Here is a 461,373-nt window from a genome sequence, read left to right as displayed (position 1 = left end):
CGGGTGTGCTCTGTACCCCGACTTCGCCGCCCAGCAACATCGCGAAGCGTTTGCACAGCGACAACCCGAGCCCGGTGCCACGCAGGCGTTTTTGCAGTGGGGAGTCGACTTGCGAGAAGTCTTCGAATAATGCGCCATGCAGTTCGTGAGCGATACCGATTCCGCTGTCGCTGACGGCGAAACGTACGTAGTCGCGGTTTTCCAGTTGCGCCGAGACCCGGATCTCTCCACGGGTGGTGAACTTCAACGAATTGGCAATGAAATTGCGCAGGATCTGCGCGAGCTTCTTGTCGTCGGTGTACAGGCGGGGCAGGCCCACAGGCTCCTCGAAGATCAGGTCAACGGCGGTGGTATCGACAATCGGGCGAAACATGCCACGCAGGGCGGCGAACAGGTCCAACATATCGAACCAAGCCGGTGAAATGGTGATGCGCCCGGCTTCGATCTTCGCCAGGTCGAGCAGGTCATCGACCATGTCGCTCAGCTCTCGCGCGGCGTTACTGACGAAGGCCACCTGCTTGTGCTGCTCGCTGCTCAAGGGCCCGTCGAGCTCATCGGTCAGCAGGCTGGCGATGCTCAGGATCGACCCCAGTGGCGTGCGAAACTCATGGCTCATGTAGGACAGGAAGCGGCTTTTGAGGTCCGAGGCCTGGCGCAGCTGTTCGGCCTGGGTATCGAGTTCTGCGTACAGCGCCAGGACGCCCTGGTTGGTTTCATCCAGCTCGGCGCGCAGGGCAACGGCTTCACCCTGCAAGCGCTCGATCAGTGCAGCTTGTTCGTCGATTTGACTCATGGGCGTTTCAGCCATGGGCTGCCTCCAGGGCTATGACCAGTACGGTGACATCGTCTCGTCCACGACAGAAATCGCGGTGCAGGATGGCGGCAATCACGGCAGGATGGCGGTGCACCAGGCCGGGGTAGTCCGCAAGGTTCCAGCGCGACTGCAGGCCATCGCTGTACATGATCAGCAGTTGTCCGCTCACCTGAGCATAGTCAAAGGGCTGCGCCTTTCGAAACTGCCCGCCGACGATGCCGGGATGGGAGGCCAGGCCGCGGGATTGACCCGGTGCGACCAGGCAGGCGCCGATATTGCCGATGCCGACGAATTTCAATGCATCGCTGCCAGCGTCGAACTGGGCAATGGCTACCGCACCGCCACGGGTGCCCATCATGGCTTGATGAATGTCATCCAGCACCCGCAGCGGCGAGTCGAATGGCAGCATTGCGTAGGCTTTCTCGCCAGCACGGGCGGCGCGTTCGGCTTCTTCACCATGCCCCAAACCATCGATCACCAGGGCACTGATGCGCGGTCCGTCAAATGCCAGGTGCCAGGTATCACCGCAAGCGGGATCCTGGTGCAACGAATGCTGGCTGATACCGATGCGTCGGTCCGCGGCCTTGTCCGTTCGGGGATACAACCGTGTGAGCAGCACGGCACCCCGTGAATCGGCATAGACATCGAACACTTCAGCCTGCCGTGACACAGTACCCAAGCCGATGCCCTGGGTGCCGCCGGTGGAAAAACCGTCGGCCAGGCAGGCGTGCAAATCGAAGCCCTGTGCGCGGTCGATGGCGAGCATCTCGATACCGGCGCCGCTGGCACGGGGAATGACCCTGAGGTGCAATTCGCCACGGCTGGCGTGCTTGAGAATGTTGCTGGCAAGCTCGGTAGCGACCAGCGCTACCCGCCCCGCATCCGTGGCGTCGAAGCCGTGTTCCTGCGCGAGATTCTGTGCGGTGCGTCGTGCGTGGCCGATCTGGCTGTTGTCCTCGATGACCAGCACTTGGGTCATCGAGCCGCCGATGTTCATGTCCATCGGGTAATCGTTACGCGAGTACCCTTTCCCGGCGCAGTATCGAGTTCGAATTCATTGACCAGCCGCTTGGCACCGGTCAGGCCCAGGCCCAGGCCGGAACCTGAGGTCCAGCCATCGGTCATTGCCAGTTTGACGTCGGGGATTCCCGGCCCCTCGTCACGGAATACCAGCCGCAGGCCGGTACGCGGGCTTTCATCGAGGATTTGCCAGTCCATGTCGCCTCCACCGCCGTACACCATGGTGTTGCGCGCCAGCTCGCTGACCGCGGTCACCAGCTTGGTCAGGTCGATCAGGCGCATGCCGCAATCCTGGGCGAGTTTGCGCGCCAGTTGCCGAGCCAGGACGACGTCCTGCTCGATGTGAATCGGATGAGTGCCGCTGCTGCGCACAGTCATTGGTTGCGTACTCGTTCGTGAAGCAGTTTCATCCCGCGCTCGACATTCAGCGCGGTACTGACACCAGGCAGGTTCAGTCCAAGCTCCACCAGGGTAATGGCCACGGCTGGCTGCATGCCGACCAGCACGGTCTCGGCATCCATGATTTTCGACAGCCCGGAGATGGTCCCGATCATCCGGCCAATGAATGAGTCCACCATGTCCAGGGCGGAGATATCGATCAGCACGCCGCGCGCGGACGTCTTGCTGATGCGTTCGGACAGGTCGTCTTGCAGCGTCAGCGCCAGCTGGTCATGCATGTCCACCTGGATGGTCACCAGCAGGAAGCCACCCATTTGCAGTATCGGAATGCGCTCCATGGGCTCAGTCCGCCTTGTTGACGGAGAGTCCCAGCCGGGTCAGGGCCAGTTTCAGGGCATCAGCCAGGTTGGCCTTGGTCACCACGCCTTGCAGGTCCAGCCCCAGGTGCACGATGGTCTGGGCAATCTGTGGGCGAACGCCGCTGATGATGCAGTCGGCTCCCATCAGGCGAATCGCGGTGACGGTCTTGAGCAAGTGCTGGGCGACCAGGGTGTCGACAGTCGGCACGCCGGTGATATCGATGATGGCGATTTCCGAACCGGTGTCGACGATCCGCTGCAGCAGCGATTCCATCACCACTTGGGTACGTTGCGAGTCCAGCGTGCCGATCATCGGCAGGGCCAGGACGCCGTCCCAGAGCTTGACCACCGGGGTCGACAACTCCAGCAGTTCTTCCTGTTGCCGCTTGATCACGGCTTCGCGGGACTTCTGGAACGTGCGAATGGTGTGCATGCCCAGGGCGTCGAGCAATTCGGAGATTTCCCAGAGTTGCTCGGCCAACAAAGCCGGGCTGTCCTGGTAATGATTCTGCAGCAGGGCAAAAAGCGGACCCTTGAGCGAGAAGATGAAGCTGGCGGTCTGGTGCGAATCCTGGCCGAGCAGCGCACGGCTATGGGAGAGCTTGTCGAGAAACTGGCGAATTTCATCCCAGCCGACTGTTGCGATGTTCTGGTCATTGCCGTTTTGCAGACCCGAAATCACCAGTTGCAGGAATTCCGCTGTCTGCTGTTGCAGATCCTTCTCTTTGAGGTTACGCGTGGCGCCACTGGCCTCCAGGCTATTTTTCCATTCGGCGAGCAGTTGTGCCTGGTTGTTCTTCATCGCATCGAGAGTGCTGGTTTGCAGTGCCGCCATGGAACGTGTCTCCTTGAGTGTTGCGCCCGATTCCCAGAAAAAATGAACGACGCAAAAGCAATGACATTTAGCGAATGAAATAGTTGTGCGCGTTCGACAGCAATTTTCATTCGCTTATACATGCACTGTAGGAGCTGGCGCAGCCTGCGATCTTTTTTTTTGCATCGACACCGCTGGCGATGAGGCCTGGCGCAAATAAAAAGACCGCATCGACCGATGCGGTCTTTTTATTTGATCAGGGCTATTTGTCTGGATGGGCAGCCTGAAGTTTTTTCGCCATATCCAGGTGTTTTTCCAGCCCCGGCAACATTTTTTGTGCAAAACCCTTGAGTTCCGTTGCGCCTTTGGTCCTGTCGTCGGTCACGGTGTTGGCTTGTTTCTTAAATAACTCGATGGTGTCTTCATGCGCCTTGACCTGGTTGTTGGCATAGGCCGAATCAAAAGACTCGTCACGCATATCGAGGATCTTTTCCTTGGCCTGCTTCACCATTGTCGTGTTGTCCGGCACTTCAATGTCATTCTTTTTCGCAATGGCCACCAGCTCATCGTTGGCCTTGGAATGGTCGGTGATCATCATATTGGCGAAGGCTTTGACATCGGCTGACTGGCTTTTTTCCAGGGCCAACCGACTGGTTTCGATTTCGGCGATGCCGCCCGCGGCGGCCTTGTCGACAAAGTCATTATCGGTTGCCGCGAAGGCCGCGCCCATGCTGGTGCTCAAGGCGACGGCCAAGGTGAGATGGCGCAGGTTAAATCCTTCCATTGGTTCTTCTCCACACAGTTTTCATGGGTGATCGAATTGATCGTTATAGTGTGGAGGTCGCGGAGGGGGCGAAGGTTTTATCGCATTTGCGACAGGACGACGAACGGGCACCGCTGGTCTGACAGATGGTCGACAGAACAGGTCAACCAAGGCCATTCTGATAGTTGGCGAACGCAATCAATCGCGTTTGCTACCGATTAACAAACGGAGGTGTTCCATGCCGGTGCCCCACGACCTTTTTCAGGATTTGCATTGCACGAAGGAAGAAATCCAGCAGAAACGCACCAAGGACCCGTTACTGGATTCACTGATCAACAAATACTCGCTGGCGGATGCCGAAGTGGTAAAGGCAGAGGAAGCCAAATCCAGTGATGATGCAGTGACGAGGCTCAAGGCGAAGCGTTTGGAGGTCAAGGACAAGATCGTCAAACAGCTCCAGTCGTCCTCCTGATGCATGTGGTGAGCCACCGACGGTCGGTGGCTGAATAATTGGAACGGCGATATTAACCGGCACCTCGAATGTTCAAAGCCCGATGACGTGGCTACAGGCGAGGTGCCCCATGGCTGATCCAAGATTTCCCAGCGAAGAACAAGGGGGCTACGACCCCATTCCGACCCATCCCGAACCCCTGAGCCCCGGTCGCACTGCCGGCAACCCGGAGGATGAACCGGGCATTGATGAATTGCCGAATAACGAGGGTGCCATCCCCATGGATCAGGATGACGGCACCGACATCGATCGGGAACGGGTGCGTGAAGAAACTGATAATGCGGTGCGCGATGGCGAATCCGATCCGCGGTAGTCAAATTCACGACAAACCCTGTGGGAGCGAGCCTGCTCGCGAAGAGGGCCTGACAGTCGACATCGATGTTGTATGCGCTGCAGTCTTCGCGAGCAGGCTCGCTCCCACCGGTTTAGCCTTTTATTGCAGCGCCGTACTCAGCGGCAATCGCACCAGGTTTTTCGCTCTCAACGAGCCAAAATACAACCAGTCCCCGTACTCGCGCGCGGTGGTTATCGGCGAATAATTGCCGCTACTGCCATCCTGCAGGTTGGCGATCACCTTGCCATCAAGGTCAAGGCCCAACACAAAGGCGCGTTTTTCCACCGGCTTGGGCAGGACAGTCATTGCCCGGGCGATCATCTTGCGCACAAATGGGTATGGCGCAGTTTTGTCGAGCAAGGCGTTGCGTGGCGTATACAGCGCCACCCAGAAACGGTCGCGGCCGTTGAAGGCCAGGTTGTCGGGCAATCCCGGCAGGTTGTCGATGAACAGGTCATGGGTGCCGGCTTTCGACCCGCTCAACCAGTAGCGGCTAATGCGATACGCGCCGGTTTCGTTGACCAGCACGAAGGCATCGTCCGGACCCAGGGTGACGCCATTGGCAAACTCAAGCTTGTCCAGCAGCATCGTGGTCTTGCCGGTCTGGAAGTCATATCGCAGCAAGCGTCCGTCGCCGCCATGTTCGATGATTGCATCAAGGTCCTCGCCGTAGCCGAACCGGCGGGAGGCGTCGCTGAAGTAGGCATAGTGCCCGGGTTTATCGATGACCACGTCGTCGGTGAACCCCAACGGCACACCGTCGGCGCTGGTGGTCAAGGCCACCAGGCGACCCTGGGCGTCCAGTGACAGCAAGCCTTTGACGGCGTCGGCGATTACCAGCAACCCATTGGGGTGGCGGGCCAACCCCAGGGGCCGGCCGCCGGTATCGGTCAACACCTTGGTGTCCTGGCCGTCCAGGCTGGTGCGAATGACCCGGCCATCATGCAACCCGGTGATCAGTGCATTATTTTCCAGGAGCAGCGCTTCGGGGCCATCGATGTCCGCGGCGCCGACGCGTACCACGCCCTTGAGGCGCTGGTTGTCCGCGTACGGGCCGCTGCTGAGGGACGGCGCGGCTTCTGGGCTCCAGGCTACGGGCTGCACTTTGGTCGGCATCAATAGCAGGAAAGCGCCGAGGGCGATGATCAGCAGCAGTAACCCATGGTGAAACCTTATCGGTCGGCTCACGCACGGACTCCTGACAGGGCCAGGTATTTTTGCGCGGTGTCGCGAAGCGCTTGCATGGACGCCGCCGATTCGCGATCGATCCGCCGCTTGAGCAGCAATTGGTTGGCCATTCGCATCGCCAGGCCACTGAACCGGTATTCCAGCGTGCGCACGAACCGCGTGCCACTACCTTCGGCCGCGCATTCGTAAGTCAGCAGCAACGACAGGCCATTATCGCCATGGGCCCGGGCAATCCAGCGGCGTCCAGGCAGATACTCATCGACTACCCAACTCAAGTGCCCGTCACGCCCACCGGCGCGGATGTCCTCCTCGAACCGCGCGCCAGCATGCAAAGGCCCCTTCGGGCCGTTGATCCGCAGGGACGATGGATGCCACTGCGGCCAACGGGTCACCGTGCTGGCATAGGCGAGCACGGCAACGGGATTACCGGCGATGTCGATCTGATGCTGCATGCGGGTCATGGGCGTTCTCTTGAGGTCCTCGATGGCCGGTTCCGGTTCCGGCTCCCAGTAGAGGGTGCCGAACAGGTAATCCATCAACGGAAAAACGATGTTGAAATTACGTTGCTGCATCATCTCGCGACGGTGATGCAATTCATGCAGGCGACGCATCTGGCGGATCCACGGCAGGCGCGTAATCCGGTTGTGCGGCGGCAGGTGTTCACACGCATGGAACACTTCATAGATCAGGTACCCCAGGACCAGGCAGCCGCCCACCAGCCCGGCGACGTTGACGTCCAAGGGCTTGAGCAGCCACCACAGGGGCAGGGCGATCAGCAGCGTGTGCAACACGATCAGCCAGGCCGGGAACAGGATGACGCGCCAGTCGCGAGCGTTGTCATACGTCATTTTGCCGGGGGCGAAAAAGCTGTGGTGGTCGCCGGCATGTCGGGCATAGAACATCCGCGCGAAGTTTTTTTTGTGATGGCCAAGGTGACGATGCACCATGTACACAATGAAACTGAACAACCACAGGGACACCGGCACCGCCAGCCATTCAAGGGGCTGTACCTGGTGCACGGTGCTCCAGAAAACACCGATCGCCACCAGGCCGAACATCAGCACGAAGGTGCCATGCAGCCAAGGGTTATAGCGGGGATGGATGTCACAACGGTAACGGGCGCGAAATGCTTCGGTGGTCTGCCTCACTGCAATCACCTGTCGTTATTGTTATCTCCAGCAGATTAGTCGATCCCGCGGTTTTGGTTGGTAGCTGCCCCTGTATTTTTGCTGGCGTGTCCACGATCCCATTGTGGGAGCCAGCCTGCTGGCGATGAGCGCCCGGACAACGCGATCATCCAGACAGGGCGCGTTATCATTGACATCCATCGCCAGCAGGCTGGCTTCCACAGGAGATTGGGGGGTATTTGCAAAAGTCAGGGCGCAATCAGCTCAGCGGGTTCCAGCGTTGTGACCAGTCGTCATCGCTGCTGATCACCTCGCGCAGCAGATCGAAAGCTCGCTGTAGAGCTGCCGAATCGCGGTCGCGTGAGTACACCAGGTAGGTCGGATAGCTGAACTCCGGGGCCTTGGGCACGGGCTCGAGCATGCCGTTTTCCAGGTAGCTCTGGACCACCCGCGTGCGGAAGTAGCCGCTACCGCCGTGTTCGAGGATGTACTGCAAACCCAGCGGGCCAAGATTGAAACTGAGCGCCGCCTTGGCTCTTTCCGGCAGGGCGGCATCGTGCTGGCGCCTGAAGTGCTGGCCCCAGTCGATGTACACGTAGGGTTCGGGGCGTTCGGGGTGGCGCACGAGGATGAGTTTTTCTTCGAGGATCTGTTCGACTTGCAGGCGTGGCCAGTATTCGGGCTGATAAACCAGCGCTGCATCGAGCACCCCAAGCTCCAGTTGGCGCAGCAGGTTTTCGCCGTCGCGGATTTCCATGCGCAGCGCATGGCCGGGAATCCTGTCGCGCAATACGCCGGCCCAGCTGAGCATCAACGGGTTGCACAGGCTGACCTCGCCACCGATGTGCAGCACGTCGTGGAACCCCTCGGGCAAGGGCAAATCCCGGCGTGCGGCTTCCCAGGTTTCCACCAGTTGATTGGCATAGATCACGAAAGCCTCGCCATTGGGCGTCAGGCGGGCACCGGCACGGTTGCGCACGAACAGCGTGCTGCCCAGGTGACTTTCCAGCTTCTGTACCCGCGCGGTAATCGCGGTCTGGGTGACGTGGAGTTTCTCGGCGGCCGCGGCAAGGCTGCCGTGGCGGACGATTTCCAGGAAGGTGCGGGCGAGATCGATGTCCATGGGGCGGCCGGTGCGGGAGATGTTCGCATTGTAGGGCCTTAAATCAAAAGATCGCAGCCTGCGGCAACTCCTACAGAGAACGCGTTCCCCTGTGAGCTGCCGAAGGCTGCGATCTTTTCAACTTAAAACGCGAAGCACGAACAGCCAAACGCCCCCCAGAACCCGCGAAAGTCACTCACTGGAGCATTCGATAAACGCGCCCGTTCGTGACTGTGCGCATGCACCGCGCAAGCCCCGACGCATTGATGAACCTGAGTCGTCAGCGGTGCCGATGGCTTCCAGTGGCCGGGCACCTTCGCCACGGGCGACCACTCCGGCACCACGGGGATGGGCGGGGGGCCGAGTTTTTCGAACTCGTTACTGGCGTAGACAACCTTGCCATCGACAAGGGTCAGCACCGATTCGATACCCTTGATGTCTTCGGTTTCCATGTGGAAATAGTCGGCCGACAGCGCGATCAGGTCAGCCAGTTGCCCAACCTTGATCTGGCCCTTCTTGCCTTGCTCGGACGAAAACCAGGCGCTGCCGTGGGTAAATAGCTCCAGCGCGGTGTCACGGCTCAAGCCTTGTGGATACAGCGCCAGGCCGCCGACAGTACGACCGCTGACCAGCCAGTACAGTGAAGTCCACGGGTTGTAGCTCGACACCCGCGTCGCATCCGTGCCCGCGCCTACCGGTACGCCCTCGGCCAGCATGCGTGCAATGGGCGGGGTGTGCTCGGCAGCCTTGGCGCCATAGCGGTCGACGAAGTACTCACCCTGGAAGGCCATGCGATCCTGGATGGCGATGCCGCCGCCCAGTGCTTTGACCCGCTCGATGTTCTGTGGGGTGATGGTTTCGGCATGGTCGAAAAACCACGGCAAGCCGTCGAACGGAACGTCGCGGTTGACCTTCTCGAATACATCGAGCATGCGGCTGATGGATTCGTTGTAGGTGGCATGCAGGCGAAACGGCCAGCGTTGTTCCACCAGGTGGCGTACCACCGGTTCCAGGTCTTGCTCCATGGAAGCGGGCAGGTCCGGGCGCGGTTCAAGAAAATCTTCGAAGTCCGCCGCCGAGAACACCAGCATTTCCCCGGCACCGTTGTGCCGCAGGAAATCGTCGCCCTGGCCGTAGCGCGAGGTGCTGGTCCAGTTCTTGAAATCGGTCAGCTCTTCCTTGGGTTTCTGGGTGAACAGGTTGTAGGCGATGCGCACGGTCAGTTGCTGATCCTTGGCCAGTTGCTGGATGACCTGATAGTCGTCCGGGTAGTTCTGATAGCCACCGCCGGCGTCGATCGCGCTGGTGACACCCAGGCGATTGAGTTCGCGCATGAATTGCCGGGTGGAGTTGACCTGATACTCCAGCGGCAGTTTCGGCCCCTTGGCCAGGGTTGAATACAGAATCATGGCGTTGGGCCGGGCGATCAACATACCGGTGGGGTCGCCGTTGGCATCGCGCTGGATTTCACCGCCCGGCGGGTTCGGCGTATCGCGGGTATAGCCCACCACTTTCAGCGCGGCGCGATTGAGCAGCGCACGGTCGTACAAGTGCAGGACGAACACCGGTGTGTCGGGCGCGGCCTTGTTCAGTTCGTCGAGCGTGGGCAGGCGCTTTTCGGCGAACTGGAATTCGTTCCAGCCACCGACCACCCGTACCCACTGCGGCGTGGGTGTGCGGTCGGCCTGATCCTTGAGCATGCGCAGGGCATCGACCAGCGACGGCACGCCTTCCCAGCGCAGCTCAAGGTTGTAGTTGAGTCCGCCCCGGATCAAGTGCAGGTGCGAGTCATTGAGGCCCGGAATCACCGTACGCCCGTGCAAATCGATGACTTGCGTGCCAGGGCCTTGCAGGGCCATGGCCTGGGCGTCGCTGCCAACCACCACGAAGCGCCCGTCCTTGATTGCGACGGCACTGGCCTGGGGTTTCTTGCGATCGACGGTGTGCAGGCGTCCGTTGTAGAGAATGAGGTCGGCGGGGGTGTCTGGCATGGTTTTACTCCCTGCGAACAGCGGGCTGATCCAGGCACCGAGGGCGCCTGCGGACAGGCCTTGGAGTACATGGCGGCGGTTGACGCCGTTGTGATCCTCAGGTGGGCTCATGTCAGTGCTCCGCGCAACGTGAGTTGAGGGTAAACGCTTACGGCAGCCGCATGCGGCCAGATGGAATATAGACGGCAAATCCGCAGGTAGCCGTTTTCAGGCGCGCAAAACGACGAATCCCGCCACAAGGGGCGGGATTCGTTTGCAGCCAGGGACGCTTGCGCAAGTCGCAAGCGGCTCGCTTAGGCCGGGAACAGCTCGGACAGTTTCATCGCCAGCATCATGTCGCCTTCAGCGCGCAGCTTGCCGCCCATGAACGCTTGCATGCCGTCGGTTTCGCCGCTGACGATGCCTTGCAGGGTTTCGCCGTCCATCACCAGGGTCACCTGGGCGTCCGGGTTTTCGCCTTCCAGCAATTCACAGGTGCTGTCCTTGACGACCAGCGAAAAGTTCTTGGTGTCGTCGATGCGGAAACCGAAGACCAGGTCCAGACCGGCAGCAGCGGCTGGGTTGAACTTGGCTTTCATTGCTTGTACGGCATCAGCTACGGAGGTCATGGTTTGATCCTTTTTTTGGTAATAAGAGCTGGGTGATTACAGCCAGGGTCACAATAGTCCGGACTCAGCGAAACGTGATGAGTTCCGGGGCCTTCAACAGCTGCAGGTGTGCATGACTGTTGAAGGAAGCCAGGGCCACTTCGCGACCACGGAATTTCAGGTGGTTGAGCGAGGTGTTAACGATTTGCCAGTTCAATTCAAAAGCCTGTTTGGCAGGCATTTGCGTAATGAGGTGGAGCAGGGCGGTGATGGTGCCGCCAGAGGTGAATACGGCGATTTTCTGGGTGTTGTCGGCTTGTTCGAGGATACGCTGCAAGCCGGCCTGCACGCGTTCGACAAAGCCCAGCCAACTTTCCAGGCCCGGCGTGTCGTAGGTGCCGGTGAGCCAGCGTTCGATGATCAGGGCAAAGATACGCTGGAACTCGCCACGGTTCTGTGCGGCGTTGCGCAGGATGTCCAGCGCTTGCGGCTCGTCCGCCAGCATGGCAGGCAACAGCGCGCGGATCACCGCGTCGGCGTCGAATTCATTGAACGCGCTATCGGTCTCCAGGATCGGCACCGGCAGGCCCACCGCGGCGTATTGTTCAAGCGCGCTATTGGCCGTATGTTGCTGGCGGCGCAGGTCGCCCGACAGGCACCGATCGAAGCTGATCCCGAGTTCGGCCAGGTGCCGACCGAGGATTTCTGCCTGGCGGATACCGGTGGGCGACAGGACGTCATAGTCGTCTGCACCAAAGGAGGCCTGGCCATGTCGAATCAAATAGATACTGCCCACGTCCGCGTCATCCCGGTACGTTGAAGGTTTGGCGAGGTTATGGGGATGACGGTGAGCTGTCAATGAAAAAACATACGCTTGTTTGAAATGCTCGTTACAGGCCTGTTGCCAGAGGTTTCACGGCTGGTAGCAGGAGCGGCGCATGGGTATGCTGGTGGTATCCCGCGCGCTTGCATGCCGCGCAACGTTTAAGGAGTCCCCGTGGAGTTTTTGTCCGAGTACGCCGTTTTCCTGGCCAAGACCGTGACCCTGGTGATCGCCATCCTGGTGGTGCTGGCCAGCTTTGCGGCCTTGCGCAGCAAAGGTCGACGTAAATCAGCCGGCCAGTTGCAAGTCAGCAAACTCAATGATTTCTACAAAGGGTTGCGCGAACGCCTGGAGCAAACCTTGCTCGACAAGGACCAGCTCAAGGCCTTGCGCAAGACCCAGGCCAAGACCGAGAAAAAACAGAAGAAACAACCCGACGCCAAGCCCCGGGTATTCGTGCTGGACTTCAACGGCGACATCAAGGCCTCCGCCACTGAAAGCCTGCGACACGAAATCACCGCGCTGCTGACCCTGGCAACGCCCAAGGACGAAGTGGTACTGCGCCTGGAAAGCGGTGGCGGCATGGTCCACAGCTATGGCCTGGCCTCCTCGCAACTGGCGCGCATCCGTGATGCTGGCGTGCCGCTGACGGTGTGCATCGACAAGGTCGCGGCCAGCGGCGGCTACATGATGGCCTGCATCGGCGAGAAGATCATCAGCGCGCCGTTTGCCATCCTGGGCTCGATTGGCGTGGTGGCACAGTTGCCCAACGTCAATCGCCTGCTGAAGAAACACGACATCGATTTCGAAGTCCTGACCGCCGGTGAATACAAGCGAACCTTGACCGTGTTTGGCGAGAATACCGAGAAGGGCCGGGAAAAATTCCAGGAAGACCTGGACATCACCCATCAGTTGTTCAAGAACTTCGTTGCCCGCTATCGCCCGCAACTGGCTATCGACGAAGTGGCTACCGGTGAAATCTGGCTCGGTATTGCCGCGCTGGACAAGCAACTGGTCGATGAACTCAAGACCAGCGACGAATACCTCGCCGAACGGGCGAAAAAATCGGAGCTTTACCACTTGCACTACGCCGAACGCAAAAGCCTGCCGGAACGAATTGGCATCGCGGCCAGCGGTTCGGTTGATCGCGTGTTGTTGAGTTGGTGGAGCCGGTTGACCCAGCAACGCTTCTGGTAACGTTCAACGCCTTTAAACCAATGAAACCGTGGTAATCGCCACGGTTTCATTTTTTTTGGCCTTCAGAACGCTTTCCGTCCCCAAGCAGCGAAATTTCCTATCGCCACTGTCAATCGCTCCCGCTTTTTTGGGGGAGTGGGTCGAGTAGGGTGGTGGTCCTGAAATGACTGCAACGGAATGCACCATGAATGAACTATCTCAAGATGATGCCGGCACATCCCCGGTGTCGTCCCTGCAACTGCGCGATGAACTGAAAAATGTCGTGGACATCGCGCTGCCGCAATCCCCCAGCCAGTTTGGCGAGCGCTTGATCAAGGATAAGTGGGGGGCGGACGTCGACCCGCAGACGACCTTGCTGGTGACGCTTGATTACCATTACCAAGGTCACCCTGCTCAGGACGGTATCGAGCAGGGACAAGTGGCGAGCTCGCAATCATTGCTGCAAGCGCTTCTGGCCAATGACCAGATCGTTGGTGATGGACGTTTTGCTGAAACGGCCTTCGGTCTATACACACCACCGGACATCGGGCCTTGCGTGCGGATTGTCGAGCACGTCGATGAATTCGCCAATCATGGCAGCGGCAATCATCAGACGTACGAAGGCATTTATCGCCCAACGGTTCCACAAACCTATGGCCCGCTGACCCAGATCGACTTGAGGCCGGCGGATTTCAAGCGATGGGTATGGGAACTGGACCTGCGGGAACGCTATAAAACCTATCTTGATCACGCCTGGCCGTCGGACCACGTGCTCGCGGCTGCCAATCCTTACCCCTTGAGAACGTCGACCAAAGCGGCATTCGTCATGACGGCGTGGTTGCAGCGTCAGGAACAGCGCTTGAGCGAAAAGGGCCTTGCCCTGGCGATGCAGGCAGCCGGTTTGCCAGCGGATCAGTCCTGGGAAACCCTGGCGATCGAACAGCTGCAAGCACCCACCCGGATGCCGCTGAAAGTCACGGCGAGCCGTCTGAAGCTTTATCGTTACACCGCGACCGACATTTGGATGTTTCGCGAGGCAGCCAGTGATCGGGTGCTGATGTACCTCCCGGGTAATTCCTCGCCGCTGCATGAGTTCACCGATGTTTCGCAGTTGCACCAATGGGTGGTGAAACAGGGCAACGCCAACGACACGAAACAGGCCTTGGTGTCTCACTTCAGTGAGGTTGATCGCCAGGATGGCACTTTCCATGCGGGCGTGCTGACCGCGCTGGACGGCATGGCGTTGTACCCGAAAGTGCATCGGCTGACCAACAATGCCGGCTTCTTCAACAACGATGGTTATTGGGATCCGGCCGATTACATCGGCTTTGACGATCAGCCTCCCGCCACCGATCCGTTCGCACAGCTTGTGCTGGGGATGAAGCAGGCTGCGCGGGACAGTGCCGCCACCATTCGTGACGACGCACAGGTCAATCGCGACAACCTGAGTGCCGTGGTCGAACCGATTGTCCAATGGGTCAACCAGTTTGGTCCGCTGGCGGTATTTGTACCCGGCGGCGAGGGGGTGTTGGCCCTTGCAGGACTCATCGACGCCGGTTATGGCCTGGATCAGGCCATCAACGGAGATACACCCGACAAGCGTTCGCAAGGTATCACCCGCACGGTATTCGGCGTGCTCAATGCGCTGCCGCTGATTGCAGAGGCGGGGTCGATCAGCCACGAAGGGGCTGGGGAGACGGGCGTGGCCAAGGCACTGGAAGGCAGTGGCGCACCGTCGAAACCTTCTGAGGCGGCGTCGGAATTGTCATTGCCGGCGCGTACCGAGCTCCTGCGTGGCGTGGGTGTCCCAGCAGGTACATTCAGTGACGAAGTGCTGGCACAGATTGGCAGGGTCAGCGCAATCGACGATGACATGCTGCGCCTGATGCAGGCAGGGCGTGCGCCGACTCCGTTACTGGCCGATACCATCGCGCGCTTCAGGATCGATCAGGAAGTAGCAGGGCTGGCTGACTCACCTGCCGCACGTGCCGAGTTGTTCAATCATCGCTATCAGGCACTGCAAAAGACAGAGAACGAATGGGTGCGGTTGTTTCAACGGCAATATCCCGATTTACCCAAAGGCGCCGTGGAACAGATGCTTGATCGTTACGGCGTCGATCTCAAGGCATTGCCGGATATTTCCGAAGCGAAACGGTTGTTCAGCCAGTTGGACAGCAAGGCTCGCCAATACCAGCAACATGTACGTCTCAATCGTGCCTATGAAGGTCTGTATCTGCGCTCGATCGTCAATGGCGAGTCGGATAGCCTGGCCTTGCACTCATTGAAGAACGTGCCTGGTTGGCCTGCGGGAATACGAATTGAAGTCCGCGAAGGTTCTATCGGTGGTCGACTCCTCGATCGTAGTGGTCCACTGGATACTGCCGATTTGCGAACAGTGATCAAGTCCGGCGAACGCTATCTTCACAATGACTTGTCCATTCAGCCGGCCATGGCGCCAGATTTATATGAGGCTGTTGTCGAGATTCTGTCCGCGGACGAGTGTTCAGCATTGGGGCTGACGTCCAAAAGCCCAGCGGCTCAATTGAGGCTCAAGGTCAACGACCGGCTGTTATCCCGTTCAGAATTGGCGCTTGGCCTTGCCAGAATGGACTCGAAGCTTTCCTTCGAGCCGCAGGGCTTAAGAGGGGGAGCATTTCCGGATACTGTTCAAAATGCCGAGTTGATTCATCATGCGATGAGATTGCAGCTTAAGGAGATCTACCCGGAATTTTCCAATGAAGACGCTGATTTAATGTTGCAGCGGCTTGGTAGCGATTGCCAGGCTCATATCGACAGCACAAAACTGCAACTGCAGCAGCTGCATGTGGACATGGATACGTGGTTTCTTCAGGTCTCGGTTGATGTCTACGATACGGATATCCCTTTCTTGCGAGCCGAGGATCCTGAGGCTGAGGGAATGACAGTCCGGGAAATCACATTACATAATTTCGATTTACTGCAAACTACGATGTCGAGCGAGCTCACAATCAGGCAGGAACTGGCTGATGAATTGGTTGCAATCTTTCAAAAGCGCGATCCTCACGAAAGTAGCCACTATTCAGGGAGTCATGACCAAGGTTTCAGCATGAACATGCGTAATGAAGACTTTCATCGATTACCAGCGCTCAATGTGCGATTCAATGATGTCGTCGAATTGGATCTTCAACACTTTCACTTGATTGAAAGGGAAACGCTTAACGGGTACATCGAGCGCTTTCCCAACTTACGGGTGTTGAACCTGCAAGATACCGACCTGCGATTACTCTCCCTTGATGGCCAAATGGAGAGCGTTTTGCCCCCGGTGATTCCTCAGTTGCAGCACCTCACTTCTCTGAACTTGCAGTCCACTCAACTGACGTTTAGTGAAAATACGGCAGGGCAACTGAGTCAGTTGGTGAACCTGCAATCGCTGGATCTGAGCGACAATCCATTGGGCATCCCTCCGATCGTGTTGGGAATGAACCAGTTGCGAACTCTTAATTTGAGCAATACCCGCATTACGAGCTGCCCGATCGGGATCGGGGATCAGCCATACCTGACAAGCCTGGATCTAAGCGAGAACCAGATTCGGCGTGTCCCGCAGGCAGTGCTAAATCAAGCGATCGCCCCGGACAGGGTGTTGCTGTGGAATAACCCGTTGACCGATGAGGACACATTGCAAAGGCTGGTCACCCATCGTCAGCAAACGGGCATCAACCTGTGGTTGAATGCGCCAGGTCCTGAGTATGCGGGTCCTGCGGCCTGGCTGACCGGTATGGAGGCGGGGCAGCAAGGTCCAAGGCTTCAGGTCTGGAATAGTGTGGCGCTCAAGACTCGCGGCAGGAGGCTGCTAGGGACCATGAGTACATTGACCCTGACTCCGGATTTCGTAGTCAATTATCCGGAACTTCAGGCAAGGGTATGGCAGTTGCTATCGCAAGCGGATGCTTCAGATGAATTGTGGGGGCGATTGACCCTCAATCCTCCGATGCCGGAAGGCGCCTTCAATAACCCGTTCGCGGTATTCACCGTATTGGAAAACCGTGCAAGGCTCCATGCGAACTGGGTGGCGATGGGAGAGCCGTTTCCGGTCGGTGAAGATTAACCATGGCAGGAGCTAACTTGTTCATGAAGGTGTGTACTTGCCACCGATTTACAGCAAAGGGAGTAAAGTTGCGGTCAGGAAGCAAACATATTCTGTACTTATTATAATGTTGTCTGGTTATAAAATTTGTTTAGACTCTCTAGTATATTAACAGCAGCAAGGAAGTTGCATCATGAGTAAAAGTAAGTACCGAGGCGATCCACGGGAGCTTGCCATTTTTGAAAGGCTACTGCCGCAAAGTGGTATGTTTCTGGTCGACGAAAGACTCGGTAAGGATTCATCGGTTATCTATCGTTCGAGAAACAATGAAATTGAAGCGGCCTGTATCAAGCGCCATCGACCCAGCCAGTCAAAGCCGGACTTCAGCGTGTACATAGAAGGTGACTACTGGGGAAATATGAATGGGAAGTTGTTTGAGGATGTGCCCGCACTGGCGTACGCACTCAAAAAAAGGGGCCTGACGCAAGTCGAGTTCTGAGTTATCTGCTGATGCAAAAAAAGCCCTGACTCCGTATGGAGCCAGGGCTTTTTATTTTGTTCAACGGCGACGGAACAACGGCAGCGGTTCGTCGGTGGCAGCCTGGTAGGTTACCGAGAAGTCCTTGAGACCTTCCAGGGCTTCGTACGGGTCTTTGTCGGCGCGAATCGCGAACGCATCGAAACCGCAGCGATGCAGGTAGAACAACTGGTCGCGCAGCACGTCGCCAATGGCTCGCAGTTCGCCTTTGAAACCGTAACGGTCACGCAGCAAACGGGCGTTGGAGTAGTTGCGGCCATCGGTGAAGGCCGGGAAGTTCAGGGCAATGACCTGGAATTGCGCCACGTCTTCACCGATTTCCTCGGCTTCTTCATCGGCATCGAGCCAGATGCCCAAGCCACCGTCGCGGGCCAGGAGCATACGGCTGTGTTCGCGCCACAGCTGCAACGGAACGATGTAGTCGTCGCAATTAGTGATCTCATCGATGCTGAAATCCTTGGGCAGCAAGTGCCAGGTTTCGTCGACGACTTCGTTGTTCTTAATGATTCGCTGCATAGACGCGCTCCTTGAAGAGGTCGATGCCAATACGCTGGTAGGTGTCGATGAAGCGTTCGTCTTCGGTACGTTGTTCGATGTACACGTCGATCAGCTTCTCGATCACGTCAGGCATGGCTTCCTGGGCAAAGGACGGGCCGAGGATCTTGCCCAGGCTGGCGTCGCGGCTGGCGCTGCCACCGAGGGAAACCTGATAGAACTCTTCGCCTTTCTTGTCCACCCCGAGGATGCCGATGTGGCCGACGTGGTGGTGGCCACAGGCGTTCATGCAACCGGAGATGTTCAGGTCCAGTTCGCCGATGTCGAACAGGTAGTCCAGGTCGTCGAAACGGCGCTGGATCGATTCGGCGATCGGGATCGACTTGGCGTTGGCCAGGGAGCAGAAATCGCCACCCGGGCAGCAGATGATGTCGGTCAGCAGGCCGATGTTCGGCGTGGCGAAACCTTTCTCGCGCAACTCGCCCCACAGGGTGAACAGCTTGTCCTGCTCGACATCGGCCAGGATGATGTTCTGCTCGTGGGAAGTACGCAATTGACCGAAGCTGTAACGGTCGGCCAGGTCGGCCACGGCGTCGAGCTGCTTGTCGGTGATGTCGCCCGGTGCAACGCCGGTCGGCTTCAGAGAAAGGGTCACGGCCACGTAGCCTGGCTTCTTGTGCGCCAGGGTATTGCGCGCGCGCCAGCGAGCGAAGCCTGGGTGTTGCTGGTCGAGTTCGGCCAGGGCGGCGGACTGGTCGTCCAGCGCCTTGTAGTCCGGGTCGACGAAGTGTTTGGCGACGCGATGCACTTCGGCTTCGGTCAGCGTGGTCTGGCCACCGCGCAGGTGTTCCATTTCCGCGTCGACTTTCTGGGCGAAGACTTCAGGCGTCAGCGCCTTGACCAGGATCTTGATGCGCGCCTTGTACTTGTTGTCACGACGACCATAGCGGTTGTAGACCCGCAGGATGGCGTCGAGGTAACTCAACAGGTCTTGCCATGGCAGGAATTCATTGATGAACGAGCCAACCACCGGAGTACGGCCCAGGCCACCGCCGACCAGCACCCGGAAGCCCAGCTCGCCAGCGGCGTTGTGCACCGGCTCCAGGCCGATGTCATGGACTTCGATGGCGGCACGGTCGGAGGTCGACCCGTTGACGGCGATCTTGAACTTGCGCGGCAGGTAGGCGAATTCCGGGTGGAAGGTGGTCCACTGGCGGACGATTTCGCACCACGGACGCGGATCGATCAGCTCGTCGGCAGCGACACCGGCGAACTGGTCGGTGGTGACGTTGCGCAGGCAGTTGCCGCTGGTCTGGATCGCGTGCATCTGCACGGTGGCCAGTTCAGCCAGGATGTCCGGGATGTCTTCCACGGCCGGCCAGTTGAACTGGACGTTCTGCCGGGTACTGATGTGGGCGTAGCCCTTGTCGTAGTCGCGGGCAATCTTGGCCATCATTCGCACCTGGCGCGACGTCAGCTGGCCGTAAGGCACGGCCACCCGCAACATCGGCGCGAAGCGCTGGATATACAGGCCATTTTGCAGGCGCAGGGGGCGGAATTCTTCTTCGCTCAGCTCGCCTGCCAGATAGCGTCGGGTCTGATCACGGAACTGCTTGACGCGGTCCTCGATGATCCGCTGATCGTATTCGTCGTATACGTACATATAAGTCCTGTTCTCAGGCTTGGGTCGCTCGGATACAGCTGCGTTTTTTGCTTGCCGCAGTCCAAGAGCCTCTGCAATTCTGCGCGCACGGCCGCGCACTCCTTAGGGAGCCGGGGCAAGATACCAGTTTGTAGTTATGCGCAAAAGTGATGTTTGAGTATATGTAAAGAACCAAAAGGACTAATGAGAATCGTTGTTGCAATGTCCCTGTTTGTGGTGCGGGGAATCGTCGTCTTTACTGTGATCGAGTCTTTCTGCAATCACCGATAAAACCGACAAGAGGCGATGCAATGAGCAACCCAACCAAAGCACGGAAAAGCGACAGTTCGGTCGATGCCTGGGCAATTCTGTTCCTGATCATCCTGGTCGTCGGCACTGCGGTATTCTGGGTCAGTCACCAATAAACCAACCCGTCCGGGTCTCTGCCGACGCTTGTCGGTTCGCTGGCTGTCATGCGCGGCGAATTTTCCGGAGGCCCGGGACGATCAATAGCGAAGTTTTCTACGCCGTTCGACATCCGTTCAGGTCGCAACGCTGATGGCTCATGCCCCGGCTAAAAGCAGCACCAACTGCACGATGCCGTACAGTGTCATTGCGAATACTGCCGTGAACAAGATCCCCAGGATCACAAAATGGCTGGGTTTGCCGTGAGTGAAGTCCCGCGCCCGGTTTTTCCCGCTCTGCACCCCGAACGCCGCCGCCATGACGCTGTGGAGCATCTGCCAAAACGTGGGTGGCTTGTTATCGACTGGATCGTCCATAAATCCCTCTTCAGCAAGGTGTGAGATCTCAGCATAGCCAAACAAACTGCCCGTTTCCCCCCATAAATATGTACCGCCATGCCGCCGGATGGCCGTGGTGTCCTGATGCGCTCTCAATCGAGCATCAGGAGCGACATCATGCCGGACCCTTCCATACCCGCTGAACCGGGATTTCACGTTCCGTTTATCAAGAGCCGCCTTCCCGACTGGACGCGTCACCTGGTCACCCCCCATCTCCAGGCCATGACACAGGCACGCAATCCAGCCCAGCGATTCATCAAGGCGTACCCTGAGCTGTATGCCAAGGCATCCCAGGCATTGCGCCAGGCCTTGCTCGACAGTCAGGCACAGAGCAGCGCTTCCAGCCAGGCGCTGGCCACGACTCTCAAGGATTTCAAGGGCATCACCGAGTTCGCCAAGCCATTGCTGACGGATGCATTGCAGAAAAAATTCGGTCAGGCGCCGGATGTCGTCAACACGGCGCTGTTTCATATGCGTTCGCCCAACCTGGCCGAAGAGCAGTCATTGTTGCAAGCGGCGCTGCGAAACTTCGAAGAAAATGAGCCTTTCGACGGCATTGCCCTGCAGGAGACCAGCGCGCTGGCGCCGGTGGGGGCACTGGAGCAGCATCTTTACGACGAACGCACCCAGTATCCGTTTGCGAAGGTGCGCTACAGCCTCCGTGACAAGTTGTCGATCAAGCCCGCGGCGTTCGCCAGCCTGTGCCGGGAACTGGACGTGGGCAAGCAGTATCAGGACCATCTGACGGCGGTGTTCGATGCGCCCGACAAGGCTGCGACGGTACGCCAGCAGACGATTGCGGCCGACAAGCAACGGATGCGCGTGCAGGCGCATATCGCCCTGATGAGGTCGGACATTGACACCGCAGACCATGCCACGGTGTTGGCGATGCTCGACGGTACCTCGCAGGAACGACTCGATGGCGAGTCAGTCCTCCACAGTCGGGTGGAGGTGTTTGGCTCTAAATTGAATGACGTGCTGATTATTGGCGCTGCATCGCGCAAAGTCAGAGAGACCCTGCAAAATCCCTGGCTCTTTCTTCTGCCGTTCACACCCGAACTGGCCAAACTGGTGCCTGATTCACGAGTCATCGTCTACATTCCAGGCGATCCCATCAGCCCCCTCAAGGCGTATGCCTCTGGCCGCGAGTTTGCCCGTGACCTGGCGATCAAGCTGCGTTCCGTCAGTTACCAGCGGTTCTTTGCCGGCTTTGTCGCGCAAGATGAGGCCGGTCGTTTTTTCCACCGGCTCAAGCGCCAGCTCAAGGTCCAGAAATGGGACCCGGCTCCGGTTTATCCCGGCCCACCCTATGCGCCGGGCGCATTCCTCAATGGCATGTATGTCGAGGTGTGGAACGAGAATGTCGACTTGGGCATGGATGAAAGCTTCATTGATGGCGAAGTGTTCGCAGCCCGTTATGAGTTTCATCTGGCCAGAATGAAGTCCAATGCCAGGCTGTTGGCCATACCCACCGCCGAGGTCGACCACGAAGCCTGGATGATGCGACTCCAACACTATGCCGAATGGGGGTTGAGCGTCTTGAACGTGGCAGCCTTTTTCGTGCCGGGACTGGGTGAGGTCATGCTCGCCGTCACCGCCGTGCAACTGACCTACGAGGTTTACCAGGGGGTGGAGGCGTGGAAAGAGGGGGACGCCGAGGAGGCCTGGAGCCATCTCACGTCAGTGGCGCAAAACGTAGCCTTCATGGCCGTGTTGGGCGCGGTAGCCAGCAAGGCGCCACCGATCATCAACTCGCGGTTTGTCAGCAGGATGACCAGGATCACCACGCCTTTTGGTGAGCCGCGCTTGTGGAGTCCCGACCTGGCCCCCTACAAGAGCAGTGTGTCTGTGGAGGGGCTCGAGCCGAATGCATTGGGGCAGTACAAGGTCGGGGACAAGACCTGTATTCGATACGAGGGGAATGTCTACGAAAAGAGCTTCGACCCGGCGCTGAAAAAATGGCGGATCCAGCACCCCAGCGATCCCCAGGCCTATCAACCGATCTTGCGGCATAACCAGCTCGGCGCCTGGCAGCACACGCTTGAAAGGCCGCTGGAGTGGGACCGCCCAACGTTGTTGCGCAGAATCGGGCCGCAGATGGACGTTTTTTCGGATGCGCAGTTACAGCAAATTGCCGAGGCCAGCGGGGTCAGCGATGATGCGTTGCGCCAGATGCACATCGATCTCCAGCCACCGCCGCCGCAATTGGCCGAGACCATCAGATCGTTCAAGGCTGATCAACAAGTGCAGCAGTTGATTGATCAGATCCGCAACGGCGGTGACCTGGGCAGTGCTGGCGAGGCTGTCGTACCGCTGGCTGTTGGGCTGCCGGACTGGCCCGTCGAGGAGGTCCTGGAAGTCTTCGAGGGACCGGAACCCCGGGGGGCGTCGCAGCGCTTCGGTTCAGCGTCGGCAAGCAACAATGTAAAGCCCACGATCAAGATCACTCGAGCCGAAGTGCAGGCCGGAAAATTGCCGGAACGTATATTAGGGGCGCTTGACGAGCCACAAATCACCCGGTTACTCGGCGCACGCAGCGCACAACAAGACGCGAACCGCGTGCAGATGTTCAGGGACAGCCTGGCCAACCGCGCCCTGGATAGCAAAAAGTCCCTGGTCGACCGACTGCTCGCTGGCCAGCAGACGACGAATACCGATATTCAACGACTGCAGCGCAGTTTCCCTACGTTGTCGCCGGAGGGTGCGCGACAGGTGCTGGGCAATGCCAGTGCCGCCGAGCTGGCCCAATTGCGCAGCAGCACAAAAATACCCTTGCGCCAGGCGCAAGAAATTCGTGTCCATTTACAGCAGGGCGCTCTCAACCGGGCGCTCTGCGGTTTGCATCTGGAGAGCATGGCGTCTGTGGCCAGCGATCGCCTGGCGTTGCACAGCCTGGAGCAATGGCCCGGTTGGTCGATGGATATGCGCGTGGAGCTGCGTTCCGGCTCGATCAAGGGCCTATTGCTGGACAGCGTTGGCAGCGACAGTGCGACGTTTCGCAATTACCTGGTCAAGGGCGATGGCTATTTTCGCGCATACGACGCCCAAGGCAGGCCTCTCAACAACATCCCCGCCCATGGCCGCAATCTCTATGAATCGCTGCTGGAGTTCTTGCCCAACGCGACAAAGGCAACCCTGGAAGGTCATCAGGGCCAGGCCTTGCAAAGAAAACTGGCGAACCATGCCAGCACTCATCGCAACGACATGGCGCTAATCTTGAAACAGCGCCCGTTGAATGGCCCCGGGCCATCGCTGCGTTTGCCCAATGGCCGCCTGGGTTACCTGGCCAGTGGTCGTGGTGTCGGCTTTCATGAAGCTGCATTGGTCTCCAGGGTCCGCGACCTTTACCCGAACATCTCCGATGCGCAAGCCAGCCAGTTCGTCAGAAACCGCCTGAGCGCGGGGGACACCGACCAGCAAGTGTTCAATCTGTTGAACAACCGTCAGCGGGAATTCGACGCATTGGAAACCGCATTGAACAACTGGGTCGACGCTGTCGTGCCGGCCCCTGCTGGTGGGCAGTCACGCCGGGTGATCGCCGATCGGCTGATCCATTGCTGGCGCTATGGTCTTTACCGAGAGTTTGAGCCCGCTTTCCATCTGAATTTAAGCGGTGCTGACACGTTGCCGGAGTGGAAAGCCGATTTCTCCCATGTGCGTAGTGTGCAACTGGACACTGGGCAGCTAATCGGTAACTCGGGCAATGAACTGCTTCAGCGGTTTCCAAAGATCAAAAAGCTGGATCTCTCCGTGGAAGTGCGGGATATGGCGGCTCTGGCGGAAAAACTGCCTGAATTGACAGAGATTACCGAGCTCGCCGTTGATGGCGCATCGCAGACCTATACGCCGCAGTTGGTGCAGGCGCTACAGGGAAGACGCAGCTGGAGCAGCTGTCGCTCAAGGGCGATATCGGTGTAATGGACTTCGGCACGCTGACGAATCTGCGGTCCTTGAGGTTGGCGGGGAATTTGACCGAGTGGCCGACCGGGGTGTCGGGCCTGAACAGGCTGGAAACCCTCGATCTACAGCGAATGCCGATCAAATCGCTGCCTGACGAGTTGTTCAGTGGGCGGGAGTCGATATGGCGTTGCCTGCAGCTGGATTGGGCGGCCCTGGAACCGCAAGCTTTCTTGAAGGCCTTTGAGTATGTGCATGAAAACCCGGCGCATCTGGTCAACGAGCCACAAATGATTGCCCAGTACTGTGCAGGACGTTTGTCGAAGCTGGCACCCAATGATTACACCTTTGCATCAGACGCAATGGCGCGTTTCAGTCGCGACGGGCTATCGGGACGGGCATTGCTGGAAAAGGTTGATGCACTGCACGAGCAGCATCTGGCTTTGACTCAGTCATTGGACGCCTGGAAGGGCAGGGTTGTGCGGGTCGATGGCCGGCAAATGGAGATCGCGCACCGTGAGCTGATCGCTGAAAGAATTGGCGAGTCCGCTCGCAAGGGGCTGCGTGCACGGTACTTCCCCGCTGAGCCTGTAGCGGGTCCGTCGTGGTGGCAAGGTGATGCAGCGAATGAAGTGTTGGACCTGACGGGGTTTGGCCCGCTGGGCGATTTACCCGTGCTCGGCGATTCGGCCTTTCCCCATGTGCGCAGTTTGATCCTCAGTGGCAGCGGACTTTCGACCGTGCAGGTCAATGAGTTTCTGAGTGGATTTGCGCAACTGCGTTCCCTCAATCTCAGCTCCAACCAACTGACCGGGCTGCCGCAGGCCATTGATGCGCTCGGAGAGCTCAGCGAGTTGAACCTCTCATTCAATCAGATAAGGATCACGGCGTCAGCGCAAGCGCAGTTGAACCGCTTGCCTCACTTGAAAACGCTGAACCTGGCGTACAACCGACTCGACGCGCTTGAGGTCGGTTCGATGACCGGCCTGCAGAGCCTGGACCTGAGTCATACCCATCTGCGTAACTGGCCCGAGGGCGTGTTGTCATTGCCCAACCTGCGCCGTCTGGCCCTGAATCACAGTGGCATTACCGACATCCCTGCCGCAGCCTTGACCGGGCATGATCAGCTGTTGGCGGGAACCTCGCTGCAAGGTTGCCGGCTGAGCCCGCAAGCAGTGACCGCGGTGCGGGCATATGCGCAACGCACGTCATCCCTTAACCCGATGGCGATTGCGCCAGTGCACCTGTCGGCCGGACGAACCGGAGGCGATCCGGAATTCTTTCCGGATGAAGTATCGGAGCACCCGGACTTTTTATTGCCTTTGCATCTGGAGCCCGGCGAAGGTGATTTGCCCCGGACCGCAGCCTCCAGACTGCAGCGCCTTGATCCTCAGCTGGGGGATACGCAAGCCGTTGAACGGATCGACGCATGGCTTGCCCAGGGGATGACTGCCCTGGAAATTGAAGCCCGGCTGGTCGAGTGGCAGCAACAGCAGACGCAATTGATCAAGCATTTGAATGACTGGATCGATGTTCCGGCCGTTCGCAGTCGCCAGGGTTGGGTCAGCGCGGTAGACCGCCGCCGGGCGGCTGACCAGCTTCTGGAGTGCTGGCGAGCCACCTTGCGAGATGTTCCCGCGGCCGAGGGAGCACCGACCGATGCTGTGCTTGATTTCACCGGCCTGATCATCGGCGACTTGCCGGCCTTGCCGGTCACGTTCGAGCAGATCGGTGCATTGGACCTTAGCGGTGTCGGGCTCACGGAAAGTTCGGACGCGTTCCTGCATTCGTTTCCGCGGTTGCGTAGCCTGACGCTCAATCGCAACGGCCTGGGCACTTTGCCCGAGGCTGTGGGGCAATGTGAACACCTCACCCGGTTGAGCGCCACGTATAACGATCTGCGTGCCAGTGATGAGTTGTCGCGCCAGTTGCGCTCGCTGAGGCATCTGCAATGGCTGGACTTGAGCGAGAACCGCATTGCCAGCTTTGCTGTCACCGGTCTTGAGCAGTTGCAAGGGCTGAATCTGAGCAACAACAATCTTTGGGAATGGCCCCAGGGCGTATTGGATGCGCCGGCGCTGACGACCCTCAACCTGAGTCGCAACCAGATAGAGGTAATTCCTCCCGCTGCCTTGCTGCCTGAGCACGCTACCTTGATGGCCGGCACCAACATGACCGACAACGTCGATCTGGAACTGGAGGACATGTTACGACTGCAGCAGTACATGGAGGAAACGGGCATTGGCTTGGGGTTTACCTCGCAAGAGATTGAACGACTGCTCGAAGGCTACGGGCCTGAATCGGGCGACAGTTTCGAGAGCTCTGATGAGGAGGTTCATCCCGACCATGAGACGCCGCAAGTACAAAAGGCGCGGTGGTTTGCCGGCGTGGCGGCAGACTCGGAAAAACACCAGATGTGGAGTGCCTTGATGGAGCAGGACACCACCCAGGACTTTGCATACATTCTCTCGCAACTCCAGCATGCCCGGGACTTTGTCTCCGATCGCGTGGACCTCACGCAGCGCGTCTGGCGTGTCCTTGAAGCCGCTTATGGCGATCAAGCGCTGGGCGAACGGTTAATGGTCCTGTCGAAGGCACTACGGAGTCGCGCGACCTGTGGTGACGGTCGGATACTGTTGTTCAACGAGCTGGAAATCGAGGTCTATGAGTTCAATGCCTTGAAGGCCATTGCCCCGGAACACAAAGGTCGCGAGCTGTTGAAACTGTCGAGAAACCTGTTCCGCCTGGCGCAGGTCGAGGAGATTGCCAAAACCCGTATCCAGCTCAGGCCCGCTATCGATCCTGCCGAGATTCGCCTGGCCTTTCGAATCGGCCTGGCTCAGCGTCTTGAATTGCCCAGCCAGCCCAAAGGCATGGTGTACGAGAGCTTGGCGCAAGTGACGCCAGCGGATCTTGAGGAAGCGTACGCAATGATCCTCGCCAAGGAAAAGACGCCGGTGTTCATCGAGCAACTGACCGCGCGTAAATACTGGCGAGACTATCTGGAGGAGAAATACCCTGAGGAGATTACCAGGGTGCAACAGGGTTTCCAGGACAAGGTCAGTGAGCTGGAGGATAAATATCCGGAGCTCAATACGGCCTACCTGCAGGAGGTGGACGCCCTGGATACCGTCAATAAAGCCAACCGCCTGCAACTGCTGACCACACTCAGCGAACGTGAGGTAGCCGAGTTGGGCGCACAGGCCTGATCTTCAGCCGGCAAAGCTCTGGAGTCAGCACAGGTCTGCCTCCAGAGCCCAAGGCTCGGATCAATCAGTTGTCATACCCAAGGTTGGGCGCCAGCCAGCGTTCGGTGACGCTCAATTCCTGACCTTTGCGCGACGTGTAGCTCTGCACCTGGTCCTTGTCGATCTTGCCCACGGCAAAATACTGCGCCTGCGGATGCGCGAAGTACCAACCGCTGACAGCCGCCGCCGGGAACATCGCATAGTGCTCGGTGAGGAACACGCCGCTGCGGCCGGCGCGCATTTCACTGGCCTCAGGGTCGAGCAGGGCGAACAGGGTGCTTTTCTCGGTGTGATCCGGGCACGCCGGGTAGCCCGGGGCAGGGCGGATGCCGCTGTATTGCTCCTTGATCAACGCCTCGTTGTCGAGCGTCTCGTCCTTGGCGTAACCCCAATAGTCTTTACGCACCTGTTGGTGCAGCCACTCGGCGCAAGCCTCGGCCAGGCGGTCGGCGAGGGCCTTGACCATGATCGAATTGTAATCGTCGCCAGCGTCCTGGTAAGCCTTGGCCACCTCTTCGGCACCGATGCCGGCGGTGGTGATGAAACCGCCCACGTAGTCGGTGACTTCGCTGTCCTTGGGTGCGACAAAATCAGCTAAGGAGAAATTCGGCTTGCCGTCGGTCTTGATGATCTGTTGGCGCAAGTGATGCAGCTTGGCCAGGGGCTTGCCGTCATCGCCGTAAAGTTCGATGTCGTCGTCGCGTACCTGGTTGGCCGGCCAGAAGCCGAACACCGCTCGGGCGCTGATCAGCTTCTCGTCGATCAGTTTGGCAAGCATTTCCTGGGCATCGGCATACAACGCCGTAGCGGCTTCACCGACCACTTCATCCTGGAGGATGCGCGGGAACTTGCCGGCCAGGTCCCAGGAAATGAAGAACGGCGTCCAGTCGATGTATTCGGCCAGGACTTTCAGGTCGATGTTGTCCAACACCTTGGCGCCGGTAAAGGTCGGCTTGACCGGCGTGTAGGTGCTCCAGTCGAACTGAGGTTTCTTGGCGATCGCAGCCGCGTAGCTCAGGCGTTCGGTACGGGCGCTGCGGTTGGCGGTGCGCTCGCGCACTTCGATGTATTCCTCGCGGGTTCTCTCGACGAAGCCGGCCTTCAGTTCCTTGGACAGCAACTGGGTCGCCACGCCGACAGCGCGAGAGGCGTCGGTGACATACACCACCGCATCGTTGCTGTACTTGGGTTCGATCTTCACCGCCGTGTGCGCCTTGGACGTGGTGGCGCCACCGATCATCAACGGCAGGTGGAAATCCTGGCGCTGCATCTCGCGGGCCACATGGACCATTTCATCCAGCGATGGCGTGATCAGGCCGGACAGGCCGATGATGTCGCACTTCTGCTCCTTGGCGACCTGCAGGATCTTCTCCGCCGGTACCATCACGCCTAGGTCGACGATGTCGTAGCCGTTACAGCCCAGCACCACGCCGACGATGTTCTTACCGATGTCGTGCACGTCACCCTTCACGGTGGCCATGAGGATCTTGCCCTTGGCTTCCGGCTTGTCGCCTTTTTCAAGTTCGATGAACGGGATCAGGTGCGCCACGGCTTGTTTCATCACCCGGGCGGATTTCACCACTTGCGGCAGGAACATCTTGCCGGCACCGAACAGGTCGCCGACGATGTTCATGCCGGACATCAGCGGCCCTTCGATCACTTCGATCGGGCGGGCAAAGGACTGGCGCGACTCTTCGGTGTCTTCGACGATGTGCGTGGTGATGCCCTTGACCAGCGCATGCTCCAGGCGCTTGTTGACGTCCCAGTTGCGCCACTCTTCGGTCTCGGCTTCCTTGACGCTGCCATCGCCCTTGTACTTGTCGGCGATGGCGAGCAGGGCGTCGGTGCCTTCAGGGGTGCGGTTGAGGATCACGTCTTCAACGGCGTCGCGCAGCTCGACAGGGATCTGGTCGTAGATTTCCAGCTGGCCGGCGTTGACGATGCCCATGGTCAGGCCCGCGCGGATCGCGTACAGCAGGAACACCGAGTGGATCGCCTCGCGCACCGGGTTGTTGCCGCGGAACGAGAACGACACGTTGGACACGCCGCCCGACGTCAGCGCATAGGGCAGTTCGTCGCGGATGTAGGCACAGGCGTTGATGAAGTCCACGGCATAGTTGTTGTGTTCTTCGATGCCGGTGGCCACGGCAAAGATGTTCGGGTCGAAGATGATGTCTTCCGGCGGGAAGCCGACGTCATTGACCAGAATGTCGTAGGAGCGTTTGCAGATCTCTTTCTTGCGCGCTTCGGTGTCGGCCTGGCCGGCTTCGTCGAAGGCCATCACTACCACGGCGGCGCCGTAGCGCTTGCACAGCTTGGCGTGGTGGATGAACTGCTCGACGCCTTCTTTCATGCTGATCGAGTTGACGATACCCTTGCCCTGGATGCACTTGAGACCGGCTTCGATCACTTCCCACTTGGAGGAGTCGATCATGATCGGTACGCGGGAGATGTCCGGTTCACCGGCAATCAGATTGAGGAAGGTCACCATGGCCTTCTTCGAATCAAGCATCCCTTCGTCCATGTTGATATCGATCACCTGGGCGCCGGCCTCAACCTGCTGCAGGGCGACTTCCAGGGCTTCGGTGTAGTTGTCTTCACGGATCAGGCGGGCAAACTTGGCCGAGCCGGTGATGTTGGTGCGCTCGCCGACGTTGACGAACAGCGAATTGCGATCGATGGTGAACGGCTCCAGGCCCGAGAGACGGCAGGCCTTGGGGATTTCCGGAATCTGGCGTGGCGCATAGCCAGCCACGGCCTTGGCGATGGCTTCGATGTGGCCCGGGGTGGTGCCGCAGCAGCCGCCGACGATGTTGAGGAAGCCGCTTTGGGCGAATTCCTCGATGACCTTGGCGGTTTGCGCCGGCAGTTCGTCGTACTCGCCGAACTCGTTGGGCAGGCCGGCGTTCGGGTGCGCGGAAACGTGGGTGCCTGCCTTGTTCGACAGCTCTTCGAGGTACGGGCGCAGTTCGCTGGCGCCCAGGGCGCAGTTCAGGCCGACCGAGATCGGCTTGGCGTGGGCCACGGAGTTCCAGAACGCTTCGGTGGTCTGCCCGGACAGGGTGCGGCCGGAGGCGTCGGTGATGGTGCCGGAAATCATGATCGGCAATTCGATGCCCAGTTCTTCGAATACGCCCTGTACGGCAAAGATCGCGGCCTTGGCGTTGAGGGTGTCGAAGATGGTTTCGATCAGGATCAGGTCGGCGCCGCCCTCGATCAGGCCTTTGGTGGCCTCGGTGTAGTTTTCCACCAGTTCATCGAATGTCACGTTGCGGTAGCCCGGGTTGTTCACGTCCGGCGACAAGGAACAGGTGCGGCTGGTCGGGCCGAGTACGCCGGCAACGAAACGCGGCTTGTCCGGGTTCTCAGCGGTTTTGGCATCGGCGACCTTGCGCGCCAGGCGAGCGCCTTCTACGTTCAATTCGTAGGCCAGTTCCTCCATGCCGTAATCGGCCATGGAAATCCGGGTGGCGTTGAAGGTATTGGTTTCCAGGATATCGGCACCGGCATCCAGATAGGCTTTCTCGATGCCACCAATCACGTCCGGGCGCGTCAGCACCAACAGGTCGTTGTTGCCTTTGACATCGCTCGGCCAGTCGGCGAAACGTTTGCCACGGTAATCCTGCTCTTCGAGCTTGTAGCTCTGGATCATCGTACCCATGCCGCCATCGAGAATCAGGATGCGCTCTTTGAGGGCGTGCTTGAGGGCTTGGAGGCGAACGCTGCGATCGGACATTGGGACTACTCGGAAAGACCATGACGAAGGGCCGGGATGATAGCAAACCTGTGCGCTTTTAGAGCATGTCCGGGTTTTTCATGAATATCGCTCATGTTGGTGTGGCGTCCAGCCCGGTAGAATCGCGGCGTTTTCTAAAGGATCGGGACCAGGGACATGTCGTATCGCGTCGTCATCGCCAGTGTGTTGATGTTTTTGAGCTGGGGCGCGTCCGCGCAAAGTCCCGCGATTTCCCCTGCAATCTCCTACACCCGCGATGTACAGCCAATCTTTACCGAAAAGTGCGTGGCCTGCCATGCCTGCAACGACGCCCCCTGTCAGCTCAATCTGGGCAGCGGCGAAGGTGCGGCACGTGGCGCGACGAAAGTTCCAGTGTATGACGGTGAACGAAGCCAGGCTGTGGCGCCGAGCCGACTGTTCTATGACGCGTTCGGCAAGCGGGCCTGGGAGCAAAAAGGCTTCCAGTCGGTGCTCGACGCCCAGGGCGATCAGGCGGCATTGATGGCGCGCATGCTTGAACTGGGTCATACCAATCGCCTGCAACCCAATGCCAAATTGCCCGAGGACATCGTCCTGGGCCTCAATCGCAACAATATGTGCGCCTCGCCTGGCGAGTTCGACGGTTATGCCAGCGCGCATCCCAAGGAGGGCATGCCCTTGGCGGTCACCGGCCTGACCGATCAGCAATACCAGACGCTGCAACGCTGGCTGGCCTCGGGTGCGCCGATCGATGAACAGGCCCTGGTGCCCAGCGCGAAGGAAGCGTTGCAAGTGGTGCAGTGGGAGAACCTGCTCAACGCACCGGGCGCGCGACAGAGTCTGGTGGGGCGCTGGTTGTTCGAGCACTGGTTTCTCGCGCACCTCTATTTCAAGGACGGCGAGCCGGGGCATTTCTTCCAATGGGTGCGATCTCGCACGCCGACTGGCCAGCCCATCGACCTGATCAACACCCGTCGGCCGAACGACGACCCCGGCACTCAGGTGTATTACCGCTTGCGGCCGGTGCAGGGCGTGATCGTGCACAAGACGCACATCACTTATCCGTTGAGCGCGGCGAAGCTGGCCCGGGTCAAAAGCCTGTTTTACAACGGCAATTGGCAGGTCAACGCCTTGCCGGGCTACGGCCCGGAACGCCGGGCCAATCCGTTTACCACCTTCGAAGCGATCCCGGCCCAGGCGCGTTATCAATTCATGCTCGATAACGCCGAGTATTTTGTGCGCACCTTTATTCGCGGCCCTGTCTGCCGTGGGCAAATCGCGACCGATGTGATCCGCGACAACTTCTGGGCGTTGTTCCAGGCACCGGAACACGACCTCTACATCATCGACCCGAACTACCGCGGCCAGGCGACGCCGTTGCTGGCGATGCCGGGGCAGAACGACGACGTTGGCAGTGTCCTGAGCCTGTGGCACGACTACCGCGACAAGCGTAACGAATACGAAGCCCTGCGCCGGGACAGCTATGCCGATCTGCCGGCGCCGAGCTGGTCGAGCCTGTGGGCGGGCAACGACAACGCACTGCTGAGCATTTTCCGCCATTTCGACAGCGCCGCGGTGACCAAGGGCCTGATCGGCGATGTACCGCAGACGATGTGGTTGTTCGACTTCCCGCTGCTGGAGCGTACCTACTACCAGTTGGCGGTGAATTTCGACGTGTTCGGCAATGTTTCCCACCAGGCCCAGACGCGCTTGTATTTCGACCTGATCCGCAATGGCGCCGAGCAGAATTTCCTGCGCCTGATGCCGGCCGACTCCCGGGAGGGCTACCTCGACGATTGGTACCAGAACAGCGGGAAATTCAAGATGTGGCTGGACTATGAGGCCATCGATGACGACACGCCGACCGCACTGAAGCTCGATGAGAAGGACCCCAAGCGCGACTTCGCCATGCAGCTGCTGGCACGCTACGGCGAGCTGAACGCCACCCCTGATCCGATCAACCGCTGCGACGGCGCGTATTGCTCGCGGCCGAACATCGACCCGGCGCTGCAGGCCACCGAGCAGGCGTTGAGTCGCCTGGCCTCACGTCCGGCGGCAGGCCTGCGGGTCATCGATCAACTGCCGGAAGCGACCATGCTGCGCGTCGAAACGGCGAGTGGGCAGCGAGTGGTCTATAGCCTGCTGCGCAACCGGGCGCACAGCAACGTGGCGTTCCTGCTGGGTGAGTCGCTACGGTTTCAACCGGGGCTGGATACGCTCACCATTTTCCCGGGCGTACTCAGCAGTTACCCGAACTTCATGTTCAATATTGCCGCCGATCAGGTGCCTGAGTTCGTCGATGCGATGGAAAACGCCAAGGATGCCGAGCGCTTCGAGAAAATCGTCGAGCGCTGGGGAGTCCGCCGCAGTCATCCGCAGTTCTGGCAGTACTTCCATGACCTGAGCCGCTATATCCACGAAACCGAGCCGGTGGAAGAGGGCGTGCTGGACATGAATCGCTACGAGAACCTGTAATCACGCTTAACACCCGTAGGAGCTGCCGCAGGCTGCGATCTTTTGATCTTGAAAACCAGAATCAAAAGATCGCAGCCTGCGGCAGCTCCTACAGGGGGATTGTCGGAATCTTTCCCGACAAAAATACTAGGACTTTGTCCGGCGCGATGATTGGCGTAAACTGCGCCCAAGCCTGCGAGGAGTTTCCATGACCGCTATTACCATCACCGACGCCGCCCACGATTACCTGGCTGATCTGCTCTCCAAGCAGAACACCCCGGGTATCGGCATCCGCGTCTTCATCACCCAGCCTGGCACCCAGTACGCCGAAACCTGCATTGCGTACTGCAAGCCGGGCGAAGAAAAACCCGAAGACACCGCGCTGGGGCTGAAAAGCTTCACCGCTTACATCGACCATTTCAGCGAAGCGTTCCTGGACGATGCCGTTGTCGACTATGCCACCGACCGCATGGGCGGCCAGTTGACCATCAAGGCGCCAAACGCCAAAGTGCCGATGGTCAACGCCGACAGCCCGGTCAACGAGCGCATCAACTACTACCTGCAAACCGAGATCAATCCTGGGTTGGCCAGCCACGGCGGCCAGGTCAGCCTGATCGACGTGGTCGAAGACGGCATTGCCGTCCTGCAATTCGGCGGCGGTTGCCAAGGCTGCGGCCAGGCTGACGTGACCTTGAAGGAAGGCATTGAGCGCACCTTGCTCGAGCGTATTCCCGAGCTCAAGGGCGTGCGCGACGTGACCGACCACACGCAGAAAGAAAACGCCTACTACTAAGGTGTTCGCTGCAAAATGAAAAAACGGCGCCCATCGTGAGCGCCGATCGTTCCCACGCTCTGCGTGGGAATGCCTCATCGGACGCTCCGCGTTCGGCTTTAGAGGGGACGCAGAGCGTCCCGGGCTGCATTCCCACGCAGAGCGTGGGAACGATCATCATGGCCTGTAGAGATGCGCATGCCCCGCACGATACAGCGACGACTCGCTGAACTGCTCACTGCCCAGCACCCGACCCACAAGAATCAGCGCCGTGCGCCGAAACCCCTTGGCTTCCACCTTGTCGGCAATGTCCTCAAGCGTCCCCACCACCCAGTCCTGATCCGGCCAGGTCGCCCGGTGAATCACCGCAATTGGGCAGTCTGCGCCGTAATGCGGCCGCAGTTCGGCCAGGATTTTCTGCAGGTGTTTGACCCCCAAATGAATCGCCATGGTCGCCCCGTGTTGCGCCAGGCTGCCCAGTTCCTCGCCCGCGGGCATCTCGGTCTTGTCGGCGTAGCGTGTCAGGATCACGCTCTGCGAAACGTCCGGCAAGGTCAGTTCCGCGCCCAGAAGCGCAGCGCAGGCGGCCGTGGCGGTCACGCCGGGGACTATTTCAAAAGGGATGCCGAGTTCTCGCAGGTGGCGTATCTGCTCGCCTATTGCGCCGTACAGGCTCGGGTCACCGGAATGCACGCGCGCCACGTCCTGGCCATTGGCATGGGCCGTCTTGATCAGTTCGATGATCTGTTCCAGGTGCAGTTCGGCGCTGTTGACCACCTGTTCGGCGCAGTGCCCTTCCAACACGGCGGCGGGCACCAGCGAGCCGGCATAGATGATCACCGGGCAACTGCGAATCAACCGCTGGCCTTTGACGGTGATCAGTTCGGGATCGCCGGGACCTGCGCCAATGAAGTAGACCGTCATTAAGAATTCCTGTTGAAAAGGGACGCTGGGCAAGGCTTCAGATGAAGAATGCTCATGATCGAATGCGCAGATTATCGGGAATTTTACGCGGCGCCAGCCAATGCGAGGGTAGCCTGGGCATATTTTTGGCGTGGGATCAGCAATGTAGCCGGGCCGTTGGCCAGTTGCTCGGCCAGTGCCAGGGCGGCACTTTCCGCTACGCCATAGCACCCGGTGCGTTCAAAGGCGATGTCCGAATGATGGCTCAGTCGGGGTTGATAGCTCGCCAGTTGTTCACTGCTGAAATACATCATCTGTAACCCAAGCTGTTCGGCCAGTTCGTTCAGCGCCGGTTCGTTGCGCTTCAAGTCGATGCTGGCCAGGGCCTTGATCCGATGCAGTTCGATCTGGTGCGCCTGCAGTGCCTGGTCAAGCAGTGCCCGCAACGTGCTGACGGGGCAGCCACGCTGGCAGCCCAGGCCGACCACCAGGGTCGGCGCTGCGCTGAGGCCTGTCATGCGGGGTATTGACCATCGCTTTTGCGGCGGAACAACCAGGCACTGATCAGGCCCAGGGCCAGCCAGAACGCCATGTTGGTCAGCTGCGAAGCGATCTTGAACTGAGTTTCCAGTGCCTCTGGAGCGAGCATCGAGTGCACTTGCGGTTGCGGAGCGCCAATCACATGAGGCACCGCAAGGATCGCCACGCCAAGGACTTTCATCAGCCAGTGACGGCTGAACACGATCAGGGCGATACCGACAGCGGTGGAGGCGGCGGTGCCGATCCACCAGAGTTGGCGTTGCGCCAGATCGGCAGCCGCGGTGCCCGGCAACTCAGGTGGCAGGCCAAGCGTCGGCGCCAGCACAAATGTCGCGTAGCCAGCCAAGCCCCAGAGCAGGCCCTGGGAGGTTTTGGTCGGCGCGCGCAGGGTGTAGAGACCAGCGAGCATCAGGGCGAAACCAACCGCCACTACCAGGTTACCGCCAGTGGTCGACAGCACACGCTGCCAGCCGTCTTCCGGTTCCCAGGCTTCGGCATCGTGGGTATGTGCGGCTACACCAGCGGCGTGTTCATGAACTTCAACCGCTGCTGGTCCTGATTGTTCGTAGGTTTCGGCCTGCAAAATCAGCGGTGAAACCCACAAGCTTTGCAGCAGGGTCAGCAGCAGGGCGGCCAGCAACCCGGTGAAACCTGCGGTTTGCGCAATACGCTTGATCATGTCGACAGGTCTCAATGGCACGGGAACGCGGAACTGTGGCGCGTATCGTGTGCGGCGTTGTGCACTGCTTCGATGTGCGAGAAACCGGCGAAATACACCAGGCTGGCGCCGAGGATTGACGCAAAAAACGCCGCGGTCAGGCGTTGGGACAGGGTAGTGGTGCTGCTGGCGGCATTGCTGTGGCCGGTGCTGCTGATAATCGACATGGCGCTTCCCTCTGTTCGGTCAGCGGGGAATAAGAGCGCAAGCAGAACTCCGCACGACCGAGCGCGCAGAAGTCCGAACAGCGCCCGCCCACCGCGGGTTTGTTGATTGAAGTGATGGTGATGGTCACTTTGTGTTGCGGGCCGGTCTCCGGGCTCACGAGGGGCGCAGGCGTTAGCCTGAACCTTCCAGCGTCACCTTCCCATGCCGCATTGGCACAGTGGATCTGACGCTTCACTCGCTTACCGTTGCGGGGGCAGCACCGGACTGACATGGCCTGAAGTAAAGCACATGATTCACCGGTTTCCCGTTTCACCCTGTGAAGGGCACCCGTAACAAGATGCGTAGGAGAGCATGGGCGGGGGGCGGGCGTCAATTGGCAAGGGTTCTCACTTGAACATCGAGTTGTTCCCTTCGAGCAAGCCCGCTCCCACATTTGACCGAGTTCCTTCAGGGCAGACCCTCAAGTGTGGGAGCGGGCTTGCTCGCGAAGGGCGCACCGCAGGAATCATGTGAACATTGACCCGCCCCGATACCATGCGTAGCCTTGCGCTTTCGAGGTTCTTCGGCGTTTGTCGAAGCTAAGAAGGGAACGCGGTCAATGCCGCGGCTGCCCCCGCAACTGTGAACGGTTCAGTTTCTGCCATGCCACTGCATGCGCCAGCCATGGCGCGCGCGGGAAGGCGCAGCAACCGCCAGTCCAACGACTGGCCAGCCGTCAGCCAGGAGACCTGCCTCGATACAGATTCTCACTACAACCGGGCGGGGTGATCCGGTGGCGAACGCTTCCTGCGCGCGTGTGCGTTGCCGGTTCTCGTCCCGTATGCCCGCCACCTTGCCAAAGGGCATCCGATGAAAACACTGGCCAAACTCCCCGTCACCATCGTCACCGGCTTCCTCGGCTCGGGCAAAACCACCTTGCTGCGGCACATGCTCGACAACGCCCAAGGCCGCCGCATCGCGGTGATCGTCAACGAGTTCGGCGAGCTGGGCATTGACGGCGAAATCCTCAAGCAGTGCTCTATCGGTTGCACCGAAGAAGAGGCCAACGGCCGTGTCTACGAACTGGCCAACGGCTGCCTGTGCTGCACCGTACAGGAAGAGTTCTTCCCGGTGATGCGCGAACTGGTGGCCCGTCGTGGCGACCTAGACCACATCCTGATCGAAACGTCCGGCCTGGCCCTGCCAAAACCTTTGGTCCAGGCCTTCCAGTGGCCGGAAATTCGCAGTGCCTGCACCGTAGACGCGGTGATCACCGTGGTCGATAGCCCGGCCGTCGCGGCTGGCACGTTCGCCGCGTTCCCGGATCAAGTCGACGCCATGCGCAAACTCGACCCGAACCTGGATCACGAATCGCCTTTGCACGAGCTGTTCGCCGACCAGTTGGCCAGCGCCGACCTGGTGATCCTCAACAAGGCCGACCTGATCAGCCCTGAAGACCTGGCACGGGTACGCCTGGAAGTCGCCGAGGAACTGCCACCAGCGGTGAAAGTCATCGAAGCCAGTAGCGGGCGCCTGCCGCTGGACGTGTTGATCGGCCTCGGTGCCGGGTCCGAAGAACACATCGACAGCCGTCACAGCCATCACGATCACCACCATGAAGGCGAAGACGATCACGACCACGATGCCTTCGATTCAATCTCCATCGAACTGCCGGCATCTGACGAAAGCCTGCTGATGGATGCACTGACCCAACTGGTGGTGCAGCACGGCATCCTGCGCGTCAAAGGTTTCGCCGCGGTCCCGAACAAACCGATGCGCCTGCTGATCCAGGGCGTGGGCACCCGATTCGACAAGCATTTCGACCGCCAGTGGAGCGCTGAAGAAGCACGCACCACCCGTCTGGTGTTGATTGGCCAGGCGCTGGACGCCACAACGCTCGAAGCGCAATTGCGCGCCGCGCTCAGCGTGTAACCCATGCACCTGCTCAGGACCCAGCCCGGCGGATTCGTGTCGGACGACAACATTGCCGACCTAGGGCAAACCCCCGCCGAGCTGGTTATCCTGTGCAGCGGCGACTCCAGCCTGGCGTTGCTTGCCGAAGCGGCGCAGCAGTTGCCCGACGACTACCCAAGCGTGCGCCTGGCCAACCCGATGCAGGTGCAGAACCATGCATCAGTTGATCTGTATGTCGACGAAGTCCTGCGCCACGCCAAGGTCATCCTGATTTCGCTGCACGGCGGCATTGCCTATTGGCGCTATGGCGTCGAGCGGTTGGTGGAGTTGTCGCAGCGGGGTGTACAGCTGATCCTGGTGCCGGGCGATGATCGACCGGACCCGGAGCTCAGTGATCTGAGTACCGTGGGTGCCGGAGATCGCGACCGGCTGTGGCAATTCCTGCGTCAGGGTGGCATGGGCAATGCCCTCGACTTTTTCCGTTGCCTGGCCAATCGTTGGCTCGATCGCGACTACGTCTGGGCCGAGCCGCACACCTTGCCGCGTACGGCGATTTACCACCCACAAAAAAGCCCTGCGGCGCTGAACGACTGGCGGGCCCAGTGGCAGAGCGGTCAGCCACTGGCGGCGGTGCTGTTCTATCGCTCGCATTTGCAAGCCGCGAATACCGCTTTCATTGATGTTTTCTGTCAGCGCTTGCAGGCGGCGGGGCTTAATCCGTTGCCAATTGCGCTGGCCAGCCTGAAAGAGCCTGGCTGCCTTGCCGTGGTCGAGGACTGGCTGGATGAAGTCGAGGCGGGGGTGATTCTCAATACCACCGGTTTCGCCCAATCCAGTCCGGAGGCACCGCACTTGCGGCCATTTCGCCGCAATATCCCGGTGATCCAGGCCATTTGCGCCCAAGACAATGAACCGGGTTGGCGAGCCAGCGAACAAGGCCTCGGCCCCCGCGATCTGGCGATGCACATTGCGCTGCCGGAAATGGACGGGCGCATCATCAGTCGGCCGATCAGCTTCAAGGACCTGGCCTGGCGCAGCGAGCGCAGTCAGTCCGACGTGGTCTGCTATCGCGCTCAGCCAGAACGCATGGACTTTGTCGCGCAACTGGCGCGGCGCTGGATCGATCTGGCGCGGTTGCCCAATGGCGAAAAACGCATAGCGCTGATTCTGGCAAATTACCCGACCCGTGATGGTCGGATAGGCAACGGCGTCGGGCTCGATACACCGGCTGCGGCTTTGAATATCCTGCGTGCGCTGCATAAAGAAGGCTATCCGCTGCCAGCCGATCTGCCTGCCAGCGGCACCGCGTTGATCCAGCAATTGTTGGGCGGTGTCAGCAACGACCTCGAAACCCTCGATCAACGCCCGTGCCAGCAAAGCCTGGCCATGGACGATTACCTGCTGATGTTCAACGCGTTGCCGCAAGTCAATCGCCAGGCCGTGCTGGAGCGCTGGGGCGAGCCCGACAGTGATCCGATGTGTCGTGGCGGGCGGATGATGATCGCCGGGTTGCGCTTTGGCCTGACCTTCGTTGGCATCCAACCGGCGCGGGGTTACCAGGTCGATCCAAGTGCGGTGTATCACGACCCGGACCTGGTGCCGCCCCATGGCTACCTGGCGTTCTATTTCTGGTTGCGCAATACCTACGGCGCCCACGGCGTGATCCATGTGGGCAAGCACGGCAACCTGGAATGGCTGCCGGGCAAGGGCGTAGGGTTGTCGGAGCACTGCTGGCCGGATGCGCTGCTCGGGCCGTTGCCGAACATCTATCCGTTCATCGTCAACGACCCGGGTGAAGGCGCCCAGGCCAAGCGCCGCACGCAAGCGGTGATCATCGACCACCTGATGCCGCCACTGACCCGCGCCGAGACCTACGGCCCGCTGCGTAATCTCGAGTTGCTGGCCGACGAATACTACGAAGCGCAATTGCTCGATCCACGGCGAGCGCGGGAACTGCAGCGCGACATCCTGCAATTGGTCCGGGACACCCACATCGACCGCGAGCTGCAACTGGACGATCAGCTCGATAGCGATGCCGATGCGGCGATCTGGCTGCCGCGCCTGGACACTTACCTGTGCGACTTGAAAGAGTCGCAGATCCGCGATGGCTTGCATGTTTTTGGCGAGTCACCGGCCGGAAGGCTGCGCATCGATACGTTGCTGGCGCTGCTGCGCATTCCCCGGGGCGATGGCCGTGGCGCGCAATCGAGTGTGCTGCGGGCCTTGGCCAAGGCGTTCGCGCTGGGCTTCGACCCACTGGATTGCGCGCTGGCCGAGCCGTGGAGCGGACCGCGTCCCGGCGAATTATTGTCGGTCAGCGGTGAACCCTGGCGCACCACGGGCGATACCCGCGAACGCCTCGAACTGTTCGCCGCACAGCTTATTTCACAGGTGTTGAATGCCCCCTGTGAGAACCTCCCAAAGGAGGCTTGCTGGACTGAAGTGAACGCTATCCTCGAGCATTTGGGCGAAGTGGTAGCACCCAGGCTGGATGCCTGTGGCCCCGCAGAAATGCGTGGCCTACTCGACGCCCTCGGCGGCCGGTTCGTCCCGGCAGGCCCCAGTGGCGCGCCGAGTCGCGGTCGCCTGGACGTGCTGCCCACCGGGCGCAACTTCTATTCGGTGGACGTACGCAACCTGCCCACCACCACCGCGTGGCGCATCGGTTTCCAGTCCGCCAACCTGATTCTCGAACGTCACCTGCAAGACCATGGTGATCATTTGCGTCAGCTCGGCCTGTCGGTCTGGGGCACTGCGACCATGCGCACCGGCGGCGACGATATCGCCCAGGCCATGGCGTTGATGGGCGTGCGACCGGTTTGGGCCACCGGCAGTCAACGGGTGGACGACTTTGAAATTCTGCCGCTGAGCCTGCTTGATCGTCCGCGGGTGGACGTGACCTTGCGTGTATCGGGTTTCTTCCGCGATGCCTTCGCCAACCTGATCCGCCTGTTCGATGCGGCCGTGCAAGCGGTCGCCGCGCTCGATGAGCCGGATGACTTGAATCCGCTGGCAGCCAAGGTGCGCGCCGAGCGTGAAGCGCTGTTGCAATCGGGACTGGATGAAGACGCGGCACGGCGGCAGGCCGGCTGGCGCATTTTCGGTGCCAAGCCTGGTGCGTATGGCGCAGGCGTGCAGGGCGCCATCGATGGTCGCCTGTGGCAAAGCCGCGAGGACCTGGCCGAGGTTTACCTGAATTGGGGTGGCTACGCGTACGGCGGGTCTGATGAAGGTACGGTGGCCCGTGAGCAGTTTTCCCAGCGCCTGAGCCAGGTACAGGCGGTGCTGCAAAACCAGGATAACCGCGAGCACGACCTGCTCGATTCCAATGATTACTACCAATTCCAGGGTGGCATGCTGGCTGCCGTGGAAAGCCTGAGTGGCGAGGCGGCGGCCAGTTATCACGGCGATCACAGCCAGCCGGACCTGCCGAAGATCCGCACCCTGAAGGAAGAACTGAACCGGGTGATCCGCTCCCGGGCGGCCAATCCAAAGTGGATCGACGGGGTCAAGCGGCACGGCTACAAAGGCGCATTCGAAATGGCCGCGACGGTGGACAATCTGTTCGCCTTCGACGCCACCACGCGGTTGATCGACGATCACCAGTACGCGTTGCTGGCCGATGCCTATCTACTTGACCCGGGCACTCGGGATTTCGTACGCGAGCATAACCCCCATGCCTTGCGCGACATGACCGAGCGTTTGCTCGAAGCGCAACAGCGGGGGATGTGGAAAGAACCGGGTTCGTATCGCGAGGCCTTGGAAAATTTGCTGCTGGATATAGAAGAAGACAGCTAGTGCAATACCCCTGTGGGAGCGAGCCTGCTCGCGAAGAGGCCAGCACAATCAACATTATCGTTGACTGACAAACCGCTTTCGCGAGCAGGCTCGCTCCCACAGGGGAACGTGTATTGACCCCGACCATGACTGAGTACTGATAATGACCGACACCCCCCATTTCCCGCTTTCCGCCGTGGTCGGCGCCGACGATTTGAAACTCGCGCTGTATCTGACCGCCATCGACCCGAAAATCGGTGGTGTGCTGATCGAAGGCCCGCGTGGCATGGCCAAGTCGACCCTGGCCCGTGGTCTTGCGGACCTGCTGGCCAGCGGTCAATTCGTCACCTTGCCCCTGGGGGCAACTGAAGAGCGCCTGGTCGGCACCCTCGACCTCGACGCGGCCCTGAGTGAAGGTCGGGCGCAATTTTCCCCCGGCGTGCTGGCCAAGGCTGACGGCGGCGTGCTCTATGTCGATGAAGTGAATCTGCTGCCGGATCACCTCGTCGATCTGCTGCTCGATGTGGCGGCCAGCGGCACTAATCTGGTTGAACGTGATGGTATTTCCCATCGGCATTCGGCGAAGTTCGTGCTAATCGGCACCATGAACCCGGAAGAGGGCGAGTTGCGCCCGCAACTGCTCGATCGTTTTGGCTTGAACGTCGCCCTCAGTGGCCACACCGCACCGACCGAACGCGGACAAATCATTCGTCGACGCCTCGATTTCGACAGTGATCCACAACAGTTCTGCGCCGAATGGGAGAGCCAGCAGCAGTCGTTGCGTGAGCGTTGCCAAACAGCGCGCAGTGCATTGGCGAACATTCCCCTTGACGACGAAGCGTTGGCGCAGATCACCGAGCGTTGCTTTGCCGCCGGTGTCGATGGCTTGCGCGCCGACCTGGTCTGGTTGCGCGCGGCGCGTGCCCATGCTGCCTGGCGCGGTGCAACAGCCATTGGCGAAGAGGATATCGACGCGGTCGCCGAATTTGCCTTGCGCCATCGTCGTCGCGAGCACACGCCATCGGCACCACAATCCAACAATTCCCCATCCAGCCAACAGCCCAACCCGAGCGAAGGCCAGGGCCAATGGGGCGAGATGCCCGCTCAAGTGTTGCCGGTCGGCGCGCGGCGAGAGGTGCCGAGCTGGCCAAAAAAGCCCTAGGCATTCGCCCTCGATCGGACGTGGGGGCGAATGCCAGACCTCGTGCAGGACGCCTCGATCACGGTAAACAGGGTAAACGTCACGCGTCCCATGGCGGCTCGATCAATTGGCCAGGCACGTTACTCAACGGAAGGCCACGCCAGCGCCAGGATGTCTTGTTCCAGCAGCGCACGCGCGCGGCGCATGAGCTGTGGCTGGTGATTGTCGACGCGTCGGCTTCGACCCGCCGCCACCAGGCATTGAGTGATGCCAAGGGCCTGTTGGCGCAATTGTTCGACGATGCCTACCGCCAGCGCGCGCGCCTGGCATTACTGACGGCCAGCGGTGCAGCGCCGAAGTGGCAGGTGCAGGGACTGAAGGCATCCAGCGGTTTGCGCCATTGGCTCGACGGACTTGGTGCGGGCGGCGGTACGCCGTTGCTGGCGGCGCTGGGTGATGCGGCACTGTGGCTTGCCGCGCGGCAAAAGCGCTTGCCGGCCGAACAGCAGCGCTTGCTGGTGATAACCGATGGCCGTTTGAAAGAGTGGCCGTCGTTGCCCGCACTCGAGTGTCCGGGGCTGGTGATCGACATCGAACGCGGGCCGATTCGCCTTGGGCGCAGCAAGGTGTTGGCGGCGCAGTTGCAAACCGGATATCGGCATATCGACGAGCTTGTTCTGGGGTAGGTGCTGTGTCGCCCTTATGGGCCTCATCGCGGGCAAGCCCGCTCCCACAGGTGAAATCTGTGCCTCACCGGGATCATGTGGGAGCGAGCCTGCTCGCGAAGGCGGCTGTACATTCAAAGATGAAATCGCCAGGTACGCGTCATTCAAGCGCCAGGGCAGTGCGGGGCGCTGGAATCGGATTGCGCATCAGTGTCCCGACCACCAGTGCGCCCAGCAACCCCGCCAGGCCCGCGACCCAAAGCAACAAACTGAACCCACCCACGAACGCCTGTCGCGCCAGTGGCTCGACCAGCGGCCGCGCAACTTCCGGCAACAGACTCAGGGCCGCCGGCATGTCACCGGCCACCACCCGCGAGGCGACACCCTGGCTGTGTTCGAGCCATTGCCCGCCCTGTGCCGCCAGATGGTCGTGCAGCAGCCGTTCGCTGTGTCCCGACAGCAATGCGCCATACACACCGATCGCCAGCATCACCGCGCTGAAGCGCATGGTCGTACTCATGCCCGAGGCCATGCCGGTACGCTCCCGAGGCACACAGGCCATGATGTTTTTTTGCGTATCGCCGTTGAGCAGCCCGGCGCCGGCACCCGTGACTGCAATCGCCAGGGCGAAGGGCAGGTATCCGCCGCTGTTGACCGCCCAGGCGCTGAGCAAATTACCGCTGCCCACCAGGGTGAGTCCGATGGCCATCATGTTCGCCGGCGTCACGCGTCCCGCCAGGCGTGCACCGATGCGCGGGAAAATCAGCATGGTCACGGCAAACGGCAGCATGCCCAACCCTGCGCTGATGGCGGTAAAACCCAGGCCGTTCTGCAAGTAGAACGGCAGCATCGTCATCATCACCTGGGCGCACGCAGCATAGGAAAACATGCCGAGCAACGCGCCGATGAAACGCGGATGACGGAACAGTTGCAGGTCGATCATCGGCCGCTGTTGCACACGCTCGATCACCACGAACAAGCCGAGCAACAGGGCGCCACCCACCAGGCGGGCGTAAGTGACGGGGTTGTTCCAGCCGATGCGGTTGGCTTCGATCAGGCCCCAGATCAGGCACAGCAAACTGGCGCTGAAGGCCAGGCTGCCCCACGGATCGAGACGCGCGGCCTGGGCGTCGCGAGACTCCGGCACCGCGCGCCAGACCATGAGCATCAGGAACAGGCCGATCGGCAGGTTGAGGTAGAAAATCCAGCGCCAACCCACGTACTCGGTGATCAACCCGCCCAGGGTCGGCGCAGCCGTCATGGCCACGCCCATGCAACCGCCCCAGAACGCCCAGGCCTTGGCGCGTTCGGCTTCATCGTGGAAGGTATGGCCGATGGAAGCGAGTGCCGAGGTCAACAGCAGCGCCGCGCCGACGCCCTTGATCGCGCGCGCGATGTCGAGAAACAGCGCGTTCGGTGCGGCGCCGCAGCCGATCGAGGCCAGAATGAAGATGCCCAGCCCCCACATCAGGGTTTTTTGCCGGCCAAAACGGTCTGCCAAGCTGCCCGCGGGCAACAGCAACGCGGCGAAGGCCAGCATGTAGGCACTGACCACCCACTCAATGTCAGCGAAATTCGCCCCCAGATCCCGAGCGATGCTGGGCAAGGTAACGGCCACGATGTTGGTGTCCAGCACGATCAACGAGCACACTGCCGACGCGGTTAACAAGGTCAGGCGTGGGCTCACCTGGGGTTTGACGGACATGGCAGGGGTTCTCTACTGTGAAGTTCCGTGCAGCTTATCGCCGGCTGGCGACGCCTTTGTTAGGCGCGCAGCGTCACTTCATTACCTTTGAGCTAACGCACCGATGGATATTCGCCACTTTCGCTACTTCCTGGCTGTCGCCCGGCATCGCAACTTCACCCGCGCCGCCGAGCAGTTGGGCATCGCGCCGCCCACCTTGACCCGGCAAATCCAGGACATGGAAGCGGAGCTGGGCGCACGCCTGTTTCTGCGCCAGGTGCGGGACGTCAGCCTGACCGAGGCCGGGGCGGCGCTGGTGATCGAAGCTGAGGCCACAGTGCGCCAGTTCGAATCGGCGCAGCGCAACGCACAGCGTGCCGGGCGTGGTGATATCGGTCACATCGAACTGGGTTATGTCGCGTCGGCGGTGTATTCGGGGTTGCTGCAAAAGCAGGTGCAGGGTTTTGCAAGCCAGTACCCGGATGTCAGCCTCAATGTGCGGGAAAGTCCAATGGCGAGCCTGCCGAACATGATCCTTGAGGGACGGTTCGATCTGGGCTACATCCGTTGCCCGTTGACGTTGCCCGAGGGTGTCGAGAGTGTGCGCCTCAGTGATGAGGGCTTTGTTTTGGCACTGTCGGTGGACTCATGGCTGAATCGCTTGCCGGTCATCAACTCGGCGCATTTGCACAACGAAAACTTCATTCTTCCCGAGCAAGTCGTCGGTACGTTGCAAGTTGCCTCCCAGGGCGCGTTCGTGCCGAAACTGGGGGCGCAACCGGGTGGGTTGGTGGCAGTGATCGCCTTGGTTTCCCTGGGTCAGGGCGTGGCGGTGGTACCAGAGTCGGTGGTCGGCCATGTCAGTTTACCGAATGTGGTCTATAGCCAGATCAACGACTGCAACGCGTCGTCGTGGCTGGCGTTGATTCATCGCCGGTTCGAGAAATCCCCGGTGGTTGTGCGGTACATCGAACGTGTGAAGAACCGTTGAAAGCATCACGAGCAAGCGTGTTCCTGCAGTCAGCGGCGGCAATTCCCAGACCTGCTACAGATCTTGAAATGATTTCGGGCTGTAGGAATTGTCCATATCGACTGTACGATTCAAGTCCTTTTTCCTTTTCAGGACTTGCATGAACGCCCTTACGGAGCCCCCCAGTTATCCTTTCCCCTCGCGCCAACGCGCGGTCTTGCTGCACGCGAAACATCCGGTCTTCTGGCACCCCGATCTCCCTGTCATTGCATTTACCCGGCCTCTGCGCCGCGCCTTGCCGTGCCTGGCATTCTGAATTCACTGAATAGATCGAGACATTTACATGGAATGGTTAGCTGACCCCACCGCGTGGCTGGGCTTGTTGACGTTGATTGTGCTGGAGCTGGTACTGGGTATCGACAACCTGGTGTTCATTGCGATTTTGGCGGACAAATTGCCGCCGGAGCAGCGCGATCGCGCGCGTATCATCGGCCTGTCCCTGGCGTTGTTGATGCGCCTGGGCCTGCTGGCGAGTATTTCCTGGTTGGTGACCCTGACCCAGCCGCTGTTCGAGGTGTTCGACAAAAGCTTCTCGGGTCGAGACCTGATCATGCTGTTTGGTGGTGTGTTCCTGTTGTTCAAGGCGACCATGGAGCTGCACGAACGGCTCGAAGGCCATGTCGGCGAGCGCACTTCCAATACGGCTTACGCGTTGTTCTGGCCCATCGTGGCGCAGATCGTGGTGCTTGACGCGGTGTTCTCCCTTGACGCAGTGATTACCGCGGTGGGCATGGTCGATGAATTATCGGTGATGATGATCGCCGTGATCATTTCCATCGGCCTGATGATCGTCGCCAGCAAGCCGTTGACTCGCTTCGTCAACGCGCACCCTACGGTGATCATGCTGTGCCTGGGCTTTTTGATGATGATCGGTTTTGCCTTGACCGCCGAAGGCCTGGGCTTCCACATTCCCAAGGGCTATCTGTACGCGGCCATCGGCTTCTCGATCCTGATCGAGGTGTTCAACCAGATCGCCCGGTCGCGACGCAAACGCTCGATGCAGGGCCTGCGACCGATGCGTGAACGCACTGCGCACGCGGTAATGCGCATGCTCGGCGGGCGCAAATTGGCGGTGGAAGAAGTCGGTGAAGAAATCGCCGACATGCTCGACGACGGCGAAGGGCAGAGCGAAGAACTGTTCGACCGTCGTGAGCGGGTGATGATCAGCGGGGTATTGCAACTGGCCGAGCGGCCTATCCGCGGCTTGATGACCGTGCGTGCCGACGTCGATTACATCGACCTGTCCGACGACCCGCAGACCATTCGCACGCGTTTGATGCATTCGTCCTACTCGCGCCTGCCGCTGATTCGCGACGGCGCGGTGGATGAACCGCTGGGCTTCGTGCACAAGAAGGAACTGTTGAAGGATTTCCTGGCCGGCAACCAGCCTGATCTTGCCCACCTGGCGCGCCAGGCCGTCAACCTGCTGGACAGCTACTCGATCCTCAATGCCCTGGAGCAAATGCGCAAGGCCTCGACCCACATCGCGTTTGTGGTCAACGAATTCGGTGACTTCGTCGGCGTGCTGACCATGACCGACATCCTCGAGTCGATTGCCGGTGAGCTGCCCGACGCCAGCGAAATCGAAGGCCCGGACGTGATCGAGGAGAAGGACGGATTCGTGGTCAGTGGCGCGTTGAACCTGGCGCGTGTGCGTCAACGCACCGGATTCGCGGCACAACCGACCGAAGACTATCAAACCCTGGCCGGTCTGGTGGTGAGCCTGCTGGATCGACTGCCGATGATCGGTGACAGCCACGACTGGGACGGCTGGCGATTGACCGTCATGTCGGTAGAAGAGCGGCGGGTAACGCGGGTGTTCCTGGCGCGCACGTGTAATTGATTTTACCGCCAGCCTGAGGGCGCCTCGCGAGCAGGGAATCGCATCCCGACAGGGAGCGGACCTGCTCGCGAAGCGGCGTGCAGGGATTTTCTGATTTAGAACACTTTTCAATCTCCCCCTACTATTTCCTTCACGACCTGTGGCACACTTTCTGCCGCTTATTCCGCTATTGCAAACCGTATTCCGGTATAGCGGAATTAATTGGCCTTCGAGGTCTCGCAGAAGATCTCTGATCCTTCGGTTTTCAGTTCAGGAGAAACACCCATGAGCATTACTCGTTACGGCACCGGCAGCACCGCGGCGGGTGACCAGCCGCGTCCTTTTGCCCGCGCCGTTGAAGCCGATGGCTGGCTGCACGTCTCCGGGCAGGTGCCGGCGGTGGAGGGCGAGATCATTGTTGGCGGCATCGTCGAGCAGACGCACCAGACCATGAAGAACCTGGTCGCGATTCTCCAAGAGGCAGGTTATGGCCTGGAAGATGTGGTGCGTGTCGGCGTATGGCTGGAAGATCCGCGGGATTTCACCAGTTTCAACAAGGTCTTCTCCGAGTACTTCAAGCCTGAACACGCACCGGCCCGGGCCTGTGTGCAGGCGAACATGATGGTCGACTGCAAGGTCGAGATCGACTGCATCGCGTACAAGAAAAAGGCCTGAACTTGACACTGATCGTTCCCAGAGTGGGAACGATCAAAACCCCCCCGGCGAATTTGATTGGGAACCACTGACATGAGCGAAGACACCATCAAGCGCCGGGCACGCGGTCTGGACCGGGCGTTCGATATCCTCGATTTCCTCAAGGAGATCGGCCAGCCCCTGCGCCCGAACGACATCGCCAACGGCATCGGCAGTCCGAAATCCACGGTCTATGAGCTGGTGGCCTCGTTGCTGGAACGGCGCATCCTGGAACCGGTGGGCAAGGACGGTCACGTCTATCTCGGCCGCCAGCTGTACTTCCTTGGCCAAGCGCACCTGCGCCATTTTGACCTGACCCGCGAAGCCGATCGTGCCCTGCAGGACATCGTCAGCCAGACTCACGAAACGGCGCAGATGTGCTTGCTCAACGGGCGCAAATACACCGTGGCGTTGATGAAGGAGGGCCAGCGGCATTTTCGCATTTCCTCGGACATCGGCGAAAACGCGCCCATTCCCTGGACAGCGTCCGGACGCCTGTTGCTGGCGCACCTGAGTGACGAGGAAATCGTCGACCTGATCGACCACGACGACTTCATCCTGCCCAACGGCGAACGATTGCCGCTGGAACAGTTTCTCAAGGAAATCCGCCAAGCTGGCATCGACGGCTTTTTCTCCTTCGACAGCGTGGCCGACACCTTTACCCATTGCTTCGCCGCCCCGGTCAAAGGCCCTGATGGCGTGGCCATTGCCACCCTGTGCATCGTCGCTCCGCGGGCCGATGCCAAGACCCATTACAGCGATTACCGCCGGGTGCTGATCGATAGCGCCAACAACCTGGCTCGTCGCATCAACGATTAACAGCGGCTGCCCGCGGCCGCGACTGTGAGGAGTTCGACCATGTCTTCTGCCAAGAATATTGCCGCCGTTGAAAAGGGCTTTGCCCACACTGGCGCCCACCTGGTGCGTGACGTCAGCCTGCCCGCGCTGGTGCTGCATCGCGATGCGCTTGAACACAACATCCGTTGGATGCAGGCCTTTGTCAGCGACAGCGGCGCCGAGCTTGCGCCCCACGGCAAGACCAGCATGACCCCGGCGCTGTTCCGCCGGCAACTGGACGCCGGTGCCTGGGGCATTACCCTGGCGAGCGCCACGCAAACCCGCGCGGCCTATGCCCACGGCGTGCGCCGGGTGTTGATGGCCAACCAGTTGGTCGGCACCCCGAACATGGCGTTGATAGCCGATCTTCTGGCTGATCCGGGCTTCGACTTCTATTGCATGGTCGATCACCCGGACAACGTCGCCGACCTCGGCGCCTATTTCGCTTCACGGGGTGTGCGCCTGAACGTGATGATTGAGTACGGCGTGGTCGGCGGTCGTTGCGGTTGCCGCAGCGAACAGCAAGTGCTGGACCTGGCCAAGGCCATCGCCGCACAACCGGCCTTGGCGCTGACCGGGATCGAAGGGTACGAAGGGGTGATCCACGGCGATCACGCGGTGAGTGGCATCCGTGCATTCGCCGGCTCCCTGGTACGTCTGGCCGTGCAGTTGCAGGACAGCGGCGCCTTCGCGATTGCCAAGCCGATCATCACCGCTTCAGGTTCGGCCTGGTATGACTTGATCGCCGAAGAGTTCGAGGCGCAGAACGCTGGTGGGCGTTTCCTCAGCGTCTTGCGCCCCGGCAGCTATGTGGCGCACGACCATGGTATCTACAAGGAAGCGCAATGCTGCGTGCTCGACCGTCGCAGTGATCTGCATGAGGGCTTGCGTGCGGCGCTGGAGGTCTGGGCACATGTGCAGTCGTTGCCGGAGCCAGGCTTTGCAGTGATTGCCCTGGGCAAGCGTGACGTGGCTTATGACGCTGGCCTGCCGGTGCCGTTGCTGCGCTACCGGGCCGGTGTCATTCCGGCCAAGGGCGATGATGTGAGCGCTTGCAAGGTGACCGCCGTGATGGACCAGCACGCCTTCATGACCGTGCCGCCGGGGGTTGATTTGCGGGTGGGCGACATCATTTCGTTCGGCACTTCGCACCCGTGCCTGACGTTCGACAAGTGGCGCGTGGGTTGCCTGGTGGATGAGCAATTGAACGTTATCGAGACCATGGAAACCTGTTTCTAACCGGTTTGAGACCGCGGCGTGGCCTTCGCGAGCAGGCTCGCTCCCACAAGGGGAATGCATTCCAATGTGGGAGCGAGCCTGCTCGCGAAGGGGCCCTGACAGACAGCATCGCAATACCGGAGACCCCACACCCATGAACACCTTCAACACCCTGGGCCCCCACACCCCGCGCATCGCCCTGATCGGCGAATGCATGATCGAATTGCAACACCGCGCCGATGGCAGCCTGCAACAAAGCTTCGGCGGCGATACCTTGAACACGGCGGTCTACCTGTCCCGCGAACTGGGCACGGCGGGTTCGGTGGATTACGTCACGGCCCTGGGCGATGACAGTTTCAGCGATGCCATGTGCCAGAGCTGGGCTGCCGAAAACATTGGCCTGAGCAAGGTCCAGCGCTTGCCCGGTCGCTTACCGGGGCTGTATTGCATCCAGACTGACGCCGCCGGCGAGCGACGTTTTCTCTATTGGCGCAATGAAGCAGCGGTGCGCGATTGCTTCACCACCCCGGCCGCCGCGCCGATCCTGGCTGCGCTGCCGGATTACGACGTGTTGTACTTTAGCGGCATCACCCTCGCGGTATTGGGCGAGGGGCGGGAAAAATTGCTGGAAATCTTGATCGAGGCCCGCCAGCGCAATGCGCGGATCGTCTTCGACAACAACTACCGACCGCGTTTGTGGGCCTCGGTGGAGGAAGCGCGAGTGGCGTACCGCAAGGTGTTGCCCTATGTCGACCTGGCTCTGCTGACCGTCGATGACGAACAGGCGCTGTTCCATTTCGCCGATTGCCAGGCGGTGTTTGCAGCATACGAGCAGATCGGCACGCCTGAAGTGGTGCTCAAGCGCGGCGCCGAAGCCTGCCTGATTCGTTGTGGCGGCGAGTCATTCGAAGTGCCGGCGCAGAAAGTCGAGCGGGTGGTGGATACCACGGCGGCCGGGGATTCGTTCAGTGCGGCGTACCTGGCTGCGCGCCTCAAGGGCGCGAGCCCGGTCGAGGCGGCTGAGGCGGGGCATCGGTTGGCGGGTCGGGTGATTCAGGCGCCAGGGGCACTCATCCCCTTGGTTTGAACAAGAACTCTGTGTAGGAGCTGCCGCAGGCTGCGATCTTTTGATTTTGCTTTTAAAAACAAGATCAAAAGATCGCAGCCTGCGGCAGCTCCTACAGGTGGAGATCAATCCCGGTAAAACACCTGCACCAGGTGATACCCGAACTTGCTCTTGATCGGCCCATGCACCACCCGCAGCGGTTTCTTGAAGATCACCGCATCGATTGCACCGACCATCTGGCCCGGACGCACTTCACCCAGGTCGCCGCCGCGTTTGCCGGACGGGCAGGTGGAGTACTTCTTGGCCAGCACATCGAAGGCTTCGCCCTTGGCGATACGTTGCTTGAGTTGCTCGGCTTCTTCCGAGGTTTTCACCAGGATATGGCGGGCTTGAGCTTTCATGGGGCAGATACCTTGTTGCGGTCGTGACAGCCAGGGGGCGCGATTATGCCCCAACTCACTGCGGTTGACCGATCATCGTGCGAATCTTGTTGGCCAGCAGATCGATGGAAAACGGCTTGGCCACCATGTCCATGCCTTCTTCGAGAAAGCCCTGGCGTTCGGCGGCGTTTTGCGCGTAACCGGTCATGAACAGCACTTTCAGTTGCGGGCGATGCTGGCGCGCGATTTCCGCCAGTTGTCGCCCATTCATCCCGGGCAGCCCGACGTCGGTGACCAGCAGGTCGACGCGCAAGTCGGATTCGAGCAAGGGCAGGGCGGTCTTCGCGTCTTCGGCTTCATAGGCGTGATAACCCAACTCCTTGAGCAGATCGGTCACCAGCATGCGCACCGCCGGATCGTCTTCCACCAGCACCACCGTTTCGCCGGCAATCGCCGACGGTGCTTCGCTGATCACGGGCGACAGCACATCCTGTGGCTCGTTGCCTCGTAGTCGCGGCAAGTACAGGCGCACGCTGGTGCCCTGGCCCGGCAGGCTGGACAGGGTCACATGGCCGCCGGACTGCTGGGCGAAGCCGTAGATCATCGACAACCCCAGCCCGGTGCCCTGGCCGATGGGCTTGGTAGTGAAGAACGGGTCGAAGGCCTTGGCCAATACCTTGGGGGTCATGCCGGTGCCGTTGTCAGTGACGGCGATCATCAGGTAATCCCCGGCCTTGACCGGTTCCAGCGTGGTGATATCGCTGCCGTCGAGATAGACGTTGGCGGTTTCGATGCACAACTGGCCACCCTCGGGCATGGCGTCGCGGGCGTTGATCACCAGGTTGAGCAGGGCGTTTTCCAGTTGACTGACGTCGGTGCTGACCGGCCAGGCACCTTCGGTCAGCAGCAGCTTGAGTTCGATGTGGTCGCCTTTGGTGCGGCTGAGCAAGTCTTCCAGGGAGTGGATCAGGTCGTTGGCGTTCAGCGTCTTGCGATCCAGCGACTGACGCCTGGAGAACGCCAGCAGTCGATGGGTGAGGGCGGCGGCGCGGTTGGCCGAGGAAACCGCGGCCTCGGAGAAACGGTTGATTTCGGCGGCGCGGCCGTCGGCAATGTAGCGCTGCATCAAGTCCAGGCTGCCGATGATGCCAGTGAGCATGTTGTTGAAGTCATGGGCAATGCCGCCGGTGAGCTGGCCGAGCGCTTCCATCTTCTGCGCATGCCGCAGGGCTTCTTCGGCGCGCTCGCGTTCGAACATCTCGCTGAGCAGTTTTTCATTGGCCTCGGCCAATTGCCGGGTGCGCGCGCTCACCCGTTCCTCGAGGGTTTCGTTGAGGTTGCGCAGGGCTTCTTCGGTCTGTTTACGCTCGGTTTCGTCGATGACGAAGATATAGAAACCATTCACCGCGCCATCCGGGCCGTGACGCGGCAGGTAATTCATGAGTGCCTGGCGGATGCTACCGTCGCGGTGCGCCGTGCCGATGCTGAAGCAACACGCCTTGCCGCTCAGGGCCTGGGCAATGTGCTCGGCGCGCAACGCGTAGGCCTCATCGCCCAGCACTTCGCGAATGGTTCGGCCATAGAGTTCCTGGGGCGTCAAGCCATACCAGTCCAGGTAGGCGGCGTTGTTCAGGCGAAAGCGTTCCTCGCGGTCGACGTAGCTGATCAGGATCGGCATGGCATTGATGATCAACTGCAGCTCGGTCTGACTCTGGCGCAAGGCGTGCTCGGTGTTTTTGCGATCGGTCAGGTCAAGGGCGGCGCCGAGGAAACGGATCGGCCGTCCATGGTGATCCTTGTAGCAGCGTCCGCGGGCAAACACCCAGCGCAACTGGCCATCGGGTTGCAGCAGGCGGTACTCCTCGGCGTACTCGGTGCCGTGAGTGATGCAGTGCTTGATGCTGCGGGCGATCAGGGTGCGGTCTTCGGGGTGGACGCCATGCAGGTATTCGCTGATCGGCAACTGGCCAGACAGGGCCGGTTCGACGCCGTGCAATTGGGCGAAGTGGGCGTCGGCGATGAAGCGGTCCTCACTGATGTCCCAGTCCCAAGTGCCAACCGCGTCGGTGGCGGCGAGGGCCAGTTGCAGGCGTTCTTCGGTGTCTTGCTGGGCCTTGAGGCTCGCGGCGGAGCGTTGCTCCAGTTCGATGGCGATGCGCCGGCGCTCGTTGGTTTCGATGGCGGTGACCAGGATTCCGGCAACCTGGGCATTTTCGTCGCGGATGGGGCTGTAGGTCAGGTCAAGCCAGAAGTCGGAATCTGTACCGTCGCGCTGCAGGGTGAAGCGCTGTTCGCTGTAGGTTCGCACCTGGCCTTGTAGGACCGCGCTGTAAATTGGGTCAGTAAAGTCCTTTAATTCGGGCCAGATCAGGTGGGTTGGCTGTCCGAAAGCGTGCGGATGCTTGCTGCCGGCCAGCAGCGCGAAGCCGTCGTTGTAGATCTGCGTCAGTTGCGGCCCCCAGAGCAACAGCATCGGCATTGGCGAATGAATCACGATGTCCACGGCGGTTCGCAGGCTCTGTGGCCAGGTGCCAGCAGCGCCCAGGGGGCTGTTCGCCCAGTCGAGTCTGGCAATCAAGGCTTGGGCATCGCTGCCGGTGGGTGATGCGTTCATCAAGATGTCCTGCACAAAAGTCGGTGTGGCGGCGTCAACTATCCTTGCAGGGCAGTAGACGCTGGATGACCTGCTTCAGGTCATTTTTTAACATTGAATGCTTCGTAGGTGCTTTTTGCCATGGAAATCGACGCGTTGTTAAGACGCTTGGCCAGCCAGGATGGCTCCGATCTTTACCTGTCCACGGGGGCGCCTGCGAGTGCGCGGTTCAACGGTGTGCTCACCGCCCTGGCCCACCAACCGATCAAGCCGGGAGCAATCGCGACGATTGCGGCGTCCATCATGGACGCCGAACAGCGCCTTGAGTTCGATCGGGAACTGGAAATGAACCTGGCGATCTCCCTGGCGGGGATTGGACGCTTTCGAGTGAACATTTTCAAACAGCGTAACGATGTGTCAATGGTCGTGCGCAACGTCAAGCTCGACATTCCACGCTTTGAAGACCTCAAGCTGCCGCAGGTGTTGCTTGAAACGGTGATGCTCAAACAAGGGCTGATGCTATTCGTCGGCGCCACTGACTCGGGCAAGTCTACGTCGCTGGCAGCGTTGATCGACTACCGCAATCGCCACGCCAGCGGTCACATCGTCAGCATCGAAGACCCGATCGAGTACATCCACCGGCACCAGCGATCGATCATCAGCCAGCGCGAGGTCGGTGTCGACACCCGCAGTTTTCATGCCGCGTTGAAAAACACCCTGCGCCAGGCGCCGGACGTGGTGCTGATCGGCGAGATCCGTGACCGCGAAACCATGGAGCATGCCCTGGCGTTTGCCGATTCCGGGCATCTGGTGATCTCCACGTTGCATGCCCATAACGCCAGTCAGGCGCTTGACCGCATTATCAATTTTTTTCCCGAAGAGCGTCGGGGGCAACTGCTCAACGACCTGGGTAACAACCTCAAGGCGTTTGTGTCGCAGCGCCTGGTACATAGCGTTGATGGCCAGCGGCGTGCTGCGGTAGAGGTGATGCTGGGCACGCCAACCATTGGCGACCTGATCCGGCGTAACCAGTTTTCCGAGCTGAAAGGGGTGATGGAGAAGTCGGCGGAGATGGGGATGCAGACGTTTGACGGGGCGTTGTTCGAGTTGGTCGCAGCAGGTGTGGTCGACGAGGATGAAGCGTTGAAGCATGCAGATTCGGCGAACAATTTACGCTTGCGACTGAAGTTGCATGCCACCACAGCGCCAGGTTCTGCGCCATCGTCAGGCGACTGGGACTTGATGGATTGACCCATACCCCTGTAGGAGCGAGCATGCTCGCGATGGTCGTTAACGATAACGCTGGAAGCCTGATACCCCGCGGCGCTCTCAGGTTCATCGCGAGCATGCTCGCTCCTACAGGGGGCGGTGCTCAGTCCTGGAGTTCGGGGCGATCGCGGAATTGCTCGAGCGCCTCGGGATTGGCCAGCGCATCGGTGTTTTTCACCTTCTGCCCATGCACCACATTACGCACCGCCAATTCGACGATTTTGCCGCTGATGGTGCGGGGAATGTCGGTCACCGCGACAATCTTCGCCGGCACATGACGTGGCGTGGTGTTGGCGCGAATGACCTGGCGGATCTGCTGCTGCAGCGCGTCATCCAGTTCCACGCCCTCGCGCAAGCGCACGAACAGCACCACCCGCACGTCGTCCTGCCATTGCTGACCGATGGCGACGCTGTCGAGCACCTGCGGGACTTTCTCCACTTGCCGATAGATTTCCGCCGTGCCGATGCGCACGCCACCGGGATTGAGCACCGCGTCGGAGCGCCCATGGATCATCATCGCGCCGTGGGGCAGTTGTTCGGCGTAGTCGCCCTGGGCCCAGACACCGGGAAATTGACTGAAGTAGGAGGCCTTGAGCTTTTCGCCATTTGGGTCGTTCCACAGGCCGATCGGCATCGCCGGGAAGTGCCGCGTACACACCAGTTCGCCCTTTTCGCCGATGACCGCCCGGCCCTCGTCGTTCCACACTTCCACGGCCATGCCCAGGCTCTTGCCCTGTATTTCGCCACGGCGCACCGGCTGCCAGGGGTTGCCGTTGACAAAACACGAGACGATGTCGGTGCCACCCGACATCGAGGCCAGGCACAGGTCGGCCTTGAAATCGCGATAGACATAGTCGTAGCTCTGCGGCGACAGCGCAGAGCCGGTGCAGAGCAAGGTCTTGAGGCTGCCCAGGTCATGGCTTTGCCCAGGCTTCACGCCGCTGCTTTGCAGAGTGGCGAGGTACTTGGGGCTGGTGCCGAATACGGTGATGCGCTCGTCGTCGATCAGGTCGATCAAGCGTTCGGCATTCGGATGGAATGGCGACCCATCGTACAGCACCACGGCACTGCCTACCGCAAGGGCCGAGACCAGCCAGTTCCACATCATCCAGCCGCAGGTGGTGTAGTAGAACAAGCGATCGCCCGGGCCGAGGTCGCAGTGCAGGCCGTGTTCCTTGACGTGTTGCAGCAGTACGCCGCCGGTGCTGTGGATGATGCACTTGGGCACGCCGGTGGTGCCGCTGGAGTAGAGGATGTACAGCGGATGGTCGAAGGGCACGGCGACGAAATCAGGATTGCCACCCGGGTCATAGAAATCATCCCAGAGCGTCACATTGGCCTGGGTACGGAAATCTTCGATGCGTGTTCCGGGGAGTGCGTAAGGCACGATCACCAGTTGCTGCAATGACGGCAGGCGTTCGAGGATTTCGTTGACCTTGGCGCGCTGGTCGATCTCCTTGCCGGCATAACGATAGCCAGCGCAGGTGACCAGCACTTTCGGTTCGATCTGGCCGAAGCGGTCGATCACCCCTTGGGTGCCGAAGTCGGGCGACGAACAGGACCAGATTGCCCCCAGGCTGGTGGTGGCGAGCATGGCCACCAGGGTTTGCCAGGTGTTGGGCATGCAGGCCGCCACCCGGTCGCCAAGGCCGACACCGGCCGCAATCAAGCCCTTCTGAAAGCCTGCGACATGCTCCGCCAATTCGGCCCAGGTCAAGTGTTCGCGCTGGCCGTTTTCAGCCACGGCCACGACGGCTACGGCATCGTCGCGTCGACTGAGCAGGTGTTCAGCGAAATTCAGGGTGGCGCCGGGGAACCACTGGGCGCTGGGCATTTGTCGGCCTTCCAGTAGCACCGCGTCGGGTTGCTCATGGAAGCGGATGTCGAAGAAGTCGACGATGGCCTGCCAGAAATCCGGGCGCTGGTCGATCGACCATTGATGCAGGGCGGGGTAGTCGTCGATGTGCAGGTGGTGCCGTTGATTGACGAAGCGCCGAAAGGCCTCCATGCGAGTCTTGCCGATGCGTTCGGCGGTGGGTTGCCATAGTACTTCGGACATGATTTGCCTCTTATTGTCGTCAGATCGTTCCCACGCGCCGCGAAGGGGTGCCTCAGCGGACGCTCCGCGTTCGGCTCTTGGGACGCAGAGCGTCCCGGGCTGCATTCCCACGCAGAGCGTGGGAGCGATCAATCTGTGGTTACTGCGCCAACCACCCACCATCGATATTCCACGCCGCGCCACGTACCTGGGTGCCAGCCTCGCTGCACAGGAACAGCACCAGTTCACCCAGTTGCGGCGGTGTTACGAACTCCAGCGACGGCTGTTTCTCGGCCAGCAGGTCATGCTGCGCCTGCTGTGGGTCGATGCCCTTGGCGGCGCGATCGTCTATCTGCTTTTGCACCAGTGGTGTCAGCACCCAGCCCGGGCAAATCGCGTTGCAGGTGATGTTGCTGGTGGCCGTTTCCAGGGCGACCACTTTGGTCAGGCCGATCACGCCATGCTTGGCGGCGACATAAGCGGCTTTGCCCGTCGAACCCACCAGGCCATGCACCGAGGCGATGTTGATCACTCGGCCCCAGCCCTTGGCGCGCATGCCCGGCAGGCTCAGGCGGGTGCTGTGAAACACCGATGACAGGTTGATGGCGATGATCGAGTCCCAGCGTTCCACCGGAAACTCGTCTACCGGCGCCACATGCTGGATGCCGGCGTTGTTGACCAGAATATCGACGCCGCCGAATTCGCGCTCGGCGTAGGCGATCATGTCGGCGATCTGCGCCGGGTCGCTGACGTCGGCGGGATGATGGCCAACCTTGCCGCCGAACTGTTCAACCTCGGCAATCACTTTGGATGCATCGCCAAATCCGTTGAGGATCAGATTGGCGCCAGCCTTGGCCAGGCTCAGGGCAATGCCCAGGCCAATGCCGCTGGTGGAACCGGTAACCAGTGCGGTCTTGCCTGAAAGAGTCGTCATCAATGCCTCACACAATGCCAGTGGCGTAGAAAGTGCCGATCACTACGAAAACCGCCAGGGTCTTGATCAGCGTAATACAGAAAATGTCTTTGTAGGCTTCGCGGTGGGTCAGGCCAGTCACCGCCAGCAAGGTAATCACCGCGCCGTTGTGTGGCAGCGTGTCCATGCCGCCGCTGGCCATCGCCGCCACCCGGTGCAGGACTTCCAGCGGGATGTTGGCGGCATGGGCCGCTGCGATGAAGTCATTGGCCATGGCCGCCAGCGCAATGCTCATGCCGCCGGACGCCGAGCCCGTGATGCCCGCCAGCAGGGTCACGGTGATCGCTTCGTTGACCAGCGGGTCAGGGATGCTTTTGAGCCAGTCGGCCAGGACCAGAAAGCCTGGCAGCGATGCTATTACCGCACCAAAACCGTATTCAGACGCTGTGTTCATTGCTGCCAGTAATGAACCGCTGACTGCACTTCTGCTGCCTTCGGCCAACTTGCCGCGAATCGCCTGGAAGCCGAACACCAGCACCACGATGATGCCGACCAGCAGTGCAGCCTGAACGGCCCAGATCGCCGTTAGCTTGGCGATTTCGGTGGTCACCGGCGCAGCCATGCCCGGCAGCGCGAGACTGTGGGTCTTGCCGTACCACTGTGGAATCCACTGGGTAAACAGCAGGTTCATGATGCCCACGGCCAGCAGCGGCGACAGGGCGATCCACGGATTGGGGAGTTTGATGTCGGCAGCGGTTTCCGGCTCATTGCGCAGGTCGGTGCCGTAGCCTTCGCCGCTAAGCTGAGCCTTGTTACGCTGGCGCTGCAGAAACAGCATGCCGGCGCAGACCACGAAGATCGACCCGATCAAACCCAGCCATGGCGCGGCCCAGGCGGTGGTGTTGAAGAAGGTGCTGGGGATAATGTTCTGGATTTGCGGGGTGCCGGGCAGGGCGTCCATGGTGAATGAAAAGGCGCCGAGGGCGATGGTCGCCGGGATCAGGCGTTTGGGAATGTTGCTCTGGCGGAACATTTCCGCGGCAAACGGATAGACCGCGAACACCACCACGAACAGCGAGACGCCGCCGTACGTCAGCAGGGCGCAGACCAGCACGATCACGAGCATCGCCTGGCGGGTGCCGAGCAAGCGAATCGCCGCCGCGACGATCGAGCGCGAGAAGCCGGACAACTCGATGAGTTTGCCGAACACCGCGCCGAGCAGGAATACCGGGAAATACAGTTTGATGAAACCGACCATTTTTTCCATGAACACCCCGGTGAAGGCGGGGGCGACGGCGGAAGGATCGGTGAGCAGGACGGCGCCGAGGGCGGCAATCGGGGCAAATAGGATAACGCTGTAGCCACGGTAAGCAGCCAGCATCAGCAGCGTGAGGGCTGCCAAGGCAATGATCACACTCATGGTGTGTCTCCTGGATTGTTATTTTTGTATGGGTGAAACGTTGTAGGAGACGGCTTTAGCGAGTTTCGTGCCATGTGGGTAAGTTGTTGAAATATAAGGATATAATTTTGTGCGAAGTGGCGATTAAGTGCTTGCTGTCTCTATTTGGAGACTTTTTGTGCCTGAAAAGATCGCAGCCTGCGGCAGCTCCTACAGGGAAACGCTGGAAACCCATGTAGGAGCTGCCGCAGGCTGCGATCTTTTGATCTGAAAATTACATCTACAAATAGAGATTTATGTCTCTCTATTGAGACTCCGCAATCCCCAACGCCACCATCTTCTTGTACAAGGTCGACCTTCCCAGCCCTAACCGCGCCGCCGCCTCGATCACCTTGCCCCCGCATTGCGCCAGGGCCGCTTCAATCAATTGCCGGTCAAAGCGCTCGCGCGCCGCACTGAACGTCTCATGCTCCTGCGGTTCGATGGCCAACGGCGCCACGCGCTGAACTGGCGTAAAAGTCCCGATCGCCGCGCGGATATCCGCCTCCGTCAGGCGCAGGTCGTCGCTGAGCAATGCCGCCCGCTCCAGCACGTTGCGCAGTTCGCGAATGTTGCCCGGCCAGGCGTGTTGGCCCAGGAGCGCCAGCGCATCGCTGTTCAGTTCGTGCTGGCTGCGCAGTTCTTCAAGGATCGCTTCGCTCAGGGCAGGCAGGTCGTCGAGCCGCTCGCGTAGCGGTGGCACCTGGATCGGCAGGACGTTGAGGCGGTAGTAGAGGTCGGCGCGAAACTCGCCACGCTTGATCGCCGCTTCCAGGTCGGTCGAAGTCGCGGCGATCACTCGCACATCGCTCTGGATCACCTCGTTGGAACCGACCGGTTCGAATTCCTTTTCCTGCAACACCCGCAGCAGTTTGCTTTGCAGCGGCAACGGCATGTCGCCGATTTCATCGAGAAACAGCGTGCCGCCCTGGGCGATCTGCAGTTTGCCGGCGCGGCCTTTGCGGTCGGCGCCGGTATAGGCGCCAGGCGCAGTGCCGAAGAATTCGGCTTCGAGCAGTGCTTCGGGGATCGCCGCACTGTTGATGCTGACGAACGCCTTGTGGGCTCGCGGCGATGCATTATGGATCGCCTGTGCCAGCAATTCCTTGCCGGTGCCGGTCTCGCCGAGCAGCAACACCGGCGAGTCGGTGCTGGCGCTGCGCCGGGCGCGGCGCTTGACTTCCAGGCTGGCGGCGCTGGTGCCGATGAAGTGGGCGAAGTTGTAGCGGGTCTGTCGCGCCCGCAGCAGCGAACGCGTGGAAGCAAGCTCTTGCTGCATGCTCATGTAGCGCTTGAGCATCGGCGACAGGCTGCGCAATTCGTCGAACAAGGCGAAGCCGATGGCACCGATCACCTCGCCGGCATCGTCATGAATCGGCAGGCGCATGACCACCAGCGGTTCCTTGGGGGTGTCCTGCATGTCGAGCAGAATCGGTCGACCGGTGCGCACCACCTCGCGCAACAGGCTGCCGGGGATGACGCTTTCGCAGGCCTTGCCAATGGCGTCTTCAGCCGATGGCAGGCCGAAACGCTTGGCATAGCGTTCGTTCATCCAGACGATGTTGGCGTCGCTGTCGACGATCACCGTGCCTTCACTTGACTGCTCGATGATCTCGAACAGCGAGCGAATCGCCAGCAGGCGCACGCGCTGGTAGTCCTTGAGGCTTTCGGTGGTGTTCATGAGGGCTGATCCTGATTGTGTGTTGCCTGTGTCGGCCCCTTCGCGAGCAGGCTCGCTCCCACACTTGGTCTGTGTGTTTCACAAATACCCTGTGGGAGCGAGCCTGCTCGCGAAGGCCGCGACGCGGTCTGGCCGGATTATGCCTGCCCCACATGCGCCGCCGCCAACAGCTCTTTGGTGTAGGGGTGCTGCGGTGAATCGAACACGTCGTGGCTGGCGCCGCGTTCGACCACCTTGCCGTCCTTGATCACGATCATGTCGTGGGCCAGGGCGCGCACCACCGCCAGGTCATGGCTGATGAATAGGTAGGTCAGCCCGTGCTTTTCCTGAAGTTGACGCAGCAGGGCGACCACCTGCTTTTGCACGGTGCGATCCAGCGCCGAGGTGGGCTCGTCCAACAGGATCAGCGCGGGTTTGAGCACCAGCGCCCGGGCGATGGCGATGCGCTGGCGCTGACCGCCGGAGAACTCGTGGGGGTAGCGATGCCGGCTTTGTGGGTCCAGCCCGACTTCCTGCAGCGCCCGGATCACCTCGGCGTTGCATTGTTCGGTGCTCAACTGGCTATGCACTTCCAGGCCTTCGCTGATGATCTGTGCCACGGACATGCGCGGGCTGAGACTGCCAAACGGATCCTGGAATACCACCTGCATTTCCTTGCGCCATGGCCGCAACTGCTTCTGCGTCAGGCCATCGAGCGCCTGGCCCTGGAAGTGAATAGCGCCTTCGGAGTCCAGCAGGCGCAGGATCGCCTGGCCGAGGGTGGACTTGCCGGAGCCCGACTCGCCGACGATGCCCAGGGTCTTGCCGCGCTGGATGCTCAGGCTGATGCCGTCCACGGCCTTGAGGTAAGTCTTGCGTTGGAACAGTCCGCCACCAACGGCAAATTGCACCCGCAGGTCGTGCACTTCCAGGACTTTTTCGCGTTCGTCCCGGGGCAGGGCTTCGCCTTCGGGCTCGGCGTTGAGCAACAGGCAGCTGTAAGGGTGTTTCGGTGCGGTGAACATCGTCTCGCAGTTGGCTTGCTCGACAATTTCCCCGGCTTTCATCACGCAGACGCGCTGGGCAATGCTGCGCACCAGATTGAGATCGTGGCTGATCAGCAACAGCGACATGCCCAGTCGCTGTTGCAGCGACTTGAGTAGCAACAGGATCTTGCGCTGCACTGTCACGTCCAGCGCCGTGGTCGGCTCATCGGCGATCAGCAATTCCGGTTCGCAGGCCAGGGCCATGGCAATCATCACCCGCTGGCGCTGGCCACCGGATAGCTGATGGGGGTAAGACTTGAGCCGCTCCTGGGGTTTCTGGATGCCCACCAGGTGCAACAACTCGAGGATCCGTGCTTGCGCCGCCTTGCCGGCCAGGCCCTTGTGCACCAGCAAGGTTTCGCCGATCTGCTTCTCGATGCTGTGCAACGGGTTCAGGGAGGTCATCGGCTCCTGGAAGATCATCGCGATGCGATTGCCCCGCAGTTCGCGCAATTTGCGCGTATCGGCGCCCACCAGTTCCTGGCCACGATAGCGGATGCTGCCGGTGGTCTCGGTGCCGCATTCGGGCAGCAACTGCAGGATCGAGTGCGCCGTCACCGACTTGCCCGAACCCGACTCTCCCACCAGTGCCAGGCATTCGCCGGGGCGGATGTCCAGGCACAGGTCGCGCACCACCGTCTGGCCGTTGAAGGCGACGCTGAGGTCACGGATTTCGATCAGGTTGGTCATGTCAACAGTCCGCTTCACGAACGAGGGTCAAAGGCGTCGCGCAAGGCTTCGCCGATGAACACCAGTAGAGAAAGAATCAACGCCAGGGTGAAAAACGCCGTCAGCCCCAGCCACGGTGCCTGCAGGTTCTGTTTGCCCTGACCGATGAGCTCGCCCAGGGAGGCGCTGCCGGCCGGCATGCCGAAACCGAGGAAATCCAGCGCGGTGAGGGTCGAGATGGCCCCGGTCAGGATGAACGGCAGGTAGCTCAAGGTCGCGTTCATGGCGTTGGGCAAAATGTGTCGCACGATCACCTTGCGGTCACTCAAGCCCAGGGCTCGGGCGGCCTTGACGTATTCCAGGTTGCGCCCGCGCAGGAATTCGGCACGCACCACGTCCACCAGGGCCAGCCAGGAAAACAGCGCCATGATTCCCAGCAACCACCAGAAATTTGGCTCGACGAACCCCGAGAGGATGATCAGCAGGTACAGCACCGGCAGCCCTGACCAGACCTCCAGCAGCCGCTGGCCGAGCAAGTCGACCCAGCCACCGTAATAGCCTTGCAGGGCACCTGCGGCAATGCCGATCAGCGCGCTGACGAAGGTCAGCATCAAGGCGAACAGGATCGATACCCGCGCGCCGAAAATCACCCGCGCCAACACGTCCCGCGCCTGATCGTCAGTGCCCAGCCAATTGACCCCTGAAGGCGGGCTCGGGGCCGGTTTGTTCAGGTCGTAGTTGGGCGTGTCGTCGCTGAAGGGGATCGGCGGAAACAGCAACCAGCCACCGTCCTTCTTGATCAGGTCCTGAACATATTCGCTGCGGTAATCGGCCTGGAACGGCAGTTGTCCGCCGAATTGCTGCTCGGTATAGCGCTTGAACACCGGGAAATACAACGAACCCTGGTAGCTGACGACCAGCGGTTTGTCATTGGCGATCAGCTCGCCACCCAGGGTCAGCAGGAACAGCCCGACGAACAACCACAGCGACCACCAGCCGCGGCGGTTTTTCTTGAAACGCTCGAAGCGGCGTCGGCCTAATGGCGAAAGCTGCAGCATCAGGCGTTCCTCGCAGCGAAGTCGATCCGTGGATCGACCAGGGTGTAGCACAGGTCACCGACGAGTTTTATCAGCAGGCCGAACAGCGTGAAGATGAACAGTGAACCGAACACTACCGGGTAGTCCCGTGACACGGCCGCCTCGTAGCTCATGCGCCCCAGGCCGTCGAGGGAGAAGATCACTTCGATCAACAGGGAGCCGGCAAAAAACACGCTGATGAAGGCCTGGGGAATTCCCGATACCACCAGCAGCATGGCGTTGCGGAACACGTGACCGTACAGCACTCGGCGTTCGCTCAAACCTTTGGCGCGGGCGGTGACCACGTACTGGCGGGTGATTTCGTTGAGGAACGAGTTCTTCGTCAGGATGGTGAGGGTCGCGAAACCGCCGATCACCAATGCGGTCACCGGCAGTACCAGGTGCCAGAAGTAATCGACGACCTTGCCCAGGGTCGACAGCGATTCGAAATTGTCCGAGACCAACCCGCGTACCGGGAACCAGTTCAACGAGGTGCCACCGGCGAACACCACGATCAGGAACATGGCGAACAGGAAGGCCGGCATGGCATAGCCGATGATGATCGCGGTACTGCTCCAGACATCGAAATGACTGCCGTGGTGCACGGCCTTGCGAATCCCCAGGGGAATCGACACCAGGTAGGTGATCAACGTCGCCCAGAGCCCGAGGGAGATGGTGACCGGCATTTTTTCCAGGATCAGGTCAGTGACGGTGGCACCGCGAAAGAAGCTCTTGCCGAAATCCAGGCGCGCGTAACTGGTGAGCATCAGCCACAGGCGTTGCGGTGCCGGTTTGTCGAAACCGTATTGTTTTTCGATGTCCTTGATCAGCTGCGGGTCGAGACCGCGGCTGGCCCGGGAATGGCCCATGGTTTCGCTCGAACCACCACCGACACTGGCTCCGCCGATGCCCTGCAAATGCGCAATGGCCTGTTCCACAGGGCCACCTGGCGCGGCCTGGACGATGACGAAGTTGACCAGGAGAATGATCACCAGTGTCGGGATGATCAGCAGCAGGCGTCGCACGATATAAGCCCACATCAATGCGGTCCTCCGGGTCTGCCACGACGGATGCGCTCGGCGGTCATCTGCTGGTTGGTCAGCGGTGTGGTGCTCATTTCCCACCAGCTCTCGATGGCTTCGTCATTGCTCGCCTGCACGTTCGGTATACCGAAGCGATTCCACCACACGGTGGAGCTGCCCGGCGGGTAATAATTGGGAATCCAGTAATAGTTCCATTGCAGCACCCGGTCGAGCGCATGGGCATAGTGCAACATGTCGGCCTTGGTGCTGGCGCGTAGCAGGCCGTTGATCAGCGTATCCACCGCCGGGTTCTGCAAGGCCATGTAGTTGTTGGCGCCGGGATCAAGGGCCGACGCCGAGCCGAAGTAGTTGAGCAGTTCGCCGCCGGGAGAGGTGGTGACCGGATAGCCGGTGACAATCATGTCGTAGTCACGGCTCATCAGGCGGTTGACGTACTGGGACGAATCGATGCGGCGGATGTTCATGTCGATGCCGATCTGTTTCAGGGTGCGCTTGTAGGGCAGGAGCAAACGGTCCATGCCGTTCTGGCTGACCAGGAAGGTGAAACTCAGTGGCTCGCCGTCGGCGTTCACCAGTTGATCACCCTGGGGTTTCCACCCGGCCTGTTCGAGCAGGCCCAGGGCTTGCAATTGCTTGTCGCGAATCACGCCGCTGCCATCGGTTTTCGGTGGTTCGAACACTTGGCTGAAGACTTCATCGGGGATCTGTCCGCGCAAGGGTTCCAGAATCGCCAGCTCACCGGCATCAGGCAGCTGCCGGGCCGCCAGTTCGGTATTGGAAAAGTAGCTCTTCTGGCGGATGTACAGGTTGCGCATCATCTGCCGGTTGCTCCATTCGAAGTCCCAGAGCATCGCCAGTGCCTGGCGCACCCGGCGGTCCTGGAACATCGGCTTTTGCAGATTGAACACGAAACCCTGGGCCGATTGCGGCGCTTCGGTGGCCAGGTGGGCCTTTTGCAGGCGACCGTCGCTCAGGGCCGGGCTGTCGTAGCCGATGGAGTAGCCGGTGGCGGAAAACTCGCGGTTGTAGTCGTAGGCGCCGCCGCGCAATACCTGGCGCGCGACATCGGTATCGCCGAAGTACTCGATGCTGAAGCGATCGAAATTGTACAGCCCACGGCTGACCGGCAAATCCTTGCCCCACCAGTCGGGGTTGCGCTCGAAGGTGATGCTGCGCCCCGAATCGACCTTGCCGACCTTGTACGGTCCGCTGCCCAATGGCGGCTCGTAACCGCCGCCATTGGCAAAGTCACGGTTCTTCCACCAGTGCTCGGGAAACACCGGCAAGGTGGCGATGTCCAGCGGCAGGGTGCGGTTTTCGTTGTTCTTGAAATCGAAGCGCACGGTCAATGGCGACTCGACTTCCACGCCCTTGACGTCGGCGAACTGCGTGCGATAGCGCAGGCTGCCCTGGGTCATCAGCAGATCGAAGGTGTAGCGCACGTCCTGGGCGGTGATTGGCGTGCCATCGGCAAACTGCGCCTTGGGGTTGAGGTAGAAGCGCAGGGACAGGCCATCGTCGGAGCGCTCCATCTGCTGCGCCACCAGACCGTACACCGTGTAAGGCTCATCCAGCGAGCGCTGCGCCAGGGGAGAGTAGAGCAGGCCATCGATCTGCGTCACGCCGATGCCCTTGTCTATATAAGGCAGGACGTGATCGAAATGCCCGATCTCGATCGCGGAACGGCGCATCGTCCCGCCCTTGGGGGCTTGCGGGTTGGTGTAGGCAAAATGACTGAAGCCGGCAGGGTACTTGGCGGGTTCGCCATATACGGTCAACGCATGTTGAGGTGCGGCATTCACACCGGCGGCGCCCAAGAGCAGGGCCACGGCAGTGAACAATAAAGTCGGGAAAGCCAGTCGCATTGTCAGCCTTAGAGCCGGGTGGTCGTTAACCACAATTTGTACGCTAGCGGCGCGTCCCTCGCCAGCCGAATTACGTATCTGAAACACGACGGCCCACCAGAAGGCGGGCCGTTGCACAGCCAATCCAGGGTGTTATCAGTCCTGGCGGCTGGTCACTTCCAGCAGGTGATAGCCGAACTGGGTCTTGACCGGGCCTTGCACCACGTTGATCGGTGCGCTGAAGACCACGGTGTCGAATTCCTTGACCATCTGGCCTGGACCGAACGAGCCCAGGTCGCCGCCCTGGCGGCTGGAAGGGCACGTGGAATTGGCTTTGGCGACTTCAGCGAAGTCTGCGCCCGCCTCGATTTGGGCCTTCAGTTCGTTGCACTTGGCTTCGCTGGCAACAAGGATGTGACGGGCAGTGGCTTTGGCCATGGGAAAACTCTCCATTCAATGTACGGTAAAATGCTGAGCCTACCGGATTCAGTGGGGTATTTCTCCTCAAAGTTCCGTTGCCAGCGCTCTGGATGGCAGGTTTGGTTTAAAGTCCGGCTTTTTCCAGGCGCTCGGCGTGCTGTACGTAAAGATCGATCGGGTCGATGCGCCTTTCATTATGACCACCGGCCTGGTGAAGGGTGCCCAGATGGTCCAGCGGATAGTCGGAGCGGATGATGGTGCCCAGGTGCGAGCTGTAGCGCCCGACCATGCCATCGTTCTGCAAGGGCTCGGTGGTGAAATAACGTGACAGCGCCCGCAGCAGGCCGTGGGACGGGTCCAGTGTTTCCAGTTCGGCATCCCGCCGCTTTCCCTGCACGACGCCACTCCAGGAATAGTAGCGGACACCATTGACCTGTTCGCGGCCCTTGCCGCCCCAAGACGGCGGCAAGCCTTGCGGGTACTTCCGGTTGAATGCGCCCACGCCCTGCGTGGTCAAGGCATCCAGCGCGGCGATGGCATTTTGCGGCAGCCGGCGCTTGCCGCTGAGCAACGACATGAGGTCGGCGAACAAGGTGACAACGATTTCGGCTACCGTTTCCGGCAAGTGGCCTGGCGTCAATGCCTTGCGCAGCAAATCGGCCAGTTCGGACCCATGGTTCGGTCCACTGACGGACGTTACCGAGGCCACCTGGCCTGGCGCTGTCGCGGCGGCATAGCGGGCGGCCAACGCGCCTTGGCTGTGACCGATCAGATTGACCTTGTGGGCGCCGGTGCCCTCCAGTACCCGATGGATCTGCGCCAGAAGCTGTTCGCCGCGAACTTCGTTGCTGTGGGTGGCGGACACAAACGGGACGAACACACTTGCCCCGGCGTTCCGCAGGGCCTGCTTGACATCGTGGAAGAGGTCCACGCTGGCAATTCGCTCAAAGCCGAAAAGCCCGTGCACCAACAGGATTGGATAATGAGTCTTTGCATTCCGTTGCATGTTCATTCCTTTTTCCAGGGTTCGAGAAAGTGATTTCCGACCTCACTTTAAAGACTCCAATGCCGGCGCGATGCATGAAATAGCCGCGGTGGCCTGGGGAAAACGGCATAGGCACGGTACGAATGCGCGGAGGTGGAGGTGGCTTCCTGGACTGCCCTGTGGCGCATTGATACCTCGACTGTAGGAGCGAGCATGCTCGCGAAAAACCCGAGAGCACCGCGGGGTGTCAGGCTCCCCGCGTCATCGTTGACCTCCATCGTCGGAACGCCGCCCGGAGCGTGCTCGCTCCTAAAGGAGTTAACGGGGTGCCTGCGAGCAACAGCAAAGCGAGGCGGCCTTAAAGCCGACCTGATTTTTACGGGTGTACCTGGATCCCCTGCTCGCGAAGGCGGCAGCACATTGATCGTTTGATCGTTCCCACGCTCTGCGTGGGAATGCCGCCAGGGACGCTCTGCGTTCCACCGACGACGCGTTAATTGAGCCGTGCGCAACGATGATGCGCGGCGTCTCTCCGGCATGGCCATCGTGGTTAATGGGGCGCTCGCGATCAACAGCAAAGCGAGGCGGCCTTAAAGCCGACCCGACTGTTACGGGTGAACCTGAATCCCCTGTCGCTGATCGTTCCCTCGCTCTGCGTGGGAATGCCGCCAGGGACGCTCCGCGTTCCGCTGACAACGCGTTAATTGAGCCGTGCGCGACGGTGATGCGGGGCGTCACAAGACGCCCTGTGTGAAATTGGTTGTCGGGGTACATATCCATTGCTGCGGTTACGGCCACTTATGGTTTCGCTTTTACAGCGACTCCCTTTTTCAAACGCCAAAAAGGAAGCAAAAGGCTTTGCCCCACCACTCGGTGCCTCGCTAAGGCTCGGCATGCCCTCTCTCCGGCATTGCTCCGTGGGTCGCCGCGATGGGCCGTCCCTGGCCCAGCGCGGCTAAACCGGCGTCCTGCCGGTTTCCCCACTGCGCAATGCCTGCGTTCGGCCATCGTGGTTAATGGGGCGCCCGCGATCAAAAGCAAAGCGAGGCGGCCTTATAGCCGACCTGACTTTTTCGGGCGCACCTGGATCCCCTGTAGGAGCCAGCCTGCTGGCGATGGACGTCAACGATAACGCGCACTGTCTGGATGAGCGCGTCGCCCGGAAGTCCATCGCGAGCATGCTCGCTCCTACAGGCGTTATCCCTGTGCCCGCAGCCGCTGCGCCGCCTGGCGCAACAGCTGTTCTGTCGCGCTCCAGCCCAGGCAGCCGTCGGTGACCGAAACACCGTACTTCAGCGACGGCCCCAGCGGTTGGCAGCCCTCGAACAAATGACTTTCGATCATCATGCCGATCAGCGAGCGATCACCCTGCAGGCGTTGTTCCAGTACATCGTTGAACACGGCAGGTTGGCGCAGTGGGTCTTTACTGCTGTTGGCGTGGCTGCAGTCGACCATGACCCGGGCCGGGATCTTCAGGCGGGTCAAGTCGGCGTGCACGCGGGCGATGCTGGCGCGATCGTAGTTCGGGCCGTGATGACCGCCGCGCAGCACCAGGTGGGTGTCTGCATTGCCCGGAGTCTGGATGATCGCGGGATGACCCTGGCTGTCGACACCGAAATGGCGATGTGGATGGGCGGCCGAGCGCATGGCGTCACAGGCCACGCCGACACCGCCGTCGGTGCCGTTCTTGAAGCCTACCGGCATGCCCAGGCCGCTGGCCATCTCCCGATGGATCTGCGATTCGGTGGTGCGAGCGCCAATGGCCACCCAGCTCAGCAGGTCATCGAAGTAGCCGGCGGCCATCGGTTGCAACAGTTCAGTGGCCACCGGCAAGCCGAGCATGAGCATTTCACGCATCAGTTCGCGGGACAGGGTCAGACCGCCGGCCATGTCATCGCTGCCATCGAGGTGCGGGTCGTAGGCCAGGCCTTTCCAGCCGACCGTGGTGCGAGGTTTTTCGACGTAGGCGCGCATCACCAGGAGCATTTGGTCGCTGACGTCGGCGGCCAGGCGGGCCAGGTTCTCGGCATATTCGAGCGCTGATTTCGGGTCGTGGATCGAGCAGGGGCCCACGATGACCAACAGGCGCGAGTCTTTCCCGTCGAGGATCGCGCGAACCGCCTGGCGGTGAGCGGCGACTTGGAGGGCGAGGGTGTTGCTCAGTGGCAATTGCTGTTTGAGTTGCAACGAGCTTGGCAGGCGCAGGGTCAGCGCTTCGTTGGCAGGGTTGAGGGTCGACAGTGGCAGAGCAGAGACGGACGAGTTCATGTTCAGGCTTCCTGGGCGGCGGCGGGTTGTTCCCGCGCGCTCGGCCCTACTGGGGTGTTCGACAATTGGCCGGATTGGCTGCGTGTGTGTGCTTGCCACCTGTGGGTGACCGATCGGAGGCGGCAGGCTGTCCCGAGCGGAGGGTGGTAAATCGCCAGGCGCTAAAACTGTCGTGACGGTAATAAGTGGCGTAGTTCATTTCGTGAATCCTCTTGATGGCGGTGTGTCGCTAAATAAGTGGCGGGCCCAAAAAACAAAACCCCCGGTCGGGAGGCCGACCGGGGGTTGAAAATTCTCTGGTGGCGACCCGTTTGAAGTGGGCGCCGTGTGGGTATCAGGCGCGCCAGTGGCTAAACCAATACCCAAAATAAAAGCTTGCCGGAGCGCACGCGTCGTTCACCCGGGCAGACGCAACCGAGCGCGGGGCGCTGGCGGTACGAAGCGGTGGGTGGGCATTGAACATGGTCGATCTCCGATGAGTGCACCGAGCTTACTAGAGGCCGGTGCGAGGTTTCAATCAGAAAATGCTATCGATCATCAAAGGCGATTTCTATCGCTTGAGTGCCCGTGCGCTTGTGGCACACACTCCCTGTTTTTGAAAACAACCCACCCTCCCAGGATCGAGCATGACGCCATTACCTGATGTTCGCCGCGGCTTGCCGGATCTCGACTGGCGCCGGGCAATGGACTGCGACCTCGATTTCGCCCGGGACCTGACGTGCGTCAACATGCTGCGCTATTACATCCAGCACGATCTGGTGTGGCTGGACGAAGCGTTCGATGTCGCCTGGGCCGGGCGTGACAATCGGGTAATGGTGCACGGCGAACGTCAATTGGGGTTCGTCAGTCTCAGTCGGGATGCCAGGGCGCTTTACATCCGCGAACTGCATGTTGGCCAGGCGTTTCGAGGGCAGGGGGTCGGTTCCTGGGTAATCGATCAAGTAGTGGCACTGGCGTGCCGGGAGGGGCGCCAGTGCTTGCGCCTGACCGTTTTTGAAAATAATCCGGCGCGGGCCTTATACGAACGCAAGGGCTTTAAGGTGGTGGGCAAAGACGAGTGTTTCCTGCGCATGGAGCGTGAAGTCTGCTTTGCGACATGCTGAAACACGCTGCCGACAAGCCCTGCAAGACGAATGGAAACTTTTTATATAGCGCTTGGCGCTAGGTCTGCCAGTTGCTTTTTGCTAAGGTGGCGGGCATTCCAAATAAGATCATATCGCGAGGTGTCTGCTTGATTAGGGTGCTAGTAGTCGATGACCATGATCTCGTTCGCACAGGCATTACGCGAATGCTGGCTGACATCGATGGCCTGCAAGTAGTCGGCCAGGCAGAGTCCGGGGAAGAGTCCCTGCTCAAGGCGCGTGAGTTGAAACCCGATGTGGTCTTGATGGACGTCAAGATGCCGGGCATCGGCGGTCTTGAAGCCACTCGCAAATTGTTGCGCAGCCATCCCGACATCAAGGTCGTTGCGGTGACCGTGTGCGAGGAAGACCCGTTTCCCACGCGGCTGTTGCAAGCCGGGGCGGCGGGCTACCTGACCAAGGGCGCCGGGCTGCCGGAAATGGTCCAGGCCATCCGCCTGGTGTTTGCCGGGCAGCGCTACATCAGCCCGCAAATTGCCCAGCAACTGGCGATCAAGTCTTTCCAGCCGACCAACGACTCGCCCTTTGATGCCCTGTCGGAGCGGGAAATCCAGATCGCCTTGATGATCGTCGGCTGCCAGAAAGTCCAGATCATTTCCGACAAGTTGTGCCTGTCCCCGAAAACCGTGAACACCTACCGATACCGCATTTTCGAAAAGCTTTCGATCAGCAGCGATGTCGAGTTGACGCTGTTGGCGGTGCGACACGGCATGGTTGATGCCAGCCTCTGAAAATGACTGAAACCTTCGATCCAAGCGCGTTCCTGTCAACGGTCAGCGGGCGCCCCGGTGTCTATCGCATGTTCGACAGCGATGCGCGCCTGCTCTATGTCGGCAAGGCCAAGAACCTCAAGAATCGCTTGTCGAGCTACTTTCGCAAAACCGGCCTGGCGCCCAAGACCGCTGCGCTGGTTGCGCGTATCGCCCAGGTCGAAACGACTATCACGGCCAATGAAACCGAGGCCTTGCTGCTCGAGCAGACGCTGATCAAGGAGTGGCGTCCGCCGTACAACATCCTGCTGCGCGACGACAAATCCTACCCTTATGTCTTTCTCTCCGATGGCCAGTTTCCGCGCTTGAGCATCCACCGCGGGGCGAAGAAGGCCAAGGGCAAATATTTTGGCCCCTATCCGAGCGCCGGTGCGATTCGCGAAAGCCTGAGCCTGTTGCAAAAGACCTTTTTCGTTCGCCAGTGCGAAGACAGCTATTACAAGAACCGCACGCGGCCTTGTCTGCAATACCAGATCAAGCGCTGCAAGGCGCCTTGTGTCGGCCTGGTCGACCCACAGGTATATGCCGAAGACGTGCGACATTCGGTGATGTTCCTCGAAGGTCGCAGCAATGCGTTGAGCGACGAGTTGTCCGCGGCCATGGAAGAGGCGGCGATCAACCTCGAGTTCGAACGTGCCGCCGAACTGCGCGACCAGATTTCGCTGCTGCGCCGGGTCCAGGATCAACAAAGCATGGAAGGCGGTACGGGCGACGTCGATGTCATCGCCGCGTTCGTCAACCCGGGCGGCGCCTGTGTTCACCTGATCAGCGTGCGCGGCGGGCGAGTACTGGGCAGCAAGAACTTCTTCCCGCAGGTGGGCATTGAAGAAGACGTGTCTGAAGTCATGGCGGCGTTTCTTGGCCAGTACTACGTCAGCAGTCCTGAACGCGACTTGCCGAGCGAGCTGATCGTCAATGTGGTCCACGAAGATTTTCCGACACTGATTGCAGCCATTGACGAGCTGCGCGGTCGCGAACTGACCATCAGCCACCGAGTGCGCGGTACGCGTGCGCGCTGGCAGCAATTGGCGGTGACCAATGCCGAGCAGGCCCTGGGCGCGCGCCTGGCCAACCGACAACACGTTGCCGCGCGGTTCGAGGCCCTGGCCGAAGTGCTCAAGCTGGACGAGCCACCCCAGCGCCTCGAGTGCTATGACATCAGTCACTCCAGCGGGGAGGCGACCGTGGCCTCGTGCGTGGTGTTCGGCCCCGAAGGCCCGATCAAGTCCGATTACCGGCGCTACAACATCGAAGGTGTCACGGCGGGCGATGACTATGCCGCCATGCACCAGGCGCTGACCCGGCGCTTCAGCAAGCTCAAGGACGGGGAGGGCAAGTTGCCGGACATCCTGCTGGTCGATGGCGGCAAGGGCCAGCTATCGATGGCCCGTGACGTGCTCGACGAGCTGGCGGTCCCCGACCTGATCCTGCTCGGCGTCGCCAAGGGTGCGACGCGCAAGGCCGGTTTCGAAACCCTGTACCTCAACGACGCCGCCCACGAATTCACCTTGCGCGGTGATTCCCCCGCGCTGCACCTGATCCAGCAGATTCGCGACGAAGCCCACCGTTTTGCGATTACCGGGCACCGTGCGCGACGCGGCAAAACCCGGCGCACCTCGACGCTTGAAGGCGTTGCAGGGGTCGGGCCGACACGCCGGCGCGATTTGCTCAAACATTTTGGTGGATTGCAGGAGCTGTCTCGTGCCAGCATCGAAGAAATCGCCAAAGCCCCCGGGATCAGTAAAAAGCTCGCAGAGTTGATTTATGCAAATCTGCACAGCGAGTAGAATGCCCCCTCACCTCGTAGCCAGTTGTGCCGATGAATATCCCTAATCTGATTACCGTTCTACGCGTCCTGCTCATACCGATCTTCATTTTACTGTTCTACCTGCCTTACCAATGGAGTTACCTGGCGTCAGCCTCGGTCTTCGCCTTCGCCGCCGCCACTGACTGGCTGGACGGATACCTGGCCCGGCGCCTGGAACAAAGCACGCCGTTCGGGGCTTTCCTCGACCCGGTGGCCGACAAGCTCATGGTCGCCGTCGCCCTGGTGTTGCTGGTCCAGGAACACGGCAACCTGTGGCTCACGCTTCCGGCCGCTGTGATCATCGGTCGCGAGATCGTGGTCTCGGCCTTGCGCGAATGGATGGCCGAGCTCGGCGCCCGTGCGCACGTGGCCGTATCGAACCTGGGCAAATGGAAAACCGCCGCGCAAATGCTGGCGCTGGTAATCCTGCTGGGCAATCCGTCGGATTTCAGCTTCTGGGTCTTGATGGGTTACGCCTTGCTGATGGTCTCCGCCGGCCTGACATTGTGGTCCATGGTTCAGTACTTGCGGGCTGCCTGGCCGCATCTGAAGACTGACGTGGAAAAGAAATAAAACTTTTTTGAATCAAGGGGTTGACGGGGCTTCTGGATTCTATAGAATGCGCCACACCAAGACGCGGGAATAGCTCAGTTGGTAGAGCACGACCTTGCCAAGGTCGGGGTCGCGAGTTCGAGTCTCGTTTCCCGCTCCAAGTTTTACGCATTTGATGTCGCGCTACTGACAGCAGATGTTTTGAGGCCGAGTAGCAAAATGGTTATGCAGCGGATTGCAAATCCGCCTACGCCGGTTCGATTCCGACCTCGGCCTCCACTATAAATAGCCCCGTAGATCAATGATCTACGGGGTTTTTTATTGCCCTCGGGAAAGTGAAAGTTTCCGCAATTTTTGGCATGTGTTCCGCAACCCATCAAAGCGGCCACAAATGAGTGTCCCAAAAGGTGCGCTCATCAGCAAAGCGCCGACAGGGTTGTCGGCGCTTTGAAGACCAAGCCTATTACGCGCTACGCTTGGACGACCGGGATATGACTGTTCACTGCCGCTTCACGGTACTCGGCGATTTGATCGAAGCTGAGGTAGCGGTAAACGTCGGCCGCCATGCTGTCGATGTTGTTCGCGTACTCCATGTACTCTTCGAAGGTTGGCAGCCTGCCCAGGATCGAGGCCACGGCGGCCAGCTCGGCCGAGGCCAGGTAGACGTTCGTGGCGTCGCCCAGTCGGTTCGGAAAGTTGCGGGTCGACGTCGAGACCACGGTCGAGCCGGTCTGCACTCGCGCCTGGTTGCCCATGCACAGCGAGCAGCCTGGCATTTCCATGCGCGCACCGGCCTTGTCGTAAATGCCGTAGTAGCCTTCCTCGGTCAGTTGGTGAGCGTCCATCTTGGTTGGCGGGGCCAGCCATAGTCGGGTAGGGAGGCTGCCCTTGACCTTTTCCAGCAGCTTGCCGGCAGCGCGGAAGTGACCGATGTTGGTCATGCAGGAGCCGATGAACACTTCGTCAATGACCTGGCCCTGAACGGTCGACAGCAGGCGAGCGTCGTCCGGGTCGTTCGGTGCGCAGAGTACCGGCTCCTTGATGTCGGCCAGGTCGATCTCGATGATCTCGGCGTATTCGGCGTCCTCGTCCGCTTCCAGCAGCTCAGGGTTGGCCAGCCAGGCTTCCATTGCTTGTGCACGACGCTCCAGGGTGCGTGCATCGCCGTAGCCTGTGCTGACCATCCAGCGCAGCAAGGTGATGTTCGAGCGCAGGTACTCGGCAATGGCCTTTTCAGGCAGCTTGATGGTGCAGCCTGCGGCGGAGCGTTCAGCCGAGGCATCGGACAGTTCGAAGGCTTGTTCGACGGTCAGTTCGTCCAGGCCTTCGATTTCCAGGATGCGTCCGGAGAAGGCGTTGATCTTGCCTTTCTTCTCGACAGTCAGCAGACCTTGCTGGATGGCGTAATAGGGGATGGCATGCACCAGGTCACGCAGGGTGATACCTGGTTGCAGCTTACCCTTGAAGCGCACCAGCACCGACTCCGGCATGTCCAGCGGCATGACGCCGGTGGCGGCGGCGAAGGCGACCAGCCCGGAACCGGCCGGGAACGAGATGCCGATCGGAAAACGGGTGTGGGAGTCGCCACCGGTGCCGACGGTATCCGGTAGCAGCATGCGGTTGAGCCAGCTGTGGATGATGCCGTCGCCAACTTTCAACGAAACGCCGCCGCGGGTGCGCATGAAGTCCGGCAGGGTGTGATGGGTTTTCACATCCACAGGCTTGGGGTACGCCGCGGTGTGGCAGAACGACTGCATCACCAGCTCAGCCGAGAAGCCCAGGCACGCCAGGTCTTTGAGCTCGTCACGGGTCATGGGGCCTGTGGTGTCCTGGGAGCCGACGGTGGTCATTTTCGGTTCGCAGTAGGTGCCCGGGCGGATGCCGGTCACGCCACACGCCTTGCCGACCATTTTCTGCGCCAAGGTGAAACCCTTGGTGCTTTGAACCGGTGCTTCAGGCGTTTTAAACAGGTCCGAAGGAGGCAGGCCCAGCTCGGCGCGGGCTTTCTCGGTCAGGCCACGTCCGATGATCAGAGGGATACGGCCGCCAGCGCGTACTTCGTCCAACAGCACCGGGGTCTTCAATTCGAAGGTGGTGATAACGTCTTGGGTGCCGTGCTTGCAGACTTTGCCGGCGTGCGGGTAGACGTCGATCACGTCGCCCATGTGCAGTTTCGAAACATCGAACTCGATCGGCAGTGCGCCGGCGTCTTCCATGGTGTTGTAGAAGATCGGGGCAATCTTGTTACCGAAGCAGAAACCACCGGCGCGTTTGTTCGGTACGTACGGGATGTCGTCGCCGAAGAACCACAGCACGGAGTTGGTCGCCGATTTTCGCGAGGAGCCGGTACCCACCACGTCACCGACGTAGGCCACCGGGAAACCCTGGGCCTTGACGGCGTCGATCTGCTTGAGCGGGCCAATGGCGCCAGGCTCTTGCGGCACGATGCCGTCACGGGCCATTTTCAGCATGGCCCGGGCGTGCAACGGGATGTCCGGGCGCGACCAGGCGTCCGGGGCAGGGGACAGGTCGTCGGTGTTGGTTTCGCCTGGCACCTTGAACACACTCAAGCTGTACTTTTCTTCGATGGCCGGGCGGGCGGTGAACCACTCGCCGTCAGCCCAGGATTGCACTACGGCTTGGGCATGCGGGTTGCCAGCCTTGGCTTTTGCAGCGACGTCATGGAAGGCGTCGAACATCAGCAGGGTGTGCTTCAGTTGTCCGGCGGCAACGGCGGCCAATTCTGCATCGTCCAGCAGTTCGACCAAGGTGGCGATGTTGTAGCCACCTTGCATGGTGCCCAGCAGTTCTACAGCGCGCTGCTTGTCGATCAGGGGGGATCTGGCTTCGGCCTTGGCGATGGCGGACAGGAAGCCTGCCTTGACATAGGCCGCTTCATCCACGCCTGGCGGCACGCGATGGGTGATCAGGTCGACGAGGACTGCCTCTTTACCCACCGGGGGATTTTTCAGCAGCTCGACCAGGCCTGCGGTTTGTTCGGCGTTCAGCGCGAGGGGCGGCAAGCCTTCCTCGGCGCGCTCTTGTACGTGACGGTCATAGGCTTGGAGCACGGCAATCTCCTGCGGGGGTAATGGCACGCGAGGTGGGGTAGTGGGACAGTCCATTCCCGGGAAAAAAGCAAAAGCAGGGATTCGGTTTTCACCGAGGGTGACCACCCGTGGCTGCACCGAAAAGAACCTGCTCCTGCAAAACTATAAAATCGTTGATTGTCGACACATTGCTATTTAGATGCGAAATCTAAAAGGATAATTCGCTTAATGCAACTATATTGTCGACACATGGTTGATTTTTGTTCGTCAGAAGACCGCGGAGCGCCTGACGGGCTCCGCTCGAGAAGGTATTGAGGATTGCGAGGCCGCTTGATAGCCGGCCTTGTAGGCGCGAAGCTTGCGCGCGATGGTCGTCAACGATGACGCTGGGCACCGGATACCTTCGGTGCTCTCAGGTTCATCGCCTTAGCCCGGGTGCCTTTGACGTACCGGGCCGATTGCTTTTTTGGGCGTTTCAAAAGCGCCGTGAATGACAGGCCTCGCCAATGATGTCGAGGAAGTCATCGTGGGACACTGGCTTGCTCACGTGGTAATTGAAACCCGATTGCCTGGCTTTTTTCTCGTCGCTGCTGGTGGCATAGCCCGTCAAGGCAATGGCCGGTGTGTGTTTCAGGTGGGAAATCTGACGGATGGCCCGGATGAACTGATGGCCATTCATGAGCGGCATGCCGATGTCCGAGATGATCACGTCGTAGCTGCTGTCCCTGGCCGCTTTCAGGGCCTTGTGCGGATCGCTGAAGGCATCGACGTGAGCATCCTCCATTTCCAGCAACGTCTGCAGGACTTCCATGACGTCCTTGGAGTCTTCCACCAGCAGCACTTTCTGGCCGATCAGTCGCCCCGACTCACCCGGCCCATGCGGTTGCTCGTTGGCGTGCTGTGGCGCCTGGCACAGTGGCAACAGGACGGTAAACCTGCATCCCCGTCCCAGGCCTGCGGAATGTACATTCACCGAACCGCCGTGGGCTTCCACCAGTTGCCGCACCAAAGACAGGCCAATGCCCAGGCCTTCGCGCTGATGGCTGGCATGCTGGTTGTCCGCCTGGCTGAAGAGATCGAACACCTTGTGCAGATTGTCCTGCTCGAGCCCCACGCCGCTGTCGATGACGTCCAGTTGCGCCATGTTCTCGACACGATGGGCGATCAGCTCGATGCGGCCATCCCTGGGCGTGAACTTCAGTGCATTGTTGAGCAGGTTCCAGATGATCTGCTCCAGGCGTGTGCTGTCGGCATCGACCACCAGGGGCGGCTCGGGAGGCTGGGGCAGCTGCAGCGTGACCTCGCACGGATGCTGGTCATTGATCACCACGGTGTAGATATCCTGGAGAATTCGTCCCAGGTCCACTGCCTGTTTTTTCAGCTTGAGCTTGCCGGTGCGTACCCGGGCGACGTCCAGCAGGTCGTCGATGATCCGCGCCTGGCTGGCGACCGCATCGCAGATGGTGTTCACGGCTTTCATCGCCGGCCCGGCGGATTTGGTCATCGGCAGGCGCCGCAGCAGTTCGGCATTGAGCTGGATGAGATTGAGCGGGTGCTTGAGTTCGTGGGACATCACCGCAAAGAACTCGTCCTTGAGGTGACTGCTGGTCTGGGTGTCGGCCAGTTGCTGGCTTTGTTGGTCGTGCATGCGCTTGTGACCGGTGAGGTCGCGGGCAATCTTCACGTAGCCCTGCAGGCTTTCCCCCTTGAGCAAGGCGACTTCGCCACTGCAATAGAAGCGGCTGCCGTCCTTGCGCAAGTGCCAGCGCTCGTCTTCGCCGCGCCCATGTTTGCGTGCCGCCGCAAGTTCGGCTTCAGGCACGCCCTCGGCGCGGTCCTCGGGAGTGAAGATCAGGTCATAGCAGGCGCCGAGCACTTCGTCCTTGGCGTAACCGAAAATCAGCTGCGCGCCGGTGTTCCAGTCGGTAATCACACCATGCTCGTCGAGAATGATGATCGCGAAGTCGTGGGTGCTTTGCGCCACCAGACGCATGCGTTCCTCACCCAGGCGCAGCTCGTCTTCGGCGGCGCGCCGCTTGCTGATGTCGATGAAGGTCAGCACCGTGCCGTCGATATGATCCTCGCTGGAACGATAGGGCAGCAATCGGGCGATGTACCAGCGTTGGTCGTTGCTGCTGACCTCGCGCTCGATCATGTTCAGCGATTCGAAGACGGTCGCCGCGTCCTCGGCCATCTGCGGGTAATCGAGGCGGTGGGTGATGTCCATCAACGAGCGCCCGGTGTCGACCGGCAGCATGCTGAAGATGTCCGTGGCCCTGGGGGTGAACCAGCGGATGCGCATGTTGCGATCGACGAACACCGTGGCGATGTCGGTGGAGGTAATCAGGTTGGAAAGGTAGTCGTTGATCTTGTCGGTTTCTTCAACCTTGGTTTTGAGCTCGTAGTTGACCGTCAGCAGTTCCTCGTTGATCGACTGCAGCTCTTCCTTGCTGGTCTCCAGCTCTTCGGTAGCTGAACGCAACTCCTCGTTGATGGCCTGCATTTCTTCGTTGGACGCCTTGAGCTCTTCGCTGGAGACCTCCGATTGCTCGATGGTCTCCTGCAAATGCAGCTTGGTACGTTGCAGCTCTTGTTCGAGATTGCTCAACATCCGGTTTTCGGTCTGGCCAGAGACGCTGGCGAGCGAGTCCTGAGGCTCGACTTCGCGCTCCTCAAAGATCACCAGGACGTATTCGTTTTCGGTCTCGTCGTCCTTGTAGGGGTGAGCGGTCAGGTCGACCAGATAGCTGCGCCGCTCACGCTCGATTCGCACTTTGCGCGAGGTCGCTGGCGTGCCGGCCTGCTGCACCTGAAACAGCGTGGTGCGGATCTCCAGTCGCAGGTCCGGATGGGCCAGCGTCAGCAAGTTGCGCGACAACTCGCCCGCCACATAACGCAGGAAGCGCCCAGCACCTTCGGTGATGTGCAGGATATTGGCATTGGCATCGACGATGATGCTCGGCGGCGCGGCCTTTTCCAGGGCGCGCAAATGGATATCGGCATAGGACGTCTTGCGTGCGGATTGAGCGACGACGGGGCTGCTGGCGATGGTCGTGCGCACGTAGCCACCGCGAGGCATGGCCGGTGCCCGTCGGGTATGGGTCAGGCCACTCTTGGCGCGGAAGATGCGGTTGCGTTTGTCCACGGGGGTGAACAGGTCCAGGCAAGCGTCAGCGGACTCGGAGGTCCCCAGGAACAGGTAGCCGCCCGGGCGCAAGGCGAAATGGAACATTTGCATGATGTCGCGTTGTACGTCGCGGTCGAGGTAAATCAGCAGGTTCCTGCAGACGATCAGGTCGATTTGCGAAAACGGCGGGTCCAGCAACAGGCTGTGCTTGGCGAACAGCACTTTCTCGCGGACTTCCTTGCGCACGCGAAAGTGCTGTTGTTCGCGGCTGAAGTACTGGCGCATGTATGACGGCGGGACGTCGGTTGCGATCGCTTCGGGATAGACGCCGTTGCGACCGAAGGCGATGGCCCGGTCATCGATATCCGTGGCGAAGACTTGCAGCTTGGCGGGGCTGTCATGCTGCGCCAGCTGTTCGGTCAACATCATCGCCAGGCTGTAGGCTTCTTCGCCCGTCGAGCAGCCTGCCGACCAGACGCGTATCTCGTCACGCTGTGGCCCCAACGATTTGAGCAGGCTCGGTACGACATCGCGCTCCAGCGCCTGGAAGGCTTCGCGGTCGCGAAAGAAATTGGTCACGCCGATCAGCATGTCGCACAGCAGTTCCCTGGTTTCTTGCGGATGAGCCTGCAGGTACTGGTAATAGGCGGCCAGATCCGGTTGCGCGGTCACTTGCAGGCGCCGCTCGATGCGGCGCAACACCGTCGCGCGCTTGTAGTGCTTGAAGTCATGGCCAGTGCCTGCCCGCAGTTGTAGCAGTATGTCCTGCAGCCGTTGTTCCGCGACGGCGGCGTCGCGCTCGCCGGGAGCCGGGCCGATACTGGCGTCAGGATCGTTGGCGTTCGGCAGGCGAATGGCTTGCGAGTTGCGCCACAACTCCAGCAGCTTTTCCGGCATTTGCACCACCGGCAGCACCAGGTCGACCATCCGGGTGTCGATGGCCGCGCGCGGCATGCCGTCGAACTCGGCATCTTCGGGTGCCTGCACCAACGTGACGCCGCCTTGCTCCTTGATTCGCGACAACCCCACCGCGCCATCAGAACCAGTGCCCGAAAGCACCAGGCAAAAGGCGCGTTCCTTGTGCACATCCGCCAGGTCCCTGAAGAACAGGTCGATGGCGATGCTCAAGCCAGGGTGCCGATCGGTCGAAGTCACCGACAGGTGTCCATCGCTCATTGCCAGGTGGTGCGCAGGCGGGATGACGTAGACGGTGTTCTTCTTGATATCAGTCGTTTCGGTCACCTGCAGCACCGGCATCGCAGTGACATCCTGAATGATCCGGTCGACGATGCTGTGGTGATCCGGTGACAAATGAAGAATCACCACGAAGGCCATGCCGCTGTCATCGGGCATGTGTTGAAAAAATGACTTCACGGCCTGAAGCCCGCCGGCGGAAGCGCCGATGCCTACCACAGGAAAGTCCAGGGTACTGGGGGTCAACTCTCTGCGCTGGGGGGCATCGGGTGCGTGCTTCGTGGAAGACGTCATACATTAAGGCCTTAAATGGCGACCGCAGCAGCCTGCCCACGCCAATTCAAACGGGTTCATGAAAGGGGTAAGGATAATGTGGGTAGCGCCGCATTGCTAAGCCAAACAGCGGCGCTGCTGGCACCAGCATAGATCAGGTTTCGGGGTTGTCTGGCATGGCAGCGAGCGGGCGCACTGGAAAGGTGGGATTGCGCTGGCTTTTGAAACATTGGGAGATAATGTCGTTTTCGTGATGCCTTGGGTGCAAGTGCGCTATCGATTCTGCGAGATGCTGTAGAAAATCACCGTAGATGCATGATTTAAGGCGCTTTTTTTTTCGCAGCCGACTGCGGGCAGTGTTCGAAAAACACCGTTGCAAACTTGCTTCACTCGGTCGGGATGTATATATTCCCCCCTCTGCTTCACCGCGCTACCGCCCGAATGGCGAAACTGGTAGACGCATGGGACTTAAAATCCCCCGCTCGTAAGGGCGTGCCGGTTCGATTCCGGCTTCGGGCACCATATATTTCAAGGGTTTGCGAGCGGAAGCTAAGCAAGCCCTTGTTCGTTTCTGGTCCGCAATTATTGGATTGGTCCGCAATTCACTTGGTTGGCGAGACTCGTCATTACGACGGTCGTATGCCCAAGTTGATCCCTAGCCTGCAAAATATCGCCGCTTGATTTGGCTTTGTCCGTACTGGCTTTGGCGCGCAAGTCGCGCATTTGGAACTCGGACTTTTCGACCCCGGCCGCTTCCCTGGCCAAGTCAAATCTCCCCTGTAGCATCGCCACCGACATTGGTGTGCCATCCTCAGAAACGATCAGCCGCGTCGAGCGGACCTTGTGTTCTGACTTCCGGGACATGATTCGATCAATCAAAACCCTTAGCTCGCCAGTGATTTCAATTCGCCGCTTTGCGTTTGTCTTGCCCTGCAGCACCCATATCTGACCTTCGCGAACGTCTCGCTCATCCAACAATCGAGTGTCGGTAACCCGCTGGCCAGTCAAATAGCTGAAGTCCATCGCATGCCGTAGGCCGGCATCCGCTTTCTCGTACACGCGCTTGAACAGTGCGTCCTCGATGTAGATGCCCCGTCCCGTCTCCTTATAGCCCTTGATTCATACGCAAGGGTTGGCGAGCGCGGTACAGCCGATATCCCGGGCGAAGTTCCAGATTGCGCTGAGCAGGGCCTTCTCCCTGTTGGCACGTACCGGCGCGGCCTTGCACCAGGTCAGGTATTGGCGGACATGCAGCGGCTGGATCGTTTCGAGCGGGGCCGGTGGGTCGTCGAAGAATGCCATCAGGTTTTTCATTTCCCTGACGTTGTCCTTTTGCGTTGCTGGTTTCTTGGTTGGCGCGACGTCGACCAGGTATTTTTCGGCGACGTACCCGGCGATCTCCTGGAGAGAGTCGCTCAATGTCGCTGCGCTTGATGACGATATAGCGTTCTTCGCGCTGGAACGGCTCGGCCGGTTTGTTTTCTGTGGGCATGGGGCGTCCTATGCCGGGTCATGCCCGGGCGGTGGAGGGGTGGGAATCGTCTATATTTAAAGGCTTAGCCAATGGAGGTAGATATGGAATGCCTAATTTGCTTTGAGCCTGCTTCGGAGGTCGATGTTGGTGATGATTACCAGGAAAGAGCATGTCCAGAATGCGGACACTATCGAGTTACCCATACAGCGGTTGTATGGATGGAAACCCACGGCTGGCGCTTCGACGTGAAGCTGACTCGGGCTTGGCTTTTACATTCACAGGGCTCGGGGCAGATCCCAACTATTGATTCGCAGCAGGCTAGCCTTCTGATCCAGGTTTAAGCTGCCGCCATGCCTCTATCTTCTTCCTTTCTCGCCGGCTGGCGTGATTCGTTGAAGTGGAGTGGTCCGGACAAGTGGGGCGTTGGTGCGCGCCCGTGATCGCCTAATCCTGATGGGCAGTTCCCATAATCGAGGAGATCATCATGTCCAAAAGTGGAGGTAGTAAAAGCTCAAGCAATTCTGGTAGGGCGAGCAAGGGAGCCAGCGGTTCCTCGCGCGGCCCTTCGAGTCATCCAGGGCACGGTGGTAATTGGCCAAGCACAACGGCTAATCCCTCAGGCGGCGCCAGGGGTAACGCTCCATCGGGCAAGAAAAGCTGACACCAAACTGCGAGATGTTGATCCACCCTCAATGGGTAGGTGAGGGTGAGTCAGGCTGTGGTTTTAAGTATACATGTAGGTATATAGGATGGGTGTCATTACCTTATCGTGCAGTAAACATTGGTCAAAATAGGTGTTATTCGATTCCGGCTTCGGGCACCATGAATATCAAGGGCCTACCGTTTTCGCGGTAGGCTCTTTTTTGTTGGCTACGCTTTTTGCTTCTCCCGCCGCCATGCGGACACACTGCAACCAAAGCGACCCGAGAACCATCTGGAAAAGGCACTCAAGGAAGAAAAGCCCAGAAGAATGGCGACTTCTGAAAGCGGTCGCTCGCGGTTCACGACATAGCGGTTTACCAGATCGACCCGAACGTCATCGACAATGGATGAGTAGGTTTGATTGTGATGGGCGAGGTGGCGATACAGGGTCTTGCGGTCCACGCCAAGCTGCTGGGCCAGTTTTGCGGCTACGCACTCGCCCGTTGGCAATAGCGCGAAGACCAGTTTGCGCACCTTGTCAGGCATCGTCACGTCGGACTGGGCCAGTTTGGCGTCGAGGAATTCCCGGGCATGGCGCGCAATCAATGGGTCATACGACTGGATCGCTGCATCCAAATCGGTGGTGGCCAATACGATGCCGTCGAATTCATGATTGAACCGAACCGATGGTCCAAACACATGCCGGTGCATCGCCAGATTGACTGGCGCCTGGTGCGTGAAACAGACACTGCGAGGTTTCCAGGTGGGGCCAAGCAGTTGTTTCAACGTTCGGAAAATCACGCACGTGACGAGTTCGGTGGCTTGTCTTACCGATCCCCCCATATTGTCCGTGAGTTCCTGCCTGAAAATCGCCACGCCGTTGGCTTCTTCAATGCTCAAGTCCATTGATTCGTTGGTGAGCCCGAGACGACGTGTCAACGATTGCCAGGCTTTGCGCAGCGTCTGCTCCTCGCGCAGGGCAATGGCCAGGGGACCGAGGTTTTCCAGCTGGCGGGTTTGGCCCATGCGCAGGCCAAAGTCTTCGACCTTCGCCGCATACGCAGAGTCTTCCAGCAAGTGCATGACCGATTTCGCCGGGATCATGATGCTTGGGTCCATCAACGCGGCATCGGTGATGCCTGCCTTGCGCAACTGTCGATAGGGGTCGAGTCCGACGGAGATCGCAACGTCGATAAAATTCGTCAGGCTTGAACTTCTAAGCAAACTCGGCATTGGAACTCCATTTTTGCCTCGAGATGTAAAAAAAATACCCCGAAATGTCAAGTCCAACAAAGGCCATTCGCGGATACTTTTTCTACGAGTGGCGCTAAGCACACTGATATTGAGCGCAAACATTCGGCATTTCGTATTCGAGGAGAATCAATTTGGCACACGTTATTCGTATGAATGAAACAGGTGGTCCGGATGTTTTGCGCTGGGAAGAAATGGAGGTTGGCGATCCGGGTCCAGGGCAAGTTCGATTGCGTCATGAAGCGGTGGGCCTGAATTTTGCCGACACCTATTTCCGTTCCGGGTTGTACCCGATGCCGCTTCCCGCCGGCATGGGCGTGGAAGGCGCAGGCGTAGTCCAGGCCGTTGGCGAAGGGGTGAGTAATGTTGCGGTCGGCGATCGTGTCACCTACACCGGCTTCCTTAACACATTGGGCGCCTATAGCACCGAGCGCCTGATACCCGCGGCGCCCTTGATCAAGCTGCCCGACTCCATTTCGTGCGAAACAGCGGCGGGGATGACCATGCGCGGGCTGACGTCGTCCTATCTGATGCGTCGCATCCATGACTTCAAAGCGGGCGACACCATCCTCATGCATGCGGCGGCTGGCGGTGTTGGACTGATTGTGTCGCAGTGGGCCAAGCTACTCGGTGTGACGGTTATCGGCACCGTATCGAGCGAAGCCAAGGCCGAGATTGCGCGGGCCCATGGTTGTGACCATACGATCAACTACAGCCACGAAGACGTGGCCGCGCGGGTCCGTGAATTGACCGATGGCGTTGGCGTCAACGTGGTGATCGACAGCGTGGGGAAAGACACCTTCGACGCCTCTTTGAATTCGGTCAAGCGGCGCGGTCTGGTCGTTTGCCTGGGCTTCGCCTCCGGCCCGGTCTCGGGCTTTGATCCGCAAATCCTTGCCACCAAGGGTTCGCCTTTCCTGACCCGCCCGGCGCTGGCTGATTACATCGTCGACCCGGTGGAAAAGGCCGCACTCGCTGCGGAAATCTTCGGTCATGTTGCAGCCGGTCGCATCAACATCCCGATCAACCAGCGTTACGCGCTACAGGACGCGGTGCAGGCCCATCGCGATCTGGAAGCGCGCAAAACCACAGGCTCCTCGATTTTTGTGATCTGAGGAGGTCGCCATGCGAGTTGAACAACTGACCTGTTCCATCGGTGCCGAGCTGATCGATGTCAATGTCGCCGACGCCATCCACGACGATGAAGTGTTCGGGCTTATCCGCGAAGCGTTGATCAAGCATCGGGTGCTGTTTTTGCGTGATCAGGACATTACCCGGGCTGAGCATGCGAGCTTTGCACGCCGCTTTGGCGATCTGGAGGACCACCCGGTAGCGCCGACCGACCCCGAGGCGCCCGGCCTGGTGCAAATCTACAAGCGCCCGGACGTCCCGCTCGATCGCTACGAGAACACTTGGCATACCGATGCGACCTGGCGCCAGGCACCGCCCATGGGGGCCGTACTGCGTTGCGTGGAGTGCCCGCCAGTCGGCGGTGACACGATGTGGGCAAATATGGTGTTGGCCTATGACAACTTGCCGGATCAGGTCAAGGCGCAGATCGGCGACCTGATTGCCAGTCATAGCATCCAGTCGAGTTTCGGCGCGGCGATGCCGCGTGAAAAACGCCATGCGCTGAAGGCCCAGTTTCCGGATGCAGAGCATCCAGTCGTGCGCATTCACCCTGAAACCGGCGAAAAGGTGCTGTTCGTCAATGCCTTTGCGACGCACTTCGTGAATTACCACACCAAGGAACGTGTGCGTTACGGACAGGACTGCAACCAGGCGGGTGGTGACCTGCTGCAATACCTGATCAGCCAGGCGTACATCCCTGAATATCAAGTGCGCTGGCGCTGGAAGAAAAACAGCATGGCCATCTGGGACAACCGCTGCACCCAGCATTACGCCGTGATGGATTACCCGCCGTGCCATCGCCAGATGGACCGCGCCACGATCATCGGTGACCGGCCTTACTGAACGGGCAGACACAGCTTTTTTCCAATCCGATCCAACTAGCTGACAGTGAGATAGAAAATGCAATTTCTAGACGATTCGCTGCACCCGGAAAACCAGGAAAAAGTAGTTATTACCGTCGCCCCGTACGGTCCCGAGTGGATGCCTGAGGACTTCCCGGAAGATATCCCTGTCACCATGGCAGAACACATCGAAAAGGCAGTCGAGTGTTACGACGCTGGCGCCACTGTGCTGCACCTGCATGTGCGGGAACTTGATGGCAAGGGATCGAAACGCCTGTCCAAATTCAACGAGCTGATCGCCGGTGTGCGCGAGGCTGTGCCGGACATGATCATCCAGGTCGGCGGTTCGATTTCATTCGCCCCGGAAAACGATGGCCAGGCTGCCAAGTGGCTGTCCGATGACACGCGCCACATGCTGGCAGACCTTGATCCGAAACCCGACCAGGTAACGGTAGCGATCAACACCACGCAGATGAACATCATGGAGTTGCTCTATCCCGAATACATCGAGGGCACTTCGCTGGGCAATCCGCTACTCGGCGCAGCCTATAGCGAAATGACAGTGCCCGCAGGGCCTGCCTGGGTGGCAGAGCACCTGCGCCGCCTGCAGGCCTCCGGGATTCAGCCGCACTTCCAGTTAACGGGTATCCACGCGCTGGAAACCCTGCAGCGCCTGGTGCGCAAAGGCCTCTACACCGGTCCTTTGAATTTGACCTGGATCGGGGTAGGTGGAGGATTTGAGGGGCCCAATCCGTTCAACTTCATGAACTTCGTACAGCGTGTCCCGCAAGCTTGCACATTGACCGCCGAGTCTCTGCTCAAGAATGTGCTGCCGTTCAACATGATGGCATTGGCCATGGGTTTGCACCCGCGCTGCGGCAACGAAGACACCATCATTGGTCAACATGGCCAGCGCTTCGGCTCAGTGGATCAGGTCAAGCAAACCGTGCGTGTGGCTAAAGAGTTGGGCCGCGAAATTGCGACCGGCAAAGAGGCGCGCCAAATCTACCGCATCGGCACCTGGTACAAGGATGCAGACGAAACGCTCGCTGCAAACGGCATGCTGCCCAACCGCACTGCGGGCCCGATCGTCCCCTCGGCCCACGGTCGATAGTTCGCCTCAGCGTGAGCACGGGCAGTAAGGCGCCAGCGCCTTCCTGCCCGGTTGTACCGATGCAGCCGTGCGCAATTCCCTTGAGTTGCGTGGATAAAAATAATGGGGGCGATATGCAGGCAGAGAAGTTTTCCATATCGGTTGCGGCGAATCCTGCGCGTGGGATTTCACGCCCGCGAGCCTATTGCTGGCTGGTATTTATCGTTATCTACGCATTGATGCTGTCCGATTACATGTCGCGACAGGCACTCAATGCAGTCTTTCCACAACTGAAGGCCGAGTGGGCCTTGAGCGATGCGCAACTCGGCCTGCTCAGTGGCATCGTGGGGCTTGCGGTTGGCTTGCTGGCTGTTCCGGCCGCGTTGATGGCGGACCGCTGGGGGCGGGTTAAAAGTGTGGTGATCATGGCGCTGTTCTGGAGCCTGAGCACCTTGGCCTGTGGACTGGCAGAGCACTATAACCAGCTGCTGCTGGCCCGACTGTTTGTCGGTATTGGCGAGGCCGGCTACGGCAGCGTGGGGCTCGCAATTATCTTGAGTGTATTCCCGTCTTCCATGCGTGCCACGCTGACCGGGGCCTTTACCTCTGCCGGCATGTTTGGCTCGGTACTGGGCCTGGCCTCAAGCGGCGTGATAGCGAATCACTTTGGCTGGCGCGCCGCGTTGATTGCCATGGCGGCGCTCGGGTTTCTATTGATCCTGTTCTTTGCATTCACCATTACTGAAACACGCCTGGCGCAGCACAGGCCCCTTCAGTTAGTCGAGTCGCCGGTCGAAGGCAAACGTGTTGAAAAAATTCGATTGCGCTCACTTCTCAAGACGTTGTTTGGCGCGCCGACGCTGGTGTTCACCTATGTTGGCAGTGGCCTTCAGCTCTTCACCGCCTACACCATCATTGCCTGGATGCCCAGTTACCTGAACCGCTACTACGATTTACCCGCGGACAAGTCGGCACTGGCGGCGGCAGTGTTACTGATCGCCAGCGGGCTCGGCATGGGGCTGTGCGGCGTGTTCACTGACTGGGTGGGGCGCAAGTCGGACAAAAACAAAACGTTGCCCGCCATTTTCTACTGCCTGGGCTCCTGCCTGCTGCTGATGATCAGCATGCGCTTGCCACCCGGCACCGGACAGTTCGCGGTGATCATCGCGGGCGTTTTCTTTGCGGCTGGCACTTATGGCTCAGCGGGCGCCATCGTCACCGATCTGGTGCACGTCTCTCTTCACGGAACCGCGATCGCTACCCTTGCGCTGGCCGGCAACCTGTTGGGTGCCGCGCCAGGGCCCTACCTGACGGGCCTGCTCGCCGACAGGATCGGCCTGCTCGGCGCGTTGCAGTGGGTCCCGTTAGTCTCGATTGGCTCAGCTCTGGCGTTTGCTTTCGCAAGGTCCCATTACCTCCACGACCTGCGCCGCCATGAATCCTCAAGTTGCCATCAATCGCGTTGAAAAAACACTTCTCACATCCCGTAAGGAAATGCAGACGATGAATCACATCCATTCAAAACCGCTCAAGGGTAAAGTCGCCGTCATCACCGGCGCTGGCCGTGGCATTGGCCGCGCCATTGCCCTGGCTTATGCGCAGGCCGGCGCCGCGGTGGTTTGCAGTGCCCGCAGCACGGCGGAAATAGCCGAGACTGTGCGCATGATCATCGAAGCAGACGGCCAGGCTGTCGCCCAGACAGTCGACGTGGGTGACTACGCCGCAGTCGCCGCCCTGTACCAGCGCGCCAGCGATGAATTCGGCGGCGTCGATATCGTGGTCGCCAACGCCGGCATCGCCATCGAGCAACGACGGATCGAGGACAGTGACCCGGCGCAGTGGCGCAAGACCATCGACATCAACCTGACCGGTGCCTACCACACCGCTCATGCCGCCATCCCTTACCTGCGCCGGCGCGGTGCCGGGAAAATCATCATGATCGGTTCTGGCCAGCGCCACCGTGCCACCCCCGGTTTTTCGGCTTACTCCTGCTCCAAGAGCGGCATGTGGATGCTCACCCAGTCGCTCGCGGTGGAGTTGCTGGAATACAACATCAGCGTCAACGAACTGATTCCAGGGCCTGTACAGACCGAGATGACGCGTGATGCGGCGATTCCCCCGGGGGAGTGGTTCAAGACCCCGGAAGACGTGGTGTCGCTGGCCTTGTTCCTGGCAAATATGCCTGATGCAGGACCTACCGCTCAGAGTTATAGCCTTATGCGCCGGGCGATCTGATGGGTAAGACGTCGTCTTGGACCCAGTGACGACTTTAACTTAACCCATGAATGTCGCTTTAACTGAAACTCATCCTGTGAGAAGCGTTAAATGAGTGCAACTGCATTGTTTACCCGGATGGATCAAAGCACCCAGGAAGACTGGGATATCATATCTGCAGAATTTAAAAACTTTGCCAGCGCTTTGCCTGATCGAATCATCGCGCACATGAATTTGCTCTCGGGTGATTTTTCCGGCTTTCCGATTGATCGTCTGGATCACTGCCTGCAAACGGCTACGCGCGCCTATCGTGATGGTCGCGATGAAGAGTATGTGGTGTGCGCGTTACTGCATGACATCGGTGATACGCTGGGCACCTACAATCATTCCGAAGTGGCGGCGGCCATCCTCAAACCCTTTGTCAGCGAAGAAAATCACTGGATGATCCAGAACCATGGAATTTTCCAGGGTTATAATTTCTTTCACCGCATTGGAATGGATCGCAACATGCGCGACATGTTCAAGGAACAGTCGAACTATGCGCGCACGGCAGAATTTATCGAATTGTACGACAGTCCCGCCTTCGATCCCGAAGGTGAAACTTTACCCTTGAGCTTCTTTGAGCCGATGTTACGCCGTGTATTGGCCAAGCCAAAGTTGTCCCTCTATGGGCCCATGTTTGAGCGCTGAAACACCCGCCAACCCCAAAATGTAAAATTATTACCCCAAATCGTCAAAAGCGGATTTAGTTTTCTGCAGATACTTGTCTCACGTCATCCAGATACCGGAGTCATTTATGCAATTGGACGAGCAACTTGAACACGCGCCATTTGAAATGGCGCAGGCAAGCACGCGCAACTTTGCAGGCCGTGTCGTATTGATTACCGGCGCGGGCCGAGGCCTGGGGGGAACCATTGCCCGGCATTTCGCGCGGGCCGGTGCGGATGTTGTCATCTGCGATATCGATATCCCCGCCCTGGAGGAAACCCGCAAGGCCGTTGAAGCGGCGGGTGCCAACTGTTTGGCCCTGCACTGCGACATCTCCTCGAGCAGCCAGGTGGTCGCCATGTTCGCCGACATTGTCCAGCGTTTTGGCACGTTGCACATTCTGGTGAATAACGCGGCGCTGGCGCCCACCGGGGCCGCTGATGCGGTACGACGCAACAAGCACTACGCCTACATCACCACTGCGCAACCGAGGCAATCACTGGGTTTCACCAGTGAAATTACCGACGAGGAGTGGCATCGGTACTGGGATGTCAATGTGCACGGCATGTTCTATTGCACGCGCGAAGCGCTCAAGCTGATGCAGGAGCAACGCTATGGTCGCATCGTGAACCTTGCCTCGATCGCCGGGATGTCGGCAATCAGCGCGCACAGTCCGCACTACAGCGCGTCAAAGGGCGCCGTCATTGCCTTCACCAAATCGGTCGCGGCGGAAGTTGCCGGCGGCAACATCCTGGTCAATGCCTTGGCACCGGGCGGGGTGTCGACTCCCTTCTTTGAAGAGTATCTCGACTCCATCGGCGAGGAAGGCCGGCGCAGGTTCTGGCAAGTCATACCGGCGGGCAGGTTCGGGACAACCGATGAATATGCCTCCGTGGCGACGTTCCTTGCAGGCGATCACTATTTCGTGGGGCAGGTCATCAGTCCCAATGGGGGAGCCGTCCTTTAAGCCGTGCGAACTTGCCGTTGAGTACGACACCCCCCACTTCAACATCGGGACAACACTATGCGACTGGTAAGATTCGGAGAAAAGGGCAAGGAGAAGCCTGGCCTGCTCGATAGCCAGGACATCATCAGGGACCTGAGCGGTATTCTCAGCGACATCGACGCAAGTACATTCACGCCATCATCACTGGCGCATCTACAGGATATCGATCCATCGACTCTCCCAGCCGTGGAGGGGAGTCCAAGGTTGGGGACGCCACTGCGGGTAACCGGCAAGTTCCTCGCGATCGGGTTGAATTACCGGGATCATGCACAGGAGGCCAATCTGCCGATTCCCTCGGAACCGATAGTGTTCATGAAAGCCAACTCCTGTGTCACGGGCCCCCATGATGAAATCATCCTTCCACCCGATAGTAAAAAAACCGATTGGGAAGTCGAACTCGGCATTGTTATTGGCAGCGAAGGCGCCTACCTCGAAAAAAAGGATGCATTGGCGTATGTAGCGGGCTACGTCCTGGTTAATGATGTTTCGGAAAGAGCCTATCAATTGGAGCGTGGGGGTACCTGGGATAAAGGAAAGAGTTGCGATAGCTTTGGCCCGATTGGCCCTTGGTTCATTACCCGGGATGAGATAGGCGACGTACAGAACTTATCCATGTGGCTGGATGTGAATGACGTTCGCAGGCAAACAGGCAACACGGCGACGATGATTTTTGATGTACCCACCATCGTCGCGTATATCAGCCAGTTCATGCGACTTTACCCTGGCGACATTATCACCACGGGTACGCCGCCAGGCGTTGGGATGGGTATCAAGCCCACACCGGTTTTTCTTGAAGAAAACGACATTGTTACGCTGGGTATTGAAAAACTTGGCCAGCAACGCCAGGCGTGTGTTCGCTACAAAGGTTGAGTTAAATAAAGGCTATTAACAAAAGTTCCGGCAGGAAAATGCGTCATCGAAGTATTTGATGTTGTTTGAATAAAAACAAAAATAAACGGAGACAAGTCAATGCATGAACATAGCGTTTGTAGTGCGTGCCCGAGGCGAAGTCAGTTGGCTGTGGCCTGACCTTGAACAAAACTTTCTAAACATTCGCATTGCCCGGGTGCCGGGCAGGAGATCTACGCAATGATGTTCGTGAAAAGTTTGATGGCGACTTCCCTGGCAATGGTTTTCACAACAGCGGTACACGCCGCAGTGTCCCCTGAACAGGCGGCCAGGCTGGGCACCAGTCTGACGCTGGTGGGGGCCGAAAAGGCCGGTAGTGCCGATGGCTCCATTCCGGCCTATAGCGGCGGCCTGACCACCGCACCGGCCAGCTTCAAGGCGGGCGATACGTTTCGTCCGGACCCCTTTGCCAGTGAAAAGCCGGTGCTGGTGATCGACGGCAAGAACCTCGCCCAGTACCAGGGCATGCTCACGGCCACCACGGCGAAGTTGATCGAGCGATTTCCCAGCTACCGCGTCGATGTTTATCCGACCCACCGCACTGTAGTACTGCCGCAGGCAGTCCTGGACAACAGCGTGAAGAACGCGTCCGGGGCCAAGTCTCTCGAAGGCGGGTTGGCCATCGACAACGTCTTGCCGGGCGTGCCGTTCCCGATTCCGCAATCGGGCGCCGAGGCCATGTGGAACTTCCTGCTGCGCTACCAGGGCGTCAATATCAATGCCAAGTACGACTCCTGGAACGTCGATTCGGCCGGTGTGGCCAGCCTGGCGACCACCGCTCAAGCGTTCATCAACTACCCGATCTACGAGAACATGTCGCAGCCCATCACCAGCTCCGACGTGTACTACCAGATGAAACTGTATTACACCGGCCCGGCGCGGCGCGCCGGTGAAGCCATCATGCTCAAGGACGCGACCAACGCCATCGAGATGCCGCGCCGCGCCTGGCAGTACCTGCCTGGCCAGCGCCGGGTGAAGCTGGCCCCGAGCCTGGCCTACGACACGCCTAACCCAGGTACGGCCGGCACCGGCACCTACGACGACGTGTTCGTGTTCAACGGCGCGCTGGATCGCTATGACTGGAAGTTGGTGGGCAAGCAGGAAATGATCGTGCCCTATAACACCTACAAACTGACCTACGCCCAGGATCCGAAGTCGCTGACGACCTCCAACCACCTGGCACCGGATATGGTGCGCTGGGAGAAACACCGCGTCTGGGTGGTGGAGGGCAACCTGAAGTCCGGCGCACGTCACGTGTACCAGAAACGCCGCTTCTATCTGGATGAAGACAGCTGGGTCGCTCTGGCCTCTGACCAGTACGATTCCCGTGGGCAGCTCTACCGTGGTTCCTTCGCCTTCCTGAGCCAGAGTTATGACAAGCAGGTTCCGGACGCCACGCCGTACATGATCTACGACCTGGTTGGCGGTTCCTACAACATCAACGGCGTGGTTGGCCCGTACGGCGGCATCCACTACATCAATGCGCTGTCCAAGGCACAGTGGTCGCCTGAGTCCCTGGCAGGGGCGGGCATTCGCTAGGAATTCATGTGGTGAGAGGACTTGTGTGGTGAGGGTTTTATCCCCTCACCACAGGTTTCTTGTTCGCCTGGACATTTGCTGGCCGGGCTCAAGAATACGGCGTCTGCACACGCAAGGTTATTTGAAGTGCTTCGTCATCGCCTGCTTACCGATTGCGGCTTCAATGTCTCGGTAGGTGCGCTTATCGGTCGCGCAAAGCAGCGACCGTCCATCCCTCAGTTGCATCGAAAAGGTCAGCTCGATTTCATCGTCTGCCAATATCACGCCAGCGACAGCTCCGATCGGTCCGAGAGCCAATGCGCCGGCCAGCCCCAAGCCGACAGCGCTCGATACGTCCCGATAAGAAGATTCATTGACAACCGTGACGTCGAGTATTTCGCACGTGGTGATCTTCAGGCCTGGCCATGGATAGACGGCCGTTTGAATGGTTATGAACCCAGGTTCAAGTTCTGCAGAACCTTCAAGGAAATCCCCCGCCAGGATTTTTATTTTTGCCATGTGGTGTCCTCCCTGTATGAGCTACAAGAAAATTCAACGCTTGGCAGGGTGGTGCGTCAACACGCTCTGGACGAGCAATACCTATTGGCCGACTAGTGGCTTTGGGCGGGCTGGATCGAGTCTCGTGAATGAATGCTTCACTCAATAAGGCCGCGTATTGCAAGCCTCGTCAATGAGGTCGATGAAGTCGTCATGGGATACCGGTTTACCTACATGATAATTAAACCCTGATTGCCTGGTTTTTTTCTGCTCCTCGCTGGTGGCGTAGCCCGAGAGGGCAATGGCAGGCGTGTGTTTCAGGTGGGAAATCTGACGGATGGCCCGGATGAACTGATGGCCATCCATGACCGGCATGCCGATGTCCGAGATGATCACGTCGTAGTTGCTGTCCTTCGCCGCTTTCAGGGCTTGCAGGGGATCGCTGAAGGCTTCGACATGCGCGTCTTCCATTTCCAGCAACATTTGCAGGACTTCCATGACGTCCTTGGAGTCTTCCACCAGCAGCACTTTCTGGCCAACCAGACGCCCCTGTTCGGCGACTGTCGGCTGTTTGTCCGGCTGTTGTGAGGGCCGAGAGAGCGGCAACCGGAGGGTGAAGGTACAGCCACGACCAATGCCTTCGGACTGTACATCTACCGAACCGCCGTGGGCTTCCACCAGTTGCCGCACCAACGACAGGCCAATGCCCAGGCCTTCGCGCTGATGGCTGGCATGCTGGTTGTCCGCCTGGCTGAAGAGATCGAACACCTTGTGCAGATTGTCCTGCTCGAGCCCCACGCCGCTGTCGATGACGTCCAGTTGCGCCATGTTCTCGACACGATGGGCGATCAGCTCGATGCGGCCATCCCTGGGCGTGAACTTCAGTGCATTGTTGAGCAGGTTCCAGATGATCTGCTCCAGGCGTGTGCTGTCGGCATCGACCACCAGGGGCGGCTCGGGAGGCTGGGGCAGCTGCAGCGTGACCTCGCACGGATGCTGGTCATTGATCACCACGGTGTAGATATCCTGGAGAATTCGTCCCAGGTCCACTGCCTGTTTTTTCAGCTTGAGCTTGCCGGTGCGTACCCGGGCGACGTCCAGCAGGTCGTCGATGATCCGCGCCTGGCTGGCGACCGCATCGCAGATGGTGTTCACGGCTTTCATGGCCGGCCCGGCGGATTTGGTCATCGGCAGGCGCCGCAGCAGTTCGGCATTGAGCTGGATGAGATTGAGCGGGTGCTTGAGTTCGTGGGACATCACGGCAAAGAACTCGTCCTTGAGGTGACTGCTGGTCTGGGTCTCGGCCAGTTGCTGGCTTTGTTGGTCATGCATGCGCTTGTGACCGGTGAGGTCGCGGGCAATCTTCACGTAGCCCTGCAGGTTCTCGCCCTTGAGCAGCGTGACTTCGCCGCTGCAATAGAAGCGGCTGCCGTCCTTGCGCAGGTGCCAGCGTTCGTCTTCGCCGCGGCCTTGCTCACGGGTCAGGCGTAGTTCGGTTTCCGGCACGCCCTCGGCGCGGTCCTCGGGGGTAAAGATCAGGTCGTAATAGGCGCCGAGCACTTCGTCCTTGGCGTAACCGAAAATCAGCTGCGCGCCGGTGTTCCAGTCGGTAATCACGCCATGCTCATCGAGAATGATGATCGCAAAATCGTGGGTGCTTTCGGCAACCAGGCGCATGCGCTCGTTATTCAAGCGCAACTCATCCTCCGCCGCGCGACGCTTGCTGATGTCGATAAAGGTCAGCACCGTGCCGTCGATATGATCCTCGCTGGAACGATAGGGCAGCAATCGGGCGATGTACCAGCGTTGGTCGTTGCTGCTGACCTCGCGCTCGATCATGTTCAGCGAGCCAAAAACCGTCTCCGCATCCTCGACCATCTCCGGGTAATCGAGGCGGTGGGTGATGTCCAGCAACGAGCGCCCGGTATCGACCGGCAGCATGCTGAAGATGTCCGTGGCCCGGGGGGTGAACCAACGGATGCGCATGTTGCGATCGACGAACACCGTGGCAATGTCGGTGGAGGTAATCAGGTTGGAAGGGTAGTCGTTGATCTTGTCGGTTTCTTCAACCTTGGTCTTGAGCTCGTAGTTGACCGTCAGCAGTTCCTCGTTGATCGACTGCAACTCTTCCTTGCTGGTTTCCAGCTCCTCGGTGGCCGAACGCAGCTCTTCGTTGATGGCCTGCATTTCTTCGTTGGACGCCTTGAGTTCTTCACTGGAGACTTCCGACTGTTCGATCGTCTCCTGCAAGTGCATCTTGGTGCGCTGCAGTTCATGCTCAAGGCTGGCCAGCAGTTGGTTGTCGCTCTCGTTCGAGGCAACATCCAACTGTACATTCGCAACGATTTCCTGCTCCTCGAGGATCACCAGCACGTACTCGCTGTCGGTCTCTTCATCCTTGTACGGGTGCGCGCTCAGATCCACCTGGTAATACCGCTGTTCGCGCTGGATACGGACCTTGTTCGAGGTGACGGCAGCGCCTGTTTGATGGACCTGGTAGAGCATCGTGCGCAGCTCCAGTCGCAATTCTGGAAGCGCGAGTGCCAGCAGGCTGCGGGTCAGCTCTCCCGCCACATACCGCAGAAAGCGCCCGGCACCTTCACTCAGGTGCAGGATGTTGCCGTTGACGTCGACAATAATGCTCGGTGGTGCGGTCTTTTCCAGCGCGCGCAGATGGATATCGGCGAAGGAAATCTTGCGAGTCGTTGGGGTTTCAAGGGGGCGGGTGCTGATGGCGGTTCGCGCATAGCCGTCGTGAGGCAGGGCCGGGGCGCGCCGAGGCGTGGTCGCAGGGCTCTTGGCGCGGAAGATGCGATTGCGTTTGTCCACCGGGGTAAACAGGTCCGGGCAGCCATCGGCGAATTCGGATGCCCCCAAAAACAGGAAACCGCCCGGCCGCAAGGCAAAATGAAACATCTCGTAGAGGGTGCGTTGTACGTCGCGGTCCAGGTAAATCAACAGGTTCCTGCAGACAATCAGGTCCATCTGCGAGAACGGTGGGTCCTGTAACAGGCTGTGCTTGGCGAACAGCACCTTGTCACGGATCTCCTTGTGCACCCTGAAGTTCTGGCCCTCCTTGATGAAATGCTGACGCAGGCGCTGGGGAGGGACATCGGTGATGATCGCCCCGGGATAAAGGCCCCTGCGTCCAACGGCGATGGCGCGCTCATCGATGTCCGTGGCAAATACCTGCACTTTGGCCGCTGTAGCCTCTAGCGCCAATTGGTCACTGACCAGAATGGCCACGCTATAGGCTTCCTCGCCGGTCGAACAACCGGCAGACCAGATGCGAATTTCCTCACGGTGCGGCTGGGAGTCGCGTAGCGATTTCACCAGGCTGGGCACCACTTCGCGTTCCAGCGCTTCGAAGGCTTCGCGGTCGCGGAAAAAGTTGGTCACGCCGATCAGCATATCGCCCAGCAGGGCGTTGTTTTCTTCCGGGTGCGTTTGCAGGTAGTCGTAGTAGGCGACCAGGTTTGGCTGGGCGGTCACTTGCAAGCGTCGCTCTATCCGGCGCAGGACCGTGGCGCGCTTGTAGTGCTTGAAATCGTGGCCGGTATTGGTGCGCAAGTGCAGCAGGATGTCCTGCAAAATACGCTCGGTCTTCGCTGCATCTTGCTCCTCGGGAAGGGGCGTCTTGAGGCCTGGATCATTGGCGCCGGGCAGGGTGATGGTTTGTGCGTTGTGCCAAAGCTCCAGGAGCTTTTGTGGCATTTGCGCCACGGGCATCACCAGGTCAACCATCCGGGTGTCAATGGCCGCGCGCGGCATGCTGTCGAACTCAGCCTCTTCGGGCGTCTGGACCAGGGTGACGCCCCCTTGCTCCTTGATTCGCGACAGACCGACCGCGCCATCGGAGCCGGCGCCAGAAAGCACCACGCAAAAAGCGCGCTCCTTGTGCACATCCGCCAGGTCCCTGAAGAACAGATCGATAGCAATGTGGCTTCCCGCCGAGCGCTGTGCAGGAGCGACCGACAGATAGCCGTCATTCATGATCAGGTCATGGGCCGGCGAAATGACGTAGACGCAGTTTTTCTCGATCGGGATCGTCTCGGTCACCTGGCGCACCGGCATTTGCGTGACGTCCTGGATGATCCGGTCGGCGATGCTTTCATGGTCTGGCGCCAAATGAAGAATGACCACGAAGGCCATGCCATTGTCATTGGGCATGTGTTCGAAGAACGATTTCACCGCGTTGAGGCCGCCAGCGGAGGCGCCAATCCCGACCACCGGGAATGCGAGGTTGCTGGGGGTCAGCTCCTTTCGATGCGGAACATTGGGTGAGCGCTTCGCAGTGGTTTTCATAGGTGGCACCTTGATCGCCGGGGCAAGCTCTGCCTTCAGCTGCCCAGCGCAACACGCAACTCCGGTCCCTGGCGTGGATATCAGCGGATGACAGCGATTTACAATTTCACGTCGAGTCGAATCAAGCTTGGACCATCTTGCCGTTCTATGTAAGCCGCAACGCGGTCGCCAATTCTTTGAAAACTGAGGTCGACGCTGTGTTCATTGAACTGGAGTGTCCGCACTTCCAGACGGTCAATACCAATAGGCAGTCGAGGTTGCCTGATGACCACTCGACAGTCAGCGGCGTCAATGCTGATCCCCAGGCATGCCTGCAAGAGCATGAAAATGGAGCCTGCTGCCCAGGCTTGAGGCAAACAGGCGACTGGATAGGCAACCGGTGCCTCACCCGGACCACGCTTGAACCCGCAGAACAGTTCGGGTAATCGCATCCCGAAAAACGTCGCGGCTTCGAACATCCCGCTGAGGACCCGAACGACGCCCGTATACTCGCCATATCGGGCCATACCTGCTGCGCACAGGGCAACGTCATGCGGCCAAACCGAACCGTTGTGATAAGACATGGGGTTGAACCGCACGGCCCCGGTTTCAAGTGTTCGAACGCCCCAGCCGTTATTGAAGATGTTGGTCAGAAATTGCCGGGCAACCGTTTTTCCCCGTTCAGGCATGGGTAATCCCGTGAACAGCAGGTGACCTGCGTTCGAGGCTTTCACCTCGCAACGCTGGCCATTGCCATCGAGCGCCAGTGCGTAAAATTGCTGATCCTCCATCCAGAAGCATCGTTCAACCGCCTGGCGCAAGTTTTCTGCGATGCCTTGCCATCGAACCGCAGCTTGCTCATTGCCTCGTTGCCTGGCCAAGGTGCTCATGCTCAAGAATGCGCGCCAGGCGTAGCCTTGCACTTCTATCAATGCGATGGGCCCAACCGGGGTGCGGCCATCGCGATGAAAAATGGCGTCATGACTGTCTTTCCAGCCTTGATTGGCCAAGCCGGTGACTTCCCCTCGCTGGTAGCTGATGAAGCCTTCGGCATTCTTCGAGGCATTGGTCTCCATCCAGAGCGTGGCCAATTCAAGTGCAGGCCACAGCGCCTTGATGAATGCTCGATCATTGGTGCGTTTTGCATAGGCGCCGGCCAGCATCACGAACAAGGGGGTCGTATCGACGCCTCCGTAATAACGGGCAAAGGGTAATTCGTTGAGTTTCGACATTTCACCCTGACGCGTCTCATGCATGATTTTTCCCGGCTCAGCATCGCTGAAGGTCGAAATCTCCGTGGCCTGATGAGCCGCCAGGTAGGCGAGCACACCTCGGGCAAGGCACGGGTTGAGCCAGAGTGATTGATAGGCTGTGATAATCGCATCGCGGCCAAAAGGTGTGGAGTACCAAGGAACGCCGGCATAGGGGTAGGGGCCGGAGGGAAGATCGGCAGTCAATAAGGCTAGGTCAGCCCGGGATTTGTTTATCCAACCCTGGAACAGCCGGCCGGAAGCCTTGATACGTGCACCTCGCTGCTCTTTCCTGCGCATGGCTCGGCAAGCTTGCGCGGCGGCGGACCGGTAACGCGTGCGGCTAGGACTGACAATGCTGGAGCCTACTTCAACATACAGCTCGCGGCGCTCGTGAGCGCCGATATCGATGTGGAAACTCGCACTGTCGCCGCTGATGTGTTCTGGCAATCGGGAAAAACTGATCGCCATGCAGCGTCGCTGATGGTCCAGTCCCTGGTAATGAAGCATCACGCCTTGTTCGAGCACTTCAGGCTTGGTCAGCGTGCCACGCAGTGGCCGTTTTTGACCACGAACTTCGAACATGTCGAGGAAGTCTCCCCGGAACCGCAGTTCGATCGGTAGTTTGCCAGGTTGCTCGCTGTAGTTGAAAAAGCAGATGCGTTCGAACATTCGCTCTTCCCAAAGAAAGCGCTTGCGCTCGATATGGATGACGCCTTGTGGTGTGTCCTCCTCTCCCAGTACCGGTAGCGGGTGGTTGGTCAAATGTGAACGGAAGTACACGTTGTCGCGGCTGACCGCCGCCGAGAGCAGCGACGGACGCCGACCCGCCACGGTCAATTGATATTCGGATAACAAACGCGTGTCGTGGTAGAACATGCCCACGGCACCCCCGTCGATATCACCGAATGCATTAGCCACCAGGTACGTATTGTGATCGACCAGCACATACAAGGTATGCGCAACGGGTTCATTCGCACCGGGTTTTGGTTGCGGCTGTTCAGGACTGCTGGACGAGGTATTCATGGGCTATGTCCGGCACTACGTAATCAGGCCTGTTGGTGAGTGTCCGGTAGAGGTCAACATAACGTTGCGCCATCACCTTGGCTGAAAAACGTCCGACGAATACGTCACGTATCACTTGTCGATCAAGTTCAAGTACCTGACGGGCAGCGAGCACTGCCTCCTGTTCGCTATTGATTATGAAGCCGGTTACACCATGATCAACCACTTCGGGGACAGAACCGCAGCGCCAGGCGATGACCGGCGTACCGCAGGCCATGGCCTCGATCATCACCAGGCCGAAGGGTTCGGGCCAATCAATGGGAAAGAGCAGCGCCCGGGCGTTGCCCAGGAATGCGGATTTGTCGGCATCGCCAATCTCGCCGATGAATTCGATGCCTGGTTGTGCCAATAAAGGGCGTATCTGCCGTTCGAAGTATTCGCGATCGGCGGCGTCGACCTTGGCGGCGATCTTCAAGGGCAACCCGGTAGCGCGCGCAATGCGGATAGCCCGGTCGGGACGCTTTTCCGGAGAAATACGCCCCAGGAAGGCGAGGTAGTCACCCGGTCTTGAATGGAACGTGAGACTGGACTGCGGTAACCCGTGATAAACGGTGTCGATCCAATTGGCGTTCGGTAATGGCTGGCGCTGATGTTGCGAAATTGAAACCAGGGGATAGTGAGACCATCGAGAATAGGCTCCCTCCAGATCCTTGATATCAAGGCGACCATGAATAGTGGTCAAGACCTTATGCGCCATGTCTTCGAAAAATGGAAAATGCAACAGGTCTATATGAAAGTGCAGCACATCGAACGCTGCCGCTCGATGTCGCAACTCATACAGCAAACTCAAGTGACTCGCCAACTCGGACTTCAACGGACTACTGTCGAGCCGTAACGCTTGATCCCGGGCTGCAACCAAGTTTGCACAAGTGCGCGATCCCTCGGCGGCGAAAAGGGTGACGTCATGTCCCAGTCCGACTAAAGCATCCGTTAGATGAGCTACAACTCTTTCGGTTCCTCCATAGAGATAAGGGGGCACGGATTCATACAGTGGGGCTATTTGGGCGATTTTCATTGCCGCAATCTCTAAGTCATCAACGTTTATGGCAAAGACCTGCCGTCAAGTTTTTCGACCTGACCGTAAAGTCATTGGATTGATTGCCACGACAGGCGGTTAATTCATAGAGGAAAGCTAAATGCGCAGCGACAGTGATATTGCAAATATATAGTTTTGGGAATGATTTTCGTGGAGGAAATCGTCCGACAAGTGGCAGGTTTCAGGAAGTTGACGCTGTAGATTTGTCGTACTAAATATTTCGTATTGCGTTGGTTTTCATCGAAATTCAACAAAGAGGGAGGCCACGAAGATGATGCGCAGAGGTTCCACGTATTGGCTCTGGGCGGACTGCGAGTTGCATTGTCGATCCCACGATGAATTGCAAAATGATGGCACTCTCATTGATGTTCAAACAAGAGTTTCCAGAAAGGGTAGAACGCAGCTATTCATCGGTGTCTACGACAAAAACGGCTCGCCCTTATTTGAAGAGGCCCACGACTATTTGCCCCACGATACGATGACCACGGCACTGGCATGGGGGGTATCTCGTGCGCGGGAGATTGCCTCGGGAAACCTGGTAATGAATGCTCAGAGTGACAAAAACTACCTCGCTGCCAGCGATTCTCAACGAACATCCGCGGGTTGAATCCGCCGTCGAAGGCCAGCGCCGCGCCGATCAAGCGCAGGCGCTGGCTGCTTGCGCTAGTTGGGCATTGGAATAGTGATGCCTTCTTTCTCCAGATCTTCGCGTACCGATTGGAACTTCTGGTACTTGGACAGTTCGATCGGGCCGTCATAGCTCATGCTTTGCAGTTTGCGAGGAGGGTACTGAACGTAGGTTTTCATCAGCTGGGTGATTGCCATGCTGATAGGCACCATTGTCCAGGTGCGCTCGGTGTAGTTGTTCATGAAAATGTCATAGCGTTCCTGCGGATCCTGCAGCAAGTCGAACACCTGCGGTACGGTCGCTACATACTTGGACGGGCCTTTCCAGCCTTGGTTGCTGTCGACGGCCAGGCCACCGGTCACGGCGCCGTTGTCGCCACGCAGGTTGAACACCGCCTTGTAATTGCCGACACGGGCAGCGCCCGGGGAGAGTTCGTTCTCGGTGAAGTAGAACCACTCCTTGCGCGGATCAGGGCCGGTGCCGAGCAACACAGGGGTCATGTCATAGCTGTCGAAGATGATCGGTTTGCCTTCGCGATCCTTGTCCGGCAGCTTGATCCCGGCAACCGAGGCGAACGTCGCCATCAAGTCCAGTCCGCCGATGATGTCGTGGTTTTTTGCGTCCGGCTTGATCTTGCCGGGCCAGGACAGGATCGCCGGCACCCGGTTGCCTCCTTCACGCACGGTGCCTTTGGTGCCACGGAAGGGCGTGTAGCCAGCGTCCGGATAAACGTCCTGCCAGGCGCCGTTGTCGGTGGTGTAGACCACCAGGGTGTTCTTATCCAGGCCCAGCGCCTTGAGCTTGTCGAGGATGCGGCCAATATGGGTATCGAGCTCAACCACGGAGTCGGCGTACTTGGTCTTGGAGATCGACTTGTGGACGAACTCCGGCGCTGGCAGGTTGGGCTGGTGAACCTTCATGAAGTTGACGTTGATAAAGAACGGCTTGCCGGATTTGGCCGCGGTGTCGAGAAACTCCAGCGCCGCCTTTTCCACATAGTTGTCGAAGAACGGAATGCCCACGACACCGGGCTTGCCATCCACTACCGGGGTGTCGACGTACTGGCCGTTGATCTTGAACTCTTCAACGGCTTTTTCACCGGCCTTGCCCGACAACGCGCCCTGGGTCACCTTGGCGAACATGGCACGGGTTTCTTCATCCATGTCCGGGAACCAGGTAGGGTCGGCATAGGTGTAGGCGTTGAGGTGATAGAGGCCAACGTACTTCATCACGTCGTAGCCCTGGGCATTGGGCAGTGCGTAATCGGCCTCGCCCAGGTGCCACTTGCCGGTGAAGTAAGTCTCATAGCCGCCGGTTTTCAGCACCGATGCCAATGTCCATTCAGCCGCTGGCAAACCACCGCCCTGGCCCTGGAACGCCACCGTGGTCATGCCGCTGCGGTTGGGGATGCGCCCGGTCTGCATCGCGGCGCGGCCTGGGGTGCAGCTTGGTTGGGCATAGAAGGAGTAGAAGGTGGTGCCCTCTTCGGCGAGCCGGTCGATGCTCGGCGTTGGCATCCCTCGACCTACGCCGCCGCCGTAGGGGCCCAGGTCACCGTAGCCGGTGTCGTCGGAGACGATGAACAGGATATTGGGTTTTTCAGTTTGTGCGGCTTGGGCAAAGTTGACTGCCATCAACAAAGAACAGGTGAGGTAAAACCTGGGGCGGTGCGCGAACTTGTTCATAAGGGTTTCCTTTCTCAAGTTCCGATACTCGTTGCGGGCCGCTCAAGCAGCGAGCGCAAAACAACAAGCATCATCGTTAGTGACCCCCCAAACGTTTAGCCTGGACAGTTCATGGAAGCCATCAAACAACGCGATCACATTTCCATTCATTGCTCAAGGCAGTCGTGCAAGATTAGTTCGACAATTCGCGCCCCGCGTGGTCGCGGATCGTAGTTTAGATGTCGTTCGTCGATTATTTGTACTTCAACCATCGACGCTCCTTTATTGAACAGGTCATGAAGGCCTCTCACTCCATCGCTCTAATCCGGGCCTTGTGCCGCCACTGTCGCAAAACTGTAATGTTCCGGTCATACAATTGACACGGCTTCTTACATTTACCGTCAGTTGGCCTCTGGCTTTTTTCATGGATGAGCAAGTCACATGCGTCGTGTCGTATTCAATCAGAAAGGCGGGGTTGGGAAATCCAGCATTGCCTGCAACCTCGCCGCCGTGAGTGCTTCCGAAGGCTACCGAACGCTGCTGGTTGATCTCGATCCCCTGGCCAATTCGACTCACTACCTCACCGGCCTGGTGAATGAGGATATTCCTGCGGGCATCGCCGATTTTTTCAAGCAGACCTTGTCCGGCGGTTTCGAAGGCAGGAAGCATCGCGTGAATATCACCCGCACGCCTTACGCCAACCTCGACCTGGTAACCGCCAGCCCTGAGCTGTCTGACCTGCAGTCAAAGCTGCAGAGCAAGTTCAAGGTCAACAAGCTGCGCAAGCTGCTGGTGGAACTGTCCGAGGACTACGAGCGCATTTATATCGATACACCGCCGTCATTGAATTTCTACACCTTCAGCGCCTTGGTGGCGGCGGACAGGCTGCTGATTCCCTTCGATTGCGACAGGTTTTCTCGCCTGGCGCTGTATCGCGTCATCGCGCAAGTAGAAGAGTTACGACTAGATCACAATGAGTCGCTGACGGTGGAAGGGGTGGTGGTCAATCAGTTCTCGGGGCAGACCGGATTGCACCAGCATCTGGTGGATGAGCTATTGGCCGAAGGGATACCACTGCTGCCGGTTTACCTGAGTCGCTCTGTGAAGATGCGCGAGTCTCACCAAGTGTCGGTTCCCCTTGTTCATCTGGCTCCGCGCCATAAGCTTTCGCTGGAGTTTGCCGATTTGCTGGATGCCCTGGAGCGAGCGGCTTGAGTGCAAATTTGGATTGGGGGATATCCATTCCTGCGGTAACGGCGATTTGTGGTTTCACTTTATATAGCGAGTGAGCCTGTAGGAACGAGCCTGCTCGCGAAGAACGTCCTGACAACGTATTCATCCAGACAGGGCGCGTTATCGTTGACGTCCATCGCGAGCAGGCTCGCTCCTACAGGGGATTGGGGGGCTCTGCAAAAGCCTGGTCGGGTGTCAGGCCGCTCGTTATTGCTGTTTATCCTCAGTGTTCAAATCCGCTTTGCGCCGATCGTTGCCGTTCGGGTTGCCGACGTCGATCAGCCTTCTTTCCAGCAAGATGTTTTGCAGCGCCTCGCGGTCTGACGGGGACATTTGGTGTTCCCGCTCCTTGAGTTCAAGCAGGATCGGGCTGGACCACTGGCGATAGGTTTGTTCGGCATTACGAGTGGATGACATCGCTTCCTCCTTGGGGTGATTTCTGCCAATCAAGACGCCTTGGTTCTATACGCAAAATGACCCTAGCCGAGGAAGGCCATTGTCGCCAATGCCTCACATCGGACGGGTTAGGGCACCTGCTGCAGCGGTGCGTCGGACGTCGCTGCGAAATAACCGGGGGGGATGCATCGATGATCAGGAACGGGCCGATCAGATCGACCCGATCCTCGTGCCTCTAGACAAAGCCTTGCCCATGAAAGCCCCGTGGCAGCCGTTGCAGTCCTGCCATGGCGGTCAGCCGCTCGGTCCAGGCCTGGCGCCAGTCATTGACCACGTGAGCGATTTTTGCCTTGCGTGCGGCGCGGCGTGCAGCGTTGCGCTCGGTTTTGCGCGCCTCTTTGTAAGCGTCGGTGTTGCGACAGCTTCTGCATTTCACCCGATTCAGTTCCCGGGTGGAGGTGAGGTTGCTGCCCTTGTGACCGCAGGCGAGGTGCCCGCTGACTTTGAAGTGGGTGACCATCAGAACGTCTCCTTCGTAACGAAGTAATCGTTAGACAACCCTGTTCTAGTGATGTTCGCGGTTGAAAGGCGCAAAAAAAATCCCAGCACCTGGCTGGGTTGGAGGACAGGAATCAGGCAGGCACTCACACGCACGCGCGGTGACGTAGCGTCGCCGATCATGCGTCCTGCGTCAGGTCCTGCCTGCGCATCGGTATCCAGATCAGGATCATCTGAACCGTGGCAGCGGTGGGTCGACTGGCTTGAGCGACGACAGTGTATTGCGGATCAGGGGTGTATCCTTTTCGATGTCGTTCAGACGATCACGGATTCTGAGCGCAGTCGGGTGTCCGCCTTGATGATCGACCCAGTCGGCGATTTCCTTGCACGCGGCAGCCAGGCGAACCTGACGGGAGTCGAGCAGGGTGAGCAGGGTGGTGATGGACTCTTTTTCGGACATGGGAAACACCTCCGTTTAAGAACCTGAAGATTGGCAGTAAAAAGCCCGCCGCAAGCGAGCTTTGTACCGATGGGCGCTGATCCTTCAGCACTTTGTCAGTATAGACCCGCGAATGCTCGTCAGCCTTGCCGGACCATCACTTGTGACCGGGCGTTGAGCTGTCGGCATACCCGCTGGGCATCGTATTCATGATCGTAGCCGTCACCGATGAAACCGTTGGTGCGGGTATCGGCGATGCGGTACCAGACGGCGGCTTCAGCGGGTTGATGCGTGGTTTCTCCAGCCCGGCGTCCATGAATGATGATCTTGTTGCAGCGCTTGACGACGAAAATGTCTTCCATGGCTTCACCGCAGCTGATTGGCGTACAGATCAACTATAGAAGCCATTTGCAATCGTGCAAAAAATAGGCAGGTCAGTTCGTCGCCTCGGACGCCATTTTCTCCAGCAGCATCGCCAGTGCGACTTCCTCCGCCCGCAGGCCTTTACGAACCCTCGGTTTTGGCAGTTGCGCCAAGGCGCCGAGCAGGAAACCCTCGAGTACCGCCGGGTGGATGTAGCACTTGCGGCACACCGCCGGAGTGTTGCCCAACTGTCTGGCGACATCCTTGACCATCGCAACCACATGCTGTTTTGCCTGGGACTCGGGTTGCCACTCGAGCTCGCGCAGAACCGCCAGGGCCAGGGCGCTGCCGGCCCAGGTGCGGTAATCCTTGGCGGTGAAGTCGGCGCCAGTCAGGGTTTGCAGGTAGGCGTTGACGTCGGCGGAAGTGATCGTGTGTCGCTCGCCGTTTTCATCGAGGTATTGAAAAAGGTTTTGCCCGGGAATGTCCTGGCAACGCTTGATGATCCGCGCCAGGCGCCGGTCCTTCACGGTGATCTGGTGCTCGACGCCACTCTTGCCGCGAAACTGGAACTGGATCGCACTGCCGTTGACCTCGACATGGCGGTTGCGCAGGGTGGTCAGGCCGTAGGAGCGGTTGTCTCGTGCGTACTGGGTATTGCCGACACGGATCAGCGTTGCGTCGAGCAAGGTGATGACGGTGGCCATGACCTTGTCGCGACTCAAACCCGGCGCCTCCAGCAAGGTTTCCAGTTGTTTGCGCAGCTTGGGCAGGGCCAGGCCGAAATCCCTCAGCCGCGAGTATTTGTCGCTGTCGCGCACCTCGCGCCAGCGCGGGTGATAGCGGTACTGCTTGCGCCCGCGGGCGTCGCGACCGGTGGCCTGCAGGTGCCCGCGCGGGTCGCTGCAGATCCACACGTCGGTGTAGGCTGGGGGGACCGCCAGTGCGTTGATGCGCTGTATTTCTTGCGGGTCGACGATGCGCTGGCCAGTGGGGTCGAAATAGCAGAATTTGCCGCGCAGTTTGCGGCGGGTGATGCCGGGCTGGGTGTCATCGACGTAATGCAGGTCACGGGGCAGTGCATCGGGCATGGCGATTGTCCTGGGCGAGGGATCGAGGGGCCGTTACAGCCATTGACCCCGCGCCGCGCCAGTCGTGCCCACGGCGTTACGCCAGCACGGCCACGGCCTTGATTTGCGCCCAGAGACGTTGGCCCGGATGCAGGTGCAGGTGGTCCCGGGAATAGCGGGTGATACGTGCAAGCAAAGGGCTGCCCTCGGCGTCCAGGCGCACCAGCACATGGGCGTTGTTGTCGGCGGGCATTTCGCTGACCACCGTCACGGGCAGGCGATTGAGGATGCTGCTTTGGTAATCGCCGAGCAGGCTGAGGCTGACATCCCGCGCCTGGACCTTGCAACGTAACGCCTGGCCCATCGCCATCGGCGTGTGAGTCACGCGAATGTTCAGGTCCGTATCGGGCAGTTGCAGCGTCAACAACTGGTAGTCGGCGTCATAGGCGGCGACATGCCCTTGGATCACTACGCCGGCGTCGTCACCCAGCGCCAGCGGCAGGTCGAGGCGTGCGAGGGTCTGGCCGATGGGGCCGCTGGCCAGCGCCTTGCCGTCGCTGAGCAGGACCAGGTGATCGGCCAGTTGTGCAACTTCATCCTGGGAGTGACTGACATAGAGCACCGGGATGTCCAGTTCATCGTGCAGCCGTTGCAGGTAAGGCAGGATCTCGCTTTTGCGTTGCGTGTCCAGTGCTGCCAGCGGTTCGTCCATCAACAGCAGTGTCGGGCTGGTGAGCAGGGCGCGCGCCATGCCGACACGCTGCCGTTCGCCGCCGGAAAGGTGCTGCGGATGGCGGTCGAGCAGATGACTGATACCCAGCAGGTCGGTCGCGTGTGCCATGTCGACCCGGCGCCGAGGCTTGGGAATGCGCTTGAGGCCAAATTGCAGGTTGGCCAGCACCGATAGATGAGGGAACAGGCTGGCTTCCTGAAACACGTAACCCAGTGCGCGCTTGTGCGGGGGGACGAAAACCCCCTTGGCGCTGTCTTGCCACACTTCATCGTTGACTTGGATTAATCCCTCGTCGGCGCGTTCCAGCCCGGCGATGCAGCGCAGGCAGGTGGTCTTGCCAGACCCGGAGTGTCCGAACAGCGCCGTCACCCCGCGGCCGGGCAACTGCAGGTCGACATCGAGGGCGAACCCCGGATAGCTCAGTTTCAGACGCATTTGAATCATCGATCAGCTCCAGCCTGTTTTGGTTTTACGGCTGGAGTACAGCGCCAGCAACACTGCAAATGAGAACACCAGCATGACCCCGGCCAGCCAATGGGCCTGGGCATATTCCATGGCTTCGACGTGATCGTAGATCTGCACCGAGACCACTCGGGTCTTGTCGGGGATGTTGCCGCCGATCATCAGCACCACGCCGAATTCGCCGACGGTGTGGGCAAAGCCGAGGATGGCCGCGGTGATGAAACCGGGCCTGGCCAGGGGCAGGGTGACGCTGAAAAATGTGTCCCAGGGACCGGCGCGCAGGGTGGCGGCCACTTCCAGCGGACGGGTGCCAATGGCGGAAAAAGCGTTTTGCAGCGGCTGGACCACGAACGGCATCGAATACAGCACCGAGCCGATCACCAACCCTGCAAAACTGAAGGTGAGGGTGCCAAGTCCCAGGGATTGGGTTAACTGGCCGACAAACCCGTGGGGGCCGAGCGCCAGCAACAGATAGAAACCGATCACCGTGGGCGGCAGCACCAGGGGCAGGGCGACGATCGCCGCGACCGGGCCGCGCAGCCAGGATTGTGTGCGCGAGAGCCATAACGCCAGTGGAGTACCGACCAGCAACAGGATGACGGTCGTCAGGGACGCCAGTTTCAGGGTCAGCCAGATGGCGGAAAAATCGGCACTCGATAGCGACATTTAGATCTGGTAACCGTAGGACTTGATGATGGCAGCGGCTTTTGGCCCCTTGAGGTACTCGACCAGTGCCTTGGCGGCAGGATTATCCTTGCCCTTGTTGAGGATGACTGCGTCTTGCTTGATCGGGTCATGCAGGTCGGCCGGGACGATCCACGCCGAGCCGCTGGTGATCTTGCCGTCCTTGTAGATCTGCGACAAGGCAACGAAGCCGAGTTCGGCATTGCCGGTGGACACGAACTGGTAGGCCTGGGTGATGTTCTGGCCTTCGACGAGCTTGTCCTTGACCTTGTCGGCCAGGCCTTTTTTGGCCAGCACCTGGGTCGCCGCCAGGCCGTAAGGCGCGGCTTTCGGGTTGGCGATGGACAGATGCTGATAGGTGTTATCGCTCAGGACGTTGCCCTTGGCATCGACGTAGCCTGCCTTGGTCGACCACAGGGCCAGCGTGCCGATGGCGTAGGTGAAGCGCGAGCCCTTGACGGTGTCGCCTTCGGCTTCAAGTTTTTGCGCGGTGGTGTCGTCTGCCGAGAGGAACACCTCGAACGGCGCGCCATTCTTGATCTGGGTATAGAACTGGCCGGTGGCACCGAAAGCCGTGACCAGTTTGTGCCCGGTGTCTTTCTCGAAATCAGCGGCGATGGCCTGGATCGGCGCGGTGAAGTTGGCAGCGACAGCGACCTGGACTTCGTCTGCCTGAGCGCAGCCGAAGGCGAACACGGCGAGCAGGCACGCCAGGCAAGTGGGGGCAAAACGTGAGGCACGAATGGTCATGAAACGGCTCCGTCACAGGCAAGTACTGCAAGATGGGTGAATCGCTATATATCGGAATATATAGCGAAATTCCGGTAAACGGAATGTGTTGCAGCGCTAACCGTGTTGCCCGCCACCACGGTCAGCGCTGAAGCAACTTCGCCAACCCTTCCTCGGCCAGGCGTCGGGTCAATTCGGCGGTACCCGACTCAACCCCCAGGGTGAACGCCTGTCCGGCCCAGAGGTTGCTGAAGTCTGCCTCGGCTTTGGCACGCAACGGCAGCAATGCACCGCCTGCGAGGGGAAAACGCGGCGCCTGGTCGCTCATCGGCCCGAGCTCGCGCATTACCCGATTGAGTATCCCCCGTGCCGGGCGACCGGTGAAAATGTTGGTGACCGCGGTCTCGCGTTCCCTGGCGGTCCGCAAGGCCTGGTGATGCGCGGCACTGACCTTGGCCTCTGGCGTGAAGAGGTACGCCGTGCCCACTTGCACCGCCGAAGCCCCCAGCATGAACGCCGCCGCCACACCCCGCGCATCGGCAATGCCGCCAGCGGCAATCACCGGTACTTTCACGGCATCGACCACTTGGGGCACCAGGGCGAAGGTACCGACCTGGCTGCTCAGGTCATCACTGAGAAACATACCCCGATGCCCGCCCGCCTCAAGACCCATGGCGATGATCGCGTCGCAACCCTGCTGCTCGAGCCAGATGGCTTCTTCGACGGTGGTGGCCGAGGACAGTACCTTTGCCCCGGTGGCCTTGACTCGATCCAGCAGGGATTTTTCCGGCAGGCCAAAGTGGAAACTCACGACTTCGGGGCGCAATTGTTCGACCACTTCGCAGGCAACCTGGTCGAACGGCGCGCGATTGGACACCGGTGTCGGTGCATCGAAGTCGACACCCAATTCGCGGTAATAGGGCTGCAGCAGGTTTTTCCAGTCCTGGGCGCGTTGCTCGTCGACCGCTGGCGGTTGATGGCAGAAGAAGTTGACGTTGATCGGGCGCTGGCAGTGTTGGCGAATGCCCTTGAGCTCGTCACGCAATTGCTCGACGCTCAGCATGGCGGCAGGCATCGAGCCGAGGCCGCCGGCGTTGCTCGCCGCAATGACCATGGCAGCGGTGGTGGCGCCGGCCATGGGGGCCTGGATAATCGGCAGCTCGATCCCGAGCAGGTCAAGAATGCGCGTATCTGGCCATTGACTCATTTCAGTTGTACTCCGACGTTGGAACCGGGCAGGGCTCGATTTGTAACAGCAATGCCTGCGGTTATGCCAGTCATGTCTGCCGCAGGCGAATTGGCTTAAAGTCCAATACGGTAATATTTTGCGAAGTGGTATTTAAATCACACCACAACAGGTGAACCCACCAGGAGGCAGCAATGTTCCAAGGTATTTTGATCGACAAAGACGAAAGCGGGTACCGGGCCACACTGCAACAGATCAATGAAGACCAGCTGCCCGAGGGCGATGTGACGGTGCGTGTGGCGTACAGCACGCTGAATTTCAAGGATGGCCTGGCGATCACCGGCAGCAGCCCGGTGGTGCGCAAATTCCCGATGGTGCCGGGGATCGACCTGGCGGGGACTGTCGAGGTCAGCACGCATCCGGACTACAAGGCGGGTGACAAAGTCCTGCTCAATGGCTGGGGCGTGGGCGAAGGGCATTGGGGTGGCCTGGCGCAAAAGGCGCGTCTCAAGGGCGAATGGCTGATTGCGTTGCCCGAGGCCTTCACTGAAGCCCAGGCCATGGCCATTGGCACGGCAGGCTACACGGCGATGCTGTGCATCATGGCACTGGAGCGCAACGGTGTGACGCCCGACCAAGGCGAGGTTCTGGTCACCGGGGCCAACGGCGGCGTGGGCAGTTTCGCCATCGCATTGCTGAGCAAGCTTGGCTATCGGGTCGTCGCTTCCACTGGTCGCCTGTCGGAACACGAATACCTTAAGCAACTGGGCGCCAGTGAAATCATCGATCGCGCCACCTTATCCGAGCCCGGCAAGCCGCTGGCCAAGGAACGTTGGGCTGCGGTCATCGACTCGGTGGGTAGTCACACCCTGGCCAACGCCTGTGCCAGTACCCGCTCCGAAGGCACCGTCGCCGCTTGTGGACTGGCCCAGGGCATGGACTTTCCGGCCAGCGTCGCGCCCTTTATCCTGCGCGGCGTGACGCTGGCCGGGATTAACAGCGTGACCCAGCCCAAAGCCAGGCGTGTAGAGGCCTGGAGTCGATTGGCCAAGGATCTGGACTTTAACTTGTTGCCGTTGATCAGCCATGAAATCGCTTTGAGCGAAGCGATCGAAGCCGCCCCGCGCCTGCTGGCCGGACAGCTGCGCGGGCGAGTGGTGGTGGATGTGAATCGCTGATCGACTGTAGGAGCGAGCATGCTCGCGAAAAACCTGAGAGCGCCGGGTGGTGTCAGGTGCCCAGCGTCATCGTTGACGACCATCGCGAGCCTGCTCGCTCCTACAGATTGATCGCCGGCCTGTAGGAGCGAGCATGCTCGCGAAAAACCTGAGAGCGGCGGGGGGTGTCAGGTGCCCAGCGTTATCGTTGACGACCATCGTCGGAACGCCGCCCGGAGCCTGCTCGCTCCTATAGGGGCTTTTCCCGTTCGAGCAATTGCCGCTTGCGCTCCACGCCCCAACGATACCCCGACAGGTTGCCATCGCTGCGTACCACGCGGTGACAGGGGATCGCGACTGCCAGGCTGTTCGCGCCGCAAGCTTGCGCCACTGCGCGCACTGCTTTGGGGTTGCCGATGCGTTGGGCGATGTCGGCGTAGCTGGCGGTGCTGCCAACGGGGATGTCTCGCAGGGCTTGCCAGACCCGTTCCTGAAATGCGGTGCCGCGCACATCCAGTGGCAAGTCCAGCCCCAGGGCCGGGGCTTCGATGAAGCCCACGACCCTGGCGATCAACTGTTCGAAGGCCTGATCGGCACCGATCAGTGTGGCGCGGCGAAATTTGTCCTGCAGGTCGCAAACCAGTTGCTGCGGATCGTCACCCAGGAGAATCGCGCAGACCCCACGCGCGCTTTGCGCCACCAGGATTGCGCCGAGGGAACACTGGCCAACCGCAAAACGAATGTCATTGTTTTGCCCCGCGGCACGGTAATCAGTCGGTTTCATCCCCAACACCTGATCCGCCGCTTCATAGAAACGGCTGTTGGAGTTGAAGCCGGCGTCGTACAACGCATCGGTGACCGAGCGGCCATCGGCCAGTCGCTCGCGCATTCGGCGCGAACGATGGGCCGCGGCGTAGCCTTTGGGCGTCAGGCCGGTAACGGACTTGAACACCCGATGGAAATGAAAGCTGCTCAGTCCTGCCGCTTGCGCCAGCTCGTTCAGCGCGGGCAGCGCCTCGGCGGTTTCGATCTGGCGACACGCGGCGGCCACGGTGGCGGCATGTTGCGCGGCGACCGCGCTTTGATCCTTGGCTGCACGCTTGCTTGGGCGATAACCGGCGGCCTGGGCAAGTTCGGCGCTGTCGAAGAACTCGACGTTCTGCGGTTTCGGCAAGCGCGAGAGGCTGCTGGGGTTGCAGTAGATCCCGGTGGTTTTCACCGCATAGACAAACTGCCCGTCCGCCTGTGGATCGCGGGCGACCACCGCGGCCCAGCGTGGATCGTTTTCGGTGCTGCTCGTTGTCGATTGGCTTGTCATGGCTTTACATCCGTTGACCCGTTTGCCGCAGATTAACCAGCGGCCCGTAGGCCCACACTCCGGCGCTTGCGGTCAAACTCCACGGTCTCACCGCGCGGTACGAAACGTGAAGTTGATCCGCTGCTTGCCCAAGCGTGGATGGTAGCCATCCTTGATCGGCAGCACACCGTGATAACGCAAGCGATCCACGCCGCCCCAGACCACGATCTCGCCATGCAGCAACGGCACCCGTTGGCTTTTGTCGCTGCGCGCGAAGCCGCCGAACAGAAACATTGCGGGTAGCCCCAGCGATACTGAAACGATGGGTGCAGCGTAGGATTTTTCGTCCTTGTCCTGATGCAAGGACATTTTCGCCCCGGGCACATAGCGATTGATCAGGCAGGAGTCCGGCACGAAATCGGCAAATCCTGCTTCCCGTGCCGCCGCCTGCGCCAATTGCAAAAACACCTCGGGCATGGGGGGCCAAGGCAGGCCGGTCCGGGGATCCTCGCGGGTGTAGCGATAACCACTGCGGTCGGTGGTCCAGCCCCAGGTCCCGCAACTGCTCAGGGCCACCGACATGGTGAAGCCGCCAGGGGTGACCATTTGCCGGAACGGTGCGGCCGCCAACACGGTCTCCAGTGCCGGTAACAAGCGCGCAAGCCAGGGGAGGGCAAAGCCCCTGAGGACGTAGGACTGTTCGCCGATCTGCTCGCGTCGGCGATCCTGCTCGGGCTCTGCATCGGCAAACAAGTCCAGGGTGGTCGGTTTCATGGTGCTCATGATGCGTCGTGAAAGATGATCCCAAGAGTATGCCGTTTTCCACTGTGCAGGCGACTGACGCCGTGGCGGAGGGTGACCCGATAGTAACCGCGCACGCCTTTGACCGGGCGCTGGTTGACCGCGAAGATCAGGCCGTCGCCTTTTTTCAGACCGATGACCTGCGGGCGCGACTGCATGCGCGGCCGCTGCTCGGTCAGCACGAACTCACCGCCGGTGAAATCCTCCCCAGGCGTCGACAGAAGAATCGCCACCTGGAGCGGGAAGACATGCTCGCCATACACATCCTGATGCAAGCAGTTGTAGTCCTGTGGTCCGTATTGCAGCAGCAAGGGTGTCGGACGCTGTTGGCCAGCGGCGTGACAACGTTCGAGGAAGGCCGGAAGGCTCTCGGGAAAACGGCTCGGCAAATCCATCTGCTCATGCCAGCGATTGGCTATCGGCACCAGTCGCGGGTAGAGCGCGCTGCGCAGGCGGGCCACCAGCGGCGGCAAGGGGTAGTCGAAATACTTGTATTCGCCACGACCGAAACCGTGCCGGGCCATGATCACATGCGAGCGAAAGTGTTCGGATTGGCCGTACAAGGCGCTGATCTGATCACAGGCCCTGGGGCTCAACAGCGATGCAATGACCGCGCAGCCGTCCGCATCGAGTTGCTGTTCCAGCAGGGGCCAGTCCAGCTTGTCCAGGTATTGCTCGCTCATTGCCAGGTCCTCAGGTTATCGAGGTGGCGAGACTAAGGGGTATGACGAATGCAGACACTCCGACACTTGCGGTCGAATGTCGCCAGGGAGCGGACGTCCATATTGTCGCTCCAGGCGTTGTTACAGCGCTTTGCTGACGCTGATGTCGCTGATGACGTCTTCGCCCTGGCCATGAAGCGCGTCCAGCGCGGCTTTGGCTTCTTCTGCCGTGCCGTTTTCCAGCTGGGCAAATTCGAAGCGGCGTTCGCCATTGAGTTTGTACTTGATGACGTATTTGGTCGTCTGGGCCACGGTCATACCTGTCAGTCTGTGTATTAAGGCGCTACTCAGCTCAGTTTCGAGCTGGAGCGGCGGATGATCTTGATCGAATGCGTCAGGGTCGGCTTGCGCGTCACACTGATCGGCCGGCGGTTGACCGTATCGATGGTGATGTTCCAGAACCCGGTGCTCGGCGCCGTGATGCGGGCCGGGAAGGTGTCGAACGCGCCGCCGTGATAGGTGTGACGACCGCCATTCTTGAAGCTGCGGAAGTTGGCGTCGTTCATCAAGCGAATGTTGCACGTTTGCGAGCATTGAATGACGACGATGTCGTCCTCGTTGAGGTGCTCGCGCTGGTGGATAAATTTCATGAGGCGCCTCCAGAAGGGCTTTTTCTACAAAATCAAAACGATAGCATGGTCGATTGGCGCAGTTTATCAGCCCCGGGGCGTTATTATCCGGCTCTCCGGGCCCGGGTGGACAATAAAAATGCATATATCGCGTGCCTGGGAAGAAAAAAGCAGTCAAGCCCGGAGAAAACCCGTATTTGTGCTGTCCGAGGGTCTTTATTGGAGATTTCATATGAAGTGGGGCATGTTTGGCTTGCCGTGGGTCCTGGCAATCGGTGGTTGTGCAAGTGTCTCGGACATCAACCAGACGCTGCCGACGATGAATGTGATTTCCGGCAAGAAGCCCCTTGAGTACGCCCAATGCCTGAGCGAAAAACTCGCCGACAGCCGTGGCGCCTTGCAGGTCGAGACGCAGAAAGACGGGGTGCGGGTGATCGTGCCGCAGAAGCTTTCCTCGGGGCCGGCCGCGGTGTTTGATATCGAACAGCGCTCTGGTGGCAGCAGCATCAAGCTGCACGAGCGCATCTCCAATGTGCCGATACGTCCCTTCGATGTACGCGATGCCGCCACGGCGTGCATTTCCGGCTGATAGACTGTCGACCGTCAGCACCAATGCCGTCAAAGGTTGCCTTTGCCGGCATTGTCATTTCTGGAGTCGAACATGAAGCGAGAGCGGGTACGGGAGCGGCATGCAGAGGGCCAAATCTGCGCCACCCATGTGATTCAGAACCCGGCGAATCCGGGGGAGTGGATCGTTTTTTTCAAGAAAAGCGCCGGGCGCAGTTTTTTCCTGGTAGACGAAAGCGACGAAGTCGAGTCCTTCAGCAGTCTCGACGAACTGATCGAGACCGTACGCGGCCTGGGGATCAAGTTCGCCGAAATCCACATGTAGGGCTTGATGCCCTATTTGCAGACCACCACGACGCTACGATTCTTGTAGTTGCCAACGTCGACGCCAAGGGTCTTGTCGCTTTCCTTGGGGGCGGGTGAGCCGTCAGTGCCAACGATCCGGTATCCGGTGCCGGCGCAAGACGCATCGGCCTTTTCGTAGCAGGTCGCCCAGGAATTGGCCTCGCCGGAGCAGTCAATGGCCAGGCCTTGTTCGCCATTGTTCAGGTAAGTGGTTTCGGAGGTGGCGCAGCCACTGAGGGCCAGGACCGCAATCAGCGGCAAAAATTTGATCATGTCGTTGTCGTCGTCAGGATGAGGGGGCAAAGCCTGTGACAGCGCGGTGGGCAAAAGGTTATAGCCAAAGGCCACTTCTTGCGGATATTTGCAAAAGAAGCCCTGCACAAGGGCAGGGCGTCAGGCCTGGATCAATTCTTGTCCTTACCCCGTCGTTTCGGTGCCGGGTGTTCCAGTTGCAACACCGATGCCACTTCGATCGCCACGGCTTCGGACGGGAAAGGTCCGGCAATGTTCTCACCGCCAACGCCGGCTACCCACCACTGGCCGTCTTTGGCCTTGTTGATCAAGTACCCGTTGACGCTTTTTGCTTCTGACATCTATTTGCCTCGTTGGCTGGTTCAAGGGCGCCATGATACCGCCAAATGCACCGTTAGGGTGCCGCTGGGCGCGGGTTGGTGCACTTGGCCATGGGTTGACTTGGCGTGCAAACCTGGCGGACTCTGCTATCAATAACAGGCTGCCGGTCCATTCGCGGTGCTCGCTGCGGAACTAACGGCGAGAATATTTCTCTATGATGGCATCGGTTAGCCAGTGCGGGGCATTGTAAGGTGTACGCCGCCTGATTAGACTGCGCCGAAACCCGTACACACAGCCCTTTCAAGGACTTATATGATCAAGAAATGCTTGTTTCCAGCAGCCGGTTACGGCACTCGCTTCCTCCCAGCGACCAAAGCCATGCCTAAAGAAATGCTGCCGGTGGTAAACAAGCCACTGATCCAGTACGGCGTCGAAGAAGCACTGGACGCTGGCTTGACGGAAATCTCCATCGTCACCGGTCGTGGCAAGCGCGCCCTGGAAGACCATTTCGACATCAGCTACGAGCTGGAAAACCAGATCAAGGGCACCGACAAGGAAAAGTACCTGGTCGGCATTCGCAAGCTGCTCGACAATTGCTCGTTCTCCTACACCCGCCAGACCGAAATGAAAGGCCTGGGCCACGCGATCCTGACCGGCCGTCCGCTGATCGGCGACGAACCCTTCGCCGTGGTGCTGGCTGACGACCTGTGCGTCAACCTCGAAGGCGACGGCGTACTGACCCAGATGGTCAAGCTGTACAAGCAGTTCCGCTGCTCGATCGTGGCCATCCAGGAAGTCGACCCGCAAGAGACCAACAAGTACGGCGTGATCGCCGGCGAGATGATCCGCGACGACATCTACCGCGTGCACAGCATGGTGGAAAAACCAAAACCTGAAGATGCGCCGTCGAACCTGGCCATTATCGGTCGCTATATCCTGACCCCGGACATCTTCGACCTGATCGAACAGACCGAGCCAGGCAAGGGCGGCGAAATCCAGATCACCGACGCCCTGATGAAGCAAGCGCAAAACGGCTGCGTCATGGCCTACAAGTTCAAGGGCAAGCGTTTCGACTGCGGCGGCGCCGAAGGCTACATCGACGCGACCAACTTCTGCTTCGAAAACTTCTACAAGACGGGCAAGGCTTACTGATAGCGCCTCAGCGGCTTGTATTGAAAGCGATCTTCATAAGCATGTAATCATGTTGACGAAGGCCTAAACAAACGCCCCGACTTGTTCGGGGCGTTTGTTTTTGCGCGTTGAAAGAAAATACCTTTCAAATATTGATTTCGCCCACCGCGCAAGGCGGAAACCTCGCTAGATAAAATAATCTAAGCTAATAAAATTGGTACTGTCCAATATTTATGGCTGAATTTATTTTGTAAGGAGTGCGTCCAGTAGATTATTTGTTCTGTTGAGTACGCGTGTCCGCATAATTGAGAATTGGTATTGCTGAAATATCAATTTCATTTATGGTGTTTTTTGTTGTTTTCCTCCTGTTGTCTGAAGGCTTGTTCCTACATTCTGCATATACTTATGTCAATTTGTAACGTGGAAATATCATGAAATAATTCGCATATTGAATTGCGATGTGACGAAGCCTTAGAAATAAATTGTTTCCTGATTAATAATTTATTTCTCCGTTGCTGGTGACGGTTTGAGGTGTACATGGAATTCGATGTTATTGTCGTGGGTGCAGGAGCAATTGGTGGGTCAATTGCATATGAGCTATCAACACGAGGATTAAGTGTATGTCGCGTTGGTGAGACTGATCGCACAAATGCAGCGTCAAAAGCCGCGGGAGCTATGAATGGATGTTTCGGGGAGGTAACAAGCGGGTTACTTTCGAGCGATTATGGTCGATTGAAACTAGATATGGACCGACAAGCCCAACACCTGTGGTCAAGCTGGGCGCAGCGGTTGGCAACTTCTTCAGGTAACTCTAGTTCGTTATTTACCGCTATTGGGACCCATGTGCTGCTTAATACCGCCGGCATGGATGAGGTGGACAGCGTTAACTACGACACCATCGAAAATACCCTTCGTGAGTATGGCGAACCGTTCGAAATTGTTGATCCACGCAAGATGGAGTGGCTTAAGCCCAACCATCTGGTTCGTCCTCTAAGGGGGTTGTACATACCAAACGAACATTCGGTGAATTCTCACCTTTTACTGGAAAAACTGGATGCTGCATTTGTCGCCGAAGGCGGCACTCTGAAAAATGAGAATGCTAAGCGAGTGTTGGCTGAGGGTGGGGTAGCAAAGGGTGTCGAGTTGTGCAGTGGGGAGGTTCTCTGGGCAAAGAAGGTTGTGGTTGCCGCAGGCGTTCAATCTCTGGATTTGCTCAGTGATTTCGACGAACTTGTAAAGAAAATTCCACCGCTGTTCAGTGGTTATGGCGTTTCCATTCTCGTAAAGATGCCAGAAGGGGTCGATTTACCAAGTTCGGTCATACGGACGCCAAATCGTGCCTTTGCATGCGGCTTACACTGCGTCCCTCGTGGGGATGGTGTCTTGTATCTGGGCGCAACTAACATTATTTCGGAGCGGCCAAAGCAACACGCTCTCATATCAGATGTTCAGTTTTTACTTGATTGTGCTGTTGATCAATTGAATCTGGACCTTCATGGCGCTGAAATAATTTCCATACAAGTTGGCAACAGACCAATTCCAGCAGATGGTTTCCCATTGATTGGCGAGTGCTGCATCAAAGGTCTTTGGCTCGCAACAGGTACCTACCGAGATGGCCTGCACCAATCACCATTGTTGGCGCGCTATATAGCTGATTGCCTAACCGATGTAGAGACTCCTGATCTGGATCTCAGCCCTTTCAAACCAGTCCGTGCTCCGTTATCTGGGTTTGCCCGCGAGCATACAGTCAGGGAAACGGTACAGCAGATGTTTGCCACAGGATATGAATATCGTTGGGATATAAAACCTTATTGGTTTCCTCTTCTGGATGAAGGGCTGTCGCGTAATTATGACGAGCTGATAAATGACTTGCATCCGTCATTTACGCCCCCGCCGGAATTGGTGGCGTTCTCTTATCTTTATGAGTCGATCTTGAAAAGACTTTCGCAGTATTACAAGGAGTGGTCATGAGTCTTACTGATCGTGAGTATCTTGCTATTAGTCAAGCGCGGGCCATGTTGCAGGAATCTGGTATCTGGGACTTGGAAGAAGATTTGAGTTGTCTTATAGATCGCTATATCGAACGGGTGGATAAAGGCCGTGCGATCGAAGAATTTATGTTGGCGGTTCAAGAACGCTGTAACCGAATTCCTCTCGGGCATATTGTTGGCATGGTGGAGTTTGACGAAATGCCGCTTGTGGTAGGTACCGGTGTGTTTATCCCCCGTCCTCACAGCCAAATCATTCACAAGTGGCTGGAGACCAACGCTGCGCTGCGATCGGGAGCGAGTGTTCTCGATTTGTGTGCTGGAAGCGGCGCGATTGGCCTGGCGATCGCACGGCGCAGACCAGATCTGAAAGTGACATGCGTGGAGTTTGATGAGATAGCGGTGCAGTACCTCAAGCGCAACATCGACAGGCTTGCCTGCAAGGGTATACGGGTCAATCACTTGCAGGCAGACATTCGCGACGAAAAGGCATTTACGCGATTCACACATGAAGTTGGCTTGATTGTCGCTAATCCTCCGTACGTCCCACAGTCTCAAGAGTTGCTGCCTGAATGGAGTGATCACCATCCACAGGCGTCAGTCTATTCCGGGGTCGATGGTCTTGAACTGATACGGCAAATCATCTCGCTCGCGAACCAGTTACTAAGTCGCGAAGGTTGGTTAGTCATTGAGCATGGCGAGTCGCAGGCCCAAGCGGTACGCGAACTGTTTAAGCAGAGTCAGTTGACGAATATAAAGACGTTAATCGACAAGGAAACGTCCGACGCGTCGGGCAGTTCAGTAATGACCATCGGATGTAAATCTCGTTGATTTTCATAAAGGAGTTTTAGTAATGAATGCGCAAACTAAACAAGACTGGATGAGCGTTCGTCGCGGTAACACTACTGGGGCGCTGGCGAAGGCTTACGAGGAAGGACTGACAGGTTTTACCGTTGCAAGTCGTGTGGGTAAGAACATTACCTTGCAAGATGGAGGTACGTTCACTGAGTTCGTTTCCTGTTCATACTTGGGCTTAGAAACCCATTCGGCATTGATCGACGCCGCACACCGCGCAATGGAAACTTCCGGACTGCACCTGTCGTCTTCTCGAAGTGCAATGCGCCCGAGTTACCTGCCTCAACTGGAAGAGTTGCTTAGTCAGGTTTACAGAGGTAGTGGCGTCGCGGTGTTTACCTCTACCAGCAGTGTCCATTTAGGTGTTTTACCGTTGCTGGGGAGTGGTTCGTTGAGTAGGTATCCGGTCAAAAAACGAATCCACTGGCTAATGGACAAAACCGCCCATGCTTCGATGCAGGTGCTTAGGGGGATTTTGGAGCAGTTCGGTTCTGTTTCTAGAGTTGAGTCCACCAATCCTGAATCGCTGACCACAGTCCTGAAAGACTGCACCGACAAAGGTGAGACTCCTGTGCTTTTGATCGATGGAATTGGGTCGATGAGTGGTCTTGTACCCATCGCCGAGCTCTCTCGGCAGCTAGAGTCGGCGCGGGGATACCTTTACGTAGATGATGCTCATGGTATTTCGATCGTTGGACGTCATGGTGCGGGATATGCCTTTTCAACGGTTGATCACTCGTTACCAGCAAATATTATTCTGGCGGGGTCTCTCTCAAAGGCCTTTGGTGGCTCGGGTGGTTTTGTCGTGGTTTCAGATCCACGGGATATTGAAGTTATCCGAACCCTGGCGAATCCACTGATATTTGGTCATTCCATTATGTTGCCCATGCTGGCGGCCAACGTTGCCTCGGCGAGAATTCATCTCAGTGAAGAACTCGATGTGCTGCAACAGCGACTTTGGGAAAACGTCAGCCTTTTAGATTCCCTCACCGATAACCGGTTGCTCAACGCACGTATTCAGTCACCTGTCAGAGGAGCGTTCTTTGAAACAGAGGAGGCCGGTTTGCAGGCTGCAAGAACCCTACGTGACCAAGGCATGCTGCTCTTCCCGGTGTTTTATCCAATTATTGCTAAAGGAAAAGCGATGTTGCGTTTTGCGGTATCAGCAAGCCACAGCGACAAAGACGTCAGGCTATTAGGGGGGGCTTTGGAGGCTATGACGAGCAATGGGCTATGGACGCCTGCTATCAACGAGCTGGATCACGCCTGACTGACAAGTTTTTTCCAGAAATTGGCTAACGGAGGTGCAAAAGATGAAGCGACACGGACAGTTATCACAGACAGGCACGTCTAGCATTTTGCAGCCGCAGCGGGAGCGGCTTGACTTGATAAATTTGCAAGTTGTCGACCTGCTTTCTGAGCGAATGAAGGTGTGTATGGACATTGCCGAGCTCAAAGCCGTCCATGGCATTGCGATGATGCAACCCGGACGAATTTCCTACGTGCTCGATATGATTAAGACTAGATCGGCGGCGGTGGGATTGAGGCCAGAATACACCGAGTCGATATTCAAACTGATTATAGAAGAGACCTGTATCCAGGAAGACGTCCTGATCAATCAGTGTCTGGCCCCGAGGCAACCCTCATGAAAATATTGCTGATTGATAACTTCGACTCCTTCACCCAGAACATTGCTCAGTATTTGTATGAGGTGACAGGCATTTGCGCAGATGTAGTCAAAAATACCATTCGGTATGATGCATTGGGCATCGAAAAATACGACGCTGTAGTGCTGTCGCCTGGCCCAGGGCACCCCGGAGATGAGGGGGATTTCGGTGTTTGCGGTGACGTCATCCTCCATTCCCCTGTCCCGCTGCTCGGTATTTGTCTGGGACACCAAGGTATCGCTCAATTTCTTGGGGGGACCGTGGGGCACGCTCCCCACCCTGTGCATGGCTATCGCAGTCGTATTACTCATTCAGGTAAAGGGCTCTTTCGCGATTTGCCGGATCAGTTCGAAGTGGTCAGATACCATTCGTTGATGTGTACAAGCCTACCAGCAGAGCTCCAATGTACGGCCTGGACGTCTGAAGGTGTGGTTATGGCAATCGAACACGTCACCAGACCGGTTTGGGGGGTCCAGTTTCACCCTGAATCCATCGATTCAGAATATGGCCATGCGCTATTTAGCAATTTCATACGCATGGCGCTAGAACATAACGACAGCATTAGAACTCGCTTAGAGTCCGGCATGGAATGTACGTCGTCAAAAAACGCATACGTCGCAGTAGGGGGGATGCTGAATATGCAGCTTGCCTATCGCGAGTTTTCCGAATGCACGGATCCACAATCAGTATTTTCGTCGCTCTATGCAGATGATCATTATGCTTTTTGGCTAGACAGCGAGAAGTCGGAAAGACCTAATGCCCGCTACTCGATCATGGGTAGTGGGGAGGCTCAAGGAGCGATAAGGCTTGAGTACGATGTCAACGATGAGTGCCTGAAGCTTGAGGGCCCCAAAGGTAAAAAAAGTATCAAAGGAGACTTTTTTACGCTGACTGCACAGATCTTCGAAGCCGTGCAGGTGGCAACCCCTCAGTACTTGCCGTTTGTTTTCAAGGGTGGTTTTGTCGGTTACCTCGGTTACGAGTTGAAAGCACTGGCGGGTGGACACAAAACCTATCGTTCGGTTTATCCGGATGCTTCATTCATGTTTGCACCGCATTTCTTTGTCTTTGATCATCATGAAGACAAGACCTATGAATGCATGATGACTGCGACTGGCGATGCTGTTGTTTGGCCGTCCTTACCTGATTTTCTTGATCGTAATGATGAGTCAAATGGTCATTGCAGTACGTTTATTCCAGGTGCTGTAGATCAGCTGAAGCTCTCGCTCGAGGATGGGCCAGGTGATTACATCAGTAAGATCAATCAATCTCTCAAGTACATCACTGATGGAGAGTCGTATGAGATCTGTCTGACCAACAGGGCAAAAATGGCGTACGGTGGTGCGCCTTTGGGTGCTTATCGGCGAATGCGCCAGGCCAGCCCAGTCCCCTACGGCGCCTACCTCTCGTTTGCAGGATTTTCAGTATTGAGCGCTTCGCCCGAAACCTTTCTCAGAATTGACGACAGCGGATTGATAGAGTCCAGACCGATCAAGGGGACCAGGCCGCGTAGTGAACAATTCACAGAGGACCAAATACTGCGGGAAGAGCTATGCAGTTCGGCCAAGGACAGGGCCGAAAACCTGATGATTGTCGATTTGGTGCGCCATGATTTGAATCAAGTGTGTCGTCCAGGGAGCGTTCATGTTCCTGAGATTTTCTCAGTGGAAAGCTTTTCTTCGGTTCACCAACTGGTCTCAACGGTTCGTGGGCACCTTCGCTCGGATGTTTCAACGATCGAAGCTATTCGAGCCTGTTTCCCGGGCGGCTCAATGACGGGAGCTCCGAAGAAACGCACGATGGAAATCATTGACGTATTGGAGTCTTCTGCCCGCGGTGTCTATTCAGGTGCATTAGGCTGGTTATCTTTTAGTGGTGGAGCAGAACTGAGTATCGTCATCCGAACAGCAGTGCTGCAGGGTAGCGAGGCGAAATTTGGAATTGGTGGCGCAATTGTTGCCCACTCCGATCCACAGCAAGAGCTTGAAGAAACTTTGGTCAAAGCTAGCGTGCCTTATTACAGTTTTGTCGCAGGGAGCGAATCATGATGAGCGAAACGGTTGTTGTATTGGGTGGGGCGGGTTTGGTTGGTTCGTTGATCAGCCGCATTCTTATGCAATATGGATACGATATTCGGGTGGTGGATCGCAGGCCTTCGGAACAGGAAATTGGCTTCTATGAAGTTGATGTCACAAGCCCGTTCAGCAACACCGAGCACATCTTCCAAGGGGCAGTTGCAGTGGTCTTTGCGCTGCCCGAAAGCGTGGCTATACGGGCAATACCATGGGTAGTTGGTTCCGTTTCGAGCGATGTTGTGTTCATACCGACTTGCTCTGTTCAGGAGCCATTTTACAGAGCATTGAAGGATACCTCGTCTCAGCAGCCTTTCGTCGGTGTCAATCCGATGTTTTCACCCAAGCTCTCCGTTCAGGGGCGCACCGTCGCAATTTGCCTAGAAGACGGCGACTCGCCTTCGACCTTCATTGAGCAACACCTGATGGGGGCTGGGATGAAGGTAAAACGAATGACGCCGGTGGCCCATGATGAACTCATGGCGCTCTGTCAGGCGCTGCCCCATGCCGCAATTCTCGGGTTCGGTTTAGCGTTGGCAAGGTCTTCGCTAGATCTGGAAAGCGCTCTTGAGGTGATGCCGCCTCCAATGCGCACAATGATGGCGTTATTGTCCCGGGTTCTGGTGAATCCACCTGAAGTCTACTGGGACATACAGTTAGAAAATGACCAGGCCAGCCATCAACGCGCTGCGCTGATGGAGGGGATGGAACGCTTGATGAAAAATGTCCGTAATCAGGATTACGACGAGTTCAGACGTGACCTACAAGGCGTTTCAAGTACATTGGGCAGTCGTTTGAATTCTGGATCCGTCGATTGTCAGCACATTTTTTCATTGCTGAACTGATTAAATCCTCGCCAAGGAAGTGCGTAGGAAACGCTTCACGGGTGCAACGAAAAATGTCCCGTGAATTTTTTGTGTGCAGTAAGGAGTTTTACTCATGGCATTAATAAATGAGGCGGCTCACCGCGGAGCGAGATCAAAGCGTTGGCTAGGCCTAAGCGTGCTGATGCTGCCTGTTTTGCTGGTGACAGTTGACAATACGGTGCTTGGATTTGCGCTGCCAAAGATTGCCGGGGCCCTGCGTCCGAGCGCTAGCCAGCAGTTGTGGATGATCGATGCTTATTCGCTGGTATTGGCGGGGTTGCTGGTGTCGATGGGTAGTCTGGGAGATCGAGTCGGTCATCGTAAGTTGTTGCTGGCCGGGTCCTTGGGTTTTGCGATTGTGTCGGTGCTAACAGCGTATTCCGATACCTCCATGCAACTGATTGCCGGGCGAGCTTGTATGGGCGTTTTCGGTGCGATGTTGATGCCCTCAACGTTAGCGTTGATACGATCGGTGTTCGAGGACCGAGAAGAACGCAGACTGGCAGTCGCGATCTGGGCAACGACATTGACGGTCGGTTCGGCACTCGGTCCTTTGGTGGGTGGAGTGTTGCTGGAATTCTTCAGTTGGGGGTCGATTTTTCTGTTGGCGGTGCCCGTGTTGGTGCCATTGCTGGTGTTGGGGCCACTGTTGTTGCCCGAATCCGGGCGAGATGCTTCAGGACCGTTGGATCCGATAAGCATCCTGCAATCGATGTTCGCGCTTGGTGCCATTGTTTATGGCATCAAACACAGCGCCAGTAATGGCATCGACTGGATGGCGCTGACCGCATTTGCAGTAGGCTCAGTAGCGGGCTGGATGTTTGTGCGTCGACAGTTAAGTCTGCCAATGCCGCTGATGGACCTGAGTCTGTTCCGCAGTGGCACCTTTAGCGGCTCTGTCGCGATCAATTTGATGAGTCTCGCGTTCCTCGTTGGCTTCGTATTCTTTACCACTCAGTTCTTGCAGATCGTACTTCAGATGTCGCCCTTGAGTGCCAGTCTCGCGTTGGTTCCTGGTCAGGTCGTGGCGATTGTCGTGGGGATGGCGGTCGTGCCTGTCGCGCAGCGAATACAAGTGCATGTGCTGATACCAATTTTGATGGCGTTTGCTGGGTCGGCGTTTTTGCTGGTCGCCATCATGGGCAGTAGCCTGACCGTTCTAGTGGTGGCTTTTGCCTTGCTGAACATTGGCGTGGGCGCGATCGCGACGGTGTCCAATGATGTGATTTTGTCAGCTGCACCACCGGCGAAGGCGGGCGCCGCGTCGGCCATTAGCGAAACGGCCTATGAAGTGGGCGTAGTTTTGGGGACGACAGTGCTCGGCGGTGTCGTCACCGCCTACTATCGTGATGCACTGCAGCTTCCGGGGTTCCTGAGCGAAGTGCAGATGCTGCTGGCAAGTGAGACGCTGTCTGGCGCTTATCATGTGGCGGCACACTTGTCGGCTGATCAAGCAAGGGAATTGATGGCGCAGGCGGGAAGGGCATTCGAAGGTGGAATCGGTTTGATTTCGTGGGTGACCTTCGGCTTGGCACTTATGGCCATTTTGATTGCTTGGCGCACTCTGCGAACAGCGAAAACGCAATCTGCAGAGGGGTATGGATCGAAAACGTAGTAAGAGTTAATGATTAAGTTGCGGAGAGTACGTCATGGACAGAAAGGCATTTTTTTTTTTGGATGGTTCAGGAAGGTGATTTACCCCCACCGAAGGCTGCTGAAACACTAGGAATAAAAGTATTGAATATTGATGAGAGCGAAGGAAGTATTGAGCGCTCGTTTGAGGCTACCGAGGCCTTTACTAACCCCGTGGGCAATGTACAAGGTGGGTTTCTCGCGGCGATGCTTGATGACACGATGGGTCCAGCGCTAGCCGCAACGCTTAAAGAAGGTGAGTTTGCGCCAACCTTGAGCCTAAACGTGAATTTTCATGCTCCAGCGAAGGTTGGGGTGCTTATTGGTAGGGGGTGTGTGGTTAGGCGGGGAGGGCAGGTTTGCTTTCTCTCTGGTGAGCTTGAGCAGGGTGGACATGTTATTGCGACCGCGACTGCAACTGCTCTGGTCCGAAAACCGTAGGAGTTCCAGAAGATTCCAGGCGTTGGCAAATACCCGGATCACAGCAATTAATTGAAAATCAGGTCGGAGGGCGGATCGCTGGAGTATTTTTTCAATTTCGGCCTCAGATCCAACGCAGCACTTGCCCCGGGAGTGTCTATGGGTATGCTGTTTGCCTGCCGAGGAGATTGAAAATGGCCTACGATTTTGACCTTTATGTGATTGGCGCCGGTTCTGGCGGTGTGCGGGCGGCCCGGTTTGCGGCCGGCTTCGGCGCGACAGTGGCGGTGGCCGAGAGTCGCTACCTGGGCGGTACTTGCGTAAACGTCGGCTGCGTGCCGAAAAAGCTGCTGGTGTACGGCGCGCATTTCGCCGAGGACTTCGAGCAGGCTTCGGGTTTTGGCTGGAGCCTGGATGAGGCGCAGTTCGACTGGGCGACGCTGATCGCCAACAAGGATCGCGAGATCAATCGCCTCAACGGCATTTACCGCAACCTGCTGGTCAACAGTGGCGTGACGCTGCACGAAGGCCACGCCAAGATCGTCGACCCGCATACGGTCGAGATCAATGGCGAGCGCCACACGGCTAAGAACATTCTGATCGCTACCGGTGGCTGGCCGCAGATTCCCGAGATTCCGGGGCACGAGCACGCGATCAGTTCCAACCAGGCGTTCTTCCTCAAGGAACTGCCCAAGCGTGTGCTGGTGGTGGGCGGTGGTTACATTGCCGTCGAATTCGCCGGGATCTTCCACGGCCTGGGCGCGCAGACCACGTTGTTGTATCGCGGTGAGCTGTTCCTGCGGGGCTTTGACGGTTCCGTGCGCAAGCATCTGCAGGAAGAGCTGACCAAGCGCGGCATGGACCTGCAATTCAATGCCGACATCGAGCGTATCGACAAGCAAGCCGATGGCAGCTTGAAAGTGACGCTCAAGGATGGTCGTCAGTTGGAGGCCGATTGCGTGTTCTACGCCACCGGTCGACGTCCGATGCTGGACAATCTCGGGCTGGAAAATACCGCGGTGAAGCTCGATCAGAAAGGCTTCGTCGAGGTGGACGACCTGTACCAGACGGCCGAGCCTTCGATCCTGGCCCTGGGCGATGTGATCGGCCGGGTGCAGCTGACGCCGGTGGCGCTGGCTGAAGGCATGGCGGTGGCGCGGCGCTTGTTCAAGCCTGAGCAGTATCGCCCGGTGGATTACAAGATGATCCCGACGGCGGTGTTCAGCCTGCCCAATATCGGCACGGTCGGCCTCACCGAGGAAGAAGCGCGCGAGGCGGGCCACGAGGTACAGATCTTCGAAAGCCGCTTCCGGCCGATGAAGCTGACCCTGACCGAATGTCAGGAGCGCACGCTGATGAAACTGGTGGTGGATGCCCAGACCGACAAGGTGCTGGGCTGCCACATGGTGGGGCCGGAGGCTGGCGAAATTGTCCAGGGCCTGGCTATCGCCTTGAAGGCCGGCGCCACCAAGCGCCACTTCGACGAAACCATCGGTGTGCACCCGACGGCCGCCGAAGAGTTTGTCACCCTGCGTACACCGGTCGGCGCTTAATCGACCCTGGCGACGTCTGGCGCTGCTGCATTGGCAGCGGCCAGGCGTAGGCTTTTTTCGAGGTCGGCCCGGGCTTTCTGCAGTTCGATTTCCAGTGCCTTGTTAACCTGCGCTTGTTCCTCGACGCTCTGCTTGAGCGCCTGGCTTTCCAGCATGGCTACGCGCAGGCGTTCCTGGAGGAGGGTGCGCTCGCTGTCGACACGCGTGGCCTGGTCGAGCAGTTGATCCTGGCGGGTGTTGCTTTGCTTGAGTTGCTCTTGCAGCAGGCTCAGCTCGCGCAGTGTGCCGCGATTCTCCGTCAGCAGGCGTTCGTTGTCGCGGTGCAACTGGGTGATTTCGTCCTGGCGTACCAAGGCGCTTTGTTGGGCTTGGCGCAACTCCATCTGCAGTTGCTGTACCTGGCCTTCGTGGCGGCTTTGCTCTTGCTCGCGCTGCTCGTTGATCGCGTTGCGGTAGTGCTCCAGGGCATCACGACTGTGCAGGTGTTTTTCTTCCAGCGAGCGAATCTGCTCGTCTTTGTCCTGCAGGCGCAGCTCAAAATCAGCCAGTGCCTGAGTCTGCCCGGCATTGCGCGTTTGTTCACCCTGAAGCAGGGTGCGCGTGCTTTGCAGTGCCTCGGATTCCTGGGTCAGTGCCAGGCTCTGCAGCTCGTAGTGTTGCTGCAGTTGCGTATTGGCTTGCTCGGCTTGCTGCAGTTGCGTTTCCAGCGCCTTGCGTTGTTGCTCGTACTGTTCGCGGGCCTGGTCAATGGGTTCCTGCGCCTGCTCTTTAAGGCGCTGCGCGAGGCGTGTTACCAGCGCCAGCAACTCTTCGTCGATCGGCTCGGAAGGGGCTTCGTCTGGCCCCGGGGTGCTATCATCGAGCTCCTTCATGTAGCGATGGATCGTGGTTTTCGAGCCGGTATTGCCCATTTCGATCCGTACGGCATCGATGCTGGGATTTTCGCCGCGGGCCAGGATCGCCAATCGCGCCGCTTGCACCACTTGTTTGTTCACGCCGCCACGGGCCATGAGATCTCCTGCTGTTTTGCTGTGTGGTACGTACCACGAAAAACGCATTCTAGCATTGTCGGGGTAAATTCGGTTTTCTTCTATCAATACAGTCTGCTAATAGCGAAAGCCAATCAGCGGCATGAGGTTTGCCAATGAGCCAACCGTCCGTCGAGTGGGTAAAGTTCTCTCCATCAACTTCTTAACCCCTGACGGAGAGTCAACGATGCCTATCATCAACAGCCAAGTTAAACCGTTCAAAGCTGACGCATTCAAAAATGGCGACTTCGTAAAAGTCTCGGACGCTGACCTTAAAGGCAAGTGGTCGGTGGTGTTCTTCTACCCGGCCGACTTCACCTTCGTCTGCCCGACCGAGCTGGAAGACCTCGCTGACAACTACGACGCGTTCCAGAAGCTGGGCGTCGAGATCTACAGTGTTTCCACCGACACCCATTTCGCCCACGCTGCCTGGCACAACACTTCGCCAGCCATCGGCAAGATCCAGTACACCATGATCGGCGACCCGACCCACGCCATCTCCCGCAACTTCGACGTACTGATCGAAGAAGCTGGCCTGGCTGACCGTGGCACCTTCGTGATCAACCCTGAAGGCCAGATCAAGATCGTTGAACTGAACGACGGCGGTGTTGGCCGTGACGCTAGCGAGCTGCTGCGCAAGATCAAGGCTGCCCAATACGTCGCTGCTCACCCGGGCCAGGTTTGCCCAGCCAAGTGGAAAGAAGGCGAGGCCACTCTGGCGCCGTCCCTGGACCTGGTTGGCAAGATCTAAGTCTGTGACGCGCTTCATCAGGGCGGACTTCCGCACCTAAGCAAGCTGCACCGCCCAATAAAAACGCCCGGGCGAGATTCGCTCGGGCGTTTTTTTTCGTCTCCGTCTCTTCACCAAACAGCATGGAAATCGCCCGTATGTTGGACGCCAATCTTAAAGCCCAGTTGAAATCGTACCTGGAACGGGTCACCCAGCCGATCGAGATCGTTGCCTCCCTCGACGACGGTGCGAAATCCCAGGAAATGCTCGCACTGCTGAAAGACGTTGCCAGTCTTTCCAGCCAGATCAGCTTGCTCGATAACGGTGACGATGCACGCAAGCCATCGTTCTCGATCAACCGCCCCGGCGCGGATATCAGCCTGCGTTTCGCTGGCATCCCCATGGGCCATGAATTCACTTCCCTGGTGCTGGCTTTGCTGCAAGTCGGCGGCCACCCCTCCAAGGCCAGTGTCGAAGTGATCGAACAGATCCGCTCGCTCAAGGGCGAATTCAACTTCGAGACGTATTTCTCGCTGTCCTGCCAGAACTGCCCGGACGTGGTCCAGGCGTTGAACCTGATGGCGGTACTCAACCCCAATATCCGCCACGTCGCCATAGACGGCGCGCTGTTCCAGGCTGAAGTCGATGAGCGCCAGATCATGGCGGTACCGAGTATCTACCTCAACGGCGTGAACTTCGGCCAGGGCCGCATGGGCCTGGAAGAAATCCTCGGCAAAATCGACACCAGCGGCATCGAGCGCCAGGCCGAGAAGATCAGCGCCAAGGAAGCCTTTGACGTACTGGTGGTGGGCGGTGGCCCGGCCGGTGCTGCGGCGGCCATCTATGCCGCGCGCAAAGGCATTCGCACCGGTGTCGCTGCCGAACGTTTTGGTGGCCAGGTGCTGGATACCATGGCCATCGAAAACTTCATCTCCGTGCAGGAAACCGAAGGGCCAAAACTGGCGGTCGCGCTTGAAGAGCACGTCAAGCAGTACGACGTGGACATCATGAACCTGCAGCGCGCCGACAAATTGCTGCCGGGCAAAGACGGCGAGCTGCACGAAGTCCACTTCGCCAGCGGCGCGAAACTCAAAGCCAGGACGGTGATCGTAGCCACGGGTGCACGCTGGCGCGAAATGAACGTGCCCGGTGAGCAGGAATATCGCAACAAGGGCGTGGCGTACTGCCCGCACTGCGACGGCCCGTTGTTCAAAGGCAAGCGTGTGGCGGTGATTGGCGGCGGTAACTCAGGCGTCGAAGCGGCCATCGACCTGGCCGGTATCGTGGCCCATGTCACGCTGCTGGAGTTCGATGTGCAGCTGCGTGCCGATGCGGTATTGCAGCGCAAGTTGCACAGCCTGCCGAACGTGACGGTGATCACCCGTGCGCAAACCACTGAAGTGATGGGCGACGGGCAGAAGGTCAACGGCTTGCGCTATAAAGATCGCGAGAGCGACGAATTGCGCAGCGTGGAACTGGAAGGGATCTTTGTGCAGATCGGTCTGTTGCCCAATACCGATTGGCTCAAGGGCACCATTGAGTTGTCGCCGCGTGGCGAGATCATCGTCGATGCCCGTGGCGAGACATCGATACCGGGTGTGTTCGCGGCAGGCGATGTGACCACGGTGCCCTACAAGCAGATCGTGATCGCGGTGGGCGAGGGCGCCAAGGCTTCCCTTAGCGCATTCGACCACTTGATTCGCACCTCGGCCCCGGCGTAAACCGGGCGCTGAAAACACAAAACCCCATGAATGATCATGGGGTTTTTTTTGCTGATCGTTCCCACGCTCTGCGTGGTAACGCCTCCCGTGACGCTCCGCGTCACGCTTTTTGGGACGCGGAGCGTCCCAGGCTGCATTCCCACGCAGAGCGTGGGAACGATCATAACGATCAAGCCAGATTTTTACAGGGGGGCTGGCTGGATGATTTCGACCCAATACCCATCCGGGTCCTTGATGAACGCCAGGCTCTTCATGCGGCCATCGTTCAGGCGCTTCTGGAAATCGCAGCCCAGCGCTTCGAAGCGTTCGCACGCAGCCACGATGTCCGGCACCGAGATGCAGATGTGGCCGAATCCGCGCGGGTCGGTATTGCCGTTGTGATAGGTGAAGTCCGCATCGTTCTCGGTGCCGTGGTTATGGGTCAGTTCCAGAATGCCCGGGATCGACTTCATCCATTGCGTGCGCTCGGCGGCATCGGCCGGAATCTGACGCTTGTCGACCAGGGCGAGGAAGTACAGGCTGAATTCAGCTTCTGGAAAATCGCGTTTCTCCACCAGCGAGAAGCCGAGAACGCGCGTGTAGAAGTCCAGGGACTTGGTGATGTCCTTGACCCGCAACATGGTGTGGTTGAAGACAAATTTCTGGGTGGCGGTGTCAGGCTGTGCAGTCACGCCGGGGAAGGTGTTCAGATCTTGCAGGCTCATGGGCCCTCCGGAAATTAAATGGGGCTGCCGACAATGATACGCATGGGTTGCGACATCACCAAACCCAAAGCGTCTGCTATTGCCTGACCGCTGGCCGAAGATCAAACTTCAGGGCTAACTGGCTGGGTGTTGATGGTAATGATTCGATTGTGCAGGTCGTTGATTATCCTGAGTGGTGTGCTTTCTGTGTTGGCCCGGGCTCACGCCGATGAGCCCGTCGTGGCGTGGCCGCCGGGCTGGCAGGTCGAAGCCGTTGCCCAAGGCGAAGCTGGCTCCGGTGTCAGTCGCCAGCGCGCGGTCAAGAACGACGCGCAAGGCATGCCGTTGATGGTGATGGAATTGACCGTGAGCCGGGTGCAACCCGATCACCAGGTGAACCTGGAAGCTGTGTTGCTGGAGATGCGCAAATCAGTGCAGAAAGACTTTTTCCGGGGTGGTTATCAAAGTGTTTGCAACCGGATTCACTCGGCCACCTTGAGTCGCTTGCCGGCGCTGGAAACCACTTGCACCATCACACAAAACGGTCGGCATGTGCTGTCTCAAACATTGGTTGCCGCGGTGGATGCCGATAAGGCCTACGTATTTTCCTACGCCGGGCAGGCCGAAGCTTATAAGGCCAGTCAGAATGAAATAGAGGCGGCTCGTAACGGCTTGAAACTTTAGCTGAAGGCTTCAATGGGCACCGATTTCATGTCTGTGCCGACGGCGTTAGATAGCCAAAAGGATTAAGCACAAAGTTGCCGGAAAAGTACCGGTCAGCCTTGCCTTTAGATGCCTTCAATGAAAAAAAGCCCTGCAGGTGCAGGGCTTTGTTTTTTCAGTGCGAGGGTTTAGCCGCGCAGCCAGGAATCAACGGTGGCGGCACCGTATTGTTCCTTCCAGGCCTTCAGTCCACGGTGGTTGCCGCCCTTGGTTTCAATCAGCTCGCCGGTATGCGGGTTCTGATAAACCTTGACCACGCGGGCGCGGCGGGTCTTTGGAGCGGCCTGTTGCAGACCGGATTTTGCCGGGTTCGGGTCGAGGATGGCGATGATGTCGCGCAGGCTCTTGCCGTAGGTTTTCATCAGCCCCTGGAGCTTTTCTTCGAATTCGATTTCTTTCTTGAGCCCGGCATCGTTCTTCAGGGATTCAAGCTGCTTGAGCTGCTCTTGAAGGGCCTTTTCAGCTGCACGAAATTCAGCGAGTCTGGACAATATCTTTACTCCAATAGTGTGTTTGGCTGATACCAACCGCAAACAAAGCTATAAGCCAAGAGCCTTGAAGCGACTCGGGGATTAGATGCCACACCTGCCAATCTGATGCAGGCATGAAAAATTGTAGTAGTTAATGGGGCAAGAGTAAATCATGACTTTTTGTTCATGTAACAAGAGTTGTACTTGATTCAAATGGAGGAGTGCGGTGTGTCGTTGAATCGCTGCTAAAGGCCACTAGTTAATCATCACTTAATGCATTAATGAAATCGGCGGCGGGTATCGGCCGACCAAACAGATAACCTTGCAGGTAGTTCACGTTGTGGGCCGTCAGGTAGTCACTTTGCTCCTGGGTTTCCACACCTTCGGCAACCATTGCCAGGTCAAGCTTGGCCGCCAACTCGATGATGCTTTCCAGAATGTGGCTGGAGAGGGTATCGATGCCGATCATGGCGACGAAGCTCTGGTCGATTTTCAGGAAATCCACGTTGAACTGGCGCAGGTAACCGAGGCTCGAGTGGCCGGTGCCGAAGTCGTCGATGGCGATCATTACGCCAAGCTCATGCAGTTGCTCGAACAATTGATGGGTAATGGCCGAGGGCTCGATCAGTTTGCGCTCGGTCAACTCCAGCACCAGGTGTATGGAGCCCGGGGCAAAGGCGGCGAGGAATTGCCGGCAATCCTCGACCAGCGCAAGATCCTGGCAATGATTGGCGGTGATATTGATGCCCACATGGAACGGCTCATCGAACGACGCCGACTTCGGTGCCAACAGCCTGGCGGTTTGTTGCATGATCGAGCGCGTCATCGGCACGATCAGCCCGCTGTGTTCGGCAAACGGAATGAACAGATCGGCGCTGACCAAACCTTCCTTGGGATGGTTCCAGCGCATCAGTACCTCGACTCCCGTGCATTTTTTGCTCAGCGCATGCACCACTGGCTGGAAGTACGGAACGAATTCCGCCGCGTCCAGTGCGCGCTGCATCTCAAGGGTTGGCGACGAGGAACGCTTCTGTATGACGTGCCCGATAAAACCGGCAATCACACCGAAGAACAGCAACAAACTGAACAGTGGCGGATATTCACTGCTCATGTAGCGCCACACTTCGCCTTCGGGGAAACCGGCCGTTACGCTGAAGGGATAACGCGAAGATGCCAGCGTGTTTTGTGCGATGGGGAACTCGGGTGGATCGCCTTCGTGAAAACTGCCGTCGGCGGATAACCAGTGCGGCCCGACTTGCAACAACAACAGTGTCTGGCGCCCGATCAGGCGCAGGATATTACTCAGGTGGTAACCGTCCAGCGTGCTCATGGCGCCCCGTTTACCGTCGCTGAGTCGATAAACCAATAACGCGGTGTCGGGCGTCACCGGGTTGCCTTTCATCAGCAACAACTGGCCGTTGGCAAAATCTCCGGAAGCCATTTTTTCGTGATAGTCACCGAACAGGGAACTGCAATAGACAGTGTCGTCCCATAGCAGGTTGGTTGAGCGCACGAATGGACGCCGTGTCACCTGCTCGCGCAACGCGAGGTTGACGTCAATGCAACTTTGGCCAGCCAACGGCAGCAACTCGCGCGCTGCCTGGGCGGTGTTGTCGAGCATCAGTTCGAATTGGCGAGTCGCTTCTTCGGCGGTTTGTTGGCTGCTGAGCCTGAGTACGCGTTCGGCCTGCATGTAAAGAATGACGAAACCCAGCAGGATCGGCAGCAGTCCACTCAACAAGGTTACAGCGAGCCTGATGCCTCTCGGGTGGGCGTTGGTTTTCAGTGGCATTCGCGAAACCTGTATCGCTGAAGTGGGGCTCTCAACGCCTGGCGGGAAGTGATGCTTCCCATCAAGCGTTCAAGCAAGAGGCAGGATAGTTGGCCCTTGGCACTTGTGCCGAGGGATGATTCCAATGGGGATTTTCTTGTGTAACAAAGCCCTTGCGCGCCATGGGGAAAAGGGGATTTGATACAGAAGGCGGACAAATTGAGTTACGCTGTGTAGAATTAGGTTACGCATACAATAATAATCGTCTTCTGGCAGCAGAAGCCTCGCCCTCAGAGCCTTGGGTCGACAATGAAGATATTCGGGTTTCAATTGATCTACGGTGATTTCCTCGCCCGCAGCGTGCGGGGCATCTCCTGTGCGCCACCCACCGCTCTCAGCATTGCTAGCAACTAACGCTTGTTAATTTCAGCGGTTAATTCCTAAAGCATGATGAGGCGCCAACCATGGCAGATTTATACGAAAACCCAATGGGCCTGATGGGCTTCGAGTTCATCGAACTTGCATCGCCGACCCCCAATACCCTGGAGCCGATCTTTGAGATCATGGGCTTCACCAAGGTCGCGACCCATCGTTCCAAGGACGTGCACCTGTATCGCCAGGGCGCGATCAACCTGATCCTCAACAACGAACCCCACAGCGTCGCCTCGTACTTTGCCGCCGAGCACGGTCCATCGGTGTGCGGCATGGCCTTCCGTGTCAAGGATTCGCAAAAGGCCTACAAGCGTGCCCTGGAACTCGGCGCCCAGCCGATCCACATCGAGACTGGCCCGATGGAGCTGAACCTGCCGGCGATCAAGGGCATCGGCGGTGCGCCGCTGTACCTGATCGACCGTTTCGGTGAAGGCAGCTCGATCTACGACATCGACTTCGTGTTCATCGACGGCGTTGACCGTCACCCGGTCGGGGCTGGCCTGAAGATCATCGATCACCTGACCCACAACGTGTACCGCGGTCGCATGGCCTACTGGGCGAACTTCTACGAGAAACTGTTCAACTTCCGTGAAATCCGTTACTTCGACATCAAGGGCGAATACACCGGCCTGACCTCCAAGGCCATGACCGCGCCAGACGGCATGATCCGCATCCCGCTGAACGAAGAATCGTCCAAGGGCGCCGGGCAGATCGAAGAATTCCTGATGCAGTTCAACGGCGAGGGCATCCAGCACGTGGCCTTCCTCAGCGATGACCTGATCAAGACCTGGGATCACCTGAAAAGTATCGGCATGCGCTTCATGACCGCGCCGCCGGACACCTACTACGAAATGCTCGAAGGCCGTCTGCCCAACCACGGGGAGCCGGTAGGCGAGTTGCAGGCGCGCGGCATCCTGCTGGACGGTTCGTCCGAGTCGGGCGACAAGCGCCTGCTGCTGCAGATCTTCTCGGAAACCCTGATGGGGCCGGTGTTCTTCGAATTCATCCAGCGCAAGGGTGATGACGGCTTCGGTGAAGGCAACTTCAAGGCGCTGTTCGAATCGATCGAGCGCGACCAGGTACGTCGTGGTGTGTTGTCCACTGACTAAGCGGTCAACGCTGTAAAAAACTGTGGGAGCGGGCTTGCTCGCGAAGGCGTCGTATCAGTCAACGTTACTAGTGACTGGCACACCGCTTTCGCGAGCAAGCCCGCTCCCACATTTGTTTTGTGGTTGCCTTAAGGGCGGCGATGGCGCATCAAATGCTTGAACCCTTCAAACACCAGCACCAGTACCGCCATCCAGATCGGAATATAGGTCAGCCATTCACCGGGCTTGATGCTTTCCCCCAGCATCAACGCCACGCCCAGCAACAGCACCGGCTCGACGTAGCTCAACAACCCGAACAGGCTGAACGGCAGCAAGCGACTGGCGATGATGTAGACCACCAGCGCCGACGCGCTGATCAAGCCCAGCAGGGGAATCAGCCAGGTCAATGCCGGGTGTTGATCGAAGACTCCAAAGCCCTGCTCACCACTGCTCACGAACCAGAGCGCGATCGGCAGCATCAGGGTCATGTCGACCCACAGTCCGCCGAGGTTGTCAGTCTTCAGCCATTTGCGCACCACGAAATACAGCGGATAACCCACGACCACTACCAGTGTGGCCCAGGAGAAGCCGCCGACCTGATACAGCTCATTGACCACACCCAGGCTTGCAAAGAACACCGCGATCTTTTGCAGGTAAGACAGGCGTTCGCCGTACGCGATGCGCCCGGTCAGCACCATGGCCAGAGGTAACAGGAAGTAGCCCAGCGAAACATCGAGGCTGTAGCCGTTGAGCGGTGCCCACATGAACAGCCAAAGCTGGACGCCCAGCAACGCCGCCGAGACGAACAGGATGCCGATCAACCTGGGTTGGGCGCAGAACCGACGCAGCAGGTCGGCCACGCGCCGCCATTCTCCCGACACCAGCATGAACAGGGTCATGCAGGGCACGGTCAACAGCATGCGCCAGCCGAAAATCTCAACGCCGCTCAACGGTTTGAGCAACGAAGTGTAGTAATACATGACGGCAAACAGCACCGAGGCTGAAACCGATAAAGCGATACCTTTTGACAAGCTGTCCTCGCGAGGTTGAACGTGAAACGGGGTGCGGAGAATACGTGGTTTTTGTGCTGAATATTGGCCGGATGATCAATATTTACAACATCCCTATAGGAGCGAGCCTGCTCGCGAAAAACCCGAGGGCGCTGCGGGGCGTCTGGTTTAACGCGCTATCGTTCACGACCATCGCAAGCAGGCTCGCTCCTACAGTGGTTTTGTATGTTCAGTTGGTACGCGGTCTGCGGCCGGACACGAAATGACTCACATCATTGAACCCCGGCGTCGAAGCATGCCCAGGTGTCACCAGCGCATCGATGAAGGCCTCATCCTCAGCCGTGATCTTCACCGCCTGCGCCTTGGTGTAGGCATCCCACTGTTCTTCAGTGCGCGGGCCGACGATGGCCGAGGTCACGGCGCTGTTGTTCAGCACCCAGGCGATGGCGAACTCGACGATCCCCACGCCGCGTTCCTGGGTGTATTGCTGGATCTGCTGGGCGATGCGCAAGGACTCGACACGCCATTCGGTTTCCAGGATGCGTTTGTCGGCACGTCCTGCACGACTGTTCGCGTCCGGCTTGACGTCCGGCGCATATTTGCCGCTGAGCACGCCGCGGGCCAACGGACTGTAGGGCACCACACCCAGGCCGTAATTCTGCGCGGCAGTGATCTGCTCGGTTTCTGCCTGGCGGTTGACGATGTTGTACAGTGGCTGGCTGATCACCGGCCGGTCGACACCGAGCTTGTCGGCCACGCGAATCACCTCGGCGATACGCCAGCCCCGGTAATTCGACAGGCCCCAATAGCGAATCTTGCCTTGGCGAATCAGGTCGCCAATGGCCGACACCGTGACCTCCAGCGGCGTGTTGTGGTCTTCGCGGTGCAGGTAATAGATATCGAGATAGTCAGTGCCCAGGCGCGTCAGGCTGGCGTCGATGCCGTTGAAGATGTGCTTGCGGCTCAGGCCGCTGCGGTTCGGCACACCGTCCACCGGGCCGAAACCGACCTTGGTCGCCAGTACCCATTCGTGACGGTTACCGGCAATCGCTTCGCCGACGATTTCTTCAGAACGGCCATCGGTGTAGACGTCGGCGGTGTCGATGAAATTGATGCCCTGGTCCCAGGCCTTGTCGATGATCCGCAGGGAATCTTCGGTATTGGTCTGCTCACCAAACATCATGGTGCCCAGGGTCAGGGTCGATACCTGCAGGCCCGAATGACCCAGCGTGCGGTAGCTCATGAGGAAATCCTTTTGCCGGTGGGAAAGGCTCAATCAAATACCACAATGGCATAACGGGGCAAAAGCCCTGTGACAGGCAAGTTCTCTTTATCATGATTTCTGGCGATGCAAAGGGTAACGTTGATCAACCTGTGAGTCTCGACCACCCCGTTTCAAGGAACCCCGTTATGTTCGAACTCGATCACGACCTGGCCCAGGACATCGTCGACCGGGCAATGGCCATCCTGCCGTACAACGTCAACGTCATGGACAGCCAGGGCCTGATCCTCGGCAGTGGCGAGCCGGAGCGGGTCAACACCCGGCATGAAGGCGCGCAACTGGTGTTGGCCAACGGCCGTGTGGTTGAGATCGACGCACAGACCGCGATCCACCTCAAGGGCGTGCAGCCGGGCATCAACCTGCCGCTGATGCTCGACCAGCGCTTGATCGGCGTGCTGGGCATCACCGGCGATCCCGAACAATTGCGTACCTACGCGGAACTGGTGCGCATGACCGCCGAGATGCTGGTGGGCCAGCGCAACCAACAGGCCGAGAAGCAGTGGCGGAGCCAGCGTTGCGATGACCTGCTGGCGTTGCTGCTGAGTGACGGCGGCAACTCGCCGCGCTTGATCGACGAAGCGCAACAGCTTGGGCTTAAACCGCAATTGACGCGGGTGCCTTACCTGTTCGAACTGGGCCAGGAGCAGGGACCGGGGCACTCCGTCGAAGCGCTCAGCGCCTGGCTGACCAGTCGTTACCCGGACAGTTGGTGCGTGAGTTCGGCCAAGTCTTCGTTGCTGTGGTGCCGACCGACGAACCAGGCCGTCGACAACGAGCGGCTGCTGGAAAAACTCGACGGCCTGGGCTGGAACATCCTGCGCATTGCCGTGGGTGGGCAGGCGGATGGGCTGACAGGATTGCGCCGCGGCTATCGTCGGGTCGGCGACTTGCTGGCCTATGGGCGCGAGGTGTTGCCCCAATCCCGTTTGCTGACGCTTACCCGTTATCGGCTGCCGGTATTGCTGTGGCGCCATCGCAACGACGATGCACTGGACGAGCTGCTCGAGCCGTTGCGTAAAGTCATTGCCAGGGACAACAACGGCCAGTTACTGGCGACCTTGCGCAGTTGGTGCGAACACGATGGCCAGAGCCAGGCCTGCGCCGATGCGCTGGGCATTCATCGCAACAGTTTGCGCTACCGCATGGAGCGGATTGCCGAGCTCAGTGGCGTTGATCCGTTGCGCCTGGACGGTATGCTCGCCCTTTACCTGGGCGTACAACTGCTCCCCGAAACCGCCCCAACTCCCTGACCAAAACCCGCCCCCCCTGTAGGAGCTGCCGCAGGCTGCGATCTTTTGACTTTGCTTTTCAAGGTCAAGATCAAAAGATCGCAGCCTGCGGCAGCTCCTACAGGGAAAGCATAAGATTTGTGGGAATGAACAATAATCCTCGATGCCCGTTGTGCAGCGGCCTGGCGTTATTGTTCATGCCGGCTGGCAGCATGGATAGCATTGGAACTGGAGAATCCCCATGAAAATTGTCATCGCCCCCGACTCGTTCAAGGACAGCCTCAGCGCTCAAGGCGTGGCCGACGCCATTGCCCTCGGTCTGGCAGAGGTGTGGCCCGATGCGCAATTGATCAAATGCCCGATGGCCGACGGCGGGGAAGGGACGGTCGAGTCGGTGCTTGCCGCGTGTGCTGGCGAGCTGCGTCGCACCACGGTTCGCGGGCCGCTCGGCGTAGCCGTCGACGCTGCCTGGGGCTGGTTGCCCCACACCCACACGGCGATCATCGAAATGGCCGAAGCCAGTGGTTTGCAGCTGGTTCCGGTCGACCGCCGCGATGCCTGCATCAGCAGCACTTTCGGCACCGGTGAATTGATTCGCGCTGCCCTCGACGCCGGGGCGCAACGTATCATTCTTGCCATCGGCGGCAGTGCGACCAATGACGCCGGCGCAGGGGCAATGCAAGCCTTGGGCGTGAAGTTGCTCGATGCACAGGGGCAAATCCTCGCACCGGGCGGCTTGGCACTGTCACAGCTGGCCCGCATCGATATGAGTGGCATCGACCCACGCCTGGCCGAGGTGCGCTTCGATATCGCCGCCGACGTGAACAATCCATTGTGCGGTGCTCACGGCGCATCGGCCATTTTCGGCCCGCAAAAAGGCGCAACGCCTGCGCAGGTCGAACAACTGGATCTTGCCCTCGGGCACTTTGCCGACCACTGCGCAAAAGCCTTGAGCAAAGACGTGCGCGACGAACCGGGCAGCGGCGCAGCAGGCGGCCTGGGGTTTGCCGCCAAGGCGTTCCTGGGGGCGCAGTTCAAGGCCGGGGTGGAAGTGGTCGCCGAGCTGGTGGGGCTGGCCGATGCGGTTGCCGGTGCTGATCTGGTGATCACCGGCGAAGGCCGCTTCGATGCACAGACATTGCGCGGCAAGACACCCTTTGGCGTGGCGCGCATTGCTCGTGAATGCGGTGTTCCGGTCATCGTCATTGCCGGTACGTTGAGCGAGGGCTATCAAGCCTTGTATGCCCATGGTATCGACGCCGCGTTTGCCCTGACGAGCGGGCCGATGACATTGGCGCAAGCCTGCAGCGAAGCACCGCGTCTATTGCGTGAACGAGCGGGTGACGTAGCGCGGGTCTGGCGGATGGCCGCTCGTCCGGCCTGACGCGCCTGGGGGAGTCAGTTTATTGTCAGGACGATCACCAGGGCACAGGGCATTTTCAGCCTTGGCGACCACTGAGCATGTGAAATCGGTAAAGGAGGAGAGAACCATTTCGATGCCCGTCAGTACGATCGGATGATCGTCGGCAATGATGATTCGCAGCCCTTTGTTCGGTCGGTGCCCATGGGACACTGGCGCATCGTCACAGGCACTGGCGTGGTAGAGGTCAAACGGTCGGGATCGAGGTATGGGGTCCAGACTCATGAATTGTCTCAACAGGGGTCAATGAGAAGCCGACCGCTGAAGAGACAGGGGGTCAAGGTGACTGGATCAGACCTTGTTGCAGTGCCATCACCATGGCGATCCAGCGCGATCTCACGCCGAATTTCCGGCGAATATTGCAAAAGTGATAATTCACACCTGCTTCAGTGCATTGAACGATTTGCGCGATTTCCCAGGACGATTTGCCCAGAGCTGTCCACTTCAAGCACTCCTGTTCCCGAGCCGTCAGCTTGATCGCTTTCGGTTGAGGGCTCTCCTGTGATTGGAAATTGGCCTGTGTGGGCGTTGATCGAACTGATCCGATATTGGCACGGTACATAGTTGAATCTCCCATTCATCATCTTTGACGGCGTGGGCGCGGCGGAATCTTCCTACATCTTGATGGCATGGTTCGCGCGGCCGTCCTTCAGGCACCTGATTCAGGGCTGGAGGCTCGACTTCCTTATAGCGCGAATCACTCCACTTGGAACCTGTCACAAATTACAGGTGCTGGACCTTAATCCGACTGCGCCGAGTTGGCTGTCAGTAAAAGAACCCAGCCATGTAGGAGGATTTGCTGAATTTCTGTTGCCTAACCCGTTCGTCGATTTCATCGAGGTAGTGGCGCGTGGCGCGATTTGAGATAGGGTTGACTCAGGAACTCGCGCGATTGGAGAACTACATGCGCTATTCAGGCTTGACCCAACGCATCGCCGGAGATGGCGCTGCGGCCTGGCAGATTCACGACCGCGCACTGCAAATGCGCGAACAAGGCGTCGACGTACTGCTGCTATCGGTCGGCGACCCGGATTTCGATACACCCAGCCCCATCGTCCAGGCCGCCATCAACAGTTTGCTGGCGGGCGACACTCATTACTCGCAGGTGCGCGGAAGTCGGGGTTTGCGCGACAGCATTGCCCGCCGTCATCGGCGTCGAAGTGGTCAAGTGGTGGATGCCGATCACGTGATCGTGATGCCCGGTGCGCAATGTGCGGTTTATTCGGTCGCGCAATGCCTGCTCGATCCGGGGGACGAAGTGATCGTTGCCGAGCCGATGTACGTAACGTATGAAGGCGTATTCGGCGCGTGCGGGGCCACTGTGGTGCCGGTGGCGGTGCGTCCGGAGAACGGCTTTCGGGTCGATCCGGCGGATGTGGCGGCCCGCATCACACCCAAGACCCGCGCGCTGTTGCTCAACAGTCCGAACAACCCCTCCGGCGCCAGTTTGTCGCTGATGATCTGGCAGGAGCTGGCCTTGCTGTGTGTGCGTCACGATCTTTGGTTGATCAGCGATGAGGTCTACGGCGATCTGCTGTACGAAGGCGAACACATCAGCCCGGCCAGCTTGCCGGGCATGGTCGAGCGCACCGCGACCATCGACAGCCTGTCCAAATCCCACGCCATGAGCGGTTGGCGAGTGGGTTGGGTGATCGGACCGAAAACCTTGAACGACCACCTGGAACATCTCTCGTTGAGCATGCTGTTTGGCATTCCGGAGTTCGTTCAGAAGGCGGCGCAACTGGCGCTGGATGAAGACCTGCCGGAGGTGGCGCTGATGCGTGAAGAATATCGCCAGCGCCGCGACCTGGTGTGTACGCGCCTGAACCAATGCCCGGGTATCAGGGCCATTCGCCCGGATGGTGGGATGTTCGTGATGGCCGACGTGCGCCAGACCGGGTTGTCCGCCCAGCATTTCGCCGAGCGGCTGCTGGAGGGGTATGGCGTGTCGGTACTGGCAGGTGAGGCGTTCGGGCCGAGTGCGGCGGGGCATATCCGCATTGGGCTGGTGGTGGACCGGCGCAAACTGGCGGATGCCTGTCAGCGAATTGGGCAGTGCGCCATGGACCTTCTGGAGGCGCGGCGGGCCTGACAGTTTTTTGTTGTTCGGACCGGCCCCTTCGCGGGCAAGCCCGCTCCCACAGGGTCTGATGTGGACACGGATTTTGTGATCACCACCGACACTGTGGGAGCGGGCTTGCCTGAGAAGACGGCCTGATGGACAACTAATTCCTCAAGCCTTCCACGCCCGCACATTCACCAGATTAGCCGGCCGTTCACCCGCCAACGCCGCCAACAGATTTTCCACCGCACACCGCGCCATTGCCTCCCGTGTCTCATGGGTCGCCGAGCCCATGTGTGGCGTTGCCACCACGTTGTCCATCTGCAACAGCGGCGAGTCCAGGTCCAGCGGCTCACGCTCGAACACATCCAGCCCCGCTGCGCGAATCTGCCCCGCACGCAGTGCCTCGGTCAACGCCGCTTCATCCACCACTTTGCCTCGGGAGATATTGATGAAGATGCTTTGCGGGCGCATCAGGGCAAATTCTTCGGTGCCGATCAGCCGCTCGGTTTGCGCGGTCAACGGCAAGGTCAGGCAGATGAAATCCGCCTGCTGCAACAGCTCGCCCAGGCTGCGGTACTGCGCATTGAAACGCTGCTCGACTGCAGGTTTTGGCGAATGGCTGTGGTAGATGACCGGCATGCCGAAACCGAAGTGTCCGCGCTGGGCCAGTGCCTCGCCGATACGGCCCATGCCAATGATGCCCAGGGTTTTGCCATGCACGTCGCTGCCGAAATGTGCGGGGCCGAGGTTACGCTGCCAACGGCCTTCGCGAACCATATTGGCCAGTTCCACCACGCGTCGAGCGGTGGCTAGAATCAACGCAAAACCGGTATCGGCGGTGGTTTCGGTGAGCACGTCCGGTGTATTGCTGAGCAGGATGCGGCGCTCGGTCAGGTAGTCGATGTCGTAGTTGTCGACGCCCACCGAGACGCTGGCGATGGCTTCAAGGTCGGGCGCCAGGTCGAGCAGTTCGGCATCCAGCTTCAGACTGGCACCGAGCAGGCCGTGAGCGCGGGGCAGGGCATCGCGCAATCGGGCCAGGCCATCGGCGTCGAGGTTTTCGATCAGCGTCACTTCGGCCTGCTCGTGCAAGCGAGCCATCAGCAGCGGCGAGAGTTTCTTGTACAGAACAACCTGCTTTTTCATTGTCGTCATCCAATTCAGGAATGTGCAGCGGTGCGGGTTAATGCGACCGTGGGCCGTTCCCGGTCACTGGCGCCGGGCTTGAGGCAAATCGTCAGCACCACCGAGAGCATCAGCGCGCCGCTCATCAACAGGTAGGACGCGCCGGGCGAGCCGGTGGAGCTGTTCAGGTAACCGACCAGGTAGGAGCCGCCAAACGAACCGAGGGCGCCCATGCTGTTGATCAGCGCCATCGCGCCGCCGGCGACGTTGGCTGGGAGGATCTCCGGGATGATCGCGAAGAACGGTCCGTAAGGTGCGTACATGCAGGCACCGGCAATCACCAGCAACGTGTAGGACCACCAGAAATGTTCGGCGCCCAAGGCGTAGGAGCCATAGAAAGCGAATGAGGCGATCAGCAGCGGCGGCCAGACGAAGCGCTTGCGTTTTTGCAGTTTGTCCGAGCCCCAGGACACCAGCAGCATGCCGATCACCGCCGCCAGGTAAGGCAACGCCGACAGCCAGCCGGCTTGCACCATGTCCATCTGTGCACCGGCCTTGAGGATTGAAGGCAGCCACAGCACGAAGCCGTAGACGCCGATGCTCCAGCAGAAAAACTGCAGGGCCAGGAGGATGACTTTCGGCGAGCGGAAGGCTTCGGCGTAGTTCTTCACTGCCTTGATGCCGACTTGCTCGGCGGCCAGGGCGCTTTCCAGGTCCTGCTTTTCCTGGTCGTTGAGCCACTTGGCCTGGGACGGACGATCATCGGCCAGACGCCACCAGATGAAGGCCCAGAACACTGCTGGCAGACCTTCGACGATGAACATCCAGCGCCAGCTGTAATGCTGCACCAGATAACCCGAGACCACCGACATCCACAGCATGGTCACCGGGTTGCCGAGGATCAGGAAAGTGTTGGCCCGCGAGCGTTCGGCGCGGGTGAACCAATGGCACAGATAGATCAGCATGGCCGGCATCACTGCGGCCTCGACCACCCCAAGCATGAAGCGGATGACGATCAGCCAGTAGGCGTTGGAGACGATACCGGTCAAGGTTGCCAGACTGCCCCAGAGGATAAGGCTGACGAAAATCAGCTTCTTCACGCTGTGTTTCTGCGCATAGATCGCCCCCGGCACCTGGAAGAAAAAGTAGCCGAGGAAGAACAGCGCGCCGAGCATCGACGACAGGCCCGGAGTGATCATCAGGTCGGCCGCCATGCCCGAGGCGGCGGCGAAGCCGTAGTTGGCGCGGTCCAGATACGCCAGGCTGTAGGTGATAAAGACGATGGGCATGATGTACCACCAGCGGCGGGTGGCGAGGGTTGCGGTTTTCATGGGTGGTGCTCCTGAGCTTGTTGTTTTTGTCGCAGCAGGTAACGGTGATCTTTCCCACGGTCCGCGTGGGAATGCCTCTAGGGACGCTCCGCGTCCCCTGTGACGCAGAGCATCACGGGCTGCATTCCCACGCAGGAGCGTGGGAACGAGCGGCGAAAGGGGGAGGCAGTTCGGCTCGGGTTGGTAACCCCTCCATATCCCCCCGGCTCTGCACCGCGCGGCTGCCAATCCAGTTGGCCCGCTGCACGGCGTCGGCAAAGCTGTGGTTCTCGAGCAGAGCACTGATCATGCCCACGGCAAATCCATCACCGGCACCCACCGTATCGATCACTGTTTGCACCGGCACGCCAGCGACAAACCCCTGATCCTGTTGAGTGCGGTAGTAAGCGCCATGCGGGCCGAGTTTGATCGCCACCGCCTCGGCGCCCTGATCGAGGTAGAACGCGGCGATGTCGGCCGGATCGTCAAAACCGGTGAGCAAGCGCCCTTCGCTGAGCCCCGGCAACACCCAATGGGCAAGCGCGGCGAGGCGGTTGATCTCGCTGATCATCTGTTGCTCGCTGGCCCACAGGCTGGGGCGCAGGTTCGGATCGAACGATACGCTGCGGCCGGCCTCGCGCATGCGCGTCATCAATTCGAACGACATTTGCCGGGCGGTTTCCGACAGCGCTGGCGGGATGCCAGTGGCGTGCAGGTGTCGGGCATTGAGCAATTGGGGCACGATCGAGTGTGGTGACAGGTGACTGGCCGCCGAACCGCGGCGGAAATACTCGACGGCGGGGTCGCTGCCATCCTCGGTGCGCGACTTGAGCTGGAAACCGGTGGGGTGAGCGGTGTCGATGTCGACATGGCGGCAGTCCACGCCTTCCTTCTCCAGTGTATCGATCACGAAGCGGCCCAGTGAATCGGCACCGACCCGGCTCAGCCATGCGACCTTGAAGCCCAGGCGCGACAGGCCGATGGCGACGTTGCTGTCCGCGCCGGCGATGCGTTTGTGGAACTGGCCGACGCTGGCCAGATCACCGGCCTGCTCGGCGACGAACATCGCCATGGTTTCGCCGAACGACAGGATATCGATCTCAGACATGTGCATTCTCCCGCTGCGGCTGGCCCAGATGGGCGAGAGCGGCGACGTGTTCGCGGGTCAACTGCACCAGGTCATCGCCTTGCAACGGGTATTCCGCCGCGCGCATGACACCTTGGGCCATGTGCCGCAGCAGGTGTTCCCACTGTTGCAGGTCGCTGGCGGCGGGCGGTATGGCGACCAGCTTGCCGTCGGTGCGACGGGTCACCGCTTTGCAGTGCACATAGTCCACATGGCGCCCGAGCAATCGCGCAGCGCTCGCTGGCGACTGGTCCTGCCAGTGCCAATTGCCGATATCGAAGGTCATCCTGATTGGCAGGCTGTGCTGCTCGACTTGCGCGAAAAAGCGCTGGAAGGGCTCGATGCGACCGCCGTGCAGGGTCTGGTCGTTTTCCACCAGCAACTGCACGGCATTCTCGCGCAGTAGCCGGGCGAGGGTTTGCAGATCGCTGTTGTCGGTGAAATAGCCCAGCGACACTTTTAGCCATTTGGCGCCAAAAGCCTGGGCCCGTTGCAGGGCGGCAATCAGTTCAGGGTTGGGTTTGGATTGACCCGCCAGCCACAGCTCAATCGGCGAGGAATACACGCTCTCCAGACCCTCGGCTTGAGAGGCAATGGCCAGTTGAGCGGGGTCCTCGTTGGTCAGTAGCTCTTCGCGCCACTCAATTCGCGAGGCTCCGGCAGCGGCCAGTATTTCGATAAAACTGCCCTGGCCACGTTGGCGCACAAGATCGGCACCGTAGCTGGAGAGGCTGATGGAAACGGCGGGTGTATTCATTGTTTTTCTACCTCTGAAACCGGTTTCATTTTTGTTCAAAAAATATCGATCTTTAGGGCGCCATCTCGAGCAGGCCCGCTCCAACAGGGTTTTGTGTTGTACAAAAATTGCGCGTACACCGGGTTCCCTGTGGGAGCGAGCCTGCTCGCGATGAGGCCGGAACAATCACCGAAGATCTCCAAGTGTCGATCCCCGCACAATCAATCTCGCCGAAAAATCCAAGGTCCGCACCGCACCATCATCCCCCCGCAAACGCTTGAGCAAACACTCAAACGCACTGGCGCCAATTTCGGTGGTCGGTTGGGCGAGGGCGGTGATGCCGCTACCCACCAGCGGGTACCAATCCAGGTCATCGAGGGCGATCAGGCCGACATCCGCGAACAGGTGGCAGTTGAGTTCGCGCAATGAATGGGTGCTGGCCAACGCCGCAATCCCATTCGCGCAAAACAGCGCTTTGGGACCGGGCCCTGGCGTGTCGAGAAAGGTTTTCAGATTGGCAGTCAGCTCGCTGCCGGTCTCAGTGATGGCCCCGCGAAGCGCGGGCCGCTGCTCGATCATCGCCTTGAAGCTGCTGACACGTTCGATCCGCGAGCTGGTGCCGTCAAAGGGTTCGGTCACCAGCAGCACGTCGCGGTAACCGCGTTCTTCAAGATGGGTAAGGGCCATGTCGACGGCTGCCGGGTTGTCCAGCCCTACCATGTCACTCTCGAGGTGCTCCACCTTGCGATCCACCAATACCAGCGGCATTTCCCGATGCAGTTCGTGCAATTCGTCGCGGTGATGGCCGAGGGTGTTCACGATCAGGCCTTCGATGTTGTACGAACGCAGCAGCGCCAGGTGCTGGCGTTCCTGCTCGTCGTCACGGTCGGTGTTGCACACCACCAGGCTGTAGCCGTGCTGACGGCAGGCGGTTTCTACCCCGTGCATCACGGCAATCGAATAAGGGTTGCGGATGTCGGCCACCAACATGCCGATCAGGCGCGTGCGGCCGCGCTTAAGACCGCGGGCCATCTGGTTCGGGCGGTAGCCCAGTTCGGCAATGGCCTGCTCGATGCGCTCGGCAATGGCATCGGAGAGCAGGGCGCGATCCTCGCCGATGAAGCGCGACACGCTGGCTTTGGACACCTTGGCGTGTTCGGCGACATCAAGCATGGTCACGCGGCTGCGCTGGGCGGCGGAGAAATCGTTCACGGTCTGAAAACCTTGTTATTGGATTTATTGGGTTTGGCGCATGGCGCTGAAACCGGTTTCAGGAAACACCAAAAACCAATCGTTCGTCAAGGGTCGGGATGATCATCAAGTGAAGAATGTCGACGGATGGAGGTCAGGCCAATGCACTCAACCGGGCCGAGCCCAGCGATAAAGGAGGTCGAGCCCGTTATGTGGGGTCATCTGCGTCTGTCAGGCGGGTTGCCGACGTATGAAACGCCAGCGCGGAGAGATCGCCCTGGTTAGCGAGATAACGACGGAGTAAGGCAACGTCAGCCAAACAACCCGGCGGCGATATTGACCGAAAACCCCAATATCGCCGTGTTGAACAAAAAGCCTATCAACGACTGCGCCAGGACAATCTTACGCATCTCCCGGGTGGCCACGCCGACATCCGAAGTCTGCACTGCCACGCCGATGGTGAACGAGAAATACAGGAAGTCCCAATAGTTGGGTGTGGTCAAGCCTTCGGCAAAACGCAGTGCAGGTTCTTTGCCATTCCAGGTGTAATACAGCCGCGCATAGTGCACGCTGAAAATCACCCCGATCAGCAACCATGAACCGATGACAGTCAATGCGGTGAAGCTGTAGTGCAGCAGCTTGCGGGAGGTTTCCAGGTCTTTGCTGCCGGCCAGTTCGAAGGCGATGGTCGCCAGGCTGGCAATCGCTGCGATGCACACCACGAATAGCACCAGCCCGGCGTTTTCGTCTTCGATATCGGCGATGCGTTTCACATCGGTCGCCTTGGAGCGCACGATGAGCCAGAACATCAGCAGCAGATAGGTCCAGACCCCGACGTTCCAGCCGATAAGAATTTTGCTGATGATCGAGTCGGCCGGAACCAGGATGCCAGCCGCGATGCCGAAGGTGACGGCGGCGGACAGGCGAGGGTGGGTGTGAGTGAGGTAGGGCATGGAGGCTCACTGTGGCAGGGCGTCAGTGCACCATAGCGCAGGAAATATGTAGGAGCATGCTCGCTCCTACAGGGGTGGTGTTGGTTATAGGTTTTTATGGCGCTTGCGCACCCGTTTCATCACCACCACAAAAAACACCGGCACGAATATCACCGCCAGGGTCGCGGAGATCATTCCGCCGATTACCCCGGTGCCGATGGCCTGCTGGCTGGCTGAACTGGCGCCGGTCGCGATCGCCAACGGCACCACGCCGAGGATGAACGCCAGCGAGGTCATGACGATAGGCCGCAGGCGCAAGCGTGCGGCTTGCAGGGTGGCGTCGATCAAATCGTGGCCTTCGTCGTACAGGCTCTTGGCGAATTCGATGATCAGGATCGCGTTTTTTGCCGACAGGCCGATGATGGTGATCAGGCCGACCTTGAAGAACACATCGTTGGGCATGCCGCGCAGTGTCACCGCGAGCACTGCGCCGAGTACACCCAGTGGCACCACCAGCAAAACTGAGGTCGGGATCGACCAGCTCTCGTACAACGCCGCCAGGCACAGGAACACGATCAACAGCGACAAACCGAGCAGGATCGGCGCCTGGCTGCCGGACAAACGTTCTTGCAACGACAGCCCGGTCCACTCCTGGCCCAATCCGGCCGGACCTTGCGCTACCAGCCGTTCGATTTCCGCCATGGCCTGGCCGGTGCTGTGGCCGGGTGTCGGCTCGCCGGAGATGCTGATCGCCGGATAACCGTTGTAACGGGTCAGTTGCGCCGGGCCCTGGGTCCATTCGGCCTGGGTGAAGGCCGATAGAGGCACCATTTTTCCGTTGTTGTTGCGTACGTGAATCTTCAGCAGATCGGCGACCTGGCTGCGTTGATCGCCTTCAGACTGGACCACCACCCGTTGCATCCGCCCCTGGTTGGGAAAGTCATTGATGTACGTCGAACCGATCGCGGTGGAGAGCACGCTGCCGATGTCGGCAAACGACACGCCCAAAGCGTTGGCCTGCTGACGGTCGACGACCAACCGCACTTGCGGCGCTTCGGCCAGGGCGCTTTCGCGCACGTTCATCAGTACCGGGCTCTTTTCAGCCGCCGCGAGCAATTCACTGCGCGCCTGCATCAGCGTGGCATGGCCGAGGCCGCCGCGATCCTGTAAGCGAAATTCGAAGCCACTGGACGTGCCCAGGCCATCGACGGGTGGCGGCAGTACCGAAAACGCCATGGCATCCTTGATCTGGCTGAGGGCAGCGTTGGCCCGGTCGGCAATGGCAGCGGCCGAGTCCTTGACGCCTCTTTCGGACCAATCCTTCAACGTACTGAACGCCAGCGCCGCGTTCTGGCCACTGCCGGAGAAGCTGAAACCGAGAATGACCACGCTGTCGCTGATGCCCGGTTCGCCGGCATTGTGCGCTTCGATCTGCTCGACCACCTGCACCGTACGGTGCTTGCTCGCGCCGGGTGGCAATTGAATGTCGGTGATGGTGTAGCCCTGGTCTTCCACCGGCAGGAACGAGGAGGGCAGGCGCATGAAACACACGCCCAGGGCCACCAGCAGCACCGCGTAGATCAACAGGTAACGCCCGGTGCGCTGCAATGCATAGGCAACCCAGCCCTGATAACGCTCGGTAAGTCGCTCGAAGCGGCGGTTGAACCCGCCAAAGAATCCGGTCTTCTCGTGGTGTACGCCTTGGGCAATCGGTTTGAGCAAGGTCGCGCACAGCGCGGGGGTCAAGGTCAGGGCGAGGAAGGCCGAGAACAGGATCGAGGTGGCCATCGACAGCGAGAACTGTTGGTAGATCACCCCGACCGAACCCGGCATGAAGGCCATCGGAATGAACACCGCCACCAGCACCAGGGTGATGCCGATGATCGCCCCGGTGATCTGCTTCATCGCCTTGCGGGTCGCCTCCCTGGGCGACAGGCCTTCGCTGGCCATGATCCGCTCGACGTTCTCCACCACGACGATCGCGTCATCCACCAGGATACCGATGGCCAGCACCATGCCGAACATGGTCAGCACGTTGATGGAAAACCCCAGGGCCAACATGGTCGCGAAGGTGCCCATCAGCGCCACCGGCACCACCAGCGTGGGTATCAGGGTGTAGCGGATGTTCTGCAGGAACAGGAACATCACCGCGAACACCAGCAACATCGCCTCGCCGAGGGTGTAGACCACCTTGGTGATCGAGACCTTGACGAAAGGCGAGGTGTCGTAAGGAATCGTGTACTGGACGCCCGCGGGGAAGTAGCGCGACAGTTCGTCCATCTTGGCCCTCACCAGGGTCGCGGTGTTCAGGGCATTGGCCCCCGGTGACAACTGGACGCCGACGGCAGTCGACGGCTTGCCGTTCAGGCGCGTGGAAAACTGGTAGTCCTGACTGCCGATCTCGACCCGCGCGACATCGCCGATGCGCACCGTGGAACCATCAGGGTTGGCCTTGAGCACGATGGCGGCGAACTCTTCAGGGCTCGACAGCTGGCCTTTGACCAGGATGGTCGCGGTGATTTCCTGAGTCGTGCGGCTCGGCAAATCGCCAATGCTGCCGGCTGAGACCTGGGCGTTTTGCGCGACGATGGCGGCGTTGACATCCGCCGGGGTCAGGTTGAAACCGATCAACTTGCGCGGGTCAATCCAGATGCGCATGGCGCGCTCGGCGCCATACAGCTGCGCCTTGCCGACGCCGTCGAGGCGCTTGATCTCGTTCATCACGTTGCGCGCCAGGTAGTCGCTGAGCGCCACGTCGTCGAGCTTGCCGTCGCTTGAGGTGAGGGCGATCAACAGCAGGAAGCCGGCGGACACTTTTTCCACCTGCAAGCCTTGCTGGTTCACCGCCTGCGGCAGACGCGACTCCACCACCTTGAGGCGGTTCTGCACGTCGACCTGGGCCATTTCCGGATCGGTGCCCGGCTGGAAAGTGGCCTTGATCGTGGCGCTGCCCAGGCTGCTCTGCGATTCGAAGTACAACAGATGGTCGGCGCCGTTGAGTTCTTCCTCGATCAGGCTGACCACGCTTTCGTCCACGGTCTGCGCTGACGCACCGGGGTACACGGCATAGATTTCGATTTGCGGCGGTGCGACGTTGGGGTATTGCGCCACCGGCAACTGCGTAATGGCCAGGGCACCGGCCAACAGGATGAACAGCGCGACCACCCAGGCGAACACCGGGCGATCGATAAAGAACTGCGGCATAAACAAGCGTCCTGCTTACTGGCCAGAAACCTGGGCAAGTGGAAGAGGGGTGTCGTCGACCTGCACTTTTTCGCCGGGGCGGGCGTGTTGCAGGCCTTCGATGACGATGCGGTCGCCGGGCTTCAACCCGCCCGTGACGACCCAACGGTCGTTCTGCACCGGCCCCAGTTCGACCGGCTGTTGGCTGACGCGCTGCTCTGCGTCGAGCAGCAATACCTGGGCGATGCCGGCGCTGTCACGCTGGATGGCCCGTTGCGGCACGCTGATGCCTTGCTGGTTGACGGCTTGCTCCAGGCGCACGCGCACGAAGCTGCCAGGCAGCAGGTCGAGGTCCGGGTTGGGGAATTCGCTGCGCAGGATGACCTGGCCGGTGCCCGGGTCGACGGTGATGTCGGTGAAAAGCAGCTTGCCGGGCAACGGGTAGAGGCTCCCGTCGTCCTGGATCAGGGTGGCCTTGGCCTGGCCTTGGCCCACTTCCTTCAATTGGCCGGACCGGAACGCCCGGCGCAGGTCGTTGAGTTCGCGAGTTGATTGGGTCAGGTCGGCGTGGATCGGATCGAGTTGCTGGATCAGCGCCAAAGGCGTGGTCTCGTTTTGCCCGACCAGTGCGCCTTCGGTGACCAGCGCGCGACCGATACGTCCGGAAATCGGCGCGGTGACCGTGGCGTAGCCAAGGTTCAGCCGGGCGCGTTCAACCGCCGCCTTGCTGGCGGCTACGTCGGCGGCGGTTTGCCGGGCGTTGGCCCGGGCGTTGTCGTAGTCCTGGCCGCTGATGGCCTTGTCGTCAATCAACTGGGCGTACCGCTGCTCTTGCAGTTTCGCCTGGAACGCGTTGGCCTCGGCCTTGCGCAATACTGCCTCGGCGCTATCGAGATCTGCCTTGAACGGCGCCGGATCGATCCGGAACAGCACCTCGCCCTTTTTCACGTCACTGCCCTCGCGAAAGGCCCGTTGCAGTACCACGCCGGCGACGCGGGCGCGCACCTCGGCCATGCGCGGCGCGGCAATGCGCCCGGTCAATTCGCTGCTGATCGACAGCGCTCGGGTTTCGACGGTTTCGATGCGAACGCTGGCCAATGGCGGCTGTTCTTCGGCGATCGAAGACTTGTCGCACGCGCTCAGCGTCAACGCCAGTGCGATCAGGCTGAGCCCGGCAAGCAGTTTCTTTGACATGGATGACCCCAATAGTGACCCCCAGCATCCTACTGGGCGACGGCGATGGTAGCGGTGAAGCTTTGTTGGTGCTGTGTGAAATTGTGTAAGGGTTTTGCTCAGGTGTGTGTGAGGGCGTATATCCTTCAGGCCATGAATTTTATTGCGCCTGTCAGATTGTCTTCGCGAGCAGGCTCGCTCCCACAGTTGAAATGCATTCCCTGTGGGAGCGAGCCTGCTCGCGAAAGCGGCCTGACCGGCACCACAGCATTTCTGGAAACACCCATGCCCAACATCCTCCTGGTCGAAGACGACACCGCACTCGCCGAGCTGATCGCCAGCTACCTGGAACGCAACGGTTACTCCGTCAACGTAATCGGTCGAGGCGATCAGGTGCGCGAACGCGCACGGCTCACACCGCCGGACCTGGTGATCCTCGACTTGATGCTGCCCGGTCTCGATGGCTTGCAAGTCTGCCGTTTGCTGCGCGCCGATTCAGCAAGCTTGCCGATCCTCATGCTCACCGCCCGCGACGACAGCCACGATCAGGTACTGGGCCTGGAAATGGGCGCCGACGACTACGTCACCAAACCCTGCGAACCCCGGGTGCTGCTGGCCCGGGTGCGCACCTTGCTACGGCGCAGCAGCCTTGCCGAGCCATTGGCGGCCAATGACCGGATCCTCATGGGCAACCTGTGCATCGATCTGTCCGAGCGCACGGTGACCTGGCGCGGGCAACCGGTGGAAATGTCCAGCGGCGAGTACAACTTGCTGGTGGTGCTGGCCCGACATGCTGGCGAAGTGTTGAGCCGCGACCAGATCCTGCAACGCCTGCGTGGCATCGAGTTCAACGGCACCGACCGCTCGGTGGACGTGGCCATCTCCAAGCTGCGGCGCAAGTTCGACGACAATGCCGGCGAGGCTCGCAAGATCAAGACCGTGTGGGGCAAGGGTTACCTGTTCAGTCGATCCGAGTGGGAATGCTGAGACGATGTTCAGAATCCTCTTTCGCCTGTACCTGGTGACCATCGTTTCGTTCAGCACCGCGATCTACCTGGTGCCGGACCTGGTGATCAAGGTCTTCCACGAGCGCTTCATCACCTACAACCTGGACTACTCGCGTGGTTTGCAAACCCTCATGGTCAGGCAGTTCAAGGCCGTCCCGAGCGAACAATGGCCAGCCTTGGCCGCGCAAATGGACAAGGAATTCGAACCGCTGCATATCGTGCTCAGCGCCATTGACGATGCCAGCTTGTCGAGCGAAGAACAGCAGCGTTTGCAGCGCGGCGAAAACGTCGTGCGCGTTGGCGACTGGGGCTGGCGCACCCTGGCGGTGGCACCGCTGAACGAGCGCACCGTGGTGCAAATGGTCGTGCCGCCAGACCCGATGGACGTCAGCCTGTTGTACTGGAGCATCAACGTGCTGATCGGCGCGACCATGCTCGCCTGTCTGTTGCTGTGGCTGCGCCCGCACTGGCGTGACCTGGAACGGCTCAAGGGCGCGGCGGAACGCTTCGGCAAGGGGCACTTGAGCGAGCGTACGCAGATTGCCGCCAGTTCCAACATCGGCAGTCTTGCCAACGTTTTCGACACTATGGCTGGCGACATCGAAAACCTGCTGAATCAGCAGCGGGACCTGCTCAACGCCGTATCCCACGAGTTGCGCACGCCATTGACCCGCCTGGATTTTGGCCTGGCCCTGGCCCTTTCCGATGATTTGCCCGCCACCAGCCGCGAGCGCTTGCAGGGGTTGGTCAATCACATCCGTGAGCTCGACGAACTGGTGCTGGAATTGCTGTCGTACAGCCGCCTGCAAAACCCTGCGCGTTTACCGGAGCCTATCGAAGTGTCGCTGGATGAATTCATCGACAGCATCCTGGGCAGCGTCGACGAAGAACAATCGCCGGATATCGTCATCGACGTGTTGCTGCACGGCCAGCTCGAACGCTTTAGCCTCGACCCACGCCTGACCGCCCGCGCCCTGCAAAACCTGTTGCGCAACGCCATGCGCTACTGCGAAAGGCGCATTCAGGTAGGCGTACAGGTGTGCCCCAAAGGCTGTGAGATCTGGGTGGACGACGACGGGATCGGTATCCCGGATGACGAGCGCGAGCGGATATTCGAACCGTTCTATCGACTCGATCGCAGCCGGGATCGGGCCACCGGCGGGTTTGGCCTGGGGCTGGCAATCAGCCGTCGGGCATTGGAAGCCCAGGGTGGAACGTTGACGGTGCAAGCGTCGCCGTTGGGTGGGGCACGGTTTCGGCTGTGGTTGCCGACAGCGCCCTGATCCATCATCACCCGGTAGGAGCTGCCGCAGGCTGCGATCTTTTGATCTTGCTTCTTCCAATATCAAGATCAAAAGATCGCAGCCTGCGGCAGCTCCTACAAGGCTCAGGCGCGGATCCGAGTGCGTAATTGCGTGGCCATCTCCTCAAGATCCACCGGCGAATTACGCCCGATCAGCATCCACGCGTGCTCCATATCCGACCAATACACGATGTTCATCCCGTGCCGTCGCTCTTTGGCAAAATGCCGGCTGCCACTGTTGGAGCGCGTGACGCACAGCGCCATCGGCCCATGGACCGGGTCGAGGTAGGTGATCTGGGCGATAGCCACGCCGTCGTATTCAAGGATTTGCGCGCGCTTGAATTGGGCGCGTGGCAACGCCAGTTTTGCCGGCAGCAGATTAAGGCCCAATCGTGCGTCGATGGTGCGTAGCTGCGCCAGTTGTGTCGCTTCGTCACTGGGCAAATGGTCGAGGGTTTCCGGTACGTAGAGCACCATGTAGTCGGCGACCAGCCCGCGCCAGTTGTGGGTCTGCTGGCTGGTTTGCCAACCGAGGAACAAACGATCCGCCAGCACACCGCCCGCCAGCAATCCGGCGGCGGCCGCGAGGAACCAGCGCCGACTCAGTGCAGGGCGTGTCGGGACGGGCAGGGTATCGAGCATGGCTTGGAGGCGCTCGACCGGGGCTTGTCGAGTCACTTCGTCGTAAGCTGACTTGAACGGCATGCTGCTGCGGTCCAGCCATTGCAGGCGCAGGCCGAGCATCGGGTCTTCGGCGAGGGCGGCATCGATGCGGCTGCGTTGTTCGGCATCGAGCTGGTTGTCCAGGTAGGCCACCAGTTGCTCATCCGACAGTTTCGCGTTCATCGACGTTCTCCGGTGGAAGGGTTCGGCACCGTGTGCAGGGGCGGATACTCGGCGAGTTTCAGCCGGGCGGCGGCCAGTCGGCTCATCACGGTGCCGATGGGGACTTGCAGGACATCGGCCACCTCGCGGTAGGACAAGCCTTCGACGTAGGCCAGAAACACCGTTTCGCGCTGGGCCTCGGGCAACGCCTCTACGCGCCGGATCACCTGCGCGGCGCGAACATGGGTATGTGCCGCTTGTTCGCCATCGAACGACAGGGCTTGATCGGCATCCACCACGCCCTGGCCCTGGTGCACTCGGCGGGCTCGCACTTCATTGACCCAGATCGAATGCAGAATGCTCATCAGCCAACGGTCCATGCGCGTGCCCGATTCAAATTGCCCGCCGCGTTCGAGCGCCCGCACGCAGGTGGCCTGCACCAGGTCCTCGGCGACATGCCGTTGTCGGGACAACAGCAAGCCGTAACGCCACAGACGCGCCAAGTGCTGTCCCAGTTCTGCCCTAATGTCCTGATCGCTGGCGATAGCGACCTCCCTCCAATCGGGTTGTCAGGTTTTCGATGACGCGTTGATGGCTTCGGCGAGGTCCTGGTATTGCTCGCAGGTGGTGTTGCCGCAGATCGATTTGATCTGCTGCAACTGTTCCCGGGCGAGGTCCAGCCGGCCCTTGATCACATAGGCTTCGCCAAGGTACTCGCGAACCAGCGCATATTGCGGATCAAGCTTGACCGACTGCAGGTAATAACCGATGCCTTCATCGGTACGTCCCAGTTTACGCGTGGCGTAGCCCCGATAGTTCAAGGCCTTGGCAGTGTTGGGTTGCTTGAGCGTATCGAGCAGGGCCAAGGCTTCTTCGTAACGCCCGTCCTTGGCCAGCTGATAGGCGTAGTCGGTACGGTCGGCATCCGGCAAGAGCATGCTGGTCTGCTTGACGCACCTTTGTGCCTTGCTGTCGAACACCTGCCCTCGAGGGCACTGCGGTTTGGCAGGGGTATCTTCCTCGCCGTTGGCCCATGCCAGGGAACTGGACAGCGCGACGGCAAGCACCAGCGATGCAGTAACAATCGAGAGACGGCGATTCATGGGCAATGCTCCGAACGGGCCGAAAACGTTGAGAAGGGCTGATGACCCTTCATGCGAAACATAAACACCTCGGCCTGAACATTTATTCGTTTTTTTTGGCGATTTTTTGCAACAAAAGCCCCAGGTTACCGGGCGCTGTCAACTCAGTAGACGCATCGGCTTTCCCGCCGCCCAAGCCTGGATGTCCTCGATCATCTGCGCAAAGAATAGATGGTAATTTTGCTGGCTGACGTACCCGACGTGGGGCGTTGCCAGCACGTTGTCCAGGGTTCTGAACGGATGATGCGCGGGCAGGGGCTCTTGCTCGAACACGTCCAGCGCCGCGCCACCCAGGCGTTGTTTCTGCAGGGCCTTGATCAGCGCCGCTTCATCGACAATCGGCCCGCGCGCGGTGTTGACCAGCAGCGCCGTGGGCTTCATCCATGCCAACGCCTGCGCGTCCACCATGCCACGGCTGCGCTCACTGAGCACCAGGTGCACCGACAACACGTCGGCCTGCTCGAACAATTGCTGCTTGCTGACGTAGGTTACGTCGAACTCGGCGGCGCGTTCGGCGTTGAGGTTTTCACTCCAGGCGATGACCCGCATGCCGAACGCCTGGCCGAAGCGGGCGACCCGTTGGCCAATGCTGCCCAGGCCCAGGATCGCCAGGGTCTTGCCATGCAGGTCGCCACCGAGGCCTTGCTGCCACTTTCCGGCGCGCAAGGCGTTGGCTTCGACCACCAGGTTGCGGGTTGCGGCCATGATCAGTGCCCAGGTCAGCTCCGGCGCGGCATGTTTATAGCTGTCGGTGCCACAGACCTGAATGCCGAGCGCAGCAGCGGCCTTGAGGTCGAGGGCGGCATTGCGCATGCCACCGGTCACCAGCAGCTTGAGATTGGGTAAGCGGCGCAGCAGGTCTTCGTCGAAGCGCGTGCGCTCGCGCATCACGCAGATCACTTCAAACTCGCCCAGGCGCGCGGCCAGGGTCGGGTTGTCAGCGGGGTAGTCGTGGATGAACGCGACCTGGCCGATGGTCTCCAGCGCCGACCAGTCCACCACGTCGCGGGCCACATCCTGCCAATCATCGATCACTGCAATCTGTACCGCCATCAGCCTTACCTCATCAAGGAACGGGGTTGGTTTTGTCCAGCCAGCCAAGCAAGGCCTTGTGAAATTGCGCCGGCTCTTCCATCTGCGGCGCGTGCCCCATGCCGGGGAATTCGACCAGGGTCGATTGGGGAATCAGTTTCGCCACCTGCTTGCCGAGCAAGTCGTAATGACCGATTTTCGCCTTGACCTCGGGGGGCGCGATGTCCTTGTTGATCGCCGTGGTGTCGGCGGTGCCGATCAGCAGCAAGGTCGGCACCTTCAGGTCCTTGAACTCGTAGTAGACCGGTTGGGTGAAAATCATGTCGTAGATCAAAGCCGAGTTCCAGGCGACCTGGTTTTTTCCAGGGCCCTTGGCCATGCCGGCGTACATGTCTACCCAGCGGTCGAATTCGGGCTTCCAGCGGCCATCATAATAGGTGTTGCGCTGGTAGTCGTGGATGCCTTCGGCTGTCACCTTCAGTTCGCGCTCATACCATTGATCGACCGTGCGATAAGGCACGCCGAGGGCTTTCCAGTCTTCCAGGCCGATCGGGTTCACCATCGCAAGCTGGTCAACCTGTTCGGGATATTGCAGCGCATAGCGGGTGGCGAGCATGCCGCCGGTGGAATGTCCGAGCAAGCTGGCTTTCTGGATGCCGAGGGCCTTGAGCAGTTGCTGGGTGTTGCTCGCCAGTTGCTGGAAGGTGTACTGATAATTGTCCGGTTTGCTGGACGTGCAGAAACCGATCTGATCCGGGGCAATGACCCGGTAGCCGGCGTCGCTCAGGGCCTTGATCGAGGTTTCCCAGGTGGCGCCGCAGAAGTTCTTGCCGTGCATCAGCACCACGCTGCGGCCGTTGGCCTTGCCATGGGCTGCCACGTCCATGTAGCCCATTTGCAGGGATTTGCCCTGGGACTCGAACGCAAAATGCTTGAGGGTGTAGGGGTATTCGAAGCCTTGCAGCTCCGGTCCGTAGACCGGGCCCTCGGCAGCGATGGCGGGCATGGCGGCGGTCAGCAGCAGGCCGGGCAGCCAGCATGAGCGGGTAAGGGGCATGGATGAACTCCGTTGAAAATCCGCCGATGCTGGATCGGCACGATTAGGGCGACATTAAACAGGCAATCGCCGCGGCACTTGGTTCAACTCATCCACCCCAGGGTGGCCAACGCCACTGCGCCATAACGGGCGCCCTTGGCCAGGGTCACGATCAACAGGAAACGCCCCAGCGGCTCGCGCATGACGCCGGCCACCAGGGTCAGTGGGTCTCCGATCACCGGCAGCCAACTGAGCAGTAACGACCAGTGGCCGTAACGTTGATAGTGACGACGGGCGTTTTCCAGGTGCCTGGCGCTGACCGGGAACCAGCGCCGGTCCCGAAAGCGCTCGATGGCGCGCCCCAGCCACCAGTTCACCACTGAACCGAGGACGTTGCCCAGCGTGGCGACAGCCAGCAGCAACCACAGCCAGTACCGATCGCTGAGTATCAGCCCGACCAGCACTGCTTCGGACTGCAGCGGCAGTAAAGTCGCGGCACCGAATGCCGCCAGGAACAAGCCGAAGCAGGCAGTGAAAATCAATGGGCGGGGTAGTCCGCCACCACCACATCCGTACCGTCCTTTTTCAGGCCGATCACCTGATAGGCATCGCTCATGCCGTCCATTTCCATGCCCGGCGAGCCCATGGGCATGCCAGGGGCGGCAACACCCAACAGGTCATCGCGTTTGCTCAGGGCCAGTACTTGATCGGCTGGCACATGGCCTTCTACGAATTTGCCGTTGATCAAGCCGGTGTGGCACGAGGCCAGGCGCGGTGGTACGCCGTGTTGTTGCTTGAACTCGCTCATGTTGCTTTCGACGTGGTCTTCTACCTTGAAGCCATTGGCTTCGAGATGGCTGATCCATTTCTTGCAGCAACCGCAATTGGCATCACGATGGACCTCGATCGGGATCAGGTCGGCGGCTTGGGCCAGGGAGGAAATCAACAGGGCGCCCAAGGCAGCCAGACGTAAATGAGTTCGCATGAGGGAAGGGTCTCGGGTTGCGGGCGAAAATCATATTTTGAGGGTTTTTTGCGGGTAGGCGCTGCGAGTGTGTTTCGAAGTGCTACCGAGTTGCTTGGCCTTATTATCGTAGATCAAAGTTGTCAGGCGGATGAGGGGAAGATGACAAGTTTGTCAGGTTGGCGGCCGCACCCGTTGCACACGGCTCACGTCATGCGTCGTCAGCGGAACGCCGAGCGTCCCTGGAGGAACTCCCACGCAGAGCATGGGTACGATCACACATGGGGCGGCTGTCAGGCCGCCTTCGCCGCGATAAAGCTAAAAATCTTCATCGGCTGTAACATAAGCCCCCGTTTGATGGATACACAGCGGATACATATTTTCAGCTTCAGGAATTACCAATGACTCAATCGCAACGTTTGAAATACTCGATTCTGATCTCCCTCGTGGTACTGGGAATCATGTTTGGCCTTTCGTATTTGCAGAACACCGGTGTCATCAGTGAAAAACTGTTCCAGTACATCGCCATTGGCGTGGCGGTGGTCGTGGTGGTCGTCAACGGCATGATGCGCCGCAAGGTCAAGCCCTGAGCGACGCGCCGGGCCTGGCTCGATCAGTCGTGGTGCAGCAGGGCGACGGCGCGTGGGTGGAGGCTGTAGCTCTTGTCCGCATTGAGGACAATCACGCCTTCGCTGCACAGGCGTTTCAACACTTCGCGCACACTCAGGAACGATAAGGGAATATCCAGTTCCAGCAACTGCGTGTGCACGCCGCGCACGCCCAGGCTGCGGTCGTTCTCGGCGGCCGACAGCAAGGCGTCGATGACTTTCAGGCGAATCAGACTGGTTCGCAGGCCAAAGCTCTTGAGCAGGATGCGGATGCGCTCGTTGCCGTGGCGCTCGGTACGCTGGTCGAAAACACCGACCCCAATGGAAGTGCCCTTTGGCGCTTTGCTACCGTCCGTTGGCAGTTGCGAGTTGTACATTGCAAAAACTCCTTTTCAGAGCCTGATCGGGAAAAATTGGGCGCTCTTGCCTTACAGACGCATGAGCGACCCAAATCATGAAGACTTAAATGTAGAAATTTCGTCGTCATGATGTGACCACTGTGTAAGGTGGCGTTGAAATGCGGTCCGCGACCGCCATCCAGTCTCCTAAATTTTCGTCGTTTGCTTCGTCCCTAACAGGATGCGCAGTCTGTACGCAGAACTGTGACCATCGTTTTTCGATCAGGAGCGAGTGTGATTATTTCCAGCCAGTTAGCCAGGATAAGCCTGGCGGGTGTATTTCTCGGGCTGAGCCTTGCGGCGAACGCACACAACCTGCCTGGGCAGGCGAGTGCCGATATCCGCCGCACCAGTTTCGGTGTGCCGCATATTCGAGCCGAAAACGAGCGGGGGCTCGGTTACGGCATCGGCTATGCCTACGCTCAGGATAACCTGTGTTTGCTGGCCAACGAGATCGCCACGGTGAACGGTCAACGTTCACGGTTCTTCGGTCCGGACCCGTCCACCGTCGAAGGGCGTGAAAACCGCGTCAGCGATCTGTTTTTCACCTGGTTGAACACCCCGCAGGCGGTCGATGCTTTCTGGCAGGCGCAACCCCTCGAAGTGCGGCAGCTGATGGAAGGTTATGTGGCCGGTTACAACCGTTCCCTGGACGAGCGTCGGGCGCGGGGCCTGCCGCCGCAGTGCCAGGGCGATTGGGTGCGGGACATCACCGCGATGGATCTGGTCAAGCTGACCCGGCGCTTGCTGGTCGAGGGCGGCGTCGGGCAGTTCGCCGAAGCCCTGGCGGGTACGACGCCGCCGGCCGCGGTCGCCGCAACTGGCCATGAGCAGGCTTCATTCCAGGTGGCCGCTTTACGCTTGCAGCGCTTTGCCCTCGATCGCGGCAGCAACGCGGTGGCGGTGGGCAGCGAGCGTTCCTTCAACGGACGCGGCATGTTGCTGGCCAACCCGCATTTTCCGTGGGTCGGCGGGATGCGTTTCTACCAGATGCACCTGACCATCCCTGGCAAACTGGACGTCATGGGCGCCGCATTGCCTGGATTGCCGTTGATCAATATCGGCTTCAACCAGCACCTGGCCTGGACCCACACGGTGGATTCGTCCAAACACTTCACGCTGTATCGACTGCAGCTCGATCCCAAGGATCCGACCCGTTACCTGCTCGATGGCCAATCCCTGCCAATGCACAAACAGACGCTGACGGTTGACCTCAAACAGCCGGATGGCACGGTCAAAGCGGTGTCCCACGTGGTGTACAGCTCGCAATTTGGCCCGATTGTGCAATGGCCGGGCAAGCTGGATTGGGATAATCAATTCGCCTATAGCTTGCGCGATGCCAACCTGGACAATGACCGGGTGTTGCAGCAGTGGTACGCCATGAACCGTGCCGGCAGCCTCAAGGAGTTCCAGGCTTCGGTCCATGAAATCCAGGGCATCCCGTGGGTCAACACCCTGGCGGCGGACGATCAGGGCCAGACGCTGTACATGAACCTGTCGGTGGTGCCGAACGTGAGCAACGAAAAACTCGCGCAGTGCAGTGATCCACGAATCGGCTTGCAGATGATCATCCTCGACGGTTCAAACAGCGCCTGCGCCTGGGACATCGACCCGCACGCCGCACAAAAAGGCATTTATGCCGCAAGCCAATTGCCGCAATTGCTGCGCAAGGACTTCGTGCAGCATTCCAATGATTCGGCCTGGCTAGCCAACCCGGCGCAGCCGCTCACCGGGTTCTCGCCATTGATCAGCCAGGACGGCCAACCCTTGGGGCTGCGCGCGCGGTTCGCCCTGGATCGCTTGGGTTCACTGGCCCAGTCCGGGCCGATCGCGGCGGCGGATCTGCAACAGATGGTGCTGGATGACCAGGTGTATCAGGCGGCGCAAGTGATGCCGGACCTGTTGCAATTCTGCGCGGCCGACCTGGGGGCCGATGCGCAGGCGCTGGCGCCGCTGTGTGCCAGCCTCAAGGCCTGGGATCGCAAGGCCAACCTCGACAGCGGCATGGGCTTCGTGCATTTCCAGAATGTCATGGAGGCGCTGGATCAGGTGCCCGATGCCTGGCGCGTGGCGTTCGATCCGCTGGACCCGCAACACACGCCGAGAGGCGTGGCGGTTGATCGTCCACAGGTGGCGCAGGCGTTGCGCCAAGCGATGCTGGCATCGGTAGAGCAGGTCCAGGCGTCAGGGCTCAGGAAAGATGCCCGCTGGGGCGATGTCCAAGTGGTCAGCAGCGGTGGGGAGCAAACGCCGATCCATGGCGGGCCGGGTACGTTGGGCGTCTACAACGCCATCCAGAGCGTGCCCAGGACCGACGGCAAACGCGAAGTGGTCAGCGGCACCAGCTACCTGCAAGTGGTGACGTTCGATGAAAAGGGCCCGCAGGCCAAGGGGCTGCTGGCATTTTCGCTGTCGAGCGATCCAGCCTCGAAATACTCGCGGGACCAGACGCTGGCTTTTTCGAAGAAGCAGCTCAGTGTGTTGCCGTTCACCGAGCAACAGATCCTGGCGGACCCGGACTATCAGGCCCAGACCATCCGTGAACAGGACGCCAGGGTGGTCACCCAGTAAGCTGAAGACGGATTGATCGAAGCGTGAAGGCCGCAGCCGCGAGGGCTGCGGCCTTCAGCTTTTCGGGGCTTGCTGCGGAATGGAGTTGAGGACCGGGTTGCCGTCCTTGTTGCGGGTCAGGTAGACCGGCAGCACCTTGGGCAGGGACGTCACCAGGGTATCAAGCTCCTTGATGTTGTAGATGCCGCCGATGCGGATCGCGCCGGTGCTGTTGTCGGCGACCATCAAGGGGTTTTCAAGGTAGCGGTTGATCAATGGCAGGGCATCGCTGAGCGCCAGGTCGTCGAGCACCAGTTTGCCGTTGCGCCAGGCCAGCGAGTTGTCGTTGTCGTAGGTCTGGCTGATCCGCGGAACGTGGTCGCCGTGGCGATAGCTCGCTTGCATCGAAGGGCCGAGCCTCAAGCCATCCCCCGACAGGTCATCGTTGCTGCTGACCAGTACCGAGCCTTCGACCAGGTTTACCTTCACCTGGTCTTCATACATCCAGACGTTGAATTTTGTCCCGGTGACCCGGATTCGGCCTTCGGACGCCTTGACGACGAATGGGTGCGACGTGTCGTGGCTGACGCTGAAGAACGCTTCGCCTTTTCCCAGGGTGACCTGGCGTCGATCCTTGTAATTGCTGTAGGTCAACTCGCTGCCCAGGTTCAGTTCGACCTGGCTGCCGTCGTTCAAGGTGACCTGACGCACACTGTCGGTCGCCTCGAAGTGTTGATACGAATTGGGCAGCCACCCCAGGTTCCATCCGCTGTACGCCGCCAAAGGCAACGCCAATGTACAAACCGCCGCCGCCATGCCGACAGTGCGCCAGGACGTCCGGGTGCGGCGCACCATTGGCGCAATGCTGGAGTCTGGTCGCGGAAGATCGCCTGCAACTTCCCAGATTTCCAGCATGGCCTCGTACTCGACCAGATGAAATGGATGAACATCCAGCCACTGCTCGAATGCCTGCCGCTCTTCAACGGTGCAGTCAGGTTCATGCAGGCGCATGCACCAATGCGCGGCGGCTTCGGTGATGGCGTCAAACTGGGCTTGCGAGAGAGGGGTGTCGGTCATTGACTCATCCTGATTTCCCGCATTCTAACCTTGAGGGCAGCTTGCGAAAACAGCCGTCATGGCATTTACCCATCAAACGACGGTTTATTTTCTGAATCAAGGCGTGTGGGTGTGAAGCTCCCGCCCGAGTTGACTGATTAACCAGGCCACGCTGTCAGCATTGCCAAGTTGTACCGCCAGGCGAGTCAGTGAGTTTTTTTTGAAGATCTCACGGGCACCGCTCAGGTTTTGCGCGCCCGTCAACGCCAGAATATGCGCTTTTACCCGACCGGTATCTTCCAAAGTAGTACTTCCCGGGTCTTCCCATTCGCCAGTGTCGGGATCCTGGGTCATGAACAGTTGTGTGTAGGGTGTCTTGATCGACAACGCGGTGTCCTGAACACTGGTCAGCGCATGTTTAAGCTGGCTGGCGGTCCCGCTGGCAGTGCCGATCAGATCGGCAAAAGGTCTACCAGGGTCCATGTAGGAAATGTCCTCGGACTGACAAACGATGTGTGAAAGTTCATGCAGGAGAGTCGTCGCCCGTGCATGCGTACTGATCGGGAAGGTCTTGTCGGTAAGGTGTTGGCGGTAGTGCTCGTAACCGGTGTCAAAGAACTTTTCTCCCAGATAGATTTTCTTTTTTATGTCCTTCGGGACGACAAAACCGAATGTATTCTCGGCGCCTTCGATTACCCTGCCGACGACAAAACGATCGGACTTGGCCTTTCTGAGGGAAGGGTCCAACAAGGCGGCGAACATGTCGCCCACGACTTTTTCCAGCTTTTCCACATGTGCGGGCAGTACTTCTGGCACGTCGAGGAAACGCTTGATGAGTTGGTGCACGGGGGTGGTCGTGTCGTTGGCGTTCTTCAGCAACTGCAGGTTTTGAACACTGTTCCAGGCATAGCTCGTTGCCAGGTCCAGCGCTTCGTCGATTTGCCGGGCCTTGAGCGGGAAAAGGCGTCGTATTTGCGCCATTCCATGGGCGTCGATGTTCATGCCGTCCCAGGCCGCTGCCAGCGCATCCAGTCGGCGGATGAGGCCAAATTGCGGTGTGGGTACAGCCCGGTCGAGCACCCATTGTTTCGCTTCGTTTTGCCGTAGATAAGGGCCGAGCGCCTGTGTGTCGGCGATGCGCCAGCGGGTGCCGCGTTTGGCCACCGCGAATACCTTGCCTTCCACCGGCGCGTAAAGTTGCCGGGTCGTCGGGTGCGCGTAGAGCCCGGGTGTTGAGTCGGGCTTGAGCGTAGCCAGGTCGACGTGCAGACGTTCATGGCGCTTCAGGCCAGTGCGTTCGGGGGCGGTGACCTTGATGTCCTGCCATTTACAGGCGGCTTCAGGTTTTTCTTGCAGCGCAACGATCGACCTGGAAGTCGGCGCTGCGGGAATGTCCAGCGATTGGCGCAACGACGCGAGTTGAGCAATGCCGCTGATGAACGCCTTGATGGCCGCCGACCATTTATGCGTTTGCAGGTCTTCAGCGGATTGCTTGATGTCACGGTAGCTGTAGTACACCGTGACAGGGTAGGCCAGCTTGCTCATGAAAAACGAGTAGGCCTCATGCAGGTCTTCACCCAGAACGTGCTTGATGGTTGCCCATTCACCCTGCTTTCTGTCATCGGACTGACAACCGAGCAATCGGCCCAACAACGCGGCATTGTCATGGAACAATTGACCGAACAGGTGCCCCTTGATGGGGTTGGATGCCAGCGTGACTTCGGCTCTGGTATTGCCCGAGGCCACCGGCGCGGCTCTTGTCGCCCGGTTGCTGGACGTTGCCATCCGCGTCTCCAGCAAGATCCGCTCGGGGTTCTCCAGGTTCATGAGTATCCAATCGAGCAGTGGGCCGCGTGTCTTCAGTTCGGCCAACAACTGGGCTTCGCTTGCGTATTCCTTCATCCCGTGCCGAGGACTGTGAGGGGCCAACAGCACCTGCGGCGCTGTGCTGTCTGCCGATGAACCGATCAGGTAGATGCCTGGCACCTTTACGGTTTGGCCGCTACTGACACCGAGGAACTCCAACGGCCGAATGATGGCGTGGGCACCTTCGACGGCGGCTCGGGCGATGGTGTCCGGCATGTCCATGACTTGGCGGACAAGGTCAAAACCGGTTTCGCTCAAGCGCTCCTGCAGTTTTTCTTCATGGGCGTGGTGCATCAGTTGCCAGGGCAGTTGCGTGTAGAAACGCTGCCGGCGAACCCTGTTTGCCTCTGTATCGGCGAGGGCTGCGCTGAGTATTTTCCGCTGATGCTCACCCGGTTTCAGATTGCGTATCAGGTCTTTGATGTAGCGTTCGTCGAAGCCTTGCGCAATGGCCGTGGTGTCCAGGGACGTCAGTTTGAGGTGGACGGTGTCCAGGTCCTTGAGGTGAGCCAACGCAAAATCGGTCAGGGTCTGGCTGCTGGACGCAGTCCTGGCACTCGCGCTGATCTCGACCTGGACCTTGTCGGGGTCGATGTTGAAGTTGTCTGCCTTGAGTTGTTTTTCCAGTTCATGGTGGGCAGTGCGCTGCAATGAGCGGATGCCGGTGAGGTAATCCTGGTCGTCCTTTACGTTTTTCAGGTATTGCTCAAGCAGTTCGCCATGCAGGATCAGCTCATTGATCGACGCCTTGGCCAGCCAGGCCGGCAGTTTTTGCTGGGTGGTCAGGGACTGGGCGATGTCAGTCGCGCGACCGAGGCCGGTCATCGGCTCACGCAGGGCTACCAGATTCAACAGGTTGGCCAGCGGCGCGGGGGAGAGTGGGGTGGTCAGTGCACGGGTGACGAAGGCTTGGTCCAGATCAACAAAGGGCTTTTGCACATGGTCGAGGAAATGCCCATGAATCCGTTGCAGCGGCGCCAGCGTGTAGACTTTGCCCGGCGACCGCTCGCTGCGGCCGAGGTTTTCCAGGAGCATAAAACGATGATTTTCGTTTTCCAGGCGCCGTTCGAGCTCGTCCTTTAGCGGCGTCAGTGTCTTGAAGGCTTCAAATCCCAGTGCTGGCGTCCACAGAATGGCTTTGCCCGAGTGCACCGGATCCAGGCCACCCCGTTCAGTCAAGACAAAACAACCGGCCAGTTTCAGCGGGGTCGCAGTGGCGCCAGCGTTCAACGCCAGGGCAAAGACTTCCGGTAAAAACCCGTTCAATGCTGCTCGCTGCCAGTGTATGGGCGTATCGAGCACGGTTTTGATGATCGCCTGTTCTGACGCACCCAGAGTGCGCGAGACGGTGCGCAGCTTCAGTTCACTGCGCAGGGCCGTTGACAGGGTATGGGTAAAACTCGATTGCAAACTCGCCAGCGACAGGTTGACCAGGCTTCGCGCATCGGTGAACGTGCGGGTCGCCGTGGGAATGGCCGGGTGTTTTTCAAGAAGTTGATCGAGCGCCTGTTCGACCGAATTCAGCAGCGACAGCTCCTGTTTGGCCGACTCGGCGCGCACGGTGGCCGGTCGCGCGTTAATGCCGCGGTCCGGCCGTGTGCTCCAGCGTCCCTGGGCTTCAGCCAGCAGCAAGTGGTGATCGATCAATCCCCGAACGTCCAGGGCGTTGTCGAGCAAGGCGTGAGGGTCCAGCATGCCTTCGCTTTCACGGTAACGGCTCAACGCATGGCTGAGGTTTTGCCGTTGTTTATCCACGATGTCATGCATCAAGCGAGTAAACACCGAGCCGACGATGGGCTCACCGATGATCAGCCGTTCGTTCGGTTGCAGACCCAGAAAGGTGCTGCGTTCGTCCAATGACATGAAATTGAGCAACGTGTCTTCATGCCCCTCGCTTTCGAGCATCTGCAGGACGATTTTTTTCACCGCGGGCAGGTCGCTTGAGGCCTCGATGCCTCGGGACGGGCTGTACAGGAAACCCAACGAGTTGGCGCCGCCAATCATCAAGGTCGAGGCAAGCTCCGCAAAATGTTTGAAGGGGGCGGTGACCCGTACTTTTTCTATGCGAAGAGGGTCAATCGAGGCGGGGGCGAGGCTGACATTCATCAGTCGCTGGTATTGCTCTGTGGTCAAAGTGCCCTGCTGACGCTGGTGTAACAGTCTCGCGTGAAAAGTGTCACGCAAGCTCTCGGCGAAAAACGCCTGTCGCGACAAGCCATTGGCCATGGGCGTGTTCCAGAACGTCGCAAGCAGGCTGTGCAGGTGCGGGGTGAGACTCTGCGCGATTTCTTTTATTGCGCTTTCCCAGGCCTGGTTGTCGGCATCGCTGCTGATGACGTGCTCGGGGTGGGCAAACACCCTGGAGTCGCCCCTTGGCCACTGGTTCGTCAGGTAAAAAACCAGCAGCGCGTTGCTCAATGGCATCGAGGCAACCGTATGAGTCGTTTCGCCGTCATCAAACACAGAACCCGTACTGACAAAGCTTTTCAGCTGCGTCAGGCGCTGGTCGAGTTTGGGGAACGACTTGTACAGCGAGTGCTTTAGGGTGTCGTCCAGCATTGATTGCAAGGTGGGCATCTTGACCAATTCGTCGATCATCGCCTTCAGGTTGTGTTCCTGCTGTTGCTTGAGCGTGAGTTCCTGATCTTCAAACACGGCACCGTCGATTTCGCGGGTGGAAATATCGCGTGCTGCGACGGCGGCCATGCGTTGTTCGATGGAGAGGAAACGCAACAGTTCACGTTGTCCAGTGGCCTGCGCCAACCACTCTTCAAGTTTGCTTTTGAGGTCGATCATGTCCGCGAATTTGATCAAGCCTTTCCACGGTGTGTAGAGCGTGACCTCGCCATTGCCGGGTCGGCTCATGGCAAAGCTGCCGGCCAACGGGATGTCGGCCTTGTCGGTCAAAGACAACAGCAGATTGAAGACCTGCATCGATTTTACATGGCTTTTGCGGGCTGCCTGGGTCGGCAGGTAAACCGTCTTCAGCCAACTCAGATCGTCCAGGGTAAAGCCCAGCGCATTTTCCCGCTCGCCGGGTTGCCTGGCACTGGACGCGCGCTCAGCCTCGTCAAAAAAATACGGCAATGCAGGTATTGTCATGATGCTTCCTCGTTGGACTGCGACACTGTTCGGCGCAGGTCGTTGAATCGAGGGGCGACAATAGGGAGCGGGATCAGGTTGGGTGCGGTACATATTGCTTGCGCGAGAGACTTGACAGGACGCCGGTAAGAAAGCGCTTAATCGACATGTCGCCCGCCTCTAACAATAAAACTGGAGCTTCAGATGACCGCTTCGCCTGAAATGGCAGTCAGTTCGGCCAACTCAACCCTGGATTTCGATTCTCTCGTCCTGTTGCTCGAACGCATTTTCGTTCGGCACGGCACCTCCAACGAGGTTGCCAGGACACTGGCCCTCAACTGCGCCGGTGCCGAGCGCGATGGTGCCCACAGTCATGGCGTGTTCCGCATGCCCGGTTATGTGTCCACGCTCAAGAGCGGCTGGGTCAATGGCCAGGCCGTGCCTGTGGTCGAGGACGTGGCCTCGGGTTTTGTCCGGGTGGATGCCGGCAATGGTTTCGCCCAACCGGCGCTCGCCGCCGCACGCGCCTTGCTGGTGGAAAAGGCTCGCAGTGCCGGCATTGCGGTGTTGGCGATTCGTAACTCCCATCACTTCGCGGCGTTGTGGCCGGACGTCGAGCCGTTCGCCTATGAAGGGCTGGTGGCGTTGAGCGTGGTCAACAGCATGACCTGCGTGGTGCCACACGGCGCCGATCGCCCACTGTTCGGCACCAACCCGATTGCCTTCGCCGCCCCACGGGCAGACGGTGAGCCAATTGTCTTCGACCTGGCTACCAGCGCGATTGCCCATGGCGATGTGCAGATCGCCGCGCGCAAGGGCGAACGTTTGCCGCAGGGCATGGGCGTCGACAGCCTTGGCCAGCCGACCCAGGACCCGCAGGCAATTCTGGAGGGCGGCGCGTTGCTGCCGTTTGGTGGCCATAAAGGTTCGGCGCTGTCGATGATGGTGGAGCTCTTGGCGGCGGCGTTGACCGGCGGCAACTTCTCGTTCGAGTTCGACTGGAAGAACCACCCGGGGGCCAAGACTCCGTGGACCGGCCAACTGTTGATCGTTATCGATCCGGCCAAGGCGGCCGGGCAGAGCTTTGCCGAGCGCAGCCAGGAGTTGGTGCGGCAGATGCACGGTGTGGGGCTCAAGCGGTTACCGGGTGATCGGCGTCATCATCAGCGCGCCAAGTCCAGTGCGGGCGGCATCCAGCTGGATGCGGATACGCTGGCGAATTTGCGGGAATTGGCTGGCGACTAGATATTGAAATGTGGACTTGTGGGAGCGAGCAAGCCCGCTCCCACAAGGAATGCATTTCATTTTGAGGTTGTTTGCCGGTAGTGCTTACCGTCGCCCCAACAACAAGCCCACAACCAACCCAAACCCGGCGGAAATGGCCACGGTCTGCCATGGGTGCCCACCTATGTAGGTTTGCGTGGCTTCGACCGCCGGCAGGGTCCGAGCGCGGACGCTGGTAACGGAGTCCCGTGCCTGTTGGAGTTTCTGGGAGATTTGTCCACGAAGCGTGTCTGCTTCTTCACCGACCAGTGACGCACTGCTCTTGAGCAGTTTTTCCGACTCTTCGATCAGTGACTGAAGTTCGCTGAAAGCCTGGTCCTTGATCTGGTCTTCGGCAGCTTGTGCGGCGGTTTTGCGGGCCATTGGGTGACTCCTTGCAGGTAATGGACAGTGAACAATGGAGTCCGCCGCGATAGAAAAAGTTGCAGTGACATTGCGTGCGGACGCCATCCTGTTGAAAAATCCAGCGCAGGACATTTCTTCCTACAGTGTAAGATGTAGCCTATTTACGCAGCAGGTAATTTCCCATGAGTTTCAATCTGGCCGACAAACCCCTTGCCGAGCGCGCAGCGCTGGAAGACGAGAAATCCCGTCTGTTCGAACTCTGGCAAAACAACCTGGGCAAGGCCAAGGGCGAAGCCGCACGTCTGTTCGGTGAGCGCGCCAAGCGCAAGGGCAAATGGGCCGAGTGGGTGCGCGCCGAGCTGGATAGCATGTCGCCACCGGAGTTTTCGAACATGGTGCGCAGTGAAGTCAATCGGCTGATGGCGGCCAAATAATTTCTCGCGGCTGTACCCGATCTACTGTAGGAGCGAGCACGCTCGCGATGGACGTCAACGATAACGAGGGCTTTCTGGGAGACCACGCTGTCCAGACGTTTTTCGCGAGCATGCTCGCTCCTACAGGAAGCTGGCGGCAATCGCTTCACGCACCTTCACGACTACGGGATCGAGCTGGGTGCTGGTGCGCCAACCCATTTCGATCGGGTAGCGCGGCAACGCCAGGGGGCAGGGCAGTAGTGCCAGGCCGCTGAGCGTGGCGATGCTTCGGGCGGCATGGGCTGGGATGGTCGCCACCGCCTGGCTGCCCTTAAGCAGATGCGGCAACGCGGCGAAATGCGTGGTCGAAGCGCACACCCGGCGGCTAAGGCCCAGTGCGGCCAATCCTTCGTCAGTGATCCCGATAAAGCCACCCGATGACACCAGGATATGTTCACGGGTGACGAACTCTTCAAGCTCGATGGTTTGCTGTCCCGCGGCGAGACTCATCGGGTCGACCAGGCACAGGTAATCGCCTTCACCCAATACCTGGCGACTGAGCAACCGCTCGGCAAACCCGCCGGCCGTGATTGCCAGATCGATGCTGCGTTCCATCAAGGCGTGGGCGACGATCTGACTGTGGGTCTGGCGGAAGATCAGCCTCAGTTTCGGCGCGCAACGGGCGATTTCCTCGATCAAACGGCGACCGTAGGCGATTTCGAAATCATCCGACATGCCCACTGTGACCGAGCGCCCTTCGTAGTGATGGGCCGCCGGGTCGACCATCGCCAGGCTTTGCCGGCATTTGTTCAGCGCGTCGCTGACCACCGGTTTCAACTGATTAGCCTTGAGCGTCGGCGCCAGGCCGCGGCCGGTGCGCACAAACAACTGATCGCCATATAGCTCGCGCAGCCGGCGCAATGCCGCGCTCACCGCCGACTGCGTGACGCCCAGGCGCAACGCCGCGCGGCTGGCGCTGGACTCTTCGTGCAAGGCTTCGAAAACTTTGAGCAAGTTGAGGTCGACGGTGGCGATATTCATCAGGTTCATATCATTCAGCAGTGAACAGGGCTTTATTCATGATCCGGTAGCGCCTGAGAATGAGCAACACCCGATTCGAATGGAGTTACCGCAATGCCCAAGTCAATCGTTGCAGCACTGCAAATCGGCGCTCTACCCGGCGGCAAGGCTGAGACCCTGGAGCAGATTCTCTCGTACGAAAACGCCATCCTTGAAGCCGGTGCGGCGTTGGTGGTCATGCCCGAAGCGTTGCTGGGTGGTTACCCGAAGGGCGAGGGGTTCGGCACGCAACTGGGTTACCGACTGCCGGAAGGCCGGGAAGCATTTGCCCGATATTTCGCCAACGCCATCGATGTGCCTGGCGCGGAAACCGAAGCGCTGGCGGGGCTGTCGGCGCGCACCGGGGCCAATCTGGTCATTGGTGTGATCGAGCGCGCTGGCAGCACCTTGTACTGCACCGCGCTGTATTTCGATCCGCAGGCTGGACTGGTCGCCAAACACCGAAAGCTGATGCCCACGGGCACCGAACGGCTGATCTGGGGCAAGGGTGATGGCTCGACCTTACCGGTGATCGACAGCCAGGTAGGGCGGATCGGCGCGGTGGTGTGCTGGGAAAACATGATGCCGCTGTTGCGCACCGCGATGTACGCCAAAGGCGTGGAGGTGTGGTGCGCACCCACGGTGGACGAGCGGGAGATGTGGCAGGTGAGCATGCGCCACATCGCCCATGAAGGGCGTTGCTTCGTGGTCAGCGCCTGTCAGGTCCAGGACTCACCGCAGGCCCTGGGCGTGGAGATCCCCCACTGGCCGGCGGACCGTCCGTTGATTGCCGGCGGCAGCGTGATCGTCGGGCCGATGGGGGACATACTTGCCGGGCCGCTGAGGGGAGGGCGCGGATTACTCACCGCCCAAATCGACACCGACGACCTGATCCGCGCGCGTTATGACTACGACGTCGTCGGCCATTATGCCCGCCCTGACGTGTTCGAGTTGACCGTGGATGAGCGCGCCAAACCCGGCGTCAGGTTCAACACTTGACCGGCACCTCCGGGTTTTCCATGACCTGGAGGATCGAGGCTTCCGGATCGAAATCGTCTTCTTCCAGCTCGATGAATTCCTCGGGCAGGAAGATGTTCAGCACGATAGCGCACAACGCGCCGACGGTAATCGGCGATTCGAAGATGTTATGCAGCGCCTTGGGTAGCTCGCGCAACACTTCCGGCACGGCCGCCACACCCAGGCCCATGCCGATGGAAATCGCCACGATCAGCATGTTGCGTCGATGCAAACCGGCTTCGGCGAGGATCTTGATCCCGGCCACGGCGACGGTGCCGAACATCACCAGCTCAGCACCGCCGAGCACCGGCTTGGGCATCAGCTGCAGCACGGCGCCGATCATCGGGAACAGCCCCAGCAGCACCAACAGGCCGGCAATGAAAAACGCCACGTAGCGGCTGGCCACGCCGGTCAGCTGGATCACCCCGTTGTTCTGCGCGAAGGTCACCATCGGCATGCTGTTGAACACCGCGGCCATGGCTGAGTTGAGGCCGTCGGCGAGCAGCCCGGATTTGATTCGGCGAATGTAGACCGGGCCTTTGACCGGTTGACGGGAAATCATCGAGTTGGCGGTCAGGTCACCGGCCGCTTCCAGCGGCGACACCAGGAAAATTACCGCCACCGGGACAAACGCCACCCAGTCGAAGGCAAAGCCATACTTGAACGGTACCGGCACGCTCATCAGCGGCACGGCCGGCAAGCTGGCGAAATCGACGTGGCCCAGCATCCACGCGACTGCGTAGCCGAGGGTCAGGCCGATGACAATCGCGCCCAGGCGCAGGAACGGTACATCCACCCGGTTCAATATCACGATGGTGCCGAGCACCAGGGCTGCCAGGCCCAGGTGACTGGCCGCGCCGAGGTCGGGGGCGCCGAAGCCGCCAGCGATGTCGGTCATGGCGACCTTGATCAACGACAGGCCCATCAGGGTGATGATGGTGCCGGTCACGACCGGGGTGATCAGCATCCGCAGCTTGCCGATGAACTGGCTCAACACCACTTCGATGAAGGCGGCGAAGAAGCACACGCCGAAGATCGTCGAAAGGATTTCATCGGTGCCGCCGCCTCGGGCCTTGACCATGAAACCGGCACTGAGGATGACGCTGATGAACGAGAAACTGGTGCCTTGCAGGCACAACAGGCCCGAGCCCACCGGACCGAAGCGCCGCGCCTGGACGAAAGTGCCCAGGCCCGAGACGAACAGCGCCATGCTGATCAGGTAGGGGATTTCGCTCTGCAAGCCCAGGGCACTGCCCATGATCAGTGTCGGGGTAATGATCCCGACGAAGCTGGCGAGCACGTGCTGCAGCGCGGCGAACACCGTGGCGGTGAGGTGCGGGCGGTCGTCGAGGCCGTAGAGCAGGTCACTGTGGCGCGGGGTTTTTTCAGGGGAAGTCATGGTGGTTTATGTGCCGGGAGGCGGGGCCGGGTCAGAAAATGGAGGCGCAGGATGCCAGAAAGACTTTGAAACAGAAACTCGGGATTGTCCCAATCCCGTAGTGAGGGCATTCATCTGTGGTGGGTGGATTTATCTGTGGCGAGGGGATTTATCCCCTCGCCACGGATACATACCCAAGGCACAGAGTGTTCAGGCAAACGCCGCGAGCAGGTCCTCTTCAAACGCCTTCTGCGCATCCCCCGGTACCTGCGCGCGATGGCGAGCAAGGTGAAACGCCACCTCGAAACTCAAGTCGTCGCGACGTACTGGCCGCAGCAAACCCTTGTCCTCCCAACTGCGGGCGAAATGACTGGGCAGATATCCCACATGCTTGCCAGACAGGATAAAGGCGAGGGTGCCTTCGACCTGCTCGGAGCGCGCCGAGCAGACCTTGCCTTGAAAGGGTTCGTCGCTGCGCAGGAAGCGGTAGGGGTGATCGACCCGGTCGCATGCCTGGAGCGCCTGGTCATCCGGCGCCTCGTCGGTGAACAAGGGATGGCCAACGGCGCAATACAGGTGCTGGGTTTCGGTAAACAGCTCGCGGTAGTCAAACGCGTTCTGGATCTGCGAGAAATAGCCGATGGCCAGGTCCAGCCGCTGCTGCAACAGCAAGCGCTCCATGTCGCCGGGCATGGCGCTCATCAACTCGATGCGCACCGATTCGTCACGCTCGCGAAAGCGCCGGATCGCTTCGGCCACCCGCTGCAGCACCGATTGGTCGAGCGCTTCGGACAAGCCCAGGCGCACCTCGCCGATCAAGCGCCCGGCCACGCCGTTGGACTGGTGACGAAACGCCTCGATGGACTGGAACAGGCTGCGCGTCGCACTAAGCAATTGTTCGCCTTTGGGCGTGATCCGAAAGCCACCCTTGCCACGGCTGCACAAGCGATAGCCGAGACGGGTCTCCAGCCGGGCCATTTGCTGGCTGATGCTCGACTGGCTCAGGCCCAGTTCACCCTGGGCTGCGCTGAAGCCACCGCACTCGACGACGCTGACAAACAGGCGCAGCAATTGAAGGTCCAGGTCATGCAGTTGACCGAGCATCAAGCATTACTCCGGGATAATGTCAGGTTAACAATCTTTATATTTTACCAATGTAATCGACGGCGCATCCTGCATCCACTTCCCCCGGTCAGGTGTTGGTCATGAATTGCCTATTCAAGCTGTGTGTTCCCGCGCTGTTCCTTGCCATGGCCACCGCGGCTCAGGCCGAGGACAAAGTCGTCAATCTGTACAGTTGGGCCGATTACGTCGCGCCCGAAACCCTGCAGCGCTTTGAACAGGAAACCGGTATTCACGTGCGCTACGACACGTTTGACGCGCCGGAAGTGCTGGAAACCAAATTGCTCACCGGCGGCAGTGGCTATGACGTGGTGGTGCCGTCGTCCAGTGTCCTGGCCCGTGGCCTGGCGGCCGGTGCGTTGCAAGCCATCGCCCACGAAGGCTTGAAGGGCTACGCCAATCTTGATCCGGACTTGCTGGAGAAACTCGCTGCGGTTGATCCCGGCAATCAATTCGGCGTGCCTTACACTTGGGGCACCCTGGGGTTGGGGATGAATATCGAGGCGCTGCACAAACGCCTGCCGAACGTGCCGCTCAACAGCCTGGACCTGCTGTTCAAACCCGAGTACGCCAGCAAGCTCAAGGACTGCGGCATTGCGATCATCGACTCGCCGCAGGAAGTGATCGGCCTGGCATTGCATTACCTGGGCAAGGACCCCTACAGCACCGACAAGAAAGATCTCGACGCGGCGCAAGCGCTGCTGCATCAACTACAGCCTTCGGTGCTGTATGTCGCAAGCGGCCGGCAGATCAACGACCTGGCCAACGGCAGCGTCTGCCTGGCCCTGGCTTACAACGGTGATGCCAGCATGGCTGCCGATCAGGCGCGCAAAGCCAACAAGCCCTATGAAATCGCCTATCGGATTCCCAAGGAAGGCACCCTGGTTTGGCAGGACAACCTGGCGATCCCCAAGGATGCGCCACACCCGGAAGCCGCGCGCCAATTCATCGAATTCATGTTGCGCCCCGAGTCCGTCGCCGCGCTTACCAACACACTGTTCTTCGCCACCGCCAACCAGGCCGCGACGCCGCTGGTCGACGAGGCGGTGCGCAGCGACCCGGACATATTTCCACCCGCCGACATCCGTCAGCGCCTGTACGCCGACCGCAGCATGAGCCTCAAGGACATGCGCCAGCGTACCCGCGTGTGGACCACTTTCCGTAGCCGCCAATAACAAGGATCCTTCAATGGACGTCCCCCTGCAGAACGACCAGGCCATCACCCGTGACAGCCTTTATGGAACCGCCGCCGAAAGCACCTATGCCGGCATCACAAGTTTCATGCGTCGACGCTACAGCCGCGACTTGCGCGGCGTCGACGTCGCGGTCAGCGGCGTGCCGTTCGACACCGCGACCAGCAACCGCCCCGGCGCCCGCTTCGGACCCCGGGGAATCCGTGCCGCGTCCACCGGGATCGCCTGGGAGCGCCACTGGCCGTGGACCTTCGACCCATTCGATCATCTGGCGGTGGTCGACTTCGGTGACTGCGACTTCGACTACGGTTCGCCGCAGTCGACTCCCGAACGTATCGAAGCCCATGCCGGGCACATCCTCGATGCGGGCAGTGCCATGCTGACCTTCGGCGGCGACCATTTCATCACCTATCCGCTGCTCAAGGCCCATGCGCGCAAGCATGGTGCGCTGTCGCTGATTCACTTCGACGCTCACAGCGATACCTGGCCGGACGAAGAGGGCAAGCGCATCGACCACGGCACCATGTTCTGGCATGCGGCCAAGGAAGGACTGGTCGATCCGTCACGTTCGGTGCAGATCGGTTTACGCACCACCAACGATGATCACCAGGGCTTCGCGGTGCTGGACGCGCGGCAGGTGCACCGGCGTGGCGTCGATGCGATCGTCGAGGCCATTCGTGCAAGGGTCGGCGACAACCCGGTGTACCTGACGTTCGACATCGATTGTCTCGACCCGGCGTTCGCACCGGGCACCGGCACCCCGGTGTGTGGCGGCTTGAGTACCGTGCAGGCGCTGGAAATCCTCGGCGGCTTGCGCGGGATCAACCTGGTGGGCATGGATGTGGTGGAGGTGGCGCCGGCCTACGACAATGCGGACATCACTTCATTGGCGGCGGCGACGCTGGCGATGGAGATGCTGTGCCTGTATGCGGCGAAACATAAGCTCGATCTGTAACACACGCTCCTACAGGGGGCGGTGTCAGGCCACCGGAATTTTCGGTAGATCCAGGGTTACACCCCCGCTGAACCGCGCGAACGACCCGGCTATGGATTCGTGCGGCACGCCCTTGGGCACATCACTGACCCCGTCGAGCCGCGCCAGATGCTCTTCGTCCAGTTCTACGTTCAACGCCCCCAGGGTTGCATCCAGTTGTTCACGGGTGCGCGAGCCCAGGATCGGAATCAGCGTGGTGGTCGAGCGCCTGGCTTGTTCGCGCAACCAGGCAATGGCCACGTGGGTGGGGCTCGCGCCCAGCTCCGTGGCGACGGCCAGCAGGGTATCGAGCAGGGCGGTCTCGCGGGCGCTTTTCTCGGCGTGAACCAACATCCCCAGTTTGCTGGCGCGGTTGTCGCCATCGCCAGTGCGGTATTTGCCGGTGAGAAAACCTCCTCCCAGCGGTGACCACAGGGTCGCGGCCAGGCCCAGGGCTTCAGCCATGGGCAGTTGTTCGCGTTCGGCGCTGCGTTCGGCCAGGCTGTACTCGACCTGGATCGCAGCAATCGGCGCAAAACCGCGCACTTCGGCCAACAGGTCGGCGCGGGCGATGCGCCACGCCGGAAAGTTCGACAGCCCGGCGTAATGGATCTTGCCGGCGCGCACCAGGTCGTCGAAACCGCGCAGGATCTCTTCCATCGGCGTCACGCCGTCGCTCATGTGTGCCCAGAACAGGTCCAGGTGATCGGTTTTCAGCCGCTTCAAGCTCTCTTCAACGGCGCGAACCATATTCTTGCGGTTATTACCGGTGTGGGAAATGCCGGCGTCCGGCGTCGTGCCCAGCGTGTATTTACTGGCGATGACCAGATGGTTGCGTTCGACTGCAATGAATTCGCTGAGCATGGCTTCCGACTGGCCCGCTTGGTAGCCGTTGGCGGTGTCGATGAAATTACCGCCCGCGGCGAGGTAACCATCAAAGATCCGCTTGGCTTCTTCGCGCTCGGCACCATGACCCCAGCCGGTGCCAAAGTTGCCGGCACCCAACGCCAGTTCGGAAACCCGCAAGCCGGTTTTACGGCCGAAAACTTTGTAATGCATGGGGGAGACTCCTGAGGGACCGTTCGAATAATTTATATGTTATGTGTCATCTATTGAATATGATGCCAATCATATTTTCCGTCAAGGCGTATTTTCCTTTAGCGAAAAGCACACAAACGGCGTGAGATTTCACAGATGACGCTGTCGACGGGTGGCATACTGCCGCGCATGAATGTCGACTCTCCCCTCAGTGCCTGGCAGCACGCGATCGAACAGAAGGGTTTCGTCCAGGACGAAGCTCAGGAACATGCCGTCTGGGCTCTGCAAAAGTGCCATGAAGCGCTTCATGAAGGCCGCAGGCCGATGATGGGCGTGTACCTCTGGGGTCCGGTCGGGCGTGGCAAGACCTGGTTGATGGACCAGTTCTACCAGAACCTGCGGGTGCCGGCCCGGCGTCAGCATTTCCACCATTTCATGGGTTGGGTGCACCAGCGTTCATTCCAGCTGACCGGTACCGCCGACCCATTGAAGGCCTTGGCCCGCGAACTCAGCGAAGAAGTGCGGGTACTGTGCTTTGACGAATTGTTCGTCAATGACATCGGCGACGCGATCATCCTCGGGCGCCTGTTCCAGGTGATGTTTGAACAGGGCGTGGTGGTGGTCTGCACCTCCAACCTGCCACCGGACCAGTTGTACGCCGACGGTTTCAACCGCGATCGCTTCACGCCGGCCATCGCCGCGATCAAGCAGCACATGCAAGTGATCGCGGTGGACGGCGGCGAAGACCATCGCCTGCATCCGGGGCAGGGCTTGCAACGTTACTGGGTGGCGGCGCCCGGACAGCCCAGTGCACTGGCAGACGTATTCAAGGTACTGACCCTGGGCCAAGCGGTTTCCAGCGCGCCGATCAAGGTCGGCTACCGTTCGCTGGAAGTGGTGCAGGCCAGCCAGAGCGTGCTTTGGTGCCGTTATGCCGACCTCTGCGAGCAGCCCTTTGCCGCGATGGATTTCATGACCCTGTGCGACACCTTCAGCGCTATTCTTCTAGGTGACGTGCCCAACCTCAGCGCGCAGAAACGCGCCGGGCGCATTGCCCGGGGCACTGAGGACGGGGTCGAGCGCGTGGTGGCAGGCGACCGAGAATTGCCGCAGTTGTCGGTGCACGATGATGGCGTACGGCGTTTCATCGCGCTGGTGGACGAGTGTTACGACCGTAAAGTGCCGCTGTACCTCGAAGCCCAGGTGCCCATGGACGCGCTTTACACTGAGGGCTACCTGGAATTTCCGTTCCGCCGCAGCCTCAGTCGCCTGCAGGAAATGCAGCTGCAACGTTTTGCCGAGGCGTGAATTCCAGGAGGCGTGAACATGAATCAACCTCTGTCACACCATTTGTTGACCATGGCCTATCAGAATGCCTGGGCCAATCACCGGTTGGCCAAGGCCTGGTGTCAGTTGAGCCAGGAGGCGTTGGCGGCCCCCCGGGTCAGCTTCTTTCCCAGTATCATCGCAACCCTCAACCACATCCTGACCTGCGACTGGTTTTACGTGGATGCCCTTGAGCGCGAGTTGCGCGGTGACGACCCTCATCCTGATTGCTACGTGTTCTTCAAGGACGACGAGCCGTTTACCCAGGCCGTCGACCTCAAGCGCGAACAGGCGCAGGTCGACCGGCGATTGATCGCCTACTGCGAACAAATGCGCGACGTCGACCTCGGCAAGATCGTGACCATTGCCCGGGATACACCGCAATACGACAGCCGCCTGCGCCTGCTGTCGCATCTTTTCGAGCATCAGATTCATCATCGCGGGCAGGTGCACGCGATGCTCAGTGGGACTTCGATGAAGCCGCCGCAGCTGGACGAGTTTTTCTGTGCCGGCGAGTCGCACCTGCGGGCTGAGGATTTTGCCGAGCTGGGATGGACCGAAGCGTTGATCTGGGGGCATTGAGATAAAAGATCGCAGCCTGCGGCAGCTCCTACACCGAACTCTGAGCTGCCGCAGGCTGCGATCTTTTGATCTTGCAACACACATGACGCTCAGGATAGGGTCGTAGTCCGATGCTGACGTATCGGGACTACTTTATGTGATCGAGGATGGAAATGGATTCCGCAGAAATTCTTGTGCTTCAAGCCAGCTATACCAATCCGGTACATGCCGAGGCGATCTGCCTGGTATTGAACAGTTACGCCGAAGATCCAATGGGGGGTGGTCATTCTCTTCCTGCCACAGTGCTGGAGCATCTGCCGGCTGAATTGGCCAAGCGCCCCCATGCGTTCAGCGTGCTGGCCTTCGTGGGCGGCGAACCGGCCGGGTTGATCAATTGCTTTGAAGGGTTTTCGACCTTTGCCTGTCGGCCATTGGTCAACGTGCACGACGTGGCGGTGGTGCCGAAGTTTCGCGGCTTGGGTCTGAGCCAGCGGATGCTGCACAAGGTCGAGGACATCGCTCGCCAGCGCGGCTGCTGCAAGATCACCCTTGAGGTGCTGGAAGGCAATGGGCCGGCGCAGGCGTCCTACACCAGGTTCGGCTTTGCCCCGGGAGAGTTCGATCCGGCGCACGGGCGCATGATGTTCTGGATCAAGCCGCTTTAATCCCCCTGTGTAGGAGCGAGCATGCTCGCGATGGACTCAAGGACAACGAGGGGTATCTGGTGCCCCGCGTCATCGTTGACCACCATCGCGAGCATGCTCGCTCCTACAGAAAGACAGACAGTCAGAGGTCAATCATTTCGGCCTATAGGACTCGGTCATTTGCGCGGTTTGATCGTCCGGCACTCGCAGTTCCTTCGCCTGGCCTGGCGTGATGTTGCCCAGCGCCACCTGCTGGTTGTAGTGCAAGGTCTCGTAGTAGTAGCGCATGCGTTCGGCGCCGCCTTCGGCAAAGGCGCTGGCGGAGCCTAACGTCATCAGGACTGCGAGGATCAACGTGGATCTTTTCATGGTGTGCCTCCCACTTACAGATGTCGGATGCTTTTCGTCCATGAGTCAATGAATCAAAGTCGAACGCTCATTATCCGCCGATTCCGTTAAATGGGAATTAACATCGCCTCTAGAGTGTCCAGTCCAGTCTCAGGGTCACCGTGCGCGGATCGCCCCAATACACACCGTTATAGAACCCGACGTTATCGTAGTACTTCTTGTCGAACAGGTTGTTGACGTTCAACGAGGCTGACAGGTGCCGGTCGAATGCGTAGCGCGACATCAGGTTGACCACGGTGTAGGCCTGCTGGCGGATGTCCGTGCGCGCAGTGACCAGGCTGCCATCGGCGCCGCGCCCGACCGGGCGACTGGCGTTGCGATACACGTCGCTCTGCCAGTTCACTGCAGCACCCACGGTCAACGGCTGCCACTCGCCGGGCAAGTGATAAGCCGTGGAGAAGCGCAGCATGTTCAACGGTTGGTTGGTGTTGTTACGTTCCTTTTCACCGTTGACCGAGTGGGTGTAGGTGTAACCGGCGGTCATGTTCCAGCCCTGCATGACTTCGCCTGACGCCTCGGCTTCAAAACCCTGGACTTTGTTGCCCTTGCCGCCGGACTTGAAGAACTCTTCGCCGGTGACCGGGTCCGGCGGAACGGAATCGTCAAGTTCCGCGACGTTGTCCTGCTTGCTCCAGAACAACGCGGTGGCGAGGTTCAATCGCTCTTCGAGCAGGCTGCCCTTGAGACCCAGTTCATAGTTACTGCCGACCACAGGTTCAAGGTACTTGCGATTGCTGTCGCGGTTGGACTGTGGTTTGAAAATATCGGTGTAGCTGACGTATGCGGTGTACTGCGGGGTGAGGTCGTAGAGCAACCCGGCGTACGGCGTCCACATATCATTGTGCTGTTGGCTGCTGTGGTCGATTCTGGTCAGTTGCAGGTTGGCGTCATAGGCGTTGGTGGTGCTTGAGGCCTTCCAGCTGCCGTAGCGGCTGCCGAGTACCGCGTGCAGTTCATCGGTGAGGCTCAGGCGCGTGGCCAGGTAGCCGGCCTTTTGCCGAGTGTTGTCTTTGGCCCCGGAAAGGCCGGTTACGGTGTCGGGAAACTTGCCGATGTTGCCCATGTACTTCCAGTCGGGGACGTTTTCGTAATCCGCGGCCCGTGGGCCGTCTTGCGTGAAAGGACTTTCTTCGCTGCGTTCGGCCTCGCCATAGCCGACCATCATTTCGTGGTCGCGTCCCAGCAGTGTGTAGGGGCCGGACACGTTGAAGTCATAGGCTTTCATTTTTTGCGTGCCGATCATGTGACTGACGTTGGCGACCATGCCGCTGCGGTCCGCCTCGGGAAAGCCGCCACCGGCATAGTAGATCTTGCCGTCGGTGTCACTTTCACGGTGGGTGTAGGCGGCCTTGATTTGCCACCCGCCACCGAGCTGGTGATCGAGGTTGGCGAACGCAGTCTTGTCCTTGAGCGGCCAGGAACTCCAGGACGTGGCCATGTTGGTCGAGCGCCCAAGGTTGGCCTTGCTGCCGTCAGCGTTCCAGTACGGCACCGTGCCCCAGGACGTACCTTGCACGTGCTTGTCCTGATAGTCGTAACCCACCGCCAGCAGGGTGTCGTCGGTCAGGTCGGCCTCGAGCACCCCGTAGCCGACTTCCCGTTGCTGCTGGTATTTGTCCCGGTACGAATCGCTGTCGCGATAGGCCACCACTCCACGACCGCGCAGTCGCCCGTCGAAAGCCAGCGGACCGCCGACGTCCAGGTAGCTGTAGTAGTCGTCATAGCTGCCGCCACTGACGCCGGTCTTGGCCTCCCACTGCGAAGTCGGTCGCTTGCGCACCATGTTGATGGTGGCCGAAGGGTCGCCTGCGCCGGTGGTCAAGCCCGTTGCACCGCGTACCACTTCGATGCGGTCGTAGATGATGGTGTCGGAATCGGACTTCATGTAGCTAAAGGTATTCAGCATGCCATCGACCTGGAAATTGTTGATCGTGTAGCCACGCGAGGAATAGCTGACACGGTCCGAGTCGTTGTGCTGGACCACCACGCCTGTGGTCTGGCTCATGGCTTCGGACAGGCTACCGAGTTTGAAATCGTCCATTTGCTGGCGCGTGACCACGGAAACCGATTGCGGCGTGTCCTTGATCGACAGGTTCAGGCGGGTGGCCGTGCTCATGGCACCGGTGGTGTACGACTCGGTGTTTTCAGTAGTGCTGCCCAGGTTCTGGGCGGTGACGTTGGTGGCACCGAGCATGAGGATGGACGCCAGCGGGGCGGGCTCGGTCTCGGATTCAGCCAGTAGATCCGGGCTCAGTGCGGCGCCGCACAGGCCAAGGGTAAAAGTCATGGAACGGGTGATAGGCGCGAACATCGCGGCCGACTCCTTGTCGTCGAGGGAAAATTCCGTTTATGCAAAGACGAAGGAGGGGGGAGGGATTTAGGGGTAAACGAGAATAATTATTATTATGACGTTGCTTCCTACAACACGAAACAACTGTGGGAGCGAGCCTGCTCGCGATGGCGATGGATCAATCAACATCAATGTTGACTGTGCCGACGTCATCGCGAGCAGGCTCGCTCCCACAGGTTTGAATGGTGTTGAAAGGACTACTTTTGCACGACTTCAGGCAAGACTGGCGCAGCTTTTGGCTTGATCAGGCTGAAATCGATCAAGGGCCGCTGTTGCCGCTCATAAGGGTTGCCGATCAGCAATGGGCGCGCCTTGAAGCTGTCGCTGACCACGCTCTTGCTGCGATCGAGTTCATCGAAACTCAACCCCGCCAGGTCTGCCCAGGTATGGATCAGGTGCGAACTGCTGTACGGGCGCCCCAGGTCGCCGGCAAAGTTCCAGTCGTGGGTTTCGCGCCACTTTGGCGAGGCCCAGGCCATGAACGGGATGGTATACATCGGCGCCGTCGGCTTGCTCTCGTTGCGCCCGAGGGTGCCATGGCCAGGGGAGTCGAACACGTCTTCGCCGTGGTCGGAGAGGTAGAACAGGAAGCCATTCGGATCAGACTTGGCGAAGTCCTTGATCAGGCTCGACACCACGAAGTCGTTGTACAGCACGGCGTTGTCGTAGCTGTTATAGGTGGGCAGTTGATCGTCCCTTACGCCGGCCGGAACACCGTTGCGATCCTTGAACTTGTCGAAGGTCGCAGGGTAGCGGTACTGATAGCTCATGTGCGTGCCAAGCAAATGCACCACGATCAGCTTGCGCGGTGCCGCGTCGGCCAGGGCCTTGTTGAACGGCTCGATCACATCGCCATCGTACTGGGCGGCATTCTGGTTGCGATTGTTGTTCAGGTACACCTGTTCGTCGGCCTGCTCGGAAAAGGTCGTGAGCATGGTGTTGCGCTTGGTCATGGTCTGCTGGTTGGTGATCCAGAACGTCTTGTAGCCAGCCTGTTTCATCATGGCGACCAATGAAGGCGTGGACAGGTACAGCTCAGGGTTTTCTTCGTCGGCGAAAGTCAGAACCTGTTGCAATGCCTCGATGGTGTAGGGGCGCGGCGTGATGACGTTATCGAAGACCGCCAGTTGGTCCTTGAGCTTGTCCAGTTCCGGGGTGGTTTGCCGAGGATAGCCGTACAGGCTCATGCGCTGTCGGTTGGTGGATTCGCCGATCACCAACACGAGGGTGGCGGGCTGGTTGGCCGTCGAATCCTTGAAGTTGTGCAGTGGTGCGGCCTTGCTCGCGCTGTGCAGCATCTGCTGCATGTTGGCCAGGGTATCGAGGTAGCGGTGATAGGCCACGGCCATCTGCCACGGCACAGCCGGCTCGATGCGTGTTTCGAATTTCTCGAAGCCCTCGGCGAAGCTGCCGGTACGCAGGGTTTGTTTGACCAGCGGATAACCGACCACGCCGACCAGTATGGCGGCGGCCACCGCCAGGGCCTTGGCGCGAGGCAGGTACACCGGGCGCAGGCGTGTCCACAGGAAATAGCCGACCGCGGTGTGCGCGAGGAAGGCCGGAACCATCCACCAGGCAAAATACTGGGTCATGTATTCGCCAGCTTCGGACACGTTCGACTCGAACATGATGAAGATGACGCTCTGGGAGAATTCCTGCTGATAAATGAAGAAGTAACCGAGGCTGGCCATCGAGCACGCCCACAGCACCACGCCGATGACCGCGGCCATCACTCGGGTTTGCCTTGGGAACAACAGCATCGGTGCCAACCAGATGGCACTCATCACGAACGCCTGGCGAAACCCGGTGAAACCGGAGGTGCCGGTCAGCTGGATCAACAGTTGGGTGATGCCGGAAAAATACCAGAAGAACAGGAACAGCCAGAGAAACCCTGCCCAATCGAAACCTTCCGCAGACGAATCGCTGCGTTTAAACCAAGTCATTCAACGCTCCAGCCAGTAGTCACTCGTACCGCCAGGCCACGCAAGCGCCGAAAACGGCGGCCGCGCACAGTCCAGGCGGCGCACAATGCGCCGAAGTATCAACAGGCGAATGTGAAAATTTCGTGAGTGATCGCAGGCAAAAGGGGATACGGCGCGCCGGAAGCAGTGCAGTACTACTTCCGACAAAGGCGAGGAGATCAGGCGTGCGGTGCCCGCTGGGGCAATGGCAAGGGCTGTTGGCCCTGGATCAGCAAGCGCAATTGCGCCAGCTCCTGTTTCAACTGGTCACGCTCGTCTTTCAACTGGCGCAATTCATCGCGACGGATAGTGACGTAAAGGGTTTGTGCTGGCAGTGCGGTGTGTACTGTGCCCATTGCTCACCTCGCAAATGGCGTGTCTCAACTGTAGGTTGGCCGCCGAAATCGGTGGCTCATCTACTATCGGCGCCAATTTTGATTTCTTTTGCCCCCGAAGGGAACTTTTTTATTTTTCATGGTCGTTGTGTCTTCGGCACGATTCCCGACGTTATCCATCAGGATCGGGCACAATGCCCGGAAACTTCATGCCAACGCTCTGGACTAACCTCATGAGTCGCGTTGGGCTATAACCTTTGACACACTTTTATTTGTAGTAGGGAGCATCAGCACATGCAACTCGGGATTATTGGACTGGGCCGCATGGGCGGCAATATTGCGCGGCGCCTGATGCTCAACGGACATACCACCGTTGTGTACGACCGCAATACCGCCTTCGTCGATACCTTGAGCAGCGAAGGCGCCACCGGCGTCGCCGATTTGCCGGCCCTGGTCGCTGGCCTGGCCAAACCACGAGCGGTGTGGGTCATGTTGCCGGCAGGCGCACCGACCGAAGACACCATCGACACCCTGAGCACCTTGCTCGAAGCCGGCGATACCATCATCGACGGTGGCAACACCTTCTATAAGGACGACATCCGCCGGGCCAAGACCCTTTCGGAAAAAGGCCTGCACTATATCGACGTCGGCACCTCCGGCGGTGTCTGGGGCCTGGAGCGCGGCTATTGCATGATGATCGGCGGCGATACCGAGACCGTTAAGCGTCTTGACCCGCTGTTCGACAGCCTCGCGCCAGGCATGGGCGATATCCCGCGCACCAAGGACCGCAAATCCGATGACGATCGCGCCGAGCGCGGTTACATCCACGCCGGTCCCGCCGGTGCCGGGCATTTCGTCAAGATGATCCACAACGGCATCGAATACGGCATGATGCAGGCCTTCGCCGAAGGTTTCGACATCCTCAAGACCAAGTCCAGCACCAAGCTGCCGGAAGACCAGCGTTTTGACCTGAACGTCGCCGACATCGCCGAAGTCTGGCGTCGGGGCAGCGTCGTGTCGTCCTGGCTGCTGGACTTGACGGCCGACGCACTGGCAAGCGATCCGAAACTCGACGGCTTCTCGGGTTCCGTGGCTGACAGCGGCGAAGGTCAATGGACCATCGAGGCCGCCATGGAGCAGGCCGTACCTGTACCGGTGCTGTCGAACTCGTTGTTCGCCCGTTACCGTTCCCGTGGCCAGGGCACTTTTGGCGACAAGATTCTCTCGGCCCAGCGCTTCGGCTTCGGCGGCCACGTGGAGACCGCGAAAAAATGACCCATGGGATCCGCAGGAAATCCAAGACTGAACCCGCGCCACCCACCACGCTGTTCCTGTTCGGCGCCCACGGTGATCTGGTCAAGCGCCTGCTGATGCCGGCGCTGTACAACCTCAAGCGCGACGGTTTACTCGGGGATGGCTTGCGGATCGTCGGCGTTGACCATAACGCCATCAGCGATGAAGGCTTCGCGCAAAAGCTCGAGGACTTCATTCGCAATGAGGTGGCCGGCAAAATCGGCAAGGGCGATCAGGCCCTTGACCCGGCTGTGTGGGCCAACCTCGCCAAAGGCATCAGCTACGTCCAGGGCGATTTCCTGGACGACGGCACTTATCAAGCGCTGGCGGCAAAAATCGCCGCCAGCGGCACTGGCAACGCGGTGTTCTACCTGGCCACCGCGCCACGCTTTTTCAGTGAAGTGGTGCGCCGTCTCGGCGCGTCCGGCTTGCTGCAGGAAAGCCCCGAGGTGTTTCGCAGAGTGGTGATCGAAAAGCCTTTCGGTTCCGACCTGCAGACCGCCGAGGCCCTGAACGCCTGCCTGCTCAAGGTCATGACGGAAAAGCAGATCTACCGTATCGATCATTACCTGGGCAAGGAGACCGTGCAGAACATCCTGGTCAGCCGGTTCTCCAACAGCCTGTTCGAAGCGTTCTGGAACAACCATTACATCGACCACGTGCAAATCACCGCCGCCGAAACCGTCGGCGTCGAAACCCGTGGCAGTTTCTACGAAAACACTGGCGCCCTGCGGGACATGGTGCCCAATCACCTGTTCCAGTTGTTGGCGATGGTGGCCATGGAGCCACCGGCCGCGTTCGGCGCCGATGCGGTTCGCGGTGAGAAAGCCAAGGTGGTCGGCGCGATTCGTCCCTGGTCGGTGGAGGAGGCCCGGGCCAATTCGGTGCGTGGCCAGTACACCGCTGGCGAAGTCGATGGTCAGCGACTGCGCGGTTATCGCCAGGAAGACAAGGTAGCGCCCGACAGCAACATCGAAACCTATGTCGCCCTCAAAGTCATGATCGATAACTGGCGCTGGGTTGGCGTGCCTTTCTACCTGCGTACCGGCAAGCGCATGAGCGTGCGCGACACCGAAATCGTCATCTGCTTCAAACCTGCGCCTTATGCGCAGTTCCGCGATACCGAAGTCGATGAGCTGGCACCCACCTACCTGCGCATCCAGATTCAACCCAACGAAGGCATGTGGTTCGACCTGCTGGCCAAGCGCCCCGGCCAGACCCTGAAGATGGACAACATCGAACTGGGGTTTGCCTACAAGGATTTCTTCGAAATGCAGCCGTCCACCGGCTACGAAACCTTGATCTACGATTGCCTCACCGGCGATCAGACCCTGTTCCAGCGTGCCGACAACATCGAGAACGGCTGGCGTGCGGTGCAGCCTTTCCTGGACGCCTGGCAGCAGGATGCCAGCGTGCAGGGCTACGCTGCAGGCGAAAACGGACCGCAAGCCGCCGAAGAACTGCTGGCTCGCGATGGTCGCGTCTGGCACGGCCTCGGATGAGTGACGAGTCGCAACAACCCATCCGCTTGCTGCTCAGTGACATGGACGGCACGTTATTGTTGCCCGATCACAGCCTCAGCCAACGCACCATCGACGCGGTCCGTTCGTTGCGTGAAGCCGGAGTGTCGTTCAGCCTGGCCACGGGGCGTCCACCCAGGGCCATGCTGCAAACGATCGAGGCCTTGGGCGTTGACCTGCCCACGGCAGCCTTCAACGGCGGCACCGTCGTTCATCCCGATGGCAGTTTGCTCGTCGCGCATTATTTACCGGCCGCGGCGGCATTGATGACCCTGGCGCTGTTCGCCGATCAACCGGAGATCGAAGTCTGGGTGTTCAGTTGCGGCGACTGGCTGGTGAAAGACGCGACCGGCCCCTTGGTGCCGCGCGAACAACACGGGCTGGGATATCCGCCAGTGGTGGTCGAAAGCTACGAACCGTACCTGGCCCGCATCGACAAGATCGTCGCCGCCAGCAGCAACACGCAGTTGCTGGTTGAGCTGGAGGCCCGGTTGCTGGCGAAAGTTGAAGGCCAGGCCCAAGTCTCGCGTTCATAGCCGGTGTATCTGGACGTGACTGCGATGCAGGCCAACAAGGGGCAGGCGTTGGCGACGCTGGCCGAGTTTCTCGGTCTGCCGCTGGAGCAGACAGCGGCCATGGGCGATGGCGGCAATGACCCGGCGATGTTTCATGTGGCCGGGTTGTCGATCGCCATGGGCCAGGCGGAGGACGAAGTCAAACGTCAGGCCGATGTGGTAACGGGGGCCAACACCGAGGACGGGGCGGCCCAGGCCATCGAGCGCTACATCCTCCCTCGATAGCCACACAATCCAAATGTGGGAGCGGGCTTGCTCGAGAAGGCGGTGTGTCATTCAACAATAATGTTGCCTGGCACGGCCCCTTCGCGAGCAAGCCCGCTCCCACATTTGTTAGGTGTTACAACCAGAAACTCACGGCGTACCAACCCAGAATCCCCATCACCACGGTATACGGCAACGCCATCCATACCATCCGTCCATACGACAGGCGAATCAGCGGTGCAATCGCCGAGGTCAGCAGGAACAGGAACGCCGCCTGGCCATTGGGCGTCGCCACGCTGGGCAGGTTGGTTCCGGTATTGATCGCAATCGCCAGCGTCTCGAAATGTTCGCGGCTCATGTGCCCGGAGAGGAAGGCCTGTTTTACCTCGGTGATGTAGATGGTGGCCACGAACACATTGTCGCTGATGGCCGAGAGCAAGCCGTTGGCGATGTACAGCATGCCCGGTTGTTGGTTGGCGGGCAGGGCCAGCACCCAATGAATCAATGGCGTGAACAACTGTTGATCGTGGATTACCGCCACCACGGCGAAAAACACCACCAGCAATGCGGTGAAGGGCATGGCGTCCTTGAATGCGTTGCCCAGGCGGTGCTCGTCGGTGATGCCGGTGAATGCGGTGATCAGCACGATCACCATCAACCCGATCAGGCCCACTTCCGCCACATGAAAGGCCAGCCCGGCAATCAGGATCAAGGCCGCCGCACCTTGCACGAGCAACGCAGCACGCTGGCGGGAAGTGCGCTCGGCATTATCCTGGGCAGCGTAGTTGGCCAGCACGGTACGAACGTTGTCCGGCAGCAACGTGCCATAGCCAAACCAGCGCAGCTTTTCCAGCAGGACACAGGTGATCAGGCCTGCGACCAGCACAGGCAAGGACACCGGCGCGACCTGCAGGAAAAATTCGGCGAAGTGCCAGCCCATTTCATGGCCAATCAGCAGGTTCTGCGGTTCGCCCACCAGCGTGCACACACCACCGAGCGCAGTGCCCACGGCGCCGTGCATCAGCAGGCTGCGCAAAAACGCGCGGAATTGCTCGAGGTCGGCGTGATGCAGGGTGGGCAGGTGCTGGTCATCGCTGTACTCGCTGTCCTGGCGCGGATCGCTGCCCGAGGCGACGCGGTGGTACACCGAGTAAAACCCGACGGCGGCACTGATGATCACCGCGGTTACGGTCAGGGCATCGAGAAACGCCGACAGGAACGCCGACAAAAAGCAGAACATCAGCGCCAGCAGGGCCTTGCTGCGTACCCCTAGCAGCAGGCGCGAGAACAGGAACAGCAGCAGGTCTTTCATGAAGTAGATACCGGCGACCATGAACATCAGCAGCAGGATCACCGGGAAGTTGTGCAGCAACTCGTCATAGAGTGCCTGGGGCGTGGTCATTTTCAACAACAGCGCTTCGACCAACAGTAGGCCGCCGGGCATCAGCGGATAACATTTGAGGGCCATGGCCAGCGTAAAAATGAACTCCAGCACCAGCAACCATCCAGCCACCACCGGGCCTGCGGTCCATAACGTCACGGCGTTGAGAAGCAGGAAACCGACAATGCAGGCCTTGTACCAGCGCGGTGAGTTGCCGAGAAAATTGTGCGCGAACGCCTGGGCCATCGAGCCGGACATCGGCTACTCCTTGAGTTAAGAAGCGCGCAACTTGCCGTAAGCCGAACAGAAGATCAAGCGTAGGAAAAGTCTATCGAGTTAGCCCAAGTAGCGTGCGACGATCGCCCGATAGGTACCGTCCAGCGAATAGCCGCCGACGAGGATGTTGCCATCATTCTGCACCGCGATTGAAGTGGCTGTGTCAAGGCTGCGGCCCAGTCGGGTGCGTACAAATCCGCTGCCGTCGCCAAAGTCGCCATCGAGCTGCCCGCCCGGCAGGTATCGGCCCAATACAAAGTCGGCCTCGACGCCGCCAATGGTGGCGCCCGCGGTCAACACGCTGCCGTCCGGCTGCATTTGCGCGGCAGTCCATTGGCAACCGCTGCGACCGATTTCCAGTAATTGCGCCTGGCCGCCATTGCAATGATGATCCGGGCGTCCATTGGCGTGTATTTTCAGGGCCAGGCAGCGCATGGGTTCGCGGCTGCTGCCAAAACATTGAACGTCGCCGTTGGCCTGCTGGACGAGTTGGCTGACTTGGGCACTGTGTCCGCATGCCATGAAACTCATGAAGCCATCCAGGGCAAAACTGCTGTCCAGGCTGCCATCGGCATGATAGCGGGCCACCAGGCCTTCTTCCGGGAAATTGATTGAGCCACCCACCAGGATGCGGCCGTCGCCTTGTACCGTCACACTGCTGAGCCAGGTATTCATCAGCAGGTGCCTGACCATCACAAAGCCGCGGCCATTGAAGCTGTTGTCCAGCGCGCCCTCTGCGGTCAGCCGTATCAGCATGGCGGCATGATCGGCGAGTTCGAAGTGATGATTGGCCACCAACAGGATGCGACCGTCGTCCTGCACGTCGACGCCGCAGGCCTCGGCGCCTGGTACGCCCGGGGGTAGCCAGACGTCGCGCATGCCCTGGGAGAAGTTGCCTGGCAGCCGCACGACGCGACGGCCATTGTCGCCAAAACGCTTGACCGGTTGACCCAGCGAGTCAAACAGCGCCAGCGCGGGGAGTGTGCAGTGTTCGCTTTCGTATTGCAGGCCGACGATCAAGATGTGCCCATTGGGCAGCACCTTTACCTTTCCCGCCATGGCCTCGAAACCCGGTTCGAATTGCCCGATGACACTGCCTTGTTTGCCAAAAGCCAGGTCCGCTGAACCGTCCCTGAGCAAACGTGCCAGGCCAAAGCGGCTGCCACCAGGCAGGGAGACCTTAGCCGCCACCAATAGCCGGCCCTGTGAATCAATTGCGATGTCGTTGGCCAGGCTTGAAGTGCTGCCGAAGAAATACACCTGGACGGTGCCTTTGGCAGCGAAGGTAGTGTCTAGCTTTCCAGCATCACGGACAATTGCCGGGAAAGCCAAAACAGACTGGATTGACATGCACGCATCTCCTTGCGAGTCGTCCTTATCCAGAAGTTGGGCGGTGGCGACTTTCTAGAGAATATTCAATCCCTGAATGATTAAATGCACAACTGTCATAACTAACAGACGGAGGGTCGTTGTGTGCCACAACAGTGTCTTTTCGAACCAATGGCAAGCCAGCAAAGAATTAAGGGCGCGTCGAAGTTCAAGTAAGAAAGCGTCTTGAGTGCGCTTGGCGTGAAAAAACAGCCAAATAATTCCAGCCAGGGATGCGGATCACCTGGCGTAATCCGCCATACAGTTATTGCGGCATCGACCATGATTGCAACGTGTAGCCTTCTTCGCTCAGCTCGGCGCGGGCCTGTTGCAGTAAGCACTCAAGCTGCGCTGGATCGGTATAGGCGCTGCTCGGGATCTGCTTGCGTCCAATATTGTTATTGGTGCGGTCGATCACGGTGAGGGTCAGTTCGCCATTACCGTCTTGTGGGGCCCAGGCCACGCATTTGAACGGTTTAAATGCGCGGTCGGCAATCAAAAGAGCTTCGTTGACACGGAGTGGGGCGTTCATAGGTCGTCTCTCTATAGGCCCAGTCAAGTCAATTGCCGTCGGTTGGGCTTACCGTTCGGCTGGTTACTTGTACTGATGCCCGCAACCGGGGTTCAGGTCACACTCAAGCAAAAGAAATTTCAACTTTCTTTCGCATCCCAAGGATACAGCCTCGCGTTGAAAGCGTAATGAAAGAAAACTTTCGTCAGATGGCTGGAAAATCCCGCTTCTTATAACTCTTTATCTAGAGGGCCTATAGTCAAACGGTACAAGTGTCCGTCAAATTCTTGCTAACGTTACAGCCAGGTCCGCCAAATGACTGTTTTTAATAAAAAATCCTTAAATTTGGCGTCAAGGAAATCACATGAACGAAGCGCCTGCGTTACGTCGTTTATTAGTGGTGGATCCCTGCGACGACTGCCATCGTTTGCTGCCGGGATTACGCTCCGTGGGATGGGACGTTGATAGCTGTTCGCTGGACAACGCCGCCGATCGAAGTTGTGACGTGGGCTTGTTACGATTACAGCCCTTTCACCTTGAGCATCCGGATACCGTCAAAGAGGTGATCAGCCGAAGCGGTACCGAGTGGATCGCCGTACTCAATCAGGATGTCCTGCGGCTACAGAATGTCGGGGACTTTGTCTGCGAGTGGTTTTTCGATTTTCATACCTTGCCGTTCGATGTCTCCAGGGTCCAGGTCACATTGGGTCGGGCCTTTGGCATGGCGCGGCTGCGCGGACAGGGCACGGTTCATATCGATCAGCCTGAGCACGAACTGCTGGGCGACAGCAAGCCCATACGCGAATTGCGCAAGTTACTGAGCAAGCTGGCGCCCACCGAATCGCCGGTGTTGATTCGTGGCGAAAGCGGTACTGGTAAAGAATTGGTGGCGCGTACGCTGCATCGACAATCCCTGCGCCACAGCAAGCCCTTTGTCGCTATCAATTGCGGGGCTATTCCCGAGCACCTGATCCAGTCCGAGCTGTTTGGCCACGAGAAGGGCGCCTTTACGGGTGCCCATCAACGTAAGATCGGGCGGATCGAAGCGGCCAACGGCGGCACGCTGTTTCTCGACGAGATCGGTGATCTGCCCCTGGAACTGCAGGCGAGCCTGTTGCGGTTCCTCCAGGAAAAACACATCGAGCGGGTGGGCGGCAGTCAGCCGATTCCGGTGGATGTGCGGGTACTGGCGGCAACCCATGTCGATCTTGAAGCGGCGATTGAAAAGAAAGGCTTTCGCGAAGACTTGTATTATCGTCTGAACGTGTTGCAAGTCGCGACCGCGCCCCTGCGTGAGCGCAATGGCGACCTGTCGATGCTGGCCAACCATTTTTCCCATTTCTACAGCCATGAAACTGGCCGCCGTCCCCGCAGCTTCAGCGAAGACGCACTGATAGCCATGGGCAAACATGACTGGCCGGGCAATGTGCGCGAGCTGGCCAACCGGGTGCGGCGCGGGTTGGTGCTGGCCGAGGGCCGGCAGATCGAAGCGCGAGACCTCGGGCTGATCAGCCATCACACCGTTGCCGCGCCGATGGGCACGCTGGAAGACTACAAGCACCGGGCAGAGCGCCAGGCCTTGTGTGATGTACTAAACCGCCACAGCGACAACCTGAGCATTGCCGCCAAGGTGCTGGGGATATCCAGGCCGACCTTCTACCGGTTGTTGCACAAGCATCAAATTCGCTGAACACAATACCGTAGGAGCGAGCATGCTCGCGATGGACCACAGGACACCACGGGGTGCCAGGCTTCCCGCGTAATCGTTGAGGACCATCGCGAGCATGCTCGCTCCTACAGAAAGAAAAAGCCCCGTTGCGATTGAAGTCGCAACGGGGCTTTGTCGTGGGTCAGAAGTAGTACGGGAATTTCAGGCTGAAGGAAAAGTCCGGCGAGTCGTCGGTCAGGCCGATGGCCAGGTTGGGAACGATCGTAAGGTTGTCGGTGGCGGCCAAGGTCATGCCGATGTTGAAGTTGGCCGAGTTGTAGTCGCTGTTGGAGATCGATTGCCAATCGCCGCCGTCCGGCTTGATCTTGCTCTTGCGTGCGAACTGATCGGTGAAGGAGAACGACATACTCATCTTCTCGTTCAAGGCGAAGGCAATGCCGGCGCCGATCTGCCAGGAATCGCCCAGTTTCACGTCCCCGGGCACCTTGGAATTGACCTGAGGGCTGATGTCGCTGAAAGAGTCCTCCATGTTGTAGGTGTAGGCCAAGCTGCCGAACAGCACGGCCGGGTCGAAGGTCTTGACCAGCGAGATCCCCGGGGTGATCGACCAGACACCATTGCCGGTCGGCAAGTCTTCGGGTACCGCGAGGTTATCGTTGCCCGGGACCTCGATCAGCTTGATACCGTAAGGGTCTTCCCCGGTTGGCGCCTTGATGCGCAGTGTCGCCACCGCGTCGGGCAGGTTGGCTGACTCGTCGAGGAATTTGTAGGCCACGCCAACGTTCACATCGCCGATGGCCGGGTCGCGGGTAACGGTTTCGTCTGAAACCCCGTTGGCGGCGCCGCCGGCACCACCGGAGGAGTACGTAGACTCGCGATAGATCACGGGGACGTTAATGTCGAACTGCCAGCGTTGCGCTACGTTGTAGCGGGCGGTCAGGTCCAGTGTCCAGTTGTCGGCCTTGATGCGGTCCAGGTTGATGTTGCCGAGAAAAATCGAGTCCAGTGCCAGGAAGCCGTTGAGCGTCAGCGCACGGGTATCGTAGTGCGTGTAGGTCAGGCCGGTTTCGACGCTGAACTTGCCGCCGCCGAAGAACCCGCTGGCTTCGTCGTACAGGTTGGATACGCTTTGTGCCGGTTCCGAGTCATCCTTGAGCGACTGCCCGTAGGAGCTGCCCGTGGTTCCGGGCGCGCCGGTAGCCACCTTCTGGCCACTATTGGGCGATTCCGCGGGGGACTTGGTCAGGCGTTTGGGCGCAGGTGTCGCAGGAGCTTCTTCGACTTGTCGAACGCGCTGTTCGAGGACCATCAGCGCGTTCTGTTGTGCTTCGTAACGCTGTTTCAACTCCATGAGTTCTTGTTTTAGTGCTTCTACCTGGGGGTCCGGTGCTGCGTATAGCAATGGGGCCGGTGCCAGGCTACTCAGACAAACGATAACTCTGAACGTTAACGATCGGTGCATGGGTTAGCCGTCCCTTCTGACTACAGATGATGAGACTGAGCGTAGATCAGAATCCTTGAGTGCGAAGACCTTTGAGCTGGTCCAGGTTGCCGTTCAACGAGCCGGCTGTCGCCATGTTGTCGCGCAGCACGACATTCAACGATGTGAGGTTCCTGACCTGGTTGCTATTGCCGAGCAACGTCGTGTTCTGCATCAACCCGCCCTGGGCCAGGCGTTGCATGGTACTGCCCTGGTTGTTGTTGGCCATGATGTTAAGTTGCACCCCAGAACCGCTCGAGGAAACGCTCAGCGTGCCCGCGCCATTGGAACCGACCAAGGTCGAACCCGCGGCAAGTGCCTGGCCCTGCTGTTGCGTGGCTGGCGCCTGGTTGGCCTTGGTAACGTTGATATCGACGTTGTTGTAGGCACTGTTGTTGTCGCCGGCAGCCCGCACGACTTGAGTGACGCCTTCGGTGCTGTTGAGGCCGCCACCGCCGGTGACCGTGCCGGTGCCGGTGCTTTGGGTACGCGCTGAACCAGTGCCTTTTTCGTCGATCAACGACACATAGAATTGTGGCTTGATGGTCGACTGTTGAATTTGCATCGAGGACGTTGCCCCGATCACTTCCCCGTTGGCGTTTTGCCAGGTGCTGGTCATGGCAATCCCGAAACTGATGATCCGTCCCGGCAAGACATAACGCCCGCGCAGGCTTGCCAGTTCCTGGTCGTTCAACTCAATGGGTTTCAATATTTCTGCATGGATCGGCAGGCTGGCGGCCAGGCAAACGACGGCCAGCCAGATTGGAGTCTTCATTGGATACTCCCCGAGCATCATGCTCGCTTGTTATTAGAAGAAGTCGCTTTGTATGAAGCCGAAATCCATCAACTCCGCGTCCTGCACCGGGCTGAAGGTATTGACGCGGTTCTTGGCAGTCAGTGGCAGGGGCGGGTCGAGCAATGCATTATTTTTGTCGTAGCCTTGGCCGATGACGGCAAAGATGATGCCGTTCCAGCCTTTGATAAAGTCATCGACTTTGTAGCGTTTATGCCCGAGTACCGGATCGCCGATATAGACCCAGTCGTTATGGACTCTTTGCATGACCACAAAGTGTTTGTAGCCACGGATGTCCATGAGTACCACCACCGGAATCCTGATCTCCTTCAAAGATTCAGGTGATACACGATAGCCACGCGCCCGCATCCCGAGACTTTCCACGTAGCGCTTCATGTCGAGCATGGAGAAACCCTGGACGCGGACCAGATCCTGATCGGAATGTGACAGCATGCCTTCGATGATCTGTTCTTCGTCTACGTCAAGCCAGTAGGCCTGGCGCAAGATGGTCGCAAGCGCAGCGGCGCCGCAACTGAAATCGGTTTTCTGCTGCACCAGGTCGGCAAATTTGCGCTCGCGAATGCTCTGGATCGGTTTGTACACCACCGCACCGCCTGGCAGGACAGACAGCGGCAGTTGTGCAGCCTCGATCACACTGGACACGCAAAGCAAGATTGCCAAGGCGATAATACGCATGGTGGGGACGCCTTCTGGTTGGGTTGAAAAGGCCCCCGGAAGGGGGCCTCGACTGACAGCATTAGAACGATTGGTTGGAGATGGCCAACGAGTTGCTTTGTTGGTTGCCCACACCAGCAGCCACGTTGACGCCCAGGTTGCCGCTGCCGCCGTTCACCGAACCGCTCAGGGTTGCAGTGTTGGTTACAGGGTTGGCCCAGCCGGTTGGAGTCAGCACTTGATAAGAGTAGGTGTTGCTCAAATCATAAGAGCTGCTTTCGCTCCAGCTTTTCGCTTTTGCGTACTCGGATTCGGACGACTTGCTGCCCGATTTGTCATACGACGACGCGTTGGCTTTCTCGAACGAAGTGTCGAACGATTTTTCGAACGAGGAATCGCGCGATTTGTCGTACGAGGATTCACGGGATTTGTCGTACGAGACATCGAGAGACTTGTCGAACGAGGATTCGCGAGACCTGTCGAACGAGGATTCGCGCGATTTGTCGTATGATTTGTCTACCGACACGTCAAGCGAAGCGCTAAGCGAAGCGGTAAGCGATGCATCGGACTCTCTGCTGCGGGTGCGATCGCCCCAGCCATTGTTGACGGTAGTGGAGTGGGAAGACGCCGCCGCAGCGTCCAGGGAAGCGTCCAGGGAAGCATTCAAAGAAGCACTCGATGAACCGCTTGCACTGCTGCTATTGGAACCACTTGCAGCGCTGCTGTTGGAACCGCTTGCGTCCAGGCTGAAGGAACCGCTCGCGCTGCTGCTGTTGGAACCGCTGGCATTACTGCTTTTGGATCCGCTTGCATCCAGGCTGAAGGAACCGCTGGCTTCAGAGCTCCTGGAACCGGCAGCGGCCCAGCTCGACGAGTTGCTTTGACTGCCACTGGCTTCGAAGGACTTCTCGCGAGAGGCGCTACCGCTAGCGGTTTTGGTAACCGTAATGGTATCCACGCGATAGGTCCGGTCAGCGGTGTTGTTCACGATCAAGCCAGGACCGTCCTGGTTGGCGGAGGCGGTGGCTCTTGCGCTACCCAGTGGGGCATTGGTGTTGGCAATTGCCATGGTGTTTTTCTGCTGGTTCAGGTCGCCGCCAGCAATGTTGACACCCACGTTACCGCTGCTGCCATCGGCGGATCCACTCATCACGGCAGAGTTGGTTACGCCGAAGTTGTGGACGACGTTACGGTTGCTGGTTTGCCGCACGTCGGCGGAGGCAGTGGCCGTGCCGAACACGAAGCTGTTGTCGATCGCGGCGTTGTCGGAGGCTGCGTTGGCGATGGCGGCGGCGTTGTCTTGCTGGTTGCCGTTACCTGCCGCCACGTTGACGCCGACGTTGCCACTTGCGCCTTGGGCCGAACTGCTCATCTCGGCCGAGTTTTCTACCCCTTCATTCCAGATGCGATTGTTGGTGCTGCTCTGTCTGTCGTGAGCATTGGCAGTCGCACTGATAGGGATCATTTTTGCAGGAGGGGTGTGGTGGCCTCCGTTGTGATGATGGTTACCACGCCGATCGTTTTGCCCAGCTTGTACAGCAACAGCCATGACCGCAGCAATTGCGAAAACCAGAGGCTTTAATGCCATCGAAGGTTTCATGGTGATTCTCCGTACTTATTTTAGGTTAAGTGTTGTTATTACCTGTTTGGGTCAGTCCACGACCCGTACGCTGAGGGTGTTGGCCATTCGGTTTCCCACCCCGGCGCTCTGATTCAACTGAATGAGCCCACGGCTACCGGTGAAAGCCTGGTCACTTGTAGTGACCTGGCGATAGCCTGGTGCGGAGTCAGTTGGATCGGAGTTGTAGAGCAGCGTCACGTTCTGTTGCATGAGGACGCTGTCATCGATACTTTGCGGCTGTGCGCTGGTGCTGATCCGCAGCGCATTGGCTTGCTGGTTGCTGGCGCCCGCGCTCTGGTTGACGCCCAACGCGCCATTGCCATGGCTGAAGGAGTCGCCTTGAATGCTGGATCGGGCATCCATGTTGGGGTCGACAATGGTGCGTAACCGTTGGCGAATCTCTGTGGTCGCGCTGGCGTTATGACCCGCGGCGATGGCCCGGGCATTAGCCTGTTGCTGCAGGTCGCCGGCCGCCTGGTTGACCGCGAAGTTGCCTTGATACTGCGCGCCCGAACCGTCGATGTCGGCGTTATTGATGACGGGGACGGGGGATTGGGCGAAGGTCGATGCACTGCAAAACATGGCGAACATCAGCAGCGTACGATTCATCTTAACGGTCTCCCGTTATGATTTTCAGGGCGCCCAGGCCCTGTTGGACGTTGGAGTTGACCATGTTGGCAATGCCGCTGCCGGAATTGCCCGAACGCCCGGCGGGGAGGTTGGAAAGTTGGGTCTGGGTGCTGATATTGCCGCCCAGGTTGTTGGTGTTTTGCGTCACTAGGCGGGAGATGCCTGCACCACTGGCAACGCCGGCAAAGTCACCGTCACTCAACTCATTGGTTTGAGCGAGGACCTGTTTGGACGGGTTGGCGTTGACGGTCGTGGGGTTAGGGTCGGGAACGAGCGGCGCACTCGTCGCGTTGCGCACCTGGACATCACGCTTGATGATGATAATGCCGTTGTCCGCTTGTACAGACAGACAAGCCATTGAGCTCAGTGCGCATCCGATCAGCAGGAGACTATGAATTTTGTTCTGAAGTTTCCCCACGGCGGCAATTCCTTCTGTAAGTGGAACGCTGGCCCTTATCAGCGTTGCAGGGGAAGAGAGCAGAAGGTGTGCCGGTTTTTGATTTGTCTTTAATAACAGTGGCTTGGCTTTAACTGTTGAGGTGGTGAAAAACACTTTGTAACGTCACTGAGACAAAGCCGCGCGAAAGTGCCGTCCATGCTGGCGGCATTGCTTGCTAAGGGCGTTTAGGGAGCGTTGTATCAGCGGCTTAACATTTTCTTGAAAGAATGCTCGAACCGCTCTAGCTCGATGATTTGCGCGAGATGAGGTGTTTCAGCAATGGACATTTTCTGGCAGGGCGGGGCCGCCCTGTCAGGTGCGTAGCAAGCGTGTCACAGCCTCGAACGCCATGTCCTTGCGTTGTTGCCAGTCACCTTGCAGTACCTCGTAAGGCTGGCGATGCAGCTCAAACCACTGGCGGCTGGCCTGGAAAAATGCCTGGCGTTCTTCCAGTTGCGGCTGGCAACGCTGTCCGTCGTCATGCCAGGCCACCGTATCAGGGCTCAGCAGCAGGTGAAGGTCGTAATGGCGTTTCTGCAAAGCCCGTTCGATCCACGACGGGCAGGCGCCGAACAACGTTCGACTCCAAAGTACATTGCTTAACAGGTGCGTATCGAGAATCAACAGTGACGGCTGTTTCGCCCGTGCCTGATCTTCCCAAGTAAGCTGGCCAAGTGCTATGGGCGTAATGTCTTCGAAGCAGGTTAGCCGGGCTTCATTCTCGATGAAATACCGAACATACTCGCCGACCAATATGCCGCCGAAATTGGCGTGAATCTCGCTCGAAAGCCAGCTTTTGCCACTCGATTCCGGTCCTGCCAGCACCAGCACCTTCATGGGCATAGCACCGGGTCGCTGCGCCATGTCCGCCAGCCTTGAATAGCCAACAGGGCGAACAACCCATACAGGGCAGCCGTCAGGTACATCCCCTTATAGAGGAACAAGCCGACGAAGACGCAGTCCAGGACGATCCACAACGGCCAGCACTGCAGGCGTTTTTGCGCCATCCACCATTGCGCCACCAAGCTGAAAGCCGTGAGGGCGGCATCTAGCCAGGGTTGTGCGGCATCGGTCCAGTGTGCCATGGCGGCGCCCAGCAACAGGCTGCCGAGCGCCCCCAGGGCCAGCCCCGAAGCCACCGCCGGCCCATCCAGCCGGCTGACCGCGCGTCCAAGATGCGCCTGGCCTGCGCGCGTCCACTGCCACCAGCCATAAATCTGCAGCGCGGCATATATCACTTGCAGCAACATATCCGAGTACAGCTTCACCTCAAAAAAGATCCAGCTGTAGATCAGCACCATGACCAGGCCGATCGGCCAGCACCAAGGGTTCTGCTTGACCGTCAACCAGACGGCGATGACGCCGAGGGTAGCGGCAAACAGTTCAAGCCCGGACATAAGTTTCCCTGGAAAATCGAAGAGGGGGCGAATTGTAACCGGATTACCGCGAAGAGGCTTGATGCAGCGTCTCTATCGGGGCCTGCAACACGACAGCATTAGGCGTACTTGTCTGCTAGGATTTCGTCCCGCACGCAAAAACCTGAAATCAAACTGATTTTTCACGAAACTCTGGAGATTTTTGCGTAGGCTTGTGCGCGCGGGACTCAACGACGCTGATTTACAGTAAACGGCTTTGAATAAATTAACGGGGCATGCGTCGACGCATTGCCTTTTGGGGGATTGATGGATCTTTGGACGGCCTTTCAGGCTTTGATTCTTGGCATTGTAGAAGGGCTGACGGAGTTCTTGCCCATTTCCAGTACCGGGCACCAGATTATTGTCGCCGACTTGCTCAACTTCGGTGGTGAGCGTGCCATGGCGTTCAACATCATTATCCAGCTCGGCGCCATCCTGGCGGTAGTCTGGCAGTTTCGTCGCAAGATTTTCGATGTGGTAGTGGGCCTGCCGACGCAGCCCAATGCCCGGCGCTTTACCGCCAACCTGCTGATTGCCTTCTTTCCGGCGGTGGTATTGGGGGTGATTTTCGCCGACTTGATTCACCACTACCTGTTCAACCCGATCACGGTAGCCACGGCATTGGTCGTGGGCGGCATCGTCATGTTGTGGGCTGAAAAGCGCCAGCACGAAGTACATGCAGAAAGCGTCGATGACATGACCTGGAAAGACGCCCTTAAAGTCGGCCTGGCCCAGTGCCTGGCGATGATTCCGGGCACCTCGCGCTCAGGCTCGACGATCATCGGCGGCTTGTTGTTCGGCCTGTCGCGCAAGACCGCTACCGAGTTTTCCTTCTTCCTGGCCATGCCGACCATGGTGGGGGCTGCGGTGTACTCGGGGTACAAGTACCGCGACCTGTTCGTGCCTGCGGATTTCCCGGTGTTTGCGATTGGCTTCATCACGGCGTTCATTTTCGCGATGATCGCGGTGCGAGGCTTGCTCATGTTCATCGCCAGCCACAGTTATGCGGTGTTCGCCTGGTACCGCATTGCTTTCGGCTTGCTCATCCTGGCCACCTGGCAATTCGGTTGGGTTGACTGGACCGCGGCCAAGCCATGAATGGTGTCAGCGCGCGCAACGGGGCAAACATCCGCCACCTGCGCCTGAAGCTGCTGGTGTTTGCGATGGTGTGCGCGCTGCCGCTGTTCGGTTCGATGTCGTGGTGGCTGCAAGGGGGTTCACTGATTCCCCTGGCGGCCTACGGTATCGTCAGCGTGCTGGCGTTCCTGCTGTACTGGAGCGACAAGCGCAAAGCGCGCGTTGATCACTGGCGTACGCCGGAAAACGTCCTGCATGCGCTGGAATTCGCTGGCGGCTGGCCGGGCGCCTTGCTCGCGCAGCAAGTGTTTCGGCACAAGACGCGCAAGGTGTCCTTTCAACTGGTGTTCTGGATCATCGTGCTGCTGCACCAGGTGTTCTGGATCGACCAGCTGTTCCTCGAGGCGCAGCTGTTCTCACTGTTCTGATCGAGGCGCTGCTAGAGCAAGAGGCCGACCTGCGTGCGCTTGGCCAACTTGCTCACCACCAGTTGATGAGAACGCTTCAGCAAGCCTTGCAATTCCTCGGCGCCGAGCGGGTAGGGCGTGGTCATGATAATCCATTGTGCCCGGGCCAGATAAGGCGCCGGGTGAATGCCGGGACGGTCGCAATGCCCCACAAACAGGTCCTTGTCGACCTTGAAAGCCAAGGACTCGCCGCGCAGGTTCTGCAAGGCGAACATCTTGCTGCCGGCAATCGAAAACACCCGCACGCCACCCCATTTGTAGTCTTCACGGGCACCCGGCAAAGCCAGGCAAAAAGCCGCTACGTCAGCCTCGCTCATGCGTCCTGCCTTCATATCAAGCGATCTCCACAGGCATTGAATGTTTCAATCAGATGGTCGAGCCAGGCGCGCACGGCCGGCATCACGCCGCGTCGATGAGGGTAGACCGCCTGCAACCAACCCCCGGGCAGCGACCACTCGGGCAGTAACTGTACCAGCGAGCCATTTGCCAGCTCCTGCTCGCAATACATCATCGGCAGCGTCGTAAAGCCCTGGCCAGCCAGTGTGCAGGTCTTGCGCACGATGAAGTCGTCGATGCCCAGCCGCGCTTCAAGGGCCAGGTCGTGTTTTTTGCCCTGGCGATCGACCAGGCCAATGTGCACCAGGCGATCGGGTTCGAGGGCGCCAAGTACCGGCAGGTTTTTCAGGTCGTCGGGATGATTGATCTCAAGCCCCTCGAGAAAGGCGGGGCTGGCGACCATCAGCATCTGCGCCTGGCGCAGGCGGCGAGTCACCAACAGCGGGTCTTCATCACCCGGTTCGCGCACGCGTAATGCAACGTCCACGCCTTCGGTCACCAGGTCGACGCGTCGATTGACCAGCATCACCTCCAGCTGCACTTGCGGATACTTCTCGAGGAAGTTGCTGATTACCCCCGGCAGCATTTCGTGAGCCAGGCCGACCGGGGAAGAGACTCGCAAGCGCCCACGGGGTTCGCTGGACATACTGGCCACGGCTTCGTCAGCCATTTCCGCTTCCAGTAGCATCGCCTGGCAGTGGCGCAGATAACGTTCGCCTACGGCAGTGAGTTTCAGTTGCCTTGTGGTGCGTTGCAGTAAACGTGCACCCAGGCGCTCTTCCAGCTCGGCGATGCGCCTGGACAATCGCGACTTGGGAATCCCCAGCAAACGTCCGGCGGCCGCGAAGCCGCCAGCCTCGACGACTTTGGCGAAGTAATAGAGATCATTAAGGTCTTGCATGGGCGTTTTCTCGATCGTTCTACCAGTGAGACAAACTATCGCATTGTTGCAGTCTAATCAGTTATTGGTTTGATCTGTAGGATTGTTTCCATCAGATCGCCCCTGACGGCGATCCTCACCTGGAGATCCCACATGAAACTGCTGCATATCGATTCGAGCATTCTTGGTGACAACTCGGCTTCCCGTCAGCTGAGCAGCGAAGTCGTCAAAGCCTGGCAAGCCGCCGAGCCGTCCGCCGTTGTGACCTACCGCGATCTGGCAGCCGACGCCATCAGCCATTTTTCCTCGACCACACTGGTTGCAGCGGGTACCACGGCTGAACTGCGCAACGCGGCCCAACAGCACGAAGCCGAACTGAGCGCGTCTACCCTGGCCGAGTTCCTCGCCGCGGATGCCGTGGTGATTGCAGCGCCGATGTATAACTTCACCATCCCGACCCAATTGAAGGCCTGGATCGACCGCATTGCCGTCGCCGGCCAGACATTCCGCTACACCGAAGCCGGCCCTGAAGGCCTGTGCGGTGGCAAGAAAGTGGTGGTCGTTTCGACTTCCGGTGGCCTGCACGCCGGCCAGGCAACCGGTGTTGCCCACGAAGACTACTTGAAGGTGCTGTTTGGTTTCATCGGCATTACCGACATCGAATTCGTCCGTGCCCACGGCCTGGCTTACGGTGACGAAGTGCGCGGTAAAGCGATGAGTGATGCCCAGGCACAAATCAGCGAGCAGCTGTTCGCCGCCGCATAAGGTTTGGATAAAGACCCCGCTGTCGCTGCAGGCAATCCCCAAAAAACTCTGTATTCTGTTCACGCAAGTGGCAGATGCGGAGTTTTTTGTTTCTCAGTATTGCTAATTGCGCTTGCAAAATTGTGGCCCGAGTCATGCAGTCGAGGCTTAACGTCTCCGTTCCGTAGCAAGGTGGGGCATCCCATGGTGCGTCTTTGTGCAGCTTTACTGATCTGTCTGCTCGTCAGCCTGAATTCAGTGCACGCCGCACCTGCGCCGCATCCTCACTGGAGCGTCGGTTTTCATGAAATGAGCTTTCTCGATCCGCTCGATCTGCAACCGATGCGGGCCATTGCGTTCTACCCTTCGAGCGCGAAGGAACACTCCAGCCGGCTTGAGGGCTACACCGTCGAAGCCGGCGAAGACACCAAAGTCGCCATGGGCCGGTTTCCAATGCTGATGCTGTCCCATGGCAACACCGGCACGCCATTGGCCCTGCATGACCTGGCCACGTCGCTGGCACGCAAGGGTTTTGTGGTGGTGGCTGTTATTCATCCCGGCGATAACTCCAAAGACCACAGCCGCCTCGGCACCTTGAGCAATTTGTACGGACGGCCGATCCAGATTTCCGAAGCCATCACCGCGACCCTGGGCGATCCCATGCTCGCGCCTTATGTCAATGCCGAGCAGGTTGGCGTCATTGGCTATTCCGCAGGCGGCGAGACGGCATTGATACTGTCGGGCGCGACTCCGGACCTGGATCGTCTGCGCCGCTACTGCCAGGAGCGTCCGGACGACCGTGATGCCTGCAATACCCAGGGTGAACTGATTGTCGACCGCGATGATTTGCAACCGGTAGCCGACCCGCGCGTCCATGCATTGCTGCTGATGGCGCCACTGAGCCTGAAGTTCGGTCGTCATACCCTGGCCGATGTGCATGTTCCGGTGCTGCTTTACAGCGGCGATGGCGACAAGCTGGTGTACCCCGACAAGAACGCCGCCGCCCTGGCGCGCAAACTGCCCGTCGCCCCCGATTTCAAGCTGCTGGCCGGGGCCGGGCACTTCGTATTCATGGCTCCGTGCAATGACGAGCAGATCGTTGTCACGCCAGCCTTGTGCGCCGATGCCGACGGTGTCGATCGCGTCGATATTCACCGCAACCTGATCTCCGAGGCCGGGCGCTTTTTTTCTCGCACACTGGGCAGAGCGACGCGAGCAGGAATGCAGACCGCCGATCAATGAATGGCGAGCAGGCGCTTTTATAATTCGTTACTTGTTAGCCAGGGCTGTTTCCAGGGTTTGAACTCTGGCATTCAGTTCGCGAACGGATTCAATCAATGGTGCAACAAGTTTCTGATAGTCCACTTGCAGGTGATCACCTTCAGTGCGTACCAACTGCGGGTAAACCTTTTGAACATCTTGAGCGATCAAGCCGACGTCAGCCTGGTCGTTTTGTTTCCAGTTGAATGTTACACCACGGAGTTTGAGCAGGCTCTCTGTCGGGTTAGCCAGGGGCTGGACGTTTTTCTTTAGTTTTTCATCGCTGAATGGGCAGCATTCGCTACCAATGTCACCAAGGTCCCAGCATTTACCATTATGGCAAATTTGCTGGTTTGAGACTTCAGCCTCTGCGGTAGCGTGCATGGAAAATGCCAGTGCTGGGGCGAGTAGGGTAAGTGACAATATGCGCATTTTATTTCTTCCTGTTTCGATATGGATGTAAGTGCAGTTAATTAAATTCTCACGGAATTAGTAATTAAAACAACGATGGCACTTAGCATTAATCGATTCGGCATATTGCATGTTGATCGTACTTTAAATGTTATGGCTGTTTATCTCATGGTTTTTAAGTAAATGTATTTGCTGCCCGCCGTGAGAGCAAAAAAGTGAGGCAAAGTCCTATCACGGACAATAACGCCGCGCAAAAGAAAATCCACGCGTACCCCATGTTCAACGCCACCGCCCCCATCAACGGACCGGCAATCGCCAGCGCCAGATCGAAAAACACCGCATAAGCGCTCAGGCCGGCGCCGCGACTCGCGTTAGGCACCTGCTTGATTGCCTCGACGCCCAGTGCCGGATACACCAGCGACAAGCCGAACCCGGTCAGGCCGGCACCAATCAAGGCATAGCCAGTCGAAGGCGCCAGCCACAGCAGCGCCAGGCCGATGGTCTCGATGGTCATACAGGCGATGGCCGACGGGAAGCCGCCAAATCGGCTAATGCTGGAAATGAACAGCAACCGGGCCAGGATGAAACATACCCCGAATACCGTCAGGCAATACGCCGCACCGCTCCAGCCTCGATTGATGTAATAAAGGGTTATAAAGGTGGTGAGGGTGCCGTAGCCGATCGAAGCCAGGCTGAGGCTTGCGCCAAACGGTGCAATGCGCCCGAACACCGCCCAAAAGGGTAGGCGCTCACCGCGCACGACCGGCACCGACGGTTTGTTGCGAATCAGCAGCAGCGCCGCCAGGGCCAGCACCGACAGGGCGATACCCAGGCTGGCAAACCCCAGTTGACCGACCATCACCACCCCCAGCGGCGCCCCGATGGCAATCGCCCCGTAGGAGGCAATACCGTTCCAGGAGATCGAGCGCGCGGTGTGTTCGGCACCCACCTGTCCCATGCACCAACTGATGGTGCCGACCCCGATCAGCCCTTGGGCGATGCCCAGCAAAAGGCGTCCGGCGATCAGGACCAGCAAGCTGATTAAAGGAGCGCTTTGCAGCAACACCGACAACAAAGTCAGCCCGCCACTCAGGACAATTCCCAACAGGCCATAAACGATCGCGCGCTTGGTACCGACATTGTCCGACATGCGCCCGGCCATGGGCCGGCTGAGCAGGGTAGCCAGGTATTGCGAGCCAATGGTCAGCCCTGCGACGACGGCACTGAACCCGAGCTGTTCATGGACGTATCCTGGCAACACCGCAATGGGCAGGCCAATGCAGAGGAAGGCGACAAAGGTATAGAAAACGATGGAAACGATCTGCAGGGTGATCGCCATGGAGCTTTGCGGTGGCTGTTCTTGCGCAGTCATGAAGGGCTCGTTCGCGGGCGGCGGCAGGAGAACTGCATGATGGCTTGGGTGTGGAACTAAAGAAAGCAGGCTAAGTAATTTGGCTTGAAATTGGATGGTTCCCACGCGCTACGTGGGAATGTCTCAACGGACGCTCCGCGTTCGGCTCTGGATTGGGACGCGGAGCGTCCCGGGCTGCATTCCCACGCAGAGCGTGGGAACGATCCAACGATCCAGCGTCCATCGCGAGCATGCTCGCTCCTACAGGCTGCTCTTAGAACACCACGCCCTGGCTACGCAGGTAATCGTCATAGGTGCCGCTGAAGTCGGTCACGCCGTTAGGGCTCAACTCGATGATGCGGGTTGCCAGGGAGGACACGAACTCACGGTCGTGGCTGACGAAGATCAGCGTGCCCGGGTAGTTTTCCAGTGCCAGGTTCAGCGCCTCGATGGATTCCATGTCCAAGTGGTTGGTTGGTTCGTCCATCACCAGCACGTTCGGCTTTTGCAGGATCAGCTTGCCAAACAGCATGCGACCTTGCTCACCACCGGAGATGACCTTGACCGACTTGAGGATCTCGTCGTTGGAGAACAGCATCCGGCCCAGGGTGCCACGAATGATCTGCTCGCCCTGGGTCCACTGGCCCATCCAGTCGAACAGGCTGACATCGTCTTCGAAGTCGTGGGCGTGGTCCTGGGCGTAGTAGCCCAGCTCTGCGCTTTCGGTCCATTTCACGGAGCCGGCATCCGGGGTCAGTTCGCCCATCAAGGTACGCAGCAGGGTGGTCTTGCCGATGCCGTTCGGGCCGATGATCGCCACGCGCTCGCCAGCTTCGACGGTGAAGCTGAAGTTCTTGAACAGGGTCTTGCCATCGAAGCCCTTGGACATCTGCTCGATGGTCACGGCCTGGCGGTGCAGCTTCTTGGTCTGCTCGAACCGGATGAACGGGCTCACGCGGCTCGAGGGCTTGACCTCGGCCAGTTGGATCTTGTCGATCTGCTTGGCACGGGAAGTGGCCTGCTTGGCTTTCGAGGCGTTCGCCGAGAAGCGGCTGACGAAGGTTTGCAGTTCGGCAATCTGGGCTTTTTTCTTGGCGTTGTCCGACAGCAACTGCTCGCGGGACTGGGTCGCCGCGGTCATGTACTCGTCGTAGTTACCCGGGAACAGGCGCAGCTCACCGTAGTCCAGGTCGGCCATGTGGGTGCAGACGCTGTTGAGGAAGTGACGGTCGTGGGAAATGATGATCATGGTGCTGTTTCGCACCGTGAGGATGGATTCCAGCCAGCGAATGGTGTTGATGTCCAGGTGGTTGGTCGGTTCATCGAGCAACAGCACTTCCGGATCGGAGAACAGGGCCTGGGCCAGCAACACCCGAAGTTTCCACCCTGGAGCCACTTCGGACATCGGGCCGAAATGCTGTTCCAGCGGAATTCCCAGGCCCAGCAGCAGTTCACCAGCACGGGATTCGGCGGTGTAGCCGTCCATTTCGGCGAATTCGGTTTCCAGCTCGGCCACGGCCATGCCGTCTTCTTCGCTCATTTCCGGCAGCGAGTAGATGCGATCGCGCTCGGCCTTGACCTTCCACAGCTCTTCGTGACCCATGATCACGGTGTCGATCACGGTGAATTCTTCGTAGGCGAACTGGTCCTGGCGCAATTTACCCAGGCGCACGTTCGGCTCCAGCATGACCTGGCCGCCGGACGGCTCGAGGTCACCGCCCAGGATCTTCATGAACGTCGACTTGCCGCAACCATTGGCCCCGATCAGGCCATAGCGGTTGCCGCCGTTGAATTTGACCGAAACGTTTTCGAACAACGGCTTGGCGCCGAACTGCATCGTGATGTTAGCTGTAGAAATCAAAGGTTTTTCCTGCGAAGCATTCAGAGTAGCTAGGGTTGCGGCAGTACCGATTCAGTACCCGTTCACGCTGTTCGACCACGGGACGTACATCCCGGTCAGCAGCGCAAGATCCATCTGGCAATAAGTGGACAGCAGCATTGGGAGCGCTTGGCCCGAGTCGAAGTGCGCTGAGGCCGGGATTTCCCGTCATCAACCAAGGGGGGCGCGTAAAGTTTGGCGGCGATTGTACTGGTCTGGCCATATAAACGATAGGGCAATAAGGCCGCACCGACGCATTGACGGTATCAACGGACAGATTTTCACATCTCAAGGCTAACAATTGGTTACGGGCGATGGCTAAAATGCCATCTTTCACTGATGCCAAACGTTGGCGTCGGCTCAAGGACGGGCCACCGGGCCGTTGTCTGGTTTTCAGGCACTACTCAGGCTCCGCAGGCCATTGGTTGCCAGGGAGCGCAGTTTGCTCACCTCTGACGTGTGACGATTTTCGTGAAACTCATCATTGCCGTTGTCTACGTTATATCCATCGCGTATGTCCATCTGCGTGGCCGTGTACGCCACAAACTGGGCCGCCAACTGAGCGACCACTCGACGTTCCTGGCGCCGATCAATTGCTTGCTTTATCTGTTCTCGAAGATCCCCAACAGGCCGTTTCTCAACCCGGCGGATTTTCCCGACCTCGCGCCACTGCAGACGCATTGGGAGGAGATTCGCGCCGAAGGCAAGAACCTGCTGAAGGCGGGGGAGATCAAACGCTCCAATGATTACGATGACGTCGGCTTCAACTCCTTCTTCAAGACCGGCTGGAAGCGCTTCTACCTCAAGTGGTACGGCGATAGCCACCCATCGGCCATGAAGCTTTGCCCGCGCACCACCGAACTGGTACAAAGCATCGGCTCGATCAAGGCGGCGATGTTCGCCGAGTTGCCGCCGGGTTCGAAACTGGTTCGCCATCGTGATCCGTATGCCGGTTCCTACCGCTATCACCTGGGCCTCGAGACACCTAACGATTCGGGCTGCTACATCAACGTCGACGGCGAAAACTATCATTGGCGCGACGGTGAAGCGGTGATGTTCGACGAGACGTTCATTCATTACGCAAACAACACCACCGAGCAGAACCGCATCATTCTGTTTTGCGATGTGGAGCGCCCGATGAAGTACCGCTGGGTGGCCGCATTCAACCGCTGGTTCAGCCGCAATGTGATGGCGGCTGCCGGTGCGCCGAATGAGGCGGGCGACAAGACCGGAGGTATCAACCGCCTGTTCGGCAAGATTTACAAGATCCGCTTGAATGGCAAAGCCTTGAAAAAGCGTAATCGCAAGCTTTATTACCTGCAGAAGTGGGCGTTCTTTGGTGGGTTGCTGGCGATTTTTGTCTTGGTTTGATTTGATCGTTTGTCAAAACTGACGTCATCGCCGGCGAGCTCGCTCCCACAGGTTTTGTGGCCACCGCCTATCTTTGTAGGAGCTGGCTTGCCAGCGATGAGGCCGGAACGTTCAACTCCTCACTTGCTGACTTTTTTCCGCGCCGCCGGTTTTGTCGGTGATTTGGGCTTGGCCGTCTCCTTGCTCCCTCCCTTGCCCCCCAGGCTACGCTTGAGCAACTCAGTCAAGTCAATGACATCCGCGGTCTTGCGCTCCTCCTCGCCAGTGGCTGTTTCAACATCCTCGATTTTCCCTTCATGGGCTTTCTTGTCCACCAGGGCCATGATCTTGTCTTCGAATTCGTCCCGGTAGTCGTCCGGCGACCATTCGACGCTCATGTCCTCTACCAGGCGCTTGGCCATGTCGAGTTCGCCCTTGGCCAACTCGGCCTTGGTCACATCCGGGCCTAATGCCAACTCGTCCAGGCTGCGCACTTCCGCCGGCCAGCGCAGCTTCACGAGGACCATGGCCGATTCCAGCGGCATCAAGGCCGCCAGGTATTGGCGGGTATGCAGCACCACGCGGGCCAGCGCGACTTTATTGGTTTTGGTCAAGGTTTCACGCAACAGGGCATAGACCTTGCCGCCCCGTTTATCCGGTGCCAGGTAGTAGGGCGTGTCGATGTTCTGCAGCGGGATTTGCTTGCTGTCGACAAAGGCAAAGATGTCGATAGTCTGGGTCGAGAGTGGATGCGCCGAGCGAATCTCCTCCTCGCTGAGCACCACATATCGACCTTTTTCGTATTGCACGCCTTTGACGATGTGCTCTTTGGTGACTTCCTTGCCGGTGACTTTATTGACGCGTTTGTAGCCCACCGGGTCCATGCTGCGACTGTCGAGCCAGTCGAAATCCACCCCGTGGGAGGACGTCGCCGAGACCAGCGCCACAGGGATATGCACCAGCCCGAAACTGATCGCGCCTTTCCAGATTGCCCGTGCCATGGTCGTCTTTCCGAAAGTGATGTTCAGGTGACCTTGGGCCTCGTGCAAAAGTTTCAGCGGCCTGCAGGCCGTGTGGGGCTGTGCGTCGACGTCGTGTTACATCTTGCCGGGAAGTTTGGGTTAACAAATCCCGATCCCAGGCGTAGCGTGCTATGGACGACTCTATTCACGCATCCATCGCGAGGCTCGCTAATGAACCGATACGTACCTGGCCTTATCGTGCTGGCATTGAGCGGCGTACTCGGTCACATGGCTCAGGCCGACATCGCTTCGCCCGGCGCACCGATGCAGTTGGCGCAAAACCTGCCGGGCAGCACCCACAACAATCCCTACAACAGTCCGATCCGCCGGGCCAACCCAAACAGCATGCAAGGCACCCAGCCCAGTGCCCCGGCCATCCGTGGGCCGAACACCGTACCCGTGCCACGACCGCCCACCCTTGACAACGGCGGCATCGGCAATCGCTACCCCCAGGATCGCTCGGCCCCCAGCAGTGCCCCGAAGTTCATCCCCAATCCACCGCCCCGTAGCCCTTGAAGGACAGGGCTGGCGTCCTGTTGGCCCATCCCATGACAAAAGGAATCGTGCATGTTGCGTAGTAGCCTCCTGAGCACTTTTTTTGCCAGCACCTTGTTAGTCGCCAACGCGCCTGTTCTGGCAGCAACCACCCAGGACATGCAAAGCGAGCAGGGCACCCTTGAGGTGACGCTGATCACCTCGGGACTTGCGCACCCCTGGGCGTTGGCTTTTCTGCCGGACCGCCAGGGCATGCTGGTCACCGAGCGACCGGGCAACCTGCGTGTGGTGACGGCCGACGGCAAGTTGTCAGCACCGCTCAATGGCGTGCCCAAGGTCTGGGCCAAGGGGCAGGGCGGCTTGCTGGATGTGGCGCTGTCGCCTGACTTCAGGCAAGACCGGATGATTTACCTGTCCTATGCCGAAGGCGGCGGCCAGGGTGGCAAGGCGGGTACTGCGGTTGGCCGCGCACGGTTGTCCGAAGACCTGACGACCCTGAAGGATTTCCGGGTAATTTTCCGTCAGGAGCCCAAGCTCTCGGTGGGCAACCATTTTGGTTCGCGGCTGGTTTTCGACCGGGACGGCTTCCTGTTCATTACGCTGGGGGAAAACAACGACCGGCCCACCGCCCAGGACCTCGACAAGTTGCAGGGCAAGGTCGTCAGGATCTATCCCGACGGCCAGGTGCCTGGAGACAACCCCTTTGTCGGACAGGCCGACGTGCGCCCGGAAATATGGGCCTACGGCGTTCGTAACCCACAAGGCGCGGCGCTCAACCCTTGGACCGGCACGCTCTGGGAAAACGAACACGGTCCCCTGGGCGGTGATGAGGTCAATATCATCGAGCGCGGCAAGAATTACGGTTGGCCGCTGGCCACCCACGGCATCAATTACTCGGGCCAGCCGATTCCGGAAGCAAAAGGTAAAACCGCCGAAGGTACTCGTGGGCCACATCATGTCTGGGAAAAGTCCCCCGGCCTGAGCGGCTTGGCATTCTACGACGGCGACCGCTTCAAGGCCTGGCAGCACAACGCGTTCATTGGCGCGCTGGTGACCCGGGAACTGATTCGCCTGCAGTTCGACGGCGACAAGGTGATCCACGAAGAACGCTTGCTGGGCGAACTCGACAAGCGCATCCGCGATGTGCGGCAGGGGCCGGATGGGTATTTGTATGTGCTGACCGATGAAGAGGACGGAGCGTTGTACAAGATAGGGTTGAAATAACGCTTACCCGATCGTTCTCACGTTTGGGAGCGATCGGGTAGACCGGGCTCAAAATGGCAGTTATTCCTCGACAGCCTTCTCAACCTTGCTCGAGGCCGACCAGACCCGGTAGCGAACCTCGATGTCCTTGGGCACATAGAGCACGATCGGCAGTTTGCTGTTGTAGCGCAGCATGAAACCGTCACCGACCACCGGCACGAAATCCTGCTGGCGCTTGCCATCCGGGCAGGCCATCAGCGTGCTCATCGGGCCGATGACTTTTTCCAGGCGGTAGAACGGATACCCCCAACCTTCGAGGTTCTTCTCGTCGAGTATGCCACCCAGGCGTTGGCGATTGCAGTCGACTTCCAGGGTCTTTCCAGCAAGGATCTGGACCTGGAAGTCGTCTTCACGGGTTTGCGGGGCGAGGTGGATGACCTGACGACTGAAACCCTTTTCAGGTTTCGGAAAGGGCGCAACATCTTCGAGCTTTGCCCCATGGGCGATGCTCGACAGCGTGACGGCGATCAGCCCGATGGTGGTGCTGATGGTCGATGAACCCATGATGCCTCCTTGCGTATGTGTAGGTGAGCCGATTCTTGATCGGCCGGGCGCCATTCTCGACGCCGGCAGCGGCCAATGCAAATCCCTTGCCTGAACATGCAATTTGCAGGGCCTTCATCAACCTTTTTTGCAATTTGCATGACCGTAATCACGAGTCCTTACAATAACCCCTTGAATTACCGATGAGCTGCACAGCGAGATTCAAGGCATGTTTTATGCTGTAGCTGTTCTCAAGCTGACCGGGATTCCATATGAGTCAGTGTCGATGATTAATTGGCAGTCTCACAACGGAGAAGGTCGCCATGTTTCTTTCTGCCTTGGAACTTCGCAACATCATTGAAAGCAGTTTTCTACCGAGACGCTGTCAATGCACGCTGTCGCCGGACATGTCCATGACTGTAAAAGTGTATGCCGATGGGGAGACCGATCAACTCGATCTGGTAAAAACCGGAATCGATGCCCATCAACTCAATGGCTGTCGGGAAATCAACGAGCTGATAGCTGTCCTGCGTACCGATCTTCAAAACCATTACACAGAACCCGGGCATAACCAGGGGCTGCGCAAAGCGTTTTAAGCCGGCATTTCATGCTCTACCGATTCGCGCCGGGGCGGGAAAATCCCAGACCCGGCGCGTCTGTTTTTAACTGCGAGCAACTATTTTGGTGCTTCCCCTTCAGTTTTGATAACTGCAGGCGTCAGACAGTTTTCGGTAGGCGATTTCTGCAGGTTGACCCGACTGCGAGTCGATGTATTTCATCGTCGCTGTGATCACTTCGCAATCCAGGGTGGTAGGTTCGTTCAGCGCAATCACTTTGCCCACGTGCAACGGCATGCCGTAGTGGTAGGAAGGCACGTTTTGTGCGGACGTAGTGTCGTTGGCCTGTGCAATGCCGGTCGATGAAGCACAGACAAGGGCGATTGAAACGAGCAGGGCGCGCGAGTTCATGAGGCAATCTCCAGTGCAGTCGCAAGTTAGCTCGACGTGTCGTCGAACCTGCCGCACTGGGCGTCAGAGGGCTCTGAGGGCGTGCGGTCCAGTAGAGTGTTGGACTGCGCGATTAAGCATTGGTTAACTTCGCTGAACGCCACCTGTCGTACTGCCACTACCGTTCGGCGGCATTTTTCCATCAAACCGGATCACTATTGAGACTAAAGTCGTCTGCAGCGAGAAAAAGCCTTCTGCCATCATTGCTGCTCACCCCCGCGTGTTTACTTCAGTCCGATCCTTTACTGGCCCGGGCGAAGGCTATTTCTGGCTGATTGCGCCCTGGCGCAAACGCTGCATTGTTGGAGCTTTTTTTAATGCGTCCCCCTTTTACGTTCATCCGCGCTCGCCAGTCATTCGGCTTCGGCGCCCTGGCCCTGTGCGCCGGTTTTACCGGGCCGGTTCAAGCGAGCGGTTTTATCGATGACACCACAGCGAAAATCGAATCACGTACGGTGTATTTCAACCGCGATTTTCGTGACGGGCATACCTCTAACGAGCAGGGCGCGTCCAAGCGCGAAGAGTCAGCCCAGGGTTTCATTCTGAATCTGCAATCGGGGTACACCGAGGGCACGCTCGGGTTCGGTGTCGATGCATTGGGCATGGCGGGATTCAAGCTCGATTCCAGCCCAGACAGCAGCAACAGCGGCTTGCTGCCGTCCAGCGGCAGTAACCCACGCGGTTCGGCGGACGAATACACCAAGCTGGGCCTGACCGCCAAGGTGCGCGTCTCGCAAAGCGTGCTGAAGTACGGCGCGCTGCTGCCGGATGTGCCGCTGCTCAAGTACAACGACGGTCGCTTGCTGCCAACCATGTTCAACGGTGCGATGCTCACGTCCAAGGAAGTGCAGGATCTGAACTTCATGGCCGCGCGCCTGGACAAGTACACCGCCCGGGACTCCTCCGATTCCCAGGACATCCGCCTGCACTGCAAGAACAAGCGTTATGCCTGCAACATCACGGCCGACCATTTCGACATGTACGGCTTCGATTACCGGATCAACGAGCGGCTGACAGCCCAGTATCACTACGCTGAACTGGAAGACATCTACCGTCAGCACTTCCTCGGCCTGCTGGCCAGTCAACCCCTGGGTGGCGGTGTGCTCAAGGCCGATTTGCGCTTGCTCAAGAGTGCCGACAGCGGCGCCGCCCGCGCCGGTTCCATTGACAACCGCGCGCTGAGCACGATGCTCGCTTATGCCAACGGCGGCCATACGTTCAGCGCGGGCTGGCAGCGCATGAATGGCGACAACTCGATGCCGTACCTCGATGGTAGCAATCCGTATCTGGTCAACTACGTGCAGGTCAACGACTTCGCCGCAGCGCAGGAACGATCGTGGCAGCTGCGATACGATTACGATTTCAAGGCCATCGGCATCAACGGCCTGACCTTCCTGACCCGCTATGTGAACGGTGACCACATCAAGGTGCCCGGCAGCGATCAGGAAGGCAAAGAGTGGGAGCGTGACAGCGAGCTCAAGTATGTGGTGCAGGGCGGGACGTTCAAGGATGTCAGCCTGCGGTTGCGCAATGCGACCTACCGCACCAACTACGAGCAATATGCCCGGGATGTGGACGAGACGCGGCTGATCGTCAGCTACAACTTTTCGATCCTGTAGCGCCTGATCGTTCCCACGCGCCGCAAAGGAATGCAGCCCGGGACGCTCTGCATCCCGAAAGGCCGAACGCGGAGCGTCCGTTGAGGCATTCCTTTGCTGCGCGTGGGAACGATCAATCCAACTGATGCCGATACGGCAAATCCGGCCCGGTCCTGCTGCACGTTAGCGCCGCCGCCTGCACCGCAAACCTCGCCATCTCATCGATCTGCTGGCGACTCAATTGGCGAACGCCTACGACCGAATCCAGCCCTTGTTCGGTCAGCCAGGTAATCAACGCCGCCTGGAAGGTATCGCCAGCGCCCACGGTGTCGGCGATGGTCACCGTGCAGGCCGGCACCGACCACGAACCATGGCTTCGACTGAATACGCTCGCACCTTCGCCGCCACGGGTCAGGAATACCAGTTGACAGCGGTGTTGCAGCCAGCCCTCTATAACCTGCGCCGGGTCCTGCCCGGGGTACAGCAAACCCAGGTCCTCATCGCTGACCTTGATCAGGTCGGCATGCTCGACGAGGGTCGCAATCCGCGAACGCCACAGCTCGATGTTTGGCTGCGGATTAAGACGCACGTTCGGATCAAGGCTTATCAAACGCTTGCCGCTTTCCCGGCGCACCAGCTCCAGCAGCGTGTCAGCAATCGGCTGCACCACCAGGGAAAACGAACCGATGTGCAGGCCGCGCACTTGCGACCCCAACGCCGGCAGATGCTCGGGTTTGAGTTGTCGATCCGCGCAGCCTTCGCCGCGAAAGCTGTAGTGGGGCGAGCCATTGGCCCCGAGCGCCACCATTGCCAGGGTGGTCGGTGCAGCAAAATCCACCAGGTAGTCCGTGCGTACGCCTTCTTCCTCCAACACCTGGAGCAAGCGCCGGCCAAGGTAGTCGGTGGACAACCCGGCCAATAACGCAGCCTCCACGCCCAAGCGGCGCAAACCCACCGCGACATTGAACGGCGAGCCACCGGCGATGGCCTTGAAATTCACTTTTGAAGCCAGGCCGCTGGCGTCGTTTTCACTGAAGAAATCGAACAGCGCTTCGCCACACACCAGATACATAGTTGTTCGCTCTTTATAGGGTTGCGACATGTTGTCGATAGCGTTCATAGGCCAACTGCGAGGCCGCCACGTTTTGCGCGATCGGCATGCACACGCCTTCGGCGCCGATGGGGGCCTGGGCAACGAGCGCATTGAAACGCTCGATATCCAGATCGAACAGTGCTCGAATCGACTCCGTGGCGTTGGTCAGGTTCATGGTGCAAAGCAATGGCAACCAACGGCCGGCAACGCGGCCTGCAGACGCCCGCTGGGGTCGATGTCGCGCAGCAGCTGCAAATCCCATTGGCGAGTACGCACGTTGAAGTAACCCGTGCCCGAGGCATCGCCAGACTCACTGCAACGACGACCGGTGGAAATGCCAGCGCACCAAAGGGCAGGGGAAGCCGTGCTGGCGATAGATGATGGACAACCCGTTATGGTCGTCCATCAATTCGTAGGAAGGGTCGGTGACACGGGGCGTTCGGCTCATGTCGGAGCGTCTTCTTTATGGCGGTTCTTGGCTTCAATCCATTGCGCCATGTATTGCGTGCTCTTGTGTTGATGATGACGCAGCATGCTGCCGGTGAAGTTGTCTCTCCTGATCGAAGCCAGGTGTTGGCGGCAGTGCTCGAGCCGTGCAATCAGCGCCGGCCCATGAATGCGTGGCTGATAACGGCTCGCCAGCAATTCCAGGCCTTGGGCCTGGGCCTTGAGCCATTGCGTCTTGTCCTGGTAGAGCTGCACGGCACTATCGGCAAAGGACCTGGCAGTGCGGGTGATCGCCCCCGGCCATGGCTCAGCTGCGTGCATGCCCTCCGCGCCGATGGGCGTGGTGACATTCGGTGTGCCACAGAGCATTGCGTCGACAATCTTGCCTTTGATCCCCGCGCCAAAGCGCAACGGTGCCATGCACACCCGTGCCGCCGACATCACCTGCAAGGCGTCCTCAGCCCAGTTCATCACATGAAAGCCCTGCGCCGCGTTATGCAGCGCGGTCGCCTTGGGCGGTGTGTAGGCGCCGTAGATGTGCAGTTGAGCGGCGGGTAATTGCTGGCGAATCATCGGCCAGATAGTGGTCTTGAGCCAGAGCACCGCATCCCAGTTGGGGGCATGGCGAAAATTGCCGATGTGAATAAAGTGCGCCCGGTCCTCGAACGGCAGCGGCGCATGGGTGGGCAGGTCCACCATCAGCGGGCACCCATGCAACAGGCTGCGCGGCAGCTTGAAGTGTTCGACCAGCAACTCGATCTCGACTTCGGAGATCATCAGGCTCAAGTCGCAACGATAAATTGCTGCGATCTCCCGCTGGGCCAGATCGGTCTCGGCCATGAGCTCAAATTCCTCACGCAATGCCGGCGCGAAGAGCTCGCTGAAATCATTGCCGTCTTCGCTTGCCTTCAAGCGGTTCTTGAGTCGTTGCTGGCGCGCATCGCGAAGGCTTTGCAGGTCGGAGGTCTCGAGTACTCGCACTGCTTCGGGGCAGTGTTTCTCGACGCGCCAGCCAAACTGTTCCTCCATCATGAAACGATCGAACAAGACGATGTCCGGGGCCAGTTCGCTGATGAAGGTGTCGAAACTGCTGTTGTTCAGCTCGATCGGTATTTCACGGATACCCAGCGCCGTCAGGTCGGCCCGATGTTCGCCGCTTCCGGCCGGGCTGCTGAATGTGACGTGCCAGCCTTGCTGCAGGAAGCTTTCGAGGATTTGCATCATATGCCCGCCAGCCGCCGAAGAGCGGGGCTCGGGCCAGACGTAACCAATAACCAGGACTTTGGTTGCGTGGGGCTGACTCATGAACCGGAATTCCTTGAAACGAGCATGGCGCTGGAGAGGTAAAGGAGGCCGGCGATAAAGCGGCGCCCGAAGTCAGGCATTATCGAGGATACCCTTGACCTTGTCCCGCAACTGATCGATGGAAAACGGTTTGCCTATGAGATGCATGCCTTCGGGTACATCGATGTTCTCGGCATAACCGCTGGCGAACAGGATGGGCAGTCCAGGGCGCAGCAACCGGGCCTGGGTGGCCAGTTCTCGGCCGTCCATGACGGGTAAGCCCACGTCAGTCATCATCAGGTTGATGTGCTGGTTCTCATTCTCGAGAATCGCCAGCGCCTGCTCGCTGCTATCGGCCTCAAGGACCTTGTACTCCAGCTCCTCCAGCACGTCGACGATCAACATGCGCACGATGGCATCGTCTTCGACGACCAGGAGGGTGGGGGTATTGGCGGTCATGATGGGGTTCTCGGAAAGGGTGGATGGCTTTTTCGGCCGATCAGAATCGCCGGCTCTCTTGCATGAGTAAGTGAGGGGTCGCGACAAGTTCCCGATAGGCTATAAAAAGAAGGGTCGGCCCGCATTAGGGCAAAGGATAACCGCTGCGTTGGCGCAACAGCAGTTGAAAGTGCATTTTGCGGCCAATCCCGTGAGAAAATTCGATCAGTGCGTCAGTTTTGGGGCAAACTCCTTGGTTTTCACCCGTTCAACAAGGCTTAACTATGACCACTGAGTCTTCGGTTGATCAGCAGCGATTCCGCAAGCTCCTTAGCCGCAACATCAGTCTACCGCTGGGCGTCGGCGCCATCAGTGCGGTTTTTTTCGTTTCGCTGATCACTTATCTGCTGTCGACGATCCAGTGGGTCGAGCACACCGACCGGGTGATCAATAACGCCAATGAGGCGGTCAAGCTGACGGTCGACCTGGAAACCGGCATGCGCGGCTACCTGCTCACCAGCGACGATAAATTCCTCGAACCCTATGAAACGGCGAAGCCACGCATCGAGGTGGTGCTCAACACCTTGCTCGAACTGACCGCGGACAACCCGGTCCAGACCGACCGCTTGCACAGGCTGGAGTCGTTGCAGAAGGAGTGGGCAGGTTACGCGCAATCGATGATCGACCTGCAGCGAAGCAATGGTGACTACCGTGGGGCGGTCAAGACCGGCAAAGGCAAGCGCCTGACCGATGAAATCCGCAAGCAGTACGAAGACGTGATCGACATGGAGCAGCAGTTGCGCGCCACGCGTAACGAGGAAGTGCGCCGTACCACGATCTGGAGCATCACCCTTTATCTGTTGTTCATTGCCGGCATCAGCGGGTTGCTGGCCTACATCGGCCGTCGCGATCTGCTTAATCTGTCGCAAAGCTACGCAGCGACCCTGGCGGCGCAACAGGCCAGTGCCCAGCGGCTGGAGCAACAGGCCTGGCTGCGCAATGGCCAGACGCAACTGGCCGAACAAGTGCTGGGGCAACTGTCGCTCAACCTGTTGGGGCGCAACATCCTGCAGTTCTGCGCGCAGTACCTGGGCAGTGCCGTGGCGGCCATTTATGTGCGAGAAGAACACGGCGGCCTGCGCCGCGTGGCGTCCTATGGATTTTCCCGAGAGCAGGAGGCGCGTGAGCAGCAAATCTACAGTGACGAAGGCATTGTCGGCCAGGTGGCGCAACAGGCCCACCTGATTCGCCTGGACGATGTGCCCAGCGACTACTTCAAGGTCAGTTCCGGGCTGGGCGAAGGTTTACCGCGCAGCGTGCTGGTGGTCCCGACCAGCGACGACGAGCGGGTCAACGGCGTCATTGAGCTGGGCTTCCTGCGCCCGTTGACCGACCGTGACATCGATTTACTGGAGCTCATTGCCGGTAACATCGGCACCTCCATCGAGGCGGCGCGTTATCGCCAGCGTTTGCAGGAAGTGCTGGCTGAAACCCAGCAACTCAACGAAGAGTTGCAGGTTCAGCAGGAAGAGCTCAAGACCGCCAATGAAGAGCTGGAAGAGCAGTCGCGGATTCTCAAGGAATCCCAGGCGCATCTGGAAACCCAGCAGGTCGAGCTCGAACAGACCAACGAACAACTTGCCGAACAGGCGCAGGTGTTGGCCGAGCAACGTGACGCCATGGACCTCAAGAATACCGAGCTCAACCAGGCCCAGGCCCAGCTCGAAGAGCGCGCCGAAGAACTGCAGCGTTCGAGCAAATACAAGTCCGAATTCCTCGCCAACATGTCCCACGAGTTGCGCACGCCGTTGAACAGCTCGCTGATCCTGGCCAAGTTGCTGGCGGAAAACCCGCAGGAAAACCTGAGTGCCGAGCAGGTCAAGTTCGCCGAGTCGATCTATTCGGCGGGCAACGACTTGCTCAACCTGATCAACGATATTCTCGATATCTCCAAGGTCGAAGCCGGCAAACTGGAGATACGCCCGGAAAACACCAGCGTTGCGCGCTTGGTGGACGGCTTGCGCGGGATGTTCCAGCCGCTGGCTGCGCACAAGCAACTGGATTTCCAGGTCGAGTTGCAGGACGGTGCGCCAACCATGATGTACACCGACCGCCAGCGCGTGGAGCAGATCATCAAGAATCTGCTCTCCAATGCCGTCAAGTTCACCGAGAAAGGTCGGGTATCCCTGACCGTGAGCGCGGCGTCGAACCAAGGCATTGCCTTTGTCGTCAGCGATTCGGGGATCGGTATTGCCGCCGATCAACAGGAAAGCATTTTCGAGGCCTTTCGCCAGGCCGATGGCACTACCAATCGTCGTTATGGCGGGACCGGCCTGGGCCTGTCGATTTCCCGTGACCTGGCCGCGCTGCTCGGCGGCTCGATCAATGTCTCCAGCACGCCGGGGCAGGGCAGCCAGTTCAGCCTGATCCTGCCGCAGCAATACGTGGAACCTGGCGACGAGCCCGTTGAGCGGATGCATGCCATGCCAACACACGCTCCAACCCCGGTTGCGCCCATTGCGGTTGCGCCGGCGGTGGTCCAGGAGATCGCGCGGTTCGCCGATGACCGCCTCAAGGCACCCTTCACCGTGCGTTGTATCCTGGTGGTGGAGGACGAGCCGAATTTTGCGCACATCCTTTATGACCTCGCCCATGAACTGGGTTACCAGTGCCTGGTGGCCCATGGCGCCGACGAGGGCTACGACCTGGCCAGGCAATACATTCCGGACGCCATCCTGCTGGACATGCGCCTGCCGGATCATTCCGGGCTGACGGTGCTGCAACGCCTGAAGGAACACGCAGAGACCCGGCATATTCCCGTGCATGTGATTTCGGTCGAAGACCGGGTCGAAGCGGCGATGCACATGGGAGCCATCGGTTATGCGGTCAAGCCGACCACCCGCGAAGAGCTCAAGGACGTGTTCGCGCGCCTGGAGGCCAAGCTGACCCAGAAGGTCAAGCGTGTGTTGCTGGTCGAGGACGACGACTTGCAGCGCGATAGCATTTCCCGGCTGATCGGCGACGATGACATCGAAATCACCGCCGTCGGCCTGGCGCAGGATGCCCTGGCACTGCTGCGGAACACCGTGTTCGATTGCATGATCATCGACCTCAAGCTGCCGGACATGCTCGGCAACGACCTGCTCAAGCGCATGTCCAGCGAGAACATCTGCTCGTTCCCGCCGGTGATTGTCTATACCGGGCGCAACCTGACCCGGGACGAAGAGGCTGAGCTGCGCCGGTATTCGCGCTCGATCATCATCAAGGGCGCGCGCTCTCCCGAGCGCCTGCTGGACGAAGTGACACTTTTTCTGCACAAAGTCGAATCACGGTTGTCCCATGACCGGCAGAAGATGCTCAAGACCGCCCGCAGCCGTGACAAGGTGTTCGAGGGGCGCAAGGTGTTGCTGGTGGACGACGATGTGCGCAACATTTTCGCCCTCACCAGTGCGTTGGAGCAAAAGGGCGCCGTCGTGGTCATCGGCCGCAACGGGCGTGAAGCGATTGAGCGATTGAATGAATTCGAAGACATCGACCTGGTGCTCATGGACGTGATGATGCCGGAAATGGATGGTTTCGCCGCCACCACCTTGATTCGCAAGGAGGCGCGCTGGCGCAAACTGCCGATCATCGCGGTGACGGCCAAGGCCATGAAAGACGATCAGGAGCGCTGCCTGCAGGCCGGCGCCAACGATTACCTGGCCAAGCCAATCGACCTCGATCGCCTGTTCTCGCTGATTCGTGTGTGGTTACCGAAGATGGAACGCATTTAAGTGCAGAGCAATCATTCAGGGGAGCGCAGCAGCGAAATCGAATTGCGCTTGTTGATCGAGGCGATCTACCTCAAGTACAGCTACGATTTTCGCGATTACTCCGGCGCCTCGATCAAGCGCCGGGTGACGCACGCCTTGAGCCAGTTCGAGTGCAATACCATTTCGGCATTGCAGGAAAAGGTCCTGCACGACCCGACGGCTTTCATGCAGTTGCTGCAACTGCTGACGATTCCGGTCAGTGAAATGTTTCGCGACCCTTCGCACTTCCTGGCCATCCGCCGCGAAGTGGTGCCGTTGCTCAAGACCTACCCTTCGCTGAAGATCTGGATCGCCGGGTGCAGCACCGGTGAAGAAGTCTATTCGATGGCCATCCTGTTGCGCGAAGAGGGCCTGCTCGAGCGCACGATCATCTATGCCACTGACATCAATCCGCGTTCGCTGGACAAAGCCAAGCAAGGGATTTTCTCCATGGAGAATGTCCGCGCCTACACTTCCAACTACCAGCAGGCCGGCGGCAAGTGCTCCTTCGCCGACTATTACACGGCGGCGTATGGGTTCGCGATTTTCGACAAGTCGCTGTGCGAAAACGTGACCTTCGCCGATCATAGCCTGGCGACGGACAGCGTATTTTCAGAAACTCAATTAATTTCATGTCGTAATGTATTGATTTACTTCAATAAAAAACTACAGGATCGCGCTTTCGGTTTGTTTCATGAGTCGCTTTGCCACCGCGGTTTCCTCGCTCTGGGCAGCAAGGAAACGCCAGATTTTTCAGCTTTCGGCAACCAGTTCGAGCCGTTGGTCAAACAAGAACGGATCTATCGCAAATCATGAACAGCGCAACGGGCTTACCTTCAATAGAAGCGATTGTGATCGGCGCCTCGGCTGGCGGAGTTGAGGCGCTGCTCAGTATCCTGGGTCCGCTGCGACAAGGTTTCGCATTGCCGATCATCGTGGTCCTGCACCTGCCGGGCGAGCGCCGTAGTCACCTGGTGGAAGTCTTCGCCAGGCGTGTCTCGCTGCCGGTCGTGGAGGCCACGGACAAGACCCCGGTTGAAGCCGGTACCCTGTATTTCGCCACGCCCGGGTATCACTTGTCGGTGGAGCGGGACCGCAGCTTTTCCCTGAGCCTGGAAGACCGTGTGCATTATTCGCGGCCGGCCATCGACTTCCTGTTCGAATCGGCTGCCGATGCCTACGGTGCGAAGCTGGCCGCGGTATTGCTGACCGGCGCCAACCAGGATGGCGCCAAGGGTATGTCCCAGGTCAAGCAGCATGGCGGGCTGACCATCGTCCAGGACCCGGGCGAGGCCCAGGTTGCGACCATGCCCCAGGCGGCGCTGAATATCCTGCAGCCCGATCACATACTCCCCATACGCGGCATCGGCCGTTTGCTTGTCGAGCTGGAACGAATCGCATGCTAAGTAATATCCAGGCCAAACTGCTGATCGTCGACGATCTGCCAGAAAACCTATTGGCACTTGAAGCGCTGATCAAGCGTGAAGATCGCATCGTCTACAAGGCTTTGTCGGCCGACGAAGCCTTGTCGCTGTTGCTGCAACACGAATTCGCCATGGCCATCCTCGACGTGCAGATGCCCGGCATGAATGGCTTCGAGCTGGCCGAGTTGATGCGTGGCACGGAAAAGACCAGGAACATCCCGATCGTGTTCGTCAGTGCCGCCGGTCGCGAGCTGAACTACGCGTTCAAGGGCTACGAAAGCGGCGCCGTCGATTTCCTGCACAAGCCCCTGGATATCCAGGCGGTCAAGAGCAAGGTCAATGTCTTCGTCGACCTCTACCGCCAGAGCAAGGCCATGAAACAACAGGTCGAAGCGCTGGAACAGAGCCGTCGGGAGCAGGAAGCGTTGCTCATGCAGTTGCGCAGTACCCAGCTTGAGCTGGAGCAGGCGGTGCGCATGCGCGATGACTTCATGTCCATCGTTGCCCATGAAGTGCGCACGCCGCTCAATGGACTGATTCTAGAAACCCAGTTGCGCAAGATGCACCTGGCCCGGGACAACGCTGCTGCCTTCACCCTGGACAAGATGCACGCCATGGTCGATCGCGATGAACGGCAGATCAAAAGCCTGATCCGGCTGATCGAAGACATGCTCGATGTGTCACGTATTCGTACCGGCAAGTTGTCGATTCGCCCGACACACTTTGATCTGGCGGCGCTGGTTCGCGGTTTGTTGCACAATTTTGCCCCGCAGATCGAGGCCGCCGAAACGTCGGTCAGCCTGGACGCCGAGCAATCGGTGATGGGCGATTGGGATGAGTTTCGTATTGAGCAGGTGATTTCCAACCTGCTGACCAACGCCCTGCGTTATGGCGCCAAGAGCCCGATCAACATGAAGGTGTACAGTGAGAACGGTGAAGCACGGGTGGAAGTCCGTGATTTTGGAATCGGCATCAGCGAGGAGAACCAGCAACGGATTTTCCAGCAATTCGAGCGCGTCTCGGCCAATCATGTCGCCACCGGGCTGGGCTTGGGGTTGTTTATTTCCGAACAGATAGTTGCCGCCCATGGCGGTACCATTATCGTCGAAAGCCGGATTGGCGAAGGCGCCCTGTTTCGCGTTTGTCTGCCGCTGTAGGAAAACCGCGCGATAAACGCAACCTCTGATCGACCTCGGGGTCGTATCAGCAGCTATTGACCGAACAAAGGCTTCCCATGAGTGAAGATGCACAAGATGTAGTCCTCGTCGTCGAGGACGATCCCTCAATCCTGATGGTGCTGTCGGCCTATCTGTCGGGAGAGGGCTACCGGGTGCTGCAAGCCGAAAACGGCGAGCAGGCCTTCGAGATCCTCGCCAGCAAGCCACACTTGGACATGATGATCACCGATTTTCGCCTGCCCGGCGGGATTTCTGGCGTGCAGATCGCCGAGCCCGCGGTGAAGCTACGGCCTGAGCTCAAGGTGATTTTCATCAGCGGCTACGCCCAGGAAATTCGCGAGACGGATAGCCCGATTACTCGCAAGGCACCGATTCTAGAGAAACCATTCGATCTGGACACGTTGCAGGAACTGATGCAGGACATGCTGTCCTGATCGGGTAGGAGCTGCCGCAGGCTGCGATCATTTGATCTTGCTTTTAAAGATCAAAAGATCGCAGCCTGCGGCAGCTCCTACAGGGGATGGTTGTGTTCGACGCTTGCGCATCGGCGGGTTCAGACACGAATCATCTCCTGCACCTTCGCCGTCAACAGATCGAAGGTAAACGGCTTGGTGATCATCTGCATGCCCGGATCGAGGAACCCGCCGCGCACCGCCGCATGTTCGGCATAGCCGGTAATGAACAAGACCCTCAGGTCCGGCCGCAGTTGCCGGCCGATTTCCGCCAGTTGCCGACCATTCATGCCGGGCAGTCCGACGTCGCTGATCAGCAGGTCGATGCGTTGGACCGAGTCGAGGATCGGCATCGCACTGTCGGCATCGCTGGCCTCGACAAAGGCATACCCCAGATCTCCCAGCACGTTGCTGACCAGTAGTCGCACCGCCGGATCGTCCTCGACGATCAGCACGGTCTCGCCATTTTTCGCGTAGGGAGCGTGTTCGATGTTGACCGGGTTGTCCTGGGGCAGGTCACCCCCAAAACGCGGTAAATACAAGTTCACCGTGGTGCCTGCGCCGACTTCACTCTGAATGGCGACATGCCCGCCCGATTGCTTGCTGAAACCATAGATCATCGACAAACCCAGGCCGGTGCCCTGGCCGATGGGCTTGGTGGTGAAGAACGGGTCGAAGGCCCGGTTGATGGTGCTTTGCGGCATACCGCAGCCATTGTCGGTGACGCTCAGTACCACATAGTCGCCTGGCGCGAGGTTACCGTAGGGCTTGGTGAAATCGGCGTCCAGGTGGCGGTTCGAGGTCTGCACCAGCAGTTTTCCACCATCGGGCATGGCGTCGCGGGCATTGATGACCAGGTTGAGCAGGGCGCTTTCCAGTTGATTGGGGTCGGCTTCGGCGACCCATAGCTGATCGCTCAGCTGCATGTCCAAGTGAATGCTTTCATTGATGCTGCGTTGCAACAGTTCGCCCATGGAGACCACCAGGTTATTCATCTCCACGGGCTTGGAGTCGAGCGACTGGCGACGGGAAAATGCCAGCAGACGATGAGTCAGGCTCGCCGCACGATTGGCCGACGTCACGCCGAGGTCGATCAGGCTGTCCAGATCCTCTGTGCGCCCCCGGGCCAGTCGCCGGCGCAATAACTCCAGGCTGCCGATGATGCCGGTCAGCATGTTGTTGAAGTCATGGGCAATGCCACCGGTGAGTTGGCCTACCGCTTCCATTTTTTGCGACTGGCGCAGTGCTTCCTCATTGTGGCGCAGTTGTGCGGTGCGCTCTTCAACCTGTTGCTCCAGGGTCTCGAGGGTGTTTTGCAGGCGCAGTTCGCTCATGCTCAAGTCCACCAGCCGATCCCTGGCCTCATATTGTCGCCTTCGGCCGCGCAAGGCGGCGGCGACCAGGCTGATCAATGTTTCGGGGTGGAAGGGTCGTTCGAGGAACGTGACATTGCCCAGGAGGGGGCCAAAGCGTGACGCCGGATTATGTTCCGGGCCACCATGGTGAGTCAGCAATACGATTGGCAAATCAGACCACGCCGGTTGCTGCTCGATCAGGCTCAACAGGGGTTCGAGATCGCTGCTCAGCAAGGCTTCGGAAGACATGAGCAACAAGCCGGCCCCTTGCTCCACTTCGAGGCAAAGCCCTGGCAGATCAGTACTGACGACTCCGCCGAAGCCCGCTTCATTGAGCAGCATCAAGGCGATCTGACTGTCCCGCCCCAAGGGGGCAAGAATGATCGCACGCTCGGACGTCGCTTCATTGACCGTCACGGGACTTCATCCCCGAGCAGGGGGTTGCTGGCACCCAGATAGGTCGGGACTCCGCGCAATACGCCCTGGAACGTTTCCAGCGGTTCGCCGATGGTCATGCCGTTGGTGCTGATTTTGTATTCGCGGATGGTCGATTCATGGCTGCCAGTGCGTTTTTTGATGATGGAAATGGCTCGCCGCACCTTGCCCAGGGCTTCGAAGTAGCGCAGCAGAATGACCGTATCGGCCAGGTACGTGATGTCTACCGGGGCCTGCATGTCACCGACCAGGCCATGCTGGGCGACTGTCATGAACGTCGCCGCGCCTTTGCGGTTGAGGTACAGCAGTAATTCGTGCATGTGCAGCACCAGGGCGTTCTCTTCCGGCATCGCCGCTTGATAGCCGTTGATGCTGTCGATTACCACGGTCTTGATATCGCCTTCATCGACGCAACGACGAACCCGGTGGGAAAATTCGCCGGGGGAGAGTTCAGCGGCGTCCACTTGCTCGATCAGCAAGTTGCCGGTGGCTTGCAATGCACTCAGGTCGATGCCGATTTTCTTCATGCGAGCGAACAGCAAGCCAAGTTCTTCATCGAAGATGAACAGAGCCGCCTTTTCGCCCCGGGCCACGGCGGCGGCGGCGAAAATCATCGATATCAAGGATTTTCCGGTGCCGGCCGGGCCGAGAATCAGCGTGCTTGAGCCCGTCTCGACGCCACCGCCGAGCAGCGCGTCCATTTCGCGGATGCCGCTGGTCAACTGCTGTCGCTGGTAGGCACCCCGGTGCTCCGCGGCCACCAGGCGTGGGAACACGTGTACGCCGTCACCCATGATGGTGAAATCATGATAACCGCCGCGGTATTTCTGGCCACGGTATTTCACCACGCGAACGCGCCGGCGCTCGGCGCCATAGTTCGGCGTCAGTTCCTCCAGCCGAACCACTCCATGGGCCACGCTGTGCACGGTCTTGTCCAGCGATTCGGTGGTCAGGTCGTCGAGCAGCAGCACCGTGGCTTCGTAGCGCACGAAATAATGCTTGATGGCGAGGATCTGTCGACGGTATCGCAGTGAGCTTTGCGCCAGCAGGCGAATCTCGGAGAGGCTGTCGAGCACGACGCGGGTCGGCTTGACGCGTTCGACGACTTCAAAAATCTGTTTGGTGGCCTCACCCAATTCAAGGTCCGAGGAGTACAACAGCGATTGCTGGTGCTCGGCGGTCAGCAGGCTTTCGGGGGGCGTCAGTTCGAAGATATGGACGTTATCATCCAGCTCCCAGCCATGGGAGCGCGCACCCTGGCGCAATTCGCGTTCTGTTTCGGACAGGGTGATGTACAACGAGCGTTCGCCGGCTTGGGCGCCGGCCAACAAGAAGTGCAAGGCGACCGTGGTCTTGCCGGTTCCGGGTTCGCCCTCAAGCAAGAACACGTGGCCGCGGGACAGTCCGCCATTGAGGATGTCATCGAGACCAGTAATCCCTGTGGCGGCTTTAACGCTGATCAACTCGTTGGATGTAGACAAAAAATGCCCTCTCATGACTAGGGGAAACGAGGCAGCAGACCGATGATGGCGAGCTGCCTGTTCACTTGACCTTGGGCCGCGAGGAGCGTTCAACTTTTTTGAGAGGCGTTGGGTGTGCACTCGCACCGTAGTCGCGAGGCTTGCCCGCGAAGAACGATAACGCGGTACAACAGACACACCGCAGCGCCTGGTTCGCCGGCAAGGCTCCTACGTCGGTAATCTGTTTTATAGCCCCTGCTGCAGGGCCGGATCATCCGGGTTCATCTGTTCCAGCTGCGCCAGCAATATCTGCACGTTCTGCAATTGCCCGCTTTCTTTCCAGTAGTTGATCAGCAACACCCGTGCGCGGCGATCGTTCGGGTGGCGCTGGACGATTTCCTGCAGCTGTTTCTGCGCCGCTTCCAGTTCCTGCTCGCCATGCAGCGTGGTGGCCAGGTCGTAGCGGTAGTCCTTGTTGTTCGGCTCAAGCTCCACGGCCTTGGACAATCCGAGCAGGGCGAACTCGCTTTGGCCGTGATGCAGCAACCAGAGCCCCAGCGCATGTTGCAGATACGCCGAGTCGGGCTGGGCCTTGAGTTGTTTGGCCAACAATTGACGGGCCGCGTCGCTCTGGCCCTGTTTGTCCAGTATCTCAATCTGCATCACCAGCGCCGGCAGATTGCCCGGGTCCAGACGCAAGGTGTGTTCGAGCGCCTGTTGTGCCTCTTTCAGTTGCGCGTTGTGCAAGTACAGGCGCGCCAGCTGATACTGATTGTCGGCACTTTCAGGGGCGTCTTTCAGAACCACCTGCCAGGCGTCGACAGCCTGCTCCAGAGCGCCGAAATGCAGGCCAAGATCATCGGGTGACAGGCCCAGCAACGCATTGACGGCGGCCAGGCGCACGCTCTGTTCGCCGTCATCGAGCAAGGGCCCCAGCAGTAGGCTGCGCTGGCCGCTGGGCACCAGCCCGCTGATGCTTTTGATCGCCGCGATACGCACCTCGGGCGCCTCATGCTGCAAGTCTGCATCCGCCAGTTTCAGCGCCACGGAGCTGGGGTAGTTGGGCAGTTCGGCCAGCAGCCAGACGCGCCGCTTGGGTGATATGTCAGGGCGGGCCAGTTGCTGGTAGAGCACCCGCGCGGCCCCCGGCTGGCCGTTTCGGGCTGCCGTCAGTGCTTCGCTGTAGCCGCGCTTGATCGTTTCGGGTACTACCGGGGTGCTGCTGCGCAGGAACATCCAGGCAAGGCCGATGGCAAACAGGACACAGAGGCTGATGAGCAAATAGCGGCGGGACTGGGTCATGCAGAATCCGGAAGCTGACAGGCTTTGGCAAAGCTGTCAGCTTCGGTCAGGCGGCGCCTGGAGTCAAACCCTGACTGCGATACTCAAACCTGTCCAGACCTCGCGGCTATGACTACGCTTGCTGAAGTGGATTGGACAGGCATTCCCATGCAAGCGCTGCTGCAATACTTCAAGGCGATGCTCAACCCTGGGCGCGGGGTGCTGCTGTTCGCCTTGAGAACCATCGCTGCCGGGCTGTTGACTCTCTATCTGGCGTTCGTATTCGACCTCGAACAGCCCAAGTGGTCGATCATGGCCGTGGTCATCATCAGCCAGCCCCTGGCCGGCATGGTGCTGGCCCGCAGCTTCGGTCAGGTCATCGGAACCACCCTGGGAGCGGCAGTGGCCGTGGTCATCATGGCGCTATTCCCCCAGGCGCCGCTGCCTTTCATCATGACCTTGTCGCTGTGGCTGGCGTTGTGCACCGCCGGTGGCACCTTGTTGCGCTATACCAGTTCCCAGGCGTTTGTCCTCAGCGGCTACACGGCGGTGGTCGTGGGACTTTTGGCGGTTCCCGATCAGGACGGGACCTTCCTGCTGGCCGTGACCCGCGTGACCGAGACGTTGCTGGCAGTGGCCTGCGTCTGCATCGTGAGCCTGCTGACCGCGCGCCCGGAAGCCGTGGCCAAGGAGTATTTCGACAGGATCGACCAGGTGATCAAGCTGCTGGCAACCCATGCCAGCGCCGTTATTCGTACCGAGGAAAGCGAGGAAGACTTCCACCGTCGGCAAATGCAGTTGCTGGGGCAGATCAGCGCATTGGAGGGTGTGCGCCGGCACCTCTATTACGATGCGCCGCGCTTGCGCAGCGCCGACGACCTGGTGCAATTGCTCGGCAACCAACTGGTGCTGCTGACGGCAAGACTCACCGCCTTGCGCCACCAGCGCGAACTGTTGCTCGAACGCTGGGAAGGTGAGCTCCCCAAGGAAATACAGCAACTGCTCGCCGAAGAACTGGTCTTGCTCGACGAACTGGCCCGGCAGGGGCGCGCGATACCTGGTGAGCAGCGGCGCCAGTTTGCTGCGTTGCAACAGCGTTTCGATGCACTGGCGTACCGCTCGGAGCAATTGATCGAGCCCTTGAAGGCCACCTTGCGCTCGCTGTCCTGGTCCTTACGCTGGGAGCAGGCGCGCATGCTGCAGCAGCTTGAAATGATTTTGGAGTTGAGCGATGTGATCCAGAGCGGGCGCAAGGCCAGTAGCGTTTTTCGTGGCCAGGCCAACCCTCTGCACCTGGACTTCACCCTGGCGACGATGAATGCCATCCGCGCTTACTGCGCACTGATGGTAGCCGGGTTGATCTGGATCGAAACGGGATGGGATGGCGCGCGGGGTGGGATGGTCGTGGTGGGGATTCTGTGTTCGCTGATGGCGACGTTTCCCCGGCCACTGCTGGCTGCCCAGAGCTATGCCCGGGGGCTGGCGCTGGCATTGGTGCTGTCGGCGGTGCTGCAGTTCGCGCTGGTCCCGATGATCAGCAGTTTCGAGCTCCTGGCGCTGCTGCTGGCGCCCTTGCTGTATGCGGTCGCCGTGGGGTTGTCCAGCCCGGCCACGACGGGCACGGGGATTGGCCTGGGGTTGATGACGTGCCTGTTGTTGGGCCCGCAAAACACCGGCACAGGCCAAAACAGCGCCATCCAGTGGTTCGAGTTTGCGGGCGCTTATGTGTGCGCCGTGACACTGGCGTTGAGTGTCTATGCCCTGATCTTCCCCTTCAGGCCTGTGCTGCGGATTCGCCGCTTGTTCAAGGAGAACTGCGAGCAGGTCTACGCCTTGCTGAAAACCCCGGCCACCGATGAAAACCAGTTCGCCTTCGAGAGTCGCATGGTCGACCGCCTGACCATGATGCTGGGACTGTTGCCCGCCATCGAGGACAAGCCATCGCGCGACCTGTTCGACGTCAGCCTGGGTTGCATGGCGCTGGGCATCGCCTTGAACCAACTGCGGCAACAGGGGCAGAACAACGCATTGCTCAGCCCGGGGTTGCAACGTCGATTATTCGCCACGGTGCGTGAAACCGGGAGGCTGGTGGCCGGTCGGCCCGACATTGGAGTGGACCACGTGCTCGACAGCCTGCATGCTTTGGGCGATGACCTGGACGCGCTGCATTCCAGTGTTCATGAACACCTCTGGTCGGTGTTTCGCATGCGCGTGGCGCTGTTGATCGTGGTCTCGTTCCTGGAACGCCACCGTGGCCACTTCGAACCCGCCACCTTGCAAGGAGTACCCGAGCTTGCCCATTGATCTGGAAATAGGCGGCGTCTACCTGCCACCGATCGCCCAGGCGTTGCTGCTGGGGGTACCGGTTTTCCTGGTGCTGGACTGGATCCTGCGGCGTCTCGGGGTGTTGCAGTTCGTCTGGCATGAAGCCTTGTTCGAAGGCGCGTTGTATGTCTGCGTGTGCGCAACGTTGATCCTGGTGATGGGAGCCTGATGCCGTGACGAAGATCCTTGCCCATCTCACCACGGTGGCGGTAGTGGTGCTGGCTTTCGTGCTCGGCTGGTTTGCCTGGGAGCACTACACCCGTGCACCCTGGACCCGCGACGCACGAGTGCGTGCCGATGTGGTGACCTTGTCCGCCGATGTCGCGGGACGCATCGTCAGCCTCGGCGTGCAGGATAACCAGCATGTGCAGAAGGACCAGTTGCTGCTGGAAATAGATCCTTCACGCTACGCCCTGGCGGTCGAGCACGCCAAGCGTTCGGTGGAAGTGGCGAAGGCCTCGCTGGGGCAGTCCGAGGCAACCATCGTCGCCAGCCAGGCCCTGCTCAAGCAGCGCCAGAGCGAGGAGCGGCGCCGGCGGACCCTCAAGGAGCGCTCGGCGATTTCTGGCGAAGAGTGGGAAAAATCCAGCACCGATGTCTCGGTGGCCCAGGCCGATTTGCTGCGCAACCAGGCCAACCTGGGGTTTGCCCAGGCCAATGTGCAACTGGCGATCGCCGCACTGGCCGAGGCCGAACACGACCTGGAACGCACCCGTGTCGTATCGCCGATCAGCGGCTACGTCACCAATCTTTTGACCCGCCAGGGCGACTACGCTACCGCTGGCGGTCCGCTTGTGGCCCTGGTGGACAGCGATTCGTTTTACGTCAGCGGCTATTTCGAAGAAACCAAACTGCCGCGAATCGGAGAGGGTGATCGGGTCGACATCGAGCTGATGAGCGGCGAACGTTTCGGTGGCACTGTGCAAAGCATCGCCTTTGCCATTGCCGACCGGGAAAACCTGCCGGGCGGCCGCTTGCTGGCGAACATCAACCCCAGCTACACCTGGGTCAAGTTGGCGCAGCGGGTGCCGGTGCGGATCAAAATCGACGAAGACTATGCCCGTAGAGACAAATTGCGCGCCGGTACAACGGCTACCGTGACGGTTCGGGAGAACCACAACGCCCAAGATCACCGCTGACCCCTGTAGGAGCTGCCGAAGGCTGCGATCTTTTGATTTTGAAAAGCAAGATCAAAAGATCGCAGCCTTCGGCAGCTCCTACAGTGGGGTGTTGTCTGCTGGATGGGTAAAAAAAGCCCCGCGACCGAATGGGGCGCGGGGCAAAAAATTGGTTGGTTGCGGCCAACCAAAGGAGCTCTGTATTGCTCGGGGCGGCGTTCCGACGACAATGCGTTAAATCAGGTGCCCAACGGCGCCCTCGGGTTTTTCGCGAGCATGCTCGCTCCTACAACCGTCTCTGGTTGCCAGCCGCCACCGAGGGCCTTGTAGATCGCCACGATGCCGCGGTACAGGTCGACTTCGGCCTGGGCCTGGGTGTCTTCGGCCGCCAGGCGTTCACGCTGGGCATCGAGCAGCACGAGGAAGTCGGCGGTGCCCTCGCGGTAGCGGATTTCGGCGAGGTCGGCGGCTGAACGGCTCGATTCGCTCTGGCGAATCAGCGAAATCAGTCGCTGCTGGCGTTTGCCGTAGTCGCTAAAGGCGTTTTCCGACTCTTCCAGGGCCAGCAACACTTGCTGCTCGTAAGTCGCCAGGGCGCCTTCGGCATCGGCGTCGGCGCCGCGTATGCGGGCCTTTACACTGCCCAGGTCAAACGCCGCCCATGTGATGCTCGGGCCCAGTGCCCAGGCGTTGGCCGCCGAGGAACCGATCTGCGAGCCACGTCCGGCGGTCCAGCCGAGGAAGCCGCTGAGGCTCACCCGTGGAAACAAGTCGGCTTTCGCCACGCCAATGCGCGCCGTGGCCGACGCCAGTTTGCGCTCGGCGCTGAGGATGTCCGGACGGCGTTGCAACAACTCGGCGGGATCACCGATCGGCAAGGCCTTGGCAATCGCCGGCAAGTCTTTCGGGCCCAGGTCCACGGTCAACTTGTCCGGGCGCTGGCCCAGCAGGGTGGCGATACGGTTTTTCTGTCGCACCTGCTCGGCCTGCAATTGCGGCACGCTGGCTTCGACCGAAGCCAGGCGCGCATCGGCACGTTCCACATCAAGCTGGTCGCCGACGCCGGCATCCCGAAGGCTGATGGTGATCTTGCGCGACTCCTGCTGGTTGTTCAGGTTAGCCAGGGCAATTTTCTCCCGCAGTTGTGCACCGCGAAGCTGGCCATAGGCGTCCACCAGTTCGGCAATCATGGTCACTTGCAACTGGTACAGATCAGCCTCGAGTGCCTGTTGCTCGGCATCCGCCGATTCCAGGTTGCGCTGGATGCGGCCAAAGAGGTCGATCTCCCAGGCCATGTCCAGCCCCAGGTCATAGCGTTCGCTGTTGACACGGTCGGTGGTCTCGCCAGGAATCTGCCCTTTGCCCAAGTCACTGCTGACCCGGCTGGTGATCGTCGGCATGGCGTCATTGCTGACGTCATCGCGGATCGCCCGGGCCGCCTTCCAGCGAGCGAAGGCGACGCGCAGATCACGGTTGCCCTTGAGGGACTCGGTCACCAACTGGTTGAGGGTCGGGTCTTCGAACTGCTGCCACCAGATGCCTTCGAAACGCGAACGGTCGAAGTCCTTCTGGCCGGCTGCGCCCGGCGTGGCCGCGGTGATGTTGGCCGGTTCAAGGGCTTGGGTTTTATAGTCCGGGCCGACGGCACAGGCGCTCAGCGCCAGTACCAGCAGGCTCGGCAGGAAAGCTTTCAAACTCATCAATGCGACTCCAGCTTCAGGGCACGGGCGGCTTTGCGCGCTTGACCACGCTCGACAAAGTTGCGAATCAATACGTAGAACACCGGTGTCAGCAGCAGGCCGAAGAAGGTCACCCCGAGCATCCCGGAGAACACCGCCACACCCATGGCGTGACGCATCTCGGCACCGGCGCCGCTGGAGAACACCAGGGGTACCACACCCATGATGAACGCAAAGGAGGTCATCAGGATTGGCCGCAGACGCAGACGGCAGGCTTCCAGTACCGCCGCCAGCGGATTCATGCCTTCGAGCTGTTTATCCTTGGCAAACTCGACGATCAGGATCGCGTTCTTACAGGCCAGTCCCACCAGTACGATCAAGCCGATCTGGGTGAAGATGTTGTTGTCGCCTCCCGAAGCAATCACGCCGGTAATGGCCGACAGCAGGGTCATCGGGACGATCAGGATCACCGCCAGTGGCAGGCTCCAGCTTTCGTATTGGGCCGCCAGCACCAGGAATGCCAGCAGTACGCAGAGCGGGAACACGAACAGCGCGGTGTTGCCGGACAGGATCTGCTGGTAAGTCAGGTCGGTCCATTCGTAGGTCATGCCGTTGGGCAGTTCTTCCTTGAGCAGTTTCTCGATGGCTTTTTCCGCCTGGCCGGAGCTGTAGCCGGGGGCTGCGGCACCGTTGATTTCAGCGGTGATGAAGCCGTTGTAGTGCATCACACGATCGGGGCCCGAGGTGTCACTGACCTTGATGAAGGTCGCCAGCGGGATCATCTCGCCCCTGTTGTTGCGCACCTTGAGTTGGCCGATCTGGTCGGATTCGAGGCGGAACTGTTGTTCGGCCTGAACGTTGACCTGATAGGTTCGACCAAAGCGGTTGAAGTCGTTGGCATACAGCGAACCCAGGTAGATCTGCAGGGTGTCGAAGATGTCGCTGACGGCCACGCCGTGGGTCTTGGCTTTCTCCCGGTCGATGGCGGCATCGACCTGGGGCACGTTCACCGTGTAACTGGTGAACAACCCGGCCAGTTCCGGAACGTTGTGGCTCTTGGCGATGATGTTCATGGTTTCCTTGTACAGCTCTTCGTAGCCCAGGTTGCCCCGGTCTTCGATCTGCAGGCGGAAACCGCCGATGGTGCCCAGGCCTTGTACCGGTGGCGGCGGGAAGATCGCCATGTAGGCTTCCTGGATCCCGGCGAACTGCCCGTTCAAGGCACCGGCAATCGCGCCGGCGGACATGCTCGGGTCTTTGCGCTCATCGAACGGCTTGAGGGTCACGAACACGATGCCGGCGTTCGGGCTGTTGGTGAAACCGTTGATCGACAGGCCAGGGAAGGCCACCGCACTTTCCACGCCAGGCTGTTTCAGGGCCAGGTCGGACATGCGCTTGATCACGTCTTCGGTGCGGTCCAGGCTCGCCGCATCCGGCAATTGAGCGAACGCCACCAGGTATTGCTTGTCCTGGCCGGGTACGAAACCGGTCGGGGTGCTGGAGAAACCGAAGAACGTCAGCACCATCAGGCCGGCGTACAGCAGCAGGGCGATGCCGCTGGAGCGGATCACGCGGGCAACGGTGCCGACATAACCATGGCTGGCTTTTTCAAAGAAGCGGTTGAACGGACGGAACAACCAGCCGCCGAACAGCTTGTCCAGGACCTTGGAGAAACGGTCTTTCGGCGCGTCATGACCCTTGAGCAACACAGCGGCCAGGGCTGGCGACAGGGTCAGGGAGTTGAAGGCCGAGATCACCGTCGAAATTGCGATGGTCAGGGCGAACTGCTTGTAGAACTGGCCGGTCAAGCCGGAGATGAACGCTGCCGGAACAAACACCGCACACAGCACCAGCGCCGTGGCAATGATGGGGCCGGTCACTTCACGCATGGCGCGCTTGGTGGCTTCGACCGGGGTCAGCCCGAGCTCGATATTACGCTCGACGTTTTCCACCACCACGATCGCATCGTCCACCACGATACCAATCGCCAACACCAGGCCAAACAGCGACAACGCGTTCAACGAGAAGCCGAATAGATGCATCACGGCAAAGGTACCGATCAGCGAGACCGGCACCGCCACCAGCGGAATGATCGAGGCGCGCCAGGTCTGCAGGAACAGGATCACCACCAGCACCACGAGGATCAGCGCTTCGAACAGGGTGTGGACCACCGCCTCGATGGAGCCGCGCACGAAGATCGTCGGGTCATAGACGATGCTGAAATCCATGCCTTCCGGGAAGTTCTGCTTCAGCTCGGCCATTTTCGCCCGAACTTCGTTGGAGATCTCGATAGCATTGGAGCCCGGGCGCTGGAAGATCGGGATCGCCACCGCCGGCTGGTTGTTCAGCAGCGAACGCAGGGCGTATTGGCTGGAGCCCAGTTCAACGCGAGCGATGTCTTTGAGGCGAGTGATTTCACCATCGACGCCGGAGCGAATGATGATGTTCTCGAACTCTTCCTCATTGACCAAGCGGCCCTGAGTGTTGACCGACAACTGGAAGCTTTGCGCATTCGGCGCAGGCGGCGCACCCAAGGCACCGGCAGCCACCTGGCGGTTCTGTTCACGGATGGCGGTTACCACGTCGGTGGCGGTCAGGTTGCGCGAAGCGGTCTTGTTCGGATCGAGCCACACGCGCAGCGAATAGTCGCCCATACCGAACAGCTGCACATCACCGACACCGCCCAGGCGCGCCAGCTCATCCTTGATATTGAGGATCGCGTAGTTGGACAGATACAGCATGTCGTAGCGTTTGTCCGGCGAGGTCAAGTGCACGACCATCGTCAGGTCGGGCGATGCCTTGTCCACGGTAATACCGATGCGCGTCACTTCCTCGGGAAGTTTCGGCTCGGTGCGGGTCACGCGGTTCTGCACCTGCACCTGGGCGTTGTCCAGGTCCGTGCCCAGGGCGAAGGTGATAGTCAGGGTGATCTTGCCGTCGGCAGTCGACTGCGAGGACATGTACAGCATGTTCTCGACGCCGGTGATCGCTTGCTCCAGGGGAGCGGCCACGGTTTCACCGATGACTTTGGGGTTTGCACCCGGGAAGTTGGCACGGACCACAACGGTCGGTGGCACCACTTCCGGGTATTCGCTGATCGGCAGCTGGAACAGCGAGATGGCACCGGCGATCAGGATTAGCAGCGACAGCACCGCGGCGAAGATCGGCCGTGAAATGAAAAATTGGGAAAAATTCATCGGAGTCGTTATCCCTTAACCGCGTGGGGTCGCAGCAGCCACTTTCACAACCGCACCCGGCGCAACCCTGGCAGGGGCGACTTGGGGCAGGTTGCTGGCTTCCAGCGCTTGTCGTTGTTGGGCCAGGGCCGCGAGGGTTTGCTCGCTGGCCATCGGGATCACTTCAGGGGTGACCGGCGAACCCGGGCGTACCCGCTGCAAGCCCTTGACGATGATGGTGTCGCCCGTGTTCAGGCCGTTACGCACGATGCGCAAGCCTTCGATTTTGGGCCCCAGCTCCACGGCGCGATAAGCCGTGTTGTTGTCAGCATCCATCACCAGCACAAACTTCTTGCCCAGGTCCGTGCCCACCGCCTCATCGTTGATCAACATGGCGTTGTAGGTGCCGCTGCCCACCAGTTTCAGGCGAGCGTAAAGGCCAGGGGTGTAACTGCCGTCGCTGTTGTCGAATACGGCGCGACCACGGATGGTGCCGGTTTTCGGGTTGACCTGGTTGTCGACGAAGTTCATCTGGCCCAGGTGTGGATTGCCGTCTTCATTGGACAGGCCCATGTACACCGGGGTGGTGGCGCCGCGTTTGCCCTGGCGGGCGAGCTGCGTGTACTTGAGGAACACGCGCTCGTCGGCATCGAAGTAGGCGTAGACCTTGTCGGTGGAAACCACGCTGGTCAGCGGGGTGGTGTCCGCCGTCACCAGGTTGCCGGCGGTGATTTGCGCACGGCTGACGCGACCGCTGATAGGGGCGGTGACGCGGGTGAAACTCAGGTTCAATTTGGCCAGATCAAGCTGCGCTTGCAGGGCGCCGACCGCGGCACGAGCCTCTTGGGCAGCACTGGTGCGCGAATCGGCCAGCTCGGCGGAAATCGCATTGCTGGTGCGCAGGCGTTCGCCACGCTGGGCTTCGTTTTCGCTGCGGGTGGCGTTGGCGCGGGCCTGGGCCACCAAGGCCTCGAGGCGACGGACCTCGGCCTGGAACGGACGCGGATCGATCTGGAACAGCAGGTCGCCTTTCTTGACCAGGGCGCCTTCAGTGAACGTCACTTCATCGATCTGGCCCGATACCCGTGGACGAATCTCTACGGTTTCCGGCGCCTCAAGGCGCCCGGTGAATTCGTCCCATTCGTTGACCGGTTGCTCAAGCACCTTGGCCACGCTGACCTTGGCCGCGGAAGGGGTAGCGGCAGTCTCTGGCGTCTTGCCGCAAGCGCTCATCACCACTACGGCCAACACGGCCAACGGCAAGCGCAAATGTTTGAGTGACTGTTCCATGGATGCATCCGCCAATGTATTTAAGATTGGCGAATGATGCTCGGCAGGGTTGTATCGCACGAATCGAATGGGGCGAAGGTAACTATCATTCGGAATGATAGGAGAGAGCCGGGCAGCTCTCTAGCCTGCGCCTTGCGTCAGGCGGTGATCAACCCGGTTGATGGCAATTGTGTGTTTCCAGATTGGCAATGGTCTGCTTTGGATCGAGTCGCGGCCATTCGCGAGCAGGCTCGCTCCCACATTAGATTTAAGCAATGCCGTGGGAGCGAGCCTGCTCGCGAAGAGTCTATCAGCCTCGATAAATCAATCGGATCAGGCCAGACTATCCGGATCTCCAAAAAACATCTGAATCCGCGATCTCAACCAACGCTCCCCCGGATCATTGTCCTGGGAACCGCGCCAAGCCATGTGCAATTCAAAGCTGCGCACTGGCAGCGGTGGATCTTCAGCCCGCACACCGCCGGCTGCCGTCAGTGCATCGGCCGTATAGTCAGGCACGGTGGCCACAATGTCGGTGCCGCTCAACAGCGTGCCCAGCCCGTTGAATTGCGGCACTGCCAGCACCACATGACGTTTGCGCCCGAGCTTTTCCAGTTCTTCATCGATAAAGCCGCTCAGGTCACCGGCGAACGACACCAGTGCATGGGGTCGCGCGCAGAAGTCGTCCAGGCTCAAGGGCCCGGGCACGGTGTCGGCGCGCAGCAGTTTTGGCGAGCTGCGGCGCAATACTTTGCGCTTGGCATTGGCTGGCAGGTCAGTGGTGTAGCTGACGCCAATGGAGATTTCTCCGGAGGCCAGCAAATTGGGCATCAATATGTAGTTGACCCGTCGCACCACCAGCACGATCCCCGGCGATTCGGCGCGCAGGCGCTTGAGCAGCATGGGCAGCAGGGCGAATTCGACGTCGTCCGACAGCCCGATGCGAAATACTGCGGTGCTGGTGGCGGGGTCGAATTCGGCGGCACGGCTGACGGCGGTGGAAATCGAATCCAGAGCCGGGGAGAGTAGGGCGAAGATCTCGACCGCGCGTGCGGACGGCTCCATGCTGCGGCCGGTGCGCACGAACAACGGGTCGTCGAACAGCCCGCGCAAGCGCGAGAGCGCCGCACTGATGGCGGGCTGGCCGAGGAACAGCTTCTCCGCGGCGCGGGTCACACTGCGTTCGTGCATCAGGGTTTCGAACACGATCAACAGGTTCAGGTCGACACGACGCAGGTCATTACGATTCATCTTGAGTCCTGGCAGAGTCAGCAAACTTGACGTGAGCGGCCATATGGGAACAATGGCCAGCAGGAATATTACGGGGAAAGGCTGGTACTCTGCACCGAGTAATTCATTTTTCCCACATCGGCTGCTCTGGTTTCCTACGACATTTGACGAGGATGCTGCAGCTGCGGAATCAATGACAGGCATGTCGACTATTAATAGCCACTGATAGTGTTGGGTTAAAAGCCCAGCTAGAGTTCAAGGCATTAGAGGTTCAATTGGCGAGGTTTGCGATGTCCCGCACGATCCGTTTTCACAAGTTTGGTCCAGCCGAGGTGCTCAAATGCGAAGAGCATGCGGCGGCTCTGCCTGCTCCGGGCGAAGTGCAGGTGCGCGTCGAAGCCATTGGCATCAGCTGGTATGACACCCTCTGGCGCCAAAACCTGGCGTCATCCCACGCCCGTCTGCCTGCCGGTATCGGCCAGGAAATGGCCGGTGTCGTCACAGCCGTCGGTGAGGGTGTCGATGACCTGGAGGTCGGTGACAAGGTTGCCAGTTTCCCGGCCCAAAGCCCCAACGATTATCCGGTCTACGGCGAACTGATCGTTCTGCCGCGTTCGTCGGTAACGCGTTACCCGGACGTGCTCAGCCCGATTGAAGCCAGCGTGCATTACACGCCGCTGTTGATTGCCTATTTTGGATATGTCGACCTGGCGCGGGTCAAACCGGGGCAATTCGCCCTGGTCACCGACGCCAGCCACTGCGCCGGCCCTTCGTTCGTGCAACTGGGCAAAGCCTTGGGCGTACGAGTGATCGCCGCGACCAAAACCGCGGAGGAACGTGAATACCTGCTGTCGTTGGGTGCCGAGAAAGTCATCGTCACCGAGGAAGAAGACCTGTTGATGCGCATCAACAAGATCACCGACAACCGCGGTGTGGATGTGGTGTTCGATGGTTTGGGTGGCCCACAGATGTCGTTGCTCGGTGATGTCCTGGCGCCCCGCGGCAGCCTGGTGCTGTACGGCCTGCAGGGCGGTAACCAGACACCATTCCCGGCGTGTGCGGCGTTCCAGAAGAACATTCAGTTCTTCGTGCACTGCATCGGCAATTTCACCGGCAAGCCGGAACTGGGCATCATCCAGGACCAGGTCGCGCTGCAACGTGCCTTGCGTGACATCAACCAGCTGACCGCCGATCGCGTGTTGCTGCCGCTCAAGACCCGGGTTTTCCCATTCGCCGAGTTTGTCGAAGCGCACCGCTACATGGACGAATGCCCATGCCGCGAAAGGGTTGCGCTGCAAGTCGAACCTGCTTGACCCCTGCAAAAGAGTCCGTGCCTGCACGGACTCTTGCGTTTTTAGCGCTTTGCCTCCCCACATGAGACGTTCCACCGGCCTGTAGGTGGATCGGTTCAGCAACTGAACCGGTTTTTGCTCTCGATCTGTAGCTTCTAATCAACATCCAAGTACTGATAATTGCATGATTACTTTCATCTCAAGGAATGAGTCATGGCCAGGTATCTTGCCGACACTTTTCAGTGCGCGTCGTTGACGCATGTTCGACAACTAGTGATTTTCTGCGTGGTCGGCACATTATTACGAGAAGCTACTTTCCTCATTTTTTGTATTAAATGTCTGTGGGACGCTGTCGGAAATTTCCTAGGATCCCGAAGGCAATCGCAACAAACCCCTGCCAAGCTACTGTGCGCCAGTCCTTGCGGGCCTATCAGGCTTGCAGTGATCAATTATTTCAAATGATGACAAAAAACTTTATTGTTAGCATTTGGTAATAAAGTTCAGTAATTAATCTCTCTTCGGGCATTCCTTGCGCTATGCGTGAAGTTGTTTGCGTTGTGTCGAACTTTTGAATATCAGGTAAATAGAAATGAGCCATATCCATGATCAGGCGATGAATAATGTCTATCAACAAGTGCTACAACGCTTGTTGAGTTTTTTTTCACGAGCCGAGCGCACGGCTTTGCAGTTGTTGATCCAGCGCCTGGCTGTGGCTGCCGGAGGAATGGATCGAATAGGTAATTACAAGGTATTGGTGGTCCAGTGCGGATCGCGGGACAGTTGCTACACCCTGGCACTGCTGCGAGCCGCACAGTTGACAATCGCCACCCGCGCGCCCACGACATTCAAGCTGCGCTTGGCGACCCTGCGGCTCAATGGCATGAGCCAGCTGGCACTGGATAACATCCATCGAAGCTACAACGCCTTGTTCATCTACGACGATCCCCGGGTCGATGTGCTGATGGTTGATAACAGGGAAGTGCTGGCGTTCGATCACCGCGCGCCGGTCTCGCGCGCCGCACGTGAATCCAACCGCATGAACCTGCTACTGATCGGCCATCGTGGCGTCGTGGACGGACCGCTTGAGCTGTGGGACGACAGTTTCCTGGCCACTGGCGAGTTCCATGGTCAGATCGCCCGCTGGAACAATGGCGTCGATGCCTTGGTCAGTGGCGACTCACCGCGCCAGCAGAAGCGGTTCATCGAAGGGCTCAAGCGCGCGGCAGCCAAGGCTGGTCTGGCATCGTCGAACCGTCATGAGGCGGCGGATTACGGCGGGTTGTTCATGTTGCTTGATGAGTTCGGCAGCGACTGTTATCAGGCCTTTTATGAAGGCTACGGCCAGGAGGCCTGGCGTCCGGCAGAACAGTTTGAGGCCTGTCGCCGCACGACCTACATCGATATCCACGACGTGCTGGTCAGCCAGCTTGAAGAGCGTTGGCCGATACTGACCGAGTTTCTCGGGTATCAGCCCGATGAGCTGGCAGCTCATCTTGGTGAAAATCAATATGTCAGTGTGGCGGTCTCGGCGCACTTGCGGGGTTTGCAATCCTGCTTCGTCCAGGGCAGCACGTACTTGGCAGGTGTTACACACTACCTGCAGCGCGCCTTGGTGATGATGCGGCGTAACCAGCTATCGGAACGCTTATGTGAACGGGCAGACGGCGCATATGGCAACCCCTACAAGCTGGCCGGCCAGCGCGCACTGATCGCCGACGAGGCTTATCAGAGCCTTGGCCTGAACGAGGCACAATGGGTGTGCCTGCTGTTTGCGCCTTTTATCGGGCAAGGTGCGTCACTGGAGCGCTTCCTGCGCCAATGTCACCCGGGCATGCTCGTGGCCTTGCCCGAGTTGCATCGGGCCATGCAGGGGCATCCAGTGGCGGAGCAGATCCTGCAGTGGATAGTCGATGTCAGCGGCCTGCCTGTCAGCCTAGTCGGCAAGTTGTATCGCATGGAACCGTTGGTGCAGGAGGCCACGTCGATGAGCCCGCCCCACAGCCCTGTCTCGGAACCCGAGCAGGCAAGCGACGAGGCGTCGATGACCGGTGAACGGTCGGCAGGGCGTTGAACATGCGCATGTTGCCGGCCTCTTCGAGTGAGCGTGACCGCTACCCCCACGCAAGCGATCCCCTGCCATGAAAGGACAACGTGAAACCGATTTCGCCTATCAGTCGGTCTACCGATACTTGACCTGCCTGATCAGCGAGCTCGTCAGCGACAGCCGGGTACGACTACCATCCTTGCGTGAACTGGCCGGGCGCCTGAGCGTTTCGATCTCGACCATCCAGTATGCCTATGCGCTACTGGAAAAGGAGGGGCGGGTGTATTCGGTGGCCAAGTCCGGTTACTACGCGTTGCCGGTTGCCCCTACCAGCACGCTCTACGATGGCAGCGACTTGCTCGAGAGTGTGTATGTCAACGCCCGCCTGCCCGCCATGCTGGTCCTGAGCGCGGATGAGCCGGCCTTGCTGCAACCGCTCGACAGCCCCTTGTTGCTGCTGGAAAGGGAACTGCTGCGCCAATACCCGCGCCAGCCACAGCCGTCTGCGCAGCCCTGTGGCGAGCTGGAACTGCGTACCGCATTGGCGGCGCGCTATACCACCTCTGCGGTGCGCTGCTGGCATGCCGATGATGTCTACATTGGCGCTGACCTGCGCGGCGTGCTGGAAATCCTCATCGTCGTGTTGGATCTCAAGGATGCCGCGGTGGTCGTCGAGTCGCCCTGTGACTGGGCGATACTGCGCTTGTTCCAGGCGGCCGGTGTGAAGGTAATCGAATGGCCGTTGCTGGGCGACGGTAGCCTGGACGACAAGTGCCTTCGGGACCTGCTGGAAGCCGAGCCGGTACGCCTGGTGATGGTGTCGTCCGGGCTGAACATGCCCCGAGGCAGCAGGGCACCCGATGAGAACCGGCAGGTGATCGCGAACTTGCTGGAGCGGTATGGCAGTTGGGTACTGGAAAACGATTGTTATGGAGAACTCGGGTTTGAGCCCGATCAGCGGCGATTTCGCGATCTGTTGGCCCCGGAGCGCTTGATGGTGTTTTCCACGTTCGAAAAGATCATCGGCCCGGAAGCCCCTTATGGCTACCTGCTCTCGCGCCATATGAGCAGCGAGCTGCAACGGCAATTCCTGTTGCGCGCCTTTCGCTTGTCGCCGATTCGCCAGAAAGCCATCGCCCGCTTGTACAGCAACGGACGCATCGATCAACACCTGCAGGTACTGCGCCGACGCCTCAAGGACGGCAAGGAGCAAATGGCCCGGATGCTCCAGGAGCGCCTGGGTGACGCGTTGCAGTTCGTCGAGCCCCAGGGCGGGGCGACGATCTGGCTGCGCTCGTTGCGCCAGGTCGATATGAGCCGGGTGTTTCAGCGATTGCTCAGGCAGCAGGTGGTCGTTGCGCCCGGCGAGTTGTTCAGCCTGCAAGGCTTGCATGGGCAACACTTGCGCTTGAGCCATGGCGTTGGCAGCGACCAGGAACTGGCCGCCGCGCTGGGCTTGCTGGGGGACGCCTTGCGCCTTGAAGCCGTTGATTGACCCTTTGCAAAATGATGCCAATGGAACGATTCCATCGAGCGCTGGATAAACTGCATCGCGCTATGGTCAAACTGCCAGTAAACTCCGCTTCTACTCCTGAACTCTATTCCAGAGGTATTGCATGACACTCAGTCCTTTTGCGGGCAAACCGGCACCGGCAGAATTGTTGGTAGACATCCCGCGACTGGTCACGGCCTATTACACCGGTCAACCCGACGCCGCCATTTCGACCCAGCGGGTGGCCTTCGGTACGTCCGGGCACCGAGGCAGTTCGTTCGACTTGAGTTTCAACGAGTGGCACGTCCTGGCAATCAGCCAGGCCATTTGCCTGTATCGCGAGGCCCAGGGCATCAATGGCCCTTTGTTCGTCGGCATCGACACCCACGCATTGTCCACGCCGGCGGGTGCCAGCGCCCTGGAAGTGCTGGCGGCCAATGGCGTGACGGTGATGATCGCCGAGGGTGACGAATACACGCCGACCCCAGCGGTTTCCCATGCGATCCTGTGCTACAACCGCGGCCGTACCTCTGGCCTGGCGGATGGCATCGTCATCACCCCGTCCCACAACCCGCCGCAAAGCGGGGGCTACAAATACAACCCGACCAATGGCGGCCCGGCCGATACCCACATCACCAAGTGGATCGAAGCCAAGGCCAACGAACTGTTGGCGAACAAGCTCGCCGGGGTCAAGCGCATCAGCTACGAGCAGGCGCTGAAGGCCAGCACCACTCATCGCCACGACTACCTCAACACCTATGTCGCCGACCTGATCAACGTGATCGATTTCGACTCCATTCGTGATGCCAAGCTACGCTTGGGTGTTGACCCCCTGGGTGGTGCGGGCGTGCGCTACTGGTCGGCGATTGCCGAGCATTATCGCCTGGACCTGGACGTGGTGAACCGGCAGGTCGACTCGACTTTCCGTTTCATGACCGTCGACTGGGATGGCCAGATTCGCATGGACCCATCGTCCAGCCACGCGATGCAGGGGCTGATCGGCCTGAAAGAGCGCTTCGACGTGGCCTTCGCCTGCGACCCGGATCACGACCGCCATGGCATCGTGACTCCCTCTGGCGGCCTGCTGGCGCCGAACAACTACCTGGCCGTGTCGATCGATTATCTGTTCCAGAACCGCCCGCACTGGCGAGCCGATGCCGCGGTGGGTAAAACCGTGGTCAGCAGCGGCTTGATCGACCGCGTGGCCAAGCGCCTGGGACGCCGCCTGTACGAAGTGCCTGTGGGCTTTAAGTGGTTTGCCGATGGCCTGTTCGACGGCTCCCTGGGCTTTGGTGGCGAAGAAAGCGCGGGGGCTTCGTTCCTGCGCAAGGACGGCAGCGTCTGGTGCACGGACAAGGACGGTCTGATCCCGGCCTTGCTGGCGGCTGAAATGACTGCACGTACCGGTCGCGACCCAAGTCAGGCCTACCGCGCGCTGACCGATGAACTGGGCGAGCCGTTCTCGGTACGGGTGGATGCCAAGGCCAACCCGGAACAAAAGGCCCTGTTGAGCAAGCTGTCACCGGATCAGGTCACCTCGACAACACTGGCGGGTGAGCCGATCCAGAGCATTCTCAGCCATGCACCGGGTAACGACCAGGCCATTGGCGGCCTTAAGGTAATGACCGAAAATGGCTGGTTCGCGGCGCGTCCGTCGGGGACCGAGGATATCTACAAGATCTACGCGGAAAGCTTCGTCAGCGACGACCACCTCAAGCAGTTGGTCGCTGAGGCACAGACCCTTGTAGATGGCGCTATTTCTGCGAAATGATTGATGGCCGTCTTCGCGAGCGTCACGTGTCTGTGGAGCGAAGCTTGCCCGCGAAGAAGGCAGCATGAACACCGTTGTACTCCAGCCAAATAAAAAAGGGCGACCTCCCACGGTCGCCCTTTTTTTGTTCGATTTACTGAATCAAGCCAGATCCACCAACACGATCTCACTGTCCTCGATAGCCGTCACCCGCAACACCTGCTCTTGGGCAACCGCAACACCGTCTCGAGCTTGTGCACGCAAGCCATTGACTTCAATGACACCCGTGGCCGGCACCAGGTACGCGCGACGACCGTTCTCCAGGCGATACTCAGCGGTTTCGCCGGCCTTCAGGTTTGCCGCCACCAGGCGCGCATCGGCGCGGATTCGCAGGCTTTGATCGTCCCCGGGCTTACCGCTGGCCAGGGTAACGAAACCTTCGCGCTGGCCCTTGGGAAATGGCTTTGCGCCCCAGGAAGGTGCCAGGCCGGATTCATTGGGAATGATCCAGATCTGAAAGATCTTGGTCGGCGTAGCTTCCAGGTTGTATTCGCTGTGGGCAATGCCGGTGCCGGCGCTCATCACCTGAACGTCACCCGCTTCAGTGCGACCCTTGTTGCCCAGGTTGTCCTGGTGAGTAATTGCGCCTTCACGGACATAGGTGATGATTTCCATGTCCCGGTGCGGGTGCTGCGGGAAGCCGGTGCCCGGGGCAATCACGTCATCGTTCCATACCCGCAAGTTGCCCCAGTTCATGCGCTTGGGGTCATGGTATTCGGCGAACGAAAAGTGGTGATGAGCATCCAACCAGCCATGGTGAGCGCCGCCAAGCGAGTTGAAAGGTCTGAGTTCAAGCATGATCGTCTCCTGAAAGGTTCGTCATGGGGCGCAAGGCCTGGCCACGAATCGAGACCGGTTGTTGATGACCGGCATCATCCATCAGGCAACAATCGATAAAAAGCGTAAAAAATGCCGCATAATAATCGATAAATTAGATAGGAAGTGCGCTCGAAAGCGTCTCATCCAGCCTTCAATATCGCCCATAAGTCGATGAGTCATAAGCATTTCACTAGAACTAAAAAGCAAATACAGACACCATAGCCCTCAACAGCCTCACACCCTGGAGTCCGTCCGCGTGCCGCAACACACCCCCGATCTTCCGCCTGAACTTCGCCCGCTGGCCGAGATGCCATTGCTCAAGCGCCTGGCCGCGCGCTTTTTTGGTCATGGCCTGACGCGCCTGCGCGCACAACACCGCGCGTCTTGGTTGCACGGTCAGGCAGACGGTTTTCGTAGCGGTCATAGCGCCGGGGTGGACTACGGATACAAAGAAGGCAAGCTCGAGGGCCTGGAAGAGGGCCGGCAAGTCTTGCTGATTCGCGACTCACGCTGCACCGAGCACCGGCCACCCAATATCGATGACCATCTTTTCGACGATTGGCGCCTGCCATTGACCGCCGAACTGAAGAAACGCATGAAAGCCGACGTCGCCCGGTTGCTGCCGGCACACGCCCAGCCCAGCGCTGCGCAGTGGAAAATGATCTTCAGTGATACGCCATCGACGTCGGTGATTGCCGGTGCGGGAGCGGGCAAGTCGACGACGCTGGTTCTGCGTATCCTGCTGCTCAGTCACTACCTGGGGTTCGAACTGAGCTCGATGACCGTGGTGACGTTCACTCGTGAGTCGCGCAAGGACTTCATCAATAAACTGATTGAGCTGTTTGCGCTCTGGGGGCATGCACTGGGTGTGCGCGAGGCGCGTGACCTGGTGCGCACCTTCCATTCGCGCATATTGCCGATGGTTCGCAGCCTGCCGGGCTTCGAGCGGCTGCAAGCCTTCGAAAACCTCAGTCACCGAGCGCAAGGCGCGGATGACGAAGTGGACAGCAACCCCTTCGATCTACGCATCAATGACGCCCAGCGTCAGCAACTCAATGCCTGTTATCACGCGTTGCACAGTCGCGATGAGCGTTTTCGCGAGCTGATCAAGCCATTGTCCCGTCACGCTTTGCAACTCAAGGAGCTGGAGCGCGACCACCCCGATGTACAGAAGCGCATGGCCGTCACCGAACTGGCGGCCAAACGCGATGAAGAGCTCTGCGACCTGGTGGAAGACTTGTGGTTTCGCGCTGGCGCCTGGCCGATCAAAGGCATAGAGCCCAAGCGCCAGGCTTTCGATATCAATGGCAGCACCTTTCACTGCCACGGTTACATTGCCTCGCTGGACGCTTGGGTGGTGCTGGGATTCGACCCTGGTGAAAATCCGCAACTGACCCGGCCAAATGCCAAGCTTACGTTGCGTGCGGAAACCGCGGTAAAGCGCACGTTGTTTCAAGCTTTCTGTCGTAAGCCATTGATATGGATTGATAATTACGAGTCATCAAAGCGTGTGCTGGCGTCCCTTGGGGGGGATGCCAGCGCCGGGCCTGGCTTCGATTACAAGGTCAAGGGAGAGCTGGCGTCCGCGCCATTGCTGGACTGTTTTGTCGCTGCCGCCGGGTTCATTGAAAACCTCGGCCTGGATGTGCCGACGGCTGTGGGCCAGATGAGCTTTGCCAAGGATGACCCGGACCGCTTTTTCTTCGAGGCCTTGAGTCTGTACTGGCGCGCCCTGGAAGACCATTTGCTCGACCAGAAACCGCCGGTCATGACTTACAACCGCATGTTCGCGCTGTTTAGCGAACACTCCCCGGAAAACCTCAAGCTGCTCAGTGACGAGCTCTTGCGGCCGCTGTCGCACTTGATGATCGACGAGTTCCAGGACGTTTCACCGCAAATTGTCTCGTGGATCCGTGCCAGCCTGGCCGAAATCCGCAGTCGCGGGCCGGCGATGCACGTCGGGCGCGGCGCCCAGCATTCTTCATTGCTGTGCGTAGGCGATGACTGGCAGTCGATTTACGGCTGGCGTGGCAGTTCGCCGACCTATTTCATGGAGTTCAACAAGACGTTCTCGTCGCCAAGCACCACCAAGGTGATGCTCAGCGACAATTATCGCAGCCACCAGCACATCATTGACGCCGCCGAGTACATCGTGCGGGCCGCGCCTGCGATCGCGGGTAAGAAGGCCAAGGCCAGTGGCGAGCCAAAGGCCTTGCTGCCGGTCAATGTGCTGGACCGAGACGATCAGGGGATGGCCGAGCGCTTGATGGAGCACTATCGGAAAGGCGATTCAATCTTGATGCTTTATCGAAAAAGTAGCGATAAGTCATTGATAGAACAACATATTAAGCCTGTACTTAATGTTGATTCTAGCTTGCCGTTTGAAGCACGACGCCTCAAGCAACTGACCTATCACAGCGCCAAGGGCCTACAGGCTGACGCGGTATTCCTGCTCGGCGATTGCCAGCACCTGACCCGTTCGCCCTACAAAAACCAGGTGTACCGTATGGCGGGCCTGGGCAAGGCTGGCGACACTGAGCCTTATGACAATGCCCAGAAAGACGAGATTCTGCGCCTTGCATACGTGGGCATTACCCGGGCGGTAAGTCATTGCTATTGGTATGTCGATGCGCAGGAGACCCAGGCGGTGAACATGCCCAAGGCGTCGGACCGGATCGGCAAGGGCAAGGCGTTTTTCGCCGATCATCGGCGGGCCAAAACGCCGGCATGACCCATGTAGGAGCCTGCGGTGCGGCTCTTACAAGGTATACATTTACCTCTCTACATACGATCAAATACGCCAAAGCGAGACGGCCTTATAGGGACGTGATTGCAGATCTGTCCGCGTTCTGATCGTTCCCATGCTCTGCGTGGGAATGCCGCCAGGGACGCTCCGCGTTCCACTGACGACGCATGACATGAGCCGTGCGCAATGGTGACGCGGAGCGTCACAGGAAGCCCTGTGTGAAATTGGTTGCCTGCGTACATATCCATTGCTGCGGTAACGGCCACTTATGGTTTCGCTTTTACAGCGACTCCCTTTTTCAAACGCCGGAGTGCCGGCCCAGCAAAAAGGAAGCAAAAGGCTTTGCCCCACCACTCGGTGCCTCGCTGTGGCTCGGCATGCCCTCTCTCCGGCATTGCTCCGTGGGTCGCCGCGATGGGTCGTCCCTGGCCCAGCGCGGCTAAACCGGCGTCCTGCCGGTTTCCCCACTGCGCAATGCCTGCGTTCGGCCATCGTGGTTAATGGGGCGCCCAGATCAAAAACAAAAGCGAGGCGGCCTTAAAGCCGACCTGACTTCGACGGGTGTACCTCGATCCCCTGTAGGAGCGAGCATGCTCCGGGCGGCGTTCCGACGATTGATCGTTCCCATGCTCTGCGTGGGAATGCCGCCAGGGACGCTCCGCGTTCCACTGACGACGCATGACATGAGCCGTGCGCAATGGTGACGCGGAGCGTCACAGGAAGCCCTGTGTGAAATTGGTTGCCTGCGTACATATCCATTGCTGCGGTAACGGCCACTTATGGTTTCGCTTTTACAGCGACTCCCTTTTTCAAACGCCAAAAAGGAAGCAAAAGGCTTTGCCCCACCACTCGGTGCCTCGCTGTGGCTCGGCATGCCCTCTCTCCGGCATTGCTCCGTGGGTCGCCGCGATGGGCCGTCCCTGGCCCAGCGCGGCTAAACCGGCGTCCTGCCGGTTTCCCCACTGCGCAATGCCTGCGTTCGGCCATCGTGGTTAATGGGGCGCCCAGATCAAAAACAAAAGCGAGGCGGCCTTAAAGCCGACCTGACTTCGACGGGTGTACCTCGATCCCCTGTAGGAGCGAGCATGCTCCGGGCGGCGTTCCGACGATTGATCGTTCCCATGCTCTGCGTGGGAATGCCGCCAGGGACGCTCCGCGTTCCGCTGACAACGCATTAATTGAGCCGTGCGCAACGTTGATGCGGGGGCGTCACAGGAAGCCCCTGTGTGAAATTGGTTGCCTGCGTGCATATCCATTGCCGCGGTAACGGCCTCCTATGGTTTCGCCCTTACGGCGACTCCCTTTTTCAAACACCAAAAAGGAAGCAAAAGGCTTTGCCCCACCACTCGTTGCCTCGCTGTGGCTCGGCATGCCCTCTCTCCGGCATTGCTCCGTGGGTCGCCGCGATGGGCCGTCCCTGGCCCAGCGCGGCTAAACCGGCGTCCTGCCGGTTTCCCCACTGCGCAATGCCTGCGTTCGGCCATCGTGGTTAACGGGGCGCCCGCGATCAAAAGCAAAGCGAGGCGGCCTTAAATCCGACCTGATTTTTCCGGATACCCCTGGATCCCCTGTAGGAGCCAGCCTGCTGGCGAAGGCGGCAGCACATTTGATCGTTCCCACGCTCTGCGTGGGAATGCCGCCAGGGACGCTCTGCGTTCCGCTGACGACGCGTTAATTGAGCCGTGCGCAACGGTGATGCGGGGTGTCACAGGAAGCCCTGTGTGAATTGGTTGCCTGCGTACATATCCATTGCTGCGGTAACGGCGGCTTATGGTTTCGCTTTTACAGCGACTCCCTTTTTCAAACGCCGGAGTGCCGGCCCAGCAAAAAGGAAGCAAAAGGCTTTGCCCCACCACTCGGTGCCTCGCTGTGGCTCGGCATGCCCTCTCTCCGGCATTGCTCCGTGGGTCGCCGCGATGGGCCGTCCCTGGCCCAGCGCGGCTAAACCGGCGTCCTGCCGGTTTCCCCACTGCGCAATGCCTGCGTTCGGCCATCGTGGTTAATGGGGCGCCCAGATCAAAAACAAAAGCGAGGCGGCCTTAAAGCCGACCTGACTTCGACGGGTGTACCTCGATCCCCTGTAGGAGCGAGCATGCTCCGGGCGGCGTTCCGACGATTGATCGTTCCCATGCTCTGCGTGGGAATGCCGCCAGGGACGCTCCGCGTTCCACTGACGACGCATGACATGAGCCGTGCGCAATGGTGACGCGGAGCATCACAGGATGCATTCCCACGCAGAGCGTGGGAACGATCAATCAGGTACAGCCGGCAAGTCGGATCGCCACACCGCTGGCTACAAGGTGTACGCGTCCCCTCTACATCCTTGATCCCGTAAAAAACACAAAGCCCACAATATCGTGGGCTTTTGGATGGAAGTCCGGCCGTCAGGCATAACTCCTGAGGGCCACCGGAGGAATGAACGCTTCGAGCTCATCCTCCACGGCTTCGATTATTCGTTCGACGTCGGCGGCGTTCATCACCGTCGAGCAGGGGATACCGGCGATGGCGATCATGGTCTCGCCACTGGCTCGATCAAACAAACGGGCGATCATGCTGCCCGGGGCGTCCATGCTGGCCTCGAAACCCATGGGATGGAAATGCCAGCGCATCAGCTGGCAGGCGTTTGGAAAAGTGACCTTGCTGAACCCTTTATTCATGTGTTGCCCGCCTTCTTCATCGAGCGCTTCCATTAGCTCAGGTTAGGTGGGAGGAGCCTTCATTGGCTCAACCATTGACAGACTTTAAAAGTAGCAGCTGCATGTGAAAAAAATGTGTATTTTTCAGGTCGTTTGGCAATTGCTGCGCTTTTTTTGATGCAGGTCACGTGCGTGATCGTTTGCGCAATGGCCCGCCCGCATTTGCAATTGAAGGTGCGGGCCGATTTGGGCAAGCTCGGTACTTTTTGACGAGACCTTTCATGTACGCCGAGGATGATGGCCCGCTGCAAACCCAGGCCACGGGCGAGACGGTCATGCTTTACCACTTGCGCTGGAAACACCGCGATCTGGACGGGGTCATGGCGTTGTATCACCCCGATGTCCGATACAGTGATTTCTTCCAGAACCGGGTGATGGGGCTGGCCCAGTTGCGTGACTATGTGCAAAGCAGCATGCCCCGTGAGCCGGATGAGGCGCTGGAGCACTCGGACCGCATCCGCTTGGACGGCAACACCGCATTCATCCAGTACCGCATCACTTTGCGTGGTGGTGAGGGGCTGGTGTCGTTTCGCGCCAGTGAAGCAATCACCGTGAAGGACGGGCTGATCTGGCGGGTCAACGAATATGCTTCGCTGGTCCATGAGCGGCCCTGCGGCGAAAACACCGGCAGCCAGCGCCCGGCGGTCAGTCGACTGGGACTGTCGGTGCGGCAGTTGAGCTTCATGGCCGACGACCTGCAGCAGTACTTTCAACGCCAGCAGCCTTATCTCGACCCGCGGCTCGACCTGCAAAGGGTGGCACAGGAGTGTGGCTACAGTCGCAACCAGATTTCCTATCTTCTTAACCAGGTGCTGGGGCAGAGCTTCTATCGCTACGTCAACCAGGCCCGCCTGCAGCACCTGCTCAATGCGCTGGACAGTGCCATGCCCGCGGTGCGTATCGACGCCTTGGCGTTTGCCGCCGGGTTCAACTCACTGTCGGCGTTCTATAGTTGTTTCCGCCAGCACACCGGCCTGTCGCCCAAGGCCTACGTCAAGCAAATGTCCTTGCGTGCACGCGCGCAAGACAGCACCTGAGCCCGTGCACTAGGATCAACGCCATCGAAGTCTGAGTGGCGGAGTCTTGAATGCCGGCATGGCGCACTATCAGTTTGTGGATGGACCAACTCGACGAGCCTTTGCTGGCGCGTGCGGCGCTGGAACGGGATCTGGATGTCGATGTCGCGATTATCGGCGCGGGGTACACCGGGCTCTGGACCGCCTACTACCTGAAGCGACAGGCTCCTGGCCTGAATATTGTCATCATAGAAGCGCAAACAGCCGGTTTCGGTGCGTCGGGGCGTAACGGCGGGTGGTTGATGGGCAATCTGCTGGGCGAAGACCGGCTGCTCGCTTCGTTGTCACCCGAGCAACGTCGTGCCTCTTACGATTTGCTCCACGACATCCCTGATGAGGTGAAACGCGTCATCGAACGTGAAGGCATCGATTGCGATTATCGTAAAGGCGGCGCCCTCTATTGTGCCGCTCGCTACCCCGAGCAGGAGGCCACACTGCGCCAGTACCTGGACAAACTGTACGGCCAGGGTCTCAACGAAAACGACTACCGCTGGCTGAGCCCGGAGCAGATGGCGCAGCAAATTTGCCTGGCCAAGCCTTATGGCGCTATTTATGCGCCACATGTCGCGACCCTCCATCCGGCCAAGCTGGTCCGGGGACTGGCACGCGCGGTCGAGCGCATGGGCGTGCGGATCTACGAGAACAGCCCGGTGAATCATTGGCAGTCCGGCAGCGTTCGCACTGCCCAGGCGACGGTGCGCAGCCGCTGGGTGGTACCGGCTGTCGAAGGCTATTCGGTGACCTTGCCGCCCTTGGGACGTTATCAGTTGCCGGTGCAAAGCCTGATCGTGGCCACCGAACCGCTGTCGGCCGCCACCTGGGACGAGATTGGGCTGAGTCATGGCCAGGCCTTCAGCGAAAACAGTCGCCAGGTGACCTATGGCCAACGGACGGCAGATAACCGACTGATCTTTGGCGCGCGCGGGGGCTATCAGTTTGCCGGCAAGCTGCGCCATGACTTTGACCTGACGCGTAGCGAAATCGAGTTGCGGCGCTATCTGTTCGGCGAACTGTTTCCACAGCTTCGCAATGTGCAGATCACCCATGGCTGGGGCGGCAACCTGGGCATGTCACGGCACTTCAAGCCCCATATGCTCTGTGACCAGGCCAGCGGTATTGCCTTGTCCGGCGGTTATGGCGGGGAGGGGGTCGGTGCCAGCAACCTGGGTGGCAGGACCCTTGCCGACCTGATCCTGCAACGCGACACCGAGCGGGTTCGCCAACCGTGGGTAATTGCCAAGGGCGGACTGCACGCGCTCAAGGCCTGGGAGCCCGAACCTTGGCGCTGGCTCGGCTACAACGCGATCATTCGCAGCTTCGTCCACGAAGACCAGACTCTGGCCAACCCGACCAGCGCGCCATGGCGGCGCAGGCTCGCCAGCGGGGTCGCGGGGTTCATGGAAGGCTTGATGCACTGAACAGTGTTGCCTTCGATGATCCGTGATCAACTCACAGGTTCAACCGTGCACCTCATTTCACCTGCGCCCGGCATCCGCAACAGGGCATCGTTGCCGTTTTGCCAGAAGCTTTGGCTGCCCCTGTTGTCCTTGCCCTGGTACAGGGCTCCGGACGAACTCGGCACCTGTTCCAGCGTGGTCGAGGTATTGGCCCATTTCAGGTAAACCACTGCCGGTTCGACAGTGAAGAACGTGGCGGCCACCAGCGCGCCAAGCCCGGCGCAGCGAAAGGCCTGCGGACCTTCGGTGAGCCTGCTGGGGTCCTTGGTCCTGGCAATGGCCGAGCCTTGGCGCAGTTGGTGCGCACGCTCGGCATAGTGGCTCACCGTGCATGCCTTGGGATCGGCTTCGGTCGCGCATTGATCGCGGGCGAGCAGCCAGAAGCGCTGGTCGATCTCGACTTTGTCGGGTCGCGGCACCGAATGCTCATCGGTGAGCGCCAGGCGATACAGGCGCGTCAGCTCGATATCCATCTGCGCCAGTCGAGCGTCGCGACAGATAAGCTTTTCAACGGCCCCCCGGGCCGCGGCGCAGTCGAAGCTGGTATTGAAGGATCGAGCAGGTGTCGCGGCATTTGCACAAAGACTCATTGAAAACCAAGCGGCGACCGCGAGGAGGGGAGTCAGAAGTGGCGTGACCATTTTCATTTCGACACCATCATTCGGTCGCACTGGGTCTAACGCAGTGTAAGGCAGTGCTCGAAACCTGCCACACAGGGGGGCGCAGGCAACACGATTCGCGGGCTCAGTCTTCCTGGCGAATCGTGGCCACGTCATCGGCCTTGACTTTGACCTTGGCTCCGGAAATATCCTCGAACTCGAAGAAACCGTCCTTGGTCTTGGTTTTTGGCATGTCCTTGGTCAGATACTGGGTGCCGTTCTGCAGGGTGACCACCGTGGGCGTCGAGCAGCCGGCCAGGGCGATGAAGGCCGCTACCGCCATGGGAAACGCCAGAGTCTTGATGTTCATAATCACCTCTCATTGTTAAAAAAAACCAGTGTGGCTGTCGCAAGCGAATGCCGTTCCTTGGCGGTTGGTGCGATGCAACAGCAGAAAGTTCTATGCCCAAGGCAAAAATCCCTTAAAGCGCCTCCGCTTATCCTTTTCCATTTGCATGGGGCAGGGCGTTGCTGGTATCTGTATGCATAACCAGTGCTTGTTAATCGTGGCTCCTTTTCCCGTGACTGCAAATCCTCTCGACGACCCGTTCTACTACCTCAACAACTTCATGCAAGTGCTTGATTGGCTTGAGCAACGTTATGCCGACGTGTTGAGCGTCGAAGAGCACCGCTTTATTCATGACTTCAATGGTTTGCCCCGCGAGGCCCAGGCGCTGCTGGTCAGGCTGGTCATGCGCAAGGGCGTGCATTTTCGCGTCAGCAAATTGCATTACGTCGAGATCGGCGATATCGCCAGCGCAGCCCGGCCGTTGCTCGAATTGGGCTGGCTCGACGAGCACCAGCCGTTGTCGGTCGAGGCGTTATTTGAAGTGTTGCTCAAGGCGGAAATTCTTCAATGCCTGGGCAGTGCCATTACTCAACCCAAGGGTAAAAAGACCGACTGGCTACCGGCTCTGTGCGAGCAGTTTCCTCACGAGCAATCCTTTAAGGATTGGTGTCCGGCGCTGGGTGACCGCTTGTTCAGCCTGACCATCATGGGCCTGTGCGATCGCCTGCGCTTGATGTTTTTTGGCAATCTTTACCAGGATTGGTCTGAATTCGTCTTGGCGGACCTTGGGGTCTTCACCTATGAAAAAGTCGAGTTTTGCGCCGATTCCCGAGGCTTGCGCAGCCGCGAGGACGTCGATGCCTGCCTGTTCCTTTACCAGTGCCAGCAGCTTTTCGAGGCCGGTGAGTCGGTGGCCGCCATTGTCACTCAGATCAACGGCCTGGCACTGGGCAATCCCTGGCTGCAGAGGCGTCGTGACAAGCTCTTATTCCAGATGGGCCAGGCGTGCGAGCGCGCCGGTGATTTCTGCGCCGCGTTGACCCTGTACCGGGACTGCGTGTATCCCGGCGCGCGCTTGCGCATGATCCGTGTGCTGGAACGCTGCGGTGAGTACCCACTGGCCCTTGACCTGGCGTGCCAGGCCGAACAAGCACCGCAAAACGCCGCGGAACAGCAACACCTGCTGCGTGTCCTGCCCAGGTTGCGTCGCAAGCTGGGCGGGCCGGCGGTCAAGCGTCCGGCCCCACGACAGATGGAACGCCTGGAGCTGCAACTGAGCAGGACCGACCCGATGTTGTCAGTGGAGGACTACGTGCAGGCGCACCTGGGCGAAGACTCGGCACCGGTTCATTACGTCGAAAACAGCCTGGTCAACTCGCTGTTCGGGTTGCTGTGCTGGCCGGCGATATTCGCCCCGCTGCCGGGGGCGTTTTTCCATCCGTTCCAACGCGGTCCGGTGGACCTGCTGAGCGAAGACTTCCACAGCCGCCGGGCCGAGTTGTTCCAGGCCTGCCTCGATGAACTCGACGACGGTCGATACCTTGAGACCATCCGCCTGCGCTATGCCCAAAAGTGGGGCGTGCAGTCGCCATTCGTGTTCTGGGGCGCACTCAGCGAGCCGTTGCTGGAGCAGGCGCTGGACTGCTTGCCCGCCGAACACCTCAAGCACTGGTTCAACCGGTTGTTACTGGACATCAAGGCCAATCGGGCGGGCATGCCCGACCTGATCCAGTTCTGGCCGCAGGAAAAAACCTACCGCATGATCGAAGTCAAGGGGCCCGGGGATCGCCTGCAGGATAACCAGCTGCGCTGGCTGGAGTTCTGTCATGAGCACCGGATGCCGATTGCCGTGTGTTATGTGCAATGGGCGGAGCAGGGCGCTTGAGCTACAGCATCGCGGTGCGGGCGTTATGTGAGTTCACCGCCAAGGTCGGGGACCTCGACTTGCGCTTCACTCCCTCGCCGACCGCCCTGGAAGGCATCGTCGGGCACCGTACGGTAGCGTCACGGCGCAGTGACGACTACCAGAGTGAAGTCGCCCTCGAAGGTGCGTATCAGGGCCTGACGGTCAAGGGCAGAGCGGATGGCTATGATCCCTCGCAAAATTGCCTCGAAGAGATCAAGACCTACCGTGGTGACTTGAGCAAGCAACCGGCCAACCACCGGCAATTGCATTGGGCACAGGCCAAGGTCTATGGCTGGCTGATGTGCCGCAAACTGAACCTGGCGCAGATCAACCTAGCGCTGGTGTATTTCGATATCGTCAGCGAAAGGGAAACTTGTCTGCTCGAGGCGTTCAGCGCCGCCGAGCTCGGGCAGTTCTTCGAACACCATTGCGGCCTGTTCCTGCACTGGGCCGAACAGGAAACAGCCCATCGCCAAAGGCGTGACCTTGCGGCCCGACAGCTGGCGTTTCCCCATGCCGAGTTTCGCCCCGGGCAGCGTCACCTCGCCGAATCGGTGTTCAAGGCGGTCAGCACCGGGCGTTGCCTGATGGCCCAGGCACCCACGGGGATTGGCAAGACCATCGGCACCCTGTTCCCGCTGCTCAAGGCCCTGGCGCCGCAGCAACTGGACAAGCTGTACTTTCTCACGGCGAAAACCCCGGGACGCAAGCTGGCCCTGGACGCCGCGCAGGTGATCCTCGACTGCAGCGATGCACCGCCTTTGCGGATTCTGGAAATGATCGCCCGGGACAAGGCCTGTGAACATCCGGACAAGGCCTGTCACGGTGAATCCTGTCCGTTGGCCCAGGGCTTCTACGATCGATTGCCGGCGGCACGCCAGGCCGCCAGCGAGCTGGGCCTTTTGAACCAGAGCGCATTGCGCCAGGTCGCTTTGGAGCATGAGGTGTGCCCGTATTACCTGAGCCAGGAAATGGCGCGCTGGGCCGATGTGGTCGTTGCCGATTACAACTATTACTTCGATTTCAGTGCGCTGCTGTTCGGCCTGGCCCAGGCCAACAACTGGAAAGTCGCGGTACTGGTCGACGAAGCCCACAACCTGGTGGAACGTGGTCGTCAGATGTACAGCGCGAGCCTCGACCAATCGACCCTCGACGGAGTTCGGAAAACCGCTCCCGAGGTGTTGAAAAAAAGCCTGCAGCGAGTCAACCGCGAATGGAACGCCTTGCATAACCAGCAGTCTGCTGCTTATCAGGCCTATGACAAGCCACCGGAAAAACTGCTCCAGGCCTTGTCGTCGTGCAGCGCCAGCATCGGCGATTACCTTAACGATCATCCGCAGGGACTGGACAGTGCATTGCAAAGCTTTTACTTCGAGGTACTGCAGTTCTGTCGGGTGGCCGAACTTTTTGACCAGCAGTACCTGTTCGACATCAGCAAACGCGACCTCGACCGCAAGCGCAACCTCTCGCAACTGTGTCTGCGCAACGTTGTGCCCGCGGGCTTCATTGGGCCGCGCCTGAGCGCTGCCCGCAGCACCGCCCTGTTCTCGGCGACCCTCAGCCCTCGCCACTATTACGCCGACTTGCTGGGTACGCCGGCGAATACCGTGTGCATCGACGTCGAGTCGCCTTTTCATGCCGATCAGCTACATGTACAGATCATCAACCAGATCTCCACGCGTTTCGTTCATCGCCAGGCATCCCTGGCGCCGATCGTCGAACTGATCGCCCGGCAGTTCATGCGGCGCCCCGGCAATTACCTGGCGTTTTTCAGCAGTTTCGATTACCTGCAGCAAGTGGCGCAGTTGCTCGCCGAGCGTTATCCCGGGATCAATCTATGGTCACAGTCACGGGGCATGGCGGAGGCGCAACGCCAGGCGTTCCTCGACCGGTTCACCGCCGAAGGCCAGGGCGTGGGCTTTGCGGTGTTGGGCGGGGCGTTTGGCGAAGGCATCGATTTGCCGGGTGCACGCTTGATTGGCGCGTTCATCGCCACCCTGGGGTTGGCGCAGCTCAACCCGGTCAACGAGCAACTCAAGCAGCGCATGGCGGCCATGTTCGGTGCGGGCTACGACTACACCTACCTGTATCCCGGCGTGCAAAAAGTGGTGCAGGCCGCTGGCAGAGTGATTCGTACACAGCAGGACCAAGGCGTGGTGATGTTGATCGATGACCGGTTTGGCGACAACAAGGTCAGGCAACTGCTGCCGCGCTGGTGGTCAATTGCTTCGGCGGCTGTTCAAATGGACGGTTTATCGCATACTGCTGAGTTACAGCACCCGATGTGAGGGATCAATGAGCGAAGATCGAATCCAGGCCAGGGTCATTGAGGACAGGCGCTTGCGCCTGCTGATCGATGCGGTGGTTGACTACGCGATCTACATGATTGACCCCGATGGCATCATTACCAGCTGGAACGCAGGGGCCCGGCGGTTCAAGGGCTATGAGGAGGCCGAGATTCTCGGCCAGCATTTTTCGCGCTTCTACACCGATGAAGATCGTCGTGCCGGCTTGCCTCAGCGGGCGCTGGACACGGCCATTCGCGAGGGCCGATTCGAAGGTGAAGGCTGGCGTGTGCGCAAGGACGGCACGCATTTCTGGTCCCACGTGGTGATCGATCCGATTTACGACCCGTCGGGCACGCTGCTGGGATTTGCCAAGATTACCCGTGACCTGACCGACCGCAAGATGGCCGAAGAGACCCTCAAGCAAAGCGAGCAACAGTTTCGCTTACTGGTGCAAAGCGTCACGGACTACGCCATCTACATGCTGGCCCCGGATGGTCGCGTGACCAACTGGAACCTGGGAGCCCAACGGATCAAGGGCTATTTGCCCGAAGAAGTTATTGGCCAGCACTTTTCGATGTTCTACACCCCCGAAGACAAGGCGAGCGGCTTACCCGGCCGGGCATTGGAGATTGCCACGCGTGAGGGGCGCTTCGAGAACAAGGGATGGCGAGTGCGCAAGGACGGCACAAGGTTCCTGGCTCACGTCGTGGTTGACCCGATCTGGGGAGACACCGGTACGTTGCTAGGCTTTGCCAAGATCACCCGCGACATCACCGAAGCGACCCAGGCGCAGCAGGCACTTGAACAAACCCGCGAAGCGCTGTTCCAGGCGCAAAAGATGCAAGCCATCGGCCAGCTCAGTGGGGGGATTGCCCACGACTTCAATAATCTGCTCACAGTCATTCTTGGCAATCTGGAAATCGTGCGCAAACGCCTGGCGGACGACCCGAAAATCGTCCGGTTGCTCGACAACGCCACCCAGGGTGCATTGCGCGGCGTGTCCTTGACCCAGCGCATGCTGGCTTTTGCCAGGAAGCAAGAGCTCAAATCCGAACCTGTGGAACTTCCCGCCCTGGTGCAGGGCATCAGCGGACTGCTGCGCAGTTCCCTGGGACCGTCGGTGGCACTGGAAACCCGTTTTCCAGAGCGGATCGAGCCGGTCCTGGCCGATATCAACCAGCTCGAATTGGCGATGCTGAACCTGGCCACCAACGCCCGCGATGCCATGCCCGACGGCGGAAAAATCGTCATCAGCGCCCGCGTTGAAACTATCTCTGATCCGTTACGGGCGGGGCGTTATGTGTGCCTGAGCATCACCGACACCGGCGACGGGATGGATGAAGCAACGCTGGCCTCGGCAATGGATCCGTTCTTCACCACCAAAGGGCTGGGCAAGGGGACTGGACTGGGGCTGTCGATGGTCCATGGCTTCATCGAACAACTGGGCGGTCGATTCATTCTCAAGAGTCAGAAAAACCAGGGCACGACTGCAGAACTGTGGTTGCCCGTGGCCTCGGAAGACTCGATAGCGGCCCCCCTTGCCGAGGAGCCGGCAACGCCGGAAGTCCCTCGCTTGTGCATCCTGGTGGTGGACGACGACAGCCTGGTGTTGACCAGCACTTGCCTGTTGCTGGAAGACCTCGGTCACCAGGTGATCACCGCAACGTCGGGCGCTCAGGGACTGGAGGCGTTCGAAAACAATACGGGCATCGATCTCGTCATTACCGATATGGCGATGCCTCAGATGAGTGGCGCGCAATTGGCGCAAGCCATCCGCGAGCGCAACCCCGACATGCCGATCATCCTGGCCACTGGATATGCCGAGCGCCTGGAAGGGTTTGCAGCCAGGTTGCCGCGCTTGTCCAAGCCGTTTACCCAGTTGAACCTGGTGGAAATTATCGCCTCAGCCATGTAGGAGCGAGCATGTCGAATCGTCGCACCGTCGCGATGGTCGTCAACGATGACGCTGGTCACCTGACACCCCTCGGAGCTCTCAAGTTCATCGCGAGCATGCTCGCTCCTACAGGTTTTTCACTCGCCGTCGTTATTGTGCACCTGGATCTCAGGCCGCCATATGCGAGGCGTCGAGTTCCTTTTTCAGGCGGGCCTTGAGGGTCTCCATTTTTGCCCCCAGTTCATCCAGCGTCGCTTTACCCAGCAGCTTCCTGGCTTGGGGAAACATCGTGGTCTCTTCCTCTTCAATGTGGTGTTCGAGCAGTTCCTTGACCACCTTGACGCGACCGGCGAACTCGGGCGTGGATGGGTCGGTGACTTTCAGGTCCGGCAGCACCAGGGAATCCACCGTACGGTGTTCTTCCTTGGCTTCGTAATACATGATGTCCTGCTCCTTGCCACCGGCTTCCTTGTACGCCGGGTACAGGACGTCTTCTTCAAGACGGGTATGAATCGAAATTTCCATTTCCAGCTTTGCAAGCAGATCGGCGCGTTTTTTCAGGCCGCGCTCGGTGGACTCACTCAGTTGGCTGAGGATGCCTTTTACGCGTTCATGGTCGGCTTTCAACAGGTCTATGGCATTCATGGTCGGGTTTCTCCAGATTGAGGGCAGCTCGCACGGTTAATTCCGCAGGACACTCATCGTTGTGGAGCATTTGTCGTGCCGCTTTGATGTCTCAGGTAAACGCCTGAAATTCAATGGGTTACAAGCGCTAATGGCCATTAGGGGTCATGCAGGCTGCATGAAGCCGGGATTTGGCTCATGCACTTCGCCACAGCCGTGAGCGATCAAGCAGATGGGGGCTTTTGCCGCTCATAGTGGGCGAGAAGCGGCTGGGTGCTGATGCCGTGAATCAGAATGCTCAGTGCGACCACCGAGAGCGTGAGGTCGGTGCACAAGGTGGCCATCGTCGGTGCGAGGTTGTGATTCAAGGCGTAGAACAGGTAGTAAAAACTACCGATGCCGCGAATCCCGAACCAGCCGATCAACAGCCGTTGCTTGCCGTCAAGCAACGTTCCCCAAGGCACCAGCGCGACAATCAGCGGCCGGATCACGCAGAACAGTACCAACGCAACCGCCAGCGCGCGCCAGTCCCAGTGACCCACCAGCACGACCCCGAGCAACGTCACCAGGAACACCTCCATGGCCCGTTCGACCAGGCTGCCGAAGGACAGCATGTCGCCGATCATGATCCCGGCCGCCACCTGCGCTTCCTCCAGGTTCGCCACATCGCCATGCACGGCGGCATCGGGCTCGACGTTCTGATGACCCACCACTGGCTGCACCAGATGCTCGGCGGGCGTCTGGGAGTAACCCATCGACTTGACCTCGGCCCGACGCAGCCCCAGGCCTGCCGCGAACACCGCCAGGAAACCGTAGCCATGGACCGACTCTGCCGCGACGTACGCCAGGGCGATAAGGGCAAAGGTCAGGTAGTCGTTGGGCGACAGAGTGCTGTCGGCATTTCTGATGCGCATGGACAATGTGAGGCGCCCGATCACGCGCCCCATGCCATAGCCGACCAGCAAGCCAGCAGGCACCGCCCACAGCAGGCGCTTGAGCGCCCAGTCATCGAGCCATGCAGTGGATGCGCCGCTGCCTTGCTCGATAAACAGCAAGCCCAGGATCACAAAGGGAAATGCAATGCCATCGTTGAGCCCGGCCTCACCGGACAGGCCGAAGCGCACCGCGTCGACGTCCTTGGCATCGTTGACCTGTACCAGCGAGGCCAGTACCGGGTCGGTGGGCGCCAGGATCGCACCGATCAGCAGCGACGGTCCCCAGGGCAGGTCGAAGGCGTAATGCAGCAACAGGCAAACACCGATAATGGTCAGGACCATGACTGGCCCGGCCAGCCCGAAAGCTACGCGCCACCTTCGGTCTCTCAGGGGCAGGCGCAGCTTGAGGCCACAGACGAACAACGAAAAGAGCACCGCGACTTCCGTCAGGTGCTCCATCCAGAACGCGGCGTCCTTGATGTCCAGCCTCAGCCAGCCCAGCCCCGCCGGCCCGATGCCCACCCCCAACGCCAGGCACACGGCCGAGGTGGTCACCGGCATCCAGCGCAGATAGGACGAGGTCAGTGCCAGCGTCAGCAGCACGGCACCCAGCACCGCAACCCAGGCAATGAAACTCATGGCCCGTGTTTGACGAAAGGTGCGGACATGACGACCTCCAGATATGGAAAGGCCCGTCACCCAGGCCTGTGAACTGTTGAGCATTGAAACAGTGGCCCGGTTCCATTTTTCAGGGGCATCGCGTTATCACAGGATCGGCTTGCCCCCGGTCACCCCAAAACGCTGGCCGGTGATGTAGCTGCCTTCGTCCGAGGCCAGTAGCACATAGATCGGCGCCACTTCCACCGGCTGGCCCGGACGGCCAAGCGGGGTGTTGGCGCCGAAGTTCTGTACCGTTTCCTCTGGCATGGTCGAGACGATCAGCGGCGTCCAGATCGGTCCCGGCGCCACGCTGTTGACCCGGATATTCTTCGGTCCGAGCATTTGCGCCAGGCCGGCGGTGAAGTTGGCGATCGCGCCCTTGGTCGTGGCATACGCCAGCAGGGTGGGGTTGGGCATGTCGGAGTTGACCGAGCTGGTGTTGATAATCGAACTGCCGGGCTGCATGTGCTTGAGGGCCGCCTGGCAGATCCTGAAAATGGCGGTGATGTTGACGTCGAAGGTCATCACCCATTCTTCGTCAGGAATGTCCTCGAGGTTTTCGTGGGTCATCTGGAACGCCGCGTTGTTGACCAGGATGTCGATGCGGCCGAAGCGCTCGACCGTTTTCTCCACCAATGCCCGGCAATGCACCTTGTGCGCCAGGTCGCCGGGCAGCAGCAGGCATTGGCGGCCAGCCTGTTCAACCCAGCGCGCGGTTTCCTGCGCATCTTCCTGCTCATCAAGATAGGCCACGGCCACGTCGGCACCTTCACGGGCGAAGGCAATGGCCACGGCGCGGCCTATGCCGCTATCACCCCCGGTAATCAGGGCAATCTTGCCGGTCAGTCGACCCGAACCCTTGTAGCTCTGCTCGCCGCAATCGGGGTACGGGTCCATTTTGCGTTGGGAGCCGGGGACGGGTTGGTGTTGTTTGGGGAAGGGTGGTTTTGGGTAGTCGTTCATCATTGATCTCCGGGTTAAAGGTTGGGCGGTCAAAGGGTTGACCTTGGCCTTTTGGGTGGAGTTCGGTTGGATGAAGAACCATTGGAATCGTTGTTTGTTGATAGAGTACTTATTCGTTGCTGCGGTAACGGCCGCTTAGGGTTTCGCTTTTACTGTAGGAGCCAGGCTTGCCGGCGAAGGCGTCCTGGCGGCCAATGGGGGGGGGCTGAGTACATATCCATTCCTGCGGTAACGGCCACTTAGGGTTTCGCTTTACTGTAGGAGCCATGCTTGCCGGCGAAGGCGTCCTGGCGGCCAATGGGTGGGGGCTGAGTACATATCCATTCCTGCGGTAACGGCCTCTTAGGGTTTAGCTTTTGCTGTAGGAGCCAGGCTTGCCGGCGAAGGCGTCCTGGCGGCCAATGGGTGGGGGCTGAGTACATATCCATTCCTGCGGTAACGACCACTTAGGGTTTCGCTTTTACAGCGAGTCACTTGGAAGAGCCCCAAGTAACCAAGGGCTCTTGCCCCTGGCGTTCGGTGCCTCGCTAATGCTCGGCATGCCCTCGCTCCGGTCCTGCTCCGTGGGTCGCCGCGATGGGCCATCCTTGGCCCAGCGCGGCTAAACCGGCATCCCTGCCGGTTTACCCACTGCGCAGAACCTCCACTCGGCCTCTCGATGGGGCAAGAAAATCAAAAGCCAAAGCAACAGCGAGGCGGCCTTAAAGCCGACCTGATTGCAGGCTTGTCCGCGTTCCCCTGTAGGAGCGAGCATGCTCGCGATGAACCTGAGAGCGCCGCGGGCTGACAGGTGCCCAGCGTCATCGTTAATGACCATCGTCGGAACGCCGCCCGGAGCATGCTCGCTCCTACAGGGGATCCAGGTGCACCCGTCAAAGTCAGGTCGGCTTTAAGGCCGCCTCGCCTTGCTGTTGATCGCGGGCGCCCCGTTAACCACTATGGCTGAACGCAGGCATTGCGCAGTGGGTAAACCGGCAGGACGCCGGTTTAGCCGCGCTGGGCCAGGGATGGCCCATCGCGGCGACCCACGGAGCAATGCCTTCGTTCTGGCATGCCGAGCCCTAGCGAGGCACCGAGTGGTGGGGTGAAGACTTTTGCTTCCTTTTTGGCGTTTGAAAAAGGGAGTCGCCGTAAGGGCGAAACCCTAAGTGGCCGTTACCGCAGCAATGGATATGTACTCCGACAACCGATTTCACATAGGGCTTCCTGTGACGCCCCGCATCACCGTTGCGCACGGCTCAATTAATGCGTCGTCAGCGGAACGCGGAGCGTCCCTGGCGGCATTCCCACGCAGAGCGTGGGAACGATCAAAGCACAGGCATCACCAAAAGCAGGTCGGCTTTCAGGCCGCCTCGCTTTGCTTTTGATCGCGGGCGCCCCGTTAACCACGATGGCCGAACGCAGGCATTGCGCAGTGGGTAAACCGGCAGGACGCCGGTTTAGCCGCGCTGGGCCAGGGACGGCCCATCGCGGCGACCCACGGAGCAATGCCTTCGTTCTGGCATGCCGAGCCCAAGCGAGGCACCGAGTGGTGGGGCACAGCCTTTTGCTTCCTTTTTGGCGTTTGAAAAAGGGAGTCGCCGTAAGGGCGAAACCCTAAGTGGCCGTTACCGCAGGAATGGATATGTACTCCGACAACCGATTTCACATAGGGCTTCCTGTGACGCCCCGCATCACCGTTGCGCACGGCTCAATTAATGCGTCGTCAGCGGAACGCGGAGCGTCCCTGGCGGCATTCCCACGCAGAGCGTGGGAACGATCAAAGCACAGGCATCACCAAAAGCAGGTCGGCTTTCAGGCCGCCTCGCTTTGCTTTTGATCGCGGGCGCCCCGTTAACCACGATGGCCGAACGCAGGCATTGCGCAGTGGGTAAACCGGCAGGACGCCGGTTTAGCCGCGCTGGGCCAGGGACGGCCCATCGCGGCGACCCACGGAGCAATGCCTTCGTTCTGGCATGCCGAGCCCTAGCGAGGCACCGAGTGGTGGGGCACAGCCTTTTGCTTCCTTTTTGGCGTTTGAAAAAGGGAGTCGCTGTAAAAGCGAAACCATAAGCGGCCGTTACCGCAGGAATGGATATGTACGCAGTCAACAAAAGATAAGCGGCCGTTACCGCAGGAACGGATATGTACGCAGTCAACAAAAGATAGGCTACCAGCCACCTTCACCGATAAGCCACCTGCTACAGGGATCTGCGCCAGGCAGGCGGCTGCGTTAATATGCCCACCTCCTCGAACCAGAACAGGGCTCGCCTCGCGTAATGTCGGAAAAAGACACTATTTCCATTCAGTTGGTGCGTGAAGCGCTGCTGCAAAGTTGCGAGCCGGGCGCAGCCACCGACGAGGTATTGCACAAGGTCGGCATTGATCCGGCATTGCTCGCCAGCAGCGACGCCCGTGTTGCGGCCAGCGCTTATGCGCGCTTGTGGCGCTTGCTGGCGCGGCGTGGGGATGACGAGTTTTTCGGCATGGACCCGCGCAAGCTCAAATCCGGCAGCCTGGAGTTCCTCTGTCGCTGCGCCATGGTCCAGCCCAGCCTGGCGGCCGGGCTCACCACGGGTTTGAGTTTCCTGTCGTTGATGCTCGAGCGCATGCCTGCCGAGCTGGTTCATCAGCAAAGCCTGGCGGAAATCGTGTTGCTCGAAGACGGCCATGAGCCGCGTCGGGCTTTCACTTATTTTACCTACTGGATGATCGTGCACGGCGTGGCCTGCTGGTTGGCAGGACGTCGAATTCCCATCCTGGCAATCGAGCTGCGCTGTGCGCAGCCGGATTTCTGCCATGACTATCAGGTGATGTTCTCCGAGAACCTGCGTTTCGACCGACCGCGTACACGGATGATCTTTTCCGCTGACTGCCTGGGCCTGCCGATCAAGCGCAGCCTTGAGGAGCTGCGGCGTTTCCTGGCCCATGCGCCGGCCAACATCCTGGTCAAGTACCGCGACCCGCAAAGCCTGGCCAGCCGAATCAAGCAGGACCTGCGGCATCTGCCCGCCGAGCAGTGGCCGGAAACCGAGGTCCTGGCGCAAAGCTTGTGCATGTCGGCCTCGACCCTGCGCCGTCGCCTTGCCGAGGAAGGCCAGACGTATCAGGGGCTCAAGGACAGCGTGCGCAAGGAACTGGCCATCGCCTGGCTGGCGGAACCGGCCATCAGCTTCGCCGACATCGCCGCCCGGCTGGGGTTTGCCGATACAAGTTCGTTCTACAAGGCATTTCGCAAATGGTCGGGGTCCAACCCCGGGCATTACCGCAGTTTGATTCTCAACGAATCTCCCTAACCCCCCTGTAGGAGCTGCCGCAGGCTGCGATCTTTTGATCCTGATCTTTTCGGGGCCGCTGAAAAACAGATCAAAAGATCGCAGCCTGCGGCAGCTCCTACAGGGATCGCGTTCCCAGGTTGGTTTTTGGCCAAACCAGTCAAGCAACTTGATAACTTTGACCATTGCCCCACACCCCGCCTGGAGCGAGTATTTCCCTGTTGGTTACGGTTCCCCCACCTAACAAAAAATACAGGGACTCTGGCAATGCGCGATTACTTGTCTGCTGTTTCACAGTTCAACTACCAGCACACCGTCGATGCCGCACTCGCAGGCAATCTGACCGCTCTCAACGCCTGTATCGAATGTTGCGACCGGCATGCGCTCCCTGGGCGTATCGCGTTGTTCTGGGAGGGACGTGACGGCACCAGCGCGACCTACACTTTCACCGACCTGCAGGACAAAGCCGCGCGTTTCGCCAACTTCCTGCTGGCCCAAGGCGTGAAGAAAGGCGACAAAGTCGCCGGGCTCCTGCCACGCAATATCGAATTGCTGATCACCGTGTTTGCCACCTGGCGCATCGGCGCGGTGTATCAACCGTTGTTCACCGCTTTCGGCCCCAAGGCCATCGAGCATCGCCTGGGTAGTTCCGGAGCCAAAGTAGTGGTGACCGACGCGGTCAATCGCTCGAAACTCGCGGAAGTCGCCGACTGCCCAACCATCGTCACCGTCGCAGGTGCCAAAGGGCAGGGCATTGTCCGTGGTGACTACAGCTTCTGGGCCGAACTGGCCAACTACGGCAATGATTGCGAACCGGTGCTGCTGACCGGCGAAGACCCGTTCCTGCTGATGTTTACCTCGGGCACCACTGGCCCTTCAAAAGCGCTGTCGGTGCCGCTCAAGGCCATCGCCGCCTTCAAGGGCTACACCCTTGACGCAGTGGATCTGCGCCCCGAAGACGCCTTCTGGAACCTGGCCGACCCGGGCTGGGCCTATGGCATCTATTTCGGCGTGACAGGTCCGCTGTCCATGGGGCATCCGATTACTTTCTACGATGGTCCGTTCACCCTGGAAAGCACCTGCCGGGTGATCAACAAGTACGGGATCACCAACCTCACCGGCTCACCGACGGCTTATCGCCTGTTGATCGCCGGTGGCGAGGAATTCGCCAGGTCGATCAAGGGCAAGCTGCGCATTGTCAGCAGCGCCGGCGAGCCGCTGAACCCGGAAGTGATCCGTTGGTTCGCCGATAACCTGGACGTGGTCATCCATGACCATTACGGCCAGACCGAACTGGGCATGGTGCTGTGTAACCACCATGGCCTGGAGCACCCGATCCATATGGGCGCCGCCGGTTTTGCCTCGCCCGGCCACCGCATCGTGGTGCTGGACGATGACTACCGGGAACTGGGCGTCGGCCAGCCGGGGATTCTCGCCATCGACCGTACCCAATCGCCGATGTGCTGGTTCGCTGGCTACGAAGGCGCGCCGACCAAGGCCTTCGTCGGCAATTACTACTTGAGCGGCGACACGGTCGAGTGGAACCCGGACGGCAGCATCAGCTTCGTCGGCCGTAGCGACGACGTGATCACCACCTCCGGCTACCGCGTCGGCCCGTTCGATGTGGAAAGCGCATTGATCGAGCACCCGGCGGTGGTGGAAGCCGCAGTGGTCGGCAAGCCCGATCCGGAGCGCACCGAGCTGGTCAAGGCCTTCGTCGTGATCTGCTCGCAATACCGCGCAACCCCGGAGCTGGCCGAAGAGTTGCGCCAATACGTGCGCAAGCGCCTGGCGGCGCACTCGTATCCCCGCGAAATCGAATTTGTCAGCGAGTTGCCGAAAACCCCAAGCGGCAAATTGCAGCGCTTTATCTTGCGCAACCAGGAAGTCGCCAAGGCTCAAGAGGCCGCGGCGAAGAACGTTCCAGCTTGAATCCAAGGAAACAATCATGCAGATCGAAAACAAGGTTTTTCTCGTCACCGGCGGTGCTTCCGGCCTCGGTGCGGCCACTGCTGAAATGCTGGTCGCGGCCGGCGCCAAGGTGATGCTGGTGGACATGAATGCCGAGGCTGTCGCGGCGCAGGCCCAGCGCCTGGGCGCGCAAAGCGTGGTGGCAGACATCAGCAGCGAAGCAGCGGCCGAGGCCGCGGTGCAGGCAACGGTCAAGGCCTTCGGTGGCCTCAATGGCCTGGTCAACTGTGCCGGCATCGTGCGTGGCGAAAAGATTCTGGGCAAGAACGGTCCGCATGCGCTGGCAAGCTTCAGCCAGGTGATCAACGTCAACCTGATCGGCAGCTTCAACATGTTGCGCCTGGCCTCGGCGGCGATTGCCGAAACCGAAGCGGACGCCGATGGCGAGCGCGGCGTGATCATCAACACCGCCTCTGCGGCGGCTTACGACGGCCAGATCGGCCAGGCGGCGTACTCGGCGTCCAAGGGGGCGATCGTCAGCCTGACCTTGCCGGCCGCCCGTGAACTGGCGCGCTTCGGTATCCGCGTGATGACCATCGCCCCGGGCATTTTCGAAACGCCGATGATGGCCGGCATGACCCAGGAAGTGCGCGACTCCCTGGCTGCCGGCGTGCCGTTTCCACCGCGCCTGGGCAAACCCGCCGAGTACGCTTCGCTGGTCCGGCATATCATTGAAAACAGCATGCTCAATGGCGAGGTGATCCGTCTCGACGGTGCCTTGCGCATGGCGGCCAAATAAGGAGGATTTGTCATGACTATTGCCAACGATCCAATTGTTATCGTCAGCGCCGTGCGCACCCCGATGGGCGGCTTCCAGGGCGAACTGAAAAGCCTCACGGCGCCGCAACTCGGTGCCGCCGCCATCAAGGCCGCGGTGGAACGTGCTGGCGTTGCCAGCGATGCCGTCGACGAAGTGCTGTTCGGCTGCGTATTGCCTGCCGGCCAGGGCCAGGCGCCTGCGCGTCAGGCGGCACTGGGCGCCGGCCTGGATAAATCGACCCGTTGCACCACCCTCAACAAGATGTGCGGCTCGGGCATGGAAGCGGCCATCCTGGCCCATGACATGCTGGTGGCCGGCAGCGCCGAGGTGGTAGTCGCCGGTGGCATGGAAAGCATGTCCAACGCGCCGTACCTGTTGGACCGTGCACGCAGTGGCTATCGCATGGGGCATGGGCGGGTGCTGGATTCAATGTTCCTCGACGGCCTGGAAGACGCCTACGACAAGGGACGCCTGATGGGAACCTTCGCCGAAGACTGCGCCGAAACCAATGGTTTCAGCCGCGAAGCCCAGGATGCGTTTGCGGTGGCCTCGACCACCCGCGCCCAGCAGGCCATCAAGGATGGCAGCTTCAAGGACGAGATCGTGCCGTTGACCGTCACCGTCGGCAAGGAACAGGTGACGATCAGCAACGACGAGCAGCCACCGAAAGCCCGACTGGACAAGATTGCCTCGCTGAAACCGGCGTTTCGCGATGGCGGTACCGTGACGGCGGCCAACTCCAGCTCCATCTCCGACGGCGCGGCGGCACTGGTGCTGATGCGCCGTTCCGAAGCCGGTAAGCGTGGCCTCAAGCCACTGGCGGTGATCCACGGTCATGCGGCATTCGCCGATACGCCGAGCCTGTTCCCGGTTGCACCGGTGGGCGCGATCGAGAAATTGATGAAGAAAACCGGTTGGTCGCTGGACGACGTCGATCTGGTGGAAGTCAACGAAGCCTTCGCCGTGGTCAGCCTGGTGACCATGACCAAGCTGGAAATCCCTCACGAAAAACTCAACGTGCACGGCGGCGCCTGCGCCCTCGGCCACCCCATTGGCGCCTCTGGCGCACGGATCCTGGTGACCTTGCTCTCGGCCCTGCGCCAGAAAGGCCTGAAGCGCGGCGTTGCAGCGATTTGCATCGGTGGCGGCGAAGCGACGGCCATGGCCGTGGAATGCCTCTACTAACACGACCCCTGTAGGAGCTGCCGCAGGCTGCGATCTTTTGATCTTGATCTTTAAAAGCAACATCAAAAGATCGCAGCCTCGTTTCACTCGTCAGCTCCTACACAGGGGGCGATTACCTTTTCAAGGAATGGTCATGATCCCCAATGACGAACAACAGCAAATACGCGACGCGGCCCGGGACTTTGCCCAGGAACGGCTGAAACCGTTCGCCGCCGAATGGGACCGTGAACACCGCTTTCCCAAGGAAGCCATCACCGAGATGGGCGAACTGGGCTTCTTCGGCATGCTGGTGCCGGAGCAGTGGGGCGGTTGCGATACCGGTTACCTGGCCTACGCCATGGCCCTGGAGGAAATCGCCGCGGGCGACGGTGCCTGCTCGACCATCATGAGCGTGCACAACTCGGTAGGTTGCGTGCCGATTCTCAACTACGGCAACGACGATCAGAAAGAGCGCTTCCTCAAGCCCCTGGCCAGTGGCGCGATGCTCGGTGCTTTCGCCCTGACCGAACCTCAGGCCGGCTCCGACGCCAGCGGCCTGAAAACCCGTGCGCGCCTGGACGGCGATCACTACGTGCTCAACGGCTGCAAACAGTTCATCACCTCCGGGCAGAACGCCGGGGTTGTAATCGTGTTCGCCGTGACCGACCCGTCGGCCGGCAAGCGCGGCATCACGGCGTTCATCGTGCCCACCGATTCGCCGGGCTACAAAGTCGCCCGGGTCGAGGACAAGCTCGGCCAGCATGCCTCGGACACCTGCCAGATTCTCTTCGAAGAGGTGAAAGTGCCAGTGGCCAATCGCCTGGGTGAAGAGGGCGAAGGCTACCGGATCGCCCTGGCCAACCTTGAAGGCGGGCGTGTCGGCATCGCCTCGCAATCGGTGGGCATGGCTCGCGCCGCCTTCGAAGCGGCCCGCGACTATGCCCGTGAGCGCGAGAGCTTCGGCAAGCCGATCATCGAGCACCAGGCCGTGGCCTTCCGCCTGGCGGACATGGCGACCCAGATCGCCGTGGCGCGGCAGATGGTGCATTACGCGGCGGCGCTTCGAGACAGCGGCAAGCCAGCGTTGGTGGAAGCATCGATGGCCAAGCTGTTCGCATCCGAAATGGCCGAGAAGGTATGCTCGTCGGCGTTGCAAACATTGGGTGGCTACGGCTACTTGAACGACTTCCCGCTGGAGCGGATCTACCGCGACGTGCGGGTCTGCCAGATCTACGAAGGCACCAGCGATATTCAACGCATGGTCATTTCACGCAATCTTTGAAAAGGAACCCCTGTAGGAGCGAGCATGCTCGCTCCTACAGGGACCGAGTGCTTAGCAGGAGTCAATTAATGAACTACGAAACGATTTTGCTGGAAACCCATGGCCGGGTCGGCCTGATTACCCTCAACCGCCCGCAGGCGCTGAACGCGTTGAACGCGCAGATCGTCAGCGAACTGAACCACGCCCTCGACGGCTTTGAGGCCGACTCGAACATCGGTTGCATCGTCCTGACCGGTTCGAAAAAGGCCTTTGCCGCCGGTGCTGACATCAAGGAAATGGCCGAGCTGACCTATCCGCAGATCTATATCGACGACCTGTTCAGCGACAGCGACCGCGTGGCCAACCGTCGCAAGCCGATCATCGCCGCCGTCAACGGCTTCGCCCTGGGCGGTGGCTGTGAGCTGGCACTGATGTGCGACTTCATCCTGGCCGGTGATAACGCCAAGTTCGGCCAGCCGGAAATCAACCTCGGCGTGTTGCCGGGCATGGGTGGCACCCAGCGCCTGACCCGCGCCGTGGGCAAGGCCAAGGCCATGGAGATGTGCTTGAGCGGGCGTTTGATCGATGCCGTGGAAGCGGAGCGTTGCGGCATCGTGGCGCGCATCGTGCCGAGCGATGAATTGCTGGATGAAGCGCTGAAAGTCGCGGCGTTGATTGCCAAGAAGTCGCTGCCGATTGCGATGATGGTCAAGGAAAGCGTGAACCGTGCCTTTGAAGTGAGCTTGTCCGAAGGCGTGCGCTTTGAACGTCGGGTGTTCCATGCGGCGTTTGCGACGCAGGATCAGAAGGAAGGGATGGCGGCGTTTATTGCCAAGCGTGAGGCCGAGTTCCAGGGCAAGTGATGTAGTGGCCTGCGGGCCTCTTCGCGAGCAGGCTCGCTCCCACAGGGATCTCATTCACGCTGAGGTCCCATGTGGGAGCGAGCCTGCTCGCGAAGCTCTCAAGCTTTAAAGTGGGTAATTCTTCAATTCGCGGGCAATCACCATCCGCTGAATCTCGCTCGACCCTTCATAGATCTGCGTGATCCGCGCATCCCGGTAATACTTCTCGACCGGGTAATCTTCCAGATACCCATACCCGCCGTGAATCTGAATCGCTGACGAGCAGACTTTCTCGGCCATTTCCGAAGCAAACAGCTTGGCCTGCGAGGCCTCTGACAGGCATGGCTTGCCGGCCGTGCGCAGGCGTGCCGCGTGCAGGATCATCAGCCGCGCTGCGTTCAGTTGCATGTGCATGTCGGCCAGCAGGTTGGCGATACTCTGGTGTTCATTAATCGTTTTGCCGAACTGCACGCGCTCGCGGGAATAGGTCAGCGCCGCTTCGAATGCCGCGCGGGCAATGCCCAGCGCCTGGGCGGCGATGCCGATGCGGCCGCCTTCGAGGTTGGACAGGGCAATGGCCAGGCCCTTGCCGCGTTCACCCAGCAGATTGGCCTCGGCAATGGTGCAGTTGTCCAGAGTGACCGCACAGGTATCGGAGGCACGGATGCCCATTTTGTGTTCGGTGCGATCGACGATAAAACCAGGGGTATCGGTCGGTACCAGGAACGCCGAAATGCCGCGCTTGCCAAGCTCCGGGTCGGTCACGGCAAACACGATGGCCAACTTGGCCCGTTTGCCGTTGCTGACAAACTGCTTGGCGCCGTTGAGCACCCACTGGCCATCGCGCAATTCGGCGCGGGTGCGCAGGTTGTGCGCCTCGGAACCGGCTTGGGGTTCGGTCAGGCAGAAGCACCCAATGACCTGGCCGCTGGCAAGATCGGCCAGCCAGGTTTGTTTCTGCTCTTCGCTGCCATAGTTGAGCACCGGCCCGCAGCCCACCGAGTTGTGGATGCTCATGAACGCGCCGGTGGCGCCATCGCCAGCAGAGATTTCCTCCACCGCCAAGGCGTAGGCAACATAGTCGACATAGGTGCCGCCCCATTCCTCGGGCACCACCATGCCCAACAGGCCCAACTCACCCATCTTCGCCACCAGGGCATCGTCGATCCAGCCGGCTTTTTCCCAGGCCTGGGCGTGGGGCGCGATTTCGCCCCGGGCAAAGTCCCGGGCCATGTCGCGGATCATGACTTGTTCTTCAGTCAATTCGAGGTCGTGCATGATTCAGCTCCCGCTCTCATCGAAACCGTTGAAGAAACTCGCTACATGTTCGGCGTCCAGCGCCTGGAGGGTGGGTGGGTTCCAGCGCGGATTCTTGTCTTTGTCGATCAGCAGGGCGCGCACGCCTTCGATCAGGTCGCCGCGCTCGAACCATTGGCGGTCCAGGTGCAGTTCAAGGGCGAAGCACTGTTCAAGGCTCAGGTGCCGGCCGCGCCGGAGCATTTCCAGGGTCACGCCCATCGCCAGGGGCGAGCGGGTCTGCAGCAGGTCGGCGGTGGTCGTCGCCCATTCATGGCTGTCGGCGACCGTTACCTCACGCATTTGCTCCACAATACTCGGCACATCGGGCAAGGCGAAGAAATGGTCGATAGCCGGGCGCAAGGCGGCCAGCGGCGCATCGGGCAACTGTTGCACCCCGAGCTTCGCCAGCAGGCCCTGAAGGTCCTTCAATGGCGTGTCGTGCCATTGCAGTTGATCGAGTCTGTCATCCAGCGTGGCCAGCTTGCTGCTGTCCAGATACCAATCGGCCAGACCGCAGTACAGCGCATCGGCCGCGCGGATCTGCACGCCGCTGACGCCCAGGTAAATCCCCAGTTCCCCGGGGATGCGCGGCAGGAAGTAACTGCCGCCGACGTCCGGGAAATAACCGATGCCGACTTCAGGCATCGCCAGTCGACTTTTCTCGGTGACCACCCGCAGGTCGGCGCCTTGCACCAGGCCCATGCCGCCGCCCAGCACGAAGCCGTCCATCAAGGCCAGCACCGGTTTGCGGTAATGATGAATCGCGAGGTCGAGGGCGTATTCCTCGACGAAGAAGTCTTGGTGCAGGGTGTCGCCGCTCTTGAAACTGTCGTAGAGCGAGCGAATGTCGCCACCGGCACAGAAGGCTTTTTCGCCGGCGCCACGCAGTACCACCGCATGCACCTGTTCATCCTGTGCCCAGGCGTCGAGCTGACGTTGCAGGTCGCGCACCATTTCCAGGGTAATGGCGTTGAGACCGGCGGGGCGGTTGAGGGTCAGGTGACCGATGTGGTTGCGGACCTCGGCCAGCACTTCATTTTGCGTGGCAACCATGGACGAAGTCCCTTTCGATAAAACCTCAGCAGTCATCACTAACTCCCTGCTTTTATTGTTCTTTATAGACAAGCTCGCGCGCGAGCGATGCAGGATCGTAACAGTGCAAATTTGCCTCGTACAACCGGAAAATGTGCAGGTGCTTTCTGCATTTTTGCAGAAGCAAACGAAAAACAGTCCGGTTCAGGCGCTACGGCTTAGCACCTCGCCAATACTGCGCCGCCTGGCCTGCAACTCAGTGGCATGGATCAGCTGTTCAAGGTCTTCAGGGGTGACGTCAATGAAGGCTTCCATTTGCGCAAGGGCCAGCTTCAGGTCCTGGGCGGTGATCGCCTGGCTGTCGACAGGAGGGTGGTCGGCGGGAACGACGGCCACCGGTTCGCTGGCGCGTTTCGGGTAACGGATGCGCGTCAAGTTGTTGTAGGCCAAGGCGCTGAACAGCATGGTCAATGCGGCGAGCATCACCGGGCCCAGGGCTTTCCAGTCCATGGCAATGGTCGCGGGGTCCGCCAGCACCATCAGCAATGCCAGTGCCCCGGCCGGCGGGTGCAGGCAACGCAGCCAGCACATCAGGATCAGCGCCATGCCCGCCGCGAGACACGCGCTGCCCAGGGTCCGACCCATCACGTGGGCCACCAGCAACGCTACCACCGCAGCACTCAAGTAGCCGCCGAGAATCGACCAGGGTTGCGCGAGCGCGCCGGAAGACACGGCAAACAGCAAGACCGCCGAGGCACCCAGCGGACCGACCAGGTGCTGCGCCACTTGCATGCCGAATACCTGAGCGCACAGCCAGACGCTGAACATTGTTCCCAGCGCCATGCCGATGGCAGCGCGACTCCATTCCGAAGGGCGGGTGTTGATGGCGGCGGGCAACCAGCGAGCAAGCATGATGAACATCGTTCCATTAAAAACCGAGGAAAAAAAAGGGCTTGCCTGGGAAACCCGGAAAGCCCTTGAAGTTGTTCCAACTGTTGGGGGAGGAACGGCGACAGTGTGCCGCGCCTTTCCTATGCTGACAAATTCATATTAATGAAGCTTCAGTTCATAATTTCTGATGTATCGGGAATCGCATTTCCATTGGATGTCCAGCGCCATGGCCAGCACCGCCATGGGGCTCTGCTTGTGTCTGGCCCATGGCTGTTTCTTCGCACGTTTTCTGTAGGAGCGAGCATGCTCGCGATGGATTTCCGGGCACCGCGGGGTATCAGGCAGCCAGCGTCATCGTTGGCGACCATCGCGACGTGTTATGCGACCACTTGAGCCGCAGGCCATTGCTGATAGGGAATCGGCAACTTGCGCGACTCGCCGCGGCCCATCGGAAAGTACAGGAAGCCATTGCGCGCCAGGCGCTCGGCATCGTACAGGTTGCGGCCATCGAAGATCACCGGTGCATTGAGCCGCTGGCGGATCAGATCAAAATCCGGTGCCTTGAATTGTTGCCATTCGGTGCAGATGATCAGCGCGTCCGCACCGTTGAGTACCGATTCCGGCGTACCCATCAGCATCAGCCTGCTTTCATCGGGGTATAGTTGCTGGGTTTGCTGCATGGCTTCGGGGTCGAATGCGCGGACATTGGCGCCAGCGGCCCACAGCGACTCCAGCAATGGCCGGCTCGGTGCATCGCGCATGTCGTCGGTGTTGGGTTTGAATGCCAGGCCCCAGACGGCAAAGGTCTTACCGCGCAGATCGCCTTTGTAGAAGGCCTTGAGGCGCTCGAACAGCTTGTGTTTCTGGCGCTGGTTGATGGCTTCCACCGCTTGCAGCAGGTCGCTTGTGCAATTGGCCTCTTCGGCGCTGTGGATCAGGGCACGCATGTCCTTGGGGAAGCACGAGCCACCATAACCGCAGCCGGGGTAGATGAAGTGGTAGCCGATGCGCGAATCGGCGCCGATGCCCAGGCGCACCGATTCGATATCGGCACCCAGGTGTTCGGCCAGTTCGGCGATCTGGTTGATGAAGCTGATCTTGGTCGCCAGCATGCAGTTGGCGGCGTATTTGGTCAGTTCGGCACTGCGCAGGTCCATGAACATGACGCGTTCATGGTTGCGGTTGAAGGGGGCGTACAGGTCACGCATTACCTCGCGCACGTCTTCGCGTTCGCAGCCAATGACGATACGGTCCGGACGCCGGCAGTCGGACACGGCCGAGCCTTCCTTGAGAAATTCGGGATTGGACACGATATCGAACTGCAACAGGCGCCCGACCTTGATCAGGCACTTGTCGATATGCGTCCGCAACGCATCGCCAGTTCCCACCGGCACCGTGGACTTTTCCACCAGGATCAGCGGTTGCTCACGGTGCCGCGCCACCGCCTCGCCGACCGCCATCACCTGACTCAGGTCTGCCGAACCATCGTCACGCGACGGCGTACCGACAGCAATAAACAGCACCTGGCCATGTTGCACCGCGAGTTTTTCATCGCTGGTGAACTGCAAACGACGGGCGTCCAGGCCTTCGCGCACCAGGCTGGCCAGCCCCGGTTCGAAAATGCTCACGTGGCCCTGTTGCAACAACTCGACTTTTTTCTCGTCGACGTCCATGCAGACCACGTCGTGGCCGACTTCAGCCAGGACGGCCGCTTGCACCAGGCCGACGTAGCCGCTACCCAAAACACTGATTCTCATGGCTTGCTCCTGCCCCGATCGAGTCCGATCAAGGTTTAGCATTGCCATGTTTCAGTTCGTCTATCGGTTCGTCGGCCAATACGGTGTTTGCCGGCAGAGTATTTGACTTTCCAGGCCACGACCGGCAGCGTAGCGGCATCCCTGTCTTACAGCGTTTTCTGCTTCCTCTTTATTCAAGGCCGTTTCGTTTGACTGACTTACCTGCTGCTGATCCAAAAGCCGCCAAACCCAATCCCCTGACCCTGTATCTGGCCCGACTGGCCCCCTCCAGCCAATTGACCATGCGTTACGTCTTGCAGGACGCCGCCGACCGCCTGGGCTTCGAAGACATGAATGTCGAGGAGATTGCCTGGCACGACCTGCAACCTGAAGACGTCATCGCCCTGGTTGCGACATTGCGCACCGACGGTTACGCGCCCAACACGTCGTCGCTGTACGTCAATGCGGTGCGCGGAGTGATGAACGAAGCGTGGCGCATGAGCCTGATCAGCCAGGAACACTTGTTGAAAATGCGCTCGGTCAAGGGTATCGCCGGCACGCGTCTGTCCCAGGGGCGCAACCTGCGGCGCTCATTGATCCAGGAATTGATGGAGGTCTGCGCCGCCGATCCTCGGCCACAAGGCCTGCGCGACGCCGCCATCATTGCGATCCTGTACGGTTCTGGCATGCGCAAATCGGAGTCGGTGAACCTCGACCTCAATCAGGTCGACTTCAATGAGCGCAGCCTGCGCGTCACGGCCAAGGGCAACAAACAGTTGATCAAGTACGCCCCGGCCTGGGCTTTCGCCAAGCTCGATGCCTGGCTGGAACTGCGCCGCTCGATGCTCAAGGAAGGCGAAGAGGACGATCCGTTCCTGTTCAACCGAATCCGGCGCGGCAGTCACATCACCCGTGAGCGCATTACCAAGCACGCGATCTATTACATCGCCCGGCAGCGGGGCACACAGGTGGGGGTGAAAATCATGCCGCATGATTTTCGCCGTTCGTTCATCACCCGGGTGATTGAAGAACACGATCTGTCCATCGCGCAAAAACTGGCGCATCACAGCAATATCCAGACCACGGCCAACTACGATGTGCGCGATGACAACGAGCGGCGTCGGGCGGTAGATCGCTTCGACCTTTGAGGGCCTTGGCTCAAGGTTCGCTCAGCACGTGCGCGTGGCCAATCGTCGAGACCTGCACGGCGCTGCCCGCCGGCGGCGCATACATGCCGGAGCTGCGCACCAGCAAGGATCGGCCAATCGGCTGGTCGGGGGCGCGAGGCTGTAACTCCACGGTCAAGGTGCAGGTGTTTCCGCTGAAGTCGCGGTCGATGACCTTTGCCCGGCAGCCAGCGACACCGGTGTCGTCTGGCAAGACGCTGGCCAGTTGCAACTGTTCGGGCCGGAGCATGATCTGCGCCGAGTGGTTGTTGCGATGATTGTTGACCGGTATCCGGCCCAGGTCGCAATGCGCCCAGCCCGCCTCGATCCGGGCCGGCATGACCACGGCGTCGCCAAGGAACAGCGCGGTCTGTTCGTCTTCGGGGTAGCGGTAGAGGTCCAGCGGATGGCCTGACTGCACCAGCCGGCCATGGCGCATCACGGCCAGTTGATCGGCGAAGGACAAGGCTTCGCTCTGGTCGTGGGTGACCAGGATGGTGGTGACCCCTGCGTCTTCCAGCAGGCGGGCGACCATCTTGCGCATGACCGCGCGCAAACCGGTATCGAGTGCCGAAAACGGCTCGTCCAGCAACATCAGGCGCGGCCGCTGCGCCAGTGCCCGTGCCAGCGCTACACGCTGCTGCTGTCCGCCGGACAACTCGTGGGGCCAGCGCGCGGCCATGGTCGAGTCGAGGGCTACGCTGTCCATCAACTGGGCGACACGCTCGTGCTTTTCTTGGCCTTTGATCGACAAGCCGAAGCCGATGTTGGCGGCCACGGTCATGTGCGGAAACAAAGCGCCGTCCTGCGGGACATAGCCAATCAGGCGTTGGTGTGCCGGTACTTCATGGGTGCTGTCGACCAGGGTTTGACCATTGAGCGACAAGCGGCCGGAGTCAGGGAACTCGAAGCCGGCAATCATGCGCAGCAAGGTGGTCTTGCCCGAGCCCGAGGGGCCGACGATGACCGTACGGCTGCCGCTGGGTACCGACAGGCTGACGTTATCCAGGGCTTTGTGGGCGCCGTAGGACTTGTTCAGTGAATGCAGTTCAAGAGTGTTCATCGGCCAGCCGTTTTTTTCGATTGGTGATAAAGGAGCCCGGTCAGCGGCAGCGACAACAGGATCATCAGCAGGGCATAGGGCGCTGCCGCGACATAGTCAATTTCGCTGGTCATGGCCCAGAACCCGGTAGCGAGGGTCCGCGTGCCGTTCGGCGCGAGCAACAGGGTGGCGGTCAGTTCATTGGTGATCGCCAGGAACACCAGGGCCGCGCCGGCAGCCGCCCCCGGAGCGGCCAGGCGCAGGGTGATCAGCCACAATGCGCGGGCAGGGGAGCGGCCCAGGCTGCGGGCGATGTTTTCCAGTTCCACGGGTGCCTGGGCGATGCCGGCGCGCAAGCTCACCAGGGCCCGGGGCAAGAACATCAGCAGATAAGCCAAGAGCACGGTGATGGTGGTCTGGTAGATCGGCCGGGCAAAGTGAATGGTCACGGTCACCAGGGCCAACGCCACGACGATGCCCGGCAATGAGCTGGTGATGTAGTTGCAGCTTTCCAGTATCCGTTGCATCCGTCCTGGATAGCGGATTGACAACCAGGCGATGGGAATGGCCGCGCAGGTGGTCAGGGCCGCGCCCGCGACACCCAGCAGCAGGGTCTGTTGCAGGGCCGGCAGGAGCTCATCCAGGTCCCAAGCTTGCACGCCGCCGGCGATCAACCATCCGCCAAGGGTGATCAGGGGCACACCCAGCGCCAGGGCACATGTGACGCCCTGCAAGGTCAATGCGAGCACCCTGGCCGGGGTTTTCAGGCGCACCACCCGTTGCTCACGGGCACTACCGGTGCCCACGCGGGCGTAGCGCGCATGGCCCCGAGCGGCGGATTCCACGGTCAGCATCACCAGGCAACACAAGGCAAGCACGCTGGCCAGCATGTGGGCGGCAGGCCCGTTGAAGGTGGACTTGAACTGATCGAAGATCGCGGTGGTGAAGGTGTCGAAGCGGATCATCGCGTACAGACCGTACTCGGCCAGCAGATGCAGGCCGACCAGCAACGCGCCACCGCAAATGGCCAGGCGCAACTGCGGGAGCACGACGCGAAAAAATACCGCCCACGGCTTGAGCCCAAGGGATTCGCCGACATCTTCAATGGCCGGGTCGAGGCGCCGCAGCGTTGCGGCAATCGGCAGGTAGAGAAACGGGAAGTAGGCAATGACCGACACCAGCACCCCGGCAAACAAGCCGTGGATCGGCGGCACCAGGCTGACCCAGGCATAGCTGTGGACAAAGGCTGGCACCGCCAGGGGGGCCGTGGCCAGTAACGACCACCAGCGCCGCCCCGGCAGATCCGTGCGTTCGGTCAGCCAGGCCAGTGCCACACCCAGCGCCACGCAAAGGGGAATGGTCAGTACCACCAGCAACACGGTGTTGGTCAGCAACTCGCCCACCCGTGGGCGGAACACCAAGGTCACCACCGTGGACCAGCCGGTTTGCAAGGACACGCCGATGACGTAGGCAATCGGCAGCAGTGCCAGCAACGACACCAGCACCGACAACCCGACCACCCACGCGCCACCGCGGCTCGCGAACATGCCGCGTGACCGTCTACGTAAATTGGCGGGTAGCGCTTGGGCGGTATCCACCGGCAGGATTTCAGGCATCAATTAGAGCAGTCCCGCCTGAGTCATCAGCTCCACGGCTTTTCTACTGTCGAGTTTCGAGGCGTCCACGGACGGCGCGTCGAGCTGCTGCAAAGGCACCAGTTTAGGGTTGGATTCGGCGTTCTTGCCCACGGCGTATTCAAACGACTTGCCGTCCTTGAGGATGGCCTGGCCGTCCTTGCCAGTGATCCACTTGAGGAACGCCTGGGCTTGTTCCTTGTGTTTGCTGGAGGCCAGGACGCCACCTCCGGAAATGCTGACAAACGCTCCCGGGTCCTTGTGTTTGAAGTAGTGCAAGGCAGTGTTCTTGCTGTTCTCGCCGGTCTTTGCCTGATCGACGAAGCTGTAATAGTGGTATATCACGCCGCTGTCGATCTGCCCGGCATTCACCGCCTTGAGCACCGAACTGTTGCCCCGGTACGCGCTGAAGTTGGTTTTCATCGCCTTGAGCCACTCCAGGGTGGCGGCTTCGCCTTTTTGTTCGATCATGGCGGCAACGATCGCCTGGAAGTCGGCGCCGCCCGGGGATGCGCCCCAGCGGCCTTTCCAGTTCGGCGCGGCAAGGTCCATGATCGACTTGGGCAACTGGGCTTCGGACAATTTGCTCGGGTTGTAGACGAACACCGTGGAGCGTGCAGCGATGCCCAGCCATTTGCCGTGGGCCGGGCGGTAGGCTGAATCGACCTGTTCCAGGGTGGTTTTGTCCACGGGCGCGAACAAACCGGCGTTGTCGACCAACACCATCGCCGGGGAGTTCTCGGTGAGGAATACATCGGCCGGCGAGTCGGCGCCTTCCTGCACGATCTGGTTGCCCATTTCGGTATCGTCGCCGTTGCGCAAGGTCACCGGAATACCGGTTTCCTGCGTAAAACCTTCGACCCAGGATTTGGTCAGGCTTTCATGCTGTGCGTTGTAGACCACGATACCAGCGGTATCGGCGGCGTACGCGTGACCAGCGGTATCGGCGGCGTACGCGTGACCAGCGCTCAGCAAAGCGGTGGCCAGCAGGGCCTTTTTGAGGAACGAAGGGATTGGGGACTTCATGCGGCGCCGGCTCCTGTTATTTTGGGTCATGCAAGCTGATTCAATCGAGAAAAAGAACGACGTCAATTATTCTAGATCAATACGAATCATTTGCAGATTCAACGCCGGCTAATGTAGAGCCTCGAATGAGAAAAAATCGTCAAATCCTGTGGGCGAACCTTTGTAGCGAGGGGATTTATCCCCGTTCGGCTGCGAAGCAGTCGCAACGCTAATGCACACGGAATCAGATACACCGATTTGCAGGTTTTGGGGCCGCTGCGCGACCCAGCGGGGATAAATCCCCTCGCCACAAAGCCTCGCTTGGACAGGGGGATTGCATCATTGGTTGGCATTGGCGGATGGACAACCTTTTTGCGTGCCAGCCGCTGCCTGGCTGATCAGCGCGGCCAGGCGCCTGACGTTGTTCTGCTGCGCAGCTACCAGCTCCTCGATCGAGGGTCCTGATGGGGTCTGCAGGGTGCTGCGGCAATTTCCGATGACGTCCTCATGGCCATTGCTGCTGCGCAGGCGCCATCTTACGTCGAGCAATCCATACTGGCCGGGAATCGAATCGAAGCGCTGTACCTCCAGGCGCACCAACAGCCTGCGTTGCGGATTATTGTTGATCATCTGGTCGAGCAAGGCGCTGCGCAACTCATCCACCAGGCTGGCACCCCACCAGTCGGTTTCCAGGATCGCCATGCCGGTATTGCCCTGGCGTACGACGATCTGCGGGCGATCGACCTGCGGCGGGACGCTGAGCAATTCAATCTCGATTTGCGCGCCATTGCGTGAAGTGCCCGTCAGTTGGGCTGGGGTCAGGGTGTGAAACTGAATCGGATCGCTGCGGCAGGCGGCGAGCAACGACAACGCGGCGAACAAGGTGATTTTCAGTGAAAAAGCCATGAATGTTGCTCCTGTGGTCATTTGCTCGGCGGCCCTTGCATATCGATCGGCGCGGCATTGTTTGGACGGCCGCGAATCAATGATTCCGGATGCCGGCCCAGATAATCGGCCAGATCACGCAAGGCGCGCGAGGTGCGTCCGAGCTCATCCATCGTCTGGCTGAGTTTTTCCCGTTGCGGCGAGTCATCGGCAAGCGTCGAATTGGCCGATTGCAAGGTGGTGCTGGCCGATTGCAGGGTTTTGCTCACGTCCCCCAGGGTGCTTTGTACGCTAGGCAAGGTCTTGGCATTGAATTGCGACAAACCCTTGCGCAATTCGACGAGGTTGCTGTCCAGATTGCCGGCGATCCGTTCGATGGGCAGTTGATTGATCTTGGTGACCATGGCCTCGAGCTTTTCCTGCAATTGTTCGAGGCTGCCCGGAATCGTTGGAATGGAAACGGGGCGGGCGGTGGGATCGAAAACGACTTTCTCGGCCTTGGGGTAAAAATCGAGTGCAATGTATAGCTGACCGGTCAACAGATTGCCGCTACGGGCCTGCGCACGCAGGCCGTTTTCGACGAAAGAGCCCATCAGGCGGACGCCCGCGGCTTCGTCATTGGGGTCATGATTCAAGGCCTTGAGCATTTTTGCGTGGGCCTGGCCGAGTCGTTGCGGATAAATCACGATGCCGACATTGACCGGGAACGTGCGTTTCTTCGCGTCGAAATCCAGATTGATCGAGACAACTCGCCCGAATTCCACACCCAGGAATTCCACCGGTGCATCGACCTTGAGCCCGCGCAGCGCCTGATCGAAACGTAAACTCAGGTATTGCGCCTTGCCGTAGGGCGGGGCGAGGGCGGTTTGCTGGTCCTCGAACAGTTCGTAGGCATATTCTTCCGGGGCCGGTTTGTCGTCGGGGCTGTATTCCGGCGCACGGAACGCAATCCCACCCACCAGCAAGGAAGACAGGGACTCGGTCTTGACCGCAAACCCGTTGGCACCGACGCTCACGTCCACACCGCTGGCGTTCCAGAATCGGGTGTTCTCAGTGACGTACTGATCATTGGGGGCGTGGATGAACAGTTCGATGTTCACCCCTTTGCCATCGGGGTCCAGGGCGTAGGCCACGACCTGGCCGACCGGAATCTTGCGGTAGTAGACCGGCGAGCCAATATCCAGTGACCCCAGGTCCTGGGTGTGCAGGGTGAAACGCTTGCCCGGCTCGCCATAGGTGATGGCTGGCGGGTTTTCCAGGCCTTTGAAGGTCTTCGCCCGTGCATTGTCCTGGCCGATATCGGCGCCGATGTAATCCCCGGACAACAGCGTATCGATACCCGACACCCCGCCAGCGCCGATCCGCGGCCTAACCACCCAAAACTGCGAGTCTTTGCGGGTGAAGCTTTCGGCCTGTTTGGCCAGTTTGATGGTGGCGTTCACGCTCTTCTGGTCGTTGGCCAGTTCTACGTCCGAGACATGACCGATTACCACGTTGCGGTATTTGACTTCGGTCTTGTTGGCGGTCAGGCCGTCACCAGTCTTGAAGGTGACGGTGATGGTGGGACCTTCCTGCAAGATGCTGTGGACCACCAGCGATATCCCCACCAGCACCGCAACGATCGGTACGATCCACACGAGCGAAAAGCTGAAGCGGCGGGTCTTGATCGGAGCTTGGCCCGGGACCAACGGCCCGTCAGTGGCTTGTGACTTCATCCGTGACCTCCTCATTTAATGGTTTTTGCCGCTCTTTATCCCAGATCAGTCGCGGATCGAAACTCATCGCGGAGAGCATGGTGAACACCACCACCAGGCCAAAGAACAAAATGCCCGGGCGCGGTTCGATATCGGCCAGGGCCTGGAACTTGACCAGGGAGGCCACCAGGGCCACTACGATGACGTCAAGCATCGACCAATAACCGATGAGCTCGACAAAACGGTACATTTGCGAACGCTCGCGCAGTGCCCACTGGCTATCGCGCTGAACGGTCACCAGCAGCAGCGTCAGTGCGACGAACTTGACGCCAGGCACCGCGATGCTGGCGATGAAGATGATCAGGGCTATATCCCAGGCTCCGTGCTGCCAGAACTCAATCACGCCGCTCATGATCGTGCTGTCGGCGCCATTGCCGACCATCTTGGTGTTCATCACAGGCAGCAAATTGGCCGGGATGTAAAACACCAGTGCGGTGAACATATACGCCCAGGTCCGGGTCAACGAGTTGGGTTTACGTCGATGCAGGGGAGCGCCACAGCGCTCGCATTCATGGGGTTCGAAGGTCATGTCACAGGCCAGGCCGCAGCTGTGGCACAGGCACAGGTTGAGATCACTGGCGACAGGAGGTGTTGTCATACGATGTCCCATAGTTCACGGATATCGCGGCCGGCAATGCGGATCATCATCAGGCTGAGGATGGCCAAGGCGAACAGACCGATGCCGGGCAGCACATCCAGTAACCCGGCGAGCTTGATCACGGCGACCATTGCTCCCAGCAGGCAGACTTCCAGCATGCTCCACGGCCTGAGGGTTTCCAGCCAGCGCATGCAGAATCTGAAACCAGGTGAACGCCTGTGGGTGAGGGCGAAACCCAGGACCCAGATCAAGAGCACCAACTGGAAAATCGGCGCGATGATCATGGCGATCGCCGCCACCATGGCGATGAAGGTGATGGGGCCCAGGCTCAACGCCAGCACCGAATCCCAAAGTGTTGCGCTATTTTTCAGGCCTTTGAGGCTGATGCTCATGACCGGATAGAAGTTGGCGAAAATCCACAGCATCAATGCGGTGAAGGTCAACGCCAGGCGTTGCTCCACCGTCAGGCCGTTATAGCGCTGAAGCACGCCGCCGCAGCGTGTACACAGGGTTTTCTGATGTTTGGCGAGTGTGACTTTTTGATACACGCAGTCGCAGTGCTCGCAGATGATCAGTTGATCAGTAGTTGCCATGGGCGAGGCTCAACAGGAGGCACGAAGTTCAGAGCACCCCCTCAATATAGAAGTGACTCGCGATTGAGCAAATCGAAATAAAGGTTATGGGGTTGGCGCATGGGCCTGGCAGTCGACCAGATGCACCCGATTTACTGTAGGAGCGAGCATGCTCGCGATGGTCGTTAACGATAACGAGGGGAGCCTGGCACCCCGCGGTGCTCTCAGGTTTTTCGCGAGCATGCTCGCTCCTACAGAGACCGCCGCGTGCCGCAAGAGGGGCACGGGGGTTAACCGAGCACTTCGCGCATCCGGTACCACAGCATGCCGAGCGCCAGCAGCGGCGAGCGCAGGGCGCGGCCGCCCGGGAAGGTCATGTGCGGAACGGCGCTGAACACATCGAAGCCTTTGCTATGTCCGGCCTGGATCGCTTCGCCCAGCAGTTTTGCGCACCAGTGGGTCACGTTGAGGCCATGGCCTGAGTAACCCTGGGCGTAGAACACGTTCGGGTGTTGGCGCAGGCGCCCGACCTGTGGGAATCGATTGGCTGTGATGCCGATCTTGCCGCCCCATTGATAGTCGATGCGCACATTCGCCAGCTGCGGAAAGACCTTGAGCATCTGCGGGCGCATGTAGGCCGTGATGTCCCGTGGATCGCGCCCGGAATAATGGCAGGCACCGCCGAACAACAGGCGCCGGTCTGCCGAGAGCCGGTAGTAGTCCAGGCCGACTTTCTGGTCGCACAGCGCCAGGTTATGCGGGATCAGCTGCGCGGCAACGTCTGCCGACAAGGGTTCGGTGGCAATGATGTAGCTGCCGGCCGGGAGCACCTTGCCGCTGAGTTTCGGTTCGAGTTCTTCCAGGTGGGCGTTACAGGCAAGCACCAGGCTACCCGCGCGAACCGTGCCGCCAGCACAACGAACCTGCACGGTGTCACCATGGATCAACTCCAGCACCGGACTCTGCTCGAAGATCTGCACGCCAAGGGACGACGCAAGCCGCGCTTCGCCCAGGACCAGGTTCAAGGGGTGCAGGTGACCGGACCCCATGTCGACCAGACCGCCGGCATACACGCCTGAATTGACCACGTGCGTGCGAATCTGTCCGGGCTCGACCAGGCGGGTTTCGTGGGCGTACCCCGATTCCTTGAGCGCTGCGTATTCAGACGCAAGTCCCGCAAACTGCGCCGGGGTGTTAGCCAATTCGCAAAAACCCCAGCGCAGGTCACAATCGATGCCGTGTTCGCGGATTCGCCGGCCCACCAGCTCGACCGATTCGATACCGGCGCGCTCCAGATAACGCACACCTTCGGCACCGATATGTTTGGCGAAACCACTGACGTCATGACCAATGCCGCGTATCAGTTGTCCGCCGTTGCGCCCGCTGGCACCCCAGCCGATCCGCCGGCCTTCCAGCAGGATCACCGAGAGCCCGCGCTGGGCCAGTTCGATGGCCGTGTTGATGCCGGTGAAACCACCGCCAATCACGCAGACATCGGCCTCAAGGTCCGCTGTCAGCCCGGGAAATTGCGCCATGCCATGGGCCGACGCGGCGTAATACGAGCGAGCATGTTCCTGTGTGTACTGGTTCATTGGTTGGACTTCACTTTGCTCCACGAGCGGGTCATCAGGCGCATGATCGACTGCGGCGGGGTGGTGGAGATATAGAGCTTGTCGAGCACTTCCTGCGGCGGGTAAACCTCGGGGTTGTTCACCAATTCAGGGTCCATGTACTGCTTTGCCGCCGGATTGGGGTTGGCATAGCCGACCGAGGCGCTGACCTTGGCGATCACTTGCGGGTCGAGGAGGTAGTTGATGAACGCGTGTGCCTCTTTCGGGTTGCTGGCGTCGGCGGGAATGGCCAGCAGGTCGAACCACAGGTTGCTGCCTTCCTTGGGAATGGCGTAGGCGATGTTCACGCCGTTATTGGCTTCCTTGGCGCGGTTGGCGGCCTGGAACACATCGCCGGAGTAACCGAATGCCACGCAGATGTCGCCATTGGCCAGGTCCGAGACGTACTTGGACGAATGGAAATAGGTAATGTACGGACGGATGCCCAGCAGCTTGGCTTCGGCTTTCTTGAAGTCTTCGGGGTTCTCGCTGCGCGGGTCCATGCCCATGTAGTTGAGGACTGCGGGAAACACTTCATCGGCCGAGTCCATCACCGATACGCCGCACTGGCTGAGTTTCTTGATGTTTTCTGGCTCGAACAGTACGGCCCAGGAATCGATGCGGTCGATGCCCAGCACCTGCTTGACCTTGTCGACGTTGTAGCCGATGCCGTTGGTGCCCCACAGGTACGGCACCGAGTGCGCATTGCCCGGATCGTTTTTCTCCAGCAAGGCCAGCAGTTTCGGGTCCAGGTTCTTGAAGTTCGGCAGTTGCTCGCGGTCCAGCTTGAGGAACGCGCCGGCCTTCACCTGGCGGGCGAGGAAGTGGTTGGAGGGCACGACCACGTCGTACCCGGTACGCCCGGCGAGCAACTTGCCTTCCAGGGTTTCATTGGAGTCGAAAACGTCGTAGATCACTTTGATCGAGGTTTTTGCCTGGAAGTCGGCGACGGTGGTCTCGCCGATGTAGTCGGTCCAGTTGTAGACACTGACCTGAGGCTGAGCCTGGGCGACGGCGCTGCACAGAACGGTGAGCGCAAGCGGGAGCACGTGTTTCAATAGACGCATCTCGACACCTCTTGGAATTATTGGTTTTTTCAGGTGATTTTTGGTGTTCTGGCGGCCGCTTTCGCGAGCAGGCTCGCTCCCACAGGGGAATGCATTTCAAATGTGGGAGCGAGCCTGCTCGCGAAGAGGTCTTCGAGTCAGACGCTGAGCAACAGGAACTCGCGCTCCCACGAGCTGATCACGCGCTTGAAGTTCTCATGCTCGGCGCGCTTGACCGCGACGTAGCCGCGCACGAACTTGTCGCCCAGGTAGCGGCTGACGGTGGCGCATTCCTCCATCTGCGTCAGCGCGTCTTCGATGGTGATCGGCAGGCGCAGGTTGCGCCGCTCATAGGCCCGGCCCTGCACCGCGGCGCTCGGTTCAATGCGCTCGACCATGCCCAGGAAACCGCACAGCAGGCTGGCGGCGATGGCCAGGTAAGGGTTGGCATCGGCCCCGGGCAAGCGGTTTTCCACACGCATGGCGTCGGGGCTCGAGGTCGGTACGCGCAGGCCGACGGTGCGGTTTTCTTCGCCCCATTCGACGTTCACCGGTGCCGAAGTGTCCGGCAGGAAGCGGCGGAACGAGTTGACGTTCGGCGCGAACATCGGCAGGACTTTGGGGATGTACTTCTGCAAGCCACCGATGTGGTGCAGGAACAACTCGCTCATGTTGCCGTCGGCGTCGGCGAAGATCGGCTGGCCGGTGGCAATGTCCACCACGCTCTGGTGGATATGCATGGCGCTGCCCGGCTCATCGCCGACCGGCTTGGCCATGAACGTCGCCGCGACATTGTGCTTGAGCGCCGCCTCGCGCATGGTGCGCTTGAACACGGTGATCTGGTCGGCCAGGTCCAGGGCGTCGCCGTGGCGGAAGTTGATTTCCATCTGCGCCGGGCCGTCTTCGTGGATCAGTGTGTCGAGGTCCAGGCCCTGGAGTTCGCACCAGTCGTAGACGTCTTCGAACAGTGGGTCGAATTCGTTGGCGGCGTCGATGGAGAACGACTGGCGACCGCTTTCGGCGCGCCCGGAGCGGCCCATCGGGGCCTTGAGTGGCAAATCCGGGTCTTCGCAACGCTGGGTCAGGTAGAACTCCATTTCCGGCGCGACAATCGGCCGCCAGCCTTTATCGGTGTACAGCTGCAGGACTTTCTTGAGCACGTTGCGCGGCGACAGTTCAATCGGGTTGCCGAACTTGTCGAAGGTGTCGTGAATCACGATGGCGGTCGGCTCGATCGCCCAAGGCACGACGTACACTGCATCGGATACCGGCTTGCAGACCATGTCGATATCCGCCGGGTCAAGCAGGTCGTAGTAGATGTCGTCGTCGACAAAGTCCCCGGTTACCGTTTGCAACAGCACACTTTCCGGCAGGCGCATGCCTCGCTCATGCAGGAACTTGTTGGTGGGTGCGATTTTGCCGCGTGCAATGCCGGTCAGGTCGCTGACGACGCACTCGACTTCGGTAATCTTGTGATCTTTCAGCCAAGTGAACAGCTGATCGAAAGGGACATTCATAAAGACCTCGTTATTGGTTTTATTAACGCCAGGAGAGGCCGGTTTCATCCGCCGGACACTTCCCCTGTAGCGCGTTGACGTCTATCTTGGGCGAGCCTTGCGGTTCCATCTATCCACTTTAAGCAGGACAAAGCGCACCAAAAGAGTGCGTAAGGTCACCCAATGACAGTCTGCAATTCACTACACGTTCAAGCGTTCAATACCTGTGATATCGCCGAGCAAATCCGTGCCACACCGGGCTGGGTCCAGCATTACCAACAGATGTCGCCGGGGCATTTTGCCGGCAGGGTGCGCTATCTGGATCTACAGGGCGTAGAGATTTACGAGGAGCACATGAACACCCGGGTCGAGCAGAATTTCAGCGCGCCACAAGGCGCGCTCGCGTTCTGTTTCGACCGTAGCGACAACGCGCTGTACGTGTTGAACGGCGAAAGCCGCAATATCTGGATCACCCCGGAGAACTACCAGGAAATCGCCGTGGTGTTCGGGCCCGAGTTTGTCCAGCGTCACGCCCTGGATGTCGCGCGGCTGGAGGGGTTGTTCATGGCGCCGCTCAATTCGCAGCAAAATGCATTGTTCAGCCGTTGGCTCAGCGCAACCCTGACCCAGCTGTCGCAGACCTACGACCCGCCAAGCCGCGAAGCCTTGACCCAGCAACTGCTGGAGGATTGCCTGTTCATCCTCGACAACGCCTGTACCTGCCTCGACCCGGGAGCATTGCAGCGCCGGGCAGGGGAGCGGGCGATCATGAAGCGGGTAGGGGAATGGGCGGCGGAGAGCCCGGAGGAACAGCTCAACCTGTTGGCGTTGTCCGAGGTCGCCGGGGTTTCATTGCGCCAGCTGCAGCATGCCTTCAAGACCTTCACCGGCATGGCGCCAACCCAATGGCTGCGCCTGCGCCGCCTGAACAGCGCCCGTCGCGAACTGCTCAGCCGCACGCCGGCACAAACCACCGTGGCCGAAGTGGCGATGCACTGGTCGTTCTGGCACCTGGGCCGGTTTTCCAGCAGCTATCGCGCGTTGTTCAAGGAACTGCCGAGCGACACCCTCAAGCGTGCAAGCGTGGTCCAGGCAGCCGGGCGTGGCCGGCGCTAGAAAGTCGGTGGGGTAATCACCCAGATCACCACGGCATCCACGTCGCCTGGATTGCCATAACGATGCGGTTCCTGGCTGGAGAAACTGAAGCTGTCACCTTCATTGAGTTGAAAGTAGCGCTCGCCGACCCACAACTCAAAGCTGCCTGACAGCAGATAGCCGGCTTCTTCGCCGTCGTGGCTATAGCTTTGCTGGCTGTAGGTGCCGGGCGGGAAACGCGAGTGGAGCATTTCCAGCTGACGGTTGGCTTGCGGGGTCAACAACTGGTCGACGATGCCGTCTTCGTAATGCACGTTCAGGCGGCTGTGCTTGCGCACGACAATGCCGTCGTCTTCAGGGTCGGTGACCGCCTCGCTGGCGAAAAACCATTGGATGGTCACGCCGAGACTGCGGGCAATGTTGAACAGCGCCGGGATCGACGGATAGGCGAGATTGCGTTCCAGTTGGCTGATGTAGCCAGCGGTCAGCTCGCTCTGTCGGGCCAGTTCCGCCAGGGTCATGCCCCGGCGTTTACGCAGGCCGCGAATCCGCGTGCCGAGAAAATGCGGTTCGGCCTGGGTCTTGCTGTCATTGCTCATACTGAGTTCCAAACCGGTAAGCTACGGCCCACTGTAGGAGCTGCCGCAGGCTGCGATCTTTTGATCTTGTATTTTGAAAGCAGGTCAAAAGATCGCAGCCTGCGGCAGCTCCTACAAAGGTTGGCGCTAAAGCCCCGGAGTATAAACAGGCTTAAAGCTCCCACGCGACTTTAAGTCCCTCATAAATCGCTTCTTCGGCGGTACGCGGCGCCAGGCAGTCGCCGATACGCCGAAATTCCACCAGGCCTTGCAGTTGCGCGCCCAGGGTATCCACTGGCTGATGGCCCTGGCAAAGCACCAGCGTATCGACGTTCTCCATCAGCATCGGCTCGCCGCTGGCGGTGTGTTGCAGGTAGACCGTGTTGTCGTCACAACCGTACAACCGGGCGTAAGGGATGACGGGAATGGCGAGCTTGTGCAACTCGCCAGCCAATTGATCGCGCACGTACAGCGGCAGGTTTTCCCCGCAATGGGTGCCGTTGACCGCCAGTTGCACTTGATGTCCGGCACGGGTCAGGCGCTCGGCGATACCGGGGCCGATCCAGTCGCAGCGCCAATCGACCACCACCACCGAGCGGCCGATTTTTACCTCCTCACGCAGCACTTGCCAGGCATCCACCACGTGCAGCTCGCCACCGCGCTCGAAGGGCGGCCAATAGGGTTCAGCACCGGTGGCGACGATCACCGTGTCCGGCTTTTCCTGCTCCACCAGAGCGCGGTCGACCCGGGTATTGCGCACCACACGCACCCCGGCCAATTGCATTTCCCGCTGCAGGTTGGTGCTGGCACCCCCGAATTCACTGCGCCGTGGCAGCAGTTGCGCGAGCAACACCTGGCCGCCCAGTTGCGCGCTGGCTTCGTACAGGGTCACCTCATGCCCGCGCTGGGCGGCCACCGCAGCGGCTTTCATCCCGGCCGGCCCACCGCCGACGACCATGATGCGCTTACGTTTTACAGTCGCTTGGCGCTGGCCAAATATCAATTCACGACCGGTTTCCGGGTGCTGTATGCAGGAAATCGGCAAGCCCTTGTGGAAGTGCCCGATGCACGCCTGATTGCAGGCAATGCACGCGCGCACATCTTCCACGCGGCCGTCGTCGGTCTTGTTGGGCATTTGCGGATCGCAGATTAACGCCCGCGTCATGCCGCACACATCGGCCTGGCCACGCGCCAGAATCAGCTCGGCTTCCTGGGGCTGGTTGATGCGCCCGGTGACGAACAACGGAATGCTCAAGCCAGCCTTGAAGGTGCCAGCCTCCTTGGCCAGGTAGGCCGCTTCGATCGCCATCGGCGGCACGATGTGCACGGCCCCCCCGAGCGATGCCGAGGTGCCGGCGACAATGTGAACGTAGTCCAGCAGGGGTTGCAGCGATTGCACGGCAGCCAGGGACTCGTCTTCGGTCAGCCCCTCGGGGTCGCGTTCATCGGCAGAGATGCGCAGGCCGATGATGAAGTGCTCGTCGGTCGCAGCGCGAATCGCAGCGATGACTTCACGCAGGAAACGCAGGCGCTGCTCCAGCTCGCCGTTGTAGCCGTCGGTGCGCCGGTTGACGCGCGGGTTGATGAACTGCGCCGGCAGGTAACCGTGACTGGCAACCACTTCCACGCCATCGATGCCGGCTTGATGCAGGCGTCGGGCCGCCGCCGCGTAACCGTCGACAATCTCGTCGATCATTGCCTGGTCCAGCGCCCGTGGCATAACCCGGAAGCGCTCGTTGGGCACCGCCGATGCCGAGTAAGCCACGGCCAGCAGGCCATCGCTGGATTCCATGATTTCCCGTCCCGGGTGGAACACCTGCGACAGCACCACCGTGCCGTGGGCGTGGCAGGTTTGCGCCAGCTTGCGGTAGCCCTCGATGCATTCATCGTCGGTAGCCATCAGAACGTGGGAGGTGTACCGCGCACTGTCATGCACCCCGGCCACCTGCAGCACGATCAGCCCGACGCCGCCTTCGGCACGTGCCCGGTGATAGGCAATGAGCTGCTCGTTGACCAGGTTATCAGTGGGCATGGAGGTGTCGTGACCGCTGGACATGATGCGGTTTTTCAGGCGCTTGCCACGGATCTGCAAGGGTTCGAACAGGTGCGCAAAGGCAGGTGTAGGGGTCGGCATGCTACGGAAACTCCAGGCGGGCTGACCTGTAGGAGCGAGCATGCTCGCGATGGACGTAAACGATAACGCGGGCATTCAGGCAGCTCGCGTAATCGATAGCCACCATCGCGAGCATGCTCGCTCCTACAGAGGCAGCAGGTTTTCGGCGTTGTTATTATTGGTCTATAAAAATTTACCTGTAGTAAAAAATCAACTTGTTTTTTTACTTGGTCTTGATTAGTTTCGTGTCGAGCCCACTCCTGGGGCGAACCTCACCAACAATAAAAAAGGGCTATGCCGACCTTGGGTCGCCTGGCACCTGCACGAGGAACCACTGATGAAATCGAATACGCTCAAGCACGGTTTTTATCCCTTGGCGCTGACCCTGGCAATGGGCCTTGGCAGCGCACAGGCAGCGTCGGACATGGTGGTGGTCGGTTATGGCGGCGCCGGACAAAAAGCCCAGGACGTGGCGTTCTTCCAGCCTTTTGCCGCCGTGGATCAAAGCAAGGTGATCCAGAGCGAATACAACGGTGAAATGGCCAGGATCAAAGTGATGGTCGACACCGGCAACGTCGACTGGGACGTGGTGCAGATCGAAGGTCCGGACCTGATGCGTGGCTGCGAAGAGGGCATGTATGAGCGACTGGACTGGAATCGCCTGGGTCGCAGCGAAGAGTTGATCCCCGAGGCGGCGCAAGAGTGTGGGTCCGCCGCATTGGTGTGGAGCGTGGCGATTGCCTACGATCGCGACAAACTGGCCCAGGCCCCGACGTCATGGGCAGATTTCTGGGACGTACAGAAAATCCCCGGCAAGCGCGGGCTGCGCAAGCGTGCGGTGTACAACCTGGAGTTCGCCCTGCTGGCGGACGGCGTGAAAACCGAAGACGTGTACAAGGTACTCGGCACCCCGCAAGGCGTGGACCGTGCATTTGCCAAGCTCACTGAGCTAAAGCCCTACATCCAGTGGTGGGAGGCCGGGGCGCAACCGCCGCAATGGCTGACCGCTGGCGACGTGGTGATGACCTCGACCTACAGTGGGCGCATCGCCGACGCCGCGCAGAAAGGCAGTCATCTGGGCCTGGTCTGGCCCGGCAGCCTGTACGGCATGGACTACTGGGCAATCATCAAGGGCTCCAGGCACGTCGACCAGGCCAAGCGCTTCATCGCCTTTGCCAACCAGCCGGATGCACAGGTGAAATACGTCGAGCAAATCCCCTACGGTCCGACCAATATCCAGGCCGCCGCGCGGCTCGATGACAAACTGGCGCAATGGGTGCCCACGGCGCCGCAGAACCTCAAGGGCGCGTTGTCGATGAACGTCGGCTTCTGGGTCGACCATGGCGAAGAACTGGAAGAACGTTTCAACGCCTGGGCCAGCAAATAAGTACAGGGGATGGCTGGACCTGTCGAAGCGTCCAGCCTTACTGTCTGCCCAACCGAACACCCTGGAGACCCCGAACGATGAATAACATCGCAACCGCCCTGACCGCCCCTGAGCGCAGCGCGACCGAACAGCGCCTGCGAGAAGAGCTGGCGGCCTGTTATCGCCTGATTGCACACTTTCGCATGACCGACCTGATCTTCACTCACATCTCGGTGCGTATTCCAGGGCCGGAGCATCACTTCCTGATCAATCCCTACGGGCTGATGTTCGATGAGATCACCGCGTCCAACCTGGTGAAGATCGACCTCGATGGCAACGCGGTGGAGCCGTCGCCGTACCCGGTCAATCCGGCCGGGTTCGTGATTCACAGCGCCATCCACGGTGCCCGCGAAGATGCGCAGTGCGTGCTGCACACCCACACTAAATCCGGTTGTGCAGTGGCGGCGTTGAAGTGCGGGTTGTTGCCGGTGAACCAGATTTCCATGGAGTTCTACGGCCGGGTGGCCTATCACGACTACGAAGGCGTGGCCCTGGACATGAGTGAGCAACAGCGACTGGTGGCCGACATGGGCGACAAGCCGGTGCTGATGCTGCGCAACCACGGCCTGCTGACCGTCGGCGAAACCGTGAGCCAGGCATTTTTGCGCATGTATTACCTGGAAAAGGCCTGCGAAATCCAGCTGGCGGCGCAGGCGGCCGGGGAGTTGGTCCTGCCACCGGCGCAGGTGTGCGCGCATACCGAGCGCCAGTTCAATGACCCGGGGCGGCCGCTGGAAGAGGGTGAGTTGAGCGACCCTGATGCCATGCAATTGGCTTGGGCGGCGTTACTGCGATTGTTGGAGCGGGTGGCGCCGGGGTATCGGGACTGATCGGGATCATGTGTGAATGGACTGACGCCTTCGCGAGCAGGCTCGCTCCCACAATTGGTCAAGGCGTTGGGAAATATCGTGCACGACAAGAAACCTGCTCGCGAAGGCGATCTTTCAGGCGGGCATACTCTTGCTGTACATTCGTTCAACTCGCAAGCCATAACGCGAGCCCCAACGATCGACAAACCAGGAGCAGTCGCCCATGAATCAGGAAGCCCGTTTTTCCCGCATGGAACCGGAGTTGCGCAAGGCCAATCTGATCGAGGCGACACTGGTGTGCCTCAAGCGCCATGGTTTCCAGGGGGCGTCGATCCGCAAGATTTCCGCTGAGGCGGGCGTATCGGTCGGGCTGATCAGCCATCACTATTCGGGCAAGGACGAACTGGTGGCCGAGGCCTACATGGCGATCACCGGGCGCGTCATGACGCTGTTGCGCGACGCCATGGAGCAAGCGGCACCCACTGGCCGGGAGCGTTTGTCGGCGTTCTTTCGCGCGTCCTTCTGCGCCGAACTGCTCGACCCGCAACTGATCGACGCCTGGCTCGCCTTCTGGGGCGCAGTGAAAACCGCCGAGGCGATCAATCAAGCCCACGAGCATTCCTATGGCGAGTACCGCGCGATCCTGGGCAAGGTGCTCAGGGAGTTGGCGCAGGAGGAGGGGTGGGAGGAAGGGGGAGAGCACTTCGACGCCGACCTGGCCGCGATCAGCCTTAGCGCGTTGCTCGATGGCCTGTGGCTGGAGTCCGGGCTCAATCCCGGGACCTTTACCCCCGAGCAGGGCATCCAGATTTGCGAAGCCTGGGTCGACGGTTTGCAGGCCGGCGGCCGGCAGCGGTTTTGCGTGCAGACGAGTAGCTGTTGATCGCCCGTTCAGCAGTGGCTACTCTCTGGCACTGATGCAAGCCCTCTAATAAGAAACAAGCAGGACACCCAGCAATGACTCCTCGGGTACTGATCGTCGATGACGATCCGCTGATTCGCGAACTGTTGCATGCCTACCTGTCACAGGAAGGCTACGACGTGCACTGCGCCGCCACGGCGGAACTGGCCGAAACCTTCCTGGCCAGCCAGGCTGTCGACCTGGTCATGCTTGATATCCGCCTGCCAGGCAAGGACGGCCTGACCCTGACCCGCGAACTGCGCGTGCGATCGGAAGTCGGGATCATCCTGATCACCGGGCGCAATGACGAAATCGACCGAATCGTCGGCCTCGAATGCGGCGCCGATGACTACGTGATCAAACCTCTCAATCCACGGGAACTGGTGTCGCGGGCAAAAAACCTCATTCGCCGGGTACGCCATGCGCAGGCGCCACAGCCGGTTGCCGCTGTCGCCAAACCGGTCAAGCAATTCGCCGACTGGGCGCTGGACACCGACCGCCGGCGCTTGATCGATCCGGACGGCAGCGAGACCTTGCTGACCCACGGCGAGTACCAGTTGCTCAGTGTATTTTTGCGCAACAGCGGCCACACCCTTAGCCGCGATCAATTGATGGACCAGATCCGCAACCGCGAATGGGTGCCCAACGATCGCTCGATCGACGTGCTGGTGGGGCGCTTGCGCCGCAAACTGCATGACGATCCCGCCGAACCGCAACTGATCATCACCATCCATGGCGCCGGCTACCTGTTCACTGCCAGCCTGGCGGCGTGACGACGGTGGGACGGTTGCTCTGGGCGTTACTGATGTTATTGGCGAGCAACGTGCAGGCGGCGGACAAGATCCGCTATTGCGATTACCCGGTGTACCCGCCGATTTCCTGGAGCGACGGCAAACAGGTGCGTGGCCTGGCGCCCAGTGTGGTCAGGCAGTTATTCGGCCAACTCGGCTATGAGGTCGAGATTGTGGTGCTGGGTAACTGGAAACGCTGCCTGCTGGACGTCGCCGAAGGCCGGGTCGATGTGGTGCTCGCCTACAGCACCGCGCAACGGGAACAGAGCATGTTGTTTTCCAGCGTGCCGGTACTGCGCGAAGAGGTGGCGCTGTTCATCAATCGCCAGCATCCGGTGAAGTTCGAACAACTGCAGGATCTGGCCCACTACCGTGGCGGCTTGCTGTTCGGTGAAAGCTACGGCCTGGCATTCGATCGCATGGTCGCGCAACACAACAACATCGAATGGGTCGCCAGCAGCCGCCAGAATTTCGGCAAGCTGATTCGCGGGCGCATCGATTTCATCACCCAGGAGCGCCGCACCGGTGAGCTGTACGTGGAAACCCTGCCTGGCGCCCAGGACATCGTGGCCTTGCCCAAGGCCCTGAGCGTGGACTATTTGCGGGTCGCCGTTTCCCGCCGTTCGCCGTTGTCCGCCCACATGCCGCAGATTGATGCGCAGTTGCAGCGCATGGTGGATGCCGGTGATATCCAGCGCCTTCTCAATGAAAGCGAGGTCATCTACCGCGACATGATCAACCTGCCGGCGAACGCACAATGATCCACGCACGTGCCGGTGGACTGCTGCGGCGCCTGCTGTGGTTCATCCTGCTGTTCAGCCTGTGTTTTACCGTGCTGGCCAGCAGCGTGCAGTTGTATATCGAGTATCGCCGGGAAATGCGCGAGATCGACTCGCGCATGGAGCTGATCCGCGCCGGTTACCTGGCCAGCCTGGAGCGCAGTCTCTGGGACCTGAACCAAGAGCAATTGAATGTGCAACTGCGCGGCCTGGTGGATTTCTCCGACGTCGCCAGGGTGCATTTGACCGGTCCCGATTTCGACCTGGTGCAAGGCAATCCCGCGCCGGCAGGGCCGTTGCGCATCGAGCGCTTTGCCCTGGATTACCAACCACCTGCCGGTCCCTTGCGCCATCTCGGCGAGCTGGAAGTCAGCACCGACCTGGGGGCGGTGTATCAACGCCTGTATGCCACCGGCTTGACCAACCTGTTGTGGATGGCGGTGTTTTTCTGCGGCCTGGCGGTGGCGTTGTCGGGGCTGTTTTATCGCCTGGTGACCCGGCATCTGAAAGTCATGGCCGAATTTGCCCGGCGCATTGCCGCAGGGCAATGGCACGAGCCGCTGCGCCTGGACAAGCGTCCTGGCGCGCAAAACGACGAAATCGACACCGTGGCCCATGCCCTCGATGACATGCGCAGGGCGATCCTCAGCGACATCGACCGCCGGGAAACCGACCGCCTGGCCCTGCAGGACAACCGCGACGAATTACTGCGCATGGTCGAGCGGCGCACGGCCAGCCTGATGCGCGCCAAGGACGACGCCGAAGCGGCCAACCTCGCCAAATCACGGTTTCTGGCCACCATGAGCCACGAACTGCGCACGCCACTCAATGGCATCCTTGGCATGGCCGAGCTGCTGAGCGGTGCCCGTCTCGACCCGCAGGACAGCAGACGCCTGGATGCGCTGCACAAGGCCGGCGAGGGGCTGCTGACGATCCTCAATGAAGTGCTGTATTTCGCCAAGCTGGAGGAGGGCACCAGCCTCCCGGAACCGGTGAATTTCTCGATGCGCCAATTGCTCGATGAAGTCCTCACACTGCTGGAACCCAAGGCGCTGGACAACGACACGATCCTGCATTGCCGGGTCGATCAGCGGGTGGCCGAGCATCACCACGGTGCCGAGCAATACCTGCGCCAGGTGCTGAGTAACCTGTTGGCCAACGCGATCAAGTTCACAGAAAACGGTGACGTCTGTGTCGAAGTGGCATTGCTCGCATTGCCGCCAGATCTGGGCGGACAGCGTCTGCGGGTGAGTGTCACCGACAACGGCATCGGTATAGCCCCGGCGATGCAGGCGAAGATTTTCGAGCGATTCACCCAGGCCAGCGAAGAAGTCGCACAGCGTTATGGCGGCACGGGACTGGGGCTGGCCATCTGTAAGCATCTGGTGGAGAAGATGGGGGGCTGCATCGGCGTCAGCAGCGAAGTCGAGCGCGGCAGTTGTTTCTGGTTCGAGTTGACGTTGCAGCCGGCCATCGAGGCCATTGCCTCGACGCCCACTTATGCGGCGGGCCCGGCGCTGGACATCCTGGTGGTCGAGGACGTGGCGCTCAACCGCGAAGTGGCCGAGGGCCTGTTGCAACGGGACGGGCATCAAGTGTGGCTGGCCAACGACGCTGAACAGGCATGGGCGCAATGCTCGGCGCGCAGCTTCGATCTGATCTTGCTGGACGTGCACCTGCCGGGCATGAGCGGCGTCCAGTTGTGCAAACAGATCCGTGACAACGACGGACCTAACCGTGAGACGCGCATCTTTGCCTTGACCGCCAGTGTGCAACCGGCGTTGGTACGCGGTTATCTGGATGCGGGCATGGATGGCATCCTGGCCAAACCCCTGAAGCTGGACAACCTGCGACAGGTGCTGGCGGGGCGGGCAACTACCGGCCTGTCCGAGGTTGACGACGCAGCGATGGACTGGCCGTTGCTGCAGACCCATCGCAGTTTGCTTGGCGAGCAGAAAGTACAGGGCTTGCTGACCGTATTGCGCGACTCAATCGTGCAACACCGTGAGGCACTGGGCGAAGCCATTGAGGCCGATGATTGCACCGAAGTCGCACAACTGGCGCACCGCCTGGCCGGCAGCGGCGATTCCCTGGGGTTTCGTGCCTTGGCCGAGGCATTACGGAGTCTGGAAATCGCGGCGCTGGGCAATGACCAAACCGCGATTCGATCGTTGGTGCCCTTGGTCGAAGCGCAACTGCAAGGTTCGCTGCACACGCTCAAAGGCCTGTTGCAGAGCTGACGTACAAATTTGTTACGACTTTCTACAACTTCGATCTTTACGTACAACAGGGCCTTACATGGCTTTCCAATAATCGACGCAACCGCCGCAGCGCGGTCTTCGAAGCTTATTGGAGATAATAATAATGAATTGCCGTAAAGCTGCTTCCTCCTTGCCTGACTTCCTGTCATGCGCTGCCCGCCTCAGCGAGTCGGGGTGCCGGGCATGAGCGAAAACACTGATCGTAAAGGCATCCAGCTGACTCGGGCCCTGAAGAGTCGGCACATTTTCATGTTGTCCCTGGGCGGCGTGATCGGCACCGGGCTATTCATGGGCTCCGGCGTGACCATCAACCAGGGCGGGCCGGTGGGGGCGATCCTGGCTTATCTGGTCGCCGGTTTCCTGATGTACCTGGTGATGGTCTGCCTCGGCGAACTGTCGGTGCAGATGCCGGTGTCCGGTTCGTTCCAGACCCACGCGACCAAGTTCATCGGCCCGGCCACCGGCTTCATGATCGGCTGGGTGTACTGGATGAGCTGGGCCACCACCGTAGGCCTTGAGTTCACCGCAGCTGGCATGTTGATGACGCGCTGGTTCCCGGAGGTGCCGATCTGGTATTGGTCAGCGTTGTTCGTGGTAGTGCTGTTCGGCATCAACGCGATGGCAACCCGTGCCTTCGGTGAGGCGGAATACTGGTTCTCCGGGATCAAGGTGGCGGCGATTCTCGGGTTCATTGTGGTCGGTGTGCTGGTGATCTTCGGCGCAATCCCGCTGACCAGTGGCGCGCCTGCACCCATGATGACCAACCTGATCGGCGATTCGTTGTTCCCTAACGGAATGTCCGCGGTATTCGCGGTGATGATGACTGTGGTCTACGCCTTCCAGGGCTGCGAGATCATGGGTGTGGCGGCGGGCGAAACCGACCAGCCGGAAAAAAGCATTCCTCGCGCCGTGCGCAACGTGGTGTTTCGCGTGCTGATCTTCTACGTCCTGGCAATCGTCGTACTGTCGGCCATCGTGCCGTGGCAGCAGGCTGGGCTGATGGAAAGTCCGTTCGTGCAAGTGTTCGACATGGTCGGCATCCCCTACGCCGCCGACCTGATGAACTTCGTGATCCTCACGGCGATCCTGTCGGTGGGCAACTCCGGCCTGTATGCCTCTACGCGCATCCTGTGGGCCATGTCGAAAACCGGCATGGCGCCAAAAAGCCTGGCGCCGTTGAGCAAGCGTGGCGTGCCATTGCGTGCGTTGAGCATCACCTTGTGTTTCGCCCTGGTGTCGCTGATGACCAGTTTTATTGCCGCCGACACCTTGTTCATGGTGTTGATGGCGGTGAGCGGGATGTCCGGCACCGTGACCTGGATTGTCATCGCCCTGGCGCAGTACAAGTTCCGCAAGGCCTACCTGCGCGACGGCGGCAAGCTCAGCGACCTCAAGTACCGCGCGCCGTGGTTCCCGGTGTTGCCGCTGATGTGCATCACGCTGTGCTGCTCGCTCTTCGTGTTCCTGGCACTGGATGAAACCCAGCGACCATCACTGTATTGGGGCTTTGGATTTATTGCGCTGTGTTATGGCGCGTATTTCCTGTTCCATCGCAAGCGTGAAGAGGTGTTGGCGCCGAGCCTGCCGAGCGCATAAACCCCTGTCTCACCCCCCCCCCCTTGTGGGAGCGAGCATGCTCGCGATGAACCCGAGAACGCCGCGGGGTGTCAGGTTTCCCGCGTAATCGTTGGTGACCATCGTCGGAACGCCGCCCGGAGCATGCTCGCTCCTACAGCCGCCTGTCGGTAGTTGTTCGAAGTTGTAACAGCGCCAAACGCGCAGTGCTGAATCTAGATAAATAATCCAGATAAAACAGATGCTTACGCGGATTTTGGTTTGTTACAGCCAATCTCACGAGTAATTGCCGCCTTACTGAACACTCGTTTAGTATGGCCCCAAGTCGCATCACCTCAGACCAATCACAATAATTCGAGGATTCGCATGACTACCCACGATTCTCTGCTCAGTCAGGTCGAAGCCGGCGTTGCCTGGATCACCCTCAATCGCACCGCCCAGCGCAATGCGCTGGACATTCCGACGCTAAAAAACCTGCACGCTTTGCTCGACGCCTTCAACGCCGATCCTGCGGTGCGCGTGGTGGTATTGACGGGTAGCGGTCGCAGTTTCTGCGCCGGCGCCGACCTGGCTGAATGGGCCGAAGCCGAGGCGCGTGGCGCACTGGAAACCTACGGCTGGACCGAAACCGCCCACGCCCTGATGACCCGTTTGCACAGCCTGGATAAACCGACCATCGCCGCCATCAACGGCACCGCCGTCGGGGCCGGGATGGACTTGACCCTGTGCTGCGACCTGCGCATCGCCGGGCAGTCGGCTCGGTTCAAGGCTGGCTACACCAGCATGGCCTACTCGCCAGACGCCGGCGCCAGTTGGCACCTGCCACGGTTGATCGGCACCGAGCAAGCCAAACGGCTGCTGTTCCTCGACCAACTGTGGGGTGCCGACCGTGCCCTGGCCGCTGGCCTGGTCGGCGAAGTTTGCGCTGACGATCAACTATTGAGCGTCGCTGGCGAGCTCGCCGCACGCCTGGCCGCCGGGCCAACCTTTGCCTTCGCCCAGACCAAAAAGCTCATGCGCGAAGGCGCCGATCGCAGCCTGGCCGAGCAACTGCAAGCGGAACTGGCTGCCGGCCTGTTGTGCGGTCGCAGCGAAGACGGCAACGAAGCGTTGCGCGCCGCCACGGAAAAACGCCCGGCGCGTTTTATCGGTCGCTGACCCTCGGTAAACCTTTAACAGCACTCGAACAACAGGTAGCACCCATGAATTTCCAACTGACCCAAGAACAAGAAATGTTGGTGGACTCGGTACGCAGCTTCGTCGAGAAGGAACTGCTGCCCTATGAAACCGAGGTCGACCGCGCCGACGAAGTTTCCCCGCAATTGGCCGCGCAGATCCGTGGCAAGGCGATCGCCGCCGGTTTCTATGCCTTCAACATGCCCGAGGAGGTAGGCGGTGGTGGCCTCGATTACTTGTCCCAGGCACTGATCGAACGTGAGCTGTCCAAGGTCTCCTGGGCGCTGCACGTGTTTGTCGCGCGGCCGTCGAAGATCCTCATGGCCTGCACCGGCGAGCAGATCAACGACTACCTGTTGCCGTGCATCCAAGGCGAGAAAATCGACTGCTTCGCCCTGACCGAACCAGGTGCCGGCTCCGACGCCAACGCGATCAAGACCCGCGCCGTGCGTGAGGGCGACGACTTTGTCCTCAACGGCAGCAAACACTTCATCAGTCACGCCGGGCACGCCGATTTCGCCATCGTCTTTGCCGTCACCGACACCTACGAACACAACGGCAAGAAGCGCAACGCCGTGACCTCGTTCCTGGTCGACCGCAACACCCCGGGCATGACCATCCGCCGGGGGCCCAAGTGTGTGAGCAACCGTGGTTACCACACCTTCGAAATGTTCTTCGACGACTGCCGCGTACCGGCCAATAAGGTCCTGGGCGAAGTCGGCAAGGGGTGGGACGTGGCCAACGCCTGGCTCACAGCCGGCCGGGTGATGGTCGCCGCCAACTGCGTAGGACAGGCGCAACGGGCGCTGGACGTGTCGCTGCAATGGGCGGCCGATCGCAAACAGTTCGGCCAGGCCATCGGCACCTACCAAGGCGTGTCGTTCAAGCTGGCCGACATGGCCACGCAAATCCGCGCCGCCGAACTGTTGACCCTGCACACCGCCTGGAAAATGGACCAGGGCACCATGACCGATGGTGAGGCCGGCATGGCCAAGCTGTTCGCCAGTGAAGTGCTCGGTCGCGCGGCAGACGAGGCGGTGCAGATATTCGGTGGCATGGGCCTGATGGACGAAGGTCCGGTGGAACGTATCTGGCGTAATGCGCGGATCGAACGGATCTGGGAAGGCACCTCGGAAATCCAGCGGCACATCATTTCCCGCGAACTGCTGCGGCCGCTGCTGCGCTGATCGCCCGGAGAATTGCCATGTCCCAGACTATTCGTGACAACCTCAAGCGCATGCTCGCGCCACGGCATGTGGCCTTTGTCGGCGGGCGCAGCATGGCCCGCGCCCTCAAGCGCTGCGCCGAGGGCGGCTACCCAGGGCAAATGTGGCTGGTCAACCCGCAGCACGACAGCCTCGAAGGCGTGCCTTGCGTGCGCAACATTACTGACCTGCCGTGCGGGCCGGACGCAGTGTTCATCGCCACCAACCGTGATCTGACCCTGACCTGCGTCTCACAACTGGCCGCCATCGGCACCGGCGGCGCTATCTGCTATGCCTCTGGTTTCGCCGAAACCGGCACCGAAGGCCAGGCCTTGCAACAGCAGCTGCTTGAAGCCGCGGGCGACATGGCCTTGCTCGGCCCCAACTGCTACGGCCTGCTCGACTACCTGCACAGCAGCGCGCTGTGGCCGGTGGCCCATGGCGGCAAAGCGGTGGAGAAGGGCGTGGCGGTGCTGACCCAAAGCGGCAATTTCGCCTACAACCTGTCCATGAGCGACCGCTCGCTGCCGGTGGCCTACATGGCCTCGGTCGGCAACCAGGCGCAACTGGGGGTGGCCGAACTGATGGACGTGCTGCTCGACGAGCCGCGCGTCACCGCCATCGGCCTGCATCTGGAAGGCCTGAAGAACGTCCCGGGTTTTGCCCGCGCCGCGCACAAGGCGCTGGAGAAGGGCATTCCAATCATCGCCTTGAAAACCGGCGTGTCGCAGATCGGTGCCGAACTGGCCCTCAGTCACACCAGTTCGCTATCTGGTTCCGATGCACTGTACGACGCGCTGTTCGATCGCCTCGGGGTAATCCGCGTCAGCGGCCCCGTGAGTTTCGTCGAAACCCTGAAAGCGGCGGCCTGCGGAAACCTGCCGGCGGGCAACAGTCTGATCGCGCTAGCCTGCTCGGGTGGCGATGCTGGCCTGATCGCCGACTACGCCGAACGCAACGACTTGGGCTTGCCCAAGCTCGATGCCGGGCAAGTCGGCGAACTGGCGCAGGTGCTGCCCAGCTACGCCAACCTGGTCAACCCACTGGATTTCACCACCGCCATCTGGGGCGACGGCGAAGCCCTGGACCGCATGCTCGACAGCGCCCTGCGCACGCCAGCCGATGCAGCGATGCTGGTGCTCGACTACCCGGCGCAATTTACCGGCGAGCGCAAGGAATGCGACCTGTTGCTCGACCTCTACTGCAAGGCGCTGGAACGTCACGGCAAGACCGGTTTCGTCACCTCGGCTTTCCCGGAACTGCTGCCGCCTCACGCCCGTGAGCATTTGCATGCCCAGGGTGTGGCGGCCTTGCAGGGCGTCGAAGACGGCTTGGCGGCGTGGGGGCGTATCGCCGGATACCCACGCAAGCGCCAGGCATTGTTGACGCTGGGCGAGTCGGCACTGGTGCCGCTGTGCCCTCAAGCGCTGGCGGGCGAAGGGCAACTGCTCAACGAATGGGATTCCAAGCAGGCCTTGCGTGCATTCGGCCTGCCGACGCCCGACGGCGTGTTGAGCACACCAGACAATGCGCTGAAGGACGCCGCGGCGCTGGGCTATCCGTTGGTGGTCAAAGCCGTCAGCGCACAACTGCCGCACAAGACCGAAGCCGGTGCAGTGGCACTGAATCTCAAGGACGACACCGCTTTGAGCGCCGCGTTGGACAGGATGCGCGCCAGCATCAACGCGTACGCGCCGCAGGTGGCCTTCGATCAACTGCTGCTGGAACCCATGGCCAATCCGCCATTGGCCGAGCTGATCGTTGGCATCAAGCGCGAAAACGATTTCGGCCTGGCGCTGGTGATTGGCGCCGGCGGGATTCTGGTGGAGTTGCTCAAGGACAGCCGCAGCCTGTTGCTGCCGACCACGGACGGGGCGATCCGCCAGGCCTTGCTGAGCCTGCGCAGCGCCCCGTTGCTGCAAGGTTTCCGCGGTCGCCAAGCGGCGGATCTCGACGCTCTGGTAGCGGCGATCCGCGCCGTGGCCGACTACGCCTGCGAAAACGCCGCGCAACTGCTGGAACTCGATGTGAACCCATTGTTGGTCGGTGCCGATGGCACGACCGCGGTCGATGCGTTGATTCGCATCGCCCATGCGTGAGGACCTGAACATGCAAAGCAAAACCTTGACCGGTGGCCAGGCGCTGGTGCGCCTGCTGGCCAACTACGGCGTCGATACCGTGTTCGGCATTCCCGGCGTCCACACCCTTGAGCTGTATCGCGGACTGCCCGGCAGCGGCATTCGCCACGTGCTGACCCGACACGAACAAGGCGCCAGTTTCATGGCCGACGGCTATGCCCGGGTCAGCGGTAAACCCGGCGTGTGCTTCGTGATCACCGGTCCCGGTGTGACCAATGCCGCCACCGGCATCGGCCAGGCCTACGCCGATTCGATTCCGATGTTGGTGATATCCAGCGTCAACCACACGGCCAGCCTCGGCAAGGGCTGGGGCATCCTGCACGAGTGCCAGGATCAGCGCGCAATGACGGCGCCGATCACTGCATTCTCAGCGGTGGCCCTGACTGCCGAAGACTTGCCGCAGTTGATCGCCCGTGCCTATGCGGTGTTCGACAGCGAGCGTCCGCGCCCGGTGCACATTTCGGTGCCGCTGGACGTGTTGTCGGCGCCGATCGCCCGTGACTGGAGCAATGACGTGGTACGCCGTCCGGGGCGCGGTCCGGCATCGGCCACTGCACTCGATCAAGCCGTGGCCAAGCTCAACGGTGCGAAACGACCCATGATCATCGCCGGTGGCGGTGCACTCGATGCCGCCTCGCAGTTGCAGGAAATCAGCACCCGACTGGCTGCGCCGCTGTTCACCAGTGTCGCGGGCAAGGGCTTGTTGCCACCGGATGCGCCGCTCAACGCCGGTTCCTCACTGTGTGTGGAACCGGGCTGGAACCTGATCGCCGAGGCCGACGTGGTGCTGGCGGTCGGCACCGAAATGGCCGACACCGACTTCTGGCGTGAGCGCCTGCCGCTCAACGCTGAGCTGCTGCGAGTGGACATCGACCCGCGCAAGTTCAACGACTTCTACCCTTGCGCCGTGGCCTTGCATGGCGATGCGCAACAAACCCTCTGTGGCCTGCTCGAGCGACTGCCATCCGAGGTACGTGATGCAAGCGCTGCGATTGCCTCGGTCAGCGCACTGCGTGAAGCGGTCAAGGCCAGCCATGGCCCGTTGCAATCGATTCATCAGTCGATTCTTGAGCGCATTGCCGCAGAGCTGCCGCAAAACGCCTTCATCAGTACTGACATGACTCAACTGGCCTACACCGGCAACTACGCGTTCGACAGTGCCGCGACCCGCAGCTGGTTACACCCGACCGGCTACGGCACCTTGGGTTACGGCCTGCCGGCCGGGATTGGCGCCAAGTTCGGTGCGCCGCAACGCCCGGGCCTGGTGCTGGTCGGCGATGGCGGTTTCCTCTACACCGCGCAGGAACTGGCAACCGCTGTCGAGGAACTGGACAGCCCGCTGGTGGTGTTGCTGTGGAACAACGATGCGCTGGGGCAGATTCGTGACGACATGCTTGGCCTGGATATCGAGCCCATCGGCGTGCTGCCGCGCAACCCCGACTTCGCGGCCCTCGGGCGCGCGTTCGGTTGCACGGTGAACCAACCGCAAAGCCTGGCCGAGTTGCAAACGGACCTGCGCCACGGCTTCAAGCGCAACGGCGTGACCCTGATCGAACTCAAGCATGCCTGCGCACACTGATTTATATTTCAAGGGGATGAAGCCATGCGCTTTTCCGATCTGACTCAACGTATCGCCGGTGACGGCGCTGCCGCCTGGGATATTCATTACCGTGCACTGGCCATGCTGGAGCAGGGCAAGGACATCCTGCTGTTGTCCGTGGGCGACCCGGATTTCGACACGCCGCAACCCATCGTGCAGGGCGCCATCGACAGTCTGTTGGCCGGTAACACCCACTATGCCGAGGTTCGCGGCAAGCGCGCCTTGCGGGAGGCCATCGCCAAGCGCCACCATCAACGCAGCGGGCAGCGGGTGACAGCGGACGAAGTCACCGTGCTGGCCGGCGCCCAGTGCGCGCTGTTCAGCGTGGCCCAGTGCGTGCTCAATCCGGGCGATGAAGTGATCGTCGCCGAGCCGATGTACGTCACTTATGAAGCTGTGTTCGGCGCTTGCGGCGCCAAGGTCGTGCCGGTGCCGGTGCGTTCGGAGAACGGCTTTCGCGTGTTGCCCGAAGACGTCGCCGCGCGCATCACCCCGCGTACCCGTGCCCTGGCGCTGAACAGTCCGCACAACCCGTCCGGTGCAAGCCTGCCGCGCAGCACCTGGCAAGCGTTGGCCGAATTGTGCATCGCCCACGACCTGTGGCTGATTTCCGATGAGGTCTACAGCGAACTGCTGTTCGACGGCGAACACGTCAGCCCGGCGAGCCTGCCGGGCATGGCCGAGCGCACCGCGACCCTTAACAGCCTGTCGAAATCCCACGCCATGACCGGCTGGCGAGTGGGTTGGGTGGTGGCGCCGCCGTCCCTGGCTGCGCACCTGGAAAACCTCGCGCTGTGCATGCTCTACGGTTCGCCGGATTTCGTTCAGGATGCGGCGGTCGTGGCATTGGAAAGTGATCTGCCGGAACTGGACGCCATGCGCGAAGCCTATCGCCAGCGTCGCGACCTGGTGTGCGAGCACCTGGCCGATTGCCCGGGCGTGCGTGCCCTGAAGCCCGATGGCGGGATGTTCGTGATGCTCGATATCCGTGAAACCGGGCTCAGCGCCCAGGCGTTCGCTGATCGCCTGCTCGATCGCCACGGGGTTTCAGTACTCGCCGGTGAAGCGTTCGGCCCGAGCGCGGCCGGGCATATTCGCCTCGGCCTGGTGGTTGGCCCTGAACCCTTGCGCGATGCCTGCCAGCGCATCGCCCGTTGCGCCCAGGAACTGATGGAGGCTCAGCTACATGCTTAATCACAAGTCGCTGTTTATCGATGGACGCTGGCAAGTCCCGTCGGGCCAGGGCATCGCGCAAGTGATCAACCCGGCCACCGAAGAAGTGGCGGGCAGCGTGCCGTTGGGCGATGAACGCGATGTGGACAACGCCGTGGCTGCTGCACGCAGGGCCTTTGGTCCATGGTCGCGCACTCCGTCGAGCGTGCGTGCCGGTTACATCCGTGCGTTGTCGGAACAACTGAAGACCCGCGCCGATGAAATGGCCTCGGTGATCACCACTGAACTGGGGATGCCGGTGCAATGGTGCCGTTCGGTGCAAGTGGACGGGCCGATCATTGGCCTTGAACAATACGTAGAACTCGCAGGCCTGATGGACGAAGTGCGCGAGGTCGGCAACTCGCGGGTGTACCGCGAGGCGGTGGGCGTCTGTGCGTTCATCAACCCCTGGAACTACCCGCTGCACCAGTTGATCGGCAAACTCGCCCCGGCGCTCGCGGCGGGTTGCACGGTGGTGGTCAAGCCAAGCCAGGAAACCCCGTTGCACGCGTTCTTGCTGGCCCAGATGATCGAGGACATCGGCCTGCCGGCGGGGGTGTTCAACCTGGTCAGCGGACCGGGCTCCAAGGTCGGCGAAGCCTTGGCCAAACACCCGGACGTGGACATGGTGTCGTTCACCGGTTCCACCGGCGCAGGCGTTCGCGTCTCACAGGCCGCCGCGCCTTCGGTGAAGCGCGTGTGCCTGGAGCTGGGCGGCAAGTCGGCGTTGCTGATTGCCGAGGATGCCGATCTGGAGGCAGCGGTGCGCTATGGCGTCCAGGACGTGATGATCAACTCCGGCCAGACCTGCACCGCGTTGACCCGCATGCTGCTGCCGGCCAGTCGTTATGCCGAGGCGCTGGAAATTGCGCTGGAGGAAACCCTGAGCCTGAAGATGGGCGATCCGCTGGATCCGCAGAGCTTCCTTGGCCCGATGTGCTCCGCCGGGCAACGTCGCACCGTGCTCGACTACATCAGGATCGGCCAGGAAGAGGGTGCACGCCTGTTGTGCGGTGGTGACGCGGCGCAGGAATTCGAGCGTGGCTACTACGTCAGCCCGACGCTGTTCGCCGACGTTAACAACCGCATGCGCATCGCCCAGGAAGAAATCTTCGGCCCGGTGCTGTGCCTGATCCCTTATGAGGATGAGGCGCAGGCGATCCAGATCGCCAACGACTCGCCGTTTGGCCTGTCCAGCGGGGTCTGGGCCGGCAGTGCCGAGCGTGCCTTGCAACTGGGCAGACAGTTGCGCGCAGGGCAATGCTTCCTCAATGGCGCGGCATTCAACTATCAGGCGCCGTTCGGCGGCTACAAACAATCCGGTAACGGGCGTGAATGGGGGGAAGAGGGGCTGGGCGAATTCGTCGAAGTGAAGGCGATCCAGGTGTGACCATCAACGATTCAAAGACTGTATGCACCGGGCCCAGGCCCGGTGTCTTGCGTGGTTTTGCACGGGTATTTCATTAGCTTTTATCAGGGGCAATGCAATGAGCGATAACAAAAACAAGATTACTCAAGCGAACAATGAATTCAGTTTCCCGCGCAGGGACTTCCTGAAGTACAGCGCCGCCGCCGTGGCGGTGGCCGGGGCGTTCTCCATGGGCTTGCCGACAGGCGCCTTCGCTGCAGAAGCCACGCCGAAGCCGGGCGGCATATTGCGCCTGGGCCTTGCCGGCGGCAGTACCACCGACTCGAAAGACCCGGGGTCCTGGGCGGACACCTTTACCTTCGTCGGTTTCTCGGCGGTCTATAACACCCTGACTGAAATCGCCGTAGACGGCACCGCGATTCCGGAACTGGCCGAGAGTTGGACCTCAACCCCTGATGCCCGCGTCTGGACCTTCAAGCTGCGCCAGGGCGTGACCTTCCACAACGGCAAGAGCCTGACCGCCGATGACGTGGTCGCGTCGATCCAGCATCACCTCGGCGAGAAGTCCACCTCGGCGGCCAAGACCGTGCTGGGCGACGTGGCCAAGGTCAGCGCCAATGGCAGCGACAGCGTGGTGTTCGAACTGCATTCGGGCAACGCCGATTTCTCCTACGTGGTCGCCGATTATCACTTGGCGATCCTGCCGAGCAAGGACGGCGTGGCGGACTGGCAGGCTGGCGCCGGCACCGGTGGCTATCGCCTCAAGGACTTCGAACCGGGCGTGCGCATGACCCTGGAACGCAACCCCGATTACTGGAAAGCCGGGCGTGCGCACTTCGCCAGTGCCGAGTTGATCGCCATCGCCGACGGCGCAGCGCGGGTCAATGCGCTGGTCACGGGGCAAGTGGACGTGATCAACAAGGTCGACCTCAAGACGGTAGCGTTGCTCAAGCGCAACCCGAACCTGGTCATCGAAGAAACCAAGGGTGCCCAGCACTACACCTTCCCGATGCTCACCGACAGCCAGGTGTTCCAGAACAACGACGTGCGCCTGGCGATGAAGCACGCAATCAACCGCGAAACCCTGCTGGCTTCAGTGCTGTACGGCTATGGCCTGGTGGGCAACGATCATCCGATCCAGCCCGGTAGCCGCTTCATCAACACCGCGCTGGAACAGCGCACCTATGACCCGGACAAGTCGCGTTTCCACCTGAAAAAGGCCGGTCTGGATTCGCTCAAGGTGCGCCTGCAGGCCTCCGACGCGGCGTACACCGGCGCCGTCGATGCCTCGGTGCTGTTCAAGGAACAGGCCCGTGCGGCCGGGATCGACATCGACGTGGTGCGCGAGCCCGCCGACGGTTTCTTCTCCAACGTCTGGATGAAGCAACCCTTCACCACCTCGTTCTGGTACAGCAGCCTGACGGCCGACCGCATGTTCAGCATCGGCTACGCCAAGGGCGCGGCGTGGAACGAAACCCATTGGGACAACCCGCGTTTCAACCAGCTGCTTAACGCGGCCCGGGGCGAGATGAACGAGCCGTTGCGCCGTGAGATGTACAACGAAATGCAGGCGCTGTGCCGGGACGACGGCGGGGCGATCGTGCCGCTGTTCGCCAGCTCCGTGGCGGCGCGTTCCAACCGTGTGGCCCACGGCGGGCAGACCGCGCCATACGGAGAGCTCGACGGCTTGCGCGTGATCGAACGCTGGTGGCAGGCATAAGCGCTCGCCAAACCAATGAAAAACCCCTGTAGGAGCGAGCATGCTCGCTCCTACAGGGGAAATTGTGATCTTCGTAAGGAATCGCACGGTGAATCGGTGATCGTTCCCACGCACAGTGTGGGAACGATCATAAAAAGGTGCCCATTTCTAGGACTGCACGATGAAGAGTATTTTCAAGTTATTGGGGCAGCGTCTGGCTTTAGGCCTGCTTTCGCTATTGGCGGTATCCGTCATCATCTTCCTCGCCGTCGGCCTGCTCCCGGGCGATATCGCCCAGGCTATGCTCGGCCAGTCCGCCACCCCGGAAACCGTGGCGGCTTATCGCGCGCAACTGGGCCTGGACCTGCCACCCCTGACCCGTTTCGGGCAGTGGATCTGGCAACTGCTGCACGGTGATCTCGGCGTATCGCTGGCCAACCAGCGGCCGATCGCCGAACTGGTCGGCAGTCGCCTGGGCAACACCTTCAGCCTGGCGCTGTTGGCCGCGTTGGTGTCGGTGCCTTTGGCATTGTTGCTGGGCATGCTCGCGGCGTTGTACCGCAACAGCTGGTTCGACCGCCTGCTGAACACCTCGGCCCTGAGCGCGGTGTCGTTCCCCGAGTTCTTCGTTGCCTACATCCTGATCCTGGTGTTCGCGGTGAAGCTCAATTGGTTCCCGAGCATTTCCAACCTCTCGCCAAACGCCAGTCTGGGTGAGGTACTGGAGCGCTCGGTGCTGCCAGTGGCGACCCTGAGTCTGGTGGTGATCGCGCAGATGATGCGCATGACCCGCGCCTCCTTGATCAACCTGCTGGCCAGCCCCTACATCGAAATGGCCCGGCTCAAGGGCATCAGCCAGTCGCGCATCATCTTCCATCATGCCTTGCCCAACGCGCTGGCGCCGATCGTCAACGTGGTGGCGCTGAACCTGGCGTACCTGGTGGTTGGCGTGGTGGTGGTCGAGGTGGTGTTCGTCTATCCGGGCCTCGGCCAGTTGCTGGTGGACTCGGTGGCCAAGCGCGATATCCCGGTGGTCCAGGCTTGCAGCCTGATCTTTGCCGCCACCTACATCCTGCTCAATACCAGTGCCGACGTGCTGTCGATTGCCAGCAACCCACGCCTGATGCATCCAAAGGGGTAGACCATGAGCCTGCTTAAAGAATCGCTCCGGGCGCCGCTGAGTGCGAAGTTCGGATTACTGGTGATCGTCGTGTATATCCTGGTGGCGCTGTTCGCCCCGGTGCTGGCGCCGTTTGGCGAAACCCAGGTGGTGGGCGAGGGCTTCGCGCCGTGGGGCGGGCAGTTCCTGTTGGGCACCGATAACCTGGGGCGCGACATGTTCAGCCGCCTGGTCTTTGGTGCGCGCAACACACTGGGCATCGCGTTCCTGACCACGGTGCTGGCGTTCCTGCTCGGTGGCACCTGCGGCCTGATCGCGGCGATCAAGGGCGGTTGGGTCGATCAGGGCCTGTCGCGGGTCGTTGACATCCTGATGGCCATTCCGCAATTGATCTTTGCCTTGCTGATTCTCAGCGTGGTTGGCACCACGGCCACGTCACTGGTGCTGGTGATCGCGCTGCTGGATGCGACCCGGGTGTTTCGCCTGTCCCGCGCCGTGGCGATGAACGTGGTGGTGCAGGACTTCGTCGAAGCCGCGCGCTTGCGCGGTGAAGGCCTGTGCTGGCTGGTCACCCGCGAGGTACTGCCCAACGCCGCAGCGCCGCTGATTGCCGAATTCGGCCTGCGGTTCTGTTTCGTGTTCCTGTTCATCAGTGCGTTGTCATTCCTCGGCCTGGGCATCCAGCCGCCCACCGCGGACTGGGGCAGCATGGTGCGCGACAACGCGGTGCTGATCACCTTTGGCGACATCAGTCCTTTACTGCCCGCCCTAGCCGTGGCCTTGATCACAGTCAGCGTCAACTTCGTCGTCGACTGGATGCTGCACAAGTCCAGCGGCCTCAAGGAGTGCTGAACATGACGACATCCAAACCGTTGCTGGAAATCCGCAACCTGCACATCGAAGGTCACTACGAGGATGCCTGGCATCCGCTGATCAAGGGCATCGACCTGACCCTGCAACGTGGTGAGGTGCTGGGGCTGATCGGTGAATCCGGGGCGGGCAAATCGACCCTCGGCTTATCTGCCATGGGCTATACCCGTGACGGCTGCAAAATTACCGGCGGCACGGTGCATTTCGATGGCATCGACCTGCTCAAGGCCAAACCCGAAGCCTTGCGCAAATTGCGCGGCCTGCGCATCGCCTACGTCGCGCAAAGTGCGGCAGCCTCGTTCAACCCCGCCCATCGCTTGATCGATCAACACGTGGAAACGGCGGTGAAGAACGGTGGCATCAGCCGTGAACAGGCGATGCGCGAGGCGGTGGAATTGTATCGCGTGCTGCGCTTGCCCAACCCCGAACAGATCGGCCAGCGTTACCCGCACCAGGTCTCCGGCGGCCAGCTGCAACGGGTCATGACCGCCATGGCGATGGCCTGCCATCCGGACTTGATCATCTTTGACGAACCGACCACCGCCCTGGACGTCACCACCCAGATCGAGGTGCTGGCGGCGATTCGCGATGCGGTGAAGACCTACGGCAGCGCGGCGATCTACATCAGCCACGACCTCGCGGTGGTGGCGCAGATGGCCGACCGCATCATGGTGCTGCGCCACGGCAAGCTGGTGGAGGAGGCCGAGACCCGCAAGATGCTCGGTGACCCGCAGGAGGAATACACCAAGTCACTGTGGGCGGTGCGCAGTTTCCGCACCGAAGCCAAAGCCTGCCCGCAACAGGAAAAGCCGCTGCTGGAACTGCGCAACAGCTGCGCCAGCTACGGGCGGCAACCGGTGCTGCATGACGTTTCCTTGAAGCTGTATCGCGGCCAGACCCTGGCGGTCATCGGCGAATCGGGCAGCGGCAAAAGCTCCACGGCGCGGTTGATCACCGGCTTGTTGCCACCGACCCAAGGTCAAGTGCTGTATGACGGCGAACTGCTGCCAGCGGACTTTCGCCAGCGCAGCAAGGAGCAACTGCGGCGCGTGCAGATGATTTACCAGATCCCCGACACGGCGCTGAACCCGCGCCAGCGCATCGTCGACATCATCGGCCGGCCACTGACGTTCTATCTGGGGCTCAAGGGCAAGGCCATGCGCGCGCGGGTGGCCGAGCTGCTGGAGATGATCGAACTGGACCCGGCAACGTTCATGGAGCGTCAGCCCCGGGAATTATCTGGTGGACAGAAACAGCGGATCTGCATCGCCCGAGCCCTGGCCGCCGACCCGCAACTGATCATCTGCGACGAAGTCACCTCGGCCCTCGACCAACTGGTGGCCGAAGGTGTGCTCAAGTTGCTCAACCGCATTCAGCAACAGCTCGGCGTCGCCTACCTGTTCATTACCCATGACGTTGCCACCGTGCGCGCGATTGCCGACGAAGTGCTGGTGATGCAACGGGGCAGGGTGGTGGATCATGGCTCGCGCAGTGCTATTTTCACCCCGCCGCATCAAGACTATACCGGGCTGCTGTTTTCCTCCGAACCCCAAATGGACCCCGACTGGCTCGACCGCTTGCTGGCCAGTCGTGCTACCGCGAATTCAAACCCTACGCTGGAAAAAGTCTAAGGAATCCCCATGAAAGTACTGATCGTCCATGCTCACCCCGAGCCGCAATCCTTCACCGCCGCCCTGCGCGACCAGGCCGTCGCGACCCTTGAAGCCCAGGGCCATGAAGTGCAGGTCAGCGACCTGTATAAGATGAACTGGAACCCGGTGGCCAGCGCCGATGACTTCTCAAAGCGGGAAAATCCCGAGTACCTGGTGTATGCGCTGGAACAACGCCTCGGTGTGAAAAGCCAGTCACTGGCAGCGGACATCCAGGCTGAACTGGATAAATTGCTATGGGCCGACCTGCTGATCCTCAACTTCCCGATCTTCTGGTTCTCCACCCCGGCCATGCTCAAGGGCTGGATCGACCGGGTGCTGGTCTCGGGCATCTGCTACGGCGGCAAGCGCTTCTACGATCAGGGCGGCTTGGCCGGGAAAAAGGCGTTGGTTACCGTGACTTTGGGTGGGCGTGAGCACATGTTCGGTGAGGAGGCGATCCACGGGCCGTTGCAGGACATGCTGCGGCCGATTCTGCGCGGGACGTTGGCGTATGTCGGGTTTGATGTGCTGGAGCCGTTCGTGGCCTGGCATGTGCCGTACATCAGCGATGAGGCGCGACAGGCGTTTTTGCTGGATTACGATCAGCGCCTGCAACACCTGAGTGATGATCAACCCTTGGTGTTCCCCAAGCTGTCGCAGTTCGACGAACAGCTCTATCCACTGCATCGATCCGAAACTGTGAGTGCTTGACCCCTGTGGGAGCGAGCCTGCTCGCGAAGAGGCCATCAGCTTCAATATCAAGTTGACTGACCCGACGCTTTCGCGAGCAGGCTCGCTCCCACAGTTTTAATGATCTCCTACTCAAATCCTCCGCCCCATTGTTCTGAATACGCAAACACTGATGTCGCCGAGAATGGAATTGTTGGTGCAGTGGCCGGCTTGTAGCCTCCATCTCGCCGAACACCGGGATTGGTCAACGATCCGGTGGAGCTCCAGCCAGGGCTCATCAAGACGTCACACCTTGCTTTCGGCCTTACGCCCCTTCGGGGGTTTGGCGCCTAATAAAAATAAGGAAGGCAGGTATGAGTATTCGTGCATGGGGTTGCGCTGCGACCCTGTTCGCTCCCGTTCTGGGGGCTGGCCTATTGTTTCCCGCGATGGCGCAAGCATCCGGCATCCCCTATGCCAGCAACCGGCCCCAAAGCTTTCAGTTCAGTTCGGACTTCACCGAGCCCTACAACTCGGTGGGTCAGGAATTTGAATACAACGACGACCGCAAACGCTTTGACGATCACGGCAACAAGGTCGCCGGCAGCAACACCGAGACCTACGTTGGCCTGACGTCGTTGTTGCACTACTGGAAGATGGACGGCCTGCCCAATACCGGCTTCATCGCCAGTATCACCCTCCCGGAGATTGCCGTGCGCGGCAACGGCACGCGGGTCAGCGGGCTCGGCGATCCGTTGGTCGGCGGCCTGGTCTGGTACAACCCGACGCCGCTGCGCACTATCGGTGCGCAAGCCTATGTGCAACTGCCGACCGGCGCGGACTCGGTCAGCAGCGACACCTACGCGTTGTGGCCGTCGCTGTTCTACAACGAATGGCTGGGCAAAGTGAACATCGATTTGCTGGTCGGCGCGATCCTTCGCGGCGATGGTCCGCACCACACCGAACCTGGCGATACCGGCCACGCCAACCTGCGCCTGGGCTACAACATCGTGGACCGCCCGACCTACCAGGTCACGCCCTTCCTCAGTGCCGACTACCAGAAAACCTTCGGCTCCGATGATCGCAACAACAACACCATCGAATTCTCTGAATCCAACGAAACCGCGCTCGGCGCCGGCGTGCTGTTCCAGCTCAAGCCCGGCGTGCAAAAGGTCTTCGCCCAGAAAATGTGGGACCAGGTGTCCATCCACTATTCCAAAGGCGTGGAAGGGCGCAACACCACCGTCACCGACGGCCTGTTTGTGCAGCTCTGGCATTACTGGTGAATCACCGACGCCTGCCTGCGTCGCCGCTACTCATTCCGGAGAATAAAAAGTGAACGAAGAAAACCAGAAACTTGCCCTGTCACGCCGCAGCTTCATCAAGGCCGGCGCCGCTGGTACGGCTGTCGCCGCCTTGTCGGGGGTGGCCGCACGGGCGATGGCCAGCGACGAGCTGCCCTTTGATCGAGAGCACGACATTGTCGTGGTCGGCGGTGGTGGAAGCGGTTTGCCTACCGCGTTGTTTTCCCGCTGGCTGGGCAATGACGTGGTTATCCTGGAAAAAGCCGGCAGCCCTGGGGGCACCGCGGCGAAAGCGGCGTTTTGGTACTGGGTGCCGAACAACAAGCCGATGCGCGACGCCGGCATCGTCGATGAAAAAGCCGATTACATGCGCTATGTCGCCCGGTTGACACGTCCGCAATCCTACGACGCCTCGTTGCCCAAACTTGGCCTGTCGGATTGGGAATACGAGATGTGCGAGGCGATCTACGAGAGCGCCTCGCCCGCTGCCGAACTGCTGGCCGAACGCGACGCACTGCCTTATCGCCATTGCCCGGACGTACCGGACTATTTCGCAGAGCTGTCCGAAGACAAGGCCAAGAAAGGCCGCGTACTGGTGCCCAAGGAAGCCCGGCCCAGCATGTCCGACGGCGGTCGCGTGGCGATTCGTACGCTGACCGCCGCCGCCAAGCGTGACGGCGTGCAGATTCGTACCGGCGAGCGCGTGGTGAAAGTGATCCTCAACGGCGCGGGCGAAGCGATCGGCGTCGAAGTCGAGACCGAAGAGGGTGCGCGGCAACGGGTCAAGGCGCGCAAAGCGGTGATCTTCGCTACGGGTGGTTTTACCCACGATCCGGAACTGCGCCGCAACTTCCTCAACGCCCCCGTTTACGGCGGCTGCGCCGCCCTGACCAACGAAGGCGATTTCATCCGGATTTCCAGCGAGCTGGGGGTGCAGTTGCGCAACATGAACTACGCCTGGTCGTGCCCGATCCTGTTGGAAAAAGCCCTGGCCAAGGACGGCTCGATGTCCGGCATTTTCACCATGAACGGCGATTCGATGCTGATGGTGAACAAGTACGGCAAGCGCGTCGTCAACGAAAAGACCGTCTACAACGAACTGGTCCCGACCTTCTTCCAGTGGGACGGCGATAAGGCCGAATACCCGAACCTGGTGATGTTCTCGATCTGGGACCAGCGCGCCCAGGACTACTGCAGCAGCGACGAATACGGCTCTCCGATCGTGCCCAAGGGCGGCAACGACCGCCATGTGGTCAAGGGCGAAACCCTGGAAGAGCTGGCGAAGAACATCGCCGAGCGCCTGGATAAACACGCCGCCGATATCGGCGGGATGAAGCTCAGCGCCGATTTCACTCTCAACCTGAAAGCCACCCTCAAGCGCTTCAACGAGTTGGCCAAGACGGGCAAGGATCTGGACTTCCATCGCGGCGAGCTGGTGATCCAGGGCGTGTTTACCGGCCCGGTCAAGCCCGACCGCACCGGCAACCTGACCATGTACCCGTTGGCCGCGAAAGGGCCGTACTACGCGGCGTTGATCACCGGCGGCAACCTCGACACCAAGGGTGGTCCGAAAACCAACTCCGTCGGCCAGGTATTGAACAACGCCAATGCACCGATCCCGGGCCTGTACGGCGTCGGCAACTGCGTTGCGTCGGCCTCCGGTCGTGCCTACTGGGCCGGTGGTTCGACGCTTGGCCCGATCATCGCCTTTGCCTATCGCGCGGCGAACCAGGCGCACAAAGAACCGAGCCGAAGCTGAATCAAGCCCCGTGACTGCATGAGATCAACGATATGACGCACTTGAAATTTTTCCTGCGAGCCCCGGCGCTGTTGGCGATGGCGGCCAGTTTTGTTTTGACCGGCAGCGCTTTGGCCGATGACCTGGCGCTGGCGCAGAAACTGGCGACCAACCACTGCGCGGTCTGCCACACCTTCGACAAGGGCGGCCCGCCGGGGCAGGGCCCGAACCTGTTCGGGCTGCTGGGTCGCAAGGCGGCCAGCGAAACCAACTTCACCTACAGCGACGGCTTCACCAAAGCCATGGCCGGCAAGGTCTGGGACGAGCCGATGCTCGACGCCTGGCTCACCGATGCCCAGAGCGTGGCGCCGGGCAGCGCCATGGTCTATTCGCAGGACGACCCGGCCAAGCGGCAGAAGATCATCAGCTACATCAAGTCGCTGCACTGACGGCCAACAGCCTTATCACTCCAATATCGAAACGACGGAGACAGCCATGATCAGCACCCTTACAATGACCGACGAGCAACGCAAATCGGTCGCCCTGGAATACCTCAAGGCCTTCGACAACGGCGGTATCACCTCCACTGGCGGCAGCATTCTCGACCTGTTCGCCGAGGATGCACAGGTCCTGTTTCCCAAGTGGGGACTGGCCACCGGCCGTGAGCAGATCGGCCAGATGTTCAGCGACCTTGGCAGCCGCTTGAAATCGATTACCCACGACTATGCGCATTTCAACTGGATTCTTACGGGCACCGACACGCTGGTCTGCGAAGGCACCAGTTTTGGTGAACACGTCGACGGCCACTGGCGTGCGGGCGTCCCGTCAGCGGCCGGTGCCGGCTACTGGGCCGACGTGTTCGAGATCCGGGATTTCAAGATCCAGCGCTGCTTCATCTACCTGGACCCTGACTACGGCAGCCAGGACACGGCGCGCTATCCCTGGCTCAACCGCTAACCGCAGCCCCCCCTGTAGGAGCGAGCCTGCTCGCGATGGTCGTTAACGAAAACGCGGGGAACCTGACACCCATCGGCGTTCTTGAGTTCATCGCGAGCATGCTCGCTCCTACAGTGGCTTGCCATTCGAGTTCATCGTAATCTCGCAGGTTCTCGCTTCGTATTCCTATAAGAACAAAAACATCCAGAGAACCTGCCCCCATGGATCGTTTACTCAGTGTCGAAGCCTTCGTGCGGGTTGCCGAAACCGGCAACTTCGCCAGGGCGGCCCAGCAACTGGGCGTGACCCGCTCGGTCATTACCCACCGCATCCAGCAGCTGGAGCAGTTCATCAATGCGCCGCTGTTCCACCGCAGCACACGCCATGTACGCCTCTCCGAGGTCGGGGAGACGTACTACAAGGAATGCGCGGACATGGTCGCGAGCTTCAACTCGCTGACCGAACACATGCGCGAACTGCGCGCCAAACCTACCGGAAAACTGCGGGTGCAGATGCTGCCCGGATTTGCCATCGGGCACTTCGGCCGCCTGTTGGCCGAGTTCACCCGGCTGTATCCGGACATTGAAGTGGACGTCATCGTCAACGACCGGGTGGTGGACCCGATCGAAGAAGGCTTCGATGTGGCGTTCCAGATGTTCCCGCCAATGGCCGAAACCCTGATCGAGCGCAAGTTGTTCAGCGTTCGCCGGCTGTTTTGCATGTCTCCCGATTACGCCAGCGAGTTCGGCGTGCCCACCCATCCCCAGCAATTGCTGCAACACAAGATCGCCCTGTACGAGGGTTATCCGTCGCGCAACCGCTGGCTGTTCAACCGCGAAGACGAACAAGTCGAGCTGAGCCTGCCTGGCCAGGTGCGCTCGAACTCGGTGCACCTGTTGCGTGATTACGCACAGACCGGAGTCTGCATTGTCTGCCTGCCGACACTGGTGGCCAGTGACGACCTGCTCAGCGGGCGGTTGATTCCAGTGTTGCCTGAGTACGCGTTGTCCTCCTTCAATTTTTCAGCAGTGTACCCCGCGACCCAGCGTCGGGCCTTGAAGGTACGTACGTTGATCGACTTTCTGGTGGAGAACTTCGGCGATGAGCCCTGCTGGGATAAACCGTTGCTGGAGCGTGGCTGGGTGCGCTAATGAACCTCGCACCCTGTAGGAGCTGCCGCAGGCTGCGATCTTTTGATCTTGTTTTTTAAGATCAAAAGATCGCAGCCTCGTTGCACTCGACAGCTCCTACACAGCTCCTACACAACTCTTACAGTGTTTGCGTTTCGCGAACACTGTTGTCGCCGGTCCTCTAATTGTTCCGGGACCAGGCGCGACGTACTGTTGGCTCACTGTTACTACAACAACAAAACGGTGAAAACCCATGAGTAGCGCGGCAATCGAAACGGTCTTCGGCTCGCTGGAAAAATACACCAAGGGCTCGGTTGAAATCATCAGCGGCCAGGCCAGTCACTACGCCTTTTCCAACGTTTTCGAGGTGGCGGAAAAATCCCTTCCGTATGAAAAGGTCGTGGTCGGCCTCAACCTCGGCTACGTCATTGAAACCCTGCGCGCCGAAGGCCAGTCGCCCTGGTACACGGCCGCGCACGACGAATTCGCCATCGTCATGGACGGCGAAGTGCGGGTGGACTTCCTCAAGCTCGATACGCCATTGACAGCAGGCGAGGGCACGCAACTGGCCGGGGATGTGCCAAAGGGCAAACCCATGGGCTACGTCCTGCTCAAGCGCGGCCACCAGTGCCTGCTGCCGGTGGGCACGGCGTATCGCTTCGAAGCCAGTCGCCCGGGCGTGATCCTGCAGCAGACGATCAAAGGCCCGTTGTCGGTCGAGAAGTGGGCCGACATCTGCTTCAAGTGATCTGCCCAGCCGTCCCCGCCCACAAGAACAAAAGGAATCCCGCCATGGCCATGCTTGAAACCGCAGCCCAAACGCCACTGTTCACCGATGAAGATGTCCAGGTCAGCGCCGCCCATCCCGTCACCGGTTATCGCTCTTTCAAACTCGGCGCGTTCGAACTGTCGCGCGACGAGTATTTCGCCCGCATTACCTGGCCCGCCAAAGGCCAGACCCGTTCGCACTTGATCCCGGCCGATGCCTTTCTGCGTGCCTTGATGCGCGACGTGGCCTGGGGCTTTTTCTACGGCTGGGTCAACTTCGACCACGTCATCGGCACCCGCAACTACTACGGCAAGGTCGACCTGTACGCCGGCACCTTCAACGGCACGCTGAAGGCGGCCGGGGTCAACTACACCGAAAACTTCGAAACGCCGCTGATCATGGCGACATTCAAGGCGATCCTGCGCGACTGGACCAACGCCACCTTCGACCCCTTCGCCGCACCGGAAGAAACCGGCAGCGCCTTCGGTCGCAAGAACGGCAACAACATCGAGGCCATCGAGCGCTTCCGTATCGCCACCCGGCGCATGCCCGGCCTGCCGGATGATTCGCCGCTGCGCAACGATCTGCCGGTCAACCGCCAGTTCATCGATGTGCCGCAGGACGAGCCGGAAATTCACGCCGCAGAAGGTTTCGAAGGCCAGATGCATGCCTTCAACCTGCACAAGTACCTGTCGCGCTCCGACGTGACCTGGAACCCCTCGGTGACTTCGGTGTGCAAGGCCAGCCTGTTCTGCCCGACCACCGAGGAATTCATCCTGCCGGTGTTCCATGGCAATGACCGGATCGAGTGGTTCCTGCAGCTATCGGACGAGATCATCTGGGACGTCGGCGACAAGGACGATGGCAACCCCCGTGCGCGCATCACCATGCGGGCCGGCGATATCTGCGCCATGCCCGCCGACATTCGCCACCAGGGCTATTCGACCAAGCGCTCGATGCTGCTGGTCTGGGAAAACGCCACGCCGAACCTGCCGCAACGCTACGAAAGCGGTGAGCTCAAGCCGTATCCGATCGAGTTCTAAGACCACATGTCTTGCCCGGCCTTGCGCCGGGCCATGCACTCAGCCATCCAGTCAGACACTGCGCCCAAGGCGCGGTGCGAGGAAACCATTATGCAAAATCAGCTCTATATCGATGGCCGCTTCGTCGATGCGGTCGCCGGCGGCACCATCGACGTGGTGTCGCCCCATGACGGCTCGTTGATCACCCGCATCGCCGCCGCCGAGGCCGCCGACATCGACCTCGCGGTGGCCGCCGCCAAACGTGCTTTCCCGGCCTGGTCGGCCCTGGGTGCCGCCGAGCGTGGGCGCCTGTTACTCAAATTGGCGGACCGGATCGAGGCCTGCAGCGAAGAACTGGCACAGCTGGAATCCCTTAACACCGGGCACCCGATCCGCGATTCCCGTGGCCTCGACGTGCCGCGCACCGCGGCGTGCTTCCGTTACTTCGGCGGCATGGCCGACAAGATCGAAGGCGCGGTGATTCCGGTGGAAGCCGGGTTCCTCAATTACGTGCAGCGCAAGCCAATCGGCGTGGTCGGGCAGATCGTGCCCTGGAACTTTCCGCTGATGTTCACCAGCTGGAAGATGGGCCCGGCACTGGCGGCGGGCAACACCATCGTCATCAAGCCCTCGGAAATCACGCCGCTGTCGACCTTGCGCATTGTCGAGCTGATGACCGAAGTCGGATTTCCCAAAGGCGTGGTCAACGTGGTGCCGGGTTACGGCCATACCGCGGGCCAGGCGCTGGCCGAGCACCTTGACGTCGGCAAGATTGCCTTTACCGGCTCAACCGCGACCGGTCGGCGGATTGTCGAAGCGTCGCAGGGCAACCTCAAGCGCATTCAACTGGAACTGGGTGGCAAGGGTGCGAACATTGTATTTGAAGACGCCAATCTGGAAGCGGCGGTCAACGGCGCTGCCTGGGCGATCTTCCATAACCAGGGCCAGGCCTGTATCGCCGGTTCGCGGTTGATTCTGCATGAAGACATCGCTGATGCATTCCTGGAGCGCTTCATCGCCCTGGCCAAGTCGATTCGCCTCGGTGACCCGATGAACCCCGACACCGAGATGGGCCCGCTGACCTCGGCCCTGCACCGCGACCGGGTTCTGGCCTACATCGATATCGCCATCGAGCAGGGCGGCAAGATCCTCGCCGGTGGCAAGGCGCCGGACGACCAGGCCTTGGCCAAGGGTTTCTATGTCGAACCCACAGTGGTCGAAGCCAAGCCGGGTGACCGTGTCTGCCAGGAAGAGGTCTTCGGTCCCTTCGTCACGGTGGTGCGTTTCAGCACCGACGAAGAAGCGCTGGCCATTGCCAACAGCACCGAGTACGGGCTGGGCAGTGGCCTGTGGACGCAAAACCTCAGCCGCGCGCATAAAATGGCCGACGCGATCCACGCGGGCATGTGCTGGATCAACTGCTACAAGCGCGTCAGCCCCGGCAGTCCGTTCGGCGGCGTAGGGCAGTCCGGTTATGGCCGGGAAATGGGCTTTGAAGCGATCCACGACTACACCGAAGCGCGCTCGGTGTGGGTCAACGTCGACGCGAAAATCCCCCCACACTTCAAACGCTGAGGTCGGCCATGAATCCTTTTGTCTACCAAAGCCTGCCGACCCGCGTGGTGTTCGGCTGGGGCAAGCTCTCGGCACTGGCTGAAGAAATCGAGCGCCTGGGCGCCCGACGGGCGCTGATCCTCACCACGCCGGAACAGCACGGGCTCGGCGAACGCGTTGCGGCGTTGCTCGGTGAACGTGCCGCGGGTGTGTACCCGCACGCGGTGATGCATGTGCCGCTGGAAGTGGCGCAAGCGGCGCGCATCGAGGCGGCGCGCCTGGATGCCGATTGCTGCGTGGCCATCGGCGGTGGCTCGACCATTGGCCTGGGCAAGGCGATCGCCATGGATTCGGGGCTGCCGATTGTGGCGGTGCCGACCACCTACGCCGGTTCGGAGATGACGCCGATCTACGGCCTGACCGAAAACCGCCTGAAGAAAACCGGACGCGACCCACGGGTGCTGCCGAAAACCGTGATCTATGATCCGCAATTGACCCTGACCCTGCCGGCGCAGATCTCCGCCTGTTCGGGCATGAACGCCATGGCCCACGCAGTGGAAGCGCTGTACGCCGAGGACGCCAACCCGATCATCGGTTTCATGGCCGAAGAGTCGATCCGCTCGCTGGCGCAGGCATTGCCGGGGGTGGTCAAGGACCCGAACGATCCCGATGCTCGCAGCCAGGCGTTGTATGGTGCCTGGCTGGCGGGCATCTGCCTGGGCTCGGTCGGTATGGCCTTGCACCACAAGCTCTGCCACACCCTGGGCGGCACATTCAATCTGCCCCACGCCCAAGCCCACGCCATCGTCCTGCCCCATGCCGCGCATTACAACCGCGAGGCCGCCGCCGAACCCTTGCAACGTGCCGCCCGAGCCCTGGGTGGTCGCGACGCCAGTGAGGTAGGCGCCTTGTTGTATGCGCTCAACCAGAAACTGGGCATTCCATTGGCACTGGCTGATATTGGCCTGCCGCCCAGCGGTCCGGCCGAAGCGGCGCAAATCGCCTGTGCCAGCCCGTATTACAATCCACGGCCGTTCGAACAAGGCCCGATCGAAGCGCTGCTGACCCGCGCCATGCTGGGCCAGGCGCCAGCCTGATCAACCGTGCTATCAGCACATGTCGGAATAAAAACAATGACCGATCACGATAATTCCATGGAAAAACTGATCTGCGAGCAGGCCGTGAACAGCTTCGCTGATGCAACCGATGCGCGCTACAAACAGATCATGCAGAGCCTGGTGCGGCACCTGCATGCGTTTGTCAGCGAGGTTGAACTGACCGAGCAAGAGTGGTTTGAAGGGATACGTTTCCTGACCGAGACCGGCCACAAGTGCGACGGCCAGGTGCGCCAGGAATTCATCCTGCTGTCGGACACCCTTGGCGTATCGATGCTGGTCGACGCGATCAATCATCGCCACAGCGCCACGGCCACAGAGACCACGGTGTTCGGGCCGTTCTACATCGAAGGCATGCCCGAGCGCGCGTTCGGCGAGAACATGGCCTTCACCCCGGGCGAGGCGGCGCTGGTGCGCGGGCGGGTGGTCGATACCCAGGGCAATGCCCTGGCCGGCGCGGTGCTGGACGTTTGGCAGACCGCCGAAAACGGCATGTATTCGGGCCAGGACACAGAACAGCCGTTCGGTAACCTGCGCGGGCGCTATCGCACCGACGCCGACGGCTGCTTTGCGATCCGCACGATTGTCCCGGTGTGTTATCCGATTCCGACCGATGGCCCGGTGGGGCGCATGCTCAAGGCCGCCAATCGGCACCCTTGGCGGCCGGCGCACCTGCATTTCATGATCGAGGCGCCGGGGTATCGCAAACTGGTGACCCATCTGTTCAATCACGATGATCCGTACCTGGCGTCCGATGCGGTTTTCGGGGTTAAACAGTCGTTGCAGGTGATCTATGAGGATCGAACGAGTCACGATGACCTGTCGGCACGGTTGGGCATGCCATTGCCGTTCAAGCGTGCCTGTTACGAATTCGTCATGGAGGCGGCGTGAATCATGGGCCAGTTTTTTGCCGTATTCGCCACCGACCACCCGGATAGCCTGGCCTTGCGCCAGCGCTTGCGGCCGAGCCACCAGGCGCATTTGCGTGGGACCGATGCGCACCGGGTGGTCGTGCGCCTTGGAGGCCCGACCCTTGATGACGCGGGCCTGGCGATGAATGGCACGCTGCTGGTGATCGAAGCCGGCAGCCTGTCCGAGGTGGAATCGTTCATCCAGGACGATCCCTACGTCCAGGCCGGGCTGTTTTCGAGCATCCAGATTCGTCCCTGGCACTGGAGTCTCGGCAATCCGGAACGGCGGGGCTGAGCATGACCCTCATCATCTTGTGCCAACGGGAAGACATCACCGACGGCGGCGCCCTGGGGCTGCCGCAGCATCAGCAACTGCATCCCGCCGGCCTCGTCGCGGTGCGCCAGGGCGAGCAGGTGTGGGTGTACATCAACCGCTGCCCGCATTTTTCCGTGCCACTGGACTATCGCCCGCAGGAATTCTGCACCTATCGCGGCCAGGTGCTGATGTGCGCGCATCACAGTGCGATGTTTCGGTTTGAAGACGGGCACTGTATCGATGGGCCGTGCCAAGGCGCGACGCTGGAATCCGTGCCGGTGCGCTGGGTGGATAATCGTCTGGTCATGGAGGTGGGCGAGGAGGGGTGAACTACACTGTTTCAGGGTGAATCACGCCCATCAGGAGATCATCATGAAAAGGTTGTCACCCATCGGCCTGTGCGTCGCACTGTCATTTTGCAGTGCCCAGGGATGGGCCCAGACGGTAGTACCGCTGAAGGGCCAGACTTCGCAACAGACTCAACTGGACATCAACGAATGCAACAGCATCGCCGCCAGTAGTACCTCAACCACGTCCACGCCCTCTGGCGGACGGCTCAAGGGCGCCGCAGTAGGCGCAGCAGCCGGTGCGGCTGGGGCCCAGGTACGCGGCCGCCAGCATGACGAGTTCTATGATCGTGTCGACGACGATACCAAGCAGGACTACCGGCAGAACCGCGCCAAGGAAACGGCGGCGGCGGGCGCCGTGGTCGGCGGCTCGCGCCAGCGCCAGGAGCGTCGGGCGCAGGAGAAAACCAACGCGGCGACCACCTCGACGGCGTATACCAGTTGCTTGCAGGGGAAGGGTTACCAGGTCAATCCGTGAACCCGTCCCGTGTAGGAGCGAGCATGCTCCGGGCGGCGTTCCGACGATGGTCGTGAACGAAAACGCTGGCCACCTGACACCCCGCGGTGCCTGAGCCTCCATCGCGAGCATGCTCGCTCCTACAGGGGATGTTTAAATCCGAAGACTGGTCTTTTGTCGCTGGTCCAGCAAATACACCATCAGGCAGGCATACAACGTCACCGCAATGAACAACCCCATGCGCACCGCAAAGGCGGTGTAGACGTCCTTGCCCGCCAGGCTGTCCTGGACCGATTGCCCCAGCAGGATAATCAGGGTGATCAAGGTGTTGAGCCAGAAGCCAGGACTGAACCGGCCCGCACTCAAGCCATAAAGCTTGCGGGCCAGGATCAGGGCGAACAGCAGCATCCACAGGAAGAACATCCACAGGTGAACGAAGACCGTCAGTGCGCTCCAGAACGCAATCGCCAGCAGGCCGCCCAGCAGGGTTGAGCCAATCAGCTCGCGGGCCGCGTCGCGGGCGTTGGTGCTGGAACTCTGTTGTCCCAGGCTCACCGCCTTGAGGACGATGGGCAGGTAGCTGGCGGGGTCGATCAGTGCCAGCAGGAAGGTTGGGATCACGATCAGGGTTGCGCGCAATGCGACGCGGTCGACGTCTGTCTCAGACAATGCCGGGGCGGGCGGGGGCGTCGGGGCGTTGGCGGGTTCCGGGAACAGCCAGTGACTGACCCTGCCGACCAGGACCGCCAGGAGCAAGCCGCTGGTCAACGCCTTGATCACCGTTGCCGCCAGGCCGAAGTCGGCGACCCCGGCCGCCGGGATCATGGTCAGGCCGATCACCAGGAAGGTCACCACCAGGTTATTGCCACCCCGCTGGCCAAAGCGAAACACCATCAGCAGGCCGAGGCCGATCAACAGCACGCCGCTGAAGGCGTAGTAACGCAGGAGCGGGATCAACAGCAGGCCGATGCCGGTGGTCAGCATCGCGGTCAGCGCCAGCACCAGGGTGGCCTTGAACGGCAACGGGCGATTGAGGCTGACCAGCAACAATGCCCCCAGCACCGGCGCCAGGAAGGGGATCGGCATGCCCAGGCCAAAACTCGCGGCCAGGCACAGCGCTGTGCCACAGGCCAGGCGCAGCGCGCGCTGCACCCTGGGCGAGCGCTCAGTAGGCATACGACAGCCAGCTCATCAGCCACAGGAACAAGCGGCCCAGCGGGTTGAGCACGTTGCCTTCGGCAGGGAAGGCCATGACTTCGGCCTGGCCGCCGGAACGGATGGCGCGGTTGTCCTTGAGCAGGGTCAGTGACTCGGGGGAAAACTCGATGACCACCGGAAAACGCTGGGCCGGGCGTAGCCAGTCACGGCTGTTCTGCACCGTGGGCAGGCTGCCGGGCGCGGTCGGCTGACCCACACTGACGCCGTAGCCGATACTGCGCACGCGACCCTGGAACACTTCGCCGGGCAGTGCGTCGAGGGCGATCGACACCGGGGTTTCGGGCCGGACCAGCGCCAGGTTGTTCTCGGTCATGTCGGCGCTGATCCACACATCGTGGATCGCGATCAGGGTCATCACCGGGTTGCCGGCTGCGGCGAATTGGCCGACATCGGTGCGCAGGTCGGTGATCAAGCCAGCCGAACGGGCGCGAATCTGTGTGTTGGAAAGGTCCAGCTCGGCTTTCGACAGGGCGGTCGCGGCACTGCGCAACAGGGCGTTGTCTTCCTCGCTGCCGCCTTCCTGCTCACGGGCGCGCTGCACTTCGGCGCGGGCCGCGGCGACCTGGCTGACAGCTGCCTCGCGGTTGGCGCGGGACACCTCCAGCAGGCGCACGGAAATGGTTCCGGGGTCTTCGCGGTACAAGCCCTCAAGACGCTGATTGTCCTGCCGCGCCTTGAGTTCGTTGGCCTGCGCCGCGCGCAGACTGGCTTGCGCCGATGCGATACCGGCGGTGCTGGCGCCGATCTGCCGGCGGGTGGATTCAAGGTCGGCGCGCGCGCGATCCACGGCGATCTGGTAGGGCTGCGGGTCAATCTCGAAAATCACCTCGCCGGCTTTCACATCCTGGTTATTTCGCACGTTGACACGTGTCACCCGGCCGGCGACTTCCGCCGCCACCGGAATCACAAACGCACCCACCCGTGCCTGCTGGGTATAGGGGGTGAAGCGGTCAGCCAGCAGGTACCAGGCCAGGCTCAGGACGATCAGCAGCAAGACCCACTTGATGCCTTTTTTCGTCGGGTCGGCGGCGGCCGGCGCGGGCTGGGAGGAAGGCGCGGCTTCAGTCATGGTTCTTTCACCTGATTGGGCAAAGGGAAGGCGGGCTGCTGCGCCGGGGGCTCGGCGAGCAAGTCGCCCCAGTCGGTGCGTTGTTCCATCTGCTGGCGCGTGGCGCGATCGACCTTGGGCTGGGCGCTGTACCAACCGCCGCCCAGGGCCTTGTACAGGGCAATCACATTGCTCACCGCATCGCCTCGGCTGAGCAGGTAGCTGTCCTGCAGTTCGAGCAGCGCCCTTTGGGCATCCAGCACCCGCTGGAAGTCCGAGTAACCTTCGCGGTAGAGCGTGTTGGCCAGGGCGAGCGAGCGTTGCGCGGCTTTTTCCGCATCGCGCAGGATGCGCTCACGTTGCAGGGCGCGGGTCAGGCCGTTGGCGGCGTCATCCGCCTCGCGTGCGGCCTGGCGCACCTTGTCGCGATAGGCTTCGATCAATTGCTGCAAGCGCGCATCCTGCACGCGCACGTTGTTGCTGATGCGGCCGTAGTCGAACACGTTCCAGCGCAGGCTCGGGCCGCCGATCAGGTCGAGACTGCGCGACGTTCCGCTCAAGGTGTCGGTCGACCAGACGATGCTGCCGAGCAACGTCAGGGCCGGGTAGAAATCGGTTTCGGCGACGCCGATCAGCGCCGACTGTGCCGCAACGTTCAGCTCGGCCGCACGCACATCGGGCCGGCGCAGCAGCAGATTGGCCGGGACATCCTGCAAAACGGCGCGATCGACCAGCGGGATCAATTGGCTGTTGTCGACTACCAGCGGCAGCGCACCGGGTGGTTGGCCGATCAACACGGCCAACGCATTGCGGGTGCGAGACAGCTGATCTTCCAGTACGGGGATGGTGCTCAACGTGCCCAGGTATTGGGTCTTGGCTTGTTGCAGGTCAAGTTCGGCGGTCTGGCCGCTGTTGAACAGTCTTTCGGTGATCTCGTAATTACGCTGCTGTTGGCGGGCGTTTTCGTTGGCGACGCGCAAGCGTGCCTCGGTGGTGCGCAGGAAGAAATAAGAGTCGGCGACCTGCGCCCGCACCAGGACCAGCACGTCGTCATAGTTGGCCTCAGCCGCGAAGTAGCTGGCATCGGCGGCTTCGATGGCACGGCTGAAGCGTCCCCAGAAATCCAGTTCCCAGCCCACATCGAATCCGGCGCTGTGTTGCCAGAAATGGCTGTCTACCGGGTTGGTTCCGCCGGACTGATGGCGGTTGATGTAGACGCTGTCAGCGCTGATCTGCTGCAGTTGCGGGTATCGCCCGCTTTGCGCGATGCCCAATTGCGCGCGGGCCTCCATCACGCGCAAACCAGCGATCTTCAGGCTGGTATTGCGCGCATCCGACTCGGCGATCAACCGGTCGAGCACCGGGTCGGCGAAAATTTGCCACCACTGGCGGGTGTCCGGGTACACCCCGCGTTGGCTGGCATGCTCAAGGGCCGGGGTGTTCCAGTGATCGACCCAGTCTTCGCCGGGTGGCTGGAAGTCCGGCCCCAGTCGTACGCAACCGCCGAGGACCACTACGCCTAACAGCAGTAGCTGGTGGCGTCGCATCCGCGTGGATGTAGCTGATTGCATTGGGCGTTTTCCAACCAAAGGACATCACAGCAGCATAGTCGTCAGCTTGCCTTCTGCATGACGTTACCAAGCAATAGGTAAAAACGTCGCGACTGTCGTAAAAACGACCTGTTTGCGCTGAACGCGAACCACCATCAGTTTTCTGTTGAACGAGTGTTCAGCTTGAACTATGTTCGTTTCACCTTCTTTCCCGGCTGGTTGCGGGCTTGCGTTTCTTCATCTTGAACGAGGCACTGGCATGCGGTTTTCACCCTTTGTTGAGCGGATCCCGGAACAAGGCGTAGCCGCTATTGATGACCCCCACGGCGGCGAACTTACCGATCGGCCGGTTTTACGTGAAGCGCTCGCCGGGCACTACGGCAAGCTGTTTGGGCGTGAACTCAACGCCACAAACGTGATCACGCTGACAGGGGCGCAGGACGCCTTGCTCATCACGTCGAAATGCCTGCTCGCCGCCGGGGACGAGGTGATTGTCGTCGATCCGATGTACCCGACCTGCGTGGCGCCGCTCAAGGCCTGCGGCGCCACGCTGGTGCGGGTGGCGTCCATTGATGCAGCGCTGCTGGCCAAGGCGATTACCCCGCGTACCCGGGCAATTTTCCTGTCCGGCACGTACGGCGGGATACTGAACCACGAATCAATGCAAGCCATCGCCAGACTCGCCATTGCCCATGACCTGTGGGTGGTCATCGATGAAGTCCATGAGGACCTGACACTGCAGCACCAGAACCTGAGCCTCACGGTAGCGCCGGGCATGGCCGAGCGTTGTGTGGTGATGGGTAGCCTGGCGAAATCCCACCCAATGGCCGATTGGCACATGGGTTGGATCATCGCTGATCCCGCCCTGGTGGCGCGTGCCGAATCCCTGGTGTTGGCCAGGACCTGCGAGCGTATCCATGATTTTGTCCTGGCGTTGAAAACCCAGGGACCACGGCCTGTGGTCAGCGGCGTGACGAGCAGGCCGGTCAGCGAACCGGTCACCGCGCGAACCATGATCGAAGTCGAAGGCCTGCACAAACGCTTCGGCAACATCGAGGTGCTCAAGGGCGTGTCCCTGACGGCGCGCGAGGGCGAGGTGATCTCGCTGATCGGCGCCAGTGGCTCCGGCAAAAGCACCTTGCTGCGCTGCATCAACATGCTCGAAGTCCCGGACCAGGGACGCATCCTGGTAGATGGCGAAAGCATTCACTTGAACCACACCCGCCCCGGCGCACCGTTGGTGTCTGATGCCAAGCAACTGGTGCGCATCCGTTCGAGCCTGGGCATGGTGTTCCAGAACTTCAACCTCTGGCCCCATCGCACGGTCCTGGAAAACCTCATCGAAGCGCCGACCCAGGTCCTGCGCGAAAGCCGGGCCGAGGCGACCGAGCGCGCCGAAGCCTTGCTTGAACGGGTGGGGCTGGCGGCCAAGCGCAACGAGTACCCGGCTTTTCTCTCCGGAGGGCAGCAACAACGGGTGGCCATCGCCCGGGCCCTGGCCATGCGGCCCAAGGTCATGCTGTTCGATGAACCCACCTCGGCACTCGACCCGGAACTGGTCGGGGAAGTGCTTCGGGTGATCCGCTCTCTCGCTGAGGAAGGCCGGACCATGATCCTGGTGACCCATGAAATGGCCTTCGCCCGCGATGTCTCCTCCAAAGTCGCCTTTTTGCATCAAGGGCTGATCGAGGAAACCGGTACGCCGGACGACGTGTTCGTACACCCACGCAGCGAGCGTTGCCGGCAATTCGTCAACGCTCATCAAACTCGCTAAAAACAACAAAAGACGGGGCAAAAACCATGGGAAATCGACGTTTGGCAAACTGGTTGACCGGCGCGGCCGCTGTAATGCTGGCTGGCATGAGCGCGGCGCAGGCACAACCGATCAGGTTCGCGGTCGCCGCCGAACCCTATCCGCCGTACACCGAGAAACAGGCCAACGGCGAATGGAAAGGTTTTGAAGTGGACCTGATCCACAAGCTGTGCAGCGAAATGAAAGCCGAGTGCGAGATCAAGGAAGTGGCATGGGACGGGATTATTCCGTCGTTGCTGGCAAAGAAAATCGACGTGATTTTTTCCTCGATGTCGGTGACCGAAGAACGGGAAAAACAGATCGCTTTCAGCAAGGCCTACTACGACTCCGTGGTGGCGGTTGTCGGACCGAAGGACGCTGTCGTCAAGAAATACCCGGACGACCTCAAGGGCAAGACCATCGGCGTGCAGAACTCCACGGTCAGCGCCAGCTACCTGAAGACCTACTACGAAAAAATCGCCGACGTGAAGTATTACGACACTCAGGATTCGGTCAACGCCGACCTGATCGCCGGTCGCCTCGACCTGATGATGGCCGACGGCACCGCCATGGCGGCCTTCGTCAAGACACCGGATGCCAGCAAGAGCAACCTGGATTACCTCGGCGCCGTGCCGTATGACCCGATCTTCGGCAAGGGCGTGGGCGCAGGCCTGCGCAAGGACGACACCGAGCTCAAGGCCAAACTCGACAAAGCCATCCAGGAACTGCTGGCGAGCAAGGATTATGACGACCTGTCCCAAAGCTACTTCGGCACGAGCGTGAAGCCGGCGTTCTGATAGCCAGATCTGTACACGGATCCCATGTGGGAGCGGGCTTGCTCGCGAAGGCGGTGTGGCGGTCGACATCATCGCTAAATGGCATACCGCTTTCGCGAGCAAGCCCGCTCCCACAGGGGCAAGTGGCGCCTTCAAGGTCACTGACTGGAGAACAACATGCCAGCTATGTTCGATTTGATCGGTTTCAGCGAGCAAGGATGGGGGGCGGCGCTGCTCAGGGGCTTATGGATGACCCTGCAGATATCCGCCGGGGCCTTCGTGCTCGGGCTGGCCATCGGCCTGTTGGTGGCCTGCCTCAAGTTGGGTGGGCCAAGGCCGATTGCCGCGTTAGCTCGCGGTTACACCACCTTGTTTCGCGCGGTGCCGGAGTTGCTGCTGATCCTGTTGCTGTACTACGTCGGCTCAATGCTGCTCAACGCACTGATGGCAACGCTGGGTTACGACGCGGTAAACGTCAGCGGCCCGCTGGCGGCGATCGTGGTGCTGGGGCTGGTGCAGGGCGCCTACGCCTCGGAGATTTTCCGGGCGGCGATCCAGGCCATTCCTTTCGGCCAGATCGAAGCGGCAAAGGCCTTCGGACTGCACGGCTTCGCTTTGTTCCGGCGCGTCACGCTGCCGATCATGGCGCCCTATGCGATGGCGGGGATGGCCAACCTGTGGATCAACCTGATCAAGGACAGCGCCCTGATCAGCGTGGTCGGCACCAACGAACTGTTGTACACCGCCCGGCAAGCGGCGGGTTCGACGCGTCATTACCTGTTGTTCTACCTCACGGCTGCGGCGCTGTACTACGCGGTGACGCTGGCTTCCAACTACCTGTCGGGACGGCTCGAGCGACGCATTCGTCGCTGGATGCCTCTTGTCGACTGAACCGGCAGAGAGAATGAAATGATCCCAACGTGGATAGTTGAATACGCATCGCTGTTGGCCCGCGGGCTGCAAACGACCCTTTTGATCCTGTTGATTGCCAGCGTGTTCGGTTTTTTCCTGGCGGTGCTGGTAGCGCTGGCCAGGATCTCCAGGAACAAAGTCATCGCCAAGCTCAGCCTGTTTTATACCAGCGTGACCCGCGGCACCCCCTTGCTGATCCAGATCTACATTTTCTACTACGGCCTGGGCAGTCTGTTTGCGCAGTTTCCATTGATTCGCGGCAGTTTCCTCTGGCCATACTTGCGTGATGGTTACTGGTACATCGTGTTCGCCCTGGTGGTGTCGGTGGGGGCCTATGTCGGCGAAGTGATCCGTGGTGGCTTGCTGGCGGTGCCCAAAGGCGAAATGGAAGCGGCTTCGGCGTTCGGCATGACCCCGCGCCAGGCCCTGCTGCGGGTGCGCTTGCCCCGGGCGCTGCGCTTGCTGTTGCCGACGTTGGCTGGGGAAACCGTGATGCTGCTCAAATCCACGGCCCTGGCCTCGACCATCGCCGTGATCGATCTGTTGGGCGCGGCCAACGTGGTGCGCGCGCAAACCCTGCAGGTGTATGAGCCGTTGCTGCTGGTGGCCGGCGTCTACGTGTGCCTGACGTTCCTGATCGAGGCGCTTTTCGCCTTCGCCGAGCGTCGTGGCACCCCGGTTCGCAGGTCTGCATGATGAAGAGTACGCCGTTGGTTGACCGCTCCTTGCAAGGCATCGGCCTGTGCACATTGGGCTACGCGTTCCTGTCCTTGCAGGATGCCGGTATCAAGTGGCTGGTGGCCGACTATTCGGTGTTCACCATCCTGTTCTGGCGCGCCCTGGTGGTGGTGCTCGCCTGTTTGCTGCTCGGCCGTTTGCAACTGGTTCGGCGTGCCTGGCGTTCGTCCAGCCGGCGGCTGCTGGTGGTGCGCGGCTTGCTGTCGATCGCTGCCTGGCTGCTGTATTACACGGCGGCCCGCGACCTGACCCTGGCGGAGATGACCACCCTGTATTTCTCGGCACCGATCATGGTCACGGTGCTGGCGACGGCGATTCTCAAGGAGCGCGTCAACGGTTGGCAATGGTTCACCCTGATCATCGGATTCATCGGCGTGGTGATTGCTTGTCGCCCCAGCGACATGGGCGATCCGCTGCCGATTGTCCTGACCCTGTTGGCGGCGATGTGCTGGGCGTTCACCTACATCCAGTTGCGCCAGGTGGATGAGCAGACCTCGGTGCTCGAGCAGATGTTGATTACCAACGTGGTGTTCGTCATCTGCATGGCACTGGCGTTGCCTTGGACCCACACCCCGGCACCGGTTCCCGCCTGGCTGGGCATGCTCGGTGCGGGACTGATGGGCGGCATCGGCCAGTTCCTGCTGTTCGCCAGTTTCCAGCGTGCCACCGCGACCGTGCTGGCGCCGTTCGAGTACACCGGGCTGATCTGGGCGTTCCTGCTGTCGAGCCTGATCTGGGGCACGCTGATGGATGTGTCGCTGATGATCGGCGCCGGGTTGATTGCGGTCAGCGGCACCCTGGCGATGATTTTCGGCCGGCACCCGTCGCAGGAGGTCGTCGGTGCCGAATGCTCGGTGTCGCAGCCTCTCTATCCCGAAGCGGCCGAGGGCAAGCCCGATGGCGGCCGAGCGAGTGTCGTGGATCAATGACAGGAGGACTGGCTTATGGCGCAGGATGTTTCGTTCGAGGTTCGCAACAACAATGGTGAGCCGGTACAGGTCGGTGCCTGGCGTTTCGAGGGCGGCCGCGGTGGGCCCAAGGTGCACTTGCAGGCCGGGGTACATGCCGATGAAATCGCCGGCATGCTGGTGCTGCACCTGTTGATGCAACGCCTTGAGGTGGCCGAGTCCCAAGGCCGCCTCAACGGCAGCGTGACCGTGGTACCACAGGCCAACCCGCTGGGTATCGGTCAGTTTCGCCAGGGGCGGATCCTGGGACGTTTTCACGATGCCAGCGGACAGAACTTCAACCGTGGCTTCGATCGGTCGGCCGCGATGCCGCGGCCTTCGACCAATGTCCAGGAGTGGCAACAGAAACTGGTGCAACTGGCGGCACCGGCGGATGTGATGCTGGACCTGCACACCGACGACGAAGCGCTGCCCTACCTGTATGTGCACCGCAGTTTCTGGCCCCGTGGCCGTGAACTGGCGGCGGCGCTGCGGATGGACCTGGCGATCATCTGGGATGACGGCGGCGACGGTTCGTTCGAGGAAACGATTATTGCGCCATGGCTGCGCGACGGCACGATTGGGCAGCGCCTGGCCGCGACCCTGGAGCTGCGAGGGCAGGGTGACGTCAGCGACCGTTTTGCCGAGCAGGATGCACAGGGGCTTTACGCCTGGCTTTGTGGCCAAGGCATCATCGACGATGCGCTGGCGCCCGCCGACTGGGCCGTCGAGGCCGTGGAGATGGGCCACATGGAGACCATTGTCGCGCCGCAGCCCGGGGTGCTGATCTTCGAGAAGGAACTGGGCGATCAGGTCGAGCAGGGGCAGCGCTTTGCACGAATCCTGCGCCGCCCAGGTGACCCGTCCTCCGAAGTGGTGCTGTATGCCGAGCAGACCGGGCGCCTGGTCACACGCTATCGCGATCGTTTGATCGCCCGGGGCATGGGGGTGGCGAAGTTCACTGGCAGTCGCCTTTCGCGGCACTGGAACGGTGGGTTGCTGGATCCCAACTGAGGCGCAACGGCGGCAGTGGCCGATCACCGGTGTGCATGTTGAACGCCGGTTGACGATATCTGACAACCGTCCGTCGCTGGACTACGCTGCGATACGTACCCTGTCCAGAACCCAGTGACGTAAGGAACGGATGCATGCGCAGCTGGTTGCTCGCCCCATTGATCGTCATTGTCGCGATGTGCTGGTCGATATTGCTGCGAGCCGAGGACGCTCCCCCACCGCTGGAGGCGCAACCGGCGCCTGCGGAACTGAAAATCGCCAATCGCAGCATCATTGTGTTTCGCGGTGCATTACTCGGTGAAGCGCCGCAGATCCGGGTCAAACGGGCCAAGACAGCGATCAACGAAGCACTGGATGATGCGGACGACCTGAGTGTCACCCTTGATGGCATCCAGGGTAGTTACCTGGTGCTGCTGGGCGCCAAGCGCGCGTTTATCGTTTCCCCCAAGGATGTCGATACCACCGAGTTCGAATCAGTCAGGCAGGCGGCTGAAAGTGCTGCTGGCAAACTGCGCCAAGTGGTGGCCGAAACCCAGGAAGCCCGTAGCCTGCACTTGATTCTCAGATCGTTGGCGGGTGCAGCGCTGGCTACCGGTATCTATGTTGTGTTGCTCTGGGGCATGGCGTACCTGCGCCGTCGCTTGCTGAAAAAACTGCCGGACCTGATGCACCGGCACACCCAGGCGTTGAAAGTCGGACGGGTGCAGGTGATCGATGCCAACTACCTGTATCCGCTGGTCAGCCGCCTGCTGGGGATAGTGCGCTGGCTGGTCGTCTTGCTGCTGACCTACGAATGGCTGGGTTTTGTCCTGTCCCGCTTTCCCTACACCCGGCCTTGGGGCGAAAGCCTCAACAACTACCTGTTGGAAGTCGCCGGTTATCTATTCCAGGGCATCGTCGGCGCGATACCCGGACTGGGCGTGGCCTTGGCGATCTTTTTCATTGCCCGCGGCACCACGGTCTTCGCCCGTCGGATCCTGCGGCGCATGGCCACCCCCGGCACCTTCAGCTGGTTGAACCAGGAAACCTTGCAACCGACCCAGCGCCTGACGTCGCTGGCCATCTGGCTGTTCGCCCTGGCCATGGCCTATCCCTACCTGCCGGGCGCTGGCACTGAAGCCTTCAAGGGTTTATCGGTGCTGATCGGCCTGATGATTTCCCTGGGCGCCACCAGCGTGGTCGGGCAGGCCGCGTCCGGGTTGATCCTGACCTACACGCGCACCTTACGCCCCGGCGAGTTCGTGCGCATTGGCGAATACGAAGGCACGGTGACGGAGCTGGGCATGTTTACCACGCGCATTCGCACCGGCCTTGGGGAAGTACTGACCCTGCCCAATTCAATGATTACCGCCACCGTCACCAAGAACTATTCGCGCACCGTGCAGGGCCCGGGTTATGTGGTCGACACCGTGGTGACCATCGGCTACGACACGCCGTGGCGTCAGGTCGAAGCCATGCTGCTGGAAGCCGCCAGGCGCACCCCGGGCGTGCTCGATGAACCGCCAGCGCAGGTATTCCAGACAGCCCTGTCGGATTTTTATCCCGAGTATCGCCTCGTGGCCCAGGCCATCCCCAGCCAGCCACGCCCCCGCGCGGTGTTGTTGAGCATGCTGCACGCCAATATCCAGGATGTGTTCAACGAGTACGAAGTGCAGATCATGTCGCCGCACTATCTGGGCGATCCCGAGCATGAGAAGCGGGTGCCCAGGGATAAATGGTATGCGGCACCGGCGCAAAAAACCGGGCATCCCTGAGTGAAACTGACTAGACGCCACCGTTCTTTTGCCGGCTTCAACCTTGTGGCCGTGGGCCTGATTTCAGGTGAGCACGATCCCCTGTGGGAGCTGGCTTGTCGGGTCGCCGCATCGCAGCGATGGCGGCCTGACATCCGACCTGGGTTTTGTTGACCGGGTACATATCCATTTCTGCGGTAACGGCCACCTGGGGTTTCGCTTTTACAGCGAGTCACTTGGAACAGCCCCAAGTAACCAAGGGCTCTTGCCCCTGGCGTTCGGTGCCTCGCTTCGGTCCTGCTCCGTGGGTCGCCGCGATCGGCCATCCATGGCCGTGCGCGGCTAAACCGGCATCCATGCCGGTTTAGCCACTGCGCAGAACCTCCACTCGGCCTCTCGAGGGGGCAAGAAAGTCAACAGCCAAAGCAACCGCAACAGCCAAAGCGAGGCGGCCTGACAGCCGACCTGATTACTGGTCTGTGCGCGGTGTGATCGTTCCCACGCTCTGCGTGGGAATGCCGCCAGGGACGCTCCGCGTTCCGCTGACGGCGCATGACGTGAGCCGTGCGCAATGGTGACGCGGAGCGTCACAGGATGCATTCCCACGCAGAGCGTGGCAACGATCACAGCACCGCGGGCCGTCAGGTGCCCAGCGTCCATCGCGAGCATGCTGAACTGCTCCATGGCTATTGGCGACAGAGAGTTGTTGTAGCTGTGGAGCTTGCTCGCGATGAAGGTCAACGATTACGCGGGAAACCTGACTCACCTAGCGACCGCCAGATCAATGCCTGCACTCCGACAACACCACCTGGCACGTCCCGGGTGTACCCCCCGAACGACCCGCATAACGTATGCAGTTATTCAACGACTTCTGCCGCGCAATGCTCAAGGTGGAGCCAAAGGCCAGGCCGCCTTCGCCAGCGGAGGGCAGGGCTTTGGCATAGCAGCTTGCGCCTGTGCCTGAGGCCGAGTTGCGAGCCGAGGTGTTCTTGCCCGCACATCCCGCTGTCAGCACCAGGTTGATGGCGAGAAAAGAGGGCAGGACCCATGAAGAGCATTGGCGCACTGTTATTGCGGTCATCCCGTTTCCCCTGGCTCAAGCGGCTGGCAACCGGTGGTGTGCCTGATCAGTCTAGTCGGCCTGGGGGGCTGGTGAAGGTGTTGCCGATCAACAGTCATGGCGCCCTTGTCGCATAAATTTGAAATGCACGGCGTTACTCGACAGAATCGCCCCCCGATCGGGCCAAAGGTGCTGCATGTTCGGGGTGAAAAGGGGTAGTAATTGAACGAACAGACATTGTCCATGCGCCTGGAACGCGTGGCGGCGCATGTGCCAGCCGGCGCGCGCCTGGCCGATATCGGCTCGGATCACGGCTACCTGCCAGTGGCGTTGATGCGCCGTGGCGCGATCAGCGCGGCAGTGGCCGGTGAGGTGGCGTTGACACCATTTCGCTCGGCCGAACGCACCGTGCGCGAGAGCGGCCAGCACGCACGGATCAGCGTACGCCTGGCCAATGGCCTGGCAGCAATCGAGCCGGAAGACGACATCACGGCGATCAGCCTCTGTGGCATGGGCGGCGAGACCATCCGCGACATCCTCGACAGCGGCAAGGCGCGCCTGAGCGGCAAGGAACGCCTGATCCTGCAGCCCAACGGCGGCGAACAGCCGCTTCGCCTATGGCTGATGGAAAATGGCTACGGCATCCTTTGTGAGGAAGTGCTGCGGGAAAATCGCTTTTATTACGAAGTCATCGTCGCCGAGCGCGCCGGACCAATGGTGTATAGCGCCCAGGAACTGTACTTCGGCCCATGGCAGATGCAGGCCCGCAGCCCCGTGTTCCTGGCCAAATGGCAGCGAATGCTGCGCGTCAAGCACAAGACCCTGGGCCATTTCGCGCGGGCGCGGCAGGCCGTGCCCGAGGAGAAGGTGCAGGACATCGCCCGGCAGGCCCGATGGATCACTGAGCTGCTGGCTTAACCCCATCCGGGACTAGCAACCACGCAACTGCGCGGGACTCACGCCAAGACGCTGTCTGAAGGTGGTCGTCATGTGCGCCTGGGAGTTGAAACCGCAGGCGTGGGCGATGTCCGCCAGCCGCGCGGTCGAATCACGCATCAGGGCACGCGCCTTGGCAAGGCGCCGGTCAATCAGGTAACTGTGCGGGCTTTGCCCCGTCGCCTGCTTGAACGCACGCATGAAATAACCTTCGGACAACCCGAGCAATTGCGCCATTGCCTGCACACCCAGCGGGCCGTCGAGGCTGGCATCGATGAGCTCGTCGAGCAGGCGCATGCGGCTGGCGGTTATCGCGCCATGCAGCGGTGCCGGCAAGCCTTCGTTACCCGTGGCTCGTTCAGCCAGTGCGAGTGCCCAGGCCTCCCAATCGTCCGCCACCCCAGCCTGCAACAGCGCACCGCGCATTCGCAGGGCGAGGGCGGTCGCCTGCGGATCCATGCGGTTGTTGAAGGCCCGATCCCCCGGCAACACCCTCCCGTCGGTGCGTATCACCCGCAGGTATTCACCGCCCGTTGGCGATTCAGACAATACGTCACACCCGGTGGGGACGAACGCCAGGCCGTTGGGCATGGCAATGAAGGGTTGTACCCGATCGCTGCCGATGGCGTGCAGGCCGCGCTGGCTGTCGAAGGCAAAGCCAATCGCCGACTGGTTCGCGACATATCGGGTCGCGTAGGCGCTGCCGGGTAGCAGTTCGATCGCCCATGGCCCCACCTCGATACGGCGCACCGGTTCAGGCGGGAATGGCGGTTGCAGGTGGTTGAGAGGGTTCATACACACCATAGTAATTAAGAAGGGGGCCGAAAGTCAGGTCGGTTTTCTGAAAGCCGGCCAAGGGCGTGCGTGACTAGACTGGGCCAAACCCCTGGGAGCCTCCTCATGCACACACTGACTCGCGACGATATCGAACAAGCTGCTCGCCTGGTTTACCAGGTGATGCCTGCGACCGCGCAGTACCCCTGGCCCTTGCTGGCTGAACGCCTGGGTTGCACCGTGTGGGTCAAGCACGAAAACCACACGCCGACCGGTGCATTCAAGGTGCGTGGCGGCATTACCTTCATGCACTGGCTCAAGCGCACGCACCCGGGCGTGCGAGGCATTGCCACTGCCACCCGCGGCAATCATGGTCAAAGCCTGGCGCTGGCGGCCAGCGCGCAGGGGTTGAATTCGCTGATTGTCGTGCCGCAAGGTAACTCTCTGGAAAAGAACAATGCCATGCGCGGATTTGGCGGCGAAGTGGTCGAACATGGCCGCGATTTCGATGAGGCCCGCGAGGAAGCCGCACGCCTGGCACAGGTCCATGGCCTTTACCTGGTACCGCCATTCCACACCGAGCTGGTCAAAGGCGTGGCCACCTATGCGCTGGAACTGTTCAAGGCCGCGCCGGACCTGGATACCGTCTACGTGCCGATTGGTTGTGGCTCGGGGATTTGCGCAGTGATTGCCGCCCGCGATGCGCTGGGCCTGAAAACCCAAGTGGTCGGCGTGGTGTCCACCGAGGCGGCAGCCGCGAAATTATCCTTTGAAACGGGTGCACTATGTGAAACCGCCTCTGCCGACACCTTTGCCGACGGCCTCGCCGTGCGCAAGCCGATTGCCGAAGCCTTTGCCGTCTACGCGGCAGGTGCAGCGCGGATCGTGTCGGTCAACGAGGCGCAGATTGCCGAGGCCATGTGCATGTATTACACCGATACCCACAATCTCGCAGAAGGCGCAGGCGCCGCCGCCCTGGCAGCGCTCATCCAGGAGCGCGACGCAATGAGGGGCAAAAGGGTGGGGGTGATCCTGTCCGGTGGCAACGTCGACAGATCGGTGTATGCGCGCGTGATCGGCTGACGGGTTTGCCCCTCCGTCAGATACGGCGCACTCGACTATCATGAAATCAACCCAATTGGCAGCGGGCGTGGCGGGACAAGGTAGCCGCCGTGCCTATCCCCGCGCCATTGTCGATGAACTCCAAGGCATTGGCCGCCCATGAACCTTTCAGAGTTGATCTGGCCCCGGTTGCAAACGCTCACTACGCAAGCGCTCAAGGAGCAAGAGACCGGGCATCAGCAGGACAACACGAGTATCAGGGCGGCCAACTGGGACGTTGACACCGATGCGGCGCTTGAAGAAGCGCGACGCCTCGATGATGCCGAATCGGATCGACGAAAAACCGCAGACGCCAAAGCCAGCCTCTACCTGGCAGCCGTCACCGCGCTCGCACCGGTGTTAGCCTCTTTGCTTGCGAGCATCTGGAGCGACAAATCAACCATCGGCTACAGCATCGTCTGGTTGGGCATCTTCCTGGTGGCCACCTTGTATCTGTTTCGCGCAGGTATATGGGCATTCGAAACGCTCAAGGTATCAACCTCAAGCCGGGTCGACGCCAGTGACCTGGCGAGCCTGTGGTGCAAGACCGATCCCAAGCCCGAGCTGGTGGAGAAACTGCTGCTTGCCGTGAGGCACAACCACAGCGCGACCCATCGCAAGCTGTCCTGCATCAAGATGACCCATGCCTTTCTGCTCCGGGCCTTCCTGTCCTTTACCCTGTTGCTGATCGTCCAGGTCGCCTGGGTACCTGTTTGTCAGTTGGTAGCGCTGGTGATCACCACGATCCGTTGTACCTGCTAGGTGAGAGGGGCGCCAGCTCCCAGCCTTGGCACTGACGCAACAGGTGGGCTTCCCGCTTGAGAAGTATTGATCACTCATCATTCAATTGGAACTCCCCATCACACTGCCCCGTCATCAGAAGGGAGGGGGGCTGCGGGTATTTCGTGGCGAACCCTGATAACGCTTTTCTTCACTCAGAAGGCGAGGGACGACATGAATACTACAGACAGCACGACAGATGACCTGTCAGGCAAACCCAATACCGCAACACCAGCCCCTGACTTTGAACACCTCAAGGAGAACGTGACAGAAGCGCTTGGCGGTGCGAGACAGCAGGTGGATGAGCAGTTTGGCCAGTACCGTGACACGGCAGCCGATCAGATCGAGGCCCTGGCCCAAGGGGCAAAATCTTTCGTTTCGGAACTTGAGGACAAGGACAAGCTTGGCATGTCCGACTACCTCGCAGACATGGCGGAGTCCATGAGCGGGCTGGCGGGGAATTTGCGCGGGAAAAGCGCGGAGCAGCTGCTCCACGACGCGGCCGATCTGGCGCGCAATAATCCGGGATTGTTCATTGCCGGCAGCATTGCGCTGGGCTTTGGCCTTTCGCGTTTTCTCAAGGCCGGCACCGCGCCTGCGGCGACAGTCAGCGATAGCGATGGTGGCGATCCGGCGACAGGTCGTTCAATGCCTCCGTCAGGTGGTTTTGGCGCTCAACGACCTTACGAAACCTCCGTTCCGACACGTCCCGATCACAACCCGGGTCTGGCAACCGGCATCACGCCGGCCTCGCCGAACGGACAGGGTCATCCATCAGACTTCGCGACGAATCCGACTCCCGGTTCCACGTCCTTTAAAGGAGCGCTGTGATGAACAGAGATAACCCAGATCTGCCGGGCGCAAGACCGGTGCCCGTGCCTGAGACTGACGCTTCGGTTGTCGGGCTGTTGCGTCAGTTGACGCGCGAAGTGCCCTCGTTGTTCACCAAGGAACTGGCGTTGGCCAAGGCTGAGCTGCTAGCCAGCCTTACGACGCTCAAGGCTGGCATTGCCGGTGTCGCTGGCGGGGCGATTGTGCTGCTGGCGGGGTTCATCATTCTGCTGATGTCCGTGGTCTATGGCTTGAGCATGGTCATGGCACCGTGGCTGGCCGCACTGATCGTCGGTGTCGTGGTGATGATCGTCGGGTTCGCCATGTTGCAATCCGGGAAAAAACAGTTCGAACCGTCCCACTTCAAGCCTGATCGCACGCTGGACGCCTTGAACAAAGACCAGGAAGCGCTGCGTAGGAGAGTCTCATGAACAGTGAATTCGAAATCGAATCGCAAAAAAGCCCCGAGACCATCGAGCGTGAAATCGATGCGCAGCGTGCAAGCATTGGCAACATCGTCGATGCGCTGGAAAGCAAGTTCACCCCGGGTCAGGTCTTCGATCAGGCGTTGTCTTTCATGCAGAGCAACGGCACTACGTTCCTGAGTAACCTTGGCACGAGCGTGCGCAATAATCCGGTGCCTGCGGTGGTGACGTCGGTGGGACTGTTATGGTTGATGATGAGCCAGAACCGTCCGCCGACTCCTCGTCCCGTTTATCGAGCGCAACCACAGGAGAACAAGGTAGGGGAGTGGACCGATGGCCTGGCGGATGGCCTCGACGGTGCGCGCGAGCATTTGCACCAGACTGCCGACACCCTGAAGGAGGGTTACCAGACGGTTAAAGGCAAAGCGGCGCACTTGGGCGATAACCTGGGCGCTGCCAGCGAAAACATCAGCCATGCCGTGCACGATGCCAGCGATCGCCTGGTGCGCGGAACGCAACAGATGAGCAACCAGGTCAGCCAGTTGCTCAAGGAACAGCCGCTGATGATGGCCGCTGCAGGCATCGCCTTGGGGGCGATGTTGGGGGCAGCATTACCCTCGACAGCGACCGAGCAGCGCTACATGGGCAAGACCGCCGCAGGGTTGGCCGACAAGGTCAAGCAGCAGGCTCGGGAGGGATTCGAAGCGGTGCGCGATACGGTGACTAAAACCACCGAGCACACGGATGTGGAGAAGCCCGTAGGGGATCGCCCCGTGCCCGGCAGCCAATCAGCCGATCTGTCTCGTGGGTTAGGTACGTCGTAAGGCATCAAGCGAAAGGCGGGAGGTCGAATCTTGACCTCCCTTTTTTTGCTTGGGATTTGCTGCAACAGCAGTTGAGAACGCGCAGCCGGGAAAAGTTTTAAGCGATTGAACATAGACGGACGACTGGCCGGACGGTTTGTGCCCCATGAGATCTGCAACGTGGACGCAAGCGGCCTGAAGTCGAGCGCTTCAATCGAGTCTGGCTGTTTGTCCTGGTCATTACCGTGCATACGCATTGGGCTGAACCAGAACACCTGCAACCTGGTCGGCGCCTCTTGTCGGTCCCCATGAACCTGCCTCGAACCGTGTTGATCCATTCAGAAATGACTCGGGAATTCCACTGCCATGAACGCCTTCACAAACCGACTGACGCCGGCACAGGAACGAAGATTGTGTGCATTGGACGCCTGGTACCAAGCACTCGATGACATTGCACTGCGCAAGGAATCTCCGGATGCCTATCACGAAGAACTGCTCAGACAATCAGATGAAATGGATCGCCTGCGCATTGTCAGTTGGCAAGAGTGGCGTGATCTGCGAATAAAGGCCGATCTGGCTTTTCTGCGCGCAGTAGCGGGAGAGGATTATCACCGAGTGGGCCAAGTGAGCGATGGTGACGTGGCGGTTGATGATCAGGGGTGATTGCAGGCGGCAGTGTGAAAGGCGAGGGCACATCAATGAACAGACGGTTGAAGTTCGGAATTGAAGAGGAATACTTCATCACTGACTTGCACACCCGGCGAATGTCCGATGAGCCTCCCGGCGCTTCGATCGAAGCGTGCCAGGAGGCGATGGGCAATTGCTTTGCTTATGAAATGTTCCAAGGCCAGATCGAAGTAGCGTCCCCTATCTTCACCTGCATGCCGGAAGCCGAGAACTACCTTGTCTCTGCTCGCACACGTTTGCAGCGTACGCTCGAGACTTACGGCCTTGGACTGCTCTGTGCGGGTAGCCATCCTTTGGCTGACTGGCGCACGCAGCAGGCCACCGGGCAGGATCATTTTCTCCAGCTGTTTGACGACTACCAACGGGTCGCCCGGCGCAGTGTGCTGTCGGGGCTGCACGTACATGTCGAGGTGCCGGGTCACCTTGATCGTATCCAAGTGATGAACGAAGTCTTGCCGTGGACGCCGCTGTTGTTGGCACTGAGCAGTTCCTCGCCCTTTTGGGACGGTGCCGACAGCGGCTTCATGAGCTATCGGCAAACGGCCTGTGACGAGTGGCCGAGGATGGGCATCCCGGAGTACTTCGAAGATGAGGCTGCCCATGACGCCTACATCACACTGCTGATGCGTACCGGCGCCATCAGACAGGCCAGCGAATGCTGGTGGGGAGTGCGTCCTGCTTCGCGGTATCCGACCCTGGAGTTACGTATGACGGATGCCTGCCCGCGCCTTGAAGACACCTTGTGTATCGCCTCGTTTTTTCGACTGCTGGTGGCCTATGCGATTGATCAACCTCGGCCTGGGTCGGGCTATTCGCAAGAGTCCCGTTGGATCCTCAAGGAAAATCGGTGGCGCGCGAAACGGTCAGGCACGCATGGGGCATTCATCGTCGAAGGGTACGACCGACCCTTCTCGGCCGAGCAGTGGCTTGTCCTGGCGCAGCAGATCCTGGGTGAAACAGCGCGGTCAATGCACGTGGAAAACGTCTTTTCCCAGGCCCGCCGGATCCTGCGCAATGGCACCAGTGCCGACCGACAGCGCAGCGTTTACCAACGAGCCCTGCGCAGCACAGGGGATACCCATGCCGCACTCGCTGACGTGGTGGATCAACTGCTGATGGAAACATCGCAAGAGCCCTGCGCAAGTGATGACCTGCAACCAGCGCTGTGCGAGTCGTGAGCCGACATTAACGACACCAGGCGTTACCGGGAGGCGCCATGCCTATTGCCGACGACACTGTTGAATATCTGCGCAAGTACGCATTGCTGCTGACCACGGCGGAGTCGTGCACCGCCGGCAAAATCATCACCCTGCTTTCCGAGGTCGAAGGCAGTGGAGAGCTGATCGAGAGCGGCTATGTGGTCTACTCACCCCAAGCGAAGCAGCGACTGTTGAGGGTCAATCCCGACACGATCGCAACGTTCAATCTGACCAGCTGTGAAGTGGCGCGGGAAATGGCTCTGGGAGCCCTGCACGACAGCACCGCCAATGTGGCTGTGGCGACGACAGGCATCCTTGGCCCTGATGACGTCGACGGGATTCCCGCTGGCACCATTTGTTTTGCCTGGGCTTATCAGACCGAACGGGGGCTGAGCATCTTCAGCCGGCAGCATCGGTTCATCGGTTCGCGTTGTGAGGTGCAGCGGTTGGCGGCAGACCACTCATTGAAGCTGCTGCCGCATTTTCATCAACGTGCGTTGGCCGGCGAGTGTGGGTAGAGACAGCCATGGGCGACAAAGCCGATTACCGGAGTTGCGATTGAGTGCTGTGTGCAACACAACTTCCTGATGGCGCTTGAAGCGCTTTGGCTGTGGCGCCGGCAAAAGATCTTCCTGGACGTCTACCGCTATTGGCTGAAAGTGTTTGCCCCCACCGTGGCGGTGGGCACGGCGTCGGGGCTGATCCTGGAGTACCAGTTCGGGCTCAACTGATCGCGGCTGTCGACCCAGGCGGGAGACACCCTCGGCCCGTTGATTTTCTGCGAAGTGCTGGCGGCCTTTTTTCTGGAGGCGTGTTTTCTTGGCATCATGTTGTTCGGCATGAAGAAGGTCGGCCCGCGCCTGCATTTTTTTGCCACTTGCGCCGTCGCCATCGGATCGCTCTTCAGTGCCTTCTGGATCCTGTCGGCCAACTCCTGGATGCATACACCCGCCGGTTACGCCATTGGCGCAGATGGACGCTTCATTGCACGGGATTGCTGGGCAATCATCTTCAATCCTTCCTTCCCTTATCGGCTTGCGCACATGACCTTGGCCGCGTTTCCTGGTCTCGCGACACTACTGGCCGGCGTCAGTGCCTGGCAGCTGTTGCGTGCGGATTCGCTGTACCTGCGGCATGACCTGAGTAGCACCATCGCCGCCCTCGACGAATTCCCGCCCCAGGACATCCCCCCTGTGCACGGTGTTCTTTGCTTTTCGCGTCATGGTCGGCCTGGGCCTGTTGATGTTGGGGCAGGGCGTGGCCAGCCTGGTCCTGCGTGGCGACATCGCCTGTATGCCACGCGCTGGATGTACAGGTGGAGTGTCGGGATGACCTCGGCTGGATTCCTCGCGATGTTGAGTGGGTGGACAGCGACAGAGGTTGGCCGCCAGCCGTTCACCGTTTATGGATTGCTGCGCACGGCGGACAGCCTGTCAGCGGTTTCCCGGGACAGGTGGTAGGCGCGACATGGACAATCCTGGCGTTCTACCTGGTGATCTTCGGCGTGGGCCTGTGGGTGCTGCTGGCAGTGTTGGCGTGCCTTGGAGAGCGACAAACAACGTATGGGAGATTAGCTTGGCGGTTGGCGCATTGGGGTGAGCAGGTCAACAATCGATTTGCCTGTCGCCTGCCCCCGATTTTCTGGCTGCCCAATGTGTCAGCGCAGTAAGAGTCCCGCGGCCCTGGCTCGCAAAGCCATTACCAGATTGGCTGGCATTTTTTTGATTTCTTCAGGCCAGAGCGCCAGATGCCCCCGAAATTCTCTCGACTCATCGTCGAATTTTGAAATATCAGCAAGCACGAAGCTGTATCGACTGAGGTAAGCCGCAGACAAATCATCGGCCAACGCCCGCGCAGGCTCGCCGGCTAACGCCAGGCACCATTGGGCAATTTCAACGATTCGTTCACTGGGCGTACGCGGCGCCACACCGTGTAGGAAGTTCAGGATGTATTGGTTGTAGAGCAGCGCGCCTTGCTCGGGCTCTTCCGTAGGGTTTCCGGGGCAATGTCGTCGTTCCCAGGGAAGCATGTAGACCATTTTGTCCAGCGCAGTCTGAAGAACATAATCCGACGGCTTAACCAATCGATGCATAATCTTCTCCGGATAAAAAAACGGTTTAGCTATGGTAGCTCATCCATGGAAGCCAATAGCCTGTATGAAGAAATTTGGGGGAAATATCCGTTGTTGCGGTAATGGCCACTTAGAGTTTGGGCCTTACGGCGGCTTACTTTTCCAAACGTGGGAACGCCGGGCCAGCGAAAAACTGGGCAACAGGCTCTTGGTTTGACGGGGTACCCAAATCCAGAGCTAAAGCGAGGCGGCCTTAAAGCCGACCTGACTTTTTCGGGTGCACCTGGATGATCGTTCCCACGCTCTGCGTGGGAATGCCGCCAGGGACGCTCTGCGTTCCGCTGACGACGCATTAATTGAGCCGTGCACGACGGTGATGCGGGGCGTCACAGGAAGCCCTGTGTGGAATTGGTTGCCTGCGTACATATCCATTGCTGCGGTAACGGCGGCTTATGGTTTCGCTTTTACAGCGACTCCCTTTTTCAAACACCAAAAAGGAAGCAAAAGGCTTTGCCCCACCACTCGGTGCCTCGCTGGGGCTCGGCATGCCCTCTCTCCGGCATTGCTCCGTGGGTCGCCGCGATGGGCCATCCCTGGCCCAGCGCGGCTAAACCGGCGTCCTGCCGGTTTACCCACTGCGCAATGCCTGCGTTCGGCCATCGTGGTTAATGGGGCGCTCGCGATCAACAGCAAAGCGAGGCGGCCTTAAAGCCGACCTGCTTTTGGTGATGCCTGTGTTTTGATCGTTCCCACGCTCTGCGTGGGAATGCCGCCAGGGACGCTCTGCGTTCCGCTGACGACGCATTAATTGAGCCGTGCACGACGGTGATGCGGGGCGTCACAGGAAGCCCTGTGTGAAATTGGTTGCCTGCGTACATATCCATTGCTGCGGTAACGGCCTCCTATGGTTTCGCTTTTACAGCGACTCCCTTTTTCAAACGCCGGAGTGCCGGCCCAGCAAAAAGGAAGCAAAAGGCTTTGCCCCACCACTCGGTGCCTCGCTGGGGCTCGGCATGCCCTCTCTCCGGCATTGCTCCGTGGGTCGCCGCGATGGGCCATCCCTGGCCCAGCGCGGCTAAACCGGCGTCCTGCCGGTTTACCCACTGCGCAATGCCTGCGTTCGGCCATCGTGGTTAATGGGGCGCTCGCGATCAACAGCAAAGCGAGGCGGCCTTAAAGCCGACCTGCTTTTGGTGATGCCTGTGTTTTGATCGTTCCCACGCTCTGCGTGGGAATGCCGCCAGGGACGCTCTGCGTTCCGCTGACGACGCATTAATTGAGCCGTGCACGACGGTGATGCGGGGCGTCACAGGAAGCCCTGTGTGAAATTGGTTGCCTGCGTACATATCCATTGCTGCGGTAACGGCCTCCTATGGTTTCGCTTTTACAGCGACTCCCTTTTTCAAACGCCGGAGTGCCGGCCCAGCAAAAAGGAAGCAAAAGGCTTTGCCCCACCACTCGGTGCCTCGCTGGGGCTCGGCATGCCCTCACTCCGGCATAGCTTCGTGGGTCGCCGCGATGGGCCATCCCTGGCCCAGCGCGGCTAAACCGGCGTCCTGCCGGTTTACCCACTGCGCAATGCCTGCGTTCGGCCATCGTGGTTAATGGGGCGCTCGCGATCAACAGCAAAGCGAGGCGGCTTTAAAGCCGACCTGCTTTTTAGGTGATTCCTGTGTTTTGATCGTTCCCACGCTCTGCGTGGGAATGCCGCCAGGGACGCTCCGCGTTCCGCTGACGACGCATTAGTTGAGCCGTGCGCAACCGTGATGCGGAACATCACAGGATGAAAACGATCAGGTCAGTCCGCCTCGCATAGCTTTTGCTCTACATTGGCTTTTTGAAGGTTCTGCCCAGTGGGGGCGAGTTCATACACCCAGTCCAAATATGCTGCCATCTGCTGCGCAGGACCTGCGGCCCTGGCTCGGCCACACGATGAAACTGGAAAAAATCCTCTAAACAAAACCATCCCGCCGCTCAGCCACCAACAGCAACGACTGCGGCGCTGGGCTTTGCGGGTGCTGCGGCTCTTGTAGCCCCGCCAGCCGGAACCCGGCCATGTCCAGCGCATTGAACCAACTGGACAAGGTTCGCAAGTACCACGGCATCGGTTGCCACTGCCCCTCGAATCCGCCGAAGGTCTCTTCCCGCCAGCCGTCCTGATAGTCGCCCGCAGCCACGGTCCATGGATGCAGCGTCTGGATCACCAGCGCGCCGCCGGGGGCGAGCAGGGCGTTCATGGCTGCGAGCAAGGGGATGATGTCCTGGTGCAGCAAGGCGAAGTTGGCGCAGATCAGGTCGTAGTCGCTGCCGATTGAAACCTTCGAATCCACCAGCTCTTCATAACTGGCCAGGTACACCGTTGAGGCACCGGCCGCCCGCGCTGACTCGACGAGCGTAGCGTCGCCGTCCACGCCGACGACCTCGATGCCTCGTTCCGCCAATGCACGCAACAGCCAGCCCTCGCCACAACCGAGGTCAAGCACGCACTCGGGTTGGCGGCCCATTATCGCCAGCAGGATGGCCTGGTCAGTGACATTGCGGCGGCTTTCAATGGCGCCGGTGCGCACGGCTTCGATCCAGGCGTGGGCGTTGTGGTGCCAGCTCTGGAGGAGTGTGGTTTCGTCGGCAGGCATGGCAATGTCCGAAGTGGTGGGGCTGGATAGAAGCATAGGACAGGTGAACGCAGACCATTGGTCCTACTGCGGCTGATTGGGACAATGCGCCCTGTGCGTTGTCGAATGGAGTGACAAGCAAAGGTGCATGAGCTGGACGTTGTCGCACCCGCGTTTTGCAATCCTGTTCAGATTGAGAGGTGGACTGATGAACAACATAATCTACATCGTCGGGGTGGTGGTGATCGTCGCGGTGGTCCTGTCGTTCCTTGGGTTTGCATAGCTGGCGTCAACGGGCACCAGCGACGGTCTGAGACAGTCCGTCGCTGAGCTTTAGGTTATCGGTTAAATCGCTCGGCCAGGCTGTGCAGGTACTCGGCCATCCCTTCGAGATCCTGGCTGATGGCCGCGCCTTGCTTGGCCTGCCCCGCACTGTGATCGCACAGTTGAGCAATTCGCGTGATCTGTTGATTGATATCTTCGGTCACGTGACTTTGCTCTTCCGACGCCGACGCCATCTGCTGGCTCATATCGGTGATCCGGCTGACGGCCTGGCTGATACCGACCAAGGCAGCCTGCACCGCCTCGACACGCTGCATGCTGTCGCGAGAAATCTGTTCACCCCGGGTGGCCGTCGTGACTGCGCGATCGGCACCGATGTGCAGGGAAGCGATGATGCCGTGGATCTGTTCGGTTGAGGTGCGGGTGCGTTGGGCAAGGGATCGCACCTCATCGGCAACCACGGCAAAACCGCGACCTTGCTCACCTGCCCGGGCCGCCTCGATCGCCGCATTGAGCGCCAGCAGGTTGGTTTGTTCAGCAATCGACGTGATGACATCCACGACGCTGCCGATCGACTGCGTCTCGCTCGCCAACGCATTGACTGCTTGGGCGATTTCGTTGACGGCGGCGTTCATGGCCTCCATGGCGCGCAGGCTTTGTCCGGCCAACTCGCTGCCGTCCCTGGTCAACTGGTCAGCCTCGCAGGCGGCATGCGCGGTGCTGATGACGTTTTGCGTCACTTGCTGGTTGGTGGCCGCCATCTGTGAGATGGCGGCGGCGGACTGATCGGTTTCGCTGCGCTGGCGGTCAAGTGCCTGCGCTTGCAAGCCGGACAACTCGGATGATTGCGCCGCCTTGGCCTTTACACTGACCCCGGCATCCACGAGCCGACTCAAGGCTGTCTGCAAGCGGGCTTTCTCACTGAGCATGGCCATGTCCAGTTGCCCCTGGGGACCATGGTTATCGCTGTAGGTGAGTGCGACCAAGCGGTCGGCAAAAGCTTTCGGATGCTCGGCCAGGGTGCGCTGTATGGCGTTGCGTTGTCGGGACACGATCAGGAACCAGGCAATCCCCAGGCTCACTACCAGCACCCCTTGGGCCGCCGCTTTTTCCAGCCACTGATCAGCCAGCAGTGAAACCGTGGTTGCCATCAGTAATGGCCAACCCTGTTGCAGCGGCCGGAAAATCCGCGCACTCAGCGCGACGATCGGCTTGCCGGCGCGCATCCTTGCATAAAGCGCGCTTGCCCTGCGCACCTGGTCGCGAGTGGGCACCGAACGAACCGACTCGTAACCGCTCAGGCGGCCGTTTTCATAGATGGGCGTGACGTAGGCACTGACCCAATAGAAATCACCATTCTTCGCACGATTTTTCACAATCCCCATCCAGGGCTTGCCTTGCTTGATGGTGTGCCACATATGCACGAATACCCCGGGCGGCATGTCGGGGTGCCGGACCAGATTATGCGTCTGACCAACCAGTTCGTCGTAGGTGAAACCGCTGATGTCGACAAACGCGTCATTGCAGTAAGTGATTCGGCTATCGAGATCGGTGGTGGAGATCAGGCGTTGATCGGCGGGGAATAATCTTTCATGGTCGGTTACGGGCAAATTCACACGCATAAAATGCGATCCCTATACGGATTTTTATTATGGTCTGGAACAGGTAAATCAAAAAATACGCGATGTGTTCTACGCGTATCCCGCGAGCGCCGACCCCGCATCGGACGACACTTTCTTTTCATTTGATGACAGGGGTGCCCTGCGTTTTTCTCGGCCTACAAAACCGGTGCCCAAGTCAACCTTACTCCTTTCCATGAGTTGGTTAGCCTGCTCACGAATTGGCCTGGTATTTGCTATCAATTAGCCATCTGAGTGTCGCAATGGACGAAGTAGATGTCGCTATCAAGTAATTTCATGCAATTGTCCGCCAACGAAAAACGCTGGCTACCCTGGTTCGGCAAGACTGGAAAACTCACGATGGGCTGGTCGTGCTGGCTCAATCGCTCGGCTTATCCGGTGATCGAGCAAACCTTCGAAGCCATCGCTGAAACCCGAGTGCAGTTGCTGCAGAACTGGACGCGCGAGAAGTGGGAGCACCTGGCGGAGCTGGCGGAACACCTGAGTGCTGATTTCGCCAGCCTCGACAGCACTTCATTGGTGGACAAGCTCGTCCAGGCGGAGGATTTTTCGGAGTTGTTTGTCGTTGACGCCAGCGGCAGTGTCATCGTTTCAACCTGGAGCCAGCGCGGCAAAGCTCGGCTGGAGCACACCCGCGCATTGGCGCAAGGATTGAAGGCGCCGTTCCTTCATGGCCCTTACAGCGATCTGCTGACCTTGCAAATCGGCCCCTCGTTTTCGCGCTTCTTTGATGAAGTCACGCTGATGTTCTATCAGCCCCTGAGGGTCGATGGAAAAGTCCTGGGCTGCCTCTGCGGCCGCATACCCAACGATGTGTTGGGCGATCTTATCCAGCGTGAGGCCGGGCACATTTTTGCCGAGTCGGGTGACAATTACCTGTTCATGGCGCAATCGCGTTTCGATCCCGCCATTGAGCCCGGTACCGCATTGTCACGCTCACGTTTCGAGGACGGCACCTTCAGCCACGGTGAAAATCTGAAGAGTGGCGTACACACCCCCTGGAAGACCGTGCAGATCCAGCGGCACACCGAGCTTGAGCTGCGCTTCACCGACCCGGCGACGCAACAACTGCACCCCGGCGTACGCGAGACTATCCGCAAGGGCTCCAACCTCTTCGTGACGTATCCCGGTTACTCCGACTACCGGCACATTCCAGTGGTGGGCAAGGGCGTTACCTTCCAGTTGCCAGGGTCACCGGACCGCTGGGGCATGATGTGCGAGGCCGACCTGGAGGAGGTCTACCGCCGGCGCTCGCTCAGCCACGGCTTGATGAAGCCCTACATCGCGACCATGACTGGACTCTTCGCCTGTAATTTCCTGGTCCAGCATTACAGTGGCCTGGACCAGGGCATGATTGATACCGTCGAGGTCTTGAGCATGGCTGGCGCCGCGCTCCTGTTCAGCCGGCTCGGGCCCAAGCGCCTGGCGGCAAGGTTGAACGAGATGACAGGCGTGATCCGGACCATTGCCGAAGGCGAGGGTAACCTGCGTCAGCGCCTGGACATCAAGCGCATGGCCAATGATGAGACGGGCGACATGGGGCGCTGGATCAACAGTTTCATCGACCATCTGGACTCGGTGGTAGGGCAAGTGGTGAAGGCCAGCAGCAGCGTCGGCACCACCAATCAGATGATGCTCGGACGCAGCCAGCAAGCCAGTGACACTTCCAGCGAAGTCTCCGAAGCGGTGCATCGCATGATGCTGATCGTCGAAGACCAACTGGGCGAGATCCAGCAGGCTTCTGCCAGCGCCGAACAAATGAAACAGGCGATGGATGAAGTTGTTACCCGTGCCCGCGAGCAATTTCTGGCCGTGCAGCAAGGCACACAATCCATTCGCGATGTGGTCGAACGTTCTTCATCGAGCGTGCAGTTGCTCGACAGCAGGATGACCCAGATCGGCAAGATCACCGGCCTGATCAGCGACATCACCAACCAGACCAATCTGCTGGCGCTCAATGCGGCCATCGAGGCCGCACGCGCAGGGGAACATGGGCGAGGTTTTGCAGTGGTCGCCGACGAGGTACGCAGCCTCGCTTCACGCACCTCCCGGGCGGCCGATGATATTCGGCAGATGGTCGAAGGCCTGCAGAACGAAACGCAAAAAGCCGTCAGCTTCATGGAGGAGGGCGTCAAGGACGTCGATAACAGCCTGCGCTTGGCCGAGGATGCCTCTTCGGAAAACGTGCAGCTGCATCAGGCGGTAGAGAGCATGTTTGCGATCATCCAGCAGCTCAATACTCGTAGCCTCGACTGCGGCCAGACGATCAAGAAGGTCGACCACTGCTCCACGCAAATGCGCCAGACCGTGGTGGTGCTGCAAAACAGTGCCGAAACGGTCAGGCTCAATGCCAATAAACTGCAGAAGCTGGTGGGGCAGTTCGAGGTGAGCGGCAATGGCGCGAGAGTAGCGGCTGTTTGAGTCCGTACGCCGGTGTATTCGGTGCTGATTGATATACCTTGAAATGAGCCTGTTATTCCATAAAACAAGTACTAACGATTTTTATATTGCGTTTTAATCTAATCAGTTATTTTCGATTGATTGGAGTACTTGTCTTTGAAAAGCAAAGCGTTTTTACCCCTTGGCCTGGCCTTGCTGACTCTCTGCTCAACAGCGTCCGCAGGGGCCATCCTTGATCGCGTCACGCAAAAAGGCGAGTTGACCGGCGTCCTGATGGAGAGTTATCCGCCGTTCTCTTTTCTCAACGAGCAAAACCAGTTGGACGGGTTTGACGTGGATGTGGCCAAGGCGGTTGCCCAACGTCTTGGCGTGAAGCTCAAGCTGGAAACACCATCCTGGGATGTCATCGCCGCCGGTCACTGGAACGGTCGTTATGACATCTGCGTGTGCTCGATGACGCCGAGCAAGGCCCGCGCCGAAGTATTCGATTTCCCTGTCGAATACTACCAGTCGCCGGCGGTGATCGTGGTGAATGCCAGTGACAACAAGATCACGGCAGGCAAGGATTTGTCTGGCAAAAAAATCGGGGTGATCAGCGCCTCGACATATGAAGCCTACCTGAACAAGGACCTGGTGATCGAAGGTGCCGAAGACAAGCCTTTGAGTTTTCCTTTCGATAATGTCCAGGTGGCGCCGTACGACAACGAGACCGTTGCCTTCCAGGACCTGGCACTGGGTACAGGCGTGCGCCTTGACGCGATGGTCACCAACCTGATCACGGCCCGCGAGCGTATCGCCCAGGACCCTCGCTTCAAGATTGCTGGCGATGCGCTGTATGCCGAACCGAACGTGGTGGCGATTGAAAAGGGCGATGCGCAATGGAACGCCAAGGTGACCGAAGTCATTGGCCAACTGAAGGCTGACGGAACGCTGGGCAACATTTCGCAGAAGTGGATCGGTGCCGACATCAGCCAATGACAGCCCAGAACCCATACCCGGCCAAAGCGACGGTGGCCGCCGAAACCGAGAAGCGTCGTGTTCACCTGTTATCGGGATTTCGCACGCGCCTGTATCTGACGTGGGCGACGCTGTTGGGATTGTGCGTCATGTTTTTCATGAGCTTCGATCTGAAGTTCTCGATCATTCTGGAGAAGTTGCCGAATCTGCTTGGGCTGCACCTGGGGCCGAACGGTTTCCTGCAAGGCGCCGCGCTGACGTTGTTCCTATGCTTGTGTTCGATCTGCCTGTCCTTGCTGCTGGGCTTCGTGACGGCGCTTGCACGACTGTCACGCAGCGCAGTGGCTTACGGCATCGCCAGTTTCTATGCCTCTTTTTTTCGCGGCACGCCGCTGCTGATCCAGATCCTGCTGATTTACCTGGGCTTGCCGCAACTGGGCGTCGTACCTGGCGCTATCAGTGCGGGGATCATTGCGCTTTCGCTTAATTACGGGGCTTACCTCAGCGAGATCTTTCGTGCCGGTATCCAGGCGGTAGCCCCCGGACAACGGGAAGCGGCGATGGCGTTGGGCCTCAGGCCGGCAGCGACTTTTTTGCACATCATCTTGCCGCAAGCGATGCGCACGATCATCCCTCCGACAACCAGTCAGTTCATTTCAATGCTCAAGGACTCATCGCTGATCTCAGTGATGGGTGTGTGGGAGGTCATGTTCCTGGCGCAGTCCTATGGGCGTTCTTCTTATCGCTACATCGAAATGCTCACCACCGCCGCCGTCATCTATTGGTTGCTGTCCATCGGGCTTGAACTGATCCAGCACCGCCTTGAACGCCACTACGGCAAAGGTTTCAAGAACCCGCGTTGATGTTTCGCCCCCCGTTTCTTACTTAATCAGGAACCACGATGTCCGATCCAACTCCTCTTCTGTTTGCGCTCTATGAGCAAGCCAGCGTGGGCTGTGGCGGTGCGCCAAGCCTTTGGACTCACCCGGCTGATGAACGCCTGGCAATCAATTCCCTCGGCTACTGGTCGAACCTGGCGCGCATTGCTGACCAGGCGCACCTCGACATGCTGTTTTTTGGCGATGTACTGGGTTTCTACGACGTGTTTGGCGGCAACGCTGATGCGGCGATGAAATGGGCCGTTGAAGCACCGGCCAATGACCCGCTGATGATCATCCCGGCGTTGGCCGCCGTCACGCAGAACCTGGCCTTTGGCGTTACCGTGACCACCAGCTACGAACATCCCTTTACCCATGCCCGACGCTTCAGCACCCTGGATCACCTCACCAATGGCCGGGTCGGCTGGAATATCGTCACTTCATACCTGTCCAGCGCCGCCCGCAACTTCGGCCTGGAGCAAATGATCAAGCACGATGACCGGTATGAGCGCGCCGAAGAATTCCTGGATGTGGCCTACAAACTCTGGGAGGGCAGTTGGGCCGACGACGCTGTGGTCGCGGACAAGACGCGCCAACTCTACGCCCGGGGCGAGCGCGTGCGTGCGATCAATCATGCGGGTGAGCATTACCGCGTGGCCGGGCCGCACCTGACCTCGCCATCGCCACAACGCACGCCGTTGCTGATCCAGGCGGGCTGGTCGGGGCGCGGTCGTGAATTCGCCGCCAAACACGCCGAGTTGATTTTCGTTGCCAAGTCCAACCCCCAGGAGATTCGCTTGGGGCTGGAGGAAATCCGGGCCAAGGCCCAGGCACGCGGTCGTCACCGTGACGATGTAAAGTCGCTGACGGTGTTGCGTATTGTCACCGCTAAAACAGAAATCGAAGCCCAGCGCAAATATGACGAGTTGCAAAGCAACTATCACCTGCAGGCACAGCTTGTGAGTTACGCGGGTGATACCGGTATTGATATCGGCCGCTACGCCGACAATGAGGCACTGTCCACCCACACCGAAGGCATGACTTCCTACGTGGTGCATCCCGATGGCAGTGGCAAACCCTTGACCGCAGGTGACGTCAAACAGCGTTTCGCCAAGGTAACCCGAGGCAGCGATCTTATCCTGGTGGGCACGCCACAACAGGTGGCCGAGCGCATCGAGGAGCATGCCCGAATCTCCGGCACCAGCGGCTACATGCTTAACCCGCTGATCAGTCCCGGCAGCCTTGAGGATTTCGTTGAACTGGTCATCCCCGAGTTGCAAAAGCGCGGGCTATACCGCACCCGGCCGCAAAGTGGCACCTTGCGTTCACGGTTGCGCGCCGACGGTTCGAGTCATTTGCCTGCCTCGGCTTATGGCGCCTCGTTCCGTTTTGACTGAGTGTTGCAGGCGGATGCGCAGTTGAGGTCAAACGGCACATGCGCCTGCACCCCGGTTGCCAGCGTCGTCATCGCCTGGCGATGAAAGGAACGCCCCCGCGCGATGGCGCCGGGGCGCGATTGTGTTGGTCCTTGTCCTTCAATGCGCCGCGACAGGTTGGCTAGCCGGTGCATCGGCTTGGGTGCGAATGATCAAGAGTGCTGCCGCTGCTATCGCCAACGGCACGATCAGCGCTGAGTAATAACCGGCAGGACCTCCGTGCTCCAGAAACCAGCCGCCGCTTGCCGATCCGATGATGGCGCCCACCCGGCCCAGTCCAATCGCCCAGCCGGTTGCGGTTGCCCGCAATGCGGTGGGATACGCCTGGGCAACCATGTAGTTCAAGACGATTTGCTGCCCACCAATGCCCAGGCCTGCGAGACCTGCGAGGGTGAATACCAGCGCCCAATGGGTGCCACTGTTCGCCAGGCCCAGGCACAGGGCAATACCGAACACAAACAAGGCCAGCAGCAATAGCCGAACGTTGATTTTTGGCAAGATGATCGACAGCGGAATGGCACACACGACAAACACGGCGTTGACCGCAACAGTGCCCATGGGTGCCTGCTCTGCCGGCAGTCCCGTTGCTTTGAGAACAGTGGGTAGCCAGGATAGGAACATGAACCATGCCACCCAGTTGAAAAGGTAGACCGTCCATATGCCAAAGGTATTGCGCGCCAGGCCGCCAGAGAACAGGGAGGTGACGCTGGTTTTTACATCGACCTCCGGGACGCTGTAGGTGCTGCCCGGGAGCGTTGGGTTCCTGGTGATGCTGGCGACAATTTTCCCGATCTTCTCAACGCTGCCATGGGTCCGTTGCCGGGTCAGGAAATACAACGACTCCGGCAGTGCGAACATCAAGACCACCACCAGTACCAGTGGCACGATACCGCCAACGGCAAAGATGCCTTGCCATCCAATCGAGGGCAGCATTTTCGCAGCCAGCAATCCGCCAAGAATGGCGCCAGCGGGCAAACCGAGCAGGACCGTGGTCATGATCGTGCCGCGTTGTCTTGCGCTGCCATACTCGGCGGCGAGCGAGAGAACCACGGGTGTCGCACCGCCCATGCCAAGCCCGGCGATAAAGCGCAAGACCAGGATCTGCTCGGTAGTCTGGGCAAATGCCGTTGCCAGGGAGGCGAAACCGAACAAGGCAACCGACCCGATAATGGCGGGCCGGCGGCCGAATTTGTCGCCCATCAGGCCCAGTACCATGGCACCGAGCACCATGCCGACAATTCCGGCGGTCAGTATGGGCGCCAAGGCGCCTGCGCCGAGTCCGAATGCCTCAGTGATCGAGGGACCGGTGAAGGCAATGGCTTGGGTATCGAATCCATCAAGAATGGCGACGAAAAAACAAAGGGCGAAAACCCGCCACTGAAAAGAGCTGACTCGAGTGCTATCGATCAGCTCGGGAATTGAATAATGAGTGCTCATGACTGCTCCAATCAGTAAGGCATTTTTTATAGTTTTTACGCACAGGCAGACCCTGCCTGATCACAGGCTAAGTGTGATGTCCTGTGGGGTCTAATATCATTTTGGTGCTAATCGATACCTTGGAGGTATGGTAGGCAGGCGCCAGCGAGGCACTTGTCATTGAAAAGATTTACGGGCTGAAGAAAAACAAGCGCAGTTCGAAACTGCGCTGTAGTGACGGGTCTGAGCGAAGGGCGAAAGCATCCAGGCCAGTGTGCCTGCCATTTTATTGGCTGGAGCGAATGGCCCCTCCATCAATCAACAGATTCTGCCCGGTCAGATAGCCCGCATGACTGCTGCACACGAAGGCGCAAAGAGCGCCGAACTCCTCGGGTGAGCCGAAGCGTTTAGCGGGAATTTCGCTACGGCATTCGTCGAGGAATGCTTCACTGTCCTGGCCCAGTTCCTGCGCGGCAGCGACCAGGTTGTCACGCAGGCGATCGGTGTCGAACGAGCCCGGTTGCAGGTTGTTGATCGTCACGTTACGGCTGGCCAGGTTTTCCTGCCGGGCAAGCCCTGCGATAAACCCTGTGAGCCCACTGCGTGCGCCGTTGGACAGGCCCAGGCTTTCGATGGGCGACTTGACCGCACTCGAGGTGATGTTGATGATGCGGCCGAATCCGCGGGATGCCATGCCGTCTACCGTTGCCTTGATCAACTCGATAGGGGTCAGCATGTTGGCGTCGAGCGCCTTGAGCCAGGCATCGCGGTTCCAGTCGCGGAAATCCCCGGGAGGAGGGCCTCCAGCGTTGTTGATCAAGATGTCGAAATGCTCATGGGCCGCGAGGGCTGCCGCACGCCCCTCTGGTGTTGCAATGTCGCCGGCGATGGCGATCACAGTCACTTCAGGATTCAACGACCTGAGCTGACGGGCCGTTTCATTCAGTGCCTGTTCGCCTCGGGCAGTGATCACCACGTTCACGCCTTCGCTGACGAGTGCCTGGGCGCAGGCTTTACCCAGGCCTTTGCTGGCAGCGCACACCAGCGCCCAGCGTCCTGCTATTCCAAGGTTCATGCGTGTGTTCCTGTAAGAAAAAAGCTCAAGTGAAGGGGCAATACTGTTCACTCAAGCATGGGGTTGTAGTTAAGAACTGGATTGGGTGTGTATCCATTCCTGCGGTAACGGCCACTTATGATTTCGCCCTTACGGCGACTCCCTTTTTCAAGCGCCGGTACGGACCGGACACATGGTTAACGGGGCGCCAAAAACAAAGCGAGGCGGCCTTGTAGCCGACCTGATCTTTGCGGATACCCCCAATCCCCTGTGGGAGCCAGCCTGCTGGCGATTGACGTTAACGATAACGCGCCCCGTCTGGATGAACGCGGTGCCTGGAAGTCCATCGCGAGCAGGCTGGCTCCCACAATGGGATCGCAGACACACCTGCAATCAGGTCGGCGATAAGGCCGCCTCGCTTTTGCTTTTGCTTTTGCTTTTGATTTTCTTGCCCCTCGCGGCGGGCCCTGTAGGAGCGAGCATGCTCGCGAAAAACCTGAGGGCTCCACGGGGTGTCAGGCTCCCCGCGTCATCGTTGACCACCATCGCGAGCATGCTCGCTCCTACAGGCCGGGCGGCGTTCCGTTTTTCCAAGTGACCCGCTGTAAAAGCGGAATCCTAGGTGGCCGTTACCGCAGGAATGGATATACACCCAATCCAAACCCGCTGCGCCCCAACCTAAAGTGAACAGCATTACAAGAAAGGGGCTGTCTATTCATGCAAGATCCACCGTTGCAGACGGTCTTGGCGATCGTGCCGCAATCCCCATGAAGCGCCGCACCCGCTCTCCTTGGGCATCGCACAGGATGGTTTCAGGTGCAGCATCGAGTTGGATATTACCGTTTTCCATGAAGATCACCCGGTCGGAGATCGACATGGCAAAGTCCATTTCGTGGGTCACGATCAGCATGGTCATGCCTTCCCTGGCCAGGTCGCGGATCACGTTCAGCACGTCGTTGACCAGTTCAGGGTCGAGGGCTGAGGTCGGCTCGTCGAACAGCATGATCTGCGGTTCCATGGCCAGGGCCCGGGCGATCGCCACACGTTGTTGCTGTCCGCCGGAGAGCTGGTGCGGGTACTTGTGGGCATGGGCCAGCAGGCCGACCTTGTCCAGCAGCGCATACGCACGATGTTCACTCAGCTCGCCCGGCTGGCCGTGGTAACGCGGTGCCAGGGTGACGTTGTCGAGAATGGTGCGGTGCGGAAACAGGTTGAAGTTCTGGAACACCATGCCGATGTGCCGCACGCCTTTGCGCAGGCGGGCGCTGTTGGGTTTGTCCGAGGCTTCGATGAATGTTTCGCCGAACAACAGGATATCGCCGCTATCGATGCTTTCCAGGCCATTGACCGTGCGGATCAGCGACGTCTTGCCGGAGCCGGATGGCCCGATGATCGAGACCACCTGGCCGTAGTCGACACTCAGGTCGATACCCAGCAGCACTTTGTGCGTGCCGTAGCTCTTCTGGATGTTCTTCAATTGCAGGATAGGCGTCGCGTTGTTGCCGGCTGCCTTGCGCGCACTGTCGGGCAAGGCTTCGGCGCAGGCCTTGAACTTGGCCACGGCGGCGTCATCGAGGGTGTGCGGCTTGCGGAAGTTAAGGTCCAGGTAGCGCTCCAGGCGCTGCAGGAAAAAGCCGAACACGGTGACGATCAACACGTAGTACACGCCGACCGCCGCCAGGGTTTCCATGACCAGGAAGTTGGTGGCATAGAGGCGTTGGCCGACCGTGAGGATCTCGGTCAGGGAGATGACCGAGACCAGTGACGTAAGCTTGACCACTGTGATGTATTCATTGATCAGGGTCGGCAGCGAGATACGGAACGCCTGGGGGATCACGATCAAGCGCTGCATGCCGAACAGGCCGATACCCAGCGCGCGCCCGGCCTCCTTTTGCCCCTTGGCCACGGAGATCAGTCCACCGCGGTGGATTTCCGCCATGTACGCCGCTTCCGTGACCACCAGGGCCAGCAAGCCGGAATAGAAGGGGTTGGACAGGATCGGCCCGCTGCCGGGAAACAATTGCGGCAAGTTGTAGACGAAGACCACCAGCACCAGCAGCGGGATGCTGCGGAAGAACCAGATATAGACTGCTGCGGGAATGCGCAAAAAAGGCGAGTGGGACAGCTTGGCCGTGGCCAGGACAAAACCCAGCAGCATGCCGATGAACCAGGCCAGGGCACTGAGCTGGACCACCGTGACGCAGGCATTCCAGAAGTCTGGCAGGGAGAACAGGGAGAAGAAATACGACCAATCGAATTGCATGGGGCACCTCGATCTGCCGCCCCTAGCAGAGGCGGCAGATGACCAGACTACAAGGACAGGTTTTTAGTTTGAGGTCGGTTCTTCCAGGCCATATTTCTTGAGGATAGCGGCGTACTCACCGCTCTTTTTGGTTTCCTCGAAAGCCTTTTGCACAGCCTGGAAGGTTTCGTCGTTACCTTTCTTGACGAAAATGCCCAGGGTTTGTTGATAGATCGGGTGCTCAGTGGTGATCACGACCCGGCCATTGGTCTTTTCCGCGATCATTTTTGCCGCACCGGCGATTTCGACCTGGGCCTGGATGTTTTTGGACAACAGGGCCTGGGTCACTTCGGGTGCCGAGGGATACTCGCTGACGGTGATTGCGCCTTTGTTGTTGGGCACGCAGTACTCATCGGACAGCTTCCTGAATTCCTTGACCCAGGTCGTGCCCTGTTCCAGGCCCAGTTTCAGTCCGCACAGGTCTTCAGGCTTCTTCGCATTGATTTCGCTGCCCTTGGGCACCATGACCGCGGCACCGGTGTTGGCATACGCAATGGTCTGGGCCTGGGTCTGGCGCTCCGGCGTGATGTACATGCCGGAAATGATCGCGTCGTACTTGCCGGAGTTCAGGCCAAGGATCAGGCTGGGGAACTTGGTGTCGACGAACTCTGCCTTGGCGTTCATGTGCCTGGCCAGTGCCGCCGCCAGCTCGGGATCGGAGCCCACCACGTTTTTGTCCTTGTCATAGGACTCGAAGGGCGGGTAGGTGATTTCCATGCCGACCTTGAACGTGTCTGTCGCGGCCATGCTCACCGAGGCACCGAACATTGCGGCTGCCATTACAGCCAGGCCCAACACGGTTTTCTTATTGTTTTTCATTCTTACTGACTCCGGCGTAGGTAGGGGGTGAAGCTGAAAACTTCAATCAGGACGTTTGAGTCTGATTTTTCAGATGTCCGAAACTGGCGGGCTTGCGTGCCTTGCCTGGCAGTTGAACGTCCCCGTTGGCCACTCTCTGGCGCAGATACTGATAGGTCTGCAGCGCCTGGCCATACATGTGTTCGCCGATCGTGATCTCTTCGTAGTCGTTGCCAGCCTGGGCGAATCCTGGCAGCGGTTTGATCTGGGTGTGATAGTCGCAGGCATAGAACAGCGGGAAGGAGTAACGCTCCTCCTTCACACTGCGCACCCGGTGCGCCGTGGCAACGAATGCGCCCGCGGTCATCACTTCCAGCATGTCGCCGATGTTGACCACAAAGGCATCGGCAATCGGTGGTGCATCGATCCATTGTCCGAGGTTATTCATCACCTCAAGGCCCGGTTTGTCGGCCAGGAGAATGGTGAAGCACTCGTAATCAGTATGGGCGCCAAGTCCCGGTGCGTCATGGGCGGCCCCGTCGAACGGGTAGTGGATCAGGCGCAGTTTTGACGGCGGACGGGTGACCAGGCTGTCGAAATAGTTTTCTTCCAGGCCCAAGGTCAGGGCAAAGCCTGCGAACAGGCGCCGGCCCAAGGCGAAAATCGCTTCATAGTAGGCCTGCACCGCCGCCTTGAAACCTGGCAGCTGCGGCCAGTCGTTAGGTCCCAGCAGCGGCGTGTTGGCCAGCACCAGCGGGTCATCGGCCGGGACTTCGAAGCCGACGTCGAAGGCTTCCTTGTGGTCCGGCTTGCCTTTGGAATAAACCTCTTCGCCTTCGGGTACAAAACCCTTGTGGGTTTGCGAAGTGCCGATGTAGTGCTGCATCTTGGTGTCGAAGGGTTGGTCGAAAAAGTCCTTGGCCGCCTTGCGCAGGTTGGCGATCAGCTGCGGGTCGATGCCGTGATCGGTGATATAGAGAAACCCGACATCGCTGGCGGCGCGCCCCAATTGTTCGGCCACGGCCAGGCGGTGTTCCAGTTCAAAACTGAACAAGCCGGCGATGTTGACCACCGGGATGCTGTTGAAGTTGGCTTTGTGTGTGTCAGTGCTGAGGCTTTTATTTTTATTGTCAGGCATGACGCGTCGGCTCCCTAAGGATGGCTTGAGTGGTAGAAACGCTCGAAGTGTTCGCGCTCGGTCTGGCCCATCCACACGTTCAATGACCACAGATCGGCCACCGGGACATTAGTGAAGGGCAAATGATGCAAGTAGCCGTCGGCGCCGAATTCCGGGGTCAGGGTGCTGACCTGGTAACCGCGGGCTTGCTGCGAGCGCCAGATGCTTTCCCAGTGCTGCTGATGGAAAGCCAGTTCCTTGGCATATTCAGGGGCTGCCGGGTGCGGAACCTGTGGGCCCTGGTCATAGCCTACCCGGGCCTGGATATGGTGAACCCGCTCGACGAAAGCGCTCAGGTCATCGGCCGGATCATTCAACAGGCGCTCGCAGGTCACGACCCAATGGCTGATGTCACTGGTGAACAACAAGTCGGGCAGTTGCCGAATCAACTCCAGGGTTACCCAAGGGTTGAACAGCGACCGCGAGCGGTGGGTTTCAAAACTGCAGACCTGGCCGTGCTTGCGCGCCAATTCCAGTGCCTGACCGAAGAACTCCACTTGTTGCGGCAAGGCCCAGCGATCATTGCCTGCCAGCACGTTGACAAAACGCGGGCCGAGTTCGGCGGCCCAGGAAAGTTTGCGGTCGAGGTCATGGAGATGAAGGGCAGGGGACGCCGACTGGTCCGGCAGTACATCGTAGGCGGTGAAGATCGTGCTGATGTAGCCCAGGCGATTGGCCTGCAGAAAGGCTTTGAACTCAGCCCTTTCACGTGCATCCAGTGGCAGGCGTGCTTCCATCCCGTCAAAGCCTGCGTGCAGCAGCTCTTCAAGCGCCTGGGCCTTGCTGGCGGTGTAGCCCCACAACGTGCGGAAAATTTCCAGCTTCATCGGTGATCCTCGGCGAGTACGCTTGGGAGCCGATGTTAGGCATAGCTGGGGGCGTCAAAGAATCGGAAAACTCAAATCAACACTTCAGACTTTTATCAACAAATAGCTGGCTACTTATCGTGCCTTTCGAGGGGTATTCAAGAGGCGAGCAGGCGTCTACGTTAGGGATTAGCGAGAGGTGCCACTGTTTAGGCATCATTTTGAAGAGTCCCAAGCTACGCAGCGCAGCTTTGGCCCTGCGGTTACGGCTCCTCATCGCCCAGCAGTGATGTGGCCCGGCTGTTCAGCAGTGAGCCTGCCTGGAAGTAACCCATCACCGTGGTCACGCTGCGGTGTTCGGTCATGGCCATGACTTCGCCGAGCGGCACACCCTGGCGACCGGCCTCGGTGACAAACCCAGAGCGCAGGCTGTGCGCTGCCCAATCACCCTCAAGGCCCGCCAACTTCGCTCGGCGCTGGACAATGCGTGCCACCTGATCGGCCGACAAACCCGCAGTCCCGACCTTACCGCCTTTATACATCCGCCGAAACAGCGGGCCCTCGTGCGCCGGCGCAGCCTTCATCCAAGCCGTCAGCGCCTGCGCCGCCGGGCCGCGCAGCGGCTTGTCACGGCGCACGCCACCGGTGTCGGTCTTGGTCGCGCCCAGGGCGTACAGCCAGGTGTCGGCATCCAGTTGGCGCACATCGCCCACTTGCAGGCCCACCACTTCCGAGCGGCGCCGCCCGCCACCGCTCCAGGCGAGCAGGAGCAGGGCGCGGTCGCGAATGCCGCGCACGCCATCGGTGCAGGTGGCGAGCAGTGCCTGCAAGGGTTCCAGCACGATCGCGGTTTTCTTGCGTACCGCCACGCCCTGGCGCGACTGGGCCTTGCGCGCTTCACGCAGCAGGGTCTTCAACGCCGGCGCTTGCGTGGGACAGTCCCAACCCTTGATCCGGTGCCATTTGCCGAGCACGGCCAGGCGGTGACTGACCGTGTTGTAGGCCAGCGCTCCGGGTTTGCTTTTGACTCGCGCCTCGACCAGCGCCGCGTCGATGCTGGCCGGCAACAGGTGCGCCCAACCGCCATCGGCCAGGGGGCGTGCCAAATGATCGACAACAAACTGAACCGCCACCGTGGTCGGCAGCGGTGCATCGCCCAATGCCAGGCCGTAACGCAACTGCAGCCAGGCCGACCAGTAGGTCAGGGCGCTGCGATAGCTGCGCACGGTATTGGCCGCGGTGCCGGCAGCAAGAAACGCCGCCGCCGCTTCCTGGGCGTTGATCGCCAGGGAATGCGGGTTTAGCGGGGTTTCGTCGACCAAGGGTAATTGATTTGTAATATTTAATACGTTCAACGTATGATAATTCCAATGTTCATAATATAACGTCGGATAACAATCCATTATCAGACCTAATATACCCGGAGGTGGGCCATGGCAGTAGGGGTGCCGGAAAACGAGGTGTTTGCTGCGGCGGACGCGGTGTTGGCCCGTGGCGAGCGACCGACGGTGGAGCGCGTACGGTTGGAGTTGGGCCGTGGCAGTCCGGCGCGGGTGGGGGGTTTGCTCGATCAATGGTGGACGCGCCTGTCCGAGCGGCTGAGCGGCGAGACTCGACTGCCGACACTGCCGGGCGAGGTGTCGCAGGCTTTTGTAGCGGTGTGGCAGCAGGCGATTCACCTGGCACAGGGTGTGGCCGAACAGGCGCTGGACGAACAACGGCAGGTGATAGCTGCCGAACGCGAACGTGTCGCCACCATAGAGGAGCAGGCGCGGCAGGATGCGGCGCGGTTTCGTCAGCAGGCGACGGAGGCCATGGCGGGACGCCAGGCCGTCGAGACACGACTGGCCGACCTCGAGTTGCTGCTGGCGCAACGTCAGACGCAGATCGAGGACCTGCAGCAACAGCGCGAAGCTCTGCTGCGTGAGCGCGGTGATGTCCAGCAACAAAATCAGGCATTGCAGCAGGATCTGCAGGCGCTGCGGCTCAAGGCCGAGCAGGAGCGCGTTGCCCAGGAGAGCTACGTACGCAATGTGGAGGATCGTGCTCACCGCGAGGTCGACCGCGCCCGGGAGGAGGTCAAAGCCGTGACCGCCCACTTCAAGGAGGCTGGGCGGCAGATCGAGCAGTTGCAGCGGCGGGTGGAGTCCATTCAAACCGAACTCAGCCAAACCCAGCAACGGGCCGCAGCACAGCACGCGCGTGCCGAGACACTGGAGCAGCAACTGGCCCAAGTACGTCAGCCACCCGCGACAAAGCGCAAGCCAAGGACACGAAAGGCCGCTGCGCCGAAGAGCGTTTCCTGAGGAGGGATTACGAGCGCCTGTCGACAGGGGCTGTCACCGATTAGCTTTATCCCTGGTTGCCGGGCGGGCTGACCCGGTGATTTTGTTGATAAAGATCAACATCACACGGGCGACGCCATATGAGCATTCCTCAATGCATGTGTGATGCAAATGGCGAGGAGTGCACCCAGATGGCCCACAGTAAAATTGACTTTCGTGCTGCAGCCCGCGAGAAAATCCTCAGTGGTGCCACGCAGTTGGCGGACGCCGTGCGCGTGACGCTGGGCCCGAAATCAAAATCGGTGTTGATCCAGAATAAATGGGGCAATCCCACAGTCTGCAACGACGGTGTGACGATTGCCAAGCGCGTTGACCTGCAAGACCCCGAGGAAAACCTGGGCGCGCAAATGCTGCGCCAGGCCGCCGAGCGCACAGGCGAGGCAGTAGGGGATGGCACCAGTACCTCGACGGTGCTGGCCCACGCCATCCTGGCCGATGGCATTCGCAACGTTGTCGCGGGTGCCAGCGCTATCGACCTCAAGCGTGGCCTGGATCGCGGCTTGTCGTTGGTGGTGGATTCACTTGTCGCCCAGGCGCGGCCCGTCAGTACGCCCAAGGAAAAGGCCCAGGTCGCCACGCTGTCGGCGCATAACGATGCTGTCATTGGTCAGTTGGTGGCGGATGCCCTGGAAAAAGTCGGCGTTGAAGGTGTGGTCAGCGTCGAAGAGTCCAAGACCACCGAAACAGTGGTTGAGGTGATGGAAGGGATGCGTTTTGACCGCGGTTATGTCTCGCCGTATTTCGTCACCGATGCCGAGAAAATGCAGGTCGAACTCGATGACGCCTACTTGCTGCTCTGCGACCACAAGATAGGCGCGCTCAAGGACCTGCTGCCCTTGCTCGAGCTTGTTGCCAAAAGTGGTCAACCGCTGGTCTTGATCGCCGATGACATCGAGGGTGAGGCGTTGACCACCCTGGTGGTCAACCAGATACGCGGCATCCTGCGGGCCGTGGCCATCAAGGCGCCCGGTTTTGGTGATCGGCGCAAGGAAATGCTTCAGGACATGGCTGTGCTGACAGGAGCAACGGTGGTTTCCAACGATTTGGGCATCACGCTGGAGCAAGTTGAATTGGGCCAGCTCGGGCGGGCGCACCGCGTGGTGGTGCAAAAGGACAGCACGGCATTGATTGGTGGGGCAGGTACGAAGGAGGCGATTGAAGCGCGGTTGCAACAGATTCGCACGCAAATGGAGCACACCACCAGCGATTACGACCGGGAAAAACTCCAGGAACGACTGGCCAGGCTGTCTGGTGGAGTGGCAGTGATCCGGGTCGGGGCACCTTCGGAGGCGGAAATGAAGGCACGCAAGGATGCGCTGGATGACGCCATCTCGGCGACGCGCGCGGCGATTGCTGAAGGCACTGTGCCAGGGGGCGGGCTGGCCCTGCTCAAGGCGGTCCCGCTGATCGCGGCCGAAGAAGCCCGGTGTGAGGGGGATGTCAGGACCGGTCTGCAAATCCTTCGCCGGGCCCTGGAAGCCCCGGCCAGGCTCATCGCGGAAAACTCGGCGGTGGACGCGGGCGTGGTGGTTGCGCGCATGCTCGCAGAACCCGGCAACGTCGGTTTTGATGCATCCGCCAACTGTTACGTGGACATGTACGAAGCCGGCATTATCGATCCGACCAAAGTGGTGCGCATTGCCCTCGAAAATGCCGTATCGGTGGCCAGCATTCTGTTGCTGACGGAGGCGACCATCACTGATATTCCGGAAAAGGAATCACCCGCCCAGCCGCCTTTTCCTGAATGAGCAGGCCGGCTTGGGAGCGCATTCAGGTATAGGCGGCTGTCTCGGTTAACGCCAGGTGATTGAGAAGCGGATTTTCACCGTGCAAATAACCGAGCGCCTGCTGCATCAGCGAGATGGCTTTTTGTCTTTTCTCATGGCGCGTGGCCGGGTCGGCATGACGTTGCGCTGCACCAGCGAAGGAGAAACAGCGTGTAGCGGCACGCAGGGAAAGGAACAGCGCCAAGGGTTCGCAGTCTTCTTTCCAGGTGCAGTGGTTGATGTAAGTGGCCAAAAGAGCTGCGCCGAGCGTGTTGAGGCCGTGATGTTGCAGGTCCATCAGCACGAATGCCAGGTCGTACAGCACGTCAATGCAGGCGATCCGTTCACTGAACTCGATGCCGTCGAACAGGGTCGGCTGCCCGTCGAAAAGGCAGATGTTGGCCAGGCGCAAATCGCCATGGCAGCGGCGTACGCGGCCCTGACTGCGTCGCTCTTCGAGGCAGACAGTCAAAGATGCCAGCAGCTTCCTGGAGGCATGGGCAATCGAGATGACTTGCGCGCTGTCGAGAAAAGCGCAGTAGCGGGACATTTCCCGATAGTTTTTCTCGATCTCTTCATACAGGTCCGGGATGCGCCCGAAGGATGGAGTTATCCGGGCGCAGGCATGAAAGCGGGCGATCTCGATGCCTAGCTGCTGCATCATCGGTTCGGTCAGATGCCCCTGGACGGCCATGCGGTCAAACAGGCCATCCTGAGCAAAGCGGCGCATCACCACCAGCCAGTCCACAGCGGGTCCCTGGCCGTCGAGCACTAATTGGCCATCGGCCTGGCGGTTGATCGAACTCACGCGCAAATACAGCGTCGGCGCTGTTCGTCGGTTGAGCCACAGCTCTGCCCGGCAGGCTTTTTTCCGGCTTTGCAGGCTGAGGAAGTCCAGTTCGGCAAACGCCACTGCACGCTTGAGTTTATAGGCACGGTCGGCATGCAGGAAAATCACCGAACCATGGGTCTCGATTCGCTCCACAGGCTGGTTGGACGCATCGTAGGCGGATGGTCTGGAGAGAAAGGCAATCACTTCGTCTTGTTCGTTGCTCATCCCGGCTTCCTCATCTCCAGCCGTCCTGAGGCCCGCCAGCGCTTGCCGTCTTCCCGTTAGCGGGCGGCGCCGTGGCGCACGACCTCTATGCAAAAGTCCTGTTCGAACGGCGGTACGTTGCACTCGACGACGTCAGCGGCGGCAACTTGCAGATGCACGCCGACAATGTCGGCCCGGATTGGCTGCCGGCAGATGTGCCGGTCGACCAATACAGCGGTGTAGACCCGGCGAGCTCCCAGTTGTGCCAGATAGGCGCAGGTACGCAGCAGCGAATGGCCTTCGAACAACACATCATCAACCACCAGCAACGTGGTGTTGGCGAGGTCCAGTTTGGCCAGCAGCGGATTTTCGGTCAATTGCGTGAACGGATGCAGCACTTGCAGGTCGTCGGCATAGCGCTTGACCTCAAGAGGGTAAAGAGGAAGTTCCGGTTGGCCGGTCTGGTGCGCAATGTGCTGGCGCAATCGTTGAGCCAAGGGCTCACCGCGGCGCTTGATTCCAATCAGGGCGGCGTGCGCCGGTGGCAGCAGGCTGGCGGCCTGGCGCGCCATCGTCTGCAGCACGTCATCGAGTTCGTTGCGCTCATACAGGCGCAACCGCTGACTTGCCAATAGGATCGTCATTGCCTTCTCCTGCCTGTGAGCCATGGGGCACGTGCGTTTTCAGTCAATGTAGCCCGGTTGGCCCTGGCGCGATTGATATTGATCAATCGTGATCAAATCAAACGTCGGCCGGTTCGACCGTCGGGTGACGCGCATGGGCGGCAGCGGCCTGGTGTGAGTCACTTGCTTGCGCAGGCACTTGATATAAATCAACGCCAAGGTCGCCTCGACGGAGGATTCTGAATCCATGACACAGGTGCCCGAGCCACCGACGAACACAGCAATGGGTGGTGGCGGGCAGCGACATAAAAGCAAGCTTCGTGGAGTCCGATCATGAGCCAGTATCAACGGTTATTGCTGATCATCAACCCGGCCCTGCGCCAGTCTAAAGCCATGGATCATGCAGCCGCCCTGGCCAAGGCCAGCGGTGCCAGCCTGCACATTGGCGCCTTGATTCCATCCTGGAAGCTGTTGTCGCTACTCGAAGAAGGCGACCGGGAAAAGGCTCGCGAAGAATATCTGCAAGACCAGCGCAATTGGCTCAAATACCAGGCCGATCATCTGCGCAACAGGGGTCTTGAAGTGACCGCCGAGGCGAAATGGGCCGACGACCTGCAGCAAGACATTCTCGATTACGTCGCAGAAATGCAGCCCGACCTGTTGATCAAGCAGGTACAACGGGAACCGGCGCTCAAGCGTGGGTTTTTTACCCCGCTGGACTGGCGTCTGTTGCGTCATTGCCCGATACCGGTCTACCTGCCAGGCGAAGGTGATCACCCTTTGCCGCGCAAGGTCGTGGCAGCGGTGGATGTTTCCAATCCCCTGGTACAGGACGACGAGCTCAATCAGCGGATCATCCACCAGGCGTCCAGCCTGGCTATCCAGTGTCAGGCCGAATTGCACCTGGTGTATGCCTGCGACGCCTCTGCGCTGTTCCTGGGCGACATGGGCGGCGGGGGCTTGACGCTCGCGGACCTCTACAGTCAGTTGCGCAAGGGCCATGAAAAAACCTTCCTCGACCTGGCTGGCCGGTATGGCGTGCCGGCTGACCGGCGACATTTCATCGAGGGCCATCCTGTGGCCGTGCTGCATGCCTTCGCCGATGAGCAACAGATGGACGTGATTGTGATGGGCAGGATCCAGTCCCATGGCTTGGACAAACTATTGGGCAGCACCACCGAACATACCCTGTACCAGGTGACGTGCAGCATCCTGGCCGTTTAGCGCAGTTCGGCCAGGGCCACAGGTTTCGAGACGTCATTCGTCAGCGCCGCAGGAGGTTGCCGTGATCCAGAGTCCTTCATTACAAACCACCTTGCCCAATCGCGCCGAGGCCGGTCGACGCCTGGTGGAACCGTTGCTCAAGTATGCCAACAGGCCTGATGTGATCATTCTCGCCTTGCCCCGTGGCGGTGTCCCGGTGGCTTATGAAGTCGCCACCGCCCTGAATGTGCGCCTGGACCTGATGCTGGTGCGCAAGCTCGGTGTGCCTTCGCACCCGGAATTTGCCATGGGCGCCATTGCCAGCGGCGGTGTACAAATCCTCAATGATGACGCGCTGCGGGCGCACCCGATCGATCGAGCCAGTTTCGAGGCAGTGGTCGCCCGGGAAGCGCAGGAGCTGTCGCGACGTGAAAAGGCGTATCGGGGAAACCGCCCGCCACCGCAACTCAAGGACCAGGTGGTGATCCTGATCGACGACGGCCTGGCGACAGGTTCTTCAATGATGGCAGCGATCCATGCGGTGCGCATGCAGGCGCCCGAGCGCATCGTCGTCGCGGTACCGGTTGCTCCCCGGGAAACGGTCGAGGATTTGTCCATGCAAGTGGACGAAGTGATCTGCCCACTCATCCCTGAGTGGATGATGTCGATCGGCTACTGGTACCTGGATTTTTCCCAGACCTCGGACGAAGAGGTCATCGATCTCATGCAACGGGCCTGGCAGCGGGAATTGCCGGGCGCCTCCCACACGGAACATCGCGATGCTTGAAGCTAAATATCGATCCCTGGACCTGCCGGGCGTTGAATTGTCCGCCGATTTGCGTTTGCCGACGAACGCGCGCGCCCTGGTCATCTTCGTACACGGCAGCGGCAGTGGTCGTTTGAGCCCGCGCAATCAATATGTGGCCGATGTCCTGGCCGATCGGGGCCTGGCTTCGCTGCTGTTCGACTTGCTAACGGAACCGGAGCAGCGCCTGGATAATCTCAGCGGGGAGTTGCGCTTCAATATTCCTTTGCTGGCCAGGCGGTTGATCGATGTGATCGACTGGGTAGGGCGTGACCGCGAATTGCGTGCTTTGCGCATCGGACTGTTCGGCGCCAGTACCGGCGCGGCGGCAGCACTGGTGGCCGCCGCTGAGCGTGCGCCAGTGATAGGGGCAGTGGTCAGTCGGGGTGGGCGAACCGATCTGGCTGGACCGGCCCTGCCTCGGGTCAAGGCGCCGACCTTGCAGATTGTCGGTGCACAGGACCCGGTGGTGTTGGGCTTGAATCGTCAAAGCAGCCAGACCCTGCGGTGCGAGCAACGGCTGGAAGTCGTGGAGCGCGCCACGCATCTTTTTGAAGAGCCAGGCACGCTGGAGGCAGTCGCCAGGCTCGCTGGCGACTGGTTTGAAAAATACCTGCATGCCCCCCTGTAGGAACGAGCATGCTCCGGGCGGCGTTCCGACGTAGAACCTGAGAGCACCACGGGGAGTCAGGTTTCCCGCGTCATCGTTGACGTCCATCGCGACGGTGCGACGATTCGACAGTCTCGCTCCTACAGGGGACACAGGCATCACCAAAAGCAGGTCGGCTTTTAAGGCCGCCTCGCTTTGCTTTTGATCGCGGGCGCCCCGTTAACCACTGTGCGAGGCACCGAGTGATATGTACTCCGACAACCCATTTCACACAGGGCTTCCTGTGACGCTTCGCATCACCGTTGCGCACGGCTCAATTAATGCGTCGTCAGCGGAACGCGGAGCGTCCCTGGCGGCATTCCCACGCAGAGCGTGGGAACGATCAATCGAGGTACACCCGTAAAAGCCAGGTCGGCTTTAAGGCCGCCTCGCGTTGCTGTTGATCGCGAGCGCCCCGTTAACCACGATGGCCGAACGCAGGCATTGCGCAGTGGGTAAACCGGCAGGACGCCGGTTTAGCCGCGCTGGGCCATGGATGGCCCATCGCGGCGACCCACGGAGCAATGCCGGAGAGAGGGCATGCCGAGCCCAAGCGAGGCACCGAGTGGTGGGGCAAAGCCTTTTGGTTCCTTTTTGGCGTTTGAAAAAGGGGACTCGCCGTAAGGGCGAAACCATAAGCTGCCGTTACCGCAGCAATGGATATGTACGCAGGCAACCAATTTCACACAGGGCTTCTTGTAACGCCCCGCATCACCGTTGCGCACGGCTCAATTAACGCGTCGTCAGCGGAACGCGGAGCGTCCCTGGCGGCATTCCCACGCAGAGCGTGGGAACGATCAACACAGGCATCACCTAAAAAGCAGGTCGGCTTTAAGGCCGCCTCGTTTTGCTGTTGATCGCAGGCGCCCCGTTAACCACGATGGCCGAACGCAGGCATTGCGCAGTGGGTAAACCGGCAGGACGCCGGTTTAGCCGCGCTGGGCCATGGATGGCCCATCGCGGCGACCCACGGAGCAATGCCGGAGAGAGGGCATGCCGAGCCCAAGCGAGGCACCGAGTGGTGGGGCAAAGCCTTTTGCTTCCTTTTTGGCGTTTGAAAAAGGGAGTCGCTGTAAAAGCGAAACCACAAGTGGCCGTTACCGCAGCAATGGATATGTACGCAGGCAACCCATTTCACACAGGGCTTCCTGTGACGGCCCGCATTACCGTCGTGCACGGCTCAATTAACGCGTCGTCAATGGAACGCAGAGCGTCCCTGGCGGCATTCCCACGCAGAGCGCGGGAACGATCAAAGCAGAGCAAAGGCTAACGAGGCTTTGATCGCAGGCGCCCCGTTACGGCAGCAATGGATATGCACTCCAACAGCAAATCACACCCCAAACGGATAGGTTTCGTCCTCCGCTTCCAGTTGCTGGTTTTTCGGCAGCGGCAGCGCGGTAACCGGCCTGGTTTGCTCGATCCAGATCATGGCATCGAACTGTTCCGCCAGCATCGACTCGAAATAGTGACTGAAGCGTTCGGTTTCGGGACGGTAAATCACCCCGATGGCCCGTCCCAGCAAGCACGTGGACAGGACGCTGCGCAGCTCTTTGCGCTGCGGGTCACGCCAGTCGGTCAGCGACGCTGCAACGCCCGCCTTGAGGAACTGATGCTCCCAGCTGTCTGGCCGGGAGGGGCGGATGTCCTTGATCAACATCTCGCCGTCCCAGTCATCAGCGGCAGCCACCTGACCGCGGTCAGTGGCCATGCCGATGAGTACGACATCGCGTCCGAGGGCGCTGCGACACAGTTGACCGATGTTGAACTGCCCCTTCCAGCCCATTTCCGTGGCGCCGGCATTGCCGATATGGGAGTTGTGGGCCCAGACCACGGCCTTGGCTTGCGAGCCCCGGTGTTCGAGCAACGCGCGCAACGTATCGAACATGTGCCGGTCACGCAGGTTCCAGGAGGCTGTCGAGCCCCGATAGATCGCGCGGTAATACTGCTCGGCCGCCATCACTACCCGGGCATTCTGCGTCGCATTGAAGAAGGCTTCGTCGTTGCGGATGAGCCCGGCCAGTTGTTCAGCCAGCATGGCATTGAGCTGATCGATCACCGGCTGTTCACAGGGCATTACACCGGCGCGCTCGACAAAATGGCCATACAGCGCAGGGTCATCCTGCCATGGGGTCAGGCAGCCATAGCGCCGACGTGCTTCCTGGGCCAGGCGCGGGTCAACCCGATCCAGATAGCTCAGTACTTCATGAATGGAATTACGCAAGCTGTAGACATCCAGGCCGCGAAACTCGACGCGATGTTCAGGCGCTTGCTGATGGTTGAACTGATGCAGCCAGTGGGTGAAAGCCTTCACCTCGCTGTTGCGCCACATCCAGGTGGGGAAGCGGCTGAAAATGTGGCGCTTCCACGCCGTATGCGCCAACCCTCGGACATACTGGTCGACATGGCCGGCGTCGGGCCAGTCGGCTTCCACCGCGACAATATTGAAGCCGTGCCGCTCGATGAGCCTTTGGGTAATCGCAGCCCGGGTTCGATAGAATTCCCGGGTTCCATGGCTCGCCTCGCCGATCATCACCACCCGCGCGTCGGCGTAGCGGTCAAACAGGTCGCCAAAAGCGGGGGAATCCAGGTCCGGCAACGGTTCGGCGTATCGATGCAACACCGGCGCTATGTGCGACGTGTCATCGTGATGTTGCTGGCCGTAAAGTTGTTCCAGCAATGATTGCGTATGAGAGTTCATGAACGCCATCCTCCGAAAGGTGGGCTGCTGGTGGCGGCATGGCGCTCGGGTCGTACCAGAGGCTCAAGCGCCCCGAAAACATTGCACGGGTTTACAGGTACAGGCGGTGAATGACCTGTTGGGGGTCGAAGGGGTCGTCGTGGGCTTCAAAACCAAGACATCTGGCCAGGTCGCGCAGGGGCGCGTTGCTGGAGGCGCCAACCGAGTACAACAGGTGGACGCCGTTACTGCGGGCGGCGTCGATCAAGTGCTCCATCAATAACGTTCCCAGGCCCAGGCGTTTCCAGGCAGCGGCGACGGTCAGCGCGCATTCGCACTGGTATTGACCCATGGCGGCATAACGACTGGCGCCGATTGCGCTCAAACGGCCATTTTCGTGGACCAGCGCTATGCAGCCTTGGCCCTTGCGAGCTTCGTGCTGTTGCCCGAGTAAAAACCCGTGCCGGGACGCCGGCGCCAACTGCCGGACAAGGGCGCATTCATAAGCTCGATCTGCTTGCGCGACATGCCGGATCAACACCGCACGACCGTTGCTGAGTACGTCAATCCGGGATTTTCCACGGGCGTAATCCCAGTCATGCCAATCATCGGGGCTCTTGAAAGCGAGCATCGTGCGGCCCTCCATCCAGCGTTCTCTTGATGCGTAGTAAAACCTGCGAGTTTCAATTCTTTTCTACGCCGTTGGCCGTTCCCGGATTTGATCTGGATCAGGCACGAGTGAGGCGATCAGGGTGAGTCCGCCACGCATGCTCATTGGATCGCCCCGGGTAACCTGGGGTTAGCCGGGGCGATCATTCAGGCGATCAGCAATTGATCTTCCACCTTGGTGACTCCCGGCACCGACCAGGCGGCTCGTTCGGCGATTTCACGCTCGCGCCAGAAGTGCACTTTGCCTTCCAGTTTCACGACACTGCCTTCGACTTTGATACGTATGCCCTTGGCGTCGACTTCAGCGTTGCGCTTGAGGGCTTCTTCGATACTTTGTTGGATATCGACGACGTTGACTCTCGGGCGCAGGGTGATGCGGTTGTCCACGCCCACAACGCCCGACAATTTGCGCACCGCGCTTTCGGCGAGCTCCTTCTGGTATTGCCAGTCCACCTGGCCTTCCAGGGTTACCCAGCCTTTTTGCACGACGACCTTGACGTCGCCTTCGGGCGTATCGGAGCGCCAGGAGATAATGTTGACGGCACGATTGGCGATGGTGTCATCGGCCGTACCTGCGCCTTTTTCCAGCCGGACCTGTATTTCCTCAGCCACGGCACGCACGCCTTTGATCGCTTTGACTGCCCGTTCGGCACTGACTTTCTGGGCATAGCTTTTCACGTGACCGGAGAGTGTGACAACGCCATTGTCCACGCTCACGCCAATGTGGGCGGCGTCGATATCGGGTTGAAAATCAAGCTCATCCAAAATGGTATTGCGCAAGGTTATGTCGCTCATGATCCTGTCCTCTCCCGCATGACTGAAGTACATGGGCTGCCAAAGCCCATGTCTTTTTTTACGCCTGAGCGGCACCAGGACATTGAGTTAAATCAAAAAGGCCGCAGTCGCCCGCTCTGCCATTGGCCAGCCGGTTTTTTGATAAATGTCAGAGAAAGCCTGCAGTGGCGTTGGATACTGCGTTTGACTGGCCTTCGCAGCCGGGACTTATTTGGAGAAGATCATGGACAAGCGCTTGCCTGTTGTTTGCCTCGGTATTCTTCTAGCCACCACTGCCGGATGCAGTAGTAAGCAGGCCCAGGAACTGGATGCCCGGCTGGAATACGCTGAAAACAACGCCGCAATGGCGCGATTGAGGGCCGACGAGGCGCACCTCAAGGCGGAACTGGCGATGGAAGTGGCACGTCAGGCACAACGGACCGCCGATGAAGCCAATGCCCGTACCAGCCGAATGATCGAAAAGGGAACGCCTAAGTGACATTCAGAGGTGATAGCGTGACTGTACAAGTCGCCTGATCTGTTCCATTGCCTGCCCGGGTGCCAGGCTTGTGTCCGTCTCGATCAGGCGCGTCTTATTGGCAAGCACGTCGTCCCGGATCACTTTGCGAAACCAATTGGAAAAATCCCCGACATTGATATGTTCGCGAAGGGCGGGCTCTTCAAGTCGTGTTGAACAGGACAAAAACTCAGTCAGGTTAGAGGCGCTCTGGCCAAGTGCGGGAAAGTGGAATGATCGCCATGCACCCACATCTCCCGCGACGTACTTGCCGCTGTGACGGTGGTGCTTTTGATGAGGCTGCACCTGATCGAGCAGGAAGACCTCGTCGCCTTCGTGCACATTCCAAAGACAGGCGTTTTCGAGGCCTGGCGAGCGTTCTGGAAACCCTGGGCTCGGGCGCTGCATGCGTTTGGCGAACTGTTCGACCAGTTCCCGGGCGGTGCTGCCGAGTGTCACCAGTACGTCTACCCCCTCAAGCAGTGCCGGACAGACCTGATCGAAGTCGAGGGCAACGATGATTGCGCCAATGTCCCCGAGAAAACCCGGCGGCCAACCTGCGCAGTGGGGAAGCATGTAATGCGCTTCGTCGACGATCAGCCAGTAAGGCCGGCCGGAAGCGCTGCGCAAATTCTGGATAAAGGGCAGCAGTTCGCCAAACAGCTGCACGCGCGCTACGGGATCCAGGGCAAGGGCGTTGACCACCACATTGAGCTGAGCCTGTAGAAGGTAATGCACCGACTCTTCTGTCGTCGGGGGGGCGGTCAGCCCGCCGATCGTTACCGCATCTTCCAGCGTCAGATAGTCTCCCTCTGGATCGATGATGCAAAATCCCTGATGAGCCTGGACCATTCGTTCTGTCAGCCAGGTGATGTAGCTGGATTTACCGGCACCCGAATTGCCAACGACCAACATCACCGATTCCGCAGGCAGCCAGAGCTTGCGGCCATGGGTGGACTGGCCCAACTGGACGCCAATGCGTTCGACGCAAACCAGTGCCGCGTCTTTTTCCAGCAGCATGTCGACCAGTTCGCAGACACCTTGGCCATGATCATGAGTCAGGCACAGGTCAGCGCTGGACTTGATCGACGCTATGGCATTGTTCACCGCCGCGGCACAGCCGCAGATCGATAGAAAGGAGTGGTCGTTTTCCGCATCGCCCACGCCCACCACGTTCAGCTCGCATATGCCCAACTCGCGCAAGGCTGCAACAAGGCCAGACGCCTTGTTCACGCCGGTTGGCAAGATCATGATCGCATCCTTGTTGAACGTTATCTGCAGTTCAAGGCCGAGCTCTCGAATGCTGCTGACCACCGCATTCTCAAACGGCTGCCAGGTGGCGATGACCGAACGACCGATCGACAAAGGCGTGACACCCTTGTCGCGCAGGTGGCCCACCAGCTCGGTCGAAGCGGGGTCTGCAATAAGCTCCTCGGTGTCTGTGCTCGGGTCGTACAAGATCGCGCCGTTTTCCGCAACGACCCTGTCAAACAGATCCAGGTGTGGAAAATGATGCTTGAGCGCTTGCAACTCCCGGCCTGAAATCAGCACGAGCTTGCGGCCGCTTTTTTTCAGTTTGCCGAGCGCTGCGCAGACCTGCGGTGGAACGCTGCCGTTTTCGGCAATGGTCCCGTCATAGTCCACTGCCAAGGCCAGGAAGTGCATGCTTGCTCCATTGTCTGACTCAATTGAGAGAGGCAGGGCAGAACACGAGCTGCCCGTCTACCGATTTCACGTCTGTATTGGGATGCTGATTCCTTGCGCCAGCATTGATTTTTGTCAATTTCAAGGCGAGAGCAGACAGTCGGTCTTCCTCGGCCAGGTGTCATGCATTTTGCCCGTTACGGGTTCGCGCCTTGTCGGCCTCAAGCCGTCCAGAGCCTTTTCGACAATGAACAAGGCTAGTCCCGTTCCACTTGATATTTATCAACGCCAGGAACAATTGGGCGGAGCAAGTTAAATCAAACCCGGTTGTGCAGTCGGCGCCAAGCACAGACCGGTTTTCTGGGCATTGCGCCACAGCCACTTCTACAGCGTATTGGCTGTCTACTCCTTGAAAACGGTAGGCAGGGTTACTGATGCTGTTGAGTACAAGAGGCCAACCATGCGTTCCAGGATCATCAAAAAAACGCTCGATGACTTGCCTGTAGCGCCGAACTGGGTCGACAGCGTGCAAGCCCGTGAGCACTTTTCCTGGGCAGCACAAATGTGTGGGCTGTCGGGACTGCCCGGCGGTGGTTTGAACCTGGCTTATGAAGCCGTGGATCGTCATGCACAGAGAGACGCTGGACCGCACACGGCATTGCGCATTCTTGATCGTAACGGCGGGCACCGCGATGTCAGCTACGCCGAGCTGAGCGTGCTGACCAACCGATTTGCCAACGTGCTCAAGAGCCTGGGCGTGACTCCCGGAGCACGAGTGTTCGTGCTGTGTGGCCGCGGCCTGGAATTGTTCCTGGGCGTGCTCGGCGCAATGAAGGCCGGATGCGTGGTATCGCCGCTGTTTTGCGCCTTCGGCCCGCAACCCCTTGAAACGCGTCTGTGTCTTGGCGAAGCCTACGTGTTGCTCACCAGTGATGCCCTGTATCGACGCAAGATATCGACCATCCGTGATCGTCTGCCAACCCTGAAGCATGTGCTGGTGTACAACGAAAATGCCGAGGATATCGCGCCCTTGGAGGGTGCGTTAAACCTGCATCAGTTGCTGGCCGAAGCCGATGACCATTTCAGCATCGCTTGCACGACCGCCGACAGCCCGGCACTTTTACATTTCACCAGCGGTACGACAGGCACCCCCAAAGGGGTCTTGCATGTTCATGGCGCAGCACTGACCCACCTGGTCAGCGGAAAATATGCGCTGGACTTGCACCCAGGGGATATCTACTGGTGCACCGCCGATCCGGGCTGGGTCACGGGCACTTCATACGGCATCATTGCGCCGCTGCTGTTGGGCGTGACCTGTGTGATCGAAGGTTTCGAGTTCGACGCCGAGCGCTGGTACGGCATTCTCGAAGAACAACAGGTATCGGTCTGGTATACGGCACCCACCGCCATCCGTCTGCTGATGAAAGCCGGTGCCGCGCTGGCGCACAACCATCGTTTTCCCTGCCTGCGGTTCATCGCCAGTGTCGGCGAACCACTCAATCCCGAGGCAGTGTGGTGGGGTAAGGACGTACTGGGGTTGGCAATCCACGATAATTGGTGGCAGACCGAAACCGGCGGCATCATGATTGCCAACACGGTCGCGATGGACATCAAGCCCGGCTCCATGGGCAAGCCACTGCCGGGCGTCGAGGCGGCCGTCGTCCTGCGCAACGCCGACGATACCTTGCAATTTTTGGGCAGCGATGAAGTGGGCGAACTGGCGCTGAAGCAACCCTGGCCCGCGATGTTTCGCAGTTACCTGGGACAAGAGGAGCGTTATCGGCGCTGCTTTGTCGGCGGCTGGTACCTGAGCGGCGATCTGGCTCGTCGTGATGCCGATGGCTATTACTGGTTCATCGGACGCAGTGACGATGTGATTAAGTCCGCCGGGCACCTGATCGGCCCGTTCGAAGTCGAAAGCTCGTTGATGGAGCATCCGGCAGTCGCTGAGGCCGCCGTGATCGGCAAGCCCGATCCGTTGCTGGGCGAAACGGTAAAGGCCTTCGTCTCCCTCAAGAGTGGATTCACCGCCAGCCAGGCCCTGCACGATGAATTGCTCGGTCATGCACGCAAGCACCTGGGGGCCGTGGTCGCCCCCAAGGAACTGGCGTTCGTCGACACGCTGCCTCACACCCGTAGCGGCAAACTCATGCGGCGTCTGCTCAAGGCCCGCGAGTTGGGCCTGCCTGAAGGCGATACATCCGCCCTGGAGAATCCATCATGACGCCCGTGTCGCTGCCCCGGGAGACCAAACTGGATCTGCTGCGGGACATGGTACGCATCCGCCGTCTCGAAGAACGTGCCGGCGAGTTGTACGGGGAAAGCCGGATTCGCGGCTTTTTGCACCTGTACATCGGTGAAGAAGCGGTGGCGGTCGGTGTTCTGCATGCCCTGGCCGTTGACGATGCGGTCGTCGCCACGTACCGCGAACATGGTCATGCGTTGATCAAGGGTGTTTCCATGAAGGCGATCATGGCCGAGATGTTCGGGCGCCAGCAAGGATGCTCGCGAGGCCGTGGTGGCTCGATGCACCTGTTCGATGCCCGTACACGATTCTTCGGCGGCAATGCCATCGTCGCCGGTGGCTTGCCATTGACGGTTGGGCTGGCGCTCGCGGAACACATGCAAGGTGGAACCCGTCTGTGCGCCTGTTTTTTTGGCGAAGGGGCGATGGCGGAAGGGGCCTTTCACGAGTCTATCAACCTTGCCGCATTGTGGCGCCTGCCGGTGCTGTTCTGCTGCGAAAACAACCTCTATGCCATGGGCACGGCGCTGGAGCGTTCGCAATCCCAGACCGACCTGTGTGCGAAAGCTTCGGCATACAAGGTCCAGGCCAGGACGGTCGATGGCATGGACGTGATCGCCGTGCATGAAGCCGCCCGTGACGCAGTCGAACACATCCGCGCAGGGCAGGGTCCCTTTTTCCTGGAGTTTCGGACCTATCGATTTCGGGCCCACTCGATGTTCGATCCGCAGTTGTATCGCTGCCGGGAAGAGGTCGAACAATGGAAAACCCGAGGTCCCATCCACACCTACAGCACGCGACTCAAGGCTGAAGGGCTGCTGGATGAACCGGGTTTTCTGGCGATCCTGGCCCAGGTCGACGCCGAGGTCGAAGACGCCATCGCCTTCGCCGAGAAAGGCACATGGGAGCCGATCGAGGATTTGTCCCGCGATGTCTATACGCCGGGACCTGCGCCGGAGCCTGCGCCATGAGCCTGTCCATGACCTATCGCGAAGCGCTGCGCGAAGCATTGCGTGACGCCCTGCAGCGGGACCCGCGGGTGTTCCTGATGGGCGAAGACGTGGGGCGTTATGGCGGGAGTTATGCCGTGTCCCTTGGATTGCTGGAAGCCTTCGGCCCCGAGCGTATCCGCGACGCGCCACTGTCCGAACTGGGTTTCGTCGGGGCCGGTATCGGCGCGGCGTTGGCAGGCATGCGGCCTATCGTCGAAATCATGACGGTGAACTTCAGCCTGCTCGCTCTCGACCCTCTGATGAATACCGCGGCGACCCTGAGGCACATGTCAGGCGGGCAATTCTCGGTGCCCTTGGTTGTGCGCATGGCGACCGGGGCTGGTCGTCAGCTGGCTGCCCAACACTCGCACAGCCTCGAAGGCTGGTTCGCCCATATTCCGGGATTGAAAATCCTGACGCCGGCGACCGTCGAAGATGCACGCGGCATGCTCTGGCCCGCGCTGCTCGACCCCGACCCGGTGCTGATATTCGAACATGCGCAGCTGTACAACCTGGAAGGCGATGCCGGCGAATGGGCAACCATGGACATCAGTCGCGCCAAAGTTCGCCGGGCCGGCAGCGACCTGACCCTGATCACGTATGGCGGCTCCCTGGGCAAAGCCCTGGCGGCAGCCGAGGTGCTGGCCGGGGAGGGCATCGAGTGTGAAGTCATTGACCTGCGGGTCCTGCGCCCCCTGGATGACGCAACGCTCCTGGCTTCTGTCTGCAAGACCCACCGTGCCCTGGTAGTCGATGAGGGATGGTGCAGCGGCAGTCTGTCGGCGGAAATCATCACCCGGATCGTCGAGCAAGGCTTTTACGAGCTCGATGCGCCCCCGGCGCGGGTGTGCAGCGCCGAAGTGCCGATCCCTTATCCACGGCATCTGGAGGAGGCGGCGCTGCCACAGGTGGCTTCGATAATCACAGCGGCACACGAACTGTGCCAAGGAAAAATCCCCTGATTGCTGCAGTCTGCCAGCTGCCGGGTTGAGTCTGGAGAGTCATCCATGATCGAGTTCAAACTGCCGTCGCTGGGTGCCGACATGGATGAAGGCACGCTACTGGAATGGAAAATACACCCTGGTGATAAGGTTAAGCCTGGGCAGGTGATTGCCGTCGTCGATACGGCCAAGGCGGCCATCGACGTGGAGTGCTTGCATGAAAGCACCGTCCTGCAATTGCTGGTCGACATCGGTACGAAGATACCTGTAGGTACACCCATCGCACTGTTACTGGAGCCAGGGGAGGATCCGCAAAGCGTAAAGCGAACATCGCCAGAAGCGCCGCTGGTGATCGAGGCGCAAGACCTGTCGGGTAGCCGCCCGCGTATTTCCCCTGCTGCGCGTCGGCGCGCTGTCGAGTTGGGACTCGATGTCGATCAATTGAAAGGCCACGGGGCGCAAGGCGCTATCACCCTGGAAGATGTCGAAGTGGCCGCCCACCTGACGCATGAACCCGATCATGAACAGGCCATGCGCCAGACCATCGCCGCCGTCATGAGTCGTTCCAAACGCGAGATCCCCCACTATTACCTGAGCGAAACCATCGCTTTGGACAAGGCCATGGGCTGGTTGCAGGAGCACAACGCACAAAGCACGCTGCAAGAGCGCCTCTTGCCCAATGTCCTGCTGCTCAAAGCGGTGGCACTGGCTTTGCGCGAATATCCCCAGCTCAATGGTGTCTGGCTGAACAACGCCTTCGAGCCGGCACGCGAAATCAACCTTGGCGTGGCCATAAATTTGCGCCAGGGAGGCCTGATTGCCCCGGTGCTGCATCAAGTGGCGGACTCGACCCTGACCCACCTGATGAGCGAACTGGCCAGCCTGGTTGAACGGGCGCGCAGCGGCTCCTTGCGCAGCTCCGAGTTGGGAGGCGCCGGGATTACCGTGACGCAACTCGGCGATCAGGGGGTGGACAGCGTGCTGGGGGTGATCTACCCGCCGCAGGTTGCCTTGGTCGGCTTCGGTCGTATCAGCGAACGGCCTTGGGTGAGGGAGGGCCAACTGTGCGTCGTGCCCACCGTCATTGGCAGTTTGTCTGCCGATCATCGGGTCAGCGATGGTCATTATGGGGCGCGTTTCCTTAGTGAAGTGCGTCGTCTCTTGCAAACACCGCAGGCTCTTTGAAGAGGCTCATATGAATTCGCAAGTGGTCCGCAATGAGGTGTTGCGTGCATTGAAAGGCATCGCCCCGGAAGTCGAAGTCGAACAGTTGCACACTGATCGGTTATTGCGCGAAGAGGTGGACCTGGACTCCATGGATTGGCTGCGTTTCATCGAGGCGCTGAATCGCAGCCTGGGTGTCGCCATACCCGAAGCCGATTATCGCGAGGTGGATACCTTGGACAGGCTCATCGCCTACTTGGGACAAAGGCGCCAGTCGGGCGCCGACGGGCCATCGAGCCAGACGTAGTTCATGCGCTCAATAAAGCAGGTGGGGGGGCACCATTGCTGCAACGCGCTCAGCAGGATTGATTGAGGTTTGTCAATTGCAGGTGCGATCGCCGGGCGAAAATGGTTGAAAGCGCACTTCAGGGGTACAGGTCATGAACGTCAAGGGCATGCAGCGTACTGACAACCGGTCACCCACCCTCCTGGTCATTGGCCTGGCCACGCTCCTGGGCTGCACCGGGTCCAACGAAGACGGGGCGCAAGAAACGGCACCGATGTCCGCCATCGCCCTGGCAGACAATCTGTGTTCGTTGTGCCACGGGCTGACGGGGGAATCTGTCTCGCCCCTGGTTCCAAAGCTGGCTGGCCAGCAAAAGGACTATTTGACCTCACAGCTGACCGACTTCACACAGCATGGCCGCACCGATGTACCCGGTAATCGCTACATGGGCGGATTGACCCATTTGACCGGGACTCAGATTGTTGAACTGGCCGACTATTTTTCGAGCCAGACTGCCATGAAGGCGCAAGCCGATACGCCGGATGCGCGCGGTGAATCGATCTACCGCCAGGGCTTGCCGCAGGCGGGCATCGCCCCGTGCAGCAGCTGCCATGGTGCGGACGGGCGGGGCAATGGGCAGGTTCCACGGGTGGCAGGTCAGCATGCGATGTACATGGCTCGCCAGATCCTGCGGCTTCAGCAAAGTGTGCAGCCTCCCCACGGGGCTCCGATGCAGCAGGTGGATCATGCGCTGTCTCAGGTGGATGCCCAGTCGGTCGCGAAGTACATGGCGACACTCGGGGCCAGGCAATGAGCGGCTGACAGGGCGAAAAGGTGTAAGCGCGGTGCGGGCTCTGGACTTGCCTGGATCACGCCAGCTCTGCCCGCGCCATTGGTCGAGTAACGACGCACACTCCGTTGTCAAGGAGATGAAATGAGTAGCGCGCTTGAGCCCGGCCGCAACCGTATCGCTTCGCCATACCTCAAGGACGTCGAGACGATTGTCCGCGAGCTGGACACTGACATCGGTGTGGGTTTGTCCAGTGCGCAAGTCCAGGCGCGGCTGAGTCGTGACGGACCCAATGAGTTACGGGCCCAACCGGTCAAGCCTGCCTGGCAGTATTTTCTACGGCAGTTTCAGGACCCGTTGGTGTATCTGCTGCTCGTCGCCGTGGTCATCAACCTGGCTAGCTGGTGGCTGATGGACGGTCGCGATTGGCCTGTCGATGCGTTGGTCATCACGCTCATTGTGTTGGCTAATGCGCTCCTCGGGTTTTTCCAGGAAACCCGGTCACAGCGCGCAGTTGCAACATTGGCCAACCTGACCCAGAGCTCTTCGTCAGTCATCCGCGACGGGGCCATTGAACGTATTCCCAGTCACCAGTTGGTGGTCGGTGATCTGTTGGTGTTATCCGAAGGCGATTCGGTAGGAGCCGATGCTCGCCTTGTCCAGGCCAATGCCTTGCGGGTACTGGAGGCGTCGTTGACTGGAGAGAGTGAGGCGGTTTCGAAAAACACCGCGTGCCCAGGCACTGAAGTACCGTTGGCGGAGCGCTCCAACATGGTGTTCAAAGGCTCCGCCATCGCCCAGGGTTCTGGAGTCGGGGTGGTCACGGCTATCGGCATGGCGACTGAAGTGGGGGCGATCGCTCATTTGTTGGAGGTCACCCCCGAAGAGGTGACGCCTCTGCAGAAGGAAGTGCGCGCCATAGGGCGGATGCTCGGCATTGCGGTTCTGCTAATCACCATGGTTGTGGTGGTGGCCGTGCTGATACTCATTCCAGTCGACACTGTCGATGATGTGCTGAGCGTGCTGTTGCTGGGCGTATCCCTGGCGGTGGCTGCGGTGCCAGAGGGGCTGCCCGCCATTCTGTCACTGGTGCTCGCCTTCGGCATGCTACGCATGGCCCGCAACAAAGCCATCATCAAGCGCCTGTCGTCTGTGGAGACCCTGGGGGCTGCATCGGTTATCTGTACCGACAAGACTGGTACGCTGACCCGCTCCGAAATGACCATCCAGCAAACCATGACAGCATCTGGTAAAGGGCGGGTCAGTGGAGTCGGCTACGCGCCCAATGGGCAGATTGATTACCTGGGCATGCCCACGAGCAAAGGCCCGGTGCATAACGAAAATGTGCTGCTGTTGCGTGGTGGAAGCCTCGCTGGCAACGCCAGGCTGACGCAACGCGAAGATGGCAGCTGGGTCATTCATGGCGACCCGACCGAGGGAGCCTTTCTAGTGGCACAGCGCAAGCTTGATGCGCCCGTGCACAGTACCGATCGCTTCGAGCGTGTGGCTGAAATTCCCTTTACCTCTGATCGAAAAATGATGTCGGCGGTGGTCATCGATCATGAGCACAACGATCAGCGACTGCTGTTCAGCAAGGGGGCACCCGATGTGCTCCTTCAACATTGCACGCACATACAAGTTGGCATGGATGTCGTGCCACTCACCGACGACCTGCGTGCCAGGGCGGTGGCCAATGTGAATGAGTTATCGGGCGCGGCATTGCGCACGCTTTCCGTGGCTTACCGTCCCTTGACAGCCAGTGAAGATGTCACGACCGGTCAACCCCTTGAAACCGCGCTTGTGTTTATCGGTACGGTCGGTATCAGTGACCCACCGCGGGAGGAGGTCGCGCCAGCCATTGTCGAGGCCCGTCGGGCAGGCATCCGCATCATTATGATCACGGGCGACCACCCCCGAACGGCTGCGCGCATCGCCGAGGACCTGGACATTATCCCGGCCGGTGGCAGGGCGTTGACCGGGGCCGACCTGGACAAGTTGGACGACGCGGCCTTGGCCGAGGCGGTCAAGTCGACCTGCGTTTACGCACGCACGGCTGCCTCGCATAAGCTGAGAATCGTCGATGCGCTACAGGCGCAGGGGCATGTGGTGGCGATGACGGGGGACGGTGTCAATGATGCACCGGCCCTGAAGTCAGCCGATATCGGCATTGCGATGGGCATCACGGGAACGGAGGTGAGCAGACAGGCGGCGAAAATGATTCTGGCTGACGATAACTTCGCAACCATTGTGCTGGCCATTCGTGAAGGACGCGGCATTCTGGACAATATCCGCAAGTTCCTTCGTTACTTGCTGTCATCCAATATGGGAGAAGTGCTGACGGTGTTTCTCGGCGTCGTGGGTGCCGGTGTCATCGGCCTGGTTGATGAGAAGGGCGCGATCATCCTGCCGCTGCTGGCCACGCAGATCCTGTGGATCAACCTGATCACCGATGCAGCGCCCGCCATCGCCATGGGCCTTGATCCGCACGGCGAGGATGTCATGACACGCAGCCCACGCAAACCTTGGGACCGAATCATCGACACACGCATGTGGATCGGTGTAATCGAGGTGGGGCTGGTCATGGCATTGGCGAGTTTATTCACGATCGACTGGTTGCTGCCGGGGGGGATGATACCGGGTGATGCCTCGCTGGTTGAGGCACGCACTGGCGGTTTCACGGTCCTGGTATTGGCGCAGTTGTTTAACGCATTGAGTGCGCGTTCCGAGTCAACCAGTGCATTCAGGAGACTGTTCGCCAATCGATGGCTTTGGGGGGCGATTGTCCTGGCTGTAGTCCTGCAGGTTGCAGTAGTGCACTCGCCACCGCTCAACAAGGCGTTCGGTACAAGTGCATTGACGTTTGGCCAGTGGGGATTTTGTCTTGTAGTGGCCAGTTCTTTGTTCTGGTTCATCGAACTGCGCAAGCTGCTTTTGCGATTGAAGAGCCAGAAGCGGGCAAAAACATACATCGCAAAACGTGAATAGACGGGTGCAGCCAAGTTGACCTAAATCAATGGGCATTCTGTTGGCGGCCCCATGCTCTTAAGACACATGGGTAAGGCACTTGGTCATGAACATCAACAAGCTGATCGGGATTCACGCGGTGCAAGGCTGGTGGCGGAGCAGGGGAGCGACAATAGGAAACCTGCGTCGACCCGGTAAAAGGCTCTGGAAACGTGACGCAACCTACCTGCTGTTGATCTCGCTGGCGTTGCCGGCGGGTTATTTCATGGCGTATCACTTTGCTGCCCATACATTGAGGGAATTGGTGAACTCTTGCTCCGCGCGTTTCGAGATCGAGCTTGAAAAAGCCGAGATAGAGCCTCCCATCGAAGCTCTATCGCGATCCTTGTGCGAATGTCAGGCACAAACACTGCTCAACAAAAACGGCGTCGTGCGCATTGCGCTGGTCGACAGCCACCTACTGGATCCGCAGTCACTCGAGCCTGTAACGGAGGAAGACGGAGAGGCCTGTATCAACGCCCTATGGAAGCCAGACGCCGAACTGGCCAAGCGCTTGACGCTTAAGTGACATACTGCAAATCGTGCCTGCGTTCGCAGCCTGGCCCGGTGATCTGGTCGCGCAGTTGCGCCACCGCCGAGGCCTATTGCGGGAGCTGGCCTCGGAAATCGCCCAGGGTGATCAAGCACTGCTGGGCTGGATGAAACCGGCCATCAGGTTGACCCCGGCCAAAGCTGTGACCACGTATACGGCGCCACCAAGGCCTTCGCGCGCCAGTTTTCGTTGAGCCTGCGTTGCCCAGGCCTGGAACAACTTTGCGATTGAGCGTGGGGCGGCGGGCTGAATGGCCGCATCCACGCTTGTCAAAACTCGCCGGTATTTTTTTGCTGGCGCTTTTTTTTTCATCGGACAACTAACGCGTCCGGTCCTATTCGTCGCGCGTCCAGTGGATGCTCACGCCATACTGATCCGCGCTGTACCGGTAATCGGATTGCCCTTTGAAAGCACTTTCCAGCGCATGACTCAAGCGATTCGCCAGATGGATGCCGGTCGTAGTCACGATCAGGTCATCCGCGGAGTCCGAAAGTTTGATGATGCGCTCCAGGGCATGCTCGGCTTTCTCCGCCTTTTCCGTATGCTCCATCAGGTGAATGATTTCATCTCGATGCTTTTGCAAGAAGCTGCCCGATAAGGTGAGGGTGCCCGCAGGCATGTCGTCCGCGACACGTCGACAAGCCGGGCAGGTAGTGTCTTTGGCTGCATGCGCCACGGTATTTTCAGGACGACTCCAGGTCCAGTTCCCGGCGTGATACACCGCACCACACTGCGAACAAATGGCTGAGCCTTCAACCCGCTGCGAGCAATAAGGATCATGGGTGGAGGTTTTGAACAACTTGTCTTTGTGGCTCTGCTGATACTTGTCCATCGTGGTTCTCCTCGGCCATTGGGAAGAAAACAATCCACGCTCAGTGTGCGATCAGCACGCTTCGTCAATTTGATGCAGATCAATTTCCAGCGTTGCGAAGCCATTCGCAGGGCCGCACGCCATCGGACGAAACGAGTGCGCAGACTTGATGTAAATCAACAGCCCACCCCATTGGCTGGACGACGTTATGAACAAACTTCTTGAGGTTTGCACCCATGAATATCGATGAGGCGATTTACGGCCGTCGCTCTACACGCGAGTACACGACTGAAGCTGTTGATAAAGAGCTCATAGGCCGTTTGATCAATGCCGCGATTCAGGCGCCCAGCGCAGTCAACCAACAGCCCTGGACGTTCACGGTATTACGTGACCAGGCATTGCTCGATCGGATTTCGCGCGAAGCCAAGGCTTACATGCTCGAGGCCCTGCCTTCAGGATTGCACTCCGGTCACTTTTTATCGTTGCTCAACGATGACAGTTTCCAGATTTTCTATCATGCGCCTGTGCTTATCCTGATTTCGGCAAACGCCCCCGGCCAGTGGATCGTTGAAGACTGTTCACTGGCTGCCGAGAATCTGATGCTCGCTGCCTATGCTGAAGGGTTGGGGAGCTGCTGGATCGGTTTTGCCCAGGGTTTTCTCAACACGCCCCAGGGAAAGAATGCCCTTGGTTTGCCCTCAGAGTGGGTGCCGGTGGCACCGATCATCGTAGGCCATCCGAAGTCCACGCCAATGCCCGTCACGCACAAGGAGCCGCAGGTTTGCTGGGTAGGCTGACTTGCGACACCCATGGGCTGGGCAGGGCGATCGCCCCTGGAAAGCACTGCCCGGCCTCGGTCGGCTATCCGGGCGTCGAGACCGTTCGTTGGGCGCATCTGATCTACATCAAGGAGCAGACATCGGGATCGGCAATGCTGTTGGCATCGACACCCATAACAGCGGGATTTCCCCATGCCGCGGCCGGACGGATCACCACACGCGCCATTGCTCACCCTGGCGCCTTCATCGCTCGGCCAGGGCACCGCGAATGACGAGATTGCCTCGATTTTCGATGATATTGCCGACCTGCTCGAGTTGGAGGATGCCAACCCTTTCCGGATCAGGGCTTACCGTAACGCTTCGCGAACGCTGAGGGCGTTGACCGTCGATCTGGCGAAGATCATCGCGCGTGGCGAACCACTGCCTAAACTGTCCGGGATCGGTGTTGACCTGGCCGGCAAGATCAATGAAATCGTCACCACCGGCGATTGCGCATTGCACTCACGGTTGCGCGCCACCTTGCCAAAGGGGTTGGCCCAATTGCTATCTATCGCCGGTTTGGGTCCGAAGCGGGTCCGGCACCTCTATCACGATCTTGGAATCGAAACCGTACAACAGTTATGTCTGGCCGCTGAACAGCGACGTATTCGCCATCTTCCCGGCTTTGGTGAAAAGTTGGAGGCCCGGCTATTGAGTGCCGCGCAGAAAGGAATCGGCAAGGACCGGCGTTTACCGCTCGCCCATGTCGAGCCATTGGCAGAGCGGCTGGCGCGTTATCTGGAGCAGATCCCGGGTGTCGAGCAAGCGACCGTGGCCGGAAGCCTGCGACGCATGCGCGACACGGTCGGCGATATCGACATCCTCGTTGCTGCCGCACCTGGCGTGAAGGTTGCCGCGCAGTTCATCAAGTACCCGGATGTAGCCACCGTGCTGGTTCAAGGGCCAACGCGTGCCAGCGTTCTCCTGGGAACAGGCCTGCAAGTGGATCTACGGGTCATTGAACCTGCGGTCTATGGCGCGGCCCTGGTGTACTTCACTGGCAGCAAGGCGCACAACATCGCGATTCGCCAAAGGGCACAGAAGAAGGGGCTCAAACTCAGTGAATACGGGGTATTCAAGGAAAACCGACGTCTGGCAAGTGGCACTGAAGTCGACGTTTATCGGGCGCTGGACCTGCCCTGGATAGTGCCGGAGCTTCGCGAGAATCGCGGTGAAATCGAAGCGGCGCTGGCCAATCGCTTGCCCAGACTGATCGAATCAAGTGATCTCAAAGGTGACTTGCATGCCCATACCCGTGAGTCGGATGGCGGCAACAGCCTGGAAGATATGGCGCTTGCGGCGCAGGCCGCGGGCTTGCAATACCTGGCAATCACCGATCACTCCCATTCCCTCAGGGTGGCCCATGGTCTGGACGGCGACCGGTTGCTGCAGCAGATCGACCAGATCGATGCGCTCAATGGCCGGTTGCAGGGCATGACGTTGCTCAAAGGTGTCGAGGTCGACATTCTCGAAGATGGTCGCCTGGATCTGCCGGACGATATTCTGGGGCGCCTGGACCTAGTGGTGGGTGCCGTCCACAGTCATTTCAATTTGACTCGACGCCAGCAAACCCGGCGCCTGCTCAGGGCTATCGACCATCGCTATTTCACGATTCTGGCGCACCCATTGTGTCGGTTGATCAATGAGCGCGAGCCCCTGAACCTGGACCTCCTCGCCATCATCAAGGCTGCCGCTGAGCGGGGCTGCTGTCTGGAGCTCAATTCGCAGCCGCAGCGCATGGACCTGTTCGATCTGCAATGCCAAATCGCCAAGGATCAAGGCGTGCTGATCAGCATCAATTCGGATGCGCATCGCACGGCTGATTTTTCCCAGTTGCGTTTCGGGGTCGCGCAGGCACGTCGAGCCTGGCTGGAACCCCATAACGTGCTCAACACTCGGTCGCTATCAGCGCTGAAGTCGTTTCTGCGCGGTGTCGGGGACAGGCATACAGAACGGGATCAAAGCTTATGTCAGCGTTAGACAACATCACCCGGCCATTCGATTCAGCTGGAACAAGGGATCGCTGACTTGATGTAGATCAAGTCGCAAGCAGGGCAGACTTTCAAAATCAAAAAAAGTGGCGGGGTTGGCTCATGGGCGCAGAAATACATGAGCGACTGTCTGAATGCTGAGTAACTGGAAGGGCTGGACGCCTGGGACGGGGCGCGGACCTGCGATCGTGCACTCGTCCATGTAGGACTTTCATCTGACTGGAGGACCTGTCATGAGCCAGTATCAACGCTTGTTGCTGATAGTCGATCCGACGTTGCGCCAATACCCGGCACAACATGCGATGGCGCTGGCCAGGGCCAGCGGCGCAAGTCTGCATATCCTGGCACTTGTTCCCGCTATAAAAGGGTTGTGGATGCTTGAGGAGCGCGACAGGTTACAGCTTCGTGAGGATTGCCTGCGACCCCATCGCGACTGGCTCAATGAGCAGACCGCCCCGTTGCATGGCAGGGGGATTACAGTGACCACGCAACTGACGTGGGCTGAAGATATGGAAAAGGACATCATCGATTATGTGACCGACATGCAACCTGATCTGCTGATCAAGCAAATCCGGCACGAGTCGGCATTCAAACGGGCAATCTTCACCCCGCTGGATTGGCAACTGCTGCGCCATTGCCAAGTGCCGGTGTATCTGGTGGGAAGCAGCCGGCACGTGTTACCACGCAAAGTGGTGGCTGCTGTCGAGGTCACCGATACCACGCCCGCCGACAACACGTTGAACGAACGGATCATCCAGCAGGCAAGTAGCCTTGCCCTGCAGTGCGATGCCGAGCTGCATCTGCTGTATGCCTGCACCATCTCGGCAGCGTACCTGGCGGACTATGACGGCCTTACCCTTGCTGAACTGACCAAGGCGCTCGGCAGGGATCTGAAAAAAGCCTTTCTGGCGCTGGCCGACCAGTTCGGCGTGCCGTCCGATCGCCGACATTTCATAGAAGGACACCCGATCGCAGTCTTGAATGAGTTTAGCCACGACCATCAAATGGATGTGATCGTCATGGGCAAAGTCCAGTCCCGTGGTCTGGGTAAGTTATTGGGCAGCACCACCGAACACATTCTGTATCAGGCGCCATGCAGCATTCTGGCGGTTTAGAAGCGGCGGTACAGGCGCGTGTATTTGGCCTTTGCAGAAACTGGATGTAGGGGAGGGGCTGCACCACGCGGCGATCATGTGAACGACTGCATCGACATATCATCAGCCCGCAATTGGGTTTGTCGGTGTCAGTGCCGGAGTATTACGACATCGAACTTGCACGTGCCGATTGATGCCATAACGCGGTTTTGTATTCGCCCGAATGGCAGGAGAGATGATGAACACCGTCATGGTTACTCCTGCGGATCATCCAGCCATCAGCCGGGAGCTGGCATATATGATCCTGTTCATGGCGCTGTTCACGGCCATGACCCGTTTTGGATTGGGCATCGGCCTGGTCACTCTGATGATTGCCCTTGTACGAACGTAATTGGCCAATTACGCAGTGATTATTGCGTTCTGGAATCTGGGTTTGGCGTTTGGCCTGGTCCTTCTCATCGCCGGGTTTTCCAGTTACCTGGGTATCGGCAAGGTATTGAGGATTGAACCATTCGAAATTTTCAGAGGCTAAGAGCGGTGCCTGAATTTAGTTTTGTATTCCCAGCGTGTTGTCTAGCCTTAGAGGAGGTTGGTTTTACATCACTGATTCCAAAACCTACTATCAGCTAACTCAACTAAACAGGCATTTAGTTGAGCTATAAGAATCATCTGTATATAGGGCAGGGAAGTCCTGTGATTCTAACTGAAAGCAGCAGCCGAATCGTGTGCCCACCACAAGCAGGATCCTCCGTTAAAGGTCGATGATTTCACGGGCTGCTTCAAGCAAGGGTAAGGATCCTGGGGGTTGTGTAGTGGTCGAGGGATACGGCTTGGCTTTGAAGTAAGCCGGCTTCCGCCGTATTTTGACGTCCATGGCTATGTGAGCTTTTGATATGCCTTTTGTGAATGATGATCAAAGTAAAAACGCCTGAAAAACTGGTATTTCTTACAGTTTTCAAATGTAGTTGGTGGCTGAACTATAAGGGTTGTTAGAACAGTTCATTTCCTCAGCCCCAGGAGAAATCGTTATGGCAACTTTTACGCCCGAGCAACTCGTTGAAATGCCAGATGATCAACTGCAGTATTTGTCACCAGAGCAATTGGAACAACGAGACGCATTATTCCGCCAGCAGCAGCTAGAAAAGCAAATGAGGAATTCGAAGGACTTGTTAACGGAGGTTAAGCTACCACCAGATGAGTAACCGGATAATTTATCGGTCCTCAGCACAGCTGGACCAGCTTGTGGGGTAATTGGACGGTACGCGTTCGACAGAATCCGGCTGATCACTTGCCAAAGGAAAACCCTGGCGATCGGGAGACCACTGGGGTTTTTCTCCGCGGCATGAAAAACAGCCGCTTAGTGAAGCTAGGCCATTTGGTGCTCAAAAAGGAGAAGACTACCACCCAAGGCTGTATCCATAGAGTACGCATAATGTATATTATGTTAAATCATGTGCTATGTCAGATATGTTCATGTGGCTCGTAAGTTACTGATTCTACAAACCCGCCTCTGACGTCCACTCCTGTTCTATCGCGCCAGGCAAAAGCACTGCGCCAACAGTGCCAGGCACGGGGCCGTACTGATGGATTCGGTGAGCGATTCCGGAATCGAGCTCTATCGCCTCGTCTTCCTCAAGCAACGCAATCCGTCGTCGACCAGCACGAATATCCACTCCGCCTTTGAGCGCCACCACCAGTTTGGTTTCCCGACGATGCAACAACGGCAAGTTGTGCGCATGCAGAGGCAAGACAAAACGCGTGTCTGTGCCCGCCCCTCCGATGCTTGCCCCAGCTACATCAATCCAAGCCGGATATCCGCTGGGATATCAACAGCAGCGCCTCTGAGTTTTCAACGTTCATGAGCACTCCGAAATGCATCTATAGGTAGGACTTATGCGAAGGATTGTATATCGGTCTTGGACGCTATCGAGATAACCGCAGAAGATTGCTTCACACCCAAGCAACACCAACCTAGTAACGCCAACTCAGCAAACCCGATAGGAGAAACACCATGCAACAGTCCCACGCTTGCAACGACACCAGCCTTGAGCTGACCGCGAAAATCCTGGACGCCAAAGCTCGCAAAAATCTGTCCTTTGAAGACGTGACCAAAGGCACCGGCCTCGGCCTGGCTTATGTCACCGCCGCCCTGCTCGGTCAGCACCCGCTGCCTGAAGCTGCTGCCAAAGTGATCGGTGAAAAACTGGATCTGGACGCCGACTCGGTTGCCCGCCTGCAAGTCATCCCGCTGCGCGGCAGCCTGTCGGGTGTCCCGACGGATCCAACCATCTACCGCTTCTACGAAATGATCCAGATCTACGGCACCACCCTGAAAGCTCTGGTTCACGAACAGTTCGGCGACGGCATTATCAGCGCCATCAACTTCAAACTGGACATGAAGAAAGTCGAAGACCCAGATGGCGGTCACCGTGCGGTGATCACCCTTGACGGCAAGTTCCTGCCACTGCGTCCTTTCTAAGGATGCAACCGGACCTGTAAATCGGCCCGCAGCCTTGCGGGCCTGCTTCAAAAAATTTCTTAACCCTTTCGATCAATCACCACATTTGAATGGAGGATTCGTCATGAAAAAAATTCTGTTTCTCGCCCTGTCCCTGACGGCTTCGCTGTCAGCCTACGCACAGGAAGCTGCGGTAGCACCTGAGGCCGTTCCATATGCGTATGGCATGCACCTGGATGTCGCCAAAGTCATTCACATCACCCCGACGGCTGATGTCTGTGGCCCGACGCCAGTGCAAATGACTTACCGCGATTTGCACGGTGAAATCCACATCCTGGAATACAACGTGATCGGTAGCGGCTGCACCAACTAATTGTCACTCACTCAGCACTCAATGAAAGGTAAACACCATGAAAGCGCTCATCGAAGGTTTCTTGAAGTTCCAGAAAGAAGCATTCCCACAACGCACTGACCTGTTCAAACACCTGGCCACCACGCAACATCCCGGCACGTTGTTCATCACCTGTTCCGACAGTCGCGTCGTACCGGAACTGCTGACCCAGCAAGAGCCTGGCGAACTGTTCGTGATCCGTAACGCTGGCAACATCGTGCCGTCCTACAGCCCGCATTCCGGTGGTGTGTCGGCCACAGTCGAATACGCCGTCGCCGTACTGGGCGTGACCGATATCGTGATCTGCGGCCATTCCGATTGTGGTGCCATGACCGCTGTCGCCAAGTGCACCTGCATGGATCACCTGCCTGCGGTCGCGGGCTGGTTACAACATGCCGAGTCGGCGAAAGTCATCAACGAATCGCGTCCTCACGCCAGTGAAGCCGCCAAAGTCAGTTCCATGGTGCGTGAAAACGTCATCGCCCAACTGGCCAATATTCAGACTCATCCAAGCGTGCGCCTGGCTCAGGAAAAAGGCCTGGTGAATCTGCATGGCTGGGTCTACGACATCGGGACCGGTTCAATCGACGCCCTGGACGCCGACAACAAGACCTTCAAGTCACTGGTCAAGCATCCGAACACCGTTGCCGTTCATGCCCGTCCAGCAAAAGCTGTTGCCTAAATCAGCCTCTAATTTTCAGGAGTACTCAACATGATTGAAGTCACTATGTACACCACCACGACCTGCCCCTACTGCCGTAGTGCCAAGCGTTTGCTTGATGCCAAAGGGATTGCGTACAAGGAAATCGATGTACGCTCAGTCGACGTGAAGACCGAAATGGTCAGCCGAAGCGGTCGCCGTACCGTCCCGCAGATCTTTTTCGGCAACTGGCACGTTGGCGGCTTCGATGACTTGGCTCAACTTGAAAGCGAAGGCGGCATCGACCAGGTACTCAACCCGCGCATGGCGGGATGAGTATCTGGTCGATGCCAGCTCACAAATCCAGCACCAGGGGGGCGTCGCCCTCCTTGGCTTGCGCTGGCACCGCACAACAAATCAGTACCTCCCCTTCGGCCGGCATCTCAGCCGGCAGGTTCAGATAATGCACTTGGCCACTGACCAATCGGGTCCGGCATGTACCGCACGATCCGCCCCGGCAACTGAAGTCCGGGTTCAGGCCACGGCTCTCGGCCAGTTCCAGTAAACTCCCGCCACCCGGCTCCCAACGAGCTTCCTTCGCCGATGCCGAGAACAGCACTTTGACCGGGCTGCTTGCCGCGGGTATCTGCTCGACCTCCGGGGTTAAATGATCCCGTTGGCGAACCAGGGTCGAAGGACCGAAAGTCTCCGCGTGAATACGATCATCGCCAATACGCAACTGACGTAGACCGTCGTACAGCGCCTGGGTAAAAGCACCAGGGCCGCACAGGTAAAAGTCGTAATCGTCCAGGGGCAGCAATGCCTTGAGCAGTTCGACATCCACACGCCCCGCCACCTCAAAATCCTCACCAACGCGAGCATGAGTTTCCGGCTGACTAAGCAGGCGCAGCGCACGAATTTTATCCTTGGCACGGGTCGCGAGTTCGTACAGCTCATCGCGAAACCCGAGTTCACTCAGGCTGCGCGCACTTTGGATGAACCAGGTCGGTCGAGTGCGACGGATACGTTCGCCTTCATAAATCACTTCACGCAGCATCGACAGCAGTGGGGTCACGCCCACGCCCGCGGCCAGCAAAACCAACGGTCGATATTCATCGGCTTGCACCGTGAAGCGCCCTTGAGGGGCACGGGCTTCAACCAGATCCCCTATCTGAACGCGGTCGTGCAGATGCGACGAGATGAGTCCGTCACGCTTGACGCTGATGCGGAAAAAACTGTCCGACGGCGCACTCGACAGGCTGTAGGTTCTGACCAGAGGCGCCTGTCCTTCAGCAAGGCAAAAGCGCACCGGCAGATGTTGGCCAGCCTCAAACCGCGGTATGCCCGCGCCATCGGCCGGTTCAAAGTAGAAGGAGCGAATGGAGCTGCTCTCGTCAACTATCCGCGTCACCCTCAGCGGTCGCCATTGATCGCGCAGGTTATCGGCTTGCAATCGGCCCTCAGCTTGTTCCCAACTGCCCGTCATCAGGCTGTTAGGCGAAAAACCTTCAAACCGCCAACGCAGGGCCAACACAGCCTGACGTCGAACCACCTGTTCCACGGTCAGTGTCCAGAGTCGCTCAGCTCCCTGAAAGGCAGCAATCTCCGGGCCCTCGAGAATAATCTCGGTACGCCCGCTGACTTGCAGCATGTCGCCTGTTTCAAAATCGATGAACACCAGCCCTGCGCGTGGGTTAAGCACGAAATTACCCAAGGTGTTGAAGTGCAGGTTGCCAGCAAAATCGGGAATCGTCAGCACGTTGCCTTCGATCCTGACGAAACCTGAATTGCCCCCCCGGTGAGAAACGTCCACCGAGCGCCGGGATGCATCGCCATCCAGGTCGACATAGCTGGCGATGAAAAAGGTATCGGCCTTGCTGATGGTCGACTTTGCGGCTTCATCCAGTTCACTGAGACATTCGGCTGTTACGATTGCTGAAGCTTGGCCAAGGCTGACCGGCTCAACGCCTCGCAACTGTATGTATTGCGGGCAGTTGCCGAAAGCGTGCACCACAGAAACGGTAAAACCGCCTGACGAGGCGGTACTGATGTTGCCGTTCATGCGATTGCGCCTTCGGGTCTTCAGGTCAATACCCAGCAATCCCACAGCAGCGCCCTGCTTGAGGGCCGCCCGAACCGGATCACCCTCGGCGGGCAGGCGGTCGAGTTGCAGCATTCGCGGATCGGGAGAATGGATGAAGCCAGTGGGGCCTTCGATCAACGTGGCCCAAGGCATCCCTTGTTCATCGACCGCGCCCACCACCAGGTAAGGCAACTGGTTGTAAAACAATCGATGCTGATCAGGCATGAAGTCACGTACGACCTTGCGTCCGAATATCTCCATTTGATCGGCGACTCCGACGCTTTCCTGCAATTCACGCTCACCCGCATGCCAAGGGGATGCTCCTGGCGCGTCCGACTGACTCATGATCACCTCTACGCATTCGTAAACAGGTGCCCTTCACCCGCCGCCCGGCGAGGAATGGTTGAATCCCCGGCAGCGGGGTAAATACGCAATTGCCGGTGATTATCAACTCTGCGTTTTGCAACCTCATGAAGCTCGAGACAGACCCTGCACGCACTCGAGCAACACGGAATCGCCTAAGGGGGGTAGCGATCCCGCTATGGAAGCCCATAAAGCTTTTTTCTGTCTTGATCAGCTTGAACAGATGGACGAATTTGCTCCCCTTTAGCGTAGGCCCGAACCACTGCTGGGCGCATGCTGATTTTCTCTAGCCAAGCGGCGACGTTAGGATAACCATCGAGCATCATTCCTTGCTTGTCATGTTGCAGCACCCAAGGATAGATCGCCATATCGGCAATGGAATATTCGCCGGCGACGTAAGGTCGTTCGCTCAATTGCTGCTCCAGAACGCCATACAAACGTTCGGTCTCTTTACTGAATCGTGCCACGGCGAGCGGCACATGTAATCGACAGCATTGGAAAGACTGAACATTGGGTTACCTTTTTCGGCAGCGAATGAAAACATAGACCACATACTCGTCAGTGCTCAGCACTTCGGCGTACCCTTGATAAAGAGTCGATCGGAGTTGGTGGAACATTTCAGGGCACTTGCGGCGTTTCGTACCAACCACGGTCGGGGGTGGCGAAGCGCATCTTCTTGCGGATGAAAGCGGCATTTTCGACACTGGTTATTTTTTCGAGCAGTACGAATGCAACTTCGGTGGCAGTGCCCGGCCCGCTCGAAGTGATGATCTGGTCATCGACAACCACGGGGCGATCGACAAAGCGTGCACCGGTTTCCAACAGTTGGTTTTTCCGCTTGCCGCCCTCCTGGTGGTAGGTCGTGGCGTTCCTGTCACGCAGCACGCCGGCCACGCCCAGGCACACGGAAGACACGCAAACGCTCGCAACGGGTTTATCGGCTTCGACGAAATGCCGGATGGTCGCCAGGAAGGGTTCGCTCAAGGCTTCCTCGTAAAAACCCGACGGTTCAAAACCACCCGGCAGTGCCAAGGCATCGAAGCTGCTCAAGTCCAGTTCGCTCAATAGAAAGCTCGGATTGAGCGTGAGACCGAAGGTAGTCACGATCTTTCTGCGAAGGCCGGCGTTGACCAGCTCCACAGGGTGATCACCCAGCAGGTTGGCCCAGCCAAGCACATCGGTAAAAGCGGCCATTTCCAGAGGCTCTACGCCGTTGGCCAGTAACATAAGCACGCGTTTCATCGGTCATGAACCTCTGCTGTACAGCATGGAAAAGTATGTGTGCTTATGCTCCGCCTTAACCGTGATGCAGAGAACGACCACAAAACACAATCCACTATTTCGCTCACTGAAATGCCCGAACGGCATTTGTATCCGTTTGTAGTTCAGGGGATTGCAGACATATTTCCATGCGCCGGGCGGGCAAGTCAGACGTGACCGTAGCTACGCTGATCAAGCCTCGAGCGAACCCGCCTGGAAAACCGTTCCGTCGTATTTCGTCTATGGCGACAAGGACAAGAACATCCCTGCGCAAGCCCAGGTGTTCATGGCTGAACGGGCACACGCCAAGAAGACTGTCGTAGTCAAAGGCGCGTCCCATGTGGTGATGGTGTCCAATCCGAAAGTCGTTGCCAGCCTGATTGAAACAGCTACCACTGCATGACTAGCAGTGACCTCCGCTGTTGCGTGCGCTGCAAGCGTTCAAAGAACATCCGGCTGCATGGCCGGATGCTCGCGCAGGCCGTCGACGATGTGGTCAACAAAACTGCGCACCCGCATCGAGGCCTTGCGCCCTTCGCGGTACACCACGTGCACCGGCAGCGCCGGTAACTCATAGGGCTGCAACACACACCGCAATCGCCCCGTGTTCAAATACTCGTACAACGGATAGCTCAGACAACGGGTAATGCCGGCGCCATAAGCGGTTGCATCAATGGCCGCCTGTACCGTCGCGCAACTGATCCGTGTCCGGGCTTTTAAGTGATTCACCTCACCGTCGTGCTGGAAGTCCCACTGGACGCTGTCTCGATAGGCATCGGTGGCGACCAGTCGATGATTTTGCAGATCCTCAGGTACGCCGGGCTCACCGTGAGTAGCCAGATAAGCAGGGCTGCTGCATACCATCGAGCGTACATAGCCCACCTGTCGTGCGATCAATGACGAACTTGGTAGATGGCCGACCAGCACCGCCACATCGATGCCCTCTTCATGCATGTTCGGAAAACGATCATGGTATTGCGCAAAGACTTTTACCTCAGGATAAAGACACATGTAGTCCGTCAGAATCGAGGTCATGACATAACGGCTGAACAGCAAAGGCATCAGCACCGTGAGATTGCCTTGGGCCTGAACGTGTAAGCCCTTGGCCGAAGCCTCTGCGTCTTCGATAGCTCTGAGAATGCGTGAACAATCGGCCATGAAACCGGCACCGGCCTCGGTCAGCGACACCCCACGGGTGCTTCGAACTAACAGAGGCACGCCAAGACGTTCCTCCAGCCGTGCAATGGCGCGAACGACCGTAGGTCCGGACACACCCAGACAAACGGCCGCAGCAGCCAGACTGGGCCGCTCCGATAACGCTTCGAACATCAGCATTTCATGATAGCGATCCATCAGTTGGAACCCTTCACCACAGCCCTGAGCGCCGAGTTCTTGCCGAGTCGATCCGCGAGAAAATCCACGAAGGTACGAACCTTTGCCGGTATGCGGGTGCTCTTGAGGTAGACCACTTGAATGGGCAGCGCCGGTGGTTCGAAGTCCTCCAGCACCAGTTCCAGTTCGCCTGCCGCCACTTGGTTGGCCACCTGATAGGACAACACCCGCGTGACACCCCAGCCCAGACTGGCGATATTGATCGCGGCCTGATTGGCGGTGACCACCAATCGCGGTTCGAATCGAAAGCTCAGGGCGTTGCCGTCGTTGACGAATTGCCAGTCGCTCAGCAAATGGCTGGCCGAAGACATGACAATGTTGGCGTTACTGAGTTCACCGGGATGACGCGGCCTGCCGTAGCGTTCGAAATAATCGGGAGTACCGCAGATCACCTGACGTACTTCGCCGACTTTGATGGCGTGCTGATTAGTCTCACGCAAGTGGCCGATGCGTATGGCCACGTCGATACCCTCGTCCGTCATGTTCACGACACGATCCACCAGCAAGGCATTGAGGTGCACCGAAGGAAACTGGTCCACGTAGTCGGCCAGCAGCGGCGCGATGTACAACTCGCCAAACAGCACCGACGCGGTCACGGTCAAATGCCCGCACGGTATCGAGTAACTACCGGCAGCCGCCTCCTCCGCTTCGTCGATATCACTGAGGATACGCCGACAATCCTCGAGATAGCGTTGACCCGCTTCGGTGAGATGAAGGCTGCGAGTGGTTCGAGAAAGGAGCTGTGTGCCGATTCGCTCTTCCATCGCGGCGATGGCACGGGTCACGCTGGGGGGAGAGATATTCAACAGGCGAGCGGCGGCGGCAAAGCCTTCTTCCTCGGCTACTGCCATGAATATCTGCATTTCTTGAAAACGATCCATAGGCGCCCCTGTCTTGATGAGAGGACAGCGAGGTATCTGGCCGCTTGCGCGGGAAGACCTGATTGCCAGTATCGTCGGCTACAGCGACTTTCGCACGCGCCGTCGGCTGCTAGCAGCATGTACGTAAAGCGTCCTGGGGAGAACTGCGAAACAAGGAAAAGGAGCTTACCGGAGTTATTCTCCGGACAAGCTCCTTCTGAACCGAGTCAAGCCTCTTGCAAGCCTACAGCAGTACGTTGCATGCCAACGAAGTTCTGCAACCCTTCGATACGGCTCAACCAGGCACGGACATTCGGGTAGTCAGTCAGCGCCACGTTACCTTCCGGTGCGTGGGACACGTAAGTGTAGGCGGCAACATCGGCGACGGTCGGCTTGTCACCGGCCAGGAATTTGCTCTGACCCAGCTCCTCCTCCATGACCTTGAGCAGGGCATGAGAACGTTTGATCGTTTCTTCGGCGTCATAACCGGCACCAAACACGGTGATCAATCGCGCGGTGGCAGGGCCCGAATTGATTTGACCGGCGGCCACCGATAACCAGCGTTGAACCTTGGCTTGCTCTACCGGATCGGTCGGCAGCCATTGGCCCTTGCCATATTTGGCGGCGAGATAAGCCAAGATGGCGTTAGAGTCTGCCAGGACGGTGCCGTTGTCATCGATCACCGGCACTTGGCCAAAACGGTTGAGAGCCAGGAAGTCAGGCGCTTTGTGCGCGCCCTTCATCAGGTCCACGAATACCAGTTCGGTTGGCAGTCCCAGCAGGGACAGCATCAGTTCGACCCGATGAGAGTGGCCAGACAAAGGGTGACGATAAAGTTTGATCGCTTGCTGGGACATGACGTGCTCCGATTGTTGTTTGAGTTCGACCCGGTGATCGCGTCGATGGAGTTATCTTCCCCTCCTCTCGTAAACAGCGGAATGACCAGCAAATACAATCCAGCATTTCATTACGTGTAATGATCATTTTGCCAAACCTACTGCCCCACCGACACGCCCAACATCAAGTCCATAAAGGCCACTGACGCCGCGCTGTGATAGTTGTTTTTACGTCGTAACAGGGCGGCTCCGCGCCGTGGCCCCTTGTCCAGCAACGCGATCCTGCGCAGGGCTCTGTCCTGGGTAGCGATGGGCTCCGGAAGAATAGTGGCGACCGCCGTGTGCCGCATGACTTCCAGCAAAGTGTTGACCGAATTGACCTCGATCACCACCTTGGGTGTGATCTGCGTCTTGGCGAAGTACTCGTCAATACAGATGCGGGTGGCGAAGTCGGGAGTCAGCAACGCAAAGTCCAGTTGAGCAACCTGCTCGGCGGTTAACGGTTTTTTACAGTCGTACAACGGATGATCTCGCCCCACCACCAGCCCCAGGGTTTCAATAAAAGCTGGGATCGTTTCGATGTCCGGGTTTCGCACGTCATCAAACGCAATGGCGATATCCAGTGAGTCATCCGCCAGGCCGGTTTCGATATCTGCCATGGAGAGTTCAAAGATCTCCAGATGGATATTTGGATAGAGAGCCATGTAGTCGCGCATCAACGGTCCTACCAGGTAAGCCATGAACGTCGGCGTCATGGCCAGGCGCAGAGTGCCGCGGGACAGATCCTTCACATCGTGCAATGCGCGCTTGCCAGCTTCCAACTCAACCAATACTCGACGCGCACATTCGATGTAGGCCTGCCCCGCATCGGTAGGTTTTACCGTGCGCGAGGTTCGATCGAACAGCACTACGCCAAGCGTCTCTTCCAACTGTCGGATCTGTTGCGACAAGGTCGGCTGGGAAACATGCAGCGCCTCGGCTGCGCGGGTGAAGCCGGCGTTATCGGCGACAGCCAACAAATAGCGCAAGTGTCGTAGCAGCATGGGATGTTCCCTCTATAGGCCCTGCTTATGCGTACATTGTATATCGGTCTTGGATGCTATCGAGCGACCAGCAGAACATTGCTTCACACCCAAGCACCCAAGCACCCAAGCACCCAACAACCAACAACCAACAACCGACAACTGTCACCAAGCAAACCCGATAGGAGAAACACCACGCAACAGTCCCACGCGTACAACGAAACGGCCTCGAGCTGACCGCGAAAATCCTCGACGCCAAGGCGCGTTTATCAGCGCGAGAAGCGGTGTAGTAAAGTGCTAAGCACCACACTGGGTCTTCGCACCAAGATGGGGATGACTACTGCGGTGGTGTGGCCTTGAAGCTGGGTAGTGCCTGAATCCGATTCCACCAGTCAGCGAATCCGCTGATGGCAAATACTTGCTCCGCGTCCGGAGTCATCGCCAGATAAGCGCACGCCGGTGCCAGGTACAAATCGCCAATGCTCAACGCCGGGCCGGCAAGAAAAGGATCACTGCCTTTGATCTTCATCAACTCGGTTAGCACCAGTTTGGATTTTTCGATGCCCTGGAGGCGGGAGGCATCGTTCTGTCCTCCGATAAAGTCGGGGAACAGGTAATAACCGAAGACTGGAACCATCGAGCCATAGCCATAGGAGTCGTAGATTGACTGAGCCATATGACTCCTGGCTCGATCCCGAGGCATTTTTGGGGTAAGCGAAGTCCCAGGCAAGACCTCGTCCAGGTAACTCATGATCGCCGCCGTTTCGATCACCCTGAATCCATCGTGATCAATTACCGGCACCTTGCCGAATGCATTACGTGCAAGGTGTTCCGGTGAATGCGGCTCACCTTTCATCACGTTTACTTGTAGCTGATTGAACTCCGCACCTTTCTCCTTTAGCAGCATCTTTACCGTGCGTACGTATGGGCTGCCATCAAAACCATAGAGAGTGAGACTCATGACAATTGCTCCAACCTGGATGGACATTATCGAGACCCTGGCCTGCACTCCTTGTTGCGGTGCCAGAAGAATCGAGTCTGCAACACATCAAAAACGAGCTTGTCGGCATACGGGAGCAACGGGGGCGTGAAGGCCGCTTAGGAGGTCAACGTCAGTTTGACGCTGCTGTAACCGATGTTGGAGTTGGCGTACACCCGGGCAAGCCCATTCAATGTAGACCATCCAATGATGAGTGAACGGAGCATTGACGACGAGTTTCATCGAGGCTTACTTTCACTACTCCGTTCAAACCCAGCTCAATTCCAAGCAAAGGCGCGAGGCCGATTCCGCCTGTTCTTCAGTGCGAGCTTGCCTACCAACCGGATCGCAACGGCCGAAAACATGATGCCAGACGGCAACACATACCAGGCGCTCATGGGCCAGAGACTGGAGTACGCAAGGTCACAAACTCTTCTGCTGAGGTCGGGTGCACGCCGATCGTTTCATCGAACAGTCGCTTGGTGGCACCCGCTTTGAGCGCGATGGCCAAGCCCTGGATGATGTCTCCTGCATCGGGACCCACCATGTGCGCGCCCAGTACACGATCAGTACGAGCATCCACCACCAGCTTCATCAGCGTCTGTTCGGATGACTCCGTGAGGGTCAGTTTCATCGGTTTGAATCGGCTCTCGAACACCACGACTTTGTGGCCGTTTTCGAGCGCTTGTTCCTCCGTCAGGCCAACGGTGCCGATGTTGGGCTGGCTGAATACCGCCGTGGGGATGTGGCGGTAATCCACTGGACGATATTGCTCGGGTTTGAACAGTCGGCGTGCAACTGCCATACCTTCCGCTGTCGCCACTGGAGTCAGTTGCACTCGGCCAATCACATCACCCAATGCAAGAATCGATGACTCGTGAGTTTCGAAATTGTCATTAACGTCGATGTATCCCCGCTCGTTGAGTTCGACGCGCGTATTTTCCAGCCCCAGATTGTCGAGCATCGGCCGCCGACCCGTGGCGTAGAAAATGCTGTCAGCCTCTAGTTGACGACCGTCGTTGAGCGTCGCCAGCAGGCTGCTATCTGACTGTTTGTCGATCCGCACTATATCGGTGTTGAATTGCAGTTGCAGTCCACGCTTGGTCAGTTCTTCAACCAGATGCGTGCGAACTGATTTGTCAAATCCACGGAGAAAAAGATCGCCGCGATACAGCAGAGTCGTGTCGGTACCCAGGCCGTTGAAGATTCCGGCGAACTCGACGGCGATATAACCGCCACCGACAACCAGAACGCGTTTCGGCAGCTGCTTGAGAAAGAACGCCTCATTCGAGGTGATGGCATGTTCGCGGCCTGGAATCTCCGGAATTTGCGGCCAGCCGCCTGTGGCAATCAAAATGCGTTCGGCGCTGAAACGCTGCCCATTGATCTCCACATGATGCGCATCGGCCAGTCGTGCATGACCTTCAAGCAGTGTTACGCCGCTGTTGACCAGCAGTTTGCGGTAAATGCCATTGAGCCGTTCGATCTCACGGTTCTTGTTTGAGATCAATTTTTCCCAGTCGAATTGGGCCTTGCCAGCAGTCCAGCCAAAGCCCTCGGCCTGCTCAAAGTCGTCTGCAAAATGCGACCCATAGACCAGCAGCTTTTTCGGTACGCAACCGACGTTGACGCAGGTGCCACCGAGATAGCGACTTTCCGCTACCGCTACTCTCGCACCGAATCCTGCGGCAAAACGCGCTGCACGCACACCACCGGAACCTGCCCCGATCACAAATAAGTCAAAGTCGTAGGTCATCTCAATTCTCTGCAAGGCAGCACTACACAGGTGCTGTCGAATGTCGTTAAAGGGGAGAAAAACGAAGTTTCAATGCACGAAAAAATGGCGCACACCGTTTCAAGACCGAAGTCTTGTTCTGGTGCGTATTGAATCTGTGCGTGACAGGCGCCGCCCTGGATTCGCTAGCCAGCGCCCCCATCAGGTGTGGCAACAAGAAGCCGCCTTCGAATTCGGTAGCGTTCATGGCTGGAGTGTCCAACCAAAGATTACCGTCGCAGGAATGAGTCACTTCAATCATGTGGGGACTCCCAGGGTGGACAACGAATTAACCCGAAATGAGCAATTGCTTCTGAGGGCCAGTCTCGCCATCTAAAGGCGATTAGAGAACAAGCACGGATGTCATGACTTAATTGTGCTGGGTGAAACAATCCGGTGATGCATTGCTCTGGAAATGTATCTGGAAGAGCGGACGCCTTTTCGCCCGCAGCGCGATTCTCTCCGGCGATGGCGTGTAGGTTTTGGCGATATCGAGGGGCACCCCAGTCCGAGCAACCTCCTCCGCCGGTGCGGCCAAGGCGCTGCTGGATAAGATGGCAAACGTCAGAGCCATCACGGGTTTCCAGATATTTTCCGATAAGCGATTCATGCGCGACTTTCCCGCAGGAGCTGGCGAGCGGAGTCGGCCATGACGGGTAAAGAGCCGGCAAGCATCAACACGTCCTTGAGCACCAGACGACCGCCACCGGACAAGTAAGGAAAACCGTGTTGAGCGTCACCGAGAGCACCCACCCAGGCTTCGGGCGTAGTGATCAGAAAGCTCAACGTCACCAGTGGCGTGCCGAAGGCCAATGCACCACCGAGCAACCCGGTGCGTCGAGAGATCGGGTTGGACAGCACCAACAAGCCGATCAGCAGTTCGACAATACCCAATCCGGTCGAGAACCCATATGTGTTGTTGGCTGTCTGCCAAGCGCGCTTCTCGACGTTCAGTTCACCTTCATGAGTCAGGTGTGCCTTGTACTCTTGCGGGTGTTCATAGAAGAACGACATGAACGGGCTGTTGGCGACAAACGGGGTGATGCTGTCCGCCTCATAGGGCACGAACTTGAGCGCGCCAATCCACAGGAAAACAACGCCGATTGCCAGGCGCATAAGCGATGCGCCAAAGGTGTCCAGCTTGCTGATGAATTTTAACCAGGCCGTAAATGAAGTGAGCATGAGACTTCTCCAGAAGATTGAATGTGGAGGTAGTCTGCGGTGTCAACGAACGGTGTTTTTGTTCGTCATGCTCAAGTTGTTGCTTGATCGTCTCAAGGTGTCCTCGACGTTCTGATTGCGTAAAAAAACCTCGACACTTTGCAGCGCCGAGGCTCTAGGTGAACACATGGCGGGCTAGTTTTTCAGCGAGTCAAACGCTTCAAGTGTGCGCAGCGAATAGATGTATGCAGCACCTGCGTTCATCGAGATGGCGGTGGCCAACGTAGCGGCCACTTCTTCTCGACTCGCGCCAGCTTTAATCGCAGTGTTCGTATGAGCAGCGATACACCCGTCGCACCGAGTAGTAACAGCGACGGCGATCGAGATAAGCTCGCGTGTTTTGACATCCAGCACATCGTTTTCGGCAGCGGCTTCACCAAGGGCCATGTAAGCCTTGACCATTTTTGGATTGCTCTTGCCCAGTGCGCCGAAGGCTTTCTGGATAGTGGGCAACAATTCGGACCAATTACTGAACATTGCATAAACTCCTGACCGGGTAGGTGTACTGTTTCAACACGTTCAGTTTTCTACTGTGGTGAGATTCAGGTTTGTTCAATCCGCTCAGTTTTTTCTGCGAAGCTCTCAAATGAATTCAATCGACAAACTCATCAGCTTGGCCAACGTTCGGGGCAGCCTGGATCTGCGTTGCCAGTTTCAGGGGGATTGGGCTCGAGATCACGAACAGGAAGCCTTGGGGAAAGCGCCCTATCACATTGTGTTGGAGGGAGCGTGCCGAGTGGAGTTTCCGGATGGTCAGCGCCTCCCCATGCACGCCGGTGATATTTTGCTGCTGCCCAGGGGTGCACCACATGTCATGCATAGCCTTGGGAAAACGGTACAACCAACATCACCGACACTCGTCTCAGGTGGGATTTTGCCAACATACCGCATTGGGAATGTCAGCACAGATCTGGACATGCTGTGTGGTGGCTTTCACTACAATCGGGCTTCGATGTTGTTTGCAGCTCTACCTGAGTACCTGGCGATTTCCGGTGGGGCCTTAGCGGACAATGGCGTGTTAACGGCGTTGGTCGAGATATTGCGCAGTGAAGCAGATGGCGATCAGATAGGTGCTCGATTTTTGCTCGATGCGTTATCTCAAGCGTTGTTCACTTTGATTCTGCGCGCGCATCTGGTAAGTCACGGTCAAGACAGCGGCACGCTTGCATTACTCAGTGATAAACGTTTGGGGCGTGCCTGGCAGGCGATGCTGGCTGACCCTGCTTACGAATGGACAATTGAGGGCCTGGCCGAGACCGCGAGTATGTCTCGTGCAACATTTATGCGGGCTTTTGTAAAGGTGGCCGGCGTTTCACCGTGGGTGTTGCTTACGCAGGTCCGGATGGAATTGGCCTTCAGCCTACTGAGTCATTCTCACTTGGGATTGAGCGATATTGCGGCCCAGGTTGGGTATCAATCGCAGGCGGCGTTCAGCAAGAAATTCAAGGAGATTTATGGTGAGGCACCAGGTCGGGTGCGGCGCGGAATTTAACTTTCTCCGAGCTTTCCATCTGGCGGAGAACAATGCGCTCGAAAGGAAGGATCTCCCCATTGAGAACGTATCCACGACCATTTCACGCAGTGAAACAGAAGATTGTTTTTTCTGGTCGTTCTCACCCTCTTGATTCAAGCAGACGATGACCCTCGCAGTTGCCCGATTTGCTGTCGGTCATAGAGGCGCGTGTTTAAAACGTTCCATGGACGCTATGCCACTCCCCTTCCCTTGGGACGCATAGGCGCCTCCACATCAATGTCAAATCGCCCCCACTGCGTCAAATCTATTCACATACAGGAACATGAGATGAACAAGTTATTCGCAGGTCTGGCCCTGGCGACGGCGATGGTCAGTTCGACCGCTGCGCTCGCTGCTCCGGTCAAACCAACCGTGGTGCTGGTGCACGGTGCCTTCGCCGATTCCAGCTCTTGGAATGGTGTAATCAAGATCTTGGAGAAAGATGGCTACCCGGTGATCGCAGCCTCCAACCCTCTTCGTTCGCTCAAGGGCGACGCACAATCGGTAGCTGATGTGCTGGCCAGCATCAAGACACCCATCGTCTTGGTCGGTCACTCTTATGGCGGTCCAGTTATCAGCGAAGCTGCCTACGGAAATGCCAACGTCAAAGCTCTGGTGTACGTCGCCGGTATTGCACCCGATACAGGTGAATCCACTGCCGACTTGGCTGGCCGTTTCCCAGGTAACACCCTGGGTCCAACCCTGGCTCCGCCCGTTGAATTGGCCGACGGCGGTAAGGACCTCTACATCCAACAGGACAAGTTTCACGATCAGTTCGCTGCAGACGTGTCGAACGCCGACGCGAAAGTGATGGCTGCGACCCAACGCCCTGTGACCGCAGCAGCGCTCAATGAAAAGTCGAGCGAACCCGCGTGGAAAACGATCCCTTCATGGTTCGTTTACGGCGACAAGGACAAGAACATTCCGGCACAAGCCCAAGTGTTCATGGCTGAACGTGCACACGCCAAAAAGACCGTTGTGGTCAAAGGCGCGTCCCATGTCGTGATGGTATCCAATCCGAAGGTTGTTGCCAGCCTGATTGAAACGGCTGCCACCGCCAAATGACGACTGCTCGCAACCGTCAATGGAGCGGTCGCGGCATTCGATCTACCGCATCTGGCCGCAAGGCCGGATGCACTTGCAGACCCTCGACAATAAAGTCGACAAAACTGCGTACATTCATAATTGGAGAATTTGTGATGACTTCAAAATTGCTTGTTCTAACCGCGACCGTCAGTTTTCTCTGTGGGCTAGTTTTTTCAGTTGCTGCATCCGCTGATTCAACCGCTGGCCCAGTCGCAGAAGGATCTCCAGTGTTTGGCGTAACACTCCCGCCGGGCTACCGAAATTGGCAGTTCGTCAGCATCGCTCATGAAGAAGGTGACAAGCCTGACATTCGAGTCATTCTGGGAAATGATGTCGCGATGAAGGCATTTCGGGATGGAACTCTTCCATTTCCAGATGGCACGATCATCGCTCGACTCGCTTACAAGTATGAGTCTTCCGCGCAAAACAATGCCGCCTTTGGCCGGGAACAATCGTTCATCGCTGGGGAGCCCACCAACGTCCAGATCGAAGTCAAAGACTCTAAGCGTTATGCCAGCACGGGCGGATGGGGCTACGGGCAGTTTGAAAAAGGCAAGCCCAATCCCAGTGAACAGATCATCAATGGCTGCTTCGCTTGCCATAAGAAATTGCCCCCAGCGACGGACCTGATCTTCACAAAATACTCCGAGTAACTGACAGTCTCAGGTACTCAGCTTCGTATCGATGGCCAGGTAAAGCTCGGCAAGCCTCCTTCAGCAAGCTGACGATTTAACAAGGACTCGATTTCTCCGACTCGGATCGAGGACTTCTGCCCACCAAGCTTTGCGTTGATCCTGGACAGATGATTTCTTCTCATGATTGTGCTCATGCCTTGTCCTCCTCGCAGGTGGATCAGTCGCAGTGCATGGGGCAACACCCTTACCGAAAGGCTCGGGTGTTGCACGCAGTTTTTTGCAGCCGCCCACCTTGCATCACGAACCCATACTCCAGGTTCCAGTTCCCCCGAAGCTGAGACCTGTTCCTGCTCCAGCGCCAACCAATGTCCCAATGGAGGTTGAGCCGCGCCAGAAATGAATTAGTGCGCCTATGGCAACAGGTTGTAGGTACCAACTGCATTCGCCTATCAGATCTTTAGGTGGCAAGCTGAAAAAGGTGGTTGAATTCCCTCCAGCGTATACTCCTCCTCCAGCGCCTACGCCGCCGCCATCGCCGTGGAACTGCATTACCTCGCCAGTTTCATATGTCAAGTAACACTCTAGCCTGATATAGAATGCTGCCCAATAGTCGAAGCGGTATGATTTTATTTGGTACTCTACTGTCGTCTCCACAAGTGCTGCCGGGTCTATTTTGCCTGGATACTTTTGGGCGAACATCTTTTTGTGCTCTAAGATCTCGGCATTTCTTTGTTTGTAGATCTGCTCGACGATGTGATCTATCGAGATTTTAGTTTGAGTGTCCATTGTTGTTGCTCTTTATGCGCGGAAAGAGGTAGAGGTTTGTTCTTTGCCTAGGGGTGAGCATTGACTCGCACCTAACCCTAGCATCAATAATTTAGGTGTAAAGTTGAATGAAAGACTGATCTGAAATAAGTCAAATCAAGAATTGCGATATGGCGGCCGCGAAAACTGAGTGCAACACTTCACCCTCCAGTAAGGTGCCGCCATGTCAGCTCCGAACTCTAATATCGCCTTACGTTGGTTTTCCGTTCCACTGCGCCTCGAACCCCTACCTCTGGCTCAGAGAACAGGTCGTACTGCTCAGGCGCAGGTCCAAGTGCCGGCTCGAACAGGTCGGGCCGGTCGTCGTCTTCGTCTTCGTCGTCTTCGTCGTCGGGGATGACAATATAGGTAGGCATGACGGTGTGCTCCTACCGCCCATTCGGGCGGTGGCCATGTTTAGCGGCATTTCTTGAGCGGCCCGCAAGTCTGGATAAATCGCCGCACCTTTGAGTGTAGCCCTCCATCGCCAGTGGCAGGCGGACGCCTTTTCCGTTACAGCCGCTCTACGGCGCGCTGGGCGCGTCCGGCAAGGGCGTCTGTCGTCGCTAGCGCAAGTTCCGCGTCAATGGGGAGCAATACTGTCTGGCCGATGAACAATCAAAGATCATGGCTCCAGTGACATCTGAAGGTAGATCCCATAAGAAACGAAACTCCTTCTGATGCGAATATCGCTCTTGCTTGATGAAGTGCTTTCCCGCGTTAACTATCTGTCCGGTTCTGTGTGAAAGTTCTTGGCGATTTACGTCGTTGCCAGGAAAGCCAAGTACGGCCTTGTGCTGGTTATACAGGCATTGGCCAAAGGTATATGAAGAGGCGCTAATTGAGCCTGCAATAGCTTCGGAGAAGTCACGAGGGTCTGCAATCACAAACCCAGAGTTATAACTAAACCTACCCATGGGTGTTTGGTCAATGCCTCCGACGGAGGTGCAGAACATGCGCTGGTTAAATCCGCAGCCGTATTTGCCGCCGATCACGCCGAAAGGCGTTTTTGCCACGAGGGTGACAATGCCCTCTTCATTGTCACCGATCTCTGGGTGGTCGTATGCGTTGAATCGCCCCCGATTTACTAGACGCATGACCGGCCGGTTTGGGTCGATTGCAGCCCATCGTGGCAGGCTGCAATCGGCCGATTCTGTTGAAAAAGTCGGTTCTCCCAGACTGCCCCCCTACTGACCGCTGAAAACGTCTTTTGTGCGCGTCGATACGCGAAATCTGAGCCCCGAATCCCATGCTCAAAGTAAAGATTTCAATCTCAAGCGCGTACTTTTCTGTCGTGGAAACCATGGCCGACTTTTTCAACAGAATCGGCCAAAAACAGTCGTTGGAAAACTCTATGGGTCCAACAGTTTTTCCCACCATTGCTAGGTTTTCCAACTGTTCCGCGTTAGCCGTCTTCGTGCTGGCTATGCTCCATGGTAAAGCGATTCAAGCCAAGTCGGGCTTCAGTCGCGATACCCTGAACGCGGTAGTCGACCAAGCCTTGTAGCCTTGTCCATCAAAATCGACCGTTCCGTTTTGCTTAGCTTCATTGTCACGCTTCTGGATAGTTGCCAGCAAAATAAGGAACCACGTACTCACCCAGCTCCTGAACGACTTCGTGCGCAGGGCGGCGACCGTATTTGAGATTCAAGCCGACATGGTTGACCCCTATCTCTCTCAACGTTTGCAGGTAATGGATCAGGAAACGATGGCCTGACCTGAATCCGAGATGAATAGGCGTGGCTGCTTCTTCCGGATCTGGCGAGAGATCAACATAAAGTGACTGCGAGAATGGCTTGAAACCTTGAGTCAACGACCGCCATTTTTTAATCGTCACTGCCTGTTGCACCACGTCCTGCGGATAGTAGAGCCAACCGTCGGCATGATTGGCGATCCACTCCAGCGATTGACGCGAGTGTCCCGTAACCATAACAGGGATGGTGCCCAGTAGAGGCTTGGGTAGAAGGTCTGCGACGGACAGTTCTACCCTAGACGTGGAGATCCTTGGCGACTCTTCGCTCCATACACGGCGCATCACCGCCAATGCTTCCTGAAACAATTCCTGGCGTTTTTCGAGAGAGGCGTTGAAGGCCGAGAACTCGGTTGGCCGGTCCCCTGTCGCAAGACCAAGCACGAGGCGCTGCCCCGACAGTCTGTCTACCGAAGCTGCTGCCTTGGCGAGATGCAAGGGATGACGCAAGGTCGAAACGATGCTGCCCGTCGCGAGCGCGATACGGGTCGTCTGCGCCGCCACATATCCCATGAATACCCATGGGTCATAAATGTGGCCCACATCACCGAACGAAGGAACATTCAGAGGAACATCCCTGAAATACACCGCCGAAAATCCGTAGAGTTCCGCCATTTGCGCGGTACTGATCTGTCGCGCTAAATCCATCTCCGGGATAGCCCCTGCGTAGGATTCAATCGCGAAGTAAAGCCCAAGAGTCAGGTGCCCCTCGCGGTACATGGCCGAGTATCCGCGGTGATCTTTGAAGTCATGCATGTTTGACGATTGATCCAAGTGAAGAAGTGCCGCAGGCAATCTCCTGGCCAAGCCTGGTTGGACAGAAGCTTGCTACATACGCCATGTATGCAGAGCAAAATACAACATACAATCCGTATGTCAATCGACAGATGTGCCCCTTCACCACAAAAAATCCCCTGCTGCTCAATCGATTTCTACGAAAGCCCAGCCTTCCATCGCTCCAGGATTTACGAAAAAACATACGGTATGCATGCCGCTTGACATGCGTAGCGTATGTTAAATGGCATTACTAACATACGCAGCGTATGAGAAATTCCGCCACACGGACGCCATACCTTCATCACCCGCAGAAAAGTTCCAACACCACGTAAGCAAACAGGGAGTATTCATGATCGACAGTCTCGTTGGGTACCAGTCGCCCTCCATGATTTCCGACACCGCGACCCGGGAGTCACTCAATGCCTTTATCACGAAAGTCCTGCAGGGTTTTTCCACGCCTAGCTCGGACGTCGCCAAGTACTTCACCGATCCGGACGTCGCGATCGCCGGCTCAGGCCTGGACGAGTTCTTCATGGGGACCGAAGCGGTACAAAATGGCGTGACGTGGGTGACCACCCTGAACATCCGATGGGAACCACGACTGGTGGTGTCCTGGATACGCGGTGACATTGCCTGGGCGCAGATCCGAATCGACGGCCACACGTTTGAAAACGCTGAGCCAACGGTCGTCCAGTACGTTACGACCGGGGTATTCCAGCGCAAGGGCGACGGCTGGACCTGGTTGTACTGGGGTGGCAGCGAACCGCAAAAAGTAGCTCGGCTGTAATCAGATACTGCCGCAAGTTCGACCAGATCCGAGGCCGTTAACTCCTAGCATTCCTTTACAGATGGACGACAACGGTGGTCAACAAACGAGTGGATTGCCGCTTACGGTCAAGGTTCGTAATCCCCCAACCCAGCCTGTTTACCCAACCTCGATTTCCCGTCTCCTCCCCACCATCGGTATTGCACCGGAGGCCCAGATGCCTTTTTTCAGAACCTATGCCTTTCATCTCGACAATGCTTCGCTTGAGAAGTATTGCCGACCCGCTGATTTTTTTGCCTGCGATACGTTGATGCAGGAAGAGGTCGGCGAGCTTGGCGTCCCCCACGCCAATAAAACCTGCGAACAGGATCTGCAAACGCTGAAGCCTTCAGCCAACCATCAGCCTTCTCCATTTAAACTGGAGAGAGGCTGATAGCCTTTGCCGGCTACTCCAGCTAACGCGCTCTAAACTTGGGCACTCTTTTCAGAGTGCCTTGGCCCAATCGCGCAACAAGTACTTTTGGATCTTGCCTGTCGATGTTTTCGGCAACTCGATGAACACCACGGTTTTCGGCAATTTGAAGCCCGCCAGATGTTCACGACAGAACAGGATGATATCGGCTTCCCGGGTGTTCTGATAATCGACTTTGAGCTTGATGAAGGCGCAAGGAGTTTCGCCCCACTTTTCGTCCGGACGGGCGACCACTGCGGCCTCCAGTACTGCCGGGTGACGATAGAGAACGTCTTCGACCTCGATGGTGGAAATGTTCTCGCCGCCCGAGATAATGATGTCCTTTAGGCGATCCTTGATTTCGACATAACCGTCAGGGTGACGCACCGCCAGGTCGCCGGTATGGAACCAGCCGCCTTCGAACGCTTCACTTGTCGCTTCGGTGTTCTTCAAATAGCCCTTCATGATCGTGTTCCCGCGCATGAAGATTTCGCCGACACTTGTGCCGTCCAAGGGGACAGGTTCAAGGGTTTTCGGATCGGCAACCATCAGCCCTTCCAGGGTCGGATAGCGCACGCCCTGGCGCGACTTGATCCTTGCGCGCTCATTCAGCGGTTGCTCGTCCCACTGGTCATGCCAGGCGCAAACGGTCACCGGGCCGTAAACCTCAGTCAGCCCATAGACGTGTGTGACCTTGATGCCCATCTCCTCGACCGCACCGATGACTTTGGCCGGCGGTGCGGCGCCCGCCAGCATGGCGTCGACCGGATGATCGAAGGCAGCCTTGGACGAGTCTGGCAGATTGACCAACGCATTGAGGACAATCGGCGCACCACACAAATGGCTGACCCGATGTTGATGAATCAAAGTGAGAATTTTCTGCGGATCGACCCGACGCAGGAATACATGAGTCCCAGCCAACGCAGTCACCGTCCATGGATAGCACCAGCCGTTGCAATGAAACATCGGCAAGGTCCACAAATACACCGGGTGGTGCCCCATGGCCCAAGTCATCTGATTTCCCAGTGAATTGAGATAGGCCCCGCGGTGGTGGTAAATGACCCCCTTGGGATTCCCCGTGGTGCCGGATGTGTAGTTGAGCGAGATGGCTTGCCATTCATCCTCAGGCCATTGCCAGGCGAACTGTGGATCACCTTCAGCGAGGAAGGCTTCATAGTCCAGCGTGCTAACCGCGCTGCCTTCGCCGTACTCCGGGTCGTCCACATCGACAACCAGTGGCGGATGAGAGAGCAAGCTTAAGGCTTCACGAATAACAGCGTGGAACTCCCGATCGGTGATCAACACCTTGGCTTCGCCGTGCTCAAGCATGAAGGCAATAGCTTGCGCATCCAGCCGCACGTTCAGGGTATTGAGTACAGCGCCGATCATCGGCACGCCAAAGTGGGCTTCGAGCATGGCCGGGATGTTGGGGAGCATCACTGCCACGGTATCGCCCTTGCCGATACCCCTCTGGCTTAGTGCGCCAGCCAGGCGCCGGCAACGTTCATAGGTCTCTTGCCAGTTGCGGCGGATGGCGCCGTGGATCACGGCGGGATACTCACCGTAGACAGAGGCTGTGCGCTCGATGAAGCTCAGCGGAGAAAGGGCGATATGGTTGACTGCCGAGGGCGCCAGGCCCGTTTCGAAAATCGACATGAGGTTATCCTGTGGGGGAAATCACCAGCCTGTTTTACTGTGCTGGAAACCTCCGATGGCTGATTGTTAGCTCTGATCAGGTTTCAAAACGGCCCTGCCTGATCAACGGGGCCGCTGCGTGCAAACGCCAGGTTCAAGCAGTCTGTTGCTTGGTTTTGCGCAGGTGCGCACGCCAGGTCATGGCCCAATGAGCCGGGTCTTCCAGCGGTGCGCTCTTCAACCGGTGAATCGCCTGGTTGTGCGGCGAGGTCTTGACGATCGCCGGATTCGAGTAAGCCTCGTCGGATATGTGCGCAAGCACCGCAATCCAGGTGTCCAGCGCCTCTTTACCGTACATCTCGCCTGCCTCGGGGGTGAACGGCTCCGGTACCAGCCACGGGTGGTGACTGCTCCACATCGGATCAATACCGAAATCGCTCATGCGGTTTTGCACGTCATGGACGTCGACTCCGGTTTCCTCCTTGAGTTGCTCAAGGCTGTAGCGCGTCATCTCCATCCGGTGGCTTTTAGCCTCAGGGTGTGAACGAGTCACGCCACGAATAGCCAGCAAGCCTTTTTCCATGTAGTTGTTGGCCAGTACCGAAATGTCCGACGCCTCAGCCATCCCTTTTGCGCCCATGGCGCGGGACCAAGCGTAGGCCTTGAGGATGACCGGAACGTTGCCCCAGAACTCGCGGATCTTGCCGGCACTCTGCGGACGGTCGTAATCCAGGCTGTATCGTTCACCGTCAAAGGCCACCACCGGTGCCGGCAGGAACGGTGCAAGTTCTGCCGAACAACCATAGGCGCCCACTGCCGGGCCTCCCACTCCACTTTTCGGTGCGCCGAACGTCTTGTGGAGCATGAACATGCACGCGTCGAAACCGAGCTCTCGCGCACGAATCTTAGTCATCGCGCCGTTGAAGTTTGCATGGTCGTAGAAGCACAGACCGCCCGCTTCATGCACCACGCGCACCCACTCACGAATTTCCGGGTTGTACACGCCCATGTCGTCGGGGTTGTTCACCATCAGCGCTGCCGTGCGGTTGGACACGGCGGCCTTCAGGGATTCGAGCGACGGGTAACCGTTCTCTTCGATCATCAGGGTGATGACCTTGAACCCGGCGGCAGCTGCCGTCGCGGCGCTGCTGGGGTGCGTCTGGATGGTGGTGATGATCTCGTCACGCTGCTCCAGTTCGCCACGGGAAGCATGGTAGGCACGGGTCACCGCGCAACTGGTGTACGCCGCGTCAGCACCGCCGCCTGCCTGGAAGATGAACTGGTCCATCCCGGACAACTCGCGCAGAATCGTGTCCATGCCATGCACGACTTCGAGCGCGCCTTGCAGGGTGTCCTCGTCCTGATGTGGATGCACGTGAGTAATTTCAGGGCGCCATGCCATCGCCTCGTTGATCTGCGCGTTGTACTTCATGGTGCAGGTGCCGAACAGGCTGATGTTCATCATGCCCAGGGTCTGCTGCGACAGGCGCAAGTAGTGATACAACACCTCGGGCTCGGACAGTTCCGGCAACGCCGGTTTGCTGGAGCGCCTCATGTTCGCGGGAATCAAATCGACGGCGCTGCCGACAGCCGCTTGCACGTCAGCCTCAACGTCGGAAAAGATCACACCGCGACGGCCGGGATAGCCCATCTCCAGAATGACGGGTTCGCTCCAGACGGGAGCATGGTATTCCTTGAGTGGAGTGCTCATTGTGCGATTACCTCTTTAAGTGCAGCAGTCAGGCGCTGAATATCGGCTTGTGTGTGAATCTCGGTGACGCAGTACAGGGCGCTGGCCCCAAGCGCCGGAAAGTCGTGAGTCAGATCTTTGCCGCCGAAGATCCCGAGCGCGAGCAACTGCTTGTTGATGTCCTTCACGCTCAGCCCAGTGGCGTCGAAATTCACCACGAACTCCTTGAAGAAACCGGAAGGGAATGTCACTGCCAGACCGGGAACTTCACTCAGCAACTTCGCCGCGTAGTGAGCACGTTGCAGGATGAGATTGCCTACATCCTCGAAGCCCTTTGGTCCCATCATCGCCATGTAGACGGCATTGGCGATGGCCCACATGTAGACCGAATGACCGGTCCAGTCATTCCCCTTGTCACGCAAGCCGTAGGACGATTGTTCGAACAAGCTCAGGCCAAAACCATATTCGCCGGGCTTGGTGGTTTCGGCGATACTGATGAACAGCGTCGGGTATTGGTGGGCGTACAGTTCTGAGTCGCGGGTTGCAATGAAGCCGCTGACCCCGCCACCACAGTTCATATGCACGCCGAGCGGCTGAGTGGTACCCACTACGATGTCGGCGCCGAAATCAATCGGTGCGGCCATCACGCCGAGGGAGATCGGATCGACCCCAACGATGACTTCGGCACCCGCTGCATGGGCAATGGCGGCGATTTCGGCCCCTTGCTGTTCGATCACACCGAAATAAGACGGTGTTTCGAAATAGACCGCAGCCGTTTGCGCACCGATCGAGGCACGGAGGTGATCAATATCGAGCAAGCCGGTTTTCGGGTCAAAGTCGACGAGTCGCACGACGATGTGGCCCGGCATTTCCACGGGTTCGCAGTAGTTGCGGATGATGGAAAGCCGCTCAGGATCGATGGCACGGACCACCGCCACTTCGCTGCGCCCGGTAATTCGGGTTGCCATGCGAATGGCGTGACCCGCAGCGCAACCCCAGCTGCGCACCGGCAGGCCGACCAGATCCATGTTCAGCAGCTCGCCGAGCTGGCTGCAGAACTCGAACCAGGCTTGATTGCGACCGTGGTCGGAGCTCGGCTCACCAAACACCGAGGTCAGCCATTCATTACGGCGCACGACTTCGTCGCACGCTGCCGGAACGTGATGCTGCCAACAGCCGGCGCCCAGGAAGTTAAGGTTTTGCTCGCAGGTCTTGTTTTTCGACAGCGTGCTGAGCAGATGCCGACGCAGCTCGCTCTCGTTGAGCGCCGGCGGCAAATCAATCGGACGTTGCAGGCGGTGTTCATTGGGAATTTGCTGGAACAACTCCTCAATGCTGTCTACACCGATCGAGTCGAGCATCTCCTGTTTGAGTGCAGGAACAGAATTCGCCATGTAGGGGTGGGCGACATGATTACTCATGGGGTTATCCTCGTTTTTATCGGATGAAACAATTGATCAGGATCGAACCCTGAAGAAGACGGACCGGTCAGGCCCTGTGTGCACGCGTATGTGGCCGCTGAGCATGGCATCGACTTCGGCGTCACCCGTGTCGACGCGCAAGCAGCCGGTATCGAGGGAAAGGAGCTTGTCCATCGAGGTGATCACGATGATGTGTTCGCGCCCTGCCCGGCGAATGACCTCGGCGCTGATCTGCTGGTTGCCACGGCCGAACAAGCTGCCGTGACCGCCCAGAACGCCGACGATGATGCGTGTCTCGTACCCTTCCATCAGACGGATCAACGCGTGTTCATTGAGGTCGGCACCCACCAGCGCACCGTCCATGACCGCGTCTACGCCCAACAGCGTCGACGGCAGGCCGAGCTCGGTCATAATGCGTCGCGTGGTGGTGCCTGGCCCCAGCAGGTATAGGCAGCCGGGTTTCATGTCCCTGACAACCTGTCGGGACACGGCGTCGAGCGCCATGTTTTCGTTGGCCAAGGAACCGGCCTTGGCGTTTTGCGTCAGGTGACGTTGGTGCGGGCTGCGGGCGTAGCCATACAGCCGCGCCGACACCTGATCGTTGCGCATGGCAGCCTCGTCGATGTCCATGACCTCGGCTTCGCGAAAGCGCACCGACGAGTCGCAGGCAACGAAGCGTGCCGCAAGATGTCCAGCGTTCTGCGGATTGGTGCCGAACACGGCGGAATACATCTTCACACCCGTAGGGATACCGAGGATCGGTACACGATCACTGACCTTTTCCAGCACATCGCGCGCGGTGCCATCTCCGCCGGCGAACAAAAGCAGATCGACCGAGGCATGCGCCATGACGAGCGCGGCATTTCGGGTGTCATCGGGCCGGCTCGCTCCCGGCGACGACGTATAGACGACAATCGGGTCGAGACCGGCGGCGCGCGCGACATCTTCGCCCAGCTCACCCGAGCCGGTGATCAGCCGGAATGGCGTCGTCGAAGCCGCCAGACGCTTGAGCGCGATCAAGGCCCGATCGCTTGAAACGGGTTGCGCACCGCGGCGCCTTGCTTCCTGCAAAACCTCGACCCCGTCGGTGCCCTTTAGCCCCACGCGTCCGCCCATTCCGGCGACCGGGTTGAGGATAAATCCCAGGGTTTTCCCCTGACCTGCGGGGTGCAGTGAAATATCGGAATCGCGCTGTTCACGCATTGCTCGGTATCCTGTGCGAAATGGCGGGGCTCCCGAGGCTGAGAGCACACAGCTCAGACTCATTGCATACGCCTCGTATGTGATACACAATACGACATACGCGAAGTATGTCAACTTACATACGCAATGAATGTTAAATTCTTTATAGGGAACACGACCGATGGCGCAGAAGCGTGCGGACATGATTGCGGAGACTCGCGGCAAACTGATCAAGGCGGCGCGAGACGCATTTGCTGCGAAGGGATATGCGGAAAGTTCGATGGACGATTTCACCGCTCAAGCGGGTCTGACCCGGGGTGCGCTGTACCATCACTTTGGCGACAAAAAGGGCTTGCTACAGGCCGTCATCGCCCAGATAGATGGAGAAATGATGGAACGGTTGTCGGTCATTATCGAAGAGGCCAGCACAACCTGGGACGGCTTCATCGATGAGTCCATCGCCTACATCAAGATGTCCCTGGAACCTGAAATCCAGCGCATTCTCTTCCTCGACGGGCCAGCGGTACTGGGCGACCCGTCGCAATGGCCGAGCCAGAACGCGTGCATCCGAAGCACCCAACGCAGCATTCAAAAGCTGATTGACGAAGGAACGATCCGCGTGGTCGACACCGAAACGACGGCGCGCCTGATCATGGGTGCCCTGCTCGGCGCTTCCTTGTGGATTGCACATGCTGAGGATCCCCAGACCGCCTCTGAAAAAGCCGTCGAAAGTTTCCGGGCATTGGCGTCCGGATTGCTGCTGTAAGGACAAGCGACAGGCGTAACGGTGCCGCACGATGCACAGGCAGACTCAACACTTCGACGAAATCATCGAACACGCCGCATCACTGGCGCACTGGTCGCAACACTACGACAAGCTGACGCCCGGTGCTTTTCACGGTGCCCTGCAGGACGTGCAACTGAACGGCGTCCGATTGTTCCGTGAAACCCTGAGCAGCGCTGTTGCCCAGCACACGCACACGCCTGCCCAGTGCATAAACCTGCTGCTGCCGGTGAACCTGCCGAGTCAGCCCGACGTGGCGCCGAATCGAAGCCTTCTTGCCGACGGGCTGAACTTCCTGCCCTACGACGACGATTTTTTCTTCGTCACACCGCCGGACACTGACTACATTGTGGTTTCGTTAAATTGCCAGGTGCTTGAACAACTGTTGGTCGCTGAGGACGTTGAACTGTTCTACCGTCGACCCAGGGGTTACGGAATGAAGCTGTGCGCCGGGGGTCTACAAGGTGCCCAGGTTGCCATGACCGGCCTGCTTGATCAGCTCCAAACCCTTGACGACCTCAATGATCAAGCCCTTCAGAACTGCGTACTCGATACGCTGCTCGACGTGCTGGAGCCGCAAAACCCGGTGCGCTTACAGGGACTGGGCGGCAGCCACCAGCACATTGTCAAATACTGCCATGAGCGCGTGCTGCAAAGCCCTGCAGGGGAATCGCTGTCGATCCTGAACTTGTGCAGGGAGTTGAAGATCCCCCGCCGCACGCTGCATTACAGCTTCGAAAAAATCGCCGGCAGCTCGCCTCTGACGTATCTGCGCGCCGTCCGTTTGAATGCCGCCCAGCGCAGCCTTACCGAACACCCGGCCCCCAGCGTTGCCGATGTGGCGTACCGCTGGGGGTTCACCCATCAAAGCTATTTCAGCCAGGAGTACAAACGCCTGTTTGGCCATTCACCCTCGGCCCAACGGCGTTGATAGTCGGCCCAGGTTTGCGGTGCATAACACGATCGACCCACAGCAGAAGCAACGCCGACAGGCACATCAGCGCGCCCCCCAAAAACTGATCCAGTTGAGCACTCATGTTCCCGACACCGTGCATGTGCATCATCGAGTGACCGTGCATGGGATACAGAGGTGGACTGAGCAGCAGCATCACACCGACCAGCACTTGCGGTAGCGCCACCCCCAGGCTGAAGCTCCACTGCTTGCGCAAGGGAACATCCGCGCGCTGGCAATAACGCCCCATTACCCGGCACAACCACAACCCACTCACGGCCATGGCCCATTTCATCAGCGCATACAGCGTGGCATCGTCCATCAATCGTTGATGCAATTGCGGCAGCATCCATACGCCGCTCATTGCACCAAACGCAATCACCACCCAAATGCGCACCGCCCTCCCTTCCTTTGTGAAACCCGCTTCACTGGCCGGCTCCCGGGCGATGGCAAACAGTAAAAGGATCGGCGCCAGGTGATGAATCAAGGCGCTTTGCAGGCAGTGCAGCCAGACGCTGTGGCGCGCAGCGGCGTCCAGCGCCGGCTGCATGCCCAGCAAAAACACCAGCGCAGCACCGCCCAGCAACAACGGTTGACGCTTCCAACCCTTAGGCCCTCCGCTCACCCAGCAAACAAACACGGCTATCGGCAATAACTCCAGCCAGGCCCAACTCGAAAATCCAGACATGACAACCACCCTCGACCCAAGCGCAGAGCGCTTGGGCATTCATCGATAGAGACCTGATCAGGCGTTGTGTTTGCAGCAACTGGCCGGCTGACCGTCCTGGACACTGGCTTGGTCCCTGCTCGCCGGCAAGTCCATGGCCGGGTTGCCGTTGAAGAAGTTATTGGGCTTGAGTTTGAACCCAACGTATTCCACCGGCATCACCGGGAAATCCTCCGGTTTGCAGATGTGGGTATGGCCAAAGGTGTGCCATACCACCAGATCCTGGTTCTGGATCTCGCGGTTGTTCTGCGTGTACAGCGGGAGGCCGTCACCCCGATGCTGGTTGGGGTAATCGCCGGAGCCGTAACGCTCGCCGGGCGCGTAAGGCGTCACCCACAGGTGCTTGCTGGCAAACCCTGCACGTCGACCAAACGAGCTGTCGGGTTGGGCGAGCATGACCGGATTGTGCTCGGCCATCAGCTTGTAGCCGGGGTGATTGCCGACGGCGTTCTTGACGTTCGGATTGATGATTTTCCAGAAGCGCCCGGTCTGGCCGTTGGCCTCACGGGCGGCGTCCAGCTCATGGGTAAACGTGGTGGTCACACTGTCGAAGACGTTGCCCCAGGTATTTCCCTCGCCTTGCGGGCGCGACTGGAAATTGGTTTCGGTCACAGAGTTGTGCTCGCCATCCACCATCATGTGCAAACGCGCACTGAAAAAATGCTGGTGGGTCGGACCATAGAACTCGGGTGTGACCATGCCGCCCCCGCTGGCGGGGCGTTGACCGGGAGCTAACGCGGCGGTCTGGATGATCCCGGTCAGCTTGGCTTCGAGTTGAATCGTACCGTCCTGATAGAGGTACCAGAAAAACCCGTAGTCGTAGTTGGCCACGGTGCAGAAGAAGCTGATCACCAGGCGCCCGGAGCGACGCATTTCGAACACACCGGTACGAAACTCATAGTGTTTCCAAAGCGTGCCGTAATCTTCCTCGTGCATGCAGATAGCATTCTTCATGACAAAAGGTTCGCCCTGATCATTGACCGAAGGCACATCGAAATAACGAATCGCCCCCAGGCAATCACAGCCCAGCTCCAGTTGGTTGGCCAGACGACCGAGCCCGTATTCGCCGCCATCGAACGCGCATTTCCAGTAATGATTGAGCTCGTTGTCCGAATAGGGAACGCCCATGTCGGTGACACTGGCGCGATAGAGGATCGGGCGCACGACGTCACCGTCCTTGTAGCCCAGTTGGTGCAGAACCAGCCCTTCGCGCGGCGTGAAGCCGACGCGGAACTCCCAGTTCTGCCAACTCACTTTCCAGTCATCGACAGTGAAGCTCACGCCCTCGGGCTGCGTGATGTGCAACGGTTTGAGTCCGTCACGCGGCTGGCCCAGGGACGCGGAATCGTAGTTGATCGTGGCTTTGGGAATCGGCGTCAGACGACCGTCGTCCAACAGCTCGATGACCTCGCCTTTGTTCAGGTCGATGATAGCAACCAGTCCTTCGATCGGGTGGGCGTAGCCGTTGTCGGTCAGCTTGTCACGGTAGAACGCGACACCGCGCATCAACCGCTTGCCCTGATAACGTTCATCATCGCCGAAATGCCCGAATGACCAGGGATCGATCTGTACGTTTTCAATATCGGCATCGGTGAGGCCCCGGCGCTTGACAGCCGCACGCCACTCGGGGTCGTTTTGCACAGCTTCCACGCACAGGTCGAACTCCTCAATCATGATCGGTGCATGACCCTGGGTTTCAATGTCGACCGCTTGCCAATCGACAAGGGTTTGGCTGTTCAAATCAACCAGCGCTTCGAAGGTGTTGCCCGTCAATTTGTCCAGCACCAAGGCAAATGCACGCCTGGAAAATGCCTGGCCTGGCACATGGGCCAATACCTCACGCTTATCCGGCTCGGCGAGATGCAGGTACGGGAAGCGGCATTTGTCGTGAAGGTTTTTTTCCCGTTTCAGGATGCCGCTCGCCAAAGCAAGCTCCTCTAGCGAAAGCGGGTCAAGCGGGTGGGTCGCGGTGGTTATTTTAAGATTAACGTTCATGCTTCGTACTCTTCCAGTCAAATGTACTTTTGGGTTTAAAGGCATTCGGATGATGAAGAAACTGCAGCACTGCGGTAAGTCGGCCTATAAAGGCTACGACCAACTACCGCAGGCGCATTAACACAAATTGGCAGAAACATAGCGGGCACTCGCCAAACTAAAAGAGCTGGCATGTTTCTGGCTTTTTAATCGCTCAAGGCACAGCGGATAAGTGATCCGGCAACGCTGCGGTCAGGTCGGCAACCCTCCTGCGCGTTCCAGTTATCCAGACTTTAGTCATCACTTTGCACTATCAAAGAGCAACCTGCACTAATGCGGTGCTTACAGCGTCCGACGGACTGTTGAATTAATTGTTCTTTGAATGGCCTTTAATCACGCCGTAAAAGAACAGCACCACCAGAAGTAATGGCGTTCCGTTCACCCAAGCAGATTCACTGCCGGTCAGCAGCCCGTAGTTCTCATAGATCAAGTAAACCGCCACGCTAAGCCCCGCCAGTGCAACCAGTGGGCTGACCAAGACTTTGAGATACTTGCGAGAGCTGACTTTCTTGAAATGGGCAACCACCGCCAGCGAAATGAATGCCTGAAGCCCGATGAGCCCAATCGTTCCCAAAGCCAGCGTCACCGGGAAAAGGAAGACAAACGCGTCGTAACCCAGCGACGATGGGACGGCGATGCAGACTGCAACCAACACCGTTACTAGAAGACTCGCATTGGCCGGGGAGTTTTTTTGCGGATGAATGTTCGATAGCACACGCGGCAAATGTTTATCTTTGGCCAGCACATGCACGTAGCGAGTGGCCGCGTTGTGCAGCGACAACAAACAGGCGAAATTGCTGGTGCACAGCATGATCGAAACAAGGGTGGCCGTTGTGCCTCCCAGGCGTGTCGAGAACAGGTTGATGATCAGTTCGCCTTGCGCCGATGCCGCTTCGCCCTTGATCGCTTCTACCCCGATGCCACCTACAATCAGCCAGATAATCACAAAGTAAGCGACAGCCACCAAAGCTACTGCGAGACGCGTGGCACCCGGAATGGATTTTTCCGGCCGCTTGGCTTCCATCGCATACAGCGCTGCGGACTCGACACCGAGGAACGCTGCCAGCGCGACCATCATTCCGACCCCGAGGCCGGGCGACGTTATTGCATCAATCGATACCGCTTCAACTGGAAACGCAGCGAGGCCTTTATCCATGAAAATGGAGATACCGAGCAGAAACAGCATGAAGAACTCAGCAAGCACCAATGGCACCAGGATCTTCGCGGCAAAATCAATGTTCTCCCGGCCTAGATAAGACGCCAGCGCCATGAGCAACAATGTCCATGACGTCCAGCCAATATCCACGCCAAATGTTTGCAAGGTCAAATTGGTGTAGTAGCCCGACACAATGGCCAGGGCAATGGTAATTGCCAGGTAGGACGCCAATGCTACCCATGCCGCGCCCGCGCCAACTCGCGGACCAAACACCACTGATAGATACTTGTAAAACGCGCCAGCACCCGGGATCGCGCGAATTAACTCGCCATAGCCGACCGAGAAACAAACCATCAAGAATCCGGCCAGCAAAAATGTTCCGGCCAGCCCCGGACCGTTGCCGAGTTGAAAGCCGATGGGCGCGGCTGTGAGAACAGCGCCCAAAGGTGCGGCGGCGGCAATCACTAACAATGCGATCTGATAAGTACCCAGGTTGCCCTTCAGCTTTTCACTGACTATAGGCGCCTCTTCATGCAGGGATTCGGTTAGCTCTGTCATCACAAAAGCTCCACTCTTTTATTGTTATGGATCACGCCAATGGGTCGATGCAGTAGCGTCCTTGCTGAAAACTCACGTGGGTTACATCCCGATGCTGACTGTCTCAGGCAGCGTGCTGGCACCATCGATCACGATTTGCGCACCGTTGATGTAACTGGACTCGTCGGACGCGAGGAATGCCGACAACTCACCGACTTCATCGGGCCTGCCCAGGCGTTTCATGGGAATGGCTGTGGCCAGTTCATCAAGAACCGACTTCGGATCGTCCGGATTGACTTGCCTGGCGACCTGCTCCGCCATCGGTGTCCATATGAAGCCCGGGCAAATGGCATTGACCCGAATGTGATGGGGAGCCATTTCCACCGCCAGCGCCTTGGTGAAGCCAATCAGCGCGGACTTGGACAAGGCATAGGCCACCTCACCCGGATCGGCCGTCAGGTCACCGGTGACGGACGACATGACGACCACCGCACCGCCGCCGGAGTTGATCATGTGCGGCAGAACCGCCCGGGCGGTATGCCATGCACCTTTGACGTTAACGTTGATGTGCAAGTCGAGATCGGCATCGCTGGAATCCAGAAACTTCGCCAGTCGGCAAACGCCGGCATTGCAGACCAGCGCATTCAAGCGGCCAAAACGCTGCATGCCTTTTTCGGCAATCAGGCGCATGGCCTGCGGATCGGTCACATCACCGACGTGCGCAAGTACCTCCACGCCGTAGGTATTTTTAATCTCTGCTGCCACTTCATGGATTGACTCATCAAGATCAACCAGGATCAAGCTGGCCCCATATTTTGCGTAGATGCTGGCATGAGATTTCCCCATTCCTTTTGAAGCCCCGGTAATCAAGGCCACTTTCCCGTTCAACTTACTCATGATGTCCTCCGGTTTTTTTGAACAAAAAAATCCCGTCATGCCCGGGTCGTGTCCCCGGGCATGCTGTTTCACAATCAGGTATTAAGTAATTACCGTCGAACGATGGTTTTTAAGTGTTTCCGACGGCCGTTCGCCAAACAGATGTTTGTAGTAGACGCTGAACATGCCCATATGCCAGAAGCCCCAATTGGCGGCCACTTCACTAATCAAGGTTGGCTTATCGCTGGAGACAAGTTCTGCCCTGACGCCGTTCAAACGTATGTAGCGCAGATAAGTCACGGGGCTGATCCCCAAGACTTTGTTGAAGGCATAATGCAGCGAACGATGACTGGTGCGCAGCCCCTCACACAAATCTGTCACCGTTAACGCTTCACTTTTTCTTGAAAGAATATAATTGCGTGCACTGTCTACAACATGGCGATGAATGAACTGCTCTGCGTGAGATTTCTTCGAAACGGGCAAGTCTGCTGTCATGCCAAGGAGCAATTGCATGATGTCGAAGGTGAGTTGTTTTTTGGCTGACGCCGATTCGAGAATTGAAGGATTGTCCTCGACGGCACGGAAAAAGTTATCAAAGCCTTGCCGGAAGGCTGCACATTTTTCGGGCGCCAGTGCACTGACTTCCTTGGTCAGCGCGATGACACTCTTGTCATCAAACTCATCATCAAGCGAGTATTTCCTGAAGGCTTCAACATCGACGGATGCACCATAAATATCCGAATAGCCGGGGGTCTTGAATTTGAGTTCGGAATCCGGCCGGAGAAAGAACACGGAATCAATGCAATCTAGCTCTTTACCGCACCAGTAACCGTGGCCGCGCAACGCGATGGGAATGCCCAAGGCAAACTTGCCAGGCAGGGTTTGCCCATGTTGATCCACCGCTTGATTCATCACCTCACGGAAAATCTGCACCACACCCACGGAAATTTCAGTGACCGAACCTGCGAATTGCCCCGGGCTTATCTGCAGATACTCTTGCTGCCACTCCGACAAAGAGTTCGCCAGCACATTGGCGTCGGTGACAGAAACGCTCTGTAATCCTGCTTGCTGAGATTTTTGCTGGACCGGTTGCGATCTCATGGCATATCTCCTGGGCGCATCAGTGTTCTTTTTATTATTCGAATGGCGGCTTTACCGACTATCGAGCCTGTGCCTCGCGTCCTATGCTCAATGGCTACAGTTTCAAATTTACACGATGCTTATTGAGCCGGGGGGCAAGGGGCCCGAGATTGCGCATTTTTTTGATAGCCACGTCATCCTGTAGCAACGGCGGCACCACTCACTGCCCCCTCGTTCTCCCAATCCGCCAGATCAACCGGATGACTCTGCACATAACTGCCAACGGCATCGTCTAGCGTGGGAAAATCCGTACCTTCCCCAGTAACGTGTAAAACTCGAATCGCTTGAACTCACCTTGACTGGGGTCTTTCATCTCGGTCACGCACAATGTGATGCCCGCTGCGCGCTGGGTTTCCTCCACTTCGACCAGAATGTCGGCCAAGCTCACATCCAACAGCGGCTTCGGCCGCGGGCGTGCGTTACGAACTGCAGTTGATCGCAAAACCTTAGAAAAAACCGGCGGCCAGGTTGACTACGCCTGGCCGGCCATTTCCTGGTTGGGATCCACGTAGGTTCTGGTCCGCGCCGCGTAGACGCGAGACAGTAGGTCGGTGTCGGCGAAAGAAACCAGCGCCACGGCGCAACCGACAATCAGCATGGGAACGATATTGGCGTTGGTATTCCAAGAGATGGTAAATCCCGGCATCCCTTGTGGGAGAGAGTCGAGGACCGACAGCCCGGAGCTTGCTGCAAGGTTCGGCACAGCCAAGCCAGACTTCTTTCTCCCAAGGCATCTCTTGGCTCAATTTTGCAGTTGCTGAACGTCATCTATGGGTCGATTCTGTTGAAAAAGTCGGTCCTTCCAGACTGCGCTCGCACTGATAGCTGAAAATGCCTTTTATTCGCGCAGCTACGCGAAATCTGAGCCCGGAATCCTCTCCTCTAAATGAAGATTTCAATCTCAAGCGCGTACTTTACTGCCGTGGAAACCATGGCCGACTTTTTCAACAGGATCGGTCGATAACTGCCTGTTGTGTAGGGCAGAAACCGGCCAGCAGCGGGCATTCGCCAACAACCTGAACACTTTCGATGCCCAGGTGCCCAGAGCGCTAGGTTCAGGGCACCCGCGCAGCCGGCAGCCTGCACCTTGTTTACGCCAGCTGACATCGATAAGAGTTTCTGATTGGCGGGCTTCAGACGGCGAGCTGTCCTACCAACTCCACTAGTCCATCAGCACCTGCAAGGCAGCGGTCACGCATGACTTGGGGATTCAAACCAGCGTCAAGAATAGCGTCGGCAAAATGCTCTATGTCTTTGTGCATAAGTCCCTGAAGATGCGGAGCAATATCTGCGGTGATCTCGTTATTGATCGCTCGCAAAACTGTGCTCGAACCGCTGCTCATAGCAATGACCTCATGCAGCTGTACCAAGTCCATCCCTACAGATTTACCCAAGCTGAAGACATCCACTGCGTTCTTCAAATTGGACATGGTCAAGGCGTTATTCAGTAGCTTCGTCATCTGGCCGGCGCCTGACGGTCCTAACAGGGAAACTCTTCGGGAAAAAGTCTCGAAGACTGCACGCACTTTGGAAAAAGTCTGCGACTCACCACCCACCATAGTGGTCAACGTACGAGCCAGCGCGCCTGGTCTTCCTCCGCTTACAGGAGCATCAAGGTACGGGATTCCCCGCTGTTGAAGTTCAGCAGCCAGACGGCGACTTTCTCCCGGGTCTCCGGTGCCATGGTTTACAAGAACGGCGCCGGGCTTCAGCCCATGCCGAAGCCCGCTGTCCAGGAGACTGACGATATCTTTGTCGTCGGTGAGGCATAGACAGACAACATCACAATTCTCGGCAAGCGTCTGAACCGTTTTCTCAACGATGTGAGGAGCCCCTGCCAAGGCTTCCAATGAATGGGGGCGACGAGCCCAAATGTGCAGCTCAAATCCAGACTCGGCGATTGCTTGAGCCATCGGACCTCCTTGGTCACCGAGCCCGATGAAGCCTACCTTCAAGGTTGTTTTTTTGGACATAACCTCACCCAATCATCCGCGTGGCAACTTCCCACAACCGCTGCGCGTTATCTGGGTCAACGGCGTAGGGTGCCACGCCTGTGTAATCGGCAGGACGCTTGGTGACCACCAACGCTTCATTACAGTCCTCGAAATAACGACCACCAATGCCTTCCAACAGTGGAGACGCCGCCAGTAATACAGATGTCGCTGCACCCTGTTGCACGTTCTTCTGACGTTCAATTGGGGTCTTGAGCGCACCGGTGTGCTTCTGAAGGTTGGTTGCGATTGCCCCAGGGTTCAAAGCGTTCGCGAAAATGCCTTGCTCCGCCCAGCGGCGGGTGGTTTCTACGGCAATGAGTGCGCATGCCGACTTGGCCTGGGCATATGATGCGAAAGCATCGTATGTGCGGAAGTCGAAATTGATGTCATCGAAAACCACTGGCCCTAATAGATTAGCGTTTGAACTCAGCGATACAATTCGCGCACCTTCAGCTTTGATCAGGGCGTCTTGCAAGCCAAGCACGAGCGCAAAATGACCGAGAAAGTTGGTTGCAAATTGCATTTCCCAACCCTGTGATGTCAGCTCCCTCTCAGGAACGGCCATGATCCCTGCGTTATTGACCAGGATATCAAGTGGCTCTGACCAAGACACAGCAAACGATTTCACAGAGGACAGATCCGCCAGATCGATTGAGCGGATTTCAACGGTGCCCCTGCCCCCAGAGCGCAGTTCGGCAGCAACCGATTCCGCCGCTTCCGGACGCCGTACTGCAAGCGTCACGTCTGCGCCGGCATTGACCAATGCGCGCGCTGTCTCAATACCGATACCAGAGGCTCCGCCGGTTACGATCGCCCGTTTACCAGTGAGATCGACCCCTTCAATGATCTCTTGTGCAGTTGAATGAAACCCGAACGGTGTAGTGATACGCGTCATGAATTATTGCTCGCATGTTTAATGGCCGCTGAGTCGAACTGACTTGCGGGATCACCGGATGACCGGCGGATGAAGATGCCTTCAACTCCAAGCGGCAACTGCACCGGGTACCGAGCCGGATCGTGCTGAGCCGAATCAAATCCCTGAATGCTCTGGATGCCAACATCCCCCTATGAAATCCGATCCGCGCAAAGTTGCTGTGGACCAAGATAAGCCTCAGCACTGTCGCAAACAATCGGGCTAATATTGGATGAACTGATGCAGGAATTAGCACAATGCAGAAATCCGGGCTGCTCGAACTTAACGCCGTGGTCGCAGTTTCTACTCATCGCAGCTTTCGTCGTGCGGCCGTGGAATTGGGAATGTCGCCATCAGCACTCAGTCATGCGATCGCTGCACTGGAGAAACGCCTTGGCGTGAGGTTGTTCCACAGAACCACGCGAAGTGTTTCTCTGTCTGAAGCCGGGGAGCAATTTCTGATTCGTGTGCAGCCCGCTCTGCGTGATATTTCCGCGGCTATGGAGGCGGTAAGCGAATTCCGCGATACACCGGCGGGAACCCTTCGTCTGAACACCTCCGAAGGTGCTGCGCAAATGGTGCTGACTCCAGTGGTACTGGAGTACCTAAGGCGTTATCCAGACATGCGGGTAGACATCGTTACCGATAGAAGTCTGGTTGACATCGTTGCTGGTGGATTCGACGCCGGCATACGGTTGGCGGAAAGCGTTCCGCAGGACATGATTGCCATTGCGATCACTCCCCCACTCCGCTTTGCAGTGGTCGGTTCCCCTCAATACTTCGCGAAATGCAAAAAACCAAAGGTTCCGGCAGATCTCCTCGTACATAACTGCATACGCGTGCGCTTCCCCAGCGGCACGATCTACAAATGGGAATTCGAGAAGCGCGGTGAAGAGCAAGCAGTAGACGTCAGCGGATCGTTGACGCTCGACAGCCACCACCTGATGTTAGAGGCGGCTTTGCAAGGCGCCGGTATCGCCTGGACTAATGATTTCGCCGCTTCTGCCCATATAGCGTCAGGAAGCCTTATCCGCGTATTGGAGGACTGGACTCCTTCGTACCCGGGGCTGCGCCTTTACTATCCTGCGAATCGCCATATGCCAGCGGGACTCAGGGCTTTCGTCAACATCGTCCGTGAGATTGTGTCGCAGACCTCAAACATGAAAAAGAGAGGCTGAGCTTTTACACTCAAGTTGGGGGCTCTACCCCATCTACCTGCCTTCGCATTAACGTGCGAGGAGTTTTTAGCGAAGGTGATACTGCCTGTGCTTTATATCCATCGGAGGATCCAGTGAATTCGATCTTGATCTTGTAGCGAAGCGGAATTGTGGCGTGTGCTCAAATGGAGTAGGCGTCAATCGGCACGAAAGTGTTGGCAGAGCGATTGTTGAAAATGCTCCAACAGAAAGTCGACGAACACCCGGGTTTTGGCCGGCAAAGATTTTTTGGAGGAGTAGTAAATCGAGACAACGCCTAGATCCACATACCAATCTGGCAACAGTCGAACCAGCTCACCGCGCTGCAACCTGGGCCACGCGCGATCCAAGGGTAGCAGTGCGACACCTAAACCCATCACGGCACAGCTGCATAGCGCTTCCGGGTCGTTCATGATCGCAGCTGGTTTCAGGTTAAGATCGAACCGTCCCTCTTCAGAATCACGAAGCGTCCAGCTCAGCAAACGCCCTGAGTTTGTCGAACGCATCACGATGCCATCTACCCCCTGCAAATCGCTGGGCGTAGTGGGTAGCGGTTTACCCTCAAGCCATGACGGAGCTGCGACAGCCACGAGATGAAGTTTGGACAACTCGCGCGCGATGACGCCAGGTGACAGTTCCATTCCACCACCGATAGCGACGTCAAAACCTTCACCGATCAAATCTACGCGTCGGATTTCCAAGTGCCAATCCGGTACCACAGCGGGGTAACGCTGCTTAAAAGTCTTGAGCAATGGCAATACATAATCATAAGCGAGTGATGGGGCCAAATTGACCCGCAATCGCCCTTCGGGGACTTCTCGGGCATCACCTATTTGAGCGATGGCATCCTGGATAGTCTCAAGACCTTGGGAGACCTGTTGATAGAACAACTCTCCCGCCTCGGTAAGGGTGAGGCTTCGGGTGCTGCGTTGGAACAAGCGAGTCCCCAAGTTGGCTTCAAGACGAGCCACGTTTTTACTCACGGCAGCAGAGGAAACCCCCATCCGCCGTGCGGCTTCGGAAAAGCTGCTGGCTTCCGCGGCACGGACGAAGGATTCGAGATTACCTAGGGTTTCCATATTCATCTCCAACTTTTGGTTAAAGCTAATACTACCTTTTGAAGACTAATTTATCCTTGATGCTTTGGTCATGATGGCTTCCCACCTGGTTATCAAGATTGGAAATCAAAGCACCATGGCAAAAATTCTCGTTACTGGCGCGACAGGCAGATTGGGCAATGCTGTCCTGCGTTCACTGGTACAAAAAATCCCGGCATCGGAAGTCGTAGCAATGGCACGTGATACTGAAAAGGCCAGGCCTCTGGCCGAATTAGGTGTTGAGGTACGCTACGGGGATTACACGGACTACGATTCGCTGGTGGCAGCTTTCAGGGGATTAGAAAAAATCTACCTGGTGTCCGCCGTCGCGTTCAGTGATCGTATTGGCCAGCATAAAAACGCGATCACTGCCGCCAGCCGGGCGGGTGTTCGTCATGTGGTCTACACCAGTATTCAACGGATCAACGACGAGCTGGCGCCTATTGAAGGCGTGACAGAGAGCGATATAGCTACCGAGCAATTGCTTGTGAAGTCCGGCCTCACGTACACAATCATTCAACACCCGTTATACGCCGACGATTTGCCCTTCCTCATTGGTGCTAATGCAGCAAAAGAAGGCTTCAGTGCCCCAGTAGGTAAAGGTCGCGCTAGCTTCGCCACCTATGCAGAGCTGGCAGAGGCCGGTGCTTCACTGTTAACCCAAACAGGATATGAAAACCGCACTTGCCTGCTGAACGCGGGACAGACTTGGTCATTCCAGGAGATCGCTGACGGCCTGGCCTTACTGACGGGCAAGGCGATTAGTTACCAACCGATTTCCGTTGAAGCATTTATCGCCGCTCGAGAGGCTGAGGGCTGGCCCACTGCGGTCGCGAAATTCCTCAGTGGCTGGGGTAATGCCATCGACAAAGGCGCTTTCGACCAGAGCAGTCATGCCTTGGAAAGACTGCTGGGGCGTAAGCCAAAATCCCTACACGAAATGCTTCGGAAAGTTTACTCCCTGTGAGTCATCATTCTTAGCTTCTGTGTGAAGAGCCGGCGGGTTGAGGCCTGAATGCCAGGACGTATGTGCGTCACTGCGGATGAAGGCACTGGTGGTGGTTTATAAGCGCTGCTGGTCGAGCAACCTGCCAGGGTAAGCAACAAAAATGGACGTGCAGCACTTCAATAACGTCATGCCACACCTTCCTTGTATTTTCCGGAATAATTTCCGGTAAATCAGAGCTTAGGCAGCGTTAGCATGGCCGGTTGACGCAAACGCCGAACGGAAGGTTGTTCATAACCGGCTTTCAGCAGAATCGGTCGTTTTCACCCGGTAGCTTTACAGCGCTGGTTTGTCACTGCGGGCCTTGAGATTGGCTTTGAGCTGTTCGCTCATTGGCATGTTCAGGTTCATTCCTTTCGGAGGTATCGGTGATTGAAACCACTTGGTGTATAGCCTTTCGAATTCGCCTGACGTCATGAGACGGGTTATGGTGTCATCGACCAATTCCTTGAACTCAGGATCATCTTTGCGAAGCATGCAGCCATAGGGTTCAACTTGCAGCGCATCACCCACTACTTCGAGCGCGTCGGGATTTTTAGAGTTCGCCATGAGGCCAAACAGCAGTACATCGTCCATAGCAAACGCCACGGCACGATCATTTTCAACCAGTGCCAAGGAGTCGTCGTAGTCTTTGCCCAGGACGATCTGTATGTCTAGATTGTGGTCGGTACTGTATTGGCGGATGACCTTCTCGTTGGTGCTACCGGCGGTGCTGGCGACAGTCTTCTTTGCGAGATCGGTATAGTTCTTTATGCCGGAGTTCTTCTTAGTCAGTAGGCGCGTACCGGTGTAGAAATGGCTAATTGCAAAAGCTACGTCCTTGCCACGCGCAGCGTTGTTGGTGGTGGATCCGCACTCCAGATCGTATGTGCCGTTGACCAGCAACGGAATGCGGGTTTGCGAAGACACAGGAATGTAAGCCACTTCCAAGTTCGGCTTCTTGAGCTTCCTGCGCACATCATCAACGATGGCATCGGTTAAATCGACTGAGAAACCCACGGCTTTGGTGGGGCTAATCAAGTAGCTGAAAGGTACCGATGCCTCGCGGTAAGACACGGTGATTTTGTTCCTGTCGGCAACTTTTTCGAGTGTCTGCGAGTTGGCGTGAGGGGTGATGGCAGACAAGCCAGCAGCGAGAATTGCCGCTGCTACGAAATATGAGGTTTTCATGGGACTCCCTTGAAAGTATGAAAAAACACACTGACAAACGTAAAGGATGAGCGCCAATTTCCAGCATTTCTAAAAAATGTTGTTAGAAACATAAAAAAGATACGCCCAAGGAAGGTAGATACTTTGCGCCAGATCAAGAAAATGCGACTCACCTCAGCCCGCTATGCAGCGATGCGCGATGTAGTGCCGTCTGTCAGGGGGTGATGAAACCCTCCCCTCGTATGCTGGTTAAACCAGCCTGGTCGGTGCCCGGCAAGCTGATGTTCTATGTCTGTGTCGCCCTCTTGATCTTCGCCGTACTGGGGCGTGGTGTGCCGCATTTCCGGGGGCAGCCTGTGGCGCTTCCTGAAATACGTCAAAGATAGTCTCGTGATGTTTGCTGCTACGGTGACTGCAGTCGGTGTGCCGCGGGTGAAGCCTGCCTGCCGTGATTGGTTCATTTAACGGCAAAGGAATGCCCGTGATTGTCAGGTCGTTTTTTTGAGCTTATCTTATACAAAACCTATACAGAGACATGATCAATGTATAATAAAAGGTGTTGGCCACTGACGCTGTACTTTGACGGCGATTGCCCGTTGTGTGCGCGAGAAATTAAGGTTCTGCGCCGACACGCCGCAGAGAGCCGACTGCTTTTTGTTGACATAAACAGTGCTGAGTTTGACGCCAAAGCACTTGGTTTCACGTTGGAGCACATGCAGGCGACGCTTCATGCCTGTTTCGCCGACGGCCGCTGGGTTAGCGGTCTGGATGCCACCCTATGGAGCTGGCGTGCCGCTGGCCTGGGATTTTGGGCCCAACCGCTTAGCTGGCGTGCACTCAGACCGCTGCTTGTACTCTGTTATCGGCTGTTTTGTCGTCTTCGTCCCCATTTAGCGTGGTTACCTCACCCCGATGGCCGCCGTCGATGTATCGGTGACCGGTGCGCGACGAAGAGCCTGAGCCACAGGTGATCTCGCGCAACTCGTGTTATCTGCCTCATATCGTGCGCAGTAGAAACGGCCCTACCACCAAGGATTGCCGTCTGATGAAGCGCAGCATGGCTGCGAGGAGTCTAAATGAACCCATCAATAGCCGAGCATTACCGTGAAATTCTCGTCGCCATAGGCGAGAACCCTGACCGTGAGGGACTGCTGGATACGCCCAAGCGCGCAGCCAAAGCGATGCAGTACCTTTGCAACGGCTACACGATGAATCTTGAGGAAGTTATCAACGGCGCACTGTTCGAATCGCTGAACGACGAAATGGTCATCGTGCGCGACATCGAACTGTATTCATTGTGCGAGCACCACATGTTGCCCTTCATCGGCAAAGCTCATGTCGCGTACATCCCGACAGGCAGGGTATTGGGCCTGTCCAAGGTCGCACGAGTGGTGGATATGTTTGCCCGACGCTTACAGATTCAGGAAAACCTCACCAAACAAATTGCCGACGCCCTTCAGCACATGACCGATGCAGCCGGTGTGGCTGTGGTTATTGAGGCAAAGCACATGTGCATGATGATGCGAGGCGTGGAGAAGCAAAACTCGGTGATGACCACATCGGTGATGCTGGGCGCCTTTCGCGATTCGTCCGCTACGCGTCACGAATTCCTTCAGTTGATAGGACGAATCGGTTAGCGCCGAAAAAACATGTCTTTCTGCGCAGAGGCTAAATGAACAGTTCCTTCCGTATGAACTCCCTTGGCGAGGGCTACCGTGCTTTGGTGATAGGCGCCAGTGGAGCGCTTGGCACCGCGTTTTGTGAGTTGCTCAACGAAGATCCAAAATGTTCGGTTGTTCGTGAACTGGGGCGCAACAGTGCTCCAGGATTGGATCTGGAAAAGCCCGACAGTATCGCCAGCGCGGCCGTCGAATTAGCTGAAGAAGCTCCTTACCAGTTGATTTTGCATGCTGCCGGTCTGCTTCATCGCGAAGACATCAAGCCTGAAAAAAGTTACACATCTATTGAATCGGATGCGCTCCAGGCGATATTCCAAGTCAACACACTCGGGCCTGCACTTGTTTTGCGTCACTTCCTGCCCTTGCTTGACCCCCACGGCGTGATGGCGGTGCTCTCCGCCAAGGTGGGCAGCATCGGCGATAACCGTTTGGGGGGCTGGTACGCCTATCGCGCCTCCAAGGCAGCATTGAACATGTTGATTAAAACGGCTGCGATCGAACTCGCACGGACACGCCCTCATACCCGCTTATTGAGCCTTCATCCTGGCACCGTCGTTTCGGGCCTTTCACAACCCTTTCGTAGTGCCTCGGCAGCCAGGCCGGCAAGTATTGCTGCCGAGGAGTTGTTATCACTGATTGATCGTTTGGCGCCTGCCGATAGCGGCAATTTCTTTGCATATACCGGAGAACGCCTACCTTGGTAGGCAGGGAGTGAATGTTGAATCTGCAAGCGTTGACCGAACGGGCCGCGAAGGGAGAAGTACGAGAGCTGGAGCTGCTGTCTCTGGAAGGCGGTTTTTATCTGGCGCGAGTCAGACTGGATCACGGCCAGTTCACGCTGCTGACCGATGAAGCAAAGCCTATTCACCTTCACTCCATTAATCATCTGCGTGAGTTGTTGCAGTTTGTCCCACCATTCCCCTGCGTGCTTGTGCAGCAGTGTGTCCATGACGAGATGTGCGGCTCACGGGAAGGGCCCATCGAGTCGTTACGCATTTCTTTTTCGCTGACTGCACCCTGGTGATTCTCTTTCCTTTGGAACCTGTCGAATGAACAAGACTCACCGACTATGTTTGGTCTTGGGTGACCAGTTGTCCTTCGACCTGCCATCATTAAAGGGGCTGGATGCCGAGCAGGATACGATTCTGCTGGTTGAGGTGATGGAGGAAGCTAGCCATGTACCTCATCATCCGCAAAAAATCGCGCTGATCTTCAGTGCGATGCGCCATTTTGCCGAAGCATTGAAGCAGCTCGGCCTGCGAGTGCAATACGTCACCCTTGACGATCCGCACAACAGCGGATCGGTGCCAGGAGAGTTACGACGTTGGCAGTCGCTGCTGCACCCAGTGGAACTGCACCTGACCGAGTGTGGAGATTGGCGCCTGGAGCAGTCGCTCAAGGACTGTGGCTTAGCGATCCATTGGCATAGCGATAGCCGTTTTCTCTGCACCCGCGCCGAGTTTTCGTCCTGGGCCAAGGATAAAAAACAACTGCGCATGGAGTTCTTTTATCGTGAGATGCGGCGCAAGAGCGGCTTGTTACTCAATGGTGACGGCAGCCCGGTCGGCGGCGCCTGGAACTTTGATGCCGAAAACCGAAAGGCACTTCCCAAAGGCTTAAGAGCCCCCTCGCCCATGCGCTTTTCGGCCGATGCGATGACACAGGACGTGCTGGAGCTGGTCGCAAAAAACTTCTCCGGCCACTATGGCGCCCTCGACAACTTTGACTACCCGGTGACCCACGACGATGCCCAAGCCTTGTGGGACTACTTCCTCGACTGGGGGCTGGCAGCCTTCGGCGACTACCAAGATGCGATGGCCAGTGATGAGCCCTTCCTGTTTCATGCGCGGATAAGCGCCGCGCTGAATATTGGTCTGCTGGATCTGCGTAAATTGTGTAACGACGTGGAAGCTGCTTATTGGGCGCACAGGATCCCGCTGAATGCAGCTGAAGGCTTTATCCGCCAACTCATCGGCTGGCGTGAATACGTTCGGGGCGTCTATTGGCTGAAGATGCCCGACTACGCCTATGGCAATCTGTTTGGCAACAGCAGACCGCTCCCAGAGTTCTATTGGACGGGCGACACCAGGATGAATTGTATGGGCCAAGCGATCGGCCAAAGTTTGAAACATGCCTATGCCCACCATATCCAGCGGCTGATGGTGACCGGCAACTTTGCACTGCTGGCCGGCATCGCGCCAACCCGGATTTGCGACTGGTACCTGGCGATCTACATGGACGCATTCGACTGGGTCGAACTACCCAACACACTGGGCATGGTCATGCACGCCGATGGTGGTTACCTGGGCTCCAAGCCTTATTGCGCCAGTGGCCAATACATAAAGCGCATGTCCGACTACTGCCGTAATTGCGTGTACAAAGTCAGTGAAAGCACGACGGACGACGCCTGCCCTTTCAATTCGCTTTACTGGCATTTTCTAATGCGTCACGCCGACCTTTTGCGCGGCAATCAGCGCATGGGCATGGTCTACAAAAACCTCGATCGCATGACTGAATCAAAGCAGCAAGCGCTATGGGATCGTGGCCAGAAACTGCTCGCCAAACTGGATGCCGGGGAGTCGTTTTGAAGAAGAGTGAACTCCCGGTCAAAACCTGTGCGGTCTGCGGACTGCCCTTCGCCTGGCGCAAGAAATGGGCGCGCTGCTGGGCTCAAGTGCGCTACTGCTCGCAGCGTTGCCAACGGCGCAGGAGCATTGAATGGTGAGAGTGTGAAACAGATAAGAGTACGTCTCCTGCAGGGACTCAAAGCACCCGAGGATCTACGCCTTCAACTTGAGTCTGGTAGGTGGTCTTCAGTCGCAGCTTCTACACATTAGGCACAGAGATTAAAAGCTCTGGTCGTGGTCTCGCAGTAGAAATCCGTTTTGTTTCGCATGGATCCCCTTTCCGTTCGAATTTCAGGGACAACAGCTCTCGATATCATCTTCACGCCCTATCCAAGCCCCCTTCGCTATTAGTGGCCATATGACACCATCGCAAACGACCGTTGTCAATTTCCGATTTGGAGCATGAGCGGACATGAGTTGACTGGAAGCTTCCTAAAAAACGCTCGGGATCTACCTTATGGGCGGCACCGCTCTCTCCCTCGGT

General features: G+C 59.4%; 396 protein-coding genes, 3 tRNA genes, 10 pseudogenes and 2 riboswitches (1 of these 411 running past the window's edge). Of the genes and pseudogenes, 204 read left to right on the top strand and 205 right to left on the bottom strand.

The annotated features are described in order from the left end of the window. From HGP31_RS17210 to HGP31_RS17185, 6 genes are all read right to left on the bottom strand, one after another. A protein-coding gene (locus HGP31_RS17210) for a sensor histidine kinase (protein ID WP_168758277.1) crosses the window boundary here: on the bottom strand, positions 1-808 show its 5' portion. The gene continues 68 nt to the left of window position 1, outside the view; the window shows 808 of its 876 coding nt (coding positions 1-808); its start codon is at positions 806-808; its stop codon lies beyond the left edge, outside the window. Continuing rightward, positions 801-1,811 carry an ATP-binding protein gene (locus tag HGP31_RS17205; protein WP_168759189.1) on the bottom strand — a complete coding sequence of 337 codons (1,011 nt, stop codon included), beginning with the start codon at positions 1,809-1,811 and terminating at the stop codon, positions 801-803. The genes HGP31_RS17210 and HGP31_RS17205 overlap by 8 nt, the downstream gene beginning before the upstream one ends. Next, positions 1,808-2,212, bottom strand: coding sequence for an anti-sigma regulatory factor (locus HGP31_RS17200; RefSeq protein WP_033040509.1), 405 nt, complete (start codon positions 2,210-2,212; stop codon positions 1,808-1,810). The genes HGP31_RS17205 and HGP31_RS17200 overlap by 4 nt, the downstream gene beginning before the upstream one ends. Continuing rightward, positions 2,209-2,571, bottom strand: a complete 363-nt coding sequence (locus tag HGP31_RS17195) for an STAS domain-containing protein (protein WP_168758276.1) — start codon at positions 2,569-2,571, stop codon at positions 2,209-2,211. Before HGP31_RS17195 ends, HGP31_RS17200 begins: the two co-directional genes overlap by 4 nt. Before the next feature lie 4 nt (positions 2,572-2,575). Next, positions 2,576-3,427, bottom strand: coding sequence for an STAS domain-containing protein (locus HGP31_RS17190; protein WP_033040504.1), 852 nt, complete (start codon positions 3,425-3,427; stop codon positions 2,576-2,578). A 241-nt stretch (positions 3,428-3,668) separates the two neighbouring features. Then, complete coding sequence (locus tag HGP31_RS17185) at positions 3,669-4,190, bottom strand: DUF4142 domain-containing protein (protein WP_168758275.1); 522 nt, start codon at positions 4,188-4,190, stop codon at positions 3,669-3,671. A gap of 217 nt (positions 4,191-4,407) precedes the next feature. On the opposite strand from HGP31_RS17185, the gene HGP31_RS17180 reads away from it, so the two are divergent. Further along, positions 4,408-4,641: a DUF465 domain-containing protein gene (locus tag HGP31_RS17180; RefSeq protein WP_033044393.1), complete on the top strand. Its 234-nt coding sequence runs from the start codon at positions 4,408-4,410 to the stop codon at positions 4,639-4,641. 109 nt (positions 4,642-4,750) lie between these two features. Next, positions 4,751-4,993 carry a hypothetical protein gene (locus tag HGP31_RS17175; protein ID WP_020799159.1) on the top strand — a complete coding sequence of 81 codons (243 nt, stop codon included), beginning with the start codon at positions 4,751-4,753 and terminating at the stop codon, positions 4,991-4,993. 120 nt (positions 4,994-5,113) lie between these two features. Here HGP31_RS17175 and HGP31_RS17170 read toward each other — a convergent pair whose 3' ends face one another. The 6 genes from HGP31_RS17170 to HGP31_RS17145 form a co-directional block, all read right to left on the bottom strand. Next, a complete protein-coding gene (locus tag HGP31_RS17170; protein ID WP_168758274.1) occupies positions 5,114-6,202 on the bottom strand; it encodes an SMP-30/gluconolactonase/LRE family protein in 1,089 nt (362 codons plus the stop codon). Next, positions 6,199-7,350 carry a sterol desaturase/SRPBCC family protein gene (locus HGP31_RS17165; protein ID WP_168758273.1) on the bottom strand — a complete coding sequence of 384 codons (1,152 nt, stop codon included), beginning with the start codon at positions 7,348-7,350 and terminating at the stop codon, positions 6,199-6,201. Before HGP31_RS17165 ends, HGP31_RS17170 begins: the two co-directional genes overlap by 4 nt. 238 nt (positions 7,351-7,588) lie before the next feature. Beyond that, a complete protein-coding gene (locus HGP31_RS17160; protein WP_020799155.1) occupies positions 7,589-8,452 on the bottom strand; it encodes a LysR family transcriptional regulator in 864 nt (287 codons plus the stop codon). 122 nt (positions 8,453-8,574) lie between these two features. Continuing rightward, the gene (locus HGP31_RS17155; protein WP_033044395.1) at positions 8,575-10,422 is read right to left on the bottom strand and encodes an amidohydrolase; all 1,848 of its coding nucleotides are present in this window, start codon (positions 10,420-10,422) and stop codon (positions 8,575-8,577) included. A gap of 293 nt (positions 10,423-10,715) precedes the next feature. Beyond that, the gene (locus HGP31_RS17150) at positions 10,716-11,030 is read right to left on the bottom strand and encodes an SCP2 sterol-binding domain-containing protein (protein ID WP_008059234.1); all 315 of its coding nucleotides are present in this window, start codon (positions 11,028-11,030) and stop codon (positions 10,716-10,718) included. Between the two features lie 64 nt (positions 11,031-11,094). Then, positions 11,095-11,805: a histidine phosphatase family protein gene (locus HGP31_RS17145; RefSeq protein WP_033040234.1), complete on the bottom strand. Its 711-nt coding sequence runs from the start codon at positions 11,803-11,805 to the stop codon at positions 11,095-11,097. A 201-nt stretch (positions 11,806-12,006) separates the two neighbouring features. Here HGP31_RS17145 and sohB point away from each other — a divergent pair, with 201 nt between their 5' ends. The 3 genes from sohB to HGP31_RS17130 all read left to right on the top strand — a co-directional run bounded on the left by sohB (position 12,007) and on the right by HGP31_RS17130 (position 17,570). Further along, on the top strand, positions 12,007-13,029 hold the full coding sequence (gene sohB, locus HGP31_RS17140) for a protease SohB (RefSeq protein ID WP_020799152.1): 1,023 nt from the start codon (positions 12,007-12,009) through the stop codon (positions 13,027-13,029). Between the two features lie 184 nt (positions 13,030-13,213). Then, a complete protein-coding gene (locus HGP31_RS17135; protein ID WP_168758272.1) occupies positions 13,214-17,092 on the top strand; it encodes a dermonecrotic toxin domain-containing protein in 3,879 nt (1,292 codons plus the stop codon). Positions 17,093-17,264: 172 nt separating this feature from the next. Beyond that, the gene (locus HGP31_RS17130) at positions 17,265-17,570 is read left to right on the top strand and encodes a hypothetical protein (protein ID WP_168758271.1); all 306 of its coding nucleotides are present in this window, start codon (positions 17,265-17,267) and stop codon (positions 17,568-17,570) included. A gap of 60 nt (positions 17,571-17,630) precedes the next feature. On the opposite strand, the gene HGP31_RS17125 is transcribed toward HGP31_RS17130, so the two are convergent. From HGP31_RS17125 to HGP31_RS17115, 3 genes are all read right to left on the bottom strand, one after another. Next, positions 17,631-18,125: a DUF934 domain-containing protein gene (locus HGP31_RS17125; protein WP_033041115.1), complete on the bottom strand. Its 495-nt coding sequence runs from the start codon at positions 18,123-18,125 to the stop codon at positions 17,631-17,633. Next, positions 18,109-19,767: a nitrite/sulfite reductase gene (locus HGP31_RS17120; protein ID WP_020799148.1), complete on the bottom strand. Its 1,659-nt coding sequence runs from the start codon at positions 19,765-19,767 to the stop codon at positions 18,109-18,111. Before HGP31_RS17120 ends, HGP31_RS17125 begins: the two co-directional genes overlap by 17 nt. Before the next feature lie 542 nt (positions 19,768-20,309). After that, on the bottom strand, positions 20,310-20,528 hold the full coding sequence (locus tag HGP31_RS17115) for a DUF2970 domain-containing protein (RefSeq protein ID WP_020799147.1): 219 nt from the start codon (positions 20,526-20,528) through the stop codon (positions 20,310-20,312). 138 nt (positions 20,529-20,666) lie between these two features. Here HGP31_RS17115 and HGP31_RS30565 point away from each other — a divergent pair, with 138 nt between their 5' ends. Together HGP31_RS30565 and HGP31_RS30560 are read left to right on the top strand one after the other, a co-directional pair. Continuing rightward, on the top strand, positions 20,667-24,467 hold the full coding sequence (locus HGP31_RS30565; protein WP_240963489.1) for a dermonecrotic toxin domain-containing protein: 3,801 nt from the start codon (positions 20,667-20,669) through the stop codon (positions 24,465-24,467). A 50-nt stretch (positions 24,468-24,517) separates the two neighbouring features. Then, positions 24,518-27,655, top strand: coding sequence for an NEL-type E3 ubiquitin ligase domain-containing protein (locus HGP31_RS30560; RefSeq protein WP_240963488.1), 3,138 nt, complete (start codon positions 24,518-24,520; stop codon positions 27,653-27,655). A gap of 64 nt (positions 27,656-27,719) precedes the next feature. Here HGP31_RS30560 and metH read toward each other — a convergent pair whose 3' ends face one another. Beyond that, a complete protein-coding gene (metH, locus tag HGP31_RS17105) occupies positions 27,720-31,430 on the bottom strand; it encodes a methionine synthase (RefSeq protein ID WP_033041110.1) in 3,711 nt (1,236 codons plus the stop codon). Between the two features lie 156 nt (positions 31,431-31,586). Between metH and HGP31_RS17100 the strand changes: the two genes are divergently transcribed. Then, positions 31,587-33,884, top strand: coding sequence for a fatty acid cis/trans isomerase (locus HGP31_RS17100; protein WP_168758270.1), 2,298 nt, complete (start codon positions 31,587-31,589; stop codon positions 33,882-33,884). A gap of 187 nt (positions 33,885-34,071) precedes the next feature. Continuing rightward, the gene (nfuA, locus tag HGP31_RS17095; protein ID WP_007912592.1) at positions 34,072-34,656 is read left to right on the top strand and encodes a Fe-S biogenesis protein NfuA; all 585 of its coding nucleotides are present in this window, start codon (positions 34,072-34,074) and stop codon (positions 34,654-34,656) included. Between the two features lie 156 nt (positions 34,657-34,812). Here nfuA and cobM read toward each other — a convergent pair whose 3' ends face one another. The 4 genes from cobM to HGP31_RS17075 form a co-directional block, all read right to left on the bottom strand. Beyond that, complete coding sequence (cobM, locus tag HGP31_RS17090; protein ID WP_168758269.1) at positions 34,813-35,559, bottom strand: precorrin-4 C(11)-methyltransferase; 747 nt, start codon at positions 35,557-35,559, stop codon at positions 34,813-34,815. An 83-nt stretch (positions 35,560-35,642) separates the two neighbouring features. Next, positions 35,643-36,056 carry a cobalamin biosynthesis protein gene (locus HGP31_RS17085; protein WP_168758268.1) on the bottom strand — a complete coding sequence of 138 codons (414 nt, stop codon included), beginning with the start codon at positions 36,054-36,056 and terminating at the stop codon, positions 35,643-35,645. Next, entirely contained in the window at positions 36,053-36,757 is a 705-nt protein-coding gene (locus tag HGP31_RS17080) for a CbtA family protein (RefSeq protein WP_020795441.1), read from the bottom strand. Before HGP31_RS17080 ends, HGP31_RS17085 begins: the two co-directional genes overlap by 4 nt. Before the next feature lie 11 nt (positions 36,758-36,768). Further along, entirely contained in the window at positions 36,769-36,963 is a 195-nt protein-coding gene (locus HGP31_RS17075) for a CbtB domain-containing protein (RefSeq protein WP_168758267.1), read from the bottom strand. A 122-nt stretch (positions 36,964-37,085) separates the two neighbouring features. Beyond that, positions 37,086-37,310, bottom strand: a riboswitch (cobalamin riboswitch). A 192-nt stretch (positions 37,311-37,502) separates the two neighbouring features. Next, positions 37,503-37,714, top strand: a riboswitch (cobalamin riboswitch). Positions 37,715-37,813: 99 nt separating this feature from the next. Between HGP31_RS17075 and cobW the strand changes: the two genes are divergently transcribed. From cobW to HGP31_RS17055, 4 genes are all read left to right on the top strand, one after another. Continuing rightward, positions 37,814-38,875 carry a cobalamin biosynthesis protein CobW gene (gene cobW / locus HGP31_RS17070; protein ID WP_020795439.1) on the top strand — a complete coding sequence of 354 codons (1,062 nt, stop codon included), beginning with the start codon at positions 37,814-37,816 and terminating at the stop codon, positions 38,873-38,875. Positions 38,876-38,878: 3 nt separating this feature from the next. Beyond that, positions 38,879-42,655, top strand: coding sequence for a cobaltochelatase subunit CobN (gene cobN / locus HGP31_RS17065; RefSeq protein WP_168758266.1), 3,777 nt, complete (start codon positions 38,879-38,881; stop codon positions 42,653-42,655). A 142-nt stretch (positions 42,656-42,797) separates the two neighbouring features. Beyond that, complete coding sequence (locus HGP31_RS17060) at positions 42,798-43,796, top strand: magnesium chelatase ATPase subunit I (RefSeq protein ID WP_020795437.1); 999 nt, start codon at positions 42,798-42,800, stop codon at positions 43,794-43,796. Positions 43,797-43,816: 20 nt separating this feature from the next. Then, positions 43,817-44,461, top strand: a complete 645-nt coding sequence (locus HGP31_RS17055) for a VWA domain-containing protein (protein ID WP_033043416.1) — start codon at positions 43,817-43,819, stop codon at positions 44,459-44,461. 139 nt (positions 44,462-44,600) lie between these two features. Here HGP31_RS17055 and HGP31_RS17050 read toward each other — a convergent pair whose 3' ends face one another. Beyond that, positions 44,601-46,145 (bottom strand): MFS transporter, encoded by a 1,545-nt coding sequence (locus HGP31_RS17050; RefSeq protein WP_168758265.1) that lies wholly within the window; start codon positions 46,143-46,145, stop codon positions 44,601-44,603. 103 nt (positions 46,146-46,248) lie between these two features. Here HGP31_RS17050 and HGP31_RS17045 point away from each other — a divergent pair, with 103 nt between their 5' ends. The 6 genes from HGP31_RS17045 to HGP31_RS17020 all read left to right on the top strand — a co-directional run bounded on the left by HGP31_RS17045 (position 46,249) and on the right by HGP31_RS17020 (position 52,811). Beyond that, positions 46,249-47,115 (top strand): LysR family transcriptional regulator, encoded by an 867-nt coding sequence (locus HGP31_RS17045; RefSeq protein WP_168758264.1) that lies wholly within the window; start codon positions 46,249-46,251, stop codon positions 47,113-47,115. 322 nt (positions 47,116-47,437) lie between these two features. Beyond that, positions 47,438-48,997 carry a TerC family protein gene (locus HGP31_RS17040; RefSeq protein WP_020795433.1) on the top strand — a complete coding sequence of 520 codons (1,560 nt, stop codon included), beginning with the start codon at positions 47,438-47,440 and terminating at the stop codon, positions 48,995-48,997. A gap of 264 nt (positions 48,998-49,261) precedes the next feature. After that, complete coding sequence (locus tag HGP31_RS17035) at positions 49,262-49,651, top strand: RidA family protein (RefSeq protein WP_168758263.1); 390 nt, start codon at positions 49,262-49,264, stop codon at positions 49,649-49,651. Positions 49,652-49,723: 72 nt separating this feature from the next. Further along, a complete protein-coding gene (locus tag HGP31_RS17030; protein WP_020795431.1) occupies positions 49,724-50,488 on the top strand; it encodes an IclR family transcriptional regulator in 765 nt (254 codons plus the stop codon). A gap of 39 nt (positions 50,489-50,527) precedes the next feature. Beyond that, positions 50,528-51,745, top strand: coding sequence for an amino acid deaminase (locus HGP31_RS17025; protein ID WP_020795430.1), 1,218 nt, complete (start codon positions 50,528-50,530; stop codon positions 51,743-51,745). Between the two features lie 133 nt (positions 51,746-51,878). Next, a complete protein-coding gene (locus tag HGP31_RS17020; RefSeq protein ID WP_151141920.1) occupies positions 51,879-52,811 on the top strand; it encodes a sugar kinase in 933 nt (310 codons plus the stop codon). Positions 52,812-52,915: 104 nt separating this feature from the next. Here HGP31_RS17020 and HGP31_RS17015 read toward each other — a convergent pair whose 3' ends face one another. After that, a complete protein-coding gene (locus tag HGP31_RS17015) occupies positions 52,916-53,191 on the bottom strand; it encodes a peptidylprolyl isomerase (protein WP_007933743.1) in 276 nt (91 codons plus the stop codon). A gap of 55 nt (positions 53,192-53,246) precedes the next feature. Then, on the bottom strand, positions 53,247-55,784 hold the full coding sequence (locus HGP31_RS17010) for a PAS domain-containing hybrid sensor histidine kinase/response regulator (protein WP_168758262.1): 2,538 nt from the start codon (positions 55,782-55,784) through the stop codon (positions 53,247-53,249). A 120-nt stretch (positions 55,785-55,904) separates the two neighbouring features. On the opposite strand from HGP31_RS17010, the gene HGP31_RS17005 reads away from it, so the two are divergent. Beyond that, positions 55,905-57,014, top strand: coding sequence for a PilT/PilU family type 4a pilus ATPase (locus HGP31_RS17005; protein WP_168758261.1), 1,110 nt, complete (start codon positions 55,905-55,907; stop codon positions 57,012-57,014). A 121-nt stretch (positions 57,015-57,135) separates the two neighbouring features. Here the strand turns inward: HGP31_RS17005 and HGP31_RS17000 are convergent, their stop codons facing one another. From HGP31_RS17000 to HGP31_RS16950, 11 genes are all read right to left on the bottom strand, one after another. Next, positions 57,136-59,091 carry an acetoacetate--CoA ligase gene (locus HGP31_RS17000; RefSeq protein WP_168758260.1) on the bottom strand — a complete coding sequence of 652 codons (1,956 nt, stop codon included), beginning with the start codon at positions 59,089-59,091 and terminating at the stop codon, positions 57,136-57,138. 139 nt (positions 59,092-59,230) lie between these two features. Continuing rightward, complete coding sequence (hbdH, locus tag HGP31_RS16995) at positions 59,231-60,004, bottom strand: 3-hydroxybutyrate dehydrogenase (protein ID WP_033045670.1); 774 nt, start codon at positions 60,002-60,004, stop codon at positions 59,231-59,233. 7 nt (positions 60,005-60,011) lie between these two features. After that, positions 60,012-61,403 (bottom strand): GntP family permease, encoded by a 1,392-nt coding sequence (locus tag HGP31_RS16990; RefSeq protein WP_020795424.1) that lies wholly within the window; start codon positions 61,401-61,403, stop codon positions 60,012-60,014. 283 nt (positions 61,404-61,686) lie between these two features. Then, positions 61,687-63,102, bottom strand: a complete 1,416-nt coding sequence (locus HGP31_RS16985; RefSeq protein ID WP_020795422.1) for a sigma-54 interaction domain-containing protein — start codon at positions 63,100-63,102, stop codon at positions 61,687-61,689. Between the two features lie 137 nt (positions 63,103-63,239). After that, positions 63,240-64,817, bottom strand: a complete 1,578-nt coding sequence (locus HGP31_RS16980) for an ABC transporter ATP-binding protein (RefSeq protein WP_020795421.1) — start codon at positions 64,815-64,817, stop codon at positions 63,240-63,242. 14 nt (positions 64,818-64,831) lie between these two features. After that, entirely contained in the window at positions 64,832-65,854 is a 1,023-nt protein-coding gene (locus HGP31_RS16975) for an ABC transporter permease (RefSeq protein ID WP_020795420.1), read from the bottom strand. Next, positions 65,854-66,912: a microcin C ABC transporter permease YejB gene (locus HGP31_RS16970; RefSeq protein WP_020795419.1), complete on the bottom strand. Its 1,059-nt coding sequence runs from the start codon at positions 66,910-66,912 to the stop codon at positions 65,854-65,856. Before HGP31_RS16970 ends, HGP31_RS16975 begins: the two co-directional genes overlap by 1 nt. After that, positions 66,912-68,780: an extracellular solute-binding protein gene (locus HGP31_RS16965; protein WP_020795418.1), complete on the bottom strand. Its 1,869-nt coding sequence runs from the start codon at positions 68,778-68,780 to the stop codon at positions 66,912-66,914. The genes HGP31_RS16970 and HGP31_RS16965 overlap by 1 nt, the downstream gene beginning before the upstream one ends. A gap of 135 nt (positions 68,781-68,915) precedes the next feature. Beyond that, positions 68,916-69,197 (bottom strand): peptidylprolyl isomerase, encoded by a 282-nt coding sequence (locus tag HGP31_RS16960; RefSeq protein ID WP_007984657.1) that lies wholly within the window; start codon positions 69,195-69,197, stop codon positions 68,916-68,918. Positions 69,198-69,303: 106 nt separating this feature from the next. Then, positions 69,304-70,185, bottom strand: coding sequence for an esterase/lipase family protein (locus HGP31_RS16955; RefSeq protein ID WP_033044464.1), 882 nt, complete (start codon positions 70,183-70,185; stop codon positions 69,304-69,306). Positions 70,186-71,361: 1,176 nt separating this feature from the next. After that, entirely contained in the window at positions 71,362-72,432 is a 1,071-nt protein-coding gene (locus HGP31_RS16950; RefSeq protein ID WP_020798847.1) for a 3-deoxy-7-phosphoheptulonate synthase, read from the bottom strand. Between the two features lie 626 nt (positions 72,433-73,058). On the opposite strand from HGP31_RS16950, the gene HGP31_RS16945 reads away from it, so the two are divergent. From HGP31_RS16945 to HGP31_RS16920, 6 genes are all read left to right on the top strand, one after another. Continuing rightward, positions 73,059-73,535, top strand: a complete 477-nt coding sequence (locus HGP31_RS16945) for a GNAT family N-acetyltransferase (RefSeq protein ID WP_020798848.1) — start codon at positions 73,059-73,061, stop codon at positions 73,533-73,535. Between the two features lie 128 nt (positions 73,536-73,663). Continuing rightward, entirely contained in the window at positions 73,664-74,305 is a 642-nt protein-coding gene (gene gacA, locus HGP31_RS16940) for a response regulator transcription factor GacA (protein WP_008015884.1), read from the top strand. 2 nt (positions 74,306-74,307) lie between these two features. Next, positions 74,308-76,131 carry an excinuclease ABC subunit UvrC gene (gene uvrC, locus HGP31_RS16935; protein ID WP_020798849.1) on the top strand — a complete coding sequence of 608 codons (1,824 nt, stop codon included), beginning with the start codon at positions 74,308-74,310 and terminating at the stop codon, positions 76,129-76,131. A gap of 32 nt (positions 76,132-76,163) precedes the next feature. Continuing rightward, complete coding sequence (pgsA, locus tag HGP31_RS16930) at positions 76,164-76,724, top strand: CDP-diacylglycerol--glycerol-3-phosphate 3-phosphatidyltransferase (protein WP_020798850.1); 561 nt, start codon at positions 76,164-76,166, stop codon at positions 76,722-76,724. A 63-nt stretch (positions 76,725-76,787) separates the two neighbouring features. Then, positions 76,788-76,863 (top strand) — tRNA-Gly (locus HGP31_RS16925). A 45-nt stretch (positions 76,864-76,908) separates the two neighbouring features. Next, positions 76,909-76,982: transfer RNA gene (locus HGP31_RS16920), tRNA-Cys, on the top strand. A gap of 191 nt (positions 76,983-77,173) precedes the next feature. On the opposite strand, the gene acnB is transcribed toward HGP31_RS16920, so the two are convergent. Then, a complete protein-coding gene (gene acnB / locus HGP31_RS16915) occupies positions 77,174-79,774 on the bottom strand; it encodes a bifunctional aconitate hydratase 2/2-methylisocitrate dehydratase (RefSeq protein WP_168758259.1) in 2,601 nt (866 codons plus the stop codon). Positions 79,775-80,228: 454 nt separating this feature from the next. Beyond that, entirely contained in the window at positions 80,229-84,368 is a 4,140-nt protein-coding gene (locus tag HGP31_RS16910) for a CheR family methyltransferase (protein WP_168758258.1), read from the bottom strand. Between the two features lie 414 nt (positions 84,369-84,782). Between HGP31_RS16910 and HGP31_RS16905 the strand changes: the two genes are divergently transcribed. Continuing rightward, a tRNA-Leu gene (locus tag HGP31_RS16905) sits at positions 84,783-84,869 on the top strand. 60 nt (positions 84,870-84,929) lie between these two features. Here HGP31_RS16905 and HGP31_RS30555 read toward each other — a convergent pair. Continuing rightward, positions 84,930-85,736: pseudogene (locus HGP31_RS30555) on the bottom strand (tyrosine-type recombinase/integrase); the annotation flags it as partial. 955 nt (positions 85,737-86,691) lie between these two features. Then, a complete protein-coding gene (locus HGP31_RS16890; protein WP_240963487.1) occupies positions 86,692-87,819 on the bottom strand; it encodes an AraC family transcriptional regulator in 1,128 nt (375 codons plus the stop codon). A 29-nt stretch (positions 87,820-87,848) separates the two neighbouring features. On the opposite strand from HGP31_RS16890, the gene HGP31_RS16885 reads away from it, so the two are divergent. The 9 genes from HGP31_RS16885 to HGP31_RS16845 all read left to right on the top strand — a co-directional run bounded on the left by HGP31_RS16885 (position 87,849) and on the right by HGP31_RS16845 (position 97,156). Next, a complete protein-coding gene (locus HGP31_RS16885; RefSeq protein ID WP_020799101.1) occupies positions 87,849-88,829 on the top strand; it encodes a quinone oxidoreductase family protein in 981 nt (326 codons plus the stop codon). A 10-nt stretch (positions 88,830-88,839) separates the two neighbouring features. Further along, positions 88,840-89,688: a TauD/TfdA dioxygenase family protein gene (locus HGP31_RS16880; protein WP_020799100.1), complete on the top strand. Its 849-nt coding sequence runs from the start codon at positions 88,840-88,842 to the stop codon at positions 89,686-89,688. 57 nt (positions 89,689-89,745) lie between these two features. Next, the gene (locus HGP31_RS16875; protein WP_033040775.1) at positions 89,746-90,801 is read left to right on the top strand and encodes a beta-keto acid cleavage family enzyme; all 1,056 of its coding nucleotides are present in this window, start codon (positions 89,746-89,748) and stop codon (positions 90,799-90,801) included. Between the two features lie 113 nt (positions 90,802-90,914). Then, the gene (locus tag HGP31_RS16870) at positions 90,915-92,246 is read left to right on the top strand and encodes an MFS transporter (RefSeq protein WP_083349212.1); all 1,332 of its coding nucleotides are present in this window, start codon (positions 90,915-90,917) and stop codon (positions 92,244-92,246) included. Positions 92,247-92,283: 37 nt separating this feature from the next. Next, on the top strand, positions 92,284-93,015 hold the full coding sequence (locus HGP31_RS16865) for an SDR family NAD(P)-dependent oxidoreductase (protein WP_020799097.1): 732 nt from the start codon (positions 92,284-92,286) through the stop codon (positions 93,013-93,015). Between the two features lie 90 nt (positions 93,016-93,105). Then, the gene (locus tag HGP31_RS16860; protein WP_168758256.1) at positions 93,106-93,684 is read left to right on the top strand and encodes an HD domain-containing protein; all 579 of its coding nucleotides are present in this window, start codon (positions 93,106-93,108) and stop codon (positions 93,682-93,684) included. Positions 93,685-93,790: 106 nt separating this feature from the next. Further along, entirely contained in the window at positions 93,791-94,669 is an 879-nt protein-coding gene (locus HGP31_RS16855) for an SDR family NAD(P)-dependent oxidoreductase (RefSeq protein WP_020799095.1), read from the top strand. 57 nt (positions 94,670-94,726) lie between these two features. Further along, complete coding sequence (locus tag HGP31_RS16850; RefSeq protein ID WP_168758255.1) at positions 94,727-95,578, top strand: fumarylacetoacetate hydrolase family protein; 852 nt, start codon at positions 94,727-94,729, stop codon at positions 95,576-95,578. A gap of 219 nt (positions 95,579-95,797) precedes the next feature. Further along, positions 95,798-97,156 (top strand): DUF1329 domain-containing protein, encoded by a 1,359-nt coding sequence (locus HGP31_RS16845; RefSeq protein ID WP_168758254.1) that lies wholly within the window; start codon positions 95,798-95,800, stop codon positions 97,154-97,156. 117 nt (positions 97,157-97,273) lie between these two features. On the opposite strand, the gene HGP31_RS16840 is transcribed toward HGP31_RS16845, so the two are convergent. The 5 genes from HGP31_RS16840 to HGP31_RS16820 all read right to left on the bottom strand — a co-directional run bounded on the left by HGP31_RS16840 (position 97,274) and on the right by HGP31_RS16820 (position 107,530). Continuing rightward, positions 97,274-97,654: a hypothetical protein gene (locus HGP31_RS16840; RefSeq protein WP_042955601.1), complete on the bottom strand. Its 381-nt coding sequence runs from the start codon at positions 97,652-97,654 to the stop codon at positions 97,274-97,276. A 141-nt stretch (positions 97,655-97,795) separates the two neighbouring features. After that, positions 97,796-101,938 carry a CheR family methyltransferase gene (locus HGP31_RS16835; RefSeq protein WP_168758253.1) on the bottom strand — a complete coding sequence of 1,381 codons (4,143 nt, stop codon included), beginning with the start codon at positions 101,936-101,938 and terminating at the stop codon, positions 97,796-97,798. A 98-nt stretch (positions 101,939-102,036) separates the two neighbouring features. Beyond that, a complete protein-coding gene (locus tag HGP31_RS16830; RefSeq protein WP_168758252.1) occupies positions 102,037-104,193 on the bottom strand; it encodes an amylo-alpha-1,6-glucosidase in 2,157 nt (718 codons plus the stop codon). Further along, entirely contained in the window at positions 104,168-105,247 is a 1,080-nt protein-coding gene (locus tag HGP31_RS16825) for a glycosyltransferase family 4 protein (RefSeq protein WP_168758251.1), read from the bottom strand. Before HGP31_RS16825 ends, HGP31_RS16830 begins: the two co-directional genes overlap by 26 nt. 684 nt (positions 105,248-105,931) lie before the next feature. Further along, positions 105,932-107,530, bottom strand: a complete 1,599-nt coding sequence (locus HGP31_RS16820) for an arylsulfatase (RefSeq protein ID WP_420850699.1) — start codon at positions 107,528-107,530, stop codon at positions 105,932-105,934. Positions 107,531-108,001: 471 nt separating this feature from the next. Between HGP31_RS16820 and HGP31_RS16815 the strand changes: the two genes are divergently transcribed. After that, the gene (locus tag HGP31_RS16815) at positions 108,002-108,775 is read left to right on the top strand and encodes a ParA family protein (protein ID WP_168758249.1); all 774 of its coding nucleotides are present in this window, start codon (positions 108,002-108,004) and stop codon (positions 108,773-108,775) included. 225 nt (positions 108,776-109,000) lie between these two features. Here HGP31_RS16815 and HGP31_RS16810 read toward each other — a convergent pair whose 3' ends face one another. The 9 genes from HGP31_RS16810 to HGP31_RS16770 form a co-directional block, all read right to left on the bottom strand. Next, complete coding sequence (locus HGP31_RS16810) at positions 109,001-109,210, bottom strand: hypothetical protein (protein WP_033042238.1); 210 nt, start codon at positions 109,208-109,210, stop codon at positions 109,001-109,003. A gap of 214 nt (positions 109,211-109,424) precedes the next feature. After that, entirely contained in the window at positions 109,425-109,709 is a 285-nt protein-coding gene (locus tag HGP31_RS16805; protein WP_020797234.1) for a hypothetical protein, read from the bottom strand. A 207-nt stretch (positions 109,710-109,916) separates the two neighbouring features. Next, positions 109,917-110,147 (bottom strand): hypothetical protein, encoded by a 231-nt coding sequence (locus HGP31_RS16800; protein ID WP_008055683.1) that lies wholly within the window; start codon positions 110,145-110,147, stop codon positions 109,917-109,919. Between the two features lie 119 nt (positions 110,148-110,266). Then, positions 110,267-110,488: a hypothetical protein gene (locus HGP31_RS16795; RefSeq protein WP_020797233.1), complete on the bottom strand. Its 222-nt coding sequence runs from the start codon at positions 110,486-110,488 to the stop codon at positions 110,267-110,269. Between the two features lie 72 nt (positions 110,489-110,560). Next, on the bottom strand, positions 110,561-111,580 hold the full coding sequence (locus tag HGP31_RS16790) for a DNA topoisomerase IB (RefSeq protein ID WP_033042232.1): 1,020 nt from the start codon (positions 111,578-111,580) through the stop codon (positions 110,561-110,563). A 76-nt stretch (positions 111,581-111,656) separates the two neighbouring features. Then, positions 111,657-112,736, bottom strand: a complete 1,080-nt coding sequence (modC, locus tag HGP31_RS16785) for a molybdenum ABC transporter ATP-binding protein (RefSeq protein WP_168758248.1) — start codon at positions 112,734-112,736, stop codon at positions 111,657-111,659. Positions 112,737-112,739: 3 nt separating this feature from the next. Beyond that, positions 112,740-113,420, bottom strand: a complete 681-nt coding sequence (gene modB / locus HGP31_RS16780) for a molybdate ABC transporter permease subunit (RefSeq protein ID WP_033042228.1) — start codon at positions 113,418-113,420, stop codon at positions 112,740-112,742. Then, positions 113,421-114,188, bottom strand: coding sequence for a molybdate ABC transporter substrate-binding protein (modA, locus tag HGP31_RS16775; RefSeq protein ID WP_168758247.1), 768 nt, complete (start codon positions 114,186-114,188; stop codon positions 113,421-113,423). A 121-nt stretch (positions 114,189-114,309) separates the two neighbouring features. Further along, the gene (locus HGP31_RS16770; protein WP_033042225.1) at positions 114,310-115,374 is read right to left on the bottom strand and encodes an NAD(P)H-dependent flavin oxidoreductase; all 1,065 of its coding nucleotides are present in this window, start codon (positions 115,372-115,374) and stop codon (positions 114,310-114,312) included. A gap of 173 nt (positions 115,375-115,547) precedes the next feature. Here HGP31_RS16770 and acuI point away from each other — a divergent pair, with 173 nt between their 5' ends. Then, on the top strand, positions 115,548-116,531 hold the full coding sequence (gene acuI / locus HGP31_RS16765) for an acrylyl-CoA reductase (NADPH) (RefSeq protein ID WP_033042223.1): 984 nt from the start codon (positions 115,548-115,550) through the stop codon (positions 116,529-116,531). A gap of 2 nt (positions 116,532-116,533) precedes the next feature. On the opposite strand, the pseudogene HGP31_RS30785 reads toward acuI, so the two are convergent. From HGP31_RS30785 to HGP31_RS16740, 6 genes and pseudogenes are all read right to left on the bottom strand, one after another. Further along, positions 116,534-116,614: pseudogene (locus HGP31_RS30785) on the bottom strand (outer membrane lipoprotein carrier protein LolA); the annotation flags it as partial. A 146-nt stretch (positions 116,615-116,760) separates the two neighbouring features. Next, positions 116,761-117,828, bottom strand: coding sequence for a bifunctional DNA-binding transcriptional regulator/O6-methylguanine-DNA methyltransferase Ada (gene ada, locus HGP31_RS16760; RefSeq protein WP_168758246.1), 1,068 nt, complete (start codon positions 117,826-117,828; stop codon positions 116,761-116,763). 87 nt (positions 117,829-117,915) lie between these two features. Further along, positions 117,916-118,581 (bottom strand): DNA oxidative demethylase AlkB, encoded by a 666-nt coding sequence (gene alkB, locus HGP31_RS16755; RefSeq protein WP_168759186.1) that lies wholly within the window; start codon positions 118,579-118,581, stop codon positions 117,916-117,918. A gap of 5 nt (positions 118,582-118,586) precedes the next feature. Further along, positions 118,587-119,291, bottom strand: coding sequence for a 2OG-Fe(II) oxygenase (locus HGP31_RS16750; protein ID WP_020797224.1), 705 nt, complete (start codon positions 119,289-119,291; stop codon positions 118,587-118,589). Between the two features lie 120 nt (positions 119,292-119,411). Beyond that, positions 119,412-119,582: a hypothetical protein gene (locus HGP31_RS16745; RefSeq protein ID WP_093935766.1), complete on the bottom strand. Its 171-nt coding sequence runs from the start codon at positions 119,580-119,582 to the stop codon at positions 119,412-119,414. Positions 119,583-119,617: 35 nt separating this feature from the next. Then, positions 119,618-119,920, bottom strand: coding sequence for a DUF1883 domain-containing protein (locus HGP31_RS16740; protein WP_008065357.1), 303 nt, complete (start codon positions 119,918-119,920; stop codon positions 119,618-119,620). Positions 119,921-120,131: 211 nt separating this feature from the next. Between HGP31_RS16740 and HGP31_RS16735 the strand changes: the two genes are divergently transcribed. Together HGP31_RS16735 and HGP31_RS16730 are read left to right on the top strand one after the other, a co-directional pair. After that, entirely contained in the window at positions 120,132-120,488 is a 357-nt protein-coding gene (locus HGP31_RS16735; protein WP_020797222.1) for a hypothetical protein, read from the top strand. 72 nt (positions 120,489-120,560) lie between these two features. Then, complete coding sequence (locus tag HGP31_RS16730; RefSeq protein WP_020797221.1) at positions 120,561-120,791, top strand: hypothetical protein; 231 nt, start codon at positions 120,561-120,563, stop codon at positions 120,789-120,791. Between the two features lie 11 nt (positions 120,792-120,802). Here HGP31_RS16730 and HGP31_RS16725 read toward each other — a convergent pair whose 3' ends face one another. Continuing rightward, positions 120,803-121,084 carry a hypothetical protein gene (locus HGP31_RS16725; RefSeq protein ID WP_168758245.1) on the bottom strand — a complete coding sequence of 94 codons (282 nt, stop codon included), beginning with the start codon at positions 121,082-121,084 and terminating at the stop codon, positions 120,803-120,805. 131 nt (positions 121,085-121,215) lie between these two features. After that, on the bottom strand, positions 121,216-121,404 hold the full coding sequence (locus HGP31_RS16720; protein WP_168758244.1) for a hypothetical protein: 189 nt from the start codon (positions 121,402-121,404) through the stop codon (positions 121,216-121,218). Between the two features lie 292 nt (positions 121,405-121,696). On the opposite strand from HGP31_RS16720, the gene galU reads away from it, so the two are divergent. From galU to gorA (HGP31_RS16670), 10 genes are all read left to right on the top strand, one after another. After that, positions 121,697-122,536 (top strand): UTP--glucose-1-phosphate uridylyltransferase GalU, encoded by an 840-nt coding sequence (gene galU / locus HGP31_RS16715; protein ID WP_008065368.1) that lies wholly within the window; start codon positions 121,697-121,699, stop codon positions 122,534-122,536. 516 nt (positions 122,537-123,052) lie between these two features. Next, the gene (locus tag HGP31_RS16710) at positions 123,053-124,486 is read left to right on the top strand and encodes an NAD(P)/FAD-dependent oxidoreductase (RefSeq protein ID WP_168758243.1); all 1,434 of its coding nucleotides are present in this window, start codon (positions 123,053-123,055) and stop codon (positions 124,484-124,486) included. Next, positions 124,483-125,334, top strand: coding sequence for a HemK/PrmC family methyltransferase (locus tag HGP31_RS16705; protein ID WP_110747768.1), 852 nt, complete (start codon positions 124,483-124,485; stop codon positions 125,332-125,334). The genes HGP31_RS16710 and HGP31_RS16705 overlap by 4 nt, the downstream gene beginning before the upstream one ends. Before the next feature lie 22 nt (positions 125,335-125,356). Beyond that, positions 125,357-126,628: an aminotransferase class I/II-fold pyridoxal phosphate-dependent enzyme gene (locus HGP31_RS16700; RefSeq protein ID WP_110747765.1), complete on the top strand. Its 1,272-nt coding sequence runs from the start codon at positions 125,357-125,359 to the stop codon at positions 126,626-126,628. 43 nt (positions 126,629-126,671) lie between these two features. Then, on the top strand, positions 126,672-127,007 hold the full coding sequence (locus HGP31_RS16695; protein WP_110747762.1) for a chorismate mutase: 336 nt from the start codon (positions 126,672-126,674) through the stop codon (positions 127,005-127,007). Next, positions 127,004-129,073, top strand: coding sequence for an aminodeoxychorismate synthase component I (pabB, locus tag HGP31_RS16690; RefSeq protein ID WP_110747759.1), 2,070 nt, complete (start codon positions 127,004-127,006; stop codon positions 129,071-129,073). Before HGP31_RS16695 ends, pabB begins: the two co-directional genes overlap by 4 nt. After that, positions 129,070-129,942, top strand: a complete 873-nt coding sequence (locus HGP31_RS16685) for a prephenate dehydrogenase dimerization domain-containing protein (protein ID WP_110747756.1) — start codon at positions 129,070-129,072, stop codon at positions 129,940-129,942. The genes pabB and HGP31_RS16685 overlap by 4 nt, the downstream gene beginning before the upstream one ends. A 94-nt stretch (positions 129,943-130,036) precedes the next feature. Further along, positions 130,037-131,578: an MFS transporter gene (locus HGP31_RS16680; RefSeq protein WP_110747753.1), complete on the top strand. Its 1,542-nt coding sequence runs from the start codon at positions 130,037-130,039 to the stop codon at positions 131,576-131,578. Positions 131,579-131,640: 62 nt separating this feature from the next. Continuing rightward, entirely contained in the window at positions 131,641-132,036 is a 396-nt protein-coding gene (locus tag HGP31_RS16675) for a PaaI family thioesterase (protein WP_168758242.1), read from the top strand. Between the two features lie 173 nt (positions 132,037-132,209). Continuing rightward, positions 132,210-133,568 (top strand): glutathione-disulfide reductase, encoded by a 1,359-nt coding sequence (gene gorA, locus HGP31_RS16670; protein WP_083349195.1) that lies wholly within the window; start codon positions 132,210-132,212, stop codon positions 133,566-133,568. On the opposite strand, the gene HGP31_RS16665 is transcribed toward gorA (HGP31_RS16670), so the two are convergent. Next, the gene (locus HGP31_RS16665) at positions 133,565-134,578 is read right to left on the bottom strand and encodes a DNA-binding protein (protein ID WP_020797216.1); all 1,014 of its coding nucleotides are present in this window, start codon (positions 134,576-134,578) and stop codon (positions 133,565-133,567) included. The genes gorA (HGP31_RS16670) and HGP31_RS16665 overlap by 4 nt on opposite strands. Positions 134,579-134,783: 205 nt before the next feature. Between HGP31_RS16665 and ahpC the strand changes: the two genes are divergently transcribed. Continuing rightward, positions 134,784-135,347 (top strand): alkyl hydroperoxide reductase subunit C, encoded by a 564-nt coding sequence (gene ahpC / locus HGP31_RS16660; RefSeq protein ID WP_007975937.1) that lies wholly within the window; start codon positions 134,784-134,786, stop codon positions 135,345-135,347. Positions 135,348-135,484: 137 nt separating this feature from the next. After that, entirely contained in the window at positions 135,485-137,047 is a 1,563-nt protein-coding gene (gene ahpF, locus HGP31_RS16655; protein ID WP_168758241.1) for an alkyl hydroperoxide reductase subunit F, read from the top strand. 182 nt (positions 137,048-137,229) lie between these two features. Here the strand turns inward: ahpF and gloA are convergent, their stop codons facing one another. Further along, positions 137,230-137,751, bottom strand: coding sequence for a lactoylglutathione lyase (gene gloA / locus HGP31_RS16650; protein ID WP_168758240.1), 522 nt, complete (start codon positions 137,749-137,751; stop codon positions 137,230-137,232). Positions 137,752-137,889: 138 nt separating this feature from the next. Here gloA and HGP31_RS16645 point away from each other — a divergent pair, with 138 nt between their 5' ends. Then, a complete protein-coding gene (locus HGP31_RS16645) occupies positions 137,890-138,414 on the top strand; it encodes a DUF4946 domain-containing protein (protein WP_168758239.1) in 525 nt (174 codons plus the stop codon). A gap of 167 nt (positions 138,415-138,581) precedes the next feature. Here HGP31_RS16645 and HGP31_RS16640 read toward each other — a convergent pair whose 3' ends face one another. Continuing rightward, positions 138,582-138,944 (bottom strand): histone-like nucleoid-structuring protein, MvaT/MvaU family, encoded by a 363-nt coding sequence (locus HGP31_RS16640; protein WP_008065377.1) that lies wholly within the window; start codon positions 138,942-138,944, stop codon positions 138,582-138,584. Between the two features lie 238 nt (positions 138,945-139,182). Continuing rightward, positions 139,183-140,715 (bottom strand): EAL domain-containing protein, encoded by a 1,533-nt coding sequence (locus HGP31_RS16635; RefSeq protein WP_168758238.1) that lies wholly within the window; start codon positions 140,713-140,715, stop codon positions 139,183-139,185. Between the two features lie 443 nt (positions 140,716-141,158). Here HGP31_RS16635 and hppD point away from each other — a divergent pair, with 443 nt between their 5' ends. Continuing rightward, positions 141,159-142,235 carry a 4-hydroxyphenylpyruvate dioxygenase gene (gene hppD / locus HGP31_RS16630; protein ID WP_020797211.1) on the top strand — a complete coding sequence of 359 codons (1,077 nt, stop codon included), beginning with the start codon at positions 141,159-141,161 and terminating at the stop codon, positions 142,233-142,235. Between the two features lie 128 nt (positions 142,236-142,363). Here the strand turns inward: hppD and rarD are convergent, their stop codons facing one another. Beyond that, entirely contained in the window at positions 142,364-143,245 is an 882-nt protein-coding gene (gene rarD / locus HGP31_RS16625) for an EamA family transporter RarD (protein WP_168758237.1), read from the bottom strand. 208 nt (positions 143,246-143,453) lie between these two features. Continuing rightward, positions 143,454-144,467 (bottom strand): aldo/keto reductase, encoded by a 1,014-nt coding sequence (locus HGP31_RS16620; RefSeq protein WP_168758236.1) that lies wholly within the window; start codon positions 144,465-144,467, stop codon positions 143,454-143,456. Positions 144,468-144,634: 167 nt separating this feature from the next. Here HGP31_RS16620 and HGP31_RS16615 point away from each other — a divergent pair, with 167 nt between their 5' ends. Continuing rightward, a complete protein-coding gene (locus tag HGP31_RS16615; RefSeq protein ID WP_168758235.1) occupies positions 144,635-145,756 on the top strand; it encodes a sugar diacid recognition domain-containing protein in 1,122 nt (373 codons plus the stop codon). Positions 145,757-145,976: 220 nt separating this feature from the next. After that, positions 145,977-147,119: a glycerate kinase gene (locus HGP31_RS16610; protein ID WP_168758234.1), complete on the top strand. Its 1,143-nt coding sequence runs from the start codon at positions 145,977-145,979 to the stop codon at positions 147,117-147,119. Between the two features lie 313 nt (positions 147,120-147,432). Here HGP31_RS16610 and HGP31_RS16605 read toward each other — a convergent pair whose 3' ends face one another. Then, on the bottom strand, positions 147,433-147,717 hold the full coding sequence (locus HGP31_RS16605) for a helix-turn-helix transcriptional regulator (RefSeq protein ID WP_033040402.1): 285 nt from the start codon (positions 147,715-147,717) through the stop codon (positions 147,433-147,435). Between the two features lie 2 nt (positions 147,718-147,719). Here HGP31_RS16605 and HGP31_RS16600 point away from each other — a divergent pair, with 2 nt between their 5' ends. Both HGP31_RS16600 and HGP31_RS16595 read left to right on the top strand, forming a co-directional pair. After that, positions 147,720-148,019, top strand: a complete 300-nt coding sequence (locus HGP31_RS16600) for a hypothetical protein (protein WP_042955339.1) — start codon at positions 147,720-147,722, stop codon at positions 148,017-148,019. 40 nt (positions 148,020-148,059) lie between these two features. Then, positions 148,060-149,247 (top strand): pyridoxal phosphate-dependent aminotransferase, encoded by a 1,188-nt coding sequence (locus HGP31_RS16595; protein ID WP_168758233.1) that lies wholly within the window; start codon positions 148,060-148,062, stop codon positions 149,245-149,247. A 141-nt stretch (positions 149,248-149,388) separates the two neighbouring features. Here the strand turns inward: HGP31_RS16595 and HGP31_RS16590 are convergent, their stop codons facing one another. From HGP31_RS16590 to HGP31_RS16555, 8 genes are all read right to left on the bottom strand, one after another. Next, complete coding sequence (locus tag HGP31_RS16590; RefSeq protein WP_020797202.1) at positions 149,389-150,366, bottom strand: 2-hydroxyacid dehydrogenase; 978 nt, start codon at positions 150,364-150,366, stop codon at positions 149,389-149,391. A gap of 14 nt (positions 150,367-150,380) precedes the next feature. After that, positions 150,381-151,676, bottom strand: a complete 1,296-nt coding sequence (locus HGP31_RS16585; protein ID WP_020797201.1) for an MFS transporter — start codon at positions 151,674-151,676, stop codon at positions 150,381-150,383. A gap of 112 nt (positions 151,677-151,788) precedes the next feature. Further along, the gene (locus HGP31_RS16580; RefSeq protein WP_168758232.1) at positions 151,789-152,763 is read right to left on the bottom strand and encodes a sugar kinase; all 975 of its coding nucleotides are present in this window, start codon (positions 152,761-152,763) and stop codon (positions 151,789-151,791) included. Further along, complete coding sequence (locus HGP31_RS16575; RefSeq protein ID WP_020797199.1) at positions 152,756-153,538, bottom strand: sugar phosphate isomerase/epimerase family protein; 783 nt, start codon at positions 153,536-153,538, stop codon at positions 152,756-152,758. The genes HGP31_RS16580 and HGP31_RS16575 overlap by 8 nt, the downstream gene beginning before the upstream one ends. A 165-nt stretch (positions 153,539-153,703) precedes the next feature. Further along, positions 153,704-154,729 (bottom strand): LacI family DNA-binding transcriptional regulator, encoded by a 1,026-nt coding sequence (locus HGP31_RS16570; protein ID WP_151141968.1) that lies wholly within the window; start codon positions 154,727-154,729, stop codon positions 153,704-153,706. A gap of 290 nt (positions 154,730-155,019) precedes the next feature. Then, complete coding sequence (locus tag HGP31_RS16565; protein WP_020797197.1) at positions 155,020-155,661, bottom strand: DUF1345 domain-containing protein; 642 nt, start codon at positions 155,659-155,661, stop codon at positions 155,020-155,022. Between the two features lie 84 nt (positions 155,662-155,745). Further along, on the bottom strand, positions 155,746-158,844 hold the full coding sequence (locus HGP31_RS16560; RefSeq protein WP_020797196.1) for an efflux RND transporter permease subunit: 3,099 nt from the start codon (positions 158,842-158,844) through the stop codon (positions 155,746-155,748). 15 nt (positions 158,845-158,859) lie between these two features. Beyond that, the gene (locus HGP31_RS16555) at positions 158,860-160,017 is read right to left on the bottom strand and encodes an efflux RND transporter periplasmic adaptor subunit (protein WP_020797195.1); all 1,158 of its coding nucleotides are present in this window, start codon (positions 160,015-160,017) and stop codon (positions 158,860-158,862) included. Positions 160,018-160,281: 264 nt separating this feature from the next. On the opposite strand from HGP31_RS16555, the gene HGP31_RS16550 reads away from it, so the two are divergent. Both HGP31_RS16550 and HGP31_RS16545 read left to right on the top strand, forming a co-directional pair. Beyond that, positions 160,282-160,983 carry a response regulator gene (locus tag HGP31_RS16550; RefSeq protein ID WP_020797194.1) on the top strand — a complete coding sequence of 234 codons (702 nt, stop codon included), beginning with the start codon at positions 160,282-160,284 and terminating at the stop codon, positions 160,981-160,983. A 4-nt stretch (positions 160,984-160,987) separates the two neighbouring features. Continuing rightward, positions 160,988-162,286, top strand: coding sequence for an ATP-binding protein (locus tag HGP31_RS16545; RefSeq protein ID WP_083349188.1), 1,299 nt, complete (start codon positions 160,988-160,990; stop codon positions 162,284-162,286). A gap of 104 nt (positions 162,287-162,390) precedes the next feature. Here HGP31_RS16545 and HGP31_RS16540 read toward each other — a convergent pair whose 3' ends face one another. The 7 genes from HGP31_RS16540 to HGP31_RS16510 all read right to left on the bottom strand — a co-directional run bounded on the left by HGP31_RS16540 (position 162,391) and on the right by HGP31_RS16510 (position 167,326). Continuing rightward, positions 162,391-163,152 carry an anti-sigma factor family protein gene (locus HGP31_RS16540; protein WP_020797191.1) on the bottom strand — a complete coding sequence of 254 codons (762 nt, stop codon included), beginning with the start codon at positions 163,150-163,152 and terminating at the stop codon, positions 162,391-162,393. Then, positions 163,149-163,634, bottom strand: coding sequence for a sigma-70 family RNA polymerase sigma factor (locus tag HGP31_RS16535; protein ID WP_020797190.1), 486 nt, complete (start codon positions 163,632-163,634; stop codon positions 163,149-163,151). Before HGP31_RS16535 ends, HGP31_RS16540 begins: the two co-directional genes overlap by 4 nt. Before the next feature lie 66 nt (positions 163,635-163,700). Continuing rightward, positions 163,701-164,234 (bottom strand): tetratricopeptide repeat protein, encoded by a 534-nt coding sequence (locus HGP31_RS16530; protein ID WP_020797189.1) that lies wholly within the window; start codon positions 164,232-164,234, stop codon positions 163,701-163,703. Between the two features lie 138 nt (positions 164,235-164,372). Then, positions 164,373-165,326 carry a D-2-hydroxyacid dehydrogenase family protein gene (locus HGP31_RS16525; protein WP_033040422.1) on the bottom strand — a complete coding sequence of 318 codons (954 nt, stop codon included), beginning with the start codon at positions 165,324-165,326 and terminating at the stop codon, positions 164,373-164,375. Between the two features lie 13 nt (positions 165,327-165,339). Beyond that, positions 165,340-166,362: an alpha/beta fold hydrolase gene (locus HGP31_RS16520; protein WP_083349186.1), complete on the bottom strand. Its 1,023-nt coding sequence runs from the start codon at positions 166,360-166,362 to the stop codon at positions 165,340-165,342. An 83-nt stretch (positions 166,363-166,445) separates the two neighbouring features. Continuing rightward, positions 166,446-166,880, bottom strand: coding sequence for a YqaA family protein (locus HGP31_RS16515; RefSeq protein ID WP_033040427.1), 435 nt, complete (start codon positions 166,878-166,880; stop codon positions 166,446-166,448). After that, on the bottom strand, positions 166,880-167,326 hold the full coding sequence (locus HGP31_RS16510; protein ID WP_020797185.1) for a DUF411 domain-containing protein: 447 nt from the start codon (positions 167,324-167,326) through the stop codon (positions 166,880-166,882). The genes HGP31_RS16515 and HGP31_RS16510 overlap by 1 nt, the downstream gene beginning before the upstream one ends. Positions 167,327-167,706: 380 nt before the next feature. On the opposite strand from HGP31_RS16510, the gene HGP31_RS16505 reads away from it, so the two are divergent. Continuing rightward, positions 167,707-167,895, top strand: a complete 189-nt coding sequence (locus tag HGP31_RS16505; protein ID WP_020797184.1) for a hypothetical protein — start codon at positions 167,707-167,709, stop codon at positions 167,893-167,895. 23 nt (positions 167,896-167,918) lie between these two features. Here HGP31_RS16505 and HGP31_RS16500 read toward each other — a convergent pair whose 3' ends face one another. Next, positions 167,919-168,290 carry a hypothetical protein gene (locus HGP31_RS16500; RefSeq protein WP_020797183.1) on the bottom strand — a complete coding sequence of 124 codons (372 nt, stop codon included), beginning with the start codon at positions 168,288-168,290 and terminating at the stop codon, positions 167,919-167,921. A 255-nt stretch (positions 168,291-168,545) separates the two neighbouring features. On the opposite strand from HGP31_RS16500, the gene pvdQ reads away from it, so the two are divergent. Further along, on the top strand, positions 168,546-170,882 hold the full coding sequence (gene pvdQ / locus HGP31_RS16495; protein WP_168758231.1) for a bifunctional acylase PvdQ: 2,337 nt from the start codon (positions 168,546-168,548) through the stop codon (positions 170,880-170,882). Positions 170,883-170,936: 54 nt separating this feature from the next. On the opposite strand, the gene HGP31_RS16490 is transcribed toward pvdQ, so the two are convergent. Together HGP31_RS16490 and HGP31_RS16485 are read right to left on the bottom strand one after the other, a co-directional pair. After that, the gene (locus HGP31_RS16490) at positions 170,937-171,938 is read right to left on the bottom strand and encodes a FecR family protein (RefSeq protein ID WP_168758230.1); all 1,002 of its coding nucleotides are present in this window, start codon (positions 171,936-171,938) and stop codon (positions 170,937-170,939) included. A gap of 96 nt (positions 171,939-172,034) precedes the next feature. Beyond that, the gene (locus HGP31_RS16485; protein ID WP_168758229.1) at positions 172,035-176,885 is read right to left on the bottom strand and encodes a dermonecrotic toxin domain-containing protein; all 4,851 of its coding nucleotides are present in this window, start codon (positions 176,883-176,885) and stop codon (positions 172,035-172,037) included. Positions 176,886-177,068: 183 nt separating this feature from the next. Here HGP31_RS16485 and HGP31_RS16480 point away from each other — a divergent pair, with 183 nt between their 5' ends. Continuing rightward, positions 177,069-178,109 carry an Ldh family oxidoreductase gene (locus HGP31_RS16480; RefSeq protein WP_020797179.1) on the top strand — a complete coding sequence of 347 codons (1,041 nt, stop codon included), beginning with the start codon at positions 177,069-177,071 and terminating at the stop codon, positions 178,107-178,109. Positions 178,110-178,193: 84 nt separating this feature from the next. Here HGP31_RS16480 and HGP31_RS16475 read toward each other — a convergent pair whose 3' ends face one another. Next, a complete protein-coding gene (locus HGP31_RS16475) occupies positions 178,194-178,511 on the bottom strand; it encodes an ElaB/YgaM/YqjD family protein (RefSeq protein WP_020797178.1) in 318 nt (105 codons plus the stop codon). Between the two features lie 164 nt (positions 178,512-178,675). Between HGP31_RS16475 and HGP31_RS16470 the strand changes: the two genes are divergently transcribed. Next, positions 178,676-178,927, top strand: a complete 252-nt coding sequence (locus HGP31_RS16470) for a hypothetical protein (protein ID WP_083349180.1) — start codon at positions 178,676-178,678, stop codon at positions 178,925-178,927. A 120-nt stretch (positions 178,928-179,047) separates the two neighbouring features. Here HGP31_RS16470 and HGP31_RS16465 read toward each other — a convergent pair whose 3' ends face one another. After that, positions 179,048-179,956: a LysR family transcriptional regulator gene (locus HGP31_RS16465; protein WP_168758228.1), complete on the bottom strand. Its 909-nt coding sequence runs from the start codon at positions 179,954-179,956 to the stop codon at positions 179,048-179,050. An 84-nt stretch (positions 179,957-180,040) separates the two neighbouring features. On the opposite strand from HGP31_RS16465, the gene HGP31_RS16460 reads away from it, so the two are divergent. Next, entirely contained in the window at positions 180,041-180,964 is a 924-nt protein-coding gene (locus tag HGP31_RS16460) for a carbon-nitrogen hydrolase family protein (RefSeq protein WP_020797176.1), read from the top strand. Here HGP31_RS16460 and HGP31_RS16455 read toward each other — a convergent pair. Then, complete coding sequence (locus HGP31_RS16455; RefSeq protein WP_083349177.1) at positions 180,954-182,381, bottom strand: nucleobase:cation symporter-2 family protein; 1,428 nt, start codon at positions 182,379-182,381, stop codon at positions 180,954-180,956. The genes HGP31_RS16460 and HGP31_RS16455 overlap by 11 nt on opposite strands. Before the next feature lie 189 nt (positions 182,382-182,570). Further along, positions 182,571-183,464: a LysR family transcriptional regulator gene (locus HGP31_RS16450; protein WP_168758227.1), complete on the bottom strand. Its 894-nt coding sequence runs from the start codon at positions 183,462-183,464 to the stop codon at positions 182,571-182,573. A gap of 101 nt (positions 183,465-183,565) precedes the next feature. Between HGP31_RS16450 and HGP31_RS16445 the strand changes: the two genes are divergently transcribed. Then, positions 183,566-184,657, top strand: a complete 1,092-nt coding sequence (locus tag HGP31_RS16445) for a polyamine ABC transporter substrate-binding protein (protein ID WP_168758226.1) — start codon at positions 183,566-183,568, stop codon at positions 184,655-184,657. 13 nt (positions 184,658-184,670) lie between these two features. Then, positions 184,671-185,630 (top strand): agmatinase, encoded by a 960-nt coding sequence (gene speB, locus HGP31_RS16440; protein WP_020797171.1) that lies wholly within the window; start codon positions 184,671-184,673, stop codon positions 185,628-185,630. Positions 185,631-185,654: 24 nt separating this feature from the next. Here speB and HGP31_RS16435 read toward each other — a convergent pair whose 3' ends face one another. Next, positions 185,655-186,707, bottom strand: coding sequence for an aldo/keto reductase (locus HGP31_RS16435; RefSeq protein WP_168758225.1), 1,053 nt, complete (start codon positions 186,705-186,707; stop codon positions 185,655-185,657). A 168-nt stretch (positions 186,708-186,875) separates the two neighbouring features. On the opposite strand from HGP31_RS16435, the gene zapE reads away from it, so the two are divergent. From zapE to HGP31_RS16420, 3 genes are all read left to right on the top strand, one after another. Next, complete coding sequence (gene zapE / locus HGP31_RS16430; RefSeq protein ID WP_168759185.1) at positions 186,876-187,994, top strand: cell division protein ZapE; 1,119 nt, start codon at positions 186,876-186,878, stop codon at positions 187,992-187,994. A gap of 18 nt (positions 187,995-188,012) precedes the next feature. Further along, complete coding sequence (locus tag HGP31_RS16425) at positions 188,013-188,594, top strand: DinB family protein (RefSeq protein ID WP_168758224.1); 582 nt, start codon at positions 188,013-188,015, stop codon at positions 188,592-188,594. A 152-nt stretch (positions 188,595-188,746) separates the two neighbouring features. Continuing rightward, positions 188,747-189,238 carry a GNAT family N-acetyltransferase gene (locus tag HGP31_RS16420; protein WP_020797166.1) on the top strand — a complete coding sequence of 164 codons (492 nt, stop codon included), beginning with the start codon at positions 188,747-188,749 and terminating at the stop codon, positions 189,236-189,238. Between the two features lie 132 nt (positions 189,239-189,370). Here the strand turns inward: HGP31_RS16420 and HGP31_RS16415 are convergent, their stop codons facing one another. The 4 genes from HGP31_RS16415 to HGP31_RS16400 form a co-directional block, all read right to left on the bottom strand. Next, positions 189,371-189,586 carry a hypothetical protein gene (locus HGP31_RS16415; RefSeq protein WP_020797165.1) on the bottom strand — a complete coding sequence of 72 codons (216 nt, stop codon included), beginning with the start codon at positions 189,584-189,586 and terminating at the stop codon, positions 189,371-189,373. Positions 189,587-189,695: 109 nt separating this feature from the next. Next, entirely contained in the window at positions 189,696-191,936 is a 2,241-nt protein-coding gene (locus HGP31_RS16410) for a TonB-dependent siderophore receptor (RefSeq protein ID WP_168758223.1), read from the bottom strand. Between the two features lie 236 nt (positions 191,937-192,172). After that, entirely contained in the window at positions 192,173-193,918 is a 1,746-nt protein-coding gene (locus HGP31_RS16405; RefSeq protein ID WP_168758222.1) for a phosphoethanolamine transferase CptA, read from the bottom strand. 197 nt (positions 193,919-194,115) lie between these two features. Next, on the bottom strand, positions 194,116-194,292 hold the full coding sequence (locus HGP31_RS16400) for a DUF6026 family protein (protein ID WP_020797161.1): 177 nt from the start codon (positions 194,290-194,292) through the stop codon (positions 194,116-194,118). Positions 194,293-194,565: 273 nt separating this feature from the next. Here HGP31_RS16400 and gnd point away from each other — a divergent pair, with 273 nt between their 5' ends. From gnd to HGP31_RS16385, 3 genes and pseudogenes are all read left to right on the top strand, one after another. Then, positions 194,566-195,546, top strand: a complete 981-nt coding sequence (gnd, locus tag HGP31_RS16395; RefSeq protein WP_033044628.1) for a phosphogluconate dehydrogenase (NAD(+)-dependent, decarboxylating) — start codon at positions 194,566-194,568, stop codon at positions 195,544-195,546. Continuing rightward, complete coding sequence (gene zwf, locus HGP31_RS16390) at positions 195,543-197,066, top strand: glucose-6-phosphate dehydrogenase (protein WP_168758221.1); 1,524 nt, start codon at positions 195,543-195,545, stop codon at positions 197,064-197,066. Before gnd ends, zwf begins: the two co-directional genes overlap by 4 nt. After that, positions 197,063-197,884 (top strand): annotated as a pseudogene (locus HGP31_RS16385) (HAD family hydrolase). The gene zwf and the pseudogene HGP31_RS16385 overlap by 4 nt, the downstream one beginning before the upstream one ends. Positions 197,885-197,999: 115 nt before the next feature. Here the strand turns inward: HGP31_RS16385 and nhaB are convergent. The 3 genes from nhaB to HGP31_RS16370 all read right to left on the bottom strand — a co-directional run bounded on the left by nhaB (position 198,000) and on the right by HGP31_RS16370 (position 201,420). Further along, on the bottom strand, positions 198,000-199,502 hold the full coding sequence (gene nhaB, locus HGP31_RS16380) for a sodium/proton antiporter NhaB (RefSeq protein WP_168758220.1): 1,503 nt from the start codon (positions 199,500-199,502) through the stop codon (positions 198,000-198,002). Between the two features lie 78 nt (positions 199,503-199,580). Next, positions 199,581-200,870 carry a hypothetical protein gene (locus tag HGP31_RS16375; protein WP_168758219.1) on the bottom strand — a complete coding sequence of 430 codons (1,290 nt, stop codon included), beginning with the start codon at positions 200,868-200,870 and terminating at the stop codon, positions 199,581-199,583. A gap of 283 nt (positions 200,871-201,153) precedes the next feature. Beyond that, on the bottom strand, positions 201,154-201,420 hold the full coding sequence (locus HGP31_RS16370; protein ID WP_033041741.1) for a hypothetical protein: 267 nt from the start codon (positions 201,418-201,420) through the stop codon (positions 201,154-201,156). A 343-nt stretch (positions 201,421-201,763) separates the two neighbouring features. Here HGP31_RS16370 and HGP31_RS16365 point away from each other — a divergent pair, with 343 nt between their 5' ends. Next, a complete protein-coding gene (locus HGP31_RS16365) occupies positions 201,764-203,089 on the top strand; it encodes a sigma-54 dependent transcriptional regulator (protein ID WP_168758218.1) in 1,326 nt (441 codons plus the stop codon). A gap of 160 nt (positions 203,090-203,249) precedes the next feature. Here HGP31_RS16365 and HGP31_RS16360 read toward each other — a convergent pair whose 3' ends face one another. The 8 genes from HGP31_RS16360 to pnuC form a co-directional block, all read right to left on the bottom strand. Then, positions 203,250-204,530: a coiled-coil domain-containing protein gene (locus HGP31_RS16360; protein WP_033038538.1), complete on the bottom strand. Its 1,281-nt coding sequence runs from the start codon at positions 204,528-204,530 to the stop codon at positions 203,250-203,252. Between the two features lie 46 nt (positions 204,531-204,576). Next, a complete protein-coding gene (locus HGP31_RS16355) occupies positions 204,577-205,323 on the bottom strand; it encodes a hypothetical protein (RefSeq protein ID WP_020797152.1) in 747 nt (248 codons plus the stop codon). Positions 205,324-205,356: 33 nt separating this feature from the next. Then, the gene (locus tag HGP31_RS16350) at positions 205,357-206,037 is read right to left on the bottom strand and encodes a C39 family peptidase (RefSeq protein ID WP_020797151.1); all 681 of its coding nucleotides are present in this window, start codon (positions 206,035-206,037) and stop codon (positions 205,357-205,359) included. Positions 206,038-206,098: 61 nt separating this feature from the next. After that, positions 206,099-207,616 (bottom strand): heme utilization protein, encoded by a 1,518-nt coding sequence (locus HGP31_RS16345; protein WP_168758217.1) that lies wholly within the window; start codon positions 207,614-207,616, stop codon positions 206,099-206,101. A gap of 51 nt (positions 207,617-207,667) precedes the next feature. Continuing rightward, a complete protein-coding gene (locus tag HGP31_RS16340) occupies positions 207,668-208,246 on the bottom strand; it encodes an adhesin (protein WP_168758216.1) in 579 nt (192 codons plus the stop codon). Between the two features lies 1 nt (position 208,247). Further along, positions 208,248-208,625 carry a hypothetical protein gene (locus HGP31_RS16335; protein ID WP_168759184.1) on the bottom strand — a complete coding sequence of 126 codons (378 nt, stop codon included), beginning with the start codon at positions 208,623-208,625 and terminating at the stop codon, positions 208,248-208,250. Positions 208,626-209,018: 393 nt separating this feature from the next. Next, positions 209,019-209,543 (bottom strand): AAA family ATPase, encoded by a 525-nt coding sequence (locus HGP31_RS16330; protein WP_168759183.1) that lies wholly within the window; start codon positions 209,541-209,543, stop codon positions 209,019-209,021. After that, entirely contained in the window at positions 209,540-210,103 is a 564-nt protein-coding gene (pnuC, locus tag HGP31_RS16325; RefSeq protein ID WP_168758215.1) for a nicotinamide riboside transporter PnuC, read from the bottom strand. Before pnuC ends, HGP31_RS16330 begins: the two co-directional genes overlap by 4 nt. 285 nt (positions 210,104-210,388) lie before the next feature. Between pnuC and HGP31_RS16320 the strand changes: the two genes are divergently transcribed. Next, a complete protein-coding gene (locus HGP31_RS16320) occupies positions 210,389-211,219 on the top strand; it encodes an undecaprenyl-diphosphate phosphatase (protein ID WP_033043490.1) in 831 nt (276 codons plus the stop codon). Next, on the top strand, positions 211,216-211,626 hold the full coding sequence (locus HGP31_RS16315; protein ID WP_020797144.1) for a DUF1294 domain-containing protein: 411 nt from the start codon (positions 211,216-211,218) through the stop codon (positions 211,624-211,626). Before HGP31_RS16320 ends, HGP31_RS16315 begins: the two co-directional genes overlap by 4 nt. An 11-nt stretch (positions 211,627-211,637) precedes the next feature. Here HGP31_RS16315 and HGP31_RS16310 read toward each other — a convergent pair whose 3' ends face one another. Together HGP31_RS16310 and HGP31_RS16305 are read right to left on the bottom strand one after the other, a co-directional pair. Continuing rightward, positions 211,638-211,997 carry an MmcQ/YjbR family DNA-binding protein gene (locus HGP31_RS16310; RefSeq protein ID WP_033043492.1) on the bottom strand — a complete coding sequence of 120 codons (360 nt, stop codon included), beginning with the start codon at positions 211,995-211,997 and terminating at the stop codon, positions 211,638-211,640. After that, complete coding sequence (locus HGP31_RS16305) at positions 211,994-212,902, bottom strand: LysR substrate-binding domain-containing protein (protein WP_033043493.1); 909 nt, start codon at positions 212,900-212,902, stop codon at positions 211,994-211,996. The genes HGP31_RS16310 and HGP31_RS16305 overlap by 4 nt, the downstream gene beginning before the upstream one ends. A gap of 132 nt (positions 212,903-213,034) precedes the next feature. Here HGP31_RS16305 and HGP31_RS16300 point away from each other — a divergent pair, with 132 nt between their 5' ends. Beyond that, positions 213,035-213,646, top strand: coding sequence for an FMN-dependent NADH-azoreductase (locus HGP31_RS16300; protein ID WP_020797141.1), 612 nt, complete (start codon positions 213,035-213,037; stop codon positions 213,644-213,646). Between the two features lie 183 nt (positions 213,647-213,829). Further along, positions 213,830-214,867 carry an alpha/beta hydrolase family protein gene (locus HGP31_RS16295; RefSeq protein ID WP_168758214.1) on the top strand — a complete coding sequence of 346 codons (1,038 nt, stop codon included), beginning with the start codon at positions 213,830-213,832 and terminating at the stop codon, positions 214,865-214,867. A gap of 27 nt (positions 214,868-214,894) precedes the next feature. Here the strand turns inward: HGP31_RS16295 and HGP31_RS16290 are convergent, their stop codons facing one another. The 3 genes from HGP31_RS16290 to HGP31_RS16280 form a co-directional block, all read right to left on the bottom strand. Beyond that, the gene (locus HGP31_RS16290) at positions 214,895-215,317 is read right to left on the bottom strand and encodes a tail fiber domain-containing protein (protein WP_168758213.1); all 423 of its coding nucleotides are present in this window, start codon (positions 215,315-215,317) and stop codon (positions 214,895-214,897) included. A 154-nt stretch (positions 215,318-215,471) separates the two neighbouring features. Further along, positions 215,472-216,668: an MFS transporter gene (locus HGP31_RS16285; protein WP_168758212.1), complete on the bottom strand. Its 1,197-nt coding sequence runs from the start codon at positions 216,666-216,668 to the stop codon at positions 215,472-215,474. 253 nt (positions 216,669-216,921) lie between these two features. Beyond that, positions 216,922-218,508: an ABC-F family ATPase gene (locus HGP31_RS16280; protein ID WP_033044478.1), complete on the bottom strand. Its 1,587-nt coding sequence runs from the start codon at positions 218,506-218,508 to the stop codon at positions 216,922-216,924. 489 nt (positions 218,509-218,997) lie between these two features. Between HGP31_RS16280 and lpxO the strand changes: the two genes are divergently transcribed. Then, positions 218,998-219,897: a lipid A hydroxylase LpxO gene (gene lpxO / locus HGP31_RS16275; protein WP_168758211.1), complete on the top strand. Its 900-nt coding sequence runs from the start codon at positions 218,998-219,000 to the stop codon at positions 219,895-219,897. Positions 219,898-220,016: 119 nt separating this feature from the next. Here lpxO and ku read toward each other — a convergent pair whose 3' ends face one another. After that, entirely contained in the window at positions 220,017-220,877 is an 861-nt protein-coding gene (ku, locus tag HGP31_RS16270; RefSeq protein ID WP_168758210.1) for a non-homologous end joining protein Ku, read from the bottom strand. Between the two features lie 192 nt (positions 220,878-221,069). On the opposite strand from ku, the gene HGP31_RS16265 reads away from it, so the two are divergent. Together HGP31_RS16265 and HGP31_RS16260 are read left to right on the top strand one after the other, a co-directional pair. Then, the gene (locus HGP31_RS16265) at positions 221,070-221,414 is read left to right on the top strand and encodes a hypothetical protein (RefSeq protein WP_168758209.1); all 345 of its coding nucleotides are present in this window, start codon (positions 221,070-221,072) and stop codon (positions 221,412-221,414) included. A 51-nt stretch (positions 221,415-221,465) separates the two neighbouring features. Next, positions 221,466-222,617, top strand: a complete 1,152-nt coding sequence (locus tag HGP31_RS16260) for a PQQ-dependent sugar dehydrogenase (protein WP_168758208.1) — start codon at positions 221,466-221,468, stop codon at positions 222,615-222,617. A gap of 60 nt (positions 222,618-222,677) precedes the next feature. Here the strand turns inward: HGP31_RS16260 and eco are convergent, their stop codons facing one another. Next, positions 222,678-223,160, bottom strand: coding sequence for a serine protease inhibitor ecotin (eco, locus tag HGP31_RS16255; RefSeq protein ID WP_168758207.1), 483 nt, complete (start codon positions 223,158-223,160; stop codon positions 222,678-222,680). Positions 223,161-223,462: 302 nt separating this feature from the next. Here eco and HGP31_RS16250 point away from each other — a divergent pair, with 302 nt between their 5' ends. Further along, positions 223,463-223,735 (top strand): DUF1652 domain-containing protein, encoded by a 273-nt coding sequence (locus HGP31_RS16250; RefSeq protein ID WP_168758206.1) that lies wholly within the window; start codon positions 223,463-223,465, stop codon positions 223,733-223,735. Positions 223,736-223,834: 99 nt separating this feature from the next. On the opposite strand, the gene HGP31_RS16245 is transcribed toward HGP31_RS16250, so the two are convergent. Further along, positions 223,835-224,107, bottom strand: coding sequence for a DUF2790 domain-containing protein (locus HGP31_RS16245; protein ID WP_168758205.1), 273 nt, complete (start codon positions 224,105-224,107; stop codon positions 223,835-223,837). A 356-nt stretch (positions 224,108-224,463) separates the two neighbouring features. Here HGP31_RS16245 and HGP31_RS16240 point away from each other — a divergent pair, with 356 nt between their 5' ends. Next, positions 224,464-225,765 carry an OprD family porin gene (locus tag HGP31_RS16240; protein WP_168758204.1) on the top strand — a complete coding sequence of 434 codons (1,302 nt, stop codon included), beginning with the start codon at positions 224,464-224,466 and terminating at the stop codon, positions 225,763-225,765. Between the two features lie 112 nt (positions 225,766-225,877). Here the strand turns inward: HGP31_RS16240 and HGP31_RS16235 are convergent, their stop codons facing one another. The 5 genes and pseudogenes from HGP31_RS16235 to HGP31_RS16215 all read right to left on the bottom strand — a co-directional run bounded on the left by HGP31_RS16235 (position 225,878) and on the right by HGP31_RS16215 (position 229,027). Then, positions 225,878-226,816 carry a carbohydrate kinase family protein gene (locus HGP31_RS16235; RefSeq protein WP_168758203.1) on the bottom strand — a complete coding sequence of 313 codons (939 nt, stop codon included), beginning with the start codon at positions 226,814-226,816 and terminating at the stop codon, positions 225,878-225,880. A gap of 85 nt (positions 226,817-226,901) precedes the next feature. Continuing rightward, positions 226,902-227,167, bottom strand: a pseudogene (locus HGP31_RS16230) (hypothetical protein); the annotation flags it as partial. Beyond that, a pseudogene (locus tag HGP31_RS16225) lies at positions 227,163-227,285 on the bottom strand (AraC family transcriptional regulator); the annotation flags it as partial. The pseudogenes HGP31_RS16225 and HGP31_RS16230, both read right to left, overlap by 5 nt. Continuing rightward, the gene (locus HGP31_RS16220; RefSeq protein WP_168758202.1) at positions 227,282-228,589 is read right to left on the bottom strand and encodes a glycosyltransferase; all 1,308 of its coding nucleotides are present in this window, start codon (positions 228,587-228,589) and stop codon (positions 227,282-227,284) included. The gene HGP31_RS16220 and the pseudogene HGP31_RS16225, both read right to left, overlap by 4 nt. 72 nt (positions 228,590-228,661) lie before the next feature. Then, positions 228,662-229,027, bottom strand: coding sequence for a response regulator (locus HGP31_RS16215; protein WP_020797124.1), 366 nt, complete (start codon positions 229,025-229,027; stop codon positions 228,662-228,664). A gap of 263 nt (positions 229,028-229,290) precedes the next feature. Here HGP31_RS16215 and HGP31_RS16210 point away from each other — a divergent pair, with 263 nt between their 5' ends. The 5 genes from HGP31_RS16210 to HGP31_RS16190 all read left to right on the top strand — a co-directional run bounded on the left by HGP31_RS16210 (position 229,291) and on the right by HGP31_RS16190 (position 235,833). Continuing rightward, complete coding sequence (locus HGP31_RS16210; protein ID WP_168758201.1) at positions 229,291-232,779, top strand: response regulator; 3,489 nt, start codon at positions 229,291-229,293, stop codon at positions 232,777-232,779. After that, positions 232,780-233,613, top strand: coding sequence for a CheR family methyltransferase (locus HGP31_RS16205; protein WP_020797121.1), 834 nt, complete (start codon positions 232,780-232,782; stop codon positions 233,611-233,613). Beyond that, on the top strand, positions 233,610-234,203 hold the full coding sequence (locus tag HGP31_RS16200; RefSeq protein ID WP_168758200.1) for a chemotaxis protein CheB: 594 nt from the start codon (positions 233,610-233,612) through the stop codon (positions 234,201-234,203). Before HGP31_RS16205 ends, HGP31_RS16200 begins: the two co-directional genes overlap by 4 nt. After that, complete coding sequence (locus tag HGP31_RS16195; protein ID WP_168758199.1) at positions 234,197-235,378, top strand: hybrid sensor histidine kinase/response regulator; 1,182 nt, start codon at positions 234,197-234,199, stop codon at positions 235,376-235,378. The genes HGP31_RS16200 and HGP31_RS16195 overlap by 7 nt, the downstream gene beginning before the upstream one ends. A 77-nt stretch (positions 235,379-235,455) precedes the next feature. Further along, a complete protein-coding gene (locus tag HGP31_RS16190) occupies positions 235,456-235,833 on the top strand; it encodes a response regulator (protein ID WP_020797118.1) in 378 nt (125 codons plus the stop codon). A 119-nt stretch (positions 235,834-235,952) separates the two neighbouring features. On the opposite strand, the gene HGP31_RS16185 is transcribed toward HGP31_RS16190, so the two are convergent. From HGP31_RS16185 to HGP31_RS16175, 3 genes are all read right to left on the bottom strand, one after another. Further along, a complete protein-coding gene (locus tag HGP31_RS16185) occupies positions 235,953-237,623 on the bottom strand; it encodes an ATP-binding protein (protein WP_168758198.1) in 1,671 nt (556 codons plus the stop codon). Then, positions 237,620-239,122: an ATPase domain-containing protein gene (locus HGP31_RS16180; protein WP_168758197.1), complete on the bottom strand. Its 1,503-nt coding sequence runs from the start codon at positions 239,120-239,122 to the stop codon at positions 237,620-237,622. The genes HGP31_RS16185 and HGP31_RS16180 overlap by 4 nt, the downstream gene beginning before the upstream one ends. Positions 239,123-239,347: 225 nt before the next feature. Further along, positions 239,348-240,403 carry a tetratricopeptide repeat protein gene (locus HGP31_RS16175; RefSeq protein WP_168758196.1) on the bottom strand — a complete coding sequence of 352 codons (1,056 nt, stop codon included), beginning with the start codon at positions 240,401-240,403 and terminating at the stop codon, positions 239,348-239,350. A 147-nt stretch (positions 240,404-240,550) separates the two neighbouring features. Here HGP31_RS16175 and HGP31_RS16170 point away from each other — a divergent pair, with 147 nt between their 5' ends. From HGP31_RS16170 to HGP31_RS16160, 3 genes are read left to right on the top strand one after another with little or no spacing between them, the layout of a single operon-like run. Further along, positions 240,551-242,686 (top strand): FUSC family protein, encoded by a 2,136-nt coding sequence (locus tag HGP31_RS16170; protein ID WP_168758195.1) that lies wholly within the window; start codon positions 240,551-240,553, stop codon positions 242,684-242,686. Beyond that, positions 242,676-242,876, top strand: coding sequence for a DUF1656 domain-containing protein (locus HGP31_RS16165; RefSeq protein WP_008061285.1), 201 nt, complete (start codon positions 242,676-242,678; stop codon positions 242,874-242,876). Before HGP31_RS16170 ends, HGP31_RS16165 begins: the two co-directional genes overlap by 11 nt. A 4-nt stretch (positions 242,877-242,880) precedes the next feature. After that, entirely contained in the window at positions 242,881-243,846 is a 966-nt protein-coding gene (locus tag HGP31_RS16160; RefSeq protein ID WP_168758194.1) for an HlyD family secretion protein, read from the top strand. A gap of 218 nt (positions 243,847-244,064) precedes the next feature. On the opposite strand, the gene HGP31_RS16155 is transcribed toward HGP31_RS16160, so the two are convergent. The 4 genes from HGP31_RS16155 to HGP31_RS16140 form a co-directional block, all read right to left on the bottom strand. Further along, positions 244,065-245,525, bottom strand: coding sequence for an efflux transporter outer membrane subunit (locus HGP31_RS16155; RefSeq protein WP_168758193.1), 1,461 nt, complete (start codon positions 245,523-245,525; stop codon positions 244,065-244,067). Continuing rightward, positions 245,525-248,701 (bottom strand): efflux RND transporter permease subunit, encoded by a 3,177-nt coding sequence (locus tag HGP31_RS16150; RefSeq protein ID WP_168758192.1) that lies wholly within the window; start codon positions 248,699-248,701, stop codon positions 245,525-245,527. The genes HGP31_RS16155 and HGP31_RS16150 overlap by 1 nt, the downstream gene beginning before the upstream one ends. Positions 248,702-248,716: 15 nt before the next feature. Further along, complete coding sequence (gene mexE, locus HGP31_RS16145; RefSeq protein ID WP_020797110.1) at positions 248,717-249,970, bottom strand: multidrug efflux RND transporter periplasmic adaptor subunit MexE; 1,254 nt, start codon at positions 249,968-249,970, stop codon at positions 248,717-248,719. Positions 249,971-250,282: 312 nt separating this feature from the next. Further along, a complete protein-coding gene (locus HGP31_RS16140; protein WP_020797109.1) occupies positions 250,283-251,200 on the bottom strand; it encodes a LysR family transcriptional regulator in 918 nt (305 codons plus the stop codon). Positions 251,201-251,469: 269 nt separating this feature from the next. On the opposite strand from HGP31_RS16140, the gene HGP31_RS16135 reads away from it, so the two are divergent. The 4 genes from HGP31_RS16135 to pgm all read left to right on the top strand — a co-directional run bounded on the left by HGP31_RS16135 (position 251,470) and on the right by pgm (position 257,778). Next, positions 251,470-252,492: a zinc-dependent alcohol dehydrogenase family protein gene (locus tag HGP31_RS16135; RefSeq protein WP_020797108.1), complete on the top strand. Its 1,023-nt coding sequence runs from the start codon at positions 251,470-251,472 to the stop codon at positions 252,490-252,492. Positions 252,493-253,060: 568 nt separating this feature from the next. Beyond that, positions 253,061-254,542, top strand: a complete 1,482-nt coding sequence (locus tag HGP31_RS16130) for a hypothetical protein (RefSeq protein WP_033043565.1) — start codon at positions 253,061-253,063, stop codon at positions 254,540-254,542. 67 nt (positions 254,543-254,609) lie between these two features. Next, positions 254,610-256,010 (top strand): aminotransferase-like domain-containing protein, encoded by a 1,401-nt coding sequence (locus HGP31_RS16125; protein ID WP_020797106.1) that lies wholly within the window; start codon positions 254,610-254,612, stop codon positions 256,008-256,010. Between the two features lie 121 nt (positions 256,011-256,131). After that, positions 256,132-257,778 (top strand): phosphoglucomutase (alpha-D-glucose-1,6-bisphosphate-dependent), encoded by a 1,647-nt coding sequence (pgm, locus tag HGP31_RS16120; protein WP_168758191.1) that lies wholly within the window; start codon positions 256,132-256,134, stop codon positions 257,776-257,778. Between the two features lie 141 nt (positions 257,779-257,919). Here pgm and HGP31_RS16115 read toward each other — a convergent pair whose 3' ends face one another. Next, positions 257,920-258,615, bottom strand: coding sequence for a pirin family protein (locus tag HGP31_RS16115; protein ID WP_020797104.1), 696 nt, complete (start codon positions 258,613-258,615; stop codon positions 257,920-257,922). Positions 258,616-258,892: 277 nt separating this feature from the next. Between HGP31_RS16115 and HGP31_RS16110 the strand changes: the two genes are divergently transcribed. Further along, the gene (locus tag HGP31_RS16110) at positions 258,893-261,367 is read left to right on the top strand and encodes a UvrD-helicase domain-containing protein (protein WP_168758190.1); all 2,475 of its coding nucleotides are present in this window, start codon (positions 258,893-258,895) and stop codon (positions 261,365-261,367) included. Positions 261,368-263,766: 2,399 nt separating this feature from the next. Here HGP31_RS16110 and HGP31_RS16105 read toward each other — a convergent pair. Then, positions 263,767-264,039, bottom strand: coding sequence for a DUF1652 domain-containing protein (locus HGP31_RS16105; RefSeq protein ID WP_033043601.1), 273 nt, complete (start codon positions 264,037-264,039; stop codon positions 263,767-263,769). A 260-nt stretch (positions 264,040-264,299) separates the two neighbouring features. Between HGP31_RS16105 and HGP31_RS16100 the strand changes: the two genes are divergently transcribed. Together HGP31_RS16100 and HGP31_RS16095 are read left to right on the top strand one after the other, a co-directional pair. Beyond that, complete coding sequence (locus HGP31_RS16100; protein ID WP_168758189.1) at positions 264,300-265,115, top strand: helix-turn-helix domain-containing protein; 816 nt, start codon at positions 264,300-264,302, stop codon at positions 265,113-265,115. A gap of 50 nt (positions 265,116-265,165) precedes the next feature. Then, positions 265,166-266,572, top strand: coding sequence for an NAD(P)/FAD-dependent oxidoreductase (locus HGP31_RS16095; protein WP_168758188.1), 1,407 nt, complete (start codon positions 265,166-265,168; stop codon positions 266,570-266,572). A 26-nt stretch (positions 266,573-266,598) separates the two neighbouring features. Here the strand turns inward: HGP31_RS16095 and HGP31_RS16090 are convergent, their stop codons facing one another. Together HGP31_RS16090 and HGP31_RS16085 are read right to left on the bottom strand one after the other, a co-directional pair. Continuing rightward, positions 266,599-267,258, bottom strand: coding sequence for an MliC family protein (locus HGP31_RS16090; RefSeq protein WP_168758187.1), 660 nt, complete (start codon positions 267,256-267,258; stop codon positions 266,599-266,601). Positions 267,259-267,355: 97 nt separating this feature from the next. Further along, positions 267,356-267,580, bottom strand: a complete 225-nt coding sequence (locus HGP31_RS16085) for a YgdI/YgdR family lipoprotein (RefSeq protein ID WP_020800116.1) — start codon at positions 267,578-267,580, stop codon at positions 267,356-267,358. Positions 267,581-267,776: 196 nt separating this feature from the next. Here HGP31_RS16085 and HGP31_RS16080 point away from each other — a divergent pair, with 196 nt between their 5' ends. From HGP31_RS16080 to HGP31_RS16070, 3 genes are read left to right on the top strand one after another with little or no spacing between them, the layout of a single operon-like run. Continuing rightward, positions 267,777-269,444, top strand: coding sequence for a VRR-NUC domain-containing protein (locus tag HGP31_RS16080; protein ID WP_168758186.1), 1,668 nt, complete (start codon positions 267,777-267,779; stop codon positions 269,442-269,444). Continuing rightward, on the top strand, positions 269,441-271,753 hold the full coding sequence (locus HGP31_RS16075) for an ATP-dependent DNA helicase (RefSeq protein ID WP_168758185.1): 2,313 nt from the start codon (positions 269,441-269,443) through the stop codon (positions 271,751-271,753). The genes HGP31_RS16080 and HGP31_RS16075 overlap by 4 nt, the downstream gene beginning before the upstream one ends. A gap of 7 nt (positions 271,754-271,760) precedes the next feature. After that, positions 271,761-273,668: a hybrid sensor histidine kinase/response regulator gene (locus tag HGP31_RS16070; RefSeq protein WP_168758184.1), complete on the top strand. Its 1,908-nt coding sequence runs from the start codon at positions 271,761-271,763 to the stop codon at positions 273,666-273,668. A gap of 147 nt (positions 273,669-273,815) precedes the next feature. Here HGP31_RS16070 and HGP31_RS16065 read toward each other — a convergent pair whose 3' ends face one another. From HGP31_RS16065 to HGP31_RS16055, 3 genes are all read right to left on the bottom strand, one after another. After that, on the bottom strand, positions 273,816-274,292 hold the full coding sequence (locus HGP31_RS16065; RefSeq protein ID WP_020800112.1) for a hemerythrin domain-containing protein: 477 nt from the start codon (positions 274,290-274,292) through the stop codon (positions 273,816-273,818). A gap of 203 nt (positions 274,293-274,495) precedes the next feature. Next, a complete protein-coding gene (locus tag HGP31_RS16060; protein WP_168758183.1) occupies positions 274,496-275,845 on the bottom strand; it encodes a cation:proton antiporter in 1,350 nt (449 codons plus the stop codon). A gap of 126 nt (positions 275,846-275,971) precedes the next feature. Continuing rightward, on the bottom strand, positions 275,972-276,829 hold the full coding sequence (locus tag HGP31_RS16055; RefSeq protein WP_033044554.1) for an SDR family oxidoreductase: 858 nt from the start codon (positions 276,827-276,829) through the stop codon (positions 275,972-275,974). Positions 276,830-279,087: 2,258 nt separating this feature from the next. On the opposite strand from HGP31_RS16055, the gene HGP31_RS16050 reads away from it, so the two are divergent. The 6 genes from HGP31_RS16050 (at position 279,088) to HGP31_RS16025 (ending at position 286,102) form a co-directional block, all read left to right on the top strand. After that, positions 279,088-280,104: an AraC family transcriptional regulator gene (locus tag HGP31_RS16050; protein ID WP_168758182.1), complete on the top strand. Its 1,017-nt coding sequence runs from the start codon at positions 279,088-279,090 to the stop codon at positions 280,102-280,104. 246 nt (positions 280,105-280,350) lie between these two features. Then, complete coding sequence (locus HGP31_RS16045) at positions 280,351-282,015, top strand: AMP-binding protein (protein ID WP_168758181.1); 1,665 nt, start codon at positions 280,351-280,353, stop codon at positions 282,013-282,015. A gap of 16 nt (positions 282,016-282,031) precedes the next feature. After that, positions 282,032-282,793 (top strand): SDR family NAD(P)-dependent oxidoreductase, encoded by a 762-nt coding sequence (locus HGP31_RS16040; RefSeq protein ID WP_020800546.1) that lies wholly within the window; start codon positions 282,032-282,034, stop codon positions 282,791-282,793. Between the two features lie 12 nt (positions 282,794-282,805). Then, positions 282,806-283,999: an acetyl-CoA C-acyltransferase gene (locus tag HGP31_RS16035; RefSeq protein WP_083349144.1), complete on the top strand. Its 1,194-nt coding sequence runs from the start codon at positions 282,806-282,808 to the stop codon at positions 283,997-283,999. 133 nt (positions 284,000-284,132) lie between these two features. Further along, entirely contained in the window at positions 284,133-285,260 is a 1,128-nt protein-coding gene (locus HGP31_RS16030; protein ID WP_020800544.1) for an acyl-CoA dehydrogenase, read from the top strand. Positions 285,261-285,328: 68 nt separating this feature from the next. Beyond that, entirely contained in the window at positions 285,329-286,102 is a 774-nt protein-coding gene (locus HGP31_RS16025; protein ID WP_020800542.1) for an enoyl-CoA hydratase, read from the top strand. Between the two features lie 105 nt (positions 286,103-286,207). Here HGP31_RS16025 and HGP31_RS16020 read toward each other — a convergent pair whose 3' ends face one another. The 3 genes from HGP31_RS16020 to HGP31_RS16010 form a co-directional block, all read right to left on the bottom strand. Then, positions 286,208-287,359: an acyl-CoA dehydrogenase family protein gene (locus tag HGP31_RS16020; protein WP_033042308.1), complete on the bottom strand. Its 1,152-nt coding sequence runs from the start codon at positions 287,357-287,359 to the stop codon at positions 286,208-286,210. 3 nt (positions 287,360-287,362) lie between these two features. Beyond that, complete coding sequence (locus HGP31_RS16015) at positions 287,363-288,469, bottom strand: enoyl-CoA hydratase/isomerase family protein (protein WP_033042293.1); 1,107 nt, start codon at positions 288,467-288,469, stop codon at positions 287,363-287,365. A 147-nt stretch (positions 288,470-288,616) separates the two neighbouring features. Further along, entirely contained in the window at positions 288,617-289,324 is a 708-nt protein-coding gene (locus HGP31_RS16010) for an HPP family protein (protein WP_168758180.1), read from the bottom strand. On the opposite strand from HGP31_RS16010, the gene HGP31_RS16005 reads away from it, so the two are divergent. After that, positions 289,323-289,466, top strand: a complete 144-nt coding sequence (locus tag HGP31_RS16005; RefSeq protein WP_155943756.1) for a hypothetical protein — start codon at positions 289,323-289,325, stop codon at positions 289,464-289,466. The genes HGP31_RS16010 and HGP31_RS16005 overlap by 2 nt on opposite strands. 214 nt (positions 289,467-289,680) lie before the next feature. Here the strand turns inward: HGP31_RS16005 and HGP31_RS16000 are convergent, their stop codons facing one another. Beyond that, positions 289,681-291,060: a UDP-glucose dehydrogenase family protein gene (locus tag HGP31_RS16000; protein ID WP_151142040.1), complete on the bottom strand. Its 1,380-nt coding sequence runs from the start codon at positions 291,058-291,060 to the stop codon at positions 289,681-289,683. Positions 291,061-291,248: 188 nt separating this feature from the next. Here HGP31_RS16000 and HGP31_RS15995 point away from each other — a divergent pair, with 188 nt between their 5' ends. After that, positions 291,249-292,187, top strand: a complete 939-nt coding sequence (locus tag HGP31_RS15995) for a site-specific integrase (RefSeq protein WP_020800523.1) — start codon at positions 291,249-291,251, stop codon at positions 292,185-292,187. A gap of 10 nt (positions 292,188-292,197) precedes the next feature. On the opposite strand, the gene HGP31_RS15990 is transcribed toward HGP31_RS15995, so the two are convergent. From HGP31_RS15990 to HGP31_RS15945, 10 genes are all read right to left on the bottom strand, one after another. Beyond that, positions 292,198-293,268, bottom strand: a complete 1,071-nt coding sequence (locus HGP31_RS15990) for an ABC transporter ATP-binding protein (protein ID WP_020800522.1) — start codon at positions 293,266-293,268, stop codon at positions 292,198-292,200. Continuing rightward, entirely contained in the window at positions 293,265-294,863 is a 1,599-nt protein-coding gene (locus HGP31_RS15985) for an ABC transporter permease (RefSeq protein ID WP_020800521.1), read from the bottom strand. The genes HGP31_RS15990 and HGP31_RS15985 overlap by 4 nt, the downstream gene beginning before the upstream one ends. A 3-nt stretch (positions 294,864-294,866) precedes the next feature. Then, complete coding sequence (locus HGP31_RS15980) at positions 294,867-295,907, bottom strand: iron ABC transporter substrate-binding protein (protein WP_168758179.1); 1,041 nt, start codon at positions 295,905-295,907, stop codon at positions 294,867-294,869. Positions 295,908-296,225: 318 nt separating this feature from the next. Beyond that, positions 296,226-296,792: a PqiC family protein gene (locus HGP31_RS15975; protein WP_020800519.1), complete on the bottom strand. Its 567-nt coding sequence runs from the start codon at positions 296,790-296,792 to the stop codon at positions 296,226-296,228. A 17-nt stretch (positions 296,793-296,809) separates the two neighbouring features. After that, positions 296,810-298,486, bottom strand: a complete 1,677-nt coding sequence (locus tag HGP31_RS15970; RefSeq protein ID WP_020800518.1) for a PqiB family protein — start codon at positions 298,484-298,486, stop codon at positions 296,810-296,812. Then, complete coding sequence (locus HGP31_RS15965) at positions 298,467-299,123, bottom strand: paraquat-inducible protein A (protein ID WP_020800517.1); 657 nt, start codon at positions 299,121-299,123, stop codon at positions 298,467-298,469. The genes HGP31_RS15970 and HGP31_RS15965 overlap by 20 nt, the downstream gene beginning before the upstream one ends. Beyond that, entirely contained in the window at positions 299,120-299,716 is a 597-nt protein-coding gene (locus HGP31_RS15960; protein ID WP_020800516.1) for a paraquat-inducible protein A, read from the bottom strand. Before HGP31_RS15960 ends, HGP31_RS15965 begins: the two co-directional genes overlap by 4 nt. A 269-nt stretch (positions 299,717-299,985) precedes the next feature. Next, positions 299,986-301,287, bottom strand: coding sequence for an NAD(P)/FAD-dependent oxidoreductase (locus tag HGP31_RS15955; RefSeq protein ID WP_168758178.1), 1,302 nt, complete (start codon positions 301,285-301,287; stop codon positions 299,986-299,988). After that, entirely contained in the window at positions 301,284-302,372 is a 1,089-nt protein-coding gene (locus HGP31_RS15950; RefSeq protein ID WP_168758177.1) for a polyamine ABC transporter substrate-binding protein, read from the bottom strand. Before HGP31_RS15950 ends, HGP31_RS15955 begins: the two co-directional genes overlap by 4 nt. Positions 302,373-302,509: 137 nt before the next feature. Then, complete coding sequence (locus HGP31_RS15945; RefSeq protein ID WP_033045488.1) at positions 302,510-303,868, bottom strand: glutamine synthetase family protein; 1,359 nt, start codon at positions 303,866-303,868, stop codon at positions 302,510-302,512. Positions 303,869-304,030: 162 nt separating this feature from the next. Between HGP31_RS15945 and HGP31_RS15940 the strand changes: the two genes are divergently transcribed. After that, the gene (locus tag HGP31_RS15940) at positions 304,031-304,963 is read left to right on the top strand and encodes a helix-turn-helix domain-containing protein (RefSeq protein WP_020800512.1); all 933 of its coding nucleotides are present in this window, start codon (positions 304,031-304,033) and stop codon (positions 304,961-304,963) included. Here the strand turns inward: HGP31_RS15940 and HGP31_RS15935 are convergent. Together HGP31_RS15935 and HGP31_RS15930 are read right to left on the bottom strand one after the other, a co-directional pair. Beyond that, complete coding sequence (locus tag HGP31_RS15935; protein WP_020800511.1) at positions 304,960-305,541, bottom strand: cupin domain-containing protein; 582 nt, start codon at positions 305,539-305,541, stop codon at positions 304,960-304,962. The two genes, HGP31_RS15940 and HGP31_RS15935, sit on opposite strands and share 4 nt — an antisense overlap. A 151-nt stretch (positions 305,542-305,692) precedes the next feature. Further along, the gene (locus tag HGP31_RS15930) at positions 305,693-307,654 is read right to left on the bottom strand and encodes an oxidoreductase (RefSeq protein ID WP_168758176.1); all 1,962 of its coding nucleotides are present in this window, start codon (positions 307,652-307,654) and stop codon (positions 305,693-305,695) included. Positions 307,655-307,970: 316 nt separating this feature from the next. Between HGP31_RS15930 and HGP31_RS15925 the strand changes: the two genes are divergently transcribed. From HGP31_RS15925 to HGP31_RS15775, 31 genes are all read left to right on the top strand, one after another. Next, positions 307,971-309,020, top strand: a complete 1,050-nt coding sequence (locus HGP31_RS15925) for an ABC transporter substrate-binding protein (RefSeq protein WP_168758175.1) — start codon at positions 307,971-307,973, stop codon at positions 309,018-309,020. Between the two features lie 77 nt (positions 309,021-309,097). Further along, on the top strand, positions 309,098-309,889 hold the full coding sequence (locus tag HGP31_RS15920; RefSeq protein WP_168758174.1) for a class II aldolase/adducin family protein: 792 nt from the start codon (positions 309,098-309,100) through the stop codon (positions 309,887-309,889). Between the two features lie 202 nt (positions 309,890-310,091). Then, a complete protein-coding gene (locus tag HGP31_RS15915) occupies positions 310,092-310,751 on the top strand; it encodes a TetR family transcriptional regulator C-terminal domain-containing protein (protein ID WP_020800505.1) in 660 nt (219 codons plus the stop codon). A 74-nt stretch (positions 310,752-310,825) separates the two neighbouring features. Then, on the top strand, positions 310,826-311,542 hold the full coding sequence (locus HGP31_RS15910; RefSeq protein WP_020800504.1) for a response regulator: 717 nt from the start codon (positions 310,826-310,828) through the stop codon (positions 311,540-311,542). 32 nt (positions 311,543-311,574) lie between these two features. Continuing rightward, a complete protein-coding gene (locus HGP31_RS15905; protein ID WP_116287634.1) occupies positions 311,575-312,321 on the top strand; it encodes a substrate-binding periplasmic protein in 747 nt (248 codons plus the stop codon). Then, complete coding sequence (locus HGP31_RS15900; protein WP_168758173.1) at positions 312,318-314,579, top strand: ATP-binding protein; 2,262 nt, start codon at positions 312,318-312,320, stop codon at positions 314,577-314,579. Before HGP31_RS15905 ends, HGP31_RS15900 begins: the two co-directional genes overlap by 4 nt. 204 nt (positions 314,580-314,783) lie before the next feature. Next, the gene (locus tag HGP31_RS15895) at positions 314,784-316,196 is read left to right on the top strand and encodes an amino acid permease (RefSeq protein WP_033043912.1); all 1,413 of its coding nucleotides are present in this window, start codon (positions 314,784-314,786) and stop codon (positions 316,194-316,196) included. A 345-nt stretch (positions 316,197-316,541) separates the two neighbouring features. After that, positions 316,542-317,333 carry an enoyl-CoA hydratase/isomerase family protein gene (locus tag HGP31_RS15890; protein ID WP_168758172.1) on the top strand — a complete coding sequence of 264 codons (792 nt, stop codon included), beginning with the start codon at positions 316,542-316,544 and terminating at the stop codon, positions 317,331-317,333. A 44-nt stretch (positions 317,334-317,377) separates the two neighbouring features. Next, positions 317,378-318,538, top strand: coding sequence for an acyl-CoA dehydrogenase family protein (locus HGP31_RS15885; RefSeq protein WP_020801318.1), 1,161 nt, complete (start codon positions 317,378-317,380; stop codon positions 318,536-318,538). 17 nt (positions 318,539-318,555) lie between these two features. Continuing rightward, positions 318,556-320,655: an acetate--CoA ligase family protein gene (locus tag HGP31_RS15880; protein WP_168758171.1), complete on the top strand. Its 2,100-nt coding sequence runs from the start codon at positions 318,556-318,558 to the stop codon at positions 320,653-320,655. 10 nt (positions 320,656-320,665) lie between these two features. Next, positions 320,666-322,273, top strand: coding sequence for a 5-guanidino-2-oxopentanoate decarboxylase (locus HGP31_RS15875; RefSeq protein WP_168758170.1), 1,608 nt, complete (start codon positions 320,666-320,668; stop codon positions 322,271-322,273). A gap of 24 nt (positions 322,274-322,297) precedes the next feature. Beyond that, positions 322,298-323,488 carry a pyridoxal phosphate-dependent aminotransferase gene (locus HGP31_RS15870; RefSeq protein WP_151142054.1) on the top strand — a complete coding sequence of 397 codons (1,191 nt, stop codon included), beginning with the start codon at positions 322,298-322,300 and terminating at the stop codon, positions 323,486-323,488. Further along, the gene (locus HGP31_RS15865) at positions 323,481-324,896 is read left to right on the top strand and encodes an aldehyde dehydrogenase family protein (RefSeq protein WP_168758169.1); all 1,416 of its coding nucleotides are present in this window, start codon (positions 323,481-323,483) and stop codon (positions 324,894-324,896) included. Before HGP31_RS15870 ends, HGP31_RS15865 begins: the two co-directional genes overlap by 8 nt. Positions 324,897-324,993: 97 nt before the next feature. Next, positions 324,994-326,595 (top strand): ABC transporter substrate-binding protein, encoded by a 1,602-nt coding sequence (locus HGP31_RS15860; RefSeq protein WP_168758168.1) that lies wholly within the window; start codon positions 324,994-324,996, stop codon positions 326,593-326,595. Positions 326,596-326,755: 160 nt separating this feature from the next. Continuing rightward, positions 326,756-327,715 (top strand): ABC transporter permease, encoded by a 960-nt coding sequence (locus tag HGP31_RS15855; protein WP_168758167.1) that lies wholly within the window; start codon positions 326,756-326,758, stop codon positions 327,713-327,715. Between the two features lie 3 nt (positions 327,716-327,718). Then, positions 327,719-328,546 carry an ABC transporter permease gene (locus tag HGP31_RS15850; protein ID WP_168758166.1) on the top strand — a complete coding sequence of 276 codons (828 nt, stop codon included), beginning with the start codon at positions 327,719-327,721 and terminating at the stop codon, positions 328,544-328,546. A 2-nt stretch (positions 328,547-328,548) separates the two neighbouring features. Continuing rightward, entirely contained in the window at positions 328,549-330,195 is a 1,647-nt protein-coding gene (locus tag HGP31_RS15845) for an ABC transporter ATP-binding protein (RefSeq protein WP_168758165.1), read from the top strand. A 9-nt stretch (positions 330,196-330,204) separates the two neighbouring features. Further along, the gene (locus HGP31_RS15840) at positions 330,205-330,927 is read left to right on the top strand and encodes an NAD(P)H-dependent oxidoreductase (protein WP_168758164.1); all 723 of its coding nucleotides are present in this window, start codon (positions 330,205-330,207) and stop codon (positions 330,925-330,927) included. A gap of 332 nt (positions 330,928-331,259) precedes the next feature. After that, complete coding sequence (locus tag HGP31_RS15835; RefSeq protein WP_033044411.1) at positions 331,260-332,171, top strand: transporter; 912 nt, start codon at positions 331,260-331,262, stop codon at positions 332,169-332,171. Positions 332,172-332,220: 49 nt separating this feature from the next. After that, positions 332,221-333,948 (top strand): FAD-dependent oxidoreductase, encoded by a 1,728-nt coding sequence (locus tag HGP31_RS15830; protein ID WP_033044409.1) that lies wholly within the window; start codon positions 332,221-332,223, stop codon positions 333,946-333,948. A 32-nt stretch (positions 333,949-333,980) separates the two neighbouring features. Next, positions 333,981-334,376 carry a c-type cytochrome gene (locus HGP31_RS15825; protein ID WP_168758163.1) on the top strand — a complete coding sequence of 132 codons (396 nt, stop codon included), beginning with the start codon at positions 333,981-333,983 and terminating at the stop codon, positions 334,374-334,376. A gap of 46 nt (positions 334,377-334,422) precedes the next feature. Continuing rightward, on the top strand, positions 334,423-334,884 hold the full coding sequence (locus HGP31_RS15820; protein ID WP_020799493.1) for a nuclear transport factor 2 family protein: 462 nt from the start codon (positions 334,423-334,425) through the stop codon (positions 334,882-334,884). Between the two features lie 200 nt (positions 334,885-335,084). Then, a complete protein-coding gene (locus HGP31_RS15815) occupies positions 335,085-336,014 on the top strand; it encodes a LysR family transcriptional regulator (RefSeq protein WP_020799494.1) in 930 nt (309 codons plus the stop codon). A gap of 232 nt (positions 336,015-336,246) precedes the next feature. Continuing rightward, positions 336,247-336,741: a cupin domain-containing protein gene (locus tag HGP31_RS15810; protein ID WP_168758162.1), complete on the top strand. Its 495-nt coding sequence runs from the start codon at positions 336,247-336,249 to the stop codon at positions 336,739-336,741. Between the two features lie 44 nt (positions 336,742-336,785). Beyond that, on the top strand, positions 336,786-337,805 hold the full coding sequence (locus HGP31_RS15805) for a hydroxyquinol 1,2-dioxygenase (protein ID WP_168758161.1): 1,020 nt from the start codon (positions 336,786-336,788) through the stop codon (positions 337,803-337,805). Positions 337,806-337,895: 90 nt separating this feature from the next. After that, positions 337,896-339,359 (top strand): aldehyde dehydrogenase family protein, encoded by a 1,464-nt coding sequence (locus HGP31_RS15800; protein WP_168758160.1) that lies wholly within the window; start codon positions 337,896-337,898, stop codon positions 339,357-339,359. A gap of 8 nt (positions 339,360-339,367) precedes the next feature. Continuing rightward, positions 339,368-340,435, top strand: coding sequence for a maleylacetate reductase (locus tag HGP31_RS15795; RefSeq protein WP_168758159.1), 1,068 nt, complete (start codon positions 339,368-339,370; stop codon positions 340,433-340,435). A 36-nt stretch (positions 340,436-340,471) separates the two neighbouring features. Then, positions 340,472-341,344: an intradiol ring-cleavage dioxygenase gene (locus tag HGP31_RS15790; RefSeq protein ID WP_168758158.1), complete on the top strand. Its 873-nt coding sequence runs from the start codon at positions 340,472-340,474 to the stop codon at positions 341,342-341,344. Between the two features lie 3 nt (positions 341,345-341,347). Next, positions 341,348-341,659 (top strand): YciI family protein, encoded by a 312-nt coding sequence (locus tag HGP31_RS15785; RefSeq protein WP_020799500.1) that lies wholly within the window; start codon positions 341,348-341,350, stop codon positions 341,657-341,659. A gap of 2 nt (positions 341,660-341,661) precedes the next feature. Continuing rightward, entirely contained in the window at positions 341,662-342,009 is a 348-nt protein-coding gene (locus HGP31_RS15780) for a Rieske (2Fe-2S) protein (RefSeq protein WP_020799501.1), read from the top strand. Positions 342,010-342,052: 43 nt separating this feature from the next. Further along, positions 342,053-342,505 (top strand): YMGG-like glycine zipper-containing protein, encoded by a 453-nt coding sequence (locus HGP31_RS15775; RefSeq protein WP_020799502.1) that lies wholly within the window; start codon positions 342,053-342,055, stop codon positions 342,503-342,505. A 132-nt stretch (positions 342,506-342,637) separates the two neighbouring features. On the opposite strand, the gene HGP31_RS15770 is transcribed toward HGP31_RS15775, so the two are convergent. The 3 genes from HGP31_RS15770 to HGP31_RS15760 are packed head-to-tail and all read right to left on the bottom strand — an operon-like array spanning position 342,638 to position 346,321. Next, entirely contained in the window at positions 342,638-343,660 is a 1,023-nt protein-coding gene (locus HGP31_RS15770) for a DUF2955 domain-containing protein (RefSeq protein WP_033042776.1), read from the bottom strand. Continuing rightward, positions 343,650-344,771 (bottom strand): HlyD family secretion protein, encoded by a 1,122-nt coding sequence (locus tag HGP31_RS15765; protein WP_168758157.1) that lies wholly within the window; start codon positions 344,769-344,771, stop codon positions 343,650-343,652. Before HGP31_RS15765 ends, HGP31_RS15770 begins: the two co-directional genes overlap by 11 nt. After that, a complete protein-coding gene (locus tag HGP31_RS15760; protein WP_168758156.1) occupies positions 344,768-346,321 on the bottom strand; it encodes an efflux transporter outer membrane subunit in 1,554 nt (517 codons plus the stop codon). Before HGP31_RS15760 ends, HGP31_RS15765 begins: the two co-directional genes overlap by 4 nt. A 169-nt stretch (positions 346,322-346,490) precedes the next feature. Here HGP31_RS15760 and HGP31_RS31005 point away from each other — a divergent pair. The 8 genes and pseudogenes from HGP31_RS31005 to HGP31_RS15725 form a co-directional block, all read left to right on the top strand. Next, positions 346,491-347,252: pseudogene (locus tag HGP31_RS31005) on the top strand (pyridoxal phosphate-dependent aminotransferase); the annotation flags it as partial. A gap of 60 nt (positions 347,253-347,312) precedes the next feature. Then, positions 347,313-348,074 carry an ABC transporter ATP-binding protein gene (locus tag HGP31_RS31000; protein WP_256874111.1) on the top strand — a complete coding sequence of 254 codons (762 nt, stop codon included), beginning with the start codon at positions 347,313-347,315 and terminating at the stop codon, positions 348,072-348,074. A gap of 26 nt (positions 348,075-348,100) precedes the next feature. Next, on the top strand, positions 348,101-348,889 hold the full coding sequence (locus tag HGP31_RS15750) for a transporter substrate-binding domain-containing protein (RefSeq protein ID WP_033042786.1): 789 nt from the start codon (positions 348,101-348,103) through the stop codon (positions 348,887-348,889). Between the two features lie 156 nt (positions 348,890-349,045). After that, complete coding sequence (locus HGP31_RS15745; protein ID WP_033042789.1) at positions 349,046-349,759, top strand: ABC transporter permease; 714 nt, start codon at positions 349,046-349,048, stop codon at positions 349,757-349,759. An 18-nt stretch (positions 349,760-349,777) separates the two neighbouring features. Continuing rightward, positions 349,778-350,476 (top strand): ABC transporter permease subunit, encoded by a 699-nt coding sequence (locus HGP31_RS15740; RefSeq protein WP_033042791.1) that lies wholly within the window; start codon positions 349,778-349,780, stop codon positions 350,474-350,476. Further along, positions 350,473-351,447 (top strand): DMT family transporter, encoded by a 975-nt coding sequence (locus tag HGP31_RS15735; protein ID WP_404821801.1) that lies wholly within the window; start codon positions 350,473-350,475, stop codon positions 351,445-351,447. Before HGP31_RS15740 ends, HGP31_RS15735 begins: the two co-directional genes overlap by 4 nt. Before the next feature lie 15 nt (positions 351,448-351,462). Beyond that, complete coding sequence (locus HGP31_RS15730) at positions 351,463-352,479, top strand: M14 family metallopeptidase (RefSeq protein ID WP_168758154.1); 1,017 nt, start codon at positions 351,463-351,465, stop codon at positions 352,477-352,479. Positions 352,480-352,613: 134 nt separating this feature from the next. After that, positions 352,614-354,233: a mechanosensitive ion channel family protein gene (locus tag HGP31_RS15725; protein ID WP_168758153.1), complete on the top strand. Its 1,620-nt coding sequence runs from the start codon at positions 352,614-352,616 to the stop codon at positions 354,231-354,233. A gap of 760 nt (positions 354,234-354,993) precedes the next feature. Here HGP31_RS15725 and HGP31_RS15720 read toward each other — a convergent pair. Next, the gene (locus tag HGP31_RS15720; RefSeq protein WP_080725397.1) at positions 354,994-355,293 is read right to left on the bottom strand and encodes a hypothetical protein; all 300 of its coding nucleotides are present in this window, start codon (positions 355,291-355,293) and stop codon (positions 354,994-354,996) included. 201 nt (positions 355,294-355,494) lie between these two features. On the opposite strand from HGP31_RS15720, the gene HGP31_RS15715 reads away from it, so the two are divergent. Next, positions 355,495-356,190 (top strand): tRNA (adenine(22)-N(1))-methyltransferase, encoded by a 696-nt coding sequence (locus HGP31_RS15715; RefSeq protein ID WP_338106344.1) that lies wholly within the window; start codon positions 355,495-355,497, stop codon positions 356,188-356,190. Positions 356,191-356,202: 12 nt separating this feature from the next. On the opposite strand, the gene HGP31_RS15710 is transcribed toward HGP31_RS15715, so the two are convergent. Then, on the bottom strand, positions 356,203-357,012 hold the full coding sequence (locus tag HGP31_RS15710) for a helix-turn-helix transcriptional regulator (protein WP_168758152.1): 810 nt from the start codon (positions 357,010-357,012) through the stop codon (positions 356,203-356,205). Positions 357,013-357,108: 96 nt separating this feature from the next. Here HGP31_RS15710 and HGP31_RS15705 point away from each other — a divergent pair, with 96 nt between their 5' ends. The 10 genes and pseudogenes from HGP31_RS15705 to HGP31_RS30530 all read left to right on the top strand — a co-directional run bounded on the left by HGP31_RS15705 (position 357,109) and on the right by HGP31_RS30530 (position 364,268). Next, on the top strand, positions 357,109-358,065 hold the full coding sequence (locus HGP31_RS15705; RefSeq protein WP_151142066.1) for a threonine dehydratase: 957 nt from the start codon (positions 357,109-357,111) through the stop codon (positions 358,063-358,065). A 138-nt stretch (positions 358,066-358,203) separates the two neighbouring features. Beyond that, a complete protein-coding gene (locus HGP31_RS15700; RefSeq protein ID WP_168758151.1) occupies positions 358,204-358,845 on the top strand; it encodes a hypothetical protein in 642 nt (213 codons plus the stop codon). 192 nt (positions 358,846-359,037) lie between these two features. Next, complete coding sequence (locus HGP31_RS15695) at positions 359,038-359,694, top strand: hypothetical protein (protein ID WP_083349119.1); 657 nt, start codon at positions 359,038-359,040, stop codon at positions 359,692-359,694. Then, the gene (locus HGP31_RS15690; RefSeq protein ID WP_020799231.1) at positions 359,694-360,125 is read left to right on the top strand and encodes a phage holin family protein; all 432 of its coding nucleotides are present in this window, start codon (positions 359,694-359,696) and stop codon (positions 360,123-360,125) included. Before HGP31_RS15695 ends, HGP31_RS15690 begins: the two co-directional genes overlap by 1 nt. Beyond that, positions 360,122-360,943 carry a DUF3618 domain-containing protein gene (locus HGP31_RS15685; protein ID WP_020799230.1) on the top strand — a complete coding sequence of 274 codons (822 nt, stop codon included), beginning with the start codon at positions 360,122-360,124 and terminating at the stop codon, positions 360,941-360,943. Before HGP31_RS15690 ends, HGP31_RS15685 begins: the two co-directional genes overlap by 4 nt. Positions 360,944-361,288: 345 nt before the next feature. Then, positions 361,289-361,585 (top strand): hypothetical protein, encoded by a 297-nt coding sequence (locus HGP31_RS15680; protein ID WP_020799229.1) that lies wholly within the window; start codon positions 361,289-361,291, stop codon positions 361,583-361,585. 35 nt (positions 361,586-361,620) lie between these two features. Then, entirely contained in the window at positions 361,621-362,787 is a 1,167-nt protein-coding gene (locus HGP31_RS15675; protein ID WP_168758150.1) for a carboxylate-amine ligase, read from the top strand. 38 nt (positions 362,788-362,825) lie between these two features. After that, the gene (locus HGP31_RS15670; RefSeq protein WP_033045559.1) at positions 362,826-363,326 is read left to right on the top strand and encodes a CinA family protein; all 501 of its coding nucleotides are present in this window, start codon (positions 362,826-362,828) and stop codon (positions 363,324-363,326) included. Positions 363,327-363,395: 69 nt separating this feature from the next. Beyond that, positions 363,396-363,866: pseudogene (locus HGP31_RS30535) on the top strand (cytochrome ubiquinol oxidase subunit I); the annotation flags it as partial. Then, positions 363,852-364,268 (top strand): cytochrome ubiquinol oxidase subunit I, encoded by a 417-nt coding sequence (locus HGP31_RS30530; RefSeq protein ID WP_240963561.1) that lies wholly within the window; start codon positions 363,852-363,854, stop codon positions 364,266-364,268. The pseudogene HGP31_RS30535 and the gene HGP31_RS30530, both read left to right, overlap by 15 nt. Positions 364,269-364,465: 197 nt before the next feature. Here the strand turns inward: HGP31_RS30530 and HGP31_RS15660 are convergent, their stop codons facing one another. Beyond that, entirely contained in the window at positions 364,466-364,900 is a 435-nt protein-coding gene (locus tag HGP31_RS15660) for a hypothetical protein (RefSeq protein ID WP_020799224.1), read from the bottom strand. Positions 364,901-366,831: 1,931 nt separating this feature from the next. Next, the gene (locus tag HGP31_RS15655) at positions 366,832-367,512 is read right to left on the bottom strand and encodes a class I SAM-dependent methyltransferase (protein ID WP_033044633.1); all 681 of its coding nucleotides are present in this window, start codon (positions 367,510-367,512) and stop codon (positions 366,832-366,834) included. A gap of 127 nt (positions 367,513-367,639) precedes the next feature. On the opposite strand from HGP31_RS15655, the gene HGP31_RS30720 reads away from it, so the two are divergent. Beyond that, positions 367,640-367,774 carry a hypothetical protein gene (locus HGP31_RS30720; RefSeq protein ID WP_020800447.1) on the top strand — a complete coding sequence of 45 codons (135 nt, stop codon included), beginning with the start codon at positions 367,640-367,642 and terminating at the stop codon, positions 367,772-367,774. A gap of 55 nt (positions 367,775-367,829) precedes the next feature. Here HGP31_RS30720 and HGP31_RS15650 read toward each other — a convergent pair whose 3' ends face one another. Further along, a complete protein-coding gene (locus HGP31_RS15650; RefSeq protein WP_151142085.1) occupies positions 367,830-369,395 on the bottom strand; it encodes a methyl-accepting chemotaxis protein in 1,566 nt (521 codons plus the stop codon). A 273-nt stretch (positions 369,396-369,668) separates the two neighbouring features. On the opposite strand from HGP31_RS15650, the gene HGP31_RS15645 reads away from it, so the two are divergent. From HGP31_RS15645 to HGP31_RS15630, 4 genes are all read left to right on the top strand, one after another. Beyond that, positions 369,669-371,834 carry a methyl-accepting chemotaxis protein gene (locus HGP31_RS15645; protein ID WP_168758149.1) on the top strand — a complete coding sequence of 722 codons (2,166 nt, stop codon included), beginning with the start codon at positions 369,669-369,671 and terminating at the stop codon, positions 371,832-371,834. 135 nt (positions 371,835-371,969) lie between these two features. Continuing rightward, a complete protein-coding gene (locus tag HGP31_RS15640; RefSeq protein WP_020800444.1) occupies positions 371,970-372,791 on the top strand; it encodes a transporter substrate-binding domain-containing protein in 822 nt (273 codons plus the stop codon). Continuing rightward, entirely contained in the window at positions 372,788-373,633 is an 846-nt protein-coding gene (locus tag HGP31_RS15635; protein WP_083349115.1) for an amino acid ABC transporter permease, read from the top strand. Before HGP31_RS15640 ends, HGP31_RS15635 begins: the two co-directional genes overlap by 4 nt. 38 nt (positions 373,634-373,671) lie before the next feature. After that, entirely contained in the window at positions 373,672-375,045 is a 1,374-nt protein-coding gene (locus HGP31_RS15630) for an LLM class flavin-dependent oxidoreductase (RefSeq protein WP_168758148.1), read from the top strand. Positions 375,046-375,183: 138 nt separating this feature from the next. Here the strand turns inward: HGP31_RS15630 and HGP31_RS15625 are convergent, their stop codons facing one another. The 8 genes and pseudogenes from HGP31_RS15625 to HGP31_RS15595 form a co-directional block, all read right to left on the bottom strand. Then, on the bottom strand, positions 375,184-376,521 hold the full coding sequence (locus HGP31_RS15625; protein ID WP_083349114.1) for an MFS transporter: 1,338 nt from the start codon (positions 376,519-376,521) through the stop codon (positions 375,184-375,186). 265 nt (positions 376,522-376,786) lie between these two features. Next, positions 376,787-377,575 carry an SDR family oxidoreductase gene (locus tag HGP31_RS15620; protein WP_168758147.1) on the bottom strand — a complete coding sequence of 263 codons (789 nt, stop codon included), beginning with the start codon at positions 377,573-377,575 and terminating at the stop codon, positions 376,787-376,789. A 447-nt stretch (positions 377,576-378,022) separates the two neighbouring features. Next, a pseudogene (locus HGP31_RS30780) lies at positions 378,023-378,109 on the bottom strand (outer membrane lipoprotein carrier protein LolA); the annotation flags it as partial. A gap of 160 nt (positions 378,110-378,269) precedes the next feature. Continuing rightward, positions 378,270-379,817, bottom strand: a complete 1,548-nt coding sequence (locus HGP31_RS15615; protein ID WP_020801304.1) for an amino acid ABC transporter permease/ATP-binding protein — start codon at positions 379,815-379,817, stop codon at positions 378,270-378,272. 63 nt (positions 379,818-379,880) lie between these two features. Then, positions 379,881-380,675 carry an ABC transporter substrate-binding protein gene (locus tag HGP31_RS15610; protein ID WP_020801303.1) on the bottom strand — a complete coding sequence of 265 codons (795 nt, stop codon included), beginning with the start codon at positions 380,673-380,675 and terminating at the stop codon, positions 379,881-379,883. Between the two features lie 46 nt (positions 380,676-380,721). Next, positions 380,722-381,792: an isopenicillin N synthase family dioxygenase gene (locus HGP31_RS15605; protein WP_168758146.1), complete on the bottom strand. Its 1,071-nt coding sequence runs from the start codon at positions 381,790-381,792 to the stop codon at positions 380,722-380,724. 14 nt (positions 381,793-381,806) lie between these two features. Then, the gene (locus tag HGP31_RS15600; RefSeq protein ID WP_168758145.1) at positions 381,807-382,658 is read right to left on the bottom strand and encodes a sugar phosphate isomerase/epimerase family protein; all 852 of its coding nucleotides are present in this window, start codon (positions 382,656-382,658) and stop codon (positions 381,807-381,809) included. A 242-nt stretch (positions 382,659-382,900) separates the two neighbouring features. After that, a complete protein-coding gene (locus HGP31_RS15595; RefSeq protein ID WP_168758144.1) occupies positions 382,901-383,992 on the bottom strand; it encodes a site-specific integrase in 1,092 nt (363 codons plus the stop codon). Positions 383,993-384,070: 78 nt separating this feature from the next. On the opposite strand from HGP31_RS15595, the gene HGP31_RS15590 reads away from it, so the two are divergent. Together HGP31_RS15590 and groL are read left to right on the top strand one after the other, a co-directional pair. Then, positions 384,071-384,943 (top strand): DNA-binding protein, encoded by an 873-nt coding sequence (locus tag HGP31_RS15590; protein WP_168758143.1) that lies wholly within the window; start codon positions 384,071-384,073, stop codon positions 384,941-384,943. A gap of 170 nt (positions 384,944-385,113) precedes the next feature. Then, positions 385,114-386,730, top strand: coding sequence for a chaperonin GroEL (gene groL, locus HGP31_RS15585; RefSeq protein ID WP_168758142.1), 1,617 nt, complete (start codon positions 385,114-385,116; stop codon positions 386,728-386,730). Between the two features lie 22 nt (positions 386,731-386,752). Here the strand turns inward: groL and HGP31_RS15580 are convergent, their stop codons facing one another. Genes HGP31_RS15580 through HGP31_RS15570 form a run of 3 tightly spaced genes read right to left on the bottom strand, consistent with a single transcriptional unit; the run spans position 386,753 to position 388,656 of the window. Further along, a complete protein-coding gene (locus HGP31_RS15580; RefSeq protein ID WP_168758141.1) occupies positions 386,753-387,805 on the bottom strand; it encodes a phosphotransferase in 1,053 nt (350 codons plus the stop codon). A gap of 56 nt (positions 387,806-387,861) precedes the next feature. Next, positions 387,862-388,428, bottom strand: coding sequence for a phosphoribosyltransferase family protein (locus HGP31_RS15575; protein ID WP_020801296.1), 567 nt, complete (start codon positions 388,426-388,428; stop codon positions 387,862-387,864). Positions 388,429-388,467: 39 nt separating this feature from the next. Further along, a complete protein-coding gene (locus tag HGP31_RS15570) occupies positions 388,468-388,656 on the bottom strand; it encodes a hypothetical protein (RefSeq protein ID WP_033043768.1) in 189 nt (62 codons plus the stop codon). An 84-nt stretch (positions 388,657-388,740) separates the two neighbouring features. Here HGP31_RS15570 and HGP31_RS15565 point away from each other — a divergent pair, with 84 nt between their 5' ends. From HGP31_RS15565 to HGP31_RS15555, 3 genes are all read left to right on the top strand, one after another. Continuing rightward, positions 388,741-389,631, top strand: coding sequence for a universal stress protein (locus HGP31_RS15565; RefSeq protein ID WP_168758140.1), 891 nt, complete (start codon positions 388,741-388,743; stop codon positions 389,629-389,631). Between the two features lie 61 nt (positions 389,632-389,692). Then, the gene (locus HGP31_RS15560) at positions 389,693-390,397 is read left to right on the top strand and encodes a phosphoribosyltransferase (protein ID WP_168758139.1); all 705 of its coding nucleotides are present in this window, start codon (positions 389,693-389,695) and stop codon (positions 390,395-390,397) included. Further along, positions 390,390-391,046 carry a dienelactone hydrolase family protein gene (locus tag HGP31_RS15555; RefSeq protein ID WP_020801292.1) on the top strand — a complete coding sequence of 219 codons (657 nt, stop codon included), beginning with the start codon at positions 390,390-390,392 and terminating at the stop codon, positions 391,044-391,046. Before HGP31_RS15560 ends, HGP31_RS15555 begins: the two co-directional genes overlap by 8 nt. 1,348 nt (positions 391,047-392,394) lie before the next feature. Here the strand turns inward: HGP31_RS15555 and HGP31_RS15550 are convergent. The 3 genes from HGP31_RS15550 to HGP31_RS15540 all read right to left on the bottom strand — a co-directional run bounded on the left by HGP31_RS15550 (position 392,395) and on the right by HGP31_RS15540 (position 395,205). Further along, positions 392,395-393,762 (bottom strand): erythromycin esterase family protein, encoded by a 1,368-nt coding sequence (locus tag HGP31_RS15550; protein ID WP_168758138.1) that lies wholly within the window; start codon positions 393,760-393,762, stop codon positions 392,395-392,397. Positions 393,763-393,853: 91 nt separating this feature from the next. Further along, complete coding sequence (locus tag HGP31_RS15545; RefSeq protein ID WP_168758137.1) at positions 393,854-394,372, bottom strand: GNAT family N-acetyltransferase; 519 nt, start codon at positions 394,370-394,372, stop codon at positions 393,854-393,856. Between the two features lie 185 nt (positions 394,373-394,557). Beyond that, positions 394,558-395,205 carry a BON domain-containing protein gene (locus tag HGP31_RS15540; protein ID WP_042955355.1) on the bottom strand — a complete coding sequence of 216 codons (648 nt, stop codon included), beginning with the start codon at positions 395,203-395,205 and terminating at the stop codon, positions 394,558-394,560. A 223-nt stretch (positions 395,206-395,428) separates the two neighbouring features. Here HGP31_RS15540 and HGP31_RS15535 point away from each other — a divergent pair, with 223 nt between their 5' ends. Beyond that, entirely contained in the window at positions 395,429-395,683 is a 255-nt protein-coding gene (locus tag HGP31_RS15535; protein WP_020797515.1) for an Lpp/OprI family alanine-zipper lipoprotein, read from the top strand. A 3-nt stretch (positions 395,684-395,686) separates the two neighbouring features. Here the strand turns inward: HGP31_RS15535 and HGP31_RS15530 are convergent, their stop codons facing one another. Next, the gene (locus tag HGP31_RS15530) at positions 395,687-397,366 is read right to left on the bottom strand and encodes an HAD-IIB family hydrolase (protein WP_083349103.1); all 1,680 of its coding nucleotides are present in this window, start codon (positions 397,364-397,366) and stop codon (positions 395,687-395,689) included. Positions 397,367-397,805: 439 nt separating this feature from the next. Here HGP31_RS15530 and acsA point away from each other — a divergent pair, with 439 nt between their 5' ends. The 8 genes from acsA (at position 397,806) to HGP31_RS15490 (ending at position 407,295) form a co-directional block, all read left to right on the top strand. Then, positions 397,806-399,569 carry an acetate--CoA ligase gene (gene acsA / locus HGP31_RS15525; protein ID WP_033043824.1) on the top strand — a complete coding sequence of 588 codons (1,764 nt, stop codon included), beginning with the start codon at positions 397,806-397,808 and terminating at the stop codon, positions 399,567-399,569. Continuing rightward, on the top strand, positions 399,566-400,561 hold the full coding sequence (gene pdhA, locus HGP31_RS15520) for a pyruvate dehydrogenase (acetyl-transferring) E1 component subunit alpha (protein WP_033043822.1): 996 nt from the start codon (positions 399,566-399,568) through the stop codon (positions 400,559-400,561). Before acsA ends, pdhA begins: the two co-directional genes overlap by 4 nt. A gap of 8 nt (positions 400,562-400,569) precedes the next feature. Further along, positions 400,570-401,544 (top strand): alpha-ketoacid dehydrogenase subunit beta, encoded by a 975-nt coding sequence (locus HGP31_RS15515; protein ID WP_404821809.1) that lies wholly within the window; start codon positions 400,570-400,572, stop codon positions 401,542-401,544. A gap of 45 nt (positions 401,545-401,589) precedes the next feature. After that, positions 401,590-402,708 carry a dihydrolipoamide acetyltransferase family protein gene (locus HGP31_RS15510; RefSeq protein WP_083349101.1) on the top strand — a complete coding sequence of 373 codons (1,119 nt, stop codon included), beginning with the start codon at positions 401,590-401,592 and terminating at the stop codon, positions 402,706-402,708. 10 nt (positions 402,709-402,718) lie between these two features. Beyond that, a complete protein-coding gene (locus HGP31_RS15505; RefSeq protein ID WP_033043816.1) occupies positions 402,719-402,994 on the top strand; it encodes an acyl carrier protein in 276 nt (91 codons plus the stop codon). A gap of 133 nt (positions 402,995-403,127) precedes the next feature. Beyond that, the gene (locus HGP31_RS15500; protein ID WP_168758136.1) at positions 403,128-403,787 is read left to right on the top strand and encodes a c-type cytochrome; all 660 of its coding nucleotides are present in this window, start codon (positions 403,128-403,130) and stop codon (positions 403,785-403,787) included. A gap of 120 nt (positions 403,788-403,907) precedes the next feature. Further along, a complete protein-coding gene (locus HGP31_RS15495; RefSeq protein WP_168758135.1) occupies positions 403,908-406,748 on the top strand; it encodes a cation-translocating P-type ATPase in 2,841 nt (946 codons plus the stop codon). A gap of 85 nt (positions 406,749-406,833) precedes the next feature. Continuing rightward, positions 406,834-407,295, top strand: coding sequence for a hypothetical protein (locus HGP31_RS15490; protein WP_168758134.1), 462 nt, complete (start codon positions 406,834-406,836; stop codon positions 407,293-407,295). Positions 407,296-407,406: 111 nt separating this feature from the next. Here the strand turns inward: HGP31_RS15490 and HGP31_RS15485 are convergent, their stop codons facing one another. Next, a complete protein-coding gene (locus tag HGP31_RS15485) occupies positions 407,407-407,631 on the bottom strand; it encodes a hypothetical protein (protein ID WP_083349097.1) in 225 nt (74 codons plus the stop codon). 22 nt (positions 407,632-407,653) lie between these two features. After that, positions 407,654-408,151, bottom strand: a complete 498-nt coding sequence (locus HGP31_RS15480; RefSeq protein WP_033043809.1) for a BCAM0308 family protein — start codon at positions 408,149-408,151, stop codon at positions 407,654-407,656. A gap of 215 nt (positions 408,152-408,366) precedes the next feature. Between HGP31_RS15480 and HGP31_RS15475 the strand changes: the two genes are divergently transcribed. The 9 genes from HGP31_RS15475 to grxC all read left to right on the top strand — a co-directional run bounded on the left by HGP31_RS15475 (position 408,367) and on the right by grxC (position 415,858). Then, positions 408,367-408,927, top strand: a complete 561-nt coding sequence (locus HGP31_RS15475) for a nitroreductase family protein (protein WP_033043808.1) — start codon at positions 408,367-408,369, stop codon at positions 408,925-408,927. 174 nt (positions 408,928-409,101) lie between these two features. Beyond that, a complete protein-coding gene (polX, locus tag HGP31_RS15470; protein ID WP_168758133.1) occupies positions 409,102-410,928 on the top strand; it encodes a DNA polymerase/3'-5' exonuclease PolX in 1,827 nt (608 codons plus the stop codon). A 244-nt stretch (positions 410,929-411,172) separates the two neighbouring features. Then, positions 411,173-412,054, top strand: a complete 882-nt coding sequence (locus HGP31_RS15465) for a universal stress protein (RefSeq protein WP_168758132.1) — start codon at positions 411,173-411,175, stop codon at positions 412,052-412,054. Between the two features lie 217 nt (positions 412,055-412,271). Next, complete coding sequence (locus tag HGP31_RS30385) at positions 412,272-412,424, top strand: hypothetical protein (protein WP_175582348.1); 153 nt, start codon at positions 412,272-412,274, stop codon at positions 412,422-412,424. 637 nt (positions 412,425-413,061) lie between these two features. Continuing rightward, on the top strand, positions 413,062-413,235 hold the full coding sequence (locus tag HGP31_RS15455; RefSeq protein ID WP_168758131.1) for a hypothetical protein: 174 nt from the start codon (positions 413,062-413,064) through the stop codon (positions 413,233-413,235). 809 nt (positions 413,236-414,044) lie between these two features. Further along, entirely contained in the window at positions 414,045-414,512 is a 468-nt protein-coding gene (gene cynS / locus HGP31_RS15450) for a cyanase (RefSeq protein WP_168758130.1), read from the top strand. Between the two features lie 103 nt (positions 414,513-414,615). Beyond that, positions 414,616-414,864 (top strand): DUF2790 domain-containing protein, encoded by a 249-nt coding sequence (locus HGP31_RS15445; protein ID WP_168758129.1) that lies wholly within the window; start codon positions 414,616-414,618, stop codon positions 414,862-414,864. A gap of 37 nt (positions 414,865-414,901) precedes the next feature. Next, entirely contained in the window at positions 414,902-415,564 is a 663-nt protein-coding gene (locus HGP31_RS15440) for a carbonic anhydrase (protein WP_168758128.1), read from the top strand. 30 nt (positions 415,565-415,594) lie between these two features. Further along, positions 415,595-415,858: a glutaredoxin 3 gene (gene grxC, locus HGP31_RS15435; RefSeq protein ID WP_168758127.1), complete on the top strand. Its 264-nt coding sequence runs from the start codon at positions 415,595-415,597 to the stop codon at positions 415,856-415,858. Between the two features lie 19 nt (positions 415,859-415,877). On the opposite strand, the gene HGP31_RS15430 is transcribed toward grxC, so the two are convergent. The 3 genes from HGP31_RS15430 to HGP31_RS15420 all read right to left on the bottom strand — a co-directional run bounded on the left by HGP31_RS15430 (position 415,878) and on the right by HGP31_RS15420 (position 419,210). Further along, positions 415,878-417,950 carry a 2Fe-2S iron-sulfur cluster-binding protein gene (locus HGP31_RS15430; RefSeq protein ID WP_168758126.1) on the bottom strand — a complete coding sequence of 691 codons (2,073 nt, stop codon included), beginning with the start codon at positions 417,948-417,950 and terminating at the stop codon, positions 415,878-415,880. A gap of 194 nt (positions 417,951-418,144) precedes the next feature. Continuing rightward, the gene (locus HGP31_RS15425; protein ID WP_240963485.1) at positions 418,145-418,435 is read right to left on the bottom strand and encodes a glutathione binding-like protein; all 291 of its coding nucleotides are present in this window, start codon (positions 418,433-418,435) and stop codon (positions 418,145-418,147) included. A 151-nt stretch (positions 418,436-418,586) separates the two neighbouring features. After that, a complete protein-coding gene (locus HGP31_RS15420; protein ID WP_110750126.1) occupies positions 418,587-419,210 on the bottom strand; it encodes a DJ-1/PfpI family protein in 624 nt (207 codons plus the stop codon). Positions 419,211-419,427: 217 nt separating this feature from the next. Between HGP31_RS15420 and HGP31_RS15415 the strand changes: the two are divergent. Then, positions 419,428-419,631: pseudogene (locus HGP31_RS15415) on the top strand (alpha/beta fold hydrolase); the annotation flags it as partial. Positions 419,632-419,669: 38 nt separating this feature from the next. Here HGP31_RS15415 and HGP31_RS15410 read toward each other — a convergent pair. From HGP31_RS15410 to HGP31_RS15365, 10 genes are all read right to left on the bottom strand, one after another. Next, positions 419,670-420,581: a LysR family transcriptional regulator gene (locus HGP31_RS15410; protein WP_168758125.1), complete on the bottom strand. Its 912-nt coding sequence runs from the start codon at positions 420,579-420,581 to the stop codon at positions 419,670-419,672. Beyond that, positions 420,581-421,501: a LysR substrate-binding domain-containing protein gene (locus HGP31_RS15405; RefSeq protein WP_168758124.1), complete on the bottom strand. Its 921-nt coding sequence runs from the start codon at positions 421,499-421,501 to the stop codon at positions 420,581-420,583. The genes HGP31_RS15410 and HGP31_RS15405 overlap by 1 nt, the downstream gene beginning before the upstream one ends. A 206-nt stretch (positions 421,502-421,707) precedes the next feature. Next, complete coding sequence (locus HGP31_RS15400; RefSeq protein WP_168758123.1) at positions 421,708-422,337, bottom strand: glutathione S-transferase family protein; 630 nt, start codon at positions 422,335-422,337, stop codon at positions 421,708-421,710. 137 nt (positions 422,338-422,474) lie between these two features. Next, on the bottom strand, positions 422,475-423,359 hold the full coding sequence (gene cynR / locus HGP31_RS15395) for a transcriptional regulator CynR (RefSeq protein WP_168758122.1): 885 nt from the start codon (positions 423,357-423,359) through the stop codon (positions 422,475-422,477). Between the two features lie 316 nt (positions 423,360-423,675). Further along, complete coding sequence (locus HGP31_RS15390) at positions 423,676-424,299, bottom strand: glutathione S-transferase family protein (protein ID WP_168758121.1); 624 nt, start codon at positions 424,297-424,299, stop codon at positions 423,676-423,678. Between the two features lie 412 nt (positions 424,300-424,711). Next, on the bottom strand, positions 424,712-426,073 hold the full coding sequence (gorA, locus tag HGP31_RS15385) for a glutathione-disulfide reductase (RefSeq protein WP_168758120.1): 1,362 nt from the start codon (positions 426,071-426,073) through the stop codon (positions 424,712-424,714). A gap of 46 nt (positions 426,074-426,119) precedes the next feature. Further along, a complete protein-coding gene (locus HGP31_RS15380) occupies positions 426,120-426,353 on the bottom strand; it encodes a hypothetical protein (RefSeq protein WP_168758119.1) in 234 nt (77 codons plus the stop codon). Between the two features lie 108 nt (positions 426,354-426,461). Continuing rightward, on the bottom strand, positions 426,462-426,701 hold the full coding sequence (locus HGP31_RS30380) for a hypothetical protein (RefSeq protein WP_205896173.1): 240 nt from the start codon (positions 426,699-426,701) through the stop codon (positions 426,462-426,464). Then, a complete protein-coding gene (rclC, locus tag HGP31_RS15370; protein ID WP_168758118.1) occupies positions 426,698-427,273 on the bottom strand; it encodes a reactive chlorine resistance membrane protein RclC in 576 nt (191 codons plus the stop codon). The genes HGP31_RS30380 and rclC overlap by 4 nt, the downstream gene beginning before the upstream one ends. Positions 427,274-427,447: 174 nt before the next feature. Beyond that, entirely contained in the window at positions 427,448-427,789 is a 342-nt protein-coding gene (locus HGP31_RS15365) for a carboxymuconolactone decarboxylase family protein (RefSeq protein WP_168758117.1), read from the bottom strand. 109 nt (positions 427,790-427,898) lie between these two features. Between HGP31_RS15365 and HGP31_RS15360 the strand changes: the two genes are divergently transcribed. The 3 genes from HGP31_RS15360 (at position 427,899) to HGP31_RS15350 (ending at position 430,564) form a co-directional block, all read left to right on the top strand. Next, entirely contained in the window at positions 427,899-428,804 is a 906-nt protein-coding gene (locus HGP31_RS15360) for an AraC family transcriptional regulator (RefSeq protein ID WP_168758116.1), read from the top strand. A gap of 309 nt (positions 428,805-429,113) precedes the next feature. Continuing rightward, a complete protein-coding gene (locus tag HGP31_RS15355) occupies positions 429,114-429,890 on the top strand; it encodes an alpha/beta fold hydrolase (RefSeq protein ID WP_168758115.1) in 777 nt (258 codons plus the stop codon). 134 nt (positions 429,891-430,024) lie between these two features. Then, the gene (locus HGP31_RS15350) at positions 430,025-430,564 is read left to right on the top strand and encodes a cytochrome P460 family protein (protein ID WP_168758114.1); all 540 of its coding nucleotides are present in this window, start codon (positions 430,025-430,027) and stop codon (positions 430,562-430,564) included. 279 nt (positions 430,565-430,843) lie between these two features. Here the strand turns inward: HGP31_RS15350 and HGP31_RS15345 are convergent, their stop codons facing one another. The 4 genes from HGP31_RS15345 to HGP31_RS15330 form a co-directional block, all read right to left on the bottom strand. After that, positions 430,844-431,332 (bottom strand): hypothetical protein, encoded by a 489-nt coding sequence (locus HGP31_RS15345; RefSeq protein WP_168758113.1) that lies wholly within the window; start codon positions 431,330-431,332, stop codon positions 430,844-430,846. A gap of 218 nt (positions 431,333-431,550) precedes the next feature. After that, on the bottom strand, positions 431,551-431,727 hold the full coding sequence (locus HGP31_RS15340) for a hypothetical protein (RefSeq protein ID WP_168758112.1): 177 nt from the start codon (positions 431,725-431,727) through the stop codon (positions 431,551-431,553). Between the two features lie 189 nt (positions 431,728-431,916). Then, on the bottom strand, positions 431,917-432,447 hold the full coding sequence (locus tag HGP31_RS15335) for a hypothetical protein (protein ID WP_168758111.1): 531 nt from the start codon (positions 432,445-432,447) through the stop codon (positions 431,917-431,919). A gap of 455 nt (positions 432,448-432,902) precedes the next feature. After that, positions 432,903-433,856, bottom strand: a complete 954-nt coding sequence (locus tag HGP31_RS15330; protein ID WP_205896172.1) for an LLM class oxidoreductase — start codon at positions 433,854-433,856, stop codon at positions 432,903-432,905. 370 nt (positions 433,857-434,226) lie between these two features. On the opposite strand from HGP31_RS15330, the gene HGP31_RS15325 reads away from it, so the two are divergent. Both HGP31_RS15325 and HGP31_RS15320 read left to right on the top strand, forming a co-directional pair. Next, the gene (locus HGP31_RS15325; RefSeq protein ID WP_168758110.1) at positions 434,227-434,664 is read left to right on the top strand and encodes a nuclear transport factor 2 family protein; all 438 of its coding nucleotides are present in this window, start codon (positions 434,227-434,229) and stop codon (positions 434,662-434,664) included. A 61-nt stretch (positions 434,665-434,725) separates the two neighbouring features. After that, positions 434,726-435,076 carry a hypothetical protein gene (locus tag HGP31_RS15320; RefSeq protein WP_168758109.1) on the top strand — a complete coding sequence of 117 codons (351 nt, stop codon included), beginning with the start codon at positions 434,726-434,728 and terminating at the stop codon, positions 435,074-435,076. Positions 435,077-435,127: 51 nt separating this feature from the next. On the opposite strand, the gene HGP31_RS15315 is transcribed toward HGP31_RS15320, so the two are convergent. The 4 genes from HGP31_RS15315 to HGP31_RS15300 all read right to left on the bottom strand — a co-directional run bounded on the left by HGP31_RS15315 (position 435,128) and on the right by HGP31_RS15300 (position 441,043). Continuing rightward, positions 435,128-436,750, bottom strand: coding sequence for an acyl-CoA synthetase (locus tag HGP31_RS15315; RefSeq protein WP_017338345.1), 1,623 nt, complete (start codon positions 436,748-436,750; stop codon positions 435,128-435,130). A 133-nt stretch (positions 436,751-436,883) separates the two neighbouring features. Beyond that, positions 436,884-438,440, bottom strand: a complete 1,557-nt coding sequence (gene gcvPB, locus HGP31_RS15310) for an aminomethyl-transferring glycine dehydrogenase subunit GcvPB (protein WP_150636859.1) — start codon at positions 438,438-438,440, stop codon at positions 436,884-436,886. Continuing rightward, positions 438,437-439,840 (bottom strand): aminomethyl-transferring glycine dehydrogenase subunit GcvPA, encoded by a 1,404-nt coding sequence (gcvPA, locus tag HGP31_RS15305; RefSeq protein ID WP_168758108.1) that lies wholly within the window; start codon positions 439,838-439,840, stop codon positions 438,437-438,439. The genes gcvPB and gcvPA overlap by 4 nt, the downstream gene beginning before the upstream one ends. Positions 439,841-439,876: 36 nt before the next feature. Beyond that, complete coding sequence (locus tag HGP31_RS15300) at positions 439,877-441,043, bottom strand: ATP-NAD kinase family protein (RefSeq protein ID WP_168758107.1); 1,167 nt, start codon at positions 441,041-441,043, stop codon at positions 439,877-439,879. A gap of 160 nt (positions 441,044-441,203) precedes the next feature. Here HGP31_RS15300 and HGP31_RS15295 point away from each other — a divergent pair, with 160 nt between their 5' ends. Both HGP31_RS15295 and HGP31_RS15290 read left to right on the top strand, forming a co-directional pair. Then, a complete protein-coding gene (locus HGP31_RS15295) occupies positions 441,204-441,788 on the top strand; it encodes a TetR/AcrR family transcriptional regulator (protein ID WP_168758106.1) in 585 nt (194 codons plus the stop codon). A 31-nt stretch (positions 441,789-441,819) separates the two neighbouring features. Continuing rightward, complete coding sequence (locus HGP31_RS15290; protein ID WP_168758105.1) at positions 441,820-442,737, top strand: helix-turn-helix domain-containing protein; 918 nt, start codon at positions 441,820-441,822, stop codon at positions 442,735-442,737. Here HGP31_RS15290 and HGP31_RS15285 read toward each other — a convergent pair. From HGP31_RS15285 to HGP31_RS15245, 9 genes and pseudogenes are all read right to left on the bottom strand, one after another. Then, positions 442,682-443,446: a cytochrome c oxidase assembly protein gene (locus HGP31_RS15285; RefSeq protein WP_168758104.1), complete on the bottom strand. Its 765-nt coding sequence runs from the start codon at positions 443,444-443,446 to the stop codon at positions 442,682-442,684. The two genes, HGP31_RS15290 and HGP31_RS15285, sit on opposite strands and share 56 nt — an antisense overlap. Positions 443,447-443,503: 57 nt before the next feature. After that, positions 443,504-445,480 (bottom strand): primary-amine oxidase, encoded by a 1,977-nt coding sequence (locus HGP31_RS15280; protein WP_168758103.1) that lies wholly within the window; start codon positions 445,478-445,480, stop codon positions 443,504-443,506. A gap of 346 nt (positions 445,481-445,826) precedes the next feature. Continuing rightward, the gene (locus HGP31_RS15275; protein WP_168758102.1) at positions 445,827-447,233 is read right to left on the bottom strand and encodes an APC family permease; all 1,407 of its coding nucleotides are present in this window, start codon (positions 447,231-447,233) and stop codon (positions 445,827-445,829) included. Between the two features lie 81 nt (positions 447,234-447,314). Continuing rightward, positions 447,315-448,148 carry an SDR family oxidoreductase UcpA gene (ucpA, locus tag HGP31_RS15270; protein ID WP_240963484.1) on the bottom strand — a complete coding sequence of 278 codons (834 nt, stop codon included), beginning with the start codon at positions 448,146-448,148 and terminating at the stop codon, positions 447,315-447,317. Between the two features lie 42 nt (positions 448,149-448,190). Further along, the gene (locus tag HGP31_RS15265) at positions 448,191-449,189 is read right to left on the bottom strand and encodes a helix-turn-helix domain-containing protein (RefSeq protein ID WP_017338335.1); all 999 of its coding nucleotides are present in this window, start codon (positions 449,187-449,189) and stop codon (positions 448,191-448,193) included. 271 nt (positions 449,190-449,460) lie between these two features. Further along, on the bottom strand, positions 449,461-449,610 hold the full coding sequence (locus HGP31_RS15260) for a hypothetical protein (protein WP_168758101.1): 150 nt from the start codon (positions 449,608-449,610) through the stop codon (positions 449,461-449,463). Positions 449,611-449,677: 67 nt separating this feature from the next. Continuing rightward, positions 449,678-449,937 (bottom strand): annotated as a pseudogene (locus HGP31_RS15255) (SulP family inorganic anion transporter); the annotation flags it as partial. A 424-nt stretch (positions 449,938-450,361) separates the two neighbouring features. Then, positions 450,362-451,201: an NAD(P)-dependent oxidoreductase gene (locus HGP31_RS15250; RefSeq protein WP_168758100.1), complete on the bottom strand. Its 840-nt coding sequence runs from the start codon at positions 451,199-451,201 to the stop codon at positions 450,362-450,364. A gap of 4 nt (positions 451,202-451,205) precedes the next feature. After that, positions 451,206-452,117 (bottom strand): SDR family NAD(P)-dependent oxidoreductase, encoded by a 912-nt coding sequence (locus tag HGP31_RS15245; RefSeq protein ID WP_168758099.1) that lies wholly within the window; start codon positions 452,115-452,117, stop codon positions 451,206-451,208. Positions 452,118-452,392: 275 nt separating this feature from the next. On the opposite strand from HGP31_RS15245, the gene HGP31_RS15240 reads away from it, so the two are divergent. Next, complete coding sequence (locus HGP31_RS15240; RefSeq protein ID WP_168758098.1) at positions 452,393-453,313, top strand: LysR substrate-binding domain-containing protein; 921 nt, start codon at positions 452,393-452,395, stop codon at positions 453,311-453,313. Positions 453,314-453,489: 176 nt separating this feature from the next. Here HGP31_RS15240 and HGP31_RS15235 read toward each other — a convergent pair whose 3' ends face one another. Then, a complete protein-coding gene (locus tag HGP31_RS15235) occupies positions 453,490-454,410 on the bottom strand; it encodes a LysR family transcriptional regulator (RefSeq protein ID WP_168758097.1) in 921 nt (306 codons plus the stop codon). 70 nt (positions 454,411-454,480) lie between these two features. Here HGP31_RS15235 and HGP31_RS15230 point away from each other — a divergent pair, with 70 nt between their 5' ends. Next, positions 454,481-455,395 (top strand): SDR family oxidoreductase, encoded by a 915-nt coding sequence (locus HGP31_RS15230; protein ID WP_240963483.1) that lies wholly within the window; start codon positions 454,481-454,483, stop codon positions 455,393-455,395. Positions 455,396-455,710: 315 nt separating this feature from the next. Here the strand turns inward: HGP31_RS15230 and HGP31_RS15225 are convergent, their stop codons facing one another. Continuing rightward, on the bottom strand, positions 455,711-456,604 hold the full coding sequence (locus tag HGP31_RS15225) for a transporter substrate-binding domain-containing protein (RefSeq protein ID WP_168758096.1): 894 nt from the start codon (positions 456,602-456,604) through the stop codon (positions 455,711-455,713). Between the two features lie 521 nt (positions 456,605-457,125). Between HGP31_RS15225 and HGP31_RS15220 the strand changes: the two genes are divergently transcribed. From HGP31_RS15220 to HGP31_RS15195, 6 genes are all read left to right on the top strand, one after another. Next, entirely contained in the window at positions 457,126-457,554 is a 429-nt protein-coding gene (locus HGP31_RS15220; protein WP_168758095.1) for a thiol-disulfide oxidoreductase DCC family protein, read from the top strand. A gap of 105 nt (positions 457,555-457,659) precedes the next feature. Next, positions 457,660-458,220 (top strand): GTP cyclohydrolase I FolE, encoded by a 561-nt coding sequence (gene folE, locus HGP31_RS15215; RefSeq protein WP_033044513.1) that lies wholly within the window; start codon positions 457,660-457,662, stop codon positions 458,218-458,220. 35 nt (positions 458,221-458,255) lie between these two features. Next, positions 458,256-458,966 carry an SDR family NAD(P)-dependent oxidoreductase gene (locus HGP31_RS15210; RefSeq protein ID WP_033044514.1) on the top strand — a complete coding sequence of 237 codons (711 nt, stop codon included), beginning with the start codon at positions 458,256-458,258 and terminating at the stop codon, positions 458,964-458,966. Positions 458,967-458,980: 14 nt separating this feature from the next. After that, positions 458,981-459,286 carry a DUF6482 family protein gene (locus HGP31_RS15205; protein ID WP_168759178.1) on the top strand — a complete coding sequence of 102 codons (306 nt, stop codon included), beginning with the start codon at positions 458,981-458,983 and terminating at the stop codon, positions 459,284-459,286. Between the two features lie 25 nt (positions 459,287-459,311). Further along, entirely contained in the window at positions 459,312-460,850 is a 1,539-nt protein-coding gene (locus HGP31_RS15200; RefSeq protein ID WP_168758094.1) for a cryptochrome/photolyase family protein, read from the top strand. Further along, a complete protein-coding gene (locus tag HGP31_RS15195; protein WP_080725393.1) occupies positions 460,847-460,987 on the top strand; it encodes a DUF2256 domain-containing protein in 141 nt (46 codons plus the stop codon). Before HGP31_RS15200 ends, HGP31_RS15195 begins: the two co-directional genes overlap by 4 nt. Positions 460,988-461,373 lie beyond the last annotated feature (386 nt).

This window comes from Pseudomonas umsongensis (assembly GCF_012647205.1).
GTDB classification, from domain to species: Bacteria; Pseudomonadota; Gammaproteobacteria; order Pseudomonadales; family Pseudomonadaceae; genus Aquipseudomonas; species Aquipseudomonas umsongensis.
Note: the sequence above shows the minus strand (reverse complement) of the source record. Positions and strands in the feature narration are given on the sequence as shown.

Bases quoted from the DNA above. Each gene is read 5' to 3' on its own strand.
- HGP31_RS17205 (WP_168759189.1), bottom strand. From the start codon at position 1,811: ATGAACATCGGCGGCTCGATGACCCAAGTGCTGGTCATCGAGGACAAC.
- HGP31_RS17200 (WP_033040509.1), bottom strand. From the start codon at position 2,212: ATGACTGTGCGCAGCAGCGGCACTCATCCGATTCACATCGAGCAGGAC.
- HGP31_RS17195 (WP_168758276.1), bottom strand. From the start codon at position 2,571: ATGGAGCGCATTCCGATACTGCAAATGGGTGGCTTCCTGCTGGTGACC.
- HGP31_RS17190 (WP_033040504.1), bottom strand. From the start codon at position 3,427: ATGGCGGCACTGCAAACCAGCACTCTCGATGCGATGAAGAACAACCAG.
- HGP31_RS17185 (WP_168758275.1), bottom strand. From the start codon at position 4,190: ATGGAAGGATTTAACCTGCGCCATCTCACCTTGGCCGTCGCCTTGAGC.
- HGP31_RS17180 (WP_033044393.1), top strand. From the start codon at position 4,408: ATGCCGGTGCCCCACGACCTTTTTCAGGATTTGCATTGCACGAAGGAA.
- HGP31_RS17175 (WP_020799159.1), top strand. From the start codon at position 4,751: ATGGCTGATCCAAGATTTCCCAGCGAAGAACAAGGGGGCTACGACCCC.
- HGP31_RS17160 (WP_020799155.1), bottom strand. From the start codon at position 8,452: ATGGACATCGATCTCGCCCGCACCTTCCTGGAAATCGTCCGCCACGGC.
- HGP31_RS17155 (WP_033044395.1), bottom strand. From the start codon at position 10,422: ATGCCAGACACCCCCGCCGACCTCATTCTCTACAACGGACGCCTGCAC.
- HGP31_RS17150 (WP_008059234.1), bottom strand. From the start codon at position 11,030: ATGACCTCCGTAGCTGATGCCGTACAAGCAATGAAAGCCAAGTTCAAC.
- HGP31_RS17135 (WP_168758272.1), top strand. From the start codon at position 13,214: ATGAATGAACTATCTCAAGATGATGCCGGCACATCCCCGGTGTCGTCC.
- HGP31_RS17130 (WP_168758271.1), top strand. From the start codon at position 17,265: ATGAGTAAAAGTAAGTACCGAGGCGATCCACGGGAGCTTGCCATTTTT.
- HGP31_RS17125 (WP_033041115.1), bottom strand. From the start codon at position 18,125: ATGCAGCGAATCATTAAGAACAACGAAGTCGTCGACGAAACCTGGCAC.
- HGP31_RS17120 (WP_020799148.1), bottom strand. From the start codon at position 19,767: ATGTACGTATACGACGAATACGATCAGCGGATCATCGAGGACCGCGTC.
- HGP31_RS17115 (WP_020799147.1), bottom strand. From the start codon at position 20,528: ATGGACGATCCAGTCGATAACAAGCCACCCACGTTTTGGCAGATGCTC.
- HGP31_RS30565 (WP_240963489.1), top strand. From the start codon at position 20,667: ATGCCGGACCCTTCCATACCCGCTGAACCGGGATTTCACGTTCCGTTT.
- metH (WP_033041110.1), bottom strand. From the start codon at position 31,430: ATGTCCGATCGCAGCGTTCGCCTCCAAGCCCTCAAGCACGCCCTCAAA.
- HGP31_RS17100 (WP_168758270.1), top strand. From the start codon at position 31,587: ATGTCGTATCGCGTCGTCATCGCCAGTGTGTTGATGTTTTTGAGCTGG.
- nfuA (WP_007912592.1), top strand. From the start codon at position 34,072: ATGACCGCTATTACCATCACCGACGCCGCCCACGATTACCTGGCTGAT.
- cobM (WP_168758269.1), bottom strand. From the start codon at position 35,559: ATGACGGTCTACTTCATTGGCGCAGGTCCCGGCGATCCCGAACTGATC.
- HGP31_RS17085 (WP_168758268.1), bottom strand. From the start codon at position 36,056: ATGACAGGCCTCAGCGCAGCGCCGACCCTGGTGGTCGGCCTGGGCTGC.
- HGP31_RS17080 (WP_020795441.1), bottom strand. From the start codon at position 36,757: ATGATCAAGCGTATTGCGCAAACCGCAGGTTTCACCGGGTTGCTGGCC.
- HGP31_RS17075 (WP_168758267.1), bottom strand. From the start codon at position 36,963: ATGTCGATTATCAGCAGCACCGGCCACAGCAATGCCGCCAGCAGCACC.
- cobW (WP_020795439.1), top strand. From the start codon at position 37,814: ATGAAAACACTGGCCAAACTCCCCGTCACCATCGTCACCGGCTTCCTC.
- cobN (WP_168758266.1), top strand. From the start codon at position 38,879: ATGCACCTGCTCAGGACCCAGCCCGGCGGATTCGTGTCGGACGACAAC.
- HGP31_RS17060 (WP_020795437.1), top strand. From the start codon at position 42,798: ATGACCGACACCCCCCATTTCCCGCTTTCCGCCGTGGTCGGCGCCGAC.
- HGP31_RS17050 (WP_168758265.1), bottom strand. From the start codon at position 46,145: ATGTCCGTCAAACCCCAGGTGAGCCCACGCCTGACCTTGTTAACCGCG.
- HGP31_RS17045 (WP_168758264.1), top strand. From the start codon at position 46,249: ATGGATATTCGCCACTTTCGCTACTTCCTGGCTGTCGCCCGGCATCGC.
- HGP31_RS17040 (WP_020795433.1), top strand. From the start codon at position 47,438: ATGGAATGGTTAGCTGACCCCACCGCGTGGCTGGGCTTGTTGACGTTG.
- HGP31_RS17035 (WP_168758263.1), top strand. From the start codon at position 49,262: ATGAGCATTACTCGTTACGGCACCGGCAGCACCGCGGCGGGTGACCAG.
- HGP31_RS17030 (WP_020795431.1), top strand. From the start codon at position 49,724: ATGAGCGAAGACACCATCAAGCGCCGGGCACGCGGTCTGGACCGGGCG.
- HGP31_RS17025 (WP_020795430.1), top strand. From the start codon at position 50,528: ATGTCTTCTGCCAAGAATATTGCCGCCGTTGAAAAGGGCTTTGCCCAC.
- HGP31_RS17020 (WP_151141920.1), top strand. From the start codon at position 51,879: ATGAACACCTTCAACACCCTGGGCCCCCACACCCCGCGCATCGCCCTG.
- HGP31_RS17015 (WP_007933743.1), bottom strand. From the start codon at position 53,191: ATGAAAGCTCAAGCCCGCCATATCCTGGTGAAAACCTCGGAAGAAGCC.
- HGP31_RS17010 (WP_168758262.1), bottom strand. From the start codon at position 55,784: ATGAACGCATCACCCACCGGCAGCGATGCCCAAGCCTTGATTGCCAGA.
- HGP31_RS17005 (WP_168758261.1), top strand. From the start codon at position 55,905: ATGGAAATCGACGCGTTGTTAAGACGCTTGGCCAGCCAGGATGGCTCC.
- HGP31_RS17000 (WP_168758260.1), bottom strand. From the start codon at position 59,091: ATGTCCGAAGTACTATGGCAACCCACCGCCGAACGCATCGGCAAGACT.
- hbdH (WP_033045670.1), bottom strand. From the start codon at position 60,004: ATGACGACTCTTTCAGGCAAGACCGCACTGGTTACCGGTTCCACCAGC.
- HGP31_RS16990 (WP_020795424.1), bottom strand. From the start codon at position 61,403: ATGAGTGTGATCATTGCCTTGGCAGCCCTCACGCTGCTGATGCTGGCT.
- HGP31_RS16985 (WP_020795422.1), bottom strand. From the start codon at position 63,102: ATGAACACCACCGAAAGCCTCAAGGACTACCAGCGCGTGCGCCTGCTG.
- HGP31_RS16980 (WP_020795421.1), bottom strand. From the start codon at position 64,817: ATGACCAACCTGATCGAAATCCGTGACCTCAGCGTCGCCTTCAACGGC.
- HGP31_RS16975 (WP_020795420.1), bottom strand. From the start codon at position 65,854: ATGCTGCAGCTTTCGCCATTAGGCCGACGCCGCTTCGAGCGTTTCAAG.
- HGP31_RS16970 (WP_020795419.1), bottom strand. From the start codon at position 66,912: ATGTGGGCTTATATCGTGCGACGCCTGCTGCTGATCATCCCGACACTG.
- HGP31_RS16965 (WP_020795418.1), bottom strand. From the start codon at position 68,780: ATGCGACTGGCTTTCCCGACTTTATTGTTCACTGCCGTGGCCCTGCTC.
- HGP31_RS16960 (WP_007984657.1), bottom strand. From the start codon at position 69,197: ATGGCCAAAGCCACTGCCCGTCACATCCTTGTTGCCAGCGAAGCCAAG.
- HGP31_RS16955 (WP_033044464.1), bottom strand. From the start codon at position 70,185: ATGCAACGGAATGCAAAGACTCATTATCCAATCCTGTTGGTGCACGGG.
- HGP31_RS16950 (WP_020798847.1), bottom strand. From the start codon at position 72,432: ATGAACTCGTCCGTCTCTGCTCTGCCACTGTCGACCCTCAACCCTGCC.
- HGP31_RS16945 (WP_020798848.1), top strand. From the start codon at position 73,059: ATGACGCCATTACCTGATGTTCGCCGCGGCTTGCCGGATCTCGACTGG.
- uvrC (WP_020798849.1), top strand. From the start codon at position 74,308: ATGACTGAAACCTTCGATCCAAGCGCGTTCCTGTCAACGGTCAGCGGG.
- pgsA (WP_020798850.1), top strand. From the start codon at position 76,164: ATGAATATCCCTAATCTGATTACCGTTCTACGCGTCCTGCTCATACCG.
- HGP31_RS16910 (WP_168758258.1), bottom strand. From the start codon at position 84,368: ATGACGTCTTCCACGAAGCACGCACCCGATGCCCCCCAGCGCAGAGAG.
- HGP31_RS16890 (WP_240963487.1), bottom strand. From the start codon at position 87,819: ATGTTTGCGCTCAATATCAGTGTGCTTAGCGCCACTCGTAGAAAAAGT.
- HGP31_RS16880 (WP_020799100.1), top strand. From the start codon at position 88,840: ATGCGAGTTGAACAACTGACCTGTTCCATCGGTGCCGAGCTGATCGAT.
- HGP31_RS16875 (WP_033040775.1), top strand. From the start codon at position 89,746: ATGCAATTTCTAGACGATTCGCTGCACCCGGAAAACCAGGAAAAAGTA.
- HGP31_RS16870 (WP_083349212.1), top strand. From the start codon at position 90,915: ATGCAGGCAGAGAAGTTTTCCATATCGGTTGCGGCGAATCCTGCGCGT.
- HGP31_RS16865 (WP_020799097.1), top strand. From the start codon at position 92,284: ATGAATCACATCCATTCAAAACCGCTCAAGGGTAAAGTCGCCGTCATC.
- HGP31_RS16860 (WP_168758256.1), top strand. From the start codon at position 93,106: ATGAGTGCAACTGCATTGTTTACCCGGATGGATCAAAGCACCCAGGAA.
- HGP31_RS16855 (WP_020799095.1), top strand. From the start codon at position 93,791: ATGCAATTGGACGAGCAACTTGAACACGCGCCATTTGAAATGGCGCAG.
- HGP31_RS16850 (WP_168758255.1), top strand. From the start codon at position 94,727: ATGCGACTGGTAAGATTCGGAGAAAAGGGCAAGGAGAAGCCTGGCCTG.
- HGP31_RS16845 (WP_168758254.1), top strand. From the start codon at position 95,798: ATGATGTTCGTGAAAAGTTTGATGGCGACTTCCCTGGCAATGGTTTTC.
- HGP31_RS16840 (WP_042955601.1), bottom strand. From the start codon at position 97,654: ATGGCAAAAATAAAAATCCTGGCGGGGGATTTCCTTGAAGGTTCTGCA.
- HGP31_RS16835 (WP_168758253.1), bottom strand. From the start codon at position 101,938: ATGAAAACCACTGCGAAGCGCTCACCCAATGTTCCGCATCGAAAGGAG.
- HGP31_RS16830 (WP_168758252.1), bottom strand. From the start codon at position 104,193: ATGAATACCTCGTCCAGCAGTCCTGAACAGCCGCAACCAAAACCCGGT.
- HGP31_RS16825 (WP_168758251.1), bottom strand. From the start codon at position 105,247: ATGAAAATCGCCCAAATAGCCCCACTGTATGAATCCGTGCCCCCTTAT.
- HGP31_RS16820 (WP_420850699.1), bottom strand. From the start codon at position 107,530: ATGGCAGTCAACTTTGCCCAAGCCGCACAAACTGAAAAACCCAATATC.
- HGP31_RS16815 (WP_168758249.1), top strand. From the start codon at position 108,002: ATGCGTCGTGTCGTATTCAATCAGAAAGGCGGGGTTGGGAAATCCAGC.
- HGP31_RS16810 (WP_033042238.1), bottom strand. From the start codon at position 109,210: ATGTCATCCACTCGTAATGCCGAACAAACCTATCGCCAGTGGTCCAGC.
- HGP31_RS16805 (WP_020797234.1), bottom strand. From the start codon at position 109,709: ATGGTCACCCACTTCAAAGTCAGCGGGCACCTCGCCTGCGGTCACAAG.
- HGP31_RS16800 (WP_008055683.1), bottom strand. From the start codon at position 110,147: ATGTCCGAAAAAGAGTCCATCACCACCCTGCTCACCCTGCTCGACTCC.
- HGP31_RS16795 (WP_020797233.1), bottom strand. From the start codon at position 110,488: ATGGAAGACATTTTCGTCGTCAAGCGCTGCAACAAGATCATCATTCAT.
- HGP31_RS16790 (WP_033042232.1), bottom strand. From the start codon at position 111,580: ATGCCCGATGCACTGCCCCGTGACCTGCATTACGTCGATGACACCCAG.
- modC (WP_168758248.1), bottom strand. From the start codon at position 112,736: ATGATTCAAATGCGTCTGAAACTGAGCTATCCGGGGTTCGCCCTCGAT.
- modB (WP_033042228.1), bottom strand. From the start codon at position 113,420: ATGTCGCTATCGAGTGCCGATTTTTCCGCCATCTGGCTGACCCTGAAA.
- modA (WP_168758247.1), bottom strand. From the start codon at position 114,188: ATGACCATTCGTGCCTCACGTTTTGCCCCCACTTGCCTGGCGTGCCTG.
- HGP31_RS16770 (WP_033042225.1), bottom strand. From the start codon at position 115,374: ATGAGTCAATGGCCAGATACGCGCATTCTTGACCTGCTCGGGATCGAG.
- acuI (WP_033042223.1), top strand. From the start codon at position 115,548: ATGTTCCAAGGTATTTTGATCGACAAAGACGAAAGCGGGTACCGGGCC.
- ada (WP_168758246.1), bottom strand. From the start codon at position 117,828: ATGACAAGCCAATCGACAACGAGCAGCACCGAAAACGATCCACGCTGG.
- alkB (WP_168759186.1), bottom strand. From the start codon at position 118,581: ATGAAACCGACCACCCTGGACTTGTTTGCCGATGCAGAGCCCGAGCAG.
- HGP31_RS16750 (WP_020797224.1), bottom strand. From the start codon at position 119,291: ATGAGCGAGCAATACCTGGACAAGCTGGACTGGCCCCTGCTGGAACAG.
- HGP31_RS16740 (WP_008065357.1), bottom strand. From the start codon at position 119,920: ATGAAATTTATCCACCAGCGCGAGCACCTCAACGAGGACGACATCGTC.
- HGP31_RS16735 (WP_020797222.1), top strand. From the start codon at position 120,132: ATGAAGTGGGGCATGTTTGGCTTGCCGTGGGTCCTGGCAATCGGTGGT.
- HGP31_RS16730 (WP_020797221.1), top strand. From the start codon at position 120,561: ATGAAGCGAGAGCGGGTACGGGAGCGGCATGCAGAGGGCCAAATCTGC.
- HGP31_RS16725 (WP_168758245.1), bottom strand. From the start codon at position 121,084: ATGATCAAATTTTTGCCGCTGATTGCGGTCCTGGCCCTCAGTGGCTGC.
- HGP31_RS16720 (WP_168758244.1), bottom strand. From the start codon at position 121,404: ATGTCAGAAGCAAAAAGCGTCAACGGGTACTTGATCAACAAGGCCAAA.
- galU (WP_008065368.1), top strand. From the start codon at position 121,697: ATGATCAAGAAATGCTTGTTTCCAGCAGCCGGTTACGGCACTCGCTTC.
- HGP31_RS16710 (WP_168758243.1), top strand. From the start codon at position 123,053: ATGGAATTCGATGTTATTGTCGTGGGTGCAGGAGCAATTGGTGGGTCA.
- HGP31_RS16705 (WP_110747768.1), top strand. From the start codon at position 124,483: ATGAGTCTTACTGATCGTGAGTATCTTGCTATTAGTCAAGCGCGGGCC.
- HGP31_RS16700 (WP_110747765.1), top strand. From the start codon at position 125,357: ATGAATGCGCAAACTAAACAAGACTGGATGAGCGTTCGTCGCGGTAAC.
- HGP31_RS16695 (WP_110747762.1), top strand. From the start codon at position 126,672: ATGAAGCGACACGGACAGTTATCACAGACAGGCACGTCTAGCATTTTG.
- pabB (WP_110747759.1), top strand. From the start codon at position 127,004: ATGAAAATATTGCTGATTGATAACTTCGACTCCTTCACCCAGAACATT.
- HGP31_RS16685 (WP_110747756.1), top strand. From the start codon at position 129,070: ATGATGAGCGAAACGGTTGTTGTATTGGGTGGGGCGGGTTTGGTTGGT.
- HGP31_RS16680 (WP_110747753.1), top strand. From the start codon at position 130,037: ATGGCATTAATAAATGAGGCGGCTCACCGCGGAGCGAGATCAAAGCGT.
- HGP31_RS16675 (WP_168758242.1), top strand. From the start codon at position 131,641: ATGGTTCAGGAAGGTGATTTACCCCCACCGAAGGCTGCTGAAACACTA.
- gorA (WP_083349195.1), top strand. From the start codon at position 132,210: ATGGCCTACGATTTTGACCTTTATGTGATTGGCGCCGGTTCTGGCGGT.
- HGP31_RS16665 (WP_020797216.1), bottom strand. From the start codon at position 134,578: ATGGCCCGTGGCGGCGTGAACAAACAAGTGGTGCAAGCGGCGCGATTG.
- ahpC (WP_007975937.1), top strand. From the start codon at position 134,784: ATGCCTATCATCAACAGCCAAGTTAAACCGTTCAAAGCTGACGCATTC.
- ahpF (WP_168758241.1), top strand. From the start codon at position 135,485: ATGTTGGACGCCAATCTTAAAGCCCAGTTGAAATCGTACCTGGAACGG.
- gloA (WP_168758240.1), bottom strand. From the start codon at position 137,751: ATGAGCCTGCAAGATCTGAACACCTTCCCCGGCGTGACTGCACAGCCT.
- HGP31_RS16645 (WP_168758239.1), top strand. From the start codon at position 137,890: ATGATTCGATTGTGCAGGTCGTTGATTATCCTGAGTGGTGTGCTTTCT.
- HGP31_RS16635 (WP_168758238.1), bottom strand. From the start codon at position 140,715: ATGCCACTGAAAACCAACGCCCACCCGAGAGGCATCAGGCTCGCTGTA.
- hppD (WP_020797211.1), top strand. From the start codon at position 141,159: ATGGCAGATTTATACGAAAACCCAATGGGCCTGATGGGCTTCGAGTTC.
- HGP31_RS16620 (WP_168758236.1), bottom strand. From the start codon at position 144,467: ATGAGCTACCGCACGCTGGGTCATTCGGGCCTGCAGGTATCGACCCTG.
- HGP31_RS16615 (WP_168758235.1), top strand. From the start codon at position 144,635: ATGTTCGAACTCGATCACGACCTGGCCCAGGACATCGTCGACCGGGCA.
- HGP31_RS16610 (WP_168758234.1), top strand. From the start codon at position 145,977: ATGAAAATTGTCATCGCCCCCGACTCGTTCAAGGACAGCCTCAGCGCT.
- HGP31_RS16605 (WP_033040402.1), bottom strand. From the start codon at position 147,717: ATGTACCGTGCCAATATCGGATCAGTTCGATCAACGCCCACACAGGCC.
- HGP31_RS16595 (WP_168758233.1), top strand. From the start codon at position 148,060: ATGCGCTATTCAGGCTTGACCCAACGCATCGCCGGAGATGGCGCTGCG.
- HGP31_RS16590 (WP_020797202.1), bottom strand. From the start codon at position 150,366: ATGAAAAAGCAGGTTGTTCTGTACAAGAAACTCTCGCCGCTGCTGATG.
- HGP31_RS16585 (WP_020797201.1), bottom strand. From the start codon at position 151,676: ATGAAAACCGCAACCCTCGCCACCCGCCGCTGGTGGTACATCATGCCC.
- HGP31_RS16580 (WP_168758232.1), bottom strand. From the start codon at position 152,763: ATGTCTGAGATCGATATCCTGTCGTTCGGCGAAACCATGGCGATGTTC.
- HGP31_RS16575 (WP_020797199.1), bottom strand. From the start codon at position 153,538: ATGAATACACCCGCCGTTTCCATCAGCCTCTCCAGCTACGGTGCCGAT.
- HGP31_RS16565 (WP_020797197.1), bottom strand. From the start codon at position 155,661: ATGCCCTACCTCACTCACACCCACCCTCGCCTGTCCGCCGCCGTCACC.
- HGP31_RS16560 (WP_020797196.1), bottom strand. From the start codon at position 158,844: ATGCCGCAGTTCTTTATCGATCGCCCGGTGTTCGCCTGGGTGGTCGCG.
- HGP31_RS16555 (WP_020797195.1), bottom strand. From the start codon at position 160,017: ATGTCAAAGAAACTGCTTGCCGGGCTCAGCCTGATCGCACTGGCGTTG.
- HGP31_RS16550 (WP_020797194.1), top strand. From the start codon at position 160,282: ATGCCCAACATCCTCCTGGTCGAAGACGACACCGCACTCGCCGAGCTG.
- HGP31_RS16545 (WP_083349188.1), top strand. From the start codon at position 160,988: ATGTTCAGAATCCTCTTTCGCCTGTACCTGGTGACCATCGTTTCGTTC.
- HGP31_RS16540 (WP_020797191.1), bottom strand. From the start codon at position 163,152: ATGAACGCGAAACTGTCGGATGAGCAACTGGTGGCCTACCTGGACAAC.
- HGP31_RS16530 (WP_020797189.1), bottom strand. From the start codon at position 164,234: ATGAATCGCCGTCTCTCGATTGTTACTGCATCGCTGGTGCTTGCCGTC.
- HGP31_RS16525 (WP_033040422.1), bottom strand. From the start codon at position 165,326: ATGGCGGTACAGATTGCAGTGATCGATGATTGGCAGGATGTGGCCCGC.
- HGP31_RS16520 (WP_083349186.1), bottom strand. From the start codon at position 166,362: ATGCCCCTTACCCGCTCATGCTGGCTGCCCGGCCTGCTGCTGACCGCC.
- HGP31_RS16510 (WP_020797185.1), bottom strand. From the start codon at position 167,326: ATGCGAACTCATTTACGTCTGGCTGCCTTGGGCGCCCTGTTGATTTCC.
- HGP31_RS16505 (WP_020797184.1), top strand. From the start codon at position 167,707: ATGACTCAATCGCAACGTTTGAAATACTCGATTCTGATCTCCCTCGTG.
- HGP31_RS16500 (WP_020797183.1), bottom strand. From the start codon at position 168,290: ATGTACAACTCGCAACTGCCAACGGACGGTAGCAAAGCGCCAAAGGGC.
- HGP31_RS16490 (WP_168758230.1), bottom strand. From the start codon at position 171,938: ATGACCGACACCCCTCTCTCGCAAGCCCAGTTTGACGCCATCACCGAA.
- HGP31_RS16485 (WP_168758229.1), bottom strand. From the start codon at position 176,885: ATGACAATACCTGCATTGCCGTATTTTTTTGACGAGGCTGAGCGCGCG.
- HGP31_RS16480 (WP_020797179.1), top strand. From the start codon at position 177,069: ATGACCGCTTCGCCTGAAATGGCAGTCAGTTCGGCCAACTCAACCCTG.
- HGP31_RS16475 (WP_020797178.1), bottom strand. From the start codon at position 178,511: ATGGCCCGCAAAACCGCCGCACAAGCTGCCGAAGACCAGATCAAGGAC.
- HGP31_RS16470 (WP_083349180.1), top strand. From the start codon at position 178,676: ATGAGTTTCAATCTGGCCGACAAACCCCTTGCCGAGCGCGCAGCGCTG.
- HGP31_RS16465 (WP_168758228.1), bottom strand. From the start codon at position 179,956: ATGAACCTGATGAATATCGCCACCGTCGACCTCAACTTGCTCAAAGTT.
- HGP31_RS16460 (WP_020797176.1), top strand. From the start codon at position 180,041: ATGCCCAAGTCAATCGTTGCAGCACTGCAAATCGGCGCTCTACCCGGC.
- HGP31_RS16455 (WP_083349177.1), bottom strand. From the start codon at position 182,381: ATGACTTCCCCTGAAAAAACCCCGCGCCACAGTGACCTGCTCTACGGC.
- HGP31_RS16450 (WP_168758227.1), bottom strand. From the start codon at position 183,464: ATGCTCGGTCAACTGCATGACCTGGACCTTCAATTGCTGCGCCTGTTT.
- HGP31_RS16445 (WP_168758226.1), top strand. From the start codon at position 183,566: ATGAATTGCCTATTCAAGCTGTGTGTTCCCGCGCTGTTCCTTGCCATG.
- speB (WP_020797171.1), top strand. From the start codon at position 184,671: ATGGACGTCCCCCTGCAGAACGACCAGGCCATCACCCGTGACAGCCTT.
- HGP31_RS16435 (WP_168758225.1), bottom strand. From the start codon at position 186,707: ATGCATTACAAAGTTTTCGGCCGTAAAACCGGCTTGCGGGTTTCCGAA.
- zapE (WP_168759185.1), top strand. From the start codon at position 186,876: ATGAATGTCGACTCTCCCCTCAGTGCCTGGCAGCACGCGATCGAACAG.
- HGP31_RS16425 (WP_168758224.1), top strand. From the start codon at position 188,013: ATGAATCAACCTCTGTCACACCATTTGTTGACCATGGCCTATCAGAAT.
- HGP31_RS16420 (WP_020797166.1), top strand. From the start codon at position 188,747: ATGGATTCCGCAGAAATTCTTGTGCTTCAAGCCAGCTATACCAATCCG.
- HGP31_RS16415 (WP_020797165.1), bottom strand. From the start codon at position 189,586: ATGAAAAGATCCACGTTGATCCTCGCAGTCCTGATGACGTTAGGCTCC.
- HGP31_RS16410 (WP_168758223.1), bottom strand. From the start codon at position 191,936: ATGTTCGCGCCTATCACCCGTTCCATGACTTTTACCCTTGGCCTGTGC.
- HGP31_RS16405 (WP_168758222.1), bottom strand. From the start codon at position 193,918: ATGACTTGGTTTAAACGCAGCGATTCGTCTGCGGAAGGTTTCGATTGG.
- HGP31_RS16400 (WP_020797161.1), bottom strand. From the start codon at position 194,292: ATGGGCACAGTACACACCGCACTGCCAGCACAAACCCTTTACGTCACT.
- gnd (WP_033044628.1), top strand. From the start codon at position 194,566: ATGCAACTCGGGATTATTGGACTGGGCCGCATGGGCGGCAATATTGCG.
- zwf (WP_168758221.1), top strand. From the start codon at position 195,543: ATGACCCATGGGATCCGCAGGAAATCCAAGACTGAACCCGCGCCACCC.
- nhaB (WP_168758220.1), bottom strand. From the start codon at position 199,502: ATGTCCGGCTCGATGGCCCAGGCGTTCGCGCACAATTTTCTCGGCAAC.
- HGP31_RS16375 (WP_168758219.1), bottom strand. From the start codon at position 200,870: ATGTCAATCCAGTCTGTTTTGGCTTTCCCGGCAATTGTCCGTGATGCT.
- HGP31_RS16370 (WP_033041741.1), bottom strand. From the start codon at position 201,420: ATGAACGCCCCACTCCGTGTCAACGAAGCTCTTTTGATTGCCGACCGC.
- HGP31_RS16365 (WP_168758218.1), top strand. From the start codon at position 201,764: ATGAACGAAGCGCCTGCGTTACGTCGTTTATTAGTGGTGGATCCCTGC.
- HGP31_RS16360 (WP_033038538.1), bottom strand. From the start codon at position 204,530: ATGCACCGATCGTTAACGTTCAGAGTTATCGTTTGTCTGAGTAGCCTG.
- HGP31_RS16355 (WP_020797152.1), bottom strand. From the start codon at position 205,323: ATGAAGACTCCAATCTGGCTGGCCGTCGTTTGCCTGGCCGCCAGCCTG.
- HGP31_RS16350 (WP_020797151.1), bottom strand. From the start codon at position 206,037: ATGCGTATTATCGCCTTGGCAATCTTGCTTTGCGTGTCCAGTGTGATC.
- HGP31_RS16345 (WP_168758217.1), bottom strand. From the start codon at position 207,616: ATGAAACCTTCGATGGCATTAAAGCCTCTGGTTTTCGCAATTGCTGCG.
- HGP31_RS16340 (WP_168758216.1), bottom strand. From the start codon at position 208,246: ATGAATCGTACGCTGCTGATGTTCGCCATGTTTTGCAGTGCATCGACC.
- HGP31_RS16335 (WP_168759184.1), bottom strand. From the start codon at position 208,625: ATGGCTTGTCTGTCTGTACAAGCGGACAACGGCATTATCATCATCAAG.
- HGP31_RS16330 (WP_168759183.1), bottom strand. From the start codon at position 209,543: ATGAAGGTGCTGGTGCTGGCAGGACCGGAATCGAGTGGCAAAAGCTGG.
- pnuC (WP_168758215.1), bottom strand. From the start codon at position 210,103: ATGTCCGGGCTTGAACTGTTTGCCGCTACCCTCGGCGTCATCGCCGTC.
- HGP31_RS16320 (WP_033043490.1), top strand. From the start codon at position 210,389: ATGGATCTTTGGACGGCCTTTCAGGCTTTGATTCTTGGCATTGTAGAA.
- HGP31_RS16315 (WP_020797144.1), top strand. From the start codon at position 211,216: ATGAATGGTGTCAGCGCGCGCAACGGGGCAAACATCCGCCACCTGCGC.
- HGP31_RS16310 (WP_033043492.1), bottom strand. From the start codon at position 211,997: ATGAAGGCAGGACGCATGAGCGAGGCTGACGTAGCGGCTTTTTGCCTG.
- HGP31_RS16305 (WP_033043493.1), bottom strand. From the start codon at position 212,902: ATGCAAGACCTTAATGATCTCTATTACTTCGCCAAAGTCGTCGAGGCT.
- HGP31_RS16300 (WP_020797141.1), top strand. From the start codon at position 213,035: ATGAAACTGCTGCATATCGATTCGAGCATTCTTGGTGACAACTCGGCT.
- HGP31_RS16295 (WP_168758214.1), top strand. From the start codon at position 213,830: ATGGTGCGTCTTTGTGCAGCTTTACTGATCTGTCTGCTCGTCAGCCTG.
- HGP31_RS16290 (WP_168758213.1), bottom strand. From the start codon at position 215,317: ATGCGCATATTGTCACTTACCCTACTCGCCCCAGCACTGGCATTTTCC.
- HGP31_RS16285 (WP_168758212.1), bottom strand. From the start codon at position 216,668: ATGACTGCGCAAGAACAGCCACCGCAAAGCTCCATGGCGATCACCCTG.
- ku (WP_168758210.1), bottom strand. From the start codon at position 220,877: ATGGCACGGGCAATCTGGAAAGGCGCGATCAGTTTCGGGCTGGTGCAT.
- HGP31_RS16265 (WP_168758209.1), top strand. From the start codon at position 221,070: ATGAACCGATACGTACCTGGCCTTATCGTGCTGGCATTGAGCGGCGTA.
- HGP31_RS16260 (WP_168758208.1), top strand. From the start codon at position 221,466: ATGTTGCGTAGTAGCCTCCTGAGCACTTTTTTTGCCAGCACCTTGTTA.
- eco (WP_168758207.1), bottom strand. From the start codon at position 223,160: ATGGGTTCATCGACCATCAGCACCACCATCGGGCTGATCGCCGTCACG.
- HGP31_RS16250 (WP_168758206.1), top strand. From the start codon at position 223,463: ATGTTTCTTTCTGCCTTGGAACTTCGCAACATCATTGAAAGCAGTTTT.
- HGP31_RS16245 (WP_168758205.1), bottom strand. From the start codon at position 224,107: ATGAACTCGCGCGCCCTGCTCGTTTCAATCGCCCTTGTCTGTGCTTCA.
- HGP31_RS16240 (WP_168758204.1), top strand. From the start codon at position 224,464: ATGCGTCCCCCTTTTACGTTCATCCGCGCTCGCCAGTCATTCGGCTTC.
- HGP31_RS16235 (WP_168758203.1), bottom strand. From the start codon at position 226,816: ATGTATCTGGTGTGTGGCGAAGCGCTGTTCGATTTCTTCAGTGAAAAC.
- HGP31_RS16220 (WP_168758202.1), bottom strand. From the start codon at position 228,589: ATGAGTCAGCCCCACGCAACCAAAGTCCTGGTTATTGGTTACGTCTGG.
- HGP31_RS16215 (WP_020797124.1), bottom strand. From the start codon at position 229,027: ATGACCGCCAATACCCCCACCCTCCTGGTCGTCGAAGACGATGCCATC.
- HGP31_RS16210 (WP_168758201.1), top strand. From the start codon at position 229,291: ATGACCACTGAGTCTTCGGTTGATCAGCAGCGATTCCGCAAGCTCCTT.
- HGP31_RS16200 (WP_168758200.1), top strand. From the start codon at position 233,610: ATGAACAGCGCAACGGGCTTACCTTCAATAGAAGCGATTGTGATCGGC.
- HGP31_RS16195 (WP_168758199.1), top strand. From the start codon at position 234,197: ATGCTAAGTAATATCCAGGCCAAACTGCTGATCGTCGACGATCTGCCA.
- HGP31_RS16190 (WP_020797118.1), top strand. From the start codon at position 235,456: ATGAGTGAAGATGCACAAGATGTAGTCCTCGTCGTCGAGGACGATCCC.
- HGP31_RS16175 (WP_168758196.1), bottom strand. From the start codon at position 240,403: ATGACCCAGTCCCGCCGCTATTTGCTCATCAGCCTCTGTGTCCTGTTT.
- HGP31_RS16170 (WP_168758195.1), top strand. From the start codon at position 240,551: ATGCAAGCGCTGCTGCAATACTTCAAGGCGATGCTCAACCCTGGGCGC.
- HGP31_RS16155 (WP_168758193.1), bottom strand. From the start codon at position 245,525: ATGAGTTTGAAAGCTTTCCTGCCGAGCCTGCTGGTACTGGCGCTGAGC.
- HGP31_RS16150 (WP_168758192.1), bottom strand. From the start codon at position 248,701: ATGAATTTTTCCCAATTTTTCATTTCACGGCCGATCTTCGCCGCGGTG.
- mexE (WP_020797110.1), bottom strand. From the start codon at position 249,970: ATGGAACAGTCACTCAAACATTTGCGCTTGCCGTTGGCCGTGTTGGCC.
- HGP31_RS16140 (WP_020797109.1), bottom strand. From the start codon at position 251,200: ATGAATCGTAATGACCTGCGTCGTGTCGACCTGAACCTGTTGATCGTG.
- HGP31_RS16135 (WP_020797108.1), top strand. From the start codon at position 251,470: ATGTCCCGCACGATCCGTTTTCACAAGTTTGGTCCAGCCGAGGTGCTC.
- HGP31_RS16130 (WP_033043565.1), top strand. From the start codon at position 253,061: ATGAGCCATATCCATGATCAGGCGATGAATAATGTCTATCAACAAGTG.
- HGP31_RS16125 (WP_020797106.1), top strand. From the start codon at position 254,610: ATGAAAGGACAACGTGAAACCGATTTCGCCTATCAGTCGGTCTACCGA.
- pgm (WP_168758191.1), top strand. From the start codon at position 256,132: ATGACACTCAGTCCTTTTGCGGGCAAACCGGCACCGGCAGAATTGTTG.
- HGP31_RS16115 (WP_020797104.1), bottom strand. From the start codon at position 258,615: ATGCTTGAACTCAGACCTTTCAACTCGCTTGGCGGCGCTCACCATGGC.
- HGP31_RS16105 (WP_033043601.1), bottom strand. From the start codon at position 264,039: ATGAATAAAGGGTTCAGCAAGGTCACTTTTCCAAACGCCTGCCAGCTG.
- HGP31_RS16100 (WP_168758189.1), top strand. From the start codon at position 264,300: ATGTACGCCGAGGATGATGGCCCGCTGCAAACCCAGGCCACGGGCGAG.
- HGP31_RS16095 (WP_168758188.1), top strand. From the start codon at position 265,166: ATGCCGGCATGGCGCACTATCAGTTTGTGGATGGACCAACTCGACGAG.
- HGP31_RS16090 (WP_168758187.1), bottom strand. From the start codon at position 267,258: ATGAAAATGGTCACGCCACTTCTGACTCCCCTCCTCGCGGTCGCCGCT.
- HGP31_RS16085 (WP_020800116.1), bottom strand. From the start codon at position 267,580: ATGAACATCAAGACTCTGGCGTTTCCCATGGCGGTAGCGGCCTTCATC.
- HGP31_RS16070 (WP_168758184.1), top strand. From the start codon at position 271,761: ATGAGCGAAGATCGAATCCAGGCCAGGGTCATTGAGGACAGGCGCTTG.
- HGP31_RS16065 (WP_020800112.1), bottom strand. From the start codon at position 274,292: ATGAATGCCATAGACCTGTTGAAAGCCGACCATGAACGCGTAAAAGGC.
- HGP31_RS16060 (WP_168758183.1), bottom strand. From the start codon at position 275,845: ATGAGTTTCATTGCCTGGGTTGCGGTGCTGGGTGCCGTGCTGCTGACG.
- HGP31_RS16055 (WP_033044554.1), bottom strand. From the start codon at position 276,829: ATGAACGACTACCCAAAACCACCCTTCCCCAAACAACACCAACCCGTC.
- HGP31_RS16050 (WP_168758182.1), top strand. From the start codon at position 279,088: ATGTCGGAAAAAGACACTATTTCCATTCAGTTGGTGCGTGAAGCGCTG.
- HGP31_RS16045 (WP_168758181.1), top strand. From the start codon at position 280,351: ATGCGCGATTACTTGTCTGCTGTTTCACAGTTCAACTACCAGCACACC.
- HGP31_RS16040 (WP_020800546.1), top strand. From the start codon at position 282,032: ATGCAGATCGAAAACAAGGTTTTTCTCGTCACCGGCGGTGCTTCCGGC.
- HGP31_RS16035 (WP_083349144.1), top strand. From the start codon at position 282,806: ATGACTATTGCCAACGATCCAATTGTTATCGTCAGCGCCGTGCGCACC.
- HGP31_RS16030 (WP_020800544.1), top strand. From the start codon at position 284,133: ATGATCCCCAATGACGAACAACAGCAAATACGCGACGCGGCCCGGGAC.
- HGP31_RS16025 (WP_020800542.1), top strand. From the start codon at position 285,329: ATGAACTACGAAACGATTTTGCTGGAAACCCATGGCCGGGTCGGCCTG.
- HGP31_RS16020 (WP_033042308.1), bottom strand. From the start codon at position 287,359: ATGCACGACCTCGAATTGACTGAAGAACAAGTCATGATCCGCGACATG.
- HGP31_RS16015 (WP_033042293.1), bottom strand. From the start codon at position 288,469: ATGACTGCTGAGGTTTTATCGAAAGGGACTTCGTCCATGGTTGCCACG.
- HGP31_RS16005 (WP_155943756.1), top strand. From the start codon at position 289,323: ATGATGAACATCGTTCCATTAAAAACCGAGGAAAAAAAAGGGCTTGCC.
- HGP31_RS16010 (WP_168758180.1), bottom strand. From the start codon at position 289,324: ATGCTTGCTCGCTGGTTGCCCGCCGCCATCAACACCCGCCCTTCGGAA.
- HGP31_RS16000 (WP_151142040.1), bottom strand. From the start codon at position 291,060: ATGAGAATCAGTGTTTTGGGTAGCGGCTACGTCGGCCTGGTGCAAGCG.
- HGP31_RS15990 (WP_020800522.1), bottom strand. From the start codon at position 293,268: ATGAACACTCTTGAACTGCATTCACTGAACAAGTCCTACGGCGCCCAC.
- HGP31_RS15985 (WP_020800521.1), bottom strand. From the start codon at position 294,863: ATGCCTGAAATCCTGCCGGTGGATACCGCCCAAGCGCTACCCGCCAAT.
- HGP31_RS15980 (WP_168758179.1), bottom strand. From the start codon at position 295,907: ATGAAGTCCCCAATCCCTTCGTTCCTCAAAAAGGCCCTGCTGGCCACC.
- HGP31_RS15975 (WP_020800519.1), bottom strand. From the start codon at position 296,792: ATGGCTTTTTCACTGAAAATCACCTTGTTCGCCGCGTTGTCGTTGCTC.
- HGP31_RS15970 (WP_020800518.1), bottom strand. From the start codon at position 298,486: ATGAAGTCACAAGCCACTGACGGGCCGTTGGTCCCGGGCCAAGCTCCG.
- HGP31_RS15965 (WP_020800517.1), bottom strand. From the start codon at position 299,123: ATGACAACACCTCCTGTCGCCAGTGATCTCAACCTGTGCCTGTGCCAC.
- HGP31_RS15960 (WP_020800516.1), bottom strand. From the start codon at position 299,716: ATGGCAACTACTGATCAACTGATCATCTGCGAGCACTGCGACTGCGTG.
- HGP31_RS15955 (WP_168758178.1), bottom strand. From the start codon at position 301,287: ATGAACCAGTACACACAGGAACATGCTCGCTCGTATTACGCCGCGTCG.
- HGP31_RS15950 (WP_168758177.1), bottom strand. From the start codon at position 302,372: ATGCGTCTATTGAAACACGTGCTCCCGCTTGCGCTCACCGTTCTGTGC.
- HGP31_RS15945 (WP_033045488.1), bottom strand. From the start codon at position 303,868: ATGAATGTCCCTTTCGATCAGCTGTTCACTTGGCTGAAAGATCACAAG.
- HGP31_RS15940 (WP_020800512.1), top strand. From the start codon at position 304,031: ATGACAGTCTGCAATTCACTACACGTTCAAGCGTTCAATACCTGTGAT.
- HGP31_RS15935 (WP_020800511.1), bottom strand. From the start codon at position 305,541: ATGAGCAATGACAGCAAGACCCAGGCCGAACCGCATTTTCTCGGCACG.
- HGP31_RS15930 (WP_168758176.1), bottom strand. From the start codon at position 307,654: ATGCCGACCCCTACACCTGCCTTTGCGCACCTGTTCGAACCCTTGCAG.
- HGP31_RS15925 (WP_168758175.1), top strand. From the start codon at position 307,971: ATGAAATCGAATACGCTCAAGCACGGTTTTTATCCCTTGGCGCTGACC.
- HGP31_RS15920 (WP_168758174.1), top strand. From the start codon at position 309,098: ATGAATAACATCGCAACCGCCCTGACCGCCCCTGAGCGCAGCGCGACC.
- HGP31_RS15915 (WP_020800505.1), top strand. From the start codon at position 310,092: ATGAATCAGGAAGCCCGTTTTTCCCGCATGGAACCGGAGTTGCGCAAG.
- HGP31_RS15910 (WP_020800504.1), top strand. From the start codon at position 310,826: ATGACTCCTCGGGTACTGATCGTCGATGACGATCCGCTGATTCGCGAA.
- HGP31_RS15905 (WP_116287634.1), top strand. From the start codon at position 311,575: ATGTTATTGGCGAGCAACGTGCAGGCGGCGGACAAGATCCGCTATTGC.
- HGP31_RS15900 (WP_168758173.1), top strand. From the start codon at position 312,318: ATGATCCACGCACGTGCCGGTGGACTGCTGCGGCGCCTGCTGTGGTTC.
- HGP31_RS15895 (WP_033043912.1), top strand. From the start codon at position 314,784: ATGAGCGAAAACACTGATCGTAAAGGCATCCAGCTGACTCGGGCCCTG.
- HGP31_RS15890 (WP_168758172.1), top strand. From the start codon at position 316,542: ATGACTACCCACGATTCTCTGCTCAGTCAGGTCGAAGCCGGCGTTGCC.
- HGP31_RS15885 (WP_020801318.1), top strand. From the start codon at position 317,378: ATGAATTTCCAACTGACCCAAGAACAAGAAATGTTGGTGGACTCGGTA.
- HGP31_RS15880 (WP_168758171.1), top strand. From the start codon at position 318,556: ATGTCCCAGACTATTCGTGACAACCTCAAGCGCATGCTCGCGCCACGG.
- HGP31_RS15875 (WP_168758170.1), top strand. From the start codon at position 320,666: ATGCAAAGCAAAACCTTGACCGGTGGCCAGGCGCTGGTGCGCCTGCTG.
- HGP31_RS15870 (WP_151142054.1), top strand. From the start codon at position 322,298: ATGCGCTTTTCCGATCTGACTCAACGTATCGCCGGTGACGGCGCTGCC.
- HGP31_RS15865 (WP_168758169.1), top strand. From the start codon at position 323,481: ATGCTTAATCACAAGTCGCTGTTTATCGATGGACGCTGGCAAGTCCCG.
- HGP31_RS15860 (WP_168758168.1), top strand. From the start codon at position 324,994: ATGAGCGATAACAAAAACAAGATTACTCAAGCGAACAATGAATTCAGT.
- HGP31_RS15855 (WP_168758167.1), top strand. From the start codon at position 326,756: ATGAAGAGTATTTTCAAGTTATTGGGGCAGCGTCTGGCTTTAGGCCTG.
- HGP31_RS15850 (WP_168758166.1), top strand. From the start codon at position 327,719: ATGAGCCTGCTTAAAGAATCGCTCCGGGCGCCGCTGAGTGCGAAGTTC.
- HGP31_RS15845 (WP_168758165.1), top strand. From the start codon at position 328,549: ATGACGACATCCAAACCGTTGCTGGAAATCCGCAACCTGCACATCGAA.
- HGP31_RS15840 (WP_168758164.1), top strand. From the start codon at position 330,205: ATGAAAGTACTGATCGTCCATGCTCACCCCGAGCCGCAATCCTTCACC.
- HGP31_RS15835 (WP_033044411.1), top strand. From the start codon at position 331,260: ATGAGTATTCGTGCATGGGGTTGCGCTGCGACCCTGTTCGCTCCCGTT.
- HGP31_RS15825 (WP_168758163.1), top strand. From the start codon at position 333,981: ATGACGCACTTGAAATTTTTCCTGCGAGCCCCGGCGCTGTTGGCGATG.
- HGP31_RS15820 (WP_020799493.1), top strand. From the start codon at position 334,423: ATGATCAGCACCCTTACAATGACCGACGAGCAACGCAAATCGGTCGCC.
- HGP31_RS15815 (WP_020799494.1), top strand. From the start codon at position 335,085: ATGGATCGTTTACTCAGTGTCGAAGCCTTCGTGCGGGTTGCCGAAACC.
- HGP31_RS15810 (WP_168758162.1), top strand. From the start codon at position 336,247: ATGAGTAGCGCGGCAATCGAAACGGTCTTCGGCTCGCTGGAAAAATAC.
- HGP31_RS15805 (WP_168758161.1), top strand. From the start codon at position 336,786: ATGGCCATGCTTGAAACCGCAGCCCAAACGCCACTGTTCACCGATGAA.
- HGP31_RS15800 (WP_168758160.1), top strand. From the start codon at position 337,896: ATGCAAAATCAGCTCTATATCGATGGCCGCTTCGTCGATGCGGTCGCC.
- HGP31_RS15795 (WP_168758159.1), top strand. From the start codon at position 339,368: ATGAATCCTTTTGTCTACCAAAGCCTGCCGACCCGCGTGGTGTTCGGC.
- HGP31_RS15790 (WP_168758158.1), top strand. From the start codon at position 340,472: ATGACCGATCACGATAATTCCATGGAAAAACTGATCTGCGAGCAGGCC.
- HGP31_RS15785 (WP_020799500.1), top strand. From the start codon at position 341,348: ATGGGCCAGTTTTTTGCCGTATTCGCCACCGACCACCCGGATAGCCTG.
- HGP31_RS15780 (WP_020799501.1), top strand. From the start codon at position 341,662: ATGACCCTCATCATCTTGTGCCAACGGGAAGACATCACCGACGGCGGC.
- HGP31_RS15775 (WP_020799502.1), top strand. From the start codon at position 342,053: ATGAAAAGGTTGTCACCCATCGGCCTGTGCGTCGCACTGTCATTTTGC.
- HGP31_RS15770 (WP_033042776.1), bottom strand. From the start codon at position 343,660: ATGCCTACTGAGCGCTCGCCCAGGGTGCAGCGCGCGCTGCGCCTGGCC.
- HGP31_RS15765 (WP_168758157.1), bottom strand. From the start codon at position 344,771: ATGACTGAAGCCGCGCCTTCCTCCCAGCCCGCGCCGGCCGCCGCCGAC.
- HGP31_RS15760 (WP_168758156.1), bottom strand. From the start codon at position 346,321: ATGCAATCAGCTACATCCACGCGGATGCGACGCCACCAGCTACTGCTG.
- HGP31_RS31000 (WP_256874111.1), top strand. From the start codon at position 347,313: ATGATCGAAGTCGAAGGCCTGCACAAACGCTTCGGCAACATCGAGGTG.
- HGP31_RS15750 (WP_033042786.1), top strand. From the start codon at position 348,101: ATGGGAAATCGACGTTTGGCAAACTGGTTGACCGGCGCGGCCGCTGTA.
- HGP31_RS15745 (WP_033042789.1), top strand. From the start codon at position 349,046: ATGCCAGCTATGTTCGATTTGATCGGTTTCAGCGAGCAAGGATGGGGG.
- HGP31_RS15740 (WP_033042791.1), top strand. From the start codon at position 349,778: ATGATCCCAACGTGGATAGTTGAATACGCATCGCTGTTGGCCCGCGGG.
- HGP31_RS15735 (WP_404821801.1), top strand. From the start codon at position 350,473: ATGATGAAGAGTACGCCGTTGGTTGACCGCTCCTTGCAAGGCATCGGC.
- HGP31_RS15730 (WP_168758154.1), top strand. From the start codon at position 351,463: ATGGCGCAGGATGTTTCGTTCGAGGTTCGCAACAACAATGGTGAGCCG.
- HGP31_RS15725 (WP_168758153.1), top strand. From the start codon at position 352,614: ATGCGCAGCTGGTTGCTCGCCCCATTGATCGTCATTGTCGCGATGTGC.
- HGP31_RS15720 (WP_080725397.1), bottom strand. From the start codon at position 355,293: ATGACCGCAATAACAGTGCGCCAATGCTCTTCATGGGTCCTGCCCTCT.
- HGP31_RS15710 (WP_168758152.1), bottom strand. From the start codon at position 357,012: ATGGTGTGTATGAACCCTCTCAACCACCTGCAACCGCCATTCCCGCCT.
- HGP31_RS15705 (WP_151142066.1), top strand. From the start codon at position 357,109: ATGCACACACTGACTCGCGACGATATCGAACAAGCTGCTCGCCTGGTT.
- HGP31_RS15700 (WP_168758151.1), top strand. From the start codon at position 358,204: ATGAACCTTTCAGAGTTGATCTGGCCCCGGTTGCAAACGCTCACTACG.
- HGP31_RS15695 (WP_083349119.1), top strand. From the start codon at position 359,038: ATGAATACTACAGACAGCACGACAGATGACCTGTCAGGCAAACCCAAT.
- HGP31_RS15690 (WP_020799231.1), top strand. From the start codon at position 359,694: ATGAACAGAGATAACCCAGATCTGCCGGGCGCAAGACCGGTGCCCGTG.
- HGP31_RS15685 (WP_020799230.1), top strand. From the start codon at position 360,122: ATGAACAGTGAATTCGAAATCGAATCGCAAAAAAGCCCCGAGACCATC.
- HGP31_RS15680 (WP_020799229.1), top strand. From the start codon at position 361,289: ATGAACGCCTTCACAAACCGACTGACGCCGGCACAGGAACGAAGATTG.
- HGP31_RS15675 (WP_168758150.1), top strand. From the start codon at position 361,621: ATGAACAGACGGTTGAAGTTCGGAATTGAAGAGGAATACTTCATCACT.
- HGP31_RS15670 (WP_033045559.1), top strand. From the start codon at position 362,826: ATGCCTATTGCCGACGACACTGTTGAATATCTGCGCAAGTACGCATTG.
- HGP31_RS30530 (WP_240963561.1), top strand. From the start codon at position 363,852: ATGACCTTGGCCGCGTTTCCTGGTCTCGCGACACTACTGGCCGGCGTC.
- HGP31_RS15660 (WP_020799224.1), bottom strand. From the start codon at position 364,900: ATGCATCGATTGGTTAAGCCGTCGGATTATGTTCTTCAGACTGCGCTG.
- HGP31_RS15655 (WP_033044633.1), bottom strand. From the start codon at position 367,512: ATGCCTGCCGACGAAACCACACTCCTCCAGAGCTGGCACCACAACGCC.
- HGP31_RS30720 (WP_020800447.1), top strand. From the start codon at position 367,640: ATGAGCTGGACGTTGTCGCACCCGCGTTTTGCAATCCTGTTCAGATTG.
- HGP31_RS15650 (WP_151142085.1), bottom strand. From the start codon at position 369,395: ATGCGTGTGAATTTGCCCGTAACCGACCATGAAAGATTATTCCCCGCC.
- HGP31_RS15645 (WP_168758149.1), top strand. From the start codon at position 369,669: ATGTCGCTATCAAGTAATTTCATGCAATTGTCCGCCAACGAAAAACGC.
- HGP31_RS15635 (WP_083349115.1), top strand. From the start codon at position 372,788: ATGACAGCCCAGAACCCATACCCGGCCAAAGCGACGGTGGCCGCCGAA.
- HGP31_RS15630 (WP_168758148.1), top strand. From the start codon at position 373,672: ATGTCCGATCCAACTCCTCTTCTGTTTGCGCTCTATGAGCAAGCCAGC.
- HGP31_RS15625 (WP_083349114.1), bottom strand. From the start codon at position 376,521: ATGAGCACTCATTATTCAATTCCCGAGCTGATCGATAGCACTCGAGTC.
- HGP31_RS15620 (WP_168758147.1), bottom strand. From the start codon at position 377,575: ATGAACCTTGGAATAGCAGGACGCTGGGCGCTGGTGTGCGCTGCCAGC.
- HGP31_RS15615 (WP_020801304.1), bottom strand. From the start codon at position 379,817: ATGCAATTCGATTGGTCGTATTTCTTCTCCCTGTTCTCCCTGCCAGAC.
- HGP31_RS15610 (WP_020801303.1), bottom strand. From the start codon at position 380,675: ATGAAAAACAATAAGAAAACCGTGTTGGGCCTGGCTGTAATGGCAGCC.
- HGP31_RS15605 (WP_168758146.1), bottom strand. From the start codon at position 381,792: ATGCCTGACAATAAAAATAAAAGCCTCAGCACTGACACACACAAAGCC.
- HGP31_RS15600 (WP_168758145.1), bottom strand. From the start codon at position 382,658: ATGAAGCTGGAAATTTTCCGCACGTTGTGGGGCTACACCGCCAGCAAG.
- HGP31_RS15590 (WP_168758143.1), top strand. From the start codon at position 384,071: ATGGCAGTAGGGGTGCCGGAAAACGAGGTGTTTGCTGCGGCGGACGCG.
- groL (WP_168758142.1), top strand. From the start codon at position 385,114: ATGGCCCACAGTAAAATTGACTTTCGTGCTGCAGCCCGCGAGAAAATC.
- HGP31_RS15580 (WP_168758141.1), bottom strand. From the start codon at position 387,805: ATGAGCAACGAACAAGACGAAGTGATTGCCTTTCTCTCCAGACCATCC.
- HGP31_RS15575 (WP_020801296.1), bottom strand. From the start codon at position 388,428: ATGACGATCCTATTGGCAAGTCAGCGGTTGCGCCTGTATGAGCGCAAC.
- HGP31_RS15570 (WP_033043768.1), bottom strand. From the start codon at position 388,656: ATGGATTCAGAATCCTCCGTCGAGGCGACCTTGGCGTTGATTTATATC.
- HGP31_RS15565 (WP_168758140.1), top strand. From the start codon at position 388,741: ATGAGCCAGTATCAACGGTTATTGCTGATCATCAACCCGGCCCTGCGC.
- HGP31_RS15555 (WP_020801292.1), top strand. From the start codon at position 390,390: ATGCTTGAAGCTAAATATCGATCCCTGGACCTGCCGGGCGTTGAATTG.
- HGP31_RS15550 (WP_168758138.1), bottom strand. From the start codon at position 393,762: ATGAACTCTCATACGCAATCATTGCTGGAACAACTTTACGGCCAGCAA.
- HGP31_RS15545 (WP_168758137.1), bottom strand. From the start codon at position 394,372: ATGCTCGCTTTCAAGAGCCCCGATGATTGGCATGACTGGGATTACGCC.
- HGP31_RS15540 (WP_042955355.1), bottom strand. From the start codon at position 395,205: ATGAGCGACATAACCTTGCGCAATACCATTTTGGATGAGCTTGATTTT.
- HGP31_RS15535 (WP_020797515.1), top strand. From the start codon at position 395,429: ATGGACAAGCGCTTGCCTGTTGTTTGCCTCGGTATTCTTCTAGCCACC.
- HGP31_RS15530 (WP_083349103.1), bottom strand. From the start codon at position 397,366: ATGCACTTCCTGGCCTTGGCAGTGGACTATGACGGGACCATTGCCGAA.
- acsA (WP_033043824.1), top strand. From the start codon at position 397,806: ATGCGTTCCAGGATCATCAAAAAAACGCTCGATGACTTGCCTGTAGCG.
- pdhA (WP_033043822.1), top strand. From the start codon at position 399,566: ATGACGCCCGTGTCGCTGCCCCGGGAGACCAAACTGGATCTGCTGCGG.
- HGP31_RS15515 (WP_404821809.1), top strand. From the start codon at position 400,570: ATGACCTATCGCGAAGCGCTGCGCGAAGCATTGCGTGACGCCCTGCAG.
- HGP31_RS15510 (WP_083349101.1), top strand. From the start codon at position 401,590: ATGATCGAGTTCAAACTGCCGTCGCTGGGTGCCGACATGGATGAAGGC.
- HGP31_RS15505 (WP_033043816.1), top strand. From the start codon at position 402,719: ATGAATTCGCAAGTGGTCCGCAATGAGGTGTTGCGTGCATTGAAAGGC.
- HGP31_RS15500 (WP_168758136.1), top strand. From the start codon at position 403,128: ATGAACGTCAAGGGCATGCAGCGTACTGACAACCGGTCACCCACCCTC.
- HGP31_RS15495 (WP_168758135.1), top strand. From the start codon at position 403,908: ATGAGTAGCGCGCTTGAGCCCGGCCGCAACCGTATCGCTTCGCCATAC.
- HGP31_RS15490 (WP_168758134.1), top strand. From the start codon at position 406,834: ATGAACATCAACAAGCTGATCGGGATTCACGCGGTGCAAGGCTGGTGG.
- HGP31_RS15485 (WP_083349097.1), bottom strand. From the start codon at position 407,631: ATGAAAAAAAAAGCGCCAGCAAAAAAATACCGGCGAGTTTTGACAAGC.
- HGP31_RS15480 (WP_033043809.1), bottom strand. From the start codon at position 408,151: ATGGACAAGTATCAGCAGAGCCACAAAGACAAGTTGTTCAAAACCTCC.
- HGP31_RS15475 (WP_033043808.1), top strand. From the start codon at position 408,367: ATGAATATCGATGAGGCGATTTACGGCCGTCGCTCTACACGCGAGTAC.
- polX (WP_168758133.1), top strand. From the start codon at position 409,102: ATGCCGCGGCCGGACGGATCACCACACGCGCCATTGCTCACCCTGGCG.
- HGP31_RS15465 (WP_168758132.1), top strand. From the start codon at position 411,173: ATGAGCCAGTATCAACGCTTGTTGCTGATAGTCGATCCGACGTTGCGC.
- HGP31_RS30385 (WP_175582348.1), top strand. From the start codon at position 412,272: ATGAACACCGTCATGGTTACTCCTGCGGATCATCCAGCCATCAGCCGG.
- HGP31_RS15455 (WP_168758131.1), top strand. From the start codon at position 413,062: ATGGCAACTTTTACGCCCGAGCAACTCGTTGAAATGCCAGATGATCAA.
- cynS (WP_168758130.1), top strand. From the start codon at position 414,045: ATGCAACAGTCCCACGCTTGCAACGACACCAGCCTTGAGCTGACCGCG.
- HGP31_RS15445 (WP_168758129.1), top strand. From the start codon at position 414,616: ATGAAAAAAATTCTGTTTCTCGCCCTGTCCCTGACGGCTTCGCTGTCA.
- HGP31_RS15440 (WP_168758128.1), top strand. From the start codon at position 414,902: ATGAAAGCGCTCATCGAAGGTTTCTTGAAGTTCCAGAAAGAAGCATTC.
- grxC (WP_168758127.1), top strand. From the start codon at position 415,595: ATGATTGAAGTCACTATGTACACCACCACGACCTGCCCCTACTGCCGT.
- HGP31_RS15430 (WP_168758126.1), bottom strand. From the start codon at position 417,950: ATGAGTCAGTCGGACGCGCCAGGAGCATCCCCTTGGCATGCGGGTGAG.
- HGP31_RS15420 (WP_110750126.1), bottom strand. From the start codon at position 419,210: ATGAAACGCGTGCTTATGTTACTGGCCAACGGCGTAGAGCCTCTGGAA.
- HGP31_RS15410 (WP_168758125.1), bottom strand. From the start codon at position 420,581: ATGGATCGCTATCATGAAATGCTGATGTTCGAAGCGTTATCGGAGCGG.
- HGP31_RS15405 (WP_168758124.1), bottom strand. From the start codon at position 421,501: ATGGATCGTTTTCAAGAAATGCAGATATTCATGGCAGTAGCCGAGGAA.
- HGP31_RS15400 (WP_168758123.1), bottom strand. From the start codon at position 422,337: ATGTCCCAGCAAGCGATCAAACTTTATCGTCACCCTTTGTCTGGCCAC.
- cynR (WP_168758122.1), bottom strand. From the start codon at position 423,359: ATGCTGCTACGACACTTGCGCTATTTGTTGGCTGTCGCCGATAACGCC.
- HGP31_RS15390 (WP_168758121.1), bottom strand. From the start codon at position 424,299: ATGAGTCTCACTCTCTATGGTTTTGATGGCAGCCCATACGTACGCACG.
- gorA (WP_168758120.1), bottom strand. From the start codon at position 426,073: ATGACCTACGACTTTGACTTATTTGTGATCGGGGCAGGTTCCGGTGGT.
- HGP31_RS15380 (WP_168758119.1), bottom strand. From the start codon at position 426,353: ATGATTGAAGTGACTCATTCCTGCGACGGTAATCTTTGGTTGGACACT.
- HGP31_RS30380 (WP_205896173.1), bottom strand. From the start codon at position 426,701: ATGAATCGCTTATCGGAAAATATCTGGAAACCCGTGATGGCTCTGACG.
- rclC (WP_168758118.1), bottom strand. From the start codon at position 427,273: ATGCTCACTTCATTTACGGCCTGGTTAAAATTCATCAGCAAGCTGGAC.
- HGP31_RS15365 (WP_168758117.1), bottom strand. From the start codon at position 427,789: ATGTTCAGTAATTGGTCCGAATTGTTGCCCACTATCCAGAAAGCCTTC.
- HGP31_RS15360 (WP_168758116.1), top strand. From the start codon at position 427,899: ATGAATTCAATCGACAAACTCATCAGCTTGGCCAACGTTCGGGGCAGC.
- HGP31_RS15355 (WP_168758115.1), top strand. From the start codon at position 429,114: ATGAACAAGTTATTCGCAGGTCTGGCCCTGGCGACGGCGATGGTCAGT.
- HGP31_RS15350 (WP_168758114.1), top strand. From the start codon at position 430,025: ATGACTTCAAAATTGCTTGTTCTAACCGCGACCGTCAGTTTTCTCTGT.
- HGP31_RS15345 (WP_168758113.1), bottom strand. From the start codon at position 431,332: ATGGACACTCAAACTAAAATCTCGATAGATCACATCGTCGAGCAGATC.
- HGP31_RS15340 (WP_168758112.1), bottom strand. From the start codon at position 431,727: ATGCCTACCTATATTGTCATCCCCGACGACGAAGACGACGAAGACGAA.
- HGP31_RS15335 (WP_168758111.1), bottom strand. From the start codon at position 432,447: ATGCGTCTAGTAAATCGGGGGCGATTCAACGCATACGACCACCCAGAG.
- HGP31_RS15330 (WP_205896172.1), bottom strand. From the start codon at position 433,856: ATGCATGACTTCAAAGATCACCGCGGATACTCGGCCATGTACCGCGAG.
- HGP31_RS15325 (WP_168758110.1), top strand. From the start codon at position 434,227: ATGATCGACAGTCTCGTTGGGTACCAGTCGCCCTCCATGATTTCCGAC.
- HGP31_RS15320 (WP_168758109.1), top strand. From the start codon at position 434,726: ATGGACGACAACGGTGGTCAACAAACGAGTGGATTGCCGCTTACGGTC.
- HGP31_RS15315 (WP_017338345.1), bottom strand. From the start codon at position 436,750: ATGTCGATTTTCGAAACGGGCCTGGCGCCCTCGGCAGTCAACCATATC.
- gcvPB (WP_150636859.1), bottom strand. From the start codon at position 438,440: ATGAGCACTCCACTCAAGGAATACCATGCTCCCGTCTGGAGCGAACCC.
- gcvPA (WP_168758108.1), bottom strand. From the start codon at position 439,840: ATGAGTAATCATGTCGCCCACCCCTACATGGCGAATTCTGTTCCTGCA.
- HGP31_RS15300 (WP_168758107.1), bottom strand. From the start codon at position 441,043: ATGCGTGAACAGCGCGATTCCGATATTTCACTGCACCCCGCAGGTCAG.
- HGP31_RS15295 (WP_168758106.1), top strand. From the start codon at position 441,204: ATGGCGCAGAAGCGTGCGGACATGATTGCGGAGACTCGCGGCAAACTG.
- HGP31_RS15290 (WP_168758105.1), top strand. From the start codon at position 441,820: ATGCACAGGCAGACTCAACACTTCGACGAAATCATCGAACACGCCGCA.
- HGP31_RS15285 (WP_168758104.1), bottom strand. From the start codon at position 443,446: ATGTCTGGATTTTCGAGTTGGGCCTGGCTGGAGTTATTGCCGATAGCC.
- HGP31_RS15280 (WP_168758103.1), bottom strand. From the start codon at position 445,480: ATGAACGTTAATCTTAAAATAACCACCGCGACCCACCCGCTTGACCCG.
- HGP31_RS15275 (WP_168758102.1), bottom strand. From the start codon at position 447,233: ATGACAGAGCTAACCGAATCCCTGCATGAAGAGGCGCCTATAGTCAGT.
- ucpA (WP_240963484.1), bottom strand. From the start codon at position 448,148: ATGACGGGATTTTTTTGTTCAAAAAAACCGGAGGACATCATGAGTAAG.
- HGP31_RS15265 (WP_017338335.1), bottom strand. From the start codon at position 449,189: ATGAGATCGCAACCGGTCCAGCAAAAATCTCAGCAAGCAGGATTACAG.
- HGP31_RS15250 (WP_168758100.1), bottom strand. From the start codon at position 451,201: ATGTCCAAAAAAACAACCTTGAAGGTAGGCTTCATCGGGCTCGGTGAC.
- HGP31_RS15245 (WP_168758099.1), bottom strand. From the start codon at position 452,117: ATGACGCGTATCACTACACCGTTCGGGTTTCATTCAACTGCACAAGAG.
- HGP31_RS15240 (WP_168758098.1), top strand. From the start codon at position 452,393: ATGCAGAAATCCGGGCTGCTCGAACTTAACGCCGTGGTCGCAGTTTCT.
- HGP31_RS15235 (WP_168758097.1), bottom strand. From the start codon at position 454,410: ATGGAAACCCTAGGTAATCTCGAATCCTTCGTCCGTGCCGCGGAAGCC.
- HGP31_RS15230 (WP_240963483.1), top strand. From the start codon at position 454,481: ATGATGGCTTCCCACCTGGTTATCAAGATTGGAAATCAAAGCACCATG.
- HGP31_RS15225 (WP_168758096.1), bottom strand. From the start codon at position 456,604: ATGAAAACCTCATATTTCGTAGCAGCGGCAATTCTCGCTGCTGGCTTG.
- HGP31_RS15220 (WP_168758095.1), top strand. From the start codon at position 457,126: ATGTATAATAAAAGGTGTTGGCCACTGACGCTGTACTTTGACGGCGAT.
- folE (WP_033044513.1), top strand. From the start codon at position 457,660: ATGAACCCATCAATAGCCGAGCATTACCGTGAAATTCTCGTCGCCATA.
- HGP31_RS15210 (WP_033044514.1), top strand. From the start codon at position 458,256: ATGAACAGTTCCTTCCGTATGAACTCCCTTGGCGAGGGCTACCGTGCT.
- HGP31_RS15200 (WP_168758094.1), top strand. From the start codon at position 459,312: ATGAACAAGACTCACCGACTATGTTTGGTCTTGGGTGACCAGTTGTCC.